At 64.4% G+C, this 361,879-nt stretch carries 333 protein-coding genes and 2 pseudogenes (1 of these 335 running past the window's edge); 198 read left to right on the forward strand and 137 right to left on the reverse strand.

Annotated elements, in window-relative coordinates:
• The 6 genes in view from flgG to flgB are tightly spaced (at most 35 nt apart) and all read right to left on the reverse strand, a layout consistent with a single transcriptional unit that may run on beyond the window.
• Window positions 1-112, reverse strand: partial view of a flagellar basal-body rod protein FlgG gene (gene flgG, locus N5C91_RS07235; RefSeq protein ID WP_024766305.1) — the beginning only. The gene continues 674 nt to the left of window position 1, outside the view; only the first 112 of its 786 coding nucleotides appear in the window; its start codon is at window positions 110-112; its stop codon lies off the left edge, out of view.
• A 27-nt stretch (window positions 113-139) separates the two neighbouring features.
• Window positions 140-868, reverse strand: a complete 729-nt coding sequence (locus N5C91_RS07240) for a flagellar basal body rod protein FlgF (protein ID WP_279828712.1) — start codon at window positions 866-868, stop codon at window positions 140-142.
• 9 nt (window positions 869-877) lie between these two features.
• The gene (flgE, locus tag N5C91_RS07245) at window positions 878-2,065 is read right to left on the reverse strand and encodes a flagellar hook protein FlgE (RefSeq protein WP_279828713.1); all 1,188 of its coding nucleotides are present in this window, start codon (window positions 2,063-2,065) and stop codon (window positions 878-880) included.
• Window positions 2,066-2,100: 35 nt separating this feature from the next.
• Complete coding sequence (locus tag N5C91_RS07250; protein WP_279828715.1) at window positions 2,101-2,772, reverse strand: flagellar hook capping FlgD N-terminal domain-containing protein; 672 nt, start codon at window positions 2,770-2,772, stop codon at window positions 2,101-2,103.
• Complete coding sequence (flgC, locus tag N5C91_RS07255) at window positions 2,772-3,200, reverse strand: flagellar basal body rod protein FlgC (protein ID WP_236201574.1); 429 nt, start codon at window positions 3,198-3,200, stop codon at window positions 2,772-2,774. The genes N5C91_RS07250 and flgC overlap by 1 nt, the downstream gene beginning before the upstream one ends.
• 4 nt (window positions 3,201-3,204) lie before the next feature.
• On the reverse strand, window positions 3,205-3,570 hold the full coding sequence (gene flgB, locus N5C91_RS07260; RefSeq protein WP_236172133.1) for a flagellar basal body rod protein FlgB: 366 nt from the start codon (window positions 3,568-3,570) through the stop codon (window positions 3,205-3,207).
• 167 nt (window positions 3,571-3,737) lie between these two features.
• Between flgB and flgA the strand changes: the two genes are divergently transcribed.
• Window positions 3,738-4,454, forward strand: a complete 717-nt coding sequence (gene flgA, locus N5C91_RS07265) for a flagellar basal body P-ring formation chaperone FlgA (RefSeq protein ID WP_279828716.1) — start codon at window positions 3,738-3,740, stop codon at window positions 4,452-4,454.
• Window positions 4,455-4,616: 162 nt separating this feature from the next.
• Here flgA and N5C91_RS07270 read toward each other — a convergent pair whose 3' ends face one another.
• From N5C91_RS07270 to N5C91_RS07295, 6 genes are all read right to left on the reverse strand, one after another.
• The gene (locus tag N5C91_RS07270; RefSeq protein WP_236201576.1) at window positions 4,617-5,546 is read right to left on the reverse strand and encodes a phosphatidate cytidylyltransferase; all 930 of its coding nucleotides are present in this window, start codon (window positions 5,544-5,546) and stop codon (window positions 4,617-4,619) included.
• 1 nt (window position 5,547) lies between these two features.
• Complete coding sequence (locus N5C91_RS07275; RefSeq protein WP_279828717.1) at window positions 5,548-6,177, reverse strand: lysophospholipid acyltransferase family protein; 630 nt, start codon at window positions 6,175-6,177, stop codon at window positions 5,548-5,550.
• A 14-nt stretch (window positions 6,178-6,191) separates the two neighbouring features.
• Window positions 6,192-6,638 (reverse strand): hypothetical protein, encoded by a 447-nt coding sequence (locus N5C91_RS07280; RefSeq protein WP_169935124.1) that lies wholly within the window; start codon window positions 6,636-6,638, stop codon window positions 6,192-6,194.
• The gene (locus tag N5C91_RS07285; protein WP_279828718.1) at window positions 6,628-7,977 is read right to left on the reverse strand and encodes a phosphatase PAP2/dual specificity phosphatase family protein; all 1,350 of its coding nucleotides are present in this window, start codon (window positions 7,975-7,977) and stop codon (window positions 6,628-6,630) included. Before N5C91_RS07285 ends, N5C91_RS07280 begins: the two co-directional genes overlap by 11 nt.
• Window positions 7,977-9,734: a bifunctional alpha/beta hydrolase/class I SAM-dependent methyltransferase gene (locus N5C91_RS07290; RefSeq protein WP_279828720.1), complete on the reverse strand. Its 1,758-nt coding sequence runs from the start codon at window positions 9,732-9,734 to the stop codon at window positions 7,977-7,979. Before N5C91_RS07290 ends, N5C91_RS07285 begins: the two co-directional genes overlap by 1 nt.
• A gap of 65 nt (window positions 9,735-9,799) precedes the next feature.
• Complete coding sequence (locus N5C91_RS07295) at window positions 9,800-10,420, reverse strand: CDP-alcohol phosphatidyltransferase family protein (protein ID WP_236201580.1); 621 nt, start codon at window positions 10,418-10,420, stop codon at window positions 9,800-9,802.
• 321 nt (window positions 10,421-10,741) lie between these two features.
• Between N5C91_RS07295 and lafA the strand changes: the two genes are divergently transcribed.
• The 3 genes from lafA to N5C91_RS07310 all read left to right on the forward strand — a co-directional run bounded on the left by lafA (window position 10,742) and on the right by N5C91_RS07310 (window position 13,184).
• The gene (gene lafA / locus N5C91_RS07300; RefSeq protein WP_236172140.1) at window positions 10,742-11,581 is read left to right on the forward strand and encodes a lateral flagellin LafA; all 840 of its coding nucleotides are present in this window, start codon (window positions 10,742-10,744) and stop codon (window positions 11,579-11,581) included.
• 290 nt (window positions 11,582-11,871) lie between these two features.
• A complete protein-coding gene (locus tag N5C91_RS07305) occupies window positions 11,872-12,711 on the forward strand; it encodes a winged helix-turn-helix domain-containing protein (protein ID WP_279828723.1) in 840 nt (279 codons plus the stop codon).
• Window positions 12,699-13,184, forward strand: a complete 486-nt coding sequence (locus N5C91_RS07310) for a hypothetical protein (RefSeq protein WP_279828724.1) — start codon at window positions 12,699-12,701, stop codon at window positions 13,182-13,184. The genes N5C91_RS07305 and N5C91_RS07310 overlap by 13 nt, the downstream gene beginning before the upstream one ends.
• A gap of 6 nt (window positions 13,185-13,190) precedes the next feature.
• Here N5C91_RS07310 and N5C91_RS07315 read toward each other — a convergent pair whose 3' ends face one another.
• The 17 genes from N5C91_RS07315 to N5C91_RS07395 all read right to left on the reverse strand — a co-directional run bounded on the left by N5C91_RS07315 (window position 13,191) and on the right by N5C91_RS07395 (window position 27,935).
• The gene (locus N5C91_RS07315; protein WP_279828725.1) at window positions 13,191-14,231 is read right to left on the reverse strand and encodes an OmpA family protein; all 1,041 of its coding nucleotides are present in this window, start codon (window positions 14,229-14,231) and stop codon (window positions 13,191-13,193) included.
• Entirely contained in the window at window positions 14,228-15,100 is an 873-nt protein-coding gene (gene motA / locus N5C91_RS07320; protein ID WP_236172144.1) for a flagellar motor stator protein MotA, read from the reverse strand. Before motA ends, N5C91_RS07315 begins: the two co-directional genes overlap by 4 nt.
• Window positions 15,101-15,113: 13 nt before the next feature.
• On the reverse strand, window positions 15,114-15,875 hold the full coding sequence (locus N5C91_RS07325) for a FliA/WhiG family RNA polymerase sigma factor (RefSeq protein WP_279828726.1): 762 nt from the start codon (window positions 15,873-15,875) through the stop codon (window positions 15,114-15,116).
• A gap of 6 nt (window positions 15,876-15,881) precedes the next feature.
• Window positions 15,882-16,370, reverse strand: coding sequence for a flagellar basal body-associated FliL family protein (locus tag N5C91_RS07330; RefSeq protein ID WP_279828727.1), 489 nt, complete (start codon window positions 16,368-16,370; stop codon window positions 15,882-15,884).
• Window positions 16,371-16,414: 44 nt separating this feature from the next.
• A complete protein-coding gene (locus N5C91_RS07335; protein WP_279828728.1) occupies window positions 16,415-17,569 on the reverse strand; it encodes a flagellar hook-length control protein FliK in 1,155 nt (384 codons plus the stop codon).
• A gap of 3 nt (window positions 17,570-17,572) precedes the next feature.
• Window positions 17,573-17,890 carry a hypothetical protein gene (locus tag N5C91_RS07340; RefSeq protein WP_236172148.1) on the reverse strand — a complete coding sequence of 106 codons (318 nt, stop codon included), beginning with the start codon at window positions 17,888-17,890 and terminating at the stop codon, window positions 17,573-17,575.
• Window positions 17,874-18,272, reverse strand: a complete 399-nt coding sequence (gene fliS / locus N5C91_RS07345) for a flagellar export chaperone FliS (protein WP_236172149.1) — start codon at window positions 18,270-18,272, stop codon at window positions 17,874-17,876. The genes N5C91_RS07340 and fliS overlap by 17 nt, the downstream gene beginning before the upstream one ends.
• On the reverse strand, window positions 18,269-19,618 hold the full coding sequence (fliD, locus tag N5C91_RS07350) for a flagellar filament capping protein FliD (protein WP_236201586.1): 1,350 nt from the start codon (window positions 19,616-19,618) through the stop codon (window positions 18,269-18,271). Before fliD ends, fliS begins: the two co-directional genes overlap by 4 nt.
• Before the next feature lie 472 nt (window positions 19,619-20,090).
• Entirely contained in the window at window positions 20,091-20,531 is a 441-nt protein-coding gene (locus tag N5C91_RS07355; protein ID WP_279828730.1) for a flagellar protein FlgN, read from the reverse strand.
• Window positions 20,528-20,812, reverse strand: coding sequence for a flagellar biosynthesis anti-sigma factor FlgM (flgM, locus tag N5C91_RS07360; protein WP_236172152.1), 285 nt, complete (start codon window positions 20,810-20,812; stop codon window positions 20,528-20,530). Before flgM ends, N5C91_RS07355 begins: the two co-directional genes overlap by 4 nt.
• A 181-nt stretch (window positions 20,813-20,993) precedes the next feature.
• The gene (locus N5C91_RS07365; RefSeq protein WP_279828731.1) at window positions 20,994-21,416 is read right to left on the reverse strand and encodes a flagellar FliJ family protein; all 423 of its coding nucleotides are present in this window, start codon (window positions 21,414-21,416) and stop codon (window positions 20,994-20,996) included.
• A complete protein-coding gene (fliI, locus tag N5C91_RS07370) occupies window positions 21,416-22,747 on the reverse strand; it encodes a flagellar protein export ATPase FliI (protein ID WP_236172154.1) in 1,332 nt (443 codons plus the stop codon). The genes N5C91_RS07365 and fliI overlap by 1 nt, the downstream gene beginning before the upstream one ends.
• Window positions 22,748-22,749: 2 nt before the next feature.
• A complete protein-coding gene (gene fliH, locus N5C91_RS07375; protein WP_236201590.1) occupies window positions 22,750-23,448 on the reverse strand; it encodes a flagellar assembly protein FliH in 699 nt (232 codons plus the stop codon).
• Between the two features lie 6 nt (window positions 23,449-23,454).
• Window positions 23,455-24,495, reverse strand: a complete 1,041-nt coding sequence (locus N5C91_RS07380; RefSeq protein WP_279828733.1) for a FliG C-terminal domain-containing protein — start codon at window positions 24,493-24,495, stop codon at window positions 23,455-23,457.
• Window positions 24,473-26,164, reverse strand: a complete 1,692-nt coding sequence (fliF, locus tag N5C91_RS07385; protein WP_279828736.1) for a flagellar basal-body MS-ring/collar protein FliF — start codon at window positions 26,162-26,164, stop codon at window positions 24,473-24,475. The genes N5C91_RS07380 and fliF overlap by 23 nt, the downstream gene beginning before the upstream one ends.
• Window positions 26,165-26,173: 9 nt before the next feature.
• On the reverse strand, window positions 26,174-26,509 hold the full coding sequence (locus N5C91_RS07390) for a flagellar hook-basal body complex protein FliE (protein ID WP_279828738.1): 336 nt from the start codon (window positions 26,507-26,509) through the stop codon (window positions 26,174-26,176).
• Window positions 26,510-26,534: 25 nt separating this feature from the next.
• Window positions 26,535-27,935 (reverse strand): sigma-54 dependent transcriptional regulator, encoded by a 1,401-nt coding sequence (locus tag N5C91_RS07395; protein WP_279828739.1) that lies wholly within the window; start codon window positions 27,933-27,935, stop codon window positions 26,535-26,537.
• A 452-nt stretch (window positions 27,936-28,387) separates the two neighbouring features.
• Between N5C91_RS07395 and N5C91_RS07400 the strand changes: the two genes are divergently transcribed.
• From N5C91_RS07400 to N5C91_RS07430, 7 genes are read left to right on the forward strand one after another with little or no spacing between them, the layout of a single operon-like run.
• Window positions 28,388-29,227, forward strand: coding sequence for a flagellar motor switch protein FliM (locus tag N5C91_RS07400; RefSeq protein WP_279828741.1), 840 nt, complete (start codon window positions 28,388-28,390; stop codon window positions 29,225-29,227).
• Window positions 29,224-29,595, forward strand: a complete 372-nt coding sequence (locus N5C91_RS07405) for a FliM/FliN family flagellar motor switch protein (protein ID WP_236172161.1) — start codon at window positions 29,224-29,226, stop codon at window positions 29,593-29,595. Before N5C91_RS07400 ends, N5C91_RS07405 begins: the two co-directional genes overlap by 4 nt.
• Window positions 29,595-30,365 carry a flagellar type III secretion system pore protein FliP gene (gene fliP / locus N5C91_RS07410; RefSeq protein ID WP_279828743.1) on the forward strand — a complete coding sequence of 257 codons (771 nt, stop codon included), beginning with the start codon at window positions 29,595-29,597 and terminating at the stop codon, window positions 30,363-30,365. The genes N5C91_RS07405 and fliP overlap by 1 nt, the downstream gene beginning before the upstream one ends.
• Window positions 30,366-30,384: 19 nt before the next feature.
• Window positions 30,385-30,657 (forward strand): flagellar biosynthetic protein FliQ, encoded by a 273-nt coding sequence (locus N5C91_RS07415; RefSeq protein WP_236172163.1) that lies wholly within the window; start codon window positions 30,385-30,387, stop codon window positions 30,655-30,657.
• Window positions 30,658-30,661: 4 nt separating this feature from the next.
• A complete protein-coding gene (gene fliR / locus N5C91_RS07420) occupies window positions 30,662-31,462 on the forward strand; it encodes a flagellar biosynthetic protein FliR (protein WP_236201598.1) in 801 nt (266 codons plus the stop codon).
• Window positions 31,455-32,588, forward strand: coding sequence for a flagellar biosynthesis protein FlhB (flhB, locus tag N5C91_RS07425; protein WP_279828744.1), 1,134 nt, complete (start codon window positions 31,455-31,457; stop codon window positions 32,586-32,588). The genes fliR and flhB overlap by 8 nt, the downstream gene beginning before the upstream one ends.
• A gap of 2 nt (window positions 32,589-32,590) precedes the next feature.
• Entirely contained in the window at window positions 32,591-34,687 is a 2,097-nt protein-coding gene (locus tag N5C91_RS07430) for a flagellar biosynthesis protein FlhA (protein WP_279828746.1), read from the forward strand.
• Between the two features lie 225 nt (window positions 34,688-34,912).
• Here N5C91_RS07430 and N5C91_RS07435 read toward each other — a convergent pair whose 3' ends face one another.
• A complete protein-coding gene (locus N5C91_RS07435; RefSeq protein ID WP_236172167.1) occupies window positions 34,913-35,275 on the reverse strand; it encodes a PilZ domain-containing protein in 363 nt (120 codons plus the stop codon).
• Between the two features lie 349 nt (window positions 35,276-35,624).
• On the opposite strand from N5C91_RS07435, the gene N5C91_RS07440 reads away from it, so the two are divergent.
• The 6 genes from N5C91_RS07440 (at window position 35,625) to N5C91_RS07465 (ending at window position 42,827) form a co-directional block, all read left to right on the forward strand.
• Window positions 35,625-36,746 carry a PAS domain-containing protein gene (locus N5C91_RS07440; RefSeq protein WP_236172168.1) on the forward strand — a complete coding sequence of 374 codons (1,122 nt, stop codon included), beginning with the start codon at window positions 35,625-35,627 and terminating at the stop codon, window positions 36,744-36,746.
• Window positions 36,747-36,756: 10 nt separating this feature from the next.
• The gene (locus tag N5C91_RS07445) at window positions 36,757-38,193 is read left to right on the forward strand and encodes a sigma 54-interacting transcriptional regulator (protein WP_236172169.1); all 1,437 of its coding nucleotides are present in this window, start codon (window positions 36,757-36,759) and stop codon (window positions 38,191-38,193) included.
• A 400-nt stretch (window positions 38,194-38,593) separates the two neighbouring features.
• Window positions 38,594-39,193: a dimethylamine monooxygenase subunit DmmA family protein gene (locus N5C91_RS07450; protein WP_279828748.1), complete on the forward strand. Its 600-nt coding sequence runs from the start codon at window positions 38,594-38,596 to the stop codon at window positions 39,191-39,193.
• Entirely contained in the window at window positions 39,190-40,158 is a 969-nt protein-coding gene (locus N5C91_RS07455; protein ID WP_279828750.1) for a PDR/VanB family oxidoreductase, read from the forward strand. The genes N5C91_RS07450 and N5C91_RS07455 overlap by 4 nt, the downstream gene beginning before the upstream one ends.
• A gap of 14 nt (window positions 40,159-40,172) precedes the next feature.
• Window positions 40,173-41,189: a DUF3445 domain-containing protein gene (locus tag N5C91_RS07460; protein ID WP_279828752.1), complete on the forward strand. Its 1,017-nt coding sequence runs from the start codon at window positions 40,173-40,175 to the stop codon at window positions 41,187-41,189.
• A 108-nt stretch (window positions 41,190-41,297) separates the two neighbouring features.
• Window positions 41,298-42,827 (forward strand): amino acid permease, encoded by a 1,530-nt coding sequence (locus tag N5C91_RS07465; RefSeq protein WP_236172172.1) that lies wholly within the window; start codon window positions 41,298-41,300, stop codon window positions 42,825-42,827.
• A 261-nt stretch (window positions 42,828-43,088) separates the two neighbouring features.
• On the opposite strand, the gene N5C91_RS07470 is transcribed toward N5C91_RS07465, so the two are convergent.
• Window positions 43,089-44,024 carry an AEC family transporter gene (locus N5C91_RS07470; protein ID WP_279828754.1) on the reverse strand — a complete coding sequence of 312 codons (936 nt, stop codon included), beginning with the start codon at window positions 44,022-44,024 and terminating at the stop codon, window positions 43,089-43,091.
• 101 nt (window positions 44,025-44,125) lie between these two features.
• On the opposite strand from N5C91_RS07470, the gene N5C91_RS07475 reads away from it, so the two are divergent.
• Complete coding sequence (locus N5C91_RS07475; protein ID WP_279828755.1) at window positions 44,126-45,001, forward strand: LysR family transcriptional regulator; 876 nt, start codon at window positions 44,126-44,128, stop codon at window positions 44,999-45,001.
• 128 nt (window positions 45,002-45,129) lie between these two features.
• Here the strand turns inward: N5C91_RS07475 and N5C91_RS07480 are convergent, their stop codons facing one another.
• Together N5C91_RS07480 and N5C91_RS07485 are read right to left on the reverse strand one after the other, a co-directional pair.
• Complete coding sequence (locus N5C91_RS07480; RefSeq protein ID WP_279828757.1) at window positions 45,130-45,810, reverse strand: SDR family NAD(P)-dependent oxidoreductase; 681 nt, start codon at window positions 45,808-45,810, stop codon at window positions 45,130-45,132.
• A 292-nt stretch (window positions 45,811-46,102) separates the two neighbouring features.
• Window positions 46,103-47,053, reverse strand: a complete 951-nt coding sequence (locus N5C91_RS07485; RefSeq protein ID WP_236172176.1) for an adenosine deaminase — start codon at window positions 47,051-47,053, stop codon at window positions 46,103-46,105.
• Window positions 47,054-47,252: 199 nt separating this feature from the next.
• On the opposite strand from N5C91_RS07485, the gene N5C91_RS07490 reads away from it, so the two are divergent.
• The 3 genes from N5C91_RS07490 (at window position 47,253) to N5C91_RS07500 (ending at window position 49,423) form a co-directional block, all read left to right on the forward strand.
• Entirely contained in the window at window positions 47,253-47,735 is a 483-nt protein-coding gene (locus N5C91_RS07490; RefSeq protein ID WP_279828758.1) for a hypothetical protein, read from the forward strand.
• Between the two features lie 99 nt (window positions 47,736-47,834).
• Window positions 47,835-48,917 (forward strand): calcium:proton antiporter, encoded by a 1,083-nt coding sequence (locus N5C91_RS07495; RefSeq protein WP_236172178.1) that lies wholly within the window; start codon window positions 47,835-47,837, stop codon window positions 48,915-48,917.
• A 2-nt stretch (window positions 48,918-48,919) separates the two neighbouring features.
• Window positions 48,920-49,423 (forward strand): nucleoside 2-deoxyribosyltransferase, encoded by a 504-nt coding sequence (locus tag N5C91_RS07500; RefSeq protein ID WP_279828759.1) that lies wholly within the window; start codon window positions 48,920-48,922, stop codon window positions 49,421-49,423.
• Between the two features lie 146 nt (window positions 49,424-49,569).
• Here N5C91_RS07500 and N5C91_RS07505 read toward each other — a convergent pair whose 3' ends face one another.
• Together N5C91_RS07505 and N5C91_RS07510 are read right to left on the reverse strand one after the other, a co-directional pair.
• Complete coding sequence (locus N5C91_RS07505; RefSeq protein ID WP_236201609.1) at window positions 49,570-50,592, reverse strand: energy transducer TonB; 1,023 nt, start codon at window positions 50,590-50,592, stop codon at window positions 49,570-49,572.
• An 85-nt stretch (window positions 50,593-50,677) separates the two neighbouring features.
• Window positions 50,678-51,640 (reverse strand): CobW family GTP-binding protein, encoded by a 963-nt coding sequence (locus N5C91_RS07510; RefSeq protein WP_279828760.1) that lies wholly within the window; start codon window positions 51,638-51,640, stop codon window positions 50,678-50,680.
• Between the two features lie 77 nt (window positions 51,641-51,717).
• On the opposite strand from N5C91_RS07510, the gene N5C91_RS07515 reads away from it, so the two are divergent.
• Window positions 51,718-52,074, forward strand: coding sequence for an NADH:ubiquinone oxidoreductase (locus tag N5C91_RS07515; protein ID WP_236172182.1), 357 nt, complete (start codon window positions 51,718-51,720; stop codon window positions 52,072-52,074).
• A 137-nt stretch (window positions 52,075-52,211) separates the two neighbouring features.
• Here N5C91_RS07515 and N5C91_RS07520 read toward each other — a convergent pair whose 3' ends face one another.
• Genes N5C91_RS07520 through dksA form a run of 3 tightly spaced genes read right to left on the reverse strand, consistent with a single transcriptional unit; the run spans window position 52,212 to window position 54,472 of the window.
• Window positions 52,212-52,844: a DUF1826 domain-containing protein gene (locus N5C91_RS07520; RefSeq protein ID WP_279828761.1), complete on the reverse strand. Its 633-nt coding sequence runs from the start codon at window positions 52,842-52,844 to the stop codon at window positions 52,212-52,214.
• Entirely contained in the window at window positions 52,844-54,046 is a 1,203-nt protein-coding gene (gene zigA / locus N5C91_RS07525) for a zinc metallochaperone GTPase ZigA (protein ID WP_279828762.1), read from the reverse strand. The genes N5C91_RS07520 and zigA overlap by 1 nt, the downstream gene beginning before the upstream one ends.
• Window positions 54,047-54,067: 21 nt before the next feature.
• Complete coding sequence (dksA, locus tag N5C91_RS07530; protein WP_279828763.1) at window positions 54,068-54,472, reverse strand: RNA polymerase-binding protein DksA; 405 nt, start codon at window positions 54,470-54,472, stop codon at window positions 54,068-54,070.
• Between the two features lie 128 nt (window positions 54,473-54,600).
• Here dksA and N5C91_RS07535 point away from each other — a divergent pair, with 128 nt between their 5' ends.
• Window positions 54,601-55,002, forward strand: a complete 402-nt coding sequence (locus N5C91_RS07535; RefSeq protein ID WP_279828764.1) for a hypothetical protein — start codon at window positions 54,601-54,603, stop codon at window positions 55,000-55,002.
• A gap of 70 nt (window positions 55,003-55,072) precedes the next feature.
• Entirely contained in the window at window positions 55,073-55,960 is an 888-nt protein-coding gene (folE2, locus tag N5C91_RS07540) for a GTP cyclohydrolase FolE2 (RefSeq protein WP_279828765.1), read from the forward strand.
• Here folE2 and N5C91_RS07545 read toward each other — a convergent pair.
• Window positions 55,957-56,433 carry a GNAT family N-acetyltransferase gene (locus N5C91_RS07545; protein ID WP_236172188.1) on the reverse strand — a complete coding sequence of 159 codons (477 nt, stop codon included), beginning with the start codon at window positions 56,431-56,433 and terminating at the stop codon, window positions 55,957-55,959. The genes folE2 and N5C91_RS07545 overlap by 4 nt on opposite strands.
• A gap of 130 nt (window positions 56,434-56,563) precedes the next feature.
• The gene (cfaB, locus tag N5C91_RS07550) at window positions 56,564-57,748 is read right to left on the reverse strand and encodes a C17 cyclopropane fatty acid synthase CfaB (RefSeq protein ID WP_236201617.1); all 1,185 of its coding nucleotides are present in this window, start codon (window positions 57,746-57,748) and stop codon (window positions 56,564-56,566) included.
• 360 nt (window positions 57,749-58,108) lie between these two features.
• Here cfaB and N5C91_RS07555 point away from each other — a divergent pair, with 360 nt between their 5' ends.
• Window positions 58,109-59,581, forward strand: a complete 1,473-nt coding sequence (locus tag N5C91_RS07555) for an MDR family MFS transporter (RefSeq protein WP_279828766.1) — start codon at window positions 58,109-58,111, stop codon at window positions 59,579-59,581.
• A gap of 13 nt (window positions 59,582-59,594) precedes the next feature.
• Here the strand turns inward: N5C91_RS07555 and N5C91_RS07560 are convergent, their stop codons facing one another.
• The 8 genes from N5C91_RS07560 to N5C91_RS07595 all read right to left on the reverse strand — a co-directional run bounded on the left by N5C91_RS07560 (window position 59,595) and on the right by N5C91_RS07595 (window position 68,839).
• On the reverse strand, window positions 59,595-60,899 hold the full coding sequence (locus N5C91_RS07560; RefSeq protein WP_236172190.1) for an MFS family transporter: 1,305 nt from the start codon (window positions 60,897-60,899) through the stop codon (window positions 59,595-59,597).
• A 499-nt stretch (window positions 60,900-61,398) separates the two neighbouring features.
• Window positions 61,399-63,234 carry a glutamine--fructose-6-phosphate transaminase (isomerizing) gene (gene glmS, locus N5C91_RS07565; protein ID WP_279828767.1) on the reverse strand — a complete coding sequence of 612 codons (1,836 nt, stop codon included), beginning with the start codon at window positions 63,232-63,234 and terminating at the stop codon, window positions 61,399-61,401.
• 15 nt (window positions 63,235-63,249) lie between these two features.
• Window positions 63,250-64,020 carry a DeoR family transcriptional regulator gene (locus N5C91_RS07570; RefSeq protein ID WP_192432399.1) on the reverse strand — a complete coding sequence of 257 codons (771 nt, stop codon included), beginning with the start codon at window positions 64,018-64,020 and terminating at the stop codon, window positions 63,250-63,252.
• 180 nt (window positions 64,021-64,200) lie between these two features.
• Window positions 64,201-66,195 carry a GGDEF domain-containing protein gene (locus N5C91_RS07575; protein WP_279828768.1) on the reverse strand — a complete coding sequence of 665 codons (1,995 nt, stop codon included), beginning with the start codon at window positions 66,193-66,195 and terminating at the stop codon, window positions 64,201-64,203.
• On the reverse strand, window positions 66,192-67,064 hold the full coding sequence (locus tag N5C91_RS07580; protein ID WP_279828769.1) for an endonuclease/exonuclease/phosphatase family protein: 873 nt from the start codon (window positions 67,062-67,064) through the stop codon (window positions 66,192-66,194). The genes N5C91_RS07575 and N5C91_RS07580 overlap by 4 nt, the downstream gene beginning before the upstream one ends.
• A gap of 12 nt (window positions 67,065-67,076) precedes the next feature.
• Entirely contained in the window at window positions 67,077-67,718 is a 642-nt protein-coding gene (locus tag N5C91_RS07585; RefSeq protein WP_236172194.1) for a thiol:disulfide interchange protein DsbA/DsbL, read from the reverse strand.
• A 179-nt stretch (window positions 67,719-67,897) separates the two neighbouring features.
• Window positions 67,898-68,503 carry a c-type cytochrome gene (locus N5C91_RS07590; RefSeq protein WP_279828770.1) on the reverse strand — a complete coding sequence of 202 codons (606 nt, stop codon included), beginning with the start codon at window positions 68,501-68,503 and terminating at the stop codon, window positions 67,898-67,900.
• Between the two features lie 45 nt (window positions 68,504-68,548).
• Window positions 68,549-68,839, reverse strand: coding sequence for a c-type cytochrome (locus tag N5C91_RS07595; RefSeq protein ID WP_017521244.1), 291 nt, complete (start codon window positions 68,837-68,839; stop codon window positions 68,549-68,551).
• 180 nt (window positions 68,840-69,019) lie between these two features.
• Here N5C91_RS07595 and yihA point away from each other — a divergent pair, with 180 nt between their 5' ends.
• Window positions 69,020-69,682, forward strand: a complete 663-nt coding sequence (gene yihA / locus N5C91_RS07600; RefSeq protein ID WP_279828771.1) for a ribosome biogenesis GTP-binding protein YihA/YsxC — start codon at window positions 69,020-69,022, stop codon at window positions 69,680-69,682.
• 277 nt (window positions 69,683-69,959) lie between these two features.
• Here yihA and polA read toward each other — a convergent pair whose 3' ends face one another.
• Window positions 69,960-72,710, reverse strand: coding sequence for a DNA polymerase I (gene polA, locus N5C91_RS07605; RefSeq protein WP_279828772.1), 2,751 nt, complete (start codon window positions 72,708-72,710; stop codon window positions 69,960-69,962).
• A 74-nt stretch (window positions 72,711-72,784) separates the two neighbouring features.
• Here polA and N5C91_RS07610 point away from each other — a divergent pair, with 74 nt between their 5' ends.
• Window positions 72,785-73,072 carry a DUF2782 domain-containing protein gene (locus N5C91_RS07610; RefSeq protein WP_205338483.1) on the forward strand — a complete coding sequence of 96 codons (288 nt, stop codon included), beginning with the start codon at window positions 72,785-72,787 and terminating at the stop codon, window positions 73,070-73,072.
• A 34-nt stretch (window positions 73,073-73,106) separates the two neighbouring features.
• Entirely contained in the window at window positions 73,107-74,057 is a 951-nt protein-coding gene (locus N5C91_RS07615; RefSeq protein ID WP_279828774.1) for a homoserine kinase, read from the forward strand.
• Window positions 74,058-74,402: 345 nt separating this feature from the next.
• Here N5C91_RS07615 and N5C91_RS07620 read toward each other — a convergent pair whose 3' ends face one another.
• From N5C91_RS07620 to znuA, 3 genes are all read right to left on the reverse strand, one after another.
• Window positions 74,403-75,089: an NrdJb gene (locus tag N5C91_RS07620; RefSeq protein WP_236172199.1), complete on the reverse strand. Its 687-nt coding sequence runs from the start codon at window positions 75,087-75,089 to the stop codon at window positions 74,403-74,405.
• Window positions 75,090-75,106: 17 nt separating this feature from the next.
• A complete protein-coding gene (locus N5C91_RS07625) occupies window positions 75,107-77,254 on the reverse strand; it encodes an adenosylcobalamin-dependent ribonucleoside-diphosphate reductase (RefSeq protein WP_236172200.1) in 2,148 nt (715 codons plus the stop codon).
• A gap of 446 nt (window positions 77,255-77,700) precedes the next feature.
• The gene (znuA, locus tag N5C91_RS07630; RefSeq protein WP_279828778.1) at window positions 77,701-78,639 is read right to left on the reverse strand and encodes a zinc ABC transporter substrate-binding protein ZnuA; all 939 of its coding nucleotides are present in this window, start codon (window positions 78,637-78,639) and stop codon (window positions 77,701-77,703) included.
• 70 nt (window positions 78,640-78,709) lie between these two features.
• Between znuA and zur the strand changes: the two genes are divergently transcribed.
• The 14 genes from zur to cls all read left to right on the forward strand — a co-directional run bounded on the left by zur (window position 78,710) and on the right by cls (window position 91,338).
• Window positions 78,710-79,216 carry a zinc uptake transcriptional repressor Zur gene (gene zur / locus N5C91_RS07635; protein ID WP_236172202.1) on the forward strand — a complete coding sequence of 169 codons (507 nt, stop codon included), beginning with the start codon at window positions 78,710-78,712 and terminating at the stop codon, window positions 79,214-79,216.
• Window positions 79,216-80,016 carry a zinc ABC transporter ATP-binding protein ZnuC gene (gene znuC / locus N5C91_RS07640; RefSeq protein WP_205338476.1) on the forward strand — a complete coding sequence of 267 codons (801 nt, stop codon included), beginning with the start codon at window positions 79,216-79,218 and terminating at the stop codon, window positions 80,014-80,016. Before zur ends, znuC begins: the two co-directional genes overlap by 1 nt.
• On the forward strand, window positions 80,009-80,797 hold the full coding sequence (gene znuB, locus N5C91_RS07645; protein WP_236201628.1) for a zinc ABC transporter permease subunit ZnuB: 789 nt from the start codon (window positions 80,009-80,011) through the stop codon (window positions 80,795-80,797). The genes znuC and znuB overlap by 8 nt, the downstream gene beginning before the upstream one ends.
• A 37-nt stretch (window positions 80,798-80,834) precedes the next feature.
• A complete protein-coding gene (locus N5C91_RS07650; protein WP_236172204.1) occupies window positions 80,835-81,212 on the forward strand; it encodes a hypothetical protein in 378 nt (125 codons plus the stop codon).
• Window positions 81,213-81,535: 323 nt separating this feature from the next.
• On the forward strand, window positions 81,536-82,546 hold the full coding sequence (locus N5C91_RS07655) for a methionine ABC transporter ATP-binding protein (RefSeq protein ID WP_279828783.1): 1,011 nt from the start codon (window positions 81,536-81,538) through the stop codon (window positions 82,544-82,546).
• The gene (locus N5C91_RS07660) at window positions 82,543-83,208 is read left to right on the forward strand and encodes a methionine ABC transporter permease (protein ID WP_236172206.1); all 666 of its coding nucleotides are present in this window, start codon (window positions 82,543-82,545) and stop codon (window positions 83,206-83,208) included. Before N5C91_RS07655 ends, N5C91_RS07660 begins: the two co-directional genes overlap by 4 nt.
• Before the next feature lie 41 nt (window positions 83,209-83,249).
• Window positions 83,250-84,032: a MetQ/NlpA family ABC transporter substrate-binding protein gene (locus N5C91_RS07665; RefSeq protein WP_236172207.1), complete on the forward strand. Its 783-nt coding sequence runs from the start codon at window positions 83,250-83,252 to the stop codon at window positions 84,030-84,032.
• A 457-nt stretch (window positions 84,033-84,489) separates the two neighbouring features.
• Window positions 84,490-85,299: an energy transducer TonB gene (locus tag N5C91_RS07670; RefSeq protein WP_236172208.1), complete on the forward strand. Its 810-nt coding sequence runs from the start codon at window positions 84,490-84,492 to the stop codon at window positions 85,297-85,299.
• Between the two features lie 49 nt (window positions 85,300-85,348).
• Entirely contained in the window at window positions 85,349-86,065 is a 717-nt protein-coding gene (locus tag N5C91_RS07675; RefSeq protein WP_024766993.1) for a MotA/TolQ/ExbB proton channel family protein, read from the forward strand.
• A gap of 1 nt (window position 86,066) precedes the next feature.
• Window positions 86,067-86,468 carry a biopolymer transporter ExbD gene (locus tag N5C91_RS07680; RefSeq protein ID WP_024766994.1) on the forward strand — a complete coding sequence of 134 codons (402 nt, stop codon included), beginning with the start codon at window positions 86,067-86,069 and terminating at the stop codon, window positions 86,466-86,468.
• 536 nt (window positions 86,469-87,004) lie between these two features.
• A complete protein-coding gene (locus N5C91_RS07685) occupies window positions 87,005-87,658 on the forward strand; it encodes a gamma-glutamylcyclotransferase (RefSeq protein WP_236172209.1) in 654 nt (217 codons plus the stop codon).
• Window positions 87,659-87,776: 118 nt separating this feature from the next.
• Window positions 87,777-88,358 carry an alpha/beta hydrolase gene (locus N5C91_RS07690; RefSeq protein WP_279828788.1) on the forward strand — a complete coding sequence of 194 codons (582 nt, stop codon included), beginning with the start codon at window positions 87,777-87,779 and terminating at the stop codon, window positions 88,356-88,358.
• A 106-nt stretch (window positions 88,359-88,464) separates the two neighbouring features.
• On the forward strand, window positions 88,465-89,862 hold the full coding sequence (locus N5C91_RS07695; protein ID WP_279828791.1) for an amidase: 1,398 nt from the start codon (window positions 88,465-88,467) through the stop codon (window positions 89,860-89,862).
• 42 nt (window positions 89,863-89,904) lie between these two features.
• Window positions 89,905-91,338 carry a cardiolipin synthase gene (gene cls / locus N5C91_RS07700; protein ID WP_279828792.1) on the forward strand — a complete coding sequence of 478 codons (1,434 nt, stop codon included), beginning with the start codon at window positions 89,905-89,907 and terminating at the stop codon, window positions 91,336-91,338.
• Window positions 91,339-91,516: 178 nt separating this feature from the next.
• Here cls and ahpF read toward each other — a convergent pair whose 3' ends face one another.
• Together ahpF and ahpC are read right to left on the reverse strand one after the other, a co-directional pair.
• Complete coding sequence (gene ahpF, locus N5C91_RS07705; RefSeq protein WP_236201634.1) at window positions 91,517-93,082, reverse strand: alkyl hydroperoxide reductase subunit F; 1,566 nt, start codon at window positions 93,080-93,082, stop codon at window positions 91,517-91,519.
• A gap of 197 nt (window positions 93,083-93,279) precedes the next feature.
• Window positions 93,280-93,843: an alkyl hydroperoxide reductase subunit C gene (gene ahpC / locus N5C91_RS07710; protein WP_017517843.1), complete on the reverse strand. Its 564-nt coding sequence runs from the start codon at window positions 93,841-93,843 to the stop codon at window positions 93,280-93,282.
• A gap of 477 nt (window positions 93,844-94,320) precedes the next feature.
• On the opposite strand from ahpC, the gene xdhA reads away from it, so the two are divergent.
• From xdhA to N5C91_RS07730, 4 genes are all read left to right on the forward strand, one after another.
• Complete coding sequence (gene xdhA, locus N5C91_RS07715) at window positions 94,321-95,745, forward strand: xanthine dehydrogenase small subunit (RefSeq protein WP_279828797.1); 1,425 nt, start codon at window positions 94,321-94,323, stop codon at window positions 95,743-95,745.
• Complete coding sequence (gene xdhB / locus N5C91_RS07720) at window positions 95,738-98,278, forward strand: xanthine dehydrogenase molybdopterin binding subunit (protein WP_279828799.1); 2,541 nt, start codon at window positions 95,738-95,740, stop codon at window positions 98,276-98,278. The genes xdhA and xdhB overlap by 8 nt, the downstream gene beginning before the upstream one ends.
• On the forward strand, window positions 98,275-99,135 hold the full coding sequence (gene xdhC / locus N5C91_RS07725; RefSeq protein ID WP_279828800.1) for a xanthine dehydrogenase accessory protein XdhC: 861 nt from the start codon (window positions 98,275-98,277) through the stop codon (window positions 99,133-99,135). Before xdhB ends, xdhC begins: the two co-directional genes overlap by 4 nt.
• A gap of 107 nt (window positions 99,136-99,242) precedes the next feature.
• The gene (locus tag N5C91_RS07730) at window positions 99,243-101,171 is read left to right on the forward strand and encodes a methyl-accepting chemotaxis protein (RefSeq protein WP_279828802.1); all 1,929 of its coding nucleotides are present in this window, start codon (window positions 99,243-99,245) and stop codon (window positions 101,169-101,171) included.
• Window positions 101,172-101,643: 472 nt separating this feature from the next.
• Here N5C91_RS07730 and N5C91_RS07735 read toward each other — a convergent pair whose 3' ends face one another.
• The 4 genes from N5C91_RS07735 to N5C91_RS07750 form a co-directional block, all read right to left on the reverse strand.
• Window positions 101,644-102,234 (reverse strand): IMPACT family protein, encoded by a 591-nt coding sequence (locus N5C91_RS07735; RefSeq protein WP_279828803.1) that lies wholly within the window; start codon window positions 102,232-102,234, stop codon window positions 101,644-101,646.
• A complete protein-coding gene (locus N5C91_RS07740) occupies window positions 102,231-102,902 on the reverse strand; it encodes a TetR/AcrR family transcriptional regulator (RefSeq protein ID WP_279828805.1) in 672 nt (223 codons plus the stop codon). The genes N5C91_RS07735 and N5C91_RS07740 overlap by 4 nt, the downstream gene beginning before the upstream one ends.
• Before the next feature lie 138 nt (window positions 102,903-103,040).
• A complete protein-coding gene (locus N5C91_RS07745; RefSeq protein WP_236201641.1) occupies window positions 103,041-103,442 on the reverse strand; it encodes a hypothetical protein in 402 nt (133 codons plus the stop codon).
• 186 nt (window positions 103,443-103,628) lie between these two features.
• A complete protein-coding gene (locus N5C91_RS07750; RefSeq protein ID WP_236172221.1) occupies window positions 103,629-104,465 on the reverse strand; it encodes an outer membrane protein OmpK in 837 nt (278 codons plus the stop codon).
• 570 nt (window positions 104,466-105,035) lie between these two features.
• Between N5C91_RS07750 and N5C91_RS07755 the strand changes: the two genes are divergently transcribed.
• From N5C91_RS07755 to siaD, 18 genes are all read left to right on the forward strand, one after another.
• The gene (locus tag N5C91_RS07755) at window positions 105,036-105,833 is read left to right on the forward strand and encodes a helix-turn-helix transcriptional regulator (protein WP_236201667.1); all 798 of its coding nucleotides are present in this window, start codon (window positions 105,036-105,038) and stop codon (window positions 105,831-105,833) included.
• Window positions 105,834-106,174: 341 nt separating this feature from the next.
• Window positions 106,175-107,482, forward strand: a complete 1,308-nt coding sequence (locus tag N5C91_RS07760; protein WP_024766261.1) for an MFS transporter — start codon at window positions 106,175-106,177, stop codon at window positions 107,480-107,482.
• A gap of 143 nt (window positions 107,483-107,625) precedes the next feature.
• Window positions 107,626-108,249: an ABC transporter ATP-binding protein gene (locus tag N5C91_RS07765; RefSeq protein ID WP_279828814.1), complete on the forward strand. Its 624-nt coding sequence runs from the start codon at window positions 107,626-107,628 to the stop codon at window positions 108,247-108,249.
• Window positions 108,246-109,046 carry an iron export ABC transporter permease subunit FetB gene (gene fetB, locus N5C91_RS07770; RefSeq protein WP_279828816.1) on the forward strand — a complete coding sequence of 267 codons (801 nt, stop codon included), beginning with the start codon at window positions 108,246-108,248 and terminating at the stop codon, window positions 109,044-109,046. Before N5C91_RS07765 ends, fetB begins: the two co-directional genes overlap by 4 nt.
• A gap of 46 nt (window positions 109,047-109,092) precedes the next feature.
• The gene (locus N5C91_RS07775; protein WP_279828818.1) at window positions 109,093-109,776 is read left to right on the forward strand and encodes an SDR family oxidoreductase; all 684 of its coding nucleotides are present in this window, start codon (window positions 109,093-109,095) and stop codon (window positions 109,774-109,776) included.
• Between the two features lie 278 nt (window positions 109,777-110,054).
• Complete coding sequence (locus N5C91_RS07780; RefSeq protein WP_233296943.1) at window positions 110,055-111,413, forward strand: 8-oxoguanine deaminase; 1,359 nt, start codon at window positions 110,055-110,057, stop codon at window positions 111,411-111,413.
• A 955-nt stretch (window positions 111,414-112,368) separates the two neighbouring features.
• On the forward strand, window positions 112,369-113,121 hold the full coding sequence (locus N5C91_RS07785) for a methyl-accepting chemotaxis protein (RefSeq protein WP_236172361.1): 753 nt from the start codon (window positions 112,369-112,371) through the stop codon (window positions 113,119-113,121).
• Between the two features lie 174 nt (window positions 113,122-113,295).
• Complete coding sequence (locus N5C91_RS07790) at window positions 113,296-113,661, forward strand: response regulator (RefSeq protein WP_054910295.1); 366 nt, start codon at window positions 113,296-113,298, stop codon at window positions 113,659-113,661.
• A gap of 11 nt (window positions 113,662-113,672) precedes the next feature.
• Window positions 113,673-115,577 (forward strand): chemotaxis protein CheA, encoded by a 1,905-nt coding sequence (locus N5C91_RS07795; RefSeq protein WP_279828823.1) that lies wholly within the window; start codon window positions 113,673-113,675, stop codon window positions 115,575-115,577.
• The gene (locus tag N5C91_RS07800) at window positions 115,564-116,049 is read left to right on the forward strand and encodes a chemotaxis protein CheW (protein ID WP_236172226.1); all 486 of its coding nucleotides are present in this window, start codon (window positions 115,564-115,566) and stop codon (window positions 116,047-116,049) included. Before N5C91_RS07795 ends, N5C91_RS07800 begins: the two co-directional genes overlap by 14 nt.
• Before the next feature lie 21 nt (window positions 116,050-116,070).
• Window positions 116,071-118,095 (forward strand): methyl-accepting chemotaxis protein, encoded by a 2,025-nt coding sequence (locus N5C91_RS07805; RefSeq protein WP_279828826.1) that lies wholly within the window; start codon window positions 116,071-116,073, stop codon window positions 118,093-118,095.
• A gap of 367 nt (window positions 118,096-118,462) precedes the next feature.
• On the forward strand, window positions 118,463-119,305 hold the full coding sequence (locus N5C91_RS07810; protein ID WP_236201646.1) for a CheR family methyltransferase: 843 nt from the start codon (window positions 118,463-118,465) through the stop codon (window positions 119,303-119,305).
• Window positions 119,305-119,898 (forward strand): chemoreceptor glutamine deamidase CheD, encoded by a 594-nt coding sequence (gene cheD / locus N5C91_RS07815; RefSeq protein ID WP_236172229.1) that lies wholly within the window; start codon window positions 119,305-119,307, stop codon window positions 119,896-119,898. The genes N5C91_RS07810 and cheD overlap by 1 nt, the downstream gene beginning before the upstream one ends.
• A gap of 15 nt (window positions 119,899-119,913) precedes the next feature.
• Window positions 119,914-120,969: a chemotaxis response regulator protein-glutamate methylesterase gene (locus tag N5C91_RS07820; protein WP_279828830.1), complete on the forward strand. Its 1,056-nt coding sequence runs from the start codon at window positions 119,914-119,916 to the stop codon at window positions 120,967-120,969.
• A gap of 190 nt (window positions 120,970-121,159) precedes the next feature.
• Complete coding sequence (siaA, locus tag N5C91_RS07825) at window positions 121,160-123,148, forward strand: biofilm regulation protein phosphatase SiaA (RefSeq protein WP_236172231.1); 1,989 nt, start codon at window positions 121,160-121,162, stop codon at window positions 123,146-123,148.
• A 10-nt stretch (window positions 123,149-123,158) separates the two neighbouring features.
• The gene (siaB, locus tag N5C91_RS07830; RefSeq protein ID WP_236172232.1) at window positions 123,159-123,701 is read left to right on the forward strand and encodes a biofilm regulation protein kinase SiaB; all 543 of its coding nucleotides are present in this window, start codon (window positions 123,159-123,161) and stop codon (window positions 123,699-123,701) included.
• 24 nt (window positions 123,702-123,725) lie between these two features.
• Window positions 123,726-124,106, forward strand: coding sequence for a biofilm regulation phosphoprotein SiaC (siaC, locus tag N5C91_RS07835; RefSeq protein ID WP_024766248.1), 381 nt, complete (start codon window positions 123,726-123,728; stop codon window positions 124,104-124,106).
• Between the two features lie 5 nt (window positions 124,107-124,111).
• Window positions 124,112-124,900, forward strand: a complete 789-nt coding sequence (gene siaD / locus N5C91_RS07840) for a biofilm regulation diguanylate cyclase SiaD (RefSeq protein ID WP_236172233.1) — start codon at window positions 124,112-124,114, stop codon at window positions 124,898-124,900.
• Window positions 124,901-124,955: 55 nt separating this feature from the next.
• Here siaD and N5C91_RS07845 read toward each other — a convergent pair whose 3' ends face one another.
• Complete coding sequence (locus tag N5C91_RS07845) at window positions 124,956-125,513, reverse strand: hypothetical protein (RefSeq protein WP_279828834.1); 558 nt, start codon at window positions 125,511-125,513, stop codon at window positions 124,956-124,958.
• Window positions 125,514-125,715: 202 nt separating this feature from the next.
• On the opposite strand from N5C91_RS07845, the gene N5C91_RS07850 reads away from it, so the two are divergent.
• The 4 genes from N5C91_RS07850 (at window position 125,716) to N5C91_RS07865 (ending at window position 128,734) form a co-directional block, all read left to right on the forward strand.
• Window positions 125,716-126,522 (forward strand): NYN domain-containing protein, encoded by an 807-nt coding sequence (locus N5C91_RS07850; RefSeq protein WP_279828836.1) that lies wholly within the window; start codon window positions 125,716-125,718, stop codon window positions 126,520-126,522.
• A gap of 97 nt (window positions 126,523-126,619) precedes the next feature.
• On the forward strand, window positions 126,620-126,934 hold the full coding sequence (locus N5C91_RS07855; RefSeq protein ID WP_279828838.1) for a DUF2845 domain-containing protein: 315 nt from the start codon (window positions 126,620-126,622) through the stop codon (window positions 126,932-126,934).
• 167 nt (window positions 126,935-127,101) lie between these two features.
• A complete protein-coding gene (locus N5C91_RS07860) occupies window positions 127,102-127,527 on the forward strand; it encodes a GNAT family N-acetyltransferase (RefSeq protein ID WP_236172237.1) in 426 nt (141 codons plus the stop codon).
• A 679-nt stretch (window positions 127,528-128,206) separates the two neighbouring features.
• The gene (locus N5C91_RS07865) at window positions 128,207-128,734 is read left to right on the forward strand and encodes a transposase (RefSeq protein WP_279828840.1); all 528 of its coding nucleotides are present in this window, start codon (window positions 128,207-128,209) and stop codon (window positions 128,732-128,734) included.
• A 126-nt stretch (window positions 128,735-128,860) separates the two neighbouring features.
• Here the strand turns inward: N5C91_RS07865 and N5C91_RS07870 are convergent, their stop codons facing one another.
• From N5C91_RS07870 to N5C91_RS07880, 3 genes are all read right to left on the reverse strand, one after another.
• A complete protein-coding gene (locus N5C91_RS07870; protein WP_054910632.1) occupies window positions 128,861-130,357 on the reverse strand; it encodes a CoA-acylating methylmalonate-semialdehyde dehydrogenase in 1,497 nt (498 codons plus the stop codon).
• 173 nt (window positions 130,358-130,530) lie between these two features.
• Entirely contained in the window at window positions 130,531-130,842 is a 312-nt protein-coding gene (locus tag N5C91_RS07875; RefSeq protein ID WP_054910633.1) for a cupin domain-containing protein, read from the reverse strand.
• Window positions 130,843-132,189: an aspartate aminotransferase family protein gene (locus N5C91_RS07880; protein WP_205338434.1), complete on the reverse strand. Its 1,347-nt coding sequence runs from the start codon at window positions 132,187-132,189 to the stop codon at window positions 130,843-130,845.
• Between the two features lie 137 nt (window positions 132,190-132,326).
• On the opposite strand from N5C91_RS07880, the gene N5C91_RS07885 reads away from it, so the two are divergent.
• From N5C91_RS07885 to argE, 5 genes are all read left to right on the forward strand, one after another.
• Entirely contained in the window at window positions 132,327-133,247 is a 921-nt protein-coding gene (locus tag N5C91_RS07885; RefSeq protein ID WP_236172243.1) for a LysR family transcriptional regulator, read from the forward strand.
• A 444-nt stretch (window positions 133,248-133,691) separates the two neighbouring features.
• Window positions 133,692-135,020, forward strand: coding sequence for an NAD(P)/FAD-dependent oxidoreductase (locus N5C91_RS07890; RefSeq protein WP_236201654.1), 1,329 nt, complete (start codon window positions 133,692-133,694; stop codon window positions 135,018-135,020).
• A 3-nt stretch (window positions 135,021-135,023) separates the two neighbouring features.
• Complete coding sequence (locus tag N5C91_RS07895) at window positions 135,024-135,434, forward strand: RidA family protein (protein WP_015474916.1); 411 nt, start codon at window positions 135,024-135,026, stop codon at window positions 135,432-135,434.
• Between the two features lie 192 nt (window positions 135,435-135,626).
• Window positions 135,627-136,301 carry a DUF1028 domain-containing protein gene (locus N5C91_RS07900; RefSeq protein WP_024763732.1) on the forward strand — a complete coding sequence of 225 codons (675 nt, stop codon included), beginning with the start codon at window positions 135,627-135,629 and terminating at the stop codon, window positions 136,299-136,301.
• 120 nt (window positions 136,302-136,421) lie between these two features.
• The gene (gene argE / locus N5C91_RS07905; RefSeq protein ID WP_279828855.1) at window positions 136,422-137,573 is read left to right on the forward strand and encodes an acetylornithine deacetylase; all 1,152 of its coding nucleotides are present in this window, start codon (window positions 136,422-136,424) and stop codon (window positions 137,571-137,573) included.
• Between the two features lie 393 nt (window positions 137,574-137,966).
• Here the strand turns inward: argE and N5C91_RS07910 are convergent, their stop codons facing one another.
• The 3 genes from N5C91_RS07910 to N5C91_RS07920 all read right to left on the reverse strand — a co-directional run bounded on the left by N5C91_RS07910 (window position 137,967) and on the right by N5C91_RS07920 (window position 140,786).
• Complete coding sequence (locus N5C91_RS07910; RefSeq protein ID WP_279828858.1) at window positions 137,967-138,611, reverse strand: HAD family hydrolase; 645 nt, start codon at window positions 138,609-138,611, stop codon at window positions 137,967-137,969.
• A gap of 86 nt (window positions 138,612-138,697) precedes the next feature.
• Window positions 138,698-139,837: a hypothetical protein gene (locus N5C91_RS07915; protein ID WP_279828859.1), complete on the reverse strand. Its 1,140-nt coding sequence runs from the start codon at window positions 139,835-139,837 to the stop codon at window positions 138,698-138,700.
• 406 nt (window positions 139,838-140,243) lie between these two features.
• On the reverse strand, window positions 140,244-140,786 hold the full coding sequence (locus N5C91_RS07920) for a gamma carbonic anhydrase family protein (protein WP_279828860.1): 543 nt from the start codon (window positions 140,784-140,786) through the stop codon (window positions 140,244-140,246).
• A gap of 76 nt (window positions 140,787-140,862) precedes the next feature.
• Here N5C91_RS07920 and prlC point away from each other — a divergent pair, with 76 nt between their 5' ends.
• From prlC to N5C91_RS07950, 6 genes are all read left to right on the forward strand, one after another.
• Window positions 140,863-142,908, forward strand: coding sequence for an oligopeptidase A (gene prlC / locus N5C91_RS07925; RefSeq protein ID WP_279828861.1), 2,046 nt, complete (start codon window positions 140,863-140,865; stop codon window positions 142,906-142,908).
• A complete protein-coding gene (locus N5C91_RS07930) occupies window positions 142,908-143,177 on the forward strand; it encodes a YheV family putative zinc ribbon protein (protein ID WP_236172251.1) in 270 nt (89 codons plus the stop codon). Before prlC ends, N5C91_RS07930 begins: the two co-directional genes overlap by 1 nt.
• A gap of 119 nt (window positions 143,178-143,296) precedes the next feature.
• Entirely contained in the window at window positions 143,297-143,542 is a 246-nt protein-coding gene (locus tag N5C91_RS07935; protein WP_236172252.1) for a type II toxin-antitoxin system Phd/YefM family antitoxin, read from the forward strand.
• A complete protein-coding gene (locus tag N5C91_RS07940) occupies window positions 143,532-143,816 on the forward strand; it encodes a type II toxin-antitoxin system RelE/ParE family toxin (RefSeq protein WP_236201660.1) in 285 nt (94 codons plus the stop codon). The genes N5C91_RS07935 and N5C91_RS07940 overlap by 11 nt, the downstream gene beginning before the upstream one ends.
• A 195-nt stretch (window positions 143,817-144,011) precedes the next feature.
• Window positions 144,012-145,634 (forward strand): inorganic phosphate transporter, encoded by a 1,623-nt coding sequence (locus tag N5C91_RS07945; protein ID WP_279828863.1) that lies wholly within the window; start codon window positions 144,012-144,014, stop codon window positions 145,632-145,634.
• A 186-nt stretch (window positions 145,635-145,820) separates the two neighbouring features.
• A complete protein-coding gene (locus N5C91_RS07950; RefSeq protein WP_279828865.1) occupies window positions 145,821-146,879 on the forward strand; it encodes a PA0069 family radical SAM protein in 1,059 nt (352 codons plus the stop codon).
• A 1-nt stretch (window position 146,880) separates the two neighbouring features.
• Here N5C91_RS07950 and N5C91_RS07955 read toward each other — a convergent pair whose 3' ends face one another.
• The gene (locus N5C91_RS07955; protein ID WP_279828867.1) at window positions 146,881-147,888 is read right to left on the reverse strand and encodes a hypothetical protein; all 1,008 of its coding nucleotides are present in this window, start codon (window positions 147,886-147,888) and stop codon (window positions 146,881-146,883) included.
• 402 nt (window positions 147,889-148,290) lie between these two features.
• Here N5C91_RS07955 and N5C91_RS07960 point away from each other — a divergent pair, with 402 nt between their 5' ends.
• Together N5C91_RS07960 and N5C91_RS07965 are read left to right on the forward strand one after the other, a co-directional pair.
• The gene (locus tag N5C91_RS07960; protein WP_024763725.1) at window positions 148,291-149,007 is read left to right on the forward strand and encodes a carbonic anhydrase; all 717 of its coding nucleotides are present in this window, start codon (window positions 148,291-148,293) and stop codon (window positions 149,005-149,007) included.
• Between the two features lie 197 nt (window positions 149,008-149,204).
• Window positions 149,205-150,740, forward strand: coding sequence for a SulP family inorganic anion transporter (locus N5C91_RS07965; RefSeq protein ID WP_279828870.1), 1,536 nt, complete (start codon window positions 149,205-149,207; stop codon window positions 150,738-150,740).
• A gap of 3 nt (window positions 150,741-150,743) precedes the next feature.
• Here the strand turns inward: N5C91_RS07965 and N5C91_RS07970 are convergent, their stop codons facing one another.
• On the reverse strand, window positions 150,744-151,388 hold the full coding sequence (locus N5C91_RS07970) for a hypothetical protein (RefSeq protein WP_236172258.1): 645 nt from the start codon (window positions 151,386-151,388) through the stop codon (window positions 150,744-150,746).
• 418 nt (window positions 151,389-151,806) lie between these two features.
• On the opposite strand from N5C91_RS07970, the gene coxB reads away from it, so the two are divergent.
• The 4 genes from coxB (at window position 151,807) to N5C91_RS07990 (ending at window position 156,109) form a co-directional block, all read left to right on the forward strand.
• The gene (gene coxB, locus N5C91_RS07975) at window positions 151,807-152,931 is read left to right on the forward strand and encodes a cytochrome c oxidase subunit II (RefSeq protein WP_169889504.1); all 1,125 of its coding nucleotides are present in this window, start codon (window positions 151,807-151,809) and stop codon (window positions 152,929-152,931) included.
• Window positions 152,932-152,941: 10 nt separating this feature from the next.
• Window positions 152,942-154,537 (forward strand): cytochrome c oxidase subunit I, encoded by a 1,596-nt coding sequence (gene ctaD / locus N5C91_RS07980; RefSeq protein WP_236172259.1) that lies wholly within the window; start codon window positions 152,942-152,944, stop codon window positions 154,535-154,537.
• Between the two features lie 104 nt (window positions 154,538-154,641).
• Window positions 154,642-155,199 carry a cytochrome c oxidase assembly protein gene (locus N5C91_RS07985; RefSeq protein ID WP_081518891.1) on the forward strand — a complete coding sequence of 186 codons (558 nt, stop codon included), beginning with the start codon at window positions 154,642-154,644 and terminating at the stop codon, window positions 155,197-155,199.
• A 22-nt stretch (window positions 155,200-155,221) separates the two neighbouring features.
• Complete coding sequence (locus N5C91_RS07990; protein ID WP_138213360.1) at window positions 155,222-156,109, forward strand: cytochrome c oxidase subunit 3; 888 nt, start codon at window positions 155,222-155,224, stop codon at window positions 156,107-156,109.
• Window positions 156,110-156,313: 204 nt separating this feature from the next.
• On the opposite strand, the gene N5C91_RS07995 is transcribed toward N5C91_RS07990, so the two are convergent.
• The gene (locus N5C91_RS07995; RefSeq protein ID WP_236172261.1) at window positions 156,314-156,523 is read right to left on the reverse strand and encodes a twin transmembrane helix small protein; all 210 of its coding nucleotides are present in this window, start codon (window positions 156,521-156,523) and stop codon (window positions 156,314-156,316) included.
• Between the two features lie 44 nt (window positions 156,524-156,567).
• Here N5C91_RS07995 and N5C91_RS08000 point away from each other — a divergent pair, with 44 nt between their 5' ends.
• From N5C91_RS08000 to N5C91_RS08075, 16 genes are all read left to right on the forward strand, one after another.
• Window positions 156,568-157,332, forward strand: a complete 765-nt coding sequence (locus tag N5C91_RS08000) for an SURF1 family protein (RefSeq protein ID WP_236172262.1) — start codon at window positions 156,568-156,570, stop codon at window positions 157,330-157,332.
• A complete protein-coding gene (locus N5C91_RS08005) occupies window positions 157,310-157,873 on the forward strand; it encodes a hypothetical protein (RefSeq protein WP_279828878.1) in 564 nt (187 codons plus the stop codon). Before N5C91_RS08000 ends, N5C91_RS08005 begins: the two co-directional genes overlap by 23 nt.
• A 51-nt stretch (window positions 157,874-157,924) precedes the next feature.
• A complete protein-coding gene (locus N5C91_RS08010) occupies window positions 157,925-158,998 on the forward strand; it encodes a COX15/CtaA family protein (RefSeq protein ID WP_279828880.1) in 1,074 nt (357 codons plus the stop codon).
• An 88-nt stretch (window positions 158,999-159,086) separates the two neighbouring features.
• On the forward strand, window positions 159,087-159,989 hold the full coding sequence (gene cyoE, locus N5C91_RS08015; RefSeq protein WP_236172265.1) for a heme o synthase: 903 nt from the start codon (window positions 159,087-159,089) through the stop codon (window positions 159,987-159,989).
• Window positions 159,990-160,121: 132 nt separating this feature from the next.
• Window positions 160,122-160,757: an SCO family protein gene (locus N5C91_RS08020; protein WP_236172266.1), complete on the forward strand. Its 636-nt coding sequence runs from the start codon at window positions 160,122-160,124 to the stop codon at window positions 160,755-160,757.
• Between the two features lie 615 nt (window positions 160,758-161,372).
• Window positions 161,373-162,491 (forward strand): Re/Si-specific NAD(P)(+) transhydrogenase subunit alpha, encoded by a 1,119-nt coding sequence (locus N5C91_RS08025; protein ID WP_054907497.1) that lies wholly within the window; start codon window positions 161,373-161,375, stop codon window positions 162,489-162,491.
• A 61-nt stretch (window positions 162,492-162,552) separates the two neighbouring features.
• The gene (locus N5C91_RS08030; RefSeq protein WP_015474896.1) at window positions 162,553-162,867 is read left to right on the forward strand and encodes an NAD(P) transhydrogenase subunit alpha; all 315 of its coding nucleotides are present in this window, start codon (window positions 162,553-162,555) and stop codon (window positions 162,865-162,867) included.
• A gap of 1 nt (window position 162,868) precedes the next feature.
• Window positions 162,869-164,305 (forward strand): NAD(P)(+) transhydrogenase (Re/Si-specific) subunit beta, encoded by a 1,437-nt coding sequence (locus N5C91_RS08035; RefSeq protein WP_279828888.1) that lies wholly within the window; start codon window positions 162,869-162,871, stop codon window positions 164,303-164,305.
• Between the two features lie 301 nt (window positions 164,306-164,606).
• Entirely contained in the window at window positions 164,607-166,340 is a 1,734-nt protein-coding gene (locus N5C91_RS08040) for a hypothetical protein (protein WP_279828890.1), read from the forward strand.
• 181 nt (window positions 166,341-166,521) lie between these two features.
• Window positions 166,522-168,018, forward strand: a complete 1,497-nt coding sequence (locus tag N5C91_RS08045; RefSeq protein ID WP_236172269.1) for an acetyl-CoA hydrolase/transferase family protein — start codon at window positions 166,522-166,524, stop codon at window positions 168,016-168,018.
• 357 nt (window positions 168,019-168,375) lie between these two features.
• Window positions 168,376-168,582, forward strand: a complete 207-nt coding sequence (locus tag N5C91_RS08050; RefSeq protein WP_015474893.1) for a DUF1127 domain-containing protein — start codon at window positions 168,376-168,378, stop codon at window positions 168,580-168,582.
• A 281-nt stretch (window positions 168,583-168,863) separates the two neighbouring features.
• Window positions 168,864-169,064 carry a DUF1127 domain-containing protein gene (locus N5C91_RS08055; protein WP_279828894.1) on the forward strand — a complete coding sequence of 67 codons (201 nt, stop codon included), beginning with the start codon at window positions 168,864-168,866 and terminating at the stop codon, window positions 169,062-169,064.
• A 93-nt stretch (window positions 169,065-169,157) separates the two neighbouring features.
• Window positions 169,158-169,478, forward strand: coding sequence for a DUF2388 domain-containing protein (locus N5C91_RS08060; protein WP_236172271.1), 321 nt, complete (start codon window positions 169,158-169,160; stop codon window positions 169,476-169,478).
• 106 nt (window positions 169,479-169,584) lie between these two features.
• Window positions 169,585-169,878: a DUF2388 domain-containing protein gene (locus N5C91_RS08065; RefSeq protein ID WP_236172272.1), complete on the forward strand. Its 294-nt coding sequence runs from the start codon at window positions 169,585-169,587 to the stop codon at window positions 169,876-169,878.
• Window positions 169,879-169,915: 37 nt separating this feature from the next.
• Window positions 169,916-170,251 carry a DUF2388 domain-containing protein gene (locus tag N5C91_RS08070; protein ID WP_017517696.1) on the forward strand — a complete coding sequence of 112 codons (336 nt, stop codon included), beginning with the start codon at window positions 169,916-169,918 and terminating at the stop codon, window positions 170,249-170,251.
• Window positions 170,248-172,206, forward strand: a complete 1,959-nt coding sequence (locus N5C91_RS08075) for a DUF4105 domain-containing protein (protein WP_279828900.1) — start codon at window positions 170,248-170,250, stop codon at window positions 172,204-172,206. The genes N5C91_RS08070 and N5C91_RS08075 overlap by 4 nt, the downstream gene beginning before the upstream one ends.
• 131 nt (window positions 172,207-172,337) lie before the next feature.
• Here N5C91_RS08075 and N5C91_RS08080 read toward each other — a convergent pair whose 3' ends face one another.
• The 5 genes and pseudogenes from N5C91_RS08080 to N5C91_RS08100 form a co-directional block, all read right to left on the reverse strand.
• Window positions 172,338-172,739, reverse strand: a complete 402-nt coding sequence (locus N5C91_RS08080) for a GFA family protein (protein WP_279828902.1) — start codon at window positions 172,737-172,739, stop codon at window positions 172,338-172,340.
• A gap of 15 nt (window positions 172,740-172,754) precedes the next feature.
• Window positions 172,755-173,478: pseudogene (locus tag N5C91_RS08085) on the reverse strand (phytanoyl-CoA dioxygenase family protein).
• Entirely contained in the window at window positions 173,475-174,398 is a 924-nt protein-coding gene (locus N5C91_RS08090; RefSeq protein ID WP_279828905.1) for a LysR family transcriptional regulator, read from the reverse strand. Before N5C91_RS08090 ends, N5C91_RS08085 begins: the two are co-directional and overlap by 4 nt.
• A 75-nt stretch (window positions 174,399-174,473) precedes the next feature.
• Window positions 174,474-175,430: an agmatinase gene (gene speB, locus N5C91_RS08095; protein ID WP_236201831.1), complete on the reverse strand. Its 957-nt coding sequence runs from the start codon at window positions 175,428-175,430 to the stop codon at window positions 174,474-174,476.
• Between the two features lie 25 nt (window positions 175,431-175,455).
• The gene (locus N5C91_RS08100) at window positions 175,456-176,841 is read right to left on the reverse strand and encodes a sodium:solute symporter (protein ID WP_236201830.1); all 1,386 of its coding nucleotides are present in this window, start codon (window positions 176,839-176,841) and stop codon (window positions 175,456-175,458) included.
• Between the two features lie 262 nt (window positions 176,842-177,103).
• Here N5C91_RS08100 and N5C91_RS08105 point away from each other — a divergent pair, with 262 nt between their 5' ends.
• Both N5C91_RS08105 and N5C91_RS08110 read left to right on the forward strand, forming a co-directional pair.
• Entirely contained in the window at window positions 177,104-177,331 is a 228-nt protein-coding gene (locus N5C91_RS08105; RefSeq protein ID WP_236201829.1) for a CopG family ribbon-helix-helix protein, read from the forward strand.
• Window positions 177,328-177,609, forward strand: coding sequence for a type II toxin-antitoxin system RelE/ParE family toxin (locus N5C91_RS08110; RefSeq protein WP_279828911.1), 282 nt, complete (start codon window positions 177,328-177,330; stop codon window positions 177,607-177,609). The genes N5C91_RS08105 and N5C91_RS08110 overlap by 4 nt, the downstream gene beginning before the upstream one ends.
• A gap of 242 nt (window positions 177,610-177,851) precedes the next feature.
• On the opposite strand, the gene N5C91_RS08115 is transcribed toward N5C91_RS08110, so the two are convergent.
• Window positions 177,852-178,139 carry a DUF2218 domain-containing protein gene (locus N5C91_RS08115; RefSeq protein WP_279828913.1) on the reverse strand — a complete coding sequence of 96 codons (288 nt, stop codon included), beginning with the start codon at window positions 178,137-178,139 and terminating at the stop codon, window positions 177,852-177,854.
• Between the two features lie 97 nt (window positions 178,140-178,236).
• Between N5C91_RS08115 and N5C91_RS08120 the strand changes: the two genes are divergently transcribed.
• On the forward strand, window positions 178,237-179,154 hold the full coding sequence (locus N5C91_RS08120) for a LysR family transcriptional regulator (protein WP_236201827.1): 918 nt from the start codon (window positions 178,237-178,239) through the stop codon (window positions 179,152-179,154).
• Window positions 179,155-179,197: 43 nt separating this feature from the next.
• On the forward strand, window positions 179,198-179,653 hold the full coding sequence (locus N5C91_RS08125) for a GNAT family N-acetyltransferase (protein WP_279828916.1): 456 nt from the start codon (window positions 179,198-179,200) through the stop codon (window positions 179,651-179,653).
• Window position 179,654: 1 nt separating this feature from the next.
• Here N5C91_RS08125 and N5C91_RS08130 read toward each other — a convergent pair whose 3' ends face one another.
• On the reverse strand, window positions 179,655-180,605 hold the full coding sequence (locus tag N5C91_RS08130) for an alpha/beta hydrolase (protein ID WP_279828919.1): 951 nt from the start codon (window positions 180,603-180,605) through the stop codon (window positions 179,655-179,657).
• A gap of 163 nt (window positions 180,606-180,768) precedes the next feature.
• Between N5C91_RS08130 and N5C91_RS08135 the strand changes: the two genes are divergently transcribed.
• The 4 genes from N5C91_RS08135 to N5C91_RS08150 all read left to right on the forward strand — a co-directional run bounded on the left by N5C91_RS08135 (window position 180,769) and on the right by N5C91_RS08150 (window position 185,591).
• On the forward strand, window positions 180,769-181,053 hold the full coding sequence (locus tag N5C91_RS08135; RefSeq protein WP_279828921.1) for a hypothetical protein: 285 nt from the start codon (window positions 180,769-180,771) through the stop codon (window positions 181,051-181,053).
• Window positions 181,054-181,156: 103 nt separating this feature from the next.
• Entirely contained in the window at window positions 181,157-183,250 is a 2,094-nt protein-coding gene (locus N5C91_RS08140) for a 3-hydroxyacyl-CoA dehydrogenase NAD-binding domain-containing protein (RefSeq protein WP_279828923.1), read from the forward strand.
• A gap of 9 nt (window positions 183,251-183,259) precedes the next feature.
• Window positions 183,260-184,450: an acyl-CoA dehydrogenase family protein gene (locus N5C91_RS08145; protein WP_279828925.1), complete on the forward strand. Its 1,191-nt coding sequence runs from the start codon at window positions 183,260-183,262 to the stop codon at window positions 184,448-184,450.
• 10 nt (window positions 184,451-184,460) lie between these two features.
• Complete coding sequence (locus tag N5C91_RS08150; protein WP_279828927.1) at window positions 184,461-185,591, forward strand: acyl-CoA dehydrogenase; 1,131 nt, start codon at window positions 184,461-184,463, stop codon at window positions 185,589-185,591.
• A gap of 460 nt (window positions 185,592-186,051) precedes the next feature.
• On the opposite strand, the gene N5C91_RS08155 is transcribed toward N5C91_RS08150, so the two are convergent.
• Window positions 186,052-186,837 carry an IclR family transcriptional regulator gene (locus N5C91_RS08155; RefSeq protein WP_024763684.1) on the reverse strand — a complete coding sequence of 262 codons (786 nt, stop codon included), beginning with the start codon at window positions 186,835-186,837 and terminating at the stop codon, window positions 186,052-186,054.
• Window positions 186,838-187,035: 198 nt separating this feature from the next.
• Here N5C91_RS08155 and N5C91_RS08160 point away from each other — a divergent pair, with 198 nt between their 5' ends.
• The gene (locus tag N5C91_RS08160; protein ID WP_236201820.1) at window positions 187,036-188,667 is read left to right on the forward strand and encodes an AMP-binding protein; all 1,632 of its coding nucleotides are present in this window, start codon (window positions 187,036-187,038) and stop codon (window positions 188,665-188,667) included.
• A 47-nt stretch (window positions 188,668-188,714) separates the two neighbouring features.
• Window positions 188,715-190,238 carry a 3-hydroxyacyl-CoA dehydrogenase gene (locus N5C91_RS08165; RefSeq protein ID WP_279828931.1) on the forward strand — a complete coding sequence of 508 codons (1,524 nt, stop codon included), beginning with the start codon at window positions 188,715-188,717 and terminating at the stop codon, window positions 190,236-190,238.
• A gap of 151 nt (window positions 190,239-190,389) precedes the next feature.
• On the opposite strand, the gene N5C91_RS08170 is transcribed toward N5C91_RS08165, so the two are convergent.
• On the reverse strand, window positions 190,390-191,478 hold the full coding sequence (locus N5C91_RS08170; RefSeq protein WP_279828934.1) for an aminopeptidase: 1,089 nt from the start codon (window positions 191,476-191,478) through the stop codon (window positions 190,390-190,392).
• 64 nt (window positions 191,479-191,542) lie between these two features.
• Between N5C91_RS08170 and N5C91_RS08175 the strand changes: the two genes are divergently transcribed.
• The 3 genes from N5C91_RS08175 to N5C91_RS08185 all read left to right on the forward strand — a co-directional run bounded on the left by N5C91_RS08175 (window position 191,543) and on the right by N5C91_RS08185 (window position 192,919).
• Window positions 191,543-191,959 (forward strand): hypothetical protein, encoded by a 417-nt coding sequence (locus tag N5C91_RS08175; protein WP_236172293.1) that lies wholly within the window; start codon window positions 191,543-191,545, stop codon window positions 191,957-191,959.
• Between the two features lie 43 nt (window positions 191,960-192,002).
• A complete protein-coding gene (locus N5C91_RS08180) occupies window positions 192,003-192,443 on the forward strand; it encodes a DUF2057 domain-containing protein (RefSeq protein WP_236172294.1) in 441 nt (146 codons plus the stop codon).
• Between the two features lie 113 nt (window positions 192,444-192,556).
• Window positions 192,557-192,919, forward strand: a complete 363-nt coding sequence (locus N5C91_RS08185) for a hypothetical protein (RefSeq protein ID WP_279828938.1) — start codon at window positions 192,557-192,559, stop codon at window positions 192,917-192,919.
• A gap of 25 nt (window positions 192,920-192,944) precedes the next feature.
• Here N5C91_RS08185 and N5C91_RS08190 read toward each other — a convergent pair whose 3' ends face one another.
• From N5C91_RS08190 to N5C91_RS08205, 4 genes are all read right to left on the reverse strand, one after another.
• The gene (locus tag N5C91_RS08190) at window positions 192,945-193,181 is read right to left on the reverse strand and encodes a DUF1161 domain-containing protein (RefSeq protein WP_236172362.1); all 237 of its coding nucleotides are present in this window, start codon (window positions 193,179-193,181) and stop codon (window positions 192,945-192,947) included.
• A gap of 91 nt (window positions 193,182-193,272) precedes the next feature.
• Window positions 193,273-193,695 (reverse strand): OsmC family protein, encoded by a 423-nt coding sequence (locus tag N5C91_RS08195; RefSeq protein WP_279828939.1) that lies wholly within the window; start codon window positions 193,693-193,695, stop codon window positions 193,273-193,275.
• Window positions 193,696-193,937: 242 nt separating this feature from the next.
• Window positions 193,938-194,159 carry a DUF1161 domain-containing protein gene (locus N5C91_RS08200; RefSeq protein ID WP_024763675.1) on the reverse strand — a complete coding sequence of 74 codons (222 nt, stop codon included), beginning with the start codon at window positions 194,157-194,159 and terminating at the stop codon, window positions 193,938-193,940.
• Between the two features lie 118 nt (window positions 194,160-194,277).
• Entirely contained in the window at window positions 194,278-194,493 is a 216-nt protein-coding gene (locus tag N5C91_RS08205) for a dodecin (RefSeq protein WP_279828943.1), read from the reverse strand.
• A 157-nt stretch (window positions 194,494-194,650) separates the two neighbouring features.
• Here N5C91_RS08205 and N5C91_RS08210 point away from each other — a divergent pair, with 157 nt between their 5' ends.
• The 3 genes from N5C91_RS08210 to N5C91_RS08220 all read left to right on the forward strand — a co-directional run bounded on the left by N5C91_RS08210 (window position 194,651) and on the right by N5C91_RS08220 (window position 198,612).
• Entirely contained in the window at window positions 194,651-195,166 is a 516-nt protein-coding gene (locus N5C91_RS08210; protein WP_279828946.1) for a sigma-70 family RNA polymerase sigma factor, read from the forward strand.
• Window positions 195,163-196,113, forward strand: coding sequence for a FecR family protein (locus N5C91_RS08215; protein ID WP_279828948.1), 951 nt, complete (start codon window positions 195,163-195,165; stop codon window positions 196,111-196,113). Before N5C91_RS08210 ends, N5C91_RS08215 begins: the two co-directional genes overlap by 4 nt.
• Before the next feature lie 96 nt (window positions 196,114-196,209).
• The gene (locus N5C91_RS08220) at window positions 196,210-198,612 is read left to right on the forward strand and encodes a TonB-dependent siderophore receptor (RefSeq protein ID WP_279828950.1); all 2,403 of its coding nucleotides are present in this window, start codon (window positions 196,210-196,212) and stop codon (window positions 198,610-198,612) included.
• A 7-nt stretch (window positions 198,613-198,619) separates the two neighbouring features.
• Here the strand turns inward: N5C91_RS08220 and N5C91_RS08225 are convergent, their stop codons facing one another.
• Window positions 198,620-199,507, reverse strand: coding sequence for a LysR family transcriptional regulator (locus N5C91_RS08225; protein ID WP_279828953.1), 888 nt, complete (start codon window positions 199,505-199,507; stop codon window positions 198,620-198,622).
• 257 nt (window positions 199,508-199,764) lie between these two features.
• On the opposite strand from N5C91_RS08225, the gene trpB reads away from it, so the two are divergent.
• Together trpB and trpA are read left to right on the forward strand one after the other, a co-directional pair.
• The gene (gene trpB / locus N5C91_RS08230) at window positions 199,765-200,973 is read left to right on the forward strand and encodes a tryptophan synthase subunit beta (RefSeq protein ID WP_236172298.1); all 1,209 of its coding nucleotides are present in this window, start codon (window positions 199,765-199,767) and stop codon (window positions 200,971-200,973) included.
• Window positions 200,970-201,776: a tryptophan synthase subunit alpha gene (trpA, locus tag N5C91_RS08235; RefSeq protein ID WP_279828957.1), complete on the forward strand. Its 807-nt coding sequence runs from the start codon at window positions 200,970-200,972 to the stop codon at window positions 201,774-201,776. Before trpB ends, trpA begins: the two co-directional genes overlap by 4 nt.
• Window positions 201,777-201,990: 214 nt before the next feature.
• Here trpA and N5C91_RS08240 read toward each other — a convergent pair whose 3' ends face one another.
• Window positions 201,991-203,499, reverse strand: coding sequence for a YdgA family protein (locus N5C91_RS08240; protein WP_236172300.1), 1,509 nt, complete (start codon window positions 203,497-203,499; stop codon window positions 201,991-201,993).
• A 190-nt stretch (window positions 203,500-203,689) separates the two neighbouring features.
• Between N5C91_RS08240 and N5C91_RS08245 the strand changes: the two genes are divergently transcribed.
• Window positions 203,690-204,076, forward strand: a complete 387-nt coding sequence (locus N5C91_RS08245) for a VOC family protein (RefSeq protein ID WP_236172301.1) — start codon at window positions 203,690-203,692, stop codon at window positions 204,074-204,076.
• A gap of 208 nt (window positions 204,077-204,284) precedes the next feature.
• Here N5C91_RS08245 and N5C91_RS08250 read toward each other — a convergent pair whose 3' ends face one another.
• The gene (locus N5C91_RS08250; protein WP_024763669.1) at window positions 204,285-205,226 is read right to left on the reverse strand and encodes an AraC family transcriptional regulator; all 942 of its coding nucleotides are present in this window, start codon (window positions 205,224-205,226) and stop codon (window positions 204,285-204,287) included.
• A gap of 312 nt (window positions 205,227-205,538) precedes the next feature.
• Here N5C91_RS08250 and N5C91_RS08255 point away from each other — a divergent pair, with 312 nt between their 5' ends.
• Window positions 205,539-205,856 (forward strand): antibiotic biosynthesis monooxygenase, encoded by a 318-nt coding sequence (locus N5C91_RS08255; protein WP_279828961.1) that lies wholly within the window; start codon window positions 205,539-205,541, stop codon window positions 205,854-205,856.
• A 44-nt stretch (window positions 205,857-205,900) separates the two neighbouring features.
• Here the strand turns inward: N5C91_RS08255 and N5C91_RS08260 are convergent, their stop codons facing one another.
• The 5 genes from N5C91_RS08260 to N5C91_RS08280 form a co-directional block, all read right to left on the reverse strand.
• Window positions 205,901-208,285 carry a TonB-dependent receptor gene (locus N5C91_RS08260; RefSeq protein WP_279828962.1) on the reverse strand — a complete coding sequence of 795 codons (2,385 nt, stop codon included), beginning with the start codon at window positions 208,283-208,285 and terminating at the stop codon, window positions 205,901-205,903.
• A 252-nt stretch (window positions 208,286-208,537) separates the two neighbouring features.
• A complete protein-coding gene (locus tag N5C91_RS08265) occupies window positions 208,538-209,479 on the reverse strand; it encodes a FecR family protein (RefSeq protein WP_279828964.1) in 942 nt (313 codons plus the stop codon).
• Complete coding sequence (locus N5C91_RS08270; RefSeq protein ID WP_236172305.1) at window positions 209,476-209,997, reverse strand: sigma-70 family RNA polymerase sigma factor; 522 nt, start codon at window positions 209,995-209,997, stop codon at window positions 209,476-209,478. The genes N5C91_RS08265 and N5C91_RS08270 overlap by 4 nt, the downstream gene beginning before the upstream one ends.
• 103 nt (window positions 209,998-210,100) lie before the next feature.
• The gene (locus tag N5C91_RS08275; RefSeq protein WP_236172306.1) at window positions 210,101-210,439 is read right to left on the reverse strand and encodes a DOPA 4,5-dioxygenase family protein; all 339 of its coding nucleotides are present in this window, start codon (window positions 210,437-210,439) and stop codon (window positions 210,101-210,103) included.
• Complete coding sequence (locus N5C91_RS08280; protein WP_279828968.1) at window positions 210,436-211,332, reverse strand: LysR family transcriptional regulator; 897 nt, start codon at window positions 211,330-211,332, stop codon at window positions 210,436-210,438. The genes N5C91_RS08275 and N5C91_RS08280 overlap by 4 nt, the downstream gene beginning before the upstream one ends.
• A gap of 129 nt (window positions 211,333-211,461) precedes the next feature.
• On the opposite strand from N5C91_RS08280, the gene betC reads away from it, so the two are divergent.
• From betC to N5C91_RS08295, 3 genes are read left to right on the forward strand one after another with little or no spacing between them, the layout of a single operon-like run.
• The gene (gene betC, locus N5C91_RS08285; protein WP_279828971.1) at window positions 211,462-212,976 is read left to right on the forward strand and encodes a choline-sulfatase; all 1,515 of its coding nucleotides are present in this window, start codon (window positions 211,462-211,464) and stop codon (window positions 212,974-212,976) included.
• 33 nt (window positions 212,977-213,009) lie between these two features.
• Complete coding sequence (locus N5C91_RS08290; RefSeq protein WP_279828972.1) at window positions 213,010-213,945, forward strand: choline ABC transporter substrate-binding protein; 936 nt, start codon at window positions 213,010-213,012, stop codon at window positions 213,943-213,945.
• A 7-nt stretch (window positions 213,946-213,952) separates the two neighbouring features.
• Window positions 213,953-215,512: a SulP family inorganic anion transporter gene (locus tag N5C91_RS08295; RefSeq protein WP_279828975.1), complete on the forward strand. Its 1,560-nt coding sequence runs from the start codon at window positions 213,953-213,955 to the stop codon at window positions 215,510-215,512.
• Window positions 215,513-215,746: 234 nt separating this feature from the next.
• On the opposite strand, the gene aroE is transcribed toward N5C91_RS08295, so the two are convergent.
• From aroE to hemF, 3 genes are all read right to left on the reverse strand, one after another.
• Window positions 215,747-216,568 carry a shikimate dehydrogenase gene (aroE, locus tag N5C91_RS08300; RefSeq protein ID WP_279828977.1) on the reverse strand — a complete coding sequence of 274 codons (822 nt, stop codon included), beginning with the start codon at window positions 216,566-216,568 and terminating at the stop codon, window positions 215,747-215,749.
• 31 nt (window positions 216,569-216,599) lie between these two features.
• Window positions 216,600-217,448 (reverse strand): DUF4087 domain-containing protein, encoded by an 849-nt coding sequence (locus N5C91_RS08305; RefSeq protein ID WP_279828978.1) that lies wholly within the window; start codon window positions 217,446-217,448, stop codon window positions 216,600-216,602.
• A gap of 75 nt (window positions 217,449-217,523) precedes the next feature.
• A complete protein-coding gene (hemF, locus tag N5C91_RS08310; protein ID WP_236172363.1) occupies window positions 217,524-218,438 on the reverse strand; it encodes an oxygen-dependent coproporphyrinogen oxidase in 915 nt (304 codons plus the stop codon).
• A gap of 182 nt (window positions 218,439-218,620) precedes the next feature.
• On the opposite strand from hemF, the gene N5C91_RS08315 reads away from it, so the two are divergent.
• Window positions 218,621-219,598, forward strand: coding sequence for an NADPH:quinone reductase (locus tag N5C91_RS08315; RefSeq protein WP_236201802.1), 978 nt, complete (start codon window positions 218,621-218,623; stop codon window positions 219,596-219,598).
• A gap of 118 nt (window positions 219,599-219,716) precedes the next feature.
• Here N5C91_RS08315 and N5C91_RS08320 read toward each other — a convergent pair whose 3' ends face one another.
• The 3 genes from N5C91_RS08320 to N5C91_RS08330 form a co-directional block, all read right to left on the reverse strand.
• Window positions 219,717-220,274 carry an L-threonylcarbamoyladenylate synthase gene (locus N5C91_RS08320; protein WP_236172314.1) on the reverse strand — a complete coding sequence of 186 codons (558 nt, stop codon included), beginning with the start codon at window positions 220,272-220,274 and terminating at the stop codon, window positions 219,717-219,719.
• A gap of 42 nt (window positions 220,275-220,316) precedes the next feature.
• Entirely contained in the window at window positions 220,317-221,417 is a 1,101-nt protein-coding gene (gene dprA / locus N5C91_RS08325; protein WP_279828984.1) for a DNA-processing protein DprA, read from the reverse strand.
• Window positions 221,418-221,548: 131 nt separating this feature from the next.
• Window positions 221,549-222,574, reverse strand: coding sequence for a LysM peptidoglycan-binding domain-containing protein (locus N5C91_RS08330; RefSeq protein WP_236172316.1), 1,026 nt, complete (start codon window positions 222,572-222,574; stop codon window positions 221,549-221,551).
• A 138-nt stretch (window positions 222,575-222,712) separates the two neighbouring features.
• Here N5C91_RS08330 and def point away from each other — a divergent pair, with 138 nt between their 5' ends.
• From def to N5C91_RS08360, 6 genes are all read left to right on the forward strand, one after another.
• Window positions 222,713-223,219 carry a peptide deformylase gene (def, locus tag N5C91_RS08335; protein WP_236172317.1) on the forward strand — a complete coding sequence of 169 codons (507 nt, stop codon included), beginning with the start codon at window positions 222,713-222,715 and terminating at the stop codon, window positions 223,217-223,219.
• Window positions 223,220-223,273: 54 nt separating this feature from the next.
• Window positions 223,274-224,233, forward strand: coding sequence for a methionyl-tRNA formyltransferase (gene fmt / locus N5C91_RS08340; protein WP_279828989.1), 960 nt, complete (start codon window positions 223,274-223,276; stop codon window positions 224,231-224,233).
• Entirely contained in the window at window positions 224,230-225,540 is a 1,311-nt protein-coding gene (gene rsmB / locus N5C91_RS08345) for a 16S rRNA (cytosine(967)-C(5))-methyltransferase RsmB (RefSeq protein ID WP_279828992.1), read from the forward strand. The genes fmt and rsmB overlap by 4 nt, the downstream gene beginning before the upstream one ends.
• A gap of 142 nt (window positions 225,541-225,682) precedes the next feature.
• A complete protein-coding gene (trkA, locus tag N5C91_RS08350; protein WP_017518880.1) occupies window positions 225,683-227,056 on the forward strand; it encodes a Trk system potassium transporter TrkA in 1,374 nt (457 codons plus the stop codon).
• Window positions 227,057-227,182: 126 nt separating this feature from the next.
• Window positions 227,183-228,634 carry a TrkH family potassium uptake protein gene (locus N5C91_RS08355; protein ID WP_236172320.1) on the forward strand — a complete coding sequence of 484 codons (1,452 nt, stop codon included), beginning with the start codon at window positions 227,183-227,185 and terminating at the stop codon, window positions 228,632-228,634.
• A 47-nt stretch (window positions 228,635-228,681) separates the two neighbouring features.
• Window positions 228,682-228,999: a tetratricopeptide repeat protein gene (locus N5C91_RS08360; RefSeq protein WP_279828995.1), complete on the forward strand. Its 318-nt coding sequence runs from the start codon at window positions 228,682-228,684 to the stop codon at window positions 228,997-228,999.
• Between the two features lie 40 nt (window positions 229,000-229,039).
• Here N5C91_RS08360 and N5C91_RS08365 read toward each other — a convergent pair whose 3' ends face one another.
• From N5C91_RS08365 to N5C91_RS08380, 4 genes are all read right to left on the reverse strand, one after another.
• Window positions 229,040-229,690, reverse strand: a complete 651-nt coding sequence (locus N5C91_RS08365) for a 7-cyano-7-deazaguanine/7-aminomethyl-7-deazaguanine transporter (protein WP_236172322.1) — start codon at window positions 229,688-229,690, stop codon at window positions 229,040-229,042.
• A 361-nt stretch (window positions 229,691-230,051) separates the two neighbouring features.
• Entirely contained in the window at window positions 230,052-230,318 is a 267-nt protein-coding gene (locus tag N5C91_RS08370; protein WP_169935315.1) for a PilZ domain-containing protein, read from the reverse strand.
• 57 nt (window positions 230,319-230,375) lie between these two features.
• Window positions 230,376-231,689, reverse strand: coding sequence for an Nramp family divalent metal transporter (locus N5C91_RS08375; protein WP_279829002.1), 1,314 nt, complete (start codon window positions 231,687-231,689; stop codon window positions 230,376-230,378).
• Window positions 231,690-231,889: 200 nt separating this feature from the next.
• Window positions 231,890-232,777: a lysophospholipid acyltransferase gene (locus N5C91_RS08380; protein WP_279829004.1), complete on the reverse strand. Its 888-nt coding sequence runs from the start codon at window positions 232,775-232,777 to the stop codon at window positions 231,890-231,892.
• 170 nt (window positions 232,778-232,947) lie between these two features.
• Here N5C91_RS08380 and N5C91_RS08385 point away from each other — a divergent pair, with 170 nt between their 5' ends.
• Together N5C91_RS08385 and xrtQ are read left to right on the forward strand one after the other, a co-directional pair.
• Window positions 232,948-234,939 (forward strand): VIT domain-containing protein, encoded by a 1,992-nt coding sequence (locus tag N5C91_RS08385; RefSeq protein WP_279829007.1) that lies wholly within the window; start codon window positions 232,948-232,950, stop codon window positions 234,937-234,939.
• Window positions 234,936-236,273 (forward strand): exosortase Q, encoded by a 1,338-nt coding sequence (xrtQ, locus tag N5C91_RS08390; protein WP_279829010.1) that lies wholly within the window; start codon window positions 234,936-234,938, stop codon window positions 236,271-236,273. The genes N5C91_RS08385 and xrtQ overlap by 4 nt, the downstream gene beginning before the upstream one ends.
• Here the strand turns inward: xrtQ and N5C91_RS08395 are convergent.
• A complete protein-coding gene (locus N5C91_RS08395; protein ID WP_205338345.1) occupies window positions 236,270-236,824 on the reverse strand; it encodes a DNA-3-methyladenine glycosylase I in 555 nt (184 codons plus the stop codon). The two genes, xrtQ and N5C91_RS08395, sit on opposite strands and share 4 nt — an antisense overlap.
• A 189-nt stretch (window positions 236,825-237,013) precedes the next feature.
• On the opposite strand from N5C91_RS08395, the gene glyQ reads away from it, so the two are divergent.
• The 4 genes from glyQ to N5C91_RS08415 all read left to right on the forward strand — a co-directional run bounded on the left by glyQ (window position 237,014) and on the right by N5C91_RS08415 (window position 241,417).
• Complete coding sequence (glyQ, locus tag N5C91_RS08400) at window positions 237,014-237,961, forward strand: glycine--tRNA ligase subunit alpha (RefSeq protein WP_279829016.1); 948 nt, start codon at window positions 237,014-237,016, stop codon at window positions 237,959-237,961.
• Window positions 237,961-240,015, forward strand: coding sequence for a glycine--tRNA ligase subunit beta (glyS, locus tag N5C91_RS08405; protein ID WP_279829018.1), 2,055 nt, complete (start codon window positions 237,961-237,963; stop codon window positions 240,013-240,015). The genes glyQ and glyS overlap by 1 nt, the downstream gene beginning before the upstream one ends.
• Before the next feature lie 84 nt (window positions 240,016-240,099).
• Window positions 240,100-240,630 carry a D-glycero-beta-D-manno-heptose 1,7-bisphosphate 7-phosphatase gene (gene gmhB / locus N5C91_RS08410; RefSeq protein WP_279829020.1) on the forward strand — a complete coding sequence of 177 codons (531 nt, stop codon included), beginning with the start codon at window positions 240,100-240,102 and terminating at the stop codon, window positions 240,628-240,630.
• 13 nt (window positions 240,631-240,643) lie between these two features.
• Complete coding sequence (locus N5C91_RS08415; RefSeq protein ID WP_279829022.1) at window positions 240,644-241,417, forward strand: lysophospholipid acyltransferase family protein; 774 nt, start codon at window positions 240,644-240,646, stop codon at window positions 241,415-241,417.
• A 210-nt stretch (window positions 241,418-241,627) separates the two neighbouring features.
• Here the strand turns inward: N5C91_RS08415 and N5C91_RS08420 are convergent, their stop codons facing one another.
• Window positions 241,628-242,695, reverse strand: coding sequence for a hypothetical protein (locus N5C91_RS08420; protein WP_279829024.1), 1,068 nt, complete (start codon window positions 242,693-242,695; stop codon window positions 241,628-241,630).
• Between the two features lie 1,727 nt (window positions 242,696-244,422).
• Between N5C91_RS08420 and N5C91_RS08425 the strand changes: the two genes are divergently transcribed.
• From N5C91_RS08425 to N5C91_RS08435, 3 genes are all read left to right on the forward strand, one after another.
• Window positions 244,423-245,139, forward strand: coding sequence for a DUF4365 domain-containing protein (locus N5C91_RS08425; protein ID WP_279829026.1), 717 nt, complete (start codon window positions 244,423-244,425; stop codon window positions 245,137-245,139).
• Between the two features lie 161 nt (window positions 245,140-245,300).
• The gene (locus tag N5C91_RS08430; RefSeq protein ID WP_279829028.1) at window positions 245,301-247,097 is read left to right on the forward strand and encodes a DUF262 domain-containing protein; all 1,797 of its coding nucleotides are present in this window, start codon (window positions 245,301-245,303) and stop codon (window positions 247,095-247,097) included.
• Window positions 247,098-247,115: 18 nt separating this feature from the next.
• Window positions 247,116-247,691, forward strand: coding sequence for a hypothetical protein (locus N5C91_RS08435; protein ID WP_065327653.1), 576 nt, complete (start codon window positions 247,116-247,118; stop codon window positions 247,689-247,691).
• Between the two features lie 158 nt (window positions 247,692-247,849).
• On the opposite strand, the gene N5C91_RS08440 is transcribed toward N5C91_RS08435, so the two are convergent.
• Window positions 247,850-248,464 carry a hypothetical protein gene (locus tag N5C91_RS08440; RefSeq protein ID WP_279829035.1) on the reverse strand — a complete coding sequence of 205 codons (615 nt, stop codon included), beginning with the start codon at window positions 248,462-248,464 and terminating at the stop codon, window positions 247,850-247,852.
• Between the two features lie 2 nt (window positions 248,465-248,466).
• The gene (locus N5C91_RS08445) at window positions 248,467-249,435 is read right to left on the reverse strand and encodes a hypothetical protein (RefSeq protein ID WP_279829037.1); all 969 of its coding nucleotides are present in this window, start codon (window positions 249,433-249,435) and stop codon (window positions 248,467-248,469) included.
• Between the two features lie 169 nt (window positions 249,436-249,604).
• On the opposite strand from N5C91_RS08445, the gene N5C91_RS08450 reads away from it, so the two are divergent.
• Entirely contained in the window at window positions 249,605-250,279 is a 675-nt protein-coding gene (locus N5C91_RS08450) for a DNA adenine methylase (RefSeq protein WP_279829039.1), read from the forward strand.
• A complete protein-coding gene (locus N5C91_RS08455) occupies window positions 250,276-251,094 on the forward strand; it encodes an 8-oxoguanine DNA glycosylase (RefSeq protein ID WP_279829041.1) in 819 nt (272 codons plus the stop codon). Before N5C91_RS08450 ends, N5C91_RS08455 begins: the two co-directional genes overlap by 4 nt.
• 6 nt (window positions 251,095-251,100) lie before the next feature.
• On the opposite strand, the gene N5C91_RS08460 is transcribed toward N5C91_RS08455, so the two are convergent.
• Window positions 251,101-251,694, reverse strand: coding sequence for a 7-cyano-7-deazaguanine synthase (locus N5C91_RS08460; protein ID WP_125908528.1), 594 nt, complete (start codon window positions 251,692-251,694; stop codon window positions 251,101-251,103).
• Window positions 251,687-252,922, reverse strand: a complete 1,236-nt coding sequence (locus N5C91_RS08465) for a PfkB family carbohydrate kinase (RefSeq protein ID WP_279829045.1) — start codon at window positions 252,920-252,922, stop codon at window positions 251,687-251,689. Before N5C91_RS08465 ends, N5C91_RS08460 begins: the two co-directional genes overlap by 8 nt.
• Before the next feature lie 517 nt (window positions 252,923-253,439).
• Here N5C91_RS08465 and N5C91_RS08470 point away from each other — a divergent pair.
• Window positions 253,440-253,892, forward strand: a complete 453-nt coding sequence (locus N5C91_RS08470) for a hypothetical protein (protein WP_279829048.1) — start codon at window positions 253,440-253,442, stop codon at window positions 253,890-253,892.
• A 19-nt stretch (window positions 253,893-253,911) separates the two neighbouring features.
• Here N5C91_RS08470 and N5C91_RS08475 read toward each other — a convergent pair whose 3' ends face one another.
• The 8 genes from N5C91_RS08475 to N5C91_RS08510 all read right to left on the reverse strand — a co-directional run bounded on the left by N5C91_RS08475 (window position 253,912) and on the right by N5C91_RS08510 (window position 262,358).
• A complete protein-coding gene (locus N5C91_RS08475) occupies window positions 253,912-254,361 on the reverse strand; it encodes an antitoxin Xre/MbcA/ParS toxin-binding domain-containing protein (RefSeq protein WP_279829050.1) in 450 nt (149 codons plus the stop codon).
• Window positions 254,362-254,400: 39 nt separating this feature from the next.
• On the reverse strand, window positions 254,401-255,570 hold the full coding sequence (locus N5C91_RS08480) for a hypothetical protein (protein WP_279829051.1): 1,170 nt from the start codon (window positions 255,568-255,570) through the stop codon (window positions 254,401-254,403).
• Window positions 255,571-255,995: 425 nt separating this feature from the next.
• A complete protein-coding gene (locus tag N5C91_RS08485; protein WP_052150882.1) occupies window positions 255,996-256,367 on the reverse strand; it encodes a hypothetical protein in 372 nt (123 codons plus the stop codon).
• Between the two features lie 11 nt (window positions 256,368-256,378).
• Entirely contained in the window at window positions 256,379-256,711 is a 333-nt protein-coding gene (locus tag N5C91_RS08490; protein ID WP_124167984.1) for a hypothetical protein, read from the reverse strand.
• Between the two features lie 179 nt (window positions 256,712-256,890).
• A complete protein-coding gene (locus tag N5C91_RS08495) occupies window positions 256,891-258,765 on the reverse strand; it encodes a TniQ family protein (protein ID WP_279829055.1) in 1,875 nt (624 codons plus the stop codon).
• Complete coding sequence (locus tag N5C91_RS08500; protein WP_024916286.1) at window positions 258,762-259,706, reverse strand: TniB family NTP-binding protein; 945 nt, start codon at window positions 259,704-259,706, stop codon at window positions 258,762-258,764. The genes N5C91_RS08495 and N5C91_RS08500 overlap by 4 nt, the downstream gene beginning before the upstream one ends.
• The gene (locus tag N5C91_RS08505; RefSeq protein ID WP_279829057.1) at window positions 259,703-261,634 is read right to left on the reverse strand and encodes a Mu transposase C-terminal domain-containing protein; all 1,932 of its coding nucleotides are present in this window, start codon (window positions 261,632-261,634) and stop codon (window positions 259,703-259,705) included. The genes N5C91_RS08500 and N5C91_RS08505 overlap by 4 nt, the downstream gene beginning before the upstream one ends.
• A complete protein-coding gene (locus tag N5C91_RS08510) occupies window positions 261,624-262,358 on the reverse strand; it encodes a hypothetical protein (protein ID WP_279829059.1) in 735 nt (244 codons plus the stop codon). Before N5C91_RS08510 ends, N5C91_RS08505 begins: the two co-directional genes overlap by 11 nt.
• A 770-nt stretch (window positions 262,359-263,128) precedes the next feature.
• Between N5C91_RS08510 and N5C91_RS08515 the strand changes: the two genes are divergently transcribed.
• On the forward strand, window positions 263,129-264,886 hold the full coding sequence (locus N5C91_RS08515; protein WP_279829061.1) for an N-6 DNA methylase: 1,758 nt from the start codon (window positions 263,129-263,131) through the stop codon (window positions 264,884-264,886).
• 119 nt (window positions 264,887-265,005) lie between these two features.
• Here N5C91_RS08515 and N5C91_RS08520 read toward each other — a convergent pair whose 3' ends face one another.
• From N5C91_RS08520 to dnaA, 7 genes and pseudogenes are all read right to left on the reverse strand, one after another.
• Window positions 265,006-265,983 carry a reverse transcriptase family protein gene (locus N5C91_RS08520; RefSeq protein ID WP_279829062.1) on the reverse strand — a complete coding sequence of 326 codons (978 nt, stop codon included), beginning with the start codon at window positions 265,981-265,983 and terminating at the stop codon, window positions 265,006-265,008.
• A gap of 31 nt (window positions 265,984-266,014) precedes the next feature.
• Entirely contained in the window at window positions 266,015-266,269 is a 255-nt protein-coding gene (locus N5C91_RS08525; protein ID WP_279829063.1) for a hypothetical protein, read from the reverse strand.
• Window positions 266,270-266,679: 410 nt separating this feature from the next.
• A pseudogene (locus N5C91_RS08530) lies at window positions 266,680-271,520 on the reverse strand (type ISP restriction/modification enzyme).
• A gap of 181 nt (window positions 271,521-271,701) precedes the next feature.
• A complete protein-coding gene (gene gyrB / locus N5C91_RS08535; protein WP_236172330.1) occupies window positions 271,702-274,119 on the reverse strand; it encodes a DNA topoisomerase (ATP-hydrolyzing) subunit B in 2,418 nt (805 codons plus the stop codon).
• On the reverse strand, window positions 274,116-275,225 hold the full coding sequence (gene recF / locus N5C91_RS08540) for a DNA replication/repair protein RecF (protein ID WP_279829065.1): 1,110 nt from the start codon (window positions 275,223-275,225) through the stop codon (window positions 274,116-274,118). Before recF ends, gyrB begins: the two co-directional genes overlap by 4 nt.
• Before the next feature lie 9 nt (window positions 275,226-275,234).
• Window positions 275,235-276,341 (reverse strand): DNA polymerase III subunit beta, encoded by a 1,107-nt coding sequence (gene dnaN, locus N5C91_RS08545; protein WP_236172332.1) that lies wholly within the window; start codon window positions 276,339-276,341, stop codon window positions 275,235-275,237.
• 29 nt (window positions 276,342-276,370) lie between these two features.
• Window positions 276,371-277,903: a chromosomal replication initiator protein DnaA gene (dnaA, locus tag N5C91_RS08550; RefSeq protein ID WP_236172333.1), complete on the reverse strand. Its 1,533-nt coding sequence runs from the start codon at window positions 277,901-277,903 to the stop codon at window positions 276,371-276,373.
• A gap of 177 nt (window positions 277,904-278,080) precedes the next feature.
• Between dnaA and N5C91_RS08555 the strand changes: the two genes are divergently transcribed.
• The 22 genes from N5C91_RS08555 (at window position 278,081) to N5C91_RS08660 (ending at window position 297,459) form a co-directional block, all read left to right on the forward strand.
• Window positions 278,081-278,212: a hypothetical protein gene (locus N5C91_RS08555; protein ID WP_276574847.1), complete on the forward strand. Its 132-nt coding sequence runs from the start codon at window positions 278,081-278,083 to the stop codon at window positions 278,210-278,212.
• A gap of 212 nt (window positions 278,213-278,424) precedes the next feature.
• Window positions 278,425-278,559: a 50S ribosomal protein L34 gene (gene rpmH, locus N5C91_RS08560; protein WP_003100258.1), complete on the forward strand. Its 135-nt coding sequence runs from the start codon at window positions 278,425-278,427 to the stop codon at window positions 278,557-278,559.
• A gap of 14 nt (window positions 278,560-278,573) precedes the next feature.
• Window positions 278,574-278,981, forward strand: coding sequence for a ribonuclease P protein component (rnpA, locus tag N5C91_RS08565; RefSeq protein WP_026079029.1), 408 nt, complete (start codon window positions 278,574-278,576; stop codon window positions 278,979-278,981).
• A complete protein-coding gene (yidD, locus tag N5C91_RS08570) occupies window positions 278,974-279,222 on the forward strand; it encodes a membrane protein insertion efficiency factor YidD (RefSeq protein WP_015479779.1) in 249 nt (82 codons plus the stop codon). The genes rnpA and yidD overlap by 8 nt, the downstream gene beginning before the upstream one ends.
• A 2-nt stretch (window positions 279,223-279,224) precedes the next feature.
• A complete protein-coding gene (gene yidC, locus N5C91_RS08575) occupies window positions 279,225-280,973 on the forward strand; it encodes a membrane protein insertase YidC (protein ID WP_236172334.1) in 1,749 nt (582 codons plus the stop codon).
• A gap of 106 nt (window positions 280,974-281,079) precedes the next feature.
• Window positions 281,080-282,447: a tRNA uridine-5-carboxymethylaminomethyl(34) synthesis GTPase MnmE gene (gene mnmE / locus N5C91_RS08580; RefSeq protein WP_279829077.1), complete on the forward strand. Its 1,368-nt coding sequence runs from the start codon at window positions 281,080-281,082 to the stop codon at window positions 282,445-282,447.
• A gap of 546 nt (window positions 282,448-282,993) precedes the next feature.
• On the forward strand, window positions 282,994-284,886 hold the full coding sequence (gene mnmG, locus N5C91_RS08585) for a tRNA uridine-5-carboxymethylaminomethyl(34) synthesis enzyme MnmG (protein WP_279829079.1): 1,893 nt from the start codon (window positions 282,994-282,996) through the stop codon (window positions 284,884-284,886).
• The gene (gene rsmG / locus N5C91_RS08590; RefSeq protein WP_279829081.1) at window positions 284,886-285,536 is read left to right on the forward strand and encodes a 16S rRNA (guanine(527)-N(7))-methyltransferase RsmG; all 651 of its coding nucleotides are present in this window, start codon (window positions 284,886-284,888) and stop codon (window positions 285,534-285,536) included. The genes mnmG and rsmG overlap by 1 nt, the downstream gene beginning before the upstream one ends.
• Before the next feature lie 18 nt (window positions 285,537-285,554).
• Window positions 285,555-286,343: a ParA family protein gene (locus N5C91_RS08595; RefSeq protein ID WP_236172339.1), complete on the forward strand. Its 789-nt coding sequence runs from the start codon at window positions 285,555-285,557 to the stop codon at window positions 286,341-286,343.
• Between the two features lie 17 nt (window positions 286,344-286,360).
• Window positions 286,361-287,233: a ParB/RepB/Spo0J family partition protein gene (locus N5C91_RS08600; protein ID WP_236172340.1), complete on the forward strand. Its 873-nt coding sequence runs from the start codon at window positions 286,361-286,363 to the stop codon at window positions 287,231-287,233.
• A 152-nt stretch (window positions 287,234-287,385) separates the two neighbouring features.
• Complete coding sequence (locus tag N5C91_RS08605) at window positions 287,386-287,793, forward strand: F0F1 ATP synthase subunit I (RefSeq protein ID WP_236172341.1); 408 nt, start codon at window positions 287,386-287,388, stop codon at window positions 287,791-287,793.
• Window positions 287,794-287,809: 16 nt separating this feature from the next.
• Window positions 287,810-288,679, forward strand: a complete 870-nt coding sequence (gene atpB, locus N5C91_RS08610) for a F0F1 ATP synthase subunit A (RefSeq protein WP_017518843.1) — start codon at window positions 287,810-287,812, stop codon at window positions 288,677-288,679.
• Window positions 288,680-288,789: 110 nt separating this feature from the next.
• On the forward strand, window positions 288,790-289,047 hold the full coding sequence (gene atpE / locus N5C91_RS08615) for a F0F1 ATP synthase subunit C (protein WP_043256731.1): 258 nt from the start codon (window positions 288,790-288,792) through the stop codon (window positions 289,045-289,047).
• Between the two features lie 52 nt (window positions 289,048-289,099).
• Window positions 289,100-289,570: a F0F1 ATP synthase subunit B gene (locus N5C91_RS08620; protein WP_017518842.1), complete on the forward strand. Its 471-nt coding sequence runs from the start codon at window positions 289,100-289,102 to the stop codon at window positions 289,568-289,570.
• Window positions 289,571-289,582: 12 nt separating this feature from the next.
• On the forward strand, window positions 289,583-290,119 hold the full coding sequence (locus N5C91_RS08625) for a F0F1 ATP synthase subunit delta (protein WP_024765001.1): 537 nt from the start codon (window positions 289,583-289,585) through the stop codon (window positions 290,117-290,119).
• A gap of 18 nt (window positions 290,120-290,137) precedes the next feature.
• Window positions 290,138-291,682 carry a F0F1 ATP synthase subunit alpha gene (atpA, locus tag N5C91_RS08630; RefSeq protein ID WP_045213785.1) on the forward strand — a complete coding sequence of 515 codons (1,545 nt, stop codon included), beginning with the start codon at window positions 290,138-290,140 and terminating at the stop codon, window positions 291,680-291,682.
• 52 nt (window positions 291,683-291,734) lie between these two features.
• On the forward strand, window positions 291,735-292,595 hold the full coding sequence (gene atpG / locus N5C91_RS08635; protein ID WP_017518839.1) for a F0F1 ATP synthase subunit gamma: 861 nt from the start codon (window positions 291,735-291,737) through the stop codon (window positions 292,593-292,595).
• A 30-nt stretch (window positions 292,596-292,625) separates the two neighbouring features.
• Entirely contained in the window at window positions 292,626-294,002 is a 1,377-nt protein-coding gene (gene atpD, locus N5C91_RS08640) for a F0F1 ATP synthase subunit beta (protein WP_045213787.1), read from the forward strand.
• Between the two features lie 40 nt (window positions 294,003-294,042).
• The gene (locus N5C91_RS08645) at window positions 294,043-294,468 is read left to right on the forward strand and encodes a F0F1 ATP synthase subunit epsilon (protein WP_017518837.1); all 426 of its coding nucleotides are present in this window, start codon (window positions 294,043-294,045) and stop codon (window positions 294,466-294,468) included.
• 111 nt (window positions 294,469-294,579) lie between these two features.
• Window positions 294,580-295,947 (forward strand): bifunctional UDP-N-acetylglucosamine diphosphorylase/glucosamine-1-phosphate N-acetyltransferase GlmU, encoded by a 1,368-nt coding sequence (glmU, locus tag N5C91_RS08650; RefSeq protein WP_279829098.1) that lies wholly within the window; start codon window positions 294,580-294,582, stop codon window positions 295,945-295,947.
• A 119-nt stretch (window positions 295,948-296,066) separates the two neighbouring features.
• Window positions 296,067-296,654, forward strand: coding sequence for a MarC family protein (locus tag N5C91_RS08655; protein ID WP_017518835.1), 588 nt, complete (start codon window positions 296,067-296,069; stop codon window positions 296,652-296,654).
• Window positions 296,655-296,676: 22 nt separating this feature from the next.
• Window positions 296,677-297,459, forward strand: coding sequence for an N-acetylmuramoyl-L-alanine amidase (locus N5C91_RS08660; RefSeq protein ID WP_236172344.1), 783 nt, complete (start codon window positions 296,677-296,679; stop codon window positions 297,457-297,459).
• Here N5C91_RS08660 and N5C91_RS08665 read toward each other — a convergent pair.
• Together N5C91_RS08665 and algB are read right to left on the reverse strand one after the other, a co-directional pair.
• The gene (locus N5C91_RS08665) at window positions 297,456-299,243 is read right to left on the reverse strand and encodes a KinB sensor domain-containing domain (protein WP_279829147.1); all 1,788 of its coding nucleotides are present in this window, start codon (window positions 299,241-299,243) and stop codon (window positions 297,456-297,458) included. The genes N5C91_RS08660 and N5C91_RS08665 overlap by 4 nt on opposite strands.
• A 2-nt stretch (window positions 299,244-299,245) precedes the next feature.
• Window positions 299,246-300,592 carry a sigma-54-dependent response regulator transcription factor AlgB gene (algB, locus tag N5C91_RS08670; RefSeq protein ID WP_236172346.1) on the reverse strand — a complete coding sequence of 449 codons (1,347 nt, stop codon included), beginning with the start codon at window positions 300,590-300,592 and terminating at the stop codon, window positions 299,246-299,248.
• Window positions 300,593-300,822: 230 nt separating this feature from the next.
• On the opposite strand from algB, the gene N5C91_RS08675 reads away from it, so the two are divergent.
• The 5 genes from N5C91_RS08675 to N5C91_RS08695 all read left to right on the forward strand — a co-directional run bounded on the left by N5C91_RS08675 (window position 300,823) and on the right by N5C91_RS08695 (window position 303,573).
• A complete protein-coding gene (locus N5C91_RS08675) occupies window positions 300,823-301,677 on the forward strand; it encodes a BON domain-containing protein (RefSeq protein WP_279829101.1) in 855 nt (284 codons plus the stop codon).
• A gap of 33 nt (window positions 301,678-301,710) precedes the next feature.
• Window positions 301,711-302,145: a PA2169 family four-helix-bundle protein gene (locus N5C91_RS08680; RefSeq protein ID WP_236172348.1), complete on the forward strand. Its 435-nt coding sequence runs from the start codon at window positions 301,711-301,713 to the stop codon at window positions 302,143-302,145.
• 278 nt (window positions 302,146-302,423) lie between these two features.
• Entirely contained in the window at window positions 302,424-302,741 is a 318-nt protein-coding gene (locus N5C91_RS08685; protein ID WP_236172349.1) for a hypothetical protein, read from the forward strand.
• Between the two features lie 160 nt (window positions 302,742-302,901).
• Complete coding sequence (locus tag N5C91_RS08690) at window positions 302,902-303,063, forward strand: DUF1328 domain-containing protein (protein ID WP_081519001.1); 162 nt, start codon at window positions 302,902-302,904, stop codon at window positions 303,061-303,063.
• Window positions 303,064-303,102: 39 nt separating this feature from the next.
• Complete coding sequence (locus tag N5C91_RS08695) at window positions 303,103-303,573, forward strand: inhibitor of vertebrate lysozyme family protein (protein ID WP_236172350.1); 471 nt, start codon at window positions 303,103-303,105, stop codon at window positions 303,571-303,573.
• Window positions 303,574-303,762: 189 nt separating this feature from the next.
• On the opposite strand, the gene N5C91_RS08700 is transcribed toward N5C91_RS08695, so the two are convergent.
• Window positions 303,763-304,422, reverse strand: a complete 660-nt coding sequence (locus N5C91_RS08700; protein ID WP_279829103.1) for a DUF3313 domain-containing protein — start codon at window positions 304,420-304,422, stop codon at window positions 303,763-303,765.
• A 667-nt stretch (window positions 304,423-305,089) separates the two neighbouring features.
• On the opposite strand from N5C91_RS08700, the gene gltP reads away from it, so the two are divergent.
• Both gltP and N5C91_RS08710 read left to right on the forward strand, forming a co-directional pair.
• On the forward strand, window positions 305,090-306,439 hold the full coding sequence (gene gltP, locus N5C91_RS08705; protein WP_279829105.1) for a glutamate/aspartate:proton symporter GltP: 1,350 nt from the start codon (window positions 305,090-305,092) through the stop codon (window positions 306,437-306,439).
• A gap of 108 nt (window positions 306,440-306,547) precedes the next feature.
• Window positions 306,548-307,777, forward strand: a complete 1,230-nt coding sequence (locus N5C91_RS08710) for a spore maturation protein (RefSeq protein ID WP_236172353.1) — start codon at window positions 306,548-306,550, stop codon at window positions 307,775-307,777.
• Here the strand turns inward: N5C91_RS08710 and N5C91_RS08715 are convergent.
• Window positions 307,759-308,430 carry a serine protease gene (locus N5C91_RS08715; protein WP_279829106.1) on the reverse strand — a complete coding sequence of 224 codons (672 nt, stop codon included), beginning with the start codon at window positions 308,428-308,430 and terminating at the stop codon, window positions 307,759-307,761. The two genes, N5C91_RS08710 and N5C91_RS08715, sit on opposite strands and share 19 nt — an antisense overlap.
• Before the next feature lie 428 nt (window positions 308,431-308,858).
• On the opposite strand from N5C91_RS08715, the gene N5C91_RS08720 reads away from it, so the two are divergent.
• Window positions 308,859-310,148 (forward strand): MFS transporter, encoded by a 1,290-nt coding sequence (locus N5C91_RS08720; RefSeq protein ID WP_279829108.1) that lies wholly within the window; start codon window positions 308,859-308,861, stop codon window positions 310,146-310,148.
• 124 nt (window positions 310,149-310,272) lie between these two features.
• Window positions 310,273-310,824, forward strand: coding sequence for a GNAT family N-acetyltransferase (locus N5C91_RS08725; protein ID WP_236175769.1), 552 nt, complete (start codon window positions 310,273-310,275; stop codon window positions 310,822-310,824).
• Window positions 310,825-310,849: 25 nt separating this feature from the next.
• On the opposite strand, the gene N5C91_RS08730 is transcribed toward N5C91_RS08725, so the two are convergent.
• Complete coding sequence (locus N5C91_RS08730; RefSeq protein ID WP_279829110.1) at window positions 310,850-312,223, reverse strand: pitrilysin family protein; 1,374 nt, start codon at window positions 312,221-312,223, stop codon at window positions 310,850-310,852.
• Between the two features lie 207 nt (window positions 312,224-312,430).
• Between N5C91_RS08730 and N5C91_RS08735 the strand changes: the two genes are divergently transcribed.
• Window positions 312,431-313,387 (forward strand): NAD-dependent epimerase/dehydratase family protein, encoded by a 957-nt coding sequence (locus tag N5C91_RS08735; protein WP_236175796.1) that lies wholly within the window; start codon window positions 312,431-312,433, stop codon window positions 313,385-313,387.
• 84 nt (window positions 313,388-313,471) lie between these two features.
• Here the strand turns inward: N5C91_RS08735 and N5C91_RS08740 are convergent, their stop codons facing one another.
• Window positions 313,472-314,506 (reverse strand): AraC family transcriptional regulator, encoded by a 1,035-nt coding sequence (locus tag N5C91_RS08740; protein WP_279829112.1) that lies wholly within the window; start codon window positions 314,504-314,506, stop codon window positions 313,472-313,474.
• A gap of 98 nt (window positions 314,507-314,604) precedes the next feature.
• The gene (locus tag N5C91_RS08745; protein WP_279829114.1) at window positions 314,605-316,329 is read right to left on the reverse strand and encodes a Na/Pi cotransporter family protein; all 1,725 of its coding nucleotides are present in this window, start codon (window positions 316,327-316,329) and stop codon (window positions 314,605-314,607) included.
• A 354-nt stretch (window positions 316,330-316,683) separates the two neighbouring features.
• Between N5C91_RS08745 and N5C91_RS08750 the strand changes: the two genes are divergently transcribed.
• The gene (locus N5C91_RS08750) at window positions 316,684-317,991 is read left to right on the forward strand and encodes a sorbosone dehydrogenase family protein (RefSeq protein ID WP_279829115.1); all 1,308 of its coding nucleotides are present in this window, start codon (window positions 316,684-316,686) and stop codon (window positions 317,989-317,991) included.
• A 17-nt stretch (window positions 317,992-318,008) separates the two neighbouring features.
• Window positions 318,009-318,482 (forward strand): LEA type 2 family protein, encoded by a 474-nt coding sequence (locus N5C91_RS08755; RefSeq protein WP_236201780.1) that lies wholly within the window; start codon window positions 318,009-318,011, stop codon window positions 318,480-318,482.
• Between the two features lie 100 nt (window positions 318,483-318,582).
• On the opposite strand, the gene N5C91_RS08760 is transcribed toward N5C91_RS08755, so the two are convergent.
• The 4 genes from N5C91_RS08760 to N5C91_RS08775 form a co-directional block, all read right to left on the reverse strand.
• On the reverse strand, window positions 318,583-319,344 hold the full coding sequence (locus tag N5C91_RS08760) for a TerC family protein (protein WP_236175775.1): 762 nt from the start codon (window positions 319,342-319,344) through the stop codon (window positions 318,583-318,585).
• Window positions 319,345-319,376: 32 nt separating this feature from the next.
• Window positions 319,377-320,681, reverse strand: coding sequence for a CitMHS family transporter (locus N5C91_RS08765; protein ID WP_236175776.1), 1,305 nt, complete (start codon window positions 320,679-320,681; stop codon window positions 319,377-319,379).
• A 430-nt stretch (window positions 320,682-321,111) separates the two neighbouring features.
• On the reverse strand, window positions 321,112-322,086 hold the full coding sequence (locus tag N5C91_RS08770) for an AEC family transporter (RefSeq protein ID WP_236201777.1): 975 nt from the start codon (window positions 322,084-322,086) through the stop codon (window positions 321,112-321,114).
• A 79-nt stretch (window positions 322,087-322,165) separates the two neighbouring features.
• On the reverse strand, window positions 322,166-324,559 hold the full coding sequence (locus N5C91_RS08775) for a carbohydrate-binding family V/XII (RefSeq protein ID WP_279829118.1): 2,394 nt from the start codon (window positions 324,557-324,559) through the stop codon (window positions 322,166-322,168).
• A gap of 318 nt (window positions 324,560-324,877) precedes the next feature.
• On the opposite strand from N5C91_RS08775, the gene N5C91_RS08780 reads away from it, so the two are divergent.
• The 4 genes from N5C91_RS08780 to N5C91_RS08795 all read left to right on the forward strand — a co-directional run bounded on the left by N5C91_RS08780 (window position 324,878) and on the right by N5C91_RS08795 (window position 329,304).
• Window positions 324,878-325,852, forward strand: coding sequence for an ABC transporter substrate-binding protein (locus N5C91_RS08780; RefSeq protein ID WP_169935351.1), 975 nt, complete (start codon window positions 324,878-324,880; stop codon window positions 325,850-325,852).
• A 57-nt stretch (window positions 325,853-325,909) separates the two neighbouring features.
• Window positions 325,910-326,716, forward strand: a complete 807-nt coding sequence (locus N5C91_RS08785) for an ABC transporter permease (RefSeq protein WP_024764976.1) — start codon at window positions 325,910-325,912, stop codon at window positions 326,714-326,716.
• A complete protein-coding gene (locus N5C91_RS08790; RefSeq protein WP_236175779.1) occupies window positions 326,704-327,537 on the forward strand; it encodes an ABC transporter ATP-binding protein in 834 nt (277 codons plus the stop codon). Before N5C91_RS08785 ends, N5C91_RS08790 begins: the two co-directional genes overlap by 13 nt.
• Before the next feature lie 138 nt (window positions 327,538-327,675).
• Window positions 327,676-329,304 (forward strand): GMC family oxidoreductase N-terminal domain-containing protein, encoded by a 1,629-nt coding sequence (locus N5C91_RS08795; protein WP_279829121.1) that lies wholly within the window; start codon window positions 327,676-327,678, stop codon window positions 329,302-329,304.
• A 239-nt stretch (window positions 329,305-329,543) separates the two neighbouring features.
• Here the strand turns inward: N5C91_RS08795 and N5C91_RS08800 are convergent, their stop codons facing one another.
• Entirely contained in the window at window positions 329,544-330,014 is a 471-nt protein-coding gene (locus N5C91_RS08800) for a nuclear transport factor 2 family protein (RefSeq protein ID WP_279829123.1), read from the reverse strand.
• A 182-nt stretch (window positions 330,015-330,196) separates the two neighbouring features.
• Window positions 330,197-331,174 carry a GlxA family transcriptional regulator gene (locus N5C91_RS08805; RefSeq protein WP_279829125.1) on the reverse strand — a complete coding sequence of 326 codons (978 nt, stop codon included), beginning with the start codon at window positions 331,172-331,174 and terminating at the stop codon, window positions 330,197-330,199.
• 221 nt (window positions 331,175-331,395) lie between these two features.
• Between N5C91_RS08805 and N5C91_RS08810 the strand changes: the two genes are divergently transcribed.
• The 12 genes from N5C91_RS08810 (at window position 331,396) to N5C91_RS08865 (ending at window position 351,379) form a co-directional block, all read left to right on the forward strand.
• A complete protein-coding gene (locus N5C91_RS08810; protein ID WP_279829126.1) occupies window positions 331,396-332,334 on the forward strand; it encodes a choline ABC transporter substrate-binding protein in 939 nt (312 codons plus the stop codon).
• A gap of 73 nt (window positions 332,335-332,407) precedes the next feature.
• Window positions 332,408-333,292 carry a 3-keto-5-aminohexanoate cleavage protein gene (locus N5C91_RS08815; RefSeq protein WP_236175784.1) on the forward strand — a complete coding sequence of 295 codons (885 nt, stop codon included), beginning with the start codon at window positions 332,408-332,410 and terminating at the stop codon, window positions 333,290-333,292.
• Window positions 333,293-333,497: 205 nt separating this feature from the next.
• Window positions 333,498-334,463 (forward strand): L-carnitine dehydrogenase, encoded by a 966-nt coding sequence (locus tag N5C91_RS08820; RefSeq protein WP_236201771.1) that lies wholly within the window; start codon window positions 333,498-333,500, stop codon window positions 334,461-334,463.
• An 82-nt stretch (window positions 334,464-334,545) separates the two neighbouring features.
• Window positions 334,546-335,019 carry a thioesterase family protein gene (locus tag N5C91_RS08825; protein ID WP_236175786.1) on the forward strand — a complete coding sequence of 158 codons (474 nt, stop codon included), beginning with the start codon at window positions 334,546-334,548 and terminating at the stop codon, window positions 335,017-335,019.
• A 5-nt stretch (window positions 335,020-335,024) separates the two neighbouring features.
• Entirely contained in the window at window positions 335,025-335,954 is a 930-nt protein-coding gene (locus N5C91_RS08830) for an alpha/beta hydrolase (protein ID WP_279829129.1), read from the forward strand.
• 13 nt (window positions 335,955-335,967) lie between these two features.
• Window positions 335,968-337,146, forward strand: a complete 1,179-nt coding sequence (locus N5C91_RS08835; RefSeq protein WP_279829130.1) for a gamma-butyrobetaine dioxygenase — start codon at window positions 335,968-335,970, stop codon at window positions 337,144-337,146.
• A 384-nt stretch (window positions 337,147-337,530) separates the two neighbouring features.
• Window positions 337,531-337,779 (forward strand): hypothetical protein, encoded by a 249-nt coding sequence (locus tag N5C91_RS08840; protein ID WP_205338297.1) that lies wholly within the window; start codon window positions 337,531-337,533, stop codon window positions 337,777-337,779.
• A gap of 167 nt (window positions 337,780-337,946) precedes the next feature.
• Window positions 337,947-339,647, forward strand: coding sequence for a ShlB/FhaC/HecB family hemolysin secretion/activation protein (locus tag N5C91_RS08845; RefSeq protein ID WP_279829131.1), 1,701 nt, complete (start codon window positions 337,947-337,949; stop codon window positions 339,645-339,647).
• A gap of 46 nt (window positions 339,648-339,693) precedes the next feature.
• Entirely contained in the window at window positions 339,694-349,794 is a 10,101-nt protein-coding gene (locus tag N5C91_RS08850) for a filamentous hemagglutinin N-terminal domain-containing protein (protein WP_279829133.1), read from the forward strand.
• Window positions 349,794-350,225 carry a hypothetical protein gene (locus N5C91_RS08855; protein WP_236175791.1) on the forward strand — a complete coding sequence of 144 codons (432 nt, stop codon included), beginning with the start codon at window positions 349,794-349,796 and terminating at the stop codon, window positions 350,223-350,225. Before N5C91_RS08850 ends, N5C91_RS08855 begins: the two co-directional genes overlap by 1 nt.
• Window positions 350,226-350,682: 457 nt before the next feature.
• Window positions 350,683-351,015 (forward strand): hypothetical protein, encoded by a 333-nt coding sequence (locus tag N5C91_RS08860; protein WP_279829134.1) that lies wholly within the window; start codon window positions 350,683-350,685, stop codon window positions 351,013-351,015.
• Window positions 351,016-351,046: 31 nt separating this feature from the next.
• Window positions 351,047-351,379, forward strand: coding sequence for a hypothetical protein (locus tag N5C91_RS08865; protein WP_236175793.1), 333 nt, complete (start codon window positions 351,047-351,049; stop codon window positions 351,377-351,379).
• A gap of 175 nt (window positions 351,380-351,554) precedes the next feature.
• On the opposite strand, the gene N5C91_RS08870 is transcribed toward N5C91_RS08865, so the two are convergent.
• The 4 genes from N5C91_RS08870 to N5C91_RS08885 form a co-directional block, all read right to left on the reverse strand.
• Complete coding sequence (locus N5C91_RS08870) at window positions 351,555-352,316, reverse strand: hypothetical protein (RefSeq protein WP_279829136.1); 762 nt, start codon at window positions 352,314-352,316, stop codon at window positions 351,555-351,557.
• Between the two features lie 137 nt (window positions 352,317-352,453).
• Window positions 352,454-353,917, reverse strand: a complete 1,464-nt coding sequence (locus tag N5C91_RS08875; RefSeq protein ID WP_279829138.1) for a hypothetical protein — start codon at window positions 353,915-353,917, stop codon at window positions 352,454-352,456.
• 165 nt (window positions 353,918-354,082) lie between these two features.
• Window positions 354,083-355,189, reverse strand: coding sequence for a GlxA family transcriptional regulator (locus N5C91_RS08880; RefSeq protein ID WP_279829140.1), 1,107 nt, complete (start codon window positions 355,187-355,189; stop codon window positions 354,083-354,085).
• Window positions 355,190-355,573: 384 nt separating this feature from the next.
• Window positions 355,574-356,950, reverse strand: coding sequence for an L-serine ammonia-lyase (locus tag N5C91_RS08885; protein ID WP_236202070.1), 1,377 nt, complete (start codon window positions 356,948-356,950; stop codon window positions 355,574-355,576).
• A gap of 348 nt (window positions 356,951-357,298) precedes the next feature.
• Here N5C91_RS08885 and choX point away from each other — a divergent pair, with 348 nt between their 5' ends.
• The 4 genes from choX (at window position 357,299) to choV (ending at window position 361,497) form a co-directional block, all read left to right on the forward strand.
• Window positions 357,299-358,243 (forward strand): choline ABC transporter substrate-binding protein, encoded by a 945-nt coding sequence (choX, locus tag N5C91_RS08890; protein ID WP_279829143.1) that lies wholly within the window; start codon window positions 357,299-357,301, stop codon window positions 358,241-358,243.
• Window positions 358,244-358,480: 237 nt separating this feature from the next.
• Window positions 358,481-359,419 (forward strand): choline ABC transporter substrate-binding protein, encoded by a 939-nt coding sequence (locus N5C91_RS08895; protein ID WP_054907626.1) that lies wholly within the window; start codon window positions 358,481-358,483, stop codon window positions 359,417-359,419.
• 54 nt (window positions 359,420-359,473) lie between these two features.
• Window positions 359,474-360,313, forward strand: a complete 840-nt coding sequence (choW, locus tag N5C91_RS08900; protein ID WP_038803445.1) for a choline ABC transporter permease subunit — start codon at window positions 359,474-359,476, stop codon at window positions 360,311-360,313.
• A gap of 5 nt (window positions 360,314-360,318) precedes the next feature.
• Complete coding sequence (gene choV, locus N5C91_RS08905; protein ID WP_236173620.1) at window positions 360,319-361,497, forward strand: choline ABC transporter ATP-binding protein; 1,179 nt, start codon at window positions 360,319-360,321, stop codon at window positions 361,495-361,497.
• Window positions 361,498-361,879: the final 382 nt, after the last annotated feature.

The raw sequence follows: 361,879 nt of genomic DNA on the forward strand, positions 1-361,879 counted from the left end.
GGTCGCTCTTGAAGCCGACGGTGTTGACGTTGGCCAGGTTGTTGGCCACGGTGGACATCGCGGTGTCCTGTGCCGCCAGGCCGGTCTTGCTGACCCAAAGTGCCGAACTCATGTTGTGCTCCTGTCTGCGCGCCGCGCGTTACGCGCCACGGATCATGCGCTCACCGGCCTCGGCGAGGTCCGAGGCGGCCTTCATCATCTTCACCTGGCTCTCGAACCGTCGGTTCAGGCTCATGGTGCCCACCAGCTGGTCGATGGCCGAGACGTTGCTCTGCTCCAGGTGCCCGGAGACCAGGCGGACGTCGTCGCTGGCGGCGACGTTCTGGCCGTCCTTGCTGACCAGCAGGCCCTGGGCGTTCTTCACCAGCGACGCGGCCGGTGCGTCCACCAGTTTGAGGCGGTCGACGTCGGTCATCATGAAATCGCCGCGCGGCATCACCGAGATGGTGCCGTCGCTGCCGATGGCGATGGCGTCGTACTCGGGCAGGGTGATCGGGCCGCCCTCGCCGAGCACGGCGCGGCCGTTGATCATCAGTTGGCGGTCGGCGTCGATCTCCAGGTTGCCCTGGCGCGTGTACGCCTCGCCGTTGCCGCTCTGCACGGCGAGCAGCCCGCTGCCCTGGATGGCGACGTCGAGGTCGCGCCCGGTGGCCATCAGGGTGCCGGCGCTCATGTCGACGCCGCTGCTCTCGATGCGCGCGAGGTGGCGGCTGTCGTAGCCGGCGCCGCTCACGTCGACGGCGGTGGCGTGCTCCAGGTCGGCGCGGAAGCCGGGGGTGTTGACGTTGGCCAGGTTGTTGGCGCGGATGTCCAGCGCAGACATGCTGCGGCTGGCCGCCGTCATCGCGGTGTAGCCGAGACGATCCATGGGGTTTCCTTAGATGGCCGAGAACAGCACTTGGGTGAGTTCCTTGTCGGTGGTCATCACCTTGGTGTTCGCCTGGTAGTTGCGCTGGCCTTCCATCAGGCCCACCAGTTGCTGGGTGATGTCGACGTTGGAGCCTTCCAGGTTGCCGGCCGAGAGAGAGCCGAACTGGCCGATGCCGGGCACGCCAATCAGTGCGGCGCCGGAGGCGGAGGTCTCGGTCCAGGCGGTGCCGCTCTGGTTCTGCAGGCCGCCGCTGTTGACGAAGTTGGCCAGCGCAACCTGGCCCTGCAGCATGCGCTGGCCGTTGCTGTAGTTGACGTAGACCTTGCCGTCGTTCTCCACCGCGATGCCGGTCTGCTCGCCGGCGGCGTAGCCGGTGGTGCGGTTGGTGGTGACGACGAAGTCGGAGCCGTACTGGCTGGTGCCGGTGTAATCGAGGGCGATGTTCATCGGGTTGACGCCCGGCAGGTTGAAGCTCACCGGCACCGCGGCGATCGGCGTGGACAGCGAGCCGTCCGGGGCGAAGCTCAGCGACTGGGTCGCGCCGACGGCATTGCCGTCCACCGCGTAGTGCGCGTCCCAGGTGTTGCTGCCGGTCAGCACGAAGTACTGGGTCAGGGTGTGTTCCTTGCCCTGCGAGTCGTAGATCTTGCTGGTGTAGGTGGAGTTGTAGGTCGCCACGTTCTGCGGGTCGAACGGCGCAACGGTGGGCACCTTCTCGTTGGAGTCGAGGTTGGCGACGAACTCCAGCTTGTCGGTGGCCTTGGCTGGCAGGTTGGCGGTCTTCACCTGCAGGTCGGAGACGGTGCCCACCAGCAGGTTGCCGGCGGCGTCGGTCGGGTAGCCCTGCAGGCGCTGGCCGGTGGCGTTGACCAGGAAGTTGCTCTTGTCCTGGCCGAACACGCCGGCGCGGGTGTACTGGGTGTCGCCGTTGCCGCTCTTGACCACGAAGAAGCCGCCGCCGGAGATGGCCAGGTCCAGTGCGCGGTTGGTGGACACCAGCGAACCGCCCTGGCTGATGCTCTGGGTGGTACCGGTGACTTCCACGCCCATGCCCTTGCTGTCGGCGTAGACGCTGCCGAACTCGGTGCGTGAGGACTTGAAGCCGACGGTGCCGGAGTTGGCGATGTTGTTGCTGATGGTGTCCAGCTGCTGGGTGACCGCGTTGAGGCCGGTCAGGGCGATGTTGAAGCTCATGGCGTTAGCTCATCCTAAGAGTGGGAAACAGGCGCTCAGGCGGCCTGGCCCTGACTGAATTCGACGATCTTGTAGAACGGCACCGAACCGGCGCCCGCGACTTCCAGCACCGGGCCGTCGGCGCTGACGCGAACGTTGTGCACCAGGCCGGAGACCTCGACGCCCGGCGTCTCGCCGCTCTCGGTCTTCACCGCCAGCGTGTATTTGCCCGGCTTCAGGCCGAGCGCTTCGGGGTCCACGGTGAAGGGCACGGCGCCCGGCTCCTGCGGGCCGAGGGGGATATCGGTGCGCACGCCGTTGGCATCGGTGAGCTGCAGCACGGTGGTGGCCGAGGCGTGTTCCAGGTTGATCTGCCCGCTGACCTTGTCGCCGTCCAGTTGCAGGCTGTCGGCGCTGACCTTCACTTCCTGGCCGACCAGGCCGGCGGCGGTAAGGGTCTGCAGGTTGTCCATCAGCACCAGGTTGTTCTGCTGCAGGGTGGTCATGTTCTGCATGCTCTTCACCTGCGCCATGGCCGAGTACTGGTTGATGAACTCGGTGCTGTCTACCGGCTTGGTCGGGTCCTGGTACTGCACCTGGGCGACCAGCAGGGTGATGAAACTGTTCTCCATGTCGCCCATCTCGCCGAGATTCACCGACTGTTTGGGCGTGCCGGACGAGGTGCCGTTGGTGCTGCTGCCGCTGGTGTCGTTGTTCACCGTGCTCATCAGGCGTCTCCCAGTTTCAGCAGGCTGGACTGCATGCTCTTGACCCGGTTGAGCACTTCCACGCCGGTCTCGAAGCTGCGGGTGGCGGACATCATGTCGGTCATCTCTTCGATCTCGTTGACGTCGGGGTAGTAGACGTAGCCGGTGGCGTCGGCCAGCGGGCTGCCCGGCTCGTAGCGGCGCTGCGGCGAGCGGCCGGACGTCACCACGTCGAGCACCTGCACATGGGCGCCGCCCATGCCGGCGCCACGGGTGAGCTGGTCGTTGTCGTAGACGGCGGCGAACATCGGCTTGCGCGCCTGGTACACGTCGTCGGGCTTGGCGGCGGCGGAGTCGGCGTTGGCCAGGTTGCTGGCCACGGTGTTCAGGCGCACGGTCTGCGCGTTCATCGACGAGCCGGCGATGCGGTAGATGGAATCGAATGCCATGGCGTCAGCGTCCCTCGATGGCCTGCTTGAGGCCGCGGAATTTCATGGTCAGGAAGGTCAGGCTGGTCTGGAAATCCATCGCGTTGCGCGAGAACTCCGCCTGTTCGGTAGCCAGCTCGACACTGTTGCCGTCCTGGGAAGGCTGGTTGGGAATGCGGTATTTCAGCTCCATCGATTGCGCGCCGGCGCTGGCCAGCAGGGCCGACGGATGATCCTGGCGGCGCATCTCGGCGGCGAAGTCGATGTCGCGCGCCTTGAAGCCGGGGGTGTCTTCGTTGGCCAGGTTGGAGGCCAGGATTTCGCTGCGCTGCATGTGCAGCGAGAGGGCTCTCTCGTGCAGACCCAGGGTCTCGTCAAACCGTATACTCATTCGAAGCACCCACTCTCGTCGTTCGGCCATCTTTCGGTGTGCGCAGCGATAGAGCACAAAGCATGCCCACCCCGGAAAATCGCTTCATGTCGTTGATTTACAAGGCTTTACCTGCAGGAAGAAACAGCGCGTGCAACGCGGCTTTTCCGCTTTCGACGCACCCTGCGGTGGGATGCGGAAAGGCGCTTTCCGCCTGCTTCCTCCTCCTGCTTCCGGCCCTGGTACAAGCCCAGGACGCGCGTGCGCAAGTCGACGCCGCCGCGCAGCAGCAGGTCGCCACCGAACTGAAGGAAGCCGCACGCAAAGCCGGCTGGAAGGGCATGACCTTCACCGTGAACAACAACCTGCCCAGCAGCCTTGGCAAGCTGGCGGCCTGCCCTGGTGGCCCGCAGCTGCGCGCGCTTGAAACGCCTGCGGCGGCCACTGCGCGGCGACGCTTCGAAGCCTCCTGCAGCGGGCAAGCCGGCTGGCCGGTGACCATCATCAGCCAGCCCACGGTGTATTTGCCAAGCGTGGTCGCCAACGGCGAGATCGATCGCGGCCAGACACTGGACGCAGCACAGCTCAAGCTCGCGCCGGTGGAGCTGGGCAAGAGTTCGCGGGGCTATTTCACCGACATCGCCGAGGTCACCGGCAAGACCGCGCGCCGCCGCATCCGTGCCGGCCAGCCACTGACACCGGCGCTGCTCGATGGCGCACTACTGGTGCGGCGCGGCCAGCAGGTGAAGATCGTCGCCAGCCAGGACGGCATCCAGGCCAGCGCGGTGGGCGAGGCGCTGGCCAACGGCAGGCAGGACGACGTGATCCGCGTGAAGAACCTGCGCAGCCAGAAGATCATCGAGGCGAAGGTGATGGCCTCGGGAGAGGTGAGCAGTATCTTCTGAGTGCTGCCGAACGCTTTACGTAGGATGGGTGGAGCTTGCGATACCCATCGGCACCTGTGACGGAACAGCGATGGGTATCGCTTCGCTCCACGCCATCCTACGGCGTGCCCATCGGCGAACACGCGCCAGCGTTATCCGCCGAGCAGGAGCACGGCCGGTGCATCAGGTCCACCAGTACCGCACGAAGTGGAAGAACACCGGCGCGGCGAAGCACACCGAGTCCAGGCGGTCGAGCATGCCGCCGTGGCCTTCGATCATGTGGCCCCAGTCCTTCACCCCACGGTCGCGCTTGATCGCCGACATCACCAGGCCGCCGAAGAAGCCGAGGATGTTGATCATCAGCGCGATCAGCAGCGCCTGCCAGAAGGAGAAGGGCGTGATCCAGTACAATGCGCCGCCGATCAGCGTGGCCAGCGCCACGCCGCCGACAAAACCTTCCAGGGTCTTCGACGGCGACAGGTTCGGCGCGATCTTGCGCTTGCCGAAGAGCTTGCCGCAGACGTACTGCAGTACATCGGACAATTGCACGACGATCACCAGGAAGGCGATCAGCAGCAGGTTGCGCCCCTCGTAGCCCTCGATGTCCAGGGTCAGCAGCGCCGGCACGTAGGAGATACAGAACACCGCCAGCATCAAGGCCCACTGCACCTTCGAGGCGCGCTCGAGGAAGTGCTTGGAGTCGCCGCCCAGCGAAGCGAGGATCGGCAGCAGGAGGAACACATAGACCGGGATGAAGATGGAGAACAGCCCGTACCACTGGATGCCGATCAGCAGGTACTGCATCGGCAGCACGAAGTAGAACGCCGCCACCAGCGCTGGATAGTCGCTGCGCCGGGTCGGCATCAGCGTGAGGAACTCGCGCAGGGCGTAGAAGGACACCCCGTAGAACAACAGGATCACCGCCCAGTAGCCGAGGGCGAAAGCGCAACCGATCACCGCGACCATCACCCACCAGGCGTTGATCCGCGCGTTGAGGTTGTCGATCACCGCGTGCGGTCCCGGTGGCGCCTTCCAGCGCAGTACCGCGCCAACCAGCGAGGCAAGGACGAGGATGCCGCCGATGCCAGCGAATAGCAGCCAGGTCTGGTTCATTTCAGCGACCCTCCGGCGCGGCGAGTTTCAACAGCGCCTCGCGGGCGCGTTCGAGGAAGGCTTCCTTGACCTCGTCTTCCTGTACCGCCAGCGGTGCACCGAAGCTCAGCGTGCACAGCAGCGGCAACGGCAGTGCGCGGCCCTTGGGCATCACACGATTGAGGTTGTCCAGCCAAACCGGCACCAGCTCGACCTGCGGATGCGCTTTGGACAGGTGATAAATGCCGCTCTTGAACGGCAACAGGCGCACTTCCTCGTCGAGGTTGCGGGTGCCCTCGGGGAACAGGATCAGCGAGTCGCCGTCGGCCAGCGCGCGCTCCACCGGCTCCAGCGGGTTGCCACCCTCGGCACCGCGCGTGCGGTCGATCAGCACGCCATGGAATACGCGGTTGATGATGAAGCCACGCAGGCCGCCCTTGCCCCAGTAGTCCATCCCGGCGACCGGGCGGGTGCGCGCGCGCAGTTCAGGCGGCAGCGAGGCCCAGAGCAGCACGAAGTCGCCATGGCTGCTGTGGTTGGCGTAATAGATGCGCTGCGCCGGAGTCGGCGTGGTGCCGATCCACAGACTGCGCAGGCCGGTCACCGCGCGGGCGCCGGCGATGATGGCGTAGGCGAAGAGTCGTTCCAGCATTGCGGGGGCGTTCCTCAGGATTGGAAGGTCAGGGCGATCAGGCACAGCAGCGCAACGAGCCACTGCGCAGCGCAGAGCATTACCTGCCGGCGCAGGAGTTTCAGCGCGCCGCGGCTGCGGTCGATCCAGGTGCGACCGGACAGTTCGGCGGGCACTCCGACATAGGTGGCCAGCGCGTCGTCCAGTTGCCGGGTTTTCTCCGGCAGCGCGTCACCGGCATTGGCCATGGCTTCGAACAGATCGGCGTCCAGCGCCACGCGCATGGCGTAGAACTTCTGCACCAGGCCAAGCAGCACCAGCAGGGCCATGCTCAGGCTGTACGCCAGCGTGGCGCTGGCCATCAGCACGCCGTAGAAGCCCAGCGCCAGGGCCAGCACGGTGAGCGCGGAGGACAAGCCATTGAGGCTGCTGCCACGGCGCAGCAGGCTGGCGACCAGGATCAGACTCGGATCAACCGACATGACTCACCTCTCGTGGCAGTTGCGGCTGCCCGGCGACCTGCGCCAGCACCGCGAGTTGTTCGGCCTTGAGCACGATGTGTGGACGCGCACGGCGAACCTGCGCCAGCGCGTCCTCGACCGTGGCCGCCTGGCCGGATAGCAGCAGCCACGCGGCCAGGACCGTCGCACTGCGCGAATAACCCAGGGCGCAGCAGACCAGCAGCGGACCGCGCGCGCGAAGTTCGTCGATCAAGACGGCGCCCAGTCGGCACTGATCGACGCTGGGCGCAATCAGGTCGAGCAGCGGCAGGCTCGCGTAGCGATCGTCATGCTCAGTGCAGGGAAGCTCCGCGCACAGGTCGAGCACTCCCAGCTCGGGCCGCGCCTTGCGCTCCGCCGTGCCGGGCAGGCGACCCAGCCAGAGCCCGGGCAGCACTTCATCGGGCTGCGGCTGCTGGCGCGTCCAGGCGCGGGAGTTGCCCCAGGCGCCGAGCCGATATGGCGCCAGCAGCCAGGACGCCGCCAGCGACTGGCTGCCATCCGCGCGTTTCTGGAAGCCCTCCGCGCCGAGGCCCAGGTAGCACAGCGCAACCAGCGCCAGCGACACCGCCGGCCAGCACAACCAGAGCCAGATGCCGCCGCTCAGCGCCAACACTCCGCAAAGCATCGCGCCGATGGCGTAGAAGGCGGCCAGTCGAAGTCGCCGCGGATCGAAGCTCAGCTTCCAGCAGGCCAGTGGTGAGCGCCCTTCCCGCGGCCACAGCCAGAGGCAGAAGAAACCGGCCAGGGCACCCGTCGGCACATCGATGAAGTGATGCTGCCAGGTGGTCAGTACCGACAGCCCGATCAGCGCGAACCAGCCATGCAGCAGCCAGCGCCAGACTCCGCTGGCGTAGCGCCCGTAGGCCGCCCAGAGCACCACCAGCAACGCGATGTGCAGTGACGGCGCCTGGTTGAATGGCTTGTCGAAGCCCATCAGTACGTCGAACAACCAGCCGAACAGACCATCCAGCGCCGGCCGCTCGAAGCTGAAGCGCAGCGGGAAAAGCAGGAAGCAGCTCACCGCGATCACCTGCGCCGTGAGCAGGCGCAGGCCATGGCTGTCCAGCTCGCGGCGGGTGCGCGGCAGCAGGAAGGACAAACCGTAGAGCAGGTCGATCGACCAGTACGGAATGATCGTCCACGGCCACAGCGGCATGCCGCGCTCCCAGTCGAACACCAGCACGCCGACCGTCTCGCGCTGCCCGGTCAGCCAGTTGGCGAAGCCGTAGCTGGCGAAGAAGAACGGCGCGAGGCACAGCAGCCAGATCACCGCCCGACGAAACACACCGGGGTCACGCGGCGGCATCGCTGCAGCCATCAACTGCGCTCCCGGCGCGCCAGGGATACGCTGAAGATGCCGTCCTCGTCGATGCGCTGGGCCAGCTTGCGGAAACCCGCCGCCTCGACCAGTTGATCCATCTCCAGTTGGGTGCGGCGGCGCATCACCCAGGCCTGGCCGGCGCGGTGGCTGGTCAGGGCGCGGGCGATCAGCTCCAGCTGTGGGTGCCAGGGCTGGCCGGTGTAGATCAGGTAGCCGCCCTCCTCGACCGCCTCGCCGAGCCCGGCCAGCGAGCCGCTGACCAGGGCGTTGTCGGCGAACAGCTCGTAGAGACCGGAGACCACCGCCAGGCTCGGTTTCGGCTCGACAGCGGCCAGGTCTGCGCCATCGAAGGCGTCGCCCTGGACAAAGCGCGCACGCTCCTGCAGCCCCAGGCGCTCGATCAGCGCCGAGCCTTCGCGCACGTTCAGTTCGCTGTAATCGCGCAGCAGCAAGCTTTCCGGCAGCGCTTCGACGCCCTGCAGCGCTTCGAGGATGTAACGCCCGTGGCCGGCGGCGATGTCGAGGATGCGCACCTCGCGGCCCTGCTCGCGCAGGCTGGCCATGGCCAGGCGCAGCAATTCCTCGATGTGTACCTTGCGCTGACGAATGCCGCGCCAGCCGGCGGACTCCAGGTAGGTGCGGTCGATCATCCGCCCCACGGGCCCCGCGCCAGCGGGCTGGTTGCGGTAGACGTAGTCCAGCGTGCTGCCGGAATCGAAGCCGGTCTGGAAGCCGAGGTTGATGCCGTCCGACAGCAGCCGGCCGAGGCGCATGTTGGCGCGGGTCGCGCGCCAGTAGAGGTCGCGGATCGACCAGTTGGGCAGCGGGGTCGCCAGCGCTTCGGCTTCGGCGCAGGTGTAGCCGAAGCGGTCGGCGTCGCGCAGGTCCGGGCGTTCCGGCGCGCGGGCAAAGCATTCGAGAATGAAGCGCCGCGCGCGGCTCACTGCCTGCTCGCGGTTCAGCTCGCCGAGGGTGTCATGGAAGAAACCGGGCAGGATGTGCAGTTCCTTGCGCGCCGTGCCGAGGTTGTCGAAGAAGCGCTGCTGCGGCTTGCGGTGTACCACGAAATCGGAGCCGGAGATCAGCAGCTGGGTCGGCACCTGGATCGCCTGTGCGTCCGCTACCACGCGGTCCGCGGCCTCATACAGGCCCAGCAGCACGTTCACCGAGATCGCCTTGGCGATCAGCGGGTCGCTGTCATAGGAGGCGATGCGCTGGGGATCGTGGGTGAGGAATTTCGCCTTCACATAGCTGTTGACGAAGAAGTTGCCGCGCCAGGCCCTCGCCAGTTTCAGGCCCGGCCGGGCGAAGGGCACGTAGAGCTTGACCTTGAACGCCGGCGAAGCGAGCACCAGGCTGCGGATCGGCGGGGCGTAGTCGTGGACCCAGGTGGACGCGACCACGGCGCCGACGCTCTGCGCCACGACGGCCATGTCACTGATGGCGATACCGTGAGTCGCAGCGAGGTGCTCGACGAAGGTCTGCACGTCACGCACGCTGGTGCCGAAGCTCGGGCTGTCGCCACGTGCGCCAGGCGACTGGCCATGGCCGCGGGCGTCCCAGGCGAAGACATCGAAGCCGGGCAGGTCGAGCTCATCGGCCAGATGGCCGATGCGCCCGGAATGCTCGTGGCCACGGTGGAACAGCACGATCGCGCGACGCGGCTCATCGTTGGCGGGCACCGCCGGCCAGTGGCGATAGAACAGCTCGACGCCGTCGTGGGTGATGAAATGGTGATTCGAAGACTCGCGCATAACTTCCTCTGTTTCGATGGCTTGCGGGACAGTCCTGTCCCCTTCCTGACGTGACAGGCCCTGGTTCAACCAGCCTGTTGTTCCTTCTGTTCGGCCAGCCCCTGGCGCACCCGGTTGACGATAGTCAGCACCAGCAGCAGCGCCAGCAGCATCAGCAACGGGTCGAGCCAGTTCAGCGGCAGCAAGCCGCTGGCCACGCCGGCGCCGAAGATGCCGAAGCACAACGCGCGGTCGCTCTTGCCCATGGGCCCGTCGTAGCGCCGCGAGGCGCCGACCATCACGCCCAGCACCCCGGCGTACTCGCTGATCAGCGCCAGCAGGACCACCAACAGCACCAGCGCCGGGGTCACGCCCGGCAGCAGGGCGAACGGCAGGTACAGCGCGCTGTCGGCGATCACATCGGTCAGTTCGTTGAGGTAGGCGCCCAGCTTCGACTGCTGGCCGAACTCGCGGGCGAGCATGCCGTCCATGGCGTTGAGCGCCATGCGCAGGAACATCCACAGGGGGATCAGCAGGAATATCCAGGCGTGGCTGGCCAGCAGCGCGACGCAGAGCGCAACCAGCAGCGAGAGAGCACAGGCGGCCAGCGTCACCTGGTTGGCGGTGACACCGCGCTGGTTGAGACGCGCGACCTGGGGGCGGAGCAGGTTCTGGAAGCGGGACTTGAGCTGGTAGACGGAGATCATGAGGTTCCTTCTCATAGTTCGGAACAGGGCAGGGTTCGGAACGAGCGGTTCGAACGAACGATCCACAGCCTTGTGGACCAGGGAGCTTAGCCGCACCCCGGCGCCAGGGCTGTCAGATATGTCTCAACAACATAGATGACCGATCCTAGGCAGCAGGGCACACGGCGTAGGCTGATGCTGTCAGCGGTGCGACCGCCGGCATCGTCGGATTCCCCGCGCCAAATTTTTTTCGCCCGGCCTTAATCCTTCTTCGCGAGCTGTCGCCTTACCCCTTCAGCAGGCACAACGCCGGCTTCATTCAGCTCATACAGGAAGTCCACCATGGCCTTGTCGATTCAAACCAACTACTCCTCCCTGATCACCCAGACCAGCCTGAGCAAGACCAACGGCCAGCTGGCTACTTCCCAGCAGCGCCTGGGCACCGGCCTGCGCATCAACTCCGCCGCCGACGACGCTGCCGGCCTGCAGATCGCCACCCGCCTGAACGCCCAGACCCGCGGCATGAACGTTGCCATGCGCAACACCAGCGACGCCGTTTCCATGCTGCAGACCGGCGAAGGCGCCTTCAGCGAAGCTACCGACATCCTGCAGCGCATGAAGGACCTGGCCACCCAGTCCGCCAACGGCACCAACTCCGACAAGGACCTGGACGCCCTGAAGTCCGAGTTCGACGAGCTGGGCAAAGAGCTGACCAACATCGTCACCAACACCAAGTACGCTGGCGACAGCCTGTTCGGCACCGGCGGCAAGCTGGCAGCCGACATCAAGTTCCAGATCGGCTCCGACTCCGCTGAAGTCATGACCGTTGCCGCCGCCGACACCGACATCGCCGCCACCGTCACCGCGCTGGGCACCACCGTCCAGGCCCTGGACCCGAAAGCCGGCGCCGCTGCCGCGATCACCGGCCTGAACGATGCCCTGGACCAGGTCGGCAAGACCCGCGCTGCCTTCGGTGCCGCGATCAACCGCCTGGGCCACACTTCCAACAACCTGGCCAACATGAAGGACAACACCGACATGGCCAAGGGCCGCATCATGGATGCCGATTTCGCCAGCGAAACCGCCAACATGACCAAGAGCTCGATGCTGATGCAGTCCGGCATCTCCATGCTCAAGCAAGCGGGCCAGATGCCCAGCATGATCATGGGCCTGCTGGGCTAAGGCCCGGCCTGCGCGAGGCGGCCCGCCTCGCGTAGCCTGAATCGACAGCGCCCCGCCCGTGCGGGGCGTTGTGCTGTCTGCGGGTACGCTGACAGGCGGCATTGCGACTAGCAGTCGCGGCGCAGCCGCTCTGCGCCAGTGCTTTCAAGGCTTGTATGAAAATAGCAAGCACGAGTGTGCAAAATTCAGAACTTGCACCCACATTTTTCTGACGTCAAAATAATGCCTCTGCCTCCATGGACAAATGGAGTTTCCCCGCGACCGTCAAGGGAGCGGCTCGCAAGGGCAAGATGAACACACTCACTTCCACGCTGCCGGACAGTCGGCCGATCGCCTGCCTGACCCTCCGGACCGGGCGTTCCGATTGCGTTGCGCAGTTCTACCCCGCGCTCTATCAACTCGACCTCGACCGTGATGGCCAGGTAGAGCGTATCGACCTGGGTTTTTCCGGCAGCCGCGTGCTCGAGCGCCTGCTGCAGAGCCCGGGAGACGTGGTCGCGCGCGATGAGTTGCTGACCCATGCGTGGTCTGACCGCGTCGTCGGCCAGGGCAGCCTGAACCAGCAGATCTATACCCTGCGCCAGGTGCTGGCGGACGAGAAGCAGCGGCAGATCATCCAGACGCTGCCGCGCCGCGGCTACATGTTCAACCCGCAGTACCTGGTCAGCCCGGCTGGCGAACCGGATGCGGAAGTCACCGACGCCACGCCGGAAGCCATTCCGCTGGATCGCGCAGTCCCTGCACCAGGGTTGCGGCCGCCAAGTCTGCGGCGCCTGAAATTCGCCGCCGCCAGCCTGTGTATCCTCGGGCTCCTGGTCCTCTCCGGCGCCTTCTACTACACCCAGGTACGCAGTCCGGTGCGCACCGCCGAACAGAATTTCGGCACCCTGCAGATCACCTACGTCGAAGACAACGAACAGGACCTGCAGCGGCTGATCAGCAACACCCGGCCCCTGGCCCACCAGTTGGCCGACCTAGCCACCCGCCCCATCGGCCTCATGCTGCACATGACCTCGGGCTTCTACGAACTGGTCTGCGTGCAACCCGAAGGCAATTCCAACTGGCTGCTGATCCACGAAAGCCAGGTCGCCCGGATTCCCCAGGAGCAGCTGCGCAAGTGCCTGAACTGACCTTTCGCCGCCAGGCCGGCATGGCCCGCCGCTGCCTGGTGATCTCGCTGTTCGGCGTCATGTGCCTGGCCCTGGCGCTGGGCATGCTGTGGAAACACGCCCACAGCACCTCGGCCATCGACGGCCGCTACGCCTCCACCGGCCAGGTGCTGCTGGGCAACGGCAAGGTGCTGGAAATCGCCCAGACCACCATGTTCCACGAAGGGCGCTTCTATTCGATGATCCAGCAGGACGCCAACATCCTCGAAGTCTCCGGCCAGGTCGGCAACGATCTCGGCGGGCGCTACCAGTTGCAGGTGGAAGAAAACAGCATCAGCAACCTGCAGGCCGACAGCGGCCTGGACAGCGAGCTGATCTTCAACCTGCTCTACGGCCGCCAGCGCGGCGCGCGCATCACCCTCGAACCCCTGGGCGGCTGCCTCTACGGCGTGGAGACACGCCAGGTGTTCTGTCCGCGCCTGCGCAACCGCTGAGCCCTCTCACAGTTTCAATGCCGGCTGGCTCGTCGCAGCGGAAGCGGGTGCCTCGACTGCCGCTGACGTGGGCGCTTCCGCTTGTTGCGGCTGCGGCTGCGGCTGCGGCTGCGGCTCGATGAGCCTTGCGCCCGATGCCGAGTAGTGCACCTGCGCATAGCTCTCGCCGAAGATTTCCCGGTACAGGCTTTCCGCGCGGCGGGTCAGCAGGAGAATCTCGATGCGGCGGTTGGCGCCGTTCTCCGGGTCTTCCGGGCGTAGCGGCATGACGTCGGCCTGGGCCGCCACCTGCAGCACATGGGCAGCTGGCAGGCCGCTGTCGACCATCACGTTGCGCGCGCGCAGGGCACGGTCGCCGGAAAGGTTCCAGTTGTTGTAGCCATCGGGACGACGGTATTGCACGGCGTCGGTATGGCCACTGAGGATCAGCTTGTTCTGCACCTTGGCCAGCACCCCGGACAGCGCGCCGAGCAGGGTCTGGAAATGCGGGTCGAGGGTGGCCTGGCCACGGGCGAACATGAAGCGCTGCTGGTCGTCCTTGATCAGGATGCGCAAGCCCTGCGGGACTACCGTCACCTCGATATTGGCCAGCGCGTCGACCTTGCCGGACACCTCGCGGATCAGCTCGGCCAGCTCGCGCAGGTCGTCGTTGCTGTCGTACTGGCGGCCGTCCTGCTGTGCGCTGGCGTCCTTCGCCTGCTCGCCGGCCTTGCCCTGCTTGCCAGCGTCGAGTGCGAGCTGCGGCGCGGGCTTTTCCGGCGTCTTGATCGGTTGCGGCATGCCGTCCAGTTCGACGGGCGTGCGGCTGGCGCCATCGAACACGCCGGCACCGCCGTCGACCACCGGGTTGGCATCCTGGTCGCCCACCGCCACCGGTTGCGGCTCGGTCTGCGGGTGGACGATCCACAGCACCATGAACAGCGCCATCATCGCCAGGGTGAAGTCGGCGAAGGCGACTTTCCAGGCGCCGCCGTGTTCATCATCGTGGCCCTTCTTGCTGCGGCGCTTGATGATGATTTCGCTGTGCTTGTCGGCACGTTTCTTCATGCTGCGTCCCGCTCTTCCTCATAGCGGGTGACCCAGGTCTCCAGCTGCTTGAAGGCCGGCTTGACGTCCTGCTCGATCAGCTTGCGCCCGGCGTCCACCGCCAGCAGCGTGGGCTTGCCAGCGACGTGGGCAACCAGCGTGGTACGCACGCACTCCAGTGCCGACAGCTCGGTCTTCACGCGCTGCGCCATGGCGTTGGACAGCGGGTCCATCAGGCAGTAGCAGACGAAGATGCCGAAGAAGGTCCCCACCAGGGCCGCGGCCACGTGGGCGCCGATCTCGGCCACCGAACCGCCGATGTTGCCCATGGTGATGATGATGCCGAGGATCGCCGCGAGGATGCCGAAGCCAGGCATCGCCTCGCCAACCTTGTGCAGCGACTTGGACGGCTGCAGCAGGGCATGCTCCATCGCGTCCAGCTCCTGCTCGAGGAAGCCTTCCAGCTCGTGGGCGCTGATCTTGCCCATGGCCATCAGGCGGAAGTTGTCGGCGATGAACGCCATCAGGTTCTTTTCCTGGAGGATCAGCGGATAACGGGCGAACAGATCGCTCTGCTCCGGCTCCTCGATGTGCGCATCGAGCACCTTCAGGCCGCCGACGTCGACCATTTCCAGCAGCTCGTAGAGCAGCATCAGCAGCTGGCGCTGGAACTCCTCGCCACGGCGCTTGAAGACGAACACGCCCTTGATCTGCGAGCACATTTCCAGCAGCACTTCGCGCGGGTTGGCGACGACCAGGGTGCCCAGGCCCGCGCCGAGGATGATGATCATCTCCGCCGGCTGCCAGAGCGCGCGCAATTCGCCGTGGGCCATGGCGTAGCCGCCGAGGACGCAGGCGATGATGATCAGGGCGCCGATGATTTTCTGCATGGTTATGGGTTCTTCAAAGGGTGTCGGGGTCGTTGAGGAAACGGCTGCACTTGCCGATCGCCTGCTTCATCAGCTGGCAGATGCGTGCATCGGTCAGCCCCAGTACCAGGGCGATTTCCTTGAGGTTCAGCTCGTGCTGGTAATACAGGTTGAGGATCAACCGCTCGCGCTCGTTGAGGCGTTCCAGCGCCTGGGCCAGCAGGCGCTCCTTGAGCACCCGTTCCTCCAGTGCATCGCCACTGCCCTGCACGCCGTCATGGCCGCTCTGCAGCAGTGCGTCGAAGCTCTCGATGGCCTCGGAGGACTCGGCGCGCAGGTAATCCTGGTAACCGGCCTCGTCGAGGCCGGTGGCAGCCAGCACTTCCTCGTCGCTGGGCACGCGGCCGAGCTGGCGCGCCAGCGCACGGATCGCATCGCGCACCTTGTGTGCCTGCTGGCGCACCTGGCGCGGGCGCCAGTCCTGGCGGCGCAGCTCATCGAGAATGGCACCACGGATACGCAGCGCGGCGAAGCGACCGAACTGCTCGTCCGGCTCGCCGTAGCGACGCAGCCCCTCGAGCAGGCCCATCAGGCCGATCTGCTCCATGTCCTCGCGGTCCAGCACCTGGTTGGCCTGCAGCGACAGCTGGCTGACGATGCGCCGCACCAGTGGCAGGTACTGCATCATCCAGCGCTGCTCGGCAGCCGGCGACAGCCGCGCATGGCCGCCTTCCGCGCTGTCGTAGCCAGCGGCGCCGGCGGCATAGCCGGGTGCGGAATCGAGAAGGGCGTGCATGTCGGCTTACTGGACGATCATCTTGCTGAGCATCACGTGCTCGAAGGGCACCACCACCTTGCGCGTGGCAAAGTCGTCGATCACCGCCTTCTCCAGGCGCGCCTGCACCTCGCCGATGGGCATGGCGCGCAGCACTTCGAACTTCTCCGGGGTCAGGTTGGCGACCACCGAGCTGCGCACCATCGGGGCGACGCTCTCCAGCTTCTTGCGCTCCTGCTCGGCCCTGGCCTGCAGCACCAGGTCGATCACGAAGTAGTGCTCGCGGTCTTCGCCACGGGAGCTGACGATGATCTTCTCCACCGGCACGAAGAGGTATTCGGCGCTCTCCTGCTCTTCCTCCTCCCTGGTGTCGTCCTTGCCGCCGTCCTTGTCGGCGGTTGCGGCGGCCGGGGCCAGGCTGGCGGACTTGATCATCTGGTAATTGACGAACACGCCACCCAGCACGACGGCGATATTCACGATGAGCATCAGTAGAACGAGACGCGGCGTGGACATGGGGTTTCTCGAAAAATCCTGTGGGAGTGCGGGCCGTAGGCGGCCTACACGGTAATCAGTACATCGCTGTCGCCATGCGCCGCGGAGCGCCCGGCCGCCTGCGCATCACGCGGGTTGGCGGCGACTGCGGGCTGTTCCTCGGCGAAGCGCTGGCGGTTCTGCTGGCCCTGCTGGCCGGACTGCGAATCGGAGGAAACCTGCACGTTGACCTGCAGGAAGTTCTGCCCGACCAGCTCCTGGCGCAGGCGCTCGCTGGTGTTCTGCAGCAGGCGCACGACGTCGCCGTTGGACGCGGAGATCTGCACGTTGAGCTGGCCGGCTTCGTGGCGCACGAGGATTTCCATGGCGCCCAGCTCCGGCGGGTCGAGGCGGATCGTCGCGTTCTGCACGCGCTGGCCCAGCTGCAGCTCGACGTTGTCGCGCAGGGCGCTGACCATCTGCTCGCCCCAGTGGGCCTCGTTGCCGCCCTTGAGGTGCAGCGGCTTGTCGAACAGCGGCGACGCCGGTGCAGCAGACGAGGCTGGCGTGCTGCTGTCGGTCGCCGGAAGACGCGAGTCGAGCGTGCCGGTGGGCAACGTCGGTACGGCGGATTCCGGGGTCTGTACGGCAGCCGCCAGGTGCTGTTGCAGCAACGTCTGCGCCTGGCTCTGGGTCGCCTCGCGCGGTGCCGGCTGCGTGGGTGCGGCCGGCTCTTCGGGCAGGTCGGCGGGCGGCAGCAGCACGTCTTCGGGCTTCACTGCGACGGGCGCCGGCTGCGCCTGGCCATCCACGGCCTGGGTGGCGAAACCGGCCACCTGGGCGTGGGTCCGGGCCGCCGGGTTATCCCGTGCCTGCACCACCAGCCCGGCCTGGCCAAGCATGCCGGCGAGCCAGTTTTCCGCGCCAGAGGGCGATGCTTCTTCGCTTGCCCGGCCCTGCGTATCGTCGTCGCGGGTAGCAGCGGCTAACGCCTCCGGCGGCAGCGCAGCCGTGGCTTGCTGCACCGGTTCCTCGGCCTGCGCGGTATCGAACTGGGCGAGGAACGACTGCACGCTGATGGTCCGCTCACCGGCATTCGACTGTGCCGGCGGCTGCGCGCGAAATCCCGCCACAGCGGCACTGTCGGCGCCGTCGCGGCGCGAGTCCTGCGAACGCGCCTCGGCCACCGGGCGTGCCGCACGGTCGGTGGTCGGCAGTGATTGGGTCGGCAACTGGATCACGGTCTATCGACCCTCCTGGTACGTATCCACCTGCATGTACGCCGAGCGTCCCTCGGCGTATTCCAGGTGCGAGAGCAGGAGCCGGCGCAGGCGCTCGCACTCCTCGGCGCAGGCCTGCGACGCCTGCTCGTGCAGGCGCTTCAGGTGTTTCTTGGCCAACAGCACGTCGGCCGCCAGCCCGGTCTGCGACGACATCGCCACCAGTTGCGCACGGATCGCCAGGTCGACCTGCCCCATGGCTTTCCAGTCCTTGCGCTGCAGCGCCGCACCCAGCCGCTCGTAGAGCTGGAGCAGGCGCTGGCGGTCATCCACGGGCGGCACTCACGCCCTCCCAGCCTTCGCGCAGGATGCCCAGCAGGCGCACCACTTCATCGATGCCGGCGACATCCAGGGAGATACTCACGTCGGAGATCCGGTAGATGCAGTAGTCGTAGAGGCGCGCCAGGCCCTGCACGGTCTCGCCGCCGCCCTCGTAGTCGAGAGCGCCGTTGAGGCCGTTGAGGATATTCAGGCACTTCTCCAGGGAACGGCCCTTCTGCTGGTAGCGCTTGTGCTCGATATGCCCACGGGCGCGGGCCAGTTCGTCGAGCAGGCCGTCGAACAGCACCAGCACCAGCTCGTAGGGCGAGGACGACGCGGCCTTGGCTTCCAGGTCGATCATCCGGTAGCTGTCGTAGCTTTCATTCATGCCGTAGGCGCTCATCCGAACATCCCGCTGGTCTGGTCCATCGACTGCATGGTCTGCATCATCGAGGTGTATTGCTTGAGGTAGCGCGCGTAGTAGGTGTCGTACTGCTTCTGCAGGTTGTCGTAGTCATCGTTGACCCGCTTCAGGCTGCTGTTGAGCGACTCCTTGCGGTTCTTCAGTACGCCGTTGACGCTGCTGGTGTAGAGCGACAGCGCCTTGTCGGTGCTATCGAGCAGGTTGCCCTTGCCCATGAACAGCTTGTCCAGCCCTTCCGGGTCGGCGGCGATGGCCTTCTCGAAGCGCGTCGAGTCCAGGGTCAGCTTGCCGTTGCGGTCGGCACTGATGCCGAAGCTGATCAGGTTGGCGCCACCGAAGGTGGTACGCAGCATCTGGTTGAGGCTGTTCTCGATGGCCCGCACGCTGGAGTCGCCGGCCAGGGCGCCACGGGAATTGCCGCTCTGGTCACCGGAGGCGGTGAGGCTGTCGATCTGGCTGGCCAGGGCGTTGAAGGCGTCGATGAAGGTCTGCACCTTCTTCTTGGTCTCGCCCTGATCCTGGGAGATGGTCATGGAGATCGGCTGCTCGCCGGATTTCTGCGCCTGGGTGAAGGTGACGCTGACGCCATCGATGATGTTGTCGAAGGTGTTGCTGGCGTTGGTCAGCAGCATGCCGCTCTCGCCGCCCAGGCGGACGCGGGCGTCCTGCGCCCTGGACAGTTCCTGCGGATTGCCGATGGCATTCTCGAAGGCACTGTTGGCGCCGTCGGTGCCGCTCAGCGACAGGCTGATGGCATTTTCCGCGCCGGACTTCTCCGCGCCCAGCACCAGCGAGACCTGGCCGTTGCTGCGCACCAGGGTGGCCTTCACGCCGGTGTTGTCGGTGGCCTTGTTGATCGCCGCGGCCAGCTCATCCATGGAATTGCTGCCGTCGCCGTCGGTATCGATCTTGCTCAGGTCGATGTCGAAGGACTTGCCGTTCTGGCTCAGGGTCAGGGTGCCCTGGGTGTCGATGTCGCCGCTCTGCAAGCCGGAGAAGGACAGCTGGTGGCTGCTGGCGAGTTGCTCGACGAAGAAGTCGTAGCGGCCGGCGACGGCGCTCTTGCCGACAGTGGCGGTGAGATAGCCGTCCTTGCTCAGCTTGGCACTGTTGATCAGCATGCTGGTGTTGCTGCCGGTGGTGCCCTGCAGCCCCTTCACCGCGGTGGAGAAGGTCTTCAGTGCCGTTTCCAGCGAGGTCACGGCGGTCAGCTGCGACTGGTACGAAGCCTTGTTGCGGTCAGCCTTGTTCAGCCCGCTCTGCACATCGTACGTCGCCAGTTGCTGGGCCATCTGCTTGACGTAATCGGAATCTATGGTCGCCATCTGAATCCACCTCTTTGTAGCCGAAGGAGCAATTACGGTGCCAATGCCGTAAGGCCCGCCGTTCAAGGCTTTGCGGGTTTCCCAGGGAGAAGGTGAACTTCCGCCCGGCGTGGTTTGGCGCGCAGCGGGAAGCGGCATTTCCGCCTGCCGCAAGCGCGCCCTGATGCAGAGGAAGGGCGACCGTGGGGAGGGATTCGTTAAGGGGTTTCGACGGGGTGTTTTACGGAGGCACAGCGGCCATCGCCGAACTCACGTGCCGGTGCCTCCCTCACCCCAACCCTGGCTAGGTGCCGCGCTTCTGAGGGAGAGGGAACAGATCGCGGGGCGCACTCCGTTCGCGGTGGTCATGGCGCTGTGCGGTTCGCGAGCAAGCTCGCTCCTACGAAGAGCGCGTCGACATTAGCTGTAGGAGCGAGCTTGCTCGCGAACAGAGCCTGCCGGGAAAAACCGCGACCGAAAGGTAAGGCTTGGATCAGTAGGACTGCCGCGAATACACCGGCTGTTCGCGCGGATCGCCCAGCAGTTGGCTGAGGATGTCATGGTGCATCGCCAGCAGCTTGCCGTTGCGCTCGTTGAGGCGCTTGCACTGGGCGGTCAGCTGCCCCAGCTGCAACCACTCCTGCTGCAGCTCTTCGCGGCGTGGCGGCTGGTAGTTGGACAGCAGCGTGCGCATGCCGTCGGCGTCCATCGGCAGATGGAAGGCGCGCAGCACGCGGCTGCGGCGCTGGGCGCGGCCGGCGATGGCTTCGAGCAGTGCCTGGATGTCCGGGTTCAGCGCCTCGATCTGCGCACTGTCCCGCGCCAGCAGGTGGCGATACAGCTCCTGCAGGCGTTCGCGCAGCGCCAGGCAATCGCGGCCATCCTGCTGGATGTCCTGCTCGACCACCTGCAACAGCCGCGCGCGCTGGGTCATGCGTCGCTGCCGCGATGGTAGGAGAGGATGCTGGTGGCGAGCACGCTGGTGTCGTTGCCCAGTTCGCCATTCATCAGTGCGCGGCGGATTTCCGCGACGCGGCTCTGGTCCACGTCGGGCATGGCGCGCAGGGTTTCCTGCATCTCGTCCAGGCGCAGCGAATCGCTGACCGGCGCACTGGCGGCGGTCTCCGCCAGCGGGGCGACGCGCTCGCTGCGCGCGCTCTTGGCGGACTCGCTGGTGGCCAGCGCGACGCTGGTCAGTTGCCGGGTGATTTCCATGGTCGGTATCCGAATGTTTTTGGGCCTTTCCCCCAGAGGGCGACCGCCCCGCGGGAAAACTTAAATGCCGTGTTTCGAGTTCGCCACACGGACGGCGGATAGCCGCAAGCGGTTATTCGCCCTACGGTTCGAAGCCCCATCGTAGGGCGCATAACGCGGAACGCGTTATCCGCCATTCCCTTTACGCCCGCGCCCGCCACCAGGACTGCGCGGCGAGGCCATCCTGGATTTTCTGCTCCTGCTGCGCAAGTTGCGCCTGCCACTGGCCGATCCTGGTTTCGATCACCTGAGCCAGCACTTTCTCACTGCGCATGGCCGCCAGCAGTTCGCCCTGGATACGCGCGAGGGCCTGCTCGGCGACTTCCAGCTCGCGGCGCTGCAATTGCAGCATCTTGTGCAGGGTGGCCTTGTACTGCTGCTGGTTGTGCCGCTGCAGCGGTGTGCTGGTGGCCACGCTGAAGCCGCACAGGCGGTCGAGCCCGGTGATGTTGTTGCGGTAGCGCTGGCAGAGGTTCTGCTGGTAGTTGACCCGCCCGAGCAACTCGCGGACCTTGCCGCCGCGCACGTCGGCCAGGCGTCCGAGCATATCGATCTGCGCCTTCATCAGCGGCCACCGACGATGCTTTGCAGGGTCGCGACGCTGTTGCCGAGCTCGGCGCCATCGGCGGTTTCCTGGCGCAGGTAGCGCTCCAGCATCGGCGCCAGCTGCACCGCGCGGTCGGTCTTCACGTCCATGCCCGGCGTGTAGCCGCCCAGCGGGATCAGCTCCTTGATGCGCTCATAGGTGCCGCTGAATTCCTTGAACTGGCGCGCCGCGGAGAGGTGCAGCGGATCGGCCACCTGGCTCATGCAGCGACTCACCGAAGCGCCGATATCGATGGCCGGGTAATGCCCGACATCCGCCAGCCGGCGCGACAGCACGATATGCCCGTCGAGGATGGCGCGGGCACAGTCGACGATCGGGTCCTGGTGATCGTCGCCTTCGGCCAGCACGGTGTAGATGGCGCTCAGGCTACCCGTCTCGCCCTCGCCATTGCCGGCGCTTTCCACCAACTCCGGGAGCATGCCGAACACCGATGGCGGGTAACCCTTGGTGGCCGGCGGCTCGCCCAGGGCCAGGGCGATCTCGCGCTGGGCCATGGCATAGCGGGTCAGCGAATCCACCAGCAGCAGCACGTCCTTGCCCTGGTCACGGAAGTAGGCGGCGATGCTGTGGCACAGCTCGGTGGCCTTAAGCCGCATCAGCGGCGACTCGTTGGCCGGTGCGACCACCACCACGGCCTTCTGCAGGCCTTCCGGGCCGAGGGAATGCAGGATGAATTCCTGCACCTCGCGGCCGCGCTCGCCGATCAACCCGACCACCACCACGTCGGCCTTGGTCTGCCGGGTGATCATCCCCAGCAGCACGCTCTTGCCCACCCCGCTGCCGGCGAACAGGCCGACGCGCTGGCCCTTGCCCAGGGTCAACAGGCCATTGATGGCGCGCACGCCGACGTCCAGCGGCTCGGATACCGGGCGCCGGCGCAGCGGGTTCACCTGCGGCAGCTCGGTAGGCAACGGGTGGCGGCCGGCAAGCTTGCCGAGGCCGTCCAGGGGTTCGCCGAGGCCGTTGACCACGCGCCCCAGCCAGGAATGATCGATATGCAGCACGGCTTCGTCCGGCGCCGGGAAGACCCGTGAGCCGGAGGTCAGGCCGACGGGCTTCTTGAAGGGCATGAGGTAGGTGATGTCTCGGTTGAAGCCGACCACCTGCGCCTCCAGGCGCTCGCCGTCGGCGACTTCCACGTAGCAACGCTGGCCGGTCATGCGGCGGCAGCCGAGGCTTTCCAGCAGCAGGCCCGAGACCCGCACCAGGCGACCGCTGACCCGCGCCAGCTGGACCGAGTCCAGCGAACGCAGCGCTTCTTCGAGCTTGAAGCCGTCGCCCAGGGCCATCTTCAGTCTTCGTCCTGCAGGTGCGCACTCAGCGTTTCCATGCAACTGTCCAGGCGCTGCTGGCAGCCGATGTCGGCTTCCGCCTGGGCGGTGACGACACGGCATTCGCCCAGCGCCAGGCGCTCGTCCGGCACCAGGCGCCACTTCGCGGCGCGCTCGGGGTTCAGCTCGCGGATGCGCGCGCATTCTTCCGGGTTGAGCAGGATCTGCACCTCGCCCTGCTCGCCCGGCATGGCGGCCAGCGCTTCTTCCGCGAGCGTCAGCAGTTGCGTGGGGTTGAGCGTGAGCTCGACGCGGATGACCTGCTTCGCCACCTTCTGCACCAGCTCCAGCAACTCTTTCTGGCGGCTGCGCTGGAAGGCCTGGTGATAGTCAGCGAAGGCATCGACGGCAGCCTGCAAAGGCGCACTGGCCTGCTCGAATACCTGGCGGCCAGCAGCGCGGCCTTCCTCGCGGCCCTTGCGCAGGCCGTCCTGGCGCCCAGCTTCGAACCCTTCGCGCAGGCCGGCTTCGCGGCCTTCGCCGACGCCGTCCTGGTAACCCTTCTCCAGGCCTTCCTGGAAGCCGTCGGAGATGGCGCGCTGGCGCGCGGCCGGGTCGCTGTCCCAGCCGTGATTGTCGGCGCTGGCGGTGGCGCAGCGCGGCGGGAAGCGGTAGGGGCGCCAGGCGCGGCTGTCGGCCTTGATGACTTTGATCGCCATGCGCAGTTACTCCACCGTCTGCTCGCGGAACAATTGCACCTGCAGGTCGCCCTCGGCGGCCAGCTCGCGCACCACGCCCATGATTTCCTTGCGCACCTGCTCCACGCGGCTCAGCGGCACCGGGCCCTGGCGGCGGTTGATCGACTCCATCTGCTGCGCCTGGCGCTTCGGCATGGCGCCCTGGATGGCGCGCACCAGTTCGGGCTCGGCGCCCTTGAGGGCGACCACCCACTCGTCCAGCGGGATCACTTCCAGCAGGGTCTGCAGCACTTCCTGGTTCTGCCGCGAGAGGATGAAGAAGTCGTACATCTCGTCTTCGATCCTGCCGACCAGGCTGTCGTTGTGGGCGCGCAGCAGCTCGAACATCTGGTTACGGTCGCCCTTGAAGCGGTTCATGATGTCCGCCGCCTGCTTCACCCCGCGCACCTGCGAGCCCTGGGTGGAGAGCACGCGCAGGCTGCGGTCGATCAGTTGCTCCAGCTCGGCGATGACATCGCTGTTCACTTCACTGAGGTTGGCGATGCGGAACAGCAGCTCGTCCTGGCGCTCGGGCGGCATGGCCTCGAGCACGTCGGTAGCCATGCCCGGCGGCAGGAAGGCGAGGAACACCGCCTGCATCTGCGCGTGTTCCTTGGCGATCAGCGCGGCGAACTGCTTGGGATCGATCCACTCCATGCGCGCCATCTTGGCGCGGATTTCCTCGCCATAGATGCTGTCCAGCAGGTTGCGCGTGATGTCGCTGCCCAGCGCCTTGCCGAGCATGCCGGCGAGGTAGGAACGCGAGGCGCCCTTGATGCTCGATTGCAGCTTGTAGTCGTCGAAGAAGCGCCCGATGACGTCGGACACGGTGTTCTGCTTGACGTTGGACAGCCGCGCCATCGCCTGGCTGATGCTGACGATCTCCTCGCGGCTGAAGTTGCGCAGGATGCCCGCGGAGGCCTCGTCACCCATGCTCAGCATGAGGATCGCCGCCTGTTCCAGGGAGCTCACGGCGCGCAACTGCGGGCCGCGCTTTTTCGTTTCTTCAGGCAGGCTCGTGTCGGTCATTGCGGCCAATCCAGTGCTTGATCACTTCCGAAACCCGTTCCGGGTCGTTCTTCGCCAGCATCTGCAGATGCTCGATCTGGTGCTCCAGGCCCGAGCCCGGCGCCGGCAGACGGATCTCCGAGAGCGGGTTCAGCTCGCCGAGCACGTTGAGCCCGCCGACGCTTTCATTGGAGAGCGCCAGGCGCCGTTCGGCGTCCAGGGCCAGGGGATACTCGTGGCTCCCTTCAGGCAGCGCGGCAGTCGCCAGCGGCTGGCTGCGCTGGGTCAGGCTGCGCACTGCCGGGCGCACGCCGAACAGCAGGAACAGCAGGGCGATCAGGCCGAGCACGGTGTAGCGCACCAGCGCTTGCAGGGCGCTGCTTTCCCACCAGCTGGCGCCCGCCTCTTCCACCGGCACGGCGGCGAAGGGGAACACGCTGACGGTGATCAGGTCGCCGCGCTGGGCGTTGAAGCCCACCGCGCTCTTGACCATGGCTTCCAGGTCGGCGCGGGCCTTGTCGGTCCAGCCGCCTTCGGGGGCGGTGGCGGCGTTGATCACCACGGCGACGCTCTGCTGGCGCAGGGCGAAGGCCGGGTACTTGATGTGGGTGACGCGCTGGTCGAAGTCGTTCTGCCGGGTGGTCTCGTTGCGGGTCGAGGTCGCGGCCTTGTTGTCGGTCGCGGCGACCTTGCCGTTGCCCGGCGGGTTGGCGCCCTGGGCGACATTCTGTCCCTGCTGCGGTGGCGGCGGCTCCGGCGGGCGGTTGCTCAGCGAGCCGGGCACGCCAAGGGCGAGCTGGTCCAGGGTGCTCTCGTTGCGCAGCGACTCACTGCGCAGGCGCGGCGCTTCGCCGTAGGCCTGCTGGGTCTCTTCCTTCTGGCTGAAGTCGATGTCGGCGGACACGCTGATGCGGTAGTTGCCCAGGCCCAGCACCGGCGCCAGCACTTCCTCGACATTGCCCACGGCCTTGCGCTGATACTCGTCGACCGCCTGCCAGTTCTGTGACGGGCCGCCAGCACCGCTGATCCCGCGCGAGAGCAGCACACCGTTCTGGTCCACCACGCTGACGTCTTCGGCTTTGAGCTGCGGCACGCTGCCTGCCACCAGGTTGACGATGGCGCCGACCTGCTCGGGGCTCAGCCGCTGACCGGGCGCCAGTTGCAGCAGCACCGAGGCCTTGGCCGGATCGCGACGGCCGACGACGAAGGAATTGCTGTCCTCGCGGGCGACGTGCACACGCGCCTGCTCGATGCCCTTCAGGCCCATGATGGTGCGCGCCAGTTCGCCCTCCAGGCTGCGCTTGAGGCGCACGTCCTGGAGGAAGTGGCTGGTGCCCAGCGGCTCGTCCTTGTCGAACAGCTCGTAGCCGGCCGGCATCGATACCTTCACGCCCTTGGCCGCCAGCAGCATGCGCGCGCGCGCCAGGTCTTCCTCGCGCACCAGCACCTGGCCGCTCTGCGGATGCAGGCGATAGTCGAAGGCTTCGGCGTCCAGCACCTGCATCACGTCGGCGGCCGGGTAGGCCTCGCCGGCGCCGTACAGCGGGCGATAGGCACCCTGGTCGCGCCACAGGTAGAACACCACGGCGGCGGCCAGCAGCGCGGCGCCCAGGGCGATAGCGAGCAGCCCCAGGCGCGGGTCGAGCTTGAGTTTGTCGAGCGCCAGGCGCCCTTTCAGATTCTGCAGCACTGTCAGTCCTTACAGCGGCATGCGGATGATGTCGTCGAAGGCGCCGGTGAGCTTGTTGCGCACCTGCAGCAGCGCGGAAAACGACACGCTGGCCTTCTGGCTCTGGATCATGGCGCCGACCAGGTCGTCGCTCTGGCCGCTGTCCACCGCGGCCATGGCGGCGCTGGACTTGTGCTGCTCGGCATCCACCGAGCGCAGCGCCTGCTCGAAGCTGGCACCGATGCCCTGCGCCGGCGCATTGCCGCCGAGCTGCGCGGCGGGCCGCACGGTCGGGCCGCTGGCCAGGTCGGCGTAACGGTTCATCCGGTCCAGCATGTCCTGCTGCACCTGCATGATCGAACTCATGGAAGGTCTCCCCCGGAAGACGAAATCAGAACTGCACCTGCACGCCCTGCTCACGCATCGCGTTGAGCCGGTAGCGCAGCGCGCGGGTGGTCATGCCCAGGCTCTCGGCGGCCTTGGTCTTGTGCCCGCCGAAGCGGCGGATGGTGTCGATCACATGCTGGTATTCGGCGAGCTTGCCGCTGGCGCGCAGTGCGGCGCGGCCGCCTTCGGCCGCCAGCGGGATCACCGCGGCGACAGTCGCCAGCGCAGCCTGCGGCGCGGCCAGGCCGAGGTCGCGGGGCTGGATGAACAGGCCGTTGCGCAGCACCAGGGCGCGTTGCAGGGTGTTTTCCAGCTCGCGCACATTGCCCGGCCAGTCGTGCTGCAGCAGCGCGCGGCCGGCGGCCTCGGTAAGCAGGTCATGCTCGGCGTCCTGCGGGGCGTACTGGCGGATGAAACGCCGCGCCAGCGGCAGCACGTCTTCCTTGCGCTCGCGCAGGGGGGCGATGTGCAGCGGCAGCACGTCGAGGCGGAACATCAGGTCGGCGCGGAAGCGCCCTTCGCCGACTTCGGCCTGCAGGTCGCGGTTGGTGGCGGCGATCACGCGCACGTCGAGCTCGATCTCGCGGCGCCCGCCGAGGCGCTCCACACGCTGCTCCTGCAGAACGCGGAGCAACTTGGCCTGCAGGGCCAGCGGCAGCTCGCCGATTTCGTCGAGCAGCAGGGTGCCGCCGTTGGCCAGCTCGAACTTGCCCGGCTGGGCCGTCACCGCGCCGGTGAAGGCACCGCGTTCGTGGCCGAAGAGGATGGATTCGAGCATCGCCTCGGGGATCGCCGCGCAGTTCACCGCGACAAACGGCGCGTCCGGGCTGGCGATGCCGTGGATGTAGCGGGCCAGCAGTTCCTTGCCGGTGCCGGTCTCGCCGGTGATCAGGATCGGCGCGCGGGTCTGCGCGACACGCTGCGCCATGGCCAGCAGGCGGCGACCAGCCTGGGAGCGCGAAACGAACAGTTCCTGGGCAGCGCTGGAGGCTTCCTGGCGCCGCAGCAGTGCGGCCAACTGGCCGGCGCCGAACGGCGACAGCAGGTAGTCGACGCAACCCAGGTCAAGCAGGGTGGCGGCCTTTTCCTGCTCTTCATAGCCGACGATGGGCACCACGTCGCGCTCGCGGCCATCGCTGAGCAGCGCGCCAACCTGGGCATACAGATCAGGCGCGGGGAAGGCCCCGGCGAGGATGAACAGCAGGGCCGCGTCGCTGCGCGCACGGGCCAGTTCGGCGAAGCCGGAGAAGCGTTCGACGCGGCAGCCTTCGGCCAGCAGCGTCTGCAAAAGCAGGGCGTGAGCGGCGTCCGAGGACGGCCCGATGATCGCAACTTTTTTCTGCGCAGGCCGCTCTTCGAGCAGCGTTTCACATAATTGATCGATCGACTGGCTTAAACTGTTCACCGCAACTTTCCATTCGCTAGTGCGTTCGCAAGCCCTCCATCGTTCAACGCCAGCATCAGCCGACAACTATAATCGGCGACTGCGGAACCTGTTTCTGGATCGGCTATCTCACGGGTGGCATTGCAACAACTTCGTCATATATGAAGTCGCTGCAACCTGTAACTAACCCAGCCACCCTAACAAGTGCCAGCACTACGCCATAGCTTCCCGCCGATTAATTAAGATCAATAGACAAAAAGTTCCGTCAAAAACAGCATTTGATATCTATTGATTTAATCGGGCGACCTCAGATCGCTATCATTGCGCCACGTCAGCAGCCTGTGACGCAGCAGTCACGGGCCCCCTGACAGACAGAGCATGCCGCGAGCAACGATCAGCCGACCCCGGCGGTCACGACACTTCCCGTGTCCTTGGGCAGATGGCAGATCGAACCTGGAAGTACGACGCTGAGCATGACTGGCAAATCAAAAGTCCACCATGGCGTGCCCGCCGACAGTCTCATCCGACTGAAACCGCAGAAACTCGGCCGGCATTATCACAAGATTCCGCAGTACATCAAAGAGATCTCCGGAAAGTATCCGCGGATTATCAGCGACTATTTCCTGCGGCATTATCGAATCAATCTCGAATTGGCCAACCTGACTATTCACGAGGAACTTCCCCGTGAACTCGAGTGCCTTTTCGATTCGCCCCTGGGCAAGTTCGGTTTCGCCATGGACCGCGCCCTGCTCACCGAAGTCATCGAGTGCTATTACGGCGGCACGCTGGTCGCCAATCGCGATACGCCGCCGATCAGCAGCTCCGAGCAACGCATGCTCGAGCGCCTCGGCCTCGACGTGGTCGACCTGTTCGGCCGCGCCCTGCTGATGGGCGAATCGGTCGGCCGCCTGCAGCAGATCGACCCCACCTACGAAGAGGTGCAGTGGGAGTATGTGGCCGAGTTCAGCTACGTCAGCCACCTGACCGGCGAGCGCTCCTCGCTCTACCTCTACCTGGACAACCCGCTGGCGGACGAGCTCACCCGCCGCCTTGCCGGACCGCCACCGCCGCGCCTGACCGGCAACCCGGTGGAACACATCAAGCACCTGCCGCTGCGCCTGGACTGCGTGGTTGCCGCCGCGCGCATGCCACTCGCCCGGGTACTCGCCCTGGAGCCGGGTGATGTGCTGACGATCCGCCCGCTGGACCGCGTCGAGGTCCGCGTGAACCAGCAGAAGCTGTTCCGCGGCGCCATCTTCGAAGACGACGGCACCCTCTTCCTCTCCTCCCTGGAAAGCGTGAAAAACCCATGACTGGCTCTCTCTCCGACTCCGAGTTCGAGTCGCTGATCAACGATGGCGACCTCGACCTGACCCAGGACGCCACCGACATTCCCGCCGAGCCCGTGCGCGCTTCACTGCCGCAGCAGGACCTGAGCTTCTTCGGCAAGATTCCGGTAAACGTCACCCTCGAAGTCGCCTCGGTGGAAATCTCGCTGAAGGAGCTGATGGATGTGGACGCCAACAGCGTGATCATCCTCGACAAGCTCGCTGGCGAGCCGCTGGACGTGAAGGTCAACGGCGCGCTGTTCGCCAAGGCCGAAGTGGTGGTGATGAACGGCAACTACGGCCTGCGCGTGCTCGAACTGTGCGGCGCCAGCCTCGACGCCCTGACTGCCTGATGAAATTGCGCCGCTTCCTGACCGGCAGATTGCCAGCCACGCTTGGCCTGCTCATCGCCGTGCTGTGCCCGCTCTACGCGCAGGCAGCCGGCGGCGAGGTGACGCTGTTCAACCTGCACGACACGGCAGACGGCCAGGCCTTCAGCGTCAAGCTGCAGATTCTCATCGTCATGACGCTGCTGGGCTTCCTCCCGGCGATGCTCATGCTGATGACCTGCTTCACCCGTTTCGTCATCGTGCTGGCGATCCTCCGGCAGGCCATCGGTCTGCAGCAGAGCCCGCCGAACAACGTGCTGGTGGGCATCGCCCTGATCATGACCCTGCTGGTCATGCGCCCGGTGTGGCAGGACATCTACGCCAATACCTACCAGCCCTTCGAGGCCGACCAGATCAGCCTGGAAGATGGCCTCAGTCGTGCCAAGCAGACACTGAGCCGCTTCATGCTCGCGCAGACCAACCGCACCTCGCTGGAAACCATGGTCTCCCTGGCCGGCGAAAGCGTGCCGGAGAAACTGGAAGACCTGGACTTCTCCCTGCTGCTGCCGTCGTTCGTCCTCAGCGAGCTGAAGACCGCCTTCCAGCTCGGCTTCATGATTTTCATCCCGTTCCTGGTGATCGACCTGGTGGTGGCCAGCGTGCTGATGGCGATGGGCATGATGATGCTCTCGCCGATGATGATCTCGCTGCCGTTCAAGCTGATGATCTTTGTGCTGGTGGACGGCTGGGCCCTGATGATGGGCACGCTGACCAGCAGCGTGCAGCCCTTCTAGCGGCCTTGCGGAGAACGCCATGCTCACCCCGGAAAGCGCCGTCGATATCGTTTCTAACGCCGTGCACATCACCGCGCTGATCGTCTGCGTGCTGATCCTGCCGAGCCTGCTCGGCGGCCTGCTGGTGAGCATTTTCCAGGCCGCCACGCAGATCAACGAGCAGATGCTCAGCTTCCTGCCGCGCCTGCTGATCACCCTGGGGATGCTGGTGTTCGCCGGGCACTGGATCCTGCGCACGCTCTCGGAGCTGTTCATCCAGTCGTTCCACCAGGCAGGCCGCCTGGTCGGCTGATGCCATGCAGCCAGGCGCATCCTTCCTGCAGGCCTTCGACTACCTGCAAACGCTGCAGGCCTGGTGGTGGCCCTTCTGCCGGATCATGGCGGTGTTCGCCCTGGCGCCGATCTTCAGCCACAAGGCGATCCCCATGCGCCTGCGCATACTTCTCGGCCTGGCCCTGACCGTCGCCCTCGGCGCCGCGCTGCCACGGCCGCCGGCTATCGACCCGCTGTCCGCCCAGGGTCTGCTGGTAGCGCTGGAGCAGATCGTCTTCGGCCTGATGCTGGGCCTCTCGCTGATGCTGGTGTTCACCGTGTTCACCCTGGTCGGCGACGTGATTTCCACCCAGCTCGGCCTGAGCATGGCGGTGTACAACGACCCCATGAACGGCGTGTCGTCGTCCTCGATCCTCTACCAGCTGTACTTCATCCTGCTGGTGTTCCTGTTCCTCTCCATCGACGGCCACCTGCTGGTGGTGAGCATCCTCTACCAGAGTTTCATCTATTGGCCGGTGGGCAGCGGCCTGCACTACCTGGGGCTGGAGTCGGTAGTGGGCAGCCTGGCCTGGGTATTCGCCGCCGCGGTGCTGATCACCCTGCCGGTGGTGTTCTGCATGACCCTGGTGCAGTTCTGCTTCGGCCTGCTGAACCGCATCTCGCCGGCGCTCAACCTGTTCTCCCTGGGCTTCCCCATGGCGGTGCTGGCCGGCCTGGTATGCATCTGGCTGACCCTGCCGGATATCCCCGAGAACTACCTCAAGCTCACCCGCCAGCTGCTCGATGCCATCGGCGTGATCTTCCGCGAGGGGCGCCATGGCTGAGCAGCACAGCGCCCAGGAAAAAACCGAAGAGGCCTCCCAGCAGAAACTCAAGAAGAGCCGCGAGGATGGCCAGGTCAGCCGCTCCAAGGACCTCTCCACCACGCTCTCGCTGCTGGCCACGCTGGTCGCCCTGAAGTTCTGCGTGGAGCACTTCTACGAAGGACTGAAGCAGGGCTTCGCGCTGTCGTTCATCGATTTCAGGAACAGCGAGATCGGCCTCGACGACCTGCCGCTGGTGCTCGGCCATCACCTGGTGCTGTTCATCACCACGCTGCTGCCGCTGCTGGTCACGCCATTGCTGGTGGTGCTGTTCTCGATGATCCCCGGCGGCTGGATCTTCTCCAGCAAGAACTTCATGCCCAAGCTGTCCAAGCTCAACCCCATCACCGGGCTCGGACGCATCTTCTCGCTGCAGAACTGGACCGAGCTGGCCAAGTCGCTGCTGAAGATCGCCGTGCTGATCGTCGTCGCCGTCTACCAGCTGCACGGCGCCCTGCCCGGCCTGCTGGCGCTGCAGCGCAGCAACGTACACAGCGCCATCGCCGCAGCGTTCAGCACCTTCTACGACATCACTGTCTCGCTACTGGTGGTGTTCATCCTGTTTTCGGTCATCGACATCCCGATCCAGTACTTCTTCTTCAAGAAGAAGCTGCGCATGACCAAGCAGGAGCGCAAGGAAGAGCACAAGAACCAGGAAGGCCGCCCGGAGGTGAAGGCGCGCATCCGCCAGTTGCAGCGCCAGCTGGTGCACCGGCAGATCAGCAAGACGATCAAGACCGCCGACGTGGTGATCGTCAACCCGGTGCACTTCGCCGTGGCGCTGCGCTATGACCCGAAGAAGGCCCAGGCGCCCTACGTGGTCGCCAAGGGCCTGGACGAGACCGCGCTGTACATCCGCAAGATGGCCAGGGCCCATGACCTGGAAGTGCTCGAACTGCCGCCGCTGGCCCGTGCGATCTACGCCACCACCCAGGTGAACCAGCAGATTCCGGCACAGCTGTACAAGGCCGTCGCCCACGTCCTGACCTACATCCTCCAGCTCAAGGCCTGGCGCTCCGGGCGCCGTGAACGACCGGAGCTGATCCAGAACGTCCCCATTCCCGAAGAATTGCTGAACAGAGTCTGACCATGCGCCTACTGCAGTCACTATTGCCGACGTTCCAGAGCGGCCGCATCGGCATCCCGCTGATCATCCTGTCGATCCTCTCGATGATCATCCTGCCGCTGCCGCCGCTGGTGCTGGACGCCCTGTTCACCTTCAACATCGTCGTGGCGATCCTGGTGCTGCTGGTCAGCGTGTCGTCGAAGAGCCCGCTGGACTTCTCGCTGCTGCCCACGGTGATCCTGGTCACCACCCTGCTGCGCCTGACCCTGAACGTCGCCTCCACCCGCGTGGTGCTGCTCGACGGCCACACCGGCACGGGCGCGGCGGGCAAGGTGATCGAAGCCTTCGGCCACGTGGTGATCGGCGGCAACTTCATCGTCGGCCTGATCGTCTTCGTGATCCTGATGATCATCAACTTCATGGTCATCACCAAGGGCGGCGAACGCATCTCCGAGGTCACCGCGCGCTTCACCCTGGACGCCCTGCCCGGCAAGCAGATGGCCATCGACGCCGACCTCAACGCCGGCCTGATCGAGCAGAGCGAAGCCAAGCGGCGGCGCTCGGAAGTGGCCAAGGAAGCCGACTTCTACGGCGCCATGGACGGCGCCTCGAAGTTCGTCCGTGGCGATGCCATCGCCGGCATCCTGATCCTCCTGATCAACCTGTTCGGCGGCCTGGCCATCGGCGTATTCGTCTACGACCTGCCAGCGGCGCAAGCCTTCCAGCGCTATGCCCTGCTGACCATCGGCGACGGCCTGGTGGCGCAGATTCCAGCGCTGCTGCTGTCCACCGCGGCGGCGATCATCGTCACGAGGGTCAACGAGTCGGCGGAGATCACCAGCCTGGTGCGCCGGCAGATGCTGGCCTCGCCGTCGCTGCTGTACACCGTCGCCGGCATCCTCGTGGTACTTGGTCTGGTCCCGGGCATGCCGCACACCGCCTTCTTCGCCTTCGCCGCACTGGTGGCGTTCATCGCCTGGCGCCTGTCGCTGGCCGGCCCGCCGATCGAGGCGCAGACGCTGGAGCAGACCCAGGCCCTGACGCACGCAATGGACCAGGAAAAGGCGCAGCAGCTGGCCTGGGAAGACATCCCGCTGGTGGAGCGGCTGTCGATCTCGCTGGGCTACAAGCTGGTCAGCCTGGTCAACGAGGCCAGCGGCGCGCCGCTTCCACAGCGGATTCGCGGGGTGCGCCAGACGCTCTCGGAGAGCCTCGGCTTCCTCCTGCCGGAAGTGCAGATCCGCGACAGCCTGCGCCTGAAGGCCTCGCAGTACGCCATCCACATCAACGGCGAGCGCATCGACGGCGCGGAAATCCACGCCGACCGGCTGATGGCGATTCCCTCGCCGGAGCTCTACGGCGAGATCGACGGCATCCTCGGCGTCGACCCGGCGTACCGCATGCAGGTGGTGTGGATCCTGCCGGCCGACAAATCCCGCGCGCTGAACCTCGGCTACCAGGTGATCGACTGCGCCAGCGTGGTCGCCACGCACCTGAACAAGGTGGTGCGCGAGCACCTGCCGGACATCTTCAAGCACGACGACGTCGAACACCTGATGCAGCGCCTGACCCTGCAGGCGCCCAAGCTCGCCGAATCGCTGAAGGCGCAGCTGACCTACTCGCAGCAGCACCGGGTGTTCCGCCAGCTGCTGCAGGAAGAAGTGCCGCTTAAGGACATCGTCACCATCGCCAGCGCCCTGCTCGAAGGCAGCGAGACCACCAAGGACCCGGTGCTGCTGGCCTCCGACGTGCGCTATGCGCTGCGCCGCAGCATCGTTTCCTCGATCGCCGGCGAGCGCCCGGAGCTGAGCGTATTCGTCCTGGAGAATGCCCTGGAAAACACCCTGCTCGGCGCCCTGAGCATCGCCCAGCAGGCCGGCCCGGTGAGCCTGGACAACATCCCGGTGGAGCCCAGCCTGCTCAACCAGCTGCAGCACAGCATGCCGGTGGTGAAGGAGAAACTGCGCAAGGAAGGCCACCCGCCGATCCTCACCGTGATGCCGCAACTGCGCCCGCTGCTGGCGCGTTATGCGCGGGTGTTCAGCCCGGGGCTGCACGTGCTGTCGCAGAACGAGATTCCGGAGCGGGTGGGGGTGCAGATCGTCGGGACGCTGGGGTGATGGAGCTGGCGGAGCGGGTGCCATTCTGAGCGTTCGGCGCGGGGTTTCCCCCTCACCCTAACCCTCTCCCAATGGGAGAGGGGACTGTCTGGTGCAGGCGGATATTCCCGTGCTTGCCGGCGAGCTTCGACACAACCACAAAACGCCGAACGGCCCCCTCTCCCTCTGAGCGGGGCGCGCAGCCAGGGCTGGGGTGAGGGCCCGCCCGAGCACCGGACTACCCCATCACGACAACCGCGCCCGCCCCAACAGGCTGCGGTTGAAACTCACCGACATCGTAGTCACCAGCTCGGTAAACGCCGCACTCGGGCGGTCGAGCTTGAAGCCCTGCTCGAATCGCGCATTCTTGGCGTCCTTCTTCGACCACTGGCAGATCGCCGTGATATCCACCGAACGGGTGTGGTCCTCGCGTACCGGTATTTCCAGGCGCATGTCGTAGCAGCTGCCCGGCGCCAGCGGCTCTTCCGTCACCAGCCGCAGGCCACCCATCGAGACGTCCAGGACCACACCCATGGGGTCGCCGCTCAGGCGGTTGGTCACGTTGATCTGGCCGATGTGGCGGAAGGTCAATCGACGGTGCTTGCGCATGGGGGCCTCTTGTAGGGAGCGGGCTCTGGGACAGGCGTTTCAGCAGCGAAACGCGCGCGCATCCTAGCAGCGGCAGCCGCTCAAACGAACTCAAAAGCTATCAACTGGCCAGTATTTATGGCGAAACCTTTGCACCTTCCATCGCCACGCGCGCCGCTGCATTGATGCAACGGATATTCTGCAAACAACGCTGCATGATTGCCCGCAGTGCTGCGATTTTGCACACACCCTTCCGCGCCACCCCACGGCGCACGGGCGTTTCAGCCTGGCATGCAACATGCCTTGAGTCTTCTTGCGCGCCGCCAGGCGGCCGCATCGCCGTGTTGGGAATTTGCATCTGGAGAGGGAAATGGACCCGCTAAAACTGCTGCTGGACAGAGGCCTGCTGCTGTCCGACAGCCTGACGTCTCAGGGACGCTTCATCGAAGTCTCCGCCGAGCAGACCGACCAGCTCGGCTACCCGCCGGGTTCGCTGGATGGCCAGGGCGCCGAGCTGATCTACACCGCCGACTCGCTGAACGCCCTGATGCAGCTGTTCGCCAGCCCGCCGGCGGACGAGCGTGTGCAGGACCTGGAACTGACCCTGATCCGCCACAACGGCGGCCTGTTGCCGGTGCTCGCCAGCGGCGTGCTGCAATGGCGCGACGGCGAGCCGGCGCGCCTGCACCTGGTGAAGATGCCGCTGGGGCCGGTCAGCCGTCGCCTGGGCGAGCTGCAGAGCGCCAACGAGGTGATGAGCCAGATGCTCTTCAGCGCGCGGGTGGCCTACTGGTGCATCGAGTTCGCCGAGTCGGTGGATGTGCGCGAGACGCCCGACGAGATCGTCCGCCAGGTGTTCGAGAACCGCTCCTACTGGCGCATGTGCAACCGCGCCATGGCCAACATCTACGAGATGCCCGCCGACGTCGATTTCAGCGAACAGCCGGTGCGCCTGTACTGGCCGCGCAGCCCGGCCAACGAAGAGTTCGTGCGGCGCCTGATCGAGGCGGAATTCCACGTCGATGGCGCGCTGTCGGTGGACCGTCGCCACGACGGCTCGCCGGCCTATGTCGAGAACGACGTGCGCGCCAGCATCCACAACGGCCGCCTGCTGCGCATGTGGGGCAGCCTGCGCGACGTCAGCCAGGAGCTGCGCATGCAGCACGACGCCGAGCAGCGCATCGAAGCGCTGCGCCGGGTGTTCGACGCAGTGCCCGACGCGGTGCTGGTGATCGACGAGGCGGCCCAGCCGCAATGGCGCAACGCAGCCTTCGAGCAGACCTTCGGCATCACCCGCGCCGCCGGCCTGGCCTCGACGCTGAACCGCATGCCGCTGCCCGAGCGCACCTGGCAGGTGCTCGACCTGCCGGACCAGTTCGGCAACTACCAGTCGTTCAACAGCCACTGCTCGCGCATCCTCATCCGCGAGGGCGTGGCCTGGCGCGTCTTCGTGCTGCGCTTGGCGAACAAGGCGACGGAGCTGCATCCATGAGCAAAGAAGCATGAGCGAAGAAGGTTTCTTCGCGCCGCTGCGCATGGGTATGCGCTCGTCGGTCAGCGCGTCCGGGGAGATGCTTTCCGCGCTGCTGGAGACACCGGCCCTGCACGCCCTGCTGGACAGTTTCAGCGAGGCGCTGATCGTCTGCGACGGCGACTCGCGGGTGCGTTTCATCAATCTCGCGGCGGAACGGGTCAACCGCGTCACCCGCGTCGATGTGCTGGGCCTGCCGGACGTGGACTTCTTCCAGCGTTCGGCACTGCAGTTCGACGACTTCCAGCAGGCCCTGCGCCGCGGCGGCAAGAGCGCGCTGACCCGCTCCCGCGATGGCCGGGTGTTCCTCACCCGCGCCCAGGCGGTGCCCACCGGCGCCTATGAGAAGCCCTACAGCCTGCTGATCCAGCGTGAATACGAACCGGGCACCGCCGGCAGTCTGCGCAGCCCCTCCGGGCGCGCCTCGACCACCGACCTGCAAGGCCTGGGCGACCCGCAGGACAACGCGCTGCACATGTCGCCGCTGCTCTCCTCCATCGCCGACATGGGCGTACGCGCCTTCCGCCGCCGCGCGCGCCTGTTGCTGCTTGGCGAGCCCGGCGTGGGCAAGACCGCCATCGCCCGGCACATCCACCGCGCCGCCGGCTGGGGCGACCGGCCGTTCATCGACGTGAACTGCGCGAGCATCCCCGAGACGCTGTTCGAGTCGGAGATGTTCGGCTACGAGCGCGGCGCCTTTACCGGCGCATTGCAGTCGGGCAAGCGCGGCTACATCGAGAGCGCCTCGGGCGGCACGCTGTTCCTCGACGAGATCGGCGAGATCCCGCTGCAGGTACAGGCCAAGCTGCTCAAGTTCCTCGAGGACGGCACCATCCAGCCAGTGGGTTCGCCGTTGTCCAAACAGGTCCAGGTGCAGGTGATCGCCGCCACCAACAAGGACCTGCGCGCCCAGGTGGCGGCCGGCGAATTCCGCGCAGACCTCTACTACCGCCTGGCCGTGCTGCCAGTGGAAATCCCGCCGCTGCGCGCCCACCGTGATGACCTGCCGGTGCTGATGGATATCCTCCTGGCGCGGATCAACCGCGACCGCCAGCCGCCGCTGCGGTTGTCCTCGGCATGCCGCGAACGCCTGCTGGGCTATGACTACCCCGGCAACATCCGGGAGCTGGTGAACATCTTCGAACGCCTGGCCGTACTCGCCGACGACGTGGCGGAAGAGCTGCACCTGCCGCCGGAGCTGCTCGGCGCGCCGCCGGCCGGCAGCCCCGTCGCGCTCGCCGAACCGGCTGCGGCCATCGACGACCAGCCGCTCAAGGCCCAGGTTCAGCGCTACGAGCGCCAGGTGATCCTGCGCGCGGTGCGCCTGTGCGGCAGCAAGCGCAAGGCAGCGATCCACCTGGGGATCGACGTCGGCACGCTGATCCGCAAGTTGCAGCGCGACGATTGACCGTTCTCCGCGCCACACCGCGATTCCCGACATGCGTAGGAGCGGACTCCGTCCGCGATATGCAACAGGCCGGCTCCGAGCAGCCGGCAATCGATCGCGGACAAAGTCCGCTCCTACCCAAAACCCACCCCACGACGCGGAGCTGATTGGTCACGCACGCTCGGTACATCCGGCAGAAATCCCCCTGCGACAATCCACCGCTGCAAGCCTGCCTACAGGCGTTGTCATTTCTGCTTACACCCGTGCTTTCCGATTCTAACTTTTACCTTAAATTTCAATCACTTAACTATTTGACACAGCCTGTGCTCTGTGTATCTCCGACCCGTGACCGTGCGCGGGTCCTCGAATCGCGCTGGCGCCTCTCGACGAGAGAGCCGGCAGTTCTGGAGGCACAAGAATAATGCTCATCACAGGTATCAAGAGCCGGCCGGTCTACGACCAGTTGCGCCCGCTCGCCGGCGGCAACCACCACATCATCGCCGGCCAGGGCAGCGGCGGCAGCGCCATGCTCCGTCTGCTCACCGAAATGCCGCGCTGCGCGCCGATCCGCGTGCTGTATTCCAGCGAATCCTTCTCTGGCCAGGATCACCTCGCCGCACTGCGCGACATCACTGACGTGGAGCTTTCGATCTACCCGAGCAACCGCGCGCTGGTCGATGACCTGCACGCCCTGCTGGGCCAGTCGCGCATGGGTACCCGCCTGTACCTGGCCGGTTCGGAGAGCTTCATCGGCACCGCCATGCAGGCCGCCGACGCAATCAACCTGAACAAGGACGAAGTGCTGCGCGAGCACGCCGGCTCCTTCGTCCGTCGCGTCTGGTGCGTGCACTGCGACGGCTACACCGAGAACGTCACCCAGCGTGTCTTCGATTGCCCGCACTGCGCCCGCACCCTGGTGGTCCGCGACCACTACTCCCGCCGCCTCGCCGCCTTCCAGGCGGTGAAGGCCGACGCCGAAGTCCCCGGCGAGCTGCCGGAAGCCGAGGAGCTCGACACATGAGCCAGTCCAACGGAACCCTGAATGTCCGCGTCACCCGCATCGAGCAGGTGACCCCGGAGATCAAGCGCTTCACCCTGGCTTCCACCGACGGCGCGCACCTGACGCCGTTCTCCGGCGGCAGCAACGTCGTGGTGCTGATGCCCCACGCCAGCGGCACCTACCGCAACGCCTACTCGCTGATAAGTTCGCCCTACGACGCCAGCGCCTACCAGATCGCCGTGCGCCGCGTGGAGGAAGGCCGTGGCGGTTCGAAGCACATGCATGACGTGGTGAAGGAAGGCGACGAGCTGGAAATCCTTCGCCCGGTGAACCTGTTCCCGCTGAGCAAGCATGCGCGCCTGCACCTGTTCATCGCCGGCGGCGTGGGCATCACCCCGGTGTGCTCGCAACTGGCCGAGCTGCGCCTGCGCGGCACGCCCTTCGAAGTGCATCTGGCCGTGCGCGGCGATGCCCATGCGCGCCTGGGTGAAGAACTGCTGCAGGAATACGGCGACGCGGTGCGCCTGTACCGCGACGAGCGTGGCGAGCGCCTGGATATTTCCGCCGTGCTGGCCGACCGCCCGCTGGGCAGCGACGTCTACGTCTGCGGCCCCGAGGGCATGATCCAGGCGACCATCGACGCCGCCCACGCCCACGGCTGGACCGACAGCCACATCCACTACGAGCGCTTCCTCGAACAGGGCAGCGTCGGCGAGGCGTTCCAGGTCACCCTGGCGCGCAGCGGCGCGAGCATCCAAGTGTCGCCCGACCAGAGCCTGCTGGAGGCCGCCGAGGCCGCCGGCCACGACATCCCGTACCTGTGCCGCGGCGGCGCCTGCGGCATGTGCGAGACCAACGTCCTCGAACTGGATGGCGAAATCCTCCACACCGACGACTGGCTGTCCGACGAGGACAAGGCCGCCAACAAGAAAATCATGCCCTGCGTGTCGCGTGCCAAGTGCTCGCGGCTGGTCATCGACTGCTGAGCCGGAGAACGACCATGACCATCCAATTCCGCCCCGACGAAACCTACCGCGACGACTACACCTACGCCAACAGCCAGGCCTGCATCGACCGCGCGCCCTGGCCCTTCCCGGACGACGAGTACATGTACTCGATGAACCTGGAGCCGCACGTCTCGGTGGGCAACGACGCCTTCCGCGCGGTGTTCGACATCGACGAGCACTACATCAGCGAATGCCGCGACCGGGCGATCACCCTGGAGAAGGACCCGGGCATGCACTACGTCTCCGCGCCGCACATGATGGAGGCGCAGTGGGACCTGCTCGAGCTGATCATGGAGGCCTACGCCAAGGACTACCCGGAGTACTTCTCCCTGGAGAAGGACGGCACCCGCTGGCACTGGACCAACAAGCTGCTGAACATCGACGACACCTTCACCTTCGGTGATCCGTCGACCCTGCCCTATGAGCCGATGGAGTACGTCACCCGCCAGGCCCAGGGCGACTGGGTATTGCAGGAAGAACGCGACGGCACCCTGTACTGGGGCGCGGGCATCGCCACCCAACGCGCCGACTACTCGCTGCGCTTCAACCTGGGCATGGCCTGGCACGAATTCCACGGCCCGGTGCCGCTGGTGAAGGAAACCGGCATGCTCGACCGCGCGCTGAAGTTCCTCCTGCGCCTGCGCAACGGCCACCCGGTGCGCCGCCTGAACTGGTCGCTGACGGTCAACCCGCGCCTGGACGTCTCCGCCGAGTCCCTGCCCGAGTGGGCGCCGGACCGCACCACGGTGACCGCCGAGAACGCCGGTCAGAAGGTCTACCTGCGCATCGAACTGCAACCGCTGCACCGTCTGCCGCGCAGCAACGCCATCGTGTTCCCGATCCGCACCTACCTGCTGAGCCTGGAAGACATCGCCACCAACCCGGCGTGGGCCAAGCGCATGCACCGCGTGCTCAAGTCCCTAGACCAGCAGCTCGTCGACTACAAGGGCTTCACCCGCTACCACCAGCAGGCCGTGGAGTGGCTCTCGAAGTACGACGACGGCCAGTGATCGTCGCTTCGCACACATAAAAAACCAACCCGAAAAGGGAACCGGCGGGCGTCGTGAGGCCCGCCGGACGAATGCCTTCTGCCCATCAACCCCTGAGAGGAAACAACGATGAGTGGGTCCCCTGCCAAGCGTGCCGCTGGCGTTACCGATCAAGACGCCGAGCAGCTCGCTGCCCTCGGCTACAGCTCCAACTTCGAACGCAGCATGGGCCTGTGGGAGAACTTCTCCCTGGGCTTCACCTACCTGTCGCCGGTGGTCGGCGTCTACACCCTGTTCGGCCTGTGCCTGGCCGCCGGTGGTCCGCCGATGTTCTGGACCTACCTGCTGATCGGCCTGGGCCAGTTGCTGGTGTGCCTGGTGTTCTGCGAAGTGGTCTCGCAATTCCCCATCTCCGGGGGCGTCTACCCCTGGGCCCGGCGCCTGGTGGGCAAGCGCTGGGCGTGGATGGTCGGCTGGGTGTATGCCTGGGCGCTGTGTACCTCCATCGCCGGCATCGCTGTGGGCGCCAGCCCGTACATGGCCGCCATGCTCGGCTTCGACATGCACGGCAACGCCGCCATCGGCATCGCCCTGGGGCTGATCGCGCTGTCCACCGTGCTCAACCTGTCCGGCACCAAGCTGCTCGCCCGCGTCGCCATGTTCGGCTTCATCTGCGAGCTGGGCGGCGCGCTGCTGGTGGGCGGCTACCTGCTGATCTTCGAGCGCCACAACGACTTCAGCGTGCTGTTCAACACCTTCGACATCAAGATCGACGGCAGCTACTGGCCGGCCTTCCTCGCCGCATCGCTGGCGGGGCTATTCCAGTACTACGGCTTCGAAGCCTGCGGTGACGTCGCCGAGGAGACCCCGAACCCCGGCAAGATGATCCCCAAGACCATGCGCATGACCATCTACATCGGTGGTGCGGCGGCAATGTTCGCCTGCCTGGCGCTGATCCTCTCGGTGCCGGATATCCAGCGCGTGATCAACGGCGAAGACACCGACCCGGTGACCACCATCCTCGCCAACGCCTTCGGCCCGGTGGGCTCGAAGCTGGTGATGGCGGTGGTGATGGTGTCGTTCGTGTCCTGCGTGCTGAGCCTGCAGGCCGCCGCCAGCCGCCTGCTGTTCGCCTATGCCCGCGACGAGATGATCGTCGGCAGCAAGGCCCTGTCGAAGCTCAACAGCAACCACGTGCCGGCGGTCGCGCTGATGGTGGCGGGCGTGATGCCGGCAGCGATCGTCTGCCTGGGTCTGTTCATGGCCGACGCCGTGGCCACCATCGTCGGCTTCGCCGCGATCGGCATCTACATCGCGTTCCAGCTGATCGTCGTCGCCGCGCTGATCGCCCGCGCCAAGGGCTGGGCGCCGGGTGGCCAGTTCACCCTGGGCAAATGGGGCGTGCCGGTGAACGTCGCGGCGCTGCTCTATGGCGTGGCGGCGATCACCAACATGGTCTGGCCGCGCACCCCGGACGCGCCCTGGTACATGAACTACTCGATGATCCTCACCACGGTGATCGTGCTCGGCGCCGGCCTGCTCTACATGCTGCTGGCCAAGCCCTACGACAAGGGCACGGCGCCAGCGGGCGACGCCCACCGGATTTCCCGCCGCCAACCATCCGTGCGCGCTGCGGGCGCGCTGACCGAACCGGCTTGATCGCAACGTTGACGCAATTCGGGCCATACGCCTGAGGGGCTGCGTCTGGAGCGCCACCTTTCCCCGGTGACGCTCCCCTGCGTTTGCGCAACGGACCGCCTTCTCCCGAGGGCTGGTCCGTTTTTTTATTCCCGGCGGAACGACTTTTGTAGGATGGGTGGAGCGAAGCGATACCCATGCTGCCCGCGCGCCGAATTGATGGGTATCGCTCTGCTCCACCCATCCTACATTCAATCTTTCCTGAACGATTTGAAGCGAGGCCTAGCGGGCGATCCACAGCAGGCACAGCGACAGCGTCACCAGCGAACCGAGGGTCGACAGCAGGATGCTCCGCGACACCACCGCCGCCTCGCGCTGGTAGTACTCGGCGAGCATGAACGGCCCGGTGCCGGTGGGTAGCGCGCTGAGCAGCAGCGCCGAATCGGCCCACAGCGGCGGCAGGTCGAAGACCTTGTAGGCGAGGAAGCCGGTGAGCAGCGGCTGGCCGACCAGCTTGATCGCCACCAGCGGCCAGGCGCCGACCTGCTCACCTCGCACTTCCTGCTTCTGCGCCAGGAACAAGCCGAGCGATACCAGAGCACAGGGCGTCGTCGCGGCGGCGAGCATGTCGAGGAAATGCAGCAGCGGAGCGGGCAGGCCGATGCCGGTCAGGGCCCACAGGCCACCGATAATGGGGGACACCACCAGCGGGTTCTTGCCCAGCGCCTTGGTCACCACCCACACGGCGCGGCCGATGTGTTTCTCCTCCTGCAGGCCGACCTCGATGCACACCACCGAGATGGCGAACAGCACGCAAACCACCAGCAACGAGGCGATCAGCGCCGGCTCCAGGCCGTCCTGGCCGAACACCAGCAGGCACAGCGGAATGCCCATGTAGCCGGTGTTGGCGTAGGACGCGCTGAGCCCGTCGATGCTCGCCGCCGGCAACGGGCGGCCCTGCAGCAGGCGCCAGGCCAGCGTGGCGAAGAACACCAGCAGGCACCCGCCGGTGAAGGCGGCGAGGAAGCCCGGCTGCCAGATTTCCGCCCAGGTCGCGGTGGCGGTGACCTTGAACAGCAGCGCCGGCAGGCACAGCCAGACCACCAGCTTGTTCACCTCCGACGCTGCCTGCGGGCCGAGGCGATTGCTGCGCCGGCACAGCCAGCCGACCAGGATCAGCGCGAAGATCGGCAGGACGACGGCAAACACGGTGTGCATGGCAGGGAACCTGGAAAGCGGGAGCGGCAGGCGAGCATAGGGTTGCCAATCGATACCGTCCAATGCTTACTAGAGCGTCAATCCATACCCTTTGCGTATCGATGATCGACTTCCGCCAGCTGCGTTACTTCCTCGCCCTTACCGAGCACCTGCACTTCGGACGCGCCGCCGAAGCGCTGCACATCACCCAGCCGCCGTTGAGCCGACAGATTGCCGCGCTCGAGGAAGAACTGGGCACGCCGCTGTTCGCCCGGCATTCCCGCTCGGTGGAACTGACCGCCGCCGGCCGTGACTTCCAGCAGCATGCTCGCGCCCTGCTGTCGGGCCTGGATCTCGCCGTGCGTGCCGCCCGTGCCACGGCGCGCGGAGAGCGTGGCGAGTTGCGCATCGGCTTCACCATGCTCGCCGCCTGGACGCTGCTGCCGCGCCTGCTGAAGACCTTCGCCGATGGCCACCCGGAGGTGAAACTGGTGCTCAACGAGGTGCTGCCCCGCGACCTCGGCCCGGCCCTGGACAACGGCGAAGTGGACGTCGCCCTGACTTTCCCCGAACGCGAACCGCACCAGCGGCTCTACCGCACGCTGCAACGCGAGCCGCTGTGCGCGGTGCTGCCGGCGGATCATCCGCTGGCGCAGGAAGCCGAACTGGATGTGGCGAAACTGGCCGGCGAACCCTTCATCACCTTCCCGCCCGCAACCGCACCGGCGCTGCACGAGTCGGTGATGGACTGCTGTCGCCAGCATGGATTCGCCCCGTCAGTGCGCATGGAAACGCACCTGCAGCAGACCATCGTCAACCTGGTGGCCGAGGGGCTGGGCGTGTCCCTGGTGCCCGACTCGATGCGACGCATGCAACTGCCCGGCGTGGCCTTCCGCGCCATCGCGGCTTCGCCGCAGGTGGAGTACGGCGCGGCGTGGAGCCCGCACAACGACAACCCATGCCTGGCCGCGTTTCTGCGCAGCGTGGGTGCGGTTTGATCCTGGCCCTGCGGCCCCTGTAGGAGCGAGCTTGCTCGCGAACCGCCGACACACTGGAGCCGCCGGGAAATCCGTTCGCGAGCAAGCTCGCTCCTACGAAGAGCTGCTCCCTGCGTAGAACCATGCAGTCATACCCGCCCGGTCACCGGAATGCATGCGCCGGTGATCGCCACGGCGTCTTCGGAGGCGAGTAACAGCAAGGTCGCCGCCAACTGCTCCGGCCGCACCCAGCGGTCGAACTCGGCATCGGGCATGTCGGCACGGTTCTGCGGGGTGTCGATGATGCTGGGCATCAACGCATTAACGGTGATGTGTGCGTCCTTCAGCTCTTCCGCCAGCGCTTCGGTCAGGCGCATGACGCCGGCCTTGGACGCCGCGTAGGCGCCCATGCCCAACGCGGCGCGGTTGGCCGCCGCAGCGGCGATATTGAGGATGCGCCCGTGCCCACGGGCCTTCAGGTGGGCCAGCGCGGCCTGGCTGGAGACCACGGCAGTACGCAGGTTGATGCGGTACATCAGGTCCCAGGTGTCGACGTCGCCATCGGCCAGGGTTTCCCAGTGGAAGCCGCCCGCCACGTTGATCAGTGCATCCAGGCCACCGAAATGCTCGTTGACCTGCTCCAGCGCTGCGCGGGCGGCCGCTGAATCGGTGAGATCGATGCCGCCGATGGACAGCGCCCCGGCCTGTGGATAACGCGGCCCGACGGCACGATCGAGCAGGGCAACCTGCCAGCCGGCATCGGCGAACGCCTGGCCGACCACGCTGCCCAGATGGCCGAAGCCGCCGGTGATGGCGACGATCCTGTTCATGGAATGCTTCCTCGCGATGAAGTGGAAGGCGCACTTATAGGGTTAGCAGGCGCGCCACGAAAGGTCGCGGGCGCCAGATGAGGGGACGGATCGGGACGGGGGATTTGCCGGCAGGCACGGTGCTCGGCACAGCCCTCGCCCTGACCCTGGCTGCGCGCCCTGCTCAGAGGGAGGGACCGTCTGCAGCCGGATGGCAGCACGGTGTCAGCCGGCACAATCGACTCCTTCTCCCTTCGGGAGAGGGCTGGGGGTGAGGGGAACAGGCCCGCAGCGCAGCCAGTCCCCCAAACCCTTACTTCACCAACCGCGCATCCAGGCTGTTCTGCGCCAGCCGCTGCGCCTGTTCCTTGGTCATGCCCAGGTGCTCATGCAGGGCCTGGAAGTTCTCGGTGACGTAGCCGCCGAAATAGGCCGGGTCGTCCGAGTTCACCGTCACCTTCACGCCGCGCTCGAGCATGTCGAGGATGTTGTGCTCGCGCATGTGGTCGAACACGCAGAGCTTGGTGTTGGACAGCGGGCAGACGGTCAGCGGGATCTGCTCGTCGATGATGCGCTGCATCAGCCGTTCGTCTTCGATGGCCCGCACACCGTGGTCGATGCGCTCGATCTTGAGCAGGTCCAGGGCTTCCCAGATGTACTCGGGCGGGCCTTCCTCGCCGGCGTGGGCGACGGTAAGGAAGCCTTCGCTGCGGGCGCGGTCGAACACGCGCTGGAACTTGCTCGGCGGGTGGCCGACTTCGGAGCTGTCCAGGCCGACGGCAACGAAAGCGTCGCGGAACGGCATGGCCTGGTCGAGGGTCTTGAAGGCTTCTTCCTCGGACAGGTGACGCAGGAAGCTGAGAATCAGGCCATGGCTGATGCCCAGTCGCTTCTCGCCATCCTTGAGCGCGCCCTGGATGCCGCGCAGCACCACTTCGAAGGGAACGCCGCGGTCGGTATGGGTCTGCGGATCGAAGAACGGCTCGACGTGGATGACGTTCTGCGCCTTGCACTTCTCGAGGTACGCCCAGGTCAGGTCGTAGAAGTCCTGCTCGGTGCGCAGCACGTCGGCGCCAGCGTAGTAGAGGTCGAGGAACTCCTGCAGGTTGTTGAACGCATAGGCCTTGCGCAGGCTCTCGACGTCGCCCCAGGGCAGGGCGACCTTGTTGCGCTCGGCCAGGGCGAACAGCAGCTCGGGCTCCAGCGAACCCTCGAGGTGCAGGTGCAGTTCGGCCTTGGGCAGGGCATTGAGCCAGTCGTACATGGGTGAGGTCTCGTTATGGGTAGGTCAGGCGCCGCCATTGGCACACAGGCGGTTCCGGCAAGCAATTGGCCGCGAGGGGGCAGGCCCCATCACGCAGTGGACAAAGATAATTCTGACGCAAAAGACAGATATCCGCGAAATCTTCCGACCGGCCTCCTTCCTAGAATCACGCTCCCCCCTTTCACGGTGGCCCGTCCCCATGAACAAGACACTGCTGGCGCTGCTGATGCCCCTGACCCTGGCTGCCTGCGGCGGCTCCTCCTCCGATTCCCAGTACAACGAGTTGGTAACTCCCACCTTCCTGCACAACGTGCAGCGGATCGACCGCGACATGGAGAGCCTGGTCAACGGCGATTTCGACGCCGGCCAGGGCGCCAGCGCTGCGCGGCGGGTGGAGAACCCCGCGAGCCACATCGCCGAACTCGAACACGACCTCAATCAGGTGCAGCAACTGCGCCACAGCGAGGATGCCAGCCGCTTCGCCAGCAGCCTGTCGCGCTACTACGAACTGCAGATCGGCTATTACCAGCAGCTCAAGCGCTACGCGGAAACCGCCGACAAGGCCAGGAAGGAAGCCCTCGCGCAGGAACTCAACGTCGCTTACCAGGCGTTGCGCGTGCTGCCCGACCAGGTACTGGCGGCGCAGAAGCAGTTCGTCGAGCGCGCCGACCTGCCCCACTGACCGCGAGGGCTGGCCAGGCGCCGCGGCGCTCGCTGGTGCGTCTCCTGTGCATTGCCTAAGATGGCGCACTCGCCTCTTACGGAATGGACATCCCCCTCGATGCTGCGCGCGCTCAAAGAAGAAAAATTCCTCCTCCTCGCCCTGCTGGTGGCGATCGCGGTGTATCCGCTGGAGCACAGCCTGCTGGGCGGCGGCAAGATGCTCGCGGGGATCGCCGCGACTGCGCTGCTGGCGGTGATCATCGGCGTTTCGCTGCGCGTCGCGCACCACGCCGAGATCCTCGCGGAGAAGGTTGGCGAACCCTACGGCACCATGATCCTCACCCTGGCGGCGGTGCTGGTGGAGGTGGTGATCCTGGCGATCATGATGAATCACAACCACTCCCCGACCCTGGCCCGCGACACCATCTACGCCGCAGTGATGCTCGACATGAACGGCATCCTCGGCCTGGCCGCACTGCTCGGTGGCCTCAAGCACGGCGAGCAGTCGTACAACGACGACTCGGGCAAGACCTACGTGACCATGATCCTCACCGCCGTGGGCATCTCCATGGTGGTCCCGGAGCTGATCCCGGCCGAGCAGTGGAAGCTCTACTCGTTCTTCACCATCGGCTGCATGGTCATGCTCTACGCGCTGTTCCTGCGCATGCAGACCGGCCAGCACAGCTACTTCTTCAGCTACAACTACGCCACCCACGGCGAGCACGCCGAAGGCCACGAGGCGCCGGGCAACAGCAAGCAGTCCATGGCCCTGCTGGTGGTCGGCGTGGTGCTGATCGGCGCACTCGCGGAAGTGATGTCCAAGGCCCTCGACGTGGGCCTGGAAGGCAGCGGAGTGCCGCCCATCGTGCCGGCGCTGCTGGTGGCGGCGATCTCCGCCAGTCCGGAAATCCTCACGGCCCTGCGCGCGGCCATGGCCAATCGCATGCAACCGGTGGTCAACATCGCTTTGGGAGCCTCACTCTCGACCGTCATCCTCACCGTCCCGGTGATCGAGGCGCTGGCGCTGTTCAAGGGCCAACCGATCCAGATGGCGATGACCCCGCTGCAGACCGGCATGATGTTCATCACCCTGATGGTCGCCGGCTACAACCTGCATGACGGCAAGACCAACGCCATCGAAGGCATGACCCACTTCGTGCTGTTCGCCACCTTCCTGATGCTGTCGTTCATGGGACTCTGACCATGCTCAAGATCTACCTCGCCGGCCCCGATGTATTCCGCCCAGACGCCTTCGCCCAGGGCGAGCGGCTCAAGGCGCTGTGTGCCGAGTTCGGCCTGCAGGGCCTCTACCCGCTGGATCACTCGGTGCCCGACGACATTGCCAACCCGTCGGAGCAGGCTCTGTGGATCTACCAGGCCAACCTCAACCTGATCGCCGACGCGGACGCGGTGCTGGCCAACCTCAATCCCTTCCGTGGTGCCGAGCCGGACAGCGGCACGGCCTTCGAGCTGGGCTACGCCGCCGCGATGGGCAAGCCGCTATATGGCTATATCGAAGAAGGCGGCAATTGCGCGCAGCGCCTGCCCTGCGAGTGGCTGGGCGAGGAGCCCGAGCGTGACCGCGAAGGCAACCAGATCGAAAGCTTCGGTCTGCCGCTGAACCTGATGCTCGGCGTCCCCGTGCAGATCGCCGTGGGCGGGCCCAGAGAAGCACTGGAGCTGCTACGGGAAGAATTGCTTTCGTAGGAGCGGACTCCGTCCGCGATTGGTCCGCATCGCGCCGAATACCATCGCGGACGGAGTCCGCTCCTACGCCCTGTGCTGCAACGGCAAATTGGCAGCAACAAAAAACGCGCCCTGGGGCGCGTTTTTTGTTGGGCTCGCAAAGGCGGTCAGCGACGGCCCTCGAGCTTGAAGAAGAACACCTTGGTCGCCTGGCGGGCGACGATCCGGCCACCGCTGACGCGTGGCTCGAAGCGCCACTTGTCCATGGCGTCGCGCACGGCGTTGTCGAACATCCGCGGCGGCGAGGACTCCAGCACCTGGATGTCGGCGATGCGGCCATCGCTGGTAATGGTGAACAGCACCTTCACCCGGCCCTCGATGCCACGGTTCAGCGCCATGCGCGGATAGACCGGCGGGTCCATGCGCAGCGGCTTGATGTCGCTGTCGTTCAGGCTGCCGGTAGGCAGGCCGGCGGGCCCTTGCGATCCGGTCGGCGCGGCCTGGGCGCCCTGGGTGAACTGACCGACGGTCGGTGCGGCGGGCGGCGGCGGGGCGGCCGGAGTCGGCGGCGCGGCGGCTTCCTCGGCGGGCTCGGGGTCAGGCTCGGGCTTGGGTTTCGGCTTGGGCTTGGGCGAAACCTTGGGCACGGCCTTCTCGGGCGGCTTGGGTTTGGGCTTGGGCTTCTCCACCGGTTTGGGCGGCTCGATCGGTTTCGGCGGCTCGGGCTCCGGCGGCGGCGGAGTCGGCGCGGCGGCCGGAGGCTGCTGCACCTCGGGCTTGGGCGGCAGGGTGACGACGCTTACCTGCATGGCCTTGGGCATCTCGCCGGCACCCAGATTCAGCTCGGCCGGAGTCGGCATCACCCAGACCAGCGCGGCAACGATGGCCACGTGCATGGCGATCGCCAGGCCGGAGGACTTCCACCAGCCACCCGGAGGCGGCGGCTGCTCGCCATCCTCCACGCCTTCGACCGGCGTGGCATAGGGAATCAGGACCTCTTCGGGAACCACTTCTTCGTCACGGCGGGGGCCCGCACAACTGACGAGTCGCAGGGTGGCCTCATTGACGCGCTGGGCGTTCACGCTGGGCAAATGGGCGCCGTCATCCGCCTTGGCGGAAGTGAACAGCTGTTCCTCAGCGTCCACGGCAGGACCGGGGTCCGCCGCTTTGCGCGGTTGAGATAACGACATGAGAAAGCCTGCGGGAAGAGTTCACGAAGCAGTATCTGCTGATAATTATTATCATTCACTAGTTCCGCGAGGGCAACCTTCTCTGTCAGATCGGTGCGCTGGCACAACGCAGAAGGCCGTCCTGCAGGGCCTGTGGATCAAGCTCGGCAGCCAGGATCAGCTCGATCCGGCTGTCCTTGCGCCAGGCGCTGGGCGTCCACGGAGCCGGACCAACGGTACGGTTACAGGCCAGCCAGGCGTCCTCGCCGTGCACCACAGCCTTGGCCCGCAACAAGCCGGGAAGCCCGCCCAACCAGGCGTCCAGCTCGGCCGTGCGGAAGCGCCAGTCACGCTGGAAACGCCAGCCGACCGCCTGTCGGCCATCTTCAACGCGTACCTGGCGCAATGGTGATTCGCGGCGCAACAGCATCGCAGGTTCGGCGCTCGAGGCAGGCTGCGGCAAATCAGCGCCCGCCGCATCGACCGCTTCCTTCGGCAGCTCGCTCAGCGGCAGGCGGCCCTGGGTCGTCCAGCGCAATGGCACGGCCGGCAAGCGCGCCGCCAAGGCCGAACGCGCTGCGTCATCCAGCGCTTCGGACTTGTTCAGCAACAGCATCGTCGCCTCGCCCAGCGCCAGCTGCTGTGCCTCAGGCAAGGGTTGCCCGGCGGCCAGCGCGGCGGCATCGAGCACCATGACCAGCGGTTGTACGGCCAGTACGCCCAGCCAGGGCGCGGTGCGCAGTTGTGCGAGCAGTTGCGCGGGATGGCCGAGGCCGGACGGCTCGATGAACACACGCTGCGGCCTGGCTTTGCGCAGCAGGCGAGCGAGGCCGACCTGGAAGGGCGCACCATTCACACAGCACAGGCAGCCGCCGGCCACTTCGCCCAGGGCAATGCCGTCTTCGTCGCGGGACAACAGCGCGGCATCCAGGCCGACCTGGCCGAATTCGTTGACCAGCACGGCCCAGCGCTCCCCCACCGGGCGTTGCGCCAGCAAGGACTGCAGCAAGCTGGTCTTGCCGGCCCCGAGGGGGCCGGCGATGAGATGAGTCGGGATCTGCTTCAACATTCGCCCATGGTGCCGCCTGACGCTCGCCGGGAAAAGCGCTAGAGTCGCGGCTTCGTCACTCCACGCCCGGATCGATCATGCGCCTGTTGCTGCCTCTCGCCCTCGCCTGCCTGCCCCTTCTCGCCCACGGCGAAGCCTGCGTGGTGCACACCCAGGGCAAGGACGTCGACGTAAAGGTCTGCCAGCAGAACCGCACCATCCCGGAAAAACTCTTCCGCGAGGGCTTCTGCCAGCCACAGCTGAAAGACCAGAAGGTCGAGGTCACCTACGCCGAAAGCTGCCCCAGTGGCGCCTTTGGCGTCTGCGAAAACGCCCAGACCCAGGGCGTTGCCTATCGCCAGGACATCCACTATTACGGCGTTGCCAGCGACGCCCGAATCCTTCAGCCGTTCTGCGAGAACCAGAGCAAGGGCCACTGGCGCAAAGCGCAGTAGCGGTCATCGCCTTGTCACACGGTTCGGGCCTACTGTCCCCGGGTACCTCACACCCTCCCGGCACCCCACGCCGGGCATGATCTTGGTGAATTGGGCCGCTCTCCCCGGGCGGCCTATTTTTTTGCCTGAGCGAAGCCTCAACCCAACCAGTCGAGGGTGAGCAACAGGCGGCGCTCGCCCGGTGTCGGCAACGGCGAGCGGTGGATGATGCCGGAGCCGAGATTGCCGGCCCATTTCTCGCCCTTGAACAGCCCGACGTCACCCGCCGCCATCTGGCGGATCTGCGCCCGGCTGGCCGGCTCGGCCGCCGCATCGCCCAGCCGCGCACGGGCCATGGCCCACTCCTCCAGCCACTGGCTGGCGGGCCCCGAGTAGGTGGTGACCAGCCGCAGCGGCACGTGATCGACGTGGAAACGCGGGCACATGGCTTTGTCCAGGCTGCGCAGGCGCAGGCCGATGCGCCGCGCGCCAGTCAGGCAGGCAAAGGCTTCGGCCAGCCATTGCAGGTCGCTGCGAAACAGCGTGTAGCCATCGAGCTTGGCGTACTGGCGCAGCAGGTCGCCCAGCTCGACGCGCTCATCGACCACCGCAAGGCTCTGCGTCAGGTCCAGCGGCTGGGTGCTCAACCAGCCGGCAAAGGTGCTGATCTCCGGGTACAGCGTGCGTAGCCAGACGGCCAGATTGACATCGTCCTTGAGCACCTCGGCGAGCATCTGCGGGTCGTCGCCAAGTACCTGTCGCGGCCAGGCCGGGGTTTCGAGGGCGAGCATCAGGCGCCAGCCTCCCAGGGCTCGAATGGATCGGGCAGGCGCTTCCAGGCAGTGGTGCCGGCGGCCATCTCGTCATCATCCAGCAGGCAGCGATCCAGTTCGTCGAACAGGCGCTGGAAGTCCAGGTTCTGGCCGATGAACACCAGCTCCTGGCGGCAATCGCCGCTGTCCTCGCGCCAGTGGCGCAGCACGCCCTGAAGCTCGGTGGTGTCCTGCGGCCAGTGCTCGCGCGGGACGAAGCGCCACCAGCGTCCGGCCAGACCATGGCGCATCAGGCCGCCAGCCTGGGACCAGCTGCCCGCCTCGCGGTAGCGGCTGGCGAGCCAGAAGAAACCCTTGGAGCGCAACAGCCGGCCATTGCTCCAGGGCTCGGCGAGAAAGTCATGGAAGCGCTGCGGGTGGAACGGTCGGCGCGCGCGGTAGACATCCGAGGAGATGCCGTAGGCCTCGGTCTCCGGCAGATGCTCGCCGCGCAGTTCCTTGAGCCAGCCCGGCGCCCGCTCGGCGCGCTGGAAGTCGAAACGGCCGGTATCGAGGATGCGCGCCAGCGGTACCTGACCCATGACCATGGGCTGGATATCGGCGTCGGGGTTGAGCCGCCGCAGGATCGCCAGCAGCTCGTCACGCTCGGCGCTGCCGATCAGGTCGATCTTGCTGACCAGAATCACGTCGGCGAACTCCACCTGCTCCACCAGCAGGTCGCTAAGCGAGCGCTCATCGTCCTCGCCCAGGGTTTCGCCGCGCTCGGCAAGGCTGTCGGCGCCCTGGTAGTCAGCGAGGAAGTTCAGCCCGTCGACCACCGTGACCAGCGTGTCCAGCCGCGCCAGGTCCGACAGGCTGCGGCCCTGCTCGTCGCGGAAGGTGAAGGTCTCGGCCACCGGCAGCGGCTCGGAGATGCCGGTGGACTCGATCAGCAGGTAGTCGAAGCGGCCTTCGCCGGCGAGGCGGCTGACCTCTTCCAGCAGGTCCTCGCGCAGGGTGCAGCAGATGCAGCCGTTGCTCATCTCCACCAGGCGTTCCTGGCCGCGGTTGAGGCTGACGTCGCGCTGTACCTCGCGGCCGTCGATGTTGATTTCGCTCATGTCGTTGACGATGACCGCGACTTTGAGGTCCTCGCGGTTCTTCAGTACGTGGTTGAGCAGCGTGCTCTTGCCGGCGCCGAGGAAGCCGGACAACACAGTTACGGGAAGTGGCGCATTCATCACGGTGGGACTCCAGGGCAATCAGGCTTCGCGGACGTGCAGTTCGCGCCGTTCCTGGCGCTCCTTGGCCTCGATGCACAGCGAGGCGGTGGGGCGCAGCAGCAGGCGGCGCAGGCCGATCGGCTCGCCGGTTTCCGCGCACCAGCCGTAATCGCCCCGAGCCAGGCGTTCCAGCGCCTGGTCGATCTTGTCGAGCAGCTTCTTCTCGCGCTCCAGCAGGCGCAGCTGCCACTGGCGCGACTCCTCGCGACTGGCGACATCGGCTTCGTCGCTGGCCCGCTCGGGGTCCTGCAGTGCCTGGAATTCTTCCTCGATGCGAACCTGCAGCTCGTCGCGCTGGTCCAGCAGCAGTGCGCGGAAATAGCCCTGTTGCGCCTCGCTCATGTAGGCCTCGCCGGGCTGGGAAAGCAGTTCCTGTTCGGTCATGACCGTCTCCGGAAGGGAGTGATCTTTTATGTTATATTATAACAATGCACGATTCGCAATTGAGAGCTGACAAGAAACCGACGACGTGCGATACCGACGTTTCGCTCCACCACCTGCCGAGACCTTCGATGCTGCGCCGCGCCCTGCTGCTCTGCCTGTTCGCCCCCTTCGCCCACGCCAGCGGTTCCGCGCCACTGCCGTTTCCCGGCGAGGAGCCGGCACGCTGCGCCTGGTCGGCTTCGGTGCTGGCCTGCATGGACGGTTCGGGGAATCTCTACAGCGTCGCCACCCAGGGCCACGACACCTACCTGCGTGGTTTCGAGGCGAGCAGCGGCCGGCGCTGGGCACAGACCGGCACGCGCTATGGCGGCCTGACCTTCTTCAGCGGCGTGGCCAGCGACGGCCAGGTGTGGGTCGGCACCAGTCGCGGCATTGGCTGGACCAACATCAGCCGCTTCAGCAGCTCGTCAGGCGACAGCGCCCGACTGACCTGCGGGCGCGTGAGTGGCTGCAAGCAGCAGGAGCGCTGAAGAACCCATTGCGGGATCGTCGGGAAGCAAATACGTTATATTATAACAATTAACTTAGTGTGCCCTGCCCATGACCGTCCTGCTCCCCGATATCGCCTGCCAATCGACCCGTCTGCCCATTCCGCTCGACTGGGTCGGCATGCAGGGCATCGCCGTGCCACTGCGTATCGCCGGCGAGCGCGTGGCCGCCTTCGCCGACGCCGGCGTCAGCCTCGACGAGGCCGAGGCGCGCGGCATCCACATGTCTCGCCTGTACCTGGCGCTGGAAGCGTTGGCCACCGCAGAGCTCTCGCCGCCTCTGCTGCGTGACCTGCTCAAGCAATTCCTCAGGAGCCACGCGCAGCTGTCGCGGCGCGCCAGTCTGGCGCTGCATTTCGAGCTGCTGTTGCGCCGCCCGGCGCTGGTCAGCCCGCTGAGCGGCTGGAAGCGCTATCCCTGCGAGGTCCACGCGCAACTGGAAGACGATGCGCTGCACCTGGAGTTGCGCCTGACGCTGCCGTACTCCTCGACCTGCCCTTGCTCGGCGGCACTGGCGCGCCAGTTGATCCAGGAGCGTTTCGACGCCGACTTCGCCGGCCGCGCGCTGAAGGCCGGCGAGGTCCGCGCCTGGCTCGGCAGCCCGCAGGGTATCGTCGCCACACCGCACAGCCAGCGCAGCGAGGCACAGCTGAAGCTGCGCCTCGCGCCGACCGTGCAGGCGTTCGCTTTCGCCGAGCTGGTCGACCACGCCGAAGACGCCCTCGGCACCGCGGTGCAGACGGCGGTGAAGCGCGCCGACGAACAGGCCTTCGCCCTGGCCAACGGGCAGAACCTGATGTTCTGCGAGGATGCCGCACGCCGACTGCACCGGTCGTTGATGCAGCGCGATGAGGTATCAGGCTTTGAAGTACGCGTGGTGCATGCGGAAAGCCTGCACGCCCACGATGCGGTGGCCGTGAGTCGCTGGGTGCGCGACTAGACGGTGAGGTCCAGTGCCAGGCGGATCTGGTCGCGGCAGTGGATCCCGTTCTCGTAGATCGGCTCGGGATAATGCCGTACGAAGTGATCCGTCTCGATGCCCACGATACGGAAGCCCACACGCTGGTACAGGCCGAGCTGGGCCAGGCTGGAGTTGCCGGTGGCGATGGTCAGGCGCTGCAGGCCGGCCTCGCGAGCCTGTTCGATGGCCGCCAGCAGCAGGCGCCGGCCCAGGCCACGCTCCTGCCATTCGTCTTCCACCGCCAGGCTGGTGATCTCGGCGACGCCGGGTTCGCGCGGAGTCAGCGTGAGGACGCCGCGCACGCAGTCCGCCTCGTTCAGCGCCAGCAGGCGGGAGTCGTGCAGGTAGCTCTCGATCTGTTCGCGGCTGGGGTCGGCCTTGAGCAGCAGCGACCAGGGCGCCTGGGCCGGCGACAGTTCGACGAGGGACAGGTCCGGGAAGAAATTCACCATGATTCATCTACCAAAGAGTCAGTGGGGAAAGCGGGTTTAGCTTCCCACGCGCCTCGATGCAAGCCTTTTACTCCGCACCGGAAATGCATCGGGCCCGCCGAAGCGGGCCCGATGCATTCGCGGCAAAGGCTCAGGAGTAGATGTCCCGCCGGCTCCAGGGCACCTCATGGCCGCCGTCCGCGTGCGGCTTGCTGGCGAGAATCTGGTGCAGGTTGATCCAGCCCTTCTTGAAGCCGTAGGCACAACCGGCCAGGTACAGGCGCCAGATGCGCAGGGCCTGCTCGGGCACCAGCTTCGCCGCGTCGGCCAGCTTGGCTTCGAGATTGGCGCTCCAGAACTCCAGGGTGCGCGCGTAGTGCAGGCGCAGACCTTCGACGTCGACCACCTCCAGCCCTGCCTCGCTCATCCGCGCGACGGCCAGGGACAGGTGCGGCAGCTCGCCGTGGGGAAACACGTAGCGGTCGATGAAGTCGCCGGCGCCGCGACCGACTGGACGGCCGTCGGTATTGCTGGAGGTGATGCCGTGGTTCATCACCAGACCGCCCGGCCGCACCGCGTCGTACAGCTGCTGGAAGTAGATGCCCAGGTTCGCGTGGCCGACGTGCTCGAACATGCCCACGCTGACCACCTTGTCGTAACGACCATCGCGCGGCAGGTCGCGATAATCCAGCAACTCCAGCGTCACCTTGCCCTCCAGACCTCCGGCCTTGACCCGCTCGCGGCCGAGCTTGAGCTGCTCTTCACTGAGGGTGATGCCGTGCACCTCGACACCGAACTCCCGCGCTGCCAGGCGCGCCAGCCCGCCCCAGCCACAGCCGACGTCGAGCAGCTTTTCGCCCGGTTTCAGCCGCAGCTTGCGGCACAGGTGGCGCAACTTGGCCAGTTGGGCTGTGGCCAGGTCTTCGGCGCCGGTCTCGTAGTAGGCGCACGAGTACACCATCTCCGGATCGAGCCAGAGCTGGTAGAACTCATTGGACAGGTCGTAGTGGTAATGAATGGCTTCGGCGTCGGTAGCCTTGTCGTGGCTTTCACGAACGTAATCGGCATCGCTGTCGTCATCGCCCAGCGCAGCGCTCAGTGCATCGGCCATGGCGATGACTTCACCGATCTGGCCCTCGATGTCCATGCGATTCTCGACATAGGCGCGGCCGAGAATATCGAGGCTAGGGTGGGTGATCTCGGTCAGCAGAGTCGGATCGCGAACGACGAGCGTCACCTGCGGATCTGGTCCAAGGTCGAATGCCTGGGCCTCGCCGATACGAATTCGCAGCGGCAACTGCAGGGACAGCAACTCAGAGGGCAGGTTGGCGTTCATGCATACCTCCTGGTCACAGGGCTGAAAAACTATAGACCAGCTCATCCATAGTCTTCCCCTATGGCCCGGCCCGCATAAAAACTATCGTGGCGCCGACCACGACGGGACGTGCCGATTCCTTTGCATTGGAGCGTTTGTCCGGGACCTGCGTTCCCGGAAACTTCCAGGCTGCAATGGAAGAATAGTTCGCTACGAAAGCGTAGCAGCCGATCCGCCACTCATCGTTTCCAGGCCTGAGATAGAGCCTTTCCTGCCGGGTAACGATGACACCGGCGTGACAGATTGCCGCTGCCTTGCACTACACTGTGGTCCCTCCGCACACCTCCGAAGCGGAGATCCTCTGAAGTAAAGGGGGCTTTCTTGAATACCTTCTCCGCGCCACGTCCGGCGGTCCGCACCGTATTGGTGGGGCTGATGCTGGCGATCTTCCTCGGTGCGCTCGACCAGACCATCGTCGCCGTATCCCTGCCGGCGATCTCCGCCGGCTTCGGCGATTTCGACCTGCTCGCCTGGGTCATCTCCGGCTACATGGTGGCGATGACCATCTCCATGCCGATCTACGGCAAGCTCGGCGACCTCTACGGGCGCCGCCTGCTGATGCTCTTCGCCATCGGCCTGTTCACCGCTGCCTCGCTGCTCTGCGGCGCCGCGCAGAGCATGGAACAACTGGTGCTCGCCCGCGTCCTGCAGGGCATCGGCGCCGGCGGCATGATGTCGGTGAGCCAGGCGATCATCGGCGACATCGTCCCGCCCCGCGAGCGCGGTCGCTACCAGGGTTACTTCAGCAGCATGTACGCGGTGGCGAGCATCGCCGGCCCGGTGCTGGGCGGCGTGCTCACCGAGTACCTGTCGTGGCGCTGGGTGTTCCTGATCAACCTGCCGGTGGGCCTGGTCGCCCTTGCGGTATCGCGGCAGACCCTGCGCGGCCTGCCCGTACCGGGCCGCAGGCCGGTGATCGACTACCTCGGCACAATGCTGATGATCGCCGGGCTGGGCAGCCTGCTGCTGGCGATCACCGCGGTCGGCCAGGGCGCGCGCTGGAACGATCCGAAGATGCTCGCGCTGTTCTTCGCCGCGCTACTGCTGATCGGGCTGTTCGTCGTGCAGGAACGCCGCGCGCCGGAACCGCTGGTGCCGATGCACCTGTTCGGTATTCGCGCCGCTACCCTGAGCTGGCTGATCAGCTTCTTCGCCAGCTTCCAGGTCATCTCGCTGTCGGTGCTGGTGCCGTTGCGCTTCCAGTCGGTCACTGGCGCGGGCGCTGACAGCGCCGCGTTGCACCTGCTGCCGCTGGCCATGGGCGTGCCGATCGGCGCGTACTGTTGCGGCCGGCTCACGGCGATCATCGGCCGCTACAAGCCGCAGATCGTCGCTGGCGCCTTGTTGATGCCGCTGGCGATTGCCGGCCTGGCGCTGACGCCGCCGAGCGCCTACTTCCTCTCCGGCGTCTGCATGCTGCTCACCGGGATCGCCGCCGGCACGCAGTTCCCGACCAGCCTGGTGGCGGCGCAGAGTGCGGTCGAAACGAAACATCTGGGCGTGGCGACCAGCAACATCACGCTGTTCCGCTCACTGGGCGGGGCGGTGGGGATCGCACTGATGTCCGCGCTGCTGCTGGCGATGCTCCAGCCACTGGCAGGCGAGGCGGGTCATGGGCTGTCGGCCAGCGCACTGCTGGCCAGCCTCGGCGGCGCCGGCCACGAAGCGCAGCGGCTCACGCTGGATGGGGTGTTCGGGCAGCTGTTCCTGATCAACGCCGGGTTCGGCGCCCTGGCCCTGCTGATCGCCCTGTCGCTGCCCGACCACGCACTGCGCGGCCGAAGCAACGATTAGCGAATGGCGCGGGTCAGTCCTCGTCGTTGAGGTAGCTGACCTTGCGCAGGTCCGGCAGCAGCAGGCAGACCAGCAGCGCCACGCCGCACATGACCGAAACGTAGATGTAGAAGTACTCCTCGACGCCCATGCTCTTCAGCCCCAGGGCCGCGTATTCGGCGGAACCCCCGAAGATCGCGTTGCCCACCGCATAGGACAGGCCCACGCCCAGGGCGCGGATCTGCGGCGGGAACATCTCCGCCTTGATCAGGCCACTGATCGAGGTGTAGAGGCTGACGATGGCCATGGCCAGGATGATCAGGCCGAACGCCGCGTAGGGGCTGCTGACGGTCTTCAGCGCGGCAAGGATTGGCCAGGTGCAGAGCATGCCCAGCGCGCCGAACCAGAGCATCGAGGTCTTGCGGCCGATACGGTCGGACAGCGCGCCGAACAGCGGCTGCATGCACATGTAGCAGAACAGCGCGAAGGTCATCACGCCGCTGGCCACCTTGGCGTCCATCCCGGCGGTGTTCACCAGGTACTTCTGCATGTAGGTAGTGAAGGTGTAGAAGATCAGCGAGCCGCCGGCGGTGAAGCCGAGCACGGTGAAGAAGGCGCGCTTGTGGTGGGTGAACAGCTCGGTGAGCGTGCCCGATTCCTTGCGCTTGAGGTTGGCTTCCTTGGCCGTCTCGTTCAGCGAGCGGCGCAGGTAGAAGGCGATCACTGCGGTGATCGCACCGACCACGAAGGGAATCCGCCAGCCCCATTCCTTCAGCTCATCAGTGGTCAGCAGTTGCTGCAGAATCACCACCACCAGCACCGCCAGCAGCTGGCCGCCGATCAGGGTCACGTACTGGAAGGAAGCAAAGAAGCCGCGCTGGCCCTTGAGTGCCACCTCACTCATGTAGGTCGCACTGGTGCCGTACTCGCCGCCAACCGAGAGCCCCTGGAACAGTCGCGCGAGCAGCAGCAATGCAGGAGCCGCGACGCCGATGCTGGCGTAGGTCGGCATCACCGCGATGGCCAGCGAGCCGCCACACATCATCAGCACCGAGATCATCATCGCGGTCTTGCGGCCCTTCTTGTCGGCGATGCGGCCGAACAGCCAACCGCCAATGGGGCGCATCAGGAAGCCCGCGGCGAATACCCCGGCGGTGTTGAGCAGTTGCACCGTCGGATCGTCGGAGGGGAAGAAGGCATGGGCGAAGTACAGGGCGGTGAAGGCGTAGACGTAGAAGTCGAACCACTCCACCAGGTTGCCCGAGGAGGCGCCGACGATGGCGAGGATGCGCGAGCGGCGCTCGTGGGCGGAGTACTGCGGTGCGGCAGGTGCGTTCATGGGGATTCTCTTGTCGGTTTAACTGCATCCCGGACGTGAGGACGGTACTCCCTCGCCGCCCTTGCCAGCGAATCGCCGCAAGGCATTTTCCGCTGACACAATCAGAAACAGTATAGACGCTTCCGATAGCCGGCTAACGAAATCCGCGGCCTGCGCCGGACCTTTCGGTTCGAATATCGGACACTTGCGAACGCGCGTTTGTCGTTTCCGATTGACCGGCCCTTGGCCAGCTTCTATCGTTGGCTCCGCTCCCCGCCCTGCGGGAGACTTGTCAGGTACCCCTCGCAGGGTCGGAGCCCGACCTTGTCCACAAGACAAGGTCGATTTCCATTCCCCTCGTGTAGCGGCTCAAGCCGCCTGGCCTCGGTGCCCCGTCCACACCCCCGGACGTGCAGGCACCGGGGGAATGTTGATCTTCCCCTGGCCTCCTCCCCCGAATTGCTCCGCCCCAAAACGAAAAAAGGCCCCCGAAGGGACCTTTCTCCTTGCGCCTGCGCGCTTATTCCACCGTGACGGACTTCGCCAGGTTGCGCGGCTGGTCCACGTCGGTGCCCTTGAGCACGGCAACGTAGTAGGACAGCAGTTGCAGCGGCACGGTGTAGAGGATCGGCGCCAGGCAATCATGGATCGCCGGCATCCCCACCACGTGGGTGCCCGCGCCATTGTCGATACCGGTGCCGCCCTCGGCGAAGACCACCAGTTCGCCACCACGGGCACGCACTTCCTGCAGGTTGGACTTGAGCTTTTCCAGCAGCTCGTTGTTTGGCGCCACCGTGACCACCGGCATGTCGGCGTCGACCAGGGCCAGCGGGCCGTGTTTCAGCTCACCGGCGGGGTAGGCTTCGGCGTGAATGTAGGAGATTTCCTTGAGCTTCAGCGCGCCTTCCATCGCCACCGGGTACTGGGCGCCACGACCGAGGAACAGGGTGTGGTGCTTCTCGGCAAACAGCTCGCTGACCTTCTCCACCACCTTGTCCATGGAAAGGGCCTCTTCCAGGTGGGTCGGCAGGCGGCGCAGCTCATTCACCAGCTCGGCCTCGACGCCTTCACCCAGGCGCTTCTGCACCTGGCCGATGCCCAGGGTCAGCAGCAACAGCGCGACCAACTGGGTGGTGAAAGCCTTGGTGGAGGCCACGCCGATCTCGGGACCTGCGTTGGTCAGCAGGGTCATGTCCGACTCGCGCACCAGCGAGCTGGTGGCGACGTTGCAGATCGCCAGGCTGGAGAGGAAGCCCAGCTCCTTGGCGTAGCGCAGCGCAGCCAGGGTGTCGGCGGTCTCGCCGGACTGGGAAATGGTGACGAACAGCGAATCCGGGTGCACCGCAACCTTGCGGTAGCGGAACTCGCTGGCGACCTCGACCTGGCAGGGAATGCCGGTCAGGCTTTCCAGCCAGTAACGGGCGACCATGCCGGCGTGGTAGCTGGTGCCGCAAGCAACAATCTGCACGGTGCGCACCTTGGCCAGCAGCTCACGGGCCTGCGGGCCGAAGTTGTCCACCAGCACCTGCCCGCTGCCCAGGCGACCCTCCAGGGTGCGCTGCACCACGGCCGGCTGCTCGTGGATTTCCTTGAGCATGAAGTGGCGATAGCCGCCCTTGTCAGCCGCCTCGGCGCCTTCGTGGTAGCGCACTTCCTCGCGCTGCACCGGGTTGCCGTTGACGTCCCACAGCTGCAGGCTGTCGCGATGGATTTCGGCGATGTCGCCTTCTTCCAGGTAAATGAAGCGGTCGGTCACCTGGCGCAGCGCCAACTGGTCAGAGGCGAGGAAGTTTTCGCCATGGCCCAGGCCCACCACCAGCGGGCTGCCGCTGCGGGCGGCAAGGATGCGGTCCGGCTGCTTGCTACTGATCACCGCCAGGCCGTAGGCGCCGTGCAATTCCTTGACGACAGCCTTGAGCGCGACGGTCAGATCACCCAGCTCGCCCAGGCGCAGGTGCAGCAGGTGGGCGATGACCTCGGTGTCGGTCTGCGAGGTGAACTCGTAGCCACGCGCCTTGAGCATTTCGCGCAGGGGCTCGAAGTTCTCGATGATGCCGTTGTGCACCACGGCCACTTCGCCACGGGAGAAGTGCGGGTGGGCGTTGGCCTCGGTGGGCGCACCGTGGGTGGCCCAGCGAGTGTGGGCGATGCCCAGGCGACCGAGCAGCGGCTGCTCGGCAATGGCCTGCTCGAGGCTGGATACCTTGCCCGCCCGACGGCGGCGATCCAGCGCGCCGGTATTGTCGATCACCGCCACACCGGCGCTGTCGTAGCCACGGTATTCCAGGCGCTTGAGGCCTTCGACGAGGATCGGGGTGATATTACGCTCGGCGATGGCGCCTACGATTCCACACATGGCTTGTGTCTCCTGTCAGTCTTCACAGCGCGCGCGGATCACTTTCACGCCGCGCGCCTGGATCAGTTCGAACGCTTCATCGCTCAGGCGTTCGTCGGTAATCAGTGTCTGGACACTGCTCCAGGGCAGCTCCAGGTTGGGTATGCGCCGGCCCAGCTTGTCGGACTCGGCCATGACGATCACCTCGCGGGCGACCTCGGCCATGACCCGGCTCAGGCCCAGCAGTTCGTTGAAGGTCGTCGTGCCGCGCTCGAGGTCCAGGCCGGTGGCACCGATGAACAGCTGATCGAAATCGTAGGAGCGCAGCACCTGTTCGGCCACCTGTCCCTGGAACGACTCCGAGTGCGGGTCCCAGGTGCCGCCAGTCATCAACAGCACGGGCTCACGCTCCAGCTCGCGCAGTGCGTTGGCCACGCTCAGGGAGTTGGTCATCACCACCAGGCCGGGCTTGCGGCCCAGCTCGGGTATCAGCGCGGCGGTGGTGCTGCCGCTGTCGATGATGATCCGCGCGTGCTCGCGGATGCAGGCGGCCGCCGCCCGGCCGATGGCCTGCTTGTAGCGCGACAGCGGCTGGCTCGGCTCGGCGATCAGCTCATGGGGCATCGGCACCGCGCCACCGTAGCGGCGTAGCAGCAGGCCGTTGCCTTCCAGGGCGGCCAGGTCCTTGCGGATGGTCACCTCGGAGGTGGCGAAGCGGCGCGCGAGATCGTCCACGCTGACCTCGCCCTGTTCGGCGAGCAGCGCCAGGATGTCGTGGCGACGTTGGGGCGTATTGCGTTTCGACATGAACGATTAAGTTTCGATTCGAAAGATAAGCGTGCGAATCAAAACCCATGTTGTTTCGTTCGTCAAGAACTTCCCGTTCGAACGGAAGCGATCTTCTGCAGGAGCGGACTTCGTCCGCGATGTTAATCGGCGGTGCCGGGGTTCGCGAGCAAGCTCGCTCCTACAGGAAACGCCGTGTGCTCAGTCGACTTCGAGTCGGTTGCGGCCGCCGCGCTTGGCACGGTAAAGCGCCTGGTCGGCCCGTTCGAAGGCGGTTTCGGCGCGCTCGCCTTCGCGGAAGGCCGTGAGGCCAGCCGAGCAGGTGATGCTCAGGCGCTCGCCCTTGAAGTGGAACGGACAGGCCTCGATGGCGCCGCGCAGCACGTCGAGCAGTTGCTGCCCACCGTCCAGCGGTGTGGAGGGCAGCAGTACGACGAACTCTTCGCCACCGAATCGGGCGATGAAATCGGTCTTGCGCACGCGCTTGGCCAGTTCGTTGGCAATGATCTTCAGCACCTTGTCGCCGGCCAGGTGACCGAAATCGTCGTTGATCCGCTTGAAGTGATCGACATCCAGCACCGCCAACAGCAGGTCACCGCCATAGCGCTCCCAGCGCGCGACCTCCAGCTCCAGTCGCTCGCTCAACGCGGCACGGTTGGGCAGGCCGGTCAGCGCATCGGTCATGGCCTTCTGGCGCTGGTCCTCGATGTTCGCCTGGAAGGTGCGGGCTTCCTCTTCCATGCTGGCGACACGGGTCACCAGCGACTGGATGCGCTCGCTCACTTCGCGTTCACGGACCTCGCGCTCCTCACGGAAGCGGTCCATGGTGCCCACCAGCCCCTGCAGGCGTGACTCGACGTTGCGCTTCAGGCCTTCCAGGTCGGTGGCCTCCAGCACACTTTCCTTCAGGCCGCTGACCTGTGCGCGCAGGGTGTCGTCCAGCTCACGGGCGCTGGAGCTGGTGCCACTGTGATTTTCCTGTACTGCCTGCAAGCCATCGAGGAAGGCGCCCAGGCGCGCGTTGAGCTGGTGCAGGTAACCTTCGAATTCGCGCTGGCCGCTGTCGTTCAGCGACAGCACGAGGACGCCCAGGTCATCCAGCACGGGCACCAGTTCGTACCAGTTGAGGCTGCCATGAATGCGCGAACGCAGCGCCTCGGCCTGGATCTGCTGGGCCGCCGGCAGATGCATCTCGTCCAGCAGGCGCAGCAGGCTCGCCTCGATGTGCGGGGCCACCGCGCTGTAACCGGGTTCGGGGCGCGGCGGCAGGGCATAGGGGTCGTTGGCCTGGCGCGCGTCTTCCGGCGTGCCGAACAGGCCAGGCGGCACCGGCAGGCTGTCGAGCAACCTGGCCTCATCCTGGGCGGGATGCTCGGCCGCGGAAGCGTTGGCGGCAGCTTGTGCCACGGCGACAGGCTCCGCTCGTGCGACTGGCGAGGGCGCTGCCAAGGGTTCCGCCGCCGAGGCTGGAGCAGCGTCGGCAAGCGGCGCTAGGGCAGGCTCGGCAGCCGTCTCAGCGACAACCGCATCGACAGGTGCAGGTGCAGGTGCAGCAGACTGGGCATTGCTGGACGGCGGTAACTCCAGCGCCGCTTCGGGCATCGGCTCGCTTTCTGGCGTGGCGCTGGGCGCGGCCGGGGTCGGCTCCGCCCCATCCGCGTCATCACTGTCGCGGCTGCCGAACAGCCGCTGCAGGAAACCGGGGCGCTGTTCTCCGCCAGCAGTGCCAAAATGATCCAGCACCTGGCGCTGCAGGCGACTCAGCTCACCCAGTAGCGCGGGTAGTTCGCGGGAGGAACTGCCGCGGCTGGGAATATCCTTGGCCAGGCGCTTGAGCGGCTTGCGCACATCACCCGGCATGTCCAGGGACAGCAGTTGTTGCGACAGCTGGCCGAGCGCGGCGACGTTCTGCTCGATACGCTGCTGGCGGCGCTGTTCGGAGTCGAGTACGGCCTTTTCCAGTTGCGGGATCAGGCGCGACAGCCCGGCATCCATATCGTCGCGGCGCAACACTTCGCGCAGCTCCTGCATGCAGGCATCCACCGCCTTGTCGCTGCCTTCGGCCGCCAGGCTGCTGCGCACCAGGCCGCGACGCAGCAGGTCGAGGCGGGCATCCCAGCGCCGTTCGAGCTTCTCCTGCTGTTCGAGGTTATCCAGGTATTTCTGTTTCCAGCGCTGGTCGTCGTCGCGACTCATTCAGGGTCCTCGCCGCGCAAGGCGAGCGACGAGGACGAACGCAGGGCATCCGGCAGGCGGATTTCCACGGCCACCGGCAGGTGGTCGGAAATCGGGTGCGGGAGGACACTGACGCGTTCCAGCGCCAGCTCGGAACTGAGCAGGATGTGGTCCAGGCAGCGCTGCGGGCGCCAGCTGGGGAAAGTGGCCTCGACCTGCGGGGCGATGAGCTGGAGGTCGCGCAATGGCGAGCTTTCCAGCAGGTCGGTGGCATGGGTGTTCATGTCGCCCATCAGCACGTGATGGCGGTAGTCCTGCAGCAGCTCGCGGATATAGGCGAGCTGGCGGGTACGGGTCCGCGCGCCGAGGGCCAGGTGCATCATCACCACCGCCAACGCGTCCCTGCCTTCGCCGAAGCGCATGAGGATCGCGCCGCGACCGGGCGGGCCGGGCAGCGGGTGGTCTTCCAGGGCAGTGGGCTGCAGGCGGCTGAGCAGGCCGTTGCTGTGCTGGGCAATGCGCCCGAGGTTGCGATTGAGCTGCTGGTACCAGTAGGGGAAGGCACCGAGCTGGGCCAGGTGCTCGACCTGGTTGATGTTGCCGGAGCGGATGCTGCCACCATCGGCTTCCTGCAGGGCCACCACGTCATAGTCGTGGAGCAGTTCGCCGATGCGCTGCAGGTTGCTGGCACGCCCGGCGGCCGGCAACAGGTGCTGCCAGCCGCGGGTCAGGTAGTGACGGTACCTTTCGGTACTGATGCCCACCTGGATGTTGAAACTGAGCAGGCGCAGCCGGCCGTCGTCGGGCAGGCCGGCGGGTATCCCATGGGCGCTGTTCACCCGTGGGACGCAGGCCCCCGCGACACGCTCACGAGTCCGCCGGCGCAGCATCGTCGTCGGACCTTACTGGGCAGCCTTGGCGTCGGCGCGTTCCTTGGCGATCAGCTGGTCAGCCAACTGCAGCGCCTCGTCCGGGCCGCCGGCCGAGCCGATATCGAAGCGGTACTTGCCATTGACCACCAGGGTCGGCACGCCGCTGATCTGGTAGGCCATTGCCAGTTTCTTGGCCTTCTCGATCTGGCCCTTGATGGCGAAGGAGTTGTAGGTGCTGAGGAACTTGTCCTTGTCCACGCCCTGCTCGGCGACGAAGTCAGCCATTTCTTCCGGAGTGGTCAGGGCCTTCGGGTTGTTGTGCAGCTTCTCGAAGACCGAGTGGTGCACCTTCTTCTCTACACCCATGGATTCCAGGGTCAGGAACAGTTGGCCGTGGATGTTCCACAGACCGCCGAACATGGCCGGGATACGCACGAAGTGAACGTCGGCCGGCAGCTTCTCGACCCACGGGTTGATGGTCGGTTCGAACGCATAGCAGTGCGGGCAGCCGTACCAGAACAGCTCCACCACCTCGATCTTGCCGGGCTGGGAGACCGGAACGGCCTGGTTCAGCTCGGTATAGTTCTTGCCCGCTTCGAAGTCGGCGGCGTTCGCGTTGACGGCGAACAGGCCGGCGAAGGCAAGAGCGGCGGTGAAAATCAGGTTACGCATGGTTCACTCCTTGGCTGAGCGGAACCGCCACGCTGCGGCGCGGCGGGATGAAGCGGTTTGACCGGAGGGGCCAGACACGGTTCCAGCATTGTAGTGGTGACGGATGCAAAAAAGGGTGGCCGAAGCCACCCTTTTTTTCCAAGCAGTTTTTCGCTCCGGCGTTTTCGCCGGATGCCCGCTTAGTGCAGGCCTTCGATGTAGCTGGAGATCGCAGCGATGTCCTTGTTGGACAGCTTGGCGGCGATGCTGCGCATGATCATGGCGTCGCCGTCGTTGGTGCGCTCGCCTTCGCGGAAAGCGGTCAGCTGCTTGGCGGTGTAGGCCGCGTGCTGGCCACCCAGGTGCGGGAAGCCGGCTTCGGCGTTGCCCTGGCCAGCCGGGTTGTGGCAACCGGTGCAGGCCGGCATGCCTTCGGCGAGCTTGCCGCCGCGGAACAGGGCTTCGCCCTGGGCGACCAGCTTGGGATCGGCGGCGCCGACGCTGCCATTCTGGCTGGCGAAGTAGCCGGCGATGTCGGCCAGGTCCTCATCGCTGAGGTTGGTCAGCAGGCCGGTCATTTCCAGCACGGTGCGCTTGCCGTCCTTGATGTCGTGCATCTGCTTGAGCAGGTAACGCTCACCCTGCCCGGCCAGTTTCGGGAAGTTGGGCGCCATGCTGTTGCCATCGGCACCGTGGCAGGCACCACAGACAGCAGCTTTCGCCTGACCGGCCTTGGCATCGCCAGCGGCGTTCGCCACACCGACAAGACCCAGGGTCAACAGCAGACTCACGATCAATTTGTTCATCAGCTAATCCAATAACGGCTAAGGGTGAAAGAGTAAGGCCCCGAGTTACTTCGACATCCACTGGATAATTGTCTGGTAGTCCTCGGCGCTGCAGTCGGTGCACAGGCCGCGAGGCGGCATCGCGTTGAAACCGTTGGTCACATGTTGCACCAGCGTGTCCATGCCCTTGTCCAGGCGTGGCTTCCAAGCGGCGGCGTCGCCCTTCTTCGGCGCCATTGGCAACTGACCATTGTGGCAGGCGCCACAGGCTCTGTTGAAAACGGCTTCCGGATCCTGGGCCGCCAGGGCGCTGGATGCCAGCGCGGCAACGATGGCTGCGAACAGCAGTTTCTTCATGATTATCCTCATCGCAGGGAACATCCGCGTTCTTGATTGCGCGGACTCCAACGTTCCCGTGTGGCTCGACCCTGGGGGATAAAGCGCACACAAAATCCGCGGCATTATATACTTCAGATGCCCAAACGGAAACGAAACCGCCCCCCGCGACACCGCGTCGCACCCGCCGCGAAGTTACCCATGTCCTCGAATAACGCTACGAAAAACCCGATTCTCGGCCTCTGCCAACAGGCCACTTTCCTTATCTCCGCCGCCAAGGTGAACCAGTGCCCGGAAGATTCCGGCCTGGAAGTCGCCTTCGCCGGCCGCTCCAACGCGGGCAAGTCCAGCGCGTTGAATGCGCTGACCCACGCGAACCTGGCACGCACCTCCAAGACCCCCGGCCGCACCCAGTTGCTGAACTTCTTCCGCCTGGATGACGAACGCCGCCTGGTCGACCTGCCCGGCTACGGCTACGCCAAGGTGCCGATTCCGCTGAAACTTCACTGGCAGCAGCACCTGGAAGCTTATCTCTCCAGCCGCAATGCGCTAGCCGGCGTGGTGCTGCTGATGGATATCCGTCATCCGCTGACCGATTTCGACCGCCTGATGCTCGACTGGGCCCAGGCCAGCCAGCTGCCGATCCACGTGCTGCTGACCAAGGCCGACAAGCTGGCCTACGGCGCGGCGAAGAACGCGCTGCTCAAGACCCGCAAGGAAATCCTCGACGGCTGGGGCGATGTCGCCACCCTGCAGCTGTTCTCGGCGCCCAAGCGCCAGGGTGTGGAGGAAGCGCAGCTGGTCCTGGCCGGCTGGCTCGGGCTGCTGGACGAGGAAGAAGAGGAGGCCGGCGAGGGGGCCTGAGGCCAAATCGCAGGCAAAAAAAACCCCGAGCTTCGTATGGGGAGGGGGAAGTTCGGGGTTTAAGTCCGGACCGCTAGGGCGGGGTCCAGTAATCTGCCAACACTAAACACTGCAAAGGAGCATCGAAGGGCTTCACCAGCCATTCACGAGTTCTGACTCGGCTCCTCGCGGGAAAGTTCAGCAGGTCACAAAAGATTTTTTCCGGCAGGTCCGCGGCAACCCGGACAATCGTGCCAGAAGGCCCGCCTGACGGGCCCTCCGACCGTTCGTCCAATCGTCAGTGCGCCTCATCCCAGTTCGCCCCGACACCGGCCTCGACGACCAACGGTACGTCCAGTTGCGCCGCGCCGCTCATTAGCGGCCGAATGCCATCACGGACCTGGTCAACCAGGTCTTCGCGTACTTCCAGCACCAGTTCATCGTGCACCTGGAGGATGACGCGGGCATCGATGCCGCTGTCCTGCAGCCAGTTATCCACAGCCACCATCGCACGCTTCATGATGTCCGCCGCGGTGCCCTGCATCGGCGCGTTGATCGCCGTGCGTTCGGCGGCCTTGCGCATGGCGCCGTTCTTCGAGGCGATTTCCGGCAGGTACAGGCGGCGGCCGAACAGGGTCTCGACGAAGCCCTGCTCGGCGGCCTGGGCGCGGGTGCGCTCCATGTAGGCCAGCACACCCGGATAACGGGCGAAGTAGCGGTCGATGTAGGCCTGGGCTTCCTTGCGCTCGACGCCGATCTGCTTGGCCAGGCCGAAGGCGCTCATGCCGTAGATCAGGCCGAAGTTGATCGCCTTGGCGCTACGGCGCTGATCGGAAGTCACCTCGTCCAGCGGTACGCCGAAGACTTCGGCGGCGGTGGCGCGGTGCACGTCGCGATCATGGCGGAAGGCGTCCAGCAGGCCTTCGTCCTTGGCCAGGTGGGCCATGATGCGCAGTTCGATCTGCGAATAGTCCGCCGCCAGCAGCTTGTAGCCCTTGGGCGCGACGAAGGCCTGGCGAATGCGCCGGCCTTCTGCGGTGCGGATCGGGATGTTCTGCAGGTTCGGGTCGCTGGAGGACAGCCGGCCGGTGGCCGCCACCGCCTGGTGGTAGCTGGTGTGGATGCGCCCGGTGCGCGGGTTGATCTGCTCCGGCAGCTTGTCGGTGTAGGTGCTCTTGAGTTTGCTCATGGAGCGGTACTGCATGATCACCTTGGGCAGCTCGTAATCCTGCTCGGCCAGCTCGGCGAGGACGTTTTCCGCTGTCGACGGCTGGCCAGTGGCAGTCTTCGACAACACCGGCAGCCCCAGCTTTTCATAAAGTACGGCGCCCAGTTGCTTGGGCGAGCCGAGGTTGAATTCTTCGCCCGCCAAGTCATAGGCCTGGCGCTGCAGCTCGACCATCTTCTCGCCCAGCTCGACACTCTGCTTGCCCAGCAGGTTGGCGTCGACCAGTGCACCATTCCGCTCGATACGCGCCAGCACCGGCACCAGCGGCATTTCGATCTCGGTCAGAACCTTGGCCAGCGACGGGATAGCTTCCAGCTTCTGCCACAGCGTCTGGTGCAGACGCAGGGTGACGTCGGCGTCTTCAGCGGCGTAGGGGCCGGCCTGCTCCAGGGCGATCTGGTCGAAGGTCAGTTGCTTGGCGCCCTTGCCGGCGATGTCCTCGAAGCGGATGGTGCTGTGGCCGAGGTACTTCAGCGCCAGGCTGTCCATGTCGTGGCGGGTCGCGGTGGAGTCCAGCACGTAGGATTCGAGCATGGTGTCGTAGGCGATGCCCTGCACGGCGATGGGCGTCGAAGCGTTGGCCAGGACATTCATGTCGTACTTGGCGTGCTGGCCGACCTTGCGCTTCTTCGGGTCTTCCAGCAGCGGCTTGAGCGCCTTGAGCACGGCATCGCGGTCCAGCTGCGCCGGAACGCCCATATAGCTGTGCGCCAGCGGTACGTAGGCGGCCTCGCCTTCGGTCACCGCAAAGGACACGCCCACGACCTGGGCCTGCTGCGGGTCGAGGCTGGTGGTTTCGGTGTCGAAGGCGATCAGGTCGGCGGCTTCCAGCTTCTTCAGCCAGGCATCGAACTGGCTCTGTTCCAGGACGATCTCGTAGCGCTTCTCCGCCGCTGCAGCCGGAGCCTCTTCCAGCGCGAGCTGGGGAGTTCCGGCCTTGGCCGCCTGGCGTTGCAGGTCGTCCAACCCGGTCTTGAATTCCAGGGTGCGGTACAGCTCGGTCAGCGCCTCGCGGTCCGGCTCGCCGGGGTGCAGGGCATCGATCTCGATGTTCAGTTCGACATCGCACTTGATGGTCGCGAGCTTGTAGGACAGGTAGGCCATGTCCTTGTGCTCTTCGAGCTTGGCCGGCAGGCCCTTGGCACCGCGGATCGGCAGCTCGGGCACCTTGTTCAGGCTGGCGTAGAGCACATCCAGGCCGCCACCCACGCCGGTGAGCAGGCCGAGGGCGGTTTTCTCGCCGACGCCGGGCACGCCGGGAATGTTGTCGACCTTGTCGCCCATCAGCGCCAGGTAATCGATGATCAGTTCAGGACCGACACCGAATTTCTCTTTAACGCCATCCACGTCGAGCACGCTACCGGTCATGGTATTGACCAGCGTAATGTGCCCGTCGACCAGCTGCGCCATGTCCTTGTCACCGGTGGAGATCACCACCGCCCGGCCTCCGGCCGCGCTCTGCCGGGCCAGGGTTCCGATCACGTCGTCCGCTTCCACACCTTCCACACACAGCAGTGGCAGGCCGAGGGCACGCACGGTGGCGTGCAGCGGTTCCACCTGCACGCGCAGGTCGTCCGGCATCGAGGGACGGTTGGCCTTGTATTCGGCAAACATCTCGTCGCGGAAGGTCCCGCCCTTGGCATCGAAGACCACCGCAAAGGGGCTGTCCGGGTACTGCTTGCGCAGGCTCTTGAGCATGTTCAGCACGCCCTTCACCGCTCCCGTGGGCATGCCGGTAGAGGTCATCAGCGGCGGCAGGGCATGGAAGGCGCGATACAGGTAGGACGAGCCGTCCACGAGGACGAGGGGTGCTTGGCTCATGAGGGGAATCAACCTTTTCAGAAGGGCTCGGGCTAAAATGTCCGTAGCCAATTCGACAAAGGGACAAGGTTATCATGCGTACGTTGAACCGCCTGTTGCTCGCCGCTCTACTGGGTCTTGGCGCGACTTCCGTCATGGCGGCGGACGACGCCCCGACGCCGGAACCGGATGTGACCATCCGCCAGGAGGGCGACAAGACCATCCAGGAATACCGCGTCAACGGTTTCCTTTACGCCATCAAGGTCATCCCCAAGCATGGCAAGCCGTACTTCCTGGTGCGCCAGGATGGCAGCGACGGCAACTTCATCCGCTCGGACCAGCCCGACAAGCTGATTCCGCAGTGGCAGATCTTCAGCTGGTAAACCTTCCCGCCCACGACGCTCCAGAGGATTGAGCATGTCGGTATTCACGCCTCTGGAACGTCCGGTTCTCGAAGACTTCCTCGCCCCCTATGGCCTCGGCCGCCTGCGCGACTTCCGCGGCATCGCCGAAGGGTCGGAGAACAGCAACTTCTTCGTCAGCCTGGAGCAGGGCGAGTTCGTCCTGACCCTGGTCGAGCGCGGCCCGGTGCAGGAAATGCCGTTCTTCATCGAGTTGCTCGACGTGCTCCACGAAGCCGATCTGCCGGTGCCCTACGCCCTGCGCACGAAGGACGGCGAGGCGCTGCGTCAGCTCGCGGGCAAGCCCGCGCTGCTGCAGCCACGCCTGGCTGGCCGCCACGAGCGCACACCGAACAACCATCACTGCCAGGAAGTCGGCGATCTGCTGGCCCGCCTGCACCTGGCGACCCGCGGGCGAATCATCGAGCGCCCCAGCGACCGTGGTCTGAGCTGGATGCTGCATGAAGGCGAGACGATGCAGTCGCACCTTTCCGGCAACGCCGCGACTCTGCTGGGCGATGCGCTGGAAGAAATTGCCCGCCTGCTCGCCGAACAACCGGCACTGCCGCGCGCCAACCTGCACGCCGACCTGTTCCGCGACAACGTGCTGTTCGACGGCCCGCACCTGGCGGGGGTGATCGACTTCTACAACGCCAGTTCCGGCTGGATGCTCTACGACCTGGCAATCACCGTGAACGACTGGTGCTCAAACGACGACGGCGCCCTCGATGGTCCGCGCGCGCGCGCGTTGCTGGCGGCTTATGCATCGAAGCGGCCGTTCACCGCGCTGGAGGCCGAGCTGTGGCCGGAGATGCTGCGGGTGGCTTGCGTGCGCTTCTGGCTGTCACGGCTGATCGCCGCCGAGGCGTTCGCCGGGCAGGATGTACTGATCCACGATCCGCAGGAGTTCGAACGGCGACTGGCGCAGCGGCAGACGGTGGGGGTTCACCTGCCGTTTGCGCTGTAAACGCTCCGACGGCTCTTCGTAGGAGCGAGCTTGCTCGCGAACCTGCTCCGCTGCGGGGCCTGTTCGCGAGCAAGCTCGCTCCTACAGAAAAGCAGTCCGGTGCAATACAGGAGGTGTGAAGATCAAACGAGGCGCCGGCATCCCTGCCGTTGATCCTCTGCTCAAGGTCAACCCCGGCCTGGCCATCCATGGCCGGGCGTTCGCCGGGCGACGCCTGCGGGCGCCGTAAAGATCTAATTCGGCGCTGGCATCCTTGCCGTTTCTCCTCTGCTCAAGTTCAGCCCCGGCCCGACCATCCATGGCCGGGCGTTCGCTGGCGCAACGCAGGCGTTGCGAAACCCCAGCTCACCCACACTTCGAATGGCCGCAGTTGAGGCAGGTGGCACAGCCATCCATCTGCACCACCGCCATGGTGTTGCACTTGCCGCACAGTTGGGCGCCGGAGGGGAAGCCTTCGCCAGGTTCGGCCTTGTTGGTGCCTTGGGCTGCCTCGTAGGCGGCGCGCTTCTCGGCCAGGTACAGGCGCTGTTCCTCGTCCAGTTGCGGGCCTTCCATCAGGCCGATGGCAACCATATGGCGCTCGATGACCGCACCGATTTCGGCGACGATCGACGGCATATAGATGCCGCCGCGCTTCAGGTAGCCGCCGCGCGGGTCGAACACCGCCTTCATTTCTTCCACCAGGAAGGTGCAGTCGCCGCCCTTGCGGAACACCGCGGACATGATCCGGGTGAGCGCGACGATCCACTGGAAGTGGTCCATGTTCTTCGAATTGATGAAGATCTCGAACGGCCGGCGCTGCTCGTACGGGGTATCCGGGTTGAGCACCACGTCATTGATGGTCACGTACAGCGCATGCTCGAACAGCGGCGACTTGATCTTGTAGGTCGCGCCTACCAGCAATTCCGGGCGCTGCAGGGTTTCATCCATCTTCACCACGGCGGCGGCCGCGGCGGCTTCCACGCGGGCCTTTTCCTCGGCCACGTCCACCACCTGGAAGCCTTTGATCTTCTGGTTGATCTTGACGCTCATAGCTCTCTCCAGGGGTCTCAGTACTTACCGTAATAGCCTTCTTTCAGGGCGTCGAAGAGGTTGGCGGCGGTATGCATCTCACCGTCGTACTCCACCTCCTCGTTGCCCTTGAGTTCGACCACGCTGCCATCTTCCAGCTCGAAGCGGTACACCGTCTTCTCCAGGTCCGATTCCTTGACCAGCACGCCCTGGAAGGCCGCCGGGTTGAAGCGGAAGGTGGTGCAGCCCTTCAGGCCCTGGCGCCAGGCGTAGAGGTAGATGTCCTTGAAGTCCTCGAACGGGTAGTCGGTGGGGACGTTGGCGGTCTTGGAAATCGACGAGTCGATCCACTTCTGCGCGGCGGCCTGGATATCGACATGCTGCTGCGGAGTGATGTCGTCGGCGGTGATGAAGTAGTCCGGCAGGCGGTGCTTCTCTTCTTCGGCGCCCGGCACGGCGTGGTTGTCCACCTGGTCGCGGTAGGCCAGCAACTCGTAGCTGAAGACCGAGATCTTCTCCTTGGTCTTGCGCCCGGGGCGGATCAGGTTGCGCGAATAGTGGTGGGCGAAGCTCGGCTCGATGCCGTTGGAGGCATTGTTGGCCAGGCTCAGGCTGATGGTGCCGGTGGGCGCGATGGAGCTGTGGTGAGTGAAGCGTGCGCCGTGCTCGGCCAGTTCCTCGATCAGTTGCGGTGCATGCTCGGCGACGCGCTGCATGTAGCGCGAGTACTTTGCATGCAGGACGCGCCCCGCAACCTTGTCGCCCACCTTTAGGCCATCGGCCTTCATTTCCGGGCGCTTGCGCAGCATTTCGGCGGTGACTTCGTACTCCTTCACCAGCGCCGGCGCCGGGCCTTTCTCGCGGGACAGTTCCAGCGCCACTTCCCAGCCCACCAGGGCCATCTCGCGCGCCACTTCTTCGGTGAACACGCAGGCTTCCGGGCTGCCGTAGCGCAGCTTGAGCAGGGTCAGCGCCGAGCCCAGGCCGAGGAAGCCCATGCCATGGCGACGCTTGCCGAGGATTTCCGCGCGCTGCTGTTCCAGCGGCAGGCCGTTGATCTCCACCACGTTGTCGAGCATGCGGGTGAACACGCGGACCACCTCACGGTAGCGCTCCCAGTCGAAGCGCGCGTTGTCACCGAAGGCGTCGACCACGAAGCTGGTCAGGTTCACCGAACCCAGCAGGCAGGAGCCATAGGGTGGCAGCGGTTGCTCGCCACAGGGGTTGGTGGCGCGGATCGCCTCGCACCACCAGTTGTTGTTCATCTCGTTGACCCGGTCGATCAGGATGAACCCCGGCTCGGCGTAGTCGTAGGTGGACACCATGATCATGTCCCACAGGTGCCGCGCCTTGACCCGCCCGTAGACCTTGCAGGCCACGCGGCCGTCGTCGCCCACCAGGTAGTTGTCGTGTACCGGCCAGTCGCGCCAGACGACTTCGTCCGGGTTGTTCAGGTCGACTTCGTCGCGCTCCTTCGCGTGGATCGGGAACACCAGCGGCCAGTCCTCATCGACTTCCACCGCGTGCATGAAGCCATCGGTGATCAGCAGACTCAGGTTGAACTGGCGCAGGCGGCCGTCTTCACGCTTGGCGCGGATGAACTCGCGGACGTCCGGATGGCTGACGTCGAAGGTGCCCATCTGCGCGCCGCGCCGCCCCCCGGCGGAGCTGACGGTGAAGCACATCTTGTCGTAGATATCCATGAACGACAGCGGCCCGCTGGTGTGTGCGCCGGCGCCGGAGACGTAGGCGCCGCGCGGGCGCAGGGTGCTGAATTCGTAACCGATGCCGCAACCGGCCTTGAGCGTCAGCCCGGCCTCGTGGACCTTCTCCAGGATGTCGTCCATGGAGTCACGGATGATCCCGGAGACGGTGCAGTTGATGGTCGAGGTGGCCGGCTTGTGCCCCTGCGCGCCAGCGTTGGAGATGATCCGCCCGGCCGGGATGGCGCCATTGCGCAAGGCCCATAGGAAGCGCTCGTACCAGTGCTCGCGCAGGGCCTTGTTCGCCTCGACGTCGGCCAGGGCGCGGGCGATGCGCTGCCAGGTCTCGTCGACGCTGCCGTCGATGGGTTTACCGCTCTTGTGCTTGAGGCGGTACTTGCTGTCCCAGATATCCTGCGAGGCAGGTTGCAGGGCGAGAACTCCTTGGTCGGCGCCGCGTGGGCGCGCATCGGTCTTGGCCATCCGAGAAATAACCTCCTGTCGGTTGGGTGGCAGGGCGCAAAGGAGCGCGAGTAGACCCAATATGTAGACACAGAAGACTGATCGGCATCAATATCTTGTGCCTGGCTCGCACCATTACACACGATAGACGGTTGACCGGAAGACGCTGAAAAACAAGCACGAAGGCGACGATTGGCGGGGCGTCGGCCGCAAATCAGGCAGGGAAGTTTCAGGCAGGAATGGTGCGACGATCAGGCGCGGCGATGGGCTTTCGTAGGAGGGGACTTCGTCCCCGATGTTGTCCGGCGCGAGGCGAACCTATCGCGGACGAAGTCCGCTCCTACGCTCAGGTCGGGTTCAGGGGCGCATAAAGCGGAACGCTTTATCCGCCATCCGAAGCTCAGCGGCGGATAACGCTCGAGGCGTTATTCGCCCTACGATCAGGGAAGCTACGGCAGCAGCCCGAATCAAAGCTTCTCCAGGCACCCGGCAAACTCATCCGCCAGATTGCCCAGCAGATTCTCGTAGCCCTGGGCATCGACCTTCACCCCCACGCCCAGGTCATCCAGCTCGGCCAGGCGCACCGGCAGGCCCTGGCTCAGGGTGTCGGCCAGGCGCGGGCGGATCGGCGGCTCGCTGAAAATGCAGGACGGCCCGGCCTTCTGCAGTTGCGCACGCATCATGGCGACGTGCCGGGCCCCCGGCTGCACATCGGCGGACACCGCGAAAACCCCGGCATGGCGCAGGCCATAGGCCTCTTCGAAGTAGTCGAAGGCTTCGTGGAAGACGAAGAACGGCTTGCCCTTGAGCGGATCGATGCGCTGCTGCAGGCGGGTATTGAGTTGCTCCATGCGCTCGTCGAAGGCCTTCAGGTTGGCCTGGTAGCGGCTGGCATTGGTCGGGTCGGCGATGGCCAGGTCCTCGGCCATGCGCGCGGCGATCACCTGGGCGTTGGCCGGCAGCAACCAGAGGTGGGCGTCGATCATGCCGGGGCGATGATCGTGATCATGGCCGAGATCGTCATGATCATCGTCGTGCTCCGGATGATTCGATTGGCTGAAGTCGGCGAACTTGCGCAGGTGCATGCCGGCCTGGTCCTGCAGCGCCACGCTCGGGCCCTTGCGGCTGCCCAGCACCTTGGGCAGGAAGTTCTCCAGGTCCGGGCCGACCCAGTAGAACAGTTGCGCATCGCGCACACGACGGATGTCCGAGGGGCGCAGCGAGTAGCTGTGCGGCGAGGCGCCCGGCGGCAGCAGCACGTCCGGCGCGCCTTCGCCGTCCTGGATGGCGGCAGCGATCAGTTGCAGCGGCTTGATGCTGGTCAGCACGCTGACCTCGGCACGCACGGGAAGGCTGAGCAGCAGCGCGCAGGCGGCGGTCAGCAGGGCGACGGGACGGAAGGACACGGCGGCACTCACACAGGGGAGAGATGAAAGAGTAATATAATAACGTCTCTGAACCCGAGCGTCGCCGCGCATGTACAAGATCGCCCCGAAGACTCCCCTCGCCTGCCGCCCGCACGACCACGCCAACTGCGTGGCCAGCGCCCTGGCCGACGCCGACGCGCTGTGCGCGCGCCAGGGCGTGCGCCTGACCGAGCTGCGCCGGCGTGTGCTGGAGCTGGTCTGGGCAAGCCACAAGCCGCTGGGCGCCTACGACATTCTCGCCGTGCTGAGCGAGGAAGACGGCCGCAAGGCGGCGCCGCCGACGGTCTACCGCGCGCTGGACTTCCTCCTGGAAAACGGCCTGGTGCACCGCATCGCCTCGCTCAACGCCTTCATCGGCTGCGCACACCCGGAACACGCCCACGAAGGCCAGTTCCTGATCTGCCGCGCCTGCCACACCGCCATCGAGCTGGAACAGCCAGCCATCAGCGAGGCCATCGTGGCTGGCGCCAAGGGCGTCGGCTTCGCCGTGGAAACCCAGACCGTCGAGATCGTCGGCCTCTGCGGCGCCTGCGCCCCCGGCCAGCAGGAGGCGTGATGAGCGACGCCCTGATCCGCCTGCAAGGCGTCGGCGTCAGTTATGGCGGCCAGGCGGTGCTGCAGAACGTCGACCTGACCATCGCTCCCGGCGAGATCGTCACCCTGATCGGCCCCAACGGTGCCGGCAAGACGACCCTGGTGCGCAGCGTGCTCGGCCTGCTCAAGCCCGACACCGGCAGCGTCTGGCGCGCGCCGAAGCTGTCCATCGGCTATATGCCGCAGAAACTCCACGTCGACCCGACCCTGCCGCTCACCGTCTTCCGCTTCCTCCGTCTGGTGCCCGGTGTGCAGCGCACCCAGGCGCTCGACGCGCTGAAGGAAGTCGGCGCGGCACACGTAATCGACAAGCCGCTGCAGAGTGTTTCCGGCGGCGAGTTGCAGCGCGTGCTGCTGGCTCGCGCCCTGCTGCGCAAACCGGAACTATTGGTGCTTGACGAGCCCGTGCAGGGCGTCGACGTCGCCGGCCAGGCCGAGCTCTATCGCCTGATCGGCCGCCTGCGCGACCGCCTCGGCTGCGGCGTGCTGATGGTTTCCCACGACCTGCACCTGGTGATGAGCGCCACCGACAAGGTGGTCTGCCTGAACCGCCACGTCTGCTGCTCCGGGCATCCGGAACAGGTCAGCGGCGATCCGGCCTTCGTCGAGCTGTTCGGCCAGGATGCCCGCAGCCTGGCGGTCTATCACCACCACCACGACCATTCCCACGACCTGCACGGCGAGGTGGTGAAACCCGCCTTCCCCGCCGGCACGCGCTTTACGCCGGTCCACCAGCACGGCCCCGACTGCAACCATGGCTGATTTCCTGCTCAACGCCCTCCTCGCCGGGCTGGCCCTGGCGGTTGTCGCCGGGCCCCTGGGTTCGTTCGTCGTCTGGCGACGCATGGCCTACTTTGGCGACACCCTGTCCCATGCCGCCCTGCTCGGCGTCGCCCTTGGCTTCCTGCTGGACGTCAGCCCGACGCTGGCGGTGACCGTCGGCTGCGTGCTGCTCGCCGTGCTGCTGGTCACCCTGCAGCAACGCCAGCCGCTGGCCGCCGACACCCTGCTCGGCATCCTCGCCCATAGCACGCTGTCGCTGGGCCTGGTGACCCTGAGCTTCATGAAGGAAGTGCGCGTCGACCTGATGGCTTATCTGTTCGGCGACCTGCTCGCCGTCAGCCACACCGACCTGCTGTGGATAGTCGCCGGCAGCGCCCTGGTGCTGGGGCTGATCTGCTGGCTGTGGCGGCCGTTGCTGGCAATCACCGTGCACGAGGAACTGGCGCGGGTCGAAGGCCTGCCGGTCACCGCCATCCGTCTGGCGCTGATGCTGCTGATCGCCATTGTCATCGCCGTGGCCATGAAGATCGTCGGCGTGCTGCTGATCACCTCGCTGCTGATCATCCCCGCCGCCGCCGCCCAGCGGCACGCCCGCAGCCCCGAACAGATGGCCTTCGGCGCCAGCCTGATCGGCCTGGTGGCGGTGTGTGCCGGGCTCTCGCTGTCCTGGTTCAAGGACACCCCCGCCGGCCCCTCCATCGTGGTCAGCGCGGCGGCCCTGTTCCTGCTGAGTTTTGTCCTGCCGCGCCGGACGGTGTAGAATTTGGCGATTTTTTGATCAAAAGAGACCCTGACGCATGAAGTCGTTCGTCATCCGCCTGTTCTCGCTGATGGCCCTGGCGCTGGCCCTGACAGCCTGCCAGAGCACCGCGAGCAATCCGGCCAACAGCAGTGGCTTCGAAACCGAACTGGCCGCCGGCCGTCTGGAATCCGCGCAGCTTGCGCTGGGTTCCGAGCAGGAAGACGCCACCCAGCTCGCCGAGCGCCGCAAGCGCCTGGCCGACGCCTACCTGGAACGCAGCCGCGAAGCCCTGGCCAAGGGCGACGTCAACGGCGCCACCACCGCCCTGACCCGCGCCCGCTCGCTGATGCCCCGCGCCCCCGGTGTTGCGGCTGATGTCAGCGGCCTGCAGAAGCCCGCCGCACCCGGCGCTCAGCCAACCTGCACGCCGTAAGCCCACGGGCACCCGTTCGTGGTGCCCGTTATTCCCTTTTGTTCCGCAGTTAGTTGAACAAAGATTAATCAGCCATAAAAAAGCAGGTTAAAATGCGCGGTTTTGGCTGACCGCCTACGTTTGTCGTCTATCCCTCGACAACTTGGTAGGTCCCGAATCTGTTTAGGGCTTGCGAGCTAGAGCAGTACAAGGCGAAAACAGGCGAGAAAGCGGAGTCTACTCACGCGTAGATGAGCATTTCTCGCCTGTTCTCAACGCCGTAATGCCGCCGCGCAGCACGCCATGAACAGGTTCCCACACGCCGTACCCACAAGGTTTGCTACGTGATCGAATTCCACGACGTCCACAAGACCTATCGCGTCGCCGGACGCGATATCCCGGCCCTGCAGCCGACCCGCCTGAGCATCCAGGGCGGCCAGGTGTTCGGCCTGATCGGCCATTCCGGCGCCGGTAAAAGCACCCTGCTGCGCCTGATCAACCGCCTGGAAGAACCCAGTGGCGGGCGCATCGTCATCGACGGCGAAGACATCACCGCCCTCGACGCCGACGGCCTGCGCCGTTTCCGCCAGCGCGTCGGGATGATCTTCCAGCACTTCAACCTGCTGGCCTCGAAGACCGTCGCCGACAACATCGCCATGCCGATGAAGCTCGCCGGTACCTTCAGCGCCGCCGAGATCAGCGCACGGGTGGACGAACTGCTCGAGCGCGTCGGCCTCCAGGACCACGCCCGCAAATACCCGGCGCAGCTGTCCGGCGGCCAGAAGCAGCGCGTCGGCATCGCCCGCGCCCTGGCCTGCCGACCGACCATCCTGCTCTGTGACGAGGCCACCAGCGCCCTCGACCCGCAGACCACCGGCCAGGTCCTGCAACTGCTGGCGGAAATCAACCGCGAGCTGAAGCTGACCATCGTCCTCATCACCCACGAGATGGACGTGATCCGCCGCGTCTGCGACCAGGTAGCGGTGATGGATGCCGGCAACATCGTTGAACAGGGCGACGTCGCCGACGTGTTCCTCCATCCGCAGCACGACACCACCCGCCGCTTCGTCTTCGAGGCCGAGCGAGTGGACGAGGACGAGCAGCACGACGACTTTGCCCACGTGCCGGGCCGCATCCTGCGCCTGACCTTCCGTGGCGAGGCGACCTACGCACCGCTGCTGGGCACCGTGGCGCGCCAGACCGGGGTCGACTACAGCATCCTCGCGGGGCGCATCGACCGCATCAAGGACCAGCCCTACGGCCAGCTCACCCTGTCCCTGGTGGGCGGTGACATCGAGGCCGCGATGGCACAGCTGAACGCCGCCGAAGTCCACGTCGAGGTGCTGCGCGCATGAGCGAGTTCTTTTCCAATATCGACTGGTCGGAAATTCTCCAGGCCAGCATCGACACCTTCTGGATGCTCGGCGGCTCGCTGCTGTTCACCATCGTCCTGGGCCTGCCGCTGGGTGTGCTGCTGTTCCTCACCGGGCCCAAGCAGATGTTCGAGAACCGCGCGGTCTACGCCCTGCTGTCCTTCGTGGTGAACGTGCTGCGCTCGCTGCCCTTCATCATTCTGCTGATCGTGATGATCCCCTTCACCGTGCTGATCACCGGCACTTCGCTGGGCGTCGCCGGGGCGATTCCGCCGCTGGTGGTGGGCGCCACGCCGTTCTTCGCGCGCCTGGTGGAAACCGCCTTGCGCGAGGTGGACAAGGGCATCATCGAAGCGACCCAGGCGATGGGCGCCAGCACCCGCCAGATCATCTGGAACGCGCTGCTGCCCGAAGCCCGCCCGGGCATCATCGCCGCCATCACCGTCACCGCCATCACCCTGGTGTCCTACACCGCGATGGCCGGCGTGGTGGGCGCCGGCGGCCTCGGCGACCTGGCCATCCGCTTCGGCTACCAGCGCTTCCAGACCGACGTGATGGTGGTCACCGTGGTGATGCTGCTGGTGCTCGTACAGATTCTGCAGACCGTCGGCGACAAGCTGGTGGTCCACTTCTCCCGCAAGTAACCGACTGGCCCGCCGGACGCGGGCCTTCTTAGGAGCCGACAATGAAAAAACTGCTCGCTGCTTTCGCCGCTGCCGCAGCCATCTCCGCCCCGCTGGCCCAGGCCGCCGACAGCCTGACCGTCGCCGCCACCCCGGTGCCGCACGCCGAGATCCTCAACTTCGTCAAACCCATCCTGGCCAAGGAAGGGGTCGAGCTGAAGGTCAAGGAATTCACCGACTACGTGCAGCCCAATACCCAGGTCGCCGAGAAGCGCCTGGACGCCAACTTCTTCCAGCACCAGCCGTACCTGGATGAGTTCAACAAGGCCAAGGGCACCAGCCTGGTCGCCGTCACCGGCGTGCACATCGAGCCGCTGGGCGCCTACTCCACCAAGTTCAAGAAGCTCGACGAGCTGCCCTCGGGCGCTACCGTGGTGATCCCCAACGACGCCACCAACGGCGGCCGCGCCCTGCTGCTGCTGGACAAGGCCGGCGTGATCAAGCTGAAGGACAACAAGTCCATCACCGCCACCCCGAAGGACATCGTCGAGAACCCGAAGAACATCAAGGTGCGTGAGCTGGAAGCGGCCACCCTGCCGCGCGTGCTGACCCAGGTCGACCTCGCCCTGATCAACACCAACTACGCCCTGGAAGCCAAGCTGAACCCCACCAAGGACGCGCTGGCCATCGAAGGCTCCGACTCGCCCTACGTGAACATCCTGGTTGCCCGCCCGGACAACAAGGACAGCGCCGCCATGCAGAAGCTGGCCGCCGCCCTGCACAGCCCCGAGGTGAAGCAGTTCATCCTCGAGAAGTACAAGGGCGCCGTCGTTCCGGCGTTCTGATCGCCGACGCAGCTTTACCCCTGAAAAGCCCGGTCGAATGACCGGGCTTTTTCGTTTCCGGCTTCTGGCTTTTGGTTTTTGGCTTTTGGCTTTTGTAGGAGCGAGGGGGACGCCTAGTTCTTGCTCGCGAACCGTGCTCGCCGATGGCAGCGGAGCTGGGCGGGTTCGCGAGCAAGCTCGCTCCTACAGGGTTACGCCGGCCGCTCTATCACGGCGTATTGAGCAATTTTTCACCAACCTTTCCTGCATATTTTCCATGCCGCAAAGGCATCGTTTTTTTGCCGCCACGCGAAAGCCCGCGGCTGGCGTGGCCTGCAGCGATTTGCCAAAAACACATAGCACTGAAAGTTATTTAAATAAGAGAAACAATCACTTCAAGAGCTAAGGCGCTCCGCCAATCATGCAGGTCCGTTTCAAGCGCGACGCAGAGCCGCGCAGACCTGCAAGGAGATCGTTCATGGCTCAACCCCAGCATGCCCTCGCGCCGGATGCGTTCCTGCGCCACGTGCCCGGCGGCGACCTGGTCGATCTCGGCCGCCCGCTGCGCCACGCGCTGGAGCTGGGCCGCCACGTGCCGGCGAAAGCCCGCGCGCTGAGCCGCCGCGAAGGCGTGCTGCTCGGCCTGTTCGCCCTGACATTGCACGGTGCGGTGATCTACTGGCTGAGCCAGCAGCCAACGCCCCAGCTGCCGGAGGTACCGCCACAGGTGCCGCCGATGACCATCGAATTCACCGCGCCGACACCGCCGGTGGTAGAGCCGCCACCGCCCGAACCGATTCCCGAGCCGGTGGTGCAGGAACCGCCGCCCCCGGTGGTGGACGAGAACGCAGTGAAGCCGCCGCCACCCAAGCCAATCCCCAAACCCAAGCCGAAACCGGCTCCCAAGCCCGTGCCCAAGCCGGTCGAGCAACCCACACCGCCGAAGGCCGAAACCCCGCCGCCGCAACCGACACCGCCCGCTCCGCCGGCACCGGCTCCAGCCCCACTGACGCCGCCCTCGGCCAGCGCCGGTTACCTGAAGAACCCGGCGCCGGAATACCCGCCGCTGGCCCAGCGTCGCGGCTGGGAGGGCACCGTTCTGCTGCGCGTGCATGTTCTTGCCAGCGGTAGCCCGAGCGAGATCCAGGTGCAGAAGAGCAGCGGCCGCGACGCCCTGGACGATGCCGCGGTGCGCGCAGTGAAACGCTGGAGCTTCGTCCCCGCCAAGCGCGGCGACGTGGCCCAGGACGGCTGGGTCAGCGTGCCCATCGATTTCAAATTGCATTGATTCAACTTGCCCAGATCAGCCGCACAACAATCGCGGAAGGAGAACACCCATGAGTCTGCCCCTGAACCCCCTGGAATCCGTCGAAGGCGCAGTCATCTGGCTGCTGGTCGGCTTCTCCGTCGTCACCTGGGCGCTGGCCCTGGTGAAAGGCGTCCAGTTCACCCGCCAGAAGTCCCAGGACAAACGCTTCCAGAAGCAGTTCTGGAGCGCCACCAGCCTCGAATCGGCCGGTGACCAGGCCGCCGGCAAGCCCGGCGCCGGCGCCCGTGTGGCCCAGGCCGGCTTTGCCGCCATCCAGGTCCAGGACAACGGCCAGCCGGACCTGGCCCAGTCGATCAACCACCAGGACCGCCTCGAGCGCGCCCTGCGCCAGCAGATCCAGCGCGAGCGCCGCTCCCTGGAATCAGGCCTCGCGGTGCTCGCCTCGATCGGTTCCACCTCGCCCTTCATCGGCCTGTTCGGCACCGTCTGGGGCATCATGGAAGCACTCAAGGGCATCAGCGCAGCTGGCTCGGCGAGCCTGGAAACCGTTGCCGGCCCGATCGGCAGTGCGCTGATCGCCACCGGCGTGGGTATCGCCGTCGCCGTGCCCGCCGTGCTGGTCTACAACTACTTCCTGCGTCGCCTGAAGCTCACCGCGGCCGACCTCGACGATTTCGCCCACGACTTCTACAGCCTCGCGCAGAAGAGCGCCTTCCGCGTCGTCGCCCTGCCCACCGCTGCCCGCAAGCCGGCTGCCGGCGCCAGCGTGAAGGAGGCGAGCTGATATGGCCTTCTCGACCCAGGACAGCGACGAGGTTCTCTCCGAGATCAACGTGACCCCGCTGGTGGACGTGATGCTGGTGCTGCTGGTGGTGTTCATCGTCACCGCCCCCCTGCTGACCAACGCCATCCCGATCAACCTGCCGAAGACCGAGGCGGTCGCCCCGCCGGAGCAGAAGGACCCGCTGGTGGTGAGCATCGACGGCGCCGGCAAATGGTTCATCAACAAGGACGAGATCCAGCCGGACCTGCTGCAAAGCAATCTGGCGGCGGCCAAGGCCAAGGACGCCGAGGTCCGCGTGCAGCTTCAGGCCGACGAAACCGTGAACTACGGCCAGGTGGCCAAGGCCATGGCCTCCATCGAGAAGGCCGGCATTACCAAGCTGGCGGTCATCACCGCGCGCTGAGGGCCCTGTAAGACGCCTGAAACAGAGCGGGTGTAGAAAGGGACCTCCACAACGTACCGAGCTTCAAGGCCGCTCTCCCAATACTCAGGCAGGGGTGAGCGGCCTTTTTTTATTCCCGGCTTCCCGGCACCCCGCGCCGATATTCCCTGATCGCGTAGGAGCAATTGTCTTTCTCGGGAAGCCCACGCCGATGCCTTCCCCCTGCCCTCTCCCAGGGGGAGAGGGAGCCGTCCGTGCCGACTGTTGCCGACGTTTCATCCTGCACCGAACGGTCCCCTCTGCCCTAGGGAGAGGGCCGACCCAAGCGCAGTACTTTCACGTAGGAGCGGACTCTGTCCGCGATCGATTGCCGGCTGCTCGGAGCTGGCCGGTGGCACATCGCGGACAAAGTCCGCTCCTACGCCCTGTCGGTACGAGGCGTGGCCGCCGTTCGTCGTCATCCCCGCCTCGGCAATAAACCTATGCCTTTCAGGCCCTTCCGTACCCGCCGCGGTTCCACTAAGTTGATGACAGTTAGGAGACCTGAGGGGTACCGCATGACATCGTCTCCCGCTTCGGAAGGCCCGTTCTATCCACCGACACTGGGGGTGCCGGAACGCTTCACACCCGCACAGCTGCGCGCCTCGCTCGACATCACCATGAGCGAACATGGCGCCGGCCCGGTGTGGCTGTTCGCCTACGGCTCGCTGATCTGGCGACCGGAGTTCCCGGTGGCCGAAGCGCGCCGCGCGCGGGTGCACGGCTACCACCGCGGGCTGTACCTGTGGTCCCTGACCCACCGCGGCACCCCGGAAGCGCCAGGCCTGGTACTCGGCCTGGATCGCGGCGGCTCCTGCGCAGGCTTCGCCTTCCGCCTGCCGGAAGACCACCTCGACGCCAACCTCTATGCACTCTGGGAACGGGAGATGCCCTACGCCTCCTACCGCCCGGAATGGCTCAACTGCCGCCTCGACGACGGCAGCCGCGTGCGCGCCCTCGGCTTCGTCCTCGAACGCCACCTGCCCAGCTACGCCGGCGCCCTGCCCGACAACATCGTCGAGCATGTGCTGGCCAGCGCCCAGGGCCATTTCGGCAGCACCCGCGACTACGTCGAGCAGACCGCCCGTGCCTTGCGTGAATACGCCATGCCCGACCTCAACCTGGAAGGCATCCTGGCGCGCTGCTGCCCGCTGCGCCGGGCGCAGGAATGACGGCTTATAGCGATTCGTTCAGCTAAAATACTGCATAAGCAAAGAATTTCTTATTCCTTAACGAATATTAAAACCCTCCCTAGAATGCCTTCTCATGACGATTCGAGAGGGCCGCCCCATGCGCAATGAACGCATCCGCTACCTGATCGTGCCGGGCTGGCACGGTTCCGACGACGCTCACTGGCAGAGCCACTGGCAGCGCGCCCTGCCGAACGCCGCGCGGGTACGGCAGCAGGACTGGATCACTCCGCAGCACAACGACTGGGTCGCCGAACTGGATCGCGAAATCCGCCGCGAGGCCGGCCGCGTGGTGCTGATCGGCCACAGCCTGGGGTGCGTCACCGTCGCCTCCTGGGCGGCCCGTGCCGACCGCCGCGCCCTCGCCCGGGTTGCCGGCGCACTGCTGGTCGCCCCGGCCGACGTGGAGCGGGAAACCTGCCACGAGGCGCTGCGCAATTTCGCTCCCATCGCCGCGCAAACGCTGCCGTTCCCGACGGTGCTGGTGGGTTCGGACAACGACGCCGCCTGCAGCCCGCAGCGCGCCATGGCGCTGGGACGCAACTGGGGCGCCGAGACGGTGATCCTGCCCTCCGCCGGGCACATCAACGTGAAATCTGGCCACGGCGCCTGGGAATCGGGCTACCGTCATCTGTATCGCCTGCAGTACCTGATCGACCAGCAATCGCGCCAGCGCGCCTGACCCGGCCCATTTACCGGCAGCAGAGCGCTTGGTGTGACGAGCGCGCCTATCCCCTCTTGGCGCGGATTCGGCTAGGGTGAGGCATAGCCCCACGCCGGAGACCGCCATGCCACCGTTGCACGACCTGTCCGCCGTCGAACTGCTCGCCCTGTACCGCTCGCACCAGCTCTCGCCGGTCGAGTACCTCGAGCACCTGATCGCCCATATCGACCGCTGGGAGCCGCAGCTCTGCGCGCTCTTCGCCTTCGAGCCGCAGCGGGCGATGGAGCAGGCGCGGCGCTCCGAGGCGCGCTGGATCCGCTGCGCGCCGTGCGGCGAACTGGATGGCGTGCCGGTGACCATCAAGGAACTGATCGCCACCACCGGCGACCCGATTCCCCAGGGCAGCGCCGCCACCCTCCTGCAGCCGGCGACCGGCAACGCTCCGCCCGCCGCGCGAATGAACGAGGCCGGCGCGATCCTGCTGGGCAAGACCACCGTGCCGGACTTCGGCATGCTCTCCTCCGGACTTTCCAGCTTCCACAAGCTGGCCCGCAACCCGTGGGACCTGCGCATGAACCCGGGCGGCTCCAGCGCCGGCGCGGCAAGCGCTGCGGCGGCAGGCTACGGACCGCTGCACATTGGCACCGACATCGGCGGCTCGGTGCGCCTGCCGGCCGGCTGGTGCGGGCTGGTCGGCTTCAAGCCAAGCCTCGGGCGCATCCCCATCGATCCCTATTTCACCGGACGCTGTGCGGGACCGATGACCCGCACACTGGATGACGCCGCACTGATGATGAAGCACCTGTCGCGCCCGGACTGGCGCGATGCCACGGCCCTGCCGCCGGCCGAGCTCGACTGGCACATCGACTATGCCGAGGTCCGCGGGCTGCGCATTGGCCTGCAGCTCGACCCCGGCTGCGGCCTGCAACCCGAGCCCGAGGTGTGCGCCGCGGTGACAGCCGCCGCGCGACAGTTCGCCGATGCCGGGGCTGAAATCATCGAGGTTCGGCCGATCCTCGACCGCGAGCTGCTGGAGGGCCTGGACAGGTTCTGGCGCGCGCGCCTGTGGGCCGAGCTGGAAACCCTGCCGGCGGAGCGCCAGGCCAAGGTGCTGCCCTATATCTTCCAGTGGGCCGAGGGCGGCGCGGCGGTCAGCGGCGCGGACGCGGTGCGGGGCTTCAATCGTACCTTCGAGATGCGCCGGCGCGCCGCCGAGCAGTTCCAGCAGATCGACTTCCTGCTTTCACCGACCAACCAGGTCGCCGCCTTCCCGGCCGAATGGGCCTCGCCCACCAACGACCCGGCACGGCCCTTCGAGCACATCGGTTTCACCGTGCCGTGGAACATGTCCGAGCAACCGGCACTCTCACTCAACTGCGGCTTCACCAGCGCCGGCATGCCCATCGGCCTGCAGATCGTCGGCCCGCGGTTCGCCGACGTCGAGGTACTGCGCCTGGGGAAAACCTACGAACACTGGCGCGGCCCCATCAGTCACTGGCCGCAGCCACCAGGAGCCAACTAGGCTCAGACCATCCGCCGAGCACAAGGACCCGATCGCGCGCCCATGCAGTACTCCGCCTACATCGCTCATTTCCTGGTGGTCATCCAGTTGCTGGGGATCATCGCCGCCGTCCATGCCGTGCTGAGCGTGCGTACTGCGCAAGGCGCCATTGCCTGGGCGACGTCGCTGGTATTCATGCCGCTGCTGACGCTGGTGCCCTACCTGGTGTTCGGCCGTAGCCGCTTCGACGCCTACATCGGCGCGCGCCGGCAGGCCAACGAGGAAATGCACCTGGCCGCCGCCGAGCTGGACTGGCGCCCCTGGGTGGAGGAAGCCCTCGCCGCCCGCCAGTACCACGCCTACAAATCGCTCAAGGCCATGGTCGGCCTGGCGCGCATGCCTACGCTGGCGAACAACAAGGTGCGCCTGCTGGTGAACGGCAAGGCCTCGTTCGAGGCGATGTTCGAGGCGATCTCCAGCGCACGGAAAGTGATCCTCGTGCAGTTCTTCATCATCCGCGACGACGCCCTCGGGCAACGTCTCGCGCAGTTGCTGATGGAGCGCGCGGCCAACGGTGTGGATGTGTTCCTGATGTACGACGGCATTGGCAGCCACGCGCTGTCGCGCCGCTATATCGAGCGCCTGCGCCAGGGCGGCGTGCAGGTGCATGCCTTCAGCACCGGCAGCGGCATGATCAACCGCTTCCAGGTGAACTTCCGCAATCACCGCAAGATCGTGGTGGTCGACGGCGTGCGCGGCTTCGTCGGCGGGCACAACGTCGGCGTCGAGTACCTGGGCGAGAAGCCACCGCTGGCGCCCTGGCGCGACACTCACATCGAGCTGCATGGTCCGGCGGTGGCGTGCCTGCAGGAGTGCTTCGCCGAGGACTGGTTCTGGGCCACTCACACGCTGCCGACGCTGATCCTGCCCGATGGCTACGACGACGGCGGCATGCTCTGCCAGGTGGTGCCCAGCGGCCCGGCGGACACCCAGGAAACCTGCTCGCTGTTCTTCGTCGAATCGATCAACGCGGCGGTGGAGCGGGTGTGGATCACCACGCCCTATTTCGTTCCGGACGAAGCCGTCGCCGCCGCCCTGCGCCTGGCGGTGCTGCGCGGCGTTGACGTGCGCATCCTGCTGCCTTCGCGGCCGGATCACCGGACGGTCTACGCCGCCTCCAGCCTCTATGCCCTGGAGGCCGTGCGCGCCGGCGTGCGGGTGTTCCGCTACCAGCCGGGATTCCTGCACCAGAAGGTGATACTGATCGACCACGACAGCGCCGCGGTAGGCAGCGCCAACCTGGACAACCGCTCGTTCCGGCTGAATTTCGAGATCATGGTGATCACCGTCGACGAAGGCTTCGCCCGCGACGTGGAGACCATGCTGGAAGAAGACTTTGCGCAATCGGTGGAGATGACCCTGGACGACCGCAAGCGCGTGCATCGTCTGCAGCAACTGGGGATGCGCGTAGCGCGGCTGGTGTCGCCGATTCTCTGAGAGTCCGGCGCGGGCAATGTTCGCGAGCAAGCTCGCTCCTACAGGCTCATGGTGAGTTCGCTCTTCGTAGGACCGAGGGGGACGCCTAGTCCTTGCTCGCGAATGTTTTTGCCGCACAAAAGAAAACGCCCGGTTCACTCTCGCGAACCGGGCGATTTCTTTCTCTAGCGCGAGGTCATCAGGCTGGCGCGGAGGAGCGGATCAGGTGATCGAAGGCGGAGAGCGACGCCTTGGCGCCTTCGCCGACCGCGATCACGATCTGCTTGTACGGAACGGTGGTCACGTCGCCGGCGGCGAAGATGCCCGGCAGCGAGGTTTCACCGCGGGCGTCGACGATGATCTCGCCGCGCGGGGACAACTCGATGGTGCCCTTGAGCCAGTCGCTGTTGGGCAGCAGGCCGATCTGCACGAAGATGCCTTCCAGGTCGATGGACTTGAACTCTTCCGAGTTGCGGTCCTTGTAGACCAGGCCGGTGACCTTCTGGCCATCGCCTTTCACTTCGCTGGTCAGCGCGCTGGTGATCACATCCACGTTGGGCAGGCTGAACAGCTTGCGTTGCAGCACGGCGTCGGCGCGCAGCTTGCTGTCGAATTCCAGCAGGGTCACGTGGCTGACGATACCGGCCAGGTCGATGGCCGCTTCGACGCCGGAGTTACCGCCGCCGATCACCGCCACACGCTTGCCCTTGAACAGCGGACCGTCGCAGTGCGGGCAGAAGCAAACGCCCTTGGCCTTGTATTCCTTCTCGCCCGGCACGCCCATCTCGCGCCAGCGGGCGCCGGTGGCCAGGATCACCGACTTGGCCTTGAGGCTGCCGCCGCCTTCGAACTGCACTTCGTGCAGGCCGCCGGCAGTCTTCGCCGGAATCAGCGCGCTGGCGCGCTGCAGGTTCATGATGTCGACGTCGTAGTGCTTGACGTGCTCTTCCAGCTGGCGTGCCAGTTTCGGGCCTTCGGTCTCGGTTACCGAGATGAAGTTCTCGATGGCCATGGTGTCCAGCACCTGGCCGCCGAAGCGCTCGGCGGCAACGCCGGTACGGATGCCTTTACGGGCGGCGTAGATCGCCGCCGCAGCGCCGGCCGGGCCACCGCCGACGACCAGTACGTCGAACTCTTCTTTCGCCGAGAGCTTCTCGGCTTCGCGGGCAGCGGCGCCGGTGTCGATCTTGGCGAGGATCTCTTCCACGCCCATGCGGCCCTGGCCGAACACTTCACCGTTGAGGTAGATGCTCGGCACAGCCATGACCTGGCGGCGCTCGACTTCTTCCTGGAACAGCGCGCCGTCGATGGCGACATGGCGGATGTTCGGGTTGAGCACGGCCATCAGGTTCAGCGCCTGGACTACGTCCGGGCAGTTCTGGCAGGACAGCGAGAAGTAGGTTTCGAACTCGAACGAACCCTGGATGCCCTTGATCTGCTCGATCACTTCAGCGTCGAGCTTGGACGGGTGGCCGCCGACCTGCAGCAGTGCCAGTACCAGGGAGGTGAACTCGTGGCCCATGGGGATGCCGGCGAAAGCCAGGCCGATGTTCGCCCCCGGGCGGTTCAGCGAGAAGGACGGTTTGCGCGCGTCGCTGCCATCTTCACGCAGGGTGATCTTGTCGGTCAGGCCGACGATTTCGTGCAGCAGCTCGCTCATCTCGCGGGATTTGTCGCTGTCATCGAGGGACGCGACGATCTCGAATGGCTGCTGGACCTTTTCCAGGTAGGCCTTCAACTGGGTTTTAAGCGTGGCGTCCAACATGATTCAAATCCTCGGAATTTGAGCAAAGGGGTTCCCCGGCAGGCTATTCAGCCCACCCTACGCACGCTTTTGGCTTTGGTAGGGAGGATGCCGGTAGGCATCCTCGGGGTGTTGCCAAACGGCTCGGGAAGCTTTCGTGGGCGGGCGCCCGGTGGTTGCGTGGCGGGAGCCGCCGCGCAACCGCTTCCCGGTCGTTCTTAGATCTTGCCGACCAGGTCCAGGGACGGAGCCAGGGTCTTCTCGCCTTCTTTCCACTTGGCCGGGCAGACTTCACCCGGGTGAGCGGCGGTGTACTGGGCAGCTTTCAGCTTGCGCAGGGTTTCGCCGACGTCACGAGCGATCTCGTTGGAGTGGATTTCGACGGTCTTGATGATGCCTTCCGGGTTGATCACGAAGGTGCCGCGCAGGGCCAGGCCTTCTTCCGGGATGTGTACGCCGAAGGCGTTGGTCAGCTGGTGGGTCGGGTCGCCGATCAGCGGGAACTGGGCTTTACCAACGGCCGGGGAAGTTTCGTGCCACACCTTGTGGGAGAAGTGGGTATCGGTGGTCACGATGTAGACCTCGGTACCGGCCTTCTGGAACTCGGCGTAGTTGTTGGCGGCGTCTTCGATCTCGGTCGGGCAGTTGAAGGTGAAGGCTGCCGGCATGAAGATCAGAACGGACCACTTGCCCTTGAGGGATTCTTCGGTGACTTCGATGAACTTGCCGTTATGGAAAGCGTTGACCTTGAACGGTTGAACGGGGGTGTTGATCAGGGACATTAGGCAATTCCTCAATGAGAGTTTGTCGTTTAATCGAGTGGTCGATCGGTTGAAATTCGACAGGGGCAAGATTATCGCCTGATGACAGAAAAGGCCCATTGATTTAGGGCATCACGAATATTGAGTATCTCTATCGAGATATCTATAAAAGGAAGAAGTTTCCTATCAAGCGAAACGCGGCATCCGATGACTGGCTTGCTCTCGCAAGGCGTCTGCCCAGCGGATTTCCGCCCTTCCCGGGCTATCCGCCAGCGCACGCCGGAACGTCCACCTTCGCCCGGTCGTGCCGCGAGGACAACACCAGTCGCGACGTACGGTACTCGCAACGCTGCTGGTCCGGCGGTTTTTCCTGCCTCACTGGTCAAGCCGGCCCACAAGCCTATGCTTGTGCCTGAGAGCCGTTCGCCACGGCTCCCGACGCCCACGGACAGCCTTCGCGACGCGGCGCAGCCGCACGCATGACGACGAGGACTCCCGATGATCCAGTTCCTGCTCGGCGACGAGAGCGTCCAGGTTGACGGACTCGCACCCGAGACCAGCCTGCTCGATTACCTGCGCATCCACCGCGCGCGTACCGGCACCAAGGAGGGCTGCGCCTCGGGCGACTGTGGCGCCTGTACCGTGGTGCTCGCCGAGCCCGAGGGCGAAGCGCTGCGCTACCGCGCAGTGAATGCCTGTATCACGCTGCTGGGCGCGGTGCACGGCCGCCAGGTGCTGACCGTCGAGCACCTGGGCGAGCCGGGCGTGCTGCATCCGGTGCAGCAGGCAATGGTCGACTGCCACGGGTCGCAGTGCGGCTTCTGCACGCCGGGGATCGTCATGTCGCTGTTCACCTGGCGCCACTCGCCGCCACCGCACGACCGCGAAACGGCGCTCACCGCGCTCTCCGGCAACCTGTGTCGCTGCACCGGCTACCGGCCGATCCTCGAGGCTGCCAAGCAGATAGCCGGGCAAGCGTGCCTCGACAACTTCGAGCAGAACAGCGCCCTGACCGTCGCCCGCCTGCGGGAGATATCCACTGCCGGCACGCTGCGCGACGGCCAGGCTCAGGCCTGGTTGCCCAGCTCGCTCGATGAACTGGACGACTTGCTTCAGCGCTACCCGCAGGCGCGGCTGATCGCCGGCGGCACCGACCTGGCCCTGGAAGCCACACAGAATCTCAAGGCGTTCCCGGCATTGATCCATCTCGACCGGGTCAGTGAACTGCTGCGCCTGGAGGTCCACCCCAGGCACCTGCTGATCGGCGCGGCGCGGGCCTATACCGACTGCCTCGAAGCGCTGCAGGAGTTCCCCGGCGTCGCCGCCCTGCTGGAGCGCCTCGGCTCGCTGCAGATCCGCCAGCGCGGCACTCTTGGCGGTAACATCGCCAACGCCTCGCCTATCGGCGATATGCCACCGGTGCTGCTCGCCCTGGATGCGCGCCTGCGCCTGCGCAGGGCAGGCGCCGTACGCGAGGTCCCCATCGAAGGTTTTTTCAACGGCTACCGCAAGACACTCCTGCAGCCCGGCGAATACATCGAGGCGGTTGTGATCCCGCGCCTGCGCGATAACCAGCGGTTTCGCGTCGACAAGGTGTCCAAGCGCCGCGACGACGATATTTCCGCTGTGTGCCTGGCACTGCGACTCGACCTTGACGACAGCGGCATCGTCATCGACACGCGCCTCGCCTGCGGCGGCATGGCGGCCACTCCGCTGCGGGGCGCGGGGAGCGAAGCGGCCTTGCGCGGCAGGCCTTTCGACGCCGCGGCCGTGGCTGCCGCACAAGCCGCGATCGCGCAGGATTTCCAGCCCATCGACGACCTGCGCGCCAGCGCCGCCTATCGCCTGAAAGTGGCGCAGAACCTGTTGCAGCGCGCACTACTGGAATGGTCCGAATGCCCTGCAGAGGTGCACCATGCGTAGCCTGCCACCGCTGGCCAGCAATGGCGCCGCGGGCGCCATCCACAGCGCGGGCAAGCCGCGCGAGCACGACAGCGCCGCCCTCCACGTGAGCGGCGCCGCGCGCTACGTGGACGACCTGAAGGAGCCGCGCGAACTGCTGCACGCGGCTGTCGGCCTGAGTGAAATCGCCTGCGGCGCCGTGCTGTCCCTTGATCTCGACGCCGTGCGCAGTGCGCCCGGCGTGGTGGCCGTGCTGACCCTGGACGACGTGCCCGGCCACACCGACATCGGGCCGGTGTTCCCCGGTGATCCGCTGCTGGCTGGCGAGCGGGTGAAATACCACGGCCAGGCGCTGTTCGCGGTCGCCGCCGAAAGCCTGATCCAGGCACGCCGAGCGGTGCGTCTGGCAAAGGTTGAGTATGCCAAGGAAGACCCGCTGATCGACCCGCTGCGAGCCAAGGCCGAGGAGCGCTTCGTGCGCCCGCCGCACCACATGCGCCGGGGCGATGCGCAAGCGGCGCTGGAGCAGGCGCCGCAGGTGCTCGAAGCCCGGCAGTTCATCGGCGGCCAGGAGCATTTCTACCTCGAAGGCCAGGCCTCGCTCGCCCTGCCCGGCGACGACGGCGGCATGCTGGTGCACACCTCCAGCCAGCACCCCAGCGAAGTGCAGAAACTGGTGGCCGAGGTACTGGCAATCCCGCTGGCCAAGGTCACCGTGGAAGTGCGCCGCATGGGCGGCGGCTTCGGTGGCAAGGAAACTCAGGCCGCGCCATTCGCCTGCCTCGCCGCATTGCTGGCACACAAGACCGGCCGCGCAGTGAAGCTGCGCCTGCCGCGTGCCGACGACATGCGCCTGACCGGCAAGCGCCACCCCTTCCACAACCACTACCGCATCGGCTTCGACCACGAGGGCCGGCTGCTCGCCGCGCAGCTTGAAGTGGTGGGCGACTGCGGCCATTCGCCGGACCTCTCCGACGCCATCGTCGACCGCGCCATGTTCCATGCCGACAACGCCTACTTCATCCCCGACGTGGCCATCTCCGGCTACCGCAGCTTCACCAACATCGTCTCGCACACCGCCTTCCGCGGCTTCGGCGGGCCGCAGGGGATGATGATCATCGAGCGCGCCATGGACGACATCGCCCGCGCCGTGGGCAAGGACCCGCTCGAGGTGCGCAAGCTCAACCTCTACGGCGGAATGGGGCGCGAGCTGACGCCCTACCACCAGAAGGTCGAGCACAACCTGCTGGGCGAGCTGATCGCGCGCCTGGAGACAAGCAGCGACTACGCCGCGCGCCGCTCGGCGATCCACGACTTCAACGCGCGGAGCCCGGTGCTGAAGAAAGGCCTCGCACTGACCCCGGTGAAGTTCGGTATTTCCTTCACCGCGCAGCACCTCAACCAGGCCGGCGCGCTGATCCACCTCTACACCGACGGCAGTATCCAGCTGAACCACGGCGGCACCGAGATGGGCCAGGGCCTGAACATCAAGGTCGCGCAGATCGTCGCCGAGGAATTCCAGGTGCCGCTGGAGCGTGTGGTGATCACCGCGACGCGTACCGACAAGGTGCCCAATACCTCGCCCACCGCCGCTTCCAGCGGCACCGACCTGAATGGCATGGCCGCTCGCGACGCGGCGCGCACGCTGAAGAAGCGGCTGATCGACTTCCTCGCCGACCGCGATGGCGTGAAGCCGCAGGAGATTCGCTTCGAGCACGGCGGTGTGACGGTCGGGGCGCAGCACCTGGGCTTCACCGAGATCATCCAGGCCGCCTACTTCGCGCGCATCCAGCTATCCGCCACCGGCTTCTACCGCACGCCAAAGATCTTCTATGACCGCGAAAAAGGGCAGGGCCACCCGTTCTTCTACTTCGCCTACGGCGCGGCGGTGTCCGAGGTGACAATCGACACGCTTACCGGCGAGTACCGCGTACTGCGCGTGGACATCCTCCACGACGTCGGCCGCAGCGTGAACCCGGCCATCGACATCGGCCAGATCGAAGGCGGCTTCATCCAGGGCATGGGTTGGCTGACCACCGAGGAGCTGCGCTGGGACGACTCCGGCAAGCTGCTCACGGTGGGGCCGGCGACCTACAAGATCCCGGCGGCGAGCGACGCGCCGGAAGACTTCCGCGTGACGCTGTTCGAGCGCCCCAACGAGGAAGACAGCGTGTACCTCTCCAAGGCGGTGGGCGAGCCACCATTCATGCTGGCGATCTCGGTGTGGTCGGCACTGCGCGACGCCATCGCCAGCCTCGCGGACTACCGCCTGAGTCCCGACCTGGATACGCCGGCGACACCGGAGCGGGTGTTGTGGGCTTGCGAGGCGGTACGCCGTTCGGAGCGGGAGCGCCTTCACCCTAAGCCTCTCCCGCAAGCGGGAGAGGGGACCGATCGGCATACAGCGAACCCGCGAATTCAACCGGAATCCGCGGCAACGGGCGCTCCACTGAGCATGACCGCTGCAGCAGACAACCCCCTCTCCCTCCGAGAAAAGGTTGGGGTGAGGGGAGAACAGCCCACACCGAACTCGAAAGAAGGCCCAGTGCAATGACCACCACCTGGATGGACGCCATCGCCCGCCTACGCGACAGCGCCGAGAGCTACGTGCTGATCACCGTGATCGGCGTGCAGGGCTCCACGCCCCGCGAGTCCGGCAGCAAGATGCTGGTCACTGCCGGGGAAACCTTCGACACCATCGGCGGCGGCCACCTGGAGTTCGCCGCCATCGAGCACGCGCGCCAGCTGCTGCTTGCCGGCAAGGACAGCCAGGCGCTGGAACACTTCCCCCTCGGCGCGCGGCTGGGCCAATGCTGCGGCGGGCGTGCCAGCCTGCTGTTCGAATGCTTCGCCGCGCGCGGACCGCAGGTCGTACTGTTCGGTGCCGGCCATGTCGGCCGCGCCCTCGCACCGCTGTTGGCGGGGCTGCCACTACGCCTGGAATGGGTGGACAGTCGCGCGGCGGAGTTTCCCCAGTCCGTCCCCGAGGGCGTGCGCATGCGCCTGCTGGAAGAGCCGGAAGACGCCGTGCACGAAGCGCCACCGGGCAGTTACTTCCTGGTCATGACCCACAACCACCCGCTGGACTACGCCATCGCCGAGGCCGTGCTCAAGCGCGGCGACGCCGGCTTCCTCGGCATGATCGGCTCGCGCACCAAGGCGCGGCGCTTCCAGATGCGGCTGGAACAGCACGGTTATCCACAGCAGGAGATCGCGCAGATGCATTGCCCCATCGGCCTGGCCGAAGTGCCGGGCAAACGCCCGCTGGAAGTAGCCATCTCGGTCGCCGCCCAGGTGATCGCCCGCTATCACCAGGACGCCCCCGCCCGGCAGACGCGCGAAGGGGTGGAATGGGCGGCGCTGTGTAGCGAAGGCGCGTGCAGCGACGCGCCGGCGGACGCAAAAACCTGACCAGTGGGACAACAGTTTTTCCCGCCGCCGCCGATACACTCAACGACCCCGTCTCTTCGCCCGCCACTGGCGGGCGTTTCGTTGTGCGTTCGGAGGAAAACAAGAATATGCGCCTGCGAAGTATCCAGACCCAGCTCATCGTCAGCATGGGCGCCGCCCTGCTCATCAGCCTGCTCATCGTCCTCGGCCTATATGCCGTGCTGGTCAACCGCCTGAGCGAGCGCTACCTGCTCGAACAGGCGCTGCCGGCGAGCATCCAGGCGATTGCCAATGACTTCGAAAAGCGCCTCACCGGCCCCATCACCGCAGCGGCCGGGATCGCCGACAACACCCTGGTTCAGGATTGGCTGGCCGCTGGCGAAAACCCCGAGCAACTGGCCGAGTTCACCCGTTACCTGGGTGGCATCCGTGCCTCGCAGAAGGCCTTCTCCGCGCTGATCACCTCCAACGCCAGCGGCGCCTACTACAGCGACAAGGGCAAGGAGCGCACGCTGAGCCGCAGCGAGCCGAAGGACAGCTGGTACTTCCAGTTCATCGACAGCGGTAAGCCGCGCATGTGGAACATCGACACCGACGGCAGCACCGGCGAACTGGCGCTGTTCATCGACCAGCGCGTGGAGCGCGACGGCAAGCTGCTGGGCATCGCCGGGCTGGGCCTGGAGATGCGCGAGCTGTCGACGCTGATCCGCGACTTCCGCTTCGGCCTGTCCGGGCGCGTGTACCTGGTGAAGAACGATGGCCAGGTGCAGATCCACCCCGACGCGTCGCTGCCCAAGGGGCGCAATCTCGGCGACCTGATCGGTGCCAGCGCCGCGAGCGCACTGCTCGGCCAGCAGGGCTTCCACAGCGCCCGTTTCAAGCGCGACGGCGAAGACTACCTGGCCGCCAGCCTGCCGCTGCATGACCTGGGCTGGACGCTGGTGAGCGAAGTGCCGGAAGCGGAAATCTACGCCGACGCCCGCGAGGCGCTGGCCTTCTCCGGGCTGGCCGGGGCCCTGGTCGCCCTGCTCTGCCTGGCGCTGGTGGTGCTGATGGCACGCAGCCTGGCCCGGCCGATCCGCCAGGTGACCAGCGCGCTGCTGGAAATCGGCGGCGGTGGCGGTGACCTCACCCGCCGCCTGGACGAAAGCCGCGCCGACGAATTGGGTGACCTGGCCCGAGGCTTCAATCGCTTCCTCGAAGGGCAGCGCGCGTTGATTGGCGCCGTGCTGGGCACCAGCCAGCAATTGCTGCGCACCGTTGGCGAAGTGGCGCAGGTGGTGGATAACACCGCCGAGCGCACCGGCCGCCAGCAGGAGATGACCGACATGGTCGCCACGGCGGTGAACGAGATGGGCAGCACAGTGCAGGAAATCGCCCGCAACGCCGAACAGGCCGCCAGCGCCTCGCAGCAGGCACGGGAGGAAGCCGGCGCAGCGCGTCGCGTGGTTGGCGGCTCGCTGCAGGTGGGCCAGCGCATGTCCGGGGAGATCGGCGAGGCCGCCAGCGCCGTGGGTGAACTGGCCGGCCAGGTGGCGAGCATCGACCAGGTGCTGGCGGTGATCCGCGGCGTCTCCGAGCAGACCAACCTGCTCGCCCTCAACGCGGCCATCGAGGCGGCGCGTGCCGGCGAGCTGGGCCGAGGCTTCGCCGTGGTCGCCGATGAAGTGCGCACGCTGGCCAGCCGCACCCAGGGCTCCACCGACGAAATCCTCACGATCATCCAGCGCCTGAAGGACGGCGCGGAGGCCGCAGTACGCTCGATGCAATCCAGCCAGCAGACCACCGGGCAGAGTCTGGCTGCCAGCGAGCAGGCCGGCGCCTCGCTGGGCGCCATCGCCGATCAGGTGGAACGCATCAGCGACATCAACCACCAGGTCGCCACGGCCACCGAGGAGCAGTCGGCGGTGACCGAGGAGATCAATCGCAACGTGCAGGGCATCGCCGATCTCGCCCACGCCACCACCCGTGAAGTGCAGCATGGCCGCGAGCAATGCCGCGAGCTGCGCAACCTGGCCGATGACCTGGCACGGCAGATGGCGCAGTTCCGCCTGTGAACAGCTCTGGCACCGGCTATGCGCCGGTGCCTTTTCCCCAGCGTTATCCACAGATTTTCCAAGCGAAACGGCAGCCTTGCCGCTATAGCAGACGGGTGATGGCGGCCGATCAGCGCACGAAGTGTCACGCCAGCGAGACACCTTGCCCACAACTTGCCCACAGATTGTCCAGAGACTTTCCCCCAGCCCTCCGGGCTCCACCCGCGAACCCGTCGAAAAGCCCAGGCCCAGGCACTGCAAGCCCTGCATCAATCCAATGAATAATTCACCAAGCGGTCAGAAGTGGCGTCTGACAATGTTCCGGGGAAATTTCACCCACACCTTTTCCACAGCTTGTTCATATTTTGTTCAACAGACCCGAAAGCAATTGTTCAAAAAATGAGCGAAGCGCTGAAGGCTGCGGAGTACGTGGGCAGGAGCAGTCCTGCCACAGGTTATCCACAGGCGGCTCCACGGTGTTTGGGGAGAACAATCAGGCGTCCAGCAGCTGCGCCTGGACACGACCGCGGCTGAGGTCGCTGAGGAGCTTCTGCAGGGACTCGACCTCGGTGGTCGGCAGGTTCAGCGTCAGGCGCACGCCTGCGGCGCCAAAGGCTTCGTCCTCGACACTGGCACCCAGCGCCAGCACCCGCGCCTTGAACAGCGCGTGCTCGGCGAAACTGCAGTCGAACGCCAGCCGACTGCTGGGTACCAGTTCGATGCGCTCGGCGTCCTGCAGGCATTTCGCTGCGCAGCCTCCATAGGCGCGAGCGAGGCCACCAGTACCGAGCTTGATGCCGCCGAACCAGCGGCTGACCACGACCACCACGCGGTCCATGTCCTGCCCCTCGATGGCCACCAGCATGGGCCGGCCGGCGGTGCCGCCGGGCTCGCCGTCATCGCTGAAGCGGTACTGGCTGCCCAGCTTCCACGCCCAGCAGTTGTGCCCGGCGCTGGCGTCCCGGTGCGCGGCGAGGAAGGCCTGGGCCTCGGCCTCGCTGGCGATCGGTGCGGCGACGCACTGGAAGCGGCTCTTGCGGATGTCTTCTTCGTACCGGGCGAGGCCGGCCAGGGTGAAACTCATGCCGAGGTCGACGGCGGCGTCAGCCCGCAACCCTTGAGGATGATGCGGATGAGGTTGTCGCTGGCATCGCTGAAGTCCTGCCTGGACAGGCGCTTGCGGCCGGTGACGAAGCCGATCTGGGTGGCGAAGTCGGCGTAGTGCTGGGTGCTGCTCCAGATCAGGAAGATCAGGTTCACCGGGTCTACGGCGTCCATCTTGCCGGCGTCGATCCAGGCCTGGAACACCGCGGCGCGGCCAGAGAACCAGGTGCGGTAGTCCTGGCTGAAGTGCTCGGAGAGACATTCGCCGCCGCTGATGATCTCCATAGCGAAGACGCGCGAGGCCTGCGGGTAGCGGCGGGAAAATTCCATCTTGGCGCGGATGTAGGCGGCCAGCGCCACGGCCGGGTCATCGTCCACGGTCAGGTGGTTGAAGGTGCTGTCCCACAGCTCGAGGATGTTGCTCAGCACCGCCACATACAGCCCCAGCTTGTTGCTGAAGTAGTAGTGCAGGTTGGCCTTGGGCAGGCCGACGCGCTGGGCGATGGTGTTCATGCTGGTGCCCTTGAAACCGTGGCGGGCGAACTCCTCCTCGGCGGCGGCGAGAATGGCTTCCTCGTTCTTCTGGCGAATGCGACCGGCGGGTTTTTCACCGTTGGGCGCGGTATGGGCGGGTACCTGGAGGGTCATGCGGGAAGTCCGTGCATTGAGCGGGGGCGCTGCATGGATAACCCAGGCGGGTGGAGGGATTCAAGCGAAAGGAGCGAAATCGTCGAAGCGGTGAGCCGCCACCATGAAGCCCCCGGCAGGCCGCCGGGGGCTTGCGGGTCACTTGGCAGCAACCGTACCAGCGGTGTTGTGATGACCACCGCCACCGCCGCTGTTGCCAATGGCCACTCCAGCGGCCACTACTGCGGCACCGATCCCCACGGCGGCCCCTACAGTGAGCGAACCTACCAGCGGCGTGCTCAGGCCCAGCGAGGAAGTAGCAGACGGCACTGCCGCGGCGGTCTCAGCGGCAGCGGTGCCAGCAGCTGCATCAGCAGCGCCAATGGAAGCGCCTTCCACCTCGCTGGCCGCAGCAGCGACAGGGGCATCGACGGCGCTGCTGTAGAAGCCGCCCTGGTGGCCTTTCTCATACTGCGAAAGGGGTTTTACAGTGCCGGGTGGCGCCGCCATCAGCGGCAGGCTGACACTGGCGATCAAGGATGCTAACAACAGTTTTTTCATGGAAATCTCCACAGGTGCTCACAATGAGCTACGGACTGTGGGCCTAGCTGCGAATATCCACCATCGGTGAAGACTTATTCCGCTTAGGAATTTTCCAATACCTGAACAAGATCGTCCCGCTCCTGCCGGATCGGCACGAGCGGGACGCAAGCCTCACTGCGCCAGTGAGGCCTTCAGGGGATCAGGTCAGAAGTGGTACTTGACCAGCGCGCTGACGGTGTTCTGGTCGGTAGTGAAGTACTGCGAATCCTTGATGCCGTACTTGTCGGACCAGTAGTCGTACTCGATACCCACGTACAGGTGCTTGGCCTCGTAACCCATGGCCTTGCCCAGGTCGTACTTGAGCTGCGGGTTGAAGTGCAGGTTGGCGTGGTAGTCCGACTGGTTGCGGTGGCTGGAGCTGGCGTCCTTGTTGTTCACCACCCAGTCCATGAAACCGTCGAAGAGGATGTCGGAATTGCCCACCGGGAAGGTGATGGCCCAGGCCGGGGTGATCTGCCAGGCGCCGGACGGCACGCGGTTGCCATCGGGCTTGCGGTAGTAGAAGTTCAGCTGGAAGTAATCGAAGCCCGGCAGCGCCAGGTCGAAGCCCGGGCCGAGCAGGTAGGACTCGACGTCGCCTTCACCGAACTCGTAGGTGCTGGCCAGCAGCACGTCCTTGACCGGGCCGAAGGACAGGTCGGTGCCGGTGATCTTGCCGAACGAAAGGCGCGGGCTGAACTCACCGTAGTAGGTGTTCTTGCCGTTGGTGGCGCTTTCCTTGCCGTTGTAGTTGATCTGGTCGACGAAGAACCAGATGTCGCCCCAAGTCCAGGCGCTCGCGCTCTCGAAGGTGAAGGTCTGCTGGATCGGCGGGTCTACCTTGAAGTTCTTGCCCCACAGGTAGGTCAGGCTTTCGTTGTGCCAGATCAGCGGACCATCGTTGACGGCCGGGGCCGGGCTCAGGTCTTCACCGCCAGCCATGGCCTGCCCGGCCGCGAGCAGCCCGCCGGCGAGCAGCAGGGATGCGAGAGTGCGAGTCATGCGTTGCTCCTAATCAGTGCAGTCGTGTTGCGTTTTTAATTGTCGGTGGAACCTGTCCATCCGGTCAGGCCTGGCGAGGAAAAGCAAGATTGGCGCCAATCCTGACCAGATGTTCCACTTTTATGACGAACCCCTGCGGATTCGCTCCTTTGGCAGGGAAGACGCAGGTGCACGGGACGGGCAATTTCCTGACCCACAGGACAACTTCGCCTGTTTCGAGGGCATCGGCCCCAGCAGGAGGCACTGCACGGGCAAGCGCCCACCAGAAGATTGGATACATGACAAACCTGTGTTGAAACGAATCAACACAAATTGTGTATACAACCGTCTTGTGGGAAATCTACCCAACAGCCGTCGGAACACACCACGCGTTTTTCCGGGCGCGGATAATGCCAGACAAGGGCCTTCACCACACCTGTCAGCGTGCCTCGGGCTGCCGGGCGGTCGGCTGATCGGGCGCCTGTTTCGCCCTGCGCACCAGGCCGCTCTGGCCGCGAACTGCTCTGCTCCAGCTTGAGGCCGGTACGACGGCCTGCCAGACTCTGCCAACCAGCGACACTCTGGCAAGATATACCGATGAAAGGACAGCCCCCTGAACTGCAACGCCTGATCCCGGTGCTCGAGCGCCTGCCCCGGCCGGTCTATGCGCGCGCCGAGCGGTTGCGCGCGGGCTCGTGGACCAGCCGGCACCATCACGCGTGGGTGCAGCTGTCGTACGCCATCACCGGCGTGCTCGGGGTGCATACCGCAGAAGGCAGTTTCTTCGCACCGCCCCAGCGGGCGATCTGGATTCCGGCGTTCCTCGACCATGAGGTGGTGACCTCGACCCAGGCCGAAATGCGCAGCCTGTACATCCGCGACGACGCCTGCCGCTGGGCCCCGGACCGCTGCCGCGTGCTGGAGGTGACACCCCTGGCACGCGAGCTGATCAAGAGCTTCTGCGAGCTGCCGGTGGATTATCCACAGGGCGACAGTGCCGAATCCCGGCTGGTAGATGTGCTGCTGGACCAGCTGCGCGATCTGCCGGAAGTCGCCTTCTCCCTGCCGATGCCGCAGGAGGGCCGGCTGCTGCAGTTGTGCCAGACGCTGATCGACCATCCCACCGACAGCCACACCCTGGGCGACTGGGCGCAACGTATCGGCACCTCGGAGAAGACCTTGTCGCGACTGTTCCAGCGCGAGACCGGGATGACCTTCCGCCTGTGGCGCCAACGCCAGCGCCTGCTCGCTTCCCTCGGTTCGCTGGAGGCCGGCGACAGCGTTACCGCCGCAGCGCTGGATTGCGGGTATGACTCCACTTCGGCCTATATCGCGTCGTTCAAGGGGTTGTTCGGCTTTACGCCGGGGGATTTGTTCCGCCAGCGGTGACCGTGCCGGCGGGTAGCGATCGCGGACGGAGTCCGCTCCTACCCGAAGCCCACCCTCGCGTAGGAACGGACTCCGTCCGCGATTGGCCGAAACTCGCTCCGAATCATCGCCGAATCGCCTCCTGTACGTCGGCGGATTTCCGCTCACACCGCGCCAGGATAGGCGCCGCTTCGCCTGCCCGAACACCCACCTGAAAATCCCAACCCTTAGTGCCACGCGGCTTTCGCGCCTTGGCACGCTGCCTGCTATCGCCCTCGACACTGCGCCGCCCTCGCGGCGCGCCGGCGTGGCGTAACCCGCAGTCCGCACGCCTGACGACAACAACGACAAGAGGAACACCCATGGATAGCGCAAGCGCCGTCTCCGCTTCTGCCGCACCCCGCACGACTTCCCAGCGCATCAAGTCGATCTTCAGTGGCTCGGTCGGCAACCTGGTCGAGTGGTACGACTGGTACGTCTACGCCGCCTTCTCGCTGTACTTCGCCAAGGCATTCTTCCCCCAGGGCGACATGACCGCCCAGTTGCTGAACACCGCCGCGATCTTCGCCGTGGGCTTCCTGATGCGTCCGATCGGCGGCTGGCTGATGGGTATCTATGCCGACCGCAAGGGCCGCAAGGCGGCGCTGCTGGCGTCGGTCCTGCTGATGTGCTTCGGCTCGCTGATCATCGCCCTGACTCCCAGCTATGAAACCATCGGCGTCGGCGCGCCGATCCTGCTGGTACTGGCGCGGCTGCTGCAGGGCCTGTCGGTCGGTGGCGAATACGGCACTTCCGCAACCTACCTGAGCGAGATGGCCAACAAGGAGCAGCGCGGCTTCTTCTCCAGTTTCCAGTACGTGACCCTGATCTCCGGCCAGCTCATCGCGCTGGCAGTGCTGATCGTCCTGCAGCAGACCCTGACGGTCGAGCAGCTGGAAAGCTGGGGCTGGCGTATTCCGTTCTTCATCGGCGCGCTGTGCGCGGTGGTGGCCATGTTCCTGCGTCGCGGCATGGAAGAGACCGAATCCTTCAGCACCAAGAAGGACGAGCCCAAGGAAAGCCTGATCCGCACCCTGTTCCGCCATCCCAAGGAAGTCCTCACCGTGGTCGGCCTGACCATGGGCGGTACGCTGGCCTTCTACACCTACACCACGTACATGCAGAAGTACCTGGTGAACACCGTGGGCATGAGCAAGAACGACTCGACCATGATCTCGGCGGCCACGCTGTTCCTGTTCATGCTGCTGCAGCCCATCGTCGGCGCGCTGTCGGACAAGATCGGCCGCCGTCCGATCCTGATCGCCTTCGGCGTGTTGGGCACCGTGTTCACCTACCCGATCCTCAGCACCCTGCACACCATCGACACCTGGTGGGGCGCGTTCTTCCTGATCATGGCCGCACTGGTCATCGTCAGCGGCTACACCTCGATCAACGCCGTGGTGAAAGCCGAGCTGTTCCCCACCGAGATCCGCGCCCTGGGCGTGGGCCTGCCGTACGCACTGACCGTGTCGATCTTCGGCGGTACCGCCGAGTACGTGGCGCTGTGGTTCAAGAGCATCGGCATGGAGAGCGGCTTCTACTGGTACGTCACCGCGTGCATCGCCTGCTCGCTGCTGGTCTACGTGACCATGAAGGACACCCAGAAGCACTCGAAGATCACCACCGACTGATTGGGCTGCTTGCCCAGGCCCCGGCGCACACTCGCCGGGGCTTTTTATCCACAAGGCCCGGCGCATGCCGGGCCTTGTCGTTTCTGCGGTGACGCGCGACGCTGCGCTATCCTCGCCAGCGTCACGGTCGCGTAGCCAATCCCATGAGTCCCTCCCCCTTTCCCGTCGGCACGTTGAGCGCGCGCGCTCTGCGCGGCGCCCTCAGCGGGCCGTTCGATCTCGATCTGGACCCCGGCCACTGTACGGTGCTCAGCGGTCCGTCCGGCATCGGCAAGAGCCTTCTGCTGCGAATGATCGCCGACCTCGACCCGAACCAGGGCGTCGTCAGCCTGGGCGGGGTCAGCCGCGAAAGCCAGCCAGCCCATGTGTGGCGGCGCTGGGTGACCTACGTGCCGGCAGAGTCCGGCTGGTGGGAAGACGACGTCGCCGCGCATTTCGCCGACCCCGATGGGGCGCGTCGCCTGCTGCCGCAAGTGAACCTCGACCCGGCGCTGCTCAGGGCGCAGGTCACACAGCTGTCGACAGGCGAGCGGCAGCGCCTGGCCCTGGTCCGTGCGCTGTTGCAGCAGCCGCATTTCCTCCTGCTCGACGAGCCGACCGCGGCGCTGGACCCGGACAATCGCGAGCATGTCGAACGCCTGCTGCTGGCGGCCAAGGCGCAAGGCATGGGCCTGCTGGTGGTGACCCACGATGCCGAACAGGCGCGGCGCCTCGGCGAGCGACAACTGCACCTGGACCACGACGGACTGACGGAGCTGCACCCATGACGCCGCTGCAACTGAGCGTGCCGGAGCTGGCCCTGGCGGCCATACTGATCGTCGCGGCGGCGGCGCTGTCCTGGGCGCTGCGCCTGGGCCTGCAACGCACGCTGCTGATCTCCGCCGCCCGCCTGGTGGTGCAACTGGTGCTGGTGGGACTGTTCCTGCGCCAGGTGTTTGCACTGTCCTCGCCCTGGCTGACGGCGCTGGTAATCGCCGTGATGCTGGGCGCGGCGACCTTCGAGGTCGGTTCGCGGCAGCGTCGGCGCCTGGTCGGTCTGTGGCACCTGGGCATCGGTGGCAGCAGCGTCGGCATCGCCACCCTGGGCATCGCCCTCTTCGCCCTGGCCGGCAGCCTGCGCCCGACGCCCTGGTACGACGCACGCCACGCCATCCCGCTGGTGGGCATCATCCTCGGCACGGCGATGAATGCCGCGAGCCTCGCGCTGAACCAGGTATTCGCCGGCGTCACCCGCGAGCGAGCCGCCATCGAGGCCCGCCTGGCCCTGGGTGCCGACCGCCATACGGCGTTCAGCGGCCTGATCCGCCGGGCGCTCTACACCGGACTCATTCCGACGCTGAACCAGATGGCGGCGGCCGGCATCATCACCCTGCCGGGCATCATGACCGGCCAGATCCTCGCCGGCATGGACCCACTGGATGCCGCGCGCTACCAGATCCTGCTGATGTTCCTGCTCGCCGGCGCCGGCTTCATCGCCGCCCTGGGTGCTGTCTACCTGTCGCTCTGGCGACTCAGCGACCCCCGTGAACGCCTGCGCCTGGACCGCCTGCGCACGGAAGATTGAAGCGCCGGCGTATGCTGCTCACTTTCCCCTGTCACAGGAGCCTGCCATGACCACCCCGAAATCCGCCCTGATCATCGGTGCCTCCCGCGGCCTCGGCCTGGGCCTGGTACGCGAGCTGCTCGATCGCGGCTGGGACGTCACCGCCACCGTGCGCGACGCCGCCCAGCCCGGCGAGCTGGCCGCGCTGCCGGTGCGTGTCGAGTCGCTGCTGCTGGACGACGTGCACTCCCAGGACCGCCTCGCCGAAGCCCTGGCCGGCTCGCGCTTCGATCTCATCTACATCAACGCCGGCATCTACGGCCCACCACACCAGTCGGCCATCGACGCCAATCTCGCCGATGTCGGCCAGCTGTTCATGGTCAACGCCATCGCTCCGCTGCGCCTGGCCGAGCGCCTGCTGCCGCGGCTGGACGGCGACAGCGGCGTGCTGGCCTTCATGACCTCGGAACTGGGTAGCGTCGCCGGCAACCAGTCCGGCGGCATGGCGCTATACCGCGCGAGCAAGGCGGCGCTGAATTCGCTGACCCGCAGCTTCGTCGCCGAGCTGGGCGAAACCGGCATCACCGTGCTCAACCTGCATCCGGGCTGGGTGCGCACCGACATGGGTGGCGAGTCCGCGCCGCTGGACGTGCAGACCAGCGTCAAAGGCCTGGCCGACCAGGTCGAAGGCCACGCCGGCCGTGGCGGCCAGTTCTACCTGGACTACCAGGGAACGACGATCGACTGGTGACGACGGCATTCGAGCCCGTTACTATGAGCGTTCTCTTGACCCCCATGTCAGGTTCTGCGAGCTAGAGCCAGGCAAGGCGGCGGTTGGCGAGAAAGCGCAGTTGACTCCAGTCAATGAGCATTTCTCGACAATCGCCAACGCCGCCTGGCCGACGCGCAGCGAACCGCCAGGGTGCGAGGGAACCTGGATCAGCAGACAGGGTGAACACTGAGCTGGCTTCCCATGAACCCATGGAGCCGGCTCGAACGAACGGCTCCGTCCGTTTGGAGAATTCATCCATGTCTTCCCCGCGTCTCTGGCTGCGCAACCCGCTGGCCATCTTCACCGCTAATGATCAGGACGCCCGTGGCGGCATCGTCGTCCAGGACGGCCGTATCGTCGAACTGGTCGCTGCCGGCCAGCAGCCCTCGGCTCCCGTCCAGCAGACCTTCGACGCCAGCCAGCACGTGCTGACGCCCGGCCTGATCAACACCCACCACCACTTCTACCAGACCCTCACCCGCGCCTGGGCGCCGGTGGTGAACCAGCCGCTGTTCCCCTGGCTGAAGACCCTCTACCCGGTATGGGCGCGCCTGACCCCTGACCAGCTCGGCGTGGCCACCAAGGTCGCCCTGGCCGAACTGCTGCTATCCGGCTGCACCACCGCCGCCGACCACCACTACCTGTTCCCCGACGGCCTCGAGCAGGCCATCGACGTGCAGGCCGGCGTGGTCCAGGAACTGGGCATGCGCGCCATGCTCACCCGTGGCTCCATGAGCCTGGGCGAAGCCGATGGCGGCCTGCCGCCGCAACAGACCGTGCAGAGCGCCGAAGACATCCTCGACGACAGCCAGCGGCTGATCCGCGAGTACCACCAGCGCGGCGAAGGCGCCCAGGTGCAGATCGCCCTGGCGCCCTGCTCGCCCTTCTCGGTCACCCCGGAAATCATGCGCGCCAGCGCCGAACTGGCCGAGCGCGAAGACGTGCGCCTGCACACCCACCTCGCCGAAACCCTGGATGAAGAGGACTTCTGCCTGCAGCGCTTCGGCCAGCGAACCGTGGATTACCTGGACAGCGTCGGCTGGCTCGGCCCGCGCACCTGGCTGGCCCACGGCATCCACTTCAACGATGAGGAAATCCAGCGCCTGGGCGCCGCCGGTACCGGCGTCTGCCACTGCCCCAGCTCGAACATGCGTCTGGCCTCGGGCATCTGCCCGACAGTGGCGCTGGAAGCCGCTGGCGCGCCGGTGGGCATCGGCGTGGACGGCTCGGCCTCCAACGACGCCTCCAACATGATCCTCGAAGCCCGCCAGGCCCTGTATATCCAGCGCCTGCGCTATGGCGCCGAGCAGATCACCCCGGAGCGCGCGCTGGGCTGGGCGACCAAGGGCTCGGCCAAGCTCATCGGCCGCAGCGACATCGGTGAACTGGCCGTGGGCAAGCAGGCGGACCTGGCGCTGTTCAAGCTCGACGAACTGCGCTTCTCCGGCAGCCACGACCCGCTCTCCGCGCTGCTGCTGTGTGGCGCCGACAAGGCTGATCGAATCATGATCGGCGGCACCTGGCGGGTCGTCGACGGCGAAGTCGAAGGCCTCGACCTCAAGCGCCTGATCGCCGACCACACCCAGGCGGCGCGCAAGCTGCTCGGTACCCTGTAAAAGCCTTCCGCGCCCTTACGAGCGGAGCCCCTCACCCTAACCCTCTCCCGCAAGCGGGAGAGGGGACCGCTCGGTGCAGGGAGAACCTCCAGCGTCAGCCGGCACAATCTGCCCCCTCTCCCTATGGGAGAGGGCTGGGGTGAGGGCACGCGCCGAGCGAATATCGGCTCGCCTGTAATCCGCTCTACTCAGCCTGCCAACAAGCTTCCTAACCGAAGACCATCACGTGGCTCCGGATGCCATTCCCGCGGGCACGTTTTGCCATCGAAAAATCGCTACAGGCCGCGCCACACAAGGGCTGCGCACTACCGCCCGTCGCCATCCAGGCAACCGCGATGAACGGTCATTCAGCAAAAACCCCTCTAGATCAAGGGTCTATCCCTTACGACGGGAATATGCCGTCAGTTTGACATCACCCATTGGCACTCTAGTTTTAAATCGCCGGGCCGAATTCCTGCTCAAGACGTTGTCAGCAGCCGTTTGGCCCGGTTACCGGCGCCCGGCAATGGAGTGCACTTCAATGCGCGATTCACAGTTGAACCCCCAGGCGGTTCAAGAAGTCGGCCAGGATTGGCCGCGGCGCCTCATCATCCAGACCCTGCCGTGGGCCGTCGTGGCCGTGCTCTGCGCGGTTGGCGTGCCGTTCTGGTGGATGCTGCCGATCGGCTGGGTGTCCAGCCTGGTGCTGAGCAGCCTGCTGTGCGGCGCCAACAGGACCAGCGTCGACGCCCAGGCGATCACCCTGCAGGCCGACGAGCTGCCGCACTGGCGCCCGCTGCAGGAATCCGTGGAAGGCCACCTGGCCCAGCTCAACGGCCATACGCACCAGATCGACAACCTCCTGCACCAGGCCATCCGCCAGCTGACCGACAGCTTCCACGCCCTCGCCGAGCGCATCGACACCCAGCGCGGCCTGTCCCACTCGCTGATCGAGCGCTACGACGGGCGCGGCCACATGGACGGCGACATCGACTTCCAGCGCTTCATCCACGCCACCCAGGAAACCCTCGGGCTGTTCGTCGAGGCCACCCTGGAAACCAGCCGCACCTCGCAGCAACTGGTCGAGCGCATGGACCGCGTGACGCACAAGATCGCCGAGATCCTGCAGTCCACCCAGGACATGGACGCCATCGCCAAGCAGACCAACCTGCTGGCCCTCAACGCCGCCATCGAGGCCGCCCGCGCCGGCGAAAGCGGCCGCGGATTCGCCGTGGTGGCCGACGAAGTGCGCGCGCTGTCGACCCGTTCCACGCACTTCTCCCAGGCCATCCGCGAGCACGTCGACGTGGTCTACCACGAGATCAAGGATGCCGAAGGCGCCATCAGCCAGTTGGCCGACAAGGACATGACCTTCGCCCTGGATTCGCGCCAGAAGATCCAGAACATGCTCGATGACCTCGACAGCATGAACCAGCACACCGTGAAGGTAGTGCAGGAGCTGGACCGCATCTCCCTGGAAGTGGGCGACGGCGTCAACGCCGCGGTCACCGCCCTGCAGTTCCAGGACATGAGCAGCCAGTTGCTCGGCCAGATCGGCAAGCACAGTGCGCGCCTCGGCGCACTGGCCGTTGGCCTCGGCGCACTGGATGGCCGCGAACCCCGCGAGTGGGGCGAGCGCCTGCGCGGCGAAGTCGCCGAACTCGGTCGCCCGCTGAGCAACCCGGTCGCCCAGACGAGCCTGAGCGCAGGCGAAGTGGAACTCTTCTGAGTGCATTCCCACCCGACGGGAACGCAGGAGGCACCGACATGCTGCAGTCAGTCATCGAATACCTGGCCAACCTCGCCCTGATCGGCTGAGGACCACCATTCCGCGCGCCCGGGATGGCGCGAGCGCGCGCCGTCCGGCGAGAAAAAACGCATTGCACCACGGAGAACCAGCGCAATGGGAAAACAGATTCTGATCGTCGATGACTCGGCCTCGATCCGGCAGATGCTGAGCTTCACGCTCAAGTCCGCCGGCTACGAGGTGGACGAGGCCGTGGACGGCAAGGACGGCCTGGGCAAGGCCCAGCGCAAGACCTACAACCTGGTCTTCACCGACCAGAACATGCCGAACATGGATGGCCTGTCGCTGATCCGCAGCCTGCGCGACATGGCCGGCTACCGCAGCACGCCGATCCTGATGCTGACCACCGAGTCCAGCGACGCCATGAAGCAGCAGGGCAAGAGCGCCGGCGCCACCGGCTGGCTGGTCAAGCCGTTCGACCCACCGAAGCTGCTGGAAGTGACTCGCAAGGTCCTGCCCTAGGGGAACCCTGAATGGCTACCGGTATGGAGCAATTCCTCCAGGTGTTCTTCGAGGAAACCGACGAGCACCTGGCGACCCTCGAACTCCTGCTGATCGGGCTCGACCTCGATCAGCCGGACGCCGAGACGCTCAATGGCATCTTCCGCGCCGCCCACTCGATCAAGGGCTCCAGCGGCATGTTCGGTTTCGACGATCTGACTGCCGTGACCCACGAGCTGGAAACCCTGCTCGACCGCATCCGCTGCGGGCAGACAGCCCTGCACGTGGACATGATCGGCGCGTTCCTCGAAGCCCGCGACGTATTGCAGCGCCTGCTCGATGCGCACCGCAGTCAGCAGCCCGATCCGGATGTGCCCGTCGCCACCACCGTGGCACGCCTGCGCGCCTGGCTGGCAGAGCCGCTCGCGGCTACCGCCGATGACGGCTTCGGCCTGTTCGACGCTGCTCCCGCAGCGCCTGAAAACAACGCCAGCGACGACGCCTTCGGTTTCTTCGACGATGCCCCGGGCACACCCGACGCCAGCGAAACCAGCGCCAGCAGCGCGGATGATTTCGGCTTTTTCGACGATGCTCCCGGCGCCCCGGATGCCAGGCCCGTCGAGCCCTACGGCATCTTCGACAAGGCGCCCGGCGCGCCCACGGCCACCGCGGCCATCGCGACGCCAGGGGAGCAGCCCAAGGCCACGCCTGCCGCAGCCGCCAAGCCGGCTGCGCGCACCGACAGCGAATCCAGCTCGATCCGCGTCAGCGTCGAGAAGATCGACAGCCTGATCAACCTGGTGGGCGAACTGGTGATCACCCAGGCCATGCTCAGCCAGCTCAGCGAAGACCTCGACCCGACGCACTTCGAGCGCCTGCAGCAGGCCCTGGCGCAACTGGAACACAACACCCGCGACCTGCAGGAATCGGTGATGTCGATCCGCATGCTGCCGATCAGCTTCATCTTCAGCCGCTTCCCGCGCCTGGTGCACGACACCTCCGCGCGCCTGGGCAAGCAGGTCGAGCTGATCCTCCAGGGCGAGCACACCGAACTGGACAAGAGCGTCATCGAGAAGCTCAGCGACCCGCTCACCCACATCGTGCGCAACAGCATCGACCACGGCATCGAACTGCCTGCCGAACGTCTTGCCGCCGGCAAGCCGGCGCAGGGCTCGGTGAAGCTCGCCGCCAGCCACCAGGGTGGCAGCGTGGTGGTGGAAATCTCCGATGACGGCCGCGGCCTGTCGCGCGAGCGCATCCTCGCCAAGGCCCGGGAAAAGGGCCTGCCGGTGCACGACGGGATGACCGATGCGGAAGTCTGGCAACTGATCTTCATGCCCGGTTTCTCCACCGCCGAAGCGGTCACCGAACTCTCCGGCCGCGGCGTCGGCATGGACGTGGTGCGGCGCAACATCCAGGCCATGGGCGGACGCATCGACATCGATTCGGCGCCCGGCATGGGCACCCGCATGAGCATCCGCCTGCCGCTGACCCTGGCCATCCTCGACGGCCTGATCGTCGCGGTGGAGCAGGTCAACTACGTGGTGCCGCTGACCTACATCGTCGAGTCGCTGCAGGCCCGCGCCGACGATGTGCGCGGGCTGGCCGGCGAGGAGTCGACGGTGATCCGCGTGCGCGGCGAATACCTTCCGCTGTTCTCCCTCAACCAGCTGCTGCGCATCGGCGCCGAGCCGATGCCGCCGGAGCAGGGAATCGTGGTGATCCTCGAATCCGAGGGCAAGAGCTTCGCCCTGCAGGTGGACGAACTGGTCGGCCAGCAGCAGGTGGTGATCAAGAGCCTGGAACAGAATTTCCGCCGGATCGACGGGATCGCCGGCGCCACCATCATGGGCGACGGCAGCGTCGCCCTGATCCTCGATGTCGATGCCCTGCCACGCCTGGCGGCACAAGGAGAATCCACCCATGAGCGCAGCTGAAGCCAGCGCGGCAAGCAGCCCGGTGCAGGAGTACCTGACCTTCACCCTGGGCCGCGAGGAATACGCCATCGACATCCTGCGCGTGCAGGAAATCCGTGGCTACGACCAGGTCACGGCGATCGCCAACGCCCCCGCCTTCATCAAGGGCGTGATCAACCTGCGCGGCGCCATCGTGCCCATCGTCGACCTGCGCATCAAGTTCAGCCTGGCCGACATCAGCTACGACCAGTTCACCGTGGTGATCATCCTCAACGTCGGCCGGCGCATCGTCGGCGCGGTGGTGGATTCGGTCTCCGACGTGATCGCCCTGGCCGGCGACGAGATCAAGCCGCGCCCCGAATTCGCCGCCAGCTTCGACACCGAGTACCTGTTGGGCCTGGCCACCGCCGGTGAGCGGATGCTCATCCTGGTGGACATCGAAAAACTCATGACCAGCCGCGAGATGGCGCTGGTCGACGAAACCGCCGCCTGATCGCGACCGAGGACAAACAACATGGGTCTGTTCAACGCACACGCCGTGGCGCAGCAACGCGCCGACCGCATCACCGCCATCCTCCACAGCCTGGTCGACGGCAACCTCGACGTCGCCATCGGCGAAGCCCCGGCCGCCGGCTACGAGCGCCTCTACGACGGTCTGCGCGGCCTCCAGCGCAGCCTGCGCGAGCAGCGCGGCGAGCAGGTCCAGGTGGAAGCCCTGGAAGCCGGCCTGGTGGAAATGACCCGCCAGCACGAGCTGGGCTGGATCGACGAAGTGATCCCGGTGGACAAGTTCGCCGGCCGCCCGGCGCGCATCGCCAAGGGCATCAACGATCTGGTCGCCGCGCACATCGCGGTGAAGATGCGCGTGGTCGCCACCGTCACCGCCTACGGCAAGGGCGACTACTCGGTGGAGATGGATCGCCTGCCGGGCAAGAAGGCCATCATCACCGAGGCCATCGACGGCGTGCGCGCCAGCCTCAAGGCCAACGCCGATGCCGCCGAGTACAACGCGCGGATCAAGAGCGCGCTGGACAACGTTTCGGCCAACGTGATGATCGCCAACAACGATCTCGAGATCATCTACATGAACCGCACGGTGACCGAGATGCTCGGCAATGCCGAGGCGGACATCCGCAAACAGCTGCCGAACTTCAACGCCAGCCGCCTGATGGGCGCCAACATCGACATGTTCCACAAGAACCCGGCGCACCAGCGCGGCATGCTCGCGCACCTCACCGCACGGCATAAGGCCGAGCTGAACCTGGGCGGCCGGCGCTTCGCCCTGGACGTGGTGCCGGTGTTCAACGATGCCGGCGAACGCCTGGGCTCGGCCGTGCAGTGGACCGACCGCACCGAGGAGTTTCGCGCCGAGCAGGAAGTCTCGCAACTGGTCGACGCCGCCGTCGCCGGCGACTTCACCAAGCGCATCGAGGCCTCGAACAAAGAGGGCTTCTTCCTGAAGATCGCCACCGGCCTGAACAACCTAGTGGACACCGCCGACAAGGGCCTGCGCGACGTCACCCGGGTGCTCGGCGCACTGGCCCAGGGCGACCTGACCCAGCGTATCGATGCGGACTACCAGGGCACCTTCGGCGAGCTGAAGGATTACGCCAACGAGACCGCGCAGAGCCTGTCGCGCATGCTCGGGCAGATCCGCGAGGCCGCCGACACCATCCACACCGCGGCCAGCGAGATCGCCAGCGGCAACGCCGAGCTGTCCACGCGTACCGAGCAGCAGGCCTCCAGCCTGGAAGAAACCGCGTCGAGCATGGAAGAGCTGACCAGCACCGTGAAGCTCAACGCCGAGAACGCGCGCCAGGCCAACTCGCTGGCGGTGAACGCCTCGGAAGTCGCCACCGAGGGCGGCAGCGTGGTGCAGAAGGTGGTGGGCACCATGTCGGCAATCAACGACTCGGCACGCAAGATCGCCGACATCATCGGGGTGATCGACGGCATCGCCTTCCAGACCAACATCCTCGCGCTCAACGCGGCAGTGGAAGCAGCGCGCGCCGGCGAGCAGGGCCGCGGCTTCGCGGTGGTGGCCGGAGAGGTACGCACCCTGGCGCAGCGCTCGGCCGCCGCCGCCAAGGAGATCAAGACGCTGATCAACGACTCGGTGGACAAGGTCGAGAGCGGCAACACCCTGGTCGCCCAGGCCGGCCAGACCATGAGCGACATCGTGGTGGCGATCAAGCGCGTCACCGACATCATGGCCGAGATCGCCGCCGCCAGCGCCGAGCAGAGCAGCGGCATCGAGGAAGTCAACGGCGCCGTGTCGCAGATGGACGAGATGACCCAGCAGAACGCCGCGCTGGTGGAAGAAGCCGCCGCCTCGGCCGAGGCCCTGCAGGAGCAGGCCGGCATGCTCAACCAGCAGGTGGCGGTGTTCAAGCTCGAATCGATTCCGGCCACCGTGGTGCCGCTGGCGTCAGCCCGCCCGGCCCGCGCCGAGCCGGCCGCGCACACCTCGCGCGCCGCCCGCGGCGTGGCCAAGGCGGTGCGCGCCAAGGGCAAGGAAGACGACTGGGAAGAGTTCTGATCGGGCGGGGCTGAAGGATGGCGGCGGCCGGAGCAATGGGAGGGTCGGCCGCCGCGGGCGGGCCAGGGATGGTCAGGCGATGACCGCTGATGGAAGAGCCAAGAGCCCCTCACCCTAACCCTGGCTGCGCGCCCCGCTCCGAAGGGAGAGGGGACTGATCGGCGCAGGAGTACATCAAGGCATCAGCCGGCACGTACGGCCCCCTCTCCCTCTGGGAGAGGGCTGGGGTGAGGGTAGTCCCCGCGCAGAACTTTCCCGATACCACGAAGTAGGGCGCATAACGCCACAGGCGTTATCCGCCATCGCGGCGGATAACCCGTTCCAGGTTATGCGCCCTAAGCAATCCGCTCACCTGCGAGACCAACCAATGCCCATCCACCTGCCCGCCCCCGAGCACGAATTCCACTACACCCGCCGGGACTTCCAGCAGGTGCGTGAGCGCTTGTACCAGCACGCCGGCATCAGTCTCTCGGAGAACAAGCAGCAGCTGGTCTACAGCCGGTTGTCACGGCGCCTGCGCAGCCTGCGCCTGGGCAGCTTCGCCGAGTACTTCGCCTACCTGGAAAGCCACGAGGAAGAGTGGCAGCAGTTCGTCAACGCACTGACCACCAACCTCACCGCCTTCTTCCGCGAGAAGCATCACTTCGAGCACCTGGGCCGCTTCGCCGCCGAGCAACTGCGCGACCACCAGCCGCTGCGTTTCTGGTCCACCGCCTCGAGCACCGGCGAGGAGCCCTACTCCATGGCCATGACCCTGGTGGATGCACTGGGCAGCTTCAGCCCGCCGCTGGAACTGATCGCCTCGGACATCGACACCGGCGTGCTCGGCCAGGCGCGCCAGGGCATCTACCCGCTGGAGCGCCTCGAGGCGCTGAGTCCGGCACAGAAGAAGCGCTTCTTCCTCCGCGGTACCGGCAGCAACACCGGCAAGGCACGGGTGGTGCGCGAGCTGCGGCAGATGATCGACTACCGGCAGATCAACCTGCTCGACCGCGACTGGGGCATTGCCGGCGGCCTCGATGCGATCTTCTGCCGCAATGTGATGATCTATTTCGACAAGCCGACCCAGACCCGCCTGCTCGAACGCATGGTGCGCCTGCTGCGGCCCGGCGGGCTGTTCTTCGCCGGGCACTCGGAAAACTTCGTCCACGCCAGCCACCTGGTGCGCTCGGTGGGGCGCACGACCTACCAGGCGGTGGGGAGCCATTGATGGGCGCAGCCCTGGACCAACCCAATCGCTACTACGACCCGCGCTTCGGCATGGAAGCGGTGAAGCTGCTGCCCGGCGAGTGCTACGTCACCGCCGAGCCGGTGATGCTGGTCACCGTGCTCGGCTCCTGCGTCTCGGTGTGCCTGCGCGACCGCAGCAGCGGGCTGGGCGGCATGAACCACTTCATGCTGCCCGGCGACACCGGCGTGCAGGGCCTGCTGTCCAACTCCGGACGCTACGGCGTGCACGCCATGGACCTGCTGATCAACGGCCTGATGCGCCGCGGCGCCCAGCGCCGGTACTTCGAGGCCAAGGTGTTCGGCGGCGGCTCGGTGCTGAAGAACCTCAGCGCCGATGTCGGCCAGCGCAATGTCGAGTTCGTCCTGCACTACCTGGAGAACGAGGGCATCCCGCTGCTCGCCCAGGACCTGCTCGACGTGCACCCGCGCAAGGTCTACTTCTTTCCCGGCAGCGGCCGGGTGCTGGTGCGCAAGCTGCGCACCCTGGCCAACGACACGGTACTGCAGCGCGAGCGGCAGTACTGCCAGCAACTGTCCCGCCGGGAGCGCGGCGGGAGCATCGACCTGTTCTGAACGGAGGGACGCCCGATGGCCGTCAAGGTCCTGATCGTCGACGACTCGGCGCTGATTCGCAGCCTGCTCAAGGACATCATCCAGAACGATCCGGAGCTGCAACTGGTGGGCGCCGCGCCCGACGCCTTCGTCGCCCGCGACCTGATCAAGCAGCACTCGCCGGACGTCATAACCCTCGATGTGGAAATGCCGCGCATGGACGGCCTGACCTTCCTCGACAAGCTGATGAAGGGCCGGCCGACCCCGGTGCTGATGATTTCCTCGCTGACCGAGAAGGGTTCCGAAGCCACCCTGCGCGCCCTGGAACTGGGCGCCATCGACTTCATCGCCAAGCCGCGCCTGGGCATCGCCGAGGGCATGCAGGCGTACGCCGAGGAAATCTGCGCCAAGCTCAAGACTGCCGCCCGCGCGCGCCTGCCAAGGGCGCGCGGCACGGCAGCCGCCAGCGCACCGGCAACGAGCAGCGCGCCACTGCTGAGCACCGAAAAGATCTTCGCCATCGGCGCTTCCACCGGCGGCACCGAGGCGATCAAGGAAGTGCTGCTGGGCCTGCCGCCGGACTGCCCCGGCACCGTCGTCACACTGCACATGCCGCCCGGCTTTACCAAGTCCTACGCCGAACGGCTGGACCGCCAGACGCGCCTGTCCGTGCGCGAAGCGCGCGACGGCGACCGCATCCTCCCGGGCCACGTGCTGCTCGCCCCCGGCGACTACCACATGGAAGTGCAGCGCAGCGGTGCCAACTACGTGGTGCGCCTGCATCGCGAAGCCGCGGTGAACGGCCACCGGCCGGCGGTCGACGTGATGTTCAACTCCCTTGCCCGCTGCGCCGGACGCAACCTCATCGCCGCGCTGCTCACCGGCATGGGCAAGGATGGGGCCCGGGGCTTGCAGGCGATCCGCCAGGCCGGCGGCCATACCGTCGCCCAGGACGAAGCCACCTGCGTGGTCTACGGCATGCCGCGCGAGGCCGTGGAGCTGGGCGCGGCGAAGGAAGTCCTGCCGCTGGAGCGCATAGCAAGCTCGCTCCTACAGCAGGCGCGGCAGAGCGGGAGTGGGAACCGCGTCTAGTTCTGCGGGAATCGCCCCGCCCTGCCGAGCGACTTTTCACACAGGGTCTAGACTCAGGCCAATTGACCGGCGCCAATTATATGGCGATCCGATATCAATTTGGTTTGATTGTGCCCGTATACAAAATGCACAATTGAGCTTTCGCCAAAAGACCGGCACACGGCGGGCGACACGGGGAATCAAGATAGCCATGGCGGCAAGATGGGGGTTGCGCGGCAAATCGGTGGTGGCACTGCTCATCGCCTGTCTCCTGGCGCTGGTACCGGCAGTCATGCTGGGCTGGAAGGCCATGGAAGACATCCGCACGCATTTCGGCCTCGCCTTCGCGAGAAACTTCACGCTGCTCAACCAGCAGAAGATCATCGCACCGGTGATCCGCGAGCTGGCGCTGTCACGGCGCCTGGCCGAATCCGTGGTGACGCAGGACTGGCTGCTGGCTGAAAACGACCCGGCGCGCCGCTCGCTGTTCTTCCGCGAGGCCGAAGGCTTCCGCGCCGACCAGCACAACTACTCCTACTTCGTCGTGGTGGACTCCTCGCGCCACTACTACTTCAACGACTCCAGCTCGCCGCTCTCCAATTCCCCGCGCTACACCCTGAGCGACACCGACCCGCAGGACCGCTGGTACTTCGATACCCTGGCCCGCGACGAGACCTACAACATCAACGTCAACTACGACGCCAAGCTGAAGGTCACCAAGGTCTGGTTCAACATGGTGGTGCGCGCCGGCAACGAGAAGGTCGGCCTGGCCGGTGGCGGCCTGGATCTCACCGAGTTCCTCGACCAGTTCATCTCGCGCCGCGAGGCCGGGGTGACGCCGATGATCGTCGACCCGGATGGCGCCATCCAGGCGCACCCGGACACCAAGCTGATCGCCTACTCCTCCGGCTCCAGCGGCCAGGCCAAGCACCACGTGTTCGACCTGCTGGCCAATGACCAGGAGCGCACCGCCCTGCGCCAGACCCTGCGCCAGGCCGAGGCCAACCCCGGCGAAGTGGAAACCATGTGGGGCACCATCGACGGCAAGGAACAGCTCCTGGCCACCGCCTACATCCCGCAGTTGCGCTGGCACGTGCTCAGCGCCATCGACCTGCACGCCGCGCAGGTGCTCGACAGCCGCTGGATCTGGCCGCTGGTGGGCACCCTCGCCGGGCTGCTGGCGATCCTCCTGATCGGCTTCGCCTACACCGTCGACCTGCTGGTACTGCGCCCGCTGCGCGGCCTCAAGCAATCGGCCAAGGCGATCGCCGCCGGGCAGTACGACAGCCCGCTGCCACGTACCCGCGCGGACGAGATCGGCGAGCTGTCCAGCGCCTTCGCCAGCATGGCCGACCAGGTTCGCCGGCATACCGAAGAGCTGGAAGACAAGGTCCAGCAGCGCACCCAGGCCCTGGAAAACGCCAACCGCGAGATGGCTGCCGCGCAGAAGAAGATCGGCGACTCCATCGACTACGCCAGCCTGATCCAACGCGCCATTCTTCCCGACCGCCAGTTGCAGGCGTCGCTGGGCGAGCACCATTTCGTCCTGTGGAAACCCCGCGACGTGGTCGGCGGCGATTTCTACATCTACCGCGAAGGCCCGCTGGACAGCCTGATCGGCGTGGTCGACTGCGCCGGCCACGGCGTGCCCGGCGCGCTGATGACCATGCTCGCCCTGGCCGCCATCGACCACGCCATCGACAGCGTGAAGAGCCACGACCCGGCGGCCATCCTGCGCGAGACTGATCACGTCATGCGCGGCATGCTCGGCCAGGAAGAGTTCACCCACTCGCTGGCCACCAACATGGACGCCGGCCTGGTGCGCGTCGACCACCAGCGCAAGCTGCTGCACTTCTCCGGGGCGAAGATTTCCCTGTTCGCCAGCGACGGCAACGCCGTGCGCGAGTACAAGGGCGCGCGCCGCGCCATCGGCGACAAGCGCCAGGGAGACTATCAGGACGTGGAAATCCCGATGGAAACCGGCTGGACCTATTACCTGTGCACCGACGGCTTCCTCGACCAGGCCGGCGGCGAGCACGGCTTCGGCTTCGGCAACAGCCGCTTCGCCGACCTGCTGCGCAACCACGCGCGCCGACCATTGGCCGAGCAGGCCGACGTGTTCGCCGCTACCCTCGCCCAATACCAGGGCGAGCAGCCGCAGCGTGACGACATCACCATTCTCTCTTTCCGCTTCGACTAGGGGTTATTCCATGGAATCGCTAGATCTGTTGGCCATGCGCGAGAGCTACACCCGGCAACGCATATTGCTCTGCTTCAACGGGCCTATCTCGCGCAGCCTGATCGAAGAAATCGGCCATGCGCTGCGCAACTACATGCAGGCCGAACAGGCGCACCCCAGCGAAGCGATGGACGTGTTCGCCGTCTACATCGAGATGACCCAGAACATCCGCCACTACGCCTCCCTGCGCGGCTACAACGACCAGGAAGCCTCGGCTACCGTGGCGATTGCCCGCGACGACGAAGGCCACTACGTGGTCTCCGCCGGCAACCTGGTGGAGCTGGCCGACGGCCAGGGCCTGGTGCGCAGCATCGAAGCCATCGCCGGGCTCGACAAGGCCCAGCTCAAGGCGGCCTACAAGGAGCAGCTGCGCCGCCCGCGCGACGCCGAAGCCTCCAGCGGAGCGGGCCTGGGCCTGCTGGACATCGCCCGCAAGTCCAGCGCGCCACTCAAGACCTCCCTCACCGAACAACCCGACGGCCGCGCCTTCTTCAGCCTGCGCGCCGTGATCTGATTTGCGAATTCAGGAAGACCCGACATGAGCGATCTCCACGTCAACGGCACCCAATCCACCCCACAGATCCACGGCGACTGGCAGGCCGGCATCCTCGCGATGCAGGGCGACTCCTACCCGGAGAACTCCTATGAGCTGTTCGGCCAGGTCATCGAGTGGGTCGAGCGCTTCCTCACCCAGGAACAGCGCCCGCTGGAACTCGACCTGCGCCTGCTGTACCTGAACACCAGCTCGATCAAGGCCATGATGGACATCTTCGACCTGCTCGAAGAAGCCCACGGCCAGGGCCGCACCACCCGCGTGGCGTGGCACTACGACCGACGCAACGAACGCGTCGCCGAACTGGCCGAGGAATTCCGCGAGGACTGTACCTTCCCGTTCGTCATCCAAGCCTACGACGAGTAAGTGCCATGACTAGCGAGCGCGAGCTGGACCTGCTGATCGAAGACCTGCTGGCCGACCCACAGTACGAAGGGCACCCCCTGCGCGAGGCCCTGTACCAGAAGCACCAGCAGTCCCTCGACCAGCTCGCGCGCCTGGAGCGCATCGCGCGGATTTCCGATGGTTTCCAGTCCATGGCACGGGCGCAGAACAGCACCCTCTCCGAGCGCTACCACAAGCAGCTGCGCCAGCTGGAAAAGGTCGCGCGCATCTCCGACCGCTACCAGGACATGATGCGCGACCTCAACGTCGCGCTGAAGGAAGCCTCGACCCACGACACCCTCACCGGCATCGCCAACCGCCGCCTGCTGATGGAGCGCCTGCGCGAGGAAAGCGAACGCGCCCAGCGCCACGGCGAGTCCTACGTGCTGGCCATGCTCGACGTCGACCGTTTCAAGCAGGTCAACGACACCTGGGGCCATGAGGTCGGCGACCGCGTGCTGGTGGAAATCGGCCGCGCCATGGAGTCCGCCCTGCGCCAGTACGACCTCTGCGGCCGCTGGGGCGGCGAGGAATTCCTGCTGATCCTGCCGGACACTCGCCTGAGCGACGCCGCCGCGATCATCGAGCGCGTACGCAACGACATCCGCTGCCTGGCCGTGCGGGTGGGCACCAACGCCCTGTCGGTCACCGCCAGCTTCGGCGTCGCCGAGCACCATCCGGGCGAAAGCTATTCCCAGACCCTCAGCCGCGCCGACGCCGCCCTGCTGGACGCCAAGCGCAGCGGGCGCGACAAGTGCGAGTTCGCCAGCGCGTAACGGCGCCTGCATGAAAAAAGCCCGGCCATGGCCGGGCTTTTTTCGCGGTGCGCAATCAGTTCTGCAGCGACACCTGGCCGGCGCCCAGCTTCAGGCCACTCAGGCGTTGCAGCAGGGTGCTGATGTTGGCGCGGGCCGAGCCTTCGTTGGCCAGGCGCAGGCGGGTCACGCCGTAGAACGCATCGCCCACACCCGCGGTGAAGGGCTCCTTCACGGTTTCCTGCCAGACCACGCGGCCACCGGCGTTTTCCACCAGGCTGTACTCGACGGTGGAGGTGACAGTGAAGCTGAAGCCGAAGACCGGCTGGTCGAGGCTGACCAGCTTGGTGCGCAGCGAATACGCCGCCTTGTCGCCCTGGCCGAGCAGACCGGCCTTGCCCAGGGATTGCTCCAGTGCAGCGCGGAAGTCGGCGCCGTCGATCTGCGAGGTCCACAGCGGGTTGGTCTTCTTGCCACCCTCGACATCAGCAACCTGGAGGTTGTCGCGCAGTGCGGCGGCGTAGCTCTGGGTGTGCGCCTGCTGGTCATTGATCTGCATGTTCTCGACCTTCGCCGAGGAGGCGCAGCCGGTCAGCAGGACGGCGAAAAGGGAAACGCAGAGAAAGCGAAACATGGTCATTCCTTCGATGGCGAATAGTGTGCGCAGGCAGTTCGCGATCGAATGATGACGCCGCGTTCCTCCCTGAACAGGGGCGGAGAATAAGCCCGGCGCAGTGATGGCGCAATGACACCCTTCACCCATCCGGGCTCGCAACAAGGTTGTGGCGAGCGGCCCGGCGCACTATGGTCGAGGGATTCACAGGAAAGGATGCAGCATGGCCACCAGATCCCCCGCCTCGCGCCAGCAGACGCACCTCGCCGTCCTGATCGACGCCGACAACGCCCCCGCCGCCATCGTCGAGGGCCTCTTCGAGGAAATCGCCAAGTACGGCGTCGCCAGCGTCAAACGCATTTACGGCGACTGGACCAAGCCCAACCTGGGCAAATGGAAGCAGGTACTGCTGGACCACTCCATCCAGCCCATGCAGCAGTTCGCCTACACCAGCGGCAAGAACGCCACCGACAGCGCGCTGATCATCGACGCCATGGACCTGCTCTACACCCGCCGCTTCGACGGCTTCTGCCTGGTCTCCAGCGACAGCGACTTCACCCGCCTGGCTGCGCGCCTGCGCGAGGAAGGGCTCACCGTCTATGGCTTCGGCGAGGAGAAAACACCCAGGCCGTTCGTCTCCGCCTGCGACAAGTTCATCTACACCGAGATCCTCCGCGCCGCGCCGGAAGCGCCCGCCGAGCCCGTGCCCGTCACCGACAAGTCCTCCACCCCCAGCGCCAACGACACGCCCAAGCCTGCCGCCAAGCGCAAATCGCAGAAGGTCCCACTGGACTTCATCGCCAAGGTGCTCGACGACATCGACGGCGACGATGACGACTGGGTCCAGCTGGGCGCCCTGGGGCAGAACATCGGCAAGCTGCAGCCGGCGTTCGACCCGCGCCTGTACGGCTTCAAGAAGCTCAGCGACCTGATCAAGGGCCACCCCAAGCGCTTCGAGTTGCAGGCACGCGGCACCAGCGGTACCGGCGGCATGGACCTGTACGTACGCAACGTCGGCACGACACGCTGAGCACAGCACAGCACAGCGCTCCGCCCTGCCCTCGCTCAACGAAGTCTCCACGCCTGACGGTTAAAGTCGGGCGTGAGCATCTCTGCGGAGCAATCCCATGCGTTTCCTGCTGATCCCCCTGCTCGCCCTGCTCGCCGCGAGCGGCGTCCATGCCGGCACATTGCGCTGCGGCACCAGCCTGATCAACGAAGGCGACCCGATGGACGAGGTGCTCGCCAAGTGCGGGCAACCGGACAAGCGCGCTGTTGTCCCGCCTACTCCGCCCCGCCGCGGCCCCGACGGCAAGTTCATCCCCGGCAGCCCGCAACTGGAAACCTGGATGTACGGCCCGAACAACGGCGCCTACCGCTACCTGCGCTTCCGCGATACCACGCTGGAGCTGGTGCGGACATCACGCAAGGAGGAAATCTGAGCGCAGGGCGGATAGCGCTGCGCGCTGCCCAGGCCCCGTGCAGAAGCACGCCCCGCCCAGCACACTCCTGGCGCTTGCGCGTCACCGTACCCGCCGCTACCAAAGGTGCCTACCCATCGCGGCGGCATCGCCCTAGACTGGTCGCCTTCGCCAATCCGGAGGGCACCATGCAGACCCCATTCAACTTCACCCTCGGCATCGACCCGCAGGCGCGCGACGTCGTGGTCAAAGGCCTGCTCGCCTACAACCTCGGGCAGATGGGCCGCAGCAACACCTACGACGACTTCGAACTCTACGCCCGCGACACCGACGGCGAAGTGGTCGGCGGCATGTTCGGCCAGTCCGGCATGGGCTGGCTCTACATCGACTACCTCTGGCTGCAGGACGACCAGCGCGGCAGCGGCCTGGGCAGCCAGCTCATCGCCCTCGCCGAAGACGAAGCCCGCCGCCGCGGCTGCGTCGGCCTGTTCCTCTACACCTACAGCTTCCAGGCCCCCGGCTTCTACGAGAAACAGGGCTTCGAACGCATGGGCGTGCTCGAGGACTGCCCGCCGGGGCACCAGCGCATCTACCTGAAGAAACACCTGGGCTGATTGCCACTCTCCCGCCCTTGTAGGAGCGGGCTTGCTCGCGAACCCGCACAACGCCGGCCCTCTCGGCGCATTTCCGATAGCCAGCGCCCCGCATGACGCCCGGGCTCGGCCACCCGGAACTCGAATCCCTCGACCACTGGCTGTCACAGGATGTAATCCCCACCCTGCGCGACCAACACACCCCGGAAACCGACGCACCGCGCCGCGTCCATCTCACCTGGGACACCCGCCGCCTCATGCTCCTGAACTGGCAAGGCGGCCTGTGGATACGCTGGGACGAGGTCCCTCGGATGCTTGATCACGCCTGAATCACAGCATGGGTATCGCTGCGCTCCACCCATCCTACAAAGGTTTCAGCCGCCTCCCGCAGAATCGCAGGCGACCTCGAGCGTAGGATGGCGTGGAGCGCAGCGATACCCATCACCGAAGGTTTCAGCCGGCCCCCCCGCAGAGCCGCAGGTGACCTCAACCGTAGGATGGCGTGGAGCGCAGCGATACCCATCACCGAAGGCTTCAGCCGACCTCCCGCAGAGCCGCAGGTGACCTCGAACGAAGGATGGCGTGGAGCGCAGCGATACCCATCACCGAAGACTTCAGCCGCTTCCCCAGAGCCAGAACTGAACTCGGTCGTAGGATGGGTGGAGCGCAGCGATACCCATCAATTCCGACAGGGCGCACCATGACCTCATACCGCCGCGACAGAACAGAGGGTGCTACCTGGTTCTTCACCCTCACCCTGGCCGACCGTCGCTCACGCTTGCTGGTGGAAAACGTCGATCTGCTCCGCGCGGCCTTCCGCTACACGCAACAACGTCATCCCTGGCAGATCGACGCCATCGTCATCCTGCCCGATCACCTGCATGCCATCTGCACCCTGCCCGAAGGCGATGCCAATTACGCCCTCCGCTGGAGGCTGATCAAGACCGCGTTCTCGCGGGCAATACCAAAGCGCGAGGCTATTTCCGCCAGCCGCTACAAAAGCGCTGAACGCGGCATCTGGCAGCGCCGTTTCTGGGAGCACCGGATTCGCGATGACGCCGATTTCGCACGGCACGTGGACTACATCCACTTCAATCCCTGCAAACACGGCCATGTCGCGTGCGCAGCGGACTGGCAGTGGTCCTCGTTTCATCGATATGTACGCGATGGGCTGCTGGCGAGGAACTGGGGCGGCGGAGCAATGGGGGAGATCGACGCTGGGGAATGATGGGTATCGCTGCGCTCCACGCCATCCTACGAATGCGTCCGCCGGACGGTTGGAGTGTTTGCCCACCATCCAAAAACGAAAAAGGCCAGTCACTGGACCGGCCTTTTTCTTACCGCTTATTCACCATCAGCCATTGCTGGGGAAGGCGAACTGCGCCGCTTCGTGCGACTTGCGCTGCGGCCAGCGCTGGGTGATGGCCTTGCGCTTGGTGTAGAAGCGCACGCCATCCGGGCCGTAGGCGTGCAGGTCGCCGAACAGCGAACGCTTCCAGCCGCCGAAGCTGTGGTAGGCCACCGGTACCGGCAGCGGTACGTTGACGCCGACCATGCCGACTTCGATCTCGTCGCAGAACAGGCGGGCGGCTTCACCGTCACGGGTAAAGATGCAGGTGCCGTTGCCGTATTCGTGGTCGTTGATCAGCTGCATGGCTTCTTCCAGGCTGTTCACGCGCACGATGCACAGCACCGGGCCGAAGATTTCTTCCTGGTAGATGGTCATGTCCGGGGTCACCTTGTCGAACAGGGTGCCGCCGACGAAGAAGCCGTTCTCGTGACCGGCCACCTTGAAGTTGCGGCCGTCGACCAGCAGCTGGGCGCCCTGCTCGACACCGGTATCGATGTAGCCGGTGACTTTCTGCTGGGCAGCGCCGGTGACCAGCGGGCCCATGTCCAGGCCGCAGGAGGTGCCGGCGCCGATTTTCAGGGCCTTGATCTGCGGGACGATCTTCTCGACCAGCGCGTCGCCGATCTGGTCGCCCACGCACACAGCCACGGAGATGGCCATGCAGCGCTCGCCGCAGGAGCCGTAGGCCGCACCCATCAGGGCGCTGACGGCGTTGTCCAGGTCGCAGTCGGGCATCAGCACGGCGTGGTTCTTGGCGCCGCCCAGGGCCTGTACGCGCTTGCCGCGCTTGGTGCCTTCGGAATAGATGTACTCGGCGATCGGGGTCGAACCGACGAAGCTCAGGGCTTTGACTTCCGGGGCCTCGATCAGCGCGTCCACGGCGGTCTTGTCGCCGTGCACGACGTTCAGCACGCCCTTGGGCAGGCCGGCCTCTTCGAACAGTTCGGCGATCAGCAGGGTGGAGCTCGGGTCACGCTCGGACGGCTTGAGGATGAAGGTGTTGCCGCAGGCGATGGCCAGCGGATACATCCACAGCGGCACCATGGCCGGGAAGTTGAACGGGGTGATACCGGCGACCACACCGATCGGCTGGAAGTCGCTCCAGGCGTCGATGTTCGGGCCGACGTTGCGGCTGTATTCGCCCTTGAGGATTTCCGGGGCGGCGCTGGCGTATTCGACGTTCTCGATGCCGCGCTTGAGTTCACCGGCGGCGTCTTCCAGGGTCTTGCCGTGTTCTTCGCTGATCAGCTGGCTGATGCGCGCTTCGTTGGCTTCGAGCAGTTGCTTGAAGCGGAACAGCACCTGGGCGCGCTTGGCCGGCGGGGTGTTGCGCCAGGCCGGGAAGGCGGCCTTGGCGGCGTCGATGGCCTGCTGCACGGTTTCGCGGCTGGCCAGCGGAACCTTGCGGATGGCTTCGCCGGTGGACGGGTTGAAGACGTCGGCGGTGCGGCCGGTGTCGGCGATCATTTCGCCGCCGATCAGGTGCTTGACGGTGGTCATGGGAAGTCTCTTCTCGCTGAAAGTATTGGGGCGGGGCTCGCGAGGAGCCCCTCTCCCTAGCCCTCTCCCTGAAGGGAGAGGGGATTGTTCGGTATGAAGCGTGGGCTGCAAGGCACGCCGGCAGTCACTCTAAGGTGACTCGTCGCGGCATGCCTTCTCGCGTGCCCGCGCGCTCAGTGGCTGTGCGGGTGGTCGTCGCTCTTGAGCTCGATCTCGATGAACGCCACTTCGTGATCGCACGGGTTGATCACGTTGTGCTCGGTACCGATCTGGCGGGTGTAGCTCGCCCCCAGGACCAGCGGCGCACGGCGCTCGCCCTCGGGGGTTTCGAGCAGCAGCTCGCCGTTGGTCACCGGGACCACGACGTATTCCATGCCGTGGCGGTGCCAGCCGGTCTCGGCACCGGGGGCGAAGCGCCACTCGGTGACCAGGACCTTGTCGTTGTCGATCTGTACCGTCGGGACGGCCTTCGGACGTTCGCTCACTTACGCCACCCCGTTGAGGGCGTCGCCGACGGCGCTGAACAGGCGGTCCAGGTCTTCGGGCTTGGCGTTGAAGGTCGGGCCGAACTGCAGGGTGTCGCCGCCGAAGCGCACGTAGAAGCCTTCTTTCCACAGCTTCATGCTGGCTTCGAACGGGCGCACGATGGCATCGCCGTCACGGGCACCGATCTGGATGGCGCCGGCCAGGCCGCAGTTGCGGATGTCGACGACGTTCTTCGCGCCTTTCAGGCCGTGCAGGGCCTTCTCGAAGTGCGGAGCCAGTTCCAGCGACTGCTGGATCAGGTTCTCTTTTTCCAGCAGGTCCAGCGCGGCGAGGCCGGCGGCGCAGGCGACCGGGTGTGCGGAGTAGGTGTAGCCATGGCCGAACTCGACGGCGTATTCCGGCAGGTTCTGGCCCATGAAGGTGTCGTAGATTTCGCTGCTGGCGATCACCGCGCCCATGGGGATGGCGCCGTTGGTGACCTGCTTGGCGACGTTCATGATGTCCGGCTTCACGCCGAAGAACTCGGCGCCGGTGGCCTTGCCCATGCGGCCGAAGGCGGTGATCACTTCGTCGAAGATCAGCAGGATGTTGTGCTGGTCGCAGATTTCGCGCAGGCGCTGCAGGTAGCCCTTCGGCGGTACCAGCACACCGGCAGAGCCGGACATCGGCTCGACGATCACGGCGGCGATGTTGGAGGCGTCATGCAGTTCGATCAGCTTCAGCAGTTCGTTGGCCAGCTCGACGCCGCCAGTCTCGGCCATGCCCTTGGTGAAGGCCATGCCCGGCTGCAGGGTGTGCGGCAGGTGGTCGACGTCCATCAGTTGGCCGAACATCTTGCGGTTGCCACCGATGCCGCCCAGGGCGGTGCCGGCGACGTTCACGCCGTGGTAGCCACGGGCGCGGCCGATCAGCTTGGTCTTCTGCGCCTGGCCTTTCAGGCGCCAGTAGGCGCGGGCCATCTTGATCGAGGTATCGGCGCACTCGGAGCCCGAGCCGGTGAAGAACACATGGTCGAGGCCGGCCGGGGTCAGCTGGGTGATCTTCTCGGCCAGCTTGAAGGACAGCGGGTGGCCGTACTGGAACGCCGGGGAGTAGTCGAGGGTGGTCAGCTGCTTGGCCACCGCGTCGGCGATTTCCTTGCGCGAGTGACCGGCGCCGCAGGTCCACAGGCCCGACAGGCTGTCGTAGATCTTGCGGCCCTTGTCGTCCACCAGCCAGCTGCCTTCGGCGGCGACGATGATGCGCGGGTCTTTATGGAAGTTGCGGTTGGCGCTGAAGGGCATCCAGTGAGCCTTCAGGTTCAGTTCGCTGGCCACCGACGGGGTGACGTTCACTTGCTGGTTCATGCAGCTTGTCCTCGAAGACAGTCTTGTTGGGCGCGCAGGCCGCGGCGGGCCTGGTGCGATGGGACTAGATTGGGCCTGACTTAACGTGAGTTAAAGCTTATTCTTCTTACGTTCAGTTTCGGATTGGTAAAACTAAAATGGCGAAACAACGAGCGCCTTCCCTGGGCCAGGTCAGCGACTTCGAGATCCGCCTGCTGCGCATCTTCAAAACCATAGTCGAGTGCGGCAGCTTCTCGGCCGCCGAGAGCACGCTGGGCATCAGCCGCTCGGCGATCAGCCTGCACATGGGCGACCTGGAAAAGCGCCTGGGCATGCGCCTGTGCCAGCGCGGCCGGGCGGGCTTTGCGCTGACCGACGAGGGCCGCGAGGTCTACCGCGCCACGCAATCGCTGCTGGCGGCGCTGGAGGGCTTCCGCGCCGAGGTCAACGAGCTGCACCAGCACCTGCGCGGCGAGCTGAACATCGGCATCATCAACAACCTGGTGACCCTTCCGCAGATGCGCATCACCCACGCCCTGCGCGCGCTGAAGGCCAGCGGGCCGGGGGTGCGAATCAATATCGGCATGACCACGCCCAACGAGATCGAGCTGGGAGTTCTCGACGGACGGTTGCATGTCGGCGTGGTGCCGCTCATCAGTCCGCTGTCGGGGCTGGAGTATTCGTCTTTATACGAGGAGCGCTCGCTGCTGTTCTGCAGCCAGGAGCACCCGCTGTTCGCGCGCGACGATGCCGGCATCACCGTGCAGGAAATCCACGCCTGCGACGCGGTGGCGCCGAGTTACCGCATCCCGGCGGAGGCGCAGGAGCGCCACCAGGAACTCTCCGGCAGCGCCACCGCCTCGGACCGCGAGGGCATGGCCTTCCTGATCCTCACCGGCAGCTACATCGGCTACCTGCCCGACCACTACGCCGCCGACTGGGTAGCCCAGGGCCGCCTGCGCGCGCTGCGGCCGGAGCGCTTCCACTACGACATCCCGCTCACCGTGGTGACCCGCAAGGGCCGCCGGCCGAACCTGGTGCTGGAGCGGTTCCTCGAGGCGGTGGCGCAGAGCCGCTGACGATAACGACTCTGCCGCCTGCCTTCGTAGGATGGCGTGGAGCGCAGCGATACCCATCAATCCGGTGCACCGCCAGCATGGGTATCGCTGCGCTCCACCCATCCTACAAGAGCTGAGTCGATGCCCTTGTAGGAGCGAGCGTGCTCGCGAACAGGCTCCGCTGCGGGGCTGGTTCGCGGGCAATGACTGGGCGTCCCCCTCGCTCCTACACAAAAGCACAAGGCACATTCTGCCTATCCAATTTGTCGCCCCAGCCACCAAAAATCCTATACCCCCTCCCCTGTAGCCCGCGGGCCGCGGGGTTTGCGTGGGTGCAGCTTTTCCCTAGCCTGCGACTACAAAAAACATAATTTCGCTATTCACAGCCTCTGAACAGAATGCGGCCAACACCTCCTCCCTAGCCGCAACAAGAACAAACGTGATCAGAGTCTGAGGAAGCAAGCCATGACCGACCTGAATCCAGGCGCCTTCGGCAAGAAGTCGCTTGATAACCTGGAAATCGACACGCTGGTCGTTGGCGCCGGACAAGCCGGCGTCGCCATGAGCGAGCACCTGACCCAACAGGGCGTGCCGCACATCGTGCTGGAAAAGAGCCGCATCGCCGAAGCCTGGCGCACCGGTCGCTGGGACTCGCTGGTCGCCAACGGCCCGGCCTGGCATGACCGCTTCCCGAACATGGAATTCCCGGTCGGCCCGGACGATTTCCCGCACAAGGAGCAGGTAGCCGACTACTTCGTCGCCTACGCCAAGCAGTTCAACGCGCCGATCCGCACCGGCGTGGAAGTGAAGAAGGTCACCCGTAACGAAGGCCGCCCCGGCTTCACCGTGGAGACCTCCGAAGGCACCCTTCAGGCCCTGCGTATCGTTTCCGCCACTGGCCCGTTCCAGCGCCCGGTGATCCCGGCCATCGCACCGAAGGACGAAGGCCTCTACCAGATCCACTCGGCCAAGTACTACAACCCGCAGCAGTTGCCCGAAGGCGCCGTGCTGGTGATCGGTGCCGGCTCCTCCGGCGTGCAGATCGCCGACGAACTTAACCGCGCCGGCAAGAAGACCTACCTGTCCGTGGGCGCCCATGACCGCCCGCCGCGCTCCTACCGCAACCGCGACTTCGTCTGGTGGCTGGGCGTGCTCGGCCTGTGGGACGCCGAGGAAGTACAGCCGGGCCGCGAGCACGTGACCATCGCCGTGAGCGGTGCCCGTGGCGGCGAGACCATCGACTTCCGTCGCCTGGCCAACGAGGGCATCACCCTGACCGGCCTGACCAAGTCCTTCGAAGGCGGCAAGGTGAGCTTCCAGGACGACCTGGTGGCCAACCTGAAGGCCGGCGATGACAACTACCTCGGCCTGCTCGACGCCGCCGACGCCTATATCGAGCGCAACGGCCTCGACTTGCCGCTGGAACCGGAGGCCCGCAAGGTCTTCGCCGATGCCGAGTGCATCCGCAATCCGATCCAGCAGCTGAACCTCGCCGACGCCGGCATCACCGCCATCATCTGGGCCACCGGCTACGCCGTGGACTTCAACTGGCTGCAGGTGGACGCCTTCGACGACAAGGGCAAGCCCAAGCACCAGCGCGGCGTGTCCCGCGAGCCGGGCGTGTACTTCGTCGGCCTGCCGTGGCTGTCCCGTCGCGGCTCCACCTTCATCTGGGGCGTGTGGCACGACGCCAAGCACGTGGCTGGCCACATCGCCACCCAGCGCCGTTATGTCGAATATCAGGATGCCTCGCAGCGCGAAGGCTCCGTACCCAAAGCCGCATCCTGGGAGTAAGAGATGCCTACCCATACTCGCATTCGCATGTTCAACACCAAGGACACCTACCCGAACCAGACCCTGGACAACGACCTCTGCCAGGCCGTGCGCGCCGGCAACACCGTGTACGTGCGCGGCCAGGTCGGTACCGACTTCGAGGGCAACCTGGTAGGGCTGGGCGACCCGCGTGCCCAGGCCGAACAGGCAATGAAGAACGTCAAGCAACTGCTGGAAGAAGCCGGCAGCGACCTGTCGCACATCGTCAAGACCACCACCTACCTGATCGACCCGCGCTACCGCGAGCCGGTGTACCAGGAAGTCGGCAAGTGGCTGAAGGGCGTGTTCCCGATCTCCACCGGCCTGGTGGTGTCGGCCCTCGGTCAGCCGCAGTGGTTGATGGAGATCGATGTGATCGCGGTGATCCCGGACTGAAAGCTACTGCGCTAGGCCATGCTGCGTTGGGGCCGGTCGAGAAAATGCTCATTTGCTACGGCAAACTCCGCTTTTCTCGCCCAACCCCGCCTTGCCTGGCCGTCGCTCGTGACGCTTTCAAGCGTGCAGGCGATGCGGATTTTCCGCATCGCCCTTTGTCGTTTTAGCTATTAGAACAAGCAAGGAGCCACCATGACCTTCTCCATCGTCGGCCGCTGCGCCGAAACCGGACAACTGGGTATCGCCATCAGCTCCTCGAGCATCGCCGTGGGCGCCCGCTGCCCCTGGGTACGCGCCGGCGTCGGCGCGGTGGCCACGCAGAACATCACCCTGCCGGCCCTCGGCCCGCAGATCCTCGACCAGCTTGAAGCCGGCCTCGAACCAGGCGCGGCGCTGGACAAGGCGCTCTCCAGCAACGGCTACAGCCAGTACCGCCAGGTGACGGTGATCGACCAGCACGGCAAGGTCGCGCTGTTCACCGGCAGCGAAGCGCTGGGCGTGTACAACGCCGTGGCGGGCGAGAACTGCGTGGCGGCCGGCAACCTGCTGTCCTCCCCCGCGGTAATCGAAGCCATGACCCAGGCCTTCGAAGGCGCCAACGGCTGCCTGGCCGAGCGCCTGCTGGCCGCGATGCAGGCGGCGATGGCCGCCGGTGGCGAAGCCGGCCCGGTGCACTCGGCGGCGCTGAAGGTCGTCGGCGATCTGGTCTGGCCGATCGTCGACCTGCGCGTGGACTGGGCGGACGAAGCGCCTATCGATGAGCTGGAGAAACTCTGGGTGGCCTACAAGCCGCAACTGGAGGATTACCTCGTGCGCGCCCTCGACCCGACCAAGGCACCGAGCTACGGTGTGCCGGGCGACGAGTAACGCCGTGAACCTGTAGGAGCGAGGGGACGCCTAGCCCCTTGCTCGCGAACCGCCTCCGCTGCGGGGCACGGGTTCGCGAGCAAGCTCGCTCCTACGAAGAGCCAACAGCAGGACCCGACCATGCCTTCCAGCCGTGAAATCCTCGCCGACCTGATCGCCTTCGACACCGTCAGCCGCAACTCCAACCTGGCGCTGATCCACTACATCCGCGACTACCTCGCCGGCTTCGGCATCGCCTGCGAGCTGTTCCACGATGCCGAAGGCGGCAAGGCCAACCTTTACGCCACCCTCGGCCCACAGGACCGCGGCGGCGTGTGCCTGTCCGGCCACACCGACGTGGTGCCGACCGACGGCCAGCCATGGACGGTCCCGCCGTTCGAGCTGACCGAGCGCGATGGTCGCCTTTACGGGCGCGGTACCGCGGACATGAAGGGCTACATCGCCTGCGTACTGGCAGCAGTACCGGCGTTTCTCGCCCAGCCGCTGCGCCTGCCGGTGCACCTGGCCTTCTCCTATGACGAGGAAGTCGGCTGCCTCGGCGTACGCTCGCTGCTTGCCGCGCTGGAACACCGCGAGCACAAGCCGACGCTCTGCATCATCGGCGAACCCACCGAACTCAAGCCGGTGCTCGGCCACAAGGGCAAGCTCGCCATGCGCTGCCAGGTACACGGCGCGCCGTGCCACTCGGCCTATGCGCCGCAGGGCGTGAACGCCATCGAATACGCAGCGAAACTGATCGGCCGCCTCGGCGAGATCGGCACCCGCCTGGCCGCATCGGAGCGCCACGATCCGCGCTTCGATCCGCCCTATTCCACCGTGCAGACCGGCGTGATCAGCGGCGGCCGCGCGCTGAACATCGTGCCCGCTGAATGCCAGTTCGATTTCGAAGTGCGCGCGTTGCCCAGCGACGATCCGCAACAGGTCGCCGATGACCTGCGCGCCTTCGCCGAAACCGAGCTGCTGCCGAAGATGCGCGCAGTGAAAGCAGAGACGGATATCCGTTTCAGCGAGCTGTCGGCCTATCCCGCCCTCGTCACCGACCAGCAGGCCCAGGCCGCCGAGTTGATTGCACTGCTCAGCGGCTCGCACGACTTCACCACCGTCGCCTACGGCACCGAGGGCGGGCTGTTCCACCAGGCCGGCATCCCCACCGTGGTCTGCGGCCCGGGCAGCATGGACCAGGGCCACAAGCCGGACGAATTCGTCAGCCTGGAGCAGTTGGCCAAATGCGACGAAATGATGTCGCGGCTAGCAGAGTGGCTGCGCGCCTGAAGCACCAAACGGTGTACCCGCTCCTACGAGATACCTCCGCACTTGGGCCATCCCTCACCCTGGCCCTCTCCCAAGCGGAGAGGGGACCGTTCGGTGCAGGATGAAACCTTCACGTCAGTCGGCTCCGACTGCCCCCTCTCCCTGAGGAGCGGGGCGCGCAGCCAGGGTTGGGGTGAGGGGGAAGACGCAGCGACGGACGATCCAGCGAAGACAGTTGCCCCTACAACAGCCAAACCTCTCACGCCGAGCCGGCTGCACATCTGGATCGGAACGCACGGGGGCATACCAGGGTACGGGCTGTCACGTCGGTTCGCGAGCAAGCTCGCTCCTACAGGGAGCGATTGCTCTTCGTAGGAGCGAGCTTGCTCGCGAACCAACCCCGGTCGAAAAGCCTCAGGCAAATGCCGCGCGCAGCTCATCCATGCTTGCGAAGTAGTGCGCCGGGCTTTCCGCCATCAGCTCTTCACGGCTGCCGAAGCCGTAGCCGACACCGGCAGCGGACAGGCCATTGCGGTGCGCGCCGATCAGGTCGTGCTTGCGGTCGCCGATCATCAGCGTCTGCGCCAGGTCCAGCTTCTCGATCCCCAGCAGGTGCTCGATCAGCTCCACCTTGTTGGTGCGCGTGCCGTCCAGTTCGCTGCCGTAGATCACCTTGAAGTGCTTGGCGAAATCGAAGTGGCGGGCGATTTCCGCGGCGAACACGGTCGGCTTGCTGGTGCAGATGTACAGCGTGCGGCCCTGGCCGCCGAGCAGTTGCAGCAGTTCGCCAACGCCGTCGAATACCTTGTTCTCGTAAAGCCCGGTGTCCTTGAAGCGCACGCGGTAGTGGTTCACCGCCTCCCAGGCGCGCGCCTCGTCGAAGTCGTAGCTGCTCATGAAGCACTGCAGCAGCGGCGGGCCGATGAAGTGTTCGAGCTGGCGCAGGTCGGGCTCGTCGATGCCCAGTTGGGCGAGGGCGTACTGGATCGAACGGGTAATGCCCTCGCGCGGATCGGTGAGGGTGCCGTCGAGGTCGAAGAGGATGTTCTGGTAATGCATGGGATCAGCGTCCGGCCGCGAAAGTCGGGCGGGAAGGATACTGCGCATGACCGCCCGGGCGAAGCACGAATCGCCGAACGACACCCTCAGGGAGCGGCGCCCTGCCCCTGACGCAGTATGCGGAAGCTGCCGCTGACGTTCACCGGCGGGTCACCGCCGACGCCGTAGGTCTGCACTGTGGCATCCGACTCGGGCTCATCCTCCGGCTGCGCCAGCTGGCCGGCGAGCTTTTCCTGCACGCGGCCGCCGAGGTGATCGACGCCGGCCATCACGCCGCCGTCGGGGTCGCGCATCAGCGCCAGCCACTGCTCGTCGAACGCGGCGTTGATCTCCTTGCGCAACTGGGTTTCCACCTCGGGCCGCGCGTGGTCGTTGCCGGCCATGCTGAACAGCGTGAAGGCCACGGAGATTACCGAACCGGCGACCTTGCCAGCCGCGCCGGCCACCACGCCGACGATGCTGCGGTTCTTCAGTTCGTTGACCAGCTTGGCGCTGGTGCGCTGGGCGACTGGCGACACGCCGCTGACTCTGGTGCCGGCGCCAGCCTTGCCCGACGCCGTGCGGATCTCCTGCATCAACGCGGCGAAGGCCGGGAGCTTGCCGATGTCCTTGGCGTGCACCACGTCGTAGAGCGAGGCATCGCGACTGGACGGCGGCCCCAGGCTGATCGCCGGAATCCCCATCAGGTGTTCATCGAAAGCCTTCTGCGGGATGCCGCGGCGCTGGGGAATTTCCTTCAGCGCGACGGTCAGCAGCTCAACGTAGTGCCGGGTCGCCTTCTCCATCACCGCGTCGGGGTCGACCTGCCTGGCGACCGGGACGAGTACCTGCTTGCGGTACTGCTCCTGCAGGTAGACAGCCAGCTTGTCGACGGTGGGGTCGAGGTCACCATGGGAGCCCATCTTGTACCAGGCGACCTTCATGCCAAGCCATTGCTGGGTCCAGTAGCTGGAGAACCAGGGAATGAATTTTTCGTCGGTGCGCTGGTAGACCAGGTCCATCCACTGCTGCATGGCTTCTTCGGCGTAGGCGCGGGCCTGGGAAGTGGCGGCCAGGGAGGCGGCGCCGATGTCGGCATCGACCTGGCGCCAGGTGGCCTCGGTGAGCGGAGCAGTGGGTGCGGCGGGGTGATGGGCACAACCGCCCAGCGCCAGCAGAAGCAGCGCAACGACGCCGCCACGCCGCCAGGGCGCAACGGTGGAGCAGAAAGAGCACAGACTGTTCATCGCCGCCCGCCGGCTCGGCGGCATCCCCGGCGCCGCCCGCTACTGACTTCGGCCGGGCACGCCCTGGCGTCCGGTCACCTTGGCTCAGTATAGGGCGCGAGGCTTGGGGTGGCGGGCCGTCTGGCGGTATGTCGAGCCCCTCACCCTAACCCTCTCCCGCGAGCGGGAGAGGAGACGGTTCGGCGCAGGGTGAAACGGTGGCGTCAGCCGGCACGGTCTGCCCCCTCTCCCTGAGGAGCGGGGCGCGCAGCCAGGGCTGGGGTAAGGGGGAAGCACCGACACTTTTCGGCCGGGGTTCGCGAGCAAGCTCGCTCCTACAGGAAGCCACGCGCTCTTTGTAGGAGCGAGCTTGCTCGCGAACCGCCCACCCCAATAAGCACGATCAGAACGTAGGACGCAGGTGTGATCAGCCCGCAAACCCCTCGGCAATATGCTGATCCTTCAGCTTCACGTAGTTGCCGGCGGTATAGCTGAAGAACGCCCGCTCCTTGTCGGTCAGCGGACGGGCCTTCTTCACCGGGCTGCCGACATAGAGGAAGCCGCTCTCCAGCACCTTGCCCGGCGGCACCAGGCTGCCGGCGCCGAGGATTACCTCGTCCTCGATCACCGCACCGTCCATCACGATCGAACCCATGCCCACCAGGATGCGGCTGCCGATGCTGCAGCCATGCAGCAGCACCTTGTGACCGATGGTCACCTCGTCGCCGATGGTCAACGGGAAGCCGTCCGGGTTGAACGGGCCGGCGTGGGTGATGTGCAGCACGCTGCCATCCTGCACGCTGGTGCGCGCGCCGATGCGGATACGGTGCATGTCGCCGCGGATCACCACCAGCGGCCAGACCGAGCTGTCGGCGCCGATCTCGACGTCACCAATGACCACGGCGCTGGTGTCGACGAAGACGCTCTCGCCGAAAGATGGCGTTTTGCCCTGATAGGTTCGAATCGTCACGATAGCTTTCCTGTGGCTGCGGATAGGTCCGATTGTATTTAAGATGGCCAGGTGTTTCTTCAGCCAAGGTGCCACCGTGAGCGCGAATCCTCTTCTGCAGAGCTACGACCTGCCGCCCTTCTCGTCCATTCGCCCCGAGCACGTGAAGCCGGCCATCGAGCAGATCCTCGCCGACAACCGCGCAGCCATCGCGCGCATCCTCGCCCAGCAGAACGGCACCCCGACCTGGGCCGGCCTGGTGCTGGCCATGGACGAACTGCATGACCGCCTGGGCAAGGCCTGGAGCCCGGTCAGCCACCTCAACGCGGTGTGCAACAGCGCCGAACTGCGCGACGCCTATGAAGGCTGCCTGCCGCTGCTGTCCGCCTACTGGACCGAACTGGGGCAGAACCCCGAGCTGTTCAAGGCCTACGAGGCGCTCGCCAGCAGCCCCGAGTCGAAAGGCTACGACGTCGCCCAGAAGACCATCCTCGAACACGCCCTGCGTGACTTCCGTCTGTCGGGTATCGACCTGCCGGCGGACCAGCAGCAGCGCTACGCGGAAATCCAGACGCGCCTGTCCGAGCTGGGCAGCCGCTTCTCCAACCAGTTGCTGGACGCCACACAGGCCTGGACCAAGCACGTTACCGATGAAGCCGCCCTCGCCGGCCTGACCGACTCGGCCAAGGCGCAGATGCAGGCTGCCGCGCAGGCCAAGGAACTCGACGGTTGGCTGATCAGCCTGGAGTTCCCCAGCTACTACGCGGTGATGACCTACGCCGAGGACCGCGCCCTGCGCGAAGAGGTCTACGCCGCGTACTGCACCCGCGCCTCCGACCAGGGCCCGAATGCCGGGCAGAACGACAACGGCCCGGTAATGCAGGAAATCCTCGACCTGCGCCAGGAACTGTCGCACCTGCTGGGCTTCAAGAACTTCGCCGAGCTGTCGCTGGCCACCAAGATGGCCGAGACGCCGGAGCAGGTGCTGAACTTCCTCCGCGACCTGGCCGTGCGCAGCAAGCCCTTCGCCGCCCAGGACCTGGAGCAGCTCAAGGCCTACGCCGCCGAGCAGGGCTGCCCGAACCTGTCGAGCTGGGACGCCAGCTACTTCGGCGAGAAGCTGCGCGAGGCGCGCTACAGCGTGTCCCAGGAAGCCCTGCGCGAGTACTTCCCGATCGACAAGGTGCTCTCCGGCCTGTTCGCCATCGTGCAGAAGCTCTACGGCATCCAGATTCGCGAACTGAACGACTTCGAGCGCTGGCACCCGGACGTGCGCCTGTTCGAGATCGAGGAAAACGGCCAGCACGTCGGCCGCTTCTACTTCGACCTCTACGCCCGCGCCAACAAACGCGGCGGCGCCTGGATGGACGGCGCCCGCGACCGTCGCCGCACCGCCGGCGGCGACCTGCAGGCGCCGGTGGCCTACCTGGTATGCAACTTCACTCCAGCCGTCGGCGGCAAGCCGGCGCTGCTGACCCACGATGAAGTCACCACCCTGTTCCACGAATTCGGCCACGGCCTGCACCACCTGCTGACCCGCGTCGAGCACGCCGGCGCCTCGGGCATCAACGGTGTGGCCTGGGACGCGGTGGAGCTGCCCAGCCAGTTCATGGAGAACTGGTGCTGGGAGCCGGAAGGCCTGGCACTGATCTCCGGCCACTACGAAACCGACGCGCCGCTGCCGCAGGACCTGCTGGAGAAGATGCTCGCCGCGAAGAACTTCCAGTCCGGCCTGATGATGGTCCGCCAGCTGGAGTTCTCGCTGTTCGACTTCGAGCTGCACGCCACCCATGGCGACGGCCGCAGCGTGCTCGAGGTGATCGAGGCGATCCGCGCTGAAGTCGCGGTGATGTGCCCGCCGGCGTACAACCGTTTCGCCAACAGCTTCGCGCACATCTTCGCCGGCGGTTACGCGGCCGGTTACTACAGCTACAAGTGGGCCGAGGTGCTGTCCGCCGACGCCTTCTCGCGCTTCGAGGAAGAAGGCGTGCTCAACCCGGCGACTGGCGCGGCCTTCCGCGACGCGATCCTGGCCAAGGGCGGCTCCCAGGAGCCGATGGCGCTGTTCGTCGCCTTCCGTGGCCGCGAGCCGTCCATCGACGCCCTGCTGCGCCACTCCGGCCTGTCCGAGGAGGCAGCCTGATGAGCGAAGTGAAGAAACGCTTCATCGCCGGGGCCGTCTGCCCGGCCTGCAGCGAGCAGGACAAGATCGTCATGTGGGACGTCGACGGGGTTCCGCACCGTGAGTGCGTGGCCTGCGGCTACGCCGACACCCTCAATGCCCAGGGCCAGTCGGTGCCGAAAGAGCTGTCCACCCGCGTCAACACCAGCGCGCTGGAAAAGCCCAAGGACCCGAAGGTGCAGGGCGTGCAGTTCTTCCCTAATCCGAAGCTGAAAAAGCCTGCGGAATAGCGCCCAGTTGCTGCGAAGAAAATGCCCCGGCTCGCCGGGGCATTTCTATTTCATCGGTTCAAGCTTGTCAGTACGCCTTATAGTGACCAAAATTTGATCCATTATTTGGAGCTATTTCTATGCAGACCTTGCTTGCCAATACCGCTGTCAGCGTTTCTGAACTGAAGAAAAACCCTTCCGCCGTGCTGGCAGAATCCGGCGGCGAGCCGGTCGCAGTGCTCAATCACAACAAGGTGATGGGTTACATGGTGCCGGCGGAGCTATTCGAGTCGATCCTTGATCGCCTGGAAGATCTGGAGCTGGCGGAAATTGCTCGCGCGCGGCTAGGCGACAAAGGCATTCCGGTATCACTCGATGACCTATGAGCTGGAGTTTCTGCCAGCCGCGCTGAAGGAGTGGCGCACACTGGGCCATACGGTGCGCGAGCAGTTCAAACGAAAGCTTGACGAGCGCCTGAGCAATCCTCGCGTCCAGGCCGACACCCTCCACGGGCTGCCGAACCACTACAAGATCAAGCTGCGCTCGGCGGGTTACCGCTTGGTCTACCGCATCGAGGAGTACCGCGTCGTCGTCACGGTTGTCGCCATCGGCAGACGAGAGCGCGGTGAGGTCTACAGCACAGCCGCGCAGCGGCGCTGAAGTTGCGATAGTCAGACCGCCAAAACTTCCGACGTCAGCATTGGTATCAAGGAACCACTCATCAGAGCCGTCATAGCATGGACTCCCGCTCGTCCGGCCAGCCCATGATCGCCATGGCCGGCTAGTCTTCAGAGCATCACCTCAAGGAGTCCGCCGTGGCCCAGACGTTCCCACCAACCCGAAGGAAGCCCTCACGTGCTTGACCGCTTTGGCATGCTGGAGGTGATGCGCGCCTCGCGGCTGACCCAGTTCCCGATCAGCCCTGTGCTGCGCGAAACCCACGGTTTCAAGGGACGGCTGACGTTCTTCCTGCTGCTGGCGGCAGCGCTGGTCTTCACCTTCGCCGCGCTCGGCCACGACATCCGCGCCAGCGGCACGCACCTGGAGCCGGGCTGGTCGGTGGTGGTGCTGGTGGTGGCCCTGCTGATCGCCCTGGGCTTCGAATTCATCAACGGCTTCCATGACACGGCCAACGCGGTGGCCACGGTCATCTATACCAATGCACTGCCACCCCGATTCGCGGTGGCCTGGTCGGGATTGTGGAATTTTCTCGGGGTGCTCTTTTCCAGCGGTGCGGTGGCCTTTGCCATCGTTTCGCTGCTGCCGCTAGACCTGCTGCTGAAGGTCGATAGCAGCGCCGGCCTGGCGATGATCTTCGCCCTGCTGATCGCCTCGATCCTGTGGAACCTCGGCACCTGGTGGCTGGGGCTGCCGGTGTCGTCCTCGCACACGCTGATCGGCTCCATCGTCGGCATCGGCCTGGCCCACGGCGCCATGGCCGGGCACATCGGGTTGTCGGGCAATGCCTGGTCGCAACTGACCACCGTGGGCTATGCACTGTTCCTCTCGCCGCTGGTGGGCTTCTTCGCGGCCTTCGTGTTGCTGCGGGTGATGAGCTCGACGATCCGCAACCGCGCGCTGTTCCATGCGCCAGAGGGCCGCACACCGCCGCCGCGGTGGATTCGCGCCATCCTGATCCTCACCTGCACCGGCGTCTCCTTCGCCCACGGTTCCAACGACGGGCAGAAAGGCATCGGCCTGATCATGCTGATCCTCATCGCCACCGTTCCGCTGGCCTTCGCGGTCGACCGCGGGCACTCCCCGGAGCAGGCGCAGCGACTGCTGGCGCTGACCCAGGCGAGCCAGGAACAGTTGCATCGCTTCGGCGGCAGCCCGGCGGCGGACCCGCGCCGGACACTGCTGGGCTATCAGGAGGACGAAAAAGTCCGACCGGAACTGCTGCCCTCGCTGGCCAGCGTGATCGGCGACATCGGCGCACGCCTGCAACGCCATGGGCAGATGGCCAAGGTGCCCGCCGAGGAAGTGCAGGATCTGCGCAATGACCTTTACCTGACCCTGGAAACCATCCGCCTGCTGGACCGCAGCGACCAGCAGTTCGAGCTGGAAACCTGGAGCAGCCTGCAGGCGCTGCGTCATGAAGGTGACCGGGCGATTCGCTTCATCCCGGTGTGGGTCAAGGTCGCCGTGGCCCTCGCCTTGGGCCTGGGTACGCTGGTGGGTTGGCGGCGCATCGTCACCACGGTCGGCGAAGGCATCGGCAAGACGCCACTGACTTATGCACAGGGCGCTTCGGCGCAACTGGTCGCCATGCTCACCATCGGCGCGGCGGATGGCTTCGGCCTGCCGGTGTCGACGACCCAGGTGCTCTCCTCCGGCGTGGCCGGCACCATGGCCGCCAACGGCAGCGGCCTGCAGTGGCCGACCATCCGCAACATGCTGCTGGCCTGGGTGCTGACGCTGCCAGCCGCCATCGGCCTGGCAGCGGGGTTGTACTGGCTGTTCATCCGGCTGCTGTAGGCCCTCTTTCGTAGGAGCGAGCTTTGCTCGCGAACCGCTTGGCTCCCGAGCAGCCGGGAAATTCTGTTCGCGAGCAAGCTCGCTCCTGCAAGAGCTTCGGTCCGACCGCCGAGCAGTTATTGCTGGCTGTGGAAAACTCCGTGGATTACTGTATTTATATACAGCGTTACTTCAGAGCTTTCCCTTATGTCCACTTCCCTTCCACCCCGCGGCCGGGGCACCGCCAGCAATCCGCACAACCGCTTCGCGCCGACCACCTCGGTGCCTGTGGATAACGATTGGTACGACGAAGTGCCCAAGCCCCAGGTGACCGAAATCCGCACTGAGCGGGCAAAGTCGGTGATCTCGCGCAACCAGTCGCCGGACCTGCCCTTCGATCGCTCGATCAATCCCTATCGCGGCTGCGAGCACGGCTGCATCTACTGCTACGCGCGGCCCAGCCATGCGTACTGGGACCTGTCGCCAGGGCTGGATTTCGAGACGAAGCTGATCGCCAAGACCAACGCCGCCGAAGTGCTGGAAGAAGAGTTGAGCCGCAAGGGCTACGTCTGTGCGCCGATCAACCTGGGCGCCAACACCGATCCCTACCAGCCCATCGAACGCCAGCAGCGCCTGACCCGGCAGATCCTCGAGGTGCTGCTGCGTTACCGCCATCCGGTGACCATCGTCACCAAGGGCTCGCTGATCCTGCGCGACCTCGACCTGCTGGCGGAGCTGGCGAGACAGAATCTGGTCGCCGTGATGATCAGCCTGACCACGCTGGACGATGAGCTCAAGCGCATCCTCGAGCCCCGCGCCGCCGCTCCCTCCGCGCGCCTGCGGGCGATCCGGGTGATGCGCGAACAGGGCATTCCGGTCGGAGTGCTGTGTTCGCCGATGATCCCGATGATCAACGACCGCGAGCTGGAGGCCTTGCTCGAAGCCGCCCATGACGCCGGCGCCCAGAGCGCCAGCTACATGATGCTGCGCCTGCCGCGCGAGGTTGGCCCGCTGTTCGAGGAATGGCTGGCGGCACACTACCCGCAGCGCGCCAACCACGTGATGAGCCTGATCCGCCAGCTGCGCGGCGGGGAAATCTACGACAGCCGCTTCGGTCACCGCTTTCGCGGCGAAGGCCCGTTCGCCGATCTGCTGGCCAAGCGCTTCGAGGTCGCCATGCGCCGCCTGGGGCTGGGCCGGCGCGGCAGCTTCGGCCTGGACTGCACGGCGTTCGCCCCGCCGCGCAGCCAGATGAGCCTGTTCTGAATCAGCGGTCGGGAGCCACCAGGTCCGCCATCATCTGGGCGAGCTGCAGCGGCGAGTTGAGCAATCTTTCGATGACCACCAGCACGTTCTTTTCCTCCTTGCTGACCTTGCTGCCGAAGCCGAAAAAGCCGCCGGAGGACTCCGCCACGGCCTTGCCCAGCGCCAGCAGGTCCGCCTTGAAGGCCGCCGCGTCAGCGTCGCTGACCTGCTGCCCCAGCAGTCGATTGACGTCGACCAGGTACTGCAGGCGGTTGAACTCGGGGTCGGAGAAACGCTGCAGGAAGTCCATCAGCACCGCACGGCCGCTGGGCGTATCCGGGCTGAGCTCGGTCATCACGCGCTGCATCAGCACGCTGGGGTATTTGCCGGATTCCTTGAACAGCTTGCCGAAGGCTTGGGCCTCCTTGGCGTCGATCTCGCCTTCGGCGCTGGCGACCATGCAGAAGATCGCCACAGGCGCCTCGCGCAGATGCTTCCACTCCTCGCTGGAGAAACCGGCGAAGCCGGTCATGCCGGTGATCTGGTCCTGCTGGTGCTCCTTCCAGATCGCCCGGCCTTCGGCATTTCCGTCACGCCCTTCATAGAAGGCATCGATCAGCGCTTGCAGCTCGTTCTGGGCAATACCGGTCACGCCCAGCAGTTTCGGCTTGAACACGGCGAAGCCTTCGTGGCTGTGGGCATGGCGATAGGGAACAGCCAGTTGCATCTCACGGCGCGGTTCGGCGTAGGAAACAATGTTCAGAATCAGTGCGTCGACCTTGCCAACCTCCTTGTGGGTCACAAAGCCATCGACGATCCATACCGCACCCTGGGCCTGCTGGGTGTTTTCCTGGTACATGCGCTGGCCCGCCTGCATGGCTTCCTCGCCGGTGTCCGCCATCAGCACCACCATCTTGAGCCGGCCGTCCGGCTCCAGGCAGTGGAACATCGGCATCAGCAGCTCGCCGCCGCTGACCGTTTGCACCGCGCTCGCGGCCGCATGGCCAGCCATCTTGTAGATGTCTTGCATGGTCACATCCTTGTTTCCTGGGGGGGTAGGGAAGGGTCCGGCGTCGTGCGCCACGCTCGTCATCCTGACCAAGCAAGAGGCCCGGTGGTCCGGGTCTGACAGAAATCGCAGCGGATAATGGCATATTGCCCAAAAGCAGAACATCGCCATCATCACAGTTGCAGTGTGACATTTCATCGCCATGATAGCTTGCCGATATCATCGTGAAATATCGGCGAAACATCATGCAAAAGCTCATTCCAGAGCGATTTTTTAATTTTGGTTTAATCTTCCTGACCTAGGGTTTGAGCACAAAGTGACTTACCGGTCACAACAGATTTTTTCCCACGCCTGTGCCTTTTCTCCCCAGGGAGAGCGTCGGCTGACGTGGGAAAATTCTTCGTCATTCTTCGAGGCTGATACATGAACGACAAAACGCACGGTGAGGATCACGCCCACGAATCTGCCGACGAGGCGCTTCGCCATATCGTCGAGGGTTTCCGTCAGTTCCGTCACGACGTCTTCCCGCAACAGGAAGAACTGTTCAAGAAACTGGCCCATGCGCAGAACCCGCGCGCCATGTTCATTACCTGCGCCGACTCGCGCATCGTCCCTGAGCTGATCACCCAAAGCTCGCCGGGCGACCTGTTCGTTACCCGCAACGTCGGCAACGTCGTGCCACCCTACGGCCAGATGAACGGTGGCGTATCCACCGCCATCGAATTCGCGGTGATGGCCCTGGGCGTGCAGCACATCATCGTCTGCGGTCACTCCGACTGTGGCGCGATGAAGGCGGTGCTGGCGCCGCAAACACTGGAAGGCATGCCGACGGTGAAAGCCTGGCTGCGCCATGCCGAAGTGGCCCGCACCGTGGTCGCGCAGACCTGCGGTTGCGCGACCCAGGAACACCTGGGCGTGCTCACCGAGGAGAACGTGGTGGCCCAGCTCGATCACCTGAAGACCCACCCGTCCGTGGCCGCGCGCCTGGCTTCCGGCCAGCTGTTCATCCACGGCTGGGTGTACGACATCGAGACCAGCGCCATCAAGGCCTACGATGCCCAGGAAGGCCGCTTCCGCGCCCTCGACGGCGAAGGCCCGACGCCCAGCGCCACCCCACGCCCGCGCTATTCCCCGCAATAAGCGGCTGATACCAGCACGCACCCGGGGCGCGGCGGCCCAGCAGAACAAACGCCGCGCCCCGCTTCTGCCTTGATCCCTGCCTGAGGCGTACGCAGCCACTGCGTTCGCCATCCCTTTGAATTGCGCGTGTCGATGCGGTCGAGACCGGCGTCGTGGGCTTTCGCGCGCCCGAAAAATGCTCGAAGGAGAACAGCGCCATGTCGGCCTCCCACTCTGTTCCATGCGGATTTTCCCAACTGCGCCAAGCACTGCCGCGCGACCTGCTCGCGTCGGTGGTGGTGTTTCTCGTCGCCCTGCCGCTATGCATGGGCATCGCCATCGCCTCGGGCATGCCACCGGCCAAGGGGCTGGTGACCGGCATCATCGGCGGCCTGGTCGTCGGCTTTCTCGCCGGCTCGCCGCTGCAGGTGAGCGGCCCGGCGGCGGGGCTTGCGGTGCTGGTCTTCGAACTGGTGCGCGCCCACGGCATGGCCATGCTCGGGCCGATCCTGCTGCTGGCCGGCGCGCTGCAGCTGCTGGCGGGCAGGCTGCGCCTGGGCTGCTGGTTCCGCGTGACCTCGCCGGCGGTGGTCTATGGAATGCTCGCCGGCATCGGCATTCTCATCGTGCTGTCGCAGGTGCACGTGATGCTCGATCTCAAGCCGCAGGCGTCCGGGCTGGATAACCTGCTGGCGTTCCCGGCCGCGCTCCTGTCCGAAACCAGCGGTTTCGATGCGGCGCTGCTCGGGCTCGGCACCATGGCCTGCATGGCGTTGTGGGAGCGTTTCAAACCGCGCCGGCTGCGCATGCTGCCCGGCGCCCTGATCGGCGTGAGCCTGGCGACGTTGGCGAGCATCGCCCTGGAACTCGACGTGCTGCGGGTGAGCGTGCCGCAGAACCTTGGCGATGCCATCGACTGGATTCGCCCCGGCGATCTTGGCGCTCTGCTCGACCCGGCCATTCTATTGGCCGCGGTGGTGGTCGCCTTCATCGCCAGCGCCGAGACGCTGCTCTCAGCCGCCGCCGTGGACCGTATGCACAACGGCCCACGCTCGGACATGGACCGCGAGCTGAGCGCCCAGGGTGTGGGCAACATGCTCTGCGGGCTGGTCGGCGCGCTGCCGATGACCGGGGTGATCGTGCGCAGCTCGGCCAACGTGCAGGCGGGCGCGCGCAGCCGCGCCGCGGCGATCTTCCATGGGCTCTGGCTACTGGGCTTCGTCGTGCTGCTGGGCGGGCTGCTGCGGCAGATACCCATTGCCAGCCTGGCGGGTGTGCTGGTCTACACCGGCATCAAGCTGGTGGACCTGAAGGCGCTGCGCTCGCTGGGCCGCTATGGACGCATGCCGATGCTGGTGCATGCGGCGACCGCACTGGCGATCGTCGCCACCGATCTGTTGACCGGCGTGCTGCTGGGCTTTGCGCTGACGCTACTGAAGCTGGTGTTCAAGGCCGCACGGCTGAAGATCAGCCTGCGCTACGACGAGGAAGGCACCGGTGCCGAACTGCGTCTGGTCGGCGCGGCCACCTTCCTCAAGGTGCCGGCGCTGTCCCGGACGCTGCAGTCGGTGAAGCCGGGAACGCACCTGCGCGTGCCGTTGCAACACCTGAACTACATCGATCACGCGTGCATGGAGCTGCTCGAAGACTGGGGCCGCAGCGCCGCAGCCAGCGATTGCCGGCTGTCCATCGAAGGCAACGGCCTGCGCCGCCGCGTGGAAGGTCGGCTGCGCGCGCTGCACAGCCCGGGCTGAGCCTCAGGCGCGGCCCAGCTCCAGCTCCACACCGAACTGCCGCGACAGGCACGGCCACTGCTGCCAGGCCATGACCACCTGTGGGTCGTTGAGCCGCGCGCGGTAGCTGACAGCGGATTCGGCGCTGAAGGTGCTGTCGTCGAGCATGCCATTGACCGCGTGGTGCACCGCCTCATCCAGCTGGTTGGCGAAGGGTTCGCCGATCAGCTGGTGCGCCACCAGGTTGGCCACGGTGGTGTCCAGCGGGATCAGCGGCTGGTTGAAGTGGGCGATGTAGCGGTCATTTACCTCCTCTACCAGGCGGTGGGCGAGGTAGGACTCGTCCAGCAGCGCGTCCAGGCCATCGTGACCGTCGAGCAGCGCAGGTGGTGTAAGGAAGAACTGCTCGGCGAGCTTGAGCACCGGCTTGATACGGTCCTCGATACCGGCTGCTCGCGCCACGGCGTTGGCAGCATCGAGGAAATCCGGCACCTGCTCGATGTAGGCATGGACGAAACGCGTCAGCGTGCCGCTGGGGTCCTCGCCGGTCAGGGCGATGCTCTTGTGCAGGCTTTGCAGTTGGCTCTGGATCAGGCGGGCGAGATGGCCATGGCGGGATTCGAGCAGGTGGGCATTCCGGATCAGCTCACGCAGTGCAGCGGTGTTCATGACAACTCCAAGACAACGGGTTTGGAAAGTGAAGAAAGACCTTAGCCGCACCCCGGGCGAAGCTAAGACGCGATTGTCATATTCATGAACTGGTTATGCCGGCACGGCATATCAGACGGCCAGCATGGTACTCCAAACCCGCGTCGTCCGTGGCTTTGAGATCACACTTCGGTCTTTCAAACACAGTTTTTACTCTGCGTTGTTATGTCGCAACCCGTGGCTATACTCCGCTTCGACACACCGAAAACCTGATGGACCCGGCCTGCCCTGCGTGCTGCCGAGGTAAGACGTCAAAGGTAAGTTGTCTTGGCGGTCACTCCCTTGGCCGTTGGCTTGTTCAGGCTCGACCCCTCTGCAATGGGGATCGCAGCCAGGGCGCTATGCCGGCGGGATAAAAACAACGATAAGGGGAACCCGAATGCTGCGACATCCACGAGTCTGGATGGGCTTCCTTTTGCTCTTGGCTTTCAGTCAGGCAAACGCCGCCTGGACGGTCAACATGGCCCCCGGTGCGACGGAAGTCAGCCGTAACGTTTTCGATCTTCACATGACGATCTTCTGGATCTGCGTGGTCATCGGCATCGTCGTCTTCGGCGCGATGTTCTGGTCGATGATCGTCCACCGTCGGTCCACCGGGCAGCAGCCCGCGCATTTCCACGAGAGCACCACGGTGGAAATCCTCTGGACCGTCATTCCCTTCCTGATCCTGGTGGTGATGGCCGTCCCGGCCACCAAGACGCTGATCCACATGTACGACACCTCGGAGCCCGAGCTGGACGTGCAGGTCACCGGCTACCAGTGGAAGTGGCAATACAAGTACCTGGGCCAGGATGTGGAGTTCTTCTCCAACCTCGCCACGCCGCAGGACCAGATCCACAACAAGGCCGACAAGGACGAGCACTACCTGCTCGAGGTGGACAATCCGCTGGTGCTGCCGGCCGGGGTCAAGGTGCGCTTCCTGGTCACCTCCAGCGACGTGATCCACTCCTGGTGGGTGCCGGCCTTCGCGGTCAAGCGCGATGCCATTCCCGGCTTCGTCAACGAGGCCTGGACCAAGGTCGACCAGCCCGGCGTCTACCGCGGCCAATGCGCGGAGCTGTGCGGCAAGGACCACGGTTTCATGCCCATCGTCGTCGACGTGAAGTCCAAGCCCGACTTCGACAAGTGGCTGGCCGAGCGCAAGGAAGAGGCGGTCAAGCTCAAGGAGCTGACCAGCAAGGAATGGACGAAGGAAGAGCTGGTCGCCCGTGGCGACAAGGTCTACCACACCATCTGCGCCGCCTGTCACCAGCCTGAAGGCCAGGGCATGCCGCCGATGTTCCCGGCGCTCAAGGGCTCGAAGATCGTCACCGGGCCCAAGGAGCACCACCTGGAAACCGTGTTCAACGGCGTCCAGGGCACGGCCATGGCGGCCTTCGGCAAACAGCTCTCGGAAGTCGACATCGCCGCGGTGATCACTTACGAGCGCAACGCCTGGGGCAACAACGACGGCGACATGGTGACCCCGCAGGACGTGGTCGCCTACAAGCAGAAACAACAATAAGGAGGCCGCGATGAGTACAGTGATCGATCACCCCGACCATTCTCACGCCGGCGACCACCACCACGGCCCCGCCAAGGGCCTGATGCGCTGGGTACTGACCACCAACCACAAAGACATCGGCACGCTGTACCTGTGGTTCAGCTTCTGCGCCTTCCTGCTTGGCGGCTCCTTCGCCATGGTGATCCGCGCCGAACTGTTCCAGCCGGGCCTGCAGATCGTCGAGCCGGCGTTCTTCAACCAGATGACCACCATGCACGGCCTGGTGATGGTCTTCGGTGCGGTGATGCCGGCCTTCGTCGGCCTGGCCAACTGGATGGTGCCGCTGATGATCGGCGCGCCGGACATGGCCCTGCCACGGATGAACAACTTCAGCTTCTGGCTGCTGCCAGCGGCCTTCGGCCTGCTGGTGAGCACGCTGTTCATGCCCGGCGGCGGCCCGAACTTCGGCTGGACCTTCTACGCGCCGCTTTCCACCACCTTCGCGCCGCACAGCGTGACCTTCTTCATCTTCGCCATCCACCTGATGGGCATGAGTTCGATCATGGGCGCGATCAACGTGATCGCCACCATCCTCAACCTGCGCGCCCCGGGCATGACGCTGATGAAGATGCCGCTGTTCGTCTGGACCTGGCTGATCACCGCGTTCCTGCTGATCGCGGTGATGCCGGTGCTGGCGGGTTGCGTGACCATGATGCTGATGGACATCCACTTCGGCACCAGCTTCTTCAGCGCGGCCGGCGGCGGCGACCCGGTGCTGTTCCAGCACGTGTTCTGGTTCTTCGGCCACCCCGAGGTGTACATCATGATCCTGCCGGCGTTCGGCGCCGTCAGCTCGATCATCCCGGCCTTCAGCCGCAAGCCGCTGTTCGGCTACACCTCGATGGTCTACGCCACCGCGTCGATTGCCTTCCTGTCCTTCGTCGTCTGGGCGCACCACATGTTCGTGGTCGGCATCCCGCTGGTGGGCGAGCTGTTCTTCATGTACGCGACCATGCTGATCGCCGTGCCCACCGGGGTGAAGGTGTTCAACTGGGCATCGACCATGTGGCAGGGCTCGCTGACCTTCGAGACGCCGATGCTGTTCGCCGTGGCCTTCGTCATCCTGTTCACCATCGGCGGCTTCTCCGGGCTGATGCTGGCCATCGCCCCGGCGGACTTCCAGTACCAGGACACCTACTTCGTGGTGGCGCACTTCCACTACGTGCTGGTGCCCGGCGCGATCTTCGGCATCTTCGCCTCGGCCTACTACTGGCTGCCGAAATGGACCGGCCACATGTACGACGAGACCCTGGGCAAGCTGCACTTCTGGATGAGCTTCATCGGCATGAACCTGGCGTTCTTCCCGATGCACTTCGTCGGCCTGGCCGGCATGCCGCGGCGGATTCCGGACTACAACCTGCAGTTCGCCGACTTCAACATGGTCTCGTCCATCGGTGCCTTCATGTTCGGCACCACGCAGCTGCTGTTCCTGTTCATCGTCATCAAGTGCATCCGCGGCGGCCCGCCAGCACCGGCCAAACCCTGGGATGGCGCGGAAGGCCTGGAGTGGACGATTCCCTCGCCCGCGCCGTACCACACCTTCAGCACGCCTCCGGAAGTGAAATAACGATGTTCCTGTAGGAGCGAGCTTGCTCGCGAACGCTTTTTCCGGGCACCCCGGTGCCGGGTGATTCGCGAGCAAGCTCGCTCCTACGAAAAGAGGACAACAAGATGAGCGACGGCAACATCGAAACGCGCAAGCTGGTGACCCGGCTGGTCATTGCCGTGGTCGCCATGTTCGCTTTCGGCTTCGCCCTGGTGCCGCTGTACGACGTGATGTGCAAGGCGCTGGGGATCAACGGCAAGACCTCCGGCAGCGCCTACCAGGGCGATGGCCAGGTGGTCGATCAGTCGCGCGAAGTGAAGATCCAGTTCGTCGCCAACAACAACATCGACATGGTCTGGGAGTTCCACCCCGAGGCCGAGCAACTGGTGGTGCATCCGGGCGCGGTGAATCAGATGCTGTTCGTCGCCTACAACCCCACCGACAAGCCGATGACTGCCCAGGCGATCCCGAGCATCGCGCCGTCGGTGGCGGCCACCTATTTCCACAAGACCGAATGCTTCTGCTTCACCCAGCAGGTCCTGCAGCCGGGCGAGCGCATCGAAATGCCGGTGCGTTTCATCGTCGACCGCGATCTGCCCAAGGATGTGCGTCACCTGACGCTTGCTTACACGCTGTTCGACATCACTGCCCGCAAGCCACCCGTGGCCAGTAACGAGCGCTGAAGGGCAAAGGAGAACAAGAACAATGGCAACCCACGATCCCTATTACGTCCCCGCGCAGAGCAAGTGGCCGATCATCGCCACCATCGGCATGCTGGTGACGATGTTCGGCGTCGGCACCTGGATGAACGACATGAGCGCCGGCAAGGAGCACTCCCACGGCCCGTGGATCTTCTTCGCCGGCGGGCTGATCCTGGCGTACATGCTGTTCGGCTGGTTCGGCAACGTCATCAAGGAAAGCCGCGGCGGTCTCTACAGCCCGCAGATGGACCGTTCGTTCCGCTGGGGCATGAGCTGGTTCATCTTCTCCGAGGTGATGTTCTTCGCCGCCTTCTTCGGCGCGCTGTTCTACGTGCGCCACTTCGTCAACCCATGGCTGGGCGGCGAAGGCCACCATGGCATCTCGCACATGCTCTGGCCGCAGTTCGAAACCGGCTGGCCGCAGCTGAACAACCCGGACAACAAGCTGTTCCCGCCGCCCAAGGAAGTGATCGATCCGTGGAAGCTGCCGCTGATCAACACCCTGCTGCTGGTCACCTCCAGCTTCACCGTGACCTTCGCCCACCACGCGCTGAAGAAGAACCATCGCGGCCCGCTGAAGATGTGGCTGGCCGCCACGGTGGCGTTGGGCGCGTGCTTCATCGTGCTGCAGGCCTACGAGTACCACGAGGCCTATAGCGAGCTGGGCCTGACCCTGGGCTCGGGCATCTACGGCGCGACCTTCTTCATGCTCACCGGCTTCCACGGCGCCCACGTGACCATCGGCGCGATCATGCTGAGCATCATGCTGATCCGCATCATTCGCGGGCACTTCGACGCCGACAAACACTTCGGCTTCGAGGCGGCCAGCTGGTACTGGCACTTCGTCGACGTGGTGTGGATCGGGCTGTTCATCTTCGTTTACGTGCTGTGAGGACGTTCCGCCCGCGGCAAGCTCAAAAGCCCCTCACCCTAACCCTCTCCCAAAGGGAGAGGGGACCGTTCGGAGCAGGATGAAACCGTAACGTCAGCCGGCACGCAAAGCCCCCTCTCCCTGAGGGAGAGGGCTGGGGTGAGGGGGAACGCAGGCACAAGGCTTCAGAGGAAGACGATTGCTCCTACCCAGAGCAATACGGAACTAGAAATGCCAGGGGGCGGAGCTGCCGAGTTGGCCGCTGAGGAAACCCCAGGCGATCAGAGCGACGGTCAGGGCAGTCAGGGTGACACGCACGGTCAGCGCGTTGACCACCCGCGAACCGTGGCCCTCGTCCTTGACCAGAAAGAACAGACCACTGAACAGACTGACGACGGTCGCCAGCAACAACAGAACGATCGCAGCTTTGAGCACTACCGGCCTCCTGTCCGCAGGGGACTGGGGTTGAGGGGGATGTCTTGCAGTATAGCCAGCACGCTACCGAGCACCGCCAAGGCCGCGCCACGCGCGCCTTCCGGCCGGGCATTGCGCCAACCCTGGTGGTCCTCGCGCTGCTGCCGGTGCTGATCGGCCTGGGCTTCTGGCAGCTCTCCCGCGCCGCTGAAAAACGCACCCTCCTCGCCGTTGCCGAAGCCCAGCGCCTGCAGGACCCGATCAGCATTGCCGAGCTCGAGCGCCAGCCACCGCGCAGCTACATTCGCGTGCGCCTGCAGGGCCAGCTCGACGCCGAGCACACCGCTCTGCTCGACAACCGCACCCGCAACGGCCAGGCCGGTGTCGAGGTGCTGCAACCCTTCTTCGACCGCGTCGGCCACCAATGGCTGCTGGTCAACCGCGGTTGGGTGCCCTGGCCGGACCGTCGCGTGCCACCGAAGATCGATACGCCCAATCACGACCTGCTGCTGGACGCCTGGACCTATGCCCCGCCAGCCGCCGGCCCAAGCGCCCCGCTCGCCAGCTGGCCGCGCCTGATCACCCAGGTGGACGCCCCGTTCCTGTGGGACCAGCTCGGCCGCGAAGGCAGCCCGCTGGAAATTCGCCTGGAACCCGGCGACGCCGCCTTCGACACCGACTGGCCGATCGTCGCCATGCCCCCGGAGCGCCACGTCGGCTACGCCGTGCAGTGGTTCGCCCTGGCTATCGCACTGTCCGCCCTTTACCTCTACCTCGGCATCCGTCGCGCACGGGAGACCCTTGACCATGACCGCCATGACTCTGCCTGACGCCCCCAACCGCCGCCGCGGCCGCGTGCAACTGCTGCTGATCCTCGGCATGGTGCTGGGGCCGATGCTGCTCGCCACCGCCATGTACAAGCTGCAGTTCTGGGTACCCGAAGGACGCAGTTACAGCGGCGACCTGATTGCCACCGGCCAGACCCCGGCGGACCTCGGCGTACAGGCCGACCAGTCGAGCGAGCATTGGCAATTGCTGGTCACCGTACCGGAGGCCTGCGCCAGCGACTGCCAGCAACTGGTCTACCTGGCGCGGCAGATCAACATCGGCCTGGGCCGCGAAGCCAGCCGCGCCGAGCACGCGCTGGCCTTCGCCAAGCCGCTGCCGGCCGAGTTCACGGGGTTGCTCGACAAGGACTACCCGCGCCTGCAACGCCTGGGCCTGACGCCCAACCAGCACACCGGCGCCCAGCCGCAGCTGTGGATCGTCGACCCCCACGGCAACCTGGTGCTGCGCTATGACGCCAAGGCCAACGGCAAGTCGATCCTCAAGGACCTGCAGTTGCTGCTGAAGCTTTCCAACATCGGTTAAGCCGGTCGAGACATCGCCAGCCCCAGACAACAACAAGATCGGGAGCGACGCATGATCCAGGCAAGACGCAAACCCGCCTTCTACCTCGCCGTGCTGGCCACGGCGCTGGCCTTCGTGGTCATCCTGCTGGGCGCCTACACCCGCCTGACCCACGCCGGTCTCGGCTGCCCGGACTGGCCCGGCTGCTATGGCTTCGTCCACGTACCGCTGAACGAGGCGCAACTGGCCCACGCCGAGATGCATTTCCCCGACTCGCCGGTGGAGGCGCAGAAAGGCTGGAACGAGATGATCCACCGCTACTTCGCCGGCAGCCTCGGCCTGCTGATTCTCGGGCTGGCGGTGCACGCGCTGGTACGGCGCGGCCGCGACGGCCAGCCCATGCGCCTGCCGCTACTACTGCTCGCCGTAGTGATCGCCCAGGCGGCCTTCGGCATGTGGACGGTCACCCTCAAGCTCTGGCCGCAAGTCGTCACCGCGCACCTGCTCGGCGGCTTCACCACGCTGTCGCTGCTGTTCCTGCTCAGCCTGCGCCTGTCCGGGGCCTTCGCCCCGCTGCAGTTACCCGCGAAGCTGCGCGCACTGGCAGCCGTCGCTCTGCTGATGGTGATCGGGCAGATCGCCCTCGGCGGCTGGGTCAGCAGCAACTACGCGGCGGTGGCCTGCATCGACCTGCCGATGTGCCATGGCGAATGGTGGCCGAACATGGACTTCGCCAACGGCTTCCACCTCACCCAGCACATCGGCCCCAACTACCTCGGCGGCCAGCTCGACAGCGACGCCCGCACGGCCATCCACATGACCCACCGCATGGGCGCGCTCTGCGTGACCGCGGTGATCCTGCTGCTGGCCTGGAACCTCCAGCGCCACGGCCTGATCGGCATCACCGCGCTGATGCTGCTGGGGCTGTCCCTGCAGATCGGCCTGGGCATCAGCAACGTCCTGCTGCACCTGCCGCTGCCGGTGGCAGTGGCGCACAACGGCGGCGGCGCCTTCCTGCTGCTGATGCTGGTACTGGTGAACTACCGGGTGCGCGCACCCGCGGCGAAACGCGTCGAGCTGCCCGCCGGCAGCCCGATTGCCCTGGACGCCCTGGAGCGCCCGGTGGCCTATCCCTCCCAAGGTTGAGATTGCACAGTTGAGTACGATGGCCGGTGCCGAGGCGCGCCGGTCCCTATCCAAGCCAAGCAGTCAGCACAAAGACGGAGAAATGCCCATGGCCAGCGTCATCAGCACTTCCAGCCAAGCCAGCTGGCGCGACCTGCTCGAACTGACCAAGCCCAAGGTCGTGCTGCTCATGCTGATCACCTCGCTGATCGGCATGCTGCTCGCTACCAAGGCCGGCGTACCCTGGCAGGTGCTGGTCTTCGGCAACCTCGGCATCGGCCTGTGCGCCGGCGGCGCGGCGGCAGTGAACCACGTGGTGGACCGGCGCATCGACTCGATCATGGCGCGCACCCACAAGCGTCCGCTGGCCGAAGGACGCGTCTCGCCGCCCATCGCGCTGGGCTTTGCCATGTTGCTGTCGGTGGCCGGGATGGCGGTGCTGCTGGTGTTCACCAACCCGTTGACGGCCTGGCTGACCCTGGCTTCGCTGCTGGGCTATGCGGCGCTCTACACCGGCTTCCTCAAGCGCGCCACGCCGCAGAACATCGTCATCGGCGGCCTCGCCGGCGCCGCCCCGCCGCTGTTGGGCTGGGTCGCGGTGACCGGGCAGGTCTCCGCCGAACCGCTGCTGCTGGTGCTGATCATCTTCGCCTGGACCCCGCCGCACTTCTGGGCCCTGTGCCTGCACCGCAAGGACGAATACGCCAAGGCCGACATCCCGATGCTGCCGGTGACCCATGGCGAGCACTACACCAAGCTGCACATCCTGCTCTACACCCTGGTGCTGTTCGCCGTGACGCTGATGCCCTTCGCCATCCACATGGCCGGGCTGGTCTACCTGCTCGCCGCGCTGGCCCTGGGCGCACGCTTCCTCGACTGGGCCTGGGCGCTCTACTGCGGCAGCCGACCCCATGCAGCGATCAAGACCTTCAAGTACTCTATCGCCTACCTGTTCCTGCTGTTCATCGCGCTGCTGGTGGACCATTACCTGCCGCTGCACCTGAACTACTGAGGATTCGCGAGCAAGCTCGCTCCTACAGGGGAACTCCGTTTGTAGGAGCGAGCTTGCTCGCGAACATCACCGCCCCTGCCAACGGCACGAACAGCAGCACAAAGCCCAGACGTCCCGACCCACGAGTACCCCATGACCCGAGTCAACAAGACCGTCTTCATCCTCGTCGCCATCGTCGCCGTGATCCTCGGCCTCACCGTCCAGAAGGTGCTCAACCAGCGCCACCAGCTCGACCCGACCGTGCTGCTCGACGCCGGCATCGTGATCCTGCCGCAAACGCGCAGCGTGCCCGACCTCGCCTTCACCGACCAGGACAGCCAGCCATTCCAGACTTCCAGCCTGAAGGACAAGTGGTCCCTGCTGTTCTTCGGCTACACCTTCTGCCCGGACGTCTGCCCCACCACCCTGGCGCAACTGCGCGAGCTGCAGACCAAGCTGCCGCCGGAAGTGGCGAAGAACCTGCAGGTGGTGTTCGTCAGCGTCGACCCGCACCGCGATACTGCGCCGCGCATCAAGGAATACCTCGGCTTCTTCAACGCCGGCTTCAAGGGCATCACCGGCTCGGAAGAGAACGTGCAGAAACTGGCCAACGCCATGAGCATCCCGTACATCCCGGCGGACACCAGCAAGCCCAACTACACCGTCGACCACAGCGGCAACCTGGTGCTGATCGGCCCGGACGGCACCCAGCACGGCTTCATCCGCGCCCCGCTGCACAACGACAAGCTGGTCGCCCAGTTGCCCAGCGTGGTCAGCGCCAGCAACTGACTCCGCGACACCGTGTCTCACCCCCAACGGCCACCCGATAACGGTGGCCGTTGTTTTTTCTGCGCCATTCGCCCCGATAGCGGAAAAATACGAACTTTCTGCTAAACCTCTTCCCATGGCTCTGGCGCGGTGTAATACGCGGCCTTGAAGCTCCCTGGCGATTTTCCTGACCCCGTAGTCAATGTAAAAAATCTGCTACAGGAAATCAGGCATCAGTAATGACTCATACTCCATATTAGAAACATTAATTAACACCTATGCCTGAGCCTGTTGCAGGATTACCGGGCCTTTCGGTGGGTATGGGGAGCCTCTGATGGGTGGTCATTCACGGCGAGGATGACATGTCCGTCCGGTCACAATAGGCAATTAGGCTAAACACCAGGGTCCACGCGGCCTCGGTGGTGACTGGAAAACTACGGGTCCGAACGTGACTTGTAGTTATCGCTTCGTACCACTCCAGAACTTCTTGATGCCCTCCAGGTTCGATTGCACAATGCCGCGGCCACCGGGTCACAGCCCGGTCAGAGAATAAGAACTAGACCGTTGCCAGTTCGATAACCCGGGTCGCCAACGTAGTAGCCCGGACAATCCCAGGATCACGCAGGAGATTTGCGAGTGCAGATCGGTGTACCCCTCGAGACCCAAGCCGGTGAGACGCGGGTCGCAGCAACGCCGGAGACGGTCAAGAAACTGATCGGGCAAGGCCATCAGGTGGTCATCCAGAGCGGTGCGGGCGTCAGCGCCAGCCAACCGGATGCCGCCTACGAAGCTGTCGGCGCGAAGATCGGCACTGCCGCCGATGCGCTCGGCGCGGAACTGGTGCTGAAGGTTGTCGCGCCCAGCGAAAGCGAGCTGGCGCAGATGAAGTCCGGCGCCGTGCTGCTTGGCATGCTCAATCCGTTCAACAACGAGAACATCGCCCGCATGGCCGAACGCGGTATCACCGCCTTCGCCCTGGAAGCCGCGCCGCGTACTTCCCGCGCGCAGAGCCTGGACGTGCTCTCCTCCCAGGCCAACATCGCCGGCTACAAGGCCGTGTTGCTCGCCGCCCACCATTACCCGCGCTTCATGCCCATGCTGATGACCGCCGCCGGCACCGTTAAGGCCGCTCGCGTGCTGATCCTCGGCGCCGGCGTTGCCGGCCTGCAGGCCATCGCCACGGCCAAGCGCCTGGGTGCGGTGATCGAGGCCTCGGACGTCCGTCCGGCGGTGAAGGAGCAGATCGAGTCCCTGGGTGCCAAGTTCGTCGACGTGCCCTACGAGACCGATGAAGAGCGCGAGTGCGCCGAAGGCGTTGGCGGTTACGCCCGCCCGATGCCGGCCTCGTGGATGGAACGCCAGGCCAAGGCCGTGCACGAACGCGCCAAGCAGTCGGACATCGTCATCACCACCGCACTGATTCCGGGCCGCAAGGCACCGACCCTGCTGCACGAGGCGACCGTCGCCGAAATGAAGCCAGGCTCGGTGGTCATCGACCTCGCGGCCTCGCAAGGCGGCAACTGCCCGCTGACCGAAGCCGACCAGGTGGTGGTCAAGAACGGCGTGACCATCGTCGGCCTGAGCAACCTGGCCGCGCTGGTACCGGCGGACGCCTCCGCACTCTACGCACGCAACCTGCTCGACTTCCTCAAACTCACCCTGACCGCCGAAGGCTTCACGGTGAACATGGAAGACGACATCGTCGCCGCCTGCCTGATGTGCCGCGACGGCCAGATCGTGCGCAAGAACGGCTGAGCCCTTCTTATATAAGAACGCGCCGGACCCCGCGTCCGGCCCTGAAGACCGGTGAGAAACTATGGAAGACATGCTGATCTCCCACGGCATCTACAACCTGATCATCTTCGTGCTGGCGATCTACGTCGGCTACCACGTGGTCTGGAACGTCACCCCTGCCCTGCACACCCCGCTGATGGCGGTGACCAACGCCATTTCCGCAATCGTGATCGTCGGCGCCATGCTGGCTGCCGCCCTGACCGTCACCCCGCTGGGCAAGGCCATGGGCACCCTGGCCGTGGCCCTGGCTGCCGTGAATGTGTTCGGTGGCTTCCTGGTCACCCGCCGCATGCTGGAAATGTTCAAGAAGAAAGCGCCGAAGGCGGAGAAGCACTGACATGAGCATGAACCTCGTCACCCTCCTCTACCTCATCGCCTCGGTCTGCTTCATCCAGGCCCTCAAAGGCCTGTCGCACCCGACCACCTCGCGCCGCGGCAACCTGTTCGGCATGATCGGCATGGCCATCGCCGCACTGACCACCGTTGCACTGGTGTTCAAGATCAGCAGCGAAATCGCCACCACCGGCATCGTCTACGTGATCATCAGCCTGCTGGTCGGCGGCACCGCCGGTTCGATCATGGCCAAGCGCGTCGAAATGACCAAGATGCCGGAACTGGTCGCCTTCATGCACAGCATGATCGGCCTGGCCGCCGTGTTCATCGCCATCGCTGCCGTGGTCGAGCCGCAGTCGCTGGGCATCGTGCAGAATCTGGGCGACACCATCCCCACCGGCAACCGCCTGGAACTGTTCCTCGGCGCGGCCATCGGCGCCATCACCTTCTCCGGTTCGGTGATCGCCTTCGGCAAGCTGTCGGGCAAATACAAGTTCCGCCTGTTCCAGGGCGCCCCGGTGCAGTTCGCCGGCCAGCACATGCTCAACCTGGTGCTGGGTCTGACCACCCTGGGCCTGGGCCTGCTGTTCATGTTCACCGGTAACCTGACCGCCTTCGTGGTGATGCTGGCCCTGGCCTTCATCCTCGGCGTGCTGATCATCATCCCGATCGGCGGCGCCGACATGCCGGTCGTGGTGTCGATGCTGAACTCCTACTCCGGCTGGGCCGCGGCAGGTATCGGCTTCTCGCTGAACAACTCGATGCTGATCATCGCCGGCTCCCTGGTGGGTTCCTCGGGCGCGATCCTCTCCTACATCATGTGCAAGGCGATGAACCGCTCGTTCTTCAACGTCATCCTCGGCGGCTTCGGCGCCGAAGCGGACGCTGGCGGCCCGGCCGGTGCCAAGGAAGCCCGCCCGGTGAAATCCGGTTCGGCCGACGACGCCTCGTTCCTGCTGACCAACGCCGACAGCGTGATCATCGTCCCCGGCTACGGCCTGGCGGTGGCCCGTGCCCAGCACGCGCTGATGGAACTGGCCGAGAAGCTGACCCATCGCGGCGTCAACGTGAAGTTCGCCATCCACCCGGTTGCCGGCCGTATGCCGGGCCACATGAACGTCCTGCTGGCCGAGGCCGAAGTGCCATACGAGCAGGTGTTCGAGATGGAGGACATCAACTCCGAGTTCGGCCAGACCGACGTGGTGCTGGTACTGGGCGCCAACGACGTGGTGAACCCGGCGGCGAAGAACGATCCGAAGTCGCCGATCGCCGGCATGCCGATCCTCGAGGCCTACAAAGCCAAGACCGTGATCGTCAACAAGCGCTCGATGGCCAGCGGCTACGCCGGCCTGGACAACGAACTGTTCTACCTGGACAAGACCATGATGGTCTTCGGCGATGCCAAGAAAGTCATCGAAGACATGGTCAAGGCCGTCGAATAAGACGACCGTCGATCCACAAGACACCGGCCTCGCGCCGGTGTCTTTGTTTGGTGGCCAGTTTTTGTTTGAAATGGTTAGATGACGCCCGCGATCCTCCTGAACTCCGAACCGGCTCGGCGAAAAATTGATGCGACCTGTCGAATAGGCAATGCAGAACAAGGTAAGCTCCGCATACACCTTTGCTCGCGATCCCAAGGGTTAAATCCGCGGCCATGCCAGCACACCAGCCCTCTTCGACGAGGATTCATCGGCTTTCGATTACAGCAGTCGCCCAACTTCCCATCATTTTAAAAATAAGCATATGGAAATGGTCCAAAAAACACTGATCCCCGGAGAGCAAAAGCTCGGCCACCAACTGCTCTGCCTGGCTGTGCTAATGTATTGCACCCTCGCCATGCTCGTGTTCTTCTTCATTGAAGAGGATAGTTATATTTATTTTCGAGCAGCGGAAAATATTGCAAATGGCAATGGCTATGTTTTTAATATCGGAGGAACTCCCGTTGAAACAGGTAGCGGACCTCTCTGGCAATACATGTTGGCCGCCGGGGTATTTCTAGGTGGAAATCCAGTATTGTTAATCAAACTATTCGGTTTGATTTTCGGCCTAGGCACCATCGTCACTCTCTACAAATCAGCGAGCGCCCTGACAAATTCAACCTGGGGCGGGCTTGTTTCTATAGCGCTGGCGGGCAGTATCCCATTCGTATGGTGGGCTAACAGCGGATTAGAATTGGCCGCGTACACATCTCTTCTCTCCACGTGCATCCTGATCGCTACCCAGCCAACGCGCCCCACCTGGCTGCGCACTTTGCCGTTCGCTCTACTGTTATTTGCCCGTCCAGAAGCCTTCCTGATAGTCCCCATTTTCATAGTAGCTTTATGGTTTTCACAACAGAAAGCATTTGCTCTGCGGGTGACTTTCACCTGCGCAACGAGCTACTTCAGCTATCTGGCATTTCGCTACTTCTATTTCCATGAAGTTCAAATTAGCGCCTTTTATGCAAAAATCACGGCAGAAGGCATCCATTGGAACTATGTTTGGTTTGTGCTTCACGAATTACGAATCAGCTATCTGATACTCCCAGCAATTCCAGCCATCTTTCTGCTAAGACGGATGGCTCACCCCAATCACTTTGCGATGATTTTGTTACTCTCCCTGATCGGAGTGTATTTTGCCGGCTCGAATTATGACTTTAAGCCGTATTATCGTTTTTATGCGCTAGCGCTTCCTCAGTTACTTCTGCTTTTTGCTTGTTCAATCCATGCACTAAGTCAATTAAAATGGAGAACCGCCAAAGTAGCTGTCGCAGCATATGCCGTTTGCGCCACAGTTGCCGCCGTCTGGATACCTCGAGTAGAAACATACAGCGGCCGCAGCCCTAATGTCTTATTCATTATGGCTCGCCTTATAATCGAAGATCCTTCACGCGCCTTTATTTCATATAGAGAAAAACTGCTCAACCCACAGCGCCAAGTACCGCTCGATGTTGCTCTGGAAAAACGCTCACCGCTGATGGGCGGGCAAAGTATCAATGAAAATTACCAAGCCGCCATTGGCCACTTTCTGTACGAGAACTATCCGCAAGGTCTGAGGTTCGTTTACGACCAAATGGGCCAGACCGCCTACTTGGCAGGACTGGATCAGCAGTTCGTTGACCTTCTGGGGCTGGCATCGCCGCCATTATCGTTGTATTACTTCAACCTGAACGCCGCCGACAATAGAACCAAGCAGCTATACAAAAATATCGTCGATCCACTCATTTCCTTGAGATCAGATAACAATCGCAATATCGACTTACAGAGCGCACTTCAGTATGTCTACGATAATGATCCTGATGTAGTTCTGATTCACAACTTTGTCGCCCAAAATCCCATGACCCTGACGTACCATTTATCGAACAGCGAATGGTTGCGCGAAAATTACGTGCCCCGTTATCGGTTGGCCACCTGGGTGACTGTTTATGAGCGCAAGCACCATCCGTACCCACTGAAAGCCACAAGCTTCCCGCCGGCCCTGGCCTTCGAGCAACTCTGACCGTCGATCCACAAGACACCGGCCTTGCGCCGGTGTCTTGCTTTCGGGCAACGCGAAAAGCGCTGGACATTGGTAGTAAGAAGGCCCCGGCCGGGCGATTTTTCGACCTTGGTATAAGAGCCAAAAATCGCCGAGTCCCTAGACTGGCGGCCTCGCACTTCCTACTGCCCGAGGTTTTCCCATGTTCCGTGATCGCGTGCGTATGTCCTCCCTGTTGGACAAGGTGATGACTGCCGACCAGGCCGCGGCCCTTATCAAGGACGGCATGACCGTCGGCATGAGCGGTTTCACCCGCGCCGGCGAAGCCAAGGCCGTACCCAAGGCCCTCGCCGAGCGCGCCAAGCAGGAGCCGCTGCGCATCAGCCTGATGACCGGTGCCAGCCTGGGCAATGACCTCGACAAGCAGCTCACCGAAGCCGGTGTCCTGGCCCGCCGCATGCCCTTCCAGGTCGACAGCACCCTGCGCAAGGCGATCAACGCCGGCGAGGTGATGTTCATCGACCAGCACCTCTCGGAAACCGTCGAGCAGCTGCGCAACCACCAGCTCAAGCTGCCGGATATTGCCGTCATCGAAGCCGTTGCCATCACCGAGGAAGGCCACATCGTGCCGACTACGTCGGTAGGCAACTCGGCCAGCTTCGCGATCTTCGCCAAGCAGGTCATCGTCGAGATCAACGTCGCGCACAACGCCAACCTCGAAGGCCTGCACGACATCTATATCCCGACCTACCGCCCGACCCGCACGCCGATCCCGCTGACCAAAGTCGACGACCGTATTGGCAGCACCGCGATCCCGATCCCGGCGGAAAAGATCGTCGCCATCGTCGTCAACGACCAGCCGGACTCCCCGTCCACCGTGCTGCCGCCGGACGGCGAAACCCAGGCCATCGCCAACCACCTGATCGACTTCTTCAAGCGTGAAGTGGATGCCGGCCGCATGAGCAACAGCCTCGGTCCGCTGCAGGCCGGCGTCGGTACCATCGCCAACGCGGTGATGTGCGGTCTGATCCAGTCGCCGTTCGAGAACCTGACCATGTACTCCGAAGTACTGCAGGACTCGACCTTCGACCTGATGGACGCGGGCAAGCTGCGCTTTGCCTCGGGCAGCTCCATCACCCTGTCTGCGCGCCGCAACGCCGAGGTGTTCGGCAACCTGGAGCGCTACAAGGACAAGCTGGTACTGCGCCCGCAGGAAATCTCCAACCATCCCGAAGTGGTCCGTCGCCTGGGCATCATCGGCATCAACACGGCGCTGGAATTCGACATCTACGGCAACGTGAACTCCACCCACGTCGGCGGCACGAAGATGATGAACGGTATCGGCGGCTCGGGAGACTTCGCCCGCAACGCGCACCTGGCCATCTTTGTCACCAAGTCCATCGCCAAGGGCGGCAACATTTCCAGCGTGGTACCGATGGTCAGCCACGTCGACCACACCGAGCACGACGTGGACATCCTCGTCACCGAGGAAGGCCTGGCCGATCTGCGTGGCCTGGCGCCGCGCGAGCGCGCCCGGGTGATCATCGACAACTGTGTGCACCCGTCCTACCGCGACGCCCTGAACAGTTACTTCGATGCCGCCTGCGAGCGCGGCGGCCATACCCCGCACATCCTGCGCGAGGCCCTGGAGTGGCATATCAATCTGGAAGAACGCGGCCACATGCTGGCGGCAAGCTGATTCCAGACGCCTTGCGGGTCATTCAGCAATGAATGGCCCGCCAGGGTTTACAGCCGGAAAAAAACCACGTAAAAACACTCCTGAACAGATTTTTATCCCGCTCCAACTGTTCAGCTTCCCTCGCCGACTCCTTGGCCGGCACCCTCGAAAGACCTCAGACATCCGCCAATTGCGCACCAGAATGGAGCGCAGCGGTACAGTTCGCCCCGAAAAAGACCATTACAGTTCAAAATTACAATCGGCTGACCAACCGCAATACAGTACAACTGTACCTGTCATCCCTGACCAAAAAGTCAGATCATATGCTCAATCCATTCAGCAACTGACTACTCGCCACAAGCGAGAAGGATGACCACCATGGAACGTACCCTCGGTTCCGCAGCTCTGAGCACCACCCGTAGCACCTCCAGCGCCCATCGTGGCCTCGTCGGCACCGTTCGCCTGTGGCAGCGCCGCATGGAAAGCCGCCGCCAGCTGGCCCGCCTGGATTCCCGCCTGCTGGCTGACGCCGGCATCAGCGAAGCGCAGCGTTACGCCGAACTGAACAAGCCGTTCTGGCGCTGATTCAACAGTACAACTGAGCCACACTCTCCAGGCTCGCTTTAACTGTACTGGTAGATTGCCTGAGGCCGCTCATCTGGAGCGGCCCTTGGCATTCTGGAAGTCCGCTTTTCTCGCATTACCGCCCCGCCCTGATCACAGAACAGCCAGCTGCAACGGTGGCGGTACAGTTCTGTTTTTTGCCTCGCTGTACTCCCGCAATAACCCTTCGCTGCCTCTGACGCGCACTCCCGACCAGTGCGAGCCTGTATCGACCGTCCACCACGGTCACCAGGAGGCCCGCCATGGAACGCGCACTGTCATCCGATCTGTCCACTCCGCGCCCAGCTCTGCAACTGCGTCGTCTGTTCGCGGTATTCGGCGAATGGCTTCGCAACGCCCGAACCCGTCGCCAACTTGCCGAGCTGACCAGCCAGCAGTTGGCCGATATCGGTATCAGCCCCAGCGAACGCGTGAGAGAAATCTCGAAACCGTTCTGGCGCTGAATGCTGGTGACGCCGATCAGTCTTGGCTAGTCTGACCACAGTTAGAGTGGCCGCCCCGGCCACCTTTTGTTTGGTCTTATCCGGAGCCACTCCATGAAGAACAGTCTTCGCCTGATCGCCGCCGCTGCCCTGATCGGCTGCGCCACCGGCGCCTACGCCACCAGCTTCGTCTACACCACCGACCTGTCGGTGCGCGCCACCGGGGCTACCTCCGACGGCACCTCGGATATCAGCAACTCCTTCAAGGACGACAAGATCGTCCTTGAAGCCCGTGACGACGCGGCCACCTTCGTCGCGAGCCAGGGCCAGATCCGCGGCGCGCACCTGGAAGCCGCCCTCGCCCACATCCGCAGCAAACTGCCGACCCTGGCCGCCAACGACCAACAGCTGGCCCAGGCGATCCTGACCATCTGATCGCTGTATCCTGCCGCGCCGGGCGCTCCGCCCGGCGCTCTGCGCTGGCTCTCTCCAGCGCATTCCGTTAGCCTTGGCGGTCGTACTTTTCCGATCGTCCGAGCCCATGCGTACTCTGCTGTTCCTACTGCCGCTGATTGCCTGTTCCCTGCCCGCCGAGGCATTCGACCAGACGACCCAGTTCCCGGTGGGGACCAGCTACGCCACCAGCCAGGTCACCAGCGGCCCCTTCGACAACAAACTGCTGCGTGGCGCACGCGACGACGCGGCGCAGTTCGTTGCCACCGACGGCGCCTTACGCGGCGCACGCCTGGAAGCTGCATTGCACTGGCTGCGCCAGGAACATCCGGGGCTGGCAGCGAACGATCGGGAACTGGCCGAAGCAATTCTTGCCAAATAAGTTGTGAGCAGCCCCAGCTGCCCTTTCGGAGACATCCATGCGCCTCAGCTCGCTTTCCAAGAGCCCCCTGATCCTCGGCCTGCTGCTCGCCGCCTGCGCGTCCACCGCCCAGGCCCAATCGGTAGTCCGCGTGTTCAACATCACCACCAACGCCTTCGCCCGCAGCATCGACTTCACCTCGGACACCACCACCTCCGTGCGTGACATGAAGGTCGTCCGCGAGGCCCGTGACGATGCCGCCAGCTACGTCGGCAGCGACGGTGCGATTCGTGGCGCGCAGCTCGAAGCCGCGTTCAAGGTGCTGCGCGAGCAGGTGCCGCAGGCACGCGAAGCCTCCGATCAGGACCTGGCCGAAGCCATCCTCGCTCTGTGAGACTCCGGGCTGGCCGCTGGCTGGCGGCCCTGGCACTGACTGTCGCCGCCAGCAGCCACGCCGCGCTCCGTCTGGAGCTCGACACCGACGGCCTGGGCGCTGCCCAGCGCCAGGCCAGCCAGCAACTGCTGGACGAAGCCCTGCAGACATTGCCGACCAGCTTCGTCGAGCGCCTGGACCGCAGCGTCCAGGTGCAGTGGCGCGACGACCTGCCCAGCAATGGCATGGGCCGCACCTTGCGTCCCGGTGCCATCGCCCTGAACAGCCGCTATCTGGGCCCACTCACCGACGGTAGCGCCGCCACCGAGCAGACCGGCCGCACCCATGGCACCTTGCGCCGCGAACTGCTGGCCACCCTGCTCCACGAACTGACCCACCTCTATGACCGCGCTCGCCTTTGGGACGCCGCCGAGGCCCGTAACATCCGTCGCTGCACGATGCGCGACAAGAGCCTCGGCCGCGTCGGTGCGCCGGATGAGTGCCGTGGCCAGACCGGCCGTCGCTTCACCCTCTCGGACGACCCGCGCCTGCTCGACCTTGCCGGCTGGCCGCAGTACGCCGGCAAGCACGGCGAGCGCGAGCAGCACAATCGCTTTCTGCTGCGCAGCCCGGACAAGTACGAGCTGACCAACCCGCGCGAGTACGTCGCGGTGAACATGGAGTACTTCCTCCTCGACCGCAGCTTCGCCTGCCGCCGCCCGACACTGTACCGGTACTACGCAGCGCGCTTCGGCGAGCGCCCGCATGACCAATGCTCGAACCAGTACGCCTACCTCAACGCCGGGCGTGACTTCGGCCGCCAGCCGCTGGGCTATCTCGACCCCGAACGGGTCTACGAGGTCGATTACCTGATCGCCGAGGCCAACAACGAGATCGCCAGCCGCTGGGGCCACACCATGCTGCGCCTGGTGGTCTGCGCGCCGGGGCGCCCGCGCGGCCCGGCCTGCCGCCTGGACCTCGACCAGCACCTGGTGCTGTCCTACCGCGCCTTCGTCGGTGACCTGCAACTATCCAGCTGGGACGGCCTGACCGGCGCCTATCCATCGCGCCTGTTCGTATTGCCGCTGTCCCAGGTGATCGAGGAATACACCAAGGTCGAGCTGCGCAGCCTTGCTTCGATTCCGCTCAGGCTCAGCCGCGATGAAGTTGCCAGCCTGGTCGAACGCTCGGCGCAGAGCCACTGGAGCTACGACGGCAACTACTACTTCCTGTCCAACAACTGCGCCGTGGAAACGCTCAAGCTGCTACGCAGCGGCATCCAGCGCCAGAGTCTGCAGGCCATGGACAGCATCACTCCTTACGGTGTGCTCGGCCTGCTGGAGAACAAGGGCATTGCCGATGCCAGTGTGCTGGACAACCCCAAGGAAGCCTTACGCCTGGGCTATCGCTTCGACTCCTTCCGCGACCGCTACCAGGCCATGTTCGACGTGCTGAAAAAGCGCATGAATGTCCCGAAGGACAAGGTGGAGGACTGGCTCGCGCTCCCCGCCACCGAGCGCCGCCCCTGGTTCGACAAGGCCGACCTGCGCTCCAGCGCCGCCTTGCTGCTGCTCGAGCAGGCCTCGCTGCGGCGTCAGCTGCTGCTCGCCCAGGACGAGCTCAAGCGCCTGTACCTGAGCAACCCGGACGCCATGCAGAGCAAGCCGGACCTCGCCGCGGCCGGCAAGACGCTGCAGCAGATCCTCGACGACAGCGGCTTCCTCAGCCGCCCGGCGGAGCTGCTCGACGGCGGCTACGGCCTGCCGCAGGCAGCGGAGACCACGACCCTGGAGAAACAGACGCAGCAGCGCCAGCAACGTCTGCGCCAGCTCAGCGACAACCTCGACCGCGAAGTGCGCGCCCTGCTCACCCCGGAACGCCGCGACGAGCTGGCGGCGCTGGAAGCCAACACCAAGCAGATCGGCGCGCACCTGCGCGAGCTGCACAAGGCATCGGGCGGGCTGGAGCTGCCCTGATACTCCGCCACTGCTCTTGTAGGATGGGTGGAGCGCAGCGATACCCATGCTGCCGCTGAGCCGCTAGCGATGGGTATCGCTGCGCTCCACGCCATCCTACGAAGGCTTCACCCTGCCGCCCTCTCGGAGCACTAAAGCTTCTCCTCCCACTCCTCTTCCAACTGCTCGTCCAGGTGAATCCACGGCAGCCGGCCGTTCACCCAGATATGCCGGTTGGGCAGCACCGTGGCGACCTCTTCCAGGGTCGCCGTGGTTACGTCCATGGTTTGCGGCGCGTGGTCGGTGAACAGTGCCAACTGAGCACCACAGTTGCGACAGAAGTAGCGCACGCAGGGCGGCGAAGAGCGGTACTTGGCAGGCTTGCCGTGGGTCCAGCGAAAGCTCTGCAACGGCACCGTGACCCAGGTCGTGACGATGCCGCCGGTGGTGCGCCGGCAGATCGAACAGTGACAGTGCGCAACGTCCGTCAGCTCGGCATCGCACTCGTAACGCAGTTGGCCGCAATGGCAGCCACCGGCATGTACTGCACTCATCGGTGATCCTCCCAGTCAGTCGTATTCGGCCGCTTCATGGTCGCCCAGCAGTCGGCGTTGTCGCGCCGTGCAGGCGGCAAGCACCTGCGGGTTGAAAGCCCATTGCAGGTAGGGCGAGAACTTCTGCGCGACCATTCGCCGGCCATAGTGCACCTGCAGCAGGTAGCGCGTGCGCTGGCTCAGATTACGGCTGCCGGCGTGCCACAGATCGCTGCGAAACAACAGGCAATCGCCTGCTGCACACAGCACCGGCTCGGCCGCCCTGCCCGCCCACTCGCGCTCGTCCGGCGCCGGCGTGCGGCCTGCGCGATGGCTGCCGGGAATCACCCAGGTGGGGCACAGCGCCTCGTCGATGTCATCGAGGTAGATTTGCGCCGTGCAGATGAACATGGGCAGATCGATGTCCGCCCCTGGCAGTGCAACCGGCAAGTAGTCCTGGTGCATATCGGCGCCGATGAAGCCGGGATGGCAACGCCAGGCGGTCTGACCGATCACGTGGCAGTCCGAGCCCAGGGCGGCTTCCGCCACCTCGATCAACCCCGGCGGATCGAGATAGGGCAACCATCGGGGGGGAACGGTTGAACACGCACTTGTAGTGATCCACCAGCCCTTCGTAATCCCAGTGGAAGGGCCGCAGGCCATCGATCAGCGAGCGCACTTCGACAATCTGCTCAGAGTCCAGCAAGCCGCGCAGCAGAACGAAACCGTCCTCGCGCAAGGCCTGCAGGGTGTCGCTCACGCCGACTCCCCGCTACCCAGCAGGGCCTGGGCGCGCTCCAGGGCATCGAGGAAGGCTCCCAGGACCTCTCCCGGCTCGGCGCCTTGCCGCGTCACGCAATGGAACTCCGAAACATAGGCCAGCTGTGCCGGCCGGATCGCCCGCAGGCGATCCTCGGCGACCCACTCCGCCGCGTAGTGCGTCGGCAGGTAGCCAATGAAAGTAGCGCTGAACACCAGGTTGGCGATGGCCTCCATGGTGTAGGCATTGGTGGCACGGCTGAAGACCAGCCCGTGGGGCCGGCGGCTCTCGGTCATGTAGCCACGCCCGACGTATTCGGCGGCGCAGATCTGCTCCAGCGACGGCTCGTCCGCCGCTCGCTCGAAGAACGGGTGCCCAGGGGCGCAGTAAAGGTTCTGCTCCTCGCGGAACAGCAACTGGTAGCGCAGGCCGGACAAACGATGGTGGAACGCGCCGATGGCCAGTTGCAGGCGCTCCTCCAGTACGGCGTTCTCCAGTTCGTCAGGACGCTGGGTATGCAGGTTCAGGCGCACCCGCGGGTTGCCGTCGCGGAATAGCCGGATGGCCAGCGGCAGCGGCCAGCAGTGCTGGCCGAGCACGCCATCGACGCAGCCCAGGTGCAGCACCTCGCGGTCGCGGCCGCCCAGCCCTGTCACCTGCTCGCGGAAGCGCTCGATATCGACGAACAGGCCGAGCGCCGCTTCATACAGTTGCTGCCCTTCCTCGGTGAGCTGGAAACCGCTGCTGCCACGCCGGCAGAGCGAATATCCCAGGCGCAATTCGAGATCGCGAACCAGCACGCTCAGCCGCGACAGGCTGGTATTCAGGCGCACCTGGGCGGCGGTGAAGCCGCCCGCCTCGACAATGGTGCAGAAGGTGCGCAGCAGGCGCAGGTCGATATCGGACAGATTGCCCAGCATGGGAGTTCTCGTGGCGGCGGGCGCAGGCCTTCCGTTATAGCGCCGAGCGCGCCGCCCCGTGAACCCCCAGGGCGGTCACCGGCGCGCAGCGACCGAATCGGCCAGGACGCAGAGCAGTTCGAACATCATGGTGGCGCCCACCAGCGCGGTCGCTCCGCCCTGGTCGAACGGCGGCGAAACTTCCACCACGTCGGCGCCAATCAGGTTCAGCCCCTGCAGGCCGCGAATCATGTGCTGCGCCTCCAGGGTGGTCATGCCGCCGATCTCCGGCGTTCCGGTACCGGGCGCGTAGGCCGGGTCGAGCACATCGACGTCGAAGGTGACGTAGGTCGGCTCCTGCCCCACCACGCGGCGGACTTCGGCGAGCGTGGCCTCCACTCCCAGGTCGGCGAACTCTTCCATGTGGATCACGCGGATGCCTTGCTCAAGGGCGAAGGCTTCGTCGTCGGCGTCGTAGATCGAACCGCGAATGCCGATCTGTACCGTGCGCTTCGGGTCCAGCAGGCCTTCCTCGATGGCCCGGCGGAACGGCGTGCCGTGGGTGTATGGGTTGTCGCCGAAGTAGCGGTCGTTGGTGTCGGAGTGGGCGTCGAAATGCACCATGCCGACGGGCCGCTCGGCGGCCAGCGCGCGGAAGATCGGCAGGGTCACCAGGTGATCGCCACCCACCGACAGCGGGATGGTGCCGGCGGCATGGATGCGCCGGTAGAAGCCCTCGATCTGCTTGAGCGAATCGAGCAGGTCGATGGGATTCACCGGGGCGTCGCCGATATCACCGATGCGCAGCAGGTCATAGGGCGCGATGCGGCTGACGTGGTGCACCTTGCGCATCAGGCTCGACTGGTTGCGCACCTCGCGCGGGCCGTGACGGGCGCCGGCGCGGTTGGTGGTGCCGCCGTCCCAGGGCACGCCGAGCAGGGCGATATCGACCTGCGCCGGGTCTTCGAAGATCGGCAGGCGCATGAAACTGGGGATGCCGGCAAAGCGGGGGACCTGCGCGGCATCCAGGGGTTGCGGGAAGTCGTGGGGCATGGGGCGTCTCCTGTCGGATTGGGGTTCAGTCGGCCTGCGCCTGCAGGCTGGCAGCCGGTGCGCCGGCGAGGCTGACCACCACGAAGGTGACCAGGCTGGCGAGCAGGCCGTAGGCGATGGGGGTATTGGCGAGCACGCCGTCGATGGCCATGAAGGCGACCACTACCAGGCAGCCCACGACGATGCTGGCCATGGCTCCGCGAGCGGAGGCGCGGCGCCACAGCAGGGCGCCGAGGATCGGCACCAGCAGGCCGCCAACGAGCAGGTTGTAGGCAATGCTCAGGGCACCGATGACATCGTTCACCAGGCACGCCAGGGCCAGCATCACCACGCCCATCAGCAGCGTGAACAAGCGGCTCTCGCGCAGGCCGTTGGGCGCGCCGGGGCGCAGGAAGCGCGCATAGATGTCCTCCTGGAACACCGTGGCGGCAGCCAGCAGGCAGCCCGAGGCGGTGGACATGATGGCCGACAGCGCCGCTGCCACGACCAGCCCACGCAGGCCCGGCTGGAGCACCTGGCGGGTGACTTCCGCATAGGCGTTCTCCGGCACCGCCAGGTTGGGTAGCAGCACATGCGCGGCGGCGCCGATCAGTGCACAGGCCAGGCCGTAGAGCATGCAGTAGACGCCCGCGCCGAGGCCGGCGTAGCGCACCACCTTCTCGCTGCGTGCGGTGAACACGCGCTGCCAGATGTCCTGGCCGATCAGGGCGCCGAAGAAGTACAGCAGGAAGTAGGTGAGGATGGTGTCCAGGCCGATGTGGCCGAGATCGAAGAAGCCCGCCGGCAGCACTTCCTGCATACGCGACAGTCCGCCCGCCTGCTGGATCGACAGCGGCAGCAGCACGGCGAAGATGCCCAGCGTCTTGATCACGAACTGGATGATGTCGGTGAGGGTCAGCGACCACATGCCGCCGATCACCGAATAGACAATGACGATGCCGCCGCCGCAGAGGATTGCCGGAATGCGCGGAATCTCGAAGACCACCTCGGTCACCGAGCCGATGGCGATGGTCGCGGTGACCGCCACCATCAGGTCGTAGGCGACCATCACGATGCCACCGATCAACCGCGAGGACGCCTGGTAGCGCTGCTCGAGGATCTGCGTGACGGTATAGACCTTCAGCCTGGCGATCTGCCGCGAGAACACCAGGCTGAGGACGATGATCCCCAGGCCCAGCATGAACACCAGCCACAGGCCGGACAGCCCGTAGAGGTAGCCGAGCTTCACGGTGCCGATGGTGGAAGCGCCGCCGAGCACCACCGCCGCCATGGTGCCCAGGTAGAGCCCCGGGCCGAGGCGGCGCCCGGCCACGAGGAAGTCGTTCTGGTTGCGCGCCTTGCGCATTCCGTACCAGCCCAGGGCAAGCATGCCCAGGGCGTAGACCAGCATGATCAGGTAATCGAGCAGCATCGCGGGGGGCTCCTGTTGTTGTTGTGTGGGAATCAGGCCTTCGCCCCAGCAGCCTGATGCGCCTCGCCCCGCCGGCAAATCCCCGAAGCCGGAAGCCAACTTTCGCTGCCGCGAAAGTGCTGCTCCAGCCTCAATCCACAGTCCATCAGTCGCTCTTCCGGGCACCTCTCGCGAAAAACTTCTGCCTCCCCAAGTGCTTGATTCGTATACGTATGTTATCGTTGTATACTGTGTATACAGCGTAAACGGAGCTGTTCAAAAAGTGACCACCGTTGTTTCGTTCCGCGCCGATGACGCCCTGGTGGCAGCGCTGGACCAACTGGCCCGCGCCACTCACCGGGATCGGCCGTATCACCTGCGCCAGGCCCTGGCGCAGTACCTCGAGCGCCAGAGCTGGCACGTGGCGGCCATCGATGAAGGCGTGGCGGATGCCGATGCCGGCCACCTGCTCGCGCACGCCGCCATCGAAGCCAAGTGGGGCCTGGCATGAGCCTGCAGTGGACGCACAAGGCGGCGGCCGACCTGGACGCCATATACGACCACTACGTCGTACTGATCGGCCCGGAGAAGGCTCTGCGAGCCATCCAGGACATCGTCGAGCAGGTGAGCCCGCTGGCGAACCTGGAGCAGAGCAGCAGCGGCGCGCCCAGCGAGGTTCCGGGCGTGCGCGAATTGGCGGTCGAGCGCTGGCCATACCAGGCCGCATTCCGGGTAAAAGGCCGTTCTGTACAGATTTTGCGCATCGACCGTGTGGATAACCCGGGGTAAAAGTGGCCGCATGGTTACAAGATGTTTCAAAGTATTGACTTTGTCATTTGCTCAAAAAGCATCCAAATTAACGCAAGCAGGTACAGCAGTCTTTCTATCAACCAGTTTTGGCCATATGGATATTATGTGACCGCAAACCTCACATGCAGTCATCCAGGCTGAGCGACGCCTGGCTTTTTCCAGGCAACAAAAAACCCGGCCTTGGCCGGGTTTTTTCGTTTTTGGCGCTTTCGCCTGCGCTATCAGGCGGCTTGCCAGTTCACCGGCAGTTGGCCTTCTTTCCAGGCAAAGCGATCGAGGTGGCTGACCACCACGTTCTGCAGGCGCTCGAGGCCTTCCGCATCGGCGGACTCTGCCTCCATCAGCAAGGCTTCAGGCGTTGCCTGCAGGCGGCAGGTGCCGAATTCGAAGGTCAGCACGCCGCGGTCTTCAGTCAGTTCGACCGGCAACTTGTGGGCGAAGTGGTTGCACAGGCGCTTGAGGTAGCGCGCGGCATCGGGGGTAGTAACGGTGGCACGGCTCGAAGGCATCTTTTCTCTTCTCCATTTTGGGAGATGACATCCTAGGCGCCGGCAATCAAGGGAAAAACCCGCTATTTTGCCTTTCACTCTTTAGCGGAGCTTCACAATGGACAATCTTCGCGGCATGGCGGTATTTGCCACCGTGGTCGCGCGCGGCTCCATGGCCGCCGCAGCGGAAGCGCTGGGCATGACGCCTTCGGCAGTCAGCCAGCAGATCCGCAAGCTCGAAGCCCACGCGCAGGTCACGTTGCTGCACCGCACCACCCGCAAGCTGACCCTCACCGAGGCGGGCGAAGCCTTCTACCGCAGTTGCGCGCAGATGCTGGCGATTGCCGAAGAGGCCGAGCAGCGCCTGGGCGAATGGCGCGAGGCGCCGGTGGGTGAGCTGCGCCTGGCAGCGCCGGTGGGTTTCTCCGGCAAGCTGATCACCGAGGCGCTGCGCCCGCTGCTGGAGAACCATCGCCAATTGCGCCTGCAACTGTTCTTCCACGACGAGCAGATCGACCTGATCGAGCAGCGCATCGACCTGGCGATTCGGGTTGGCAGCCTGTCCGACTCCAGCCTGGTGGCGCGGCACCTGGCCGAGTGGAACAACGTCATCTGTGCCGCGCCTGCCTATCTGCGCCGGATGCCGGCCATCGACCATCCGCAGCAGCTGCAGGGCGTCGACTGGCTGGCGCTGAACACCGTGGCGCATCAGGCCTACCTGAACTTCAGCGGGCCGGGCGGGGAGAGCTGCAAGCTGCGGCTCGAGGCGCGCGTGGCCGCCAACAGCATGATTGCCCTGCGCCAGTTCACCCTCGACGGCCTCGGCGTTTCCGCCCAACCGGAGCCGGAGGTGCGCGAGGCACTGGAGGAGGGCAGGCTGGTGCGCCTGCTGCCGGAGTGGTCGCTGCCGCCGTTCGGCATCTACGCCGTGACCCCGCGCCGCGATGCGCAGCCGGCCAAGGTGAAAGTCGCCATCGAGGCACTGCGCCGGCATCTCGGCGGCTCGACCACGCTGCGCTTCCACGCGCCGGTATGAGGCGCGCTACCATGGCCCTCTTGATGCCCGGAGTGAACACGACATGGCCCTGAACTGGACCTGCAAGCACCACCGCGACCTGACCAAGGAAGAGCTCTACGCCGTCCTGCAACTGCGCACCGAAGTCTTCGTGGTGGAACAGAAATGTCCTTACCAGGAAGTCGATGGCCTGGACCTGATCGGCGACACCTGCCATCTGATGGTGGAGCAGGGCGGCCAGCTGATCGGCTACCTGCGCCTGCTCGACCCGCAGCAGCACGACGGCGACGTAGTGATCGGCCGCGTGGTGATCGCCCCGCAGGGCCGCGGCACCGGCCTTGGCCACCAGCTGATGGAACAGGCGCTACAGGCCATCGCCCAGCGCTGGCCGGGGCTGCCGGTATACCTCTCGGCTCAGGCGCATCTGCAGGGCTACTACGGTCGCTATGGCTTCACGCCGGTGACCGAGGTCTACCTGGAAGACGACATCCCGCATATCGGGATGCGTCGCGTCGCCTGAATCAGGCCGGGTAATGCCGGCCAAGGAAGTCGCCCAGCAGGGCGTTGACCCGCTCCGGCTGCTGGCTCTGAATCCAGTGGCCGCAGTTCTCCAGCACATGCTGTTCGAGGTTGGGCACGTGCTCGGGCATGCGCTGTACGGTGTAGGCCTCGAAACGGCCCACCGGGTCGCGGTCGCCGATCAGGAACAGCGTCGGCTGCTCGACCTTGCGCCCGGCCAGCGGCTCGGTGCGCTGCCAACTGCGCTCGAAGTTGCGGTACCAGTTGAGCGCGCCATGGAAACCACGACCCTCGAAGGTCCGCACATACCACTGGAAGTCTTCGGCGCTGCACCAGCTCGGGTGCGCCGGCGGCGGTGGCAGGCCGTCGAACAGGCGGCCATCGGGGGACTGCTCGGGAGCCAGGCGCACGTTGTCGCCGAGGAAGTGGCGCAGGCTCAGCGCGACGTCCGCATCCAGCTCGGCCTCTGCGCGGCCGGGCTGCTGGAAGTAGAGGATGTAGAAGAACCTGTCGGCGAACACCTCGCGCATGATTTCCACCGGCGGGCGTTTCGCCCGGCCGGCGAAGGGCACCGAGAGCGTCGCCAGGACCTCCACGCGCTGCGGCTCCAGCAGCGCCAGGTGCCACGCCACCGGCGCCCCCCAGTCATGGCCAAGCATCGCCACGCGCTCATGCCCCAGCGCGTCCATGGCGCCCTGGATGTCCGCGCAGAGCGTCAGCACGTCGTAGGCGTCCACCTCCTGCGGCGCGCTGCTCTGGCCGTAACCACGCATCTCCGGGACGAACACCCGGTAGCCGGCAGCGGCGAGGGCGCGCATCTGGTGCTGCCAGGAATGCCAGCACTCGGGAAAACCGTGCAGCATCCACACCGCTTTGCCGTCCGCCGGGCCGCAGCTGTAGAGGCTGAGCTGGATGCCGTTGACCGCCAGCAACTGGTGTTCGAAGTCGTTCATGGCACGCGCTCCCGCAAAGTGTGAGCTTCACTATGCCAAGCCCGGCGCCTCGGTCGAACCCTATTCACCAGGCGAATGAACAGACCTTCCAGCCGGCGCAACGGCGCAGGCAAGGCTGGATAATCCCCGGCGCCGCCAACGACACAAGCAAGGAAGAAACCTCGTGAGACGCCAGCCCTCTGCTCAGCTCTGCGCGGAACTCGATGCCATCCTGCGGGCCGAACTTCGCGCCGGCAACCAGCTCGGCGAAGGCCCTGTGCGCACCGACTGGCCGCAGCCCGGGTCGAACTACGCGGCCCTGCGGGATAGCCTGAAAACCCGCGCGCCTGGTGACTCCGGCCCCGTTCGCCACTCGATCTGCCGCGATCCGCACTACGGCTGGAACGACGAATGCTACTGCGAATTGCACGGCGACCTGCTGGTCGCGGGCAGCACGCAACGCCCCTGACCACAGGCCTACGAAAAGCCTTGCAATCTGTCGATAAAAAACAGCATCGTATTCTGCACAGCGAAACATGATTCCGTAAAACAAGATAAAGACGGAGCACAGCATGTCAGAAGCGGTACAGCTCGAACGCCGGGGTGAGATTGCCCTGGTGACGGTCGACAACCCACCGGTGAACGCCCTCGGACACGCCGTCCGCGCCGGGCTGCTCGCCGCCTTCCAGCAGGCCGAGGCCGATCCGCAGGTGCGCGCGGTGGTACTGGTGTGTTCCGGGCGCACCTTCATGGCCGGCGCCGATATCCGCGAGTTCGGCAAACCGCCGCAGGCGCCGTCACTGCCGGAAGTGGTCGAGATCATCGAAGGTGCGACCAAGCCGAGCGTCGCGGTGATCCACGGCACCGCCCTGGGCGGCGGCCTGGAAGTGGCGCTGGCCTGCCATTACCGCATTGCCCGCCGCGACGCCCAGCTCGGCCTGCCGGAAGTGAAGCTCGGTCTGCTCCCCGGTGCCGGCGGCACCCAGCGTCTGCCGCGCCTGGCCGGTGTGGAAAAGGCGCTGGACATGATCGTCTCCGGCACGCCGATCCGCGCGCCGGAAGCCCTCGAATTCAATGTCGTCGAAGAGCTCATCGACGGCGACCTGGTCGAAGCCGGCCTCGCCTTCGCCCAGCGCCTGCTGGCAGACGGCAAGGGCCCCCGCCGCACCGGCGAGCGTAACGAGCGCGTGCAGGAAAGCGGCCTCGCCGAGGCGATCGCGCACAAGCGCGGCGAAGTGCAGAAGCGCCTGCCCGGCCAGTTCTCTCCGCTGCGCTGCATCGACGCGGTAGAAGCCGCCACCCAACTGCCATTGCGCGAGGGGCTCGCCCGCGAGCGCGAACTCTTCCAGCAATGCATGCAATCGCCACAGCGCGCCGCGCAGATTCACGCCTTCTTCGCCGAGCGCGAAGCGGCCAAGGTCGAAGGCCTCGCGCCCGCGACTCAACCGCGCGAGGTACGCAGCGCCGCAGTGATTGGCGGCGGGACCATGGGCGTCGGCATCGTCCTGTGCTTTGCCAACGCGGGCATCCCGGTGCAACTGCTGGAGGTGAACGACGAAGCCCTGCAACGCGGCCTCGACCGCGCCCGCAGCCTGTACGCCGCCAGCGTGGCGCGCGGCAGCCTGGGCGCCGAGGAGATGGAGCGGCGCATGGGCCTGATCAGTGGCGTACTCGATTACGCCGCGCTGGGCGACGTGGACGTGGTGGTCGAAGCGGTGTTCGAAAGCCTCGACGTGAAGCGCCAGGTCTTCGAGCAACTGGACGCCGTGTGCAAACCCGGCGCAGTCCTCGCCAGCAACACCTCCTCGCTGGACCTGGACGAAATCGCCGCCTTCACGAAGCGTCCGCAGGACGTGGTCGGCCTGCACTTCTTCAGCCCGGCCAACGTCATGCGCCTGCTCGAAGTGGTGCGCGGCAGGGCCACCGCGGACGCCGTGCTGGCCACCGCCATGCAGCTGGGCAAGCGCCTGAAGAAAGTCTCGGTGGTAGTCGGCGTGTGCGACGGTTTCGTCGGCAACCGCATGATCTTCCAGTACGGCCGCCAGGCCGAGTTCCTGCTGGAGGAGGGCGCCACACCCGCACAGGTGGACCGCGCGCTGCGCACCTTCGGCATGGCCATGGGGCCGCTGGCGGTGCGCGATCTGTCGGGCCTCGACATCAGCCACGCGATCCGCTCGCGCCAGCGACCGAACCTGAAACCCGGCCAGACCCTGCCGACTGTGCTCGACCACCTGATCGCCGCCGGCATGCTCGGGCAGAAGACCGGCACCGGCTTCTACCAGTACGGCGAGGGCGGCCGCGCCCCGCAGGACAACCCGGCGCTGCCGGCCATGCTCGAGCAGGCTGCCGCCGAACGCGGCATCACTCGCGCGCCGCTCGGGGATGAAGAGATCGTCGAGCGCTGCATCTACGCGCTGATCAACGAGGCGGCGAACATCCTCGACGAAGGCATCGCCCAGCGCGCCAGCGACGTTGATGTGATCTTCCTCAACGGCTACGGCTTCCCCGCCTGGCGCGGCGGCCCGCTGTTCCATGCCGACAGCGTCGGCCTCGCCCACGTGCTCGAACGAATCCGCGAGTTCCACCAGCGCCTCGGCGCGTGGTGGAAACCCGCGCCGCTACTCGAATGCCTGGTGGCCGAAGGCCGCCGCTTCGCCGATCTCTGAGGACCTGCCATGGACATCCATTTCACCCCCGACGAACTGGCCTTCCGCGATGAAGTCCGCGCCTTCCTCGAAGCCAGATTGCCCAAGGACATCGCCACCAAGGTGCGCCTGGGCAAGCACCTGAACAAGGGCGACCACCAGCGCTGGCAGCGCGTGCTCACCGAGCAGGGCTGGTACGCCACGCACTGGCCGGAGGAGTACGGCGGCACCGGCTGGAACGCCGTGCAGAAGCACATCTTCGAAGAGGAATGCGCCGCCTTCGGCGCCCCGCGCACCATCCCCTTCGGCGTCAACATGGTCGCCCCGGTGCTCATCAGGTTCGGCACGCCCGAGCAGCAGGCGCACTACCTGCCGCGCATCCTCGACGGCAGCGACTGGTGGTGCCAGGGCTACTCCGAGCCGGGCGCCGGCTCCGACCTCGCTTCGCTGAAGACCCGCGCGGTGCGCGACGGCGAGCACTACGTGGTGAACGGCCAGAAGACCTGGACCACCCTCGGCCAGCACGCCGACTGGATCTTCTGCCTGGTGCGCACCGACCCCGAGGCGCAGCAGCAGCGTGGCATCAGCTTCCTGCTGATCGACATGCAGACGCCGGGTATCACCGTGCGCCCGATCATCACCCTGGACGGCGAGCACGAGGTCAACGAAGTCTTCTTCGACAACGTGCGCGTGCCGGTAGAAAACCTCGTCGGTCGCGAGAACGAAGGCTGGACCTGCGCCAAGTACCTGCTCACCTACGAGCGCACCGGCCTGGCCGGCATCGGAGCGTCCAAGGCGGTGCTCGCGCACCTCAAGCGCGTGGCCAGCCGTGAGCTCTGCGACGGCAAGCCGATGCTCGAAGACCCACTGTTCCGCGCCCAGGTGGCGGAGGTGGAGATGCAGCTGATGGCCATCGAGATGAGCACCCTGCGCATCCTCGCTGCTGCCCGCGAAGGCGGTGTGCCGGGCGCGGAAAGCTCGATCCTGAAGGTGAAGGGTACGGAGATCCGCCAGGCTATCAGCCACCTGCTGCGCAAGGTACTCGGCCCCTACGCGCTGCCCTTCATCGAAGACGAATTCGAGCTGGGCGCCGAGCCGCTGCACGCGGACTATTCGGCGGCGCCCGCCAGCCAGTACTTCAACCTGCGCAAGCTGTCGATCTTCGGCGGCTCCAACGAAATCCAGAAGAACATCGTCTCGAAGATGATTCTCGAACTGTGAGGGGCTGAGCATGGACTTCAAACTGAGCGAAGAGCAGCAGATGCTGCAGGACACCGCGGCGCGCCTGGTGCGCGACGCCTATCCGTTCGACAAGCGCGAGGGCTTCAGCCAGAGCGAGCGCGGCTACAGCGTCGAGTTCTGGCGCCAGCTCGGCGAGCTGGGGCTGACTTCGGTGTCGTTGCCGGAAGGCCACGGCGGCTTCGGCGGCGGCGTCGAGAGCATGCTGGTGCTCACCGAACTGGGCCGCGGCCTGTGCCTGGAGCCGTACCTGCAATCGGTGGTGCACGCCGGCGGCCTGATCGCCCAGTTGGGCAGCGATGCACAGAAGGATCATTGGTTGCCGCGCATCGCCAGCGCCGAGGCGCAATTGGCCGTCGCGCTGGAAGAGCGGCAAAGCCATTACCAGTTGCACGATGTGCAGACCCGCGCGGAACAGGCCGGAGGCGGCTGGCAACTCAGCGGCCGCAAGGCGGTGGTGATCGGCGGGCAGAGCGCCACGGCGATCCTCGTCTCGGCGCGGGTGTCCGGCAATGGGCGGGACGAGGCGGGCATCGGCCTGTTTCTCATCGACCCGCAGCAGGCCGGCGTCAGCCGCCGCGAGTATCCGACCGTGGACGGCCAGCGCGCCTGCGAGCTGTTCCTCGACGGCGCCCTCGGCGAAGCCCTCGGCACGCCGGGTGACGCGCTACCGGCGCTGCGTTACCAGCAGGGCCGCGCCATCGCCGCGCAATGCGCCGAAGCCCTCGGCAGCCTGCAGGAAGCCTGCGCGCTGACCCTGGACTACCTGAAGACGCGCAAGCAGTTCGGCATCCCCATCGGCAAGTTCCAGGTGCTGCAGCACCGCATGGTGGACATGCGCAGCGAGCTGGAACAGGCCACCAGCATGGCGATCCTCGCCGCCTGCGTCGCCGACCAACCCGACAGCGCCGAGCGCAGCCGCACCCTGGCGGCGGCCAAGTTCATCGTCACCCGGGCGGCACGCTACGTGGCCGAGCAGGCGATCCAGCTGCACGGTGGCATCGGCATGACCTGGGAATACGTCCTCGCACACCACGCCAAGCGGCTGGTGATGCTCAGCCACCAGCTGGGCGATGACGATCATCACCTGAAGGTTTATGCGGGGTTGATGGAGGTGGCGTAACTAACACGCCAGCCCTTGCAGGAGCGAGCTTGCTCGCGAACCGCCCGGCATCGGAGCTGCCGGCAAGTCTCTTCGCGAGCAAGCTCGCTCCTACAGGAAAAGCCTGCCCCGCGTCCTGAGTCGGGCTCGGGCTTTTGCTTTCGAAGGCTTCCAGAGAAGCGTCCGCACACACCGAACCGCCCCTTTCAGCAGGCCTCGTTGAAGCGGAGCTTCAGGGGTTGAGCGACATGGATGTCGCGAGAGCCACGACGGGCCAGGGATGGCCCGCCGTGGCGGGCCCCTGAAACTTCGCTTCGACGAGGGAATTTTTCGCCTAGGCGAAAAACCGGATGGAGGGGCAAGACTTTTTGGTTCCTTTTGTGGCGTTTGACAAAAGGAACTCGCCGAGAGGCGAAACCAAATCCATCAGCACACGCCGAAGCGGCGCAGAAACACCCAACGGAAAGCATCGCGGAGAAACTCAGGCCCCGAGGCTCTCGATATCCCGCGCCAGAATCTCCAGCTCATGGGCCAGCGACCCGCGCAGCGTTTCTTCGCTGAGCTGGAACGACGGCGCCCCGCAGGTCAGCGCCATCAGCCCACCGTCGGCCAGGCGCAACGGCACACCCGCCGCGCGCACGTTGCGGTCCCAGTCGCCCAGCGACAGGCAGAAGCCATGCTCGTAATACTCCTCGAAGGAGGCATCGAGCGAAGCACGCATCACCGACCAATCGCCTTCGTGACGCTCCTGCAGCGCCGACAGCAAGTGCTCGCGCTCCTGTTGCGGGGTCGCGGCGAGATAGGCGCGGCCAGCAGCGGTGGTGGCCAGCGGCAGGCGTACGCCGGCGTCCATGCGCAGGGACGTGGCTTCCGGTGGGCGGCAGTTTTCCACGTAGATCATCGATAGCCAGTCGCGGCAGGTCAGGCCCACCGTGGTGTTGGTGCGGCGGGCAAAGGCGTCCATGTACGGCTTGGCCAGCTGGCGCACGCGCAGGTTGGAAACGTACGCGTAACCCAGCGCCAGCACGCCGGAATCGAGCTGGTACTTCTCGTGCTGCTGCGAGTAGCAGAGGTAGCCCAGCTGGGTCAGGGTATAGGTCATGCGCGACACCGTAGCCTTGGGCAGGCCGGTGATCCGCGAGATTTCCTGGTTGCCGAGCACCACCGAGCCGTGGGTGAAGGCGCGCAGCACGTCCAGTCCGCGGGCCAGCGCCTCGACGTACTTGCGGTCCTTGGGGTTGCTGCTGTCTTCGACGTCGTCGCTCATGGGGCCTCGGCGGGGTATTCGGGTGGACGTGCGCCGCGCGCGGCGCGGGCGAACGATAGCAGATCGAGCGCATTCCCCGCAGCGCTCCGGGCCTGCTCGTTGCGCCAGGCAAGCCTATCGCATACCATCAATTTCGACACGCTGTTTCACTGTGCAGAACAACAATTCGAAGCTCAGAGAAAAAGTACGGAGAAGTCGATGCCTGCCATTGCGACCGGATACGTGGCCAGCGAGATCGCCCGCCACGCCTACGAGAACCTGTACGACCTGCTGCAACGTGCCTCCCGCGAATTCCCCGAACGCCACGCGTTCTCCTGTGGCGACAGCCATCTCAGCTTCGCCGAACTGGAGCGCCAGGCCGACGCCTTCGCCCGCTACCTGCGCCACCACGCCGGGCTGCAACCCGGCGACCGCCTGGCGCTGATGCTGCCCAATTCCCTGCAGTACCCCATCGCCACCTTCGGCGCGCTGAAGGCCGGCGTGGTGCTGGTGAACACCAACCCGCAGTACACCGCCAGCGAGCTGCGCCACCAATTGGCCGACTCCGGCGCCAGCGCCGTATTGCTGCTCGACCGCCTGCTGCCGCTGTTGCGCGGCGTACAGGCGCACAGCGAGGTGCGGCAGATCCTGCTGACCTCGATCGACGACCTGGAGCGCCCGCAGCTCGACAGCGACGAAGCCGACTGCACGCGCTTCCAGCAGGCCCTGCGCCTGGGCGCCGAGGCGCCGCCGGTGGCCATCGAGCCGGGGCTGGATCGCCTTGCGCTGCTGCAATACACCGGCGGCACCACCGGCGTCTCCAAGGGCGCGATGCTCAGCCACCGCAGCCTGATCGCCAACGTCGTGCAGACCCTGGAACTGTTCCTGCGCCCCGGCCTGCTGGAACCCGCCAGCGACGTGCGCATCGCGCCGCTGCCGCTCTACCACATCATGGCGTTCTCGACGAACCTGCTGTCCTCGGTGGGCATGGGCCTGCACACGGTGTTCATCCGCGACGGTCGTAACCTCGACGAGATCATCGGCGCGATGCGCCGCTATCCCTTCACCCTGATGAGCGGGATCAACACCCTGTTCGTCGGCCTGATGAACCACCCGGATTTCGCCGCCGTCGACTTCAGCCACCTGAAGTGGGTGACCTCCGGCGGCGCGCCGCTGAACCGCGAAGTGGGCCGGCGCTGGGAGGCCGCGACCGGCGCGCCGGTGCGCGAGGGCTTCGGCCTCACCGAGGCGTCGCCGGTGGTTTCCACCGGTACGCTGCACAGCCCCTACCGCGAGGGTTACGTCGGCCAGGCGCTGGTGGATACCGAACTGCGCACCGTGGACGAGGAGGGCAACGATACCGGCCCGGACCAGCCTGGCGAGCTGTGGCTGCGCGGCCCGCAGGTGATGCAGGGCTACTGGCAGCGTCCGGAGGAGAGCGCCCAGGTACTGACCGGCGATGGCTGGCTGAAGACCGGCGACATCGCCGAACTGGACGCCAACGGCATGTTGAAGATCGTCGACCGCAAGAAGGACATGATCCTGGTCTCCGGCTTCAACGTGTTCCCCAACGAAGTGGAAGACGTGGTGATGCGCCACCCCGGCGTGCGCGAATGCGTGGCCATCGGTGTGCCGGACGAGCGCAAGGGCGAGTCGGTGAAGCTGTTCGTCAGCCTCAAGGACGAATCGCTGGCGCCGGCGCAGATCATCGCCCACTGCCGCGAGCACCTCACCGGCTACAAGGTGCCGAGCTTCGTCGAGGTGCTCGACGAACTGCCCAAGACCAGCGTCGGCAAGCTGCTGCGCCGTCAGCTGCGCGACCTCGAGCTGGCGAAAAGGACCACCGCGTGAGCCCAGCGTCTATGGTTGAAGCAGGTTCGCACGACGAGACCCGCCGCATGACCGAGTCCTTCAACCGTATCGGCGTCATCGGCGCTGGCGCCATGGGCCGTGGCATCGCCCAGTTGTTCGCCGGCGCCGGCCTGCCGGTGCGCCTGTACGACAGCAACCCGCAGAGCGTGGAGCAGGCGCTGGCCTTCAACCGCGAACTGCTCGAGCGCGCAGTGGCCAAGGGCAAGCTCAGCCCGGAGGCGCTGGTGGCGACGATGCAGCGCCTGTTACCCACCCACAGCCTCGATGAGCTGGCCGATTGCGACCTGCTGATCGAGGCCATCATCGAGGACCTCGGCGCCAAGCAGGCGCTGCTCGCGGAGCTGGAAAAGCGCGTGGCACCGGACGCCGTGCTCGCCAGCAACACCTCATCGCTGTCGGTGACTCGCATCGCCGCGCGCTGCCGGCATCCGGAGCGGGTCGCGGGCTTCCATTTCTTCAACCCGGTGACGCTGATGCGCATCGTCGAAGTGGTGCGCGGCCAGCGCACCGACGAGTCGGTGGTGCGCCGCCTGAGTCGGCTGGCGGAGCAGGCCGGGCACTTCCCGGCGATGTCACCGGACAGCCCCGGCTTCATCGTCAACCACGCCGGCCGCGCCTTCAGCACCGAGGCGCTGCGCATACTCGGCGAAGGCATAGCCACGCCGGCGCAGATCGACCGCATCCTGCGCGACGGCGTGGGCTTCCGCATGGGGCCCTTCGAACTGCTCGACCTGACCGGCCTGGACGTCTCCCACGCGGTGATGGAGTCGCTCTACCAGCAGTTCTACCAGGACCCGCGCTACACCCCGTCGCCGCTGGCCGCGCAACGTGTCGCCGGTGGCCTGCTCGGGCGCAAGAACGGCGAAGGCTTCTACCGCTATCACGACGGCCAGCCGGTGCGTGAGCCCGAGGAACAGCACGAAGCCGTGCTGCTCAATCGTCCGTACTGGCTCGATAGCCAGGACCCGGAGCTGCGCCACCGCGTGGCCGCCATCCTGACCCTTGGCGGCGTGGTGCTGGAGACCAGCGAAGCCCCATCGTCCCGTGCCATCTGCCTGGTCACCCCGCTGGGCGTGGACGCCAGCACCCGCATCGACGCACTCGGCCTGCCGCCTGATCGCAGCCTGGCGCTGGAAACCTTCAGCGAACTCGACCGCCGCCGCGTGCTGATGCGCCAGCCGGCGCTCGACCCGGCGCTGGAGGCCCAGGCCCGCCAGGCACTGGGCAGCGACGGCGTGCCGGTGGAGGTGATCAACGACTCACCCGGCTTCATCTGCCAGCGAGTGGTCGCCGGCATCGTCAACCTGGGCTGCGAGATCGCCCAGCGCGGCATCGCCACGCCCGTAACGCTGGACCGCGCGGTGCAACTGGCGCTGGGTTATCCGTTCGGCCCGCTGGCGTTCGGCGAGCACTATGGCGCGGCACGCATCCTCACCATCCTTCAGGGCTTGCAGGCCTGCTACGGCGAAGCGCGCTACCGGCCCAGCCCCTGGCTGCGCCGCCGGGTGCAGCTGGACTTGCCGTTGCATAGCCCGGATCGGGCGGAGTGATTGCGCGGAAAGCCTGACCGGCATCGACGCCGACAGTAGCCTGTAGGAGCGAGCTTGCTCGCGAACGGATTTCCCGGCAGCTCCGGTATTGGCCGGTTCGCGAGCAAGGAACCAGGCATCCCCCTCGCTCCTGCGAACAGCGATGGCGCCGTCAGAACGCCAGGTGCCGCCCCGCCATCAGTTGCTCCAGCGCCGCCTTGCGCTGCGCCGGCGGCAGCGCGCCAAGCCTTTCCACCCGCACATAGAACGCCGGCCAGTTACCACCCACCTGGCCGAACAGCGCGGCGAAGGCTGGCACCCACTGGTCGTAGAGGCCGAAGGGCAGCAACTTGGCGTTGTTCAGCGGGCCGTTGACCCAGGCATCGAACGGCGCCTTGCCGCCCCAGTCCTGATCACGCATCTGTGCATAGTCGTGGCGCAGGCGCTCGAACTCGGCGACCTTGCCGGCGCGCTTCTGCGCGTCGCTGCGCGGGCTGGCGTAGAGCGCCTGCAGGCGCTCACGGGTGTCCAGTACAAGCTGGGTGAAGCGCTTGCGTTGTTCGGCCAGCAGCGCCGACTCGTCCGGCAGATGGCGCGCAGCGCGCCAGCGGCGGCCGCCCTCGGCCTCGACAAAGGAGGCGTAGGACTCATTGAAGGCCGTGTCGCCAGGCAGGTAGAACTTCTGGTGCGCCAGCTCGTGGAAGATCGTCTCGGCCAGGCGCTGGTCGCCCCAGCGCATCATGCTGCTGAGGATCGGATCGTCGAACCAGCCCAGCGTCGAATAGGCCTCCACGCCACCCACGTAGACATCCAGCCCCTGCTCCTGCAAGCGCTTCGCCTCGGCCTGTGCGCCCTTGTCGCCGTAATAGCCGCGATAGGCCACGCAGCCGGCAATGGGGAAGCAGTGGGTCAGCGGCTGCAACGACAGCTCCGGCGTGGCGAACACGTTCCACACCACGTTGGGCCGGTGGATATCCGCATAGAGGCGGTAGCTCTGGTTGTCCGGCAGGCCCAGCTCGGCGCTGGCGAAGGCGCGGGCCTCCTGGGACAGCTCCAGGCGCTGGCGCAAGGCCGGGTCGCGGGTCGGGTCGGCGAGCACCTCGGCCACCGGTTCGCGGGCGGCGAGCAGGCGCAACTGGCCATCGGCCAACTGGCCGTAGTAACTCACCGTGGAGCAACCGCTCAGCGCCCAGATCGCCAGGCAGGGAACCCAGCGGCACAGGCGGCGGTCGAGTGTCGGGACAAGAAGGCGGAAGGGCATGCGCGGAACATAGCACAGCGCCTGGTCCGCTCGCCGCTGCCCCCTTCGACCAGGAGTTTCCCCGATGCGCGCCCTCCTTATTCCTGCCGGCCTGCTCGCCCTGAGCGGCTGTTCGCTGCTGATGCCCCAGCCGGACCCGAACCGCGCCTGGGTCGATCTGGACACCAACAGCCAGAGCGACCTGGCAGCCATGGAAGTGGACAACAAGGAGTGGTCGAGCACGCGCTACTTCGAGGTCGACCCGGGCTCCCATGAATTGCGCGTGCGCTTCCAGTTCCAGGTCGAGCCGGTGGACATCGGCCCGGTGGACGAGGCGCTGTGGCGCGATTGCGAGATGACGGTGCAGTACAAGGAATTCGGCGCCGGCCAGCGTTACCGCCTGGAGACCGGCAGCATCGGCTTCCGCCCCTGGGCCAAGCTCTACGACGCCCAGGGCGGCGAGATCGCCCGCGGCCGCGAGCGGGGCTGCGCCAAAGCCTGAGCGGGGTATGCTGTGGGATGAGCCCATCCCATGGTGAATCTTCATGCGCCCGCACTACCTGCCCGGCCTCATTTCCCTGAGTTTCGCCCTGCTCGCCGGCTGCGCCAGCCCGCTGCCGGCCCATGACCCGCAAATGGCCTGGGTCGACCTCTACACCGCGGCGGGGAGGACGCTGATGGCCGAACGGCTGGACGGCCAGTCGGTGAACGACGGCCGCTTCTACCAGGTCACGCCGGGGCGCCATGAGCTGCTGGTGCGCTTCCAGTACGAAATCCCCAGCGGTGGCGGCATGGGCGCGATGAGCGACCCTTCGGAGCTGACCTGCCGGGTCACGGTGACCTACGACCACTTCGCCGCCGGCCAGCGCTACCACCTGGAACTGCGCCCGCAATTGCGCAGCGCCCTGGCCTTGCTGACCGACGCCAATGGCCAACTGGTGGCGAAGACGGATTTCCAGGGCGCGGTGCGCTGCGGGCCGTTCTGAGCCGCCACCAGCAGGCGGGGCGACGGCTGGGGCGCTGCCGTTGCCTGCTCGCTTCTCCGTTGCAGCAGCCTGTCGTACAGTCACGCTCCCAGTGAGCGGAGCCTCGCGAACACATGCACACGCTGCTCGACTTCAAGGAAGAAGCACTGGCCGAGTACCTGAACTCGGCTCTGCGCCGACACGGTCTGGACTCCTACGTCTTCAATGTCGGTGTCGCCGCCGACGGCAGTCCGCTGTTCTCCATCGCCTGCCCCAATGTGAGCGAGATGAGCCAGGCGCGATACCTGATCTACACCAGCACGGAGTTCATCCGCGATATCCACCCCGAGGCCGCCGAAGTACTCTGGAAAATCCGCTGGGGAGCTCGGCGCAAGGGCCGCCAGATGCTGCTCAAGCTGCTGACGTCCAGACCAGCCCTGGTGTTCTCGGCGCTGGCCCTGGGCGCGGCCGCAGTGGGTTACCTGCTGGATCTGTAGACGCGCGCCGGGAGTGCTCCTGCGCTCAGCTGTCGTTCTTCTGGTAGATAATCCGCCGCTGCCCGTTGTCGCAGGTGCCGACCACCATGTTCGGGTCTTTCACCTCGGCCTTGTCCACGATTTCCAGGGTGTAGGAGGTCACCCCGGCGGCCTGGATCTTGGTCTCGATCTCGGCCTTGAGTTCCTCGCAGGGCTTCACCGCCGCCCAGCTCGCGCCGCTTGCCAGCAGCAGCGCCGCACCACTCGCCACGGCCCACTTCATCGTCATCTTCACATTCCCTCGTCAAAGCCCCACGGCGGGGCACCCTATCCTAACGGTGGACCACCGCCGCCGGACAGAGTGCCCGGCAGGCTCATGCGAGGCTGGCGTCGAGGGTGATGCGCGCGTTGAGCAGGCGCGATACCGGGCAACCGGCCTTGGCTTTGTCGGCGATAGCCTGGAAGGTCTGCGCATCGGCGCCCGGCACCTTGGCCTTCAGGGTCAGGTGCACGGCGGTGATGGTGAAGCCATCGGTGAGTTTTTCCAGGCTGACCTCGGCCCGGGTGTCGATGCTTTCCGCGGTCAGGCCGGCCTCGCCGAGCATCATCGACAGGGCCATGGAGAAGCAGCCGGCATGGGCTGCGCCGATCAGCTCCTCAGGGTTGGTACCCGGCTTGTCCTCGAAGCGCGTGTTGAAGCCGTAGGGTTGCGATTTCAGCGCGCCGCTTTCGGTGGAGATCGTGCCCTTGCCGTCCTTCAGGCCGCCCTGCCAGCGGGCCGATGCCGATTTCTTCATGTCGCGTCCTCCGCGTGGGTTGCTGTCAGGACGTTCGAGGCCGTGCAGGCACAGAGGGTTCAGCTTTTCGCGCACGGCGCAGTCATCAAGGACCTTGTAGGAGCGAGCTCGCTCGCGCACCCGCCCAGCCTCGACACCGCCGGTGAGCACTGTTCGCGAGCAAGCTCGCTCCTACACGGCGCCGGTGCATGAAAAAGGCCGGGCCCCTCACGAGTGCCCGGCCTGCCGGCGTTTGCCGGGAGTCACTTCGAATAGACGATTTCCTTGGTGCCGCCTTCGCAGGAGCCGACGACTTGCTTGCCGCCTGCGCTGCCCTTGTCGACGACCTCCAGATTGAACGAGGCGACGCCTTTGGCCTTGATCTTCGCCTCGATCTCCGATTTCAGCTCTTCGCACGGCTTGCCGGCAGCCATCGCATGGCCCGCCAGGGCGAAGATCCCCACAGCCAACAGGAACTTCTTCATCGGTAACGCTCCCTCGTCGTTCACAGGAAAAGGCCCGAACGGGCCAGAAAACCGGGATACCCCGGTGCGCACATCCACGCGCCGCACCAGCATGGAAGCGGCGCGTGACAAAAAAGACCTAGCTGTTGGCAATCCTGAAACCGACCTTGATGGTCACCTGGTAGTGCCCCACCGCGCCGTTCTCGATATGCCCGCGGGTATCCACCACCTCGAACCACTCCAGGAAGTCGATGCTCTTGGCCGCCTCGGCCAGGGCGTTGTTGATCGCATCCTCGATGCTGGTGCGCGAGGAGCCAACCAGCTCGACCTTCTTGTAGGTGTGGTGATTCGACATCGCGTGCTCCCTGGCGCGCTTCGCGGCGCGCGGTGAGTGAGTGTCCCTGTTGGACCCTAGTCGATGGCTACAAGTGCAGCAAATTGCCGGTAGCGGCGAATTGCCGTCTCTTTGCGGAAATGTATAATGCGAAGCATTCTTATTTAATTTTCCAGGGATGGTCCGCGTGGCCGGCTCACTCTCCAGCAAGCTGGGGTTCTTCTTCAGCGACCACCATCGCTGGCTGCTGCTGCACGTGCAGCGCTACCTGGATAACCGCGCCGACAGTGAAGACACGGCAGCCGAGACCTTCTGCCAGATCCTCAGCGCCAGGGTCGATCCGCAGACCATCGAGCAACCTCGGGCCTACCTCTCCACCATCGCCCGCCGGCTGATCTACGACCGCCACCGGCGCCGCCGGCTGGAGCGCGCCTACCAGGATTACCTCGCCCTGCAGCCCGAAGCGCTGGAGCCTTCGCCGGAAGACCGCGCGCTGCTGCTCGAAGCATTGCTGCTGGTGGACTGCACCCTGGACGGCCTGCCCCAGATGGTCCGCCGCGCCTTCCTGTTCAGCCAGCTCGACGGCCTGGGCTACGCCGAGATCGGCCGCCGCCTGGGCGTCAGCGAACGCACCGTGGGCCGCTACATGAAACAGGCGCTGCGGCAGATCTACCTCGGCGAGCTGGTGCCATGAGCGAAGTACAGCTGGATACGGCCGGCGAGCAGGCCATCGACTGGATGGTGCGGCTGCGTTCGGGCCATGCTGATGCGCGAATGCAGCGCCAGCTGCAAGCCTGGCTGAACAGTGACCCGGCCCACGCCGACGCCTGGGCCCGCCTGCAACGCGGCCTGGGTGCGCCCTATGACGATCTCCGACGCATGCCCGGCGCCGCCGACCTGCTGCTGCACCAGCACGGTTCGCGTCGCCAGTTGTTGCGCGGGCTGGCCGGGCTCGGCCTGCTCGGTGGCGGGCTCTGGCTCACCGCCAGCAGCACGCCGGTGCGTGACCTGATCGCCGACCTGCGAACCGGCACCGGCGAACGACGCAGCTTCACCCTCGAAGACGGCAGTCGTCTCAGCCTGAACGCCGGCAGTTCGGTGGACCTGGCCTTCGACTCGAACCAGCGCCTGATCCTGCTGCGCCACGGCGAGCTGGTGATCCAGGTCGCACCCGATGCGCAACGCCCGCTGATCGTCCGGACGGCCCAGGGCGAAGCCCGGGCGCTGGGCACGCGCTTCCTGGTCAGCCAGGAGGCTCACGCCACCCGTCTGGTGGTGCTGGAGCACCGTGTCCGCGCCAGCCTCGCCGGGCAGGCCCAGTGGCGTGAACTGGGCGAAGGCGAGGCGGCGCTGCTGGCCGCCGACGGCATCCATCCGCTCAGCCAGCAGGCCTACCGCGCGGACTGGCTGAGCGGCCGGCTCAGCGTCAGCGACGAGCCGCTGGAAGTCGTGGTCGACTCGCTGCGACCCTACCTGCCGGGTTTTGTCCGCGTCGACCCACGCGCACGGCAACTTCGTGTGCAGGGCGTATTCCCGCTGGACGAACCCACACGCACGCTCGCCGCGCTGGGCGAAACCCTGCCGCTGGAAATCCGCCGCTTCGGCCCCTGGCTGACCCTGATCAGCCTGCGAGAACCTTGATGACGTGGTCCGGAAAAATATTTCGGCAGCGCCTGTCCGGATTTTCCGTCTCGACACACCTAGCTCCTGAATACGAATAATTCTCAGGAGATTGCTGTGTCCTCACCCTGGCCCCGCGCCCTTGCCACCGCCTTCGTGCTGGTGGCCAACGCTCCCTGCCTGCTCGCCGCCGAACCCGCCCGGATACACTTCGAACTGCCCGCCGCGAGTCTCGCTACCACGCTGAACGCCATCGCCCGGCAAAGCGGCGAGGTGATCTCGCTGGACCCTGCGCTCGTGCGCGACCAGCATGCACCCGCCGTCCAGGGCGAACTGAGCGTGGAACAGGCGCTGGAAAAGGCCCTGTCCGGCAGCAACCTGCGCCTGAAGGTCACCGCCAGCGGCGCTTTCAGCGTGGAAGCAGCCCCGACCGACGGCGCCCTGGAACTGGACAGCACCACGGTAACCGGCCAGGGCCTGGACGCCACTACCGAAGGCAGCGGCTCCTACGCCACGCGTGCCACCACCATCGGCAAGGGTGAGCACAAGCTCAAGGACATTCCCCAGTCGGTCAGCGTGATCACCCGCAAGCAACTCGACGACCAGGACATCACCGACCTGCGCGACGCGGTCAACCACAGCACAGGGCTGGTCGGCGCCACCGGTATCGGCCCGGGCATGGTGATTTCCTCGCGCGGTTTCCAGATCGACGACTGGCAGTACGACGGCGTGCCGGTCCCGCGCAATACCTATGTGCTGGGCAACTGGGCGAACCAGGATCTGGTGTTCTTCGACCGCGTGGAAATCCTCCGCGGCGCCTCCGGCCTGCTGCAGGGCGCGGGCAGCCCCGGCGGCGCCATCAACCTGGTGCGCAAGCGCGGGCAGAACACGCCCACCGCCACCTTCACCGGCAAGGCCGGTTCGTGGGACCACTACGGCCTGCAAGCCGACGTCGGCGGCCCGTTGAACGACAGCGGCACGCTTCGCGGGCGCATGGTGGCCGACCAGGACGACACGCACTCCTTCACCGACTACGTGTGGAGCAAGACCACCTCGCTGTATGGCGCGCTGGACTTCGACCTGAGCCCGGACACCACGGTCGGCATCGGCTTCAGCGATTCCGACCTCGACTCGCGTCCGATGATGCGCGGCTTGCCGCGCTACCCGGACGGCAGCGACATCGGCTTTTCGCGCTCCACCTACAGCGGCGCGACCTGGAACAGCAACGACATCGAGCAGACCACCGTCTACGCCGACCTGACCCACCGCTTCGATGACAATTGGAAGTTCAAAGCCGCCGCCGTGCGCATGCGCGAGCACAACGACTCGATCCACCAGCGCATGCACGGAGATGTGCAGCCCGACGGCAGCGGCCTCAACTTCGCCGACTGGATCACCAACTTCGAGTCCACCCGGATCGGCCTGGACATGTACCTCGACGGCAAATTCGAGGCGTTCTCGCTGGAGCAGGAACTGATCCTGGGCGGCAACTACACCAAGTACACCACGGACGACTTCTACGCACGGCGCTTCGTCCCCGGCGGCAACATCTTCGATATCGACCACCATCGCCCCAAGCCTAGCCTCGACGACATCCTCTCCTCGCCGGGCGGACGCTCCACCAACGCCGACTACGACATCCGCCAGAAGGGCCTGTACAGCAGCTGGCGGGTGAAGCTCGCCGAGCCGCTGACCGCCGTCGTCGGTGGCCGGGTGAGCTGGTACGACTACGCCTACAACCTGCCGGACGACGACTACACCGACAGCATGACCGAGACCGGCGAAGTCACGCCGTACTTCGGCCTGATCTACGCGCTCACACCGGAGTGGTCGGCCTACGCCAGCTACACCGACGTGTTCGAACCACAGAGCGCCCGCGATGCGCAGCAGAAGATGCTCGAGCCGGTGATCGGCAGCAACTACGAGGTGGGCCTCAAGGGCGAGCTGCTGGATGGCCGGGTGAACACCTCGCTGGCCGTATTCCGCTATGACCAGAAGAACCGCGCCGTGCTCGACGAATCCTCCGGCTACGCCTGCGACGGCTGGTACTGCTCCACCGCCTCCGGCAAGGTGCGCAGCCAGGGCATCGAGGCCGAGGTTAGCGGCGAGGTGCTGCGCGACCTGCAACTCTTCGCTGGCTACACCTACAACACCACCAAGTTCCTCGACGACCCGGAGAACAAGGGCCGCGTGTTCAGCCAGTGGACGCCCAAGCACATGCTGCGGATGTGGGCCGACTACCAGATGCCGGGCGACTGGAACCGCGTGAGCACCGGCCTGGGCTTCGTCACCCAGAGCCACACCGTGAGCTTCGACCGTGAGTTCGACATCCCTGGTTTCACCGTCTGGAGCGCGCGCCTGGGCTACCGCCTGAGCCGCGAAATCGACCTCGCGGTGAACGCGAACAACCTGTTCGACAAGCGCTATTACCTGCCCGGTTACGCCGCGGCCGATGGCGCCAACAACTTCGGTGACCCGCGCAACCTGATGTTCAGCGTGAAGTACACGCCGGAGTTCTGAGGCACCCTCAACCCAGCTCCTGGCGCAACCACTGCGCCAGGCGCTCGGCACGTGGATCGGCGCGCCGCTCCGGAACCCACAACGCCAGCCGCGCGGTGGTTTCGACGAAGCCCCAGGGCGCGGCCAGGCGACCGGCAGCGAGGTCGTCGGCCACCAGTTGCTGCGGCGCAATGGCCACGCCCAACCCGGCCACGGCGGCTTCCAGCAGGTAGTAGAGGTGTTCGAAGCCCTGGCCGAACCTCAGTCGCGCCGAGTCCAGGCCATGCCGCGACGCCCATTCCGGCCAGGCCTGCGGGCGCGACACGGTGTGCAGCAGCGACTCGCCCAGCAACGCTTCAACCGGCGCCGCCCGCAGTTGCTCGAAACGCGGCAAACGTGGGCTGAGCACCGGGCCGATGCTTTCCACCGCCAGTTCCAGCACGCGCATGTCCGCGGGCCACGGCGGCGCGGCGAAGCACAGGGTGGCGTCGAGGCCGCCACGGCGCGGGTCGAGGTCACCGTCGCTGGCCGAGAGCTGCAGGCGCAGGTCCGGCAGGTCACGGTTCAGGCGATCCAGGCGCGGGATGAACCAGCGCGCCAGCAGACTGCCGGGACAGCCCAGCACGAAGGGCGCGTCTCCTCCCGCCTGGCGGCGCAGTTCGGCGCAGACGCTGCGCAGGCGCTCGAAGGATTCGCTGGCCACTTCGCTCAGGCGAACGCCGGCATCGGTGAGTTTTACGCCGCGCCCTTCCTTGACGAACAGCGCGACGCCCAGCTCTTCCTCCAGCAGGCGAACCTGTCGGCTGATCGCCCCGTGGGTGACACTCAGCTCATCCGCCGCCGCACTAACGCCGCGCAGGCGCGCAGCGGCTTCGAAGGCGCGCAGGGCATTGAGCGGTGGAAGGTCTCGGCTCATGGCGATCAATCCGTGAGTTTTTCTGACAGGTTGTGGCGATCTTATCGCTTTTCCCCGTCATCACACAGCCGTATCCTGAGCACCACTTGTAGAGACAGCACAGCCTGCCGCACGGATCGAACCGTAGGGCGCATAACCTGGAACAGGTTATCCGCCGCTCCCGTGTGGCGGATAACGCTGGCGCGTTATGCGCCCTACGAAAACTCACGCGACGGGTGCCAGGCACCCGCCCGACAAGTCCCCAGAGGAGCCTTCCCATGTCCACACTGCGCACCGGTCCAGACGCCAAGGGCCTGTTCGGCAGCTTCGGCGGCCAGTACGTCGCCGAGACCCTGATGCCGTTGATCCACGACCTGGCCCGCGAGTACGAGAAGGCCAAGGACGATCCGGAGTTCCTCAAGGAACTGGCCTACTTCCAGCGCGACTACGTTGGCCGCCCGAGCCCGCTGTACTTCGCCGAACGCCTCACCGAGCACTGCGGCGGCGCGAAGATCTACCTCAAGCGCGAAGAGCTGAACCACACCGGCGCGCACAAGATCAACAACTGCATCGGCCAGATCCTCCTGGCCAAGCGCATGGGCAAGCAGCGCATCATCGCCGAGACCGGCGCCGGCATGCACGGCGTGGCCACCGCCACCGTGGCCGCGCGTTTCGGCCTGCAGTGCGTGATCTACATGGGCACCACCGACATCGATCGCCAGCAGGCCAACGTGTTCCGCATGAAGCTGCTGGGCGCCGAGGTGATTCCGGTCACCGCCGGCACCGGCACCCTGAAGGATGCGATGAACGAAGCGCTGCGCGACTGGGTCACCAACGTCGACAGCACCTTCTACCTGATCGGCACCGTGGCCGGCCCGCACCCGTACCCGGCAATGGTCCGCGACTTCCAGGCGGTGATCGGCAAGGAAACCCGCGAGCAACTGGCCGAGAAGGAAGGGCGCCTGCCCGATTCGCTGGTCGCCTGCATCGGCGGCGGCTCCAACGCCATGGGCCTGTTCCACCCGTTCCTCGATGACACCAGCGTCAAGATCATCGGCGTCGAAGCCGCCGGTCACGGCATCGAGACCGGCAAGCACGCGGCCAGCCTGAATGGCGGCGTGCCGGGCGTGCTGCACGGCAACCGCACCTTCCTGCTGCAGGACGAAGACGGCCAGATCATCGACGCGCACTCCATTTCCGCTGGCCTGGATTACCCCGGCATTGGCCCGGAGCACGCGTGGCTGCATGACATCGGCCGCGTCGAGTACACCTCGATCACCGATCACGAAGCCCTCGACGCGTTCCACCAGTGCTGCCGCCTGGAAGGCATCATCCCGGCGCTGGAGTCTTCCCACGCCCTGGCCGAAGTCTTCAAGCGCGCGCCGACCCTGCCCAAGGACCACATCATGGTGGTGAATCTGTCCGGTCGTGGCGACAAGGACATGCAGACCGTCATGCACCACATGCAACAGGAGCCGCAAGCATGAGCCGCCTGCAGACCCGCTTCGCCGAACTGAAACAGCAGAACCGCGCCGCCCTGGTGACCTTCATCACCGCTGGCGACCCGGGCTACTCCACCTCGCTGGACATCCTCAAGGGCCTGCCCGAAGCCGGCGCCGACGTGATCGAACTGGGCATGCCGTTCACCGATCCGATGGCCGACGGCCCGGCGATCCAGCTGGCGAACATCCGCGCCCTGGGCAACGGTCAGAACCTGGCCAAGACGTTGAAGATGGTCCGCGAATTCCGCGCCGGCAACGACACCACGCCGCTGGTACTGATGGGCTACTTCAACCCCATCCATTACTACGGCGTGGACAAGTTCATCGCCGACGCGAAAGAGGCCGGCGTCGACGGCCTGATCGTCGTCGACCTGCCGCCGGAGCACAACGAAGACCTGTGCCACCCGGCGCAAGCGGCGGGCATCGACTTCATCCGCCTGACCACCCCGACCACCGACGACAAGCGCCTGCCGACCGTGCTCGAGGGCAGCTCCGGTTTCGTTTATTACGTCTCGGTGGCCGGCGTGACCGGTGCCGGCGCGGCGACCCTGGACCACGTCGAAGAAGCCGTGGCGCGCCTGCGCCGGCATACCGACCTGCCAGTCTCCATCGGTTTCGGCATCCGTACCCCGGAACACGCGGCGAGCATCGCGCGCCTCGCCGATGGCGTGGTGGTAGGTTCGGCGCTGATCGACAAGATCGCCGAAGCCACCAGCTCCGCCGATGCAGTGCAGAGTGTGCTCGGTCTGTGCCGCCAGTTGGCCGAAGGTGTGCGCAGCGCTCGCTGAGGGCTGCCACAAGGCTCCGCGTAGGATGGCGTGGAGCGAAGCGATACCCATCGAGTCCCTGCTAACACAGCATGGGTATCGCTGCGCTCCACCCATCCTACGAACTGAGGGCTGTCATTCGGTTCCGCCCATCCTGCGTACTGAGGATGGCTCGCTCCTACGGGAAGCATGAAAAAGCCCGGCGAATGCCGGGCTTTTTCGTTTCAGGCGCGGCTTATTCCACGCTTTCTTCCTGCGGCTCTTCCTCGCCACCGGCAGCGCCGCCGCCCAGGCCCAGGCCCTGCGCGGAGCCCATGGCGAAGGCCATGAATTCCGGCACGCTCATGTCCTTGCCGTTGAACTTCACCTGGTCGTTGGCGTAGGCCAGCGAGCTGGACAGGGCGTTGCCATCGAGCACCGCCCACTGCGAGTTCAGGGCCATGCCGCTGAACAGGTCGGTCATGGCGTCGGACTGCTGCTTGAGCGCCACCGGGTCGACACTGCCGGCCGCCTCGCCGCCCAGCGAGCCCTGCAGCGCGACGATGTCGCCGATCACCGCCTTGTCCACCTTCAGGTCAGCCTTGAGCGCGGCGAGGATGCTGCGTGCCATCTCGTCCGGCGTGGCAGCGGCAGCGTTGGGCTTGCGCAGGTCGACCGACAGCGACGCCTTGGCCACGCCATGGCTGGTCTGCAGCGACAGCTCGTCCAGCGACAGCACCGGCGAGCCTTCCAGCAGGGCCAGGCCCAGGCGCTTGAGTTCCTCTTCCTGCGCCGGGGTCAGCTCGGTGCTTTCCAGGCTGTCCAGGGCCATCTTGTTGTAGGACTCCTTGAAGGTCTTGAGCACGCCTTCGTCGAGGTTGCGCAGGCTCAGGTCGAGCTTCACGCCGCCGATTTCCTGGCCTTGCACCACGACCTTGCCGACGCGGTAGGAGACGCTCTGGTCCAGGCCCTTGCCGCCCTGCTTGAGGACTTCCTCGACCACCGCGTCGCGCAGTTCGACTTCCGGTGCGCCCGGCGACTTGATGTTCAGGCTCTTGATGGTGGCGGAGCTGGGGCCGAGGGCAAAGCCGTTGGCGTTTTCCTTCTTGTCGCCCTGCATGCCCAGGTCACGCAGTTGCACGCGCGCCGGCTGGCCGCTGTTCTCGTCGGTGAAGTCGAGGTCGATCTCGGCGAGGTTGCCCACGGCGCTCACGTCCTTCTTGTCGCCGGAGACGCTGAAGGTCACCTTGGCCGGGGACATGCGCAGCTTGTCGCTGTCCTTGACGAACTCCAGGGCGGCGGTTTCGACGGCGCCTTCCTGCTTCTGGTCGTAATGGATGGTCAGCTCGCCGGACAGCGGCGCCTTGCCACCGGCGGCGGTGAACAGCGGGGCGGTGAGTTCGTTCTGCTCCAGGGCGAAGTGGCTCTGCGCCATGACCGGGGCGAGCTTGCCCGCCGCCAGACGCGAGGCCGGGAAGGGGCCGTGCTCGAGGCGATCGGTGAACACCAGGATCTGCGGCGCTTCGCCTTCCTTGCCGGTGAAGGACAGGTTGTAGCGCGCGGTGCTGGAGAACAGGCCACGCTGGATGTCCACCAGGGTCAGGTGAGCGCCCAGGCCCGGGGCCTCCTGCTGGAACAGCTCGTTGGCCTCGCTGATACCGCGGTTCACTTCCTGCTCGACACGGCTGCCGGTGTACCAGGCGCCGGCAGCGGCGGCGCCGACGATGGCAACGGGAATGGCGATGGCCAGGGCGGTCTTCTTCATGCTGATTCCTTTCAAGTGCGGCCGTACGGGGGACGTCCTGTCGACCGTGATTGTGGGGGTGGCGGCGGGATGCTAGCAGGCGCACTGCCATCACTCCAGCGCTGTAGGCGACCGACTTCACAGCGCCAGCATTGACCGCCAGGGTACGGCTGTCAGGATAGAGCGCTCAGACCGTCCGGAAGCCCACGCCATGACCCTGCTGCACAGCCTCCACCACGTCGCCCTGATCTGCTCGGACTACCCGCGCTCCAGGCACTTCTACGTGGAAGTGCTGGGGCTGAAGGTGATCGCCGAAACCTACCGCACGGCGCGTGACTCCTGGAAGCTCGACCTGCAGCTGGGCGATGCACGGCTGGAGCTGTTCTCCTTCCCCGGCGCACCAGCGCGGCCGTCCTATCCCGAGGCACAGGGATTGCGCCACCTGGCGTTTGCCGTGGACGACCTGGAAAGCGCCGTGGCCCACCTGCAAAGCCACGGCGTGGCCTGCGAGCCGATCCGCGAGGACGAACTGACCGGCAAACGCTTCACCTTCTTCGCCGACCCGGATGACCTGCCGTTGGAGCTTTACGAGCGCTGATTGCCTCCGGCCAACGCCTTTGTAGGATGGCGTGGAGCGAAGCGATACCCCTCAATTCGGTTCGCCTACAGCATGGGTATCGCTGCGCTCCACCCATCCTACGAATTGGCTGCGCGCCCCACTCCTGAGGGAGCGGGGAATCCGAAGCACCAATGCCCAGCTGAAACACCCGTAGGAGCGGACGGAGTCCGCTCCTACAAAAGCAAACTCAGGCCGGCACGGCCTCGCTGTCCAGGGCGCCGCGCAGGCTCGCCAGGTCGCGCAGCGGTGGCGCGCCGAACAGGCGGCTGTATTCGCGGCTGAACTGCGACGGGCTCTCGTAGCCGACGCGATGCCCGGCCACTGCCACTTCCAGCCCCTCCGACAGCAGCAGCCGCCGCGCTTCCTGCAGGCGCAACTGCTTCTGGTACTGCAACGGGCTCAGGGCGGTCACTTCCTTGAAGCGGTGGTGCAGGGTGGACACGCTGAGGTTCACCTCGCGGGCCAGGTCCTCGATGCGCAGGGACTTGTCGTAATTGCGGTTGAGCCACTCGATGGCACGGGTGACGCGATGGGTCTGACTGTCGGTCATCGCCAGGTCGTGCAGCAGGTGGCCCTGCGGGCCGCGCAGCAGGCGGTAGAGGATTTCGCGGACGAACAGCGGCGCGAGCATCTCGATATCGCGCGGGGTATCCAGCAGACGCATCAGCCGCAGCAGGGCGTCGAGCACGGTGCAGTCCAGGCGTTGCAGATAGATGCCCCGGCTGGCCGGGCGCGGCGCGCTGCCGGCAAGGCCGGCCTCGGCGATCAGCCGGGTCAGTTCGCCCGGGTCGATGTCCAGGCGGATCGACAGGTAGGGCTTCTCCGGCGAGGCCTCGATCACCTGGCCGGAAACCGGCAGCGTCACCGACACCACCAGCAGGTTGAGCTCGTCGTAGCGATAGACCTCGCTGCCCAGGCGCACTTCCTTGCAGCCCTGGGCAATCACGCACAGGGCAGGGCGATAGAGGGTCGGCATGCGGCCCTCGTGGGGGCAGTCGCTGCGACCGACCAGCAGCGAATCGATGGCGGTCTCGAAGACGCCTTCACCCTGGCAGTGGCGCTGGATGATGTCGGCCAGCTCCTGGCGGCCGGCGGCAATGGGATCGTAGGCGGGAACGGACTGGGACATGCACAGGACCTCCAGTGGCGGCGCTCGAAGCTTACGCCCACGGCGCAGCGCCCAGTGTGACAGTAAGGCAGGCGCTGGAGGATCAGGCAAGCAATCGGCAGGAATGGACAAGCCGCAGCGCTCTCCACGCGCGCACCGCGGCGGTGCATGGCGCGGAAACGGCCTGTTACAGAGGCTGGCGAACCTGCCGCAGGATCAGGCAAGAAGCCGACAGCATCCGGATAACGCGCGGGCCTGGCGGGGCCGTACTCTTGCTGTCAGTCGTCCGAGGAGCCACTTCGGACTTCTTCGGCGTAACGCAGAGGACAGGACATGCACTGGCAAACCCCCATCGAACACGAATTGCAGATCCACCCCCGGACGGGGCACGAGGCGGAACTCGGCGCCTTGATCGACAACCTGGTCGACGGCGCCCGCCGCGCGCCGGGGTGCCTGCGCTGCCAGTTGGTCGCCCGTGAGAACGGCCAGCCGTGGCTGCTGCAAGGCAGCTGGAAAGACGAAGACGCCCTGCTGGACTACTTCGCCACACCCTCATTGCAGCTGCTCGGCGAAGTGCTCTTGTGCCACTGCCGAAGTCTCAGCGGCGGCATAGTGGAAACCCTCGATCAGGCCACCGGAAAGGTGGCCTGAGTCTTTTCAGGTAGAGACTTTCCGCTACTGAGCTTTCAGACCGGTCAGTATTCCAGGCTCCAGCCCAGGGTGAAGGTGCGGCCACGGCCCTGGTAGTCATAGAGATAGGCCGGCCCGTAGGTCGGCGAATAGAACAGCGCGGCGCGCTGGCCCCAGACGGTGCTGTACTGCTTGTCCAGCAGGTTCTGGATACCGGCGCTGAAGGTGCCGAAGCCGGTCTTCTGCTCGCCCATCAGGTCGAAGGTGGTGTAGCCATCGATCTCGTGGTCCGCATCGTCCTTCAGGTTGAACGCGTGCTGCGCCTGCAGGCGGGCACTGCGCTGACCATCGCCCCAGCCGACGAACGTGGTGGACTTGGACAGCGACGCGTAGCGCGCATCACGCTTGATCCAGTCACCATCGGCATCCTCTTCTTCCGAGCGCACCAGGTGCAGCGTGGTGCCGCCCTGCCAGCCGTTGTCGAAGTAACGGGTGACCGCGCCCTCGAAGCCGAAGTCACGGCTCTTCTGGTCCTGCACATCGATGGTCAGGGTCGCCGCGTCGGTGGTGATGATCTTGTCCGACCAGATGTAGTAGACCGCCGCCTGGGCCTGCCACTGCATGTCGCTGTAGCGCCAGCCGGTCTCGACCTGGCGGCTCTTGATGCCGGCCAGCGGGTTGTCGTCCACCGACAGGCCGGGCTTGCCGTAGTACTTGGCCGGGTCGGGCAGGTCGAAGCCTTCGCTGTAGTTGGTCCAGACCTGATGGCCGTTCTTGAAGTCGTAGATCGCGCCGAGGTTGAACAGGTTGACCTGGTAGTCGTTGCTGCCGCCGGGCACGCCTTTGAAGTCGTCCACCTCGACGTCCATCTTCTGGTGGCGCGCGCCACCGGAGAGGGTCAGGTTGTCGGTGGCCTTCCAGTCCAGCTGGCCGTAGAAGGACAGGCCATCGACGATGTAGCTCGGGTAGCGCGGCGCGCTGCTGGCGGTCTCCAGGTCGAGGCCGCCGCTCTCGGAGGAGACGCGCTGGTCGAAGACCTTCTGCTCGGCGTTGAAGCGCTCGTGGTCGAGGTCCACGCCGTAGGTGAACTTCAACGCATCCCACTGCTTGCTGAACAGGCCCTTCAGGCCGCTGACCTCGAAGTTCTGCTGCGAGCCGGCGAAGTACACGCCCTTGGAGCCAGTGGGCTTGCCGGTGTTGTAGTAGGGGAAGGGATAGAAGTTGTCGTCTTCCTTGCGGTAGTACGCCTGCAGGTAGAAGTCCTGCTCCAGCAGGTTGCTGTGGTGGTAATTGGCGTTGAGCAGCACGCGGCGCGAGCGCGGCTCCAGGTCGGTGTCCAGGCCGCTACGGATTTCCGCATCTTCCAGGTTCGACGGGCCCTGGTACTTCAGGTTGGGAAAGTAGATGCCGGTGCTGCCGTCGTTGCCCGAATCGTAGTACTGCGCCAGCAGGTCGAGGCTCTGCTCGTCGGTGAACTGCGCGGTGAGGTTGCCCATCACGTCGACGGTGCGGTTGTACTGCAGGTCGGTCTGGGTGTTGTCGATGAATATCTGGTTGCCGCCGCCATCGTAGAAGGCTTCGTTCTTCTCCGCCGAAACGCCCAGGCGGCCGGCCACGCGGTCGTTGCCGCCGCTGATGGACTGCGCGGCGCGGGTCGACAGGTCGTCGCTGTTGTTGAAGCCGCTGGTGGCGCCCAGCTGCGTCTCGAAGCGCGCATCGCCGGCCGCGCCCTTCTTGGTAATGATGTTGATGATGCCGCCGGTGGCGCCGCCGCCGTAGATGGCGCTGGCGCCAGAGAGCACCTCGATGCGCTCGACGTTGAACGGCGAGATGCTGTCGAACTGGCGCGACAGGCCGCGCGAGCTGTTCTGGCTGACGCCGTCGATCATCACCAGCACGTTGCGCCCGCGCATGTTCTGGCCGTAGTTGGTGCGGCCCTCGGGCGCCAGGTCAAGACCGGGAACCAGCTTTCCCACAGCCTCCTTCAGGCTGACGCCGGTATCCAGCTGCTCGCGCAGCTGGGTCTGGTCGACCACCCAGACGGTGCCGGGAATCGAGCTGATGTCGGTGGGCGTGCGCGCCGCCACGCTGATCTGCATCGGCGCCAGGCTCAGGGCGGCGGAATCGTCCTTCTCGCGCTTGAGCAGCACGGTGCGCTCGTCGGTGAAGCGCCAGCTCACGCCGCTGCCGGAAAGCAGCTGATTGAGCGCCTCTTCCGTCGTGTAGGTGCCGTCCAGCCCTTCGCTCTGCAGGCCCTGGATATCCTCGGAGTTGAACAGCAGGTGCAGCCCGGCCTGGTCGGCGAACTGGGTCAACGCGCTGTCCAGGCTGCGCGGAGCAATGTGCAGTTCGACGGCGGCGGAGCCGGCGGCATGAACCAGAGGAGCGGCAGCGCCGAGCAGGGAAGCGAGCAGAATCGCACGGTGCAGCGGGGAAGGACGGTAATGCATGCGGGTGAAATCCGTTCTTGTGGGGGCAGGGTCGCGTATTGAGAATTTTTCGCGTTCATGCCTACGACGAAACGGCTATGCAAACCTTGCAGTGCTGAATGAAAAATATTTTCATTTTCTTCCGACGCTGCCCCGGATCCCCTGTCGCCAGTGACGTCGTAGGATGGTGTGGAGCGCAGCGATACCCATCAATTCCAGATCGCCCACAGCATGGGTATCGCAAGCTCCACCCATCCTACAAAGTGCAACAGATCAGGCGTTCGGGGCGGGGCGGATCAGTACCAGCCACGGCAGATGGGTGACCGTCACCGGCTGCAGACGCTCCAGCGTCTTGAGCAAGGCGCCTGGGTCCTGCAGGTCGAACACGCCGCTGACCTTGTGCTCTCGCAGCGCGCTGTCGGTCAGCACGATACGGCCGGGCACGTAGCGCTCCAGTTCGTCGAGCACCTCGCCCAGCGGGCGCTGGTTGAAGATCAATTTGCCGCGCTGCCAGGCACTGGCGCTGGACAGGTCCAGCACCTGCACCGGCTCGGGCGCAGCGCTGTCGCGGTAGCTCAGGCGCTCGCCGGCGGACAGCCGCACCGGCGCACTGCCGGCGCTGTTCACCTGCACCACGCCCTCGGTCACATCGACGCGCACCTGCGGCCCGCGGCTGTCGACATCGAAGCGCGTGCCCACGGCGCGCACTTCGCCGCCCCTGGCCTCGACGATGAAGGGCCGGGCGGCATCCTTGGCCACCTCGAACAAAGCTTCGCCGCCATGCAGGCGCAGGCGCCGCTGCTGCGGGCTGAAGTCCACCGACAGTGCGCTGTCGCTGTTCAGCCAGACACGGCTGCCATCGGCCAACTCCAGCAGGCGGCGCTCGCCGGTACGCGTCGCGTAGTCGGAATAAAGCCCGGCCAACGGCTCGGGCAGTGCAATGGTCACGGCGACCGCCGCGACACAGGCCGCAGCGGCCAGCGCCAGCCAACGGCGCGGGCGCCGGGCGCGGCGGCGGTAAGCCTCGGCCTGGCGGGTTTCCGGCAGAGCGCCCCACAGCGCCTCGGCCTCGCGGGCGGCGCGTTCGTGTTCAGGGCTCTGCCCGCGCCAGCGCAGGAAGTCCATGCGCTCGACAGCGCCGGCACTGCCCGAATGCAACTGCACCAGACGCTCGATGGCCTCGTCGCCCAGCAGATTCTGTTCGACGCGGCTCATGACGCGTCCCCCCGGCGCTGTGCCCAGTCGCGGCAATGGCGCATGGCCTGGACGATGTACTTGCCCACCATGCTCTCGGAAACGCCCAGCCGTTGTGCGATCTGCGCGTGGGTGAGGCCGTCGAGGCGGTTCATCAGCAGCGCCTCGCGGGCGTTCGCCGGCAACTGGTCGAGTGCGGCATCCAGGTGCTCCAGCGTCTCGTGGGCGAGCAGACGATGCTCCAGCCCGGACGCCGGGTCGCTCAGTTCGCTGGCGGCGCTTTCATCGACGTGCAGCTCGGCCAGCCGGCCCTCGCGGCGCAGGTTGTCGATGGCGATGTTGCCGGCGACGCGAAACAGGTAGGCGCGCGGGTCCTGCACCTCGGCGTCGGCGGGGTGGTCGGCCAGGCGCAGCCAGGTGTCCTGGGCCACGTCCGCCGCGCGCTGGTTGTCGCCCAATCGCCGCGCAAGGAAGCGCATCAGGTCCGCGTAGTGCGCCTGGAAGCTCTGCAGCAGGGAGGAGGAGGCGAAGCGCCGCATGATGGCCGAAATACCCCGATAAACCGACCAACGTCTGTCAGGCCGATGCGAAGGGTGGGCAGCATACACCGAATCGAGAATTATTATCGAATGCAAAAAAGTGTCAGCTCGTGAACTGCGATAGGTCCAGCGGCCGCACCTCGCCCATCCACAGGCCGTGGTCACGGTGGTCACGCAGGTCATCGCCGGTGTTGGGATGGACGAAGATCACCAGGCCGTTGCGGTTCAGCGCCAGCCACGGCACCAGGGTGGCAAAGGTGGCATTGTCGAAGGCCAGCTGGCAGCTCCAGTCCGGGTGCGGGCCGACCGGGCGTTCGTGGACGCGGCCCATTTTCGCGCCGAAGCGGCGCGCCGCTTCCTCGCACAGTGCACGGGCGCGCTCGATGCTGCTCGCGTCGAAATAGACGTGGGCGTGGAAATCCTTGATCGGGGTATCGTTCATCGGTCTTGCTCCAGCTCCGCCTGCAGCCAGTCGACGAAACGCTGCACCAGGCGCCTCCGCCGCTTGCGCTCGGGCAACACGGCGTAATAGCCAAACCGCGATTCCACGGATTCGGCGATGGGCCGGCACAGTAACCCCTGCTCCAGCAGTTCGTCGACCAGGTGCCGCCAGCCGATGGCCACGCCCTGCCCGGCAATGGCTGCCTGGATCAGCAGGGTGTAGTTGTCGAAACGCAGTCCGGCAGGCGCCGGTGCCCCGTCGATGCCCAGCGCACGATAGACCCCCGGCCAGTCGAACCAGCGGCTGGAGGCCTCGGGATGCAGGTGGAGCAACGGTATGTCGATCAGCGCCTGCGCTGCCAGTGGCAAGTCCCGCCCGGCCAGCAGACGCGGGCTGCACACCGGGAACACTTCCTCGCTGAACAGGCGCAACGCTTCGCCATGCTTGAAGCGTCCGTCACCGAAGGCGATGGCGACGTCGATGTCGCTGCGCAGGGAAATCGGGCTGCGGTCGCTGCTGATCAGGCCGACGTCCAGCTCCGGGTGTGCCTGGCGGAAGCGCGGCAGGCGCGGCATCAGCCAGTAGGCGGCAAAGGCGAAGTCGGTGGCGACCTGCAGCACCTCGTGGGGATGCTTCGCGGTGACCGCGGCAATGCCGGTGTCGATGCTCTCCAGGCCCGCCTGAACGTGCTGTTGCAGGACCTGACCACTTTCAGTCAGCGCGATGCCGCGGTGGATGCGGTCGAACAGGCGCACCGCCAGCCGCTTCTCCAGGCGCTTGATCTGCTGGCTGACCGCCGGCTGGGTGGTGCCCAGCTCGCCGGCGGCGGCGGTGAAGCTCAGCAGGCGAGCGGCGGACTCGAACACGCGGAGCAATTCCAGCGGCACGCTCACCGCAGCACTTCACATAAGCAGGTGTTATCCGAAGCATGCCACGCCATGCGGTTTACCCCGTAGTCAGCAGGAAACAGACTCATACGCCACAGCATCCCATAACAGCGCCAACAGGATAAGCCCAACGCCATGAAGCGCCAGCGCCCGAACATCCTCTTCATCATGGCCGACCAGATGGCCGCGCCGCTCCTGCCCTTCTACGACGCCCAGTCGCCGATCAAGCTGCCCAACCTGTCGCGCCTCGCCGACGAAGGCGTGGTATTCGACTCGGCCTACTGCAACAGCCCGCTCTGCGCGCCGTCGCGCTTCACCCTGGTCAGCGGCCAGTTGCCGACGAAGATCGGCGCCTGGGACAACGCCGCCGACTTCGCCGCCGACATTCCCACCTACGCGCACTACCTGCGTCGCCTGGGCTACCGCACCGCGCTGTCGGGCAAGATGCACTTCTGCGGCCCGGACCAGCTGCATGGCTACGAAGAGCGCCTGACCAGCGACATCTACCCCGCCGACTACGGCTGGGCGGTGAACTGGGACGAACCAGACGTGCGCCCGAGCTGGTACCACAACATGTCCTCGGTGCTGCAGGCCGGCCCATGCGTGCGCACCAACCAGCTCGATTTCGATGAGGAAGTGGTGTTCAAGGCGCGCCAGTACCTCTACGACCACGTGCGCGAACACCCCGAGCAGCCGTTCTGCCTGACCGTGTCCATGACCCACCCGCACGACCCCTACACCATCCCGCGCGAGTACTGGGACCTGTACCGCGACGAGGACATCCCGCTGCCCTTGGTGCAGATCGCCCAGGGCGAGCAGGACCCGCACTCCCAGCGTCTGCTCAAGGTGATCGACCTGTGGGGCCAGGAAATACCCGAAGAGAAGGTCCGCGCCGCCCGCCGCGCCTACTTCGGCGCCTGCAGCTATGTCGACGCGCAGATCGGCGCACTACTGCGCACGCTGGAAGATTGCGGCCTGGGCGAGGACACGCTGATCGTGTTCTCCGGCGACCACGGCGACATGCTGGGCGAGCGTGGCCTCTGGTACAAGATGCACTGGTTCGAGATGGCCGCCCGTGTGCCGTTGCTGGTCCACGCGCCCAAGCGTTTCGCCCCGCGCCGGGTCAGCCAGTCGGTGTCCACCGTCGACCTGCTGCCGACCCTCGTCGAACTGGCCGGCGGGCTGGTCGAACCCGGCGTCGAGCTCGATGGCCGCTCGCTGCTGCCGCATCTGCAAGGCACCGGCGGCCACGACGAGGTGATCGGCGAATACACCGCCGAAGGCACGGTCAGCCCGCTGATGATGATCCGCCGCGGCGACTTCAAGTTCATCTACTCCGAGCAGGACCCATGCCTGCTGTTCGACCTGAAGAACGACCCGCGCGAGCTGGAGAACCTCGCCGACTCGCCCGTCCACGCCAACCTGGTACGCGATCTGCTGGGTGAAGCCCGCGCGCGCTGGGATGTGCCGGCCATCACCCGGCAAGTCCTCGCCAGCCAGCGCCGGCGCCGGCTGGTGGCCGACGCGCTGACCCACGGCACGCTGAAAAGCTGGGACCACCAGCCCATGGTCGACGCCAGCCAGCAGTACATGCGCAATCACATCGACCTCGACGATCTGGAGCGCCGCGCCCGCTATCCGCAACCGTGACAACAACCACAACAAGCCGAAGGGGAAGGGAGCATGAACACCACCGTACGAAGAGCATCGACGCTGTTGCTGGCCGGCGCACTCGCGCTGGGCGGCCCGCTGGTCCGGGCCGAAGATGAAGCCTGCAGTACGGTGAAGCTGGCCGATCCGGGCTGGACCGACATCGCCGTCACCAACGGCATCGCCACCTTCCTGCTCGAAGGTCTGGGCTACCAGGTGAAGATCGACACCCTCTCGGTACCGATCACCTACGGCGGCCTGCGCGACGGCCAGGTGGACGCCTTCCTCGGCAACTGGATGCCGGCGCAGCAGAGCTTCCATGACCAGTTCATCGCCAGCAAGCAGGTCACCCAGCTTGCAAAGAACCTCGAAGGCACCGAGTTCACTCTGGCCGTGCCGACCTACGTGTGGGACGCGGGGGTGAAGAGCTTCGCCGACCTCGACAAGCACGCCGACCAGTTCAACAGGAAGGTCTACGGCATCGGTTCCGGCGCGCCAGCCAACCAGTCGATCCAGAAGATGATCAGCGGCGACGAGTTCGGCCTGGGTGACTGGAAGCTGGTGGAATCCAGCGAGCAGGCGATGCTCGCCGAGGTCGGCCGTGCGGTGAAACGCCAGCGCTGGGTGGTGTTCCTCGGCTGGACGCCACACCCGATGAACGTGAAGGTCGACATGAAGTACCTCAGCGGCGGCGAGAAGTACTTCGGCAGCACCGGCAGCGTGTTCACCGTCACCCGCAACGGCTACGCCGAGCAGTGCCCGAACAGCGGCAAGCTGCTGGCCAACCTGTCCTTCGACCTGAAGATGGAGAACGCCATCATGGCCGAGGTGCTGGAGAAGAACGTGAAGACCTCCGATGCGGTGAAGGCCTGGATCAAGGCCCATCCGCAGAGCCTCGACACCTGGCTGGAAGGTGTGAAGGCCCGCGACGGCGGTGACGCGCTGGCCGTCGTGAAGGCCAGGCTGTAGGCCTGCGATGCAACGTCTGATCCGCCTGCTGCCGTTCCTCGCCTGGCTGCCACAGGTCACGGCGCGCGACCTGCGCCGTGACCTCGGCGTCGGCCTCTCCGGCGCGGTGCTGGCCCTGCCGCAATCGATGGCCTACGCACTGATCGCCGGGCTGCCGGCGGAGTACGGCCTGTACGCGGCGATGCTGCCGGTGCTGATCGCCTGCCTGTGGGGTTCGTCGAAACACATGGTCGGCGGACCGACGGCGGCCATCTCGGTGGTCTTGTTCACCGCCATTGCGCCGCTGGCGCCGCCGGGCAGCCCGCAGTTCATCCAGTACGCACTCCTGCTGACCTTCCTCGCCGGGCTGTTCCAATGGCTGTTGGGCCTGCTGCGTTTCGGCGTACTGGTGAACTTCGTCTCGCACTCGGTGCTGCTGGGCTTCACCTGCGGCGCCGCGCTGGTGATCGTGATCGGCCAGTTGCCGTACCTGCTCGGGATAACCGCCAGCGGGCAGGGCACGGCGCTGACCAGCGCCGCCGCGCTGTGGTGGAAGCTGGCGGAGTTCCATGGACCTTCGCTGCTGGTCGGCCTGTTCAGCCTCGCGCTGAGCCTGCTGGTGAGGCGCCTGTGGCAGCGCGGGCCGGCGCTGCTGATCGGCCTGTTCGGCGCCAGCGCGCTGGTCTGGGCGCTACCCTCCACATTTGCCGGCGTGGCCAAGGTCGCGGCCTTCCGCAGCGCACTGCCGCCGCTGAGCCCGTTGTCGTTCGATCTCACCGCTATCGCCCAGTTGTTCCCCGCCGCCGTCGCCTGCGGCATGCTCGGGCTGGTCACCAGCCTGTCCATCGCCCGCGCGCTGGCCGCGCGTTCGCACCAGACGCTGGATGCCAACCAGGAGGTGCGCGCCCAGGGGCTGTCCAACCTGGTCGGCCCGTGGCTCTCGGGGACACTGTCCGCCGGTTCTTTCACCCGCTCCGGGCTGAATCAGGATGCCGGAGCCCGCACGCCGCTGGCCGGGGTCTTCTCGGCACTCTGGGTCGCGCTGCTGGCGGTGGCCGGTGCCGGCTTGATCACCCACATTCCCTTGCCGGCGATGGCCGCCGGCATCCTGCTGATCTGCTGGAATCTGGTCGATCGTCCAGCACTGCGCGCCCTGTGGAATGGCAGCCGCGCCGAATCGCTCGTCATGCTGCTGACCCTCGCCGCGACCCTGTTGCTGCCGCTGCAGAACGCCATCTACGCCGGCGTGCTGGCTTCGCTGTTCTTCTACCTCAAGCGCACCTCGCAACCGCGCGTGCAGCAATGGGAACGTGAGGACGAAGAGGTACTGCGCATCGAAGGCTCGATCTTCTTCGGCGCCTGCGACTACCTGCAGAAGCGGATGCAGCACAGCCGCGGCGAACGCCTGGTACTGGACGCCCACCACGTCAACTTCATCGATTTTGCCGGCGCGCAGATGCTCCAGCAGGAAGCCCGCCGCCTGGCCAGCGAGGGCCGCAGCCTGGTCCTGCGCAATGCACGGCCGCGGGTGCGCGCGGAGCTGGAGCAGCAGATGGGGAAGGGCGGGGTGTTGCTGGTCGAGGAGTAGGAGCAACAGTCGTTCCCTGGATAACTCCGTGTTTGCGCTTTCCCCCTCACCCCAGCCCTCTCCCTCAGGGAGAGGGTGCAGTCCGAGCCGGCTGATGCAAAGGTTTCATCCTGCACCGAGCGGTCCCCTCTCCCTTTGGGAGAGGGCTAGGGTGAGGGCCGACCCGAGCGCAGAACTTTCACACAGGCGTAGACTTGGGCCGCGATGTCTACCCAACCGCCCAACGCCGGCAAGTCAGCCCTTGAGCTGCCGCCTCAGCTCTTCCAGCACCGGCGCCGAGTCCGGCCGTACGCCGCGCCACAGCAGGAAGGCTTCCGCGGCCTGTTCGACCAGCATGCCCAGCCCGTCGATGCAGCGCGCTGCGCCGTGTTCGTCGGCCCAGCGGTTGAAGGCGGTAACGTCCTTGCCGTACATCATGTCGTAGCAGACCGTATGCCCCGGCTTGACCAGCGCCGGGTCGATGGGCGGCAGCTCGCCGGCCAGGGAAGCCGAGGTGCCGTTGACGATCAGGTCGAAGGGCTCGGCGCGCAGGTCGAAACCACCGCCGCTGACCGCGCCCAGGTCCTTGAACTCTTCCGCCAACTGCTCGGCCTTGGACGCCGTGCGGTTGGCGATAACGACGCAGGCTGGCTGCTCGGCGAGGAAGGGCTCGAGAATGCCGCGCACCGCGCCGCCGGCGCCCAGCACCAGGATGCGCGCACCGCGCAGGACAGCGCCGTGGTTCACCGTCAGGTCGCGGGTCAGCCCGGCGCCGTCGGTGTTGTCACCCAGCAGTCCGCCGCCGTCGAGCTTCTTCAGGGTGTTCACCGCGCCGGCCCGGCGCGCACGCTCGCTCAGCTCGGTGGCGAGGCGATAGGCGTCTTCCTTGAAGGGCACGGTGACATTGCCGCCCAGGCCCTCAACGAAGAACTCACGAGCGTTCACGGCGAAATCGCCCAGCGGCGCCAGCCGCGCGTCATAGCTCAGCATCTGGCCAGTCTGCTCGGCGAACAGGCGGTGGATCTGCGGCGATTTGCTGTGGCCGATGGGGTTGCCGAAGACGCAGTAGCGGTCCATTTCGATTCCTGGATAACAACGGTCAGGGCGTTCACTGAGCCTTGGGCGCAGATGCGAAACGCAGGGAGTCGACGATGATACCGATCTGCTGGAAGTCCTGATAGAAACCCACCGTGTCGATCAACAGCCCGGTGTGTCCATCGGAGACAGCGGCCCAGAAGCACGAACCGCCAGCAGCATGGAAGCCCGTTTGCTCATCGGAAACACCACAGGTCTGCACCGCGGAAAGTCCCTGCCATCCTTCGCCCTGTCGCACCTGGACGGGACTGGGCGCATCCATGCCGGCCTCGCGCATCCACACCCCGTGCTCATCGCGGCTGAAGATCGCATCATCGGCCACCTGCTCCAGCGTCGCCGGACGCGGGCAGATATTGAGGGTGTACTCCTCGTTCTTCAGCTTGCCGGGAGCGTCCAGTTGCTGGCAGTGATCGACCTGGCGCAGCTTCCAGGCGCGCGGATAGCTGAAGCGGTAACCGTTGCCCTGATAGGTAGTGGTCGGAATGCGCTGGTATTCGCCGTAAGGCTTGCTCGGCAGGCTGCGGTCGTTGCGGCAGGCCGACAGCGGCTTGGCCTGCGGATTGGCCACCCGCAGCACCTGATGCGACGGCACATCGACCTGCATGCCGATGCAGGCGCAGCCGTAACCGTAGCTGGCGTTGCCGCTGGGCACCCATTGGCCCTTGGCGAACTCCGGCGTCCAGTCACCTTCGGCCTGGGCACCACCCTGGGTGCCAATGAACCATTCGCCGTCACGATCGATGAGCGAGACGTTCGCCGGCGAAGGGTTCTCCAGCCAGCCGCAGCGGCGCTGAAGGTCGCCGTCGGCCGCCTGTGCCGAGGCGGTGACGAGCCACAGGAGTATCAGAAGATCGAAGCGCATGGTGTTCCCTGCCAAGCCATTGAACGAAAGCGGCACAGCGTAGCGACTGGCAGGGTCCGGGTGTAGTGAGCGGCGTCAGGCCTGCGCCAGCCAGTCGCGGTCGGTGAGGAAATAGTCGGTCAGGCGCGCTTCCTCGCTGCCCGGCTCGGGCTTCCAGTCATAGCCCCAGCGTACCTGCGGCGGCAACGACATGAGGATCGACTCGGTGCGCCCGCCCGACTGCAGGCCGAACAGGGTGCCGCGGTCGTAGACCAGGTTGAACTCGACGTAACGGCCGCGGCGGAAGGCCTGGAACTCGCGCTGCTGCTCGGTATACGGGGTGTTCTTGCGCTTGCGCACGATAGGCAGGTAGGCGTCGATGTAGGCATCGCCGATGGCCCGCAGGAAGGCAAAGCTGGTGTCGAAGTCCCACTGGTTCAGGTCGTCGAAGAACAGGCCGCCCACACCGCGCGGCTCGTTGCGGTGCTTGATGTGGAAGTAGCGGTCACACCATTCCTTGTAGCGCGGGTAGACGTCCGCGCCGAAGGGGGCGCAGGCGTCGCGGGCGACCTGGTGCCAGAGCACGCAGTCTTCCTCATGGGCGTAGTAGGGCGTCAGGTCGAAGCCGCCACCGAACCACCAGACTGCTTCCTCGCCTTCCTTCTCGGCGATGAAGAAGCGCACGTTGGCGTGGGAAGTCGGCACATGCGGGTTGGTCGGGTGGATCACCAGCGACACGCCCAGTGCTTGGAAGCCGCGGCCGGCCAGTTCCGGACGGTGCGCGCTGGCGCTCGGCGGCAGGCCGGCGCCGAAGACATGGGAAAAGTTCACGCCGCCCTTCTCGATCAGCGCACCATCGCCGATCACCCGCGTCCGCCCGCCGCCGCCCGCCGGCCGCTGCCAGGCGTCCTCGACGAAGCGGGCGCTGCCGTCCTCGGCTTCGAGTGCGGCGCAGATGCGGTCTTGCAGGTCGAGCAGATAGGCCTTCACGGCCTCGATGCGGTCGGTCACGAGAATCACCTTGGAGCGGGAAAGCCACGCGGGGCGCGGGCCGGAGCGGGGTTCAGGGTCGAAAACGGGCGCAAGCATACCATCGCCGCCGGCAAAGCTGGTCTTGACGCCCGTCATCCATGCGGCTTGGATGAAAGTCTTTTCCCCGGCGAGGCAAAGCCTCGCGCCATCAGGAGAGCGACATGGCCAAGCGTGTTCAATTCGCCAAGACCGGCGGCCCGGAAGTCCTCGAAATCGTCGACTACACCCCGGCCGAACCCGGCCCCAACGAGGTGCGGGTGCGCAACCGCGCCATCGGCCTGAACTTCATCGACACCTACTACCGCAGCGGCCTGTACCCCGCACCGAGCATGCCCTCCGGTGTCGGCACCGAAGGCGCCGGCGAGGTGGAGGCGGTCGGCAGCGCGGTGACCAATGTGAAAGTCGGCGATCGCGTCGGCTACGCCACCGGCCCGCTGGGCGCCTACAGCGAGCAGCACGTGCTGCCGGCGGCCAGCGTGGTGAAGCTGCCGGATGCAATCACCTTCGAGCAGGCCGCCGCTGTCATGCTCAAGGGCCTGACCGTGCAGTACCTGTTGCGCCAGACCTACAACGTGCAGCCGGGCCAGACCATCCTCTGGCACGCGGCCGCCGGCGGCGTCGGGTTGATCGCCTGCCAGTGGGCCAAGGCCATCGGCGCGCACCTGATCGGCACTGTCAGCTCGGCGGCCAAGGCAGAACTGGCGAAATCCCACGGCGCCTGGGAAACCATCGACTACAGCCACGAAAACGTGGTCGAGCGCGTGCTGGCGCTGACCGATGGCAAGAAGTGCCCGGTGGTCTATGACTCGGTGGGCAAGGACACCTGGCTGACCTCGCTGGACTGCGCGGCGCCACGCGGCCTGGTGGTGAGCTTCGGCAACGCCTCCGGCGCGGTGGATGGAGTCAACCTGGGCATCCTCTCGCAGAAGGGCTCGCTCTACGTCACCCGCCCGACCCTGTTCGGCTACGCCAGCACGCCGGAGCGCCTGCAGGCCATGGCCGATGACCTGTTCGGCATGATCACCAGCGGCAAGGTGAAGGTGGAGATCAACCAGCGCTTCGCCCTGGCCGAGGCGGCTAAGGCGCAGACCGAACTGGCAGCGCGGCGTACCACCGGCTCGACCATTCTGTTGCCGTGATCTGAGCTGCGTTAGCGAGCAAGGGCCAGGCGCGCCTCTCGCTCCTGCAGGGTGCGGCGGTATCGCCTTTCGTAGGAGCGAGCTTGCTCGCGAACCGAGTCGCGTCGAGGTGACCGGCTTACGACGGGCGAACGGTCTCGCCGGTGCGCAGGTCGCGGATCAGGCTCGGATTGCGCCGTCCACCCAGGGCACCGCCGAGCACGCCATCCAGCTCGCCGCGGAAGTACTGCTCGACCCGCAGGCGGCTGCGCGCAGACGGGCGGCCGGCGGGGTTGGCGGAGGTGGAGATCAGCGGGCCGGTGTAGCGGCACAGTTCGCGCACCAGAGGGTGGTCGGTGACGCGCAGGGCGACGGTATCGTGCTCGCCGGTCACCCATTCGGGCAGGCGACCCTGGTGCGGCACCAGCCAGGTGTTCGGGCCGGGCCAACTGGCGGCTAGCGTGTCCTGCCAGGCTTCGGGCAGGTCCTCGAGGAGGAAGTCGAACTGGCGGATATCGCCGGCCACCACGATCATGCCCTTTTCCACCGGACGCGCCTTGATCGCCAGCAGGCGGTACACGGCGTCGGCGCTCCACGGGTCGCAACCCAGGCCCCAGACGGCTTCGGTCGGGTAAGCGATCACACCGCCATCGCGCACGACCTGGGCCATGCGCTGGGTACGCCAGTTGCTGTACATCGGGGAGTTCCTCGGATCTGCGATGCGCGGCAGTTTACGTGCTCAGGGGGCGCGATGCACCCAGACGCCGGCCTCGCAGGCCACCCGCCCGTCCAGCTCCAGTTCGGTGAGTTCCACCAGTACCTGCGGCAGCTCCAGGCCGCTGCGCAGTGCCAGTTGCTCGCTGCTCTGCGGGGCGGCACGCAGCAGGTCGAGCAGGGGATGGCTCGGCAACGAAGTCACGGGCGGCGACACTGCTACGTGGTGCGTCCACCCCTGCAGGCCTTCGAGAATGTGCTCGACCGTCTCCACCAGCGTCGCCCCCTGGCGGATCAGCTCATGACAGCCGCGCGCGCCGGGGTGGTGGATCGAACCGGGGATGGCATAGACCTCGCGCCCCTGCTCGGCGGCCAGCCGCGCGGTGATCAGCGAACCGCTGGACGGGCTGGCCTCCACCACCAGGGTGCCCAGGGAAAGGCCGCTGATGATCCGGTTGCGCCGGGGGAAGTTCGACGCCTGCGGCGCGCTATTCAGCGGCAGCTCGGAAATCACCGCGCCACCTTGCTCGACGATGCGTTGGGCGAGGCCGAGGTGGCGTCGCGGGTAGAGCTGCTCCAGGCCCGTGCCCAGCACCGCGACGGTCTTTCCGCCAGCCTCCAGGGCCCCCTCATGAGCCGCACCATCGATGCCCAGCGCCAGCCCGCTGGTGATCACGAAGCCACCACCGGCCAGGCTGCGGGCAAAGGCCCGCGCCGTATCCAGCCCCGGCTTGCTGGCCCGGCGGCTGCCGACCATCGCCAGTTGCGGGCGCTCCAGCAGGCTCGGCTCACCCGCCAGGAACAGCACGGGTGGAGCATCGCTCAACTCCGCCAGCAGAGCGGGATAGACCGGCGCATCCCACATCACCAGGTGATGTCCGGGCGCCTCCAGCCAGCGCATCGCCTCGGCTGCCTGTTCACGAATGGCGCTGTCGCGGCGCGGGCCCGCACAGTTGGCCGGCAGACCGAGGGAGCGCCAGGCCGCCGCCGGCGCGCTGAGGGCCGCGGACGCCGAGCCGAAGGCTTCCAGCAAGCGCCGAAAAAGCCGCGGGCCCAGTTCGGGCAGGCCATGCAGGCGCAGCCGCGCTTCCAGCTCGGCCGGGGAGAGGGTCGGGTCCAGGGGCATGTCGCAATCCTTCGGCGTGCGGTTGACGCCCGGACTATGCCGCGCCGAGCGACGCTCGCGCTGTCGGACCCTTCCGGATCGCGCCCACAAAAAACCCCGCCGAAGCGGGGTTTCTTCAAGTCACGCGCGCATCACGGGTTCAGGACGCGGTCGTTGACTTCCAGCGAGCGGGTAGCGGTGAGCACCAGCCCGTAGCTCAGGCGGTTGTAGGTGCGGAAGACCATCACCAGGCCCGAACGCTCGTCCGGGATCTTCACCATTTCATCGGTGACGCGATCGCGCACGGTTTCGCCCAGCTTGTAGATCGCCAGCACGTTGCCTTCGGCCAGGCCATCACGGGAGCCCTTGTCGATGGTCACCACGTCGTACTTGCCGATCTGCGTTACGCCGCGCGGCACGTCGATGATGGTGCCCTTGATCGGGGTGCTCGGCTCGCTGGGCATGAAGGTCGAAGTGATCGCGCGCTCCTCGGTGGGGAACAGGCGGTCGCCCGAACGGACTTCCTGGGTCGTGCGGGTCAGCATCAGGGTGGCGACATCGCCTTCCTTCGCAGTGACGTTGGCGCCACCGACGTCCATCGCGTCGATGCCCAGAACCTCGTTGGTTTCCGGGTCGGTGTAGACCTTGGCCTGGCGGAAGATACCGTAGCTGTTCTCTTCGGACAGCGACTCGCCACGGGCATAGGCACGGTCGCCAGCGCCGCTGATCACGCTTTCCTGAGCACCGGCAACCACATAGGGGGCATTGCTGAAGACGTCAGCGTTGTCGACGATGCGGTTGGAGACCAGGAAGGCGTTGATCTTGTCCAGCGGGATGGTCGGGATCGCCTCGGCGATCGGGGTGCTGCGCACCCGCGGCGACAGCTTGATGGTCCCGCGGGACTCGCCACGGTTGAGCATCAGGCGCGGCTGGCCGTCGATATACACCAGGCTCAGCACATCACCCGGGTAGATCAGGTGCGGGTTCTGAATCTGCGGATTCACCTGCCAGATTTCCGGCCACTTCCACGGCTTGCTGAGGAACTTGCCGGAGATGTCCCAGAGGGTGTCGCCCTTCACTACGGTATAGCGATCCGGATGGCCGTCCTTGAGCTGCACGGCAGCCTGCGCCATCCCGCCTGCAGCGAGCAGCAGCAGGGCGAGTAGTGTTTTCCTCATGCGGTGAATCCCTTTATTATGTGTACACATGAAACGCCTGGAAGCCGCCCCTACCGCGCTTTCCAGCCGTTTTTCGATGCTGCTCAGCATATTAGCAGCCGATTTTGACTTTATTCCACAAGTGCATCACAAACGTATATGGCCATTCTGAACATTCTCGAATTCCCCGATCCGCGCCTGCGGACCATCGCCAAGCCGGTCACGGTCTTCGATGACGCCCTGCGTACGCTGATCGACGACATGTTCGAGACCATGTACGAGGCCCCGGGCATCGGGCTGGCGGCAACGCAGGTCAACGTGCACAAGCGTGTCGTGGTGATGGACCTCTCCGAGGACAAGTCCGAACCGCGGGTCTACATCAACCCGGAGTTCGAATACCTCACCGAGGAAATGGACCAGTACCAGGAGGGCTGCCTGTCGGTGCCCGGCTTCTACGAAAATGTAGACCGTCCGCAGAAGGTGCGGATCAAGGCCCAGGACCGCGACGGCAATCCGTTCGAGGAAGTCGCCGAAGGCCTGCTCGCCGTGTGCATCCAGCACGAGTGCGATCACCTGAACGGCAAGCTGTTCGTCGACTACCTGTCCAATCTCAAGCGTGACCGCATCCGCAAGAAGCTGGAAAAACAGCACCGGCAACAGGCGTGACCCCATCCCCAAAGGCTTGCCCCGGCAAGCCTTTTGTTTTTTTGTGAGCCCGATATGAGCCAAGCACTGCGCATCGTCTTCGCCGGCACCCCGGAATTCGCCGCCGAGCACCTCAAGGCCCTGCTCGATACCCCGCACCAGATCGTCGCCGTCTACACCCAGCCGGATCGCCCTGCTGGTCGCGGGCAGAAGCTGATGCCCAGCCCGGTCAAGCAGCTCGCCCTGGAGCATGGTCTGGCGGTGCTGCAGCCACCGACCCTGCGCGATCCCGTCGCCCAGGCGGAACTGGCGGCGCTCGAGCCGGACCTGATGGTGGTGGTCGCCTACGGCCTGATCCTGCCGCAGGCGGTGCTGGATATCCCGCGCCTGGGTTGCATCAACAGCCACGCCTCGCTGCTGCCGCGCTGGCGCGGCGCCGCGCCGATCCAGCGCGCGGTGGAGGCGGGCGACGCCGAAAGCGGCGTGACCGTGATGCAGATGGAAGCGGGCCTGGACACCGGGCCGATGCTGCTCAAGGTCAGCACGTCGATTTCCACCGAAGACACCGGCGGCAGCCTGCATGACCGCCTCGCCGAGCTGGGCCCGAGAGCCGTGGTCGAGGCCATTGCCGGCCTCGCCGCCGGCACGCTCAAGGGCGAGGTTCAGGATGACGCCCTGGCCACCTACGCACACAAGCTGAACAAGGAAGAGGCGCGGATCGACTGGGCGCGCCCGGCTGACGAACTGGAGCGGCGCATCCGCGCCTTCACCCCCTGGCCTGTATGCCACACCATGTTGGGTGAGGCCGCACTGAAGGTACTCGGTGCCAAGCCCGCGCAAGGCAAGGGCGAGGCCGGCAGGATTCTCGACGCCAGCCGCGACGGCCTGCTGGTCGCCTGCGGTGAGGGCGCGCTGCTACTGACCCGCCTGCAACTGCCCGGCGGCAAGCCGCTGGCCTTCGCCGACCTGTTCAACAGCCGCCGCGAGCAGTTCGCGCCCGGACAGACACTTGGTCTGCAAGGGCAGGGCGCATGAGTACCAATCCTCGCCTGGCGGCCGCCCGCGCGCTGGCCGCTGTACTGGCCGGCCGCGCCTCGCTGGGCAGCTCGCTGCCGACCCAGCTGGAACACGTCGAGCCGCGCGACCGCGGCCTGGTACAGGAACTGGCCTTTGGCGCCGCGCGCTGGCAGCCGCGCCTGTCCACCCTGGCCGCACGCCTGCTGCAGAAGCCGTTCAAGGCCGGCGACCGCGACGTCGAGGCGCTGCTGCTGGTGGGCCTCTACCAACTGCTCTACACCCGCATTCCCCCCCACGCAGCCATCGGCGAGACCGTTGGCTGCGCGGACAAGCTGAAGAAGCCCTGGGCCAAGGGCCTGCTCAACGCCGTACTGCGTCGCGCCCAGCGCGAAAGCGAGGTTCTGCTGGCCGAGGTCGACAAGGACCCGGCCGCACGCCTGGCGCACCCGCGCTGGCTGCAGAAGGCGCTGAAGAAGTCCTGGCCGGAGCAGTTCGAAGCCATCTGCGCCGCCAATAACACGCACCCGCCGATGACCCTTCGGGTAAATCGCCGTCACGGCAGCCGTGACGACTATCTGGAAGAGCTGAACCGCGTCGGCTTCGAAGCCACGGCCTGCGAGTTCAGCCGTGATGGCATCAACCTCGTGCAGCCCTGTGACGTGCGCGAGCTGCCGGGCTTCGCCGAAGGCCGCGTCAGCGTGCAGGACGAAGCCGCGCAGCTGGCCGCCGACCTGCTGGAGCTGGCGCCCAACCAGCGCGTGCTGGATGCCTGCTGCGCGCCCGGCGGCAAGACCTGCCACCTGATGGAAGCCGAGCCCGCGCTGGCCGGCGTAGTCGCCGTGGACCTGGAAGAAAGCCGCCTGGTACGGGTGCGCGAAAACCTCGCACGCCTGCAGCTATCGGCCGAACTGTTCGCCGCCGACGCTCGCGACACGGCCAAATGGTGGGACGGTAAAGCCTTCCAGCGCATCCTGCTGGACGCGCCGTGCTCCGCCACCGGAGTAATCCGCCGTCACCCGGACATCAAGCTGACCCGCACCGCCGAAGACATCGAGGCGCTGGCAAAACTGCAAGGCGAGCTGCTCGATGCGTTGTGGGCGACGCTCGAAGTGGGCGGCGTAATGGTCTACGCGACCTGCTCGGTGATGCCCCAGGAGAACAGCGAGCAGATCGCTGCGTTCCTCGGCCGCACCCCCGGCGCTCGCGAGCTGGACCTGCCCGGCCCGTGGGGGATCAAGCAGCCCCATGGGCGCCAGCTGCTGCCGCAGCAGGGCGGGCATGACGGCTTCTATTATGCCAAGCTGATCAAGATTTCCGCCCGCTAGGCCAAACGGGCTGCTGCGCGTCGACGATACGTCGTCAGATCACGGTTTCGAATGCTCATTTACTCTCCGCTTCGAAACCGCGTTCTTCCTAGCCTCGTTCTAGCTCGCAATCCCTCCCCCGAGGAGTTAACAAAGAGCTCTCATGAAAATCATCATCCTTGGTGCCGGCCAGGTCGGCGGCACTCTGGCCGAGCACCTCGCCAGCGAAGCCAACGACATCACCGTGGTCGATACCGACGGCGAACGCCTGCGCGACCTCAACGACCGCCTGGACATCCGCACGGTCCACGGCAAGGCCTCGTTCCCCACTGTGCTGCGCCAGGCCGGTGCCGACGATGCCGACATGCTGGTGGCGGTGACCAACAGCGACGAGGTGAACATGGTGGCCTGCCAGGTTGCCTACACCCTGTTCAACACCCCCACCCGCATCGCCCGCGTGCGTGAAGCGGCGTACCTGACCCGCGCCGGGCTGTTCGACAACGAGGCAATCCCGGTCGACGTGCTGATCAGCCCCGAGCAGGTGGTGACCAACTACATCAAGCGCCTGGTGGAGTACCCCGGCGCCCTGCAGGTGATCGACTTCGCCGAGGGCAAGGCGCAGTTGGTGGGCATCCGCGCTTACTACGGCGGGCCGCTGGTGGGCCAGGAGCTGCGCCAGCTGCGCGAGCACATGCCCAACGCCGACACCCGCGTGGCGGCGATCTACCGCCGCAACCGGCCGATCATTCCCCAGGGTGACACCGTGATCGAGGCCGACGACGAGGTCTTCTTCATCGCCGCCAAGGCCCACATCCGCGCGGTGATGGGCGAGATGCGCCGCCTCGAGGACAGTTACAAGCGGATCATCATCGCCGGCGGCGGCAACATCGGCGAACGCCTGGCCGAAGCCATCGAGAGCCGCTACCAGGTGAAGATCATCGAGATGAACCCGGCGCGCTGCCGACACCTGTCAGACAGCCTGGACAGCAGCATCGTGCTCCAGGGCAGTGCCTCCGACCGCGACCTGCTGCTGGAAGAGAACATCGGCGATACCGACCTGTTCCTCGCGCTGACCAACGACGACGAGGCCAACATCATGTCCTCGCTGCTGGCCAAGCGCCTGGGTGCGCGCAAGGTGATGACGCTGATCAACAACCCCGCCTATGTGGACCTGGTGCAGGGCGGCGAAATCGACATCGCCATCAGCCCGCAGCTGGCGACCATCGGCACCCTGCTGACCCACGTGCGCCGGGGCGACATCGAGAGCGTGCACTCCCTGCGCCGCGGCGCCGCCGAAGCCATCGAAGTGGTCGCCCACGGCGACGCCAAGTCGAGCAAGGTGATCGGCCGCAAGATCAACGAAGTGCAACTGCCGCCGGGGACTACCATCGGTGCGGTGATCCGCGACGACGACGTGCTGATCGCCCACGGCGAAACGAAGATCGAATCCGGCGACCACGTGATCCTCTTCGTGGTGGACAAGAAGCGCATCCGCGATGTCGAGCGCCTGTTCCAGGCCGGCCTGACCTTCTTCTAAGCGACAAAGGCCGCCCATGGGCGGCCTTGCCAGTCGAATCCGGGGCGCTTTCAGACAGCTCCTACAGCGCCACCAACCCGATGCTGTCACCCTGCGCGGCCTGTTCCAGCTTGCCTGTCCCCGGTCATGCGCTACTCCTCCATCGGTCGAATCCTCGGCGTGCTGCTGATGCTGTTCAGTGCCACGCACCTGCCACCGCTCCTCGTCGACCTCCACTACGCCGAGCACTCGTGGCGGCCCTTTGCGCTGTCGTTCCTGGTCACGCTGCTGACCGGCTTCGTTATCTGGTGGCCCTGCCGCCAGCACAAGCAGGACCTGCGCATCCGCGATGGCTACCTGGTCACCGCGCTGTTCTGGATCGTCCTGGGGTCCTTCGGCGCCATGCCTTTCGCCCTCTCGGACGCACCGCACATGGGCCTGATCGATTCGCTGTTCGAGTCCTTCTCGGGCCTCTCCACCACCGGCGCCACGGTACTCACCGGGCTGGACACGCTACCCCACGCGATCCTCTACTACCGCCAGCAGCTGCAATGGCTGGGCGGCATGGGCATCGTGGTGCTAGCGGTGGCTGTGATGCCGATGCTCGGCATCGGCGGCATGCAGCTGTACCGCGCGGAGATGCCGGGGCCGCTGAAGGATCACAAACTCTCGCCGCGCATCGCCGATACCGCCAAGACCTTGTGGTTCCTCTACTGCGGCCTGACGCTCGCCTGTGCCCTGGCCTACTGGGCGGCGGGGATGAATGCCTTCGACGCCATCGGCCACAGTTTCTCCACCATCGCCATCGGTGGCTTTTCCACCCACGATGCCAGCATCGGCTACTTCGACAGCCCGCTGATCGAGCTGATCTGCATGACCTTCCTGGTCATCTCGGGGATCAACTTCAGCCTGCACTTCCTCGCCTGGCGCCAGCGCAGCCTGCGGCACTACCTCAACGACACCGAGTGCCGGGCCTACCTGGGCATCCTGCTGGTGCTGTTCCTGATCACCGCCACCACACTGATCCTCAAGCATCACTACGACTCGCCGCTGCAGTCGATCCGCTACGCCGCCTTCATGGTGATCTCGGTGGCGACCACCACCGGTTTCGGCCTTGCCGACTTCAGCGCCTGGCCGACCCTGCTGCCTTACCTGCTGCTCTACAGCACCTTCATCGGCGCTTGCGCCGGCTCCACAGGCGGCGGCATGAAGGTGATGCGCGTGCTGCTGGTGTACCGCCAGGGCATGCGCGAATTCCTCCGCCTGCTGCATCCCAACGGTGTGTTCCTGGTAAAGCTGGGCCGGCGCACGGTGCCCGACCGCGTGGTGGAATCGGTGTGGGCGTTCTTCTCGATCTACCTGCTGACTTTCGTCAGCCTGATGCTGGTATTGCTGGCACTGGGCGTGGACCAACTCACCGCGTTTTCGACGCTCGCTTCCAGCCTGAACAACCTGGGCCCGGCGCTGGGCGAGGCATCGATGCACTACGGCAACCTGCCGGGCAGCGCCAAGCTGGTACTGAGCCTGGCGATGGTGCTGGGGCGGCTGGAGGTGTTCTCCCTGCTGATCCTGCTGACGCCCGCCTTCTGGCGTACTTGAGGCACTGATCTTGAGGCAGAATGGCGACCTGCTGACGGAGGCTCGCCATGATCGATTCGCTGGAAAAGATGCTCGCCAAGGGCGTGGACAATTCGCTGCTGCGCTTCGGCCTGGGCAAGGGCTACCTGGATGCTGGCGATGCCACCAGGGCCGCCGAGCACCTGCGGCGCTGCGTGGAGCAGGACCCGAAGTACTCCGCCGCCTGGAAGCTGCTGGGCAAGGCACTGCAGGCCGAGGGTGACCTGGAGGGCGCGCGCACAGCCTGGACCGACGGCCTCGCCGCCGCGCAGGCCCATGGCGACAAGCAGGCGGAGAAGGAAATGACGGTGTTCCTGCGCAAGCTGGACAAAACAAAGGGCGCCTAGGCGCCCTTTTTCATGCTCGATCGTTCACGTTCCTGCGGCCTCAGGCCACCGAGGGGTGCCGGCGCAGGTTACGGGTGATGGCGCTGAGCAGCATGCCGTAGAGGGGCACGAAGAGCATCAGCATGACCGCGAGCTTCACGCCGTAGTCGACCCATGCTATCTCCACCCAGTGCTCGGCCATGAACGGGTTGTCGCTGTGCCAGAAGGCGATGGAGAAGAAGGTGAAGGTGTCCAGCAGGTTGCCGAACAGGGTCGAGACCACCGGGGCGATCCACCACTGGCGCATCCGTCGCAGACGGTCGAAGACCTGGATATCGAGAATCTGGCCGAACACGTAGGCCAGGAAGCTGGCCAGGGAAATCCGCGCCACGAAGGTGTTGAACTCGCCCAGGGAGGCGAAGCCTCTGAAAGCGCCCTCCTGAAAGACCACCGAGATCACGTAGGAAGCCAGCAGCGCCGGGATCATCACCCGTGCGATGACCAGCCGCGCCGGGCGCTTGCCGAGCAGGCGGACGGTAAGGTCGGTGGCCAGGAAGATGAACGGGAAGCTGAATGCGCCCCAGGTGGTGTGCCAGCCAAAAAGCGTCATTGGCAGCTGCACCAGGTAGTTGCTGGCGATGATGATCAGGATGTGGAACGCGACCAGACCGGCGAGTGCGCCGCGCCTTGCCGCCGGAAGGGATGCCGACATGCTTTGGGCCTTTTTCGTCGATGGGGTGAGGGAACCCATGCCCGGCACCATGCCGAGCGGCGCGCATTGTATACGATCCGGACCTGAAAGTCAGGTTTTACTGAGCATTTTTTGCTCAATACCGACCTGTGATTTTTCGTAGGAGCAACTGCCTTTTCCTGGGGAGTCCGTACCAATGCATCCCCTTCACCCTAACCCTCTCCCCTGGGAGAGGGTTAGGGTGAAGGCCGACCCGAGCGCAGAACTTTTACGTAGGAGCGGACTCTGTCCGCGATCGACTCACCGTCGCTCCGGTCGATCAGGAAGCTGGGCCAACCGATCGCGGACGAAGTCCGCTCCTACACAACCGCTATGTAGCCAATCAGGCGTTACCGACGAAGCGGAAGCCCGCGCCCTCGGCGTCGGTGCGCATCACTTCCATCTCCAGGATCGGCGCATCGAAGGGCATGTCCTGCACCTGGCCGGTAACGCGCGTACCGGCGGGCAACGCCGCGAGCACTTCATGGCGAACGTAGACGCCGCCGTCCGACAAATCACGGGTATGGCCGAACACGTCGCCGAAGTCGGGGTGGCTGATCTTGATCCGGCACTTCATCGGGGTCCGCGGGTACTGCCTTTGGTTGGCCATGGATGGCATCCGTCCTGAATGTCAGCGCATTAATGGGCCTCAAACCCATGGGTCAGGTCAAGCCAGCAGTTGCAGCAGCAACCAGAGATTGGCGGCGCTGATGACGCAGAACAAGCCCCAGGCCAGCACGCGGGTCAGCAGGCTGTTGACGAACTCGCCCATCAGCGCGCGGTCGCTGGTGAAGCGGATCAGCGGCCAGAGCGCGAAGGGCAGCTGCAGGCTGAGCACCACCTGGCTGAGCACCAGCAGCTTGCCGACCGCCTTGTCGCCGAGCATCAGCACGCCGATCAATGCCGGGATCAGTGCCAGCGCGCGAGTGATCAGGCGGCGCTGCCAGCAGGGAATCTTCATCTGCAGGAAGCCTTCCATGATCACCTGCCCGGCGATGGTGCCGGTGAAGGTGGAGCTCTGCCCCGAGGCGAGCAGCGCGACGCCGAAGAGAATCGCCGCCAGCCCGGTACCCACCAGCGGTTCGAGCAGGCGGTAGGCATCCTGGATTTCGGTGACGCCGGTGTGGCCGGTCTCATGGAACGCCGCGGCAGCGAGGATCAGGATGGCGGCGTTGATCAGCAGCGCGAGGCTCAGCGAGACCACCGTGTCGATGCGCGTCAGGCGGATCGCCGCGGCCTTGCCGTCGCTACCGCTGACCTGGCGCGTCTGCACGATGGAGGAGTGCAGGTAGAGGTTGTGCGGCATCACCGTGGCGCCAAGGATGCCGATGGCCAGGTACAGCGGCTCACGCTGGCTGATGGCGTCCCAACTGGGCAGGAAGCCGGCGGCGACGTCCGGCCAGTGCGGCTTGATGAGGAGCAGCTCGACCAGGTAGCAACCGCTGATGGTGATGATCAGGCCGAGCATGATCGCTTCCAGGTGGCGGAAGCGCTGGCCCTTGAGGCCGAGCACGATCAGCGTGTCGAAGGCGGTGAGGATGACGCCGGTGACCAGGTCGACACCCAGCAGCATGTGGAAGGCGAGGGCGCAGCCAAGCACTTCGGCAAGGTCCGTGGCGACGATCGACAGCTCCGCCAGCAGCCATTGCAAGCGAGCGCCGCCCAGGCTGTAGCGGCTGCGCGACAGCTGCGCCAGGTCCTGCCCGGTGACGATGCCCAGGCGCATGGCCAGGCATTGCAGGACCATGCCGGCGAGACTGGAGAGCAGCACCACGAACAGCAACTGGTAGCCAAAGCCGGAGCCGGCTTCGATGGCGGTGGCCCAGTTGCCCGGGTCCATGTAGCCGATGGAGACCAACAGGCCGGGGCCGGCGAACTGCAGGATGCGCTTCCACAACGGCGCGCTGGCCGCGACCTGGATGCTGCCTTTGACTTCCGAGGGACAGAACGGCGCGGTAGCGGTGGTCGGCAGGCCGAGCATGTTGGTTCTTCCTGGCTTATGGGCGGGCGCGTTGCCCTCTCCCTGAAGAGAGGAGGTATCTCACTGCAGAGCTTTCACGCCGGTCGGCCGACCGGCGTGGATTCGCGAGCAAGCTCGCTCCTACAGGTCCACGGCGGCACGCTCTTCGTAGGAGCGAGCTTGCTCGCGAACCGCCCAGCCACAATCCCGGCAATCCCGGCTCAGTACCACTTCGCCTCGCCTTCTGGGCGTTTCTTGAAACGCTTCATGGTCCACATGTACTGGCTCGGATACGCGCGCACGTACTTGGCCAGCTCGCGGCTGAGGGCTGCCACGGACACTTCCATGTCCTTGTCGTACATGTCCGCCGGCGCGGCTTCGAGGATCACCTTGTAGCCGCTGCCATCGGGCAGGCGCACGGCATGGAAGAACACCCCGCGCGCCTTGCCGCGCGAGAGCAGCGACGGCACGAACTTGCTGGTCAGCGCGGTGGTGCCCAGGTAGGGCACGAACAGCCCCGAGCCGAGGTCCGGTTCCGGGTCGCAGGGAATGCCGACGCAGCCGCCATTCTTCACTTCCTTGATCACGCTCTTGATGCCTTCGGGCGTCGAAGGCGCCACGCGGTTGCCCAGCTGCACGCGCTGCTTCTTCAGCAGATCGTCCACCGCTTTCAGCTTCGGCGGGCGGTAGAAGATGATCGGCTTGGCGTAGGAGCAGTAGAAGTGATTGAGCACTTCCCAGTTGCCCAGGTGGCTGGTGATGCCGACCAGGCCGTCACCGGAGGCCAGCGCTTCTTCCAGCACTTCCATGCCTTCCACTTCGCGGATGTACTGCAGCGACTTCTGCGGCGACCACATCCAGGCGCAGGCGCTCTCGGTCAGCGTGCGGCCGATGTCCATCAGGCTCTGGCCGACAAGCTTTTCCAGCTCGGCTGCGGACAGCTCGGGGAAGCAATGCGAGAGGTTGATCCGCACAATCTCTCGGGAGCGGTTGGGCAGCTTCCACATCAGCCAGCCGATGCCCGCGCCCAATGCGCCCACCGCGCGCCACGGCAGCATGGCGAACAACCGCAGGAAGCCCACCACCAGTGCGCCCTTGAATTTCTCCACGGAAAACTCCTTCAAGCAGATGGCGGCCATTGTAGCCGCTCGCGTCGGCATTTCGGGCATCGCCGGCCACCTCCACCTTGCCTCCACACAATCAGCACAGAGCGAACACGCGGCGCCCACACCGCGCGCGCAACCTGCGGCCATCCGATCCACAGGCCCGGAGGCCCGCGATGCGTACCCGAACCTTACTTGCACGGCTGTGCTGCCTGCTGCTGGCGATGTGCGCCAGCCTGACGGTGCTGGCCGACGACGACGGCGTCTCGAATGAAAGCAATGCCAGCCCCTACTTCTTCGTCGAGAGCGCCGACGCGTCGGTCGATGCCCTGCCGCTCAAGGCCACCCGCGTGAATGCCCGTGTGCTGGGCAACATCGCCGAAGTGACGGTGACCCAGGAATACCGCAACCAGGGCGCCACACCGCTGGAAGCGCGCTACGTCTTCCCCGCCTCGACCCGCGCGGCCGTCCACGGGATGACCGTGCGCCTGGGCGAGCGGGTGATCCAGGCGCAGATCCGCGAGAAGCAGAAGGCCCAGGCCGAGTACCAGCAGGCCAAGAGCGCGGGCAAGACCGCCGCGCTACTGGAGCAGGAACGCGAGAATGTGTTCCAGATGCAGGTCGCCAACATCCTGCCCGGCGACGTGGTGCAGGTAGAGCTGCGCTACAGCGAGCTGCTGGTGCCCACTGACGGGCGCTACCAGTTCGTGTTCCCCACCGTGGTCGGCCCGCGCTACAACGGCAAAGGCACTTCCGGCAGCGGCAACCAGCCGTGGATGTCGACGCCCTACCTGCAACAGGGCCAACCCTCGGCCACGCAATTCGCCCTGCAGATGGAATTGCTCGCGCCGGTGCAGATCGACGAGATCGCTTCGCCCTCGCACCATATCGACATCCAGCGTCACGGTCAGCGCGCCACCCTCCACCTGGCCGCCGACGAGGCTGCCGGGAATAACCGCGACTTCATCCTCGACTACCGCCTGGGCGGCGATCAGGTGCAAAGCGGCCTGCTGCTGTCGCACGGCGCCCAGGAGAACTTCTTCCTCGCCATGGTCACGCCGCCGCGCGCGCCGAATGCCAGGCTCATCGTGCCGCGCGACTACGTGTTCATCGTCGACGTGTCCGGTTCCATGAACGGCTTCCCACTGGACACCACCAGGGCCCTGCTGCGCGATCTGATCGGCCGCCTGCGGCCCAGCGACACCTTCAACCTGCTGCTGTTTTCCGGCGACAACCGCAAGCTCGCCGATACCTCCCTGGCGGCCACGCCGGCCAACATCCGCCGCGCCACCGACATGCTCGATGGCGAACAGGGCGCCGGCGGTACCGAGCTGATGCCGGCCCTGCGCGAAGCGCTGGCGATGCCCACCGACCCGGAGCGTTCGCGCAGCTTCGTGGTGATCACCGACGGCTTCGTCAGCGTGGAAAGCAGCGCCTACCAGCTGGTGCGCGAAAACCTGAGCAAGGCCAACCTGTTCGCCTTCGGCATCGGCAGCTCGGTGAACCGCAGCCTGATCGAAGGCCTGGCGCGGGCGGGGCAGGGCGAGCCGTTCATCGTCACCGACCAGCGCTCGGCCGGCGAGCAGGCCGAGCGCTTGCGGCGGATGATCGACAGTCCGCTGCTGCAAGGTATTCACGCGAGCTTCGAAGGGCTGGAGGTCTACGACGTCGAACCCCAGCAACTGCCCGACCTCTTCGCCGATCGCCCACTGGTGCTGTCCGGCAAATGGAAGGGCGAGCCCCGCGGTGAACTGCGCATCGATGCCCACGCGGCGGATGGCCCGTTCCAGGCACGCCTGCCGATCAGCGCAACCAGTCTTGGTGAAAACGGCGACGCGCTCGCCCACCTCTGGGCGCGTAAACGGTTGGCCAGCCTGATGGACCAGGAAGCCCTCGATGGCGGCTTCGAGTTCAGCTCGCAGATTCTCGACCTCGGCCTGAAGTATCAGCTGCTCACGCCCTACTCCTCGTTCATCGCCGTCGACCAGCAAGTGCGCAACGCCGATCCGCAAGCGAGCCAGTCCGTCGATCAACCCCTGCCGTTGCCCCAGGGCGTGAACAACAGCGCTATCGGCAGCACGGTGCCGGGCACCCCCGAACCCGGCGTCTGGGCCATGCTGCTGCTCGCCGGCCTTGGCGCATGGTGGTGGCGGAGGAAGGCGGCATGACGCGCCGCCTGCCTGGCTGGAGCTGGTTGGCACTCGCTGCACTGGCCGCCTGGCCCAGTTGGCTGTGGGCGGTGCGCCGGCTGGGTGATGGTTCGGATGATCCGTTGGGAATCATCTCCCTGGCGGCGCTGGGGCTGTTGCTCTGGCGCGACCGCTCCGGCCTGCGGACGCAGCCTCGCCCGGTGTGGCTGGCGCTTGCGGCGGGTTTGCTGCTGGTGGCGGCATTCAGCCAGTCGTTGCTGCCGCCACTGTTGCGCGGATTGATCTCGGTGTTGGCGCTGCTGCTGGTGGTCCTCAGCCTGCGCGCGCCAGGGCAACCCTGGCTGGCCTGGCTCGGCCTGGGTTTCCTGTCGCTGCCGCTGCTGTCGTCGCTGCAATTCTTCGTCGGCTACCCGCTGCGGGTGATCACCGCCGAGGTCAGCGCCTGGCTGTTGCGCCTCGGCCCCTGGTCGGTGGAGCGGCAGGGCAGTGCGCTGTTGGTCGATGGTCAGTGGGTGATGGTCGACGCACCCTGCTCGGGCATCCAGATGGCCTGGGTCGGCTACTTCAGCGCCTGCACGCTGGCAGCCTGGCTGCGCCTGCCGGATCGACTGTTGCTGCGCCGGTTACCGCTGGTGGGCATGCTCGTGCTGGGCGGCAATATCCTGCGCAACACGCTACTGGTGTGGGGCGAAAGCGGTGTGAGCGAGTTCCCCGGCTGGGCGCATGAAGGCGTCGGCCTGCTGGTGTTCGCGGCGGTGTACGGGATGATCCTGCGGGTGATCGGGCGGCGTTCATTCGACACCCCAGGGCTAGGCGCGTCGGCATGCTCCGCGCCACCGACAAGCGTCCAGGCAGCCTTCCTGGGCGCATTGCTGCTGGCGATGATCTGGCCGCTGTTGGCGCCGGGCTCCGCCTCCGCCAAAGTGAGCGCGCCTCACGAATGGCCCATCCAGTTCGAAGGTCGACTGCTGCAGCCGCTGGCACTGTCCCCGGTGGAGCAGCGCTTTGCCGAGGACTTTCCCGGGCAGCTCGGTCGCTTCAGCGATGGCCAGCGCAGCATCGTGCTGCGCCAGGTGCTGCGGCCGACGCGCAAGCTGCACCCGGCGGAAGATTGCTTCCGCGCCATCGGCTACCGCATCGAGCAGACGCAACTGCGCAAGCGCGTGGGAGCGGAAGGTTTGCAGCGTTGCTTCGTGGCCTCGCGCGACGGCGTGAAGTTGCAGGTCTGCGACTACATCCAGGACGCTGCCGGCCAATCCTTCTCCGATACGTCGGCCTGGTACTGGTCGGCACTCTCCGGGCGTTCGACGGGACCGTGGCTGGCGGTCACCCTCGCCAGCCCACTGCCTTAGGCGCGGGTCAGCTGGGTGTAGCGGTCGCAGTCGGTGGTGTGGTCCATCACCATGCCGGTGGCTTGCATGAAGGCGTAGCAGATGGTCGGGCCAACGAAATTGAAACCGGCCTTGCGCAGCGCCTTGCTCATGGCCTCGGCCTCGGGCGTCACCGCCGGCACCTGGCCGCGTTCGCTGAAGTGATTGACCTTCGGCTTGCCGCCGACGAAGGACCAGAGGAACGTCACCGGGTCTTCCAGCTCCAGCCAGGCGCGGGCGTTCTGCCGCGCCGCCTTGAGCTTGGCGAAGTTGCGGATGATGCCCGGGTCCTGCATGCGCTCCTCGATCTCCTCGTCACTCATGCGCGCCAGGCGCTCGGGATCGAAGCCGAACAGTACCTCGCGGTAGCGCTCGCGCTTCTTCAGCACGGTGATCCACGAGAGTCCCGCCTGGGCGCCTTCGAGGATGAGCATCTCGAACAACGCCCGCGGATCGCGCTGGGGCACTCCCCATTCGGCATCGTGGTAGGCGATGTACAGCGGGTCGTCGTTACACCAGAAGCAACGAGGCATGGTAGTCGTCCTGACAGGGAAAGCCCGACTATAGACAATTCACTGTATGAAAATACAGCTATTCAGCAAATTTTCCGGTCAATTGGTGAACTTCCGCCGGGCGCCTGGAAATCGCTGAGAAGCCCAAGCTGCAAGCGTCTTGGGGTATACTGCCGGGTTTTAGTCGCATATCCAGCACAGGTGAAATTCGTGAGCCAGACTACGCCCGCCGTGCCCACCTTCCAGGACCTGATCCTCGCCCTGCAAAAATACTGGGCCGATCAGGGCTGTGTGGTGCTGCAGCCCTACGACATGGAAGTAGGCGCCGGCACCTTCCACACCGCCACCTTCCTCCGCGCCGTGGGCCCGGAAACCTGGAACGCGGCGTACGTGCAACCCAGCCGCCGCCCCACTGACGGCCGCTACGGCGAGAACCCCAACCGCCTGCAGCACTACTACCAGTTCCAGGTGGTCCTCAAGCCCAACCCGGAAAACTTCCAGGAGCTGTACCTGGGCTCGCTGCAGGCCATCGGCATCGACCCGCTGATGCACGACATCCGCTTCGTCGAGGATAACTGGGAATCGCCGACCCTCGGCGCCTGGGGCCTGGGCTGGGAAATCTGGCTGAACGGCATGGAAGTCACCCAGTTCACCTACTTCCAGCAAGTGGGCGGCATCGAGTGCTACCCGGTCACCGGTGAGATCACCTATGGCCTGGAACGCCTGGCCATGTACATCCAGGGTGTCGACTCGGTGTATGACCTGGTGTGGGCTGATGGCCCATTCGGCAAGGTCACCTATGGCGACGTGTTCCACCAGAACGAAGTGGAGCAGTCGACCTACAACTTCGAGCACGCCAACGTCGAGAAGCTGTTCGAGCTGTTCGATTTCTACGAAAGCGAAGCCAACCGTCTGATCGAGCTGCAGCTGCCGCTGCCGACCTACGAAATGGTCCTCAAGGCCTCGCACACCTTCAACCTGCTGGACGCCCGCCGCGCCATCTCGGTGACCGAGCGTCAGCGCTACATCCTGCGCGTGCGCACCCTGGCCCGCGCCGTGGCGCAGAGCTACCTGCAGGCCCGCGCCCGCCTCGGCTTCCCGATGGCCACCCCCGAATTGCGTGACGAAGTACTGGCCAAGCTGAAGGAGGCCGAATAATGAGCGCGAAGGATTTCCTCGTCGAACTGGGCACCGAAGAGCTGCCACCCAAGGCGCTGAAGAGCCTCGGTGAAGCCTTCCTGGCTGGCATCGAGAAGGGCCTGAAGGCCGCCGGCCTGACCTACGCCGCCGCACGCTGCTACGCCGCGCCGCGCCGCCTGGCCGTGCAGATCGACCAGCTTGCCGTGCAGCAGCCCGACCGTATCGTGAACCTCGACGGCCCGCCGCTGCAGGCTGCCTTCGATGCCAACGGCAACCCGACCCAGGCCGCCCTGGGCTTCGCCAAGAAGTGCGGCGTGGACCTGGAGCTGATCGACAAGAGCGGCCCGAAGCTGAAGTTCAGCCAGACCATCGCCGGCCAGCCCGCCGTAGGCCTGCTGCCGGCCATCGTCGAAACCTCGCTGAACGACCTGCCGATTCCCAAGCGCATGCGCTGGGCCGCTCGCCGCGAAGAGTTCGTGCGTCCGACCCAGTGGCTGGTGATGCTGTTCGGCGATGACGTCGTCGACTGCGAGATCCTCACCAAGAAAGCCGGTCGCGAATCCCGCGGTCACCGCTTCCACAATCCGGCCAACGTGCGCATCTCCGCTCCGGCCAACTACCTGGAAGACCTGCGCAGCGCCCACGTGCTGGCCGACTTCGCCGAGCGCCGTGAGATCATCGCCAAGCGCGTCGCCGAACTGGCCGCCGAGCAGAAGGGCAGCGCCATCGTCCCGGCCGACCTGCTGGACGAAGTGACCGCGCTGGTCGAGTGGCCGGTGCCGCTGGTGTGCTCCTTCGAGGAGCGCTTCCTCGCCGTACCGCAGGAAGCCCTGATCACTACCATGCAGGACAACCAGAAGTACTTCTGCCTGCTGGACGCCAACGGCAAGCTGCTGCCTCGCTTCATCACCGTGGCCAACGTCGAGAGCAAGGCGCCGGAGAACATCGTTTCCGGCAACGAGAAGGTGGTGCGCCCGCGCCTGACCGACGCCGAGTTCTTCTTCAAGCAGGACCAGAAGCAGCCGCTGGAAGCCTTCAATGCCCGTCTGAAGAACGTGGTATTCCAGGCCCAGCTCGGCACCGTGTACGAGAAGGCCGAGCGCGTGTCCAAGCTGGCCGCCTACATCGCCGAGCGCATCGGTGGTGACGCGACCAACGCCGCCCGCGCCGGCATCCTCTCCAAGTGCGACCTGGCCACCGAGATGGTCGGCGAATTCCCGGAGATGCAGGGCATCGCCGGTTACTACTACGCCACCGCGGGTGGCGAAGCCAAGGACGTCGCCCTGGCGCTGAACGAGCAGTACATGCCGCGCGGCGCTGGCGCGGAACTGCCGGGCACCCTGACCGGTGCCGCGGTGGCTGTGGCCGACAAACTCGACACCCTGGTCGGCATTTTCGGCATCGGCATGCTGCCCACCGGCAGCAAGGACCCGTACGCCCTGCGCCGTGCCGCCCTGGGTGTGCTGCGCATTCTCATCGAGAAGCAGCTGGACCTGGATCTGGTCGATGCCATCGGTGTCGCCGTGGCCCAGTACGGCGATAAAGTGAAAGCCGAGGGTCTGTCCGAACAGGTGCAGGACTTCGTCTTCGACCGCCTGCGTGCTCGTTACGAAGACGAGGGCGTGGACGTTGCCGTGTACCAGGCCGTGCGCGCCCTCAAGCCGACCGCTCCGCTGGACTTCGACCAGCGCGTGCAGGCCGTTCAGGCCTTCCGCCAGCTGCCAGAAGCCGCCGCCCTGGCTGCCGCCAACAAGCGCGTGTCGAACATCCTGGCCAAGGCGGAAGGCGAGGTGCCTGCCACCGTCAACGCCAGTCTGTTCACCGAGACCGCCGAGAAGGCCCTTGGCAGCGCCGTGGCAAGCGCCGAAGCAGAAGTAGTCCCGCTGGCCGCGGCTCGCGATTATCGTGCAGCCCTGGCCCAACTGGCGGCGTTGCGCGCGCCGGTTGATGCCTTCTTCGAGGAAGTACTGGTCAACGCGGACGACAGCGCCGTGAAGGCCAACCGCTACGCCCTGCTGGCCAAGCTGCGCGGGCTGTTCCTCGGCGTCGCCGACATCTCCCTGTTGGGCTAACGCCCAACGGCTACAGGCTTCAGGCGGCAGGCTGCAGGCATGCACCCCGCCTGCAGCCTGTGGCTTGCCGCCAGAAGCCATCTCATGAAACTACTGATCCTCGACCGCGACGGCGTCATCAACCAGGACTCCGACGACTACATCAAATCCCTCGCCGAGTGGATTCCGATCCCCAGCGCCATCGCCGCCATCGCGCGCCTCAGCAAAGCCGGCTGGACCGTAGCCGTGGCCACCAACCAGTCCGGCATTGCCCGGGGCTATTACGACCTGGCCACGCTGGAAAGCATGCACGCGCGCCTGCGCGAACTGGTGGCAGAGCAGGGCGGTCAACTGGGCGTCATCGTCTACTGCCCCCATGGTCCCGACGAGGGTTGCGACTGCCGCAAGCCGAAACCCGGTATGCTGCAACAGGTCGCCCAACACTATGGTGTAGCGCTGCACGGCATCTGGTTCGTGGGTGACAGCCGGGGTGACCTGGACGCCGCGCTGGCCGTCGATTGTCAGCCAGTGTTGGTGAAAACCGGCAAAGGCGAACGCACCTTGGCCAAGCCGCTGCCCGAAGGCACGCTGGTCTTCGACGATCTGTCGGCGGTTGCCGACCATCTACTTTCCTGAGGACCCATTTCCCATGTCGACCGTGCAGGCCATCAGAACCGTTCTCTTTTACCTGCTGCTGTCGTCCAGCGCCTTCGTCTGGGGAACCCTCAGCCTGATCATCGCGCCCTTCCTGCCGTTCCGCGCTCGCTACCGTTTCGTCGCCCAGGCCTGGTGCAAGTTCGCCGTCTGGCTCGCCGGCGTGATGGTCGGCGTGCGCTACGAACTCAAGGGTGCGGAGAACATCCCGGAGCAGCCCTGCGTGATCCTCGCCAAGCACCAGAGCACCTGGGAAACCTTCTTCCTCACCGGCTACTTCGAGCCACTTAGCCAGGTGCTCAAGCGCGAGCTGCTGTTCGTTCCCTTCTTCGGCTGGGCCATGGCACTGCTCAAGCCCATCGCCATCAACCGCGACCAGCCGAAGCTGGCCCTCAAGCAGATTGCCAAGCAGGGCGACGAGCGCCTCAAGCAGGGCGCCTGGGTGCTGATCTTCCCGGAAGGCACTCGCGTTCCCACGGGCCAGATCGGCAAGTTCTCGCGCGGCGGCGCGGCACTGGCAGTCAACGCCAACCTGCCGGTCCTGCCGATCGCGCACAACGCCGGGCACTGCTGGCCGAAGAACGGCTGGGCGAAGTTCCCCGGCACCATCCAGGTGGTGATCGGCCCCGCCATGTATGCAGAAGGCGAGGGCGCACGCGCCATTACCGAGCTCAACCAGCGCGCCGAGAACTGGGTTGCGCAGACGCTGCGTGAGATGGGCGAGCTACCCGCCGATGCCACGCCGCAGGCTGTTGCCGAAGCCTCCTGACGCTTCCCGCCGACAAAAGAAAAGGGCCCCGAAGGGCCCTTTCTTTTTGCCTGTAGCTTTCCCGGTGTCGAGGGGCACATAACCTGTCGCTACCCCCTCCAGAAAAATCAGGGGTTTTAGAGGCGTTATGGGCGCTAAAAGTGTCGCCTCCCGACCGGAATTAATGTCCTTTCCCAGCGCTCTGGCTTCAATAAATGTCGCTTTGCGCAGCTACCTGCCGGCGGGATCGATGCGGCTGAAGTACTCGTCCGCGAGACGCCTCGCTTCAGCATCATCTGCGGCGCTCAGCGGCTCAAGCTCGATACCCTCATGTCCTGCAACATACATCGGACCACCTTGGTCGTCATCGTAGTCTTCGTCTGCGAACATGCCGCCGTCGTGATAGGCACGCAAAGAGCTTTCCCGCAGGTCCTCTCCCAAGAGCGCCGAAAGGTACACCCAGACCCAATTCTGCTTCGTGTTCTCCTGATCATAGACCTCGATCAGCTCCAGCATCGCCTCGACATCGCCCAGCTCAGCAGCTTCCAGATAACACTGCTTAGCTTCTTCGAAATCCTCCTCGCCTTCAGCATTGTGGGCGCCGTAAACAGCTCTAGCTAATCGAGCGGCCCGATGCCCCAATTTGGCAGCCTCGGCCAGATGATACGCATGACGCTCCGCCTGCATTCTCTCGCGCTCGTAGGCCAGAGCCCATTCCAACTCGATCCCCTGAAGAGGGCGCCCCTGCTTCAAGAGGGAGTACCAGTACTCTGATCCTTCGAGGTCAGAATGCTCATCCCTTCTATATATATGTGCCAACGCGAAATGCGCAGACGCATTTCCTCGTCGAGCCGCCGCTTCAAGCCCTTCCATCAACAGCTCAGTCCCATCGAGATCGATGGCAGACATGAAATCCTCGTAGGGCTCGTCGTCCTCATCTCCCCACTCGACGTCTTCGGACTCCCAGCAAGCACCATCAAGCAGGTCTGGGACTCGCTCGATGGCAGCGGCGCCAAGCCGATGCTCTCTGAGTATCTGTAGAAGCACGTTCCCAGCAACATCAGCTGCCGCCTGATAACCCAGAGCCACTAGCCGTGATTGGAGTACTAGTAGGTCGTCTGGGCGAGGCTCAACGGCATTGCACAAATTCACGATGACGTGATTTGCCGCCAATGCCGCGCTGGACTTGAACCCAAAGCTCGCCGCCAGTAGCTCGATGACGTGGGAATGGCGAAACGCCAGATGAGTCGCCGACTCAAGCTGTTGCTTCGTTGCGTACGCGAGATTTTTGATAGCCATGAAACCATCCTCGTCGCCTGACGTACGCGGAGCAGTCGGCACACGTTTAAGCCCCGGACGGCAGGCTTGGAAGGTTTCTCAACTAGGAGAGAAGAAAAGCAGAAGGTGAATCGCCGTTTTTAACTCGTGTGCAAGTTGGGCGGGCGCCTGCTCGTAGCTTACCAATCACACCAGCCGCTTGGAAATAGGCTACCGGCCGTGCCTGGGCTCCAGCGCTAGTGTGCTATATCAACTTCTCGTTATAGCATATTGCCATCACAGCCGATGCATGAGATGCATGAAAGGGAATTCAGATGGAAAAACTAATTGCTCTACCGATAAAAGGAGAGTCCTTCCTATTGCGTCGAGCAGGTAAGACCGTACTTGTCGATGGCGGGTACAACAGCCGCGACCTATCCAGGGCCCTGAAGGCACATGCTCCTGACCTCCAGAAAATCGATATTGTCGTTTGCTCCCACGCAGATCGAGACCACGCTGGTGGTTTGATCAATTTGATCAGCACATCAGGACTCTCGGTGGGAGAATTTTGGCTTCCTGGGACTTGGGGCGACTCCATACCTGAACTGATCAACGATCCGGAAAGCACGGTTTCAGGCCTTCTTTCGGAGCTAGATCAGTGCCCCACGGGCTGGCCCATAGAGACTCAAAAGGATCATGAGGCCGTAGCACATCATTTCGAAACAAAGGCGGCCGAGGAAAGACGTGCGGTGTACAGCGAACGTTTAGTCCACGATTTTTCGAGAGACGAAGTTCCACAGTCGGTAGACCCTCTATGGAATCCTCTACACCAAGCTGGTGAGAGTCTGGATGGGTCCGACTATCGACCACTCAGCTATACCGAGAGGCGATTATTTACGCGATCCGGGCGTGCCTTCGAAAAGGGACGCCGCAAAATTCGGGATCGAAGGAGGAACGGCACAGTCAGTCCACAGGTAGCCAGCTATTGGCTAGAACTAATTGATGCGGCTCAGGCAATCCGAGCCATTGCCGTTCAAGCTCTAGCGTTTGGTGTAAAGGTTCGTTGGTTTGACTACAGCGCCTTTGCAAAATCTCGAAGGGCAAGCGGCGGAGATGCAGGCTTTCTCGAACCGCTAAACGCGATAGAAATGCCGCCCCCACCGCCACGAATGCTTTCCTACCTTGCTCGCTTGTCCCCTGCCAACGAAGAGTGCCTAGCCTTTTTCGCTCCTCCAGATTCCAGCCGTTTCGGGGTTATGTTCTGTGGGGATTCACCGTTAGGCGATGGGCCCAACTATTCCGACTCCTTTCTTGCCAACCGAAAACCGATTCCATTTCTGCCAATTGTGGCGACGGCCCCACATCACGGCTCCGAGTACAACCGGGCTGCCTACGATCACATTCAATCTTGGTGCCATGTTTCACTCTGGGTTCGCAGCGGCGGATCAATAAAGCAGCCGGGAACAACCTACAAAGCCATCGCTCCAGTAATGCGCGCCTGTACTCACTGCCCTCAGAAGGATTTACCACTACGAGAGGCTGTGATTCATCTAGCGCGACGTAGTCCGTGTTTTCGAGTGTCGTCACATGAATGTGATTGTGCGGATATCCGTTAACGCAACCTCAGCTCTCACGGCTGGGGTAACCCCCAACGGACAAGCTCCCAAGCCATCCTATTTCAGCCGACCTGAGTGGGGCGGCGGTACCGTTCGAGGGACGAAGCTGGAAAGATGGCCACTTTGAAAACTTTCATGTTCAGGAGCTAGGACGTGGAATATCCAAAACGCAGCAGGCACGGTGACGCTGGCGAGTATCTGATGGCGTACACATTTACCAAGCTGTTCGGCTGGCCCTGTCGGCTTTACGGCGTGGATATAGGAGTTGATGGCGAGACTGAAGTAATGGATGCCAACGGTAAATCCGACGGCGACATCATAAAGATCCAGGTCAAAAGCTTTAGCGCCATGCAAGGGACCGACTTCTCCGTCTACGTCGATGAGCGCCACATTCAGTACTGGAAGCGATTCTGCTTACCGGTGATCGTCTGCGCCGTCGACCTCTCCACCGAGAAGGTGTACTGGAAACAGATCACCGCCACTGAAGCTTATGCCACGACGGGTGAGTCCAAGAAGGTAACTTTCGATTTGGCAAAGGATGAACTCACCGCAGCAAGCAAAGCTGCATTGGAACGCCTAGTCCTCCCCGACGAGACGAAGCAGCTTGAGCCACTTATGGCCGAGTTGATGGAGAAATCGAAGCGGATCGAGCAGGATCTCCATCATTTCGACTACGACGCCATCGAATCGACTCTTGAGCATTGTCGAGGAATGAACAAACTCATCAGTCAGATCGAGACAATTGTCACCCATTTCCCTTGGCGTTTGAGTGCCGCAGGGTACGGTGCGCTTTGGGCAATCAAGCAAAATGTCCGTATCACACAAAATGACGCCGACCATGAACACGCGATGATGGTGAATGGCGGCTAAGCCGCACACCATTTCCACCCCGGTTAGAATCGCCCCGGTAGTCACCCTGAAGGCAGTAGCTACTTTTCATCAGGTCTGCACATGCACTAGAACGCTAAGCAAGAGCACTGATTGCACCAGCCATATTTGGCGCCCCTTTGACGTCTGTAAGGACACAGCACATGGCGACCCAGCGCTATTCCGTCACCCCCCATCCGATTGAAACCCTGCTGACCTGGGTAAAATCGGGTGAGATTGCGATTCCTGAAATTCAGCGCCCCTTTGTCTGGGAGGCCACCAAGGTACGCAACCTGCTCGATTCGCTCTATCAAGGTTATCCGGTGGGATACCTGATCGCCTGGCGCAACCCACAGGTCAAACTTAAGGACGGTTCCACTTCCGCCGGCAAACGCATCCTCATCGATGGCCAGCAGCGGGTCACGGCGCTGATGGCCTCGCTGCTCGGCGTTGAAGTCCTCACCGATGACTACGAAAACGTGCAAATCCGTATTGCCTTCAACCCGCAGGAAGAGCGGTTCGAGGTAGCCAACCCGGCCATCCGCAAGAATGTCGCATGGATTCCCGATGTCGCTGAGATTTTCCGGTCCTCGACCAGCCTGTTCCAATTGGTCGGCAGCTACTGCCAGGCAAACCCTAGCTGCTCTCAGGACGAGATCTTCAGCGTCATCGAGAAGTTGCGCGGCATCATCCACAACCATGTGGGAATCATCGAACTGGCCGAAGACCTCGACATTGAGACGGTCACCGAGATTTTCATCCGGGTGAACTCCGCAGGAAAACAGCTCTCCCAAGCAGACTTCGCGATGTCGAAGATCGCCGTCAACGAGACCTACGGCGGGAACCTTTTGCGTAAAGCCATCGACTATTTCTGCCACCTGGCCGTCGCGCCTGAGTTTCTGAGCAAGATTCAGAAGGGTGACGCCCAGTTCGTCGACTCTGAGTTCTTCGACAAAATGAAATGGGTTGCCAACGTCAATGACGACATTTACGACCCAACCTACACCGACATGCTGCGGGTCGCATTCACGTCAGAGTTCGGGCGCGGCAAATTGCAGGACCTGGTGGCTCTGCTTTCGGGACGAAATTTCGAAACCAAGCAGTACGAAGAGTCCATTGCTGAAGACTCCTTCCTCCGGCTGAAGAACGGTATCCACGCCTTCATCAACAAGACCCACTTCGATCGTATCACTATGATCCTGCGTTCGGCGGGCTTCATTACCAGCGACATGATCAGCAGCCAGAACGCGGTAAACTTCGCCTATATCGTCTATCTGCAAGGTCGGAAAGCCAGCGTGCCGGCTGCTGATCTAGAGCGTCTGGTCCGTCGCTGGTACGCCATGTCGATCCTCACTGGCCGTTACAGCGGCTCTCCAGAATCCACCTTCGACTTCGACATTCGCCAGATTGCCAGCAAAGGCGTCATCGACTACGTCGAGTCGGTGATTCCCAATGAGCTGCCCGACAGTTTCTGGACCGGGATGCTGCCGCAGTTCATGGACACCTCCTCGATCAAGAGTCCCTATTTCCTCTGTTACAAGGCGGCCCAGGTCAAGCTTGGGGACAAGGGTTTTCTCTCACGGGACATCACCGTCACCGATTTGCTGCTGAATCGTGCCGATGTGCATCACGTCTACCCACGGCAGCACCTCAAAGGGCAGGGCATGAGCAGCGGCACCTACAACCAGATCAGCAATTACGTGATTGCCCAGAGTGAGATCAATATCGCCATCGGCGCCAAGGCACCGGACCTCTACTTCGCGGAACTCGCCGAACAATGTAGCGGCGCCGAGAAAAAGTATGGTGGTATCACTGATCGCAATGACTTGCTGACCAACCTCCGCATGAACTGCATTCCGGAAGGCATGCTGGACGGCGAAATTAAGGATTTTCGCGACTTCCTTGAGGAACGCAGGAAGCTGATGGCTTTGAAGATTCAGTGCTGGTTCGAAGCCCTTTAAACATTGGAGATCGGATTCATGGCTCGTACGCTGCTTGATGTTCAACTCGCGCGATTGTTATACCCCCTACTGATAGAGCTGGCGACGCAGAGGGAGTTGCGTACGTACAGCCAACTCATCGACATTGCCCAAGCGCGATACCCCGATGACCAGCGGATTCAGAATCTCATACCGGTGCGGATGGGACGAATTCTATGGGTAATTTACGACTTCGTCGCAGAACGTGACCTACCCCGGCTGACCCTAATCATCGTCAGCGCGACGGATCAGTATCCGGGTAGTGCCATGTGGCATCACGATTGCCAAGCCGAGCAACAACGCTGCTTCGAGTTTGACTGGTCCACTGTCGACGAAGCGTTCGACTCATATGGCCACACCAGTGAGAAAGCCGTGACTCCGGTGAAACGTATTTCGCGTGAGCAGGCAAAACGACTGATGTCCGAGCACTATGCGGAACATCGCCAAGCCTATCCCACCGCAATCACTTCGCTTAGGGAGACCATCATCGAGAACATCATGAACGGCATGGCAACTGAGGAAGCCTTTCAAGTGGAAGCCGCCCTGCTTCCACGCAGCAAGCTAGCCGACGCTTAGCCAAATTTGCTTGATTAGCTCAGGAGCAAATCAATCGAAAAAAGCAAATCTATCAGCTAGTCGCTGGAATACGCCGGCTACGATGGGGCCCTTGCTCACATACACCCGCTCAAACCACCGAGCGGGTACCTTAGCGTGGAGTGGCAATATTGACCCATCTATAGGCCTTGTCGCTCACGAAGAGCCTTCCGAAACTCCTCATTCTTCTCCTCAATCATGGCCATCAGCTCGAAGTGATGCACCTCGTAGATCTGGAACGGTAACAAAAGCGTCCTGAACATGGAGAGCAGCAACAGGCCAATTGTTGCGACAAACAACCACTGACCGAGGACCGTACCCTCTCCGTGACTCTGCACAATCAGCCAGGCTAAGCAACCCAGGATGCAGGAGATGTGCACGGCAAGAGTGACTGCCTGCGAGAAGAGGAGGTAGGTGATTTTTTCGACATAGAGTGGGGCCTGATCGACTGTAAGCAGCTTGGCGCCGCCACTGCGCCCTGTAAAAAGCATCAGAGTGACCATAAACCCAGCGAGCACGGAGATGAACGTCATGATTCCCATCATGATGTCTTTGATAGCGACAAGCTGGGTCGGCGAAATCACACCTTCTGAAAGCCAGTAGCCCGCCATGGCCCCAATCCCAAGAGGAATGACAGCGGCGATTGTTTGCTTGAGCCAGAAGTGCGATGTCTGGCTAACCACTCGAAGCATCTCGGAGCCAGCAGCAGCGGCACTCTGAACTTCATCGGGAAGCAACCAGTCCCGCACCTTCATGATTACTCTCCCACCAATCTCACGACCTTAAGCGTGCCATCCGTTTTGACCGGGCCATTGTGACTAGGGTCACGCAGCTCACTCATATACGTCTTTAGGGCAACCTCAATCTCGGACACGGCGGGACGGCCATCTGGCGTCAGTTGAATACGCACAGGCTTTCGCTCTCGGTATTCATTTAGATTATTCACGCTGCCGCCATTTCGAAAATGAAGCGTCACCCCTGCCAGAGACTCACTATCGGCCTCCTCTAGCAACGCAACAGCCTGATCTTCATCAAGCGTCCCATGCTTGTTTTCCCAGCTGACGTTGCATTGCTGGGCACCAGGAACCTTGTGCAACAAGCTAGCTAGCAAACCGCCATATTGCGTTCCCTGATGCTTACTTTCAGTCGCCAGCCTAGCAGTGATTTTGTCCACGCCACCGCGTCGCTGGATCAATTCTCGCAAATTGCTTGATGCAATATCCGAGAAATCGACCAAGGGGTGGGATTTGTCGCGATAGCGACGGAAAAGGTAGCCCAGCAGCTTCTCCAACCCTGCCGGACCGCCGCCGCCCTGCACTGACTCAATGATGATGACTTCGCCAAGCGCAAGACACCGATAGCTATGCACCAGCTCTCCGGCATTCCCCTGCTCATCCTTCAGCTCAATAATTTTGATCTCGGCCTCCTGGGAGGTCAGATCAGGAGTGATGGACTCAGGTACATGCCCGTGGTGATAAGAGCAAACCGTGAACAGCACCCCATCGTCCCCCAAATCCTTGAAGGAGTTGATGAAGCAGCACAACCGCCCTTTTTCAATCTTTTCTGCGGGATCCGGGAAGTGCCTCATGCCAATGTTCTGTGTCTTGGCCATGACATTACGGATCTCATCTTGCAGCAGCGGACGAACCCATTCTTCCGGTGTCGACCTAGAAATTTTGTAGCGGACAGCTTTGACGATGAGGGTTCGGGAGATATCGGCAGGCACTTGTTGATCCCTTACGGCCAGAACGACAGAGACGCGGCTTCACGAGCGGCAGAGCGCCACTATACCCAGTCCTCTTGTACGGGAATAGGCGCAGAGCGATTGAGATCCGTACCAGCAGAACAGACGACCGGGCATTGACGCCATCGCCAAATCTAGCGATGCTCATGCCATGAGATACGACGGCGGAAAGGGCACCTGCTTTGCCCAATTGATCAACCTCATGCCTCCTCACGAGGTCTACGTAGAAACCCATCTGGGTGGCGGCGCGGTCATGCGCCATAAAAAACCGGCGCCCCGTCAGATCGGCATAGAACGTGATGCGAAAGTCATTGCCGCTACCAAAGATGCGTTCAACGGCATCTGTGAGGTAGTGCACGGCGATGCCGTTGAGTGGCTTCAAGCAGAATCACTGTCTCCCGACACCCTGGTTTACGCAGATCCGCCCTACCATCCAGATACTCGTCGGCGCGCTCGCGTCTACCGGCATGACTATGCCGTCCAAGACCACGAAAACCTACTCGCCGTGCTCAAGGGCCTCCCGTGCAAGGTCCTGATCTCAGGCTATGACAACCCACTCTATGCAGATCAATTGGCTGACTGGGAAAGGCATCAGTTTCAGATGCGTACCCGCACGGGCATGCGCACCGAAACCGTTTGGTTCAATTTCAAACGTCCCGAAATCCCTCACGATTACCGGCATCTAGGAGACAACTTCCGAGAAAGGGAAGTCATTCGGCGGCGCCAGGGGCGGCTCCGTGAGCGGCTAGGGAAGCTATCTCTTGCTGAGAAGGCAGCACTGCATGCTTGGCTTTCTGACGAGATCAAAGGTGCTGCGCAGCTATGACTCAGCAGGTGATCTATTCCATCGAAGGTCGAGAGTACTGCCGTGTGCTACCAGGGCCAGACGAGTTTGTGACACCAGGAGTTCGCTGGGGCGAACACTGGCGCGCCTTTACCCCGGCGTACTGGCTATCTCAAATCTGGATGCACAACCTAGAAGATGGCCAGCATTCTCCCTATCGTGCTCAGGGAACACTCGCTGAAGAAATCGCGTTCTGCTTGCTCAGCGGCCACGGAATTACCGCTGAAATGGCGCGTGCCGCATTCACCGCGTGCCAAGAAGCCGGGCTCATGGAAGCCCTCTCGATAGACGCTTTTGAGTGGACAGAGATACTTGGCTCCCCCCTGCAAGTCGGAGAGAAGACGCTTTCTTATCGCTATCCCAACCAGAAGGCAAAATTCCTGGCCGATGCGATGCGACACATCCGAGAGGATCGGCTGGACATGACGGATGGACGATCCCTTCGCGACAGCCTGCTGGAAATTAAAGGCGTAGGCCCCAAGACCGCTGGTTTCATTGCGCGCAATTTTCTCGATGCGGACGATGTAGCCATCCTGGATATCCACATCGTCCGCGCCGGCGTCCTTTGCGACCTGTTCCAACCTGAACAGAAAGTTGAAACGCAGTACTTCTCAATGGAGTCGCAGTACATTGAATTTTGCCATTCAATGAACGTACGTCCAGCGGTTCTAGATTGCCTGATCTGGGATCAGATGCGGACGTTCGGACGCTTTGCCTTGGATGCCATAAAATTCAAATCTGGAAAATGGCTCCCTGACTCACCTCCAGAGCCTCAGCAGTTGGCATGGAACCTCTGAAGATTGCTAACGCATCATGCCCAAGCTAGCCATGACCTGAGAATGTTTGTGACACCCCGGACACCGACCGCAAGCCAGCGTAGACGTATGACAGGAGTGGGCCCAGGCCAACACTGCCATGGAAATGCCAGATTGCTGCACCAGCTGTTCAGTCGTTAGTTCGGCGGCAGGTGCCCGGACGTGAATGGCCCCCTCTTGCAGGCCTATTACCTTATCTATGGCTTGGAGGAATTCGGGGGACCCATCAGCATGCCTTTTGTCCGTTGCAACGGTGCCAATAAGCACCTCGCCCAGCCCAGACTGGATCGCGACCATCGCTGCCAGGGTAATCAGATACTGATTTCGGAAAGGCCAAAACTCCTCATGAGGCGAATGAGGGGAAGAGGCCTCACCAGCCATGCAGCCGCTCCCCAACAAAGGGTGGGCGACCTCCAATACCTGATGACGAAGCTTTAGCTCCTGGCAAATATGAGTCGAAGACTGCACTTCTGCGTCAGCGGCTTGCTGCCCATACCGAATGGTTAGACACAGCTCGGGGCGAAGCCATGCCGCAAGGGCAATGGAATCAATTCCTCCGGACAACAAGAGAAGCCTAGACATCGCCCATGAGCGTCCAGCAAGTCACGTAAATAGCCGTCGTAAAATCGTTGGTGATGTAGCAGTCAGAACCAATGAACATGGTCAATACTGACGGATCGACAGACTCAGCCACGGCAATAACCGGTATACCCTTCGCGCGAGCATACCCCACCTCGAACAGGGTCCCAGGGTCTAGGCCGTCGAGAACTGCTAGCACCACGCTGCAAGCGTCCAGCGCCTTCAAATCAGCCTGAGCCACATCTTTGGCTGGACCAACCCCGACGTCGTGTATGGGGGAAAACACATTGAATCCCATATCCTGCAAAGCAGATCGAGCTTCGTCGATTGCCCATTGCTGAGACACATTGAAGAACGGGCCTGCCAAATAGATAGAGCTTTTCGGCACTGGCCGTGGGTTCCCCGCGCCAACCAACTTGGATCTCTGTTTGGCCTCAAGCCCCAGGTCGTGGGCGACAGACGGGTCGATCCTATCGGAACCGGTTTCGACATAGTGGGCGGTCAGTCGCGACGCATACCAGGCGGCATCTTTGACGCTCATGGATCTGCAAATCCACCCATAAGCGAATCCGGCTGAAAAGACATCGCCAGAGCCGATTTTGTAGACGTTTTTAGTTGGGAATGGATAAACCCAAAAGGATTCCGATACCGTCCTCACTAGAGCCCCCTGAGGACCGCATTTGACGATAGCAACGCGAGCTGCATGCTCATCGAGCAATGCTGTTGCGATATCTTCTGGCTCGTTCTGGCCGGTCAACACTCGGCCTTCCGAATAGGAAACGACCATCGCCAGCTCTTTGGCAGTAGACCCGTTTGCGGCATAAGGCTTCGACTTACTGCCGTCCTGAGGGTCATAAACTACTCGATCGGCATGAGTCGCTGGACGGCCTTCAATCATGCCGAACACCAGCATATTTTCGGCAACGACGATGGGTTGCTCTACTGTGATATCTCCCGATGGGTACCTATCGGGTCGCCCTAGCGGAAAGCGATAGCGAAACCAGACATCCGCATCGCTGGGTGTTTCAATCAGCTCGTACCCAAAATGGTCTGCTAGGCCTGCAAACTCCTTCGCGAGGCCGCTACCCAGCACCGTGTGCAGCCGAACCTCGACACCTAGACCAGAAATTAGGGCAGCGGCGCGACCAGCACTCCCACGAAACAACTGGCGCCTCGGGAATGCGCATTCCTCGCCATAACAGCCGCCTACGATTGACAGCTGCATGCTCATATCGGACGAACCTCAACAGTGCAGATACCGCCATTCAGCCCTGTCACTTCGGCCTCAAAGCGGTAACCATTCTGGAGGCAATTGACTAGCGAGGAGATTTTGGAGCCCGTAAGAGCCCCCACCGTAGACGTCTGCTTCACAACCAGAACACTCTGATGTGGAGGTTGTGAAAGGGCGACATCAAGAATATCGCCGACGCTTACAGCCGCAAGTGCCGCAGGCTGCGGCGAGTTCACTGTTGCAGTGAACGACAACGTGTCACACCGAGTTGCCGGAACGGAAGGTTCCCATCCCCCACCACCTGATCCACCCATACATCCTCCTTAATCGCACAGCTCCAGCGGTTTGAAATCCTGGATGTCAGGGGTACTCGACCTCATCCATCCATGGAATCCGAGTGATTGCACTTTGTTATCATGAAATGCGGCCGATCTGCTAGGCACTAGGGAAAAATAAGGGACGAAGCCTTGTGGCTGTGGCCTCCCCCGTAAATCCGTCCTCCCATAAGGAGCTGTTCATGGGCCAATCAAGCCAGCGGTACATCGACTTTATTGGCAACCTGACGCCGCTTTTTCAGCACGAGCAAGTGGAGCAGTTATGGTGCGCCCGCTCACTACGCGATGGAACCCTGCTGCTGCCGCAGTTGGATATTGACGAAAGCCTGGATGACGACTGGATCAGCGTCTGGTGGCAAGGCGACCGCCATCGCATCAGTAATGTCGATGGTACCCAGCTGGCGAGCATCGCTCTGGTTGATTACGTGCAATTCCACAGTACAGGAAAACCTACCCAACACTCGGCCGACCTACTGGAACATTTGAGCCAGCACTTTGTGTTCAAGACAGGTGGGGGTCTGCACCTACCCTATGCCGAAGATGAGCTTCACGCCCTGGGAAAGATTTTCGACGTGGTGAAGCGCTACGGCCCTGACTTAGCCTGGGATGTCCTTAAAAAAAGCCTTGGCCTTTAGCTGGTAACCAGCCCCAGGCTCAGGAAACAACACCGTGTTCAATCCGACCGATGAGATGGAGGACGGCGTTCGCTTCTATCTCCGTAGCGAGCATCGCGATAGGACGCTCGCCTCCCAGGCCCAACTGCGACAGCGTCAGCCACCGCTTCGCGGCTACTTGATCGCCGCCAAATAGCTCGCTGGCTGCCGCCAGAACACGTACGACCCGAAGCAATCGATCACTTTGCTGCACCGACCACCGCCCCCTTCGGCGTCCCTGCTCCAGAGCGTATCGAGACAACCCCACCATTTCTGCCAAGTCTGACTCCGAAAATCCCGAGATTGCAGCCAAACGCTTCAGGGTGATGAAGGCAAACCCAGCTCGTACCTCTGCGATAAGATCCGCCTCGTGCCTGGGAATCCCAAGCTGTTCCCAATAATCGCCTGACGCAATCGCTGGCTCGGACTGATAGGTTCTCAACTCGGACATAACAAAGGCTCCATTGACTGGGTAGACCTAGCGCTCTCATCAATGAGGCACTCGAATTACTTCGTCCAAAAGAGCGTCCGGCGCATCAACTAACGGATCCAACCAGTCCGCCTTGGCTCGCGCCCAGCGCAGGTATGCACTCTGTGCATCGCTCAAACCTTGGAGGCTTGAAGCCTGACTATGCTCTAGCACCTCCAGATAAGCCCGAATCAGCTGCGCCTCTTGCCAACGCCTAGCAGCGCCGCGAAGCGCCTCCACCTTCTCCTGCTCCGCCTCCTGTGCCGCTTTTCTAGCCAGTGCGTCGCGACGTTGGAGCTGCCACTCCTCCTCAGCGCGTGCTCTTTCCTCGCGAAAGCGCAGAAGTTCAGTGGCGCGCGTAGCCATGAGCACTATCAGCTTGTTGAGCTGCTCTTCAACCAGCTGCCGTACGCCATCCCGAATCAAACCGCCGTAACTACCATCGCCTCGAACTTCCAATCGGCCCGTGGGGGTAAATGTATAACGAGGCCAGTAGCTCCAGCCTCCGCGAGCTTTTGCCGCCTTCTCAGCTTCGGTGGGTACATAGTCCGCACGCGTCGTAGGTTCGACAATGCTTAATGACAGCCGCACGCCGAACATCTCGACTTCAATGTGTCGATTGCCCTCCACAAGCCGATACCCACGTGCCTCCAATGCACAAAGCAGAGCGTTGGCAATGCGCAAAGCGCGGGGGCGTTGCTCCTCCGAAACGGAAATATCCAATACCTTACCGCTAGGCAAGGGAAGGCCTCGGTTATCCTTATGGGATTTTCGGAAAGCATCGCGTGTTGCTAAGACCAGTGGATGCCAGCGCGTCAAACGGACCGGTACCGTGATTTGATGCTTCGGGTCTTGTTCACGCGCCATTACTGCCTGCAAACGCTCGTCCACCAATTCGGGCTCAACAGTCCGAGTAACTGGAGGAGCAAGCGGCTTGATCAGGTGCCGCTGATCGCCCTTGAACTCCTTTAATTTGGGCTTCGGCGGAATACGCCGCCCGGCTTTCACCTTCGCCCAATAGCCGCGCATCGGCGTTGGGATTTGCAGACGCGCACAGAGCTTCTTCAGACCGACATCAGATAGTCCATAGCGTGGCGCAACCACACTCATCGGTTCGGCCCATACTTCATCCAGCAACAGAGCACGGTCGTATTGCTCCGGCATCGCTACCTCCTCCTCTTCACGAACCATCAGCGCTCCCGTGCGGGGACTCGCTCTGACAGCAACGATCAGGGCTCAGCGGTCACCAAAGGAATCGTTGCGAAGCCGTGGCTCGAACGCCGCTTCGTCGCCTATCGGCCCCTCCGCAAACAATGCAAAGACCTGGTGCTGTCGTCGTAAGTTGCCCACGGCTTGAAAGAAGCACATTTCACACAGATGCACGCAGTAGTGTTCACCATCGTGTTGTGCGCCATAGCCCCAACGCGCGTGCAACGTACCGAACTGGGCGCCGTAGCCCGGTACCCGCAAGTCGGTCCCACACACATCGCAACTCAGAACCTGCTGCTCCACTGGTTTCATTCGCCAACCTACTGCTTCGTGAGTGGAAGCCCAATCCCCTCGGCGTTTCACCGAAAGCGTGTTATGCGAAGTCGGTTCGAATCCCCAACCAGCCCTCAGTGCCGCCCCGCTGGAGTCGGCGCTCGCCCGCGCGCGACGGACGCCAGCCAGCGCGCGAGCGATGGTCGACCGTCCCACGCCGCAAAAGTCACCACGACATAGACGCTGCCACTGGCAGTGTGCAGACACCAGTAGGGGCCGCATTGCTCGGCGAAGCAGATCGCTGACGTGCAGATGAGATGCCCATCGTGAAACTGCCCCCAGGCGTCGGCCCGGCAATCGTGGTAAGTGCGCCCGGTGGCGCACCTGGCCAGAAGCAGGACATCCGTCAGATACGCCGTGATTGGCCAGGTAAAAACATAACGACCAGCCGCCGCCAACCGGCGCGCGGCATACACCGACAATTCAGGGGCTTGCGGCATGATCATGACGCTCCTGTTCACTGTCGCGTCAACGGCGTCGACAGCGCGGTACCGCGCGTGAAGATCGCCAGCGTTTCGCAAAGCGAGCGACGACCGCCCTGGGGGTGAAAATTGACGATCAGATACGCCGCGTGGTGAGTGCGCACAACGTAGCGACGCGCGTACCGCACGATGCATTCGACGTCGGCGGTGAACAGCTCGCCATTGTCGTAACCGAGCGCTTTGTAGATGTATCCGCTCAAGCAATGGCAATCGATGCGGGCGTCGATTACGTAACCGTCAATGTATTCCTCGGGATAGTCTTCCAGCAGTGCCGTCAGCAGTTGTTGCCGTTTTCGCAGTGTCAGCATGATCAGTCCCTCACTCAAGGAACCGTAAACCACACGCCCATCGTCAACTGCCCCGATTTACGAGGGGTCTGCGGTTTACGAAGCGACGTCGATAAATAAATTGGATCGCAGGCCTTTACCGCGCGTAGCACACGGCGCTACCCACCCTCCTGCCTTGGGTGGTGACGGACAAGCACAACTCACAACGCACACGGCGGCACCTCGTGTTGCGGACGCTTGTTCCGCTGCGCGGCGTGGAGGAGGGCATCGATCTCCAGCAACACCCCACGCTGCCCACCGCCCGGTAGGGACGCCCCGCCAACCGCCGCGACGCCGGCGGGCATCAACCCCCGCAAAATCCAATTCGATTTGCTACCGACGCGCTCAGCCGCATCAGCCAGCACCAGGAAGCGCGAGAGGAAATCGAGCAGCGCAGAAACAGGAATCGCCGTCACGTGCTGCTGTCCGCGTTGCTCCTGCACCGTGCGCAGGTGCCCAGCCTTGATCCAAGCCAGGATGCTTTCGTGCTTCCAACCCTGCATTCGTACCACGTCGGTAATCAGCAGCGTCGGCTCATGCGCGTCCTCAACGTCCTCTGCCAACAGCGCCTCAACCTCTTGGCGGTCGAAGCGCAGGCCTGCCAACCCAGGAAGATCGGGAAGCTGGCCCGTCGGACGTAGGCGGCCATCCAGTACGCCCTGAAGCAAGCCAATGATCTGGTCCGGTGTCAGCCCACGACGCGCGGACATGTCGTGCAGCCCCAGCCGCTGCTCCTCTGGCAAGGCACGAGCATCGACGTTCGAGGACAAGCGCTCGACCAACGCATCCACCTCTTTCTCGCGAAACTCGGCGGATACCAGGGGCGGCCGCTGTCGCTTGCTGTAGCGACGCAGCGCACCGGCTTGCAGCAAGCGCTGGAAGAGTACCTTCGATACTCCCAAGCGATTGCGTACGTCAGTTGCCGTCAGATAAGCCAGACGATTGCGGCGGATAGTTTCGACTTCGTCGCGATGCAGGGAAACGAAGCGGTTCGCCCCCGACACAGTAAGTTTTCCTTTAACCTCGCCACTGATTACCGCTGCACGTAGCAATTCGGCACCCACGCCGATGAAGCGCCCAGCTTCTGCGGGAGACAGCCAGCACTTTTCTTCCAGGTGCTTCGGATCGATGGTGCTCAGACGCAAGTTGAGATGACCGTCGAAGTGCGTCGCCGTGTGTTGTGCCAGCGTGTCGCGGACGAAGGCATAGGGCGGTGTGGCAAATTCCTTGTGCAGTGTGCGATACCAACTGCCCAGACGCTTGGCGAGACCGGGCCCCTCCGTCCGCTGAAGACGCTGATCGATGGCCGCAGTAAAACCCTGCGGCCAGTCTGCGAGCAGAGGCCACAGCCGAGCGATCCAGCTACGCGATTCAATCAGCGTCTTCGGCCGAGGCGACTTCCGGGGTTTGCTGGCAGTCGATTCCCCGCTCAAATGGGCCTCGAGGAACTCAAGAAACTCGGACATGTCGGCAGGGGTAGTGCCTTCTCGGAAGGCTACCGGCAGGCTGTGTCGGGCAGGGTGCGGTGCCTGTTGCAACAAAGCTGCAAGCGCCAGTTCTGCCGTTGAGGCGGGGTGAGTAGGCACCTCGCACAAGGCCTGCCCGCAATCGCAAGTGTCCACGCGCTGACGGTCAATCGTCAGCGGGCTCCCACAACTCGGACAGACGTCGACCAGGCCAACACTATGATGGGGACAGGCGACGATCAGGTCATGGCTCCATGCCTGGCGCAGGTATGCCTGCTCCGCCAAACACGACGGGCATACCGGTGTGCCGTTGTTGCGCTGAAACCGATGACGTAGAAGGGGAGTCGTCGACTGACGCGCAGGATTCCGAATCAGGACGCTTTCAACTGCAACGCCGCACTCTTCGGCCAACACCTCCACTTGTTTCGTGGGATAGTCGACACGAGGCTTAAACCCAAGCGAGCGCAGAAGCTGGATCGCACTGGGAATAACATTGCGTTCACTGGTGCGCATCAGCCAGCCGGGCAGGCTTTCATCGGAAAGCGGCGCTACGTGGACAGGCAAGCTCATGCCACCACCTCGGCTTGGCGCACTTTCGGAATTGACATGTGTGCCTCGGTCAGCACACGCACATAGCTCTCCACCAGCAAGTTGTGCGTCAGGGTTCGACTCTGATCGAAAGGGTTGAATTGGAGGAAGTCGGTCTGAATCGCTTCCTCATGCGCCCTGGCCAGCAAGGCGAAATCGAGGACGTGCTTGCGTGCCAGATGCTCGACGGCAACAAACAGCTTGAACAGCATGCCGACCCGCCCCAGACAAGAGCCGTATACACGCGCCAAGAGTTCGGGATCCTGCGCAACCGGGAGCAGCCAACCTGCCTCCAGGTAGGCCTCCAGCAGCGCATTTAGGGTCTGTTGGAATTCCCGTTGCTGCTGCGGGTCGTTCCAATTGTACGGCCGGATTTCCTGGACACGTTCAGCACGGTCGCGCAACTGTTCGTTGCGCAGAAAAACCTCACTCGTAATCGGCAGACCCACCAAAATCAAGGTGATGCCCAATTCCTCTGCCATGATTTTCAACCAGTCGGAGGCCTCTCGCGTCGCTTTGGCGGACATGCCTTCGACGAACTGCTGCATCTCTTCGAACAGCAGTACTCGCGTGCCCACGACGCGTAGCAAATCGCAGACTCGCGACATCAGTTCATCGGCACTGGCCCGCCCATAACGACGCGTATTCAGCGCCATCAATACCGCTTCGGAGAGGCTCCGGCGGGTCGGCCGTCCGAGAACTTTCACCCGCACCAATAGCTGTCGGCGAACCCCATCCACCAATTCGCTCGGATAGGCGGCTACCAGCTCATCAACCAGTTGCGATTTGCCCACCCGAGTCGGTCCAAAAATCGGCAACATCAGCGATTCGCCTGCCAACGCTCGACGAATAACCCGGTGCGCACGCTCAAGCGCCTGATCAAACTGCTGATGGACGATCAGCTCCTTGCTGGCGATGCTCATTGCGCACTCCCTTTCTTGCGACGGGGTGCAGCAATCGTCGTAGCCGGGGCTGTGACCGGCGATGTAGTGTTTGGCGCTATCGCGGCTTGGTCCAACTCCCGCGCTGCCGCCGCACGGGCTTGTCCCCGAGCCGCACGATTACGATCCTGCATCCGCCGCGATTTCGATTGATTCTGGAAGGCACGCAGTTGTTCGATATGATCCTGGTGATACTGCTCACCCGACATCTCGGCATCGCTGCGATAGTTCCGGCGGCGAGCGGCACGCGCGTCGTCAAAGCTGATTCTGGGCATGCCTGGGCGCCGATTGAACGCTTGAATGACCTGTTGGGGATCACGCGGATGCACAACCGATACTTCGGTGCAGTCCAGCGGGTTATAGCGAACCTCAACTTTTTGCTTGGGCCCCAGCTCGCGGTACAACGCCCCCAGCGCAGGGCTCTGGAATTTTTCACCATCACAGCAAACACCTTCACGCGACAACGTCATCAATTGACTGTTGTAGCGGAGGCACGCGGCACGAAAACGCTCCGGATCCGGGGGAGGCAGGACCACGTGCTGTTGTTTCAGCATTGTCAACGCCCGTGCAGGTGACGTCCTTGGGCCGAATCGCTCCTCTAGCCGGTACAAGGGCTGCTGCATGTACACATCCGCCGCCCATTTCATGATTTGCTGCTCCACTTCCTCTACCGTTAGTCGCGCTTCGGCTATTGCCTTTTCAGTGGGCGTCGAGTCCGGTTGAACTCTATTTTTGACTGAGCCCGGCAGGGCATAAAGCAACGAGTCGTTGAGCGTCTTGAAAAAGCGCTCAATGAACGGTTTGTGCTGCGGCTTCGCCGCCTGTGGATAATCCACCGTGATGCCGAGGAAACGCAGTGCACTGAGCACCGCACCGCCATGGTGCTCGACAGCATTGTCCAGTACGACGCGCTCGATAGCTGCCGGGGCCGGCCATTGATTACGCAATCCATACTTCTCGCTGAACGCCAGTCCCTTCGGGGTAAAAGCAAACTCCAACGCCCGCAACACAAACTCCTGAGAAGGTGGCTGGATGCTCAGCACGATAATGATGGGAGTTGAACTGGCACAGTCGATGGCGGCATACAGCCAGGGACGGCCAATCACTATGCCATTGGCGTCCACGCAGAAAACTGGCAATTTGGCAGCGTCTATCTCAACGCGCTCGTAGGGCCGCTCCGTGAAGATTGCTTTCAAAGCCACGCGCATGTCTTGATTGAAAGTGGCACTGTCAACTTTCCCAGGCTTGATAAGGTAATAGGCAAGCTTTTGGATCCGGCGACTGACACTCCGCCTTGATATTCCGCGAAACTCAATGCCGCTCTTTTCTGCGAAATCTCGGCATTTGTTATTCACGAAATCCGTAATATGTGTTCGACCATATTTTTCAGTCTTGCAATAGCACTGAATAATTTCATCCATGATGATTTCTTCGAACGGGTCATCATCGAACGTGGGAATCTTTCGACCTCTGGCACTAAGCCGAGGAGCCAAAATTTCAGGCCCTAGGCCACTGTGGCGAAGGGCTACCCAGCGATTCAGCGTCTTTTGTGACGGCACATTAAGTTTGCCTGCTTCGCAATATTCTCGAAGTACCTGCATGCGCTCCGACCATCTCGTGTCCGGCTCAAGCCTGTCCAAGACTTGAAGCAACTCAATACGACGATCCAGATGTCTTCGCTCATTTTCGGTCAATTGCCGTGACGGCAGTTGACCGAGGCGAGCAGCCTGATTCGCAAAGAGTGGTTTCAGCTTGCCGCCGGCTACATCGGTGTTGAATTCATCAACAGACCGAACGAACTGCTCACCACGCGAACCCTCCAGCACAATCTGCGAAACCTCGGGACGAATGGAAGAGACGCGCAGGCGCTCTGTCTCACGCATAACCACGGTGCCGACCTTAAATTCCATGAGGCAGCTCCAGATGGATAAAGTGGGACAGATCCCCGTAGCTAGCCGTAACCACGCTGCCCGGCTCAAAGAGCGGACAGCGCAGATCAGCACGTAGTACACCGCTCAAAAGTCCTGCGAGCACGGCGGGGCGTGCTCCACTCAAACGAGTCTCCAGCTCGACAGAGCGCCAGGTTGTTGCCAGCAGCAACTGCTGTTCGATCTCTGCCGTGGCCATTATTACGAAATCCCGGTGGCAGGGAGCGCGCAATCCATGAAGGGTGCGGAGGTTAAGGCAAACACTCGCCTCCACCGCATCATTGGCAATCACGCAAAAGCCAATACCCAGCTGTCTCAAGGACTCGGTGATTTCCGGGCTACGCTTGGCGAATTTCTCGTGGAAACTGGAGTGTTTGGCATCAATTGCCAGTTGCGAGCCATCCTGCATCCGACAAAGAAAATCCGGTGTATACCAGCGGGGCTTTATGCCCAAGTGCTTGGGGAATTCTGTTTTTTTATCAAATAGCTTACCCGTCTCAAGCTCTAGGAAGAATGGTTGGGCGCTGTATGACAGTACACGGGGATCAGCTTCCAACAGCATCCCGACATCCAGCTCAAGGCCAGACTCGACCCGGACTTCGGTATCTGCATTCTTTTGCGAGAAGAAGGCCAAAGCACGCCGACCGCGACGCACTCGTCGCGCGACATCCCTGACTCCTCCAGAACTTTTGCCATCGTTAATCATTTGAGCTACCTCTCTTCTATCTTGATTATTTTCCAATCTTCAAAAATCACAACCGTGATTTATGAGACCGACGCAGAAAAACTCAAAATAATAAGAAGTTAACCCAAGCGAAAAACATAAAGACAAAATCCCCTTCACCAAATCAATGATTTAGAAGCCAACAAAATCATGCAATAACAAAAAAATGTTTAATCAAACAGTTTTATTCAGACAAACGGACATCCGAAATGCGTCGCTAGGATTCTGAGCGGCGGAAACCAACAGTGGTTGATAGATCTCTTCGACGGATTCGGAAGCTCGGTGTCAAAGGTCTTAACTAATGGCCACGGCAAAGCACTGTGTTGCTGGCGAACATCTCAGACGTGCGTCGAGCATTTCACATTGTCTATTGGTTTGGTACGTACGACCGGCTTCATAACCCCTGTTTTGGGTTCACGCTGGTCGTTTGACCAAGAAAGAGAGAAGAGATGATGCAGTTGAGCATGGCGCTATCCGAGATCCTAGAAACCTATATACGAACTCACCCGCTTACCGTCGAATACCTAGGCGACCTGCGGGTGGATGCGTTCCGCCCGAGGAAATCTTGATCCACTGTTATCCGGATGACGACACGGCTTCCCGGCATCAGCAAACAACACCCGCCATGCATGGCTCCATCGATGGCAACAAATAGTAGCGCTAACTTAAAAAGTAGTCAATACTTTTATTTTAATCCTCAAAATCCCGTATCATGGCGGACCTACAACTGCCCCTAGTCTTGAGTGCTTCGCATGGACATCAACGAAGAGATTTTTCGGAAGCTGATCGAGCCCGCTCGCGCCCTCGGCGCCGATGCGGAAACAGTCGCGCTGACGCTCATGCTGGTGGCTTGGCAGCAGCGCGACGCTGGAGCCCCAGATGCCTCGCCCCGCTTGCAAGATCAACAAGGCAAGGAGCTGAGCGAAGCCCTCGCGACCTTCGAGAAGGTGCCCGAGATGTCGTCGTTCGAGATCAATGACGGTGTCCGACAGCGTGCGAAGCGTTTGCGAAAAGACCCGGGGCTACTCGACCGAGTAACGGACCTCTATGTGCAAGGGCTGCTCAGCGCCTGGATTGCTGATGACACGTATGCCTGGTTGAACAACCAGGACTGGGCACTCGGACTCCCCCCGAGCCTCGCCGATCTGTTGATCGAATTGATCGCACCCGAGCCGAACAGCGAGCTGTACATCCCCTGGGACTATTCCGGGCAGCTTGCGGCCCGGGCCGTTCGGCGGAACGCTCGGGTTGCTCTTGAGATGCCGATTACCAACTTCGCCAGCCATGTCTTGACGCTGACCGGTAAAGGCGGCTGGCGGCTTCACGCTTCCGATCCTGTGCGAAGCCCGGGGTTGGAGAAAGAGGGCCGACTCAAGCCATTCCAAGCGGCCGTCGCGGTACCGCCGATGGGCATCCGCTACGACAAGGAACTGGTGGGCCGAGATCCCTTCGACCGCTTCGTCGAGCGCACCAACGCCGGCAATATCCTCCAGTTGCGGCACCTCATGGCTCAGACTACGGGCCGAATCGCCGTGGTAGTACCGAATACCGTTCTATTTAGCGTGGGCGCAGAACGAAGCTTCCGTCAGTCGCTAGTCGAGCAGGGCCTCATAGAAACCGTTATCGCGCTACCAAACGGCTTGATGGAACTGGCGATCCCGGTCGCCCTCCTGATCCTGAATACCGAAAAGCCGTCACGCCGCATTCGATTCATCGATGCCACCTCAGATGAATTCCAGGTAACAGCTGACAAGCGACGTGTTGTCCTGCGATACCCCGACGCTCTGGCTCAGCTCGCCAGAAGCAGCACATCCCACCCGCGCGTTATCGACATCCAACCAGCCCAAGTGCGCGAGCATGACTACAACCTGGAAGCCGGGCGTTACCTCCTGGGTAATGTTGCTCAGCAACAGGCCAGATCTCTACAGAACCTTCCTCTTGGCAAACTCAGCGAGCATTTTGAGATCATCCGGGCTCGCCAGCACGCGACGTCCACGAGCGGGGTTCCCGTACGCGAGATCCAGGCCGCTGATGTGCCGGACTACGGTGCTACGCTCAGCGCCAGTAAGGAATCCCTGTTCGACCTGAATTCACCCCGTGCCGAAGCCTATTTCCTTCGCCCCCAGGATGTCCTGCTGGCGATCAAGGGCTCCGTGGGCAAAGTCGGAATTGTCTTTGATGCACCTGAAGCCGGGGAGGGGGGCTGGCTGGCTGGGCAATCGTTTGTGGTGCTTCGTGCCAAGGAAAACACGCACTACTCTCCGGTAGCGCTGCTGCTCTTTCTCAGATCAGCGTTGGGACAGACGCTGTTGAAGAGCCAAGTCGTCGGCGCCAGTATGCCCACGCTCCAACTGGCCTCGATCAAGGATCTCAGCATTCCGCAGCTCGGCCAGGACGAACTGAACACCATCACGTCTGTTTTTCAGAAGGAGATTGAAATCCAGCGAGAGATTCACGCTCTATACGAGCAACAGGCCCAATTGAGTGCTGACATCTGGATGCTGACTTAGCTCCAGCTCAGATTTGCATGTTGTCATGGTTACGTTTGAGATCGAGGGGCCTTGCAGGCTTGAACGGGCTACTACGCTGATTCAGCCGCTGCTCGACCGTAACGATCCAGCAAGGCTTCCTAGTATTTCTCTTTAAGCGCCTGCAACCGCAGTTTGAACCGTTCCCCATCGGGATGGCCGCAGGCAATCAGTCGCCCCACCCGCCCCATAACGCTGCGAATCGTGGGTTCCAGCTGCACCCAGGTAGCGCCCTGGATCGCTTGATCTTCTGCCTGTTTAACCGCTGCACGGATGGCTTTACGTTCTGCCTTAGGAAGGCCTGGTGCCTCATTGAAAACCGAAAGGCCAGTGACGGTCAGCTGCTCAAAACCCGCTTTCGCCAGTATCGTTTGGCCGCGTTTACGTACATGCAGCTTGGAGCGCTTCTGCTGGCAACCTTTCTTTGCCAGCATATCGGTCACCGCTCCCACCAATTCCGTCAGCGTTGAGCGCTCCAAAGGCGTCATACCCGAAATCGTAATGTCATCGGCAAAGCGGGAATACTTGAGACCGCGCGCGTGCAAGCGAGTAACCAATGCAGGCTCAGTATCCCAAAACACCAAGTTGGCCAGATATCCACTGGTGCTTGCCCCCTGTGGGACTACGCCGTAGCGGGTGGTGAGCAACGCCAGCACCTGTGCAACCTCGTCAGAAAAGCCAAAGAGCCCGGCAAATATCTGCTGCACATGCTGCACACTGATCGAAGGGAAGAAATCCTTGATGTCCTGAAGCAGGATGGTTTTCGCCTTCCCGTGTATCCGAGCATTGGAATAGATGCTACGGCGCGCGTTGAGATCTTTGATCCCGCCATGGAGGTATTCGGGGTAGCGAACCCGAACCAGTAATTTATCGACGATTTTGCGCTGGATCGTCTTCAGTGGTTCGTGAGCATCGTAGGTGTCGCGTACGCTTCCATCTTTCTTGGTTTGCGGCACGTGGCGATACAAGTTGGAGCCACGTTTTGCGAGGCTCTGAAGCAGCTCGACAGGCTCCCCAAGGGCGAGAGAAAGTGCCTTCAGACTGTGAATGGGCTTAAAAGGGTAGCGTGGAGCGTCCATGTCCCATCCCAGAATGACGTGGTTTGTTGCGTCATGAGGCGATGACCTCAAGGATTTCCTCTACCTCGTGGAGGAGATCATCCCAAGCAGATTCCGGGTCTTCCAGAATCCATACCGCAAGGCGCTGGAGGCCAATCTTGGCGCCAAATTTTGCCACCTTCTTCAGCCACCTGACCGCTTTACGTTCCGGAGCCTGGTTAGGCTCAGTCCCAGCTTTGACGCGGGCATCTTCAATGTTGTGCATGTGCTGATCGGTACGACCGACAGCGTTCTTCAAACGTTTCATGGTTATAGCTCCAGACGGGCGAAATTGCCCCGCCGCCAAGCACTTCGGGCCGAATGGAACTTTGAAGATGCCGCTACAAACCACAGTTCTGCTTATCAAGAATTGATAAGCCGTCCGCCGCATTACTGTCGTTTACCCGATGAGACCTCGCTGATAACCACGTGATGTTAGCCACGTGACCCTCAGCGCTGAGCACATCGGGGTGACAACAGGTTGTGGGGCGAAGGTAGCCCTGGAGAACACCAGAGCTGGCCAGTTTCCTGACCACCAACTGCAAGCCCGATTCATAACCATGTTTAAAGAGCACCTGGGCGGTAACACCCAGCCCTCGTATTTCTACAGATCCGAGGGGCGGTTTTCAAGCCGATGAATGTCACCGCCCATTTCGACTGACCGACGACCTCGTAGCGTCAGATATCAAGGGGAGGGAGACCCTTAACTATTTTGGTGGTCTCTAAGCTTACTGTTACTACGCGCTGGAACAGCTCCAGCGGGTACTTGGGGTTCCCCATGGTTTCGATGGCCCAGTCATTGGCGTCGTTGACGATACCGCTGGCCTTGTCGGGGCGTACGGCCTGGCGTTCCATAACCCAGTCCAATGCGGCCTTGCCGTTGACCATGTAGTCCCAGGCCGCCTCGGGGATGCCCTTGAGGGTGATGCGATGGTTGTAGATGACGGTGGTCTTGTCGCCCTTCTTGGCGAACTTCATCTTCTCTACGCGGTAATCGGCATCGGAAAGCGTGCCCTTGGCCTCAATGGTCAGCGGGTACGGCTCGACGGTTTCGTAATTCAGATGCAAGTCAGCCAGGGCGCGGCCTGCCTTGCTGAAAGCCCAGAAATCGGCGACCTTCTTCACAGCAGGAATGCGAGGCAGCTCCTTGCTGAGGTTATCGGCAAAGCGCTCGCGGTAATCTTGAGAATGGAGGATGCCGTAAACGTAGTAGAACAGGTCTTCCCGGCTGATCTGTTCGTTGGGATAGGCTGCCTGAAAGTGTGCCAGACCGGCATCGGTGATGGCATCACGGCGGCGCAAACCTCCTTCAATTTGCTCATCAAAAAGGTCAGCTTTTGAAGCCTGCGCAACTTCGTCGTAGAGGTAGAGCGGGAAGCATTGAGTGCCACCGTCCGATTGAACATCTATTACGCCATCAACTATCAATGCAAGCTGGCCTTCACCTGCCCAGCGCTGTTTAATAACAATGATCAAATTCTCTTCGTTCCCCGTAGGAAACAGTTTTGGCATTTGGTATCTGTTTTCGTTAAAGAAGCCGTCGTAATACATCCATCGTTTATCAAATGGACGGTAGGTTGCTACTACAGCCCTGTCAGATGAAAACGTCCCTTTTAGGCCCTTATCAAACCTACCCCTTAGTACCCAAGACCAACCAATTCTGGAGGAGTCATTGATGTCTCCATCCACTTGCCCTGCAAGCGCATGGTTGTAGAAGCCAATCATGGCTTCCATAGAGGCTAAAACAGTTTTGCGAGAAGAGTTGTATGCCCAGCTATCACGATTCGTTTTTACGCCACTTGAGTAGCCATCAAACAGAGCGATGGATCCATCACGAGCTTTGCTTCCCATGGGTAGGAATTCAATAAAGCCTTGGTCGCGCTGTGCTAGCCAGTCCCCATGAGCATCAGGGGTAATGCAGTGCCAAGCATTTTCAGCATCAATGCCCGCAATACTTCCGTAAACTTTGATTTTCTCTAGCTTCTCTTCACGGCTGAGATAGTCGCCAATATCGTGGAAATAAATCTTCCCGTGAGTCTGAGCGTCGGGGTTCTTCACCAGCAAAGATATGGCGATAGGAGCACGACTACCGCTGCCAAAGATCTTGCCACCTTCCTTGCGCGAGGTTTCCCGCTAGTGCGCTGATTTCCGCGCAGATGGAACACATAGAGGCTGGAGAACTCATCGGCAAGACACTTACGCATACCATCGGCTGCCTTGCCATCAACGAATCCAGCGTTGGTGACAAACCCAATAATGCCGCTGCTGCCGACACGATCACTGGCCCATCTGATTGCTCTGATGTAGCTGTCATATAGGCTTCGCGGGTTGCCTGACGACTGCTTGACGTATGTTTCTTGCAATCTTGTGTCTAGATTGGGGTAGCGCAAGTTAGCAGCCCCATCATTGTCATCTTTTTGTCCAACCGAATACGGTGGATTACCCACAATCACTCGAATATCCAGTGCCTTCTGCCGCTTGCGCCGAGCGCTGTTGTCTTCCAGGAGCACATCCACCATGTCGTCCTTCTCATACATTTGGAAGGTGTCGGTCAGGCAGATACCCTCAAACGGGGTGTAATCGGCCAGCACTTCACTGTGGTAAGCCGCTTCGATATTGATGGCGGCGATGTAGTAGGCCAGCAACACCAACTCGTTAGCATGGATTTCGTGCCGGTACTTGTGCGGTAGCTCTTCCGGCTTGATCAGGCCAGACTGGATCAGGCGGGTGATGAAGGTACCAGTACCGGTGAATGGATCGATGATATGGACGCCCTTGCTGCCCAGCGTCTGGCCGAACTCCTGTTGCAGCAGATGGTTGACACTGTGGAGGATGAAATCGACCACCTCGACTGGGGTATAGACGATACCCAGGCGCTCGGTCATCTTGGGGAAGGCGTTGCGGAAGAACTTATCGTACAGCTCGACGATGATCTTCTGTTTGCCTTGGGCATTGTCGATGCCGGCAGCACGCTGACGTACGCTGGAATAGAATTTCTCCAGGGTGTCGGCTTCTTTGGCCAAGTGATGCTCATGAAGTGCGTCCAGCACTCCTTGCATGGCCTTAGACATGGGGTTGTGGCTAGCAAAGCTGTACTCATCAAACAGCGCATCGAACACCGGTTTGGTTACCAAGTGCTGGGCGAGCATTTCGACTATCTCGCCATCGCTGATGCTGTCGTTGAGGTCGTCACGCAGTTCGGCGGCGAAGGCGTTGAAAGCGGCCAACTCCTGAGTGTTGGCCGGGTTCTCCAGAATGCCCTGGATACGGTCGATATGGGTGCGGGCGATTTTTGCAATATCGTTGGCCCAGTCCTCCCAATGGTGGCGGTTGCCACACTTCTCGACGATCTTGGCGTAGATGGCCTTCTCGATTTCGCCGACCTCGTAGGCCAGCTCGGCCTGCTGAGTCATCTGGCCTTCAACATCGTACTTGGAGCGCTTTTCGCCAATGCCGTACTGGCCTTTTCCAGCCTTGCCGTTGCTAGTGCCGCTGGCTTTCTTGGCCTTCTTGTCGGCCTTGTCCGTAATAGCGATGACTTCCATCTTGCGCGGGTCTGAGCCGATCAGGTCAAGCTTGTTGACCATGGCATCGAAGCTATCGTCATGGGAACGCAGCGCCTGGAGCACTTGCCAGACCACCTTATAGGTCTGGTTGTCGTTGAGGGCTTCGTGAGGCTCCATGCCCGCCGGGATGACCACCGGTAACACGACATAGCCACGCTTCTTACCCGGCGCGTTGCGCATCACCCGGCCTACCGATTGCACCACGTCTACCTGAGAGTTGCGCGGGGTGAGGAAGAGCACGGCATCCAACGCCGGCACGTCCACACCCTCGGATAGGCAGCGCACATTGCTGAGGATGCGGCAGGTGTTGGCCGGGGGCTCTTCCTTCAACCAGTTAAGCTTGGCTTCCTTGGCACTTGCGTTCATGCCGCCATCAACGTGCTCCGCCTCGCAAATTAATCGCGAGGCCTCGTCGATCTGTTCCGATTCCTGGTAAGCCTCCACCACCGATTGGAACATGCTGGCGATGTTTATCGAGCTGACCTTGTGCTTGGTGCCCTTGTAGTTGGGTGAAATGACCTGGCAGAAAGCCACGGCACGCTTCATCGGCTCATCATCGCCAATGAGCTGTTCATGTAGCCCCTGCTTGGCCAACGCCTTCCAGCAGCCGACAATCTTGGCGGCGTCGTCCACCTTTAGCTGGTTGTTCTCGTCTTTCAGCAGCTCCTGAAGGCGGCGATTGATGATGCTTTCCTCAACGGTGAGCACCAACACCTTGTAGTCGGTGAGCAGGCCACGCTGAACCGCCTCGGAGAAGTTGATGACGAATAGCTCCTTGCCGTACAGCGCTTCGTCATCCATCGAACAGAGGGTGACTTCGCCGGACTCGGCCTTGACCTTGGCACTGTCGCCATAGATGCGCGGGGTGGCGGTCATGTACAGGCGCTTAGCGGCACGAAGGTAGTCGGCGTCGTGAACTCTAACGAATGCGCTTTCGTCCTCGTCGTCGAAGGTGGCGCCAGTAGTGCGGTGGGCTTCGTCGCAGATCACCAGGTCGAACGCGGCCAGGCCGTATTCGTGCTGGGCGCGGCTGATCACGTCGATGGAGTGGTAGGTGGAAAACACCACGCTCATGTGCTCGGCATCGTGGCGTTTGAGCATTTCAGCAGCCAATCGGTTAGCCTTGGTAGTGGCCGGGTAGCGCAGCTCGTGGGTGAAGAGCTGAACGCTGTCTTCATCGGCCTTGCGCTTCTTGCCTACGTCACTGTCGGAGCAGACGGCGAAGCTGTGGAGTGGAGTTTCGCTTTCCTGCGTCCATTCGGTGAGGGTCTGCGAAAGCAGTGACAGGCTGGGCACTAGGAACAGGACGCGCTTGCCTTTGCCTGCCAAGCGCTCCGCAATCTTCAGGCTCGTAAAGGTCTTGCCGGTGCCGCAAGCCATGATCAGCTTGCCGCGTTCGGCGTCCTTGAGGCCCGCTGCAACCGCATTCAGTGCGTTCTTCTGGTGATCACGCAGCTGTTTGCGTGCCTTGAAAGCAACCGGTTGATGGGGTTGATACCTAGCCCAGTCGATCTGGCTGTCTTCAAGTGCTTGCAGATCGATTTTGTTGACCGAAAGCTGCTGGCCCAGCAAGGCATCCTCGGCGTGTTCACTCCAGTTGTTGGTGGTGGTAACGATGATGCGGTGCGAGAACGGCGCCTTGCCCGAAGCAGTGAAGAAGCTGTCGATGTCCTTCTTCTGAACCCGGTAGTCCTTGGCGTACAGCTTGCACTGAATCGCGTGGTACTCACCGGTATCCTGGGTGCGTGCCACCAGGTCGATGCCGGTGTCACGACCATCCAACTCTTGCTCCTTGGCCCAGTCGGCGTACATCCACACTTTTTCATAGAGGTCACTGTAGGTGGCCTCATTGCGCAGATAGGTGCAGATCAGCTCTTCAAAGTAGGTACCTTTTTCACGCTCGGATGCGGAGGCGGTGCGATAGGTATCCAGCAGGGCAAGCAGGGCGGACATGAGGAATTCCTTTTGATTACTACGCTGGCGCACGCTAGGGCGCCAAATTGCAGCAGTCTATCAATAGGAACTCAGACGAGCAGCCAAAAGAAACCCCGGCACTAGGCCGGGGTTTGGCGTGTCAATCAATGGACAATAACCCGCCCATTTTGGACACTTAATGTGCCCCTAGACACCCGGATCAGACGTCCAGGTTGGACACCGCCAGGGCGTTGCTCTCGATGAAGTCGCGGCGCGGCTCCACGGCATCGCCCATCAGGGTGTTGAACAGCTGGTCGGCAGCGATGGCGTCCTCGATGGTTACCTTCAGCATGCGGCGAACGTTCGGGTCCATGGTGGTTTCCCACAGCTGGTCCGGGTTCATTTCGCCCAGGCCTTTGTATCGCTGGATGCTGTGACGCTTGGTGCCTTCGGTCATCAGCCACTCCAGGGCTTCCTTGAAGCTGCTGACGACCTTCTTGCGCTCGCCCTTCTGCACATAGGCGCCTTCTTCCAACAGACTGTTCAGCTTGGCGCCCAGCTCGGTCACCGAGCGGTAATCATTGCTGGCGAAGAAGTCGCGGTTGAAGGTGACGTAGCTCGACAGGCCGTGGGCAACCATCTCGACTTCCGGAAGCCACAGGTGGCGCTCACGGTCTTCACGCAGGCTGACCTTGTAGACCAGGCCGGATTTCTCGGTGGCCTTCAGGCGAGCCTGGTACTGGTCCAGCCAGCCCTGCATGGCAGCCTGGTCACCCAGCTGCTCCACCTCGATTCGCGGCAGGTAGACGAAGTGCTCGGTCAGGTCCTGCGGGTAGAGACGGGACAGGCGGGACAGCGTACGCATGACGGTACGGTACTCGTTGACCAGCTTCTCCAGCGCTTCGCCGGACAGGCCCGGGGCGCTTTCGTTGACGTGCACGCTGGCCTCTTCGAGGGCCGACTGGGTCATGTACTCTTCCATGGCCACGTCGTCCTTGATGTACTGCTCCTGCTTGCCGCGCTTCACCTTGTACAGCGGCGGCTGGGCGATGTAGATGTAGCCGCGCTCGACCAGCTCCGGCAACTGACGGAAGAAGAAGGTCAGCAGCAGGGTACGGATGTGCGAACCGTCGACGTCAGCATCGGTCATGATGATGATGTTGTGGTAACGCAGCTTGTCGATGTTGTACTCCTCGCGACCGATACCGCAGCCCAGTGCGGTGATCAGCGTGCCGACCTCCTGGGAGGACAGCATCTTGTCGAAGCGAGCCTTCTCGACGTTGAGGATCTTGCCCTTGAGCGGCAGGATCGCCTGGGTCTTGCGGTTACGGCCCTGCTTGGCAGAACCGCCCGCGGAGTCACCCTCCACGATGTACAGTTCGGAGAGGGCGGGGTCCTTCTCCTGGCAGTCGGCGAGTTTGCCCGGCAGCCCGGCGATGTCCAGCGCACCCTTGCGGCGGGTCATCTCGCGTGCCTTGCGCGCGGCTTCACGGGCGCGGGCAGCGTCGATCATCTTGCCGACCACGGCCTTGGCTTCGTTCGGGTTTTCCAGCAGGAAGTCGGCGAAGTACTTGCCCATCTCCTGTTCCACGGCGGTCTTCACCTCCGAGGAAACCAGCTTGTCCTTGGTCTGCGAGCTGAACTTCGGATCCGGCACCTTTACCGAAATGATCGCGGTCAGACCTTCACGGGCGTCGTCGCCGGTGGTGGCGATCTTGAACTTCTTCGCCAGGCCTTCCTGCTCGATGTAGTTGTTCAGGTGGCGGGTGAGGGCGGAGCGGAAGCCCGCCAGGTGGGTACCACCGTCGCGCTGGGGAATGTTGTTGGTGAAGCAGAGAATGTTCTCGTTGAAGCTGTCGTTCCACTGCAGGGCCACTTCCACGCCGACGCCGTCTTCCTCACGCTGGCAGTTGAAGTGGAAGACCTGGTTCACCGCGGTCTTGTTGGTGTTCAGGTACTCGACGAAGGCCCGCAGGCCGCCCTCGTACTTGAACAGCTCTTCCTTGCCGGCGCGCTCATCGCGCAGGACGATGCCGACGCCAGAGTTGAGGAAGGACAGCTCACGAATCCGCTTAGCCAGGATGTCCCAGCTGAAGTGGATGTTGTGGAAGGTTTCCGGCGAGGGCTTGAAGTGCACTTCGGTACCCGAACCATCGGTATCACCCACCGGACGCAGCGGGAACTGCGGTACGCCGTGGTGATAAACCTGTTCCCAGACCTTGCCTTCACGTCGGATGGTCAGGCGCAGCTCGTGGGAGAGGGCGTTCACCACCGACACACCGACACCGTGCAGACCGCCGGAGACCTTGTAGCTGTTGTCGTCGAACTTACCGCCGGCGTGCAGGACGGTCATGATGACCTCAGCCGCGGAAACCCCTTCTTCCTTGTGGATATCCACCGGAATGCCGCGACCGTTGTCGCGCACGGTGATGGATTCATCGGTGTGAATGGTGATGCTGATCTCGCTGCAGTAGCCTGCCAGCGCTTCGTCGATCGAGTTATCCACGACCTCGAAGACCATGTGGTGCAGGCCAGTGCCGTCGTCGGTATCACCGATGTACATGCCCGGACGCTTACGTACGGCATCCAGCCCCTTCAGTACCTTGATACTGGAAGAGTCGTAGGTGTTCTCGCTCATTCTTCACTCCCGATGGTAGTGTCCTGAGAGACGCGCCCATGTTCCACGTGGAACATCGACACCGGCGTTTCCGTTCGCCAGCCGTCTTTCAATAAGTGCGGATCGACGCAGGTGATGAATACCTGGCAACCCAGATCTTCGAGAAGCCGGCACAAAGACAACCGATGCTTCTCATCCAATTCGGAGGGGAGGTCGTCGACCAGGTAAACGCATTGTCCGCGCTTCGCCTGATTGATGAGGTGCCCCTGGGCGATCCGCAACGCGCAGACCACCAATTTCTGTTGGCCGCGGGAAAGAATCTCCGCGGCGTTGTGTCCCCCAAGGCGGATCCTCAGGTCCGCCCGTTGCGGCCCTGCCTGGGTATGTCCCATCTGCTGATCACGCAACAGGCTGGAAGACAGCACTTCACTCAGGTCACGCTCCTTGTCCCACCCCCGGTAATAGCTGAGCGTCAGGTCATCGATCTGGATGAGCTCTGCCAAGGTTCGCTCGAACTGGGGCTTGAGAGCCTGGATGTAGGACCGCCGATACCCGTCGATTTCGTCGCTCGCGGCGCATAATTCGCGGTCCCATGCGGCCTGTGAAGCACCGTCCAGTCTACCATGTCGGAGCCACGAGTTCCGCTGCCGCAGGGCCTTCTGCAGTCTTTGCCAGGCAACCATGAAGCGTTGTTCCACGTGGAACACTCCCCAATCAAGGAACTGCCGACGAATCTTCGGCGCGCCTTCCAGGAGACGGAAGCTATCCGGGTTGATCAACTGCAATGGCAACGTTTCGGCGAGTTGCGCAGCACTGCGCGCATTCTGTCCGTCGATGCGAATCTGGAATTCGCCCTGGCGATCACGTGACACTCCCAGGCTGCTGTCAAAGCCATTGCCCAGACGTACCTGTCCGAACACCGTGCAGGCCGGTTCTTCGTACTGGATGACGGGTTGCAGACGCATGCTGCGGAAGGAGCGGGCGAGGCCGAGCAGATGGATGGCTTCCAGGACGCTGGTTTTGCCGCTGCCGTTTTCGCCGTAGAGGATGTTGATGCGGGGGGAGGGGGAGAAGGTCACCGGGTGCAGGTTACGCACCGCGGTGACCGAAAGGCGGCTAAGGGACATCGATACGCGTCAGAGGCGCATCGGCATGACGACGTAGGCAGAATCGTCGTTGTCCGCTTCCTGCAGCAGCGCACTGCTGTTGGAGTCAGAGAGGATCATGCGCATCTGTTCGGTACCCATGACACCCAGGACATCCAGCAGATAGCTGACGTTGAAACCGATTTCCAGGCTGCCACCGTTGTAGTCGACTTGTACTTCCTCCTCCGCCTCTTCCTGCTCCGGGTTGTTCGCCTGGATTTTCAGGAGGCCGTTGGAGAGTTGCAGGCGAATACCACGGTACTTTTCGTTGGAAAGAATCGCCGTACGGCTGAAGGCTTCACGCAGCACCTGACGATCGCCGATCACCAGCTTGTCGCCGCCCTTGGGCAACACGCGCTCGTAGTCGGGGAATTTGCCGTCGACCAGTTTGGAGGTGAAGGTGAACTCACCGGTGGTGGCACGGATGTGGTGCTGGCCAAGAACGATGGAAACTTCACCATCCTGCTCGGTCAGCAGGCGGGCAAGTTCAAGGATGCCTTTGCGCGGCACGATGACCTGGTGGCGATCCTGCGCTTCCGGCACGCCGTTGCTCAGCGAGCACATGGCCAGACGGTGACCGTCGGTAGCAACAGCGCGCAGCGTACCGCCGCCAACTTCCAGCAGCATACCGTTCAGGTAGTAACGGACGTCCTGCTGCGCCATGGCGAAGCTGGTGCGATCGATCAGGCGACGCAGCTTGCTCTGCACCAGACTGAAAGTCAGCGAACCCGGGCCTTCTTCCACAGTGGGGAAATCGTTGGCCGGCAGGGTCGAGAGCGTGAAGCGGCTGCGGCCGGCCTTCACCAGGAGCTTCTGCTCGTCGACGCGGATGTCGATCACGGCATCGCTGGGCAGGCTCTTGCAGATATCCATCAGCTTGCGCGCCGGCACGGTGATCTCACCGGGCTCGGCGGCGTCTTCCAGCGTGACGCGACCCACCAGCTCGACTTCGAGGTCGGTGCCGGTCAGCGACAGTTGCTGGCCTTCAACTACCAGCAGGACGTTGGAAAGAACCGGCAGCGTCTGGCGGCGCTCGACAACGCCAGCGACCAGCTGCAGGGGTTTCAACAGAGCTTCGCGTTGAATAGTGAAATGCATGGTCTAGTCCCTTGCCTCGTGAGGCTGCGTCAGGTGGTCAGAGTACGCAGCAGGTTCTTGTAGTCCTCGCGGATATCCGCGTCGGATTCCTTGAGTTGAGCGATCTTACGACAGGCGTGCAACACCGTGGTGTGATCCCGACCGCCGAAGGCCACTCCGATCTCGGGCAGGCTGTGGTTGGTCAGTTCCTTGGAAAGTGCCATGGCAACCTGACGCGGACGTGCCACCGAGCGCGAGCGGCGCTTGGATAGCAGGTCGGCGATCTTGATCTTGTAGTACTCGGCGACGGTGCGCTGGATGTTGTCGATGCTGACCAGCTTGTCCTGCAGTGCCAGCAGGTCCTTCAGCGACTCGCGGATCAGTTCGATGGTGATCGGCCGTCCCATGAAGTGGGAGTGTGCAATCACGCGCTTGAGCGCCCCTTCAAGCTCTCGCACGTTGGAGCGAATGCGTTGGGCAATGAAGAATGCAGCGTCGTGGGGGAGATCGACCTTGGCCTGCTCGGCCTTCTTCATCAGGATCGCCACGCGGGTTTCCAGCTCCGGCGGCTCGACGGCCACCGTCAGCCCCCAGCCGAAGCGGGACTTCAGGCGCTCTTCCAGGCCCTCGATTTCCTTCGGGTAACGGTCGCTGGTCAGGATGACCTGCTGGCCGCCTTCGAGAAGGGCGTTGAAGGTGTGGAAGAACTCTTCCTGGGAGCGCTCCTTGCGGGCGAAGAACTGGATATCGTCGATCAGCAGCGCGTCCACCGAACGGTAGAAACGCTTGAACTCGTTGATGGCATTGAGCTGCAGCGCTTTCACCATATCCGCGACGAAACGCTCCGAATGCAGGTACACGACCTTGGCATTCGGGTTTTTCTTCAGCAGATGGTTACCCACAGCATGCATCAGGTGGGTTTTGCCCAGGCCGACACCACCATAAAGGAACAGTGGGTTGTAGCCGTGCTTGAGATTGTCCGCTACCTGCCAGGCCGCCGCACGGGCCAACTGGTTGGATTTGCCTTCGACGAAGTTCTCGAAGGTAAAGGTGCGGTTGAGATAGCTGGTGTGCTTGAGCGCACCTTCTACCTGCACATTGCGCTCGGTACGCACCGTCGCGGCCGGCATGGCGACTGCCAGGGGATCGATGCCCGGGCTGGACTCGTCGAGATCAGCGATGGTCTGCACTGGAGCGACCTGGGCCGGCTGCGGCTCCGCCATGACAGGAGCCGCCACCGGCGCCGACGCAGCCACGGGTACCGGTGCAACGGCAACAGGGGCTGCCTGTACGGTCACCTGAGGCGTCGGTACCAGGGCAGGGCGAGGAGTACGGCTGCGGCGGCTGCCAATCAGCAGGGAAATCGCCGGGATCTGGCCATTGCCACGCTCGCTCAGTAATTCGAGCAGACGCCCCATGTACTTCTCATTGACCCAGTCGAGCACGAAGCGGTTGGGTGCGTAGACGCGCAGCTCACCACCCTCGGCCTCGACCTGCAAAGGTCGGATCCAGGTGTTGAATTGCTGGGACGGCAGCTCGTCGCGCAGAAGCTCCACGCACTGCTGCCAAAGTTCCACGGACACGGATATCCCCCAAAAGAAGTCGCAAAGCGAAACAGACCGCCATTGTATCTGCGCCAGGGCAACTTATCCACAGTTAAGCGCGCTGGGATGCAAGCAAAATCAACGTGTTAATGATTTTACCGGTGGTCGGTTAATAGCGCCTTGAACCTTGTGGATAACAGCTTGATGAGGCAGGGGATGAGCCTGGTGATCGATCTGTGGAAAAAATCCCTGTGGAAAAAACGCCATTCCATACCCAGCTTTCCAACCGGCCCCGCACAGGCCGCCCACCTCTTCCAGACAGAGTTATCATTCGCCAGCGAGCGCTGATACAAAGGGCCGAGCCTAGTTATACACAGGCATTCGCCTGCCTAAACATAATCATCGCTTCAATCTTTAGAAAAAGAGATTTCCTTCCTTTCTATAGATTTTGTATCCGGGCCTGGTTGGAAATTGACCTGACCGCCTGATTTCACTAGAATCGCCGGTCTCTTTAAACGGGGTCACTGCGACCTCATGTCGTCAAACCCAGGTACCGAATCATGAAACGTACTTTCCAACCCAGCACCCTCAAGCGCGCTCGCGTGCACGGCTTCCGCGCTCGCATGGCCACCAAGAACGGTCGTCAGGTTCTGTCGCGTCGTCGCGCCAAGGGCCGCAAGCGTCTGACCGTCTGATTTGCCTGACACAGGTGGTGAGTCGAGATTTCAGCCGGGATAAACGTCTTCTGACAGCCCGGCAATTCACAGCAGTCTTCGACTCCCCCACCTCCAAGGTTCCCGGCAAGCACATCCTGCTGCTGGCGCGCGAAAACGGTCTCGATCACCCCCGTCTGGGCCTGGTGATCGGCAAGAAGAACGTCAAGCTCGCTGTCGAGCGCAACCGCCTCAAACGCCTTCTCCGTGAATCCTTCCGCCATAACCAGCAGAAGCTGGCTGGCCTGGATATCGTGGTGATCGCGCGCAAGGGACTTGGTGATCTGGAGAATGAAGAACTGCACCAGCAGTTCGGCAAGCTCTGGAAGCGCCTGTTGCGCAACCGACCCAGCCCGGAACCTTCGACAGAATCTCCGGGAGTGGCCGACAGTTCCCATGCGTAGACTGGCGCTGTTACTGATCCAGTTTTACCGCTACGCCATCAGTCCCATGATGGGCAGGCACTGTCGTTTCTACCCCAGCTGTTCCTGCTACGCGCAGGAAGCCATTGAAACCCATGGCTTCCTGCGTGGTGGCTGGCTGGCCGCTCGTCGCCTCGGCCGCTGCCATCCGTGGCATCCCGGTGGCTACGATCCGGTACCGCCAGATCCTTCCAAGCCCGCCCCTTCCTCGACGGCCGAGTAACCATGGACATCAAACGTTCAATCCTATTCGTCGCCCTGGCAATCGTGTCCTATGCGCTGGTACTCCAGTGGAACAAGGACTACGGCCAGCCCGAACTGCCGGCACAGACCGCGACCTTCAACCAGACTGAAGGCCTGCCGGACACTTCCGTGCCAGCCGGCAACGCGGCCAATGCCGACGTACCCAGCACGCAGAACGCCCAGGCTGCCCTGCCCAACGAGCAGAAACCTGCAGCAGCCAGCGAACAGCTGATCCGCGTGAAGACCGATGTCCTTGACCTGACCATCGACCCGCGCGGCGGCGACGTGATCAAGCTCGGCCTGACCCAGTACCCGCTGCGCCAGGATCGCCCGGACGTACCGTTCCCGCTGTTCGAGCGTGACAACCAGCGCACCTACCTGGCCCAGAGCGGCCTGACCGGTGCCAATGGCCCGGATGCCGCCGCCAGCGGTCGCCCGCTCTACGCTTCGGCCAAGCCGGTGTATGAACTGGCCGATGGCCAGGACCAGATGGTCGTCGACCTGACTTATGCACAGGATGGCGTCAACTACATCAAGCGCTTCACCTTCCACCGCGGCCTGAAAAACGACTGCACCGAGAAGGAAAAGGCACAGAAGAAGCTCGAGTGCATCAACCCCAATGCCTATCAGGTGGGCGTGACCTACCTGATCGACAACCAGAGCGACAAACCGTGGAACGCCTCGCTGTTCGCCCAGCTCAAGCGTGACGCCAGCGTCGATCCGTCCTCCACCACTGCGACCGGCGTATCGACCTACCTCGGCGCCGCAGTCTGGACCCCTGAAAAGCCCTACGTGAAAGTGTCCATGAAGGACATGGACAAGGAGCAGTTCAAGGAAACCGTCCAGGGTGGCTGGGTAGCCTGGCTGCAGCACTACTTCGTTACCGCCTGGGTGCCTGCCAAGGGCGACACCCACAGCGTGATGACCCGCAAGGATGCCCAGGGCAACTACATCGTCGGCTACACCGGTCCGAACCTGAGCGTTGCGCCAGGTGCCAAGGGCGAAACCAGCCTGACCCTGTATGCCGGCCCGAAACTGCAGGCTTACCTGAAGGAACTCTCCCCGGGCCTGGAACTGACCGTTGACTACGGCCCGCTGTGGTTCATTGCCCAGCCGATCTTCTGGCTGCTGCAACATATCCACAACCTGGTGGGTAACTGGGGCTGGTCGATCATCTTCCTGACCATCGTCATTAAACTGGCCTTCTTCCCGCTGTCCGCCGCCAGCTACCGCTCCATGGCCCGCATGCGCGCCGTGTCGCCGAAACTGGCTGCCCTGAAGGAACAGCACGGCGATGATCGCCAGAAGATGTCCCAGGCGATGATGGAGCTGTACAAGAAAGAGAAGATCAATCCGCTGGGCGGCTGCCTGCCGATCCTGGTGCAGATGCCAGTCTTCCTCTCGCTGTACTGGGTGCTTCTGGAAAGCGTCGAGATGCGCCAGGCTCCGTGGCTGGGCTGGATCGTCGACCTCTCGGTGAAGGATCCGTTCTTCATCCTGCCAATCATCATGGGCGCCACCATGCTGGTTCAGCAGATGCTCAACCCGACGCCGCCGGACCCCATGCAGGCCAAGGTGATGAAGCTGATGCCGATCATCTTCACCTTCTTCTTCCTGTGGTTCCCGGCCGGTCTGGTCCTGTACTGGGTTGTGAACAACTGCCTGTCCATCGCACAGCAGTGGTACATTACCCGTCGGATCGAAGCGGCAACGAAGAAGGCTTCTGCCTGATATCGCAGTCTGATGCCGATCAACAAGACGCCCCCTCGTGGGGCGTTTTGCTATGTGGATAACTTGCTTGCCGGCAAGCCACGACAACCACCGCGAGACCGCTAAGATGAATGCAGCCCGTGAAACCATTGCCGCCGTCGCCACCGCCCAGGGCCGTGGCGGAGTGGGCATCGTCCGCGTCTCCGGTCCGCGCGCGCGCGCCATGGCAATCACCCTCAGCGGCCGCGAGCCCCAGCCGCGCTACGCCCACTATGGACCGTTCCACGCCGATGACGGCGAGGTCATCGACGAAGGCCTGCTGCTGTACTTCCCCGGCCCGAATTCCTTCACCGGCGAGGATGTACTCGAGCTGCAGGGCCATGGCGGCCCGGTGGTAATGGACATGCTGCTGCAGCGCTGTCTGGAACTGGGCGCACGCCAGGCGCGCCCCGGCGAGTTCAGCGAGCGTGCCTTCCTCAACGACAAGCTGGACCTGGCCCAGGCCGAAGCCATTGCCGACCTCATCGAGGCCAGCTCCGCCCAGGCCGCACGCAATGCGGTGCGCTCGCTGCAAGGCGAGTTTTCCCGCCGTGTGCATAGCCTCACCGACCAACTGATCGGGCTGCGCATGTACGTCGAGGCCGCCATCGACTTTCCCGAAGAGGAAATCGACTTCCTCGCCGATGGGCACGTACTCTCACAACTGGATGCGGTGCGCGCCGAGCTTGCTTCGGTGCTGCGTGAAGCGGGCCAAGGTGCGCTGTTGCGCGACGGCATGACCGTGGTGATCGCCGGACGTCCCAATGCCGGCAAATCCAGCCTGCTGAACGCCCTGGCGGGCCGCGAGGCAGCCATCGTCACCGATATCGCCGGCACCACCCGCGACGTTCTGCGCGAACATATCCACATCGACGGCATGCCGCTGCACATCATCGATACCGCCGGCCTGCGCAGTACCGATGACCATGTGGAAAAGATCGGCGTGGAACGCGCGCTCAAGGCTATCAACGAAGCAGATCGAGTGCTCCTGGTCGTGGACTCCACAGCGCCGGAAGCCAGCGATCCTTTCGCCCTGTGGCCTGAATTCCTCGATAGCCGCCCCGATCCGGCGCACGTGACCCTGATCCGCAACAAGGCGGACTTATCCACAGAGAACATCTCTCTCGAAGAGAGCGCCGACGGCCACGTCACCATCACCTTGTCCGCCCGTTCCGGCCATGGCCTGGATCTGCTGCGCGAGCACCTCAAGGCCTGCATGGGCTTCGAACAGACTGCCGAGAGCAGCTTCAGCGCCCGCCGCCGCCACTTGGAAGCCCTGCGCCTGGCTGGAGACAGCCTCGAGCACGGCCGCGCACAGCTCACCCTGAGCGGCGCGGGCGAACTGCTGGCCGAGGATCTGCGTCAAGCGCAGCAAGCGCTGGGGGAGATTACCGGCGCCTTTACGCCGGACGACCTTCTGGGCCGGATCTTCTCCAGCTTCTGCATCGGCAAGTAATCCACAACCCAGCCTTTCCCTACCGGTGACGGAACCATTCCGTCGCCGCGCGTCCTGTCGCCTCCGTTTTCCCTCTGGAACATCTATCCACAGCCACGAATTCAGCTTATGCCCAGTGGTACGCGGCTTTCAGGGAATAAAAGGTACCTTCCACAGGCGTTCGCGAACCCTGTGGAAAAGTACCGTACAGCTAAGTAGACAACCCCTGCGCGATCCTGTTGATAAATCTACCTGTTGATAACATGGCACTTCATCCACAGGCTGAACACGGGAGATCCCCTGCAACCTGACAGCATCGACACAGGGTTGTTATCGGCTGAAACAGTGATGATTCCTGGCCTGCATCAGCTTATCCACAGAAAACCGCTTCACCATACATAAACACAAGCTCTAAAAAGATTTAAAAAAGTTCCTCTCTTTTATTTTCTATAACGGCGAACAGTACCCATTGGCTATTTTTTGTTCAGCGCCTTCAATCGAAAGCCCTTAAGCCCTATACTGTCCGGCTCTCTTCTTTCTCCTTGATCAACAGGCACGAGGTGCGTGGTGGATTTCCCTTCCCGTTTTGACGTGATCGTGATCGGCGGCGGCCATGCCGGCACAGAGGCCGCTCTAGCGGCCGCACGCATGGGCGTGAAGACGCTGCTGCTCACCCACAATGTGGAAACCCTTGGCCAGATGAGCTGTAACCCTGCCATCGGTGGGATCGGCAAAAGCCATCTGGTAAAGGAAATCGATGCGCTGGGCGGCGCCATGGCACTGGCCACCGATAAAGGCGGCATTCAGTTCCGTGTGCTGAACAGCCGCAAAGGCCCGGCAGTCCGTGCGACCCGCGCCCAGGCAGACCGCGTTTTGTACAAGGCAGCCGTGCGCGAGATCCTGGAAAACCAGGCGAACCTGTGGATATTCCAGCAGGCCTGTGATGACCTGATCGTCGAACAGGACCAGGTGCGCGGTGTAGTGACCCAGATGGGCCTGAAATTCCACGCAGACAACGTCGTGCTCACCGCCGGTACTTTCCTCGGTGGACTTATCCACATCGGCCTGGAGAACTATTCCGGTGGCCGTGCCGGTGATCCGCCTTCGATTGCCCTGGCCCGACGCCTGCGCGAACTGCCGCTGCGAGTCGGCCGTCTGAAGACCGGCACCCCGCCGCGTATCGACGGTCGCAGTGTCGATTTCAGTGTGATGACCGAGCAGCCCGGCGATACGCCGATCCCGGTAATGTCCTTCCTCGGCTCGAAGGAAATGCATCCGCGCCAGGTGAGTTGCTGGATCACCCACACCAACTCGCGGACCCACGAGATCATTGCCTCCAACCTCGATCGCTCGCCCATGTACTCCGGCGTGATCGAAGGTGTCGGCCCGCGCTACTGCCCGTCTATCGAAGACAAGATCCATCGCTTCGCCGACAAGGACAGCCATCAGGTGTTCCTCGAGCCGGAAGGCCTCACCACCCATGAGCTGTACCCGAACGGCATTTCCACATCGCTGCCCTTCGATGTGCAGCTGGACATCGTCCGCTCGATCCGCGGCATGGAAAACGCGCACATCATTCGCCCGGGTTACGCCATCGAGTACGACTACTTCGATCCGCGCGACCTGAAGTACAGCCTGGAGACCAAGGTCATTGGCGGTCTGTTCTTTGCCGGCCAGATCAACGGCACCACCGGCTACGAAGAGGCCGGCGCCCAGGGCCTGCTCGCCGGAACCAACGCCGCGTTGCGTTCACAGAGCCGCGAAAGCTGGTGCCCCCGCCGTGACGAGGCCTACATCGGCGTACTGGTCGACGACCTGATTACCCTGGGTACCCAGGAGCCGTACCGCATGTTCACGTCGCGCGCCGAGTACCGGCTGATTCTGCGCGAGGACAACGCGGACCTGCGCCTAACCGAGAAAGGCCGCGAACTGGGCCTGATCGACGACGAACGCTGGGCGGTGTTCGAGGCCAAGCGCGAAGGCATCGAACGTGAAGAGCAGCGACTGAAGAGCACCTGGGTTCGCCCGAACACTCCGCAGGGCGATGCCATCGCCGAGCGCTTCGGGACTCCACTGGCTCACGAATACAACCTGTTGAACCTGCTGGCACGTCCGGAAATCGACTACGTAAGCCTGGCGGAGGTGACTGGCGCCGGCGCGGAAGACCCGCAGGTCGCCGAACAGGTGGAGATCCGCACCAAGTACGCCGGCTACATCGATCGCCAACAGGAAGAGATCGCTCGCCTGCGGGCCAGCGAAGATACCCGCCTGCCTGTGGATATCGATTACCAGTCGATTTCCGGACTGTCCAAGGAGATCCAGCTGAAGCTGGGCAACGCGCGACCGGAAACCCTCGGTCAGGCCGGGCGTATTCCAGGCGTAACCCCGGCAGCGATCTCGCTGTTGCTGATCCATCTGAAGAAACGTTCCTCCGGCCGTCAGCTGGAGCAGAGCGCCTGATGTCCATGGTCACTGCCCGCCACGCCGAAGAACTCGCGCGCGGCATCCAGACGCTCGGCCTGGATATCGACGCTGCCACCCAACAACGCCTGCTGGATTACCTGGCCCTGCTGGCAAAGTGGAACAAGGCCTACAACCTCACCGCCGTGCGCGATGTGGATGAAATGGTCTCGCGCCACCTGCTCGACAGCCTGAGCATCGTCCCGCAGTTCGAAGCCGCCGGCGGTGAGCGCTGGCTGGACGTCGGCAGTGGCGGCGGCATGCCCGGCATTCCGCTGGCTATCCTGTTCCCCGGCAAATCGCTGACCCTGCTCGACAGCAACGGCAAGAAAACCCGCTTCCTCACCCAGGTGAAGCTGGAGCTCAAGCTCGACAACCTGCAGGTTATCCACAGTCGGGTGGAAGCCTTCCAACCCGAGCTGCCGTTCAACGGCATTGTTTCCCGGGCGTTCAGCAGCCTGGAAGACTTCACAAACTGGACACGTCACCTGGGCGACACCCAGACCAACTGGCTGGCCATGAAAGGCGTACACCCCAGCGACGAGCTCGCGGCACTCCCGGAAGATTTCCAGGTCGAAGCCGAACGCGCTCTGGCGGTGCCGGGTTGCCAAGGCCAGCGCCATCTGCTGATACTGCGCCGCACTGCATGACGGGGAGTGGGGAAAACCATGGCTAAGGTATTCGCGATCGCCAACCAGAAGGGCGGCGTCGGCAAGACCACGACCTGTATCAACCTTGCAGCATCGCTGGTCGCTACCAAGCGACGCGTGCTGTTGATCGACCTCGATCCACAGGGCAACGCCACCACCGGCAGCGGTGTGGATAAGTTGGCGCTGGATCACTCGATCTACGATGTGCTCACTGGCGAATGCGATCTGGCCCAGGCCATGCAGTTCTCCGAGCACGGCGGCTACCAGCTGCTGCCCGCCAACCGCGACCTCACGGCTGCGGAAGTGGTACTGCTGGAAATGGACGTGAAGGAACATCGCCTGCGCCATGCGCTGGCGCCGATCCGCGAGAACTACGACTTCATCCTCATCGACTGTCCGCCGTCGCTGTCGATGCTGACGGTCAACGCCCTGTCCGCTGCGGACGGCGTGATCATCCCCATGCAGTGCGAGTACTACGCGCTGGAAGGGCTGACCGACCTGATGAACAGCATCCAGCGCATCGCCGAGCGGTTGAATCCGGCGCTGAAGATCGAAGGCCTGCTGCGCACCATGTACGACCCGCGCATCAGCCTGACCAACGACGTCAGCGCACAACTGCAGGAACACTTCGGCGACAAGCTCTACACCACCGTGATTCCGCGCAACGTGCGATTGGCCGAGGCGCCCAGCTTCGGCATGCCGGCGCTGGTCTACGACAAGCAATCCCGCGGTGCCCTCGCCTACCTGGCGCTGGCCGGCGAGCTGGTGCGCCGTCAGCGCGCCGCCCGCACCACCGCCCCCGCCTAAGAGATTAAGGAACCCGCATGGCCGCCAAGAAACGAGGTCTCGGACGCGGGCTGGACGCCCTGCTCAGTGGCTCCAGCGCCGCTACGCTGCAGGAAGAAGCCGTTCAGGTGGACAGCAGGGAGCTGCAACACCTGCCGCTGGACCTGATCCAGCGCGGCAAGTACCAGCCTCGCCGTGACATGGACCCGCAGGCCCTCGAGGAACTCGCCCAGTCGATCAAGGCCCAGGGCGTGATGCAACCCATCGTGGTGCGCCCGATCGGCAATGGCCGCTACGAAATCATTGCCGGCGAGCGCCGCTGGCGCGCCACCCAGCAGGCGGGCCTGGACAAGATCCCGGCGATGGTCCGTGAAGTGCCGGACGAAGCTGCCATCGCCATGGCGCTGATCGAGAATATCCAGCGCGAAGACCTCAATCCGATCGAGGAAGCTGCTGCGCTGCAGCGCCTGCAGCAGGAGTTCCAGCTGACTCAGCAACAGGTTGCCGATGCCGTGGGCAAATCCCGCGTGACGGTGGCCAACCTGCTGCGCCTGATTGCCTTGCCGGAAGAGATCAAGACGCTGCTATCCCACGGCGATCTGGAAATGGGTCATGCCCGCGCCCTGCTCGGACTGCCCGAGAATCGCCAGGTTGAAGGTGCGCGACATGTTGTCGCACGCGGCTTCACTGTGCGTCAGACGGAAGCACTGGTACGCCAGTGGCTCAACGCTCCCGAGGAACCTGTCAAAGCGGTCAAGAGCGATCCTGACATCAGCCGCCTCGAACAGCGCCTGGCCGAGCGCCTGGGCGCTCCGGTGCAGATTCGCCATGGCCAGAAGGGCAAGGGCCAGTTGGTGATCCGCTACAACTCCCTCGACGAGCTGCAGGGTGTGCTCGCCCACATACGCTGATACGAAAGGCTATGTAGGGGGTCGTCGGAAATCACTACCTGACGGTTGAACGGGTATGCGGCGCCCCCTATACTCTGCGCGCAATTTTGTCGGCACAAAGTATGCCAAGTTGTTGATTTGTGAAGCCGACACCAGAGGACTGTGAGCTAAAGATGGAACCCCGCAAGCCCACTCGTTTGCCCTTCCATCGCCAACCGGCTTTTCGCCTGTTGCTCGTCCAGCTGGTGGTGCTGCTTATCGGTGCAGCAACCCTGTGGTTTGCCCAGGGATCGGTCGCAGGCTATTCCGGATTGCTCGGTGGTCTGATTGCGTGGTTGCCGAATCTGTACTTTGCTCGCAAGGCGTTCCGCTACAGTGGCGCGCGTTCTGCCCAGCTGATAGTCCGGTCCTTTTATGCCGGTGAGGCGGGAAAACTGATACTGACGGCAGTGCTCTTCGCACTGACGTTCGCAGGTGTGAAGCCCCTGGCGCCGCTGGCGCTGTTCGGCCTCTACCTGCTGACCCTCGCGGTCAGCTGGTTTGCACCCCTGCTGATGCGAAACACATTTACAAGACCTTAGAGCGATTGAGGCAAACATGGCAGCAGAAAGCGCTTCGGGTTACATCCAGCACCACTTGCAGAACCTGACCCTGGGTCGTCTGCCGGATGGTTCCTGGGGGTTCGCCCACACCGCCGAACAAGCCAAGGAAATGGGCTTCTGGGCATTCCACGTTGATACCCTGGGCTGGTCCGTATTCCTCGGCCTGGTGTTCATCCTTATCTTCCGCATGGCAGCCAAGAAGGCCACCAGCGGTCAACCTGGCGGCCTGCAGAACTTCGTCGAAGTTCTCGTGGAGTTCGTCGACGGCAGCGTGAAGGACACCTTCCACGGCCGTAACCCGCTCATCGCACCGCTGGCGCTGACCGTGTTCGTCTGGATCTTCCTGATGAACCTGATCGACCTGGTGCCCGTGGACTTCCTGCCGCTCGCGGCCCAGGCGGTCACCGGTAACGAGCACCTGTTCTTCCGCGCCGTGGCCACCACCGACCCGAATGCCACCTTCGGCATGTCGATCGCGGTGTTCGCGCTGATCATCTTCTACAGCATCAAGGTCAAGGGCATCGGCGGCTTCCTCGGCGAACTGACCCTGCACCCGTTCCACAGCAGCAACATGGTGGTTCAGATCATCCTGATCCCCGTGAACTTCCTGCTGGAGTTCGTGACCCTGATCGCCAAGCCGGTATCCCTGGCACTGCGTCTGTTCGGCAACATGTACGCCGGCGAGCTGATCTTCATCCTGATCGCCGTGATGTTCGGTTCCGGCATCCTCTGGCTGGGCGGCATGGGCGTCGTGCTGAACTGGGCGTGGGCAGTGTTCCACATCCTGATCATCACCCTGCAGGCCTTCATCTTCATGATGCTGACCATCGTCTACCTGTCGATGGCCCACGAAGACAGCCACTGATCCAAAGATTCTATGCGCCCTCTCCCCTGCGGGAGTGGGCGTAAGAAGAGCTTCACCACCTTAACTTGCTTCAACCTTTAACCAACACGACAAAAAAGTCGGGAGGAAAAATGGAAACTGTAGTTGGACTCACTGCTATCGCCGTTGCACTGCTGATCGGTCTGGGCGCTCTGGGTACCGCCATCGGCTTCGGCCTGCTGGGCGGCAAGTTCCTGGAAGGCGCTGCTCGCCAGCCGGAAATGGTTCCGATGCTGCAGGTCAAAATGTTCATCGTCGCCGGCCTGCTCGACGCCGTGACCATGATCGGCGTTGGTATCGCTCTGTTCTTCACCTTCGCTAACCCGTTCATTGCTCAGGTTGCCCACTAATTTCCGAACAGCGGAAATCTGTGACTGAACAACGAACGAGCGAGGTATTGGCGTGAACATTAATGCAACTCTGATCGGCCAGGCCATCGCGTTCGCCATCTTCGTCCTGTTCTGCATGAAGTTCGTATGGCCTCCGGTCATCGCGGCTCTGCACGAGCGTCAGAAGAAGATCGCCGACGGCCTGGACGCTGCCAACCGCGCGGCTCGTGACCTGGAACTGGCTCACGAGAAAGCGGGTCAGCAACTGCGCGAAGCCAAGGCTCAGGCAGCCGAAATCATCGAGCAGGCGAAGAAGAGCGCTAACCAGATCGTTGACGAAGCCCGTGATCAGGCCCGTGCCGAAGGTGATCGCATGATCGCCCAGGCCAAAGCCCAGATCGAACAGGAGCTCAACAGCGTCAAAGACGCCCTGCGTGCCCAAGTGGGTGCCCTGGCTGTCTCCGGCGCCGAGAAGATCCTTGGTGCTTCGATCGATGCCAACGCGCAAAAGCAGCTGGTTGATCAACTGGCCGCCGAGATCTAAGCAGAGGGCGATATGGCAGAACTGACCACATTGGCTCGTCCTTACGCGAAGGCGGCTTTCGAGTACGCCCAGGCTCATCAGCAATTGGCCGACTGGTCTGCTGCTCTGGGTGTGCTGGCTGCAGTGTCGCAGGACGACACCGTGCGCCAGCTGCTCAAAGAGCCTCAGCTGACCGCAGCCGCCAAGGCTGACGCGCTGATCGACGTGTGTGGCGACAAGCTCAATGCTCCGGCCCAGAACTTCGTCCGGACTGTGGCTGAAAACAAGCGGCTCGACCTGCTGCCGACCATCTTCGTGATGTTCGAGCAACTCAAGGCCGAGCAGGAAAAATTGGTCGAGGTCGAGGTCACCAGTGCCTTCGCCCTGGACCAGCAACAGCAGGACAAACTCGCCAAGGCTCTCAGCGCCCGGCTCAGTCGCGAAGTGCGACTTCATGCGTCGGAAGACGCGAGCCTGATCGGCGGCGTGGTTATTCGCGCCGGTGACTTGGTAATCGATGGCTCGGTGCGCGGCAAAATCGCGAAACTGGCCGAAGCGTTGAAATCTTGAGTTTGAAGGGGCAGCGGCATGCAGCAACTCAATCCTTCCGAAATTAGTGAAATCATCAAGGGGCGCATCGAGAAACTCGACGTCGCCTCGCAAGCGCGCAACGAAGGCACCATCGTCAGTGTTTCCGATGGCATCGTGCGCATCTTCGGTCTGGCCGACGTCATGTACGGCGAGATGATCGAATTCCCGGGCGGCGTCTACGGTATGGCGCTGAACCTGGAGCAAGACTCCGTTGGTGCTGTGGTACTGGGTGAATACCAGGACCTCAAAGAAGGCATGAATGCCAAGTGCACCGGCCGCATCCTGGAAGTCCCGGTTGGTCCGGAACTGCTGGGCCGCGTTGTCGACGCCCTGGGTAACCCGATCGATGGCAAAGGCCCGATCGATGCCAAACTGACCGACGCTGTCGAGAAAGTGGCACCGGGCGTGATCTGGCGTAAGTCGGTAGACCAGCCGGTTCAGACCGGTTACAAGTCGGTCGACGCCATGATCCCGGTTGGCCGTGGCCAGCGCGAGCTGATCATCGGTGACCGTCAGATCGGTAAAACCGCTCTGGCCATCGACGCCATCATCAACCAGAAGAACAGCGGCATCCGCTGCGTCTACGTTGCCATCGGTCAGAAGCAATCGACCATCGCCAACGTCGTTCGCAAGCTGGAAGAAAACGGCGCCCTGGCCAACACCATCGTGGTGGTTGCCAGTGCTTCCGAATCCGCTGCTCTGCAATACCTGGCTCCGTACTCCGGTTGCACCATGGGCGAATTCTTCCGCGACCGCGGTGAAGATGCCCTGATCGTGTACGACGACCTGTCCAAGCAGGCCGTGGCCTACCGCCAGATCTCCCTGCTGCTGCGCCGTCCGCCGGGCCGCGAAGCTTACCCGGGCGACGTGTTCTATCTCCACAGCCGTCTGCTGGAGCGCGCTTCCCGCGTTTCCGAAGAGTATGTCGAGAAGTTCACCAACGGCGAAGTGAAAGGCAAGACTGGTTCCCTGACCGCCCTGCCGATCATCGAAACCCAGGCTGGCGACGTTTCTGCGTTCGTTCCGACCAACGTGATCTCCATCACCGACGGTCAGATCTTCCTGGAATCCGCCATGTTCAACTCGGGTATCCGTCCGGCCGTCAACGCCGGTATCTCGGTATCCCGTGTTGGTGGCGCGGCCCAGACCAAGATCATCAAGAAGCTGTCCGGCGGTATCCGTACCGCGCTGGCCCAGTACCGTGAACTGGCGGCCTTCGCCCAGTTCGCCTCGGACCTGGACGACGCGACCCGCAAGCAGCTGGAACATGGTCAGCGCGTTACCGAGCTGATGAAGCAGAAGCAATACGCGCCGATGTCCATCGCCGAGATGTCGCTGTCCCTGTATGCCGCCGAGCGTGGCTTCCTGCAGGACGTCGAGATCGCCAAGGTGGGCGCCTTCGAACAAGCGCTGATCGCCTACTTCCAACGTGAGAACGCCGCTCTGCTGGCGAAGATCAACGAGAAGGGTGACTTCAACGACGAAATCGACGCAGGCATCAAGGCCGGCATCGAGAAGTTCAAGGCCACCCAAACCTGGTAAGCCGCAGCGGGGGTCGCTAGCGACCCCCGCCTGCTAAACCGATAGGTGTGAAATGGCAGGCGCAAAAGAGATTCGCAGCAAGATTGCGAGCATCAAAAGCACGCAAAAAATCACCAATGCCATGGAAAAGGTGGCGGTGAGCAAGATGCGCAAGGCACAAATGCGCATGGCGGCCGGCCGTCCCTACGCGGAGCGCATTCGCCAGGTGATCGGCCATCTGGCCAACGCCAACCCGGAATACCGTCACCCGTTCATGGTCGAGCGTGAAGTAAAACGCGTCGGCTACATCGTGGTGAGCTCCGACCGTGGCCTGGCTGGCGGCCTGAACATCAACCTGTTCAAGGCGCTCGTCAAGGACATGAGCGGGCAGCGCGATCGTGGCGCGGAGATCGACCTCTGCGTGATCGGCTCCAAGGGTGCATCCTTCTTCAAGAGCTATGGCGGCAACGTGGTTGCAGCTATCAGCCACCTGGGCGAAGAGCCGTCGATCAATGATCTGATCGGCAGCGTCAAGGTCATGCTGGATGCCTACCTGGAAGGTCGTATCGATCGCCTGTACGTGGTTTCCAACAAGTTCGTCAACACCATGACCCAGAAGCCGACCGTGGAACAATTGATTCCGCTGGTGGCCGAGGACAATGCCGAGCTGAAGCACCACTGGGACTACCTCTACGAACCCGACGCCAAGGCCCTCCTCGACGGCCTGCTGGTGCGCTACGTGGAATCCCAGGTGTACCAGGCCGTGGTTGAGAACAACGCCTGTGAGCAGGCGGCCCGGATGATTGCAATGAAGAACGCTACCGACAACGCCGGTGATCTGATCAGTGGTCTGCAACTGATCTACAACAAGGCACGTCAGGCGGCGATCACCCAGGAAATCTCGGAAATCGTCGGCGGCGCTGCCGCGGTGTAAGAACAGGTTCAAAATTCAGAGGAACCAGACATGAGTAGCGGACGTATCGTTCAAATCATCGGCGCCGTGATCGACGTGGAATTCCCGCGCGATGCCGTGCCGAGCATCTACGAGGCCCTGAAAGTTCAGGGCGTCGAAACCACTCTGGAAGTTCAGCAGCAGCTGGGCGACGGCGTGGTTCGTTCCATTGCGATGGGTTCCACCGAAGGCCTCAAGCGTGGCCTGAACGTGGAAAGCACCGGCGCAGCCATCTCCGTCCCGGTCGGCACCAAGACCTTGGGCCGTATCATGGACGTGCTGGGCAACCCGATCGACGAAGCGGGTCCGATTGGCGAAGAAGAGCGCTGGGGTATTCACCGCGACGCTCCGTCCTACGCTGACCAGGCTGGCGGCAACGACCTGCTGGAAACCGGCATCAAGGTTATCGACCTGGTCTGCCCGTTCGCCAAGGGCGGTAAAGTCGGTCTGTTCGGTGGTGCCGGTGTTGGCAAGACCGTAAACATGATGGAACTGATCCGTAACATCGCCATGGAGCACAGCGGTTACTCTGTGTTCGCTGGTGTGGGTGAGCGTACTCGTGAGGGTAACGACTTCTACCACGAGATGAAGGATTCCGGCGTACTGGACAAGGTAGCCCTGGTTTACGGCCAGATGAACGAGCCGCCGGGCAACCGTCTGCGCGTTGCACTGACCGGCCTGACCATGGCCGAGAAGTTCCGTGACGAAGGCCGTGACGTACTGCTGTTCATCGACAACATCTACCGTTACACCCTCGCCGGTACCGAAGTATCCGCACTGCTGGGCCGTATGCCTTCCGCAGTAGGTTACCAGCCGACCCTGGCCGAAGAGATGGGCGTTCTGCAGGAGCGCATCACCTCCACCAAGAAAGGCTCGATCACCTCGATCCAGGCCGTCTACGTTCCCGCGGACGACCTGACCGACCCGAGCCCGGCGACCACCTTCGCCCACTTGGACGCCACCGTCGTACTGTCCCGTGACATCGCCTCGCTGGGTATCTACCCGGCCGTCGATCCGCTGGACTCGACTTCCCGTCAGCTGGACCCGCTGGTCATCGGCCAGGATCACTACGACACCGCTCGTGGCGTGCAGTACGTTCTGCAGCGCTACAAGGAGCTGAAGGACATCATCGCGATCCTCGGCATGGACGAACTGTCCGAGTCCGACAAGCTGCTGGTGGCCCGTGCTCGTAAGATCCAGCGCTTCCTGTCCCAGCCGTTCTTCGTGGCTGAAGTATTCACCGGCTCGCCGGGCAAATACGTCTCCCTGAAGGACACCATCGCTGGCTTCAAAGGCATCCTCAACGGCGACTACGATCACCTGCCCGAGCAGGCGTTCTACATGGTCGGCGGCATCGAAGAAGCCATCGAGAAAGCGAAGAAGCTGTAATCCGTGCGCCCGGCAACGGGCGCTTACGTGAGGCAAGGGTATGGCTATTACTGTCCACTGCGACATCGTCAGCGCCGAAGCGGAGATCTTCTCCGGTCTGGTAGAGCTGGTCGTAGCGCACGGCTCGCTGGGCGATCTGGGTATCGCTCCGGGCCACGCGCCGCTGATCACCGAGCTCAAGCCGGGTCCGATCCGCCTGGTGAAGCAGGGTGGCGAGCAGGAGGTGTACTACATCTCCGGCGGCTTCCTCGAAGTACAGCCGAACATGGTCAAGGTTCTCGCCGACACCGTGATTCGTGCAGGCGACCTCGACGAAGCGGCTGCCCAGACCGCACTGAAGGAAGCTGAGAAGGCTCTGCAAGGTAAAGGTGCAGAGTTCGACTACAGCTCCGCCGCAGCCCGCCTGGCCGAAGCCGCAGCGCAACTGCGCACGGTCCAGCAGGTTCGCAAGAAGTACGGCGGCTAAGCCGCGAAGTCCTTCGGGACTTCAGCGTCAAATAGGAAAAGGGTAGCCTTGGCTACCCTTTTTCTTTTTCCACACGCGGGTAATCCCGCTCACCAGGACGGTCTCCCACTCATGTCTCTCGAAATCGTCATTCTCGCTGCCGGCCAGGGCACTCGCATGCGCTCGGCCCTGCCGAAAGTCCTGCATCCGGTCGCTGGCAAACCGATGCTCGCCCACGTGATCGACACCGCCCGCGGCCTCGGCCCGTCGCGCATCCATGTGGTGATTGGCCATGGTGCCGACCTGGTGCGTGAACGCCTGCAGGCGGATGACCTGAATTTCGTGATCCAGGAACAGCAGCTGGGCACCGGCCACGCTGTGGCACAGGCAGCCCCGTTCCTCAGTGCAGACAACGTGCTGATCCTCTACGGTGACGTGCCGTTGATCGAGCAGCCGACCCTGGAGCGCCTGATGGCCCAGGCCACGCCGCAGCAGCTGGCGCTGCTGACGGTCGAGCTGGACGATCCGACCGGCTACGGCCGCATCATCCGTGGTGCCGATGGCGAGGTCCGGGCGATCGTCGAGCAGAAGGACGCCACCCCCGAGCAGCGCACCATCCGCGAAGGCAACACCGGTATTCTCGCCGCCCCGCGCCAGCAACTGCTGGGCTGGCTGGCGCGCCTGTCCAACTCCAACGCCCAGGGCGAGTACTACCTCACCGACGTCATTGCCATGGCGGTAGGTGACGGCCTGCGCGTGGCCACTGCCCAACCGCAGGTGGCCATGGAAACCCAAGGCGCCAACGATCGCCTGCAGCTCTCCGAACTGGAGCGCTTCTTCCAGCAGCGCGTGGCGCGCCGCCTGATGGCCCAGGGTGTGACCCTGATCGACCCGGCGCGCTTCGACGTGCGTGGCGAAGTCAGCGTCGGCCGCGACGTCAGCATCGACATCAACGTGATTCTCGAAGGCCAGGTGGAGATCGAGGACGACGTGCAGATCGGCCCGAACTGCTACATCAAGGACAGCACCCTGCGCCGCGGCGCCATCATCAAGGCCAACTCGCACCTGGAAGGCGCCCATGTCGGCCCCGACAGCGATGTCGGCCCGTTCGCCCGCTTGCGTCCGGGCAGCGTGCTGGAGCGCAAGGTGCATGTGGGTAACTTTGTCGAGCTGAAGAATGCCCACCTGCAGGACGGCGTGAAGGTCGGCCACCTGACCTACCTGGGCGACAGCGAGGTCGGTGCGCGCTCCAACATCGGCGCCGGCACCATTACCTGCAACTACGATGGCGCCAACAAGTGGCGTACCAGCATCGGCGAGGACGTTTTCATCGGCTCCAACAATTCGCTGGTGGCGCCTGTGGATATCGGTACCGGGGCCACGACTGGTGCGGGCTCCACCATCACCGCCGACGTTCCGGCCGGCACTCTGGGCGTCGGCCGTGCCAAGCAGCGGGTGATCGAAGGCTGGAAGCGCCCGGAAAAGATCAAGAAATCCTGATTCACAACGCATCGTCCTGTGGGTAAGTCGTTATCCACAGGGCGATGGCGTCACTCGATTATCCACAGCCTGCTTCGCCTTCGGCGCAGTAGCTGGTTATCCCTGGAGTTTTCCCGGCCATGCTTGGCGTCGCCATCCTGATCTTTCTGATCACCGACCCGTTCGGCAACATCGCGGTCTTCCTTGCCGCCCTCAAGTCGGTCCCCGCCGAACGCCGTCTGAAGGTGGCACTGCGCGAACTGCTGTTTGCCCTAGGTCTGCTGCTGCTGTTCCTGACCCTGGGCGAGCACATACTCACCGGGCTCGGGCTTTCGAAGGAAGCTACCGGCATCGCCGGCGGCATCATCCTCTTCGTGGTCGCCATGCGCCTGATCTTCCCAACCCCCCAGGGTGTGCTGGGCGACATGCCGGACAATGAACCGCTGTTCGTGCCGTTGGCTACGCCGGCGGTGGCGGGGCCTTCCGCCCTGGCGATGCTGATCACCCTGCGCAGCACCTACACTGGACCGTTGTGGGAGCTCTACCTGGCGGTAATCCTGGCCTGGGCCGCGACTGCCTTCATCCTGATGCAGGCCGCGTTCCTCCAGCGCTTCCTCGGCCCACGGGGGCTGATGGCCGTGGAACGTCTGGCCGGCATGCTGCTGATTATGCTCAGCGTCAACATGCTCCTGCAGAACGTGCGCAGCTTCCTGCACATCGCAGCCTGATGCTCTTCTCCTGAGAACCGCCATGACTCTGCGTTTCCTGTCTTTCGCTCTCCTCACCACACTGCTCGCCGGCTGTGCCGACAAGGGCCTGCAGATCGACCGCGAGCATGTGTCGAAGAACCAGGACAGCCGAATCCAGTACGTCATCGTCCACTACACGTCGGCTGACCTGCCGCGCTCGCTGGCGTTGCTGACCCATGGCGAAGTGAGTGCGCACTACCTGATCGGCGACAACCCGGCGACCATCTACCAGCTGGTGGACGAGAACCGCCGCGCCTGGCACGCCGGCGCCAGCGAGTGGCAGGGGCGCACCTGGCTCAATTCCACCTCCATTGGCATCGAGCTGGTGAACCCCGGCTACCGTGATACGCCGAGCGGGAAGATCTGGTATCCCTATCCGGATGCACAGATCGACGCGCTGATCGCCCTGCTGCGGGACATTACCAAGCGCCAGGGCATCACCCCGGAACACATCCTTGGCCACAGCGACATCGCTCCGCAGCGCAAGGTCGACCCGGGCCCGCTGTTCCCCTGGAAGAAGCTCGCCGAAGCCGGCCTGATCCCCTGGCCGAAACCGGGTGAGCTGGCGCATCGCCTGGCCGAGCTGAACGGTCAGCTACCGGCGCCGGGCTGGTTCCAGCAGCAACTGGCGCGGCACGGTTACGCGGTGCCGCTCAATGGGCTGATGGACGAGGAAACTCGCAACGTGATCGCGGCCTTCCAGATGCGCTTCCGCCCGGAGCGCTTCGACGGCGAGCCCGACCTGGAAACCGCCGCGCTGCTGCTGGCGGTGCCGACTTCCTAGACCGGCAGCAGCAGGTAGAAGCGCGAGCCCTTGCCCTGTTGCGAGCGCAGGGCGATTCGCCCGCCGTGCAGTTGCACGATTTCCCGGCATAGCGCCAGGCCGAGGCCGACACCGCCTTTCTTGCGGCCCACCTGCACGAAGGGTTCAAAGATTCGTCCCTGCTGACTGAGCGGGATGCCATCGCCGCTGTCTTCCACGGCAATGGCCACGCGCTCTTCCTGGCAGCGCGCCTGCAGGCGGATGGTGCCGCCCTCGGGCGTATGGCGCAGGGCGTTGCCGATCAGGTTATCCAGCACGCGCTCGATCTGCGTGCGGTCGATATTGATCGGTGGCAGGTCCTCGGCGATCTCCAGGTCGAGCTTGATGCGCTTCTCCTCCGCCGGCCCGGTGAAGCGCTGATGGGCCTGGTGCAGCAGGTTGCCAACATCGCACAACTGCAGCTCCAGCTTCTGGGTGCCACTCTGGTAGCGAGAGAAGTTCAGCAGATCGTTGATCAGCCGCACCAGGCGGTGCATTTCCTCATCGACGGTGCGCACCAGGTCGCGCTCGCGGGACTCCTCAGGGAACTTCAGGCGCTCGGCGAGCAGGCCGAAGGCCATGTGCATACCGGTCATGGGTGTGCGCAGCTCGTGGGAGGCGCGCAGCACGAAATCATTGCGCACCCGCTCGAACGCGCGCTGTTCGGTGACGTCACGTACCACCATCACCGCACCGATATTGCGCCCGTCGTCATGGCTGACCGGTGACATGCTCCAGGTCAGCAGCCGGCTTTCGCCGCTCACTTCCACCACCAGATCCTGCGGCGTTTCTTCCAGGAGGTTGCCGCTGAGGACACGCTGGACGGCCTGGGTCAGCTGCGGATTGTTCAGCATCGTGCCCAGATCCTGGCCCTGGGGATCGCCGTGGGAAAACAGTTGGCGGGTGGCGACCGGGTTGGCGTGCTCGATACGGCCGTGGCGATCGAGGATCACCAGGCCGTCGTCGATGCTGTCGAGCACCGCCAACAAGCGCTTGCGACCCGAACCCAGCGCCTCGGTATTGCTCGCGCGGTAAAGGCGCAGGGCTTCCGCCATCAGGCCGAATCGGCGGCTCAGGGAGGACATCTCGGACACGCCGGAAACCGGCAGGGTGACGTCGAATTCGCCCTGGCCGATCTTGTCCGCGGCCTTCGCCAGCGTCTCGATAGGCGCGCCGAAGCGGCGGGCGATGCTGTGGGCGGTGATGAAGCCGACCACCAGGATGGCGATGCCGATAAGCCCGAGCAGGCTGCTGATCAACAAGGTGCGGTCACGGGCCGAGCGCTCGTCGGCGCTGATGTTTTCCATCGCTCCCTGATGCAGCGCGAGCAGGTGGTTGCGCAGCACGTCGAGGGTACGGCTGAGGTCGCTGTCTTCCAGCAGTTCCGCGCGTCCCGGGCCGGGAGTTTCGGTCGCCTCGACGAACCGACGGTGGGCGTCGGCTATCTGCGTCATGGCTTGGCGTTCGCCACTGGTTTGCGCCAGCGCGCGCCCCTGCTCGAGCGCTTGGGAGAAGTGCGCGCGCGCGCGTTCCAGGTTTTCCGGGCTTGGCCGTGCGCTGAGTACCTGTACCAGTTCGTCGCCCAATGCCTGACGCAGGCGCTGGCTGACCTCGATGGCGTCGAAGTTGCGCTGAATGAGCTGGGCTTGCTCACGGCCGGTCAGCACCACGCTGAACAGCCCGAGCAGCAGACCCAGCAGCGCTACCGTGATGAGCGCCGAGATGCTCAGGAACAGCCTCGTGCGCAGCGTCATCGGGATCGGCAGGTTCACAGGCTGTACTGCTTGCGCTTGCGATAGAGGGTGGAAGCGTCGATACCCAGGGTCTTGGCGGCCTGGTCGAGAGTCGCGCTGGAGGCCATGACGGCAGCGATATGGGCTTTCTCCAGTTGTTCCAGGCTCATGGCCTCGCCGATGCGTGGCGCCGAGTTGCTCGACTGCTCGCCGATTGACAGCTGTTCGACTCCAATCAGATCAAGATTGCAGATGATGCTTGCGCGTTCAATTACGTTGCGCAGTTCCCGCACGTTACCCGGCCAGTTGTAGCGGCGCAGCAGCGCGCGGGCCTCATCGGTGAAGCCCCGTGCGGGGCGGCCGTAGTCCTTCACGAAGCGCGCAAGGAAGCGTTCTGCCAGGCCGAGGATGTCTTCGGCGCGTTCACGCAGGGGCGGCAGATTGAGCACGATGACATTCAGGCGGTAGAGCAGGTCCTCACGGAAGGTGCCCTGGGCAACCATGCCGGCAAGATCACGGTTGGTAGCGGCAAGGATACGCACGTCGGCATTGCGGGTGACCGGGTCGCCGATGCGCTCGTATTCCTTGTCCTGGATGAAACGCAGGAGTTTCGGCTGCAAAATGAGTGGAAAATCGCCGATTTCGTCGAGAAACAGCGTGCCACCATCTGCCTGGCTGATGCGCCCGAGGGTGTTCTCGGTAGCGCCGGTGAAGGCGCCGCGGCTGTGGCCGAACAGTTCGCTTTCCATCAGCTCGGCCGAAAGGGACGGGCAGTTGATGGTCACGCAGGATTTTTTCGCGCGCTTGCTCCAGCCGTGGATGGCCCGCGCCAACTCACCCTTGCCGGAGCCGGATTCGCCGAGGATGAGGATGTTGGCGTCGGTCGCGGCGACCTGACGCGCCGTCTCCAGTACGGCGGCCATGGCCGGGCTGTGCGATTCGAGTACATCGCCCTGCTTGCGCATCTCGCCTTCCAGCGCCTCGATGCGCGCGGTGAGCTGGCGCACTTCCAGCTGTTTGGCGGCGGCCAGGCGCAGTTGGTCGGGGCTGCAGGGCTTCACCAGGTAATCGGCGGCGCCGGCCTGCATGGCATCGACGGCGGTGTCCACAGCCGAGTGCGCAGTGACTATCACCACGCGCATCCAGGGCGCCTGCACGCGCATTTGCGCGAGCACATCCAGGCCATTGTCGTCGCCCAGGCGCAGGTCGAGGAAGCACAGGTCGAATACCTGGCGTTGCAGCAGGTTCTCGGCCTGTTGCGCGCTGCTGGCGGTGGCCACGCTGTAGCCCTCGTCTTCAAGGCAGTAGCGGAACGAGCGGAGGATGGCGGATTCGTCATCGACCAGCAGGATCCGGCCTTGCTGTTCAGGCGTTGCGTCCATTCAGCGATTTCCTCGTTGTGTGATTCGTTGTTGTACGGGGTGTGATTTTTCTTAGTCCAGGGTTTTTCGTGCAAGTTGCAAGAATCTTTCTGAGGCTTCGGGCAGGGTGCACACTCAGGGACGCTGAAAAGGCTATCCAACACATTGAATTACAAGAATTTTATCCACAAAAAGGCACTGGCACGGCAGTTGCGAATCCAATTCTGCACCATCGTATGTTGGAGACCGATATGCCTAGTCCGAAGATCCTTGCCCTGGCCCTGAGTTCCGCACTGCTCGCCGTGCAGCCACTGGCCAGCCATGCCGCCGAAACCGGGCTGAGCGCACAACTGGCCGAAGCGCGCCAGGAAGGCTCGATCTGGACGGCCATCAACCTCAACCGCGAACTCAAGCCCTATGCGATCAAGGTGGATGTGGAGAGCGGCCGCGCGCACCTGACCGGCGCCGTGGCCAGTGAAGAACAGAAGGCGCTGGCCGGACAGATCGCCGGCAGCGTCGAAGGCATCACTGCTGTGGATAACCAGCTCGGCGTCGATGCGTCCCTGGCTGATGCACAGAAGGCCGATACCGCGAAGGACTCAGGTGTGGTGCAGAAGTGGGACGATGCCACGCTGGCGGCCAGGGTGAAATCCAAGCTGCTGCTGGAAAAGCGCGGCGAAGGCCTGGATATCAAGGTCACCAGCAAGTCCGGCGCGGTCACCCTCGAAGGCACCGCAGTCAGCGAGGAGGCCAGCCAGCAAGCCGCTCACCTGGCCGCCCAGACCGAAGGCGTCTCGGCTGTGGATAACCGCCTGAAGGTCGACCCCGACGCCGCCTCCACCGAGAAACTCGAAAAGTCCGTCGGTGACGCCCAGGCCGCCGTGAGCGACGCCTGGATTACCAGCCAGATCAAGGCCGGCATCCTGGCCGCCCATGCGCTACAGGGGTTGTCCATCGGTGTCTCCACTCGCGACGGCGTGGTGACCTTGAGTGGCCAGGTGCCCAATGCCGACGAGCGCCAGCAATTGATCGATTCCGCCAGCAAGACCCGCGGTGTGCGTGAGGTGGACGCCACTGCGCTGAAGGTGGCCGGCCAGGCCGCCTGACTCTTCCACCCTTCCCAAGCAGGAGTACCTGTCATGACTCGCACGACCAGTCAGCTCAATGAACTCATCGAGATCACCCGTGACGGCCAGCGTTTCTACCAGCACGCGATCCAGGAAGTGAAGGATGCGCGGCTGCAACGGCTGTTCCAGTCCATGGCACAAGCCAAGACGGACGTCATCAATGCACTGGCCGGCAAGGTTGCCGCCAATCACGAGGACCCCGCCACCGGCGGCACCTTGCTGGGCAAGTTGCGCCAGGTCTACGCCGACACCCGGGCGACCCTGGCCAGCGACGAAGGCGCGACCTATGTCGCCCAGCTCGAGGAAGCCGAAGACCGCATCCTCCATGCCTTTGAGGACGCCCTGGAGAAAGGCACGCCGGAAACCCAGGCGCTGCTGCGCGCCGAACTGCCCAAGGTACGGGCATGCCACGACCAGATGAGCCAGCTCAAACATTCGCTGAAGTGACGTGGTTCACACAGGCACAGGGACGTGCCTGAAGCCGGGGTTGCAAAACGCACGACCTATCCCGGCCCATCGTGCAGGATGCAGCAGAAAGGCTTTTTTGTTAACAACATAAGTATCTGATTTTTAAGTAAAAAATAGGATTCATCAGACTGGCATGCGGCGTGCAATTCCTACTGCAAGACAGTCAACAAACCACTCGCGACGACAAGAACCGGAAAGACCTCAGGAAATGGTTTGAAGGTTCGACAGACAGGTCGGCGACGGGCAGGAGAAACGGGATGAACAGCGGAACCAACAGCCAAGTGCAAGTCGCGCGTATCGATGTGTGGAGCCGGATCTTCCTTGCCGGTGCCCTCCTGCTGTTGCTGGTCAACCAGGTGCAGCTGCAGATGCAGGTTTCCCGGGTTCAGGCCGCCAGTACCCCTGTGGCCTATGTACCGACCGCCTCCAGCACTCCCGGCCTGTACCGCGAAGCGTCGCGTTATCCACAGGCTGCACCCGCGCGTAACCAGCCCCAGGTGCTGCAAGCCCCGCAGGCGCAGACCCAGGCTCAGGTCCAGCCGATGGCCCGCCCCCAGGGTGGCTGGGTGTTCTGAGCGCCGTTAACCCAATTGCCGGCAGGCCGCTGGCTTGCCCGACAGGTCCGCAGTGCCCGGAAGCGCCCGGGCGGACACTCTTTCCGGAGACTGCCTTGCGATCACTCCGGAGCTGGCACCCAAACGGTGCCGAACCGACAACGAGAAGAGGAGAGACCCCATGCTTAGCTGGGCACTGACATTCCTGATCATCGCCATCATCGCCGCGGTCCTGGGCTTCGGTGGTATCGCCGGCGCCGCGACCAGTATCGCCAAGATCCTGTTCGTGATCTTCCTGGTGCTGTTCATCGTGTCCTTCGTCATGGGCCGTCGCCGGGGGTAGTTCCTCCGGATCGATGGAAGTTGAACAAGGAGCGTAGCGATGAGCTTTACCCGCAATCTGCTGCTGTCGACCGTTCTGCTCGGCGTCGGGGCCCAGGCCCTGGCCGCCGAGGCAGACAAGGACGCGCAATACCGCCTGAACGAGCTGGTAGCCAGTGATCCGCAGTACCGCGATACCTGGCAATCGGTGGTCAAGGACGAAAGTCGCCTGCCCGACTGGGTGATGAACCTCAGCGGCACTGCGACGCCGATGCAGGCGGTGGACGAGCAGGGCGACAAATACCTGGTGGGCGAGTTGTGCGAGGCGCACAACTGCGCTGCCCACCGGCTGTACGTAGCCTTCACCTGGGACAAGGACAAGGCCTATGCGCTGTACGTGAAGGTTCCCGAGAACCTTCCGACGGACAAGTCGCCGAGCAAGCACGCCAGCTTCCGCTGGTTGGGCGAGCCGGACGATTCGGTGAAGCGGATCCTCGATGACCAGCTCAAGAGCGATCCCAACTGGTACTGATCCACTGATTTCGAATTCTGCGTCGCCATTGCGGTGGACGCATGACCAGGGGGCCGGGATGTTCGGGATGCGTCATGTCCTGAGCGACCTGGGGGTACAGGGAGTACCTCCGCGCCAGCGGGCTGGGTCAGGCAAGGCGTGCGGAACCGGGGCGACGTGCTCGCACCGGTTCCGGAGCGCCATCACAGGTCAGGGCTTGAAGTTGGCCGCGTCGCGCGCCCAGCCATCGAGCACCGGCTTCAGGTCGTCGAGGGTCAGGTGGGTGCTGGAGTTTTCCAGCGTCTTGCCTGCTCCCTTGCGTACGACCTTGGCGACCGGCTTGCTGGTCGCGCCATCCAATGCCTCGAACTCCACGAATACCTCGGTGTCCTGGTCACGGGTACCGATGGCGGTCGACGTCGCGGCTACCACCAGTGCGATGGGGATGACCTCGTATGCATGCAGGCCCTCGTTGGAGACATCCACGCCGCTGATTGCGGTGCGCAGCACCAGGGTGTCGCGATCAGCCTGCTGGACGATGCGGTAGCGGCTGCCCAGTTGCATCTCGACCTGCTTCTTGAGGTAGTCGGGAATTTCGTTGAGGGTTCGTTGATCGATGTTCTCGTTCGGCTTGGGTGGCGGGTAGTAGACCGGCCGCTCGACCAGCACCGAGCTGTAGTTCTGCAGCTTCAGGTTCGGGTCGACCCAGCGCAGCACGGGCTGGCCGCTGGGGGAGGTGGCCGGTTGGAGTTGCGAGTAATCGCCGAGGAAGCCAGAGTACTGCGAGGCGTCCGGTTTCTGGCTGGAACAGCCGGCCAGTGCCAGGGCGCCAGCGAAAAGCAGAGTGGGTACTACGTAGCGTCGCGTCATAGAGCGTCCTTATTCAGAGTGTCACCGCGTTGTGCTTTCACCACATTGAACAACCCGTTGCTTACCCGGCTGTCGCGGCGACGGCAGGGTAGCCGCAGGCTTGCTCGAAGCCGGTCGAACTTCACTGATATCGGTCAATTCGGACTCACGCGGATTCGTCCTACAATGCCTCGCCGATTCCTGTCGGCCGGTTTCCGGCCCTCCGGCGCCTCAATAATGAAGAGCGGAATCCGCCACTTATCCACAGTGTCTGCTTTCCCGCCAGCCTCGCAGTCGAAGGGCCCTTCTCCTCGCCCTCGGCCATCCATGACGGCCCCCTAGCGGCGACCGTACATCCGGTAACAAGAACCCACCCGTGAGCGCGCGTGGCGTTCTGATCCGATCAATCCGGGCCATTGATGGCCGAATTGCAGCAAGCCTAGACGGCTTTGCAGAGCGCTGTGTGACAGGCGTTGAGGAACCTGTGTCATGCAGAAAAGCAAGGGTCTTACGACCTGGAACCAAGGTTTCAGATGCCTTTTCCCATGCCGATTGTGCATGGGGTAGGCGTTTCCGGCATTAGACGGAGGAGGGGTGGGTCGGAATCATGCGCCCCTTTTTTCGCTGGCCGTCGGCATCCCGACGGTTCGGCGACCCCGACTTCCACAAGAATCAAGGGTGACTCACTATGGGCAAAGCCAAGCTCAGCCTCGCCTGGCAGATCCTCATCGGCCTGGTACTCGGAATTGCACTGGGCGCCGCGCTCAACCATTTCAGCGCGGAAAAGGCCTGGTGGATCAGCAACATCCTCCAGCCAGCGGGTGACATCTTCATCCGCCTGATCAAGATGATCGTCGTTCCGATCGTGATTTCCTCGCTCATCGTCGGCATCGCCGGCATGGGTGACGCGAAGAAACTCGGCCGCATCGGCCTGAAGACCATCATCTACTTCGAAATCATCACCACCGTCGCCATCGTGGTCGGCCTACTGCTGGCGAACATCTTCCAGCCCGGCGCCGGCATCGACATGAGCACCCTGGGCACTGTGGATATCTCCCAGTACGCGCAGACCGCCAAGGAAGTCGAGCACCACCACGCGTTCATCGAGACCATTCTCAACCTGATCCCGTCGAACATCTTCGCGGCGATGGCCCGTGGCGAAATGCTGCCGATCATCTTCTTCTCGGTCATGTTCGGCCTGGGCCTGTCCTCGCTGCCGGCGCCGACCCGCGAGCCGCTGGTGAAGATGTTCCAGGGCGTGGCCGAGGCCATGTTCCGCGTCACTCACATGATCATGCGCTACGCCCCCATCGGCGTATTCGCGCTGATCGCGGTGACAGTCGCCAACTTCGGCTTCGCCTCGCTGCTGCCGCTGGCCAAGCTGGTGGTGCTGGTGTACTTCGCCATCGCCTTCTTCGCCTTCATGGTGCTGGGCCTGGCCGCGCGCCTGTTCGGTTTCTCCATTATCAAGCTGATGCGCATCTTCAAGGACGAGCTGGTCCTGGCGTACTCCACTGCCAGCTCCGAGACCGTGCTGCCGCGCATCATCGAGAAGATGGAGGCCTACGGTGCACCCAAGGCGGTGAGCAGTTTCGTGGTGCCCACCGGCTACTCGTTCAACCTCGATGGCTCGACCCTGTACCAGAGCATCGCGGCAATCTTCATCGCCCAGCTCTACGGCATCGACCTGTCCATCGGCCAGCAATTGATGCTGGTGCTGACCCTGATGGTCACCTCCAAGGGCATCGCCGGGGTACCGGGCGTTTCCTTCGTGGTGCTGCTGGCGACCCTGGGCAGTGTGGGCATTCCGCTGGAAGGCCTGGCCTTCATCGCCGGCGTCGATCGCATCATGGACATGGCGCGCACCGCGCTGAACGTGATCGGCAACGCCCTGGCCGTGCTGGTGATCTCCAAGTGGGAAGGCGTGTACGACGCTGAGAAGGGCGCGCGCTACTGGCAGGCGATGCAGAACGGTCGCGTTGAAGCCTTCCTTGAAGGCGAGAGCGCGGACGGTAAGCAAAGCACCGCCAGTCACTGACCCGCACGGGTTATCAACAAGGCCCCGGCACAGTCCGGGGCCTTGTCGTTTCTGGCGCGGAAGGCGCCCGTGCCGCTATCATCGCGGCCATTCCAAGGGGGACATCGCATGCTCAACGGCCTTTGGCTGAGCTTTTTCATCGTCGCGGCGGTCACCGCGCTTTCCCGCTGGCTGCTCGGTGGGGAGGCCACCGTGTTCGCCGCCATGGTGGAAAGCCTGTTCGCCATGGCCAAGCTGTCGGTGGAGGTCATGGTGCTGTTGTTCGGTACCCTGACCCTCTGGCTGGGTTTCCTGCGCATCGCCGAGAAGGCCGGCCTGGTGGAGAAACTCGCAGTGCTGCTCGGCCCGCTGTTCCGCCGCCTGATGCCGGAAGTCCCCGCTGGCCACCCGGCCATTGGCCTGATCACCCTGAACTTCGCCGCCAACGGCCTGGGCCTGGACAATGCCGCTACGCCCATCGGCCTGAAGGCCATGAAGGCGCTGCAGGAGCTCAATCCCAGCAGCACCACTGCGAGCAACGCGCAGATTCTCTTCCTGGTGCTCAACGCCTCGTCGCTGACGCTGCTGCCGGTGACCATCTTCATGTATCGCGCGCAGCAGGGCGCAGTCGACCCGACCCTGGTGTTCCTGCCAATCCTGCTGGCCACCAGCGCCTCCTCGCTCGTCGGCCTGCTCAGCGTGGCGCTGATGCAGCGTCTGCGCCTGTGGGATCCGGTGGTCCTGGCTTACCTGATTCCCGGCGCGCTGGCGCTGGGTGCCTTCATGGCGTTGCTCGCAGGCCTGTCTGCCACCGCGCTGGCGCAGTTGTCCTCGCTACTGGGCAACCTGACGCTGTTCGGCATCATCATGCTGTTCCTGATCGTCGGTTGGCTGAAGAAGGTGCCGGTGTACGAAACCTTCGTCGAGGGCGCAAAAGAGGGCTTCGACGTCGCCAAGAGCCTGCTGCCGTATCTGGTGGCGATGCTCTGCGCGGTCGGCGTATTGCGCGCTTCCGGCGCCCTGGAGATGGCGCTGGACGGCATCCGCTGGGTAGTCGAAGGCGTGGGCTGGGACACTCGCTTCGTCGATGCGCTGCCTACCGCACTAGTCAAGCCGTTCTCCGGCAGCGCTGCACGGGCGATGCTGCTGGAAACCATGCAATCCCACGGTGTGGACAGCTTCCCGGCGCTGGTAGCCGCCACCGTGCAAGGCAGCACCGAGACCACGTTCTACGTACTGGCAGTGTATTTCGGCGCCGTTGGCATCCAGCGCGCGCGCCATGCCGTGGGTTGCGCGCTGCTGGCGGACCTGGCCGGAGTGCTGGCCTCCATCGGCGTTTGCTACTGGTTCTTCGCCTGAAGGTTCTCGCCGGCGATCACCTGGGCCTCCTTGTGTTGCCCCTGAGCCTGGAACAGTAGCCATTCGCGCTGGATCACCCGGTAGGGCACGAACACGCTCAAGCGTGCCATGCCGGCCAGCTCCGGCCGGCTTGTCGGTGGCGTGAAACCCGCCTGGTAGCCGATGTTGATCCCCAGCACTGCACCGTCGCTGGCCAGCAATGGCCCTCCGGACATGCCCTTGGCGATTGCCGCGTCGTGTACACCGTAGCGCTCGCCACTTGCAGAACGGTCGTCGACGAAGGGTACCGGCCAGACATGCCCCGTCGCGCTCATCGGGATCAGCAGGGAACTGCTGCCCAGGGCGGTGACGGTCTCGCCGGAACGGAAGTCCCGCCACTGCGGGAGCGCCCCCTCTGCCTTGTGCGCGATGAACAGCAGGTCGCAGCCCGTGCTGCAGCGGTAAGCCTTGTTCAACAGGAACGGGGTATGGGCTGCTGTCACCGCGTAGTCGGCATTCCACTGCACGGCAGAGGCGACGATCATTCCCGGCAATGGCGGGCCAGAGAACACGGTGAAGTAACGGTCATTCAGGCCCGCATTGGTTTCCGGGGAAACCCAGCCATTGCAGCCTGAGAGGGTAAACAGAAGCGGCAGGAACCATCTTTTCTTCACAGTAAAGCTCTCCCCAAATTTGTGGGAAAAGCTAACTATTAATTAAGGAAAATTCTTATATAAAAATAAGATTCTTGAATAGGATAAATACGCATTAATTATCTCGAATGACGAAGATTTCCTACAAATATCCTGGAATTTATTTATTTAAATATAAGTAAAGTAATTATTTTGTTTATCCGGGCAATATAATGGAAATGTGACATATCTCGCGCAATGGCTATTTCTGACGAACGGTAGTGAAGCTTTCACCAAGCTTTCAAAGCTAGTAAAAATGGCCCACTCAGGCATTTTTCGATTGTCGATAGGCTGCTTTTACACATAGGGTTACAAATAAGTCGACTCTCCAGGGCCTGCCTGCCGTGGACGACGACCGTCGATTTCCCCGGCAGGGGAATCCCCGTGTATCAGCCCTGAGTGATGTTCTTATGGCCTCGAACAACTCCAAAGCCAAAGCCGTCTTCCGTGTGGTAAGTGGCAACTTTCTCGAGATGTATGACTTCATGGTGTATGGCTTCTACGCCACCGCCATTGCCAAGACCTTCTTTCCCGGCGACGACCCCTTCGCTTCCCTGATGCTGTCGCTGGCGACCTTCGGCGCCGGATTCCTCATGCGTCCGCTGGGAGCCATCTTCCTCGGCGCCTATATCGACCGTCATGGCCGTCGCCAGGGGCTGATCATTACGCTCGGCCTGATGGCCATGGGCACCCTGCTGATCGCCTTCGTACCGGGGTATGCCACCCTTGGTGCCGCCGCACCGTTGCTGGTCCTGCTTGGCCGCCTGCTGCAGGGTTTTTCTGCCGGCGTGGAGCTGGGCGGCGTGTCGGTGTACCTCGCGGAAATCGCCACCCCGGGCAAGCGCGGTTTCTTCGTCAGCTGGCAGTCGGCGAGCCAACAGGTCGCGGTGGTCTTCGCCGGCCTGCTGGGTGTGATCCTCAACCATTGGCTGAGCCCGCAGGACATGGGCGAGTGGGGCTGGCGCGTACCGTTCTTCGTCGGCTGCCTGATCGTCCCGGCGTTGTTCATCATCCGCCGCTCGCTGGAGGAAACCCCCGAGTTCCAGCAGCGCAAGCATCGGCCGACCCTGGGCCAGGTGCTGCGTTCCATCGGCCAGAACTTCGGCCTGGTGCTGGCCGGAACCGCCATGGTGGTGATGACCACCGTGTCCTTCTACCTGATCACCGCCTACACCCCGACCTTTGGCAAGAACGAGCTGCACCTGTCGGACTTCGACAGCCTGCTGGTGACCATGTGCGTGGGGCTGTCCAACTTCATCTGGCTGCCGGTGATGGGCGCCGTATCCGATCGCATCGGGCGCAAGCCGCTGCTGCTGGCGGCTACCATCCTGGCACTGCTCACCGCCTACCCGATGCTCTCCTGGCTGGTGGCCGAGCCGAGCTTTGCCCGCCTGCTGGAAGTGGAACTGTGGCTGTCCTTCCTCTATGGCAGCTACAACGGCGCGATGGTTGTCGCGCTCACCGAGATCATGCCGGCGGACGTGCGCACCACCGGATTCTCCCTGGCCTACAGCCTGGCGACCGCGACCTTCGGTGGTTTCACCCCGGCGGTCTGCACCTGGCTTATCCACACCCTGGACAACAAGGCTGCGCCGGGTATCTGGCTCAGCGGTGCGGCGGCGCTCGGCCTGCTTGCCACCCTGGTGCTGTTCCGCAAGGGCGCCCGTGCACGCGCTGGAGCCCTGGCTGCCAGCGCCTGAGTCCAGCTGCGACGTTCTGCCCCAGTACGGTTCCGGGCGGCATTGACATACGTCAGGCCTGCCCGGCACCCGCAGGAGAAGGATAGGGTCAACCCAATCCCTCTTCTCCAGCGGAGAACGCGTCATGATCACCCACCCCACCGCCGAGCTCGCAGCCCTCGGGGCTGTTGGCGCCGATCACTGGATAGAAACCCTCGAAGATGGCAGCCACGTGCTGATTCGTCCGTTGCGCGCGGAAGACCGCGAGCGCGAACGCCTGTTCCTCGAGCGTCTGTCCCCCATGACCCGCAAGTTCCGCTTCCATGGCGAAGTGAAGATCGACGACAAACTGCTCGATCGCCTGATGGATGTAGACTACCAGACCACCATGGCCTTCATCGCCCTGACCCATGTGGACGGCGAGTTGCGCGAAGTCGGCATCAGCCGCTACGCGGCTGTGGATAACCAGCAGTGCGAATGCGCGGTGACCATCGCCGACGAGTTCAAGCAACTGGGCCTGGACGTCGCACTGATGCGCCATCTGATCGATGTGGCCAAGCGCAACGGCTTCCACCAGATGTACTCGATCGACTCGTCCATGGACCGCGACATGCGCGATATGGCTCGCGAGCTGGGCTTCCGCGCCCAGGTGGACCCGGACGACTCCTGCCAGGTCATCCGCCGCCTCGCACTCTGAGGCCTGAAGATTCGCCGACGGGGCTTCAGCTCCGTCGGCGCCACAGCGCCAGCCCCAGCAATACCGCCAGCAGCAATGCACCCACCGTCGCCAGCGGATAGACCATGTCGTCGTCCAGCAGCGGCTTCTCGATGCGCAGATAACCCTCGTCCTTGAACAGCCGCTTCGCCACATCGTTGGCGTGGGCCAGGCTGACTTTCGCCAGGCGCTTGTCCTCGTCGGGGAATTTGCCGTCGTCGAAATCGGCCAATGCGCCCCAGTAGTAATCCGCCAGCGTCGAGTTCCCCGGGGTGCTCCAGGCCAGCTGCGCACGCGCCACCCGCTGGATGCGGGCGAAGCGCTGCGGGTCGAGGCCATCGCGGCGGATCTTGTCCACCAGGTCTTTCAGGGCCTTCTGTGTCACCTGTTCCTGGTCGCGTTCGACATCGGCGTTGAGGCTCAGGAAGCCCTGGTTCGCCCACGCAGTGCGCTCGCTCCAGGGGCCGTAGGATAGCTCGCGGCGCACGCGCAGTTCGGTGTAGAGCGTATCGTTGAGGTAGGCCTGCAGCAGGTCCAGCGTGGCGCCGTCGACATCCTCCGGCTCCGGGAAGATCCAGTGCAGCACCGCGCTTTCGCCGAACATCCCGGTAGTCAGGCTGCGCTGGCGCTCGGCGGTGGTCCTCATCTGCGGCAGGTCGCGGCGTTCCGGGGTGTCGTGGTCGACCAGGGCGCCGTAGGTGCGGCCGAGGTACACCGGCAGGCGCGGGTCGAGGTCGCCGACGATGATCAGGGTCATGTTGCTCGGGACGTACCAGTCCTTGCGCAACTGATCCAGTTGCGCCTGGGTGAGGTTATCCACAGGGGCGCGCTCGTCGCATGACAGGCCCAGCTCGACAGCCAACTGTTCCTGACCGGCGCGGCTGACGTTCTGGTGATCCAGCCAACGCTGCAGGTGCGAATAATGGCCGCCATCCTCGCGCACCAGTACCTGCTTGGCGGAATCGATCTTGCGCTGGTCGAGTTGGGTGCGGGTGATGATTTCCAGCAGCAGGTCCAGCACCTGGCGCTGGGTGGCGGCGGGGGACTCGACGACGAACGCGGTGTCTCCCTCGCTGGTGTAGGCATTCCATTGGCCGCCCAGAGCCTGCATGCGTGCTTCCAGGTCGGCCTCGTCGCCGCCATCCAGGCCGCTGAAGAACAGGTGTTCCATCAGGTGGGGCAACTGCCGGTCGCGGCAACTGAAGTCGCTGAAGCCGACGCCGACGATCAGGCGAATCGAGACATGGCCCTTCTCGCGGGTTGGCTTGAACAGCACGCCCATGCCGTTCTCCAGCTGGTACGCCTCGACCGTCTGGCGCTGGTCGGCATGGGACCAGGCGCTGAGCAGCAGAGATAGCAGGGGGATGAACAACCAACGCATGAGCGGTGAGCCTGGACGCAAAGCCGTGAGGATAGCGGATTGACCGTCGCGAACCCACCGTGTTCAACCTTCGTCGGGTGGCATCTTTGGTCACGGGGCTGGCTTGCGAGGTCACTGTCGGTGCTGGCGCAGTGGAACTACGCTCCATTCATCCACCCCGATCAACGGACCCGTCGTTCGCTGCATGGCGAACGGTCTGGAGGCTACATGCGCGTCCTGATCACCGGCGCTGCGGGATTTCTCGGGCAGAGCCTGCTCAATGAGCTTGCCGTCCAGCACCTGGACTGGACGCTCATTGCCGCTGATATGCAGCAAATAAAGTCCCAGGGTCTGCGCCCCAACATCGAGCCGGTTGCGCTGGATCTGAGCGTGGCGGCCAACACGCGGGCCTGCGTGGAGCTCTGGAAGCCAGATGCGATCGTGCATCTGGCCGCGGTGGTGAACCCGCCGCCGGAGATGACGGCGCAGAAACGCCACGCCATCGAAGTGGGTGGCACCCGTGCACTGATCGAGGCGGCGCGTGATAACGATGTCCGGCAATTGATAGTTACCAGTTCGGGCGCCGCCTATGGCTTTCATCGCGACAACGCCGAGTGGATCGACGAATCCCACCCGCTACGGGGTCAACCGCATCTGCTGCATGCCCGCTGCAAGCAGGAAATCGAGCAATTGCTGGCCAAAGCCAGGGAAAACTATCCACAGATCAAGCAACTGATTCTGCGCCCCGGAACCATCCTCGGCCGGCGTGTGCATAACCCGCTGGCGGAGCTCTTCGCCCGGCGCAGCCTGATGGGGGTGATGGGACACCGCAGCCGCTTCGTGTTCATCTGGGACCAGGACGTGGTGAACGTGATTCGCCAGGGCCTCGAGCGTGGCAGCGAAGGCATCTACAACCTCGCCGGTGACGGCGCACTGTCCCTGCGCGAGATCGCCGGCCTGCTCAACAAACCCTATCACCCGATGCCGGCAAGCCTGATGCGAGTAGGTCTCGGCCTGCTCAAGCCACTCGGGTTGTCGCACTTTGGTCCGGAGCAGGTGGATTACCTGCGCTACCGGCCAGTGCTGGACAACCGCCGGCTGAAAGAAGAATTCGGCTACGAACCGCGCTACTCCAGCCGCGAGGCATTCCTCGCCTATCTCGCGGCAAGGGGACTGCACAGCTGAGTTCGCCGAGCTGTGGGAATCCTGTAGACAAGTCTGTTGAAAAGCCTGTGAGTCGACGCGTCTGGCGGGCTCTTGGGCGGCCCGCTAGGTCGCTGATTGCCGCCGCCGCTGGCGGTACTCGCCCGGCGTCAGCCCCGTCCAGTGACGGAAGGCGCGGAAGAACACGCTCGGCTCGGAATAGCCGAGCAGGGCGGCGATGTCCGTGGCCGGCAGGTTGCCTTCGCCCAGGTAACGCTCCGCCAATTGCCGGCGGGTATCGGCCAGCAGTTGTTGATAACTGCTGCCTTCTTCCGCCAGTCGACGCTGCAGCGTGCGTTCGCTCAGGCCCAGTTCGCTGGCCACGGCGGCGCGTCCGGGTTCGCCGCGGGTCAGTTGCTCGCCGAGCAGGGCAACCACACGGCCGCTGATGCTGGCGCTGGGCAGCCGGGCAAGCAAGCCTTCGGCGTGCTGGCGCAACAAGTCGCGCAGCGGCGGGTTGGCTTGCGGCAGCGGCGCGTCGATCAGTGCCCGGGGCAGGCCCAGCGCATAGTCCGGGGCGTTGAACTGCAGAGGACAGTCGAAGGCCTTTTCGTAGTCCGTCAGGTTCTCAGGCTGGCTGTGCATGAACCGGCAACCGGCCAGTTGCAGGCCGCTAAGCAGCGCGCGCAGCTGCCGCGCCCAGAACCCCAGCAGCGCCAGGGCGCGAACCCGGGTCGCCGGCGGTTCGGGGTTCAACGGGCGGTAACTGACCCAGATGATCTCGGCCTGAGCCTCGATGGCCACCTGTCCCCCTTCGCCGACCAGGCGCTGATAGCGCATGGCTGACTCGAGGGCATCGCCCATCGTGGTGCTCGATTGCAGCAGGTAGCCCAGCGCGCTGAAGGACGCCGGTGACAATGCGCGGCCCATGGCCAGGCCGGGCTCGTCATGCTTCAGGTCCGTCTGGATGACCTGCCACATGCGCTCCTGCAGCGCGAAATCGATGCGCGCGTCCGGGTCGCTGAGCTGGGATTCCTGAATGCCACTGGCAGCCAGCAGCGCGCCGCGCTCCAGACCGAGGCGTACGGCCGCCAGCAGGATGGCCTGGGTCAGGCTGGCGCTGACCGAGGGAGGACGTTGAGATTGATTGCATGCTTCCATGGCGGCGGATTCTGCCCGAACCCTGGGCGTCGTGATATCAGGACTTTGTAGGGGCTGGCGAACATTCCGGTGGAGTGTTCGCTCAGGCCCTCCAGCCATCAACCCGTCGCGCTGGAGCCGGGGGAAGCCGGCCGCTGGTGATCCTGTACCGCTGCGACTTCGCGTTCGACGAAGTCCTCGTCTTCCTCAGGTTCACCGATTGCCGAATCACTGGCATCCGGGTTGTCCAGAACAGCATAGGCGATAGCGCAGAACAGCGAGTTCAGGCGCTTCATGTCGCTGATCAGGTCCAGGTGCAGCGAACTGGTCTCGATGCTCTGTACGACCTGCTGGCGCAGGCGATCGACATGGGAGTGGGCGAAGCGCCGTTCCTGCAGGCGGAAGCGCTGCTTGGCCCGACGCAGGCGCTTGGCGCCTTCCAGGTCGCCATTGAGGAACACCGAGAGGGACAGGCGCAGGTTGGCCACCAACTGGCCGTGGAGCACGGTGATCTCTTCCAGGCCGTTGTCGGAGAAGGAGCGACTGCGCGAGGTTTTCTTGTCCTGCACGGCACCGAGCATGTGCTCGATGATGTCGCCAGCCTGCTCCAGGTTGATTGCCAGCTCGATGATCTCCGCCCAGCGGCGGCTGTCGGCTTCGCTCAGGTCTTCGCGGGGCATGCGCGCCAGGTAGAGCTTGATCGCGGTGTAGAGCGCATCGACATCATCGTCCTGCTTGCGGATTTCCTTGCCCAGCAGCGGGTCGCCGCTGTGGATAACCTGCATCAGGTTGTTCAGCATCTGCTCGACGATATCGCCCATGCGCAGGGTTTCGCGCACCGCATTGACCAGCGCCAGGCTCGGTGTGTCCAGTGCCGCCGGGTCGAGGTGGCGGGGGCGCACGACGTCTTCGGGCGAATGGCGGTCGGGCATGATGCGCGTACAGAAGGCCGCCATCTGTCCGGTCAACGGCAGGCAGGCGAGGCATCGAGTGGTGTTGTAGAGCACGTGGAAGGCGATCACCAGTTCGGCGGTGCTGAACTGCCAGTGGTCGATCCAGTCGGCCAGCGGGCCCACCAGTGGCAGCACCAGGGCGCAACCGGCGACCTTGAACAGCAGGCTGCCCAGCGCCACGCGGCGGCCGGCAGCGTTCTGCGAGGAAGCGCTGATCATCGCCAGGATGCCGCTGCCCAGGTTGGCGCCGATCACCAGGCAGAGCGCCACCTTCAGCGAGATCACCTTGGATGCCGCCAGCGTCGCGGTGAGCAGCACGGCGGCCAGGCTGGAGTAGGAAATCATCGCGAACAGTGCGCCGGTCAGGGCGTCCAGCATCACGTCGCCAGTGAGGCTGGAGAACAGTACCTTGACGCCCTTGGCCTGGGTCATGGGCTCGGCGGCGGCGACGATCAGCTGCAGCGCCAGGATGATCAGCCCCAGGCCGATGAGTACCCGGCCGAGCTGGCCCAGGCGCGACTTCTGCCGGCCGAGGAAGAAGATCACTCCGAAGAAGATCAGCAGCGGCGACAGCCACGACAGGTCCAGGGTCAGCACCCGCGCCATCAGCGCCGTGCCGACGTCGGCGCCGAGCATGATCGCCAGCGCCGGCGCCAGGGCCATCAGCCCGGTGGCGACGAAGGACGTCGCCAGTAGTGCCGTGGCGTTGCTGCTCTGCACCAGCGCGGTGACGCCGATGCCGGCGGCGAAGGCCAGCGGACGTTTTTCCACGCTGCGGCTGAGGATTTTTCGCAGGTTACTGCCGTAGACCCTGAGGATACCGGTGCGGACGATATGTGTGCCCCACACCAACAGGGCGACGGCAGAGAGCAGATCGAGCAGTTTGAGCATGTCGGGCCCCCTTGCACTCAAGCGGGCCCGTGGCGGTGCGTCCGTCTACGGACCCTGTAACGACCTCGCCCGCTGCTCCGTACAGACAGCGCGGAGGGCCGAGAAGGACACGGCAACACTCAGGCGATTGTCACAAGACTGTCATGGTAGACCCTCGTTCTTCCCTGAGGGTTCGCCAAATCTCTGATTTGCCGGGATTCCTGTCTGTCAGTAAAGCCGATCGAAAGCGGACGCGAGAGGCTTTGCGTCGGTTATTTCGCACGGAAAGGCGGGCGGATATGTCTAGACTGCCTAAGCATTCGCTGAAATAAGTGTTCACCGACATAAATGCATTACAGGCCGAGGAGAAGTCGCATGCGTTGGTCGTTCCCCTTCCTGGCCGCGCTGGCGTTGACCGGTTGCGGCGATAAGTCCGCCCTGCCGTTCACCGCTGGCACTGGGCCGCAACCGCAGTTGCCTGAGCCGCAAAGCAGCCTGCTGCCCACCGTCAATATCGCCACGGCGACCGGCTGGCCTGCTGGGCAGATGCCGCGGGCCGCGCAGGGCCTGGAGGTGCAGCGCTTCGCCGACCAACTCGAACACCCGCGCTGGCTGTACGTGCTGCCCAACGGCGACGTGCTGGTGGCGGAAAGCTCGGCGCCGCCCAAGGAAGAGTCCGGCGGTTTGAAGGACTGGGTTGCCGGCAAGGTCATGGCCAAGGCCGGCGCCTCGGTGCCAAGCGCCAACCGCATCACCCTGTTGCGCGATGCCGACGGCGATGGCGTGCCGGAGCAGCGCAGTGTGCTGCTGGAAGGGTTGTTCTCGCCGTTTGGCATGGCTCTTGTGGATAACTGGCTGTACGTGGCGAACGCCGATGCCGTGGTGCGCTTCCCGTACCAGACCGGCGAGACGACGATCAGCGCACCGGCGGAAAAGGTCGTCGACCTGCCGGGCGGGCCGATCAACCACCACTGGACCAAGAACATCCTCGCCAGCCCCGACGGCCGCTACCTCTATGCCACCGTCGGCTCCAACAGCAATGTCGGCGAGAACGGCCTGGAGGCCGAGAAGAACCGCGCGGCGATCCTGCAGATCGATCTGTCCACCCGCGACGTGAGGGTGTTCGCCTCCGGCCTGCGCAACCCCAACGGAATGGGCTGGGAACCCAATACCGGCGCCCTGTGGACCGCCGTGAACGAGCGCGACGAACTGGGCAACGACCTGGTCCCCGACTACATGACCTCGGTGAAGGACGGCGGCTTCTACGGCTGGCCCTGGAGCTACTTCGGCCAGCATGTGGATAAACGCGTGGAGCCGGCGCGCCCGGACATGGTCGAGAAAGCACTGGTGCCGGACTATGCCCTGGGTTCCCACACGGCTTCGCTGGGCCTTGCGTTCTATCAGGGCAGCCTGCTGCCGGAGCGTTATCGTGGCGGCGTGTTCATCGGCCAGCACGGCTCCTGGAACCGCAAGCCGCGCAGCGGCTACCAGGTGGTGTTCATCCCCTTTGCTGGCGGCAAACCCAACGGCCAGCCGATGACTGTTCTGGACGGCTTCATCAACGACAAGGACGAGGCCATGGGACGTCCTGTCGGCGTCGCTGTGGATAAGTTCGGCGGACTGCTGGTGGCCGATGATGTGGGTAACACCGTGTGGCGGTTGCGCCCGGCTACCCTGAAGTGAATCGACGAGGAGACCGCATGGCCAAGCTACATCGCCTGATCCTGATGGCCGCTCTACTGATGCTCGGCGCATGCAGCAGCCTGTTCGGTACGCGCGATCCCTTGCGCATCGATCTGGTCGGCCTGGAACCGGCGACCGGGCAGGGCATGGAGGCACGCTTCATGGTCAAGCTGCGGGTGCAGAACCCCAATGACCAGGCTATCGATTACAACGGCATCGCCCTCGACCTGTCGGTAAACGGCCAGCCCCTGGCCAGCGGAGTCAGTGACGCCAGCGGGCAGGTGCCGCGTTTCGGCGAGCAAGTGATCAGCGTGCCGGTGAGCATCTCCGCTTTTTCCGCCATTCGGCAGGCCTGGGGCCTGTCCGGCGGGCCGCCACGCCAGGGCATGCCCTACGAGATCAACGGCAAGCTGGCCGGCGGCCTGTTCGGCACGGTGCGCTTCAACGACAAGGGCGTGCTGAACTGGCCGGAACCGGTCGCACGCCCTTGATACCGATCCGCTGTGAATAAAAAGCCGGGCTGTGGAAAGCCCGGCTTTTTCAATTCACCCAGAGTGCCTGTGGACAGCGCTTGTGGATCGTTCTTGTGGATTACTGGCCGGGGATGTCCTTGCGCAGTTTCACCGGGTCCACTTCCTTCTTCCCACGCGCCGTGCGCATGCGGATGTTCAGCGCTTCCACCGCCAGCGAGAAGGCCATGGCGAAGTAGACGTAGCCCTTGGGTACGTGGACTTCGAAGGCTTCGGCGATCAGCACGGTGCCGACCACGATAAGGAACGACAGCGCGAGCATCTTCAGCGACGGGTGCTTGTCGATGAAGTCGCTGATGGCGCCGGCGCAGAGCATCATCACCATCACCGCGACGACGATGGCCGCGACCATCACCGGCACATTGGAAACCATGCCCACGGCGGTGATCACCGAGTCCAGCGAGAACACGATGTCGATGATCGCGATCTGGATGATGGTGCCGATGAAGCCGCCCATCACGCTCCTGGGTTCGCCTTCGGTTTCGTCTTCACCTTCCAGGCCGTGGAAGATTTCGCTGCTGCTTTTCCACAGCAGGAACAGGCCGCCGAAGAACAGGATCAGATCGCGCCCGGAGATGCCCTGGCCGAACACGTGGAACAGGTCGGCGGTCAGTCGCATGACCCAGGTGATCGAGAGCAGCAGCAGGATGCGCGTGACCATCGCCAGCGCCAGTCCGAAGAAGCGCGTGCGCGGCTGCATGTGCTTGGGCATGCGGCCGACCAGGATGGAGATCATGATGATGTTGTCGATGCCCAGGACGATTTCCAGGGCAGTCAGGGTGAAGAACGCAATCCAGATTTCAGGGCTGGTCAGCCATTCCATTGTCGCGGTACTCGAAGTCGGTCGTTGGTCGGTCAGTCATTGAACAGCGGGAACAGGCCCAGCAGCAGCGCGGCGGCGAGGATCGCCAGGCACACCAGCACGGCCCACTTGAGGGTGAAGCGCTGGTGGTCGCCGAAGTCCACCTTGGCCAGCCCGACCAGCAGGTAGGTCGAGGGTACCAGCGGGCTGAGCAGGTGCACCGGCTGGCCGACGATGGAGGCACGGGCCATTTCCACCGGGGTGATGCCGTACTGCGCGGCGGCCTGGGAGAGTACCGGGAGCACGCCGTAGTAGAAAGCATCATTGGACATGAAGAAGGTGAACGGCATGCTCACCAGCGCCGTGATGGTCGCCAGGTATGGCCCCAGCGCCGGTGGGATCACCGCCAGCAGGCTTTTGGACATGGCTTCGACCATGCCCGTTCCCGAGAGAATTCCGGTGAACACCCCGGCGGCGAAGATCAGCGAGACCACCGCGAGGACGTTCTCGGCGTGGGCGCCGATGCGCTTCTTCTGCTCCAGGATGCAGGGATAGTTGACGATCATCGCGATGCCGAAGGCGATCATGAACAGCACCGGCATCGGCAGCAGGCCGGCGATCAGCGTGCCCATCAGTACGACGGTCAGCACGGCGTTGAACCACAGCAGCTTCGGCCGCCGCGCCTCGGGGTACTGCGACACACTCACTTCCGCCATCGCTTCATGGTCGGTGGGCAGGTGCAGTTCGCCCAGGCGGGCGCGCTCGCGTTTGCCATAGACCCAGGCCAGGGCGAAGATCGCCGCGATACCGGCAAGCATGGCCGGGATCATCGGCACGAAGATATCCGCCGGGTCCACGTGCAGCGCGCTGGCTGCCCGTGCAGTCGGGCCGCCCCAGGGCGTCATGTTCAGCACGCCGCTGGAGAGCATGATCAGGCAGGCCATCAGCAGCGGGCTCATGCCCAGGCGGCTGTACAGCGGCAGCACGGCGGCCACGCAGATCATGTAGGTGGTCGAGCCGTCGCCATCCAGCGAGACGATCATCGCCAGCGCGGCGGTGCCCATCGATACCTTCAGCGGGTCGCCCTTCACCAGCTTGAGGATGCGCCGCACCGCCGGGTCGAACAGCCCGGAGTCGATCATGATGGCGAAGTAGAGGATGGCGAACATCAGCATCACGCCGGTCGGCGCCAGGGTGCGGATGCCGTCCAGCATCATCGGCCCCAGGCCCTTGGCGAAGCCGCCGAGCAGGGCGAAGGCGATCGGCACCAGGATCAGCGCGATCAGCGCCGACAGCCGCTTGGTCATGATCAGGAACATGAAGGTCGCCACCATGGCGAAGGCGAGGAAAGTCAGCATGGGGATAACTCCGGTCTGGCGTGAATATCAGCGGCGGCTGTGGATAAGCACGTGAAGCGCGGACGGAGTCGGGGCGGACAGGGACAGGAAACGGGGCATGAGCGATCACCGATTGTTGTTTTTGTACGCTGCGCGAACGCAGGTCCGGCCGGGAGGACCGAGGCGGCGATGCTAGGGGGTCAAGCTTTCAGCAGGCTTTCGCAGTCGATGAGCGCTGATCGATGCGTCTGGTGTAGGAGCGAGCTTGCTCGCGAACCGAGGCCGGTGTGTGGATAACTCACGGCCCAGCTCGCAGGATGAACACTCCGTAGGATGGCGTGGAGCGTAGCGATACCCATCGGCATCGGCGCGTGAGCAGCATGGGTATCGCAAGCTCCACCCATCCTACCCGGGCGTTCCCTGGACAACTTGGCAGAAGACCTGACCCGAGTCAGCCCAGCGCCTGAATTGCCCCCATCACCAGCAGCAGGCTGGCGCCGGCCAGCAGTGTCTGCAGGGTGATGATCCCCGCCATCAGCCCGCTTTCGCCGCCCAGCTGGCGGGTCAGTACGTACGCGGTCGGGGCTGTGGGTAAGGCGAAGAACATCACCAGCAGCGCGCTTTCCAGCGGTGGCAGCGCCAGCAGGCGAGCGATGGCGAAGGCCAGCAATGGCATGGCCAACAGGCGGATCGCGCAGTTCCAGCCCAGCGCCGAGACTTCCGCGCGCAGCTCCTGCGGCTGCAGCGCCGCGCCCACGCAGAGTAGGCCCAGCGGCAGGCTGGCGACCGCCAGCAGGCTGAACAGGCGGTCGGTACCGCCGGGCAGGCCGATGCCCGTCACGTTGAGCAAGGCACCCACCACGCAGGCGAGGATCAGCGGGTTCTTCACGATGGGCAGCAGCAGCGAGCGCAGGCTGATGCCGCGTTCGGCGGTCAACGCCCAGACCGACATCACGTTCACCGTCGGCACCATCAGCGCCAGCATCAGCGCGGCCAGGGTCAGGCCCGGTTTGCCATACAGACTGCCCACCGCGGCGAGCCCCAGGTACGTGTTGAAGCGCAGTACGCCCTGGGCAATGGCGCCGAAGCGCGCCGCATTCCAGCCGCGCAGGCGTTTGGCGATGAGCAGGGCAACCCAGGCGATACCCAGCCCGAGCACCACCGCCAGCGCCTGGCGGGCGAGGCCGGGGTCGTCCAGCGGTGCGCTGGCCAGGCTGCTGGCCAGCAGGGCGGGGAACAGGATGAAGTAGTTGAGCCGCTCGGCAGCGGGCCAGAAAGCCTCGCCGGGGAAGCCTTTGCGGCGTAGCACGAAACCGCCGACGATCAGCGCGAACAATGGCCAGAGGGCCTGGAACAGAGCGGTCACGGCAACCCCGCGATGGTGGTGGAAGCGGGCATCTTGCCGAGGCGCTGCGGGATAGGGCAAGGCCTGTGGATAAATTTCTCAGCGTGCCCGCAGCGGTTTTCCACAACCCATAGTGCTGTGGAAAACCTTGCCCACAGGCTTAGCGGCGAAAACCGCCTCCACCAACGTGGCCACCGCCGAAATGCCCGCCGCCGAAACCACCGCCGCCCCATTGCCGCTGGGTCTGGTTGAAGCGTTGCTGGCCAACCTGCCGCGACTGGTACTGCTGCTCCAATTGGCTGCGGACGTTGGCCTGGTTCGGCTGTACCGGCTGCCAGCCATTGTCGGTGTGCTGCTGCCAGCCGCTGTCGGTGTGCTGGTAGACGTTGCCGTCATGGCCGGCATAGACGTCGCCGTTCTTCCAGGCCACGGCGTTGCCGGTGCGGCGGTTGTAGCTGACGCCCTGGTTCTGCCGGTCGTAGCTGCCGCGTCCGTCGTCCACGTCGCCGGAGACGCCGCGCTCGGCGATGGTGGTGCGGCCGGTCTGGGCGTTGTGCTGGATGCCCTGCTGGCCAGCCTTGAAGTCGCCACTGTCGGCGTCGTAGGCCACGCCGCTGCGGCCCGCGCCGGACATGCCGGTGGAGGCATTGGAGTAGGCCCCGCGCCGCCCGGCTGCGCCTTCATCGGTGTAGGGGTTGAAGGCCGCGCCCTGGGCGCCCTGGAAGTGCGTGCCGGTGCGCGGGTTGTAGCCAACGGCTGAGCTGCCTTGCCACTGGGTCCCGGTCCAGCCGTTGTAGCCGTAGGCGTGGGTGACCGTGCCCTGGCCCCAGCGCCCGTAGAAGTTCGCCTGGTTGACGTTGGCGTAGCTCCAGCCGCCGTGTGGATAGGGGCCCCAGTACGGTCCCCAGTAGGGTTCTGGAGCACCCCACCAGGCCCCGGCGGCGTAGCCGAAAGCGAAGCCGGTCAGCGCGCCCACGGCGAAGCCCGCGCCATATCCATAGGTGGGTGGATAGCCGTAGTACACGGTGCTGCTGACATAGGCCGGGTAGGTGTAGCCGGTGCCGTAGACCACCGTTCCGTCGCTGTTCACCACCACGCCCAGGTAGCCGGGCGTATAGCCGACCACCACGGCCTGCGGGGTGACCGAGTAGATATGCACATAGGTCACGTAGTACACCGGCGAGCTGGGTGGGATGCCGTAGATCGCCGCCGGCACCTCGGTCGCCACCTGCCATGGGCCGCTGGGGCTCGGAGCGACGAACCAGACGCCATTGGTGACGGCGAAGAACTGGTTGGCGGCGACCTCGATCACCGGCGTCGGGGTGTTCACCGCGTACTGCAGGCTGGTGCCGGTGATAGGCTGGAAATTGGGCGCGCCGTCGTAGCTGACCTTCATGGTCGCCTTGCTGCGCGAGACGGAGGCGGTCTGCGGAATATTCGCGGCGATGGCCGCTTCCTTCGCCTGCGGGGTGCCGGGCACCGAAACCAGCACGTTGGCCTTCGGGTCCCTGGGCGAAATCTTCGCGAAGTCGGCGGGCAGGTTCTTGCCTTCGACATACTGCCACGGGCCCTTCTCGCCCGGTCCGCTGAACCAGCGCCCGGACACCAGCACGTACCAGGTGTTGCGGGTCGGATCGACGAACACCGCGTGGTCGGCATTCTGCATCGTCAGCAGGCTGACGCCGTCCACCGGCTGCATCTGCGCGGTGCCGTCGCTGACGATCAGCTCGGTAGGTTGTGTCGCCACCAGGATGGCCGGCGCCTTGCCTGGCACCTTGCCGTCCTTGGGCAGCAGCGCGTCCACCGGGCCGGCTTTCTCCGCCACCTGCTGCGCACTGAGCAGCGCCTTGGGCGGCTGGCTCAGCACCAGCCAGCTGCCTTCCAGCGCCTGGGCGGTGTACCAGTTGCCGGCGGCGTTGAGATAGTGATTGCCCTGGGCGTCGCGCAGGATCAGCACGCGGCTGTTGAGCACGCGCTGGAAGTCGCTGCTCGGCAGCGCCTGCCAGTTCGGCTGGCCATCGATCATCACCAGCACGGTCGGCGTGGCGGCAAAGACGATCTGTGGCGCGTCGTTCTTCACTTCGACGTGGCGCAGCTTGTCCAGCTGCTGGTTCACCGCGTAGCTGGCCTGCAACTGGTCGAGGGAGACGGTCAGCCCTTCCCTGGGCAGCCGCGCCACCAGGGCATCGCGCACCTTGCCGGCGCTGTCCGGGGCGGTGGGCACCTCGACCTTGTCGATACGCAGGTCGGTGAGCTGCACCAGCCCACTGGCCTTGTCGATCGCGGCGGCAGCGGAGAATTGCGCCACACCGTAGGTTGGCGCGCCGTTGGCGGGGCCGACGGCAATGGCCGCGCGGCCGCTCATGCGGGTGCCGTCCCAGTCCTCGATCTGTGGCTGGAAGACCTGCACGTGCTGCTCGCCGAGGGCGAAGTCCCGCGGCCATTTCAGCTCGGTGGCGGCGGGAGACTGGGCATCGGCGGCCTGTGGATAACTCGGCAGCAGAGCGAGCCCGATGGCGAGGGCCAGGGCTGACAGGATCGGGCGTAGCGCCATGGTGACAACCTTTCGGAGTGAGAGCTGCGTTCAACGATAGTGCAGCGCGGAACTCCCCGCGCGAGTCTGCGTTCCGTCCTGCGCCATGCTGGTGCAATTTCTCCGGCAAGGCAGCTTTTTCTTATGGCGCAACGACATATTTAATAATTTTCCGAGCCTCCCGCTTCGGCCACCATCGGCCTGTCAGACATGTCGCGAGACAAAGCCTTCAGACGCTGGGCCATAGAGCCCAATGCCGCCCATGTCCCGGTTCTACCGGCCTCCTGGCCACTGCCGCAGTAAATCAACAACAAAGCCAAACGGCTGTGGGAGTGCTTCATGATCAAGTCCTTGCTCGTGCGTTCCATCGCGTGTTCCGCCCTGGCTCTCGCCGCCGCTTCTGGCGCGCAGGCCGGTACCCTGTCCATCGGCCACACCACCTGGGTCGGCTACGGCACGCTCTACCTCGCCCGTGACCTGGGCTACTTCAAGGAGCAGGGCCTCGACCTGCAGCTGACCACCATCGAAGAAGCCTCGATGTACATGGCGGCCCAGGCTTCCGGCCAGCTCTCCGGCTCCGCTTCCACCATCGACGAAATCCTCAAGTACCGGCCCAAGTTCTGCTTCAAGGCCGTGGCCGCGCTGGACGACAGCCATGGCGGCGACGGCGTGCTGGTGGGCAAGGACGTCACCAGCCTGGCCCAGCTCAAGGGCCAGGAAGTGGCGGTCAACGAAGGCTCGGTCTCGCAGTTCTGGCTGGCCTACCTGCTCAAGCACGCCGGCATGAACATGAGCGACATCAAGGTGCAGAACATGACCGCCGATGACGCTGCCAGCGCCTTCATTGCCGGTCGCGTGCCCGCCGCCGTGACCTGGGAGCCGCACCTTTCGCTGGTGCGCGAGAAGCAGCAGGGCAAGGTGCTGGTGGACAGCTCCACCACTCCCGGCGTGATCGTCGACGTGGTCGCTCTCAACTGCGACGTCATCGAGAAGCAGCCCGAGGACGTGAAGGCCCTGGTGAAAGGCCTGTACAAGGCCGTGCAGTACACCAAGGAGCACCCGGACGAGGCCTACGCGATCATGGCCAAGGGTGTCGGCGGTTACCTCTCCGATCCCAAGGCCCTGGCCGACGCCGCCAAGGGCGTGCGCTTCTACGACAAGGCCATGAGCGAGCAACTCATTGGCACTCCCGGCAAGCCCGGCGACATCAAGGGTTTGATCCGCCTCGCCAACGAGACCTGGAGCGGCCTGCAGGGCAAGCGCCTGGAAGTCAGCTACGACGACCTGGTCGATCCGCGCTTCGTCTCCGAGTAACCGTCTCACTCTTGGCCCCGCGGGCGGCGCCGTGCCGCTCGCCTGGAGGAATCCGCGATGCCTCGTCGTTCGCAATCCTGGCTCAGCCGTTGCCTGACGCCCAAGGTCGACCTGCCGCTGAAGCTGGTCTGGTCTGCCGGCACCCTGTGCTGGCTGCTCGTGTTCGGCCTGTGGGCCGGGCTTTCCTACGGCGGCGTGGTGCCGGCGATGTTCCTGCCGACCCCGGACGCGGTGCTCGCAGCCGGCGTGCGCCTGGCCAGTGACGGCACCCTCGCCACCCACGTGATGGCCAGCGTCAAGGTGGTGATGATCGGCTTCATCATCTCCTCGCTGGTGGCGGTGCCGCTGGGCCTGCTGATGGGCAGCTTCCGCATCGTCCAGGCCTTCCTCGAACCGCTGGTGAATTTCATTCGCTACCTGCCGGTCACCTCCTTCGTGCCGCTGTTCATCCTGTGGATCGGCATCGGCCTGGAACAGCGCGTCACCGTGATCATCTTCGGCGTGTTCTTCCAGCAACTGGTGATGATCGCCGACGTTTCCCGCGGCGTCGCCAAGGACCTGGTCAACGCCTCCTACACCCTGGGCTGCAACCGTCGCGACGTGGTCCTCCACGTACTCGGCCCGGCCTCGCTGCCGGGCGTGCTCGACACCCTGCGCGTGACCATGGGCTGGGCCTGGACCTACCTGGTGGTGGCCGAACTGGTCGCCGCCTCCAGCGGCCTGGGCTACATCAGCCTCAAGGCCATGCGCGGCTTCCAGGTCGACGTGATCTTCCTGGCCATCGCCATCATCGGCCTGCTGGGGCTGATCACCGACCAACTGTTCCGATTCATTCGACTGAAGGTGGCGTCATGGGCGCAGTAGCGATCAAGCAGGAAGAACCAGCCGTGACCGGTCAGCAACCCGCCACACCGCCGCGCCTGCGGGTGGAAAACGTCAGCCTGCGCTACCGCACGCCGGACGGCGGCACCTTCAGCGCGCTGGAGAACGTCTCCTTCGAAGTGCCGGACCAGCAGTTCGCCGTCATCGTCGGCCCTTCCGGCTGCGGCAAGTCGAGCCTGCTCTACCTCACCGCCGGGCTGGCCGAACCCACCGAGGGCGACATCTATGTCGGCGGCCAGCTGGTGGACGGCCCCGGCGCCGACCGTGGCATGGTGTTCCAGAGCTACACCCTGTTCCCCTGGCTCACCGTGCGCCAGAACGTCGAGTTCGGCTTGAAGCGTCGCGGCATGCCGGCGGCCGAGCGTCGCGAGATCGTCGACTACTACCTCGACGAAGTCGGCCTGCGGCGCTTCGAGAACAACTATCCCAAGCAGCTCTCCGGCGGAATGATGCAGCGCGTGGCGATCGCCCGCGCGCTGGCCAACGACCCGCAGATCCTGCTGATGGACGAGCCCTTCGGCGCCCTCGACAGCCAGACCCGCATGCAGATGCAGCAACTGCTGCTGCGCGTGTGGGACCACAGCAAGAAGACCGTGGTGTTCGTCACCCACGACATCGACGAGGCCATCCTGCTGGGCGACCGCGTCTACGTCATGGGCGCGCGCCCGGGGCGCATCAAACGCATCCTCGACGTGCCCATCGAGCGCCCGCGCTCGCTGGACATGGTCATGGACCGCCAGTTCATCGAGATGAAGCGCGAGATCCTCGGGCTGCTGCACGACGATCTGGAAGAAGCGCACTGACCTGCCGCCGGCTGGCGCCTCCTGCAGGGCGCCGGCCGATGCGGTGATTCGCTGCAGCACCGTTCGGCCCCCTCTCCCTCGGGAGAGGGTTGGGGTGAGGGGTTCTGCCATTCACGCACGACTCCAAAGGGAGCCCCCATGTCCTCCTCCAACGATTCCACCTACGACTACCTCATCGTCGGCGCCGGTTCCGCCGGCTGCGTGCTGGCCAACCGCCTGAGCGCCGACCCGTCCGTGCGCGTCTGCCTGCTGGAAGCCGGCGGCAGCGACGCCAGCCCGCGCGTGCAGACCCCGGCCGGCACCATCACGCTGTACAAGAGCAAGATCTTCAGCTGGAACTTCTATTCCGCGCCGCAGAAGCGCCTGAACAATCGCTCGCTGCATTGCCCGCGCGGCAAGGCGCTGGGCGGCTCCAGCTCGATGAACAGCATGATCTACATCCGCGGCCACGCCTCCGACTATGACCGCTGGGAGCAGGACGGCTGCCCCGGTTGGGGCTGGAAGGACGTGCTGCCGTTCTTCAAGAAATCCGAACGCAACTTGCTCGGCCAGGACCCGGCGCTGCACGGCACCCTGGGCGAGTTGGTGGTGGACAAGCCGCGCGACCCCAACCCGTTGTCGCACCTGTTCATCAAGGCTGCCGAACACCTGGGCCTGCGCCGCAACGATGACTTCAACGGCCGCGAGTTCGAAGGCGTCGGCATCTACAACGTGACCCAGAAGGACGCCAAGCGCCTGAGCAGCTACCGCGCCTTCGTCGCGCCGCTGCAGCGGCCGAACCTCACCGTGCTGACCGACCGCCAGGTGGGCCGTCTGCTGCTGGAGGGCGAGCGCGTCACCGGCCTCGAGCTGCGCAGCGGCGAACGCCTGCTGGCGCGCCGTGAGGTGATTCTGTCCGCGGGCTCCCTCGGCTCGCCGCAGATCCTCCTGGCCTCCGGCATCGGTCCGGGCGAAGAACTGAAAGCCGCCGGCATCGCGGTGAAGCACGACCTGCCGGGCGTGGGCAAGAACCTCCAGGACCACCTCGACGGCCTGGTTACCGTTCGCTCGCCGAGCCCGCTGAGCCTGGGCTTCTCCCTCGGATCGCTGGCGCAGATCCTGCTGTCGCCGTTCAAGTACCTGCTGGCGAAGAAGGGCTGGCTGACCACCAACTACGTCGAAGCCGGTGGCTTCGCGCGCACTCCATTGGCCGATTCGCTGGCCGATGTGCAGTTCCACTTCGTCCCCGGCTACCGCAGCCACCGTGGCCGCCTGTTCGAGTGGGGCCATGGCTACGCCGTGCACACCTGCGTATTGCGCCCGAAGAGCATCGGCGAGCTGCGCGTGAAGCCCGGCGGTGATATCGAGATCGACTACAACTTCCTCGCCAACGAGGAAGACGGCCGGGTGCTGGTGGAAGGCGTCAAGCTGGCGCGCAAGATCCTCGCCCAGCCGGAGTTCGACAAGATCCGTGGCGCCGAGATGCTCCCCGGCCCGCAGGTGCAGACCGACGAGCAACTGCTCGAACACCTGCGCGAATACGCCGCCACCGTGTTCCACCCGGTGGGCACCTGCAAGATGGGCGAGGACACGATGGCGGTGGTCGACCTGCGCCTGCGCGTGCACGGCCTGAAGGGCCTGCGTGTGGTGGATGCGTCGATCATGCCGACACTCATCAGCGGCAACACCAACGCGCCGTGCATCATGCTCGGCGAGCGGGCGGCGGCGATGATCCTGGAAGACAATCGCATCTCCTCCACCGTTTCCTCCCGCGCCGTCCCCGCCTGACGGCTCTTTGCAGGAGCGAGAGGGGCGCCTAGCCCTTGCGCGCGAACCAGCCCGGCTCATGGCGTCACCGGCTGAATCCGTTCGCGAGCAAGCTCGCTCCTACAGTTCCTGCTTGCTCGATCGTAGGATGGGTGGAGCTTGCGATACCCATCAGCGGACTTACCGGTAATCGATGGGTATCGCTGCGCTCCACGCCATCCTACGAAGTGTCGCCGGTTAGCTCCTGTGGATAACCGGGCTTACAGGCCAAGATCACTGAGTGACGGATGATCATCCGGCCGGCGTCCGTGCGGCCAGCGGAACAGGCGTTCGTCCTCGCTGATCGGCAGGTCGTTGATGCTGGCGTGACGCTCGAACATCAGGCCGTTCTCGTCGAAGGCCCAGTTCTCGTTGCCATAGGAACGGAACCAGTTGCCGGAGTCGTCGTGCCACTCATAGGCGAAGCGCACGGCGATGCGGTTCTCGGTGAACGCCCAGAGCTCCTTGATCAGCCGGTACTGCTGCTCGCGCACCCACTTGGCGGTGAGGAACTGGACGATCTGCTCACGGCCCTGGACGAAGGTCGCGCGATTGCGCCAGCGGCTGTCCGGTGTATAGGCCAGCGACACGCGGTGCGGATCGCGGCTGTTCCAGCCGTCCTCGGCGAGGCGGACTTTCTGGATTGCGGTTTCGCGGGTGAACGGCGGGAGAGGGGGACGGGCTTCGCTCATGGTGGCCTCCGAAAGGCAGTGGGGTTTGGAGCCTGGTCTCCATACTCCGTCCGAACTGTCATGGGGTAAATGACGGTAATCCCACAGATATTGCCAACCTGCTTTTCGTAGGAGCGAGCTTGCTCGCGAACGGAATTACCTGGCGGCGCGAGAGTTGGACGGGTTCGCGAGCAAGCTCGCTCCTACAGGGTGTGCGGGATGACGGCCTTGGCCGCCACCTTGCGCAACCCCACCCGATCCTGACTCGGACACACGCCGAACTTCGTCCGGTAACTGCGCGACAGGTAGGAAGGTGTCTCGAAGCCGCAGGCCACGCCGATCTCCAGCACGCTCATGTCGGTCTGGCGCAGCAACTGGCGCGCCTTGTCCAGGCGCAGGCCGAGGTAGAAGTTCGATGGCGTGTCGTTGAGGTGCAGGCGGAACAGGCGCTCCAGTTGGCGCCGGGTGACCTGGATGCGTTCGGCCAGCTCCAGCGTCGTCAGCGGTGGCTCGGTGTGGCGCTCCATCTCGCCGATCACCTGCACCAGCTTGCGGTTGGAGACGCCATAGCGGCTGGCGACCTGCAGGCGCTGGTGATCCTGGCGGGGGCGGATGCGCCCGACCACGAACTGTTCCGACACCTGTACCGCCAGCTCCGGCCCATGGTCCTGGGCGATCAGGTCGAGCATCAGGTCGATGGATGCCGTGCCGCCAGCGGAGGTGATGCGGGGGCCGTCAATCTCGAACAGCTCCTGGGTCGCCTGCACCTGTGGATAAGTCTCCCTGAAGGCGTCCAGCGCCTCCCAGTGCACCGTGCAGCGCTGGCGCTGCAGCAGCCCGGCCTCGGCCAGCACGAAGCTGCCGGTATCGATGCCGCCCAGAGTCACGCCGTCGCGGTCCAGCCGCTTCAGCCAGTGCAGCAGCGCCGGGGTGCAGGCGCGCAGTGGTTCGAAGCCGGCCACCACCAGCAGCGTGTCGCCTTCGCGCAAAGCCTCCAGGCCGCTGTCGGCGTTCATCGACATGCCGTTGCTGGCCAGCACCGGGCCGCCGTCCAGGCTCATCAGGTGCCAGCGGTACAGCTCGCCGCGGAAGCGGTTGGCCACCCGCAGCGGCTCCACGGCGGAGACGAAGCCCATCACGGAAAAACCGGGCAACAGCAGGAACCAGAAGTCTTGGGACATGGCGGGTACCGTGCAATTGGGGGCAGCATACTGGCAGCCTGCCTCTGCTTATGGACCAAGGTCGTCGCCCTGGCAATCGGGGAGGTCGCTGCTGTGCAAGAGCTGGTCGCCGCTGTGCGATCCACCGGGGCGACGCCTGCGTAATTTGTTCTCCAGCCCCCGTGAGGGCCATGACCTACAAAAACGATAACCAACGCCGCAAAGGCCTTGAGGGAGAAGTCATGAAGCGATCGATCAAAGCGCTCGGCTGCGCTGTACTGATGGCCGCCGCCAGCACCACCTGGGCCGCCGAGCCCGCCCAGTGCCAGAACGTGCGCATGGGCACGGTGAACTGGACCGACGTGGTGGCCAGCAGCGCCGTGGCCGAAGCCGTGCTCGACGGCCTGGGCTACAAGGTCAAGCAGACCAGCGCCTCGCAGCAGATCATCCTCGCCGGCATGGCCGACAAGCAGCTCGACGTGTTCCTCGGCTACTGGCAGCCGACCATGCAGCCGGTGGCCAAACCCTATCTCGACAAGCAGCAGATCGACGTCATCACTCCGCCGACCCTGCCCGACGCGCAGTCCACCTACGCCGTCCCGAGCTACGTCTACGAGGGCGGTCTGAAGACCTTCGCCGACATCGCCAAGTTCAAGGACAAGCTGAACAACAAGATCTACCTGATCGAGCCCGGCAGTGGCTCGAACCGCATCACCGCCGACATGATCGCCAAGGACAAGTTCGGCCTGAAGGGCTTCCAGATCGTCGAATCCAGCGAGGCCGGCATGCTCACCGCGGTCAAGCGCGCCATCAAGCGCCAGCAGTGGGTGGTGTTCTTCGGCTGGAAACCGCACCCGATGAACCTGCAGATCGACATGAAATACCTCACCGGCAGCGACGACGTGTTCGGCCCCAACGAAGGCTCCGCCACCGTCTCGATCATGACCGCCGGCGGCTACCAGACGCAGTGCGGCAACGTCGCCAAGCTGCTGCACAACCTCAAGTTCAGCAGCCAGCAGGTGAGCCAGGTGATGGTGCCGATCCTCGACCGCAGCCAGCCGGTGGATGCCGCCAAGGCCTGGCTGAAGGAAAACCCCGATTCGCTCAAGACCTGGCTCGAGGGTGTGACCACCTTCGACGGCAAGGATGGCCTCGCCGCCGTTCAGGCCTCGCTCAAGTAACCCTCTCCAAGCAACTCCCTGCGCGTCGCCCGGCGCGCGGTGGGTTCGTTCGACCTCAAGAAGGACAGCCACCGTGAACTACGAAGTCATTGTCACCTGCGCGGTGACCGGCGCCGGCGACACCGTCGGCAAGCACCCGGCCATTCCCGTCACCCCGAAGGAAATCGCCGCCGCCGCCATCGAGGCCGCCAAGGCCGGCGCCACCGTCGCCCACTGCCACGTCCGCGACCCGCAGACCGGCAAGCCCAGCCGCGACGTGAAGCTCTACCGCGAAGTGGTCGAGCGCATCCGCGAGAGCGACACCGACGTCATCATCAACCTCACCGCCGGGATGGGCGGTGACCTGCAGATCGGCCAGGGTGAACAACCGCTGGAATTCGGCGCCGGCACCGACCTGGTCGGGCCGCTGGAGCGCCTGAAGCACGTCGAGGAACTGCTGCCGGAAATCTGCACCCTGGACTGCGGCACCCTGAACTTTGGCGATGGCGACTTCATCTACGTCTCCACCCCGGCGCAGCTGCGCGCCGGCGCCAAGCGCATCACCGAACTGGGCGTTAAGGCCGAGCTGGAAATCTTCGACACCGGCCACCTCTGGTTCGCCAAACAGATGCTCAAGGAAGGCCTGCTGGAAGACCCGCTGATCCAGATCTGCCTCGGAATCCCATGGGGCGCCCCGGCGGATACCACCACCATGAAAGCCATGGCCGACAACATTCCCGACGGCCTGACCTGGGCCGGCTTCGGCATCGGCCGCTCGCAGATGCCGATGGTTGCCCAGGCCATGTTGCTGGGCGGCAACGTACGGGTCGGCCTGGAAGACAACATCTGGCTCGACCGCGGCGTGCATGCCAGCAACGGCCAACTGGTCGAGCGCGCCATCGAGATCATCGAGCGCCTGGGCGGCCGCGCCCTGACCCCGGCCGAGGGGCGCAGGAAGATGAACCTCAAGCCGCGCTGATTTACGAGCCCCAACACCGTAGGGCGAATAACCCGGGATGGGTTATCCGCCGCCGTACCAAAACGGCGGATAACGCTGCGCGTTATGCGCCCTACACAGCTGCTTTTCGTAGGAGCGAGCTTGCTCGCGAACCAGCCCCGCTGCGGACTTTGTTCGCGAGCAAGCTCGCTCCTACAGGTAATCCCTCATTCCTGCTGGAGCTACCATGCCCTTCATCACCGACATCAAAACCTTCGCCGCCCTCGGCAGCGGTGTCATCGGCAGCGGCTGGGTTGCCCGCGCCCTGGCCCACGGCCTCGACGTCGTCGCCTGGGACCCGGCTCCCGGCGCCGAAGCCGCTCTGCGCGCGCGCATCGCCAATGCCTGGCCGGCGCTGGAAAAAGCCGGCCTTGCCCCCGGCGCCTCGCAGGACCGCCTGCGCTTTGTCGCCACCATCGAGGAATGCGTGCGCGACGCCGACTTCATCCAGGAAAGCGCCCCCGAACGCCTCGACCTGAAATGCGAGCTGCACGCCAGGATCAGCGCTGCCGCCAAGCCCAACGCCCTGATCGGCTCCAGTACCTCGGGCCTGCTGCCCAGCGAGTTCTACGCCGACGCCACGCACCCCGAACGCTGTGTGGTCGGCCACCCGTTCAACCCGGTGTACCTGCTGCCGCTGGTGGAAGTGGTGGGCGGTGCGAAGACCGCGCCCGAGGCCGTGCAGGCCGCGATCAAGGTCTACGAATCGCTCGGCATGCGCCCGCTGCACGTGCGCAAGGAAGTCCCCGGCTTCATTGCCGACCGCCTGCTCGAAGCGCTCTGGCGCGAGGCGCTGCACCTGGTCAACGACGGCGTCGCCAGCACCGGTGAAATCGACGATGCGATCCGTTTCGGCGCCGGCCTGCGCTGGTCGTTCATGGGCACCTTCCTCACCTACACCCTGGCCGGCGGCAATGCCGGGATGCGCCACTTCATGGCCCAGTTCGGCCCGGCGCTGCAACTGCCCTGGACCTACCTGCCGGCACCGGAACTCACCGACACCCTGATCGACCGCGTGGTGGAGGGCACCAGTGAACAGCAAGGCTCGCGCAGCATTGCCGAACTGGAACGCTACCGCGACGACTGCCTGCTGGCGGTGCTCGGCGCCATCAAGGACACCAAGTCCAAACACGGCTTCGCCTTCGCCGACTAACCTCACGGTTCATCACCTGCTCCGAACCGCCCCCTCTCCCTCTGGGAGAGGGCTGGGGTGAGGGCCTCACGGACGCACAGCCATGCACGCCCTGAAAACCTGGGAAACTCCCATCCTCGCCGAGTGGACCGACTACAACGGCCACCTGCGCGACGCCTTCTACCTGCTGCTGTTCAGCTATGCCACGGATTCCCTGATGGACCACCTCGGCCTCGATGCCGAACACCGCGCGGCGACCCACCATTCGCTGTTCACCCTCGAAGTGCACCTCAACTACCTGCACGAGGTGAAGGAGGGCGAGAAGGTCGAAGTGCGCACCCAGCTGATTGCCCACGACCGCAAGCGCCTGCACGTATTCCACAGCCTGCACCGTGCCGGCGAGGCCCTCGCCCTGGCCGCCAGCGAACAGATGCTGCTGCACGTGAGCCTCGACGGTGGCGCGCGCTCCGCCCCCTTCGAAGGCGTGGTGCTGGAGCGCGTATTGGCGCTGGCCGAAGCCCATCGTCCATTGCCGCGCCCGGACTACGTTGGCCGCGTCATCGGCCTACCGGGCTGAGCGGCATGAACCGGCGCTATCCGCTGTCCGATGCGATGCAGGCTTTCGTCGCCGAGACGGAGGCTCACCCACTGGCGGGCCCTACGCTCAATGCCCAGCGGGAAAACTACGAGCGCATGGCCGCCGCCTTCGCCCCGCCGGTGCCGTCGGGCCTGCTGGTGCGCGACGTGCAGCCGGACGGCCTGGTCGCGCTGCGCCTCTATCGTCCTGACGGCGCGCCACCGGCGAACGGCTGGCCCACGGTGTTCTACATCCACGGTGGCGGCTGGGTGCTGGGCAGCGCCCAGACCCACGACATGATCTGCATTCCCCTGGCCGCCGAACTCGGCGCCCTGGTGGTCGCCATCAGCTACCGGCTGGCGCCGGAACATCCCTATCCTGCCGCCCTTGACGACTGCCTCGATGCCTGGCGTCGGCTGCAGCAGGGCGGCCTCGACGAGCCTGTGGACAACACCCGCATCGCAGTCGCCGGTGACAGCGGTGGCGGCAACCTCGCTGCGGCACTCTGTCTGGCCCTGCGCGCCAGCGGCGAGCCGCTGCCGCTTGCCCAGGCGCTGGTCTACCCCGCGCTGGGCAACCTCGATACGCCCTCGCGCAGCACCTGCTCCGACGCGCCGCTGATGACCAGTGCCGCCGTCGACGAATACCTCGCCGCCTACCTCTCGCGCCCCGCGGATTGGCGCGATCCGCTGGCGCTGCCCTTGCTCGCCGAAGACCTCGACGGCCTGCCGCCAGCCTTCATCGCCGTTGCCCAGTTCGACCCGTTGCGCGATGACGGTGCGCTGTACCGCGACCGCCTGCATGAAGCCGGCGTGGCGGTGGATTACTTCCCCGGTGCCGGGCTGGTCCACGGCTGCCTGCGCGCCCGTCGCGTGGCGGAAGTGGAGGCCCTGCGCGGCGCCCTGATCGCGGCCCTGCGCCGCAGCCTGAGCTGACAAGGAGACGAGCATGGAAACGACGCTGGAACGTCCCACCATCGCCGACTGGCGTACTTATCCACAGACCGCTGCGTTGACCGCGCTGCGTCCGCAGGCCAACCGCCTCGAGCTGGTCTGGGACGATGGCCGCGTCAGCCCCTTCCATCACCAGTGGCTGCGCGACAACTGCCCGTGCGGTGAGTGCGTCTACGCGGTCACCCGGGAACAGGTACTGGAAATCATCGACGTGCCCGCCGACCTTGCCCCTGAACGGGCCGCCATCGAACTGGGCCATCTGTGCGTGCACTGGAGCGATGGTCACCGCAGCCAATACGACCCGGGCTGGCTGCGCGCGCATGCCTATGACGACGACTCCCGCGCCGAGCGCCTGGCGGCGCGCCGCACCAGCCGCGTCTGGCACAGCGACTTCGCGGTACCGGCGTTCCAGCACGAGCAGTTGATGGACGACGACGCTGCACTGCTCGAGTGGATGCTCGCCCTGCGTGACCTCGGCCTCAGCCGTGTGGACGGAGTGCCCACCGCGCCGGGCTCCCTGCACCGCATCGCGCAGCGCATTGCCTTCATCCGCGAGACCAACTTCGGCGTGCTGTTCGACGTGAAGTCCAAGGCCGCGGCCGCCGACAGCAACGCCTACACCGCCTTCAACCTGCCGCTGCACACCGACCTGCCGACCCGCGAGCTGCAGCCCGGGCTGCAATTCCTGCATTGCCTGGTGAACGACGCCGATGGCGGCGACAGCGTGTTCGTCGACGGTTTCGCCATCGCCCGGGCGTTGCGCGAAGAGCTGCCGGAAGATTTCCGCACGCTGTGCGAAATGCCCATCGAGTTCCGCAACAAGGACCGCCGCAGCGACTACCGCTGCCTGGCGCCAGTGATTGCCCTGGACGCCCTGGGCGAGGTCAGCGAAATCCGCATCGCCAACTTCCTGCGCGGTCCCTTCGACGCCCCGGCCGAGCGCATGGAGGCGCTTTACCACGCCTGGCGCGCCTTCCTCACGTTCACCCGCGATCCGCGCTTCCGCCTGCAACAGAAGCTGCGCGCCGGGCAGATGTGGTGCTTCGACAATCGCCGCACCCTGCACGCCCGCACCGCCTTCGACCCGGCCAGCGGCGAGCGCCACCTGCAAGGCTGCTACGTCGATCGCGACGAACTGCTCTCGCGCATCCTGGTGTTGCAGCGCGAGCGCTGATATCTCCGCGCTGTGCCGTACATTGTGGGAGTGAGCTTGCTCGCGAACCGCTCAGCTACGGATTTGCCGGCAGGCTCGTTCGCCAGCAGGCTCGCTCCTGCAAAAGCCCTTTCGCCTGGACAAAAAAATCCCCTGCGGCGCCCGACGCGCGGCAGGGGACAAATCGAGCCGGTTCGGGCTCTCAGTGTGCGAGGCCCCACCCGCCAGGGCCGGAGCCGACGGCTGGGGTATGGCAGCCAGTCTGCGCGCCACCGCGCACTGCCGGTTAGCCGAAAACGACCTGTGCTTGCCCGCCGCGGACATTCCGTCGGCGAGGTGCTTGCCGCGTCTCTGCGGGCTTACCAGAATCCATGCAGACCCCTGCCGCTCCCAAGGAGAACCGCGATGATGCACGCCGACCTGATCGACCAGGACGATTTCCGCGAACGCCTGCAGGCCCTGGGTTTCGCCGTCCCGCCGGATGTCACCGCGGAGCAGGCCTGCGAATACGCCGTGCGTGGCCTGACGCCGGAGCGCTCGCTGGCGCTGCGGCGCCTGGTGGAGGAAATGCTCGCCGGCAATGCCACCCTGCTACCCGCCGTGCGCGAGGCCATCTCCCGCCAGTTACTGCCGGCGCTGGTGCCGAAAGTGTGACAATCGGGCGCACAAGCACCCTCTGTTTGTGCGTAACGTCTCCCAGAAAATGGGAAACAGCCTACATTTCGTCGGGATAATGGCCTAAGGGCATCATGTATCAAATATGATCCAATCCGCTTTTTGGGATGGACTGGCCGCCAGGCCAGAAGACAGGGATCGTAAGGATGCATGTTCTCTACCGTGGCTGGATGCCCGTCCTGGCATTCTGCTGTGCCTCGGCAAGCTTTGCCGCGCCACTGCCCACTCCGGGCGACAACGACCTCCAGCGCCAGCGCCAGGAACAACTCCTGCGCGAGCAGCAGAAGCGCCTGGAAGAGCTCCAGCAGCTCCCCGGCAAAGCGCCCAGCGAGGCGCCTTCGACCACCGCGCCGGATACCCGTTGCTTCACCGTCCGCAGCATTACCCTCGAAGGCGCCGAGCACCTCGACGCACGCTCGCGCGCGAAGCTGCTGGCGCCTTATCGCGACCAATGCCTGGGGGTCAACCAGCTCAACGAGCTGCTCAAGGGCATCACCGACCATTACCTCTCCCGGGGTTTCGTCACCACCCGTGCCTACCTGCCGCAGCAGGACCTCTCCAGCGGTGAGCTGAAGGTCATCGTGGTCGAGGGGCGCTTCGAGGGGTTCGACCAGTCGGAGCTGGCCAGCGATCGCGAACTGGCGATGACCTTTCCCGGTGCCACTGGCGACGTTCTGAACCTGCGCGAGCTGGAGCAACTGGTCGACCAGGTCAACCGCCTGCCTTCGCGCCAGGCGCAGATCGAGCTGGTGCCGGGGCAGGAAGTCGGCGGCAGCCGCGTGCAGCTCAAGGGCGAGCGCAGCAAACCCTGGCGGGTGTCCGCCAGCCGTGACAACAACGGCGACGCGACCTCCGGCGAACAGCAGGCCGGCGTCGGCCTGGATTGGGACAGCCCTCTGGGCCTGGCGGACCAGTTCGGCCTGCGTTATGGCCAGGACGTGGTCAGCGACCACTGGAAGCACTCCGACAACCAGAGCCTCTGGTACAGCGTTCCCTACGGCTGGTGGACCTTCAACTACAGCTACAGTCGCAACTACTACCGCACCCGCAACGAAGACGCCGGCTTCGCCTTCAAGTACGACGGCGACAACGAGACCCACCAACTGGGCGCCGAGCGTGTGCTGCACCGTGACGACGTGAGCAAGACCGGAGTGAACTTCGGCCTCAGTCACCAGCGCACGCGCAACTACATCGACGACACCCTGCTCGACGTTTCCAGCACCCACCTCAGCGAATTCCGCCTCGGCGTCAACCATGGCCGGCGCATCGGCAGCGCCTTCGTCAACGCCGACATCGGCTGGCAGCGGGGTGTCGGTGCCTTCGGCGCGCAGGACGACGATCATGCCGCGCCCCACGGCAGCCCCACCGCCCGCTACAACAAGTACAGCCTGACCCTGAGCTACCTGCAGCCGTTCAAGCTGTGGGACGAGGCCTTCAGCTTCGAAAGCCTCGCCACCGGCCAGCACAGCGAAGACGTGCTCTACAGCCCGCAGCGCATCAGCCTGGGCGGCTTGAGCTCGATCCGCGGCTTCAAGGACCAGACCCTCTCCGGCGACTCCGGCTACTACTGGCGCAACCAACTGCGCTGGCGCCGCGCCGTGACCTGGGAGCCGCTGCTGCCCTGGGTGCAGGAGTACGGCGTGGCTTACGCCTATGACGTCGGCGCCATCGAGCACGGCCGCTACAACCCGGGCCTCTCCGGGCGCATGAGCGGCCATGGCCTGGAGTTCAGCGCGCGCGGGCAGTACGCCGCCGCCTCCGTGACCCTGGCGCGCTCGCTGGAGCGCCCCGACCTCATCGAACGACGCGAGCACCCGGTTTATTTCCGCGTCGACCTCTTCTTCTGAACCGCTTCGCTCTTCAGCTAGCAGCTAGTACCTGGGAGATTCCCACATGGACGTACGCCACCCGTTGTACCAGGCCATTGCCAGCGTTCTGGCCGGCATCCTGATCCTCAATCCCATCGTCGCGGCGGCCGCCGAGCTGGCGGTGGATGCCGCAGCCGGTGGCAATACGCACCTGGGCGCGGCGGGTAACGGCGTCCCCGTGGTGAACATCGCCACGCCCAACGGCGCGGGGCTCTCGCACAACAAGTTCAGCGACTACAACGTCGGGCAGAACGGCCTGATCCTCAACAACGCCACCGGCAAGACCCAGTCCACCCAGCTGGGCGGGATCATCGTCGGCAACCCCAACCTCAAGGGCGCCGCGGCCAGCAAGATTCTCAACGAAGTCACCGGGGGCAATCCCTCGCAACTGCGTGGCTACACCGAAGTGGCGGGCCAGTCCGCCCATGTCATCGTCGCCAATCCCCATGGGATCACCTGCAACGGCTGCGGGTTTATCAACACCCCGCGTGCCACGCTGACCACCGGCAAGCCGCTGATGGACGGCGAGCGCCTGCGTGGCTATGACGTCGACGGCGGCGAGATCACCGTCGAAGGCGCCGGCCTGAACGCCAGCAACCTCGACCAGTTCGAGCTGATCACCCGCAGCGCCAAGCTCAACGCTGACCTCTATGCCAAGCAGCTCGCGATGGTGACCGGGCGCAACCAGGTGGACGCCGAGACCCTGGCCGCCACCGCCAAGGCCGACGACGGCAGCGCCAAGCCACAACTGGCCATCGACAGCTCCGCGCTGGGTGGCATGTACGCTGGCGCCATCCGCCTGGTGGGCACCGAGCAGGGCGTGGGCGTGAAGCTGGCTGGCAATATGGCCGCCAGCGCCGGCGACATCCAGATCGACGCCAACGGCCGACTGAGCCTGGCGCAGACCAGCGCCGCCGGCAGTTTGCGCGCCAAGGCCCAGGACATCGCACTGAGCGGGCCGACCTATGCCGGCAACACAGTCGAGCTGAACGCCAGCGGTCAGCTGAGCAACAGCCAGAGCCTGGCCGCCGGCCAGCGTGTGGCATTGAGCGCCGCGCAGGTCAGCAACAGCGGCATCGTCGAAGCCGGGGTCAACCCGGATGACAGTCGCAACGCGCAGGGTGACGTGGCGATCACCGCGCAGAACCTGCGCAACAGCGGCAGCCTGATCGCCAGCCGCAACCTCGATGTCAACGCCAGCGGCACCCTGGACAACCAGGGCGGTGCGCTCAAGGGCGCTGACACCCGCGTCACCGCTGCCACCCTGGACAACCGCCAGGGCCGCCTGCTCGCCGGCAATCAACTGACGCTCAGCGCGGCGCGCCTGGACAACCGCAACGGCAAGGCGGTCGCCAACCGCCTGCAGGTCAGCGGCGGTGCGCTGGACAACCGCTTCGGTCTGTTCTCCGCCGAGCAGGCGTTGGACTTCACTCTCGACAGCCTCGACAACAGCGCCAAGGGCAATCTGGTCAGCAACGGCACGTTGCAGGCTCGCGTCCAGCAGAAGCTCGACAACCAGGCCGACGGCCTGCTCTCGGCCAAGGGTGCGCTCGGCGTGCACGCCGGCAATCTGGATAACCGCGGCGGACTGGTGGTCGGCGATGCCGGCGTGACCGTCTCCGGCGCCAGCCTGAACAACAGCGCGCTGGGCGTGATCAGCAGCCTGGGTGACCTGACACTCGACATTGGCCAACTGGACAACAGCCAGGGCGGCAGCCTGGATAGCGGCGCGGCCCTGCACCTGACTGCCGGCCAGGTGAGCAACGCCAAGGGCAGCATGAATGCCAAGGGTGACCTGCTCGCCAAGGCCGACAACTTCAGCCAGCAGGGCGGTGAACTGCTGGCCCAGGGCGCGCTGAACCTCGACGCCGGGCAGCTGGACAATCGCAACGGCGGCCTGATCGCCGCCAACAACGGCGTGACGCTAAAAGGCAGCGACCTGCTCAACCAGGGCGGTGAAATCTCCAGCCGCGCCAAGGTCGATGTGCAGGCAGCGAGCCTCGACAACGGCGCCGGCAAGGTGATTGGCGACGCTGGCCTCAACCTGCAGGTGCAGCGCCTCGCCAACCGCGCCGGCACCCTGGCCGGTCGCGACGGCCTGACGCTCACCGGGCAGAGCCTGGACAACAGCCAGGGCGGCCTGCTCAGCAGCCAGAAAAATGTCTGGCTGCAACTGTCTGGCGCGCTGGACAACAGCGGCAACGGCGCATTGCTCAGCCAGGGGGCCCTGACCCTCAACGCCGGCAGCCTCGACAACCGCGCCGGTAGCGTTTCCAGCGCCGGCCTGCTGTTCTCGCGCCTCACCGGCGCGCTGAACAACCAGGGCGGCAAGCTGCTCAGCGACGCGGCCATCGACCTCGCTGGTGCCGACCTGAACAACGCCGGCGGTATCCTCAGCGCCGCCGGTGACATCAGCCTGCAAGGCGCCAAACTGGATAACAGCCAGAAAGGCCGTATCGTCACCGACGCCGCCATCCACCTCGCCACCGCCCAACTGGACAACAGCCAGGGCGGCAGCCTGTCCGCCCGTGGCGTCATCGACGGTCGTGTGACGGGCCTCGACCAGCACGGCGGCGGCCAACTGATCGGCCAGGCAGGAGTGGACCTCGACCTGCAAGGCGGTGCCCTGAACAACGCTGGCGGCCTGCTCGGCAGCCCGGCTCAGCTGGTGCTGCGCAATGTCGCCAGCCTCGACAACCGGGGCGGGGAAATCTCCAGCGACCGCGCGTTCAGCCTCTCCACCGGTACGCTGCTCAACCAGGGCGGCAAGCTGATTTCCAGCGATCGCCTGACCCTCACCACGGCCGCGCTGAACAACAGCAGCGCCGGCGTGCTGTCGGGCAACAATGGTCTCAGCGTCACCGCCGCCAGCCTCGACAACAGCCAGGGCGGTACCCTCGCCAGCCGCGGCGACCTGTTCGTGCGCAGCCAGGGTGCGCTGGACAACCACGGCGACGGCGCACTGGTCGCCGGCGGCCAACTCGACGTCGGCAGCGCCAGCCTGAACAACCAGGGCGGCCTGCTTTCTGCCAGTGGCAACCTGCTGCTGGCGACCGGCAGCACCGACAACCGCGACGGTCGCCTGCTTGCCCAGGGCCGCCTCGACGGCAGCACCGCCGACCTGGACAACCGCGACGGCGTCATCAGCGGCGCCCAGGGCCTCGACCTCGGCGCCGGCAACGTTCTCAACGGCGCCAGCGCCGCCGGCAAACCCGGAGGCCTGATCACCAGCCAGGGCGCACTGACCCTGCGCGGCGGCAAGCTCGAAGCCACTGGCGGCGGGGAAATCTCCGCCAAGGGCGACCTGCACCTGATCGTTGCCCAACTGATCCAGCGTCAGGCAGCGCTGATCGGTGAAGGCAAGCTGACCCTCGACCTGGGTAACGGCGCCCAGCGTGGCGACTTCGACAACCAGGGCGGCTTGCTCAGCGCCACCGGTGCCCTGCAGATCAACGGCCTGGGCAACCTCGACAACCGCGGCGGGGAAATCTCCGCCAGCCAGGGCTTCACCCTGACCGTCAGCGGCACCCTCGACAACCGCGACCAGGGCCGCCTGATCAGCGCCGGCCAACTCGACCTGAACGCCAACACCCTGCGCAACGCCAACCAGGGCCTGCTCTCCGGCTGGCAAGGCCTGGTGGTGAATGCCGCCAGCCTGGACAACAGCGGCGGCGGTACCCTCTCCAGCCGCGATGGCGCGCTGACCCTGACCCTCAGTGGTACCCTCGACAACCATGACCAGGGTGCGCTGGTCAGCAAGGGCAGGCTCAGCCTCGGCGCGGGCAGCCTGAACAACGCCAACGGCATCGTCTCCACCCAGGGCGACCTCGGCCTGACCCTCGGCGGCGACCTCGACAACAGCGGCGCCGGCCTGCTCAGCACCCAGGGCAGCCTGACCGGCAGCGCCAAGGCTGTGGCTAACCGTGGCGGGCAGATCAGCGCCGCCAGCGTCGACTATGACGCCAGCAGCCTCGACAACAGCGGCGGCAGCCTGATCAGCCAGGGCGCCCTGCGGCTCGGCTTGCTCGGCACGCTGCTCAACAACGGCGCCGGCTCGAAAATCGCCAGCGGCGGCCCGCTCAACCTGAATGTCGGCAGCCTGCAGAACCGTGGCGGCCAACTCGCCAGTCAGGGCCTGCTCAAGGTCCTCGCCGGCAGCTTCGACAACAGCGCCGGCGGCACCGTGGCCGCGCAGACCGACCTGACCCTGACCCTCACCGGCGAACTGCTCAACGGCCAGGACGGCCTGATCTTCGCCAAGACCGGCCAGCTCAGTGCCAGCGCCAGCCGCATCGACAACAGCGCGGGCACCCTGCAGGGCCAGGGCGACACCACCCTCAAGGCCACCGGTGCGATCGGCAACCAGGGCGGCCGCATCATCAGCCAGAGCGGCCTGCTCGACCTGGGCAGCGCCAGCCTCGACAACGCCAATGGCGGTGTCCTCAACACCGCCAGCGGCGACCTCAAGCTGGTCACCGGCACCTTCAGCAACAACGCCGGCACTACCCAGGCGAAGGGCCTCGACATCACCGCCGCTGGCGGCATCGACAACCGCGCCGGCCATCTCTCGGCGGTCAGCGGCGACAACCGCATCAGCACCAGCGATCTGAACAACCAGGGCGGCGGCCTGTACGCCGGCGGCCTGCTCTACCTGCGTGGCAACCAGTTGTTCAACGAAGGCGCGGCCCTCGGTCAGGGTGGCAGGATCGGCGCCAGCAACCTCGACGCCAACCTCACTGGCGCGCTGAACAACCAGTTCGGCCTGATCGAAAGCAGCGGCAACCTGACCCTGGGCGCGGCCAGCATCAATAACGTGGTAGGCGCCATTCGTGCGCTAGGGCAGAACGACACCACCCAGGTCAGCACCTCGGGTCTGCTCAACAACAACCTCGGCCGCATCGAGACCGCGGCACAGAACCTCAACCTGCAAGCTGGCACCCTGCAGAACGGCGCCGGCACCGTGCTGCATGTGGGCAGTGGCAACTTCGGCATCGACCTGGCCAAGGCCGGCCTGGCTGGCGGCAACTTCACCACCAATGGCAGCCTCACCTACCAGGCCGCCAGCTGGACCAACAACGCCATCATCCAGGCGCGTGTGCTCAACCTCGACATCGGGCAGCTCGCCCAGGGGGGCTATGGCCAGTTGCTGGCCGCGCAGAGCCTCATCGGCCGCGGCGGCAACTGGTCGAACGATGGCCTGATCGCCAGCGACGGCACCCTGGACCTCAACCTGAACGGCAACTACACTGCCAACGGCCGCCTGAGCAGCCTGGGCAGGCTCGACCTGGCTGCCGGCTACATCGGCGTCGGCCAGGCCGGGAGCATCGCCGGCGGTGGCGCCATCACCACCGTCAGTGCGGGCGGCACCCTCGACAACGGTGGCCGCCTGACCGCCACCCAGGACCTGCGCGTCAGCGCTGCCAGCCTCAACAACCGTGGCACCCTCGGCAGTGCCGGCAACCTGTACCTGGGCGCGAGCAACCTGCTTAACGAAAACGGCCTGATCTTCAGCGGCGGCAACCTGCAGTTGCGCACGCAGAACTTCACCAACCGCAACGCCGATCTCTACAGCCTGGGCACCCTGCATATCGCCGCCAACGACCAGGACGGTTGGGCGAGCAGCGTGCAGAACATCTCCGGCAGCTTCGAAAGCGCCGGCGCCATGACCCTGCTGGTGCAGGATTTCGACAACCGCCGCGCCGACGATTTCCAGATCGGCGAGCGCATCGTCTCCGGCAGCATCCAGTTCAAGTACGACGACGTCTGCGACGGCAAGGGCTGCGAAGTCCACTTCCTTTCCCAGGAGCGCTCCGAGGACGTCATCCTCAAGGACGCGCCCCAGGCGTCGATCACCGCTGGCGGCGACTTCCGCTTCCGTGGCGGCTCCTTCGACAACCTGTACAGCAGCATCGGCTCGGGTGGAAACATCGACATCCAGACGGCCACCTTCCGCAACCAGGGTGCCGCCGGCGGCGTCGAGCGCCACTACAACGCCGAGTTCTACACCCGTAACGACAGCGAATACTGGGCCTTCCGCGCCAACAAGGACCTGTATAACCGCTACAACGACCCGAACTCGCCGGACTACGACCCCGGCCGCCTGACCCGCCAGCAGGTCTTCGAATCCGCCGGCTATCCGGGTGGCTTCTTCAACATCACCACCTCCGACGTGGCAGTCTCCGGCACGCCTGCCGCTTCCGCCGTGATCCAGGCCACCGGCAACGTGGTGATCAACGCCAGCCAGAGTTTCGATAACAGCGTGGTGAAGCGCGATGCCGGCGCGCAGACCATCAGCCCGCGCGATGTCGGGGTCACCAACGGCGCCACCACCGTGCAACTGGCGATCACCTCGCAACTGCCGCCGGACCTCGCCCAGAAGCAGGTCAACCCCGTCACCCTGCCGGGCTTCAGCCTGCCGCAGGGGGAGAACGGCCTGTTCCGTCTCAGCGGCCAGGGTGGCAGCGGTGGCAGCACCGGCGCCGTACAGGGCGCCGGCGATCTCAGCTTCAACGGCCAGACCATCAGCGCGGCGCAACGCGAGCAGAGCCTGGGCGGCGGCACCGCCGGCGCTGGCAACGTCGCCCTGGGCAATAACGCCGCCAGCACGGACGCACAGTCAGGCGCCGCCCTCAACGTCCCGCGTGTGCAGGGCCTGCCCAGCAGCACCACGCCGGACAACAGCCACAAGTACCTGGTCGAAACCAACCCCGAGCTGACCAGCCTGAAGAGCTTCCTCGGCTCCGACTACCTGCTCGGCCTGCTTGGCTACGATCCGGACAAGGCACAGAAGCGCCTGGGCGACGGCCTCTACGAACAGCGCCTGATCCAGCAAGCGGTGGTCGCCCGCACCGGCCAGCGCTACATCGACGGCATGGCCAGCGACGAAGCGCTGTTCAAGTACCTGATGGACAACGCCATCGCCTACAAGGACAGCCTCCAACTGCAACTGGGCGTCGGCCTCAGCGCCGAACAGGTCGCCGCGCTGACCCACGACATCGTCTGGCTTGAAGAAGCCACCATCAACGGTGAAAAGGTCCTGGTGCCCGTGCTCTACCTCGCCCAGACCGATGGCCGCCTGGCGGCCAACGGCGCCCTGATCATGGGCAACGACCTGTCCCTGATCAGCGGCGGCAACCTGACCAACCAGGGCACCCTGCGCGCCAGCGGCGACCTCGCCGCCAGCGCCACCAACCTCAACAACAGCGGCCTGATCGAAGCCGGCAACCGCCTCGACCTGCTCGCCGTCGACAGCATCCGCAACGCGGCTGGCGGCATCATCAGCGGCCGCGACGTCAGCCTCACCGCGCTGACCGGCGACGTCATCAACGAGCGCAGCATCACCTCGGTCGACGCCAGCAACGACGCGCACCGCATCCACAAGGAAATCGCCAACAACGCCGCCCGCATCGAAGCCCGCGGCGACTTGGAGATCACCGCCGGGCGCGACCTGATCAGCGCCGGCAGCGTCATCCAGGCCGGCGGCAATGCCAGCCTCACCGCCGGGCGCGACCTGCGCCTGGAAGCCGCGCAGGAGGTCGACAGCTTCGATTTCCAGAGCCGCCGCGTCACCGGCAACGTCACCAGCGTCACCCAGCACGGCAGCGATGTGCAGGTGGGCGGCAATCTGGAGCTGAACGCCGGCCGCGACCTCAGCGCCGTCGCCAGCCGCATCGACGCCGCGCGCGACATCGCCATGAGCGCCGGGCGCGACGTCGTCCTCGCCTCCGCCGCCAACGAAGAACACAGCGACGCCAAGTACAAGGGCGGCGGCAAAAAGGTCACCACCCAGGAAGACCACGTCGGCCACCAGGCCACCGAAGTCACCGCCGGCGGCGACGTCCTGATCAGCGCGGGTGAAAACCTCACCCTCGTCAGCAGCAAGATCGGCGCCGGCAACGAGGCCTACCTGGTCGCCGGCGACAAGATCGAACTGCTCGCCGCCAACGACAGCGACTACTCGCTGTACGACATGGAGGAAAAGGGCAGCTGGGGCAAGAAAAAGACCCAGCGCGACGAAGTCACCGATGTCCGCGCCGTGGGCAGCGAAATCAGCGCCGGCTCCGACATCACCCTGCTTGGCGGCGGTGACCAGAAATACCAGGGCGCCAAGCTCGACGCGGGCAACGACATCGCCATCCTCAGCGGCGGCGAAGTCACCTTCGAAGCAGTCAAGGACCTGCACCAGGAAAGCCACGCCAAGAGCGACAGCGACCTCGCCTGGACCAGCTCCAAGGGCGAAGGCAAGACCGACGAGACGCTGCGCCAGACCCAGATGATCGCCCAGGGCAACATCGCCATCAAGGCGGTGGACGGCCTGAAGATCGACTACAAGCACATCGATCAGAAGTCGGTCAGCCAGGCTATCGATGCGATGGTGCAGGCCGACCCCAACCTCGCCTGGATCAAGGAAGCCGAGGCGCGCGGGGATGTGGATTGGCGGGCGGTGAAGGAGATTCACGACTCGTACAAGTACAGCCACTCCGGCATGGGCCCGGCCACGCAATTGGCCGTAGCGATTGCGGCGGCGGCCATTGGCGGAATTGCGGCAGCGGGAGCGCTGAGCAGCGCGGGAGTGGCCGGCGGCACCGTTGTTATGGGCGCCGGCGTTGGTGTTGCAGGCAGCCTGTCCAGCACTGCGGCGGTCAGCCTGATCAATAACAAGGGCGATTTAGGCAAGGTGCTCAACGACAGCTTCAGCAGCGACAGCCTCAAGCAAATGGCGGTCGCCGGTGTAGTTGGTGGATTGACGACAGGGTACTTCGACGATTGGACAGGCACCAAAACTCAGGTGCCGACTGACAAGATCATTACTCCTTTGAGTACGGCCAGCGGTATTGGGGGCTTTGCTGCAAATCAGGCATTGCAGAATGTCACGGCTACTGCGCTGAACAAGGCAATGGGAGAGGGCGGAAGTTTCGGCGACGCCCTGCAAAGTACTCTCTACAACACCATTGCTGCCGTTGCTTTCAATGCGATAGGAGATGCGGGTCTTAAGACTGGAAGTGCGCAGAAGATTACGGCTCACGCACTGGTCGGCGGTCTGGTTGCTGAGGCTGCTGGTGGTGACTTCAGCAGTGGGGCTATTGCCGCAGGTGCTAACGAAGCACTAGCCAATGAGCTTCGCCAAGCGATCACTCAATTGAGCCCCGAGAAGCGCGATGCCTTGCTGTCGATGTCCTCAGAGTTGGTGGGCGTTCTGGCAGCATCGCTGGTTGATTCAGACCAGAAGAACTTGCAGACCGGCGGCTGGGTAGCCAAGAGCGCCACCCAATACAACTTCCTTAATCACGACCAGACCCAAGACTTTGTTCACGACATCACGGCCTGTGGCAGCAACACTCAGTGCCAGCAGAACGTTTGGGTAGGTAATGGTTACAACCAGGACAGCTTGGGTAACCTGGAGGACGCTCTGAAGACGGCTGGTCCGGTGCGGGCAAAGGATCTGCTGACCTCGATTCAAGGCGGGCTGGCTGCCTTGGCGGAGCTGAATTGCACCACGGCTACCTGCGAAAGCTACAAGTTCGAGTTGATTGATCGCAGTATTCGGGCTAGCGAATACCTGGATGAAGTTTATGGCTTCGGTGCTACCGTTATTGGCGCTGTAGCTGGAATGGCTGGCGCTGGAGTCGGGGCCAAACGGCCGGGCGGAACAGTTGCTCCAGGGGCGTCATCTAGTGTAAACAAGGCCTACGAGTATTGGGGGTTAGTGCGGGCTGAACGGGCGGCGGCTGCAAAAGGGGCTGCGACTACCGGAGAAGTTGCTGGTACTTCTGCTGCTAACACTACTCGTACAGGAGTTGTCCGCACTAACGCATCTGACTGGCGCGGAGTCAGAGATCAATGGGACGATCTTGGTTATGGTGAAATATTAAGTGTGGAGAATAGAGCGGCAATCGCTAAAGGAAGAACTCCGAAGGTTGATGATGCGTGGATAAAAATATTCCCAGAAGATACAGGTTTGAAGGGGGAGAAGATTTCTATCCACCATATTCAAGGTATGCCGCTCACGGTACCACTGCCTGCTACAAGGCATATGGATGCCCACATGCCTGGAGGCTTTAGGTATAACCCAGGCGGCCCTGGCTCGGCGTTGCCAGCATACCCGCCAAAGCCAGGAGTTGAATAATGCATAGTGAATTGCAGAGTTTCCCTAAGCAGAGTTTTTTCTTCTATTTGGCTCAGGATATAGATGAGAAGGTTAAAGATAGTATTCGGGATGTGATTTCAAAATTAGCCTTATCAAGGGGGTGGAGCATTTCGCCCCCCGAATTCGTTGATGAGGTAGATGATGCTGGTGAAGAAGTGGTTGGTGGTGTGCTAGAGGTTTACTCAGCGTTGCCACCTAATAAGCTTTCGCGTGAGGCAGACTCTAGAAATTTAGAAGAAGTGGAGCAGCTTATCTTTTATGTGAAAGAGTTGTCTGGCCGAGAGAGCCTATCTTTTGAATTTCAGCTAGGCTCTACTTATGTTGGAAGCATTGAAGATGGAGTGATAGATAGAACTCTCCAGGATGGTTTGCTTAATCCTTGGAGAGATAATCTTGCTAGGCTTCCGTAGTTGATAAAACCCCAGCCAGTGAGCTGGGGTTTTTATTGTCTGCGATTTGCCGCCCCCGCTTCTGCTCGTGATCGGCCTCGACCGAAAAGGGGACAGATTTATTTTTCTACTCTAAAGCTGGGCGCGGAGTCAGGATTAGAGTAGAAAAATAAATCTGTCCCCTTTTTCTTACCTCTTACTTCGGAAAGGACAAAACTGGTTCGCGCATGGGTAATGGTGGTGTAGCAGATGCGTTGAGGTACGAGAAGAAAACAGGAAACCTGTTGTCTGAGGCTTCTCATGAGCAAAAAGCTCGCGAAGTTCAGACGAGGCTTAATAATTTTTCAGAAATGCGGATAATCAACCCCCTGGCTCGTACCCCTACAGCCAGCGGTATGTTGATTATGCTCGCGAGTTAGTAAAGGATTTGGATAATGCTCTCAAGCACTGAGGCGTTTTAAAGTTCATCTCGTGGGTCTTGTCATTGCGGCTCTTCTCCAAGGAGAAGCTTGCTGAAATTCTTGAGGAATTCAATGGTGTCGAAGGTGTTGTAGATGATGGGCTTTACATTTCGGCATATGAAGAGGTGGCGCGTTATATTTCGCATCAGATCGCTATTGACGAGATGGCGGATCTATTAAAATCCAATGCTGATGAACTGAGTAGTTTGCCTGGGGAACAATACTATTTTGTTGAGGCAGCTATTGATGAGTACTCTGCTGAGAATCTGGATGTTTCTGGACTTATAAACTCATCTCCTGAGAGATACAGAGGGTACTTGCGTATCAGATTGGATCTGAGCGCCCCGTAAGGGAAACTTTTGTTAATGCGCTTGGTGGAACATGATTGAAGACAACGATATCTATCGAAAGATAGGGCAAATATTGCTTTCAATAGCGCCCGAAGATGCTGCTGTTGTATTTTTTGAGGCGGAAATATCCCTAGATGGAGATCATTGCAAGTTATTGTTTGATTACGCTGGCAAAAGTGGCGTGAAGAATTGGTTTCTGCCCCCCAGTGCAAAGGTTGATAGCGAATTGTTAGATGCGCTGGTTAGATTGAGAGGCTATTTCGAAGTTAATGGGCTTTATGAATCAGAGAAGCCGTGGAACAAATGTTTTGTGGAGTTAAACTTGGAAGACATGAAGATAAAGATAAACTTTATTTATGAGTGATTTTTTACAGGTTGCTATCTTCTGAATCGAGCGTGCCGATTGGAAAAGAGCTTAAAAGCAAAAAGGGGACGGATTTATTTTTCTACTCTAAAGCTGGACGCGGAGTCAGGATTAGAGTGTCGAAAATAAATCTGTCCCCTTTTCTTTTTTCCCCTTTTCTTTTTTCTTTTTTGTATCACGGCGTCACTGTGAAGTAATTCCCGTGACCGTCATTGCCGCAATAGTTGGTGGGCACTGGGCGAGTTTCCTGGATGGCTCCGCTGCCGCTGAGGGCGACAAGGTCGACGGAGCACTTGGCGCTGGAGATGATGCTGTCCTTGCGAAACTCGAGGCTCGCCTCGTAATCCTTGCCTGCCTCGGGGACGAACTGAATAGCCGGTGGGTAGCAGTGGCCGTTCTCGACCATGTAGCCGATATCGACCAGTACTGGCTGGTTGGCGGGGATCACGAATTCGTCGTAGCCCAATCGATCAGTCTTCACGGCTTCGGTGTGCGCGGTGGCGGGCATGCCGATTACCTGATTCTGGTAGTCCTCAGCCTTCATGTTCAGCACATCGGAGGTTCGCCAGAGAATGTAGCGCTGCTTGGGGTCGTGGGTGCGCGTGACGATATCGCCCACCAGCCGGCCATTCACCCTGTGATTGAAGTAGGCCTCGCAGGTTTTTCCGGGGACATAGGAGGCGAGCTTTTCGGGCGCGGAGTAGATGCGCAGACGCGCGCTGGTGGCTGGATCGTACTTGGCCGCTTCGGCTTCGTTGTGCAGATTGGTCTTGTTGTAGCTGCAGCCGCTGAGCAGCAGAGCGCCGGCGGCGAGCATGAGCCATTTCATCGAGCAACGTCCTTCCTTGGCGTGATGTGATAGCCAGCGATGATGCAGCGCCAGAGAGCACGGTTCAATGGCAAGGTGCCGCTCTTGAAGGCTGTCCGATGTTTCCATTCGCCGCAGTTCTGTTGGCTCGCCTGCATGGTTGCGGGAGCTTCCCCTGGCTGCGCCTGAATTGGCTGAGTGTGCGAGCGAGTCGGGGTGTCGTGGCAGTTGAGCCTGCCGCTGGCGGCATAGGGCAGGGCCTGCACTCAAGGCAGGTCAGCAGCCACTTCCAGCGGGGTCAGCGGGAAGGTGTCGCCAACCGGCTCTCCCAGCAGGGCCAGGTAGCGCTGGCCCTGGTCTTCCACGGTGACCTTGCGGCCGGCATCCAGGGGCAGGGTCGGGCAGAGAACACGCAGGCCGTTCGCGTCGGGCAGCAGCAGGGCATAGCGTGGCGCGCTCTCCTGCAGCTTGCTGCGCAGGCTGAGGCGGCAGGGGCGCAGCTGCGAGGAGAGCCAGGCGCCGCGTAGTTCATAGCGGTCGCCGCCAAGCAGGCGCAGGCTGTCCACCTGCGCCAGTTGCCAGGAGCCTCCGGGAGAGCGGCGGATGCCAAGCAGTTCGCCAACGGCGGGCGGTGGGGAGTCTTCCCAGTGACCACTGAAGTGCTGCGCCGTGGTGCGGGGCTGTGCCAACGGCAGGGTGGCTGGAAGGCTGACCTTGAGTGTCGGGCGGCTGAACTCGATATCGCGCGGGTGCGCGACGACCTCATCCAGCCCGCCACAGTTGCCGGCGTGCTGGGACCAGACGTCGCTCACCTGGTGCTGGCGCTCGAAGTGGCGTGCGTCGAGTCGGGTGTCGTCAGCCACGCCCAGGTGCGCCAGCAATTCAGGGAAGCCCCGGCAAACCTGCCAGGGTTCGGCGCAGCTTTCCGCTTCGCTCCAGCAGGCGAGCAAGTGGGCATTCAGGTCGAAGCTGGCATCGCCCGTGCTCGCGGCGGCGAAGCGTTTGAGCATGTCCAGTAGTTCGTCGAGCACCAGGGCGAGTCCTTGCTCGCGGTTGGCAGCGCCGGGATCAAGGAAGGGACGGTCGTCCTTTTGTTCGAGTCGCCAGTGGCTACCAGGCCGTTCCGGCTGGATGTGCACGACGGAGGCGAATACCTGGATGGATTCGATCAGCGCCGGCAGGCATTGCGCGGGAACCTCCAGCGGCCGGGAGCCGGCCACCAGCAGGCAGTGCAGGTAGCCGCCGGCGACGGTCTGGCTGTGCAGTTCGAAGGCTTCGCCGTCATCGATGGGCAGGTGCTGGACTTCGAGCTTCAGGGCGCGCCCATACACCTGGTGCAGCAGGCTCCATAGTCCCGGCGGCGCCGGGTGGTGGTTCTGCAGGCAGCTGCAATGGATTTCCTGCAGGCTGCGCACCAGGCGCTGCATCAGCAGGGCGGCGGTCTTGCGCTCGGCTCGGCGGGTGCGCAGCAGGTGCCAGTAGCCGCCGAGCAGCCGTCGGTGCAGGGCGAGGATGAGCTTTTCCGCTTTGTCCGCCCGCGCCCGTTCGAGGGTGCCAGCGTGCTCGCCGAAGAGCTCGGTGAGGTGGCGGCTGACGTCGAAGACCTGCGGGCGCAGGCGTTCGAGCTGGCGCAGCAACTGGATGCCGGTCAGCGTCGAGTGGTTCAGTTCGATGGCCGTGCGGTACAGCTCCCGCGTTCGCTGGGCCAGGTAGTCGAGGGCGGTGTCCATGTGTCCCGTGCTTCCGAAGCTCGCCGGAGGTGGCCGACGCTTCGGAGACTGCGGGATTCAGGGCGGTTTGCGATTCAGACGAATCTGAATGATGGGGAGTAATGCGTCACAGGCAGGAAAGAAGGGAGGCCGCCGGGCCTCCCTTCGGGGTTGCGGGAAAGCGTCTCAGAGCACCCGCACGCTGGCGAAAGTGGATTCGCCCTGGGCCTGGCTGAGGGCCGAGATGGCCGAGGAGTTGGGCATGAGGGCGAGGTCCTGCGGGATCGGCATGACCATCACCGGTTGGCCGATCGGCTGGCCCTGGCGCTCGTCGCTCGGCGGGATGCCGAAGTACTCGCGGTAGCACTTGGAGAAGTGCGGCGTGGAGACGAAGCCGCAGACCGAGGCGACCTCGATGATCGACATCGAGGTCTGCTTGAGCAACTGGCGCGCGCGGATCAGGCGCAGCTTCAGGTAGTAGCGCGACGGCGAGCAGTGCAGGTACTTCTGGAACAGGCGCTCGAGCTGGCGGCGCGAGACGTTGACGTAGACGGCCAGTTCGTCGAGGTCGATGGGCTCTTCGAGGTTGGCTTCCATCAGCGCGACGATTTCCTGCAGCTTGGGCTGGTTGGTGCCGAGCATGTGCTTGAGCGGCACGCGCTGGTGGTCCTGCTCGTTGCGGATGCGCTCGTAGATGAACATCTCGGAGATCGCCGCCGACAGCTCGCGGCCATGCTCGCGGCCGATCAGGTGCAGCATCATGTCCATCGGCGCGGTGCCGCCGGAGGAGGTGAAGCGGTTGCGGTCGATGGAGAACAGGCGGGTGCTCATGGCCACGCGGGGGAAGGCTTCCTGCATGGCCGCCAGGCACTCCCAGTGCACCGAGCAGTCGTAGCCGTCGAGCAGGCCGGCGCGGGCCAGAGCCCAGCTGCCGGTGCACACGGCGCCGAGCTTGCGGCCCAGGCGCGCCTGGGCCTGGAGGAAGGTGGTGTGTTCGCGGGTGACGCTGCGCTGGATACCGACGCCGCCGACCACGATCAGCGTGTCCATCTGCGGGGCGCTGTCGCACGCTGCGTCAGGGGTGATCTGCAGGCCATCGCTGGCCCAGACCTGGCGGCCGTCGAGGCTCAGGGTGTGCCAGCGGTAGAGTTCGCGTCCGGACAGCTGGTTGGCCATGCGCAGCGGTTCCACCGCCGAGGCCAGGGAGATCAGGGTGAAGTTGTCCAGCAGCAGGAAGCCGATGGACTGCGGAGCTCGGTTTTGCGGGGGAACTCCGGGGTTGAACGCATTCATTCAGTCACCTCACGCTAGTCACAGTCGCCTCGCTGGAGGCGTTTCTTATGCTTGTTCTTCTGTTGGGAAATTCGCCCCGGGATCGCCCTGGGCCATTCCTCTGATTGCTCTCTACCCAATAGCAAGGCAAATGCCGTGCCTAGGTTGAATGGGCGTTCAATTAAAAAAGAAAACGGCATGGGAATGCCGCTTTTGCAGGCCCGGATTGCGACGCCTCGAAGGTCGCAAATACGCATGAATCGTGGGCTGGGGTTTTTGGTAGCACTCACCGGTCACGCGACCGGCGGAGCTGTGCCCGGAACGGTAACGCCCTTGTGTCGTCGGGACGGGCGTTGCGCTTGCGCCATCAGGGGGCGCGCCGAGCCTGGCGTGGTCGATAGCGGGTCAGCACTCGATGATGCTGACGGCCAATCCGCCGCGCGAGGTTTCCTTGTACTTGTCGTGCATGTCGGCGCCGGTGTTGCGCATGGTGCGGATCACCTGGTCGAGGCTGATGAAGTGCTGGCCGTCGCCACGCAGGGCCATCTGTGCGGCGTTGATGGCCTTCACCGCGGCGATGGCGTTGCGCTCGATGCACGGAACCTGGACGAGGCCGCCGACCGGGTCGCAGGTCAGCCCGAGGTTGTGCTCCAGGCCGATCTCGGCGGCGTTCTCCACCTGTTCGGGCGAGGCGCCGAGTACTTCGGCGAGGCCCGCGGCGGCCATGGCGCAGGCAGAACCGACTTCGCCCTGGCAGCCGACTTCGGCGCCGGAGATGGAAGCGTTCTTCTTGCACAGGATGCCGACGGCGGCGGCGGCGAGGAAGTAGTTGGTGACGTCGTCGTCGCTGGCGTCGGGGTTGAAGCGCATGTAGTAGTGCAGCACGGCCGGGATGATCCCGGCCGCGCCGTTGGTGGGCGCGGTGACCATGCGCCCGCCGGCGGCGTTTTCCTCGTTCACCGCGAGGGCGAAGAGGTTGACCCATTCCATCGCCGAGAGCGTCGAGCCGATGACGTTGGGCTTGCCGATTTCCTGCAGGTTGCGGTGCAGGCGCGCGGCGCGGCGCTGCACGTTGAGGCCGCCAGGGAGGATGCCTTCGTGGCTCAGGCCGTTGTTCACGCAGTCGCGCATGGCCTGCCAGATGACCTTGAGGCCTTCGCGGATGTCGGTTTCGCTGCGCCACACGCGCTCGTTGGCCATCATCAGCTCGGACACGCGCAGGTTGTGGCGACGGCAGAGCATGAGCAGTTCGGCGGCGCTGGCGAAGTCGTAGGGCAGCACGCTGTTGTCGGTGTCGAGGCTGCCGGAGGCGGCCTGTTCCTCGTCGACCACGAAGCCGCCGCCGATGGAGTAGTAGGTGTCGCTGTGCAGCACGTGGTCGCCTTCGATGGCGGTCAGGCGCATGGCGTTGGGGTGGTAGGGCAGGTTCTCTTCGAGCAGGCGCATGTCGCGGATCCAGTCGAAGGGAATCGCCCGGCTGCCGGCCAGCAGCAGTTCGCCGGATTCACGCAGGGCGGCCATGCGCGGTTCGATCTGGCGCGGATCGATACGGTCCGGCCATTCGCCCATCAGGCCCATGATCACCGCGCGGTCGGTGCCGTGGCCGACGCCGGTGGCGGACAGCGAGCCGTACAGGCGCACCTCCACGCGGCTGGTGCGTTCGAGCATCTGCCGTTCGCGCAGGGCGCCGATGAACAGCGCAGCGGCGCGCATGGGGCCGACCGTGTGCGAGCTGGACGGGCCGATACCGATCTTGAACAGGTCGAACACACTGATTGCCATGCCGGACTCCGGGCGAGCTGCGCATCCATGAAGGGGCATCTCTTGAAGGGATGAGTAGGCACGTCCCTGTGCCCGCGATGCCCGGCCATGATCGGCCCAAGTCCGGCGCCGGCTGCGTCCATCGGCGACGCGGCCGTATCCAATAACGCCGCTTGTGCACCGCGCCGATGCGGGGCGCGGGGTTGCCTGTTCCGGGGCCGACGAAAGCTTGCCTTTTTACGACGCGAGTGCCGTGAACCACGACCGGTCGATAGGCGTGCGGCAGGTTGCTGTTCCATGATCCGCCACCGACGAACGGCCGCGTTCGCCCGTATCCACCCCCCTTCTCCGCAGTCAGAGGCTGGCCTCATGAAGAGTCTTGTGTCGTCGCTGTTGGCGTTATCCGTGGTACTACCGGGCGCTGCGCGCGCCGCCGAAGCCGAACCCGAGTCCTGCGCCGTGGTGCGCTTCGCCGATGTCGGCTGGACCGACATCACCGTGACCACGGCGGTCACCCGCCTGGTGCTCAGCCACCAGGGCTATCGCACGCAGGTGGTGCGGTTGTCCGTGCCGGACACCTACAAGGCGATGGCGGAGAAGAAGATCGACGTGTTCCTCGGCAACTGGATGCCGAGCATGGCGAACGACATCAAGCCGTTCGCCGACAAGGGCCAGGTGGAAACCGTGGGCGCCAACCTCGAGGGCGCCAAGTACACCCTGGCGGTGCCGCGCTATGCCTACGAGGCGGGCCTGAAGACTTTTGCCGATATCGCAAAATTCAAGGATCAGCTGGGCGGGCGCATCTACGGCATCGAGCCGGGCAACGATGGCAACCAACTGATCCAGAAGATGATCAAGGAAAAAGCCTTCGGCCTGGGCGACTTCAAGCTGGTCGAATCCAGCGAGGCCGACATGCTGGCCTACGTCAAGCGAGCTGGGGCCTTGAAGCAGCCGATCGTGTTCCTGGGCTGGGAGCCGCACCCGATGAATACCCGAATCCAGATGAACTATCTGGCGGGAGGGGATTCCTACTTCGGTCCCGACTATGGCGGAGCAACGGTCTTCACCAACGTCAGGGCAGGCTATCTTCAGGAGTGCCACAATGTGGCGCGCCTGTTGAAGAACCTGAAGTTCGACCTGGCGATGGAGAACCAGTTGATGGATGCGGTGCTCAACGAGCGACGCAATCCGCGCCAGGCCGCCAAGAGTTGGCTGAAGGCCAATCCGCAGGTGCTCGATGGCTGGTTGCAGGGCGTCGCACCGAGTACATCGAACGCGTCGCCAGGGGGCCAGAAAACCGCCGCCATGGAATGATCCTGGCCTCTGCAAGTCGCTGGAACCGGGCCTTTCCACTGGATGCGACATGGCTGGTGCTGAATACGACTTCGCCTGCACTGGATGCGACCCACCCGGTAGGCGACGAAATTTTCCTGCTCCATGATCGTTTACGAAATGACAACAAAAGGGTCCTTCCCGACCCCAACCATAATTCAGACCGCCGCGCCCCACTGTGGGCAGCGCCGGCGCCCCACCCCGCAGAGGAGTACGCTCATGAATGGTTTCAAGTCTTTGCTGCTGGCTGTGTCCATTTGCGCGCCGCTGGCGGTTCAGGCCGCTGAACCTGACTCGTGCGGCACGGTACGTTTCTCCGACGTCGGCTGGACCGACATCACCGTGACCACCGCTACTACCCGACAGGTGCTGGAATCCCTTGGCTACAAGACCAAGGTGACCATGTTGTCCGTGCCGGTGACCTACAAGTCGCTGGCGAACAAGGACCTGGACGTCTTCCTCGGCAACTGGATGCCGAGCATGGCCAACGACATCAAGCCCTACGCCGACAACGGCTCGGTGGAGACGGTGAAAGCCAACCTCGAGGGCGCCAAGTACACCCTGGCCGTCACCCAGGCGGCCTATGACGGCGGCCTGAAGTCCTTCGCCGACATCGCCAAGTTCGCCGACAAGCTCGACAACAAGATCTACGGCATCGAGCCGGGCAACGACGGCAACCGCCTGGTCCAGGGGATGCTCGACAAGAACCAGTTCGGCCTGGGCAAGTTCAAGCTGGTGGAGTCCAGCGAAGCCGGCATGCTCTCGCAGGTCGGGCGCGCCGACCGGCGCAACCAGTGGATCGTGTTCCTGGGCTGGGAACCGCATCCGATGAACACCCGCTTCAAGATGAAGTACCTCGAAGGTGGCGATGACGTGTTCGGCCCCAACTATGGCGGCGCGACCATCTACACCAACGTGCGCAAGGGCTACGCCCAGGAATGTCCGAACGTCGGCAAGCTGCTGACCAACCTGACCTTCACCCTGGATATGGAAAACAAACTCATGGACGCCGTGCTCAACGGGGGCAAGAAACCCGAAGAGGCTGCCAAAGCCTGGTTGAAGGACCATCCGGAACTGCTCGACGCCTGGCTCGCCGGCGTGACCACCCGTGACGGCAAACCGGCCTTGGCGGCAGCCAAGGTGGCATTCGCGAAGTAAGTGCCTAAGTCATTGCCGTTGGCCGATTCCCTAAGCTTCTGATGGGCCCGCATTATGTTTCTGACTGACCACAAGCTACCGCTGGGCGAGCATATCGCCGCCTTCGTCGACTGGCTCACGCAACATGGCGCGTCGGTGTTCGACAAGATTTCCGACACCCTCGAGTTCCTCATCCACGGCGTCACCAACAGCCTGCTCTGGTTCAACCCGCTGGCGCTGATCGCGCTGATGGTCTTCCTGGTGTTCTACATCCAGCGCAGCTGGGGCCTGGCCGTATTCGCCCTGGCTTCGCTGCTGCTGATCCTCAACCTGGGGTACTGGCAGGAGACCATGGAAACCCTGGCGCAGGTGATCTTCGCCACAGTGGTATGTATCGCCATCGGGGTGCCGCTGGGCATCCTGGCGGCGCACAAGCCCTGGTTCTACACCGGGCTCAGGCCCTTGCTGGATTTGATGCAGACGGTGCCAACGTTCGTCTACCTGATCCCCACCCTGACCCTGTTCGGCCTGGGGGTGGTTCCGGGCCTGATCTCCACGGTGATCTTCGCCATCGCCGCGCCCATCCGCCTGACCTGCCTGGGTATCCAGGACGTGCCGGCGGAACTGATGGACGCCGGCAAGGCCTTCGGCTGCTCGCGCTGGCAACTGCTGACGCGCATCGAGCTGCCGCACGCCATGCCGAGCATCGGCGCGGGGATCACCCAATGCATCATGTTGTCGCTGTCGATGGTGGTTATCGCCGCGCTGGTGGGTGCTGACGGCCTCGGCAAGCCGGTGGTCAACGCGCTCAACACCGCGGACATTTCCCTCGGCTTCGAGGCCGGTCTGGCCATCGTCCTGCTCGCCATCCTGCTCGACCGGGTGTGCAAGCAACGTTCGCTGCGGGGGAGGTAAGCACTATGTCGGCGATTCGATTCGAACATGTGGATGTGATTTTCGGCACCCACACCAAGGAGGCGCTCAAGCTGCTGGATCAGGGCCTGGGTCGCGAGGAAATCCTCAAGCGCACCGGCCAGGTGCTGGGTGTCGAGGATGCCTGCCTGGACGTCAATCGCGGCGAGATCTGCGTGATGATGGGCCTGTCGGGATCGGGCAAATCCAGCCTGCTGCGCTGCATCAACGGCCTCAACCGGGTCAGCCGCGGCAAGCTGCTGATCGAGCACGAGGGCCAGCAGGTGGATATCGCCAACTGCTCGCCGGCGACGCTCAAGACCATGCGTACCAAGCGCATCGCCATGGTGTTCCAGAAGTTCGCGCTGATGCCCTGGCTGACCGTGGCCGAGAACATCGGCTTCGGCCTGGAGATGCAGGGCCGCCCGGCCAACGAACGGAAGAAGGTGATCGACGAGAAGCTCGAACTGGTCGGCCTCTCGCAATGGCGTGACAAGCGCCCGGACTCGCTCTCCGGCGGCATGCAGCAGCGCGTCGGCCTGGCCCGCGCGCTGGCCATGGATGGCGACATCCTGCTGATGGACGAACCTTTCTCCGCGCTGGACCCGCTGATCCGCCAGCAGTTGCAGGACGAGTTGCTGGTGCTGCAACGCCAGTTGCACAAGACCATCGTCTTCGTCAGCCACGACCTCGACGAGGCGCTGAAGATCGGTACGCGCATCGCGATCATGAAGGACGGGCGCATCATCCAGCATGGCAAGCCCGAGGAAATCGTGCTCAGCCCGGCGGATGACTACGTGCGTACCTTCGTCGCCCATACCAACCCGCTCAACGTCCTCTGTGGTTCGAGCCTGATGCGTGGCCTGGACCAGTGCCGTCGCCAGGCCGACGAGGTGTGCTTCGACCAGGGCCGCGATTGCTGGCTGGGCCTGACCGAGTCGAACCAGATCAAGACCGCACGCCAGGGCAGCAACATCATCGACCTGCAGCAATGGCGCCCGGGCGACCCGGTGGAGAAGCTCAAGCACGAGCCGACCCTGGTGGACGTCAACATCCGCATGCGCGACGCACTGCAGATCCGCTACCAGACCGGCCACAAGCTGGTGCTGCAGGAGCAGAGCCGCGTGGTCGGCGTGCTCGGCGACAGCGAGCTGTACCACGCGTTGCTGGGCAAGAACCTGGGCTGATCGTTCGGCCATATGAAAACGCCGGCTCCCTGCGAAGGGGGGCCGGCGTTTTTGTGTGCGCAATTCGCGTGCCTGGGGGCGGCGTGTTTGTAGGAGCGAGGGGGACGCCCAGTTCTTGCTCGCGAACGGATTACCCGGCGGCCCTGCGGTTGGGCGGTTGGGCGGTTCGCGAGCAAGCTCGCTCCTACAGGTCAGCCCCGCGCGAGGGCTGGCCCTCACCCTAGCCCTCTCCCAAGGGGAGAGGGGACTGTCCTCTGCGTTCGGGAGGCTTGGAGCTTTCCGGCTACCTTCGTTTCCGATCCAGCACTCCGAACGGCTCCCTCTCCCTTCGGGAGAGGGCTGGGGTGAGGGGGCCTCGCGCCGATGTTGCAAGAACCGTAGG

Source organism: Pseudomonas sp. GD03903, from assembly GCF_029840045.1.
Classification (GTDB): domain Bacteria; phylum Pseudomonadota; class Gammaproteobacteria; order Pseudomonadales; family Pseudomonadaceae; genus Pseudomonas; species Pseudomonas pseudonitroreducens.

What these genes read in the sequence shown, in the direction of transcription:
- fetB (WP_279828816.1), top strand. Translation starts at nt 108,246, where the DNA reads ATGACGCCGCTGCAACTGAGCGTGCCGGAGCTGGCCCTGGCGGCCATA.
- N5C91_RS08190 (WP_236172362.1), bottom strand. Translation starts at nt 193,181, where the DNA reads ATGAAGTGGGCCGTGGCGAGTGGTGCGGCGCTGCTGCTGGCAAGCGGC.
- N5C91_RS07295 (WP_236201580.1), bottom strand. Translation starts at nt 10,420, where the DNA reads ATGATCTCCGTCTACCAGCTCAAGTCCCGCTTCCAGAACCTGCTCCGC.
- N5C91_RS07865 (WP_279828840.1), top strand. Translation starts at nt 128,207, where the DNA reads ATGACCTCATACCGCCGCGACAGAACAGAGGGTGCTACCTGGTTCTTC.
- N5C91_RS08155 (WP_024763684.1), bottom strand. Translation starts at nt 186,837, where the DNA reads ATGAGCGACGACGTCGAAGACAGCAGCAACCCCAAGGACCGCAAGTAC.
- N5C91_RS08455 (WP_279829041.1), top strand. Translation starts at nt 250,276, where the DNA reads ATGACTCAGCAGGTGATCTATTCCATCGAAGGTCGAGAGTACTGCCGT.
- N5C91_RS08275 (WP_236172306.1), bottom strand. Translation starts at nt 210,439, where the DNA reads ATGAACGATACCCCGATCAAGGATTTCCACGCCCACGTCTATTTCGAC.
- N5C91_RS08850 (WP_279829133.1), top strand. Translation starts at nt 339,694, where the DNA reads ATGGACGTACGCCACCCGTTGTACCAGGCCATTGCCAGCGTTCTGGCC.
- N5C91_RS08495 (WP_279829055.1), bottom strand. Translation starts at nt 258,765, where the DNA reads ATGAGCTTGCCTGTCCACGTAGCGCCGCTTTCCGATGAAAGCCTGCCC.
- N5C91_RS07615 (WP_279828774.1), top strand. Translation starts at nt 73,107, where the DNA reads ATGTCGGTATTCACGCCTCTGGAACGTCCGGTTCTCGAAGACTTCCTC.
- fliS (WP_236172149.1), bottom strand. Translation starts at nt 18,272, where the DNA reads ATGAGCGCCTACGGCATGAATGAAAGCTACGACAGCTACCGGATGATC.
- N5C91_RS07855 (WP_279828838.1), top strand. Translation starts at nt 126,620, where the DNA reads ATGCGTTTCCTGCTGATCCCCCTGCTCGCCCTGCTCGCCGCGAGCGGC.
- motA (WP_236172144.1), bottom strand. Translation starts at nt 15,100, where the DNA reads ATGCAGAAAATCATCGGCGCCCTGATCATCATCGCCTGCGTCCTCGGC.
- N5C91_RS07505 (WP_236201609.1), bottom strand. Translation starts at nt 50,592, where the DNA reads ATGTCGTTATCTCAACCGCGCAAAGCGGCGGACCCCGGTCCTGCCGTG.
- N5C91_RS07455 (WP_279828750.1), top strand. Translation starts at nt 39,190, where the DNA reads ATGAGCCAGTCCAACGGAACCCTGAATGTCCGCGTCACCCGCATCGAG.
- ahpC (WP_017517843.1), bottom strand. Translation starts at nt 93,843, where the DNA reads ATGTCCCTGATCAACACCCCCGTTCAACCGTTCAAGGTCAACGCTTTC.
- N5C91_RS08880 (WP_279829140.1), bottom strand. Translation starts at nt 355,189, where the DNA reads ATGAATGCGTTCAACCCCGGAGTTCCCCCGCAAAACCGAGCTCCGCAG.
- fliH (WP_236201590.1), bottom strand. Translation starts at nt 23,448, where the DNA reads ATGGCGATCAAAGTCATCAAGGCCGACAGCCGCGCCTGGCGCCCCTAC.
- N5C91_RS08775 (WP_279829118.1), bottom strand. Translation starts at nt 324,559, where the DNA reads ATGGCGCTACGCCCGATCCTGTCAGCCCTGGCCCTCGCCATCGGGCTC.
- N5C91_RS08685 (WP_236172349.1), top strand. Translation starts at nt 302,424, where the DNA reads ATGAACAGCGGAACCAACAGCCAAGTGCAAGTCGCGCGTATCGATGTG.
- N5C91_RS08120 (WP_236201827.1), top strand. Translation starts at nt 178,237, where the DNA reads ATGGACAATCTTCGCGGCATGGCGGTATTTGCCACCGTGGTCGCGCGC.
- N5C91_RS08680 (WP_236172348.1), top strand. Translation starts at nt 301,711, where the DNA reads ATGACTCGCACGACCAGTCAGCTCAATGAACTCATCGAGATCACCCGT.
- N5C91_RS07625 (WP_236172200.1), bottom strand. Translation starts at nt 77,254, where the DNA reads ATGGCCAAGACCGATGCGCGCCCACGCGGCGCCGACCAAGGAGTTCTC.
- N5C91_RS07400 (WP_279828741.1), top strand. Translation starts at nt 28,388, where the DNA reads ATGACTGGCAAATCAAAAGTCCACCATGGCGTGCCCGCCGACAGTCTC.
- N5C91_RS08795 (WP_279829121.1), top strand. Translation starts at nt 327,676, where the DNA reads ATGTCCTCCTCCAACGATTCCACCTACGACTACCTCATCGTCGGCGCC.
- N5C91_RS08260 (WP_279828962.1), bottom strand. Translation starts at nt 208,285, where the DNA reads ATGCATTACCGTCCTTCCCCGCTGCACCGTGCGATTCTGCTCGCTTCC.
- N5C91_RS07560 (WP_236172190.1), bottom strand. Translation starts at nt 60,899, where the DNA reads ATGAACGCACCTGCCGCACCGCAGTACTCCGCCCACGAGCGCCGCTCG.
- N5C91_RS08305 (WP_279828978.1), bottom strand. Translation starts at nt 217,448, where the DNA reads ATGCGCTTCGATCTTCTGATACTCCTGTGGCTCGTCACCGCCTCGGCA.
- N5C91_RS07915 (WP_279828859.1), bottom strand. Translation starts at nt 139,837, where the DNA reads ATGAACAGTCTGTGCTCTTTCTGCTCCACCGTTGCGCCCTGGCGGCGT.
- N5C91_RS08825 (WP_236175786.1), top strand. Translation starts at nt 334,546, where the DNA reads ATGCACGCCCTGAAAACCTGGGAAACTCCCATCCTCGCCGAGTGGACC.
- choX (WP_279829143.1), top strand. Translation starts at nt 357,299, where the DNA reads ATGAAGAGTCTTGTGTCGTCGCTGTTGGCGTTATCCGTGGTACTACCG.
- atpD (WP_045213787.1), top strand. Translation starts at nt 292,626, where the DNA reads ATGAGTAGCGGACGTATCGTTCAAATCATCGGCGCCGTGATCGACGTG.
- N5C91_RS07495 (WP_236172178.1), top strand. Translation starts at nt 47,835, where the DNA reads ATGCTGCGCGCGCTCAAAGAAGAAAAATTCCTCCTCCTCGCCCTGCTG.
- yidD (WP_015479779.1), top strand. Translation starts at nt 278,974, where the DNA reads ATGCGTAGACTGGCGCTGTTACTGATCCAGTTTTACCGCTACGCCATC.
- siaD (WP_236172233.1), top strand. Translation starts at nt 124,112, where the DNA reads ATGACTAGCGAGCGCGAGCTGGACCTGCTGATCGAAGACCTGCTGGCC.
- N5C91_RS07990 (WP_138213360.1), top strand. Translation starts at nt 155,222, where the DNA reads ATGGCAACCCACGATCCCTATTACGTCCCCGCGCAGAGCAAGTGGCCG.
- N5C91_RS07275 (WP_279828717.1), bottom strand. Translation starts at nt 6,177, where the DNA reads ATGCTGGAACGACTCTTCGCCTACGCCATCATCGCCGGCGCCCGCGCG.
- N5C91_RS08710 (WP_236172353.1), top strand. Translation starts at nt 306,548, where the DNA reads ATGCTCAACGGCCTTTGGCTGAGCTTTTTCATCGTCGCGGCGGTCACC.
- N5C91_RS08090 (WP_279828905.1), bottom strand. Translation starts at nt 174,398, where the DNA reads ATGCTGGGCAATCTGTCCGATATCGACCTGCGCCTGCTGCGCACCTTC.
- N5C91_RS07845 (WP_279828834.1), bottom strand. Translation starts at nt 125,513, where the DNA reads ATGTTTCGCTTTCTCTGCGTTTCCCTTTTCGCCGTCCTGCTGACCGGC.
- N5C91_RS07315 (WP_279828725.1), bottom strand. Translation starts at nt 14,231, where the DNA reads ATGAAGAAACGTGCCGACAAGCACAGCGAAATCATCATCAAGCGCCGC.
- N5C91_RS07515 (WP_236172182.1), top strand. Translation starts at nt 51,718, where the DNA reads ATGCGCCTGTTGCTGCCTCTCGCCCTCGCCTGCCTGCCCCTTCTCGCC.
- N5C91_RS07690 (WP_279828788.1), top strand. Translation starts at nt 87,777, where the DNA reads ATGCGCAATGAACGCATCCGCTACCTGATCGTGCCGGGCTGGCACGGT.
- N5C91_RS08875 (WP_279829138.1), bottom strand. Translation starts at nt 353,917, where the DNA reads ATGGACACCGCCCTCGACTACCTGGCCCAGCGAACGCGGGAGCTGTAC.
- N5C91_RS08240 (WP_236172300.1), bottom strand. Translation starts at nt 203,499, where the DNA reads ATGAAGAAGACCGCCCTGGCCATCGCCATTCCCGTTGCCATCGTCGGC.
- folE2 (WP_279828765.1), top strand. Translation starts at nt 55,073, where the DNA reads ATGACCGTCCTGCTCCCCGATATCGCCTGCCAATCGACCCGTCTGCCC.
- N5C91_RS07900 (WP_024763732.1), top strand. Translation starts at nt 135,627, where the DNA reads ATGACCTTCTCCATCGTCGGCCGCTGCGCCGAAACCGGACAACTGGGT.
- N5C91_RS08210 (WP_279828946.1), top strand. Translation starts at nt 194,651, where the DNA reads ATGGTCCGCGTGGCCGGCTCACTCTCCAGCAAGCTGGGGTTCTTCTTC.
- N5C91_RS08785 (WP_024764976.1), top strand. Translation starts at nt 325,910, where the DNA reads ATGCCTCGTCGTTCGCAATCCTGGCTCAGCCGTTGCCTGACGCCCAAG.
- N5C91_RS07380 (WP_279828733.1), bottom strand. Translation starts at nt 24,495, where the DNA reads ATGACCGACACGAGCCTGCCTGAAGAAACGAAAAAGCGCGGCCCGCAG.
- N5C91_RS08505 (WP_279829057.1), bottom strand. Translation starts at nt 261,634, where the DNA reads ATGGAATTTAAGGTCGGCACCGTGGTTATGCGTGAGACAGAGCGCCTG.
- N5C91_RS07490 (WP_279828758.1), top strand. Translation starts at nt 47,253, where the DNA reads ATGAACAAGACACTGCTGGCGCTGCTGATGCCCCTGACCCTGGCTGCC.
- N5C91_RS08675 (WP_279829101.1), top strand. Translation starts at nt 300,823, where the DNA reads ATGCCTAGTCCGAAGATCCTTGCCCTGGCCCTGAGTTCCGCACTGCTC.
- xrtQ (WP_279829010.1), top strand. Translation starts at nt 234,936, where the DNA reads ATGACGCGCCGCCTGCCTGGCTGGAGCTGGTTGGCACTCGCTGCACTG.
- N5C91_RS08600 (WP_236172340.1), top strand. Translation starts at nt 286,361, where the DNA reads ATGGCCGCCAAGAAACGAGGTCTCGGACGCGGGCTGGACGCCCTGCTC.
- N5C91_RS08700 (WP_279829103.1), bottom strand. Translation starts at nt 304,422, where the DNA reads ATGACGCGACGCTACGTAGTACCCACTCTGCTTTTCGCTGGCGCCCTG.
- N5C91_RS07580 (WP_279828769.1), bottom strand. Translation starts at nt 67,064, where the DNA reads ATGCTGCGCCGGCGGACTCGTGAGCGTGTCGCGGGGGCCTGCGTCCCA.
- N5C91_RS07685 (WP_236172209.1), top strand. Translation starts at nt 87,005, where the DNA reads ATGACATCGTCTCCCGCTTCGGAAGGCCCGTTCTATCCACCGACACTG.
- N5C91_RS07355 (WP_279828730.1), bottom strand. Translation starts at nt 20,531, where the DNA reads ATGACCCAGCGCGCGCGGCTGTTGCAGGTGGTCGAGCAGGACATCCAG.
- N5C91_RS08360 (WP_279828995.1), top strand. Translation starts at nt 228,682, where the DNA reads ATGATCGATTCGCTGGAAAAGATGCTCGCCAAGGGCGTGGACAATTCG.
- N5C91_RS08195 (WP_279828939.1), bottom strand. Translation starts at nt 193,695, where the DNA reads ATGAAGAAATCGGCATCGGCCCGCTGGCAGGGCGGCCTGAAGGACGGC.
- atpB (WP_017518843.1), top strand. Translation starts at nt 287,810, where the DNA reads ATGGCAGCAGAAAGCGCTTCGGGTTACATCCAGCACCACTTGCAGAAC.
- N5C91_RS08200 (WP_024763675.1), bottom strand. Translation starts at nt 194,159, where the DNA reads ATGAAGAAGTTCCTGTTGGCTGTGGGGATCTTCGCCCTGGCGGGCCAT.
- N5C91_RS08500 (WP_024916286.1), bottom strand. Translation starts at nt 259,706, where the DNA reads ATGAGCATCGCCAGCAAGGAGCTGATCGTCCATCAGCAGTTTGATCAG.
- N5C91_RS08810 (WP_279829126.1), top strand. Translation starts at nt 331,396, where the DNA reads ATGAAGCGATCGATCAAAGCGCTCGGCTGCGCTGTACTGATGGCCGCC.
- N5C91_RS08145 (WP_279828925.1), top strand. Translation starts at nt 183,260, where the DNA reads ATGGACATCCATTTCACCCCCGACGAACTGGCCTTCCGCGATGAAGTC.
- gyrB (WP_236172330.1), bottom strand. Translation starts at nt 274,119, where the DNA reads ATGAGCGAGAACACCTACGACTCTTCCAGTATCAAGGTACTGAAGGGG.
- N5C91_RS08450 (WP_279829039.1), top strand. Translation starts at nt 249,605, where the DNA reads ATGAGATACGACGGCGGAAAGGGCACCTGCTTTGCCCAATTGATCAAC.
- rsmB (WP_279828992.1), top strand. Translation starts at nt 224,230, where the DNA reads ATGAGTACCAATCCTCGCCTGGCGGCCGCCCGCGCGCTGGCCGCTGTA.
- N5C91_RS07460 (WP_279828752.1), top strand. Translation starts at nt 40,173, where the DNA reads ATGACCATCCAATTCCGCCCCGACGAAACCTACCGCGACGACTACACC.
- N5C91_RS08170 (WP_279828934.1), bottom strand. Translation starts at nt 191,478, where the DNA reads ATGCCCTTCCGCCTTCTTGTCCCGACACTCGACCGCCGCCTGTGCCGC.
- N5C91_RS07325 (WP_279828726.1), bottom strand. Translation starts at nt 15,875, where the DNA reads ATGCACGCCCTTCTCGATTCCGCACCCGGCTATGCCGCCGGCGCCGCT.
- N5C91_RS08865 (WP_236175793.1), top strand. Translation starts at nt 351,047, where the DNA reads ATGATTGAAGACAACGATATCTATCGAAAGATAGGGCAAATATTGCTT.
- N5C91_RS08020 (WP_236172266.1), top strand. Translation starts at nt 160,122, where the DNA reads ATGACCCGAGTCAACAAGACCGTCTTCATCCTCGTCGCCATCGTCGCC.
- N5C91_RS08140 (WP_279828923.1), top strand. Translation starts at nt 181,157, where the DNA reads ATGTCAGAAGCGGTACAGCTCGAACGCCGGGGTGAGATTGCCCTGGTG.
- dksA (WP_279828763.1), bottom strand. Translation starts at nt 54,472, where the DNA reads ATGACCGAACAGGAACTGCTTTCCCAGCCCGGCGAGGCCTACATGAGC.
- N5C91_RS08295 (WP_279828975.1), top strand. Translation starts at nt 213,953, where the DNA reads ATGCAACGTCTGATCCGCCTGCTGCCGTTCCTCGCCTGGCTGCCACAG.
- cls (WP_279828792.1), top strand. Translation starts at nt 89,905, where the DNA reads ATGCAGTACTCCGCCTACATCGCTCATTTCCTGGTGGTCATCCAGTTG.
- N5C91_RS07405 (WP_236172161.1), top strand. Translation starts at nt 29,224, where the DNA reads ATGACTGGCTCTCTCTCCGACTCCGAGTTCGAGTCGCTGATCAACGAT.
- N5C91_RS07390 (WP_279828738.1), bottom strand. Translation starts at nt 26,509, where the DNA reads ATGAGTTCGATCATGCAGGTGCAGCAGGACATGCTGGACCGGATGAAC.
- N5C91_RS08845 (WP_279829131.1), top strand. Translation starts at nt 337,947, where the DNA reads ATGCATGTTCTCTACCGTGGCTGGATGCCCGTCCTGGCATTCTGCTGT.
- xdhB (WP_279828799.1), top strand. Translation starts at nt 95,738, where the DNA reads ATGCGTAGCCTGCCACCGCTGGCCAGCAATGGCGCCGCGGGCGCCATC.
- N5C91_RS07890 (WP_236201654.1), top strand. Translation starts at nt 133,692, where the DNA reads ATGACCGACCTGAATCCAGGCGCCTTCGGCAAGAAGTCGCTTGATAAC.
- N5C91_RS08205 (WP_279828943.1), bottom strand. Translation starts at nt 194,493, where the DNA reads ATGTCGAATCACCACACCTACAAGAAGGTCGAGCTGGTTGGCTCCTCG.
- N5C91_RS07595 (WP_017521244.1), bottom strand. Translation starts at nt 68,839, where the DNA reads ATGAAGAAACTGCTGTTCGCAGCCATCGTTGCCGCGCTGGCATCCAGC.
- choW (WP_038803445.1), top strand. Translation starts at nt 359,474, where the DNA reads ATGTTTCTGACTGACCACAAGCTACCGCTGGGCGAGCATATCGCCGCC.
- N5C91_RS08320 (WP_236172314.1), bottom strand. Translation starts at nt 220,274, where the DNA reads ATGTACAGCAACTGGCGTACCCAGCGCATGGCCCAGGTCGTGCGCGAT.
- N5C91_RS07585 (WP_236172194.1), bottom strand. Translation starts at nt 67,718, where the DNA reads ATGCGTAACCTGATTTTCACCGCCGCTCTTGCCTTCGCCGGCCTGTTC.
- N5C91_RS07955 (WP_279828867.1), bottom strand. Translation starts at nt 147,888, where the DNA reads ATGCAAGACATCTACAAGATGGCTGGCCATGCGGCCGCGAGCGCGGTG.
- N5C91_RS07620 (WP_236172199.1), bottom strand. Translation starts at nt 75,089, where the DNA reads ATGAGCGTCAAGATCAACCAGAAGATCAAAGGCTTCCAGGTGGTGGAC.
- N5C91_RS08415 (WP_279829022.1), top strand. Translation starts at nt 240,644, where the DNA reads ATGTCGACCGTGCAGGCCATCAGAACCGTTCTCTTTTACCTGCTGCTG.
- N5C91_RS08800 (WP_279829123.1), bottom strand. Translation starts at nt 330,014, where the DNA reads ATGAGCGAAGCCCGTCCCCCTCTCCCGCCGTTCACCCGCGAAACCGCA.
- N5C91_RS08895 (WP_054907626.1), top strand. Translation starts at nt 358,481, where the DNA reads ATGAATGGTTTCAAGTCTTTGCTGCTGGCTGTGTCCATTTGCGCGCCG.
- fliI (WP_236172154.1), bottom strand. Translation starts at nt 22,747, where the DNA reads ATGGCCCTGGGCGACGGCTTCAAGCTCGAAGAAGCGCTGCGTTCGCTG.
- N5C91_RS08655 (WP_017518835.1), top strand. Translation starts at nt 296,067, where the DNA reads ATGCTTGGCGTCGCCATCCTGATCTTTCTGATCACCGACCCGTTCGGC.
- N5C91_RS07895 (WP_015474916.1), top strand. Translation starts at nt 135,024, where the DNA reads ATGCCTACCCATACTCGCATTCGCATGTTCAACACCAAGGACACCTAC.
- N5C91_RS08625 (WP_024765001.1), top strand. Translation starts at nt 289,583, where the DNA reads ATGGCAGAACTGACCACATTGGCTCGTCCTTACGCGAAGGCGGCTTTC.
- N5C91_RS08005 (WP_279828878.1), top strand. Translation starts at nt 157,310, where the DNA reads ATGACCGCCATGACTCTGCCTGACGCCCCCAACCGCCGCCGCGGCCGC.
- dnaN (WP_236172332.1), bottom strand. Translation starts at nt 276,341, where the DNA reads ATGCATTTCACTATTCAACGCGAAGCTCTGTTGAAACCCCTGCAGCTG.
- N5C91_RS07270 (WP_236201576.1), bottom strand. Translation starts at nt 5,546, where the DNA reads ATGAACCAGACCTGGCTGCTATTCGCTGGCATCGGCGGCATCCTCGTC.
- N5C91_RS08780 (WP_169935351.1), top strand. Translation starts at nt 324,878, where the DNA reads ATGATCAAGTCCTTGCTCGTGCGTTCCATCGCGTGTTCCGCCCTGGCT.
- N5C91_RS08245 (WP_236172301.1), top strand. Translation starts at nt 203,690, where the DNA reads ATGACCCTGCTGCACAGCCTCCACCACGTCGCCCTGATCTGCTCGGAC.
- N5C91_RS08805 (WP_279829125.1), bottom strand. Translation starts at nt 331,174, where the DNA reads ATGTCCCAAGACTTCTGGTTCCTGCTGTTGCCCGGTTTTTCCGTGATG.
- N5C91_RS08525 (WP_279829063.1), bottom strand. Translation starts at nt 266,269, where the DNA reads ATGAAACGTTTGAAGAACGCTGTCGGTCGTACCGATCAGCACATGCAC.
- N5C91_RS07545 (WP_236172188.1), bottom strand. Translation starts at nt 56,433, where the DNA reads ATGGTGAATTTCTTCCCGGACCTGTCCCTCGTCGAACTGTCGCCGGCC.
- N5C91_RS07450 (WP_279828748.1), top strand. Translation starts at nt 38,594, where the DNA reads ATGCTCATCACAGGTATCAAGAGCCGGCCGGTCTACGACCAGTTGCGC.
- N5C91_RS07695 (WP_279828791.1), top strand. Translation starts at nt 88,465, where the DNA reads ATGCCACCGTTGCACGACCTGTCCGCCGTCGAACTGCTCGCCCTGTAC.
- N5C91_RS07805 (WP_279828826.1), top strand. Translation starts at nt 116,071, where the DNA reads ATGGGTCTGTTCAACGCACACGCCGTGGCGCAGCAACGCGCCGACCGC.
- cheD (WP_236172229.1), top strand. Translation starts at nt 119,305, where the DNA reads ATGGGCGCAGCCCTGGACCAACCCAATCGCTACTACGACCCGCGCTTC.
- N5C91_RS08765 (WP_236175776.1), bottom strand. Translation starts at nt 320,681, where the DNA reads ATGCTGACTTTCCTCGCCTTCGCCATGGTGGCGACCTTCATGTTCCTG.
- N5C91_RS07795 (WP_279828823.1), top strand. Translation starts at nt 113,673, where the DNA reads ATGGCTACCGGTATGGAGCAATTCCTCCAGGTGTTCTTCGAGGAAACC.
- fliR (WP_236201598.1), top strand. Translation starts at nt 30,662, where the DNA reads ATGCAGCCAGGCGCATCCTTCCTGCAGGCCTTCGACTACCTGCAAACG.
- N5C91_RS07435 (WP_236172167.1), bottom strand. Translation starts at nt 35,275, where the DNA reads ATGCGCAAGCACCGTCGATTGACCTTCCGCCACATCGGCCAGATCAAC.
- argE (WP_279828855.1), top strand. Translation starts at nt 136,422, where the DNA reads ATGCCTTCCAGCCGTGAAATCCTCGCCGACCTGATCGCCTTCGACACC.
- dprA (WP_279828984.1), bottom strand. Translation starts at nt 221,417, where the DNA reads ATGCCCCTGGACCCGACCCTCTCCCCGGCCGAGCTGGAAGCGCGGCTG.
- N5C91_RS08475 (WP_279829050.1), bottom strand. Translation starts at nt 254,361, where the DNA reads ATGTCCGAGTTGAGAACCTATCAGTCCGAGCCAGCGATTGCGTCAGGC.
- N5C91_RS08040 (WP_279828890.1), top strand. Translation starts at nt 164,607, where the DNA reads ATGGAAATGGTCCAAAAAACACTGATCCCCGGAGAGCAAAAGCTCGGC.
- N5C91_RS08035 (WP_279828888.1), top strand. Translation starts at nt 162,869, where the DNA reads ATGAGCATGAACCTCGTCACCCTCCTCTACCTCATCGCCTCGGTCTGC.
- N5C91_RS08225 (WP_279828953.1), bottom strand. Translation starts at nt 199,507, where the DNA reads ATGAGCCGAGACCTTCCACCGCTCAATGCCCTGCGCGCCTTCGAAGCC.
- N5C91_RS07850 (WP_279828836.1), top strand. Translation starts at nt 125,716, where the DNA reads ATGGCCACCAGATCCCCCGCCTCGCGCCAGCAGACGCACCTCGCCGTC.
- ahpF (WP_236201634.1), bottom strand. Translation starts at nt 93,082, where the DNA reads ATGTTGGACGCCACGCTTAAAACCCAGTTGAAGGCCTACCTGGAAAAG.
- N5C91_RS07860 (WP_236172237.1), top strand. Translation starts at nt 127,102, where the DNA reads ATGCAGACCCCATTCAACTTCACCCTCGGCATCGACCCGCAGGCGCGC.
- N5C91_RS07415 (WP_236172163.1), top strand. Translation starts at nt 30,385, where the DNA reads ATGCTCACCCCGGAAAGCGCCGTCGATATCGTTTCTAACGCCGTGCAC.
- N5C91_RS07960 (WP_024763725.1), top strand. Translation starts at nt 148,291, where the DNA reads ATGAACGACAAAACGCACGGTGAGGATCACGCCCACGAATCTGCCGAC.
- N5C91_RS08480 (WP_279829051.1), bottom strand. Translation starts at nt 255,570, where the DNA reads ATGGTTCGTGAAGAGGAGGAGGTAGCGATGCCGGAGCAATACGACCGT.
- N5C91_RS07820 (WP_279828830.1), top strand. Translation starts at nt 119,914, where the DNA reads ATGGCCGTCAAGGTCCTGATCGTCGACGACTCGGCGCTGATTCGCAGC.
- N5C91_RS07660 (WP_236172206.1), top strand. Translation starts at nt 82,543, where the DNA reads ATGAGCGAGTTCTTTTCCAATATCGACTGGTCGGAAATTCTCCAGGCC.
- flhB (WP_279828744.1), top strand. Translation starts at nt 31,455, where the DNA reads ATGGCTGAGCAGCACAGCGCCCAGGAAAAAACCGAAGAGGCCTCCCAG.
- N5C91_RS08870 (WP_279829136.1), bottom strand. Translation starts at nt 352,316, where the DNA reads ATGGAAACATCGGACAGCCTTCAAGAGCGGCACCTTGCCATTGAACCG.
- N5C91_RS08180 (WP_236172294.1), top strand. Translation starts at nt 192,003, where the DNA reads ATGCGCCCGCACTACCTGCCCGGCCTCATTTCCCTGAGTTTCGCCCTG.
- coxB (WP_169889504.1), top strand. Translation starts at nt 151,807, where the DNA reads ATGCTGCGACATCCACGAGTCTGGATGGGCTTCCTTTTGCTCTTGGCT.
- atpG (WP_017518839.1), top strand. Translation starts at nt 291,735, where the DNA reads ATGGCAGGCGCAAAAGAGATTCGCAGCAAGATTGCGAGCATCAAAAGC.
- N5C91_RS07910 (WP_279828858.1), bottom strand. Translation starts at nt 138,611, where the DNA reads ATGCATTACCAGAACATCCTCTTCGACCTCGACGGCACCCTCACCGAT.
- N5C91_RS07500 (WP_279828759.1), top strand. Translation starts at nt 48,920, where the DNA reads ATGCTCAAGATCTACCTCGCCGGCCCCGATGTATTCCGCCCAGACGCC.
- N5C91_RS08115 (WP_279828913.1), bottom strand. Translation starts at nt 178,139, where the DNA reads ATGCCTTCGAGCCGTGCCACCGTTACTACCCCCGATGCCGCGCGCTAC.
- N5C91_RS07935 (WP_236172252.1), top strand. Translation starts at nt 143,297, where the DNA reads ATGCAGACCTTGCTTGCCAATACCGCTGTCAGCGTTTCTGAACTGAAG.
- N5C91_RS07765 (WP_279828814.1), top strand. Translation starts at nt 107,626, where the DNA reads ATGAGTCCCTCCCCCTTTCCCGTCGGCACGTTGAGCGCGCGCGCTCTG.
- N5C91_RS07810 (WP_236201646.1), top strand. Translation starts at nt 118,463, where the DNA reads ATGCCCATCCACCTGCCCGCCCCCGAGCACGAATTCCACTACACCCGC.
- N5C91_RS07870 (WP_054910632.1), bottom strand. Translation starts at nt 130,357, where the DNA reads ATGACCACCGTCAAGCACCTGATCGGCGGCGAAATGATCGCCGACACC.
- N5C91_RS08440 (WP_279829035.1), bottom strand. Translation starts at nt 248,464, where the DNA reads ATGAAGGTGCGGGACTGGTTGCTTCCCGATGAAGTTCAGAGTGCCGCT.
- N5C91_RS07535 (WP_279828764.1), top strand. Translation starts at nt 54,601, where the DNA reads ATGCTGCGCCGCGCCCTGCTGCTCTGCCTGTTCGCCCCCTTCGCCCAC.
- N5C91_RS07735 (WP_279828803.1), bottom strand. Translation starts at nt 102,234, where the DNA reads ATGAGTTTCACCCTGGCCGGCCTCGCCCGGTACGAAGAAGACATCCGC.
- N5C91_RS07285 (WP_279828718.1), bottom strand. Translation starts at nt 7,977, where the DNA reads ATGGCTGCAGCGATGCCGCCGCGTGACCCCGGTGTGTTTCGTCGGGCG.
- znuC (WP_205338476.1), top strand. Translation starts at nt 79,216, where the DNA reads ATGAGCGACGCCCTGATCCGCCTGCAAGGCGTCGGCGTCAGTTATGGC.
- znuB (WP_236201628.1), top strand. Translation starts at nt 80,009, where the DNA reads ATGGCTGATTTCCTGCTCAACGCCCTCCTCGCCGGGCTGGCCCTGGCG.
- N5C91_RS07305 (WP_279828723.1), top strand. Translation starts at nt 11,872, where the DNA reads ATGAACACACTCACTTCCACGCTGCCGGACAGTCGGCCGATCGCCTGC.
- N5C91_RS08150 (WP_279828927.1), top strand. Translation starts at nt 184,461, where the DNA reads ATGGACTTCAAACTGAGCGAAGAGCAGCAGATGCTGCAGGACACCGCG.
- yidC (WP_236172334.1), top strand. Translation starts at nt 279,225, where the DNA reads ATGGACATCAAACGTTCAATCCTATTCGTCGCCCTGGCAATCGTGTCC.
- atpE (WP_043256731.1), top strand. Translation starts at nt 288,790, where the DNA reads ATGGAAACTGTAGTTGGACTCACTGCTATCGCCGTTGCACTGCTGATC.
- N5C91_RS07330 (WP_279828727.1), bottom strand. Translation starts at nt 16,370, where the DNA reads ATGTCCACGCCGCGTCTCGTTCTACTGATGCTCATCGTGAATATCGCC.
- N5C91_RS08100 (WP_236201830.1), bottom strand. Translation starts at nt 176,841, where the DNA reads ATGCTGCTCGATTACCTGATCATGCTGGTCTACGCCCTGGGCATGCTT.
- N5C91_RS08740 (WP_279829112.1), bottom strand. Translation starts at nt 314,506, where the DNA reads ATGGAAGCATGCAATCAATCTCAACGTCCTCCCTCGGTCAGCGCCAGC.
- N5C91_RS08060 (WP_236172271.1), top strand. Translation starts at nt 169,158, where the DNA reads ATGAAGAACAGTCTTCGCCTGATCGCCGCCGCTGCCCTGATCGGCTGC.
- N5C91_RS08160 (WP_236201820.1), top strand. Translation starts at nt 187,036, where the DNA reads ATGCCTGCCATTGCGACCGGATACGTGGCCAGCGAGATCGCCCGCCAC.
- N5C91_RS07880 (WP_205338434.1), bottom strand. Translation starts at nt 132,189, where the DNA reads ATGAACCAGCAAGTGAACGTCACCCCGTCGGTGGCCAGCGAACTGAAC.
- N5C91_RS07950 (WP_279828865.1), top strand. Translation starts at nt 145,821, where the DNA reads ATGTCCACTTCCCTTCCACCCCGCGGCCGGGGCACCGCCAGCAATCCG.
- N5C91_RS08265 (WP_279828964.1), bottom strand. Translation starts at nt 209,479, where the DNA reads ATGAGCCGCGTCGAACAGAATCTGCTGGGCGACGAGGCCATCGAGCGT.
- N5C91_RS07790 (WP_054910295.1), top strand. Translation starts at nt 113,296, where the DNA reads ATGGGAAAACAGATTCTGATCGTCGATGACTCGGCCTCGATCCGGCAG.
- N5C91_RS08730 (WP_279829110.1), bottom strand. Translation starts at nt 312,223, where the DNA reads ATGCGTTGGTTGTTCATCCCCCTGCTATCTCTGCTGCTCAGCGCCTGG.
- N5C91_RS08485 (WP_052150882.1), bottom strand. Translation starts at nt 256,367, where the DNA reads ATGATCATGCCGCAAGCCCCTGAATTGTCGGTGTATGCCGCGCGCCGG.
- lafA (WP_236172140.1), top strand. Translation starts at nt 10,742, where the DNA reads ATGGCCTTGTCGATTCAAACCAACTACTCCTCCCTGATCACCCAGACC.
- rpmH (WP_003100258.1), top strand. Translation starts at nt 278,425, where the DNA reads ATGAAACGTACTTTCCAACCCAGCACCCTCAAGCGCGCTCGCGTGCAC.
- N5C91_RS07465 (WP_236172172.1), top strand. Translation starts at nt 41,298, where the DNA reads ATGAGTGGGTCCCCTGCCAAGCGTGCCGCTGGCGTTACCGATCAAGAC.
- N5C91_RS08050 (WP_015474893.1), top strand. Translation starts at nt 168,376, where the DNA reads ATGGAACGTACCCTCGGTTCCGCAGCTCTGAGCACCACCCGTAGCACC.
- N5C91_RS07970 (WP_236172258.1), bottom strand. Translation starts at nt 151,388, where the DNA reads ATGAACACCGCTGCACTGCGTGAGCTGATCCGGAATGCCCACCTGCTC.
- N5C91_RS08215 (WP_279828948.1), top strand. Translation starts at nt 195,163, where the DNA reads ATGAGCGAAGTACAGCTGGATACGGCCGGCGAGCAGGCCATCGACTGG.
- N5C91_RS08520 (WP_279829062.1), bottom strand. Translation starts at nt 265,983, where the DNA reads ATGGACGCTCCACGCTACCCTTTTAAGCCCATTCACAGTCTGAAGGCA.
- N5C91_RS08830 (WP_279829129.1), top strand. Translation starts at nt 335,025, where the DNA reads ATGAACCGGCGCTATCCGCTGTCCGATGCGATGCAGGCTTTCGTCGCC.
- N5C91_RS07575 (WP_279828768.1), bottom strand. Translation starts at nt 66,195, where the DNA reads ATGAGTCGCGACGACGACCAGCGCTGGAAACAGAAATACCTGGATAAC.
- rsmG (WP_279829081.1), top strand. Translation starts at nt 284,886, where the DNA reads ATGTCCATGGTCACTGCCCGCCACGCCGAAGAACTCGCGCGCGGCATC.
- N5C91_RS07775 (WP_279828818.1), top strand. Translation starts at nt 109,093, where the DNA reads ATGACCACCCCGAAATCCGCCCTGATCATCGGTGCCTCCCGCGGCCTC.
- N5C91_RS08465 (WP_279829045.1), bottom strand. Translation starts at nt 252,922, where the DNA reads ATGAGCATGCAGCTGTCAATCGTAGGCGGCTGTTATGGCGAGGAATGC.
- ctaD (WP_236172259.1), top strand. Translation starts at nt 152,942, where the DNA reads ATGAGTACAGTGATCGATCACCCCGACCATTCTCACGCCGGCGACCAC.
- N5C91_RS07280 (WP_169935124.1), bottom strand. Translation starts at nt 6,638, where the DNA reads ATGTCGGTTGATCCGAGTCTGATCCTGGTCGCCAGCCTGCTGCGCCGT.
- xdhC (WP_279828800.1), top strand. Translation starts at nt 98,275, where the DNA reads ATGACCACCACCTGGATGGACGCCATCGCCCGCCTACGCGACAGCGCC.
- N5C91_RS07885 (WP_236172243.1), top strand. Translation starts at nt 132,327, where the DNA reads ATGGCGAAACAACGAGCGCCTTCCCTGGGCCAGGTCAGCGACTTCGAG.
- N5C91_RS08835 (WP_279829130.1), top strand. Translation starts at nt 335,968, where the DNA reads ATGGAAACGACGCTGGAACGTCCCACCATCGCCGACTGGCGTACTTAT.
- gmhB (WP_279829020.1), top strand. Translation starts at nt 240,100, where the DNA reads ATGAAACTACTGATCCTCGACCGCGACGGCGTCATCAACCAGGACTCC.
- siaC (WP_024766248.1), top strand. Translation starts at nt 123,726, where the DNA reads ATGAGCGATCTCCACGTCAACGGCACCCAATCCACCCCACAGATCCAC.
- fmt (WP_279828989.1), top strand. Translation starts at nt 223,274, where the DNA reads ATGAGCCAAGCACTGCGCATCGTCTTCGCCGGCACCCCGGAATTCGCC.
- N5C91_RS07650 (WP_236172204.1), top strand. Translation starts at nt 80,835, where the DNA reads ATGAAGTCGTTCGTCATCCGCCTGTTCTCGCTGATGGCCCTGGCGCTG.
- siaB (WP_236172232.1), top strand. Translation starts at nt 123,159, where the DNA reads ATGGAATCGCTAGATCTGTTGGCCATGCGCGAGAGCTACACCCGGCAA.
- N5C91_RS08515 (WP_279829061.1), top strand. Translation starts at nt 263,129, where the DNA reads ATGGACATCAACGAAGAGATTTTTCGGAAGCTGATCGAGCCCGCTCGC.
- N5C91_RS07365 (WP_279828731.1), bottom strand. Translation starts at nt 21,416, where the DNA reads ATGAAGGCGCAGATCGATATGCTCGGACGCCTGGCCGACGTGCGCGGC.
- N5C91_RS08760 (WP_236175775.1), bottom strand. Translation starts at nt 319,344, where the DNA reads ATGGAATGGCTGACCAGCCCTGAAATCTGGATTGCGTTCTTCACCCTG.
- N5C91_RS08460 (WP_125908528.1), bottom strand. Translation starts at nt 251,694, where the DNA reads ATGTCTAGGCTTCTCTTGTTGTCCGGAGGAATTGATTCCATTGCCCTT.
- N5C91_RS08125 (WP_279828916.1), top strand. Translation starts at nt 179,198, where the DNA reads ATGGCCCTGAACTGGACCTGCAAGCACCACCGCGACCTGACCAAGGAA.
- aroE (WP_279828977.1), bottom strand. Translation starts at nt 216,568, where the DNA reads ATGGACCGCTACTGCGTCTTCGGCAACCCCATCGGCCACAGCAAATCG.
- N5C91_RS08010 (WP_279828880.1), top strand. Translation starts at nt 157,925, where the DNA reads ATGATCCAGGCAAGACGCAAACCCGCCTTCTACCTCGCCGTGCTGGCC.
- N5C91_RS07965 (WP_279828870.1), top strand. Translation starts at nt 149,205, where the DNA reads ATGTCGGCCTCCCACTCTGTTCCATGCGGATTTTCCCAACTGCGCCAA.
- flgE (WP_279828713.1), bottom strand. Translation starts at nt 2,065, where the DNA reads ATGAGCTTCAACATCGCCCTGACCGGCCTCAACGCGGTCACCCAGCAG.
- glmS (WP_279828767.1), bottom strand. Translation starts at nt 63,234, where the DNA reads ATGTGTGGAATCGTAGGCGCCATCGCCGAGCGTAATATCACCCCGATC.
- N5C91_RS08420 (WP_279829024.1), bottom strand. Translation starts at nt 242,695, where the DNA reads ATGGCTATCAAAAATCTCGCGTACGCAACGAAGCAACAGCTTGAGTCG.
- N5C91_RS08315 (WP_236201802.1), top strand. Translation starts at nt 218,621, where the DNA reads ATGGCCAAGCGTGTTCAATTCGCCAAGACCGGCGGCCCGGAAGTCCTC.
- N5C91_RS07430 (WP_279828746.1), top strand. Translation starts at nt 32,591, where the DNA reads ATGCGCCTACTGCAGTCACTATTGCCGACGTTCCAGAGCGGCCGCATC.
- N5C91_RS08175 (WP_236172293.1), top strand. Translation starts at nt 191,543, where the DNA reads ATGCGCGCCCTCCTTATTCCTGCCGGCCTGCTCGCCCTGAGCGGCTGT.
- yihA (WP_279828771.1), top strand. Translation starts at nt 69,020, where the DNA reads ATGTCCTCGAATAACGCTACGAAAAACCCGATTCTCGGCCTCTGCCAA.
- zur (WP_236172202.1), top strand. Translation starts at nt 78,710, where the DNA reads ATGTACAAGATCGCCCCGAAGACTCCCCTCGCCTGCCGCCCGCACGAC.
- N5C91_RS07800 (WP_236172226.1), top strand. Translation starts at nt 115,564, where the DNA reads ATGAGCGCAGCTGAAGCCAGCGCGGCAAGCAGCCCGGTGCAGGAGTAC.
- N5C91_RS07590 (WP_279828770.1), bottom strand. Translation starts at nt 68,503, where the DNA reads ATGAACAAATTGATCGTGAGTCTGCTGTTGACCCTGGGTCTTGTCGGT.
- N5C91_RS07760 (WP_024766261.1), top strand. Translation starts at nt 106,175, where the DNA reads ATGGATAGCGCAAGCGCCGTCTCCGCTTCTGCCGCACCCCGCACGACT.
- fliP (WP_279828743.1), top strand. Translation starts at nt 29,595, where the DNA reads ATGAAATTGCGCCGCTTCCTGACCGGCAGATTGCCAGCCACGCTTGGC.
- N5C91_RS08030 (WP_015474896.1), top strand. Translation starts at nt 162,553, where the DNA reads ATGGAAGACATGCTGATCTCCCACGGCATCTACAACCTGATCATCTTC.
- glyS (WP_279829018.1), top strand. Translation starts at nt 237,961, where the DNA reads ATGAGCGCGAAGGATTTCCTCGTCGAACTGGGCACCGAAGAGCTGCCA.
- N5C91_RS08080 (WP_279828902.1), bottom strand. Translation starts at nt 172,739, where the DNA reads ATGAGTGCAGTACATGCCGGTGGCTGCCATTGCGGCCAACTGCGTTAC.
- mnmE (WP_279829077.1), top strand. Translation starts at nt 281,080, where the DNA reads ATGAATGCAGCCCGTGAAACCATTGCCGCCGTCGCCACCGCCCAGGGC.
- N5C91_RS08555 (WP_276574847.1), top strand. Translation starts at nt 278,081, where the DNA reads ATGAGCCTGGTGATCGATCTGTGGAAAAAATCCCTGTGGAAAAAACGC.
- N5C91_RS07250 (WP_279828715.1), bottom strand. Translation starts at nt 2,772, where the DNA reads ATGAGCACGGTGAACAACGACACCAGCGGCAGCAGCACCAACGGCACC.
- N5C91_RS07510 (WP_279828760.1), bottom strand. Translation starts at nt 51,640, where the DNA reads ATGTTGAAGCAGATCCCGACTCATCTCATCGCCGGCCCCCTCGGGGCC.
- N5C91_RS07785 (WP_236172361.1), top strand. Translation starts at nt 112,369, where the DNA reads ATGGACGGCGACATCGACTTCCAGCGCTTCATCCACGCCACCCAGGAA.
- N5C91_RS08355 (WP_236172320.1), top strand. Translation starts at nt 227,183, where the DNA reads ATGCGCTACTCCTCCATCGGTCGAATCCTCGGCGTGCTGCTGATGCTG.
- N5C91_RS07445 (WP_236172169.1), top strand. Translation starts at nt 36,757, where the DNA reads ATGAGCGAAGAAGGTTTCTTCGCGCCGCTGCGCATGGGTATGCGCTCG.
- N5C91_RS08510 (WP_279829059.1), bottom strand. Translation starts at nt 262,358, where the DNA reads ATGATTAACGATGGCAAAAGTTCTGGAGGAGTCAGGGATGTCGCGCGA.
- N5C91_RS07750 (WP_236172221.1), bottom strand. Translation starts at nt 104,465, where the DNA reads ATGACTCGCACTCTCGCATCCCTGCTGCTCGCCGGCGGGCTGCTCGCG.
- N5C91_RS07665 (WP_236172207.1), top strand. Translation starts at nt 83,250, where the DNA reads ATGAAAAAACTGCTCGCTGCTTTCGCCGCTGCCGCAGCCATCTCCGCC.
- siaA (WP_236172231.1), top strand. Translation starts at nt 121,160, where the DNA reads ATGGCGGCAAGATGGGGGTTGCGCGGCAAATCGGTGGTGGCACTGCTC.
- flgC (WP_236201574.1), bottom strand. Translation starts at nt 3,200, where the DNA reads ATGGCATTCGATTCCATCTACCGCATCGCCGGCTCGTCGATGAACGCG.
- N5C91_RS08645 (WP_017518837.1), top strand. Translation starts at nt 294,043, where the DNA reads ATGGCTATTACTGTCCACTGCGACATCGTCAGCGCCGAAGCGGAGATC.
- N5C91_RS08720 (WP_279829108.1), top strand. Translation starts at nt 308,859, where the DNA reads ATGGCCTCGAACAACTCCAAAGCCAAAGCCGTCTTCCGTGTGGTAAGT.
- N5C91_RS08820 (WP_236201771.1), top strand. Translation starts at nt 333,498, where the DNA reads ATGCCCTTCATCACCGACATCAAAACCTTCGCCGCCCTCGGCAGCGGT.
- N5C91_RS08430 (WP_279829028.1), top strand. Translation starts at nt 245,301, where the DNA reads ATGGCGACCCAGCGCTATTCCGTCACCCCCCATCCGATTGAAACCCTG.
- N5C91_RS08055 (WP_279828894.1), top strand. Translation starts at nt 168,864, where the DNA reads ATGGAACGCGCACTGTCATCCGATCTGTCCACTCCGCGCCCAGCTCTG.
- flgM (WP_236172152.1), bottom strand. Translation starts at nt 20,812, where the DNA reads ATGGAAATCACCCGGCAACTGACCAGCGTCGCGCTGGCCACCAGCGAG.
- glmU (WP_279829098.1), top strand. Translation starts at nt 294,580, where the DNA reads ATGTCTCTCGAAATCGTCATTCTCGCTGCCGGCCAGGGCACTCGCATG.
- N5C91_RS08365 (WP_236172322.1), bottom strand. Translation starts at nt 229,690, where the DNA reads ATGTCGGCATCCCTTCCGGCGGCAAGGCGCGGCGCACTCGCCGGTCTG.
- cfaB (WP_236201617.1), bottom strand. Translation starts at nt 57,748, where the DNA reads ATGAACGCCAACCTGCCCTCTGAGTTGCTGTCCCTGCAGTTGCCGCTG.
- N5C91_RS08690 (WP_081519001.1), top strand. Translation starts at nt 302,902, where the DNA reads ATGCTTAGCTGGGCACTGACATTCCTGATCATCGCCATCATCGCCGCG.
- N5C91_RS08750 (WP_279829115.1), top strand. Translation starts at nt 316,684, where the DNA reads ATGCGTTGGTCGTTCCCCTTCCTGGCCGCGCTGGCGTTGACCGGTTGC.
- N5C91_RS07740 (WP_279828805.1), bottom strand. Translation starts at nt 102,902, where the DNA reads ATGACCCTCCAGGTACCCGCCCATACCGCGCCCAACGGTGAAAAACCC.
- N5C91_RS07485 (WP_236172176.1), bottom strand. Translation starts at nt 47,053, where the DNA reads ATGTACGACTGGCTCAATGCCCTGCCCAAGGCCGAACTGCACCTGCAC.
- N5C91_RS08165 (WP_279828931.1), top strand. Translation starts at nt 188,715, where the DNA reads ATGACCGAGTCCTTCAACCGTATCGGCGTCATCGGCGCTGGCGCCATG.
- N5C91_RS07985 (WP_081518891.1), top strand. Translation starts at nt 154,642, where the DNA reads ATGAGCGACGGCAACATCGAAACGCGCAAGCTGGTGACCCGGCTGGTC.
- N5C91_RS08130 (WP_279828919.1), bottom strand. Translation starts at nt 180,605, where the DNA reads ATGAACGACTTCGAACACCAGTTGCTGGCGGTCAACGGCATCCAGCTC.
- trpB (WP_236172298.1), top strand. Translation starts at nt 199,765, where the DNA reads ATGTCCACACTGCGCACCGGTCCAGACGCCAAGGGCCTGTTCGGCAGC.
- N5C91_RS07675 (WP_024766993.1), top strand. Translation starts at nt 85,349, where the DNA reads ATGAGTCTGCCCCTGAACCCCCTGGAATCCGTCGAAGGCGCAGTCATC.
- N5C91_RS08370 (WP_169935315.1), bottom strand. Translation starts at nt 230,318, where the DNA reads ATGGCCAACCAAAGGCAGTACCCGCGGACCCCGATGAAGTGCCGGATC.
- N5C91_RS07780 (WP_233296943.1), top strand. Translation starts at nt 110,055, where the DNA reads ATGTCTTCCCCGCGTCTCTGGCTGCGCAACCCGCTGGCCATCTTCACC.
- polA (WP_279828772.1), bottom strand. Translation starts at nt 72,710, where the DNA reads ATGAGCCAAGCACCCCTCGTCCTCGTGGACGGCTCGTCCTACCTGTAT.
- N5C91_RS08735 (WP_236175796.1), top strand. Translation starts at nt 312,431, where the DNA reads ATGCGCGTCCTGATCACCGGCGCTGCGGGATTTCTCGGGCAGAGCCTG.
- N5C91_RS07940 (WP_236201660.1), top strand. Translation starts at nt 143,532, where the DNA reads ATGACCTATGAGCTGGAGTTTCTGCCAGCCGCGCTGAAGGAGTGGCGC.
- N5C91_RS07680 (WP_024766994.1), top strand. Translation starts at nt 86,067, where the DNA reads ATGGCCTTCTCGACCCAGGACAGCGACGAGGTTCTCTCCGAGATCAAC.
- xdhA (WP_279828797.1), top strand. Translation starts at nt 94,321, where the DNA reads ATGATCCAGTTCCTGCTCGGCGACGAGAGCGTCCAGGTTGACGGACTC.
- N5C91_RS08470 (WP_279829048.1), top strand. Translation starts at nt 253,440, where the DNA reads ATGGGCCAATCAAGCCAGCGGTACATCGACTTTATTGGCAACCTGACG.
- choV (WP_236173620.1), top strand. Translation starts at nt 360,319, where the DNA reads ATGTCGGCGATTCGATTCGAACATGTGGATGTGATTTTCGGCACCCAC.
- N5C91_RS08855 (WP_236175791.1), top strand. Translation starts at nt 349,794, where the DNA reads ATGCATAGTGAATTGCAGAGTTTCCCTAAGCAGAGTTTTTTCTTCTAT.
- N5C91_RS08435 (WP_065327653.1), top strand. Translation starts at nt 247,116, where the DNA reads ATGGCTCGTACGCTGCTTGATGTTCAACTCGCGCGATTGTTATACCCC.
- N5C91_RS07240 (WP_279828712.1), bottom strand. Translation starts at nt 868, where the DNA reads ATGGATCGTCTCGGCTACACCGCGATGACGGCGGCCAGCCGCAGCATG.
- N5C91_RS08110 (WP_279828911.1), top strand. Translation starts at nt 177,328, where the DNA reads ATGAGCCTGCAGTGGACGCACAAGGCGGCGGCCGACCTGGACGCCATA.
- speB (WP_236201831.1), bottom strand. Translation starts at nt 175,430, where the DNA reads ATGCCCCACGACTTCCCGCAACCCCTGGATGCCGCGCAGGTCCCCCGC.
- fliD (WP_236201586.1), bottom strand. Translation starts at nt 19,618, where the DNA reads ATGGCGACCATAGATTCCGATTACGTCAAGCAGATGGCCCAGCAACTG.
- N5C91_RS08725 (WP_236175769.1), top strand. Translation starts at nt 310,273, where the DNA reads ATGATCACCCACCCCACCGCCGAGCTCGCAGCCCTCGGGGCTGTTGGC.
- N5C91_RS08290 (WP_279828972.1), top strand. Translation starts at nt 213,010, where the DNA reads ATGAACACCACCGTACGAAGAGCATCGACGCTGTTGCTGGCCGGCGCA.
- zigA (WP_279828762.1), bottom strand. Translation starts at nt 54,046, where the DNA reads ATGAATGCGCCACTTCCCGTAACTGTGTTGTCCGGCTTCCTCGGCGCC.
- N5C91_RS07520 (WP_279828761.1), bottom strand. Translation starts at nt 52,844, where the DNA reads ATGCTCGCCCTCGAAACCCCGGCCTGGCCGCGACAGGTACTTGGCGAC.
- N5C91_RS08595 (WP_236172339.1), top strand. Translation starts at nt 285,555, where the DNA reads ATGGCTAAGGTATTCGCGATCGCCAACCAGAAGGGCGGCGTCGGCAAG.
- trkA (WP_017518880.1), top strand. Translation starts at nt 225,683, where the DNA reads ATGAAAATCATCATCCTTGGTGCCGGCCAGGTCGGCGGCACTCTGGCC.
- N5C91_RS08695 (WP_236172350.1), top strand. Translation starts at nt 303,103, where the DNA reads ATGAGCTTTACCCGCAATCTGCTGCTGTCGACCGTTCTGCTCGGCGTC.
- N5C91_RS07930 (WP_236172251.1), top strand. Translation starts at nt 142,908, where the DNA reads ATGAGCGAAGTGAAGAAACGCTTCATCGCCGGGGCCGTCTGCCCGGCC.
- N5C91_RS08065 (WP_236172272.1), top strand. Translation starts at nt 169,585, where the DNA reads ATGCGTACTCTGCTGTTCCTACTGCCGCTGATTGCCTGTTCCCTGCCC.
- N5C91_RS07470 (WP_279828754.1), bottom strand. Translation starts at nt 44,024, where the DNA reads ATGCACACCGTGTTTGCCGTCGTCCTGCCGATCTTCGCGCTGATCCTG.
- N5C91_RS07610 (WP_205338483.1), top strand. Translation starts at nt 72,785, where the DNA reads ATGCGTACGTTGAACCGCCTGTTGCTCGCCGCTCTACTGGGTCTTGGC.
- recF (WP_279829065.1), bottom strand. Translation starts at nt 275,225, where the DNA reads ATGTCCCTTAGCCGCCTTTCGGTCACCGCGGTGCGTAACCTGCACCCG.
- algB (WP_236172346.1), bottom strand. Translation starts at nt 300,592, where the DNA reads ATGGACGCAACGCCTGAACAGCAAGGCCGGATCCTGCTGGTCGATGAC.
- betC (WP_279828971.1), top strand. Translation starts at nt 211,462, where the DNA reads ATGAAGCGCCAGCGCCCGAACATCCTCTTCATCATGGCCGACCAGATG.
- trpA (WP_279828957.1), top strand. Translation starts at nt 200,970, where the DNA reads ATGAGCCGCCTGCAGACCCGCTTCGCCGAACTGAAACAGCAGAACCGC.
- N5C91_RS07440 (WP_236172168.1), top strand. Translation starts at nt 35,625, where the DNA reads ATGGACCCGCTAAAACTGCTGCTGGACAGAGGCCTGCTGCTGTCCGAC.
- N5C91_RS08660 (WP_236172344.1), top strand. Translation starts at nt 296,677, where the DNA reads ATGACTCTGCGTTTCCTGTCTTTCGCTCTCCTCACCACACTGCTCGCC.
- flgB (WP_236172133.1), bottom strand. Translation starts at nt 3,570, where the DNA reads ATGAGTATACGGTTTGACGAGACCCTGGGTCTGCACGAGAGAGCCCTC.
- N5C91_RS07670 (WP_236172208.1), top strand. Translation starts at nt 84,490, where the DNA reads ATGGCTCAACCCCAGCATGCCCTCGCGCCGGATGCGTTCCTGCGCCAC.
- N5C91_RS08270 (WP_236172305.1), bottom strand. Translation starts at nt 209,997, where the DNA reads ATGCGGCGCTTCGCCTCCTCCTCCCTGCTGCAGAGCTTCCAGGCGCAC.
- cyoE (WP_236172265.1), top strand. Translation starts at nt 159,087, where the DNA reads ATGGCCAGCGTCATCAGCACTTCCAGCCAAGCCAGCTGGCGCGACCTG.
- N5C91_RS08605 (WP_236172341.1), top strand. Translation starts at nt 287,386, where the DNA reads ATGGAACCCCGCAAGCCCACTCGTTTGCCCTTCCATCGCCAACCGGCT.
- N5C91_RS07480 (WP_279828757.1), bottom strand. Translation starts at nt 45,810, where the DNA reads ATGAACAGGATCGTCGCCATCACCGGCGGCTTCGGCCATCTGGGCAGC.
- def (WP_236172317.1), top strand. Translation starts at nt 222,713, where the DNA reads ATGGCCATTCTGAACATTCTCGAATTCCCCGATCCGCGCCTGCGGACC.
- N5C91_RS08255 (WP_279828961.1), top strand. Translation starts at nt 205,539, where the DNA reads ATGCACTGGCAAACCCCCATCGAACACGAATTGCAGATCCACCCCCGG.
- N5C91_RS07290 (WP_279828720.1), bottom strand. Translation starts at nt 9,734, where the DNA reads ATGCGCGAGTCTTCGAATCACCATTTCATCACCCACGACGGCGTCGAG.
- N5C91_RS08885 (WP_236202070.1), bottom strand. Translation starts at nt 356,950, where the DNA reads ATGGCAATCAGTGTGTTCGACCTGTTCAAGATCGGTATCGGCCCGTCC.
- N5C91_RS08375 (WP_279829002.1), bottom strand. Translation starts at nt 231,689, where the DNA reads ATGCTCGGCCTGCCGACCACCGCTACCGCGCCGTTCTGTCCCTCGGAA.
- N5C91_RS08755 (WP_236201780.1), top strand. Translation starts at nt 318,009, where the DNA reads ATGGCCAAGCTACATCGCCTGATCCTGATGGCCGCTCTACTGATGCTC.
- N5C91_RS07475 (WP_279828755.1), top strand. Translation starts at nt 44,126, where the DNA reads ATGATCGACTTCCGCCAGCTGCGTTACTTCCTCGCCCTTACCGAGCAC.
- N5C91_RS08395 (WP_205338345.1), bottom strand. Translation starts at nt 236,824, where the DNA reads ATGCCTCGTTGCTTCTGGTGTAACGACGACCCGCTGTACATCGCCTAC.
- N5C91_RS08790 (WP_236175779.1), top strand. Translation starts at nt 326,704, where the DNA reads ATGGGCGCAGTAGCGATCAAGCAGGAAGAACCAGCCGTGACCGGTCAG.
- N5C91_RS07570 (WP_192432399.1), bottom strand. Translation starts at nt 64,020, where the DNA reads ATGTCGAAACGCAATACGCCCCAACGTCGCCACGACATCCTGGCGCTG.
- N5C91_RS08330 (WP_236172316.1), bottom strand. Translation starts at nt 222,574, where the DNA reads ATGAGGAAAACACTACTCGCCCTGCTGCTGCTCGCTGCAGGCGGGATG.
- N5C91_RS08070 (WP_017517696.1), top strand. Translation starts at nt 169,916, where the DNA reads ATGCGCCTCAGCTCGCTTTCCAAGAGCCCCCTGATCCTCGGCCTGCTG.
- N5C91_RS07730 (WP_279828802.1), top strand. Translation starts at nt 99,243, where the DNA reads ATGCGCCTGCGAAGTATCCAGACCCAGCTCATCGTCAGCATGGGCGCC.
- gltP (WP_279829105.1), top strand. Translation starts at nt 305,090, where the DNA reads ATGGGCAAAGCCAAGCTCAGCCTCGCCTGGCAGATCCTCATCGGCCTG.
- N5C91_RS08745 (WP_279829114.1), bottom strand. Translation starts at nt 316,329, where the DNA reads ATGCTCAAACTGCTCGATCTGCTCTCTGCCGTCGCCCTGTTGGTGTGG.
- N5C91_RS08045 (WP_236172269.1), top strand. Translation starts at nt 166,522, where the DNA reads ATGTTCCGTGATCGCGTGCGTATGTCCTCCCTGTTGGACAAGGTGATG.
- N5C91_RS08385 (WP_279829007.1), top strand. Translation starts at nt 232,948, where the DNA reads ATGCGTACCCGAACCTTACTTGCACGGCTGTGCTGCCTGCTGCTGGCG.
- N5C91_RS08185 (WP_279828938.1), top strand. Translation starts at nt 192,557, where the DNA reads ATGCACACGCTGCTCGACTTCAAGGAAGAAGCACTGGCCGAGTACCTG.
- N5C91_RS08490 (WP_124167984.1), bottom strand. Translation starts at nt 256,711, where the DNA reads ATGCTGACACTGCGAAAACGGCAACAACTGCTGACGGCACTGCTGGAA.
- atpA (WP_045213785.1), top strand. Translation starts at nt 290,138, where the DNA reads ATGCAGCAACTCAATCCTTCCGAAATTAGTGAAATCATCAAGGGGCGC.
- N5C91_RS07745 (WP_236201641.1), bottom strand. Translation starts at nt 103,442, where the DNA reads ATGAAAAAACTGTTGTTAGCATCCTTGATCGCCAGTGTCAGCCTGCCG.
- N5C91_RS08250 (WP_024763669.1), bottom strand. Translation starts at nt 205,226, where the DNA reads ATGTCCCAGTCCGTTCCCGCCTACGATCCCATTGCCGCCGGCCGCCAG.
- N5C91_RS08840 (WP_205338297.1), top strand. Translation starts at nt 337,531, where the DNA reads ATGATGCACGCCGACCTGATCGACCAGGACGATTTCCGCGAACGCCTG.